At 73.1% G+C, this 450,713-nt stretch carries 408 protein-coding genes and 9 pseudogenes (2 of these 417 only partly in view); 189 read left to right on the top strand and 228 right to left on the bottom strand.

The window, feature by feature from the left end; translation table 11 throughout:
- Window positions 1-129 carry the 3' end of a hypothetical protein gene (locus AC0OLQ_RS15215; RefSeq protein ID WP_484531858.1) on the top strand. It extends 963 nt beyond the left edge of the window, so the window shows 129 of its 1,092 coding nt (coding positions 964-1,092); the start codon falls outside the window, past its left edge; it ends in the stop codon at window positions 127-129.
- A gap of 33 nt (window positions 130-162) precedes the next feature.
- Here the strand turns inward: AC0OLQ_RS15215 and AC0OLQ_RS15210 are convergent, their stop codons facing one another.
- Window positions 163-912 carry a hypothetical protein gene (locus tag AC0OLQ_RS15210; RefSeq protein ID WP_484531857.1) on the bottom strand — a complete coding sequence of 250 codons (750 nt, stop codon included), beginning with the start codon at window positions 910-912 and terminating at the stop codon, window positions 163-165.
- Window positions 913-1,115: 203 nt separating this feature from the next.
- Here AC0OLQ_RS15210 and AC0OLQ_RS15205 point away from each other — a divergent pair, with 203 nt between their 5' ends.
- Window positions 1,116-1,520: a DUF6223 family protein gene (locus tag AC0OLQ_RS15205; RefSeq protein WP_484531856.1), complete on the top strand. Its 405-nt coding sequence runs from the start codon at window positions 1,116-1,118 to the stop codon at window positions 1,518-1,520.
- Window positions 1,521-1,553: 33 nt separating this feature from the next.
- On the opposite strand, the pseudogene AC0OLQ_RS15200 reads toward AC0OLQ_RS15205, so the two are convergent.
- Together AC0OLQ_RS15200 and AC0OLQ_RS15195 are read right to left on the bottom strand one after the other, a co-directional pair.
- Window positions 1,554-1,865, bottom strand: a pseudogene (locus AC0OLQ_RS15200) (response regulator transcription factor); the annotation flags it as partial.
- A gap of 359 nt (window positions 1,866-2,224) precedes the next feature.
- Window positions 2,225-2,398, bottom strand: a complete 174-nt coding sequence (locus AC0OLQ_RS15195) for a hypothetical protein (RefSeq protein ID WP_484531855.1) — start codon at window positions 2,396-2,398, stop codon at window positions 2,225-2,227.
- Between the two features lie 41 nt (window positions 2,399-2,439).
- On the opposite strand from AC0OLQ_RS15195, the pseudogene AC0OLQ_RS15190 reads away from it, so the two are divergent.
- The 5 genes and pseudogenes from AC0OLQ_RS15190 to AC0OLQ_RS15170 all read left to right on the top strand — a co-directional run.
- Window positions 2,440-3,129 (top strand): annotated as a pseudogene (locus tag AC0OLQ_RS15190) (low temperature requirement protein A); the annotation flags it as partial.
- A 230-nt stretch (window positions 3,130-3,359) separates the two neighbouring features.
- On the top strand, window positions 3,360-5,471 hold the full coding sequence (locus AC0OLQ_RS15185; RefSeq protein WP_484531854.1) for a PQQ-dependent sugar dehydrogenase: 2,112 nt from the start codon (window positions 3,360-3,362) through the stop codon (window positions 5,469-5,471).
- Window positions 5,472-5,490: 19 nt separating this feature from the next.
- Window positions 5,491-6,435: a sugar phosphate isomerase/epimerase family protein gene (locus tag AC0OLQ_RS15180; protein WP_484531853.1), complete on the top strand. Its 945-nt coding sequence runs from the start codon at window positions 5,491-5,493 to the stop codon at window positions 6,433-6,435.
- Window positions 6,436-6,703: 268 nt separating this feature from the next.
- Window positions 6,704-10,156 (top strand): ThuA domain-containing protein, encoded by a 3,453-nt coding sequence (locus tag AC0OLQ_RS15175; protein ID WP_484531852.1) that lies wholly within the window; start codon window positions 6,704-6,706, stop codon window positions 10,154-10,156.
- A 139-nt stretch (window positions 10,157-10,295) separates the two neighbouring features.
- Window positions 10,296-11,486: a sugar phosphate isomerase/epimerase family protein gene (locus tag AC0OLQ_RS15170; RefSeq protein ID WP_484531851.1), complete on the top strand. Its 1,191-nt coding sequence runs from the start codon at window positions 10,296-10,298 to the stop codon at window positions 11,484-11,486.
- Between the two features lie 83 nt (window positions 11,487-11,569).
- Here AC0OLQ_RS15170 and AC0OLQ_RS15165 read toward each other — a convergent pair whose 3' ends face one another.
- A complete protein-coding gene (locus AC0OLQ_RS15165) occupies window positions 11,570-11,722 on the bottom strand; it encodes a hypothetical protein (protein ID WP_484531850.1) in 153 nt (50 codons plus the stop codon).
- Window positions 11,723-11,832: 110 nt separating this feature from the next.
- Window positions 11,833-13,128, bottom strand: a complete 1,296-nt coding sequence (locus AC0OLQ_RS15160; RefSeq protein ID WP_484527277.1) for an IS701 family transposase — start codon at window positions 13,126-13,128, stop codon at window positions 11,833-11,835.
- Between the two features lie 338 nt (window positions 13,129-13,466).
- On the opposite strand from AC0OLQ_RS15160, the gene AC0OLQ_RS15155 reads away from it, so the two are divergent.
- Window positions 13,467-14,954, top strand: a complete 1,488-nt coding sequence (locus AC0OLQ_RS15155; RefSeq protein ID WP_484531849.1) for a purine-cytosine permease family protein — start codon at window positions 13,467-13,469, stop codon at window positions 14,952-14,954.
- Window positions 14,955-14,983: 29 nt separating this feature from the next.
- On the opposite strand, the gene AC0OLQ_RS15150 is transcribed toward AC0OLQ_RS15155, so the two are convergent.
- Both AC0OLQ_RS15150 and ggt read right to left on the bottom strand, forming a co-directional pair.
- Entirely contained in the window at window positions 14,984-15,571 is a 588-nt protein-coding gene (locus AC0OLQ_RS15150; RefSeq protein ID WP_484531848.1) for a dihydrofolate reductase family protein, read from the bottom strand.
- 192 nt (window positions 15,572-15,763) lie between these two features.
- Complete coding sequence (gene ggt / locus AC0OLQ_RS15145; RefSeq protein WP_484531847.1) at window positions 15,764-17,566, bottom strand: gamma-glutamyltransferase; 1,803 nt, start codon at window positions 17,564-17,566, stop codon at window positions 15,764-15,766.
- A 149-nt stretch (window positions 17,567-17,715) separates the two neighbouring features.
- Between ggt and AC0OLQ_RS15140 the strand changes: the two genes are divergently transcribed.
- Genes AC0OLQ_RS15140 through AC0OLQ_RS15130 form a run of 3 tightly spaced genes read left to right on the top strand, consistent with a single transcriptional unit; the run spans window position 17,716 to window position 19,085 of the window.
- Window positions 17,716-18,111, top strand: a complete 396-nt coding sequence (locus AC0OLQ_RS15140) for an ArsR/SmtB family transcription factor (protein ID WP_484531846.1) — start codon at window positions 17,716-17,718, stop codon at window positions 18,109-18,111.
- Entirely contained in the window at window positions 18,101-18,526 is a 426-nt protein-coding gene (locus AC0OLQ_RS15135) for an SRPBCC domain-containing protein (RefSeq protein WP_484531845.1), read from the top strand. The genes AC0OLQ_RS15140 and AC0OLQ_RS15135 overlap by 11 nt, the downstream gene beginning before the upstream one ends.
- Window positions 18,513-19,085 carry a TIGR03086 family metal-binding protein gene (locus tag AC0OLQ_RS15130; protein ID WP_484531844.1) on the top strand — a complete coding sequence of 191 codons (573 nt, stop codon included), beginning with the start codon at window positions 18,513-18,515 and terminating at the stop codon, window positions 19,083-19,085. Before AC0OLQ_RS15135 ends, AC0OLQ_RS15130 begins: the two co-directional genes overlap by 14 nt.
- Before the next feature lie 92 nt (window positions 19,086-19,177).
- Here AC0OLQ_RS15130 and AC0OLQ_RS15125 read toward each other — a convergent pair whose 3' ends face one another.
- The 4 genes from AC0OLQ_RS15125 to AC0OLQ_RS15110 form a co-directional block, all read right to left on the bottom strand.
- Window positions 19,178-19,315 carry a hypothetical protein gene (locus AC0OLQ_RS15125; protein WP_484531843.1) on the bottom strand — a complete coding sequence of 46 codons (138 nt, stop codon included), beginning with the start codon at window positions 19,313-19,315 and terminating at the stop codon, window positions 19,178-19,180.
- Between the two features lie 10 nt (window positions 19,316-19,325).
- Entirely contained in the window at window positions 19,326-19,973 is a 648-nt protein-coding gene (locus AC0OLQ_RS15120) for a hypothetical protein (RefSeq protein WP_484531842.1), read from the bottom strand.
- 93 nt (window positions 19,974-20,066) lie between these two features.
- Window positions 20,067-21,233, bottom strand: a complete 1,167-nt coding sequence (locus tag AC0OLQ_RS15115; protein WP_484531841.1) for a mandelate racemase/muconate lactonizing enzyme family protein — start codon at window positions 21,231-21,233, stop codon at window positions 20,067-20,069.
- Window positions 21,230-22,228 (bottom strand): LacI family DNA-binding transcriptional regulator, encoded by a 999-nt coding sequence (locus AC0OLQ_RS15110; RefSeq protein ID WP_484531840.1) that lies wholly within the window; start codon window positions 22,226-22,228, stop codon window positions 21,230-21,232. Before AC0OLQ_RS15110 ends, AC0OLQ_RS15115 begins: the two co-directional genes overlap by 4 nt.
- A gap of 228 nt (window positions 22,229-22,456) precedes the next feature.
- Between AC0OLQ_RS15110 and AC0OLQ_RS15105 the strand changes: the two genes are divergently transcribed.
- The 7 genes from AC0OLQ_RS15105 to AC0OLQ_RS15075 are packed head-to-tail and all read left to right on the top strand — an operon-like array spanning window position 22,457 to window position 29,551.
- Complete coding sequence (locus tag AC0OLQ_RS15105; protein ID WP_484531839.1) at window positions 22,457-23,335, top strand: ABC transporter permease; 879 nt, start codon at window positions 22,457-22,459, stop codon at window positions 23,333-23,335.
- Window positions 23,336-23,351: 16 nt separating this feature from the next.
- Entirely contained in the window at window positions 23,352-24,368 is a 1,017-nt protein-coding gene (locus AC0OLQ_RS15100; RefSeq protein WP_484531838.1) for an ABC transporter substrate-binding protein, read from the top strand.
- 5 nt (window positions 24,369-24,373) lie between these two features.
- Entirely contained in the window at window positions 24,374-25,195 is an 822-nt protein-coding gene (locus AC0OLQ_RS15095; protein ID WP_357343554.1) for an ABC transporter ATP-binding protein, read from the top strand.
- Between the two features lie 19 nt (window positions 25,196-25,214).
- On the top strand, window positions 25,215-26,366 hold the full coding sequence (locus tag AC0OLQ_RS15090) for a Gfo/Idh/MocA family protein (protein ID WP_357343556.1): 1,152 nt from the start codon (window positions 25,215-25,217) through the stop codon (window positions 26,364-26,366).
- A complete protein-coding gene (locus AC0OLQ_RS15085) occupies window positions 26,363-27,526 on the top strand; it encodes a dihydrodipicolinate synthase family protein (RefSeq protein ID WP_484531837.1) in 1,164 nt (387 codons plus the stop codon). Before AC0OLQ_RS15090 ends, AC0OLQ_RS15085 begins: the two co-directional genes overlap by 4 nt.
- A gap of 58 nt (window positions 27,527-27,584) precedes the next feature.
- Entirely contained in the window at window positions 27,585-28,427 is an 843-nt protein-coding gene (locus AC0OLQ_RS15080; protein ID WP_484531836.1) for a sugar phosphate isomerase/epimerase family protein, read from the top strand.
- Complete coding sequence (locus tag AC0OLQ_RS15075; protein ID WP_484531835.1) at window positions 28,427-29,551, top strand: glycerate kinase; 1,125 nt, start codon at window positions 28,427-28,429, stop codon at window positions 29,549-29,551. Before AC0OLQ_RS15080 ends, AC0OLQ_RS15075 begins: the two co-directional genes overlap by 1 nt.
- A 27-nt stretch (window positions 29,552-29,578) precedes the next feature.
- Here AC0OLQ_RS15075 and AC0OLQ_RS15070 read toward each other — a convergent pair whose 3' ends face one another.
- From AC0OLQ_RS15070 to AC0OLQ_RS15040, 7 genes are all read right to left on the bottom strand, one after another.
- Window positions 29,579-30,334: a hypothetical protein gene (locus AC0OLQ_RS15070; RefSeq protein WP_484531834.1), complete on the bottom strand. Its 756-nt coding sequence runs from the start codon at window positions 30,332-30,334 to the stop codon at window positions 29,579-29,581.
- 47 nt (window positions 30,335-30,381) lie between these two features.
- Window positions 30,382-31,341: a WD40 repeat domain-containing protein gene (locus AC0OLQ_RS15065; RefSeq protein ID WP_484531833.1), complete on the bottom strand. Its 960-nt coding sequence runs from the start codon at window positions 31,339-31,341 to the stop codon at window positions 30,382-30,384.
- Between the two features lie 116 nt (window positions 31,342-31,457).
- Window positions 31,458-32,009, bottom strand: coding sequence for a YciI family protein (locus AC0OLQ_RS15060; protein WP_484531832.1), 552 nt, complete (start codon window positions 32,007-32,009; stop codon window positions 31,458-31,460).
- A gap of 148 nt (window positions 32,010-32,157) precedes the next feature.
- A complete protein-coding gene (locus AC0OLQ_RS15055) occupies window positions 32,158-33,402 on the bottom strand; it encodes an SGNH/GDSL hydrolase family protein (protein ID WP_484531831.1) in 1,245 nt (414 codons plus the stop codon).
- Window positions 33,403-34,296: 894 nt separating this feature from the next.
- Window positions 34,297-36,432, bottom strand: a complete 2,136-nt coding sequence (locus tag AC0OLQ_RS15050) for a ThuA domain-containing protein (protein WP_484531830.1) — start codon at window positions 36,430-36,432, stop codon at window positions 34,297-34,299.
- Window positions 36,433-36,699: 267 nt separating this feature from the next.
- Window positions 36,700-38,805 (bottom strand): PQQ-dependent sugar dehydrogenase, encoded by a 2,106-nt coding sequence (locus tag AC0OLQ_RS15045; RefSeq protein WP_484531829.1) that lies wholly within the window; start codon window positions 38,803-38,805, stop codon window positions 36,700-36,702.
- Window positions 38,806-38,843: 38 nt separating this feature from the next.
- Window positions 38,844-39,794, bottom strand: coding sequence for a LamG-like jellyroll fold domain-containing protein (locus AC0OLQ_RS15040; RefSeq protein WP_484531828.1), 951 nt, complete (start codon window positions 39,792-39,794; stop codon window positions 38,844-38,846).
- 231 nt (window positions 39,795-40,025) lie between these two features.
- On the opposite strand from AC0OLQ_RS15040, the gene AC0OLQ_RS15035 reads away from it, so the two are divergent.
- Genes AC0OLQ_RS15035 through AC0OLQ_RS15025 form a run of 3 tightly spaced genes read left to right on the top strand, consistent with a single transcriptional unit; the run spans window position 40,026 to window position 41,680 of the window.
- Complete coding sequence (locus tag AC0OLQ_RS15035) at window positions 40,026-41,066, top strand: LacI family DNA-binding transcriptional regulator (protein WP_484531827.1); 1,041 nt, start codon at window positions 40,026-40,028, stop codon at window positions 41,064-41,066.
- Between the two features lie 45 nt (window positions 41,067-41,111).
- On the top strand, window positions 41,112-41,435 hold the full coding sequence (locus AC0OLQ_RS15030; protein WP_357343604.1) for a DUF4326 domain-containing protein: 324 nt from the start codon (window positions 41,112-41,114) through the stop codon (window positions 41,433-41,435).
- Window positions 41,432-41,680: a hypothetical protein gene (locus tag AC0OLQ_RS15025; protein ID WP_484531826.1), complete on the top strand. Its 249-nt coding sequence runs from the start codon at window positions 41,432-41,434 to the stop codon at window positions 41,678-41,680. The genes AC0OLQ_RS15030 and AC0OLQ_RS15025 overlap by 4 nt, the downstream gene beginning before the upstream one ends.
- Before the next feature lie 34 nt (window positions 41,681-41,714).
- On the opposite strand, the gene AC0OLQ_RS15020 is transcribed toward AC0OLQ_RS15025, so the two are convergent.
- On the bottom strand, window positions 41,715-42,245 hold the full coding sequence (locus AC0OLQ_RS15020; RefSeq protein WP_484531825.1) for a GNAT family N-acetyltransferase: 531 nt from the start codon (window positions 42,243-42,245) through the stop codon (window positions 41,715-41,717).
- 122 nt (window positions 42,246-42,367) lie between these two features.
- Here AC0OLQ_RS15020 and AC0OLQ_RS15015 point away from each other — a divergent pair, with 122 nt between their 5' ends.
- On the top strand, window positions 42,368-43,255 hold the full coding sequence (locus AC0OLQ_RS15015; protein ID WP_484531824.1) for an alpha/beta hydrolase family protein: 888 nt from the start codon (window positions 42,368-42,370) through the stop codon (window positions 43,253-43,255).
- Between the two features lie 19 nt (window positions 43,256-43,274).
- Here the strand turns inward: AC0OLQ_RS15015 and AC0OLQ_RS15010 are convergent, their stop codons facing one another.
- Window positions 43,275-43,583 (bottom strand): TraR/DksA family transcriptional regulator, encoded by a 309-nt coding sequence (locus AC0OLQ_RS15010; RefSeq protein ID WP_357343612.1) that lies wholly within the window; start codon window positions 43,581-43,583, stop codon window positions 43,275-43,277.
- A gap of 453 nt (window positions 43,584-44,036) precedes the next feature.
- Between AC0OLQ_RS15010 and AC0OLQ_RS15005 the strand changes: the two genes are divergently transcribed.
- The 3 genes from AC0OLQ_RS15005 (at window position 44,037) to AC0OLQ_RS14995 (ending at window position 46,371) form a co-directional block, all read left to right on the top strand.
- Window positions 44,037-45,095: a S8 family serine peptidase gene (locus AC0OLQ_RS15005; protein ID WP_484531823.1), complete on the top strand. Its 1,059-nt coding sequence runs from the start codon at window positions 44,037-44,039 to the stop codon at window positions 45,093-45,095.
- 296 nt (window positions 45,096-45,391) lie between these two features.
- Complete coding sequence (locus AC0OLQ_RS15000; RefSeq protein WP_484531822.1) at window positions 45,392-45,532, top strand: hypothetical protein; 141 nt, start codon at window positions 45,392-45,394, stop codon at window positions 45,530-45,532.
- Complete coding sequence (locus AC0OLQ_RS14995) at window positions 45,529-46,371, top strand: alpha/beta fold hydrolase (protein WP_484531821.1); 843 nt, start codon at window positions 45,529-45,531, stop codon at window positions 46,369-46,371. The genes AC0OLQ_RS15000 and AC0OLQ_RS14995 overlap by 4 nt, the downstream gene beginning before the upstream one ends.
- 137 nt (window positions 46,372-46,508) lie before the next feature.
- Here the strand turns inward: AC0OLQ_RS14995 and AC0OLQ_RS14990 are convergent, their stop codons facing one another.
- Window positions 46,509-47,720: an LCP family protein gene (locus AC0OLQ_RS14990; protein WP_484531820.1), complete on the bottom strand. Its 1,212-nt coding sequence runs from the start codon at window positions 47,718-47,720 to the stop codon at window positions 46,509-46,511.
- Between the two features lie 141 nt (window positions 47,721-47,861).
- Between AC0OLQ_RS14990 and AC0OLQ_RS14985 the strand changes: the two genes are divergently transcribed.
- On the top strand, window positions 47,862-48,290 hold the full coding sequence (locus AC0OLQ_RS14985) for a PPOX class F420-dependent oxidoreductase (RefSeq protein WP_484531819.1): 429 nt from the start codon (window positions 47,862-47,864) through the stop codon (window positions 48,288-48,290).
- A gap of 19 nt (window positions 48,291-48,309) precedes the next feature.
- Here the strand turns inward: AC0OLQ_RS14985 and AC0OLQ_RS14980 are convergent, their stop codons facing one another.
- Window positions 48,310-49,503, bottom strand: a complete 1,194-nt coding sequence (locus AC0OLQ_RS14980; protein WP_484531818.1) for a thiolase family protein — start codon at window positions 49,501-49,503, stop codon at window positions 48,310-48,312.
- Between the two features lie 139 nt (window positions 49,504-49,642).
- On the opposite strand from AC0OLQ_RS14980, the gene AC0OLQ_RS14975 reads away from it, so the two are divergent.
- Window positions 49,643-50,218 carry a TetR/AcrR family transcriptional regulator gene (locus AC0OLQ_RS14975; RefSeq protein ID WP_484531817.1) on the top strand — a complete coding sequence of 192 codons (576 nt, stop codon included), beginning with the start codon at window positions 49,643-49,645 and terminating at the stop codon, window positions 50,216-50,218.
- 4 nt (window positions 50,219-50,222) lie between these two features.
- On the opposite strand, the gene AC0OLQ_RS14970 is transcribed toward AC0OLQ_RS14975, so the two are convergent.
- Entirely contained in the window at window positions 50,223-51,359 is a 1,137-nt protein-coding gene (locus AC0OLQ_RS14970) for a CaiB/BaiF CoA transferase family protein (protein ID WP_484532352.1), read from the bottom strand.
- Window positions 51,360-51,479: 120 nt separating this feature from the next.
- On the opposite strand from AC0OLQ_RS14970, the gene AC0OLQ_RS14965 reads away from it, so the two are divergent.
- Window positions 51,480-52,217 (top strand): zf-HC2 domain-containing protein, encoded by a 738-nt coding sequence (locus AC0OLQ_RS14965; protein ID WP_484531816.1) that lies wholly within the window; start codon window positions 51,480-51,482, stop codon window positions 52,215-52,217.
- Window positions 52,218-52,242: 25 nt separating this feature from the next.
- Here the strand turns inward: AC0OLQ_RS14965 and AC0OLQ_RS14960 are convergent, their stop codons facing one another.
- The gene (locus tag AC0OLQ_RS14960) at window positions 52,243-52,818 is read right to left on the bottom strand and encodes a sigma-70 family RNA polymerase sigma factor (RefSeq protein WP_484531815.1); all 576 of its coding nucleotides are present in this window, start codon (window positions 52,816-52,818) and stop codon (window positions 52,243-52,245) included.
- Between the two features lie 152 nt (window positions 52,819-52,970).
- Window positions 52,971-53,444 carry a molybdenum cofactor biosysynthesis protein gene (locus tag AC0OLQ_RS14955; RefSeq protein ID WP_484531814.1) on the bottom strand — a complete coding sequence of 158 codons (474 nt, stop codon included), beginning with the start codon at window positions 53,442-53,444 and terminating at the stop codon, window positions 52,971-52,973.
- A 90-nt stretch (window positions 53,445-53,534) separates the two neighbouring features.
- Between AC0OLQ_RS14955 and AC0OLQ_RS14950 the strand changes: the two genes are divergently transcribed.
- Window positions 53,535-54,764, top strand: coding sequence for a hypothetical protein (locus AC0OLQ_RS14950; RefSeq protein WP_484531813.1), 1,230 nt, complete (start codon window positions 53,535-53,537; stop codon window positions 54,762-54,764).
- A 19-nt stretch (window positions 54,765-54,783) separates the two neighbouring features.
- Here AC0OLQ_RS14950 and AC0OLQ_RS14945 read toward each other — a convergent pair whose 3' ends face one another.
- Together AC0OLQ_RS14945 and AC0OLQ_RS14940 are read right to left on the bottom strand one after the other, a co-directional pair.
- On the bottom strand, window positions 54,784-55,875 hold the full coding sequence (locus AC0OLQ_RS14945; protein WP_484531812.1) for an NYN domain-containing protein: 1,092 nt from the start codon (window positions 55,873-55,875) through the stop codon (window positions 54,784-54,786).
- Between the two features lie 36 nt (window positions 55,876-55,911).
- A complete protein-coding gene (locus tag AC0OLQ_RS14940) occupies window positions 55,912-56,139 on the bottom strand; it encodes a hypothetical protein (RefSeq protein WP_484531811.1) in 228 nt (75 codons plus the stop codon).
- Window positions 56,140-56,330: 191 nt separating this feature from the next.
- On the opposite strand from AC0OLQ_RS14940, the gene AC0OLQ_RS14935 reads away from it, so the two are divergent.
- The 4 genes from AC0OLQ_RS14935 (at window position 56,331) to AC0OLQ_RS14920 (ending at window position 59,661) form a co-directional block, all read left to right on the top strand.
- A complete protein-coding gene (locus AC0OLQ_RS14935) occupies window positions 56,331-57,461 on the top strand; it encodes an NAD(P)/FAD-dependent oxidoreductase (RefSeq protein ID WP_484531810.1) in 1,131 nt (376 codons plus the stop codon).
- Window positions 57,462-57,592: 131 nt separating this feature from the next.
- The gene (locus AC0OLQ_RS14930) at window positions 57,593-58,069 is read left to right on the top strand and encodes a GNAT family N-acetyltransferase (RefSeq protein WP_484531809.1); all 477 of its coding nucleotides are present in this window, start codon (window positions 57,593-57,595) and stop codon (window positions 58,067-58,069) included.
- 31 nt (window positions 58,070-58,100) lie between these two features.
- The gene (ddaH, locus tag AC0OLQ_RS14925) at window positions 58,101-58,871 is read left to right on the top strand and encodes a dimethylargininase (protein ID WP_484531808.1); all 771 of its coding nucleotides are present in this window, start codon (window positions 58,101-58,103) and stop codon (window positions 58,869-58,871) included.
- A 106-nt stretch (window positions 58,872-58,977) separates the two neighbouring features.
- Window positions 58,978-59,661 carry a hypothetical protein gene (locus AC0OLQ_RS14920; protein ID WP_484531807.1) on the top strand — a complete coding sequence of 228 codons (684 nt, stop codon included), beginning with the start codon at window positions 58,978-58,980 and terminating at the stop codon, window positions 59,659-59,661.
- 79 nt (window positions 59,662-59,740) lie between these two features.
- Here the strand turns inward: AC0OLQ_RS14920 and AC0OLQ_RS14915 are convergent, their stop codons facing one another.
- The 5 genes from AC0OLQ_RS14915 to AC0OLQ_RS14895 form a co-directional block, all read right to left on the bottom strand.
- Window positions 59,741-60,490, bottom strand: a complete 750-nt coding sequence (locus tag AC0OLQ_RS14915) for an SDR family oxidoreductase (RefSeq protein WP_484531806.1) — start codon at window positions 60,488-60,490, stop codon at window positions 59,741-59,743.
- 153 nt (window positions 60,491-60,643) lie between these two features.
- Window positions 60,644-61,198 carry a dihydrofolate reductase family protein gene (locus AC0OLQ_RS14910; RefSeq protein ID WP_484531805.1) on the bottom strand — a complete coding sequence of 185 codons (555 nt, stop codon included), beginning with the start codon at window positions 61,196-61,198 and terminating at the stop codon, window positions 60,644-60,646.
- Window positions 61,199-61,252: 54 nt separating this feature from the next.
- Window positions 61,253-62,230, bottom strand: coding sequence for a sigma-70 family RNA polymerase sigma factor (locus tag AC0OLQ_RS14905; protein ID WP_484531804.1), 978 nt, complete (start codon window positions 62,228-62,230; stop codon window positions 61,253-61,255).
- Window positions 62,231-62,248: 18 nt separating this feature from the next.
- On the bottom strand, window positions 62,249-62,734 hold the full coding sequence (locus tag AC0OLQ_RS14900) for a GNAT family N-acetyltransferase (protein ID WP_484531803.1): 486 nt from the start codon (window positions 62,732-62,734) through the stop codon (window positions 62,249-62,251).
- Between the two features lie 30 nt (window positions 62,735-62,764).
- The gene (locus AC0OLQ_RS14895; protein WP_484531802.1) at window positions 62,765-63,205 is read right to left on the bottom strand and encodes a nuclear transport factor 2 family protein; all 441 of its coding nucleotides are present in this window, start codon (window positions 63,203-63,205) and stop codon (window positions 62,765-62,767) included.
- Between the two features lie 156 nt (window positions 63,206-63,361).
- On the opposite strand from AC0OLQ_RS14895, the gene AC0OLQ_RS14890 reads away from it, so the two are divergent.
- Window positions 63,362-63,877: a DinB family protein gene (locus AC0OLQ_RS14890; protein WP_484531801.1), complete on the top strand. Its 516-nt coding sequence runs from the start codon at window positions 63,362-63,364 to the stop codon at window positions 63,875-63,877.
- 82 nt (window positions 63,878-63,959) lie between these two features.
- Here AC0OLQ_RS14890 and AC0OLQ_RS14885 read toward each other — a convergent pair whose 3' ends face one another.
- A complete protein-coding gene (locus tag AC0OLQ_RS14885) occupies window positions 63,960-65,546 on the bottom strand; it encodes a DHA2 family efflux MFS transporter permease subunit (protein ID WP_484531800.1) in 1,587 nt (528 codons plus the stop codon).
- 163 nt (window positions 65,547-65,709) lie between these two features.
- A complete protein-coding gene (locus AC0OLQ_RS14880; protein ID WP_484531799.1) occupies window positions 65,710-66,642 on the bottom strand; it encodes an AraC family transcriptional regulator in 933 nt (310 codons plus the stop codon).
- A gap of 82 nt (window positions 66,643-66,724) precedes the next feature.
- Here AC0OLQ_RS14880 and AC0OLQ_RS14875 point away from each other — a divergent pair, with 82 nt between their 5' ends.
- Window positions 66,725-67,225 (top strand): anthrone oxygenase family protein, encoded by a 501-nt coding sequence (locus AC0OLQ_RS14875; protein ID WP_484531798.1) that lies wholly within the window; start codon window positions 66,725-66,727, stop codon window positions 67,223-67,225.
- Window positions 67,226-67,237: 12 nt separating this feature from the next.
- On the opposite strand, the gene AC0OLQ_RS14870 is transcribed toward AC0OLQ_RS14875, so the two are convergent.
- Together AC0OLQ_RS14870 and AC0OLQ_RS14865 are read right to left on the bottom strand one after the other, a co-directional pair.
- Window positions 67,238-67,801: a DUF305 domain-containing protein gene (locus tag AC0OLQ_RS14870; RefSeq protein WP_484531797.1), complete on the bottom strand. Its 564-nt coding sequence runs from the start codon at window positions 67,799-67,801 to the stop codon at window positions 67,238-67,240.
- Between the two features lie 71 nt (window positions 67,802-67,872).
- Window positions 67,873-68,622, bottom strand: coding sequence for a lytic polysaccharide monooxygenase (locus tag AC0OLQ_RS14865; RefSeq protein ID WP_484531796.1), 750 nt, complete (start codon window positions 68,620-68,622; stop codon window positions 67,873-67,875).
- A 256-nt stretch (window positions 68,623-68,878) separates the two neighbouring features.
- Between AC0OLQ_RS14865 and AC0OLQ_RS14860 the strand changes: the two genes are divergently transcribed.
- Window positions 68,879-70,948: a cellulose binding domain-containing protein gene (locus tag AC0OLQ_RS14860; RefSeq protein ID WP_484531795.1), complete on the top strand. Its 2,070-nt coding sequence runs from the start codon at window positions 68,879-68,881 to the stop codon at window positions 70,946-70,948.
- Window positions 70,949-70,960: 12 nt separating this feature from the next.
- On the opposite strand, the gene AC0OLQ_RS14855 is transcribed toward AC0OLQ_RS14860, so the two are convergent.
- The 3 genes from AC0OLQ_RS14855 to AC0OLQ_RS14845 form a co-directional block, all read right to left on the bottom strand.
- Window positions 70,961-71,848, bottom strand: a complete 888-nt coding sequence (locus AC0OLQ_RS14855) for a phosphatase PAP2 family protein (RefSeq protein ID WP_484531794.1) — start codon at window positions 71,846-71,848, stop codon at window positions 70,961-70,963.
- 95 nt (window positions 71,849-71,943) lie between these two features.
- Window positions 71,944-73,581 carry an MDR family MFS transporter gene (locus AC0OLQ_RS14850; RefSeq protein ID WP_484531793.1) on the bottom strand — a complete coding sequence of 546 codons (1,638 nt, stop codon included), beginning with the start codon at window positions 73,579-73,581 and terminating at the stop codon, window positions 71,944-71,946.
- Entirely contained in the window at window positions 73,578-74,048 is a 471-nt protein-coding gene (locus tag AC0OLQ_RS14845) for a MarR family winged helix-turn-helix transcriptional regulator (protein ID WP_484531792.1), read from the bottom strand. Before AC0OLQ_RS14845 ends, AC0OLQ_RS14850 begins: the two co-directional genes overlap by 4 nt.
- Before the next feature lie 102 nt (window positions 74,049-74,150).
- Between AC0OLQ_RS14845 and AC0OLQ_RS14840 the strand changes: the two genes are divergently transcribed.
- From AC0OLQ_RS14840 to AC0OLQ_RS14820, 5 genes are all read left to right on the top strand, one after another.
- A complete protein-coding gene (locus tag AC0OLQ_RS14840) occupies window positions 74,151-74,741 on the top strand; it encodes a TetR/AcrR family transcriptional regulator (protein ID WP_484531791.1) in 591 nt (196 codons plus the stop codon).
- 31 nt (window positions 74,742-74,772) lie between these two features.
- Window positions 74,773-75,114 carry an MmcQ/YjbR family DNA-binding protein gene (locus tag AC0OLQ_RS14835; protein ID WP_484531790.1) on the top strand — a complete coding sequence of 114 codons (342 nt, stop codon included), beginning with the start codon at window positions 74,773-74,775 and terminating at the stop codon, window positions 75,112-75,114.
- Between the two features lie 46 nt (window positions 75,115-75,160).
- Complete coding sequence (locus AC0OLQ_RS14830) at window positions 75,161-75,787, top strand: GNAT family N-acetyltransferase (RefSeq protein WP_484531789.1); 627 nt, start codon at window positions 75,161-75,163, stop codon at window positions 75,785-75,787.
- A gap of 77 nt (window positions 75,788-75,864) precedes the next feature.
- Window positions 75,865-77,196 (top strand): low temperature requirement protein A, encoded by a 1,332-nt coding sequence (locus AC0OLQ_RS14825; RefSeq protein WP_484531788.1) that lies wholly within the window; start codon window positions 75,865-75,867, stop codon window positions 77,194-77,196.
- Window positions 77,197-77,245: 49 nt separating this feature from the next.
- Window positions 77,246-78,304, top strand: coding sequence for a cellulose binding domain-containing protein (locus AC0OLQ_RS14820; RefSeq protein ID WP_484531787.1), 1,059 nt, complete (start codon window positions 77,246-77,248; stop codon window positions 78,302-78,304).
- A 15-nt stretch (window positions 78,305-78,319) separates the two neighbouring features.
- Here AC0OLQ_RS14820 and AC0OLQ_RS14815 read toward each other — a convergent pair whose 3' ends face one another.
- From AC0OLQ_RS14815 to AC0OLQ_RS14775, 9 genes are all read right to left on the bottom strand, one after another.
- Window positions 78,320-78,604, bottom strand: a complete 285-nt coding sequence (locus AC0OLQ_RS14815; RefSeq protein ID WP_484531786.1) for a hypothetical protein — start codon at window positions 78,602-78,604, stop codon at window positions 78,320-78,322.
- Window positions 78,598-78,915, bottom strand: coding sequence for a hypothetical protein (locus AC0OLQ_RS14810; RefSeq protein WP_357336921.1), 318 nt, complete (start codon window positions 78,913-78,915; stop codon window positions 78,598-78,600). Before AC0OLQ_RS14810 ends, AC0OLQ_RS14815 begins: the two co-directional genes overlap by 7 nt.
- Before the next feature lie 114 nt (window positions 78,916-79,029).
- The gene (locus AC0OLQ_RS14805; RefSeq protein WP_484531785.1) at window positions 79,030-83,313 is read right to left on the bottom strand and encodes a discoidin domain-containing protein; all 4,284 of its coding nucleotides are present in this window, start codon (window positions 83,311-83,313) and stop codon (window positions 79,030-79,032) included.
- Between the two features lie 92 nt (window positions 83,314-83,405).
- The gene (locus tag AC0OLQ_RS14800; protein ID WP_484531784.1) at window positions 83,406-86,264 is read right to left on the bottom strand and encodes a galactose-binding domain-containing protein; all 2,859 of its coding nucleotides are present in this window, start codon (window positions 86,262-86,264) and stop codon (window positions 83,406-83,408) included.
- 131 nt (window positions 86,265-86,395) lie between these two features.
- A complete protein-coding gene (locus AC0OLQ_RS14795; protein ID WP_484531783.1) occupies window positions 86,396-88,054 on the bottom strand; it encodes a glycoside hydrolase family 13 protein in 1,659 nt (552 codons plus the stop codon).
- A gap of 80 nt (window positions 88,055-88,134) precedes the next feature.
- Window positions 88,135-89,022 (bottom strand): carbohydrate ABC transporter permease, encoded by an 888-nt coding sequence (locus AC0OLQ_RS14790; protein ID WP_355665506.1) that lies wholly within the window; start codon window positions 89,020-89,022, stop codon window positions 88,135-88,137.
- Window positions 89,023-89,034: 12 nt separating this feature from the next.
- A complete protein-coding gene (locus tag AC0OLQ_RS14785; protein WP_484531782.1) occupies window positions 89,035-89,991 on the bottom strand; it encodes a carbohydrate ABC transporter permease in 957 nt (318 codons plus the stop codon).
- 80 nt (window positions 89,992-90,071) lie between these two features.
- Window positions 90,072-91,451 carry an ABC transporter substrate-binding protein gene (locus AC0OLQ_RS14780; protein WP_357336906.1) on the bottom strand — a complete coding sequence of 460 codons (1,380 nt, stop codon included), beginning with the start codon at window positions 91,449-91,451 and terminating at the stop codon, window positions 90,072-90,074.
- A 382-nt stretch (window positions 91,452-91,833) separates the two neighbouring features.
- Window positions 91,834-92,835, bottom strand: coding sequence for a LacI family DNA-binding transcriptional regulator (locus AC0OLQ_RS14775; protein ID WP_357336896.1), 1,002 nt, complete (start codon window positions 92,833-92,835; stop codon window positions 91,834-91,836).
- Window positions 92,836-93,085: 250 nt separating this feature from the next.
- On the opposite strand from AC0OLQ_RS14775, the gene AC0OLQ_RS14770 reads away from it, so the two are divergent.
- The gene (locus AC0OLQ_RS14770) at window positions 93,086-95,122 is read left to right on the top strand and encodes a glycosyl hydrolase family 28-related protein (RefSeq protein WP_484531781.1); all 2,037 of its coding nucleotides are present in this window, start codon (window positions 93,086-93,088) and stop codon (window positions 95,120-95,122) included.
- Between the two features lie 81 nt (window positions 95,123-95,203).
- On the opposite strand, the gene AC0OLQ_RS14765 is transcribed toward AC0OLQ_RS14770, so the two are convergent.
- Window positions 95,204-95,944, bottom strand: coding sequence for an alpha/beta fold hydrolase (locus AC0OLQ_RS14765; protein ID WP_484531780.1), 741 nt, complete (start codon window positions 95,942-95,944; stop codon window positions 95,204-95,206).
- Window positions 95,945-96,036: 92 nt separating this feature from the next.
- Here AC0OLQ_RS14765 and AC0OLQ_RS14760 point away from each other — a divergent pair, with 92 nt between their 5' ends.
- The gene (locus AC0OLQ_RS14760; protein ID WP_484531779.1) at window positions 96,037-96,567 is read left to right on the top strand and encodes a PadR family transcriptional regulator; all 531 of its coding nucleotides are present in this window, start codon (window positions 96,037-96,039) and stop codon (window positions 96,565-96,567) included.
- A gap of 10 nt (window positions 96,568-96,577) precedes the next feature.
- Here AC0OLQ_RS14760 and AC0OLQ_RS14755 read toward each other — a convergent pair whose 3' ends face one another.
- The 5 genes from AC0OLQ_RS14755 to AC0OLQ_RS14735 form a co-directional block, all read right to left on the bottom strand.
- Window positions 96,578-101,086 carry a HAMP domain-containing protein gene (locus tag AC0OLQ_RS14755; protein ID WP_484531778.1) on the bottom strand — a complete coding sequence of 1,503 codons (4,509 nt, stop codon included), beginning with the start codon at window positions 101,084-101,086 and terminating at the stop codon, window positions 96,578-96,580.
- A 221-nt stretch (window positions 101,087-101,307) separates the two neighbouring features.
- Window positions 101,308-102,120 carry a SigB/SigF/SigG family RNA polymerase sigma factor gene (locus tag AC0OLQ_RS14750; protein WP_484531777.1) on the bottom strand — a complete coding sequence of 271 codons (813 nt, stop codon included), beginning with the start codon at window positions 102,118-102,120 and terminating at the stop codon, window positions 101,308-101,310.
- Window positions 102,121-102,274: 154 nt separating this feature from the next.
- Window positions 102,275-102,835 carry a GerMN domain-containing protein gene (locus AC0OLQ_RS14745; protein ID WP_484531776.1) on the bottom strand — a complete coding sequence of 187 codons (561 nt, stop codon included), beginning with the start codon at window positions 102,833-102,835 and terminating at the stop codon, window positions 102,275-102,277.
- On the bottom strand, window positions 102,832-104,181 hold the full coding sequence (locus AC0OLQ_RS14740; RefSeq protein WP_484531775.1) for a sensor histidine kinase: 1,350 nt from the start codon (window positions 104,179-104,181) through the stop codon (window positions 102,832-102,834). Before AC0OLQ_RS14740 ends, AC0OLQ_RS14745 begins: the two co-directional genes overlap by 4 nt.
- Window positions 104,178-104,852, bottom strand: a complete 675-nt coding sequence (locus tag AC0OLQ_RS14735) for a response regulator transcription factor (protein ID WP_484531774.1) — start codon at window positions 104,850-104,852, stop codon at window positions 104,178-104,180. Before AC0OLQ_RS14735 ends, AC0OLQ_RS14740 begins: the two co-directional genes overlap by 4 nt.
- Before the next feature lie 152 nt (window positions 104,853-105,004).
- Between AC0OLQ_RS14735 and AC0OLQ_RS14730 the strand changes: the two genes are divergently transcribed.
- From AC0OLQ_RS14730 to AC0OLQ_RS14710, 5 genes are all read left to right on the top strand, one after another.
- The gene (locus tag AC0OLQ_RS14730; protein WP_484531773.1) at window positions 105,005-105,382 is read left to right on the top strand and encodes an STAS domain-containing protein; all 378 of its coding nucleotides are present in this window, start codon (window positions 105,005-105,007) and stop codon (window positions 105,380-105,382) included.
- A gap of 9 nt (window positions 105,383-105,391) precedes the next feature.
- A complete protein-coding gene (locus tag AC0OLQ_RS14725; protein WP_484531772.1) occupies window positions 105,392-105,706 on the top strand; it encodes a hypothetical protein in 315 nt (104 codons plus the stop codon).
- Window positions 105,703-106,296, top strand: coding sequence for an STAS domain-containing protein (locus AC0OLQ_RS14720; RefSeq protein WP_484531771.1), 594 nt, complete (start codon window positions 105,703-105,705; stop codon window positions 106,294-106,296). The genes AC0OLQ_RS14725 and AC0OLQ_RS14720 overlap by 4 nt, the downstream gene beginning before the upstream one ends.
- A complete protein-coding gene (locus AC0OLQ_RS14715; RefSeq protein WP_484531770.1) occupies window positions 106,290-106,580 on the top strand; it encodes a BON domain-containing protein in 291 nt (96 codons plus the stop codon). Before AC0OLQ_RS14720 ends, AC0OLQ_RS14715 begins: the two co-directional genes overlap by 7 nt.
- 131 nt (window positions 106,581-106,711) lie before the next feature.
- Window positions 106,712-108,163, top strand: a complete 1,452-nt coding sequence (locus AC0OLQ_RS14710) for a cellulase family glycosylhydrolase (RefSeq protein WP_484531769.1) — start codon at window positions 106,712-106,714, stop codon at window positions 108,161-108,163.
- A 44-nt stretch (window positions 108,164-108,207) separates the two neighbouring features.
- Here the strand turns inward: AC0OLQ_RS14710 and AC0OLQ_RS14705 are convergent, their stop codons facing one another.
- On the bottom strand, window positions 108,208-109,113 hold the full coding sequence (locus AC0OLQ_RS14705) for an AurF N-oxygenase family protein (protein WP_484531768.1): 906 nt from the start codon (window positions 109,111-109,113) through the stop codon (window positions 108,208-108,210).
- Between the two features lie 48 nt (window positions 109,114-109,161).
- Here AC0OLQ_RS14705 and AC0OLQ_RS14700 point away from each other — a divergent pair, with 48 nt between their 5' ends.
- The 4 genes from AC0OLQ_RS14700 to AC0OLQ_RS14685 all read left to right on the top strand — a co-directional run bounded on the left by AC0OLQ_RS14700 (window position 109,162) and on the right by AC0OLQ_RS14685 (window position 111,680).
- Window positions 109,162-109,878 carry a TetR family transcriptional regulator gene (locus AC0OLQ_RS14700; protein WP_484531767.1) on the top strand — a complete coding sequence of 239 codons (717 nt, stop codon included), beginning with the start codon at window positions 109,162-109,164 and terminating at the stop codon, window positions 109,876-109,878.
- Window positions 109,875-110,159: a DUF4873 domain-containing protein gene (locus tag AC0OLQ_RS14695; protein ID WP_484531766.1), complete on the top strand. Its 285-nt coding sequence runs from the start codon at window positions 109,875-109,877 to the stop codon at window positions 110,157-110,159. Before AC0OLQ_RS14700 ends, AC0OLQ_RS14695 begins: the two co-directional genes overlap by 4 nt.
- Window positions 110,160-110,185: 26 nt before the next feature.
- Window positions 110,186-110,854 (top strand): ElyC/SanA/YdcF family protein, encoded by a 669-nt coding sequence (locus AC0OLQ_RS14690; RefSeq protein ID WP_484531765.1) that lies wholly within the window; start codon window positions 110,186-110,188, stop codon window positions 110,852-110,854.
- 64 nt (window positions 110,855-110,918) lie between these two features.
- Window positions 110,919-111,680, top strand: a complete 762-nt coding sequence (locus tag AC0OLQ_RS14685) for a glycosyltransferase family 2 protein (RefSeq protein WP_484531764.1) — start codon at window positions 110,919-110,921, stop codon at window positions 111,678-111,680.
- Here the strand turns inward: AC0OLQ_RS14685 and AC0OLQ_RS14680 are convergent.
- The 5 genes and pseudogenes from AC0OLQ_RS14680 to AC0OLQ_RS14660 all read right to left on the bottom strand — a co-directional run bounded on the left by AC0OLQ_RS14680 (window position 111,640) and on the right by AC0OLQ_RS14660 (window position 117,599).
- Complete coding sequence (locus AC0OLQ_RS14680) at window positions 111,640-112,413, bottom strand: SDR family oxidoreductase (protein ID WP_484531763.1); 774 nt, start codon at window positions 112,411-112,413, stop codon at window positions 111,640-111,642. The two genes, AC0OLQ_RS14685 and AC0OLQ_RS14680, sit on opposite strands and share 41 nt — an antisense overlap.
- Before the next feature lie 4 nt (window positions 112,414-112,417).
- Window positions 112,418-112,540, bottom strand: a complete 123-nt coding sequence (locus AC0OLQ_RS14675) for a 50S ribosomal protein L36 (RefSeq protein ID WP_091265774.1) — start codon at window positions 112,538-112,540, stop codon at window positions 112,418-112,420.
- 114 nt (window positions 112,541-112,654) lie between these two features.
- Window positions 112,655-115,241, bottom strand: a pseudogene (locus AC0OLQ_RS14670) (discoidin domain-containing protein).
- A gap of 224 nt (window positions 115,242-115,465) precedes the next feature.
- A complete protein-coding gene (locus AC0OLQ_RS14665) occupies window positions 115,466-116,800 on the bottom strand; it encodes an extracellular catalytic domain type 1 short-chain-length polyhydroxyalkanoate depolymerase (protein WP_484531762.1) in 1,335 nt (444 codons plus the stop codon).
- Window positions 116,801-117,008: 208 nt separating this feature from the next.
- Window positions 117,009-117,599 carry a TetR/AcrR family transcriptional regulator gene (locus AC0OLQ_RS14660; protein WP_484531761.1) on the bottom strand — a complete coding sequence of 197 codons (591 nt, stop codon included), beginning with the start codon at window positions 117,597-117,599 and terminating at the stop codon, window positions 117,009-117,011.
- 47 nt (window positions 117,600-117,646) lie between these two features.
- Between AC0OLQ_RS14660 and AC0OLQ_RS14655 the strand changes: the two genes are divergently transcribed.
- A complete protein-coding gene (locus AC0OLQ_RS14655) occupies window positions 117,647-118,210 on the top strand; it encodes a GNAT family N-acetyltransferase (RefSeq protein WP_484531760.1) in 564 nt (187 codons plus the stop codon).
- A 109-nt stretch (window positions 118,211-118,319) separates the two neighbouring features.
- On the opposite strand, the gene AC0OLQ_RS14650 is transcribed toward AC0OLQ_RS14655, so the two are convergent.
- Window positions 118,320-118,745 (bottom strand): MarR family winged helix-turn-helix transcriptional regulator, encoded by a 426-nt coding sequence (locus AC0OLQ_RS14650; protein ID WP_357336837.1) that lies wholly within the window; start codon window positions 118,743-118,745, stop codon window positions 118,320-118,322.
- A gap of 109 nt (window positions 118,746-118,854) precedes the next feature.
- Between AC0OLQ_RS14650 and AC0OLQ_RS14645 the strand changes: the two genes are divergently transcribed.
- Window positions 118,855-119,748 (top strand): MBL fold metallo-hydrolase, encoded by an 894-nt coding sequence (locus tag AC0OLQ_RS14645; protein WP_484531759.1) that lies wholly within the window; start codon window positions 118,855-118,857, stop codon window positions 119,746-119,748.
- Between the two features lie 139 nt (window positions 119,749-119,887).
- The gene (locus tag AC0OLQ_RS14640) at window positions 119,888-120,865 is read left to right on the top strand and encodes an aldo/keto reductase (RefSeq protein WP_484531758.1); all 978 of its coding nucleotides are present in this window, start codon (window positions 119,888-119,890) and stop codon (window positions 120,863-120,865) included.
- Between the two features lie 180 nt (window positions 120,866-121,045).
- On the opposite strand, the gene AC0OLQ_RS14635 is transcribed toward AC0OLQ_RS14640, so the two are convergent.
- Both AC0OLQ_RS14635 and AC0OLQ_RS14630 read right to left on the bottom strand, forming a co-directional pair.
- Window positions 121,046-121,999 carry a D-2-hydroxyacid dehydrogenase family protein gene (locus tag AC0OLQ_RS14635; RefSeq protein WP_484531757.1) on the bottom strand — a complete coding sequence of 318 codons (954 nt, stop codon included), beginning with the start codon at window positions 121,997-121,999 and terminating at the stop codon, window positions 121,046-121,048.
- 79 nt (window positions 122,000-122,078) lie between these two features.
- Window positions 122,079-122,969, bottom strand: a complete 891-nt coding sequence (locus tag AC0OLQ_RS14630; protein ID WP_484531756.1) for a winged helix-turn-helix transcriptional regulator — start codon at window positions 122,967-122,969, stop codon at window positions 122,079-122,081.
- A gap of 82 nt (window positions 122,970-123,051) precedes the next feature.
- Between AC0OLQ_RS14630 and AC0OLQ_RS14625 the strand changes: the two genes are divergently transcribed.
- A complete protein-coding gene (locus AC0OLQ_RS14625; protein WP_484531755.1) occupies window positions 123,052-124,317 on the top strand; it encodes an MFS transporter in 1,266 nt (421 codons plus the stop codon).
- Between the two features lie 21 nt (window positions 124,318-124,338).
- On the opposite strand, the gene AC0OLQ_RS14620 is transcribed toward AC0OLQ_RS14625, so the two are convergent.
- The 4 genes from AC0OLQ_RS14620 to AC0OLQ_RS14605 all read right to left on the bottom strand — a co-directional run bounded on the left by AC0OLQ_RS14620 (window position 124,339) and on the right by AC0OLQ_RS14605 (window position 127,374).
- Window positions 124,339-125,412 (bottom strand): DUF4037 domain-containing protein, encoded by a 1,074-nt coding sequence (locus tag AC0OLQ_RS14620; RefSeq protein WP_484531754.1) that lies wholly within the window; start codon window positions 125,410-125,412, stop codon window positions 124,339-124,341.
- Between the two features lie 67 nt (window positions 125,413-125,479).
- On the bottom strand, window positions 125,480-125,989 hold the full coding sequence (locus AC0OLQ_RS14615; protein ID WP_484531753.1) for a hypothetical protein: 510 nt from the start codon (window positions 125,987-125,989) through the stop codon (window positions 125,480-125,482).
- A gap of 43 nt (window positions 125,990-126,032) precedes the next feature.
- Window positions 126,033-126,890 carry a haloalkane dehalogenase gene (locus AC0OLQ_RS14610; RefSeq protein WP_484531752.1) on the bottom strand — a complete coding sequence of 286 codons (858 nt, stop codon included), beginning with the start codon at window positions 126,888-126,890 and terminating at the stop codon, window positions 126,033-126,035.
- Between the two features lie 16 nt (window positions 126,891-126,906).
- Window positions 126,907-127,374: a MarR family winged helix-turn-helix transcriptional regulator gene (locus AC0OLQ_RS14605; protein ID WP_484531751.1), complete on the bottom strand. Its 468-nt coding sequence runs from the start codon at window positions 127,372-127,374 to the stop codon at window positions 126,907-126,909.
- Between the two features lie 91 nt (window positions 127,375-127,465).
- On the opposite strand from AC0OLQ_RS14605, the gene AC0OLQ_RS14600 reads away from it, so the two are divergent.
- Window positions 127,466-128,389, top strand: a complete 924-nt coding sequence (locus tag AC0OLQ_RS14600) for a 5'-3' exonuclease (RefSeq protein WP_357336805.1) — start codon at window positions 127,466-127,468, stop codon at window positions 128,387-128,389.
- Between the two features lie 33 nt (window positions 128,390-128,422).
- Here AC0OLQ_RS14600 and AC0OLQ_RS14595 read toward each other — a convergent pair whose 3' ends face one another.
- Complete coding sequence (locus AC0OLQ_RS14595; RefSeq protein WP_484531750.1) at window positions 128,423-131,224, bottom strand: DEAD/DEAH box helicase; 2,802 nt, start codon at window positions 131,222-131,224, stop codon at window positions 128,423-128,425.
- Between the two features lie 86 nt (window positions 131,225-131,310).
- Between AC0OLQ_RS14595 and AC0OLQ_RS14590 the strand changes: the two genes are divergently transcribed.
- Both AC0OLQ_RS14590 and AC0OLQ_RS14585 read left to right on the top strand, forming a co-directional pair.
- A complete protein-coding gene (locus AC0OLQ_RS14590) occupies window positions 131,311-132,075 on the top strand; it encodes an HAD family hydrolase (RefSeq protein ID WP_484531749.1) in 765 nt (254 codons plus the stop codon).
- 95 nt (window positions 132,076-132,170) lie between these two features.
- The gene (locus AC0OLQ_RS14585) at window positions 132,171-133,199 is read left to right on the top strand and encodes an EamA family transporter (protein WP_484531748.1); all 1,029 of its coding nucleotides are present in this window, start codon (window positions 132,171-132,173) and stop codon (window positions 133,197-133,199) included.
- On the opposite strand, the gene AC0OLQ_RS14580 is transcribed toward AC0OLQ_RS14585, so the two are convergent.
- The 5 genes from AC0OLQ_RS14580 to AC0OLQ_RS14560 form a co-directional block, all read right to left on the bottom strand.
- Complete coding sequence (locus tag AC0OLQ_RS14580) at window positions 133,162-134,088, bottom strand: diacylglycerol kinase (protein ID WP_484531747.1); 927 nt, start codon at window positions 134,086-134,088, stop codon at window positions 133,162-133,164. The genes AC0OLQ_RS14585 and AC0OLQ_RS14580 overlap by 38 nt on opposite strands.
- Window positions 134,089-134,258: 170 nt before the next feature.
- Window positions 134,259-135,302, bottom strand: a complete 1,044-nt coding sequence (locus AC0OLQ_RS14575; RefSeq protein ID WP_484531746.1) for a zinc-dependent alcohol dehydrogenase family protein — start codon at window positions 135,300-135,302, stop codon at window positions 134,259-134,261.
- A 136-nt stretch (window positions 135,303-135,438) separates the two neighbouring features.
- A complete protein-coding gene (locus tag AC0OLQ_RS14570) occupies window positions 135,439-136,137 on the bottom strand; it encodes a hypothetical protein (protein ID WP_484531745.1) in 699 nt (232 codons plus the stop codon).
- 153 nt (window positions 136,138-136,290) lie between these two features.
- Window positions 136,291-138,387, bottom strand: a complete 2,097-nt coding sequence (locus tag AC0OLQ_RS14565; protein ID WP_484531744.1) for an amylo-alpha-1,6-glucosidase — start codon at window positions 138,385-138,387, stop codon at window positions 136,291-136,293.
- Window positions 138,384-138,761, bottom strand: coding sequence for an SCP2 sterol-binding domain-containing protein (locus tag AC0OLQ_RS14560; RefSeq protein WP_484531743.1), 378 nt, complete (start codon window positions 138,759-138,761; stop codon window positions 138,384-138,386). The genes AC0OLQ_RS14565 and AC0OLQ_RS14560 overlap by 4 nt, the downstream gene beginning before the upstream one ends.
- A gap of 163 nt (window positions 138,762-138,924) precedes the next feature.
- Between AC0OLQ_RS14560 and AC0OLQ_RS14555 the strand changes: the two genes are divergently transcribed.
- Window positions 138,925-139,809, top strand: coding sequence for an ABC transporter substrate-binding protein (locus tag AC0OLQ_RS14555; protein ID WP_484531742.1), 885 nt, complete (start codon window positions 138,925-138,927; stop codon window positions 139,807-139,809).
- An 80-nt stretch (window positions 139,810-139,889) separates the two neighbouring features.
- Here AC0OLQ_RS14555 and AC0OLQ_RS14550 read toward each other — a convergent pair whose 3' ends face one another.
- On the bottom strand, window positions 139,890-140,285 hold the full coding sequence (locus AC0OLQ_RS14550; protein ID WP_484531741.1) for a hypothetical protein: 396 nt from the start codon (window positions 140,283-140,285) through the stop codon (window positions 139,890-139,892).
- Here AC0OLQ_RS14550 and AC0OLQ_RS14545 point away from each other — a divergent pair.
- Complete coding sequence (locus tag AC0OLQ_RS14545) at window positions 140,284-140,472, top strand: hypothetical protein (protein ID WP_484531740.1); 189 nt, start codon at window positions 140,284-140,286, stop codon at window positions 140,470-140,472. The two genes, AC0OLQ_RS14550 and AC0OLQ_RS14545, sit on opposite strands and share 2 nt — an antisense overlap.
- Window positions 140,473-140,533: 61 nt before the next feature.
- Here the strand turns inward: AC0OLQ_RS14545 and tatC are convergent, their stop codons facing one another.
- The 5 genes from tatC to AC0OLQ_RS14520 all read right to left on the bottom strand — a co-directional run bounded on the left by tatC (window position 140,534) and on the right by AC0OLQ_RS14520 (window position 144,290).
- Complete coding sequence (tatC, locus tag AC0OLQ_RS14540) at window positions 140,534-141,487, bottom strand: twin-arginine translocase subunit TatC (protein WP_484531739.1); 954 nt, start codon at window positions 141,485-141,487, stop codon at window positions 140,534-140,536.
- Window positions 141,488-141,507: 20 nt separating this feature from the next.
- A complete protein-coding gene (tatA, locus tag AC0OLQ_RS14535) occupies window positions 141,508-141,813 on the bottom strand; it encodes a Sec-independent protein translocase subunit TatA (protein ID WP_357336764.1) in 306 nt (101 codons plus the stop codon).
- A 215-nt stretch (window positions 141,814-142,028) separates the two neighbouring features.
- A complete protein-coding gene (locus AC0OLQ_RS14530; RefSeq protein WP_484531738.1) occupies window positions 142,029-142,277 on the bottom strand; it encodes a hypothetical protein in 249 nt (82 codons plus the stop codon).
- Window positions 142,278-142,287: 10 nt separating this feature from the next.
- Window positions 142,288-143,295 carry a helix-turn-helix transcriptional regulator gene (locus AC0OLQ_RS14525; RefSeq protein WP_357336759.1) on the bottom strand — a complete coding sequence of 336 codons (1,008 nt, stop codon included), beginning with the start codon at window positions 143,293-143,295 and terminating at the stop codon, window positions 142,288-142,290.
- Window positions 143,292-144,290, bottom strand: coding sequence for a helix-turn-helix transcriptional regulator (locus AC0OLQ_RS14520; protein ID WP_484531737.1), 999 nt, complete (start codon window positions 144,288-144,290; stop codon window positions 143,292-143,294). Before AC0OLQ_RS14520 ends, AC0OLQ_RS14525 begins: the two co-directional genes overlap by 4 nt.
- A gap of 150 nt (window positions 144,291-144,440) precedes the next feature.
- Between AC0OLQ_RS14520 and AC0OLQ_RS14515 the strand changes: the two genes are divergently transcribed.
- Complete coding sequence (locus tag AC0OLQ_RS14515; RefSeq protein WP_484531736.1) at window positions 144,441-145,448, top strand: cation diffusion facilitator family transporter; 1,008 nt, start codon at window positions 144,441-144,443, stop codon at window positions 145,446-145,448.
- A 60-nt stretch (window positions 145,449-145,508) separates the two neighbouring features.
- Window positions 145,509-146,594, top strand: a complete 1,086-nt coding sequence (locus tag AC0OLQ_RS14510; RefSeq protein WP_484531735.1) for a DUF3866 family protein — start codon at window positions 145,509-145,511, stop codon at window positions 146,592-146,594.
- 5 nt (window positions 146,595-146,599) lie between these two features.
- On the opposite strand, the gene AC0OLQ_RS14505 is transcribed toward AC0OLQ_RS14510, so the two are convergent.
- From AC0OLQ_RS14505 to pafA, 4 genes are all read right to left on the bottom strand, one after another.
- Window positions 146,600-147,193, bottom strand: coding sequence for a carboxymuconolactone decarboxylase family protein (locus tag AC0OLQ_RS14505; RefSeq protein WP_484531734.1), 594 nt, complete (start codon window positions 147,191-147,193; stop codon window positions 146,600-146,602).
- A 48-nt stretch (window positions 147,194-147,241) separates the two neighbouring features.
- Window positions 147,242-148,363, bottom strand: a complete 1,122-nt coding sequence (locus AC0OLQ_RS14500) for a winged helix DNA-binding domain-containing protein (protein WP_484531733.1) — start codon at window positions 148,361-148,363, stop codon at window positions 147,242-147,244.
- 105 nt (window positions 148,364-148,468) lie between these two features.
- A complete protein-coding gene (locus AC0OLQ_RS14495) occupies window positions 148,469-148,690 on the bottom strand; it encodes a hypothetical protein (protein WP_357336739.1) in 222 nt (73 codons plus the stop codon).
- Between the two features lie 57 nt (window positions 148,691-148,747).
- Window positions 148,748-150,106: a Pup--protein ligase gene (pafA, locus tag AC0OLQ_RS14490; RefSeq protein WP_357336737.1), complete on the bottom strand. Its 1,359-nt coding sequence runs from the start codon at window positions 150,104-150,106 to the stop codon at window positions 148,748-148,750.
- Window positions 150,107-150,224: 118 nt separating this feature from the next.
- On the opposite strand from pafA, the gene rfbB reads away from it, so the two are divergent.
- Window positions 150,225-151,202: a dTDP-glucose 4,6-dehydratase gene (gene rfbB, locus AC0OLQ_RS14485; RefSeq protein ID WP_484531732.1), complete on the top strand. Its 978-nt coding sequence runs from the start codon at window positions 150,225-150,227 to the stop codon at window positions 151,200-151,202.
- A 35-nt stretch (window positions 151,203-151,237) separates the two neighbouring features.
- On the opposite strand, the gene prcA is transcribed toward rfbB, so the two are convergent.
- From prcA to arc, 6 genes are all read right to left on the bottom strand, one after another.
- Window positions 151,238-152,074, bottom strand: a complete 837-nt coding sequence (prcA, locus tag AC0OLQ_RS14480; RefSeq protein ID WP_357336732.1) for a proteasome subunit alpha — start codon at window positions 152,072-152,074, stop codon at window positions 151,238-151,240.
- A 63-nt stretch (window positions 152,075-152,137) separates the two neighbouring features.
- Entirely contained in the window at window positions 152,138-152,977 is an 840-nt protein-coding gene (gene prcB, locus AC0OLQ_RS14475) for a proteasome subunit beta (RefSeq protein WP_484531731.1), read from the bottom strand.
- The gene (locus AC0OLQ_RS14470; protein WP_484532351.1) at window positions 152,896-153,078 is read right to left on the bottom strand and encodes an endonuclease domain-containing protein; all 183 of its coding nucleotides are present in this window, start codon (window positions 153,076-153,078) and stop codon (window positions 152,896-152,898) included. The genes prcB and AC0OLQ_RS14470 overlap by 82 nt, the downstream gene beginning before the upstream one ends.
- Window positions 153,079-153,337: 259 nt before the next feature.
- Window positions 153,338-153,544 carry a ubiquitin-like protein Pup gene (locus AC0OLQ_RS14465; protein WP_073836803.1) on the bottom strand — a complete coding sequence of 69 codons (207 nt, stop codon included), beginning with the start codon at window positions 153,542-153,544 and terminating at the stop codon, window positions 153,338-153,340.
- Window positions 153,545-153,650: 106 nt separating this feature from the next.
- The gene (gene dop, locus AC0OLQ_RS14460) at window positions 153,651-155,168 is read right to left on the bottom strand and encodes a depupylase/deamidase Dop (protein WP_484531730.1); all 1,518 of its coding nucleotides are present in this window, start codon (window positions 155,166-155,168) and stop codon (window positions 153,651-153,653) included.
- A 178-nt stretch (window positions 155,169-155,346) separates the two neighbouring features.
- The gene (arc, locus tag AC0OLQ_RS14455; RefSeq protein WP_313721479.1) at window positions 155,347-157,128 is read right to left on the bottom strand and encodes a proteasome ATPase; all 1,782 of its coding nucleotides are present in this window, start codon (window positions 157,126-157,128) and stop codon (window positions 155,347-155,349) included.
- Between the two features lie 177 nt (window positions 157,129-157,305).
- Here arc and AC0OLQ_RS14450 point away from each other — a divergent pair, with 177 nt between their 5' ends.
- Complete coding sequence (locus AC0OLQ_RS14450; RefSeq protein ID WP_484531729.1) at window positions 157,306-157,599, top strand: ferredoxin; 294 nt, start codon at window positions 157,306-157,308, stop codon at window positions 157,597-157,599.
- A 51-nt stretch (window positions 157,600-157,650) separates the two neighbouring features.
- On the opposite strand, the gene AC0OLQ_RS14445 is transcribed toward AC0OLQ_RS14450, so the two are convergent.
- From AC0OLQ_RS14445 to AC0OLQ_RS14435, 3 genes are all read right to left on the bottom strand, one after another.
- Window positions 157,651-158,223 (bottom strand): hypothetical protein, encoded by a 573-nt coding sequence (locus AC0OLQ_RS14445; protein ID WP_357336717.1) that lies wholly within the window; start codon window positions 158,221-158,223, stop codon window positions 157,651-157,653.
- A 167-nt stretch (window positions 158,224-158,390) separates the two neighbouring features.
- Window positions 158,391-159,347: a tRNA (adenine-N1)-methyltransferase gene (locus AC0OLQ_RS14440; protein ID WP_484531728.1), complete on the bottom strand. Its 957-nt coding sequence runs from the start codon at window positions 159,345-159,347 to the stop codon at window positions 158,391-158,393.
- Window positions 159,344-160,495, bottom strand: a complete 1,152-nt coding sequence (locus AC0OLQ_RS14435) for a M50 family metallopeptidase (protein ID WP_484532350.1) — start codon at window positions 160,493-160,495, stop codon at window positions 159,344-159,346. The genes AC0OLQ_RS14440 and AC0OLQ_RS14435 overlap by 4 nt, the downstream gene beginning before the upstream one ends.
- 72 nt (window positions 160,496-160,567) lie before the next feature.
- Here AC0OLQ_RS14435 and AC0OLQ_RS14430 point away from each other — a divergent pair, with 72 nt between their 5' ends.
- From AC0OLQ_RS14430 to AC0OLQ_RS14405, 6 genes are all read left to right on the top strand, one after another.
- Window positions 160,568-161,479, top strand: a complete 912-nt coding sequence (locus AC0OLQ_RS14430) for a RecB family exonuclease (protein WP_484531727.1) — start codon at window positions 160,568-160,570, stop codon at window positions 161,477-161,479.
- Window positions 161,480-161,555: 76 nt separating this feature from the next.
- A complete protein-coding gene (locus tag AC0OLQ_RS14425) occupies window positions 161,556-162,749 on the top strand; it encodes a sensor histidine kinase (RefSeq protein WP_484531726.1) in 1,194 nt (397 codons plus the stop codon).
- A 28-nt stretch (window positions 162,750-162,777) separates the two neighbouring features.
- Window positions 162,778-163,461, top strand: coding sequence for a response regulator (locus tag AC0OLQ_RS14420; protein ID WP_484531725.1), 684 nt, complete (start codon window positions 162,778-162,780; stop codon window positions 163,459-163,461).
- A gap of 258 nt (window positions 163,462-163,719) precedes the next feature.
- On the top strand, window positions 163,720-164,487 hold the full coding sequence (locus tag AC0OLQ_RS14415; protein WP_357336703.1) for an ABC transporter ATP-binding protein: 768 nt from the start codon (window positions 163,720-163,722) through the stop codon (window positions 164,485-164,487).
- On the top strand, window positions 164,487-167,036 hold the full coding sequence (locus tag AC0OLQ_RS14410) for an ABC transporter permease (RefSeq protein WP_484531724.1): 2,550 nt from the start codon (window positions 164,487-164,489) through the stop codon (window positions 167,034-167,036). The genes AC0OLQ_RS14415 and AC0OLQ_RS14410 overlap by 1 nt, the downstream gene beginning before the upstream one ends.
- A 103-nt stretch (window positions 167,037-167,139) precedes the next feature.
- The gene (locus AC0OLQ_RS14405; RefSeq protein WP_484531723.1) at window positions 167,140-167,514 is read left to right on the top strand and encodes a carboxymuconolactone decarboxylase family protein; all 375 of its coding nucleotides are present in this window, start codon (window positions 167,140-167,142) and stop codon (window positions 167,512-167,514) included.
- A gap of 4 nt (window positions 167,515-167,518) precedes the next feature.
- Here AC0OLQ_RS14405 and AC0OLQ_RS14400 read toward each other — a convergent pair whose 3' ends face one another.
- From AC0OLQ_RS14400 to AC0OLQ_RS14390, 3 genes are all read right to left on the bottom strand, one after another.
- Window positions 167,519-168,166 (bottom strand): HAD family hydrolase, encoded by a 648-nt coding sequence (locus AC0OLQ_RS14400; RefSeq protein ID WP_357336695.1) that lies wholly within the window; start codon window positions 168,164-168,166, stop codon window positions 167,519-167,521.
- 115 nt (window positions 168,167-168,281) lie between these two features.
- On the bottom strand, window positions 168,282-169,031 hold the full coding sequence (locus AC0OLQ_RS14395) for a neutral zinc metallopeptidase (protein WP_484531722.1): 750 nt from the start codon (window positions 169,029-169,031) through the stop codon (window positions 168,282-168,284).
- Between the two features lie 204 nt (window positions 169,032-169,235).
- On the bottom strand, window positions 169,236-169,451 hold the full coding sequence (locus AC0OLQ_RS14390; protein WP_484531721.1) for a hypothetical protein: 216 nt from the start codon (window positions 169,449-169,451) through the stop codon (window positions 169,236-169,238).
- A 53-nt stretch (window positions 169,452-169,504) separates the two neighbouring features.
- Here AC0OLQ_RS14390 and AC0OLQ_RS14385 point away from each other — a divergent pair, with 53 nt between their 5' ends.
- The 3 genes from AC0OLQ_RS14385 to AC0OLQ_RS14375 all read left to right on the top strand — a co-directional run bounded on the left by AC0OLQ_RS14385 (window position 169,505) and on the right by AC0OLQ_RS14375 (window position 172,046).
- Entirely contained in the window at window positions 169,505-170,320 is an 816-nt protein-coding gene (locus tag AC0OLQ_RS14385) for a class I SAM-dependent methyltransferase (RefSeq protein ID WP_484531720.1), read from the top strand.
- Between the two features lie 88 nt (window positions 170,321-170,408).
- Window positions 170,409-170,810 carry a YciI family protein gene (locus AC0OLQ_RS14380; protein ID WP_484531719.1) on the top strand — a complete coding sequence of 134 codons (402 nt, stop codon included), beginning with the start codon at window positions 170,409-170,411 and terminating at the stop codon, window positions 170,808-170,810.
- Window positions 170,811-170,813: 3 nt separating this feature from the next.
- Window positions 170,814-172,046: an RNA polymerase sigma factor gene (locus tag AC0OLQ_RS14375; RefSeq protein ID WP_484531718.1), complete on the top strand. Its 1,233-nt coding sequence runs from the start codon at window positions 170,814-170,816 to the stop codon at window positions 172,044-172,046.
- Window positions 172,047-172,100: 54 nt separating this feature from the next.
- Here the strand turns inward: AC0OLQ_RS14375 and AC0OLQ_RS14370 are convergent, their stop codons facing one another.
- A complete protein-coding gene (locus tag AC0OLQ_RS14370; protein ID WP_091308832.1) occupies window positions 172,101-172,280 on the bottom strand; it encodes a hypothetical protein in 180 nt (59 codons plus the stop codon).
- A gap of 199 nt (window positions 172,281-172,479) precedes the next feature.
- Entirely contained in the window at window positions 172,480-174,309 is a 1,830-nt protein-coding gene (locus tag AC0OLQ_RS14365) for a glycoside hydrolase family 15 protein (protein ID WP_484531717.1), read from the bottom strand.
- A gap of 214 nt (window positions 174,310-174,523) precedes the next feature.
- On the opposite strand from AC0OLQ_RS14365, the gene AC0OLQ_RS14360 reads away from it, so the two are divergent.
- The 4 genes from AC0OLQ_RS14360 to AC0OLQ_RS14345 all read left to right on the top strand — a co-directional run bounded on the left by AC0OLQ_RS14360 (window position 174,524) and on the right by AC0OLQ_RS14345 (window position 177,511).
- The gene (locus AC0OLQ_RS14360; protein ID WP_484531716.1) at window positions 174,524-175,183 is read left to right on the top strand and encodes an HNH endonuclease family protein; all 660 of its coding nucleotides are present in this window, start codon (window positions 174,524-174,526) and stop codon (window positions 175,181-175,183) included.
- 208 nt (window positions 175,184-175,391) lie between these two features.
- Window positions 175,392-175,901 carry a WapI family immunity protein gene (locus AC0OLQ_RS14355; RefSeq protein ID WP_484531715.1) on the top strand — a complete coding sequence of 170 codons (510 nt, stop codon included), beginning with the start codon at window positions 175,392-175,394 and terminating at the stop codon, window positions 175,899-175,901.
- Window positions 175,902-176,127: 226 nt separating this feature from the next.
- Window positions 176,128-176,622 carry a GNAT family N-acetyltransferase gene (locus AC0OLQ_RS14350; RefSeq protein ID WP_484531714.1) on the top strand — a complete coding sequence of 165 codons (495 nt, stop codon included), beginning with the start codon at window positions 176,128-176,130 and terminating at the stop codon, window positions 176,620-176,622.
- 235 nt (window positions 176,623-176,857) lie between these two features.
- A complete protein-coding gene (locus AC0OLQ_RS14345) occupies window positions 176,858-177,511 on the top strand; it encodes a LysE family translocator (protein ID WP_484531713.1) in 654 nt (217 codons plus the stop codon).
- Window positions 177,512-177,637: 126 nt separating this feature from the next.
- Here AC0OLQ_RS14345 and AC0OLQ_RS14340 read toward each other — a convergent pair whose 3' ends face one another.
- Entirely contained in the window at window positions 177,638-178,381 is a 744-nt protein-coding gene (locus tag AC0OLQ_RS14340; protein ID WP_484531712.1) for an SAM-dependent methyltransferase, read from the bottom strand.
- A gap of 170 nt (window positions 178,382-178,551) precedes the next feature.
- Here AC0OLQ_RS14340 and AC0OLQ_RS14335 point away from each other — a divergent pair, with 170 nt between their 5' ends.
- A complete protein-coding gene (locus AC0OLQ_RS14335) occupies window positions 178,552-180,027 on the top strand; it encodes a hypothetical protein (protein ID WP_484531711.1) in 1,476 nt (491 codons plus the stop codon).
- 304 nt (window positions 180,028-180,331) lie between these two features.
- Window positions 180,332-181,209 (top strand): IS5 family transposase gene (locus AC0OLQ_RS14330; protein ID WP_484532349.1). Its coding sequence is split into 2 segments (ribosomal slippage): window positions 180,332-180,697 and window positions 180,700-181,209, totalling 876 coding nucleotides; the frame shifts between segments, so codons are not numbered across the junction.
- Window positions 181,210-181,441: 232 nt separating this feature from the next.
- On the opposite strand, the gene metH is transcribed toward AC0OLQ_RS14330, so the two are convergent.
- The gene (gene metH, locus AC0OLQ_RS14325; RefSeq protein ID WP_484531710.1) at window positions 181,442-184,957 is read right to left on the bottom strand and encodes a methionine synthase; all 3,516 of its coding nucleotides are present in this window, start codon (window positions 184,955-184,957) and stop codon (window positions 181,442-181,444) included.
- 258 nt (window positions 184,958-185,215) lie between these two features.
- On the opposite strand from metH, the gene AC0OLQ_RS14320 reads away from it, so the two are divergent.
- On the top strand, window positions 185,216-186,085 hold the full coding sequence (locus tag AC0OLQ_RS14320; protein WP_484531709.1) for a PAC2 family protein: 870 nt from the start codon (window positions 185,216-185,218) through the stop codon (window positions 186,083-186,085).
- A gap of 115 nt (window positions 186,086-186,200) precedes the next feature.
- Window positions 186,201-186,992 (top strand): GntR family transcriptional regulator, encoded by a 792-nt coding sequence (locus AC0OLQ_RS14315; RefSeq protein WP_484531708.1) that lies wholly within the window; start codon window positions 186,201-186,203, stop codon window positions 186,990-186,992.
- Window positions 186,993-187,100: 108 nt separating this feature from the next.
- On the opposite strand, the gene AC0OLQ_RS14310 is transcribed toward AC0OLQ_RS14315, so the two are convergent.
- The 4 genes and pseudogenes from AC0OLQ_RS14310 to AC0OLQ_RS14295 all read right to left on the bottom strand — a co-directional run bounded on the left by AC0OLQ_RS14310 (window position 187,101) and on the right by AC0OLQ_RS14295 (window position 190,472).
- On the bottom strand, window positions 187,101-187,808 hold the full coding sequence (locus tag AC0OLQ_RS14310) for a C39 family peptidase (RefSeq protein WP_484531707.1): 708 nt from the start codon (window positions 187,806-187,808) through the stop codon (window positions 187,101-187,103).
- Window positions 187,809-188,170: 362 nt separating this feature from the next.
- Window positions 188,171-189,004 carry a hypothetical protein gene (locus tag AC0OLQ_RS14305; protein WP_484531706.1) on the bottom strand — a complete coding sequence of 278 codons (834 nt, stop codon included), beginning with the start codon at window positions 189,002-189,004 and terminating at the stop codon, window positions 188,171-188,173.
- Window positions 189,005-189,279: 275 nt separating this feature from the next.
- A pseudogene (locus AC0OLQ_RS14300) lies at window positions 189,280-189,798 on the bottom strand (DUF6114 domain-containing protein); the annotation flags it as partial.
- A gap of 62 nt (window positions 189,799-189,860) precedes the next feature.
- On the bottom strand, window positions 189,861-190,472 hold the full coding sequence (locus tag AC0OLQ_RS14295) for a DUF6230 family protein (RefSeq protein WP_484531705.1): 612 nt from the start codon (window positions 190,470-190,472) through the stop codon (window positions 189,861-189,863).
- A 586-nt stretch (window positions 190,473-191,058) separates the two neighbouring features.
- Here AC0OLQ_RS14295 and AC0OLQ_RS14290 point away from each other — a divergent pair.
- The 6 genes from AC0OLQ_RS14290 to AC0OLQ_RS14265 all read left to right on the top strand — a co-directional run bounded on the left by AC0OLQ_RS14290 (window position 191,059) and on the right by AC0OLQ_RS14265 (window position 199,517).
- Window positions 191,059-192,942, top strand: a complete 1,884-nt coding sequence (locus AC0OLQ_RS14290) for a gamma-glutamyltransferase family protein (RefSeq protein ID WP_484531704.1) — start codon at window positions 191,059-191,061, stop codon at window positions 192,940-192,942.
- A 54-nt stretch (window positions 192,943-192,996) separates the two neighbouring features.
- Window positions 192,997-194,142 (top strand): CapA family protein, encoded by a 1,146-nt coding sequence (locus tag AC0OLQ_RS14285; protein WP_484531703.1) that lies wholly within the window; start codon window positions 192,997-192,999, stop codon window positions 194,140-194,142.
- Between the two features lie 325 nt (window positions 194,143-194,467).
- Complete coding sequence (locus AC0OLQ_RS14280) at window positions 194,468-196,705, top strand: HAMP domain-containing protein (protein ID WP_484531702.1); 2,238 nt, start codon at window positions 194,468-194,470, stop codon at window positions 196,703-196,705.
- 1 nt (window position 196,706) lies between these two features.
- Window positions 196,707-197,951, top strand: coding sequence for a poly-gamma-glutamate synthase PgsB (pgsB, locus tag AC0OLQ_RS14275; protein ID WP_484531701.1), 1,245 nt, complete (start codon window positions 196,707-196,709; stop codon window positions 197,949-197,951).
- Window positions 197,948-198,433 carry a poly-gamma-glutamate biosynthesis protein PgsC/CapC gene (locus AC0OLQ_RS14270; RefSeq protein ID WP_357336642.1) on the top strand — a complete coding sequence of 162 codons (486 nt, stop codon included), beginning with the start codon at window positions 197,948-197,950 and terminating at the stop codon, window positions 198,431-198,433. The genes pgsB and AC0OLQ_RS14270 overlap by 4 nt, the downstream gene beginning before the upstream one ends.
- A gap of 37 nt (window positions 198,434-198,470) precedes the next feature.
- The gene (locus tag AC0OLQ_RS14265) at window positions 198,471-199,517 is read left to right on the top strand and encodes a C40 family peptidase (protein ID WP_484531700.1); all 1,047 of its coding nucleotides are present in this window, start codon (window positions 198,471-198,473) and stop codon (window positions 199,515-199,517) included.
- Window positions 199,518-199,598: 81 nt separating this feature from the next.
- Here AC0OLQ_RS14265 and mshC read toward each other — a convergent pair whose 3' ends face one another.
- The 4 genes from mshC to AC0OLQ_RS14245 all read right to left on the bottom strand — a co-directional run bounded on the left by mshC (window position 199,599) and on the right by AC0OLQ_RS14245 (window position 203,127).
- Complete coding sequence (mshC, locus tag AC0OLQ_RS14260) at window positions 199,599-200,837, bottom strand: cysteine--1-D-myo-inosityl 2-amino-2-deoxy-alpha-D-glucopyranoside ligase (RefSeq protein WP_484531699.1); 1,239 nt, start codon at window positions 200,835-200,837, stop codon at window positions 199,599-199,601.
- A 67-nt stretch (window positions 200,838-200,904) separates the two neighbouring features.
- On the bottom strand, window positions 200,905-201,723 hold the full coding sequence (locus AC0OLQ_RS14255) for an SCO1664 family protein (RefSeq protein ID WP_484531698.1): 819 nt from the start codon (window positions 201,721-201,723) through the stop codon (window positions 200,905-200,907).
- A complete protein-coding gene (locus tag AC0OLQ_RS14250) occupies window positions 201,720-202,301 on the bottom strand; it encodes a DUF3090 domain-containing protein (RefSeq protein WP_357336631.1) in 582 nt (193 codons plus the stop codon). Before AC0OLQ_RS14250 ends, AC0OLQ_RS14255 begins: the two co-directional genes overlap by 4 nt.
- A gap of 112 nt (window positions 202,302-202,413) precedes the next feature.
- Complete coding sequence (locus AC0OLQ_RS14245) at window positions 202,414-203,127, bottom strand: histidine phosphatase family protein (RefSeq protein ID WP_357336629.1); 714 nt, start codon at window positions 203,125-203,127, stop codon at window positions 202,414-202,416.
- A gap of 1,426 nt (window positions 203,128-204,553) precedes the next feature.
- Here AC0OLQ_RS14245 and AC0OLQ_RS14240 point away from each other — a divergent pair.
- A complete protein-coding gene (locus tag AC0OLQ_RS14240) occupies window positions 204,554-205,126 on the top strand; it encodes a hypothetical protein (protein ID WP_484531697.1) in 573 nt (190 codons plus the stop codon).
- Window positions 205,127-205,196: 70 nt separating this feature from the next.
- Here the strand turns inward: AC0OLQ_RS14240 and AC0OLQ_RS14235 are convergent, their stop codons facing one another.
- Together AC0OLQ_RS14235 and AC0OLQ_RS14230 are read right to left on the bottom strand one after the other, a co-directional pair.
- A complete protein-coding gene (locus AC0OLQ_RS14235) occupies window positions 205,197-206,033 on the bottom strand; it encodes an undecaprenyl-diphosphate phosphatase (protein WP_484531696.1) in 837 nt (278 codons plus the stop codon).
- Window positions 206,030-207,082 carry an LLM class F420-dependent oxidoreductase gene (locus tag AC0OLQ_RS14230; protein ID WP_484531695.1) on the bottom strand — a complete coding sequence of 351 codons (1,053 nt, stop codon included), beginning with the start codon at window positions 207,080-207,082 and terminating at the stop codon, window positions 206,030-206,032. Before AC0OLQ_RS14230 ends, AC0OLQ_RS14235 begins: the two co-directional genes overlap by 4 nt.
- 167 nt (window positions 207,083-207,249) lie before the next feature.
- Here AC0OLQ_RS14230 and AC0OLQ_RS14225 point away from each other — a divergent pair, with 167 nt between their 5' ends.
- The gene (locus AC0OLQ_RS14225) at window positions 207,250-208,221 is read left to right on the top strand and encodes an aldo/keto reductase (protein ID WP_484531694.1); all 972 of its coding nucleotides are present in this window, start codon (window positions 207,250-207,252) and stop codon (window positions 208,219-208,221) included.
- A gap of 80 nt (window positions 208,222-208,301) precedes the next feature.
- On the top strand, window positions 208,302-208,493 hold the full coding sequence (locus AC0OLQ_RS14220; protein WP_091265978.1) for a DUF5703 family protein: 192 nt from the start codon (window positions 208,302-208,304) through the stop codon (window positions 208,491-208,493).
- A gap of 63 nt (window positions 208,494-208,556) precedes the next feature.
- On the opposite strand, the gene AC0OLQ_RS14215 is transcribed toward AC0OLQ_RS14220, so the two are convergent.
- Window positions 208,557-209,210: a hypothetical protein gene (locus AC0OLQ_RS14215; protein WP_357336618.1), complete on the bottom strand. Its 654-nt coding sequence runs from the start codon at window positions 209,208-209,210 to the stop codon at window positions 208,557-208,559.
- A gap of 60 nt (window positions 209,211-209,270) precedes the next feature.
- A complete protein-coding gene (locus AC0OLQ_RS14210; protein WP_484531693.1) occupies window positions 209,271-210,599 on the bottom strand; it encodes a M20/M25/M40 family metallo-hydrolase in 1,329 nt (442 codons plus the stop codon).
- 129 nt (window positions 210,600-210,728) lie between these two features.
- On the opposite strand from AC0OLQ_RS14210, the gene AC0OLQ_RS14205 reads away from it, so the two are divergent.
- The 3 genes from AC0OLQ_RS14205 to AC0OLQ_RS14195 all read left to right on the top strand — a co-directional run bounded on the left by AC0OLQ_RS14205 (window position 210,729) and on the right by AC0OLQ_RS14195 (window position 212,663).
- On the top strand, window positions 210,729-211,346 hold the full coding sequence (locus AC0OLQ_RS14205) for a hemerythrin domain-containing protein (protein WP_484531692.1): 618 nt from the start codon (window positions 210,729-210,731) through the stop codon (window positions 211,344-211,346).
- Between the two features lie 74 nt (window positions 211,347-211,420).
- Window positions 211,421-212,407, top strand: coding sequence for a LysR family transcriptional regulator (locus tag AC0OLQ_RS14200; protein ID WP_484531691.1), 987 nt, complete (start codon window positions 211,421-211,423; stop codon window positions 212,405-212,407).
- A 19-nt stretch (window positions 212,408-212,426) separates the two neighbouring features.
- Complete coding sequence (locus AC0OLQ_RS14195) at window positions 212,427-212,663, top strand: hypothetical protein (RefSeq protein ID WP_189194473.1); 237 nt, start codon at window positions 212,427-212,429, stop codon at window positions 212,661-212,663.
- 123 nt (window positions 212,664-212,786) lie between these two features.
- Here the strand turns inward: AC0OLQ_RS14195 and AC0OLQ_RS14190 are convergent, their stop codons facing one another.
- Genes AC0OLQ_RS14190 through AC0OLQ_RS14180 form a run of 3 tightly spaced genes read right to left on the bottom strand, consistent with a single transcriptional unit; the run spans window position 212,787 to window position 215,898 of the window.
- Entirely contained in the window at window positions 212,787-213,137 is a 351-nt protein-coding gene (locus tag AC0OLQ_RS14190) for a DUF3140 domain-containing protein (RefSeq protein ID WP_484532348.1), read from the bottom strand.
- A complete protein-coding gene (locus tag AC0OLQ_RS14185) occupies window positions 213,137-213,310 on the bottom strand; it encodes a hypothetical protein (protein ID WP_484531690.1) in 174 nt (57 codons plus the stop codon). The genes AC0OLQ_RS14190 and AC0OLQ_RS14185 overlap by 1 nt, the downstream gene beginning before the upstream one ends.
- 38 nt (window positions 213,311-213,348) lie before the next feature.
- On the bottom strand, window positions 213,349-215,898 hold the full coding sequence (locus AC0OLQ_RS14180; RefSeq protein ID WP_484531689.1) for an ATP-dependent Clp protease ATP-binding subunit: 2,550 nt from the start codon (window positions 215,896-215,898) through the stop codon (window positions 213,349-213,351).
- A gap of 116 nt (window positions 215,899-216,014) precedes the next feature.
- On the opposite strand from AC0OLQ_RS14180, the gene AC0OLQ_RS14175 reads away from it, so the two are divergent.
- The 5 genes from AC0OLQ_RS14175 to AC0OLQ_RS14155 all read left to right on the top strand — a co-directional run bounded on the left by AC0OLQ_RS14175 (window position 216,015) and on the right by AC0OLQ_RS14155 (window position 221,075).
- Window positions 216,015-216,392 (top strand): hypothetical protein, encoded by a 378-nt coding sequence (locus tag AC0OLQ_RS14175; RefSeq protein ID WP_484531688.1) that lies wholly within the window; start codon window positions 216,015-216,017, stop codon window positions 216,390-216,392.
- 198 nt (window positions 216,393-216,590) lie between these two features.
- The gene (locus AC0OLQ_RS14170; RefSeq protein ID WP_007076395.1) at window positions 216,591-216,851 is read left to right on the top strand and encodes a hypothetical protein; all 261 of its coding nucleotides are present in this window, start codon (window positions 216,591-216,593) and stop codon (window positions 216,849-216,851) included.
- 9 nt (window positions 216,852-216,860) lie between these two features.
- A complete protein-coding gene (locus AC0OLQ_RS14165) occupies window positions 216,861-217,742 on the top strand; it encodes a hypothetical protein (protein WP_484531687.1) in 882 nt (293 codons plus the stop codon).
- Complete coding sequence (locus tag AC0OLQ_RS14160) at window positions 217,735-220,407, top strand: FtsK/SpoIIIE domain-containing protein (protein WP_484531686.1); 2,673 nt, start codon at window positions 217,735-217,737, stop codon at window positions 220,405-220,407. The genes AC0OLQ_RS14165 and AC0OLQ_RS14160 overlap by 8 nt, the downstream gene beginning before the upstream one ends.
- On the top strand, window positions 220,404-221,075 hold the full coding sequence (locus AC0OLQ_RS14155; protein ID WP_484531685.1) for a hypothetical protein: 672 nt from the start codon (window positions 220,404-220,406) through the stop codon (window positions 221,073-221,075). The genes AC0OLQ_RS14160 and AC0OLQ_RS14155 overlap by 4 nt, the downstream gene beginning before the upstream one ends.
- 15 nt (window positions 221,076-221,090) lie before the next feature.
- Here AC0OLQ_RS14155 and AC0OLQ_RS14150 read toward each other — a convergent pair whose 3' ends face one another.
- Together AC0OLQ_RS14150 and AC0OLQ_RS14145 are read right to left on the bottom strand one after the other, a co-directional pair.
- Window positions 221,091-222,362 carry a cupin domain-containing protein gene (locus tag AC0OLQ_RS14150; RefSeq protein ID WP_484532347.1) on the bottom strand — a complete coding sequence of 424 codons (1,272 nt, stop codon included), beginning with the start codon at window positions 222,360-222,362 and terminating at the stop codon, window positions 221,091-221,093.
- Window positions 222,363-222,371: 9 nt separating this feature from the next.
- Complete coding sequence (locus AC0OLQ_RS14145) at window positions 222,372-222,659, bottom strand: hypothetical protein (protein WP_357336588.1); 288 nt, start codon at window positions 222,657-222,659, stop codon at window positions 222,372-222,374.
- A gap of 252 nt (window positions 222,660-222,911) precedes the next feature.
- Between AC0OLQ_RS14145 and AC0OLQ_RS14140 the strand changes: the two genes are divergently transcribed.
- Window positions 222,912-223,655 carry a PIG-L deacetylase family protein gene (locus tag AC0OLQ_RS14140; protein WP_484531684.1) on the top strand — a complete coding sequence of 248 codons (744 nt, stop codon included), beginning with the start codon at window positions 222,912-222,914 and terminating at the stop codon, window positions 223,653-223,655.
- A gap of 9 nt (window positions 223,656-223,664) precedes the next feature.
- Window positions 223,665-224,474, top strand: a complete 810-nt coding sequence (locus AC0OLQ_RS14135) for a DUF72 domain-containing protein (RefSeq protein ID WP_484531683.1) — start codon at window positions 223,665-223,667, stop codon at window positions 224,472-224,474.
- Here AC0OLQ_RS14135 and AC0OLQ_RS14130 read toward each other — a convergent pair.
- The 9 genes from AC0OLQ_RS14130 to AC0OLQ_RS14090 form a co-directional block, all read right to left on the bottom strand.
- Window positions 224,459-224,887 carry a DUF2267 domain-containing protein gene (locus AC0OLQ_RS14130; RefSeq protein WP_357336581.1) on the bottom strand — a complete coding sequence of 143 codons (429 nt, stop codon included), beginning with the start codon at window positions 224,885-224,887 and terminating at the stop codon, window positions 224,459-224,461. The genes AC0OLQ_RS14135 and AC0OLQ_RS14130 overlap by 16 nt on opposite strands.
- Before the next feature lie 296 nt (window positions 224,888-225,183).
- Window positions 225,184-226,056 (bottom strand): DUF72 domain-containing protein, encoded by an 873-nt coding sequence (locus AC0OLQ_RS14125; protein WP_484531682.1) that lies wholly within the window; start codon window positions 226,054-226,056, stop codon window positions 225,184-225,186.
- Between the two features lie 47 nt (window positions 226,057-226,103).
- Entirely contained in the window at window positions 226,104-226,502 is a 399-nt protein-coding gene (locus AC0OLQ_RS14120; RefSeq protein WP_357336577.1) for a TraR/DksA family transcriptional regulator, read from the bottom strand.
- Window positions 226,503-226,746: 244 nt separating this feature from the next.
- The gene (locus AC0OLQ_RS14115) at window positions 226,747-227,376 is read right to left on the bottom strand and encodes a nucleoside/nucleotide kinase family protein (RefSeq protein ID WP_484531681.1); all 630 of its coding nucleotides are present in this window, start codon (window positions 227,374-227,376) and stop codon (window positions 226,747-226,749) included.
- Between the two features lie 105 nt (window positions 227,377-227,481).
- Entirely contained in the window at window positions 227,482-228,090 is a 609-nt protein-coding gene (locus tag AC0OLQ_RS14110; RefSeq protein WP_357336572.1) for a winged helix-turn-helix domain-containing protein, read from the bottom strand.
- Between the two features lie 301 nt (window positions 228,091-228,391).
- The gene (locus AC0OLQ_RS14105) at window positions 228,392-228,973 is read right to left on the bottom strand and encodes a winged helix-turn-helix domain-containing protein (RefSeq protein WP_484531680.1); all 582 of its coding nucleotides are present in this window, start codon (window positions 228,971-228,973) and stop codon (window positions 228,392-228,394) included.
- Window positions 228,974-229,025: 52 nt separating this feature from the next.
- Window positions 229,026-229,517, bottom strand: coding sequence for a rhodanese-like domain-containing protein (locus tag AC0OLQ_RS14100; protein ID WP_484531679.1), 492 nt, complete (start codon window positions 229,515-229,517; stop codon window positions 229,026-229,028).
- 50 nt (window positions 229,518-229,567) lie between these two features.
- Entirely contained in the window at window positions 229,568-230,020 is a 453-nt protein-coding gene (locus AC0OLQ_RS14095; protein WP_484531678.1) for a cysteine dioxygenase, read from the bottom strand.
- 116 nt (window positions 230,021-230,136) lie between these two features.
- Window positions 230,137-230,514, bottom strand: a complete 378-nt coding sequence (locus tag AC0OLQ_RS14090; protein WP_484531677.1) for a cupin domain-containing protein — start codon at window positions 230,512-230,514, stop codon at window positions 230,137-230,139.
- A gap of 90 nt (window positions 230,515-230,604) precedes the next feature.
- On the opposite strand from AC0OLQ_RS14090, the gene AC0OLQ_RS14085 reads away from it, so the two are divergent.
- Window positions 230,605-231,528, top strand: coding sequence for a DUF3500 domain-containing protein (locus AC0OLQ_RS14085; protein ID WP_484532346.1), 924 nt, complete (start codon window positions 230,605-230,607; stop codon window positions 231,526-231,528).
- 11 nt (window positions 231,529-231,539) lie between these two features.
- Here the strand turns inward: AC0OLQ_RS14085 and AC0OLQ_RS14080 are convergent, their stop codons facing one another.
- The 7 genes from AC0OLQ_RS14080 to AC0OLQ_RS14050 form a co-directional block, all read right to left on the bottom strand.
- A complete protein-coding gene (locus AC0OLQ_RS14080; RefSeq protein ID WP_484531676.1) occupies window positions 231,540-232,298 on the bottom strand; it encodes a class I SAM-dependent methyltransferase in 759 nt (252 codons plus the stop codon).
- A 43-nt stretch (window positions 232,299-232,341) separates the two neighbouring features.
- The gene (locus AC0OLQ_RS14075; protein WP_357336558.1) at window positions 232,342-232,845 is read right to left on the bottom strand and encodes a DUF2231 domain-containing protein; all 504 of its coding nucleotides are present in this window, start codon (window positions 232,843-232,845) and stop codon (window positions 232,342-232,344) included.
- A 75-nt stretch (window positions 232,846-232,920) separates the two neighbouring features.
- Window positions 232,921-233,661: a GAF and ANTAR domain-containing protein gene (locus tag AC0OLQ_RS14070; RefSeq protein WP_484531675.1), complete on the bottom strand. Its 741-nt coding sequence runs from the start codon at window positions 233,659-233,661 to the stop codon at window positions 232,921-232,923.
- Between the two features lie 189 nt (window positions 233,662-233,850).
- Window positions 233,851-236,145, bottom strand: coding sequence for an accessory Sec system translocase SecA2 (gene secA2, locus AC0OLQ_RS14065; RefSeq protein WP_484531674.1), 2,295 nt, complete (start codon window positions 236,143-236,145; stop codon window positions 233,851-233,853).
- A gap of 108 nt (window positions 236,146-236,253) precedes the next feature.
- Complete coding sequence (locus AC0OLQ_RS14060) at window positions 236,254-238,002, bottom strand: ABC transporter ATP-binding protein (RefSeq protein WP_357336551.1); 1,749 nt, start codon at window positions 238,000-238,002, stop codon at window positions 236,254-236,256.
- 30 nt (window positions 238,003-238,032) lie between these two features.
- Window positions 238,033-239,121 (bottom strand): zinc-binding dehydrogenase, encoded by a 1,089-nt coding sequence (locus tag AC0OLQ_RS14055; protein WP_484531673.1) that lies wholly within the window; start codon window positions 239,119-239,121, stop codon window positions 238,033-238,035.
- Window positions 239,114-240,154: a Gfo/Idh/MocA family protein gene (locus tag AC0OLQ_RS14050; RefSeq protein WP_484531672.1), complete on the bottom strand. Its 1,041-nt coding sequence runs from the start codon at window positions 240,152-240,154 to the stop codon at window positions 239,114-239,116. Before AC0OLQ_RS14050 ends, AC0OLQ_RS14055 begins: the two co-directional genes overlap by 8 nt.
- A 249-nt stretch (window positions 240,155-240,403) precedes the next feature.
- Between AC0OLQ_RS14050 and AC0OLQ_RS14045 the strand changes: the two genes are divergently transcribed.
- The 5 genes from AC0OLQ_RS14045 (at window position 240,404) to ctaD (ending at window position 246,057) form a co-directional block, all read left to right on the top strand.
- Window positions 240,404-241,384, top strand: a complete 981-nt coding sequence (locus tag AC0OLQ_RS14045; RefSeq protein WP_484532345.1) for a glucosyl-3-phosphoglycerate synthase — start codon at window positions 240,404-240,406, stop codon at window positions 241,382-241,384.
- Window positions 241,385-241,409: 25 nt separating this feature from the next.
- A complete protein-coding gene (locus AC0OLQ_RS14040) occupies window positions 241,410-242,564 on the top strand; it encodes a glycosyltransferase (RefSeq protein WP_484531671.1) in 1,155 nt (384 codons plus the stop codon).
- 112 nt (window positions 242,565-242,676) lie between these two features.
- A complete protein-coding gene (locus AC0OLQ_RS14035) occupies window positions 242,677-243,141 on the top strand; it encodes a DUF4383 domain-containing protein (RefSeq protein ID WP_357336542.1) in 465 nt (154 codons plus the stop codon).
- A gap of 94 nt (window positions 243,142-243,235) precedes the next feature.
- Window positions 243,236-243,967 (top strand): ATP-binding protein, encoded by a 732-nt coding sequence (locus AC0OLQ_RS14030; protein WP_484531670.1) that lies wholly within the window; start codon window positions 243,236-243,238, stop codon window positions 243,965-243,967.
- Between the two features lie 86 nt (window positions 243,968-244,053).
- Window positions 244,054-246,057, top strand: a complete 2,004-nt coding sequence (ctaD, locus tag AC0OLQ_RS14025) for an aa3-type cytochrome oxidase subunit I (RefSeq protein ID WP_484531669.1) — start codon at window positions 244,054-244,056, stop codon at window positions 246,055-246,057.
- A 60-nt stretch (window positions 246,058-246,117) separates the two neighbouring features.
- Here the strand turns inward: ctaD and AC0OLQ_RS14020 are convergent, their stop codons facing one another.
- The 4 genes from AC0OLQ_RS14020 to AC0OLQ_RS14005 form a co-directional block, all read right to left on the bottom strand.
- Window positions 246,118-247,251 carry a SigB/SigF/SigG family RNA polymerase sigma factor gene (locus tag AC0OLQ_RS14020; protein ID WP_484531668.1) on the bottom strand — a complete coding sequence of 378 codons (1,134 nt, stop codon included), beginning with the start codon at window positions 247,249-247,251 and terminating at the stop codon, window positions 246,118-246,120.
- A gap of 240 nt (window positions 247,252-247,491) precedes the next feature.
- Window positions 247,492-248,883 (bottom strand): hypothetical protein, encoded by a 1,392-nt coding sequence (locus AC0OLQ_RS14015; RefSeq protein ID WP_484531667.1) that lies wholly within the window; start codon window positions 248,881-248,883, stop codon window positions 247,492-247,494.
- A 279-nt stretch (window positions 248,884-249,162) separates the two neighbouring features.
- On the bottom strand, window positions 249,163-250,923 hold the full coding sequence (locus AC0OLQ_RS14010) for a thiamine pyrophosphate-binding protein (protein ID WP_484531666.1): 1,761 nt from the start codon (window positions 250,921-250,923) through the stop codon (window positions 249,163-249,165).
- Window positions 250,916-252,043, bottom strand: a complete 1,128-nt coding sequence (locus AC0OLQ_RS14005; RefSeq protein WP_357336529.1) for a baeRF2 domain-containing protein — start codon at window positions 252,041-252,043, stop codon at window positions 250,916-250,918. Before AC0OLQ_RS14005 ends, AC0OLQ_RS14010 begins: the two co-directional genes overlap by 8 nt.
- A gap of 140 nt (window positions 252,044-252,183) precedes the next feature.
- Here AC0OLQ_RS14005 and AC0OLQ_RS14000 point away from each other — a divergent pair, with 140 nt between their 5' ends.
- Window positions 252,184-252,732 (top strand): hypothetical protein, encoded by a 549-nt coding sequence (locus tag AC0OLQ_RS14000; RefSeq protein WP_484532344.1) that lies wholly within the window; start codon window positions 252,184-252,186, stop codon window positions 252,730-252,732.
- A 38-nt stretch (window positions 252,733-252,770) separates the two neighbouring features.
- Window positions 252,771-253,631 carry an alpha/beta fold hydrolase gene (locus tag AC0OLQ_RS13995; RefSeq protein ID WP_484531665.1) on the top strand — a complete coding sequence of 287 codons (861 nt, stop codon included), beginning with the start codon at window positions 252,771-252,773 and terminating at the stop codon, window positions 253,629-253,631.
- Window positions 253,632-253,639: 8 nt separating this feature from the next.
- On the opposite strand, the gene AC0OLQ_RS13990 is transcribed toward AC0OLQ_RS13995, so the two are convergent.
- A complete protein-coding gene (locus AC0OLQ_RS13990; RefSeq protein WP_484531664.1) occupies window positions 253,640-253,978 on the bottom strand; it encodes a DUF3817 domain-containing protein in 339 nt (112 codons plus the stop codon).
- A gap of 163 nt (window positions 253,979-254,141) precedes the next feature.
- Between AC0OLQ_RS13990 and AC0OLQ_RS13985 the strand changes: the two genes are divergently transcribed.
- Entirely contained in the window at window positions 254,142-255,620 is a 1,479-nt protein-coding gene (locus AC0OLQ_RS13985; RefSeq protein WP_357336522.1) for a glutamate-cysteine ligase family protein, read from the top strand.
- Window positions 255,621-255,630: 10 nt separating this feature from the next.
- On the opposite strand, the gene AC0OLQ_RS13980 is transcribed toward AC0OLQ_RS13985, so the two are convergent.
- The 4 genes from AC0OLQ_RS13980 to glgX all read right to left on the bottom strand — a co-directional run bounded on the left by AC0OLQ_RS13980 (window position 255,631) and on the right by glgX (window position 262,743).
- The gene (locus AC0OLQ_RS13980; protein ID WP_484531663.1) at window positions 255,631-256,206 is read right to left on the bottom strand and encodes a GNAT family N-acetyltransferase; all 576 of its coding nucleotides are present in this window, start codon (window positions 256,204-256,206) and stop codon (window positions 255,631-255,633) included.
- 346 nt (window positions 256,207-256,552) lie between these two features.
- Entirely contained in the window at window positions 256,553-258,286 is a 1,734-nt protein-coding gene (gene treZ / locus AC0OLQ_RS13975) for a malto-oligosyltrehalose trehalohydrolase (protein WP_484531662.1), read from the bottom strand.
- Complete coding sequence (gene treY, locus AC0OLQ_RS13970) at window positions 258,283-260,619, bottom strand: malto-oligosyltrehalose synthase (protein WP_484531661.1); 2,337 nt, start codon at window positions 260,617-260,619, stop codon at window positions 258,283-258,285. The genes treZ and treY overlap by 4 nt, the downstream gene beginning before the upstream one ends.
- Before the next feature lie 3 nt (window positions 260,620-260,622).
- Entirely contained in the window at window positions 260,623-262,743 is a 2,121-nt protein-coding gene (gene glgX, locus AC0OLQ_RS13965) for a glycogen debranching protein GlgX (RefSeq protein WP_484531660.1), read from the bottom strand.
- Window positions 262,744-263,061: 318 nt separating this feature from the next.
- Here glgX and AC0OLQ_RS13960 point away from each other — a divergent pair, with 318 nt between their 5' ends.
- From AC0OLQ_RS13960 to AC0OLQ_RS13950, 3 genes and pseudogenes are all read left to right on the top strand, one after another.
- The gene (locus AC0OLQ_RS13960) at window positions 263,062-264,465 is read left to right on the top strand and encodes a glycosyltransferase family 4 protein (protein ID WP_484531659.1); all 1,404 of its coding nucleotides are present in this window, start codon (window positions 263,062-263,064) and stop codon (window positions 264,463-264,465) included.
- A 149-nt stretch (window positions 264,466-264,614) separates the two neighbouring features.
- Window positions 264,615-264,810 (top strand): annotated as a pseudogene (locus AC0OLQ_RS13955) (DNA-binding protein).
- 60 nt (window positions 264,811-264,870) lie between these two features.
- Window positions 264,871-265,374, top strand: a complete 504-nt coding sequence (locus tag AC0OLQ_RS13950; RefSeq protein ID WP_484531658.1) for a GNAT family N-acetyltransferase — start codon at window positions 264,871-264,873, stop codon at window positions 265,372-265,374.
- Between the two features lie 37 nt (window positions 265,375-265,411).
- Here AC0OLQ_RS13950 and AC0OLQ_RS13945 read toward each other — a convergent pair whose 3' ends face one another.
- The gene (locus AC0OLQ_RS13945) at window positions 265,412-266,305 is read right to left on the bottom strand and encodes an alpha/beta hydrolase (protein ID WP_484531657.1); all 894 of its coding nucleotides are present in this window, start codon (window positions 266,303-266,305) and stop codon (window positions 265,412-265,414) included.
- 96 nt (window positions 266,306-266,401) lie between these two features.
- Between AC0OLQ_RS13945 and AC0OLQ_RS13940 the strand changes: the two genes are divergently transcribed.
- The 5 genes from AC0OLQ_RS13940 to AC0OLQ_RS13920 all read left to right on the top strand — a co-directional run bounded on the left by AC0OLQ_RS13940 (window position 266,402) and on the right by AC0OLQ_RS13920 (window position 273,477).
- On the top strand, window positions 266,402-266,842 hold the full coding sequence (locus tag AC0OLQ_RS13940; protein ID WP_484531656.1) for an NUDIX hydrolase: 441 nt from the start codon (window positions 266,402-266,404) through the stop codon (window positions 266,840-266,842).
- Window positions 266,843-266,922: 80 nt separating this feature from the next.
- On the top strand, window positions 266,923-267,579 hold the full coding sequence (locus AC0OLQ_RS13935) for a response regulator transcription factor (RefSeq protein ID WP_357345058.1): 657 nt from the start codon (window positions 266,923-266,925) through the stop codon (window positions 267,577-267,579).
- 108 nt (window positions 267,580-267,687) lie between these two features.
- Complete coding sequence (locus tag AC0OLQ_RS13930; protein WP_484531655.1) at window positions 267,688-269,790, top strand: M14 family metallopeptidase; 2,103 nt, start codon at window positions 267,688-267,690, stop codon at window positions 269,788-269,790.
- Between the two features lie 178 nt (window positions 269,791-269,968).
- The gene (locus AC0OLQ_RS13925; RefSeq protein WP_484531654.1) at window positions 269,969-270,568 is read left to right on the top strand and encodes a fasciclin domain-containing protein; all 600 of its coding nucleotides are present in this window, start codon (window positions 269,969-269,971) and stop codon (window positions 270,566-270,568) included.
- A 92-nt stretch (window positions 270,569-270,660) separates the two neighbouring features.
- Complete coding sequence (locus AC0OLQ_RS13920; RefSeq protein WP_484531653.1) at window positions 270,661-273,477, top strand: M14 family zinc carboxypeptidase; 2,817 nt, start codon at window positions 270,661-270,663, stop codon at window positions 273,475-273,477.
- Window positions 273,478-273,549: 72 nt separating this feature from the next.
- Here the strand turns inward: AC0OLQ_RS13920 and AC0OLQ_RS13915 are convergent, their stop codons facing one another.
- The 4 genes from AC0OLQ_RS13915 to AC0OLQ_RS13900 all read right to left on the bottom strand — a co-directional run bounded on the left by AC0OLQ_RS13915 (window position 273,550) and on the right by AC0OLQ_RS13900 (window position 278,636).
- Window positions 273,550-274,833, bottom strand: coding sequence for a citrate synthase (locus AC0OLQ_RS13915; protein ID WP_357345066.1), 1,284 nt, complete (start codon window positions 274,831-274,833; stop codon window positions 273,550-273,552).
- Window positions 274,834-275,027: 194 nt separating this feature from the next.
- The gene (locus tag AC0OLQ_RS13910; RefSeq protein WP_484531652.1) at window positions 275,028-277,073 is read right to left on the bottom strand and encodes a sulfatase-like hydrolase/transferase; all 2,046 of its coding nucleotides are present in this window, start codon (window positions 277,071-277,073) and stop codon (window positions 275,028-275,030) included.
- The gene (locus AC0OLQ_RS13905) at window positions 277,066-278,481 is read right to left on the bottom strand and encodes a class I SAM-dependent methyltransferase (protein WP_484531651.1); all 1,416 of its coding nucleotides are present in this window, start codon (window positions 278,479-278,481) and stop codon (window positions 277,066-277,068) included. Before AC0OLQ_RS13905 ends, AC0OLQ_RS13910 begins: the two co-directional genes overlap by 8 nt.
- A 5-nt stretch (window positions 278,482-278,486) precedes the next feature.
- A complete protein-coding gene (locus AC0OLQ_RS13900) occupies window positions 278,487-278,636 on the bottom strand; it encodes a hypothetical protein (RefSeq protein WP_167364301.1) in 150 nt (49 codons plus the stop codon).
- A 182-nt stretch (window positions 278,637-278,818) separates the two neighbouring features.
- Between AC0OLQ_RS13900 and AC0OLQ_RS13895 the strand changes: the two genes are divergently transcribed.
- Window positions 278,819-279,217 carry a VOC family protein gene (locus AC0OLQ_RS13895; RefSeq protein ID WP_484531650.1) on the top strand — a complete coding sequence of 133 codons (399 nt, stop codon included), beginning with the start codon at window positions 278,819-278,821 and terminating at the stop codon, window positions 279,215-279,217.
- 24 nt (window positions 279,218-279,241) lie between these two features.
- Here the strand turns inward: AC0OLQ_RS13895 and AC0OLQ_RS13890 are convergent, their stop codons facing one another.
- The 5 genes from AC0OLQ_RS13890 to AC0OLQ_RS13870 form a co-directional block, all read right to left on the bottom strand.
- Window positions 279,242-279,952, bottom strand: coding sequence for a helix-turn-helix transcriptional regulator (locus AC0OLQ_RS13890; RefSeq protein WP_484531649.1), 711 nt, complete (start codon window positions 279,950-279,952; stop codon window positions 279,242-279,244).
- A 93-nt stretch (window positions 279,953-280,045) separates the two neighbouring features.
- Window positions 280,046-281,272, bottom strand: a complete 1,227-nt coding sequence (locus AC0OLQ_RS13885) for a bifunctional glycosyltransferase family 2/GtrA family protein (protein ID WP_484531648.1) — start codon at window positions 281,270-281,272, stop codon at window positions 280,046-280,048.
- Between the two features lie 3 nt (window positions 281,273-281,275).
- Window positions 281,276-283,588 (bottom strand): ArnT family glycosyltransferase, encoded by a 2,313-nt coding sequence (locus AC0OLQ_RS13880; RefSeq protein ID WP_484531647.1) that lies wholly within the window; start codon window positions 283,586-283,588, stop codon window positions 281,276-281,278.
- A gap of 45 nt (window positions 283,589-283,633) precedes the next feature.
- Window positions 283,634-285,139: a sensor histidine kinase gene (locus tag AC0OLQ_RS13875; RefSeq protein WP_484531646.1), complete on the bottom strand. Its 1,506-nt coding sequence runs from the start codon at window positions 285,137-285,139 to the stop codon at window positions 283,634-283,636.
- Window positions 285,117-285,857, bottom strand: coding sequence for a response regulator transcription factor (locus AC0OLQ_RS13870; RefSeq protein ID WP_357345149.1), 741 nt, complete (start codon window positions 285,855-285,857; stop codon window positions 285,117-285,119). The genes AC0OLQ_RS13875 and AC0OLQ_RS13870 overlap by 23 nt, the downstream gene beginning before the upstream one ends.
- A 165-nt stretch (window positions 285,858-286,022) precedes the next feature.
- On the opposite strand from AC0OLQ_RS13870, the gene AC0OLQ_RS13865 reads away from it, so the two are divergent.
- The 4 genes and pseudogenes from AC0OLQ_RS13865 (at window position 286,023) to AC0OLQ_RS13850 (ending at window position 288,593) form a co-directional block, all read left to right on the top strand.
- A complete protein-coding gene (locus AC0OLQ_RS13865; RefSeq protein ID WP_484531645.1) occupies window positions 286,023-286,895 on the top strand; it encodes an FAD:protein FMN transferase in 873 nt (290 codons plus the stop codon).
- 9 nt (window positions 286,896-286,904) lie between these two features.
- Window positions 286,905-287,798, top strand: coding sequence for an SDR family oxidoreductase (locus tag AC0OLQ_RS13860; RefSeq protein ID WP_484531644.1), 894 nt, complete (start codon window positions 286,905-286,907; stop codon window positions 287,796-287,798).
- A pseudogene (locus AC0OLQ_RS13855) lies at window positions 287,795-288,124 on the top strand (alpha/beta fold hydrolase); the annotation flags it as partial. The gene AC0OLQ_RS13860 and the pseudogene AC0OLQ_RS13855, both read left to right, overlap by 4 nt.
- 148 nt (window positions 288,125-288,272) lie before the next feature.
- On the top strand, window positions 288,273-288,593 hold the full coding sequence (locus AC0OLQ_RS13850) for an alpha/beta fold hydrolase (protein WP_484532539.1): 321 nt from the start codon (window positions 288,273-288,275) through the stop codon (window positions 288,591-288,593).
- A gap of 6 nt (window positions 288,594-288,599) precedes the next feature.
- Here AC0OLQ_RS13850 and AC0OLQ_RS13845 read toward each other — a convergent pair whose 3' ends face one another.
- Complete coding sequence (locus tag AC0OLQ_RS13845) at window positions 288,600-288,824, bottom strand: hypothetical protein (RefSeq protein ID WP_484531643.1); 225 nt, start codon at window positions 288,822-288,824, stop codon at window positions 288,600-288,602.
- A gap of 156 nt (window positions 288,825-288,980) precedes the next feature.
- Here AC0OLQ_RS13845 and AC0OLQ_RS13840 point away from each other — a divergent pair, with 156 nt between their 5' ends.
- Together AC0OLQ_RS13840 and AC0OLQ_RS13835 are read left to right on the top strand one after the other, a co-directional pair.
- Entirely contained in the window at window positions 288,981-289,931 is a 951-nt protein-coding gene (locus AC0OLQ_RS13840) for a serine/threonine-protein kinase (RefSeq protein WP_484531642.1), read from the top strand.
- 75 nt (window positions 289,932-290,006) lie between these two features.
- Window positions 290,007-290,435 carry an OsmC family protein gene (locus AC0OLQ_RS13835; RefSeq protein WP_091309083.1) on the top strand — a complete coding sequence of 143 codons (429 nt, stop codon included), beginning with the start codon at window positions 290,007-290,009 and terminating at the stop codon, window positions 290,433-290,435.
- Window positions 290,436-290,439: 4 nt separating this feature from the next.
- Here the strand turns inward: AC0OLQ_RS13835 and AC0OLQ_RS13830 are convergent, their stop codons facing one another.
- Entirely contained in the window at window positions 290,440-291,390 is a 951-nt protein-coding gene (locus AC0OLQ_RS13830) for an endonuclease/exonuclease/phosphatase family protein (RefSeq protein WP_484531641.1), read from the bottom strand.
- Between the two features lie 319 nt (window positions 291,391-291,709).
- On the opposite strand from AC0OLQ_RS13830, the gene AC0OLQ_RS13825 reads away from it, so the two are divergent.
- Window positions 291,710-292,549 (top strand): hypothetical protein, encoded by an 840-nt coding sequence (locus tag AC0OLQ_RS13825; RefSeq protein ID WP_484531640.1) that lies wholly within the window; start codon window positions 291,710-291,712, stop codon window positions 292,547-292,549.
- A gap of 8 nt (window positions 292,550-292,557) precedes the next feature.
- On the opposite strand, the gene AC0OLQ_RS13820 is transcribed toward AC0OLQ_RS13825, so the two are convergent.
- The 6 genes and pseudogenes from AC0OLQ_RS13820 to AC0OLQ_RS13795 form a co-directional block, all read right to left on the bottom strand.
- Entirely contained in the window at window positions 292,558-293,046 is a 489-nt protein-coding gene (locus AC0OLQ_RS13820) for an ATP synthase subunit B family protein (protein ID WP_484531639.1), read from the bottom strand.
- A 120-nt stretch (window positions 293,047-293,166) separates the two neighbouring features.
- Window positions 293,167-293,613 carry a response regulator gene (locus tag AC0OLQ_RS13815; RefSeq protein ID WP_484531638.1) on the bottom strand — a complete coding sequence of 149 codons (447 nt, stop codon included), beginning with the start codon at window positions 293,611-293,613 and terminating at the stop codon, window positions 293,167-293,169.
- 72 nt (window positions 293,614-293,685) lie between these two features.
- Window positions 293,686-294,033 carry an STAS domain-containing protein gene (locus AC0OLQ_RS13810; protein WP_357345100.1) on the bottom strand — a complete coding sequence of 116 codons (348 nt, stop codon included), beginning with the start codon at window positions 294,031-294,033 and terminating at the stop codon, window positions 293,686-293,688.
- Window positions 294,034-294,120: 87 nt separating this feature from the next.
- A complete protein-coding gene (locus AC0OLQ_RS13805) occupies window positions 294,121-294,816 on the bottom strand; it encodes a cobalamin-dependent protein (RefSeq protein ID WP_484531637.1) in 696 nt (231 codons plus the stop codon).
- A gap of 157 nt (window positions 294,817-294,973) precedes the next feature.
- A pseudogene (locus AC0OLQ_RS13800) lies at window positions 294,974-295,075 on the bottom strand (B12-binding domain-containing protein); the annotation flags it as partial.
- An 89-nt stretch (window positions 295,076-295,164) separates the two neighbouring features.
- Window positions 295,165-296,925 (bottom strand): PP2C family protein-serine/threonine phosphatase, encoded by a 1,761-nt coding sequence (locus AC0OLQ_RS13795; RefSeq protein WP_484531636.1) that lies wholly within the window; start codon window positions 296,923-296,925, stop codon window positions 295,165-295,167.
- A 241-nt stretch (window positions 296,926-297,166) separates the two neighbouring features.
- On the opposite strand from AC0OLQ_RS13795, the gene AC0OLQ_RS13790 reads away from it, so the two are divergent.
- Window positions 297,167-297,529, top strand: a complete 363-nt coding sequence (locus tag AC0OLQ_RS13790) for an STAS domain-containing protein (protein ID WP_484531635.1) — start codon at window positions 297,167-297,169, stop codon at window positions 297,527-297,529.
- Window positions 297,530-297,574: 45 nt separating this feature from the next.
- Window positions 297,575-297,919, top strand: a complete 345-nt coding sequence (locus tag AC0OLQ_RS13785) for an STAS domain-containing protein (RefSeq protein WP_484531634.1) — start codon at window positions 297,575-297,577, stop codon at window positions 297,917-297,919.
- Between the two features lie 66 nt (window positions 297,920-297,985).
- Here AC0OLQ_RS13785 and AC0OLQ_RS13780 read toward each other — a convergent pair whose 3' ends face one another.
- A complete protein-coding gene (locus AC0OLQ_RS13780) occupies window positions 297,986-298,300 on the bottom strand; it encodes a hypothetical protein (protein WP_484531633.1) in 315 nt (104 codons plus the stop codon).
- Between the two features lie 185 nt (window positions 298,301-298,485).
- Between AC0OLQ_RS13780 and AC0OLQ_RS13775 the strand changes: the two genes are divergently transcribed.
- From AC0OLQ_RS13775 to AC0OLQ_RS13765, 3 genes are all read left to right on the top strand, one after another.
- Window positions 298,486-299,457, top strand: a complete 972-nt coding sequence (locus AC0OLQ_RS13775; protein ID WP_484531632.1) for a DUF2267 domain-containing protein — start codon at window positions 298,486-298,488, stop codon at window positions 299,455-299,457.
- Window positions 299,458-299,525: 68 nt separating this feature from the next.
- A complete protein-coding gene (locus AC0OLQ_RS13770) occupies window positions 299,526-300,317 on the top strand; it encodes a spermidine synthase (RefSeq protein WP_484531631.1) in 792 nt (263 codons plus the stop codon).
- A gap of 43 nt (window positions 300,318-300,360) precedes the next feature.
- Window positions 300,361-301,497: an AI-2E family transporter gene (locus tag AC0OLQ_RS13765; protein ID WP_484531630.1), complete on the top strand. Its 1,137-nt coding sequence runs from the start codon at window positions 300,361-300,363 to the stop codon at window positions 301,495-301,497.
- 5 nt (window positions 301,498-301,502) lie between these two features.
- Here AC0OLQ_RS13765 and AC0OLQ_RS13760 read toward each other — a convergent pair whose 3' ends face one another.
- The 3 genes from AC0OLQ_RS13760 to AC0OLQ_RS13750 form a co-directional block, all read right to left on the bottom strand.
- Window positions 301,503-302,801 carry an NAD(P)/FAD-dependent oxidoreductase gene (locus tag AC0OLQ_RS13760; RefSeq protein ID WP_484531629.1) on the bottom strand — a complete coding sequence of 433 codons (1,299 nt, stop codon included), beginning with the start codon at window positions 302,799-302,801 and terminating at the stop codon, window positions 301,503-301,505.
- A 46-nt stretch (window positions 302,802-302,847) separates the two neighbouring features.
- A complete protein-coding gene (locus AC0OLQ_RS13755) occupies window positions 302,848-304,998 on the bottom strand; it encodes an amylo-alpha-1,6-glucosidase (RefSeq protein ID WP_484531628.1) in 2,151 nt (716 codons plus the stop codon).
- 391 nt (window positions 304,999-305,389) lie between these two features.
- Window positions 305,390-305,917, bottom strand: a complete 528-nt coding sequence (locus tag AC0OLQ_RS13750) for a GNAT family N-acetyltransferase (RefSeq protein ID WP_357345121.1) — start codon at window positions 305,915-305,917, stop codon at window positions 305,390-305,392.
- Window positions 305,918-306,367: 450 nt separating this feature from the next.
- Between AC0OLQ_RS13750 and AC0OLQ_RS13745 the strand changes: the two genes are divergently transcribed.
- The 3 genes from AC0OLQ_RS13745 (at window position 306,368) to AC0OLQ_RS13735 (ending at window position 311,027) form a co-directional block, all read left to right on the top strand.
- Window positions 306,368-307,591 carry an MFS transporter gene (locus AC0OLQ_RS13745; RefSeq protein WP_484531627.1) on the top strand — a complete coding sequence of 408 codons (1,224 nt, stop codon included), beginning with the start codon at window positions 306,368-306,370 and terminating at the stop codon, window positions 307,589-307,591.
- A 224-nt stretch (window positions 307,592-307,815) separates the two neighbouring features.
- Window positions 307,816-309,387: a glycosyltransferase family 4 protein gene (locus tag AC0OLQ_RS13740; protein WP_484532343.1), complete on the top strand. Its 1,572-nt coding sequence runs from the start codon at window positions 307,816-307,818 to the stop codon at window positions 309,385-309,387.
- The gene (locus AC0OLQ_RS13735) at window positions 309,369-311,027 is read left to right on the top strand and encodes a glycosyltransferase family 2 protein (RefSeq protein WP_484531626.1); all 1,659 of its coding nucleotides are present in this window, start codon (window positions 309,369-309,371) and stop codon (window positions 311,025-311,027) included. The genes AC0OLQ_RS13740 and AC0OLQ_RS13735 overlap by 19 nt, the downstream gene beginning before the upstream one ends.
- Window positions 311,028-311,045: 18 nt before the next feature.
- On the opposite strand, the gene AC0OLQ_RS13730 is transcribed toward AC0OLQ_RS13735, so the two are convergent.
- From AC0OLQ_RS13730 to AC0OLQ_RS13715, 4 genes are all read right to left on the bottom strand, one after another.
- Window positions 311,046-311,339 (bottom strand): DUF6510 family protein, encoded by a 294-nt coding sequence (locus AC0OLQ_RS13730; RefSeq protein ID WP_484531625.1) that lies wholly within the window; start codon window positions 311,337-311,339, stop codon window positions 311,046-311,048.
- Window positions 311,340-311,356: 17 nt separating this feature from the next.
- Window positions 311,357-312,118, bottom strand: a complete 762-nt coding sequence (locus AC0OLQ_RS13725; protein ID WP_357345127.1) for a ferredoxin reductase — start codon at window positions 312,116-312,118, stop codon at window positions 311,357-311,359.
- Between the two features lies 1 nt (window position 312,119).
- Window positions 312,120-312,710: a sulfite oxidase-like oxidoreductase gene (locus AC0OLQ_RS13720; RefSeq protein ID WP_357345158.1), complete on the bottom strand. Its 591-nt coding sequence runs from the start codon at window positions 312,708-312,710 to the stop codon at window positions 312,120-312,122.
- Between the two features lie 93 nt (window positions 312,711-312,803).
- Window positions 312,804-313,823 (bottom strand): TerC family protein, encoded by a 1,020-nt coding sequence (locus tag AC0OLQ_RS13715; RefSeq protein WP_484531624.1) that lies wholly within the window; start codon window positions 313,821-313,823, stop codon window positions 312,804-312,806.
- Between the two features lie 249 nt (window positions 313,824-314,072).
- Here AC0OLQ_RS13715 and AC0OLQ_RS13710 point away from each other — a divergent pair, with 249 nt between their 5' ends.
- Window positions 314,073-315,221 carry a CaiB/BaiF CoA transferase family protein gene (locus AC0OLQ_RS13710; RefSeq protein WP_484531623.1) on the top strand — a complete coding sequence of 383 codons (1,149 nt, stop codon included), beginning with the start codon at window positions 314,073-314,075 and terminating at the stop codon, window positions 315,219-315,221.
- 32 nt (window positions 315,222-315,253) lie between these two features.
- On the opposite strand, the gene AC0OLQ_RS13705 is transcribed toward AC0OLQ_RS13710, so the two are convergent.
- Complete coding sequence (locus AC0OLQ_RS13705; RefSeq protein ID WP_357345132.1) at window positions 315,254-315,658, bottom strand: DUF2267 domain-containing protein; 405 nt, start codon at window positions 315,656-315,658, stop codon at window positions 315,254-315,256.
- Between the two features lie 155 nt (window positions 315,659-315,813).
- On the opposite strand from AC0OLQ_RS13705, the gene AC0OLQ_RS13700 reads away from it, so the two are divergent.
- Together AC0OLQ_RS13700 and AC0OLQ_RS13695 are read left to right on the top strand one after the other, a co-directional pair.
- Window positions 315,814-316,083, top strand: coding sequence for a DUF2795 domain-containing protein (locus AC0OLQ_RS13700; RefSeq protein ID WP_484531622.1), 270 nt, complete (start codon window positions 315,814-315,816; stop codon window positions 316,081-316,083).
- A 20-nt stretch (window positions 316,084-316,103) separates the two neighbouring features.
- Entirely contained in the window at window positions 316,104-316,754 is a 651-nt protein-coding gene (locus AC0OLQ_RS13695; protein ID WP_484531621.1) for a DUF1345 domain-containing protein, read from the top strand.
- Between the two features lie 215 nt (window positions 316,755-316,969).
- Here AC0OLQ_RS13695 and AC0OLQ_RS13690 read toward each other — a convergent pair whose 3' ends face one another.
- Both AC0OLQ_RS13690 and AC0OLQ_RS13685 read right to left on the bottom strand, forming a co-directional pair.
- A complete protein-coding gene (locus tag AC0OLQ_RS13690; protein WP_484531620.1) occupies window positions 316,970-317,638 on the bottom strand; it encodes a hypothetical protein in 669 nt (222 codons plus the stop codon).
- Window positions 317,639-317,670: 32 nt separating this feature from the next.
- Window positions 317,671-318,642 carry a pirin family protein gene (locus AC0OLQ_RS13685; RefSeq protein ID WP_484531619.1) on the bottom strand — a complete coding sequence of 324 codons (972 nt, stop codon included), beginning with the start codon at window positions 318,640-318,642 and terminating at the stop codon, window positions 317,671-317,673.
- A 156-nt stretch (window positions 318,643-318,798) separates the two neighbouring features.
- On the opposite strand from AC0OLQ_RS13685, the gene gdhA reads away from it, so the two are divergent.
- Window positions 318,799-320,136 (top strand): NADP-specific glutamate dehydrogenase, encoded by a 1,338-nt coding sequence (gene gdhA / locus AC0OLQ_RS13680; protein ID WP_484531618.1) that lies wholly within the window; start codon window positions 318,799-318,801, stop codon window positions 320,134-320,136.
- 164 nt (window positions 320,137-320,300) lie between these two features.
- Window positions 320,301-321,668, top strand: a complete 1,368-nt coding sequence (locus AC0OLQ_RS13675; protein WP_484531617.1) for an alpha/beta hydrolase — start codon at window positions 320,301-320,303, stop codon at window positions 321,666-321,668.
- Between the two features lie 68 nt (window positions 321,669-321,736).
- On the opposite strand, the gene AC0OLQ_RS13670 is transcribed toward AC0OLQ_RS13675, so the two are convergent.
- Both AC0OLQ_RS13670 and AC0OLQ_RS13665 read right to left on the bottom strand, forming a co-directional pair.
- Window positions 321,737-322,312: a hypothetical protein gene (locus AC0OLQ_RS13670; RefSeq protein ID WP_484531616.1), complete on the bottom strand. Its 576-nt coding sequence runs from the start codon at window positions 322,310-322,312 to the stop codon at window positions 321,737-321,739.
- A gap of 774 nt (window positions 322,313-323,086) precedes the next feature.
- Window positions 323,087-323,839, bottom strand: a complete 753-nt coding sequence (locus AC0OLQ_RS13665) for a DedA family protein (RefSeq protein WP_484531615.1) — start codon at window positions 323,837-323,839, stop codon at window positions 323,087-323,089.
- Window positions 323,840-323,973: 134 nt separating this feature from the next.
- Here AC0OLQ_RS13665 and AC0OLQ_RS13660 point away from each other — a divergent pair, with 134 nt between their 5' ends.
- Together AC0OLQ_RS13660 and AC0OLQ_RS13655 are read left to right on the top strand one after the other, a co-directional pair.
- Window positions 323,974-324,711 (top strand): phosphotransferase, encoded by a 738-nt coding sequence (locus AC0OLQ_RS13660; RefSeq protein ID WP_484531614.1) that lies wholly within the window; start codon window positions 323,974-323,976, stop codon window positions 324,709-324,711.
- Window positions 324,708-325,535: an MOSC domain-containing protein gene (locus AC0OLQ_RS13655; RefSeq protein WP_484531613.1), complete on the top strand. Its 828-nt coding sequence runs from the start codon at window positions 324,708-324,710 to the stop codon at window positions 325,533-325,535. Before AC0OLQ_RS13660 ends, AC0OLQ_RS13655 begins: the two co-directional genes overlap by 4 nt.
- Window positions 325,536-325,548: 13 nt before the next feature.
- Here AC0OLQ_RS13655 and AC0OLQ_RS13650 read toward each other — a convergent pair whose 3' ends face one another.
- The 5 genes from AC0OLQ_RS13650 to AC0OLQ_RS13630 all read right to left on the bottom strand — a co-directional run bounded on the left by AC0OLQ_RS13650 (window position 325,549) and on the right by AC0OLQ_RS13630 (window position 329,710).
- On the bottom strand, window positions 325,549-326,979 hold the full coding sequence (locus AC0OLQ_RS13650) for a serine/threonine-protein kinase (RefSeq protein WP_484531612.1): 1,431 nt from the start codon (window positions 326,977-326,979) through the stop codon (window positions 325,549-325,551).
- A gap of 134 nt (window positions 326,980-327,113) precedes the next feature.
- Window positions 327,114-327,317: a hypothetical protein gene (locus AC0OLQ_RS13645; RefSeq protein WP_484531611.1), complete on the bottom strand. Its 204-nt coding sequence runs from the start codon at window positions 327,315-327,317 to the stop codon at window positions 327,114-327,116.
- Window positions 327,318-327,319: 2 nt separating this feature from the next.
- Window positions 327,320-328,366 carry a LacI family DNA-binding transcriptional regulator gene (locus tag AC0OLQ_RS13640; RefSeq protein WP_484531610.1) on the bottom strand — a complete coding sequence of 349 codons (1,047 nt, stop codon included), beginning with the start codon at window positions 328,364-328,366 and terminating at the stop codon, window positions 327,320-327,322.
- A gap of 87 nt (window positions 328,367-328,453) precedes the next feature.
- Complete coding sequence (locus AC0OLQ_RS13635; protein WP_484531609.1) at window positions 328,454-329,341, bottom strand: helix-turn-helix domain-containing protein; 888 nt, start codon at window positions 329,339-329,341, stop codon at window positions 328,454-328,456.
- Window positions 329,342-329,458: 117 nt separating this feature from the next.
- The gene (locus AC0OLQ_RS13630; protein WP_357345426.1) at window positions 329,459-329,710 is read right to left on the bottom strand and encodes a DUF397 domain-containing protein; all 252 of its coding nucleotides are present in this window, start codon (window positions 329,708-329,710) and stop codon (window positions 329,459-329,461) included.
- Window positions 329,711-329,965: 255 nt separating this feature from the next.
- Between AC0OLQ_RS13630 and AC0OLQ_RS13625 the strand changes: the two genes are divergently transcribed.
- The gene (locus AC0OLQ_RS13625) at window positions 329,966-330,601 is read left to right on the top strand and encodes a GGDEF domain-containing protein (RefSeq protein ID WP_484531608.1); all 636 of its coding nucleotides are present in this window, start codon (window positions 329,966-329,968) and stop codon (window positions 330,599-330,601) included.
- 28 nt (window positions 330,602-330,629) lie between these two features.
- Here the strand turns inward: AC0OLQ_RS13625 and AC0OLQ_RS13620 are convergent, their stop codons facing one another.
- Window positions 330,630-331,124: a type II toxin-antitoxin system PemK/MazF family toxin gene (locus tag AC0OLQ_RS13620; RefSeq protein ID WP_484531607.1), complete on the bottom strand. Its 495-nt coding sequence runs from the start codon at window positions 331,122-331,124 to the stop codon at window positions 330,630-330,632.
- A 140-nt stretch (window positions 331,125-331,264) separates the two neighbouring features.
- Between AC0OLQ_RS13620 and AC0OLQ_RS13615 the strand changes: the two genes are divergently transcribed.
- Window positions 331,265-332,422 carry a DUF3800 domain-containing protein gene (locus AC0OLQ_RS13615; protein ID WP_484531606.1) on the top strand — a complete coding sequence of 386 codons (1,158 nt, stop codon included), beginning with the start codon at window positions 331,265-331,267 and terminating at the stop codon, window positions 332,420-332,422.
- A gap of 110 nt (window positions 332,423-332,532) precedes the next feature.
- The gene (locus tag AC0OLQ_RS13610) at window positions 332,533-333,162 is read left to right on the top strand and encodes a carboxymuconolactone decarboxylase family protein (protein ID WP_484531605.1); all 630 of its coding nucleotides are present in this window, start codon (window positions 332,533-332,535) and stop codon (window positions 333,160-333,162) included.
- Window positions 333,163-333,264: 102 nt separating this feature from the next.
- Here the strand turns inward: AC0OLQ_RS13610 and AC0OLQ_RS13605 are convergent, their stop codons facing one another.
- A complete protein-coding gene (locus AC0OLQ_RS13605) occupies window positions 333,265-334,002 on the bottom strand; it encodes a class I SAM-dependent methyltransferase (protein ID WP_484531604.1) in 738 nt (245 codons plus the stop codon).
- 56 nt (window positions 334,003-334,058) lie between these two features.
- Between AC0OLQ_RS13605 and AC0OLQ_RS13600 the strand changes: the two genes are divergently transcribed.
- Window positions 334,059-334,577, top strand: coding sequence for an NUDIX hydrolase (locus AC0OLQ_RS13600; protein WP_357345438.1), 519 nt, complete (start codon window positions 334,059-334,061; stop codon window positions 334,575-334,577).
- Window positions 334,578-334,617: 40 nt separating this feature from the next.
- On the top strand, window positions 334,618-335,853 hold the full coding sequence (locus tag AC0OLQ_RS13595; protein ID WP_484531603.1) for a hypothetical protein: 1,236 nt from the start codon (window positions 334,618-334,620) through the stop codon (window positions 335,851-335,853).
- Between the two features lie 40 nt (window positions 335,854-335,893).
- Here AC0OLQ_RS13595 and AC0OLQ_RS13590 read toward each other — a convergent pair whose 3' ends face one another.
- From AC0OLQ_RS13590 to AC0OLQ_RS13540, 11 genes are all read right to left on the bottom strand, one after another.
- The gene (locus AC0OLQ_RS13590) at window positions 335,894-341,440 is read right to left on the bottom strand and encodes an amino acid adenylation domain-containing protein (RefSeq protein WP_484531602.1); all 5,547 of its coding nucleotides are present in this window, start codon (window positions 341,438-341,440) and stop codon (window positions 335,894-335,896) included.
- Window positions 341,440-344,556: a non-ribosomal peptide synthetase gene (locus AC0OLQ_RS13585; protein ID WP_484531601.1), complete on the bottom strand. Its 3,117-nt coding sequence runs from the start codon at window positions 344,554-344,556 to the stop codon at window positions 341,440-341,442. Before AC0OLQ_RS13585 ends, AC0OLQ_RS13590 begins: the two co-directional genes overlap by 1 nt.
- Window positions 344,553-344,741 (bottom strand): MbtH family protein, encoded by a 189-nt coding sequence (locus AC0OLQ_RS13580; RefSeq protein WP_107078253.1) that lies wholly within the window; start codon window positions 344,739-344,741, stop codon window positions 344,553-344,555. The genes AC0OLQ_RS13585 and AC0OLQ_RS13580 overlap by 4 nt, the downstream gene beginning before the upstream one ends.
- A 1-nt stretch (window position 344,742) precedes the next feature.
- Window positions 344,743-345,696 (bottom strand): TauD/TfdA family dioxygenase, encoded by a 954-nt coding sequence (locus AC0OLQ_RS13575; RefSeq protein WP_484531600.1) that lies wholly within the window; start codon window positions 345,694-345,696, stop codon window positions 344,743-344,745.
- A 27-nt stretch (window positions 345,697-345,723) separates the two neighbouring features.
- On the bottom strand, window positions 345,724-351,183 hold the full coding sequence (locus tag AC0OLQ_RS13570) for a type I polyketide synthase (RefSeq protein WP_484531599.1): 5,460 nt from the start codon (window positions 351,181-351,183) through the stop codon (window positions 345,724-345,726).
- Window positions 351,184-351,230: 47 nt separating this feature from the next.
- A complete protein-coding gene (locus tag AC0OLQ_RS13565) occupies window positions 351,231-354,731 on the bottom strand; it encodes an amino acid adenylation domain-containing protein (RefSeq protein WP_484531598.1) in 3,501 nt (1,166 codons plus the stop codon).
- Entirely contained in the window at window positions 354,728-357,031 is a 2,304-nt protein-coding gene (locus tag AC0OLQ_RS13560) for a lantibiotic dehydratase (protein WP_484531597.1), read from the bottom strand. The genes AC0OLQ_RS13565 and AC0OLQ_RS13560 overlap by 4 nt, the downstream gene beginning before the upstream one ends.
- Window positions 357,028-360,147, bottom strand: coding sequence for a thioesterase domain-containing protein (locus tag AC0OLQ_RS13555; RefSeq protein ID WP_484531596.1), 3,120 nt, complete (start codon window positions 360,145-360,147; stop codon window positions 357,028-357,030). Before AC0OLQ_RS13555 ends, AC0OLQ_RS13560 begins: the two co-directional genes overlap by 4 nt.
- Window positions 360,144-363,611, bottom strand: coding sequence for an AMP-binding protein (locus AC0OLQ_RS13550; protein WP_484531595.1), 3,468 nt, complete (start codon window positions 363,609-363,611; stop codon window positions 360,144-360,146). Before AC0OLQ_RS13550 ends, AC0OLQ_RS13555 begins: the two co-directional genes overlap by 4 nt.
- A gap of 327 nt (window positions 363,612-363,938) precedes the next feature.
- Entirely contained in the window at window positions 363,939-364,334 is a 396-nt protein-coding gene (locus tag AC0OLQ_RS13545; RefSeq protein WP_357341162.1) for a DUF2267 domain-containing protein, read from the bottom strand.
- A gap of 214 nt (window positions 364,335-364,548) precedes the next feature.
- Window positions 364,549-364,947 (bottom strand): NUDIX hydrolase, encoded by a 399-nt coding sequence (locus AC0OLQ_RS13540; RefSeq protein WP_357341160.1) that lies wholly within the window; start codon window positions 364,945-364,947, stop codon window positions 364,549-364,551.
- Window positions 364,948-365,119: 172 nt separating this feature from the next.
- Here AC0OLQ_RS13540 and AC0OLQ_RS13535 point away from each other — a divergent pair, with 172 nt between their 5' ends.
- From AC0OLQ_RS13535 to AC0OLQ_RS13525, 3 genes are read left to right on the top strand one after another with little or no spacing between them, the layout of a single operon-like run.
- Window positions 365,120-365,512 (top strand): hypothetical protein, encoded by a 393-nt coding sequence (locus AC0OLQ_RS13535; RefSeq protein WP_484531594.1) that lies wholly within the window; start codon window positions 365,120-365,122, stop codon window positions 365,510-365,512.
- Between the two features lie 58 nt (window positions 365,513-365,570).
- Complete coding sequence (locus AC0OLQ_RS13530) at window positions 365,571-367,712, top strand: molybdopterin-containing oxidoreductase family protein (protein ID WP_484531593.1); 2,142 nt, start codon at window positions 365,571-365,573, stop codon at window positions 367,710-367,712.
- A gap of 20 nt (window positions 367,713-367,732) precedes the next feature.
- The gene (locus AC0OLQ_RS13525; RefSeq protein WP_484531592.1) at window positions 367,733-367,858 is read left to right on the top strand and encodes a hypothetical protein; all 126 of its coding nucleotides are present in this window, start codon (window positions 367,733-367,735) and stop codon (window positions 367,856-367,858) included.
- A 39-nt stretch (window positions 367,859-367,897) separates the two neighbouring features.
- Here AC0OLQ_RS13525 and AC0OLQ_RS13520 read toward each other — a convergent pair whose 3' ends face one another.
- Genes AC0OLQ_RS13520 through AC0OLQ_RS13510 form a run of 3 tightly spaced genes read right to left on the bottom strand, consistent with a single transcriptional unit; the run spans window position 367,898 to window position 371,120 of the window.
- Window positions 367,898-369,268 carry an MGH1-like glycoside hydrolase domain-containing protein gene (locus tag AC0OLQ_RS13520; protein ID WP_484531591.1) on the bottom strand — a complete coding sequence of 457 codons (1,371 nt, stop codon included), beginning with the start codon at window positions 369,266-369,268 and terminating at the stop codon, window positions 367,898-367,900.
- Window positions 369,265-370,083 carry a sugar phosphate isomerase/epimerase family protein gene (locus AC0OLQ_RS13515; RefSeq protein ID WP_484531590.1) on the bottom strand — a complete coding sequence of 273 codons (819 nt, stop codon included), beginning with the start codon at window positions 370,081-370,083 and terminating at the stop codon, window positions 369,265-369,267. The genes AC0OLQ_RS13520 and AC0OLQ_RS13515 overlap by 4 nt, the downstream gene beginning before the upstream one ends.
- Window positions 370,083-371,120, bottom strand: a complete 1,038-nt coding sequence (locus AC0OLQ_RS13510; protein ID WP_484531589.1) for a zinc-dependent alcohol dehydrogenase — start codon at window positions 371,118-371,120, stop codon at window positions 370,083-370,085. Before AC0OLQ_RS13510 ends, AC0OLQ_RS13515 begins: the two co-directional genes overlap by 1 nt.
- 119 nt (window positions 371,121-371,239) lie before the next feature.
- Between AC0OLQ_RS13510 and AC0OLQ_RS13505 the strand changes: the two genes are divergently transcribed.
- The 5 genes from AC0OLQ_RS13505 to AC0OLQ_RS13485 are packed head-to-tail and all read left to right on the top strand — an operon-like array spanning window position 371,240 to window position 375,742.
- Window positions 371,240-372,631: an ABC transporter substrate-binding protein gene (locus tag AC0OLQ_RS13505; protein WP_484531588.1), complete on the top strand. Its 1,392-nt coding sequence runs from the start codon at window positions 371,240-371,242 to the stop codon at window positions 372,629-372,631.
- Window positions 372,628-373,590: a carbohydrate ABC transporter permease gene (locus AC0OLQ_RS13500; protein ID WP_484531587.1), complete on the top strand. Its 963-nt coding sequence runs from the start codon at window positions 372,628-372,630 to the stop codon at window positions 373,588-373,590. Before AC0OLQ_RS13505 ends, AC0OLQ_RS13500 begins: the two co-directional genes overlap by 4 nt.
- On the top strand, window positions 373,590-374,456 hold the full coding sequence (locus AC0OLQ_RS13495) for a carbohydrate ABC transporter permease (RefSeq protein WP_484531586.1): 867 nt from the start codon (window positions 373,590-373,592) through the stop codon (window positions 374,454-374,456). The genes AC0OLQ_RS13500 and AC0OLQ_RS13495 overlap by 1 nt, the downstream gene beginning before the upstream one ends.
- Window positions 374,457-374,491: 35 nt before the next feature.
- Window positions 374,492-375,094: a phosphatase PAP2 family protein gene (locus AC0OLQ_RS13490; protein ID WP_484531585.1), complete on the top strand. Its 603-nt coding sequence runs from the start codon at window positions 374,492-374,494 to the stop codon at window positions 375,092-375,094.
- A 42-nt stretch (window positions 375,095-375,136) separates the two neighbouring features.
- Window positions 375,137-375,742, top strand: coding sequence for a class I SAM-dependent methyltransferase (locus tag AC0OLQ_RS13485; protein WP_357341135.1), 606 nt, complete (start codon window positions 375,137-375,139; stop codon window positions 375,740-375,742).
- Window positions 375,743-375,812: 70 nt separating this feature from the next.
- Here the strand turns inward: AC0OLQ_RS13485 and eccB are convergent, their stop codons facing one another.
- Window positions 375,813-377,195 (bottom strand): type VII secretion protein EccB, encoded by a 1,383-nt coding sequence (gene eccB / locus AC0OLQ_RS13480; RefSeq protein ID WP_484531584.1) that lies wholly within the window; start codon window positions 377,193-377,195, stop codon window positions 375,813-375,815.
- Window positions 377,196-377,333: 138 nt separating this feature from the next.
- Here eccB and AC0OLQ_RS13475 point away from each other — a divergent pair, with 138 nt between their 5' ends.
- The 5 genes and pseudogenes from AC0OLQ_RS13475 (at window position 377,334) to AC0OLQ_RS13455 (ending at window position 381,206) form a co-directional block, all read left to right on the top strand.
- On the top strand, window positions 377,334-377,603 hold the full coding sequence (locus AC0OLQ_RS13475) for a metal-sensitive transcriptional regulator (protein WP_484531583.1): 270 nt from the start codon (window positions 377,334-377,336) through the stop codon (window positions 377,601-377,603).
- Between the two features lie 129 nt (window positions 377,604-377,732).
- A pseudogene (locus AC0OLQ_RS13470) lies at window positions 377,733-379,130 on the top strand (MBL fold metallo-hydrolase).
- 77 nt (window positions 379,131-379,207) lie between these two features.
- Window positions 379,208-379,771, top strand: coding sequence for a rhodanese-like domain-containing protein (locus AC0OLQ_RS13465; RefSeq protein ID WP_484531582.1), 564 nt, complete (start codon window positions 379,208-379,210; stop codon window positions 379,769-379,771).
- Window positions 379,771-380,659: pseudogene (locus tag AC0OLQ_RS13460) on the top strand (sulfite exporter TauE/SafE family protein). Before AC0OLQ_RS13465 ends, AC0OLQ_RS13460 begins: the two are co-directional and overlap by 1 nt.
- A complete protein-coding gene (locus AC0OLQ_RS13455) occupies window positions 380,598-381,206 on the top strand; it encodes a methyltransferase domain-containing protein (RefSeq protein WP_484531581.1) in 609 nt (202 codons plus the stop codon). Before AC0OLQ_RS13460 ends, AC0OLQ_RS13455 begins: the two are co-directional and overlap by 62 nt.
- A 37-nt stretch (window positions 381,207-381,243) precedes the next feature.
- Here the strand turns inward: AC0OLQ_RS13455 and AC0OLQ_RS13450 are convergent, their stop codons facing one another.
- Window positions 381,244-382,248, bottom strand: coding sequence for a zinc-binding dehydrogenase (locus AC0OLQ_RS13450; protein ID WP_357341180.1), 1,005 nt, complete (start codon window positions 382,246-382,248; stop codon window positions 381,244-381,246).
- Between the two features lie 164 nt (window positions 382,249-382,412).
- Here AC0OLQ_RS13450 and AC0OLQ_RS13445 point away from each other — a divergent pair, with 164 nt between their 5' ends.
- The 3 genes from AC0OLQ_RS13445 to AC0OLQ_RS13435 all read left to right on the top strand — a co-directional run bounded on the left by AC0OLQ_RS13445 (window position 382,413) and on the right by AC0OLQ_RS13435 (window position 385,169).
- The gene (locus tag AC0OLQ_RS13445; protein ID WP_484531580.1) at window positions 382,413-383,126 is read left to right on the top strand and encodes a polyamine aminopropyltransferase; all 714 of its coding nucleotides are present in this window, start codon (window positions 382,413-382,415) and stop codon (window positions 383,124-383,126) included.
- A gap of 70 nt (window positions 383,127-383,196) precedes the next feature.
- Complete coding sequence (locus AC0OLQ_RS13440) at window positions 383,197-383,373, top strand: hypothetical protein (protein ID WP_357341118.1); 177 nt, start codon at window positions 383,197-383,199, stop codon at window positions 383,371-383,373.
- Between the two features lie 116 nt (window positions 383,374-383,489).
- Window positions 383,490-385,169 carry a long-chain-fatty-acid--CoA ligase gene (locus AC0OLQ_RS13435; RefSeq protein ID WP_484531579.1) on the top strand — a complete coding sequence of 560 codons (1,680 nt, stop codon included), beginning with the start codon at window positions 383,490-383,492 and terminating at the stop codon, window positions 385,167-385,169.
- Window positions 385,170-385,258: 89 nt separating this feature from the next.
- On the opposite strand, the gene AC0OLQ_RS13430 is transcribed toward AC0OLQ_RS13435, so the two are convergent.
- Entirely contained in the window at window positions 385,259-385,744 is a 486-nt protein-coding gene (locus AC0OLQ_RS13430) for a carboxymuconolactone decarboxylase family protein (RefSeq protein WP_484531578.1), read from the bottom strand.
- Between the two features lie 211 nt (window positions 385,745-385,955).
- On the opposite strand from AC0OLQ_RS13430, the gene AC0OLQ_RS13425 reads away from it, so the two are divergent.
- Entirely contained in the window at window positions 385,956-386,852 is an 897-nt protein-coding gene (locus AC0OLQ_RS13425) for an RNA polymerase sigma-70 factor (protein ID WP_484532342.1), read from the top strand.
- Between the two features lie 24 nt (window positions 386,853-386,876).
- On the opposite strand, the gene AC0OLQ_RS13420 is transcribed toward AC0OLQ_RS13425, so the two are convergent.
- Window positions 386,877-387,170: a hypothetical protein gene (locus AC0OLQ_RS13420; RefSeq protein WP_484531577.1), complete on the bottom strand. Its 294-nt coding sequence runs from the start codon at window positions 387,168-387,170 to the stop codon at window positions 386,877-386,879.
- A gap of 149 nt (window positions 387,171-387,319) precedes the next feature.
- Between AC0OLQ_RS13420 and AC0OLQ_RS13415 the strand changes: the two genes are divergently transcribed.
- Window positions 387,320-387,973 carry a class I SAM-dependent methyltransferase gene (locus AC0OLQ_RS13415; RefSeq protein WP_484531576.1) on the top strand — a complete coding sequence of 218 codons (654 nt, stop codon included), beginning with the start codon at window positions 387,320-387,322 and terminating at the stop codon, window positions 387,971-387,973.
- A 15-nt stretch (window positions 387,974-387,988) separates the two neighbouring features.
- Here the strand turns inward: AC0OLQ_RS13415 and AC0OLQ_RS13410 are convergent, their stop codons facing one another.
- The 5 genes from AC0OLQ_RS13410 to AC0OLQ_RS13390 form a co-directional block, all read right to left on the bottom strand.
- Window positions 387,989-389,806 (bottom strand): acyl-CoA dehydrogenase, encoded by a 1,818-nt coding sequence (locus tag AC0OLQ_RS13410; RefSeq protein WP_484531575.1) that lies wholly within the window; start codon window positions 389,804-389,806, stop codon window positions 387,989-387,991.
- A gap of 23 nt (window positions 389,807-389,829) precedes the next feature.
- Window positions 389,830-391,302: an ATP-binding protein gene (locus tag AC0OLQ_RS13405; RefSeq protein ID WP_484531574.1), complete on the bottom strand. Its 1,473-nt coding sequence runs from the start codon at window positions 391,300-391,302 to the stop codon at window positions 389,830-389,832.
- Between the two features lie 76 nt (window positions 391,303-391,378).
- Window positions 391,379-392,551, bottom strand: coding sequence for an alanine--tRNA ligase-related protein (locus AC0OLQ_RS13400; RefSeq protein ID WP_484531573.1), 1,173 nt, complete (start codon window positions 392,549-392,551; stop codon window positions 391,379-391,381).
- A 241-nt stretch (window positions 392,552-392,792) separates the two neighbouring features.
- Window positions 392,793-393,935: a fatty acid desaturase family protein gene (locus AC0OLQ_RS13395; protein ID WP_484531572.1), complete on the bottom strand. Its 1,143-nt coding sequence runs from the start codon at window positions 393,933-393,935 to the stop codon at window positions 392,793-392,795.
- Window positions 393,936-393,951: 16 nt separating this feature from the next.
- Window positions 393,952-395,043, bottom strand: a complete 1,092-nt coding sequence (locus AC0OLQ_RS13390) for a ferredoxin reductase (RefSeq protein WP_484531571.1) — start codon at window positions 395,041-395,043, stop codon at window positions 393,952-393,954.
- Between the two features lie 83 nt (window positions 395,044-395,126).
- On the opposite strand from AC0OLQ_RS13390, the gene AC0OLQ_RS13385 reads away from it, so the two are divergent.
- The gene (locus tag AC0OLQ_RS13385; protein ID WP_484531570.1) at window positions 395,127-396,353 is read left to right on the top strand and encodes a PucR family transcriptional regulator; all 1,227 of its coding nucleotides are present in this window, start codon (window positions 395,127-395,129) and stop codon (window positions 396,351-396,353) included.
- A gap of 83 nt (window positions 396,354-396,436) precedes the next feature.
- On the opposite strand, the gene AC0OLQ_RS13380 is transcribed toward AC0OLQ_RS13385, so the two are convergent.
- The 5 genes from AC0OLQ_RS13380 to AC0OLQ_RS13360 all read right to left on the bottom strand — a co-directional run bounded on the left by AC0OLQ_RS13380 (window position 396,437) and on the right by AC0OLQ_RS13360 (window position 398,981).
- On the bottom strand, window positions 396,437-396,847 hold the full coding sequence (locus AC0OLQ_RS13380) for a hypothetical protein (protein WP_484531569.1): 411 nt from the start codon (window positions 396,845-396,847) through the stop codon (window positions 396,437-396,439).
- Window positions 396,848-396,954: 107 nt separating this feature from the next.
- Window positions 396,955-397,140 (bottom strand): ribonuclease, encoded by a 186-nt coding sequence (locus AC0OLQ_RS13375; protein WP_357341089.1) that lies wholly within the window; start codon window positions 397,138-397,140, stop codon window positions 396,955-396,957.
- Between the two features lie 59 nt (window positions 397,141-397,199).
- On the bottom strand, window positions 397,200-397,697 hold the full coding sequence (locus tag AC0OLQ_RS13370; RefSeq protein WP_357341086.1) for a hypothetical protein: 498 nt from the start codon (window positions 397,695-397,697) through the stop codon (window positions 397,200-397,202).
- A gap of 116 nt (window positions 397,698-397,813) precedes the next feature.
- A complete protein-coding gene (locus AC0OLQ_RS13365) occupies window positions 397,814-398,533 on the bottom strand; it encodes a hypothetical protein (RefSeq protein ID WP_484531568.1) in 720 nt (239 codons plus the stop codon).
- Window positions 398,526-398,981: an RNA polymerase sigma factor gene (locus AC0OLQ_RS13360; protein ID WP_484531567.1), complete on the bottom strand. Its 456-nt coding sequence runs from the start codon at window positions 398,979-398,981 to the stop codon at window positions 398,526-398,528. The genes AC0OLQ_RS13365 and AC0OLQ_RS13360 overlap by 8 nt, the downstream gene beginning before the upstream one ends.
- 200 nt (window positions 398,982-399,181) lie before the next feature.
- Between AC0OLQ_RS13360 and AC0OLQ_RS13355 the strand changes: the two genes are divergently transcribed.
- The 4 genes from AC0OLQ_RS13355 to AC0OLQ_RS13340 all read left to right on the top strand — a co-directional run bounded on the left by AC0OLQ_RS13355 (window position 399,182) and on the right by AC0OLQ_RS13340 (window position 402,599).
- A complete protein-coding gene (locus AC0OLQ_RS13355; RefSeq protein ID WP_484531566.1) occupies window positions 399,182-400,429 on the top strand; it encodes a YncE family protein in 1,248 nt (415 codons plus the stop codon).
- Window positions 400,430-400,526: 97 nt separating this feature from the next.
- Window positions 400,527-401,120: a maleylpyruvate isomerase mycothiol-dependent enzyme family protein gene (locus tag AC0OLQ_RS13350; protein ID WP_484531565.1), complete on the top strand. Its 594-nt coding sequence runs from the start codon at window positions 400,527-400,529 to the stop codon at window positions 401,118-401,120.
- Window positions 401,121-401,142: 22 nt separating this feature from the next.
- A complete protein-coding gene (locus AC0OLQ_RS13345; protein WP_484531564.1) occupies window positions 401,143-401,637 on the top strand; it encodes a GNAT family N-acetyltransferase in 495 nt (164 codons plus the stop codon).
- A gap of 77 nt (window positions 401,638-401,714) precedes the next feature.
- The gene (locus AC0OLQ_RS13340) at window positions 401,715-402,599 is read left to right on the top strand and encodes an aminoglycoside phosphotransferase family protein (protein ID WP_484531563.1); all 885 of its coding nucleotides are present in this window, start codon (window positions 401,715-401,717) and stop codon (window positions 402,597-402,599) included.
- 120 nt (window positions 402,600-402,719) lie between these two features.
- Here AC0OLQ_RS13340 and AC0OLQ_RS13335 read toward each other — a convergent pair whose 3' ends face one another.
- The gene (locus tag AC0OLQ_RS13335) at window positions 402,720-402,977 is read right to left on the bottom strand and encodes a hypothetical protein (RefSeq protein ID WP_484531562.1); all 258 of its coding nucleotides are present in this window, start codon (window positions 402,975-402,977) and stop codon (window positions 402,720-402,722) included.
- 125 nt (window positions 402,978-403,102) lie between these two features.
- On the opposite strand from AC0OLQ_RS13335, the gene AC0OLQ_RS13330 reads away from it, so the two are divergent.
- From AC0OLQ_RS13330 to AC0OLQ_RS13295, 8 genes are all read left to right on the top strand, one after another.
- Complete coding sequence (locus AC0OLQ_RS13330; protein WP_357341061.1) at window positions 403,103-403,519, top strand: DUF2089 domain-containing protein; 417 nt, start codon at window positions 403,103-403,105, stop codon at window positions 403,517-403,519.
- Complete coding sequence (locus tag AC0OLQ_RS13325; RefSeq protein ID WP_484531561.1) at window positions 403,516-403,776, top strand: hypothetical protein; 261 nt, start codon at window positions 403,516-403,518, stop codon at window positions 403,774-403,776. Before AC0OLQ_RS13330 ends, AC0OLQ_RS13325 begins: the two co-directional genes overlap by 4 nt.
- 23 nt (window positions 403,777-403,799) lie before the next feature.
- A complete protein-coding gene (locus AC0OLQ_RS13320) occupies window positions 403,800-404,231 on the top strand; it encodes an SHOCT-like domain-containing protein (RefSeq protein WP_484531560.1) in 432 nt (143 codons plus the stop codon).
- Window positions 404,224-404,991, top strand: a complete 768-nt coding sequence (locus AC0OLQ_RS13315) for an ABC transporter ATP-binding protein (RefSeq protein WP_484531559.1) — start codon at window positions 404,224-404,226, stop codon at window positions 404,989-404,991. Before AC0OLQ_RS13320 ends, AC0OLQ_RS13315 begins: the two co-directional genes overlap by 8 nt.
- Complete coding sequence (locus tag AC0OLQ_RS13310) at window positions 404,988-405,749, top strand: ABC transporter permease (RefSeq protein WP_484531558.1); 762 nt, start codon at window positions 404,988-404,990, stop codon at window positions 405,747-405,749. Before AC0OLQ_RS13315 ends, AC0OLQ_RS13310 begins: the two co-directional genes overlap by 4 nt.
- A gap of 201 nt (window positions 405,750-405,950) precedes the next feature.
- Window positions 405,951-406,259, top strand: coding sequence for a nuclear transport factor 2 family protein (locus tag AC0OLQ_RS13305; protein WP_484531557.1), 309 nt, complete (start codon window positions 405,951-405,953; stop codon window positions 406,257-406,259).
- Window positions 406,260-406,648: 389 nt separating this feature from the next.
- Window positions 406,649-409,246 (top strand): rifamycin-inactivating phosphotransferase, encoded by a 2,598-nt coding sequence (rph, locus tag AC0OLQ_RS13300; RefSeq protein WP_484531556.1) that lies wholly within the window; start codon window positions 406,649-406,651, stop codon window positions 409,244-409,246.
- A 336-nt stretch (window positions 409,247-409,582) separates the two neighbouring features.
- Window positions 409,583-410,350, top strand: coding sequence for a L,D-transpeptidase family protein (locus AC0OLQ_RS13295; protein ID WP_484531555.1), 768 nt, complete (start codon window positions 409,583-409,585; stop codon window positions 410,348-410,350).
- A 190-nt stretch (window positions 410,351-410,540) separates the two neighbouring features.
- Here the strand turns inward: AC0OLQ_RS13295 and AC0OLQ_RS13290 are convergent, their stop codons facing one another.
- Window positions 410,541-411,530 (bottom strand): GlxA family transcriptional regulator, encoded by a 990-nt coding sequence (locus AC0OLQ_RS13290; protein ID WP_484531554.1) that lies wholly within the window; start codon window positions 411,528-411,530, stop codon window positions 410,541-410,543.
- Window positions 411,531-412,189: 659 nt separating this feature from the next.
- On the opposite strand from AC0OLQ_RS13290, the gene AC0OLQ_RS13285 reads away from it, so the two are divergent.
- The 3 genes from AC0OLQ_RS13285 to AC0OLQ_RS13275 all read left to right on the top strand — a co-directional run bounded on the left by AC0OLQ_RS13285 (window position 412,190) and on the right by AC0OLQ_RS13275 (window position 414,665).
- Window positions 412,190-412,807: an HD domain-containing protein gene (locus tag AC0OLQ_RS13285; RefSeq protein WP_484531553.1), complete on the top strand. Its 618-nt coding sequence runs from the start codon at window positions 412,190-412,192 to the stop codon at window positions 412,805-412,807.
- Window positions 412,808-413,091: 284 nt separating this feature from the next.
- A complete protein-coding gene (locus AC0OLQ_RS13280; RefSeq protein WP_484531552.1) occupies window positions 413,092-414,030 on the top strand; it encodes an NADP-dependent oxidoreductase in 939 nt (312 codons plus the stop codon).
- Window positions 414,031-414,335: 305 nt separating this feature from the next.
- The gene (locus tag AC0OLQ_RS13275) at window positions 414,336-414,665 is read left to right on the top strand and encodes a nuclear transport factor 2 family protein (protein ID WP_484531551.1); all 330 of its coding nucleotides are present in this window, start codon (window positions 414,336-414,338) and stop codon (window positions 414,663-414,665) included.
- Between the two features lie 84 nt (window positions 414,666-414,749).
- Here AC0OLQ_RS13275 and AC0OLQ_RS13270 read toward each other — a convergent pair whose 3' ends face one another.
- The 3 genes from AC0OLQ_RS13270 to AC0OLQ_RS13260 all read right to left on the bottom strand — a co-directional run bounded on the left by AC0OLQ_RS13270 (window position 414,750) and on the right by AC0OLQ_RS13260 (window position 418,763).
- Window positions 414,750-415,793: a P1 family peptidase gene (locus tag AC0OLQ_RS13270; RefSeq protein ID WP_484531550.1), complete on the bottom strand. Its 1,044-nt coding sequence runs from the start codon at window positions 415,791-415,793 to the stop codon at window positions 414,750-414,752.
- A gap of 182 nt (window positions 415,794-415,975) precedes the next feature.
- Window positions 415,976-417,559, bottom strand: coding sequence for an FAD-dependent monooxygenase (locus AC0OLQ_RS13265; protein WP_484531549.1), 1,584 nt, complete (start codon window positions 417,557-417,559; stop codon window positions 415,976-415,978).
- A gap of 205 nt (window positions 417,560-417,764) precedes the next feature.
- A complete protein-coding gene (locus AC0OLQ_RS13260) occupies window positions 417,765-418,763 on the bottom strand; it encodes a hypothetical protein (RefSeq protein WP_484531548.1) in 999 nt (332 codons plus the stop codon).
- 539 nt (window positions 418,764-419,302) lie between these two features.
- Here AC0OLQ_RS13260 and AC0OLQ_RS13255 point away from each other — a divergent pair.
- Together AC0OLQ_RS13255 and AC0OLQ_RS13250 are read left to right on the top strand one after the other, a co-directional pair.
- Entirely contained in the window at window positions 419,303-423,229 is a 3,927-nt protein-coding gene (locus tag AC0OLQ_RS13255) for a carboxypeptidase regulatory-like domain-containing protein (RefSeq protein WP_484531547.1), read from the top strand.
- Between the two features lie 140 nt (window positions 423,230-423,369).
- Window positions 423,370-424,377: an alpha/beta fold hydrolase gene (locus AC0OLQ_RS13250; RefSeq protein ID WP_484531546.1), complete on the top strand. Its 1,008-nt coding sequence runs from the start codon at window positions 423,370-423,372 to the stop codon at window positions 424,375-424,377.
- 76 nt (window positions 424,378-424,453) lie between these two features.
- On the opposite strand, the gene AC0OLQ_RS13245 is transcribed toward AC0OLQ_RS13250, so the two are convergent.
- Window positions 424,454-425,287 (bottom strand): oxidoreductase, encoded by an 834-nt coding sequence (locus AC0OLQ_RS13245; RefSeq protein ID WP_484531545.1) that lies wholly within the window; start codon window positions 425,285-425,287, stop codon window positions 424,454-424,456.
- A gap of 102 nt (window positions 425,288-425,389) precedes the next feature.
- On the opposite strand from AC0OLQ_RS13245, the gene AC0OLQ_RS13240 reads away from it, so the two are divergent.
- The 6 genes from AC0OLQ_RS13240 to AC0OLQ_RS13215 all read left to right on the top strand — a co-directional run bounded on the left by AC0OLQ_RS13240 (window position 425,390) and on the right by AC0OLQ_RS13215 (window position 431,719).
- Window positions 425,390-426,292, top strand: a complete 903-nt coding sequence (locus AC0OLQ_RS13240; RefSeq protein ID WP_484531544.1) for a LysR family transcriptional regulator — start codon at window positions 425,390-425,392, stop codon at window positions 426,290-426,292.
- Between the two features lie 181 nt (window positions 426,293-426,473).
- The gene (locus AC0OLQ_RS13235; protein ID WP_484531543.1) at window positions 426,474-426,938 is read left to right on the top strand and encodes a nuclear transport factor 2 family protein; all 465 of its coding nucleotides are present in this window, start codon (window positions 426,474-426,476) and stop codon (window positions 426,936-426,938) included.
- Between the two features lie 159 nt (window positions 426,939-427,097).
- Complete coding sequence (gene wrbA / locus AC0OLQ_RS13230) at window positions 427,098-427,703, top strand: NAD(P)H:quinone oxidoreductase (protein WP_484531542.1); 606 nt, start codon at window positions 427,098-427,100, stop codon at window positions 427,701-427,703.
- 249 nt (window positions 427,704-427,952) lie between these two features.
- Window positions 427,953-428,969: an MBL fold metallo-hydrolase gene (locus tag AC0OLQ_RS13225; protein WP_484531541.1), complete on the top strand. Its 1,017-nt coding sequence runs from the start codon at window positions 427,953-427,955 to the stop codon at window positions 428,967-428,969.
- A 318-nt stretch (window positions 428,970-429,287) separates the two neighbouring features.
- Window positions 429,288-429,995 (top strand): VIT1/CCC1 transporter family protein, encoded by a 708-nt coding sequence (locus tag AC0OLQ_RS13220; RefSeq protein ID WP_357340982.1) that lies wholly within the window; start codon window positions 429,288-429,290, stop codon window positions 429,993-429,995.
- A complete protein-coding gene (locus AC0OLQ_RS13215; protein ID WP_484531540.1) occupies window positions 429,992-431,719 on the top strand; it encodes an FAD-binding protein in 1,728 nt (575 codons plus the stop codon). The genes AC0OLQ_RS13220 and AC0OLQ_RS13215 overlap by 4 nt, the downstream gene beginning before the upstream one ends.
- Window positions 431,720-431,801: 82 nt before the next feature.
- Here AC0OLQ_RS13215 and acnA read toward each other — a convergent pair whose 3' ends face one another.
- From acnA to AC0OLQ_RS13160, 11 genes are all read right to left on the bottom strand, one after another.
- Complete coding sequence (gene acnA, locus AC0OLQ_RS13210) at window positions 431,802-434,516, bottom strand: aconitate hydratase AcnA (protein ID WP_484531539.1); 2,715 nt, start codon at window positions 434,514-434,516, stop codon at window positions 431,802-431,804.
- Window positions 434,513-435,355 (bottom strand): ABC transporter ATP-binding protein, encoded by an 843-nt coding sequence (locus AC0OLQ_RS13205; RefSeq protein ID WP_357340967.1) that lies wholly within the window; start codon window positions 435,353-435,355, stop codon window positions 434,513-434,515. The genes acnA and AC0OLQ_RS13205 overlap by 4 nt, the downstream gene beginning before the upstream one ends.
- A 9-nt stretch (window positions 435,356-435,364) precedes the next feature.
- The gene (locus AC0OLQ_RS13200; RefSeq protein ID WP_357340964.1) at window positions 435,365-436,396 is read right to left on the bottom strand and encodes a FecCD family ABC transporter permease; all 1,032 of its coding nucleotides are present in this window, start codon (window positions 436,394-436,396) and stop codon (window positions 435,365-435,367) included.
- Window positions 436,393-437,451: a FecCD family ABC transporter permease gene (locus AC0OLQ_RS13195; protein WP_484531538.1), complete on the bottom strand. Its 1,059-nt coding sequence runs from the start codon at window positions 437,449-437,451 to the stop codon at window positions 436,393-436,395. The genes AC0OLQ_RS13200 and AC0OLQ_RS13195 overlap by 4 nt, the downstream gene beginning before the upstream one ends.
- A 1-nt stretch (window position 437,452) precedes the next feature.
- Window positions 437,453-438,445, bottom strand: coding sequence for an ABC transporter substrate-binding protein (locus AC0OLQ_RS13190; protein WP_484531537.1), 993 nt, complete (start codon window positions 438,443-438,445; stop codon window positions 437,453-437,455).
- A gap of 561 nt (window positions 438,446-439,006) precedes the next feature.
- Entirely contained in the window at window positions 439,007-439,222 is a 216-nt protein-coding gene (locus AC0OLQ_RS13185; RefSeq protein WP_357340954.1) for a hypothetical protein, read from the bottom strand.
- The gene (locus AC0OLQ_RS13180; protein ID WP_484531536.1) at window positions 439,223-440,026 is read right to left on the bottom strand and encodes a COG4280 domain-containing protein; all 804 of its coding nucleotides are present in this window, start codon (window positions 440,024-440,026) and stop codon (window positions 439,223-439,225) included.
- A gap of 219 nt (window positions 440,027-440,245) precedes the next feature.
- Entirely contained in the window at window positions 440,246-441,139 is an 894-nt protein-coding gene (locus AC0OLQ_RS13175; protein ID WP_484531535.1) for a GntR family transcriptional regulator, read from the bottom strand.
- A gap of 76 nt (window positions 441,140-441,215) precedes the next feature.
- On the bottom strand, window positions 441,216-443,018 hold the full coding sequence (locus tag AC0OLQ_RS13170) for an aldehyde dehydrogenase family protein (RefSeq protein WP_484531534.1): 1,803 nt from the start codon (window positions 443,016-443,018) through the stop codon (window positions 441,216-441,218).
- Window positions 443,015-444,100 carry an isocitrate/isopropylmalate dehydrogenase family protein gene (locus AC0OLQ_RS13165; protein WP_484531533.1) on the bottom strand — a complete coding sequence of 362 codons (1,086 nt, stop codon included), beginning with the start codon at window positions 444,098-444,100 and terminating at the stop codon, window positions 443,015-443,017. The genes AC0OLQ_RS13170 and AC0OLQ_RS13165 overlap by 4 nt, the downstream gene beginning before the upstream one ends.
- Before the next feature lie 136 nt (window positions 444,101-444,236).
- Complete coding sequence (locus tag AC0OLQ_RS13160) at window positions 444,237-445,187, bottom strand: MurR/RpiR family transcriptional regulator (protein WP_357340937.1); 951 nt, start codon at window positions 445,185-445,187, stop codon at window positions 444,237-444,239.
- Window positions 445,188-445,320: 133 nt separating this feature from the next.
- Between AC0OLQ_RS13160 and AC0OLQ_RS13155 the strand changes: the two genes are divergently transcribed.
- The gene (locus AC0OLQ_RS13155; protein ID WP_484531532.1) at window positions 445,321-446,469 is read left to right on the top strand and encodes a C45 family autoproteolytic acyltransferase/hydrolase; all 1,149 of its coding nucleotides are present in this window, start codon (window positions 445,321-445,323) and stop codon (window positions 446,467-446,469) included.
- Window positions 446,470-446,602: 133 nt separating this feature from the next.
- Here the strand turns inward: AC0OLQ_RS13155 and AC0OLQ_RS13150 are convergent, their stop codons facing one another.
- The 4 genes in view from AC0OLQ_RS13150 to AC0OLQ_RS13135 are tightly spaced (each overlapping or abutting the next) and all read right to left on the bottom strand, a layout consistent with a single transcriptional unit that may run on beyond the window.
- Window positions 446,603-447,628, bottom strand: coding sequence for an SGNH/GDSL hydrolase family protein (locus AC0OLQ_RS13150; protein WP_484531531.1), 1,026 nt, complete (start codon window positions 447,626-447,628; stop codon window positions 446,603-446,605).
- Window positions 447,628-448,845 (bottom strand): ornithine--oxo-acid transaminase, encoded by a 1,218-nt coding sequence (gene rocD, locus AC0OLQ_RS13145; protein WP_484531530.1) that lies wholly within the window; start codon window positions 448,843-448,845, stop codon window positions 447,628-447,630. Before rocD ends, AC0OLQ_RS13150 begins: the two co-directional genes overlap by 1 nt.
- Window positions 448,838-450,205, bottom strand: coding sequence for a metallopeptidase TldD-related protein (locus AC0OLQ_RS13140; RefSeq protein ID WP_484531529.1), 1,368 nt, complete (start codon window positions 450,203-450,205; stop codon window positions 448,838-448,840). Before AC0OLQ_RS13140 ends, rocD begins: the two co-directional genes overlap by 8 nt.
- Window positions 450,202-450,713, bottom strand: partial view of a TldD/PmbA family protein gene (locus tag AC0OLQ_RS13135; protein WP_484531528.1) — the end only. It continues 976 nt past the right edge of the window; 512 of the gene's 1,488 nt are visible here — the last part of the coding sequence; the start codon falls outside the window, past its right edge; its stop codon occupies window positions 450,202-450,204. The genes AC0OLQ_RS13140 and AC0OLQ_RS13135 overlap by 4 nt, the downstream gene beginning before the upstream one ends.

The following is a 450,713-nucleotide window of genomic DNA, read 5'->3' as shown; positions in this document are numbered from 1 at the left end:
CTGGCCGCCCTGCTCGGCCTCCGGCAGGTCAGCCTGCGCGCCACCGGCATCGGGGCGTACGCCCTCGCCCGCGTCGGCGTCTACCCGCGCGACCCGGAGCTTTACCGGGTCACCCGCGACCGCACCTGACGCCGCCGGCGTCGGCGGCCCGGCCGAAGATCGTCACTGTGCACGTCGGGTCATCCGCGCGTCGCGCAGCAACGACCGGCGCAGGTTCGCCATCGCGTCGGCGCCGACGGCCTGCTCCACGAGCGACGTCACCTGCGCGCACAGGTCGCGCGCGCGGGTCAGCTCGGCCCGGGCGCCGTCGATGTCGCCGTGCAGCCGCTGTGCCTGCTCCGGGTCGACCCGGCGGATGTCCCGCACCTCGCCCGACCGCGTTTCGCGGAGCGTCTCCGCCAGGATGATGACGTAGTCGGCCCGGTCGGACGCCAGCCCGGCGAGCACGTCGCCCTGCTTCCCCACGCCCGCGACCCGGTCCACCGCCGCCGACGGCAGGAAGAACAGCGTCGTGGTCGAGAACGTGCTCGTCCGCCGCTGCTGCTCCCACCGGGTCAGCAGGCCCGACTTGACGTCCAGGAAGGGTGCGAGCTCGAGGTAGAGACCCGCGTCGACGGTGTTGAGCAGCATGCGCGAGTCGTCGACCGCCTCGCGCAGCTGCCCGACGGTCTCGACCTGCTCGGCCAGCACCTGGCCGAACTCGGCCTCCGTCGCCGCGTCGGCCGCGCCGTCGCCGAACCGCCCGGCCAGGGCCAGCACGCGCTCGCCCCGCAGGCACAGGTCCTGCATCAGCAGCACGATGCCGAGCAGGTGTCGCGCCACGTCCGAGTCGCGCCCCGTCCGGCGGCGATCCAGCAGGCGTGCGCCGTAGGTCGCGAAGATCTCCGCCAGCTTTTCGACGAGCGTGAACACGCGCCGAGCCTACTGGACACCGCCCGCCGGGTCGCGCCCCTGAATTCACGCCAAGGCCCGGGAGAGACAACCCCGGCGGTACGACGTCCCGGCCGTCCACAACCTGGGTGGTACGCCCATCGGCAACTCCGGCATGACGACGCGTGACCACTCCGGTACATACGCTGCCGCCTGTACCCGTTCCGCCAGCGAAGGGATTCCCGATGTCCATCCATCACCTGCTCGCCGCCAGCCCGCTCGGCCTCGCCGCGCCCGCGGCCGCGCACCTCGCGATCGAGCCGACCGCCGCCAGTGTCACCACCATGAGCGCCGGGCGACTGGGCGCCAGCACGGGTGCCGTGGTGGGGCTGATCGGGGTGGTCGTCGCCGGGCTGGCCCTGGCCCGTCCCAGCGGTCGGTTCGGCACCGGCTCCGGGCCACTCGGGGGCATCGTGGCCCTGGTGGCGGGGCTGATCGGCATGGCGCTCGGCGCGCTGGTCGTGGCCACCTCCGATAGTGGTATCGGCACCGGCAACGGGCGAGGCGGCGCCTACGTGGCCCTGGTGGTGGGTCTGGTCGGCCTGGTCCTCGGTGGACTTGCTCTGGCCCGCTCCCGCCGTACGACCTGAAACGGCCGACGCGGCCACCCCTGCGGGTTGCCGTCAGGAACGGGCGAGCCAGCCGGGGACGGTCAGGCCGGACTCGTACGCGAGGATCACCAACTGGGCCCGGTCCCGGACCTGGGTCTTGGTCATGATCCGGCTGACGTGCGTCTTCGCGGTGGCCGGGCTCAGCACCAGCCGCGCCGCGATTTCGTCGCTGGACAGGCCGGCGGCGACCAGCGCCATCACCTCACGCTCCCGCTCGGTGAGGGCGCTCAGCCGCGGCCCCGGGTCGGGATGGGCGGCCCGGGCGGTGAACTCGGAGATCAACCGGCGGGTGATCGACGGCGCGAGCAGGGCGTCGCCGCGGGCCGTAGCGCACCGTAGATAGCCATCTCACTGGGGAGCCGGCGCGCGAACCGTCAGCGGATCGGGACGGCCGGTACGGCTACCTGCTCGCCGGCGAGGACGGCCAGGTCACCGTACTGATGCCGGGAGCGGACCTCGCGCGGGTCCGCGACGACCGGTCCGCGTCCGCGCCCTGCCTGTATGTCGGCGCGAACGCGTGGTGGTGGAGGGACGCAGTCGGCCAGACCGCGCGTTCCATTTCGCCCCGCCGGCCTCTACCCGGCGAGGAGAGGGTGCCCGCCGGGCAGCCCTGACGGCCGGCTGATCGGCTCGTCCGCAGCGCCGTGCCCACCGCCACCGGCTCTCCCCCGTCGCCCGGTTCGTCAGCGCGGGGCGCGGGACGGCCGGGGAAGTAGTACGTCTTCAAGGCCCGGGATGAGTTCCACGCCGGCGCGCCGGGCGTGGTCGACGTCGGTCGGCGCGGTGAGGACCTGGCGGATGGTGGCGAGCGCCCGCTTGGCCAACGCCTCGTCGTTGATCTTGTAGTGCACCGGCATCACCTCGCCTTTGGCCCACCGGCACCCGGACAGATTTCACCGCCGACCGAACCACCGCCTTCGCAGCGTCGATCCTCAGCATCGTGCCCTTCTGGAGGATCTACGTCCACCGCGCCGGAGAACTACTGGACGACGCCATCGCCGTCGCCGCTGATCCCGTGCGGCTGACCCGTCCCATGGCACTCGCCCATCTGACGATGGTGGCCGGTGTCGTCGTCACCGCCGTCGGCGACGAACTCGTGATCACCCACCCGGTCGGCCACGGCCAACCTCCGTGGGTCGTTGTCCTCCTCGGCGGGCCCGCGCTGTTCGTCGTGGGACGGGCCCTCCTGGAGCACACAGTCTTCGGCCGCGTCTCGCCGGAGCGGCCGGTCGCCCTGCTCACGCTGATCGTGCTGTCGGCGCCGCTGCTGTTCGCGCCACCACTGCTGGCCACCGTCGCGGTCGCCGCAGTCCTCGCCGCCATCGTCCTCATCGCCACGAGGCACGCACAGAGCTGCCCATCGAACCGGCCGCCCCACGGGACAAGTAGCCACGCTGAGGCGGTCCGGGCGGCGGTCATCCGCCTCGACCGCACGTCCAGCGCCGGTTGCATCTCGGGGAGCAGGCATCACGGAGCACCACTTTCGTCCATGGCGGAGGAAAGTTCGGTCGAACCCGATGAAAGCTATAGACACATGGCCATGTCTTTTGTAGCGTCGGCCACATCGATGGTGTTTCGTCGCGGTTAACCGCCACGTTGGCGGCCCTGCTGCCGGCCGACACCCGACCGTCACCTGTCCCCTACCACGTCCTCCGCCCGTCCCCGACCACGCAGCCGCAGGCCGCCAGCACTACCCGGCGCCGCGGTGGCGGCGTGCGCTCGGCACGGGCGGCTCAGCCATGCCCGCACACAGGTCCAGCAGGGAGTGGTTGACCCCTCGACCTGCCCCGGTCCGGTCCCGAGCACAAGGAGAGGCAGATGAAGAGACGACTCGCGCTCGCCATAGCGGGTTTGACGACCACGGCACTCGTCGCCACCCCCACCGTCGCGACAGCCGCGCCCGACGCGGCCAGCCCACCGCCGGACAGCGACTTCCAGAAGGTGACCCTCAACGACCACCCGGGCGAGCCGATGGACCTCGCGGTGCTGCCCGACAACCGGGTGCTGCACGTGACCCGCGCCGGGGAGGTCTGGCTGCACGACTCCGCAACCGGCCGCAACACGATCGCCGCGACCCTGGACGTCTACCGGCACGATGAGGAGGGCCTGCAGAACGTCGCGATCGATCCGAACTTCGGCAGAGCCGGCAACAACTGGGTCTACCTGTACTACTCCCCGCCGATGAACACCCCGGTCGACGACCCGTCGACCCCGGACGTCAACGAGGGCGACGCGCCGGCCTGGGGCACCGCCGCGGACTTCGCGAAGTTCAAGGGCGCCATCCGGCTCTCCCGGTTCCGGCTGGTCAAGGACAAGCTGGACCTGTCCACCGAGCAGCAGATTCTCGACGTACCGGTCGACCGGGGCATCTGCTGCCACGTCGGCGGTGACATCGGCTTCGACGCCAAGGGCAACCTGTACCTGTCCACCGGTGACGACACCAACCCGTTCGAGTCCGGCGGCTACGCGCCGCTGGACGAGCGCCCGGGCCGCAACCCGGCGTACGACGCGCAGCGCACCGCGGCCAACACCAACGACCTGCGCGGCAAGATCCTGCGCATCACGGTCGGCCAGACCGGCGGGTACAGCATCCCGGACGGCAACCTCTTCCCGGAGGGCACGGCCGGCACCCGTCCCGAGATCTACCTGATGGGCCTGCGCAACCCGTTCCGGATCGAGCTGAACCGGGAGACCGGTGACCTGTACGTCGGCGACTACTCGCCGGATGCGGGCGCGCCGGACCCGCTGCGCGGGCCGGCCGGGCACGGCAAGTGGCTCGCCGCGCGCAAGGCCGGCAACTACGGCTGGCCCTACTGCGCCACCCCTCAGCTGCCGTACGTGGACTACGACTTCGCCACCGGCCGGTCCGGGGCGCCGTTCAACTGCGCCGCGCCGGTCAACGAGTCACCGCACAACACCGGGCTACGGAACCTGCCCCCGGTGCAGCAGCCGCAGGTCTGGTACAACTACGGCCCGTCGGCGCAGTTCCCGGAGCTGGGCACCGGCGGCATCGGCCCGATGGCCGGGCCGGCGTACCAGTTCGCCCGACCGACGACGCAGGGGCGCGCCCCGGTCGCGTGGCCGGCGTACTACGACGGCATGCCGCTGTTCCACGAGTGGACCCGGGACTACGTGAAGGGCTTCCGGCTGAACTCCGGCGGCGCGCTGACCGGTATCGAGCCGGTGCTCCCGTCGTTCACCTTCGACAACCCGATGGACCTGGAGTTCGGCCCGGACGGCGCGCTCTACGTGCTCGAGTACGGCGACGGCTACTTCAGCGAAAACCCGGACGCGCAGCTCGCCCGGATCGACTACACCGGCTGGACGGGCAACCACACCCCGGTCCCCCAGGCCTCGGCCACGCCCACGAACGGCGTCGCCCCGCTGACCGTCACGTTCTCCAGCGAGGGCACCACCGACTACGACGGCGACCGGCTGAAGTACGCGTGGGACTTCGACAACGACGGCAAGGTCGACTCGCGCGAGTCGAACCCGACGTTCACGTACCGGGAGAACGGCCTCTACAACGCCACGCTCAACGTCAGCGACCCCGGTGGTCTCTCCGCGTCCGCGTCGGTCCGGATCGTGGTCGGCAACGCCGCGCCCGTGGTGGAGCTGGTCAAGCCGGCCGACGGTCAGCCGTTCGCCTTCGGCGACACGGTGCAGTTCGAGGTACGGGTGAGCGACGACCAGCCCGTGGACTGCTCCCGCGTCAGCGTCACCTACGTCCTCGGCCACGACCAGCACGGACACCCGCAGACCACCGCCAACGGCTGCACCGGCTCGATCCAGACGACGGTGCCGTCCGGCCACGACCCGGAGAACGACAACCTCACCGCGGTGTTCGTCGCGTCCTACACCGACCCCGGCGGTGACGGCCTGCCCTCCCTGACCGGCACCGACCAGGTCGTCCTGGTCCCCACCGCATAGCACGTGAGAAGGAGGAACCATGTGTTACGGATACGACGGGATGGCCGCGCTGCGGCGCTCCGTTGACCGGCGCAGCCTGCTGCGCGGCTCCCTGGCCACCCTCGCCGGCCTCGGGCTCGCGGCGTCCGGCGTCGGCGCGACGGCCGCGTCGGCCACCACCCACCGCACCGGGCGGCACCACGTACCCCCGGGCATGATCAGCATGCAGCTCTGGACGGTGCGCGACGCCCTCTGGGGTTCGCCCGGCTACGACGCCACCCTCACCCACCTCGCGCGGATCGGGTATCCGCGCGTGGAGCTGGCGCTCGGCTACTTCGGCCGGACCGCCGCCCAGCTGCGCCAGTTCCTCGACGGCATCGGCATCGAGGCAAGCTCCAGCCACGACGGGATCAGCGGCAGCGCGGCCGAGCTGGAGCAGAAGATCCAGAACGCGGTCACCCTGGGCCAGCAGTTCATCGTGGTGCCGTACCTGTACTCCGAGAGCGCGGACGACTGGAAGCGCTGGGCGGAGCAGATGAACAGCGAGGCCGCCGCCGCGCGGGCGGCCGGCCTGCGCTACGGCTACCACAACCACGCCCACGAGTTCACCATCGACCTCGGCGGTGGCAAGCGGCCCTGGGACGTGCTGACCGCGGAACTCGATCCCCGGCTCGTGCACCTGGAGGTCGACCTCTACTGGGCGGTCACCGGTGGCATCAACTCCGGTGACGGCGTCGCGGATCCCGAGGGCTTCACGCTGGACGTCATCCGCTCCGCGCCGCAGCGCGTCCTGCAGTACCACGTCAAGGACCGGGACGCCTCGACCGGCGACATGGCCGACCTGGGCACCGGGACGATCGACTTCGCCCGGATCTTCCGGGAGCACTCGGTGCTCGAGTACATCGTCGAGAACGACACCCCCGACGTGACGCCGCAGCAGACGGCCGAGGTCGGCTACCGCTACCTGCGCAAGCTGCGGTTCTGAGGAACCGCCGGGAGGAGTGCTGACGGACACCAGGACCGGCCGGAATTGCCGGCTCTGGTGTCCGGCCACCATTTTGTTGTCGACATTCAATTGACCACCGATAACCACTCCCTCCGACCGAGGGAGTGGTTATCGGCGTGCCATTAAACCGCCGCAGTGGCCGAAATGCGGACGCCGCCGCAATATTGACCCGTCGAAATGGATCTCGTAGGGTTCAGTAAACGTGGAAAGCGCTTTCTTACCACCGTCCCCACCAAGGAGCGCGTGTATGAGACGCCAACGCACACTGCTGTTCGCCCTGCTCGCGGCCATCACACTCCTGTTGCCGAGCACGGCAGCGGCCGCCACCGAATCCGCGACCGACGCCAATTTCCGGGTGCTGGTCTTTTCCAAGGTCACGAACTTCTACCACGACTCCATTCCGGCCGGCGTCACCGCCATCCGGCAACTCGGCGAACAACAAGGGTTCGCCGTCGAGGCGACCACCGACGCGGGCGCGTTCACCGATGCCAACCTCGCCCGCTTCGACGCCCTCGTGTTCAACAACACCAATTCCACCCCGGCGTCCGGCGACCTCCTCGACGCCGACCAGCGGGCCGCGCTCCAGAAGTTCATCCGTAACGGTGGTGGCTGGGTCGGCCTGCACGCCGCGTCGGCGAGCGAGCGGGACTGGTCGTGGTACGAGGGACTGGTCGGGACCATCTTCGACCAGCACGCGGACTACTCCGCCACGGGCGGCACCTTCCCGGGCCGGATCAAGGTCCTCGACCACGCCCACCCGTCCACCAAGGGCCTGCCGGAGCTCTGGGAGCGCAGCGAGGAGTGGTACAACTGGCGGGCCAACCCCACCGGCAAGGTCCACACCCTCGCCCAGATCAAGGTGCGCGACGGCATTCCCGGGCTGAACGAGGGGGTCGACCACCCGTACTCGTGGTGCCAGAACTACGACGGCGGCCGGTCCTGGTTCACCGCCGGCGGGCACAGCGCCTCGTCGTTCCAGGAGCCGGCCTTCCTCCAGCACCTGCTCGGTGGCATCAGGTGGGCCGCAGGCGCCGCTCCCGGTGACTGCGGCGCCACCAGGACGAACAACTTCGAGCGGGTCCCGCTGGTCAACCAGGATCTCTCCGACCCGTTCGAGCTGGCCGTGGCGCCGGACCGCCGGGTCTTCTACATCGAGCGCACCGGCGCGCTGAAGGTCGTCGACCAGGACACCCTCGCGGTGACCACGCTGCTGGACTTCGCGTACACGCCCGAGCAGACCAGTCAGTCCGACGGCCTGCTCGGCATGACGCTCGATCGGCACTTCGCCCAGAACAACTGGCTCTATCTGCTCTGGTCAGACCGGGTGGAGAAGCAGCTGAACCTGTCCCGGTTCACCGTCGACGGCGACACCGTCAGCCCCGACTCGGAGAAGCGCCTGCTCACCATCCCCACCTGGCGCGGTGAGGCCCGGGCCAACTCGCACATGGGCGGCTCGGTGACGATGGACCAGCAGGGCAACCTGTACGCGGCCATCGGCGACAACACCGACCCGTTCGAGTCCAGCGGCTTCAACCCGATCGACGAGCGGGCCAGCCGCCGCGCGTACGACGCGCAGGGCACCGCCGGCAACACCAACGACCTGCGGGGCAAGATCCTGCGGATCAAGCCCCTGCCCAACGGCGGGTACGCCGTCCCGGACGGCAACCTGTTCGCCCCCGGCACGCCCAGGACCAGACCCGAGATCTACGCCATGGGCATGCGGAACCCGTTCCGCATCACGGTCGACTCCAAGACCAGCGCGCTGCTCGTCGCCGACTACGGCCCCGACGCCCGGGCCGCCAACCCCAACCGTGGGCCGGAAGGGACCGTGGAGTTCAACCGGATCACCAGCGCCGGCAACTACGGCTGGCCCTACTGCATCGGCAACAACATCCCGTTCAACGACTACGACTTCGCCACCTCGACCTCCGGACCGAAGTTCAACTGCGCCGCGCCGGTCAACGACTCCCCCAACAACACCGGCCTGACCAACCTCCCCGCGGCCAAGCCGGCGCTGGTCTGGTACGCCTACTCCGCCTCCCCGCAGTTCCCGGAGCTCGGCACCGGCGGCGGCGGCCCCATGAGCGGACCGGTCTACGACTACGACCCGTCCAACCCGCGGCTCACCAAGTTCCCCCAGTACTTCGAGGGCAAGTGGATCGTCTACGAGCTGACCCGGCGGTGGTTCAAGACGCTGTCGATCCACGAGACGGCCCAGACCTTCAGCGACCCCCGCTTCGGCCCCACCAAGCCCGGTGACCTGCAGTCCATCAACGGGATCCTCAGCAACATGTCGTGGATCCAGCCGTTCGAGGCGGAGTTCGGGCCGGACGGCTCCCTCTACGTCATCGACTTCGGCGAGGGCAGCGGCAGCGGTCGGGGCGGCAGCAACGAGGGCGCGGGCATCTACCGCATCGACTACGTCGCCAACAGCCGACCCCCGGTGGCCAAGCTGACCGCCGACAAGGACAGCGGCCCGGCGCCCCTGACCGTCGCCTTCTCCAGCGCCGGATCCAGCGGCCCGGACGGCACCGCGATCACCTACGCCTGGGACTTCGACGGCAACGGCAGCGTCGACTCCACCGCCGCCAACCCCAGCCACACCTACAGCACACCGGGGCGCTACACCGCCCGACTCACCGTCACCGCCACCAACGGGCAGACCGCCGTCGCCGTACAGGAGATCACCGCCGGCAACACCCGCCCGACCGTGACCCTCAGCGTCCCCGACGGCGCCTTCTTCGACTTCGGCGACCGCATCCCGTACACGGTGACGGTCACCGACCCCGAGGAGAGCAGCATCGACTGCACCAAGGTGGTCGTACAGACCCAACTCGGCCACGACTCACACGCCCACCCGCTCGACAACTACGTCGGGTGCGCCGGGGTGGCGGTGACCGAGAGCAACGGCGGCGACGGGCACGGCCCGGGACAGAACCTCTACACGCTGCTCTCCGCGCAGTACACCGACGGCGGGGCGAACGGGGCGCCGGAGCTGGTCGGCTCGACCCGGGCGGAGCTGCAGACCAAGAGCAAGGAGGCCGAGCACTTCGACGGCCAGAGTGGCATCCAGGTGCTCGACCGTGCGACGGCCAGCGCCGGCAAGCGCGTCGGCGACATCGATCACGGCGAGTGGATCAACTTCGGCCCGGTCAACCTCCGGAACATCGACTCGGTCACCGTCGGGGTCGCCTCGGGCAGCAGCGGCGGCGACATCGAGTTCCGGGCCGACTCCCCCACCGGTCAGCTCCTCGGCCGCGCCACCATCGGCGGCACCGGCGGCTGGGACAACCTCGTCTCGCCCACCGTCGAGCTGACCGATCCGGGCCGCACCACCACCCTCCACCTGGTCTTCGTCAACCCGAACCAGACGGGTGGCACTCCCGACCTGATGGCGCTGGACTGGCTGCGCTTCAACGGCGCCGGCGTCCGCGAACAGACCGACGCCACGGTTTCGGCCTCGGCCACGCCCACCACCGGCACCGCGCCGCTGGCGGTCGCGTTCACCGGGACCGCCTCGCCGGCACCCGGGCGCACCATCAGCGATCACACGTGGGACTTCGGCGACAACTCGACCGCCGTGCACGGCGCGTCGGCCAGTCACACGTACGCCCGCAAGGGCACCTACACGGCACGGCTGACCGTCACCGACAACCTCGGGGCGACGATGTCCTCGACCGTGGTCGTGACGGTGAGCTGAGCCTCACGGGTGGCGGGGCGGCGCTCCGCCCCGCCACCACCGACCCGGCGCGGCCCCCGACAGCCTCCAGCAGCCGCCATCCGTGGCGCTGCCCCTCTGTGGCCTGACCACCCGCCCCTCCGACTTCCGGGAGACAACCATGAACTCCAGCTTCGCCCGCCCGTCCCACCATCGACCGCGAGCCCGTCACCTGCTCGCCGTGTCGCTCGCCGCGACACTCCTGCCGCTCACCGCGGCTCCGGCGTCGGCCGCCGAACCCGAGACGCCCGCCGCGGAACAGGTCGCCGCCGACCTCTGCCCGTGGGGCTACACCACCTCGTCCACGGTCTTCTTCGGCCGTGCCGGCGCCGACTCGGGCGTACCCAACCGCGACCTCGGTGACGGATGCACAATCCTGGACGCCATCTGGGCGAAGGCCCCGTTCGCCGACCACGGCAGCTTCGTGAGCACCGTCAGCAGCCTGACGAACACGCTCCGTCAGGACGACGTCATCACACCCGAGGAGAGCGCGAGCATCGTACGAGCGGCGGCCGGCTCCGAGATCGGCACACCGCAGCCGGCATCGGGGACCCGCGCGCTACCCGACGACCGCATCGGCCTCGTCCTCTACACGGTCCGGGCCACCATGCCGACCGCACCCGAAGCCACCCTCGGCGCGCTCGCCGCCTGCGGCTACCGCAACGCCGAACCGTCGGGCGCGGTCAACAGTTTCTACGGCAAGACGGCCACCGCGCTCGCGCCTCTCGTGGCCGACGCCGGACTGGCCGTTCCCTCCATCGGGATCGGCCTCGGCGACCTTCAGAACAACCTCGACGGCGTCATCGCCAACGCCAAGGCGTTCGGCGCGAAGTACGTCCGCATCTCCGGATCGGGCTCGTGGACCCTCGCCGACTACTCCAAGGTGGCCGCGACCCTCAACACCGTCGGCACCACGCTCAAGCACGCCGGCATCACCGTCGCGTACCACAACCACGGCTTCGAGTTCACCGCCCAGAACGGCGTACGCGGCTACGACGTGCTGATCCGCGAGACCGACCCGAACCTGGTGGCCATGGAGCTCGACCTGTACTGGGCGTCCAGCGTCGGCGCCGACCCGGTGGAGCTGATCAAGCAGTACCCGGGCCGGTTCTCGCTGTTCCACGTCAAGGACATGGCCGCGAACGGGTCCTTCGCCGACGTGGGCGAGGGCACCATCGACTTCGCCCGCATCTTCGCCTACAGCGAGATGGGCGGCGTCGACCTTTACCTGACCGAGAACGACAGCCCTCGCCCGGACGGCGTCTCGTCGGCCTGCGACAGCTACGCCAACCTCCGCGCCCTGCGCTACTGACGACTCCCACGGATTAGCCCGCTCCGGCCGACCCGGTGTGTCGGCCGGAGCGGGCGATCTTCTGTTTACCGAGATGCGGGGCTCTAATCCGGCCGGTTCTGCTGCTCGAAGTACTGGGCGCACTCAAACTGCTCGCGCACCTCCGCAATACCCCGCTCCAGGTAGTGCGGCGCCGACGCTGACGTGAACGCGGCGATCAACGTCAGGGACGCCGCCGAGGCAGCGACCCCACTCACCGGGCGGGCAGTCCGGGACAGGAGCCACTCGGCACCCTGTCGACCACCCACCCAGCGTCGGCGACGTACGGCGCTGGAAGCGGGAATCTCCCGCCTCTAGTACTCCAACGTCAGTTCGCCTGTCTGCGCTGGTAGTGGGATCGTCGGGCTCGGGCTTGGGATGTTCGCCGCCAGATCGACCAGTGCAGGGTGTGCTCTGGCGGTAGCGATGCGGCGAGGACGAAGGCGTTGAGGAGGCGGCGGATCTCGGCGACGGTCAACGCGATGATCTCCGGGTCAGCGTCGGGCTGCTGCGCGGTGGCGGCGAGGATGGTCAGGACGGCCAGGGCGAGCATGGCCAGGGTGATGAAGCGGTGCCAGCCGGTCCAGCCGCGGACCTGGTAGTGGTCCAGGCCGACCTGGCCTTTACCGGTCTGGAACAGCTCCTCGATGCTCCAGCGGGAGCCGGCGACGGTCACGAGGGTGTGCAGCGGCACCGGGCGGGGTGACCAGCACAGGTAGAAGGCCAGCTCGTCGGTGGTGCGGTTGCGGCGGATGAGCAGCCACCGGTGCTCACCTGGCTGGGTGGCGGTGGTGATCCACGCCCACAGGTAGTCGCGGGGGCCTTTCGCTCCCGGTCCACAGCTGTGCTGCTGCCACTCGCTGGTGGGGATCCGGTCGGCGAGTTCGTCGACGCGTATGAGGGTGCGGCCGTCGTTGACGTGCACGCGTCGGTCGCAGCCGACCGCCAGGACGTAGCCGATCTCGCGGTGTTCCAGGTCAGCGCGTAGGCCAGGGTCGGCGCCGTAGACCTCGTCGCCGGTCACCCACCCGACCGGGACGCCAGCCTCGATTGCGGCGGCGATCATCTGCCGGGCCAGGGCAGGCTTCGTCGCGAACCCGACGTCGTCCGGCACGCCGGCGGCGGTGAGGCGGTCGGGCTGCTCGCACCAGGTCGTCTCCGGCAGGTAGAGCCGGCGGTCGATCAGCGCCCGCCCGTGCGGGGTGACATAGGCCAGGAACACCCCGACCTGGCTGTTCTCCACCCGGCCGGCGGTGCCGGTGTACTGCCGCTGGACCCCGACCGAGTACACACCCTTCTTCAGGAAGCCGGTCTCGTCGGTGACCAGCACACCGTCGGGATGGCCGAGCTGCTCGACCAGCCACGAACGCACGTCATCGCGCACGGCGTCGGCGTCCCACACCGCCGTGCGCAGCAGCCGCTGCATCGCCTGCGGGTCGCAGTGGCCGGCCCGCTCCGCCAACGACCAGCAGGTCTTGCGTTCCGCGTCCGACAGCAGCCCTTCCACGAACTGCCCAGCGGTCCGGCGTGGCTCCACCCGCACGAACCGGGCAGCGACACGCGTCACCGCCTCGTCCAGGATGACCCGCCACCGGTCAAGGTCTAGGCTGTGGCCCACGGCCACCGCACGATCTTCGGTTGTCCTCACAAACCATCGATGATCAACGCGGTGGCCGTCCTCATGCCCACGCCACGCCCAACGCCGAAGCCAAGTGACGTTGGAGTACTAGGCGGGAGGGGATGTCAATACCTGACTGAGAACGACAGCCCGCGTCCGGACGGCGTCTCGTCGGCCTGCGACAGCTAACGCCAACCTCCGCGCCCTGCGCTACTGACATCTCCGAGGCACGGGACCTGACCCTTGTTCATCCAGGCCCGCCACCCGGACACTGGTCATCGCCCGTACCGTCCACAGCTCCTCGACCCGCCCGAGTCGCACCCGCCCACTGCGGAAGGAAAGCCATGACCGCAGAGGTCCACCCCACCAAGAGTCAAGGCCCGAAGCCCGGCGCTGGCGGGCCGGCCGGCCTGCCCGTCGAGCTCAACGGCATCAACGTGATCGCGGAGGAGGAACGCAGAGGCCGACCCCGCGACCTGTTCTGGCCATGGTGCGCCGCGAACATCGCCGTCCTAGGCATCAGCTACGGCTCATTCTTCCTCGGCTTCGGCGTCTCCTTCTGGCAGGCGACGTTCGCCGGGGTGCTCGGCACCGTCGTCTCGTTCCTGCTCGTGGGCTTCGTGTCGCTGGCCGGCAAGCGCGGCTCGGCGCCCACGATGATCCTCAGCCGGGCCCCGTTCGGCGTACGCGGCAACGCCTTGCCGGCGGCCATCAGCTACGTCCTGCTCGTCGGCTGGGAGACCGTGCTCTGCGCCCTCGCCACGCTGGCCACGGCGACCGTCTTCGACCGGCTGGGCTGGGGCAGCGGCAACCTCACCAAGGTCGTCGCGTTCCTCGTCGTGGCCCTGATCGTCGTCCTCGCCGGGGTCCTCGGCTTCGACGCCATCATGCGCCTGCAAGGCATCATCACCATCGCCACCGCGGTTCTGACCGTCGGCTACGTCGCGCTGACCGCCGACCACGTCTCCTGGGCCGCGGTGTCGTCGGTGCCGAGCGGCTCCGTCGAGGCGTTCATCGGCACTCTCATCTTCGCGATGACCGGCTTCGGCCTCGGCTGGGTCAACTCCGGCGCCGACTACGCCCGCTACCTGCCGCGCGGCGCGTCGAGCCGAGGCGTCGTCGGCTGGACCACGTTCGGTGCGAGCGTGGCGCCCGTGGTCCTGGTGGTCTACGGCCTGCTGCTCGCCGCCTCCGACCAGCAGCTCAGCAGCGCGATCGCCGCCGACCCCATCGGCGCCCTGACGGCGCTCGTCCCTACCTGGTACCTCGTGCCGTTCGCGATCGTCGCCATCCTCGGCCTCATCGGCGGCGCGGTCCTGGACATCTACTCGTCGGGTCTGGCGCTGCTCACCCTCGGGCTGCGTGCGCCGAGGTGGGTGGCGGCGGGCATTGACGGCGTCCTGATGATCCTCGGCACCATCTACGTCGTCTGGATCGCCAGCAGCTTCATCGGTCCCTTCCAGGGCTTCCTCATCACCCTCGGCGTGCCGATCGCCGGCTGGTGCGGCGTGTTCCTCGCGGACCTCGCGCTGCGCAGGCAGGCGTACGCGGAGGCGGACCTCTACCGGCACGAAGGCCGATACGGCTCGATCGGCGCGGCGGCGGTCGGGCTCGTCGTCGCCGGCACCGCCGTCGGCTGGGGCCTGGTAACCAACAGCTTGGCCTCGTGGCTGTCCTGGCAGGGCTACCTGCTCTCGGCAACGGGCCTCGGCGGAAGGACCGGGGGCTGGGCGTACGCGAACCTCGGGGTGGCGGTTTCCTTCGCCATCGGCTTCCTCGGCTACCTGCTGCTCGGTCGGCGCCGCGTCCGCGACCAGGAACGCACCGCCTGATCCGGCATTGGCTCCGCTGCCTGCCACACCTATGACAGGCAGCCGGGGCCTCGTGCGACCCGGAAGCGTAGGTGGGTCACGTTTCCAGTGACCGGCTTTCCTTCCGCGATCAGCTCGGCCTGCTCGCCGGCGAACAGTGGCGTTCCCTCACCCAGCAGGAGCGGAATCAGGTGGATGCGTACCTCGTCGAGCAGATTCGCCCTGAGCAACTGGCGGGCGACATCGGCCCCGAGCACCAGGACGTCCTTGTGTCCAGCGGCCTGCTTGGCGCGCCGCACCGCGGCCTGCATCCCGTCGAAGGCAAACGTTCCGCCGTTGTTGCCGAGCAGGTCCTGCCTCGCCCGGTGGGTCACCACGAAGCTGGGGACGCCGGGCCACGGGGTACCGCCCCACGGGCCGAGGCCGAGATCGAAGGCGCGTCGCCCGATGACCGTCGCTCCGACGGCCGCGTCCACTTCTCGGCGCACCGCGGCGTCGATCTCGCCCTCGGGCCCTTGCTCGGCCATCCATGCGTGTAGGCGTTCGCCGCCATCCCCCATCGGCTCTGCCTCGCGGACGTTCGGCCCAGCCGTGAAACCGTCCAGGGACATCGACACGTCCAGCACGACCTTGCCCATCGCTGACCTCCGCCACACTGTCGGCACCACCGTCCGGCGCCGTCAGGAGGTAGTCGGAGCCGACCCGGCAGTCCCGACATCGGCTCTCGAAAATGGGGTGCGGCGTTCGTTTCGCAGCCGGCCGGCCCTTTGCGGCGAGGAGCACGGCGACGGCTCAGGCTGGGCCGGAGCCGTCGCCGCGGTCCCCCGTCGTCAGTCGCGCGCCCAACGGCCGACGACGGCCGCCGCGCCGCCGCCACGGCGTACGGGCTCGGCCGCGGCGAGCAGCCGGCCGTCCGCCAGGAACTCGATACCGGTCGCCGCACCGATCTCCGCTGTGGGCGAGAACGCGTGGCCCGGCGGGAGGCCGGTGGCGTACCCGGTGATGAAGGCCGGCTCCGCCTGGGTGCTGGCGCCGTTGCGCTGCGACGCCCGCGGCGCGGCGAGGGCCTGCGGCAGCGTCATACCCCGGTCGATCCGGTTGACCAGCATCTGCAGGACGGTGGTGATGATGGTCGCGCCGCCGGGCGAGCCGACGGCCAGGAACGGCCGGCCGTCGGCCAGCACGATCGTGGGTGACATGGAGCTGCGCGGGCGCTTGCCCGGCCCCGGGAGGTTCGGGTCGGTTGCGGCGCCCTGGGTCGGCGCGAAGTTGAAGTCGGTCAGCTCGTTGTTGAGCAGGAATCCCCGGCCGGGCACGACCATGCCGTTGCCGCCGGTCGCCTCGATGGTCAGCGTGTATTCCACGACGTTGCCCCACCGGTCGGCCACGGTCAGGTTGGTGGTGCCGGTGCGGTCGTCGCGGACGTCGGCGACCGCCGCGGCCGAGCAGCCGCCGTAGGTGCCGTCGGGGACGCCGGGCGCGACCGGCTTGGGCAGCGCCGCCGACGGGTCGATCAGGCAGGACCGCTCCTTGGCGTACGCGTCGCTGAGCAGCTCGCGGAGCATGTTCTGCTGAGTGTGGTCGCCGACGTACCGGTTGCGGTCGGCGAACGACAGCGCGCTGGCCTCCAGGTAGTGGTGCATCGCCTGGGTCGCGGTCATGGACCGCAGGTCGAACTGCTCGAGGATGTTGAGCGCCTCCCCCACGGCGGTGCCACCGCTGGACGGGGTGGGCATGCCGTACACCTCGAGGCCGCGGTAGTCCGACCGGGTCGGCTCGGGGAAGCGGGTGCGGTATGCGGCCAGGTCGGCGGCGGTCATGCCGGCCGGGCGGATCGGGTACGGCCACGAGCCGACCGGCTGCGCCGCCACCGGTGGGTGCTGCACGGTCGCGACCACATCGCGACCGATCCCGCCGCGGTAGAAGACGTCGGTGCCCCGCTTGGCGATCAGCCGGTACGTCCCGGCGAGGTCCGGGTTGCGGAAGGTGCTGCCGACCGCCGGCGGCTGCCCGCCGGGCAGGTACAGCGCGCTGGTCGAGCTGAACTGGCCGAACGCCGCCTGGTTCCCGGCGATCTGACCGGCGAAGGTCTCGTCGACGGGGAAGCCGCCCTCGGCGACCCGCGCGGCGGGTTTGAGCATCTGCGCGAGCGACCTGGTGCCCCAGCGGTCCAGCGCGTCCTGCCAGGTGAGCAGGGTGCCCGGGACGCCGACCGACAGCCCGCTGATCCGGGCCTCGTCGAACCGGTACGGCCCTCCGGTGGCCGGGTCGATGAAGGTGGTCTCGCTCATCGAGGCTGGTCCGGCCTCGCGGCCGTCGATGGTGTGCACACGCCGGCTCTTCGCGTCGTAGAAGACGAAGAAGCCCCCACCGCCGACGCCGGCCGAGAAGGGTTCGGTGACGCCGAGGGTCGCCGCGGCGGCGACCGCCGCGTCGACCGCGTTGCCGCCGCGCCGCAGGACGTCCAGGCCGACGGCCGTGGCGGTGGCGTCCACGGTGGAGACCGCTCCCCCGTACCCGACGGCCACCGGCTCCTTCGGCGGCCCGGCCGGCTTCGCCTGGGCGGGAACGGCGGTCCCGGCCACGAGCGTGGCCAGGGCGATGGTCGCGGTGACGAGGGCCCGAGGTCTCATCTGGCCTCCCAGATCGACATGAGTGAACCTACTGCCTACTCCACCGATCGAGGGCGGGCAACCCGAGGAGCACTTTCAACCACAGGGTTGACGGATGGTTCGTCTGCTGCCTACCGTCCTTTAAACCATCGGGTTGAAAGGGAGGGCGGATGACCACGGACACGCTGTCCCGGGCCTTCGCCGCCCTCGCGGATCCGACCCGGCGCGACATGGTGGCCCGGCTTTCGGAGGGCGACGCGACCGTGAGCGAGCTGGCCGAGCCGTACCGGATGACGCTGCAGGCGGTCTACAAGCACCTGCGGGTGCTCGAGGAGGCCGGGCTGGTCAGCCGACCGGGAGGACCGCAGCCCCGGCCGGTGCGCCTGGAGGTCCAGGCCTTCGACCTGATGGACACCTGGATCGAGCGCCACCGGAGCCGCGTCGAGCAGCGCTATCGCCGCCTTGACGCCGTTTTGGCGGAGTTGAAGGGAGACGACGATGGACAGAATCACGGAGACAGCAATCGAAGCCGATCCGAGGCTGCCGGTCATCCGGATGAGTCGTGACTTTGCGGCAACGCCCGAGCAGCTGTTCCGCGCCCACACCGATCCCGTGTTGTTCGCCCGGTGGGTGGGTCCCGACGCGATGGCCACCCGGATCGAGCACTGGGACGCGTCTACCGGCGGCAGCTGGCGGTACGTCTCGGTGCACGACGGCACGGAGTACTGGTTCCGCGGCTGCTTCCACGAGGTACGGCCGGACCGCATCGTGCAGACCTTCACGTTCGAGGGCGAGCCCGACGGAGTCGCGCTGGAGACGTTGTCGTTCGAGGACCTGGGCGACGGCCGTACGCGGCTGCGGACGCAGTCCCTGGTCGACAGCTTCGAAGGCCGCAACGCGTGGCTGCGCAGCGGCATGGAGGTCGGTGTCAACGAGGGTTACGCGAAGCTCGAGCGGATGATCATCGATGGCGCTGTCTGACCGCCCGGCCGAGCGGCACCGCCAGGTTGCCGGGCTGTTCACCGACCGGGTCCGGGGTACCCGATCGTGGGACGTGCCGTCCCCGGTCGCCGGCTGGACCGCCCGCGACGTGGTACGTCACCTGACCGAATGGTTCCCCGGATTTCTCGCCTCCGGCGCCGGCATCGAACTGCCCCAGGGGCCATCTGTGAACGAAGACCCGGTCGCCGCCTGGCAGATTCACTGCGATGCCGTGCAGGCGGTGCTGGACGATCCGGAGACGGCGCACCGCCACCTCACCAACCCCCACCTCGGCAGCCTGCCGCTGGCGGACGCGATCGACCGGTTCTACACCACCGACGTGTTCATGCACACCTGGGATCTCTCTAGGGCTACCGGCCAGGACGACGCGCTGGACCCGGAGTTCTGCGCTCTACTCCTCGGTGGGATGGAGCAGATGGAGGAGGTCATCCGCTCCTCCGGCCAGTACGGCCCGCGAGTGGCGGTGCCCGAGGACGCGGATGCCCAGACCAAACTGCTGGGTTTCATCGGCCGCGATCCGTTCTGGTCGAAGCCGTGAGGCGAGCCTCGCCTGGCCTGCCTTCACGCCCACGCGTCCATCGTGAACTGCCCGCGTCCTTTTCGTCGCGGCTGCTCGAACGCGGTGACGTCCTACTCGGCCAGCCGGCGGGCCATCCGCAGGTCGAGGGACACCAGGGCCGACCTCTGGGAGCTTTCCAGCCTGTCGACCCTGGTGTTCGGCATCGACACGGTGTCGAGTGCCGGGTCGACAGCTAGGTCGGCGCCCACCACCCGATCGCTACTGCCGCTGATCGCCCTGCGCCTGACGGGGCCAGGCCTGCGTCGCGGGCCCGTACTGCGGCGCGGCGGCAGGGTACGGCGGATACTGCGGCGGTCCGGCCTGCGGGTAGGGCGGGTAGGCCTGGTGGGGCTGCGGCACGGGGCCCGGCTGCAGGGCCGCGACCTGCTCGGCGAAGCGGTCGTGCGCGCGGCGGACGTGCACCGTGCTGCCGTCGTTGGACACGTATCCAGAGGCGATCGGGCCGTTGGCGGCGGTGCTGGCCACGCCGAGCCCCGCGATGAGCAGCAGCACGAAAACCAGCACGATCGAGCCGGCGGTCGAGTCGTTAGGCGCCATCAGGGCGGACAGCGCTACCGCGCCGACGACCGCGAGCACCACCAGGCCGACGCCGATGAACAGGCGGCGGGTCCGCAACCTGCCGCAGTCGGCGCAGAAGGGCCAGGTCGGCGCCTTGACGCGCTTCTGCAGTACGGCGGCGACGATGGCGAACGGCAGCACTCCGAACAGAAGCAGAACGTAGACCCACTTCGGCGTGTAGGACCGGAAAACCGTCTTGCGCCGGCGGGTCGCGGGCTGACCGTGACGGGCGCAGACCTCGGGTACGGCTCCAGCGGTGACCGCCTGAGCGGGGAGATCGACTGTCATGGCGTCTCCATCGAAAGGGTCTGCGGCGCGGGCCGTGGCATCGCGGCTGTACCCGGAATCGGCGCCGGCCAATCGCCGGTCGACCCGTCGCCGCTACCGGGCCAGGACGTCCACGGCGAGTTCCCGCACCACCGACTCGTCCACCTCGACGCCGAGCCCCGGCCCGGTCGGCACCCGCGCGACCCCGTCCTTCACCTCGACCGTCTCACCGGTGGCGTAGGACGAGGTGAGGAACTGCCGCCCGTTGAGGTCGACCGGCGTGTCGATGCCGTAGGCCGCGAACAGGTGCAGCGAGGCGGCCAGTCCCAGGTCGGAGTCGGTGAGCCCCGACCCCATCAGCCGTACCCCGGCGTCCTCGGCCAGGGCGCAGAGCCGCCGGGACAGCGTCAGACCGCCGCTGCGCTGCACCTTGGCGATGGCCACGTCCACCGCGTTGAGCTTCACGAACGTCGCCAGGTCGCTTGGGTGGCGCAGGCTCTCGTCGAGCGCGACCGGAATCGGGCAGGTCTCCCGCAGCCGGCGCTGCCCGGCGACGTCGTTGGCCGGTAGCGGCTGTTCGAAGGCGGTGACGTCGAGGTCGGCGAGCCGGCGGGCCATGCGCAGCGCGCCGTCGACGGTGTACGCCTGGTTGGCGTCGACCCACAGCGCGGCGTCGGGCGCGGCCTCGCGGACGGCCCGCACCACGGCGGCGTCCTCGGCTTCGCTGTGCAGGCCGACCTTGACCTTGAACGCCTCGTACCCGAGGCCGCTGCCCTCGGCCACCGCGTCGGCCACTTCCGCGGCCGTCTGCCCGGAGACGATCCAGCCGAGCTGGATGGTTTCCCGGCGGCGCTGCCCCCACAGCACGCCCACCGACACGCCGAGCGCGCGGCCGAGCAGGTCGTGCAGCGCGACGTCAACGGCGCACTTCGCGAGGGGGGCCCCGATGGTGAAGCCCCGGTTGATGGCCCGGTCGAAGGCGGTGGTGACACCGTCGAGGTCCCAGGCCGGGCGGCCGAGAATGGCGGGGGCGAGGTAGCGGTCGATGGTGGTGACGATGGACTCGGCGGTCTCGTAGGTCCAGGCCGGGATCGGGGTGGCCTCGCCCCAGCCGGTGACGCCGCCGGCGGTGACCTTGACGAGCACCCGGATGCTGGGCGTGCCGGCGACGGCCACCGAGCCGCCGGAGACGCCGAACGAGCGGATGGTCGGCAGCGCGACGGCGTAGGTCTCGACCGCGTCGATGGTCAGACCGGCCAGGTCGGCGGCGAGCGGGTTCACGAGCCCACCTTCGCGGTGCTGCCGCGCAGGACGACCTCGCCGCCCATCCGCAGGAGCCGGCGCCTTCGTCCGTTGTTCTCGGTCAGCGCCAGCTCCATCGCCTTCTCCCCGAGGCGCTGCAGCGGCAGGGCCACCGTGGTCAGCGCCGGGGTGAGGTCACGGACGATCGGGATGTCGTCGAAGCCGGCGACGGAGATGTCGTTCGGGACGGACAGGCCGTGGTCGCGTAGCGCCGCGCACGCGCCGATGGCCATCACGTCGGTCAGCGCGAACACGCAGGTCGCCGCCGATCCCCGGGCCAGCAGCTCGGACATCGCGCCGTACCCGCCGTCGCGGGTGAAGGGGCCCTCGACGATGTCGGCCGGGTCGACCGCCACGCCGGCCTTGGCCAGCTCGTCGCGGAAACCACCGAGCCGGTCGGTGACCGTGGTGAGCGCCCGCGGTCCGGAGAGCACGGCGAACCGGCGGTGGCCGAGGTCGAGCAGGGCGCGGGCCATGGCGGCGGCGCCGGCGCGGTTCTCCGGCAGCACGCTGTCGACCTTCAGGCTGCGGTGCCGGCTGACGACGGCGACCCGGCCGCCACCGTCCAGGTAGGGCTTCAGCTCGGCCTCCAGCGCCCGCTCCCAGCGGGCGTCCTCGAAGCCGGAGCCGATCAGCAGGATGGCGGGGGCACGTTCGGCGCGCAGCATCGACACGTACGCGATCTCCCGTTCGGGGTCGCGGAAGGTGCTGGCCAGCATGACCAGCAGGTCGTTGTCCCCGGCCACCCGCATGACGCCGCCGGCGACAGCGGCGAAGTAGGGGTCGGTGACGTCGTGGCAGATGACGCCGACGGTGCGGTGGGAGGCGCCGGCCAGGGCCCGAGCGTGCGCGTTCGGCGTGTAGGCCAGCTTCTCTGCGGCCGCGATGACCCGGTCGCGCAGTTGCGGGGTGACCCGCATGCCGTTGAGCGCCCGGGAGGCGGTGGCCAGCGAGACGTCGGCGGCTCTGGCCACGTCTTCCAAGGTCACGTGCGCCCGTGGCTGCATCGTTTTCCCCCTGCGGAAGTTCTTGACCGGCTTATTTCGGCGTGGTTACCGTAGCACCCTGAAAGCGCTTACTGAAAGCGCATTCAGGGCCGCTTCCCCGTCCTCACCGGGGTCGCCCGGCCCTGCCGACGGCACGCGCCTACCCAACGGCTGAGTACCCGGAAACCGCCGGCCAGCCAGGGAGAACGGAGGGTCATGGCCGCGCAGAGCACCATCGAGCAAGCGGAGCGCACCGCTCCCGCCGGCGTCACCGCGTCGGCCGCCCGCCGCGCGGGCGGGGCGGGCGCCGGCCTGCGCCGGTTCGCCCGGAACACGTGGCGCCCCGCCGCGGTCCTCGTGGCCATCCTGGTCGTCTGGTGGGTGGTCACCGCCGGGGACCTGGTGAAGCCCTACCTGGTCCCGTCACCCGGCACGGCGCTGGACGTCGTCCTCGCCCAGCCGGGCTACTTCCTCCACCACACCTGGATCACCACCTACGAGACGGTGCTGGGCTTCGCGATCGCCATCGTGGTCGGCGTGCTCGCCGCCGTGGTCATGGTCTACTCCCCCACCGTCGAGAAGAGCCTCTACCCGCTGTTGCTGTTCGCCCAGGTCATCCCGAAGATCGCGATCGCGCCGCTGTTCATCGTGTGGCTCGGCTTCGGGCTCTCGCCCAAGGTCGTCGTCGCGGTCCTGATGGCCTTCTTCCCGATCGTCATCTCCACCGTCACCGGCATGAAGTCGATCGACCCGGAGATGCTGCAACTGTCGGCGACCATGGGCGCTGGCCCGGCCCAGACGTTCCGGAAGATCCGGTTCCCCGCCGCCCTGCCGCACCTGTTCGCCGGCCTCAAGGTCGCCGCCACCATGGCCGTCACCGGCGCCGTCGTCGGTGAGTTCGTCGGCGCCAACGAGGGCCTCGGCTACGTGATCCTGCAGGCCAACGGCAACCTCGACACCCCGACCCTGTTCGCCGGGCTGATCATCATGTCGCTGCTCGGCGTGATCCTCTTCGTCGTCGTCGAGCTGCTGGAGTACCTGGTTCTGCCCTGGCACGCCAGCCGCCGCACCGACGCCGCCACCACAACGATGTGAACAGGAGAACCCTCGGATGAAGTTGCGTACTCTCGCCGTCGCGCTCGTGCCGGCGCTCCTTATGGCCGCCACCGCCTGCGGCTCGTCCTCCGACAAGCAGGAGAAGAACGCCCAGGGCCTGGACAAGGTGACCCTGACCCTCAACTGGTACCCCTACGGCGAGCACGCGCCGTTCTACTACGGCAAGAAGCAGGAGATCTTCGCCAAGCACGGCATCGACCTGACCATCCAGGCCGGGCAGGGCTCGCAGAAGACGATCCAGGCCACCGCAGCCGGGCAGACAGACTTCGGCTGGGCCGACACCCCGGCCCTGCTCTCCGGGGTCGGCCAGGGCATGGACGTCAAGAGCGTCGGCGTCTTCCTCCAGACCACCCCGTCGTCGGTGCAGTTCTTCAGCGACAAGAACATCGCCTCCCCCGCCGACCTCAAGGGCAAGACCATCGCCTCCACCGCCGGCGACGCGCTGAGCAAGACCTTCCCGGCGTTCCTCAAGGCCAACGGTCTCGCCGCCAGCGACGTGACCCTGCAGAACACCGACCCGGCCGGCAAGATGGCCGCCGTCATGTCCGGCAAGACCGACGCGCTGCTCGGCTTCGCCACCGACCAGGGCCCGACCATGCAGGAGAAGGCCGGCAAGCAGGTCTCCTACCTGAAGTTCGCCGAGCACGGCCTGACCTTCTACAGCAACGGCCTGCTCGCCTCGGGCGACACCATCAAGAATAAGCAGGGCCTGGTCAAGCGGATGGTCGCGGCCAGCAGCGAGGCCTGGGCCGCCGCCGAGAAGGACCCCGCCGGCGCCGTGGCGGCTATGCAGGGCGCGTCCCAGCAGCTGCCGTCGGAGAAGGTGCTCACCGAGCAGTTCAACGCCACGCTCCAACTGCTGCACACCGACGCCACCAAGGGCCAGGCTCCCGGCGTCAACGACGAGTCCGACTGGCAGAAGACCATCACCGTCTTCGCCGACGCCGGTGTGATCACCAAGGCGGAGTCGCCGTCGAAGTACTGGGACGCGAGCTTCTCGCCGAAGGGATGAGACCGATGACGGTCGGCAACACCACCACGCAGCGTTCCGCGGACGCCACGGCGACCGGCGCCGCGGTCGACATCGACCAGGTCGCGGTCCGGTTCCGCACCAAGAAGAAGGACGTCACGGCGCTGCGCGACGTCTCGCTGCGGATCGAGCCGGGCGAGTTCGTCGCCATCGTCGGCGCCTCCGGCTGCGGCAAGTCCACGCTGCTGAAGTTGGTGTCCGGCCTGCTGCGGCCCTCGTCCGGCGAGGTCCGCCTGCACGGCGAGGACGTGCGGGGGCCGCGGCGCGACATCGGGTACGTCTTCCAGCGCGCCGCCCTGCTGGAGTGGCGCACGGCCCGGCGCAACATCCTGCTTCAGGCCGAGATGCGGGGCATGCCGAAGGCGCAGGCACGCCAGCGCGCCGACGAGCTGATCGCGATGACCGGGCTGACCGGCTTCGAGGACGCGTACCCGAACGAGCTCTCCGGTGGCATGCAGCAGCGCGTGGCCCTGTGCCGCGCGCTGCTGCACCGCCCCCCGGTGCTGCTCATGGACGAACCGTTCGGGGCGCTCGACGCCCTCACCCGCGAGCAGATGAACGTCGAACTGCGGCGGATCTGGCGGGAGACCGGCACCACCGTCCTGCTGGTCACCCACTCCATCGCGGAGGCGGTCTACCTGGCCAACCGGGTGATCGTCATGACCCCTCGACCCGGCACCGTCGCCGAGGTCATCGATGTCGACCTTCCCGTCGAGCGGGACTACGGCCAGACCATGTCGGCGCCGGAGTTCGCCCGCGCCACGGGACGCATCCGGGACCTCCTGGGTGCGACGACGACCGCCGAATAACCACTGGAAGGACACACACGTGGAGCGCACGTCTATCGGGATCATCCTCAACGGGGTGACCGGACGGATGGGGTACCGGCAGCACCTGGTCCGATCCCTGCTCGCCATCCGCGAGCAGGGCGGCCTGCCCGCCCGCGACGGCAGCCGCATCTGGCCGGAGCTGACCCTGGTCGGCCGCAACGAGGCCAAGCTCGCCGACATCGCCGCCCGGCACGGGCTGACGTCGTACACGACCGACCTGGACGCCGCGCTCGCCGACGACTCCCACCAGATCTACTTCGACGCGCAGGTGACCGCGCAGCGGGAGAAAGCCATCCGGGCAGCCATCGAGGCCGGCAAGCACATCTACACCGAGAAGCCGCTCGCCGAGGGGCTGACCGGCTCGCTGGAACTGGCCCGGCTCGCGGCCGCCAGGGGCGTCAAGAACGGTGTCGTGCAGGACAAGCTCTTCCTGCCCGGCCTGCGCAAGCTCAAGCGGCTGGTGGACAGCGGCTTCTTCGGGCGGATCCTGTCGGTGCGCGGCGAGTTCGGCTACTGGGTGTTCGAGGGTGACTGGCAGGACGCGCAGCGGCCGAGCTGGAACTACCGGGCCGAGGACGGCGGCGGTATCACCGTGGACATGTTCCCGCACTGGCACTACGTGCTGGAGCAGATCTTCGCCCCGGTCACCGCGGTGACCGCGCACATCGCCACGCACATCCCCGAGCGGGTGGACGAGACCGGCCAGACCTACCGGGCGACCGCCGACGACGCCGCGTACGGCATCTTCGAGCTGGCCGGCGGCATCACCGCCCAGATCAACTCCTCGTGGGCTGTCCGGGTGTACCGGGACGAGCTGGTCGAATTCCAGGTCGACGGCACGCACGGCAGCGCCGTGGCCGGGCTGCGCGAGTGCCGCATCCAGCACCGCGGCGCCACCCCGATGCCGGTGTGGAACCCGGACCTCCCGGTCACCGAGAACTTCCGCGCCCAGTGGCAGACCGTCCCCGACAACGAGGACTTCGACAACGGGTTCAAGGTCCAGTGGGAGGCGTTCCTGCGGCACGTCGTCGACGGCGAGCCGTTCCCGTGGGACTTCCTGGCCGGCGTGCGGGGGGTGCAGCTCGCCGAGGCCGGACTGCGTTCGGCCAGGGAGGGACGGCGGATCGAGATCGAGGAGATCGGACTGTGACCGCCCGGATCACCCTGCCGCGCCCGGACGGCGGCGCCGAGGCGCTGACCCTGCGCGAGCCGGCCGGCTGGCGGCGGCCGGCCACACCGCCGGCCAGCCGGATCGCGTACGCCGCGGCGCACGTGGTCGCCGACCCGCACGCCGACAACGCGCCCGGCCGGCCCGCCCGGCTGGACTGGGACGCGACCCTGAGCGTCCGGCGCAACCTGTGGTCCTGGGGGCTCGGCGTGGCCGAGGCGATGGACACCGCCCAGCGCGGGATGGGGCTGGACTGGGCGGCCACCCGGGAGCTGATCCGGCGCAGCGCCGCCGAAGCCGCCTCCTGCGGGGGGCGCATCGTCGCCGGGGCCGCCACCGACCAGCTCACCGGCCTGCCGGACACCCTGGACGAGGTCGTTGCCGCGTACGTCGAGCAGGTGGCCTACGTGCAGGAGTGCGGCGCGACCCCCGTGGTCATGGCCAGCCGGCAGCTCGCCGCGCTGGCCACCGGACCGGACGACTACCTGCGCGTCTACGAGCAGGTGCTGCGGGAGACGTCCACACCGGTCGTGCTGCACTGGCTCGGCGACATGTTCGACCCGGCCCTCGCGGGCTACTGGGGCGCGACAGACCTCGACGAGGCGACCAAGACCTTCGTCTCGCTGATCCAGGCGCACGCCGACGTCATCGACGGGGTGAAGGTGTCGCTGCTCGACGCCGAGCGGGAGGTGCGGCTGCGCGAGCTACTGCCGCCCACCGTCAAGGTCTACACCGGCGACGACTACCACTACCCGGAGCTGATCGCCGGCGACGGCCGGCGGTTCAGCCACGCGCTGCTCGGCGCGTTCGCCGCCGTCGCCCCAGCCGCGTCGGCGGCGCTGCAACGCCTCGACGCCGGCGACACAGCGGGCTTCCGGGAGATCCTGGACCCCACCGTGCCGCTGTCCCGGCACGTCTTCGCCCCGCCGACGCAGTACTACAAGACCGGCATCGCGTTCCTGTCCTGGCTCAACGGCTTCCAGCCCGGCTTCACCATGGTCGGCGGCCTGCACAGCGGGCGCAGCGTGCCGCACCTGGTGAAGGTGTTCCGGCTCGCCGACGCCGCCGGGCTGCTGCTCGACCCGGACCTGGCCGTCGCCCGGATGCGGCGCTACCTGTCCGTCGCCGGGGTGTCGGCGTGAGCGCGAGGAGTGAGCCGGTCCTGCGAGCCCCGCAGCCGCGAACGAAGAGGAGCACAGCGTGAACGCGCAGGTCGATCCTCGGCTGGCGAAGCTGTCGCTGAACCAGCGGACCACCGAGTCCTGGTCGGTGCGGGAGGCCGTCGAGGGCTGCGTCCGCGCTGGCATCCCGGCGATCGGGCTGTGGCGCGAGCCGGTGGCCGAGATTGGGGTGGCCACCGCCGCGAAGCTCGTCGCCGAGGCGGGACTGCGGGTGTCGTCGCTGTGCCGGGGCGGCTTCCTCACCGCCGACGGCGAGGCCGGCCGGGCCGCGCTGGCAGACAACCGGCGCGCCATCGACGAGGCGGCCGGCCTGGGCACAGACTGCCTGGTCATGGTCGTCGGCGGCCTGCCGCCCGGTTCCCGCGACCTGCGCGGCGCCCGGCAGCGGGTGGCCGACGCCCTGGCCGAGCTGGCCCCGTACGCCGGCGAGCGGGGTGTGCGGCTCGCCCTGGAGCCGCTGCACCCGATGTACTGCGCGGACCGCGCGGTGCTCTCCACCCTCGGGCAGGCGCTCGACCTGGCCGAGCCGTTCCCGGTCGCGCAGGTGGGGGTCGTCGTCGACACCTTCCACATCTGGTGGGACCCGGACGTCTGGCGGCAGATCGCCCGGGCCGGCGACCGCATCGCCAGTTTCCAGGTCTGCGACTTCCTCACCCCGCTGCCGGCCGACGTGCTGCTCGGCCGGGGCATGATGGGCGACGGGCACATCGACTTCCCGCCGTTCCGGCGGGCGGTCGAGGAGGCCGGCTACGCCGGCGACACCGAGGTGGAGATCTTCAACGCCGAGGTGTGGGCCACCGACCCCGACGAGGTCCTCGCGACCATGAAGGACCGCTACCTCCGGCTCGTGCTCGCCGACTGATGCGGGTCGTCATCGCGCCCGACTCGTTCAAGGGCTCCGTCACCGCCGGCGACGCCGCCCGGGCCCTCGCCCGCGGCTGGCTGGCCCGGCGGCCCGGCGACGACGTACGGCTGCTTCCCCTGGCGGACGGCGGCGAGGGCACGGTCGACGCCTTCGCCGCCGCCCGGCCCGACTCCGAGCGCCGGACCACGGCCGTGCCGGGGCCCGACGGCCGGCCGGTCTCCGCCGCCTGGCTGCTGCTGCCCGACGGGACGGCCGTGCTGGAGCTGGCCCAGTCCAGCGGGCTGCCGCTGATGCGCCGGCCGGACCCGCTCGGCGCGCACACCTACGGGCTCGGCGTGGTGGCGCGGGCCGCCCTCGACGCCGGGGCCACCCGCCTCGTCATCGGGCTCGGCGGCTCGGCCTCCACCGACGGCGGCACCGGCGCGCTGCGTGCCCTCGGCCTGCGGCTGCGCGACCACCGGGGCGTGGACCTGCCGCTCGGCGGCGGCGCCCTGGCCGGGCTGGCCCACCTCGACACCACCGACCTGCTGCCCGCGCCGCCCGGCGGCGTGCGGCTGCTGGTCGACGTGACCGCACCGCTGACCGGCCCGGCCGGCGCCGCCGCCGTCTACGGGCCGCAGAAGGGCGCGGAGCCGGCGGACGTGACGCTGCTGGACGCCGCGCTGCGCCGGTTCACCGAGCTGGCCGGCGGCGACCCGGACGAGCCGGGAGCCGGCGCGGCGGGCGGCACCGCGTACGGCCTGGCGGCCGTGTGGGGGGCCAGGATCGTGCCGGGCGCGACGACCATCGCCGAACTGCTCGGACTGGCGGACGCGCTCGCCGGCGCGGATGTGGTGCTCACTGGCGAGGGGCGGTTCGACGAGACCTCGCTGACCGGCAAGGTGGTCGGCTCGCTGCTGGACTCGGCCACGTCCGTCGGCGTACGCGTCGGAGTGGCCGCCGGGCAGATCGCCGGACCGGTTCCCGCGTCGGTGGCGGCGTCGGTGTCCCTGGTGGAGCTCGCGGGGTCGGTCAAGGCGGCGCTGAACGACCCGACGACGTGGCTGGCCGAGGCCGGCGCGGCGCTGTCCCGGCGGCTGACCCACGGACCGGACGGTGCTCCTCGCCGCGTCCGCCCGTAGCGGCGTTCGCCAGCTCCGGGGGGACGGTCAGGAGTAGCGGAAGTCAGCCGGTGACACTGTCGTGGTGCTGCAGGTCGGTGGAGTGCCGGTGCACTCCACCCAGTGGTCCGTCCCGGCCATGACCCGGTATCCGTGCGGACTGACGAAGCCGGTCGTCCGGAAGGGTTGGCCATGGTTGGTCACTTGGACGTTCTGCGACTCGCCGCCCACGACGAGGTCGAGATCGATGACCCACTCCACCGTGCCCCTGGTGGTGGCGGTCAGCTCGAAGACCTCGGTCTCTCCCTTCTCGAGGGTGAACCCGAAGAGCGGCAACCGGCCGTCGACCTTGGTGGCGTACTCGGCCGACGGAACCGCCCCGTCCAGATTCATGGCAACCTGCCGCGGCGTGACCGTGCCCTGCCCGCCGCCGCAGGTCAGTGAGGTGCCGCCGGGGTCAGGGCGCTCCGAACGCCTGATGATGTGTGCGCGCATCCCCTGGATGAGCACACCCTTGTCGGACAGGCCCTGCGTCACCAGCCGCACCCTGGTGGCCTCCTGATCGACCCCGCCGTTGCGGTGCGCCCAATCCACGATCGAGGGGCAGTCGAGCGGAGGACGTGTGGCGGGACGTGCAGTCGTGGGCATGACGATCGAGAACACGTCGTTTCCCCAGGCCGGCACGGTGGCGGGGTTGCTCACCACGTTGATCGCGATCGGCCGCTCGTCCTGCGGGTCGAGCACCTTCGGGACATAGAGGCCCGCCGCGGTGCCGATGACCGCCAGGACGGTGCCGCCGACCACGAACCGCCAGCCGTTGCCGACGGACTGCAGCACCCGCCGCCAAGGGCTCAGTTCTGGCCGCGTGGCTGGATCTGCACGCGGACGCCGTCGGGTACCGACCAGACCTGCCCGCCCTCGCCTCCGTCGAGCAGCAGCCATTTCCCGTCCTCCGTGAAGTGCGGCTCCACACCGAAGTACCGCAGTTGGTAGTCCCCGTTCAGCGGCGGTCGCTCGGGCAGCGCCCAAACCCGCTGCTCGCGTCGGCCAGCCACGTCCCACAGCGACAGCCTGTTGTCCGGAATCACCAGGGCCACCAGACTGCCGGCACGGTTCACCGCGCCGGTGTCCGCTCCGCAGCCGCACGGCACCCAGGAAAGCTTCTGACTCTCGACCGCCCAGTGCAGGAACCCGTCGCTGCCGGCGGCCACGACCTGCTTTCCGTGATCGAAAACGGCGAGCGATCCCGAGTACCAGTACTTGCCCGGATCGTTGGACACCTCTATCTGCGGCGGCACCGGCGAGGTCACCCATTTCCCCGTCGCCACGTCGATCACCACGAGGCGCCCGTTGCGGACCTGCTGGTAGTCCTCCCGGCCGACCAGGTAGGCGCTGTCGGATGAGAAGCGAATGCTCTCCACGGACGGGGTGAACAAGGCCTTCGGTTGCTTTGTCCTCAAGTCATAGAGGATCACCGTGTCGGGATGCGCTACGGCGAGATAATGTCCGTCCGGCGAGAAGTCCGCGCCGAGGATGCGCTCGGCAGCGGTGCCGAAACGGCCGAACTCTTCGCCGTCCCGGGTGACCACCACCCATTCGTTGACGTGCCTGGCCTCAAATCGTCCATCCTGGCTGAGATGACGATCGAGCTGACGCCACGGCAGGTCGAAGGCCTCGGCCGGCAGCGTGATCGACGTCGGTGACGCCTGGGTGGTGACGATCGGGTCGGACCCGTCGGAGGTCGTCTGCCTGGGAGTCGACTGGCATGCCGCCAGACAGGCCAGCATTGCGACGCCCGCAACGAATCGCACCGACGCCCTCCCCCGAAATCGCGAGACAATCTCACCGCACTTTATAGAACGTCGTCAAGCTCTCAGACGGGGCAACTGTCGCGCATCATGAGCATGGTGCCGTTGCGCCGTCGCCCTCAGGACGGCCGCCCGCCGAACGCCCAGGCGTGCACCTCGATCTCGGCGTACCGGTCCGGAGTCAGGACGGCGTGCGCCTCACCCGGGTCCGCTGCCCGGACCAGGGCCGCCGTGCCCAGCCAGGCGGCGCCGTCGTCGGAGAGCAGCGGCCCGTACGCGATCAGGTCCGGCCGGTCGGGCGGCACGTCGAGGTCGGCGGCCTGTCCCGCGCCGAGACCGAGAACCAGGTAGCGGTTGCCGCCGGTCCGACCCCCGGGGAAGTCCCACATGGTCCGCCCCAGCAGGTTGCGCCACCGGCGCAGGAGCACGTCCCGGTACGCGCCTGCCTGGTAGTTGGGCTCGTCGAAGGCGAACGCTCGGGCGGCGGCGGGATCGGGCAGGTCGAGGATGTGCACGCTGCCTGTGGGCGTGTCGCCGTCGGCGGCGAAGGTCGGGCCACGGGCGATCATCTCCGCCGCATACCGGTCCATGTAGGACCAGTGATTCTCGAGCAACTCCTCCCGCAAGGCCAGGGAGCCGAGCCGGTCGCGGTGGTAGCAGAAGAACTCCATGCCCACATCCTCGCCTGCATCCCGAGTGCGCCCGCGAATCGGCTCGGCACGTAGGGCCCGCGCCACGTCGGCGCGGGCCCTACGGCCGTCTCCCCTCAGCGCTGACCGGGTGGGTGCGAAGAGCTGCCGAGGTGGAGCACTGGTCTTGCTATCGCTTGCACTCGAGGTGGCTGAGGTCGACGGCGTTGGCCATCGCCTGGTAGCCGGCGTCGCTGGGGTGCAGGTGGTCGCCGACGTCGTAGGCCGGCAGGAACCGCTTGGGGTTCGCGGGGTCGCGGGTGACCTGGTCGAAGTCGATGACCCCGTCGAACTCGCCGCTGGTCCGAATCCAGGTGTTCACCTGCTCACGGATGACCTCCTTGGCGGGGCTGTAGTAGCCGGCGCCCTCGAACGGGGTCAGCGTGGCGCCCAGGATGCAGGTCTGGTCGGCGTGGGCGCGGGCGATCAGGATCCGGTAGGCCGAGATCAGCTGGTCGGCCGACGTCGCGACACCACCGCCGATGTCGTTGATGCCCTCCATGAGGATGACGGTGCGAACGTCGGGCTGGGAGAGCACGTCCCGGTCGAATCTGGCCTGGACGTTCACCCCGGCGCCGTCGGTGAGCACCCGGTTGCCGGAGATGCCTTCGTTCATGACCCCGAACTGGTGCGCCGGGGGCTGTTCCGCGATCCGGCGGGCGAGGTAGTCCGGCCACCGGTGATTGGCGTCGCGCGTGGAGCCGTAGCCATCGGTAATGGAGTCGCCGAGCGTAGCCACGGTGTCGACCTGCTGCTGCTGGTCGACGACCAGCGCATCGACCCAGTGCCAGCGGGTCGCCTGCTGGGTGAAGGCCGTGCCGTCGGTGTCCGCGGCGTGATCGCCGGCCCCGGAGATGTAGTTGGTTTGCATGGCCAGGTTGTGCCCGGTCAGGCTGCCGCTGGCGCCCTTGACGTGGATGCTGACCGTGAGGTTGGTGTCGGCGGGCACGTCGCCCGGCAGCGGGTCACTGAGGACCTCGGCGCCGTTAGGAACGCTCACTGTCTTGCTGCCGGCGAAGGTGACCTGCCGGTTGGTGCCCGGTACGACGCTGGCGCCCCCGCTCTGAACGCCAACGTAGACCGAGTCGAAGGTCACGATGCGGTCACCGAACACGTTCGACAGTGAGATGCGCAGGTTCGTGCCGCCGATGCTGGTGTGGACGATGTTGCGGACCGTCTGGTCGGTGAACGACCCGCCGGTGCGGTCCGCACTGGCACCCCAGGTAACGACCTGGTCGGTGGTGACCGAGGTCGCCCGTGTGGAGGCGTCGGAGCCCGGCTCCGCGGCGACCGGTCCGGTGAGGGCGGCGACCGTTGTCAGGCCGGCGGCGATGGCGAGCCCAGTGGTAACCAGGGGCTTGCGTGAATGACTCATCAGGAATGACTCCCTCAGTGGTGGTGGCTCTGCTTGCGGCAGTTGCCCGGGCAGGGAAGGCCGCGAGGCGAATGGTCGACCAAGGATTGTGCGTTCGGCAGTCAGGCGCCGGGATCGCCGGCCGTTCATCTGATTGCCAACGCATAGATCACATTAATTGTTTTCGCGGCAAGGCGCAGCATTTCGGTGCCGTAATTGAGTTGAGCGGCTTCGATCGGGCGATGAGCGGTTCTCATCCGCCGGCAAGCGGCCGAACTCACCACATGCTCGCCAGATCCACCGGGCCGATAGAGGTGGTCCAATTTCAGGCTCTACTGACGATGTCGTGGGTGTTTTGGGCGCGCCGTGTCAACGCACACCGTTGCCTGGCCTACGGTTTCGGTCGTCGAGATCGGAACCCGACCGCACCGCGAGGCACGGCGGACGATCCTGACGGTCCCAGATCAGCGCGGTCTCCTGCCGTCACACCGTCGCAGGAGACACCTGCTGCGGCACGCGTGGAGTACTGCGTCCGACTGCCAGCCGAAGATAATGATGACGTCCCGGTTGGCGACCTGCACCGGCTCGTCGAGGCGATCCCGGGCGTCGATCTGGACCGACGACCATGCCGGACCCTCGTCGAGGTTGGGGTACTCGACCGGACCAGCCGAGGCAGGCGCCACCTTCGGCCCGTAGAAGGGCGCGGGAGCGGCCGAGGTGGCGCTGCTGGAGCGAGACCCGTCGCTGGCGGCGGCGTCCCTGGTGGAGCTCGCCGAGTCGTCGACGTGGCGCTGCACGACCCGGCGCGGTGGTTGAACGAGGCCGCTGCCGTGCTGGCCGACCGGCTGCAGGACGCCTTGGACGTCCTCGCCTGCGTTGCCGCCGGCCCGCAGGGGGCCGGCCGCAACGCAGGGGTCAGAACGATTTCAACGACAACATCCAGTCCCGCAGCTGGCGGGCTTGACGGTCGAGCTCGGCACGCGCCGCCTCTCTGCCGGCGGCGGGAGTGCCGGCGATCGCGATGATCCGGTTGAGGGACGCAGTCGCGGCCTGGTAATCCTGCCCCAGGTAGGCGGCCTGGGCGTCGTCGAGCAGCGCGGAGGCGGCCGCGGCCGACTCTGCGTCCAGAGCACCGGCGACAGCGTCGCCGCTGATCAGCGTCCGGGTCTGCCGGAAGGTCGAGCAGTTCGCCTCGGTCTGCCCGGCCGTCCAGTGGATACCGCTCAGCAGGATCCGCGTGAACGGGTCGCGGTAGTACTGCGCGCGGTCGTGGCCGAGGATGAGCGAGAACTCGCGTCCGCCGTCGTACTCCTGGCACCATGCGATCGGGTGGTCCCCGTTCATCAGGCGCAGCGGGTTGGTCGCGGCGTTCCCGCTGTTGAAGCTCCGCTGGTACGACGACTCGTCGAGGCTCAGCAGCGTGTGCACCTCAGAGCGCGGGTTGTGGTCGAAGTTGTACAGCTCGTCGATGGTGAGCCAGGTCTTCGGCAGGTGCGCGACGGCGGAGTTCGTGGGGTCCTCGGTGTTGACCCGCACGTTGATGCAGCTACCGCAGGTACCTTCGCCGTTCTGGCCGCCGGGGTGGTTGGTGAACCATGCTCCGACCAAATCGCGGTACCAGGGCACGTTGTGGATCGCGTCCGACGCCCCGTGCAGCCCGACGTACCCGCCACCGGCCTGGATGTACGCCTTGAAGGCGGCCAGCTCGCTGGCATTGAGCGCGTCCGCGTCCGGCGCGCTGTTGGGGTTCGTCCCGTCCACCGGCGAGGAGAAGATGATGGTCTTGTACTTCGCCAGGTCGGCGGCGGAGGTGAACGGCGTGCTCGGCAGCGACGCCGGGGCGAGCCTCGGGTCCCAGATGTCGACGTCGAAGCCGTACTGCTCGCCCAACCGCTCGAGGAGCAGGGCGGTGTCCGGGATGTGGTCGTGGCGGAAACCCTTGGTGGCCGAGAAGTACAGGACCCGGAAGCTGGCGCCGGGGAAGTTCGTCGACGCCGCGAGCGGCGTGGCCGCCGGGATCGGGTTCGGTCCCGCGGTCGGCGTGACGGTCATGCCGGTGGTCGGGGTCTCCGGCAGCGAGTTGGTGACCTGCTGCTTCAGGTAGCGTGCGTCACCGACCAGCGTGTCCCGCAAGGCGCCGGGTTCCGTCACTCGCTGCGCGGTGGCGACGAACTGGTTGAGGGCGCTTACCGCCCGGTTGGTGTCGCCCGCGTCCGCCAGGCTAGCCGCCTCCGCCAACGCGGCGCGCAGGCTCTCCCCGGCGGCGGCGCTGATCGCGTCGCTGGTGACGAAGTCGGCGATGAGGACGTCGAGATCGGCGAAGGACGTGGTCACCACGAAGGCCTGATCGAAGCGTGCCGCGTTGCCGGCCGCGTCGCTGGCCACGACGCTGATCGTGTGCCCACCGGTGGTCAGCGTGGAGGTGGCGACGGGCAGTGGGGTGACCTCGGTACCGTCGATCCACATGCGGTGGATGAAGACGCCGCCGGAGCCGGGAGCGGGGTCGGTCCGGGTCGGAATCAGCGTCGCGGTGTGTCCGGCGTGCCCGTCGACGATGCCGGGCCAGCTGACCACCGGCGCGACGGTGTCGACGCGGATGGTGATGGTGCGGACAGCCTCGGCCGAGCCGTCGCCGCCGATGGCCCGGTACCCGACGGCGGTGGTGCCCTGCTGGGTGATCTGGACCGAGCCGGTCAGGCTGGCGGGGTACGGGGCGGCCGCGGACGCCGCAGTCTGGAACGGGGCCGAGTTCCCGAGTCGGTACTCCAGGCGCTGGACACCGTTGACCGCGTCGGTCGCGGACAGGTTCACGGTGACCGGGCCTCGGTAGAAGCCGTTGGTGCCGGTGGGGGCCGTCGGGGTGAGGACGGCCGGTGCGCTGGTGGGCGCGGCCCATGCCGGGGTGCCGACGGCGAGCGAGCCCGCGGACAGGGATGCCGCCGGTAGGACGGCGGCGACGAGGCAGCGCAGCAGACGTCGGCGGGCGTCCGTGCCTGCTCGGCGGGAGGGGCGCGGGCTCAGGGTTCTCGCGACCGGAGGTTGGCTGGGCATGTGGTTCCTTTCCAGTTCCAGCGCGGAAGTGGAGGCGGATCTCGACGAGCCAGGTAGCCGGGAGCAAGCGCATGGACGCGGGGTGCTCTCGGCGAGAGACTATCGTCGACCACAGTAGAAAGATAGATAGATCCTTGGGAAACTTTTGCCTCAGATCATCAAAAGTCCGGGCGCAGGGTTCCGAAACTCAAGCAGAACATCCACATCCCTCGAACGCCGCGGGGGGCGGCGGGCGTCGTGCCCGTCGCCCCCCACGCTGGTAGTACGTCAGGCCGCCGGCGTGCCTGTCACGGTGAACAGACGGGTACGGCCGATGTTGTCGAACGAGCCGAAGCCGACCCGACCGGAGGTGAAGGTGGTGTCCTTCGCGGTCAGCAGCGGATCCCTGTGCCCGTCGACGTAGACGGCGATCTCGCCGGTGGCGGGCAGGTGTACGACCCGCACCTTGTGCCAGTCCGCGTCGGTGATCGCCGGGTTGGCGCCCCGGGAGCGCCCGTTCCACTGGTGGTCGATCCGTTCCCGGTCGGCATTGTTGACCTTGAAGATGCCGTTGTGCGGGTAGATCGTGTTGTCGGTGGACAGGTGCGCGTAGTAGTACTGCGTGTCCGACTGCCAGCCGAACACGATGATCACGTCCCGGTTGGTGACCTCGACCGGCGTGTCGAGGCGTACCCGGGCGTCGATCTGGACCGACGAGAAGGCCGGGCCCTTGTTGAGGATGGCGTACTCGAACGGCCGGCGCGGGCCGGGGCGGCTCACGCCGGCCTCGGCGAGGATCACCTGGTCGCCCTCGAACTGCCACTTCGACGGGGTGACCGGCATCCAGTTCTCCGCGCCCCCGGTGTGGACCACCTTGGTCCTGCCCACGTCGCCCTCCGCCACCGTCTTCGTGCCGACCACCTTCCAGACCTTCCCGTTGGCCTTGGCCAGGATGTAGAGCTCGCCGGCGGCGTCGGTGCCGAAGCGCAGGTCGACCCGGTTCGGGTCGCCGGGCGCGCCCGGGCTGGACAGGTCCTGCATGCGTACCAGGTCGCCGGCGGTGGTGTACAGGGCGAACCGGTGGATCGGGGCGAGCCCTTCGCCGCGGCGCATCTCGTTCGCCTCGGTGTAGAGGACCCGGCCGTCGACCAGGTCGCCGAAGACGTACTTGCCGATCAGGGCGGGCACGGTGTGTCCGCGGTAGACGAACCCGCCGGCCACCGCGACGCCGACGTCGGAGGTGCAGTTCCAGCCCGCGGCCGGGTCGTGGTCGTAGGCGGCCACCGGGTAGGTGTAGCCGTACTTCGCGTCGTCGGCCGGCAGCGGGTAGAGCTTGTCGCAGGGGTTGGTGGCGGTCTTGTCGAAGACCCAGTTGCCCTCGCGCTCGCTCCAGCCGAAGTTGTCGCCGGCCCGGACCTCGTAGATCGACTCGATGGCGTGCTCGCCGATGTGGCCCAGGTACATCCGGCCGGTGGCCGTGTCCCAGCTGAACCGGTGCGGGTCGCGGAAGCCGACCGCGTAGATCTCGCCGAGCGCGCCGGCCCGCCCGACGAACGGGTTGTCGGACGGGATCCCGTACCGGCCGTTGGGCGCGTTGGTGCCGCGCGGGTCGATGCGCAGCAGCTTGCCGTGCGGCAGGCCCATGTTCTGCGGGTCGCTGTTGCGGGCGCCCTGGCCGCCGTCGCCGACGGCGAGGTAGAGCATCCCGTAGTCGGGGTCGTGCGGCTTCGCGGTCGGGTTGAAGTTGATCTCCTGGACGCCGTGGATCTGGCCGCCGAAGCCGATCCGCAGCACCTCCCGGTGGCTGCCGGCGAACGTGTCGGCGGCCGGGTCGGTGGCCGTCCACTCGGTGATCACGGCCTGGTAGATGGTGTTCGGCTGGGCGTAGTCCGGCGTCCGGGTGGCGAGGGACGCCTGCTCGGTGTGGATGGTGTAGAAGCGGCCGTTGCGCCCGAAGTCCGGGTGGAAGGCGACGTACCCGAAGCCCTGGCCGAGGCCGCGGCCGGAGAAGAACTGCGGCGCGAAGGTGGCCGCCACGTCCAGGTAGACGTGCGGCGTGCCGTTCTCGACGAGGTAGAGGTTGCCGTTGAGGTCCGGCACGGCCCGGCGACCGGAGCCGTCGGGCAGTTCGCTGATCGTGTTGATCCGGGCCTTGCGCACCAGCCGCTGGTCGACCGGGGCCGGGTTCGGGGTGGACTGCGGGAAGCTCGCGTACGCCTGGAGCACCAGCCCGAGCCGCGACTGGATCTGCGACTCGGGGATCGGGTCGTAGACGGCGCCGTCGGCCCGGGCGGGTGCGGCGACCAGGGTGGACAGGACGAGGGTGGCGGCAGTGACCCCGGCGGTGAGCGCGGCTCTGCAGAGCCTGCCGGTGCTGCCAGCGCGAATGAACACGCGGGTTCTCCTTCTCGGTGGGACGGACCGAGGAACGGTCAGCGGGCCATGTAGCGGTACTGCTTGGCGACGTCGCTCGCCGGGATCACGCTGTCGAGGAACATGAGGCCGTCCATGCGGCAGTCGCACGGGTTGCGTTCCAGGGTGTTCTGCGGGAAGCTCCCGCCGATCTTGATGCCGCGCGGGTCGGTGGCGCTGGTGACGTGCGGGCCGGGCCCGTTCAGCTGCCACGGGTCGCCGGCGGTGGTGTAGAAGCCGTCGACCGGCTCGCCGTTGCGGTAGAGCGCCATGGTGCCGGTGGTGAAGTCGTAGGTGGCGGCCAGGTGGACCCACTCCCCCTTCGGCAGCAGGGTCCGCCAGTCCTCGTTCGCGGCGAAGGTCTGCGAGGCTCCGCCGTCGACGCGGCGGCCGAGGGCGACCAGGCGCAGCTTACCGCTCACGTCGATGAGCTCCAGCAGGGCCCGCACGCCGTGCCCGTCCGAGTCGCCGGTCAGCACGCCGGCCAGGCCGATCGCGTTGAACCGGTCGGTCGGGTTGGCGGTGGTGGAGTTCAGCGCCGGGCCGTCCATCTCGCGTTTGAACCAGCCCATCACCGTGGTGCCCTCGGCACCGCTGAACGGGCGCAGCGTCCGGACGCCGCTGGACGACCAGATGCCGGCCTTCCAGTCGTCGTTGCCGGCGGCCTGCGGGTTGACCTGCCGGGTCTGCAACGCGTCGCCGCTGCCCTTGTACGCCTGGTCGGGCACCCGCATGGCCGCGCCGCCGTTGACCAGCTCGATTTCGGTGCCGGACCGGCCCAGGTCGCGCTCGAGCGCGGGATCGCCGACCACCGGGTGGTCGAAGTCGTAGAAGGCGACCAGGTGCGACCAGAGGGCCGGGTGGACGTCATGCGGTCCGGGCCGGTCGGCCCGGGCCGGGCTCGCCGCCGCGGTCAGCGCCAGCGCCAGCACGGCGGTGGCCGCGACCGCGACGCGTCGAGGTCTTCTCATGTGGAGGTGCTCCCTTCGTCGGTGCGGTGGTGCGGTGGTGCGGTGACGAAATCGCTTACGTACCGGGCGTGAACCGGTGCTCAGGGAGTGCGAGTTTGGCGATGTGTCGGGTCAGGACGGCGGCCGTGCCGCACGTACGAAAGCGCTTACGTAAGCGCTTTCGTACCCTATGCTGTGCCCTACGCCACAGGCAAGAGCGCGGTGCGGATCAATGTCTCCCAGGAGTTACCCATGCCCCGACCCGGACCACGGTTGCGTCTCGTCGACGTGGCGGAACGCGCCGGCGTCTCGCTGGCGACCGCCTCCCGCGCCCTCGCCGGGCGGGAGGGCGTCAGCGAGGAGGTGGCCCGGCACGTCCGGCAGGTCTCCCGGGAGCTCGGGTACGTCGCCAACCCGTACGCCCGCACCCTCGCCGGCGGCGCCAGCTCCACCGTCGGCCTGATCGTCCACCAGATCGACGACCCGTACTTCTCCGAGATCGCCAGCGGCGTGCTCCAGGTCGCCGCCGAGGAGGGCCTGCTGGTCCAGATCGCCCACTCCGGACGGGACCCGGAGAACGAGCTACGCCAGCTTCGGCATCTCATCGCCCAGCAGGTCGGGATCATCCTCATCGCCGGGTCCGGCTACGACGACCCGCGCGTGGAGGCCGAGGCACGCGCCGAACTCGCCGGCTTCCAACGGGCCGGCGGACGGGTCGCCGTCATCGGACGGCACGCCCTGGGCGTCGACGCGGTGGTACCGGACAACGAGGCCGGCGGCCGGGCCATCGGCGCCCACCTGCTGGCCCTCGGCCACCGGCGGATCGCCGTCGCCGCCGGCACCCCGGGCCTGACCACCGTGGCTGACCGGCTCGCCGGGGTGACCGCCGCGCTCGCCGCGCACGGACACTCCCCCGACGACCTGGCCGTCGTCCACTCCGACTTCACCCGCGACGGCGGCCGGGTGGCCACCGAGCGGATCCTGCACCACCACCCGGAGAGCACCGCGATCATCGCGCTCAACGACGCGATGGCGATCGGCGTGCTCTCCGTGCTGCGGTCCCGGCGCATCCCGGTGCCCGAGCGGGTGTCGGTGGTCGGCTTCGACGACGTGTCGGTCGCCGCCGACCTGGCGCCCAGCCTGACCACCGTCCGGCTGCCGATGACCGGGATGGGGCGGATGGCGCTGACCCTCGCGCTGAAGCCGAGGTCGGCCCGGCCGCGACGCCGGCCCACCGGCCACACGCTCGTCGTCCGCGACTCCACCGGCCCGGTACCCGCGCCCGGCGGCTGACCGTCAGACTGACGCCATGGGCGCGAACGCGAGGAGCTGAAGGCCATGGGGGCAACCACAGTCGTCAACCTCAAGGGCCACCGGGACGACCCGGCGTACGCCGACGTGGTCTACGTCGGGCGAGCCATGTCGCGCGGCGGCTGGCGGCTGCCGCAGTCCCCGCTGTCCAGCCCGTTCCGGCCGGGCCCGGACGGCACGCGCGAGGAGGTCGTCGCGAAGTACCGGGCGTACCTGCTCGGCCGGCCCGACCTGCTGGCCCTGCTGCCCGAGCTGCGCGGGCGTCGGCTCGGGTGCTGGTGCGTGCCGGAGCGCTGCCACGCCGAGGTGATCGCCGAGCTGGCCGACGCGCCGCCGGAGTCGAGAACATGATTCCCAGCCTGATCCTCCTCGGCCTACTGCTCGGGCGTTGGTGGTGGCTGCCGCTGACGGTCGCCGCCGTCGGATGGCCCGTCCTGCTGGTCGCCACGGAGACGATGGACGTCACGCCGGGACTGGTCGCCGCGTCCGGACTGGCGTTGCTGAACGCCGGCGTCGGCGTGGCGGTCCACCAGGGCATTCTCCGGGCCGTCCGGCGGCTCCGCCCGGCGCCGGACGGACCGACACGAGGTCGGTGAGCGGGCCGCCGGAGTGGCCGGCGACGCGTTCAAGTCAACCGAGCTTCTTGCGCAGGGTCTCGAACGCCAGGTCAGGTCGCAGCGGCACGCCGAACCGTTCGTCGCCGTACGGGAACGGGCTCAGCTCGCCGGTACGGAGGTAGCCGCGGCGCTCGTACCAGGCGATCAGGTCCGCCCGCTGCGTGATCACCGTCATCCGCATCTCGCCGGCGTGCCACTGGTCCCGGGCGAACCGCTCGGCCTCCGCCAGCAGCTCCCGGCCCAGCCCGCCGCCCTGCCGCCCCGGGGAGACCGCGAACATCCCGAAGTACACGTGGTCATCGCGGTGCTCCAACTGGCAGCAGGCGACGATCCCCGTGCCGTCCTCGGCGACCAGGACGGTGCCCTCCGGGTGCGCCACCGCCTCGGCCACCATGTCGGGGTCGGTGCGCTGCCCGCCGAGCAGGTCCGCCTCGTGGGTCCAGCCGGCCCGGCTGCGCTCCCCGCGGTACGCCGACTCGATAAGATCGACGAGGGCGGCGACATCGGCGGGGCGGGCGGTCCGGACGGTGCGCGGGCTGGTCATCGGCGGGTCTCCACGGTCGCGACGGCGTACCGGGACAGCGTACGCAGGCTGGCGCCCGCGCCCTCCCCACACCCGCTGGCAAGGGACGGCCGGGAACGGTGCGGCGTGGTTGACTGCCCAGCATGGAGCTGACCGTCGGTGCGCTGGGGCTGCCCGCCACCCTGGACCAGCCGGCCGGGCCGGTCCGCGGCGGCCTGGTGGTGCTGCACGGCTCGCACGCCGACCGGCGGTCGTACTTCCTTTACGAGCATCTGGCTCGGCTGCTGCCGCCGGCCGGGATCGCGGTGCTGCGGTACGACCGACGTCCTCGGGTGGACGGTCACGACGTGCCACTGATCGCGCAGACCGACGACGCGGCGGCGGCCCTGGACCTGCTGCGCGATCAGGTCGGCGACGGTCCGGTCGGATTGTGGGCTTTCAGCCAGGGCGCCTGGGCGGCGACGCTCACCGCCACCCGGCACCCGGTCGATTTCCTTGTGCTGATCGGTTGCAGCGGCGTCAGCCCCGCCGCGCAGATGCGGTACGGCACCGCCGAGCAGCTGCGCCGGCACGGATACGGCGAGGCCGACCTCGCCGAGCTGGACCGGCTGCGCGGTGTCGCGGAGGGGTTCCTGCGCGGCGACGTGCCCCGGACGACCGCCCAGGCGGAGCTGGACGTCGCTGTACGGCAGCCCTGGTTCCCGCTGGCGCATCTCCCCCGCGAGCTGCCCGATGCGCCGGGCAGCTGGGTCGACATGGACTTCGACCCGGAGCCGGTCTTCGCGAAGGTGTCCGGCCCGGTGCTGCTCTGCTACGGCGAGACCGACGGTTGGACGCCGATCGAGCAGAGCCTGATCGTGTGGCGGCGCGCCGCACGCGACGCAGAGCTGACCGTGGCCCGGCTGGCCGGCTGCGACCACGCGCCCACCCTCGACGGACGCGACGACCTGGCCGGCATCAGCCCGGATTACGAGCGGGTCCTGCTGGACTGGCTCAGCGGCCGGTTGCCGGAGCGCCGGGCCGCGCGGTGACGGCCCGGCGCTCACCGGGTCAGCCGTGCTTCTGCTGGCAGGGCACGCAGAAGCGGGCGTGCGGCACGGCCTCCAGGCGTTCCACCGGGATCGCCGCGGCGCACCGCTCGCAGCGCCCGTAGCCGCCGTCGGCCATCCGGCGCAGCGCGTCGCCGATCTGCCCCAGGCTCTGCCGGGTGGCCGCGATCAGCGCGGCGCGGGTGTGGGCCTCGCCGGGGTCGCCGGTGTCCGCGGTGAGTTCGGTCAGTCGGGCGGTCTGCGCCGCGAAGTCGTCGGTCAGCGTGGCGCGCAGCCGGGTGAGCCGGTCGTCGTGCAGGTCGGTGCCCATTTCGGATCCCCTTCCAGGAAAAAGAAAAAGGGCCGAAGCCGGATGGCTTCGCCCTGGTGGCCGTACGCGGATGATCGGGATCCGGGTGGGCCACGGTCGGTGGGGATCGGGCTCGGCAGGCCGTGGATGGGCGCGACGGAGCGGGCGCCCGCCGGACGGGCGGGCACGGCCTCAGGACGCCGGCGGCGGGCAGCAGCGGGCGCCGCCGCGGTGGCGGCGGTCGCGGACTGCAGCCCGACCAGGTACATCGGCCAACCATAGGCGACCCCGCGCGGTTCGCCAACGACTTTGCCCACCCGCCTGCACGCCGGACACGTTCCCGGCGGCAGCCGTTCGGCCCGTCCCCGTCACCCCGGCGTCACGCCGGCACGGCCGGGCGACCCGGCCGCTGTTGCGTTTCGCGCCCGATCCCCGATCCATAGATGAAGTGCTGTCCGTGGAAGGGGAGATCTGATGTCGTTCACCCGGTTACTGGCCGGCACCGCCGTGGTCACCGCGCTGGTGGCGGCCGCGGCGGCGCCCGCCGAGGCGGCCGTCAACGATCCGTTGTACGACAAGCAGTGGGGTCTGCGGCAGATCCACGCCGAGCAGGCCTGGGCGACCAGCACGGGGGCGGGCGTGGTCATCGCGGTGGTGGACACCGGCGTCGATCTCGGCCACCCGGATCTGGCCGGCAAGCTCGTGCCCGGCGCGACCTTCGTCGACTGCGGGACGGGCTCATGCGGCAACGGCGACTGGCGCGGCCCCGACGGCGTACCCGATGCCAGCGACGAGCACGGCACCCACGTGGCCGGTATCGCCGCCGCGGCCACGGGCAACGGTGTCGGTGTCGCCGGCGTCGCCCGCGACGCGAAGATCATGCCGATCAAGGTGCTGGAGGCGGGCAGCGGCAGCTTCGCCGACATCGCCGCCGGCGTCCGCTACGCGGCTGACCACGGCGCCAAGGTGGTCAACCTCAGCCTCGGCGCGCTGCCCGGCACCCAGGCTCTCACCCTCACCGGTCTGGAGTCCGACACGACCGCGGCGATCGCGTACGCGCAGGCGAAGGGCGTCGCCGTCATCGCCGCCGCCGGCAACGAGACCGCGCCGCTGTGCGACACCCCGGCCTGGGAGGCGGGGGCGCTCTGCGTCACCGCCACCGACCGGAACGAGCTCAAGGCGTGGTACTCGAACCTGGGTGTGAAGGCTGACCTGAAGGTCGTCGCCGCGCCCGGTGGCGCCGGCCTCGTCAACTGCGACGACGACATCTGGTCCAGCGTCCCGGTGGGCACCGGCGCGGCCACCTGTGGCCAGGGCGACTACGACGCCTACGCCGGCACGTCGATGGCCACGCCGTACGTGTCCGGGGTCGCGGCGCTGCTCGCCGCCCAGGGGCGCGGCGTGGCCGAGGTGTATTCGGTGCTGATGTCGACCGCCCGGACCCCGGTCGCCGGTCTGCGCGGCGTCTACACGCCGCTGTACGGCTGGGGCATCGTCGATGCCCAGGCCGCCGTGGCCGCACCGCGCACCTGACGCCGCCGGAAAGTCCCGGCGTTGATCGACGCCCCGGCTCGGGCACCTGCCCGGGCCGGGGCTATTACTCCAGCCGTAGGTCGTGATCGTCATGTCTGATTCGCGGCTTGCCTCCGGTGATGGCTGGCCTGGGCTCGGGCCTGGTGGCGACGTCGCCAGGCGGACCGGGCGGACCAGTGGCGACATCGTGTATCCGTCCGACGTGCCGCCTCGCGCGTCGTGCTATCGAGTTCGCATCCGCCACAGGCTTCAGGTGTGAGCGATGAGTTTCGGCGGCGGATCGGGTCTACCCTGGCATGATCCGAATCATCGCTGACATCTCGGTCTCTCTCGACGGCTTCGTCGGCGCAGCGTCGCGCACGCTGGTGCAGCGGAGCGTGATCTCGACATCGACCGCGGCGCACCTGACCTACGGCGTCTCCCGGGTGATCCGATGAGCACTGTCAACGCTAATGGGATCGCTTTGGGCATTGAGTCGTTCGGTGACGACGACGCGCCACTGGTTCTGCTCGCGGGCGGGACGACGATGCTGTCCTGGCCCGACGCGCTGTGCGAACGCCTCGCCGCTGGCGGGCGCCGTGTGGTGCGCTACGACCTGCGCGACAGCGGGGAGTCGACAACGACGGATCCGCAGACGCCCGCCTACACCCTGCGCGACCTCGCCGCCGACGCGGCGGCCCTTGCCGGTGCGCTCGGCGGGGGGCCTGCGCACCTCGCGGGGATCGGCGTCGGCGGGATGGTCACCCAGGTGGCCGTGCTCGACCACCCGGGCGCGTTCTCGGCGCTCACCCTGGTCGGCACCCGCGCGGTCGCCCCTGGCCCGCCCGACGATGACCTCCCCGACCACGACCAGTCGACGATGAGCCGACTGTTCACCCGTCCGATGCCCGACTGGACCGACCGCGAGGCGGTCGCCCAGTTCGCCGCCGCCGGCGCGGAGATCCTTGGCAACGACCCCGCCGCCGCGCGAGCAGTCGCCGCCCGCATCTGGGACCGCACCCCGGGCACCGCACCACCGGTCCAGATGGCCAACCAGATGGGCCTGGTGTTCTCCCGGCTCGACTGCACACCACGCTGGCGTGAGCGCCTGCCCGAGATCAAGGTCCCCACGCTCGTCGTCCACGGCCGCCGCGACCCGTTCTTCCCCCTCGGCAACGGCGAGGCCATCGCGCGCGAGATCCCCGGGGCACGGCTGCTCATCCTCCAGGAGGCTGCCACTGCGATCCCCGATGCGGCGATCGGCGAGGTCAGCGAGGCGATGCTCACCCTCGGATAGACGACGGCAGGTGCCACGCGGGTCCGGCCTCCACGCAGCAGTGGACGTCGGAGGGTCGATCCGGCCGCGCGCCCACGACCAACTGGAGCACCCCGACCACACCACCCCACCAGCACGATCACGAGCTAGCTGGAGTACTAGTGCGCCGGGGCCGCCGGAGCGGAGTCGGCCACCCAGTCCGGGTGGGCCGCGACGAACGCGGCGACGGTGTCGTCCCGCACCGCACGCAGCAGTTGCACGCTGGTCGGGCTGAGGATCTCGGCGCTGCCGACGCCCGGCACGGTACGGCTGTTGAAGGTGCCGCCGTTGGTCTTGAGCGTGGTGATCTTGTCGGGCTTGACGCCGCGCATGGCGAACGCCCAGTCGGCGAGGGGGATGCCGCCGTCGTCCACGGTCATCGTCCGGCCGACGGCCGAGAGCAGCCCGGGCAGCTTGGTCGGTGAGTCGAGCCCCTGGCTGACCACCTGGGCCAGCACCGCCTTGACGAACTGCTGCTGGTGGCGCTGCCGGCCGTAGTCGAAGTCGTGGTTGGCCAGCAGGTCCCGCTGCCGGACGAAGTCCAGCGCCTGCGCCGGGTCGAGGCAGTGCTGGCCCTTGGTGTAGATGTTCGGGGTGACGCCGGGGATGCGGTGGTTCACCGTGCCGTCCGGGTTGATGGCGTACGGCGCGGCGGGCTTGCCGGAGGCGTCGTGCCCGACGTGGATCGAGGTGGTGGTCTCGTCGACGTACATGCAGACCTGGCCGAGCACCTGGACGATCTTCTTGAAGCCCTGGAAGTCGATGATCGCCCCGGCGTCGGGGGTGATGCCGGTCAGGTCGCGGACGGTCAGCGCCAGCAGTTCGAAGCCGTGCGAGAGCGCGGTCGGGCCGGTCAGCCCCCGGCTGCCGAATGCGAAGGCCGCGTTGATCTTGTTCTGCCCGCCCCGGAACGGCGTCGCCCCGTTGTCGTAGGCGGGAATGGTGACCAGCGAGTCGCGAGGCAGCGAGACCAGGTACGCCTGGGTGTGGTCGGCCGGGGCGTGCAGCAGGATGATCGAGTCCGCGCGGGTGAGCTGGCTCGGGTCCTGGTTCGGGCGGGCGTCGACCCCGACGAGCAGGATGTTCTTGGCCCCGGTGATCGTCCGGTGCTGCTCGATCGGCGCGGCCGCGGCGCCCAGCAGGTTCTGCCGGGTGACCTCGCCGGTCGCCGCGTGCAGGAGGTAGGCGCTGCCGCCGAGCGCCACGCCGCTCACCGTCATCAGGGTGGTGCCGACCGCCACGCACCACCGGGCCCAGCGCGGCCAGGGCCGCCGCGCGGACCGGCGCGGCCGGGCCGGAGCGGACGCTCCGGCGGTGGTCGGGTACGACACCGGTATCTCCCCAGGTCAGGATGGGCGCGGGCCGGTCCGAGGCTATGCCGGGCCGAGCCCACCGGACAGGTCACGCGGCTGTGAACTGGCTGGGAGTGGCCGCCGGCCCGGGCTGTCCGCGCGCTGGGCCAGAATGGCCGCATGGCGCAGCGGATGAGCGACGAGGGGTGGCGGGCCTTCGTCACGGCCGGCACCCGGACCGGGAAGCTGGCCACGGTGCGGGCCGACGGCTCCCCGCACGTGGCCCCGATCTGGTTCGTGCTCGACGGCGACGATCTCGTCTTCAACACCGGTCGGAGCAGCGTGAAGGGGCGCAACCTGGCCCGCGACCCCCGGGCCGCGCTGACCGTCGACGAGGAGCGCCCGCCCTACGCGTTCGTCACCGTGCGGGGCCCGGTCACGGTCATCGACGACCCGGTCGAGTCGCTGCCCTGGTCCACCCGGATCGCCGCCCGCTACATGGGCGCGGAGCGGGCCGAGGAGTACGGCCGGCGTAACGCCGTGCCCGGCGAGTTGCTGGTCCGGCTCCGGGCGGAGCATGTGACCGGCTTCACCGGCATCGCCGATTGAACGACCCGCCGCCGCCCGGTCAGCCGTCGAGGCGTTCGATGATGGTGGCGTTGGCGGTGCCGCCGGCCTCGCACATGGTCTGCAGGCCGTAGCGGCCGCCGGTGCGCTCGAGGACGTGCAGCAGGGTGGTGGCGAGCCGGGCGCCGCTGGCCCCGAGCGGGTGCCCGATGGCGATCGCGCCGCCGTCGACGTTCACCTTCGCCGGGTCCGCGCCGGTCTCGGCCAGCCAGGCCAGCACGACCGAGGAGAAGGCCTCGTTGACCTCGAACGCGTCGATGTCGCCGATGGTGAGGCCGGCCCGGGCGAGCACCTTGGCGGTGGCCGGGATGATGCCGGTGAGCATCATGATCGGGTCGTCGCCGACCACGGTGGCGGTGTGGATCCGCGCCCGGGGCCGCCAGCCCCGCCGTCGGGCGGTTTCGCCGGTGGTCAGCAGCAGGGCCGCCGCACCGTCGTTGAGCGGGCTGGAGTTGCCGGCCGTGACCTTCCAGTCGAGTTCGCCGAAGCGGGCGGTCCAGCGCTCGGCGGCGAAGGCCGGCGGCAGTTCGGCGAGGCGGGCCACGGTGGTCCCGGGCCGGATGGTCTCGTCCATGGCCAGGTCGATGCCCGGCAGCGGGGCGACCTGGCCGGCGAACCGTCCCTGCCGCCACGCCTCGGCGGCCCGCTGGTGGCTGGTGGCGGCGTACTCGTCGAGCCGGGTGCGGGACAGGTCCCACTTGCGGGCGATCAGCTCGGCGGCGACGCCCTGCGGGACGAGCCCGCCCGGGTAGCGCGCGGCGACCCCCGGCCCGGCGAAGTCGGTGCGGACCCCGTCGACGACGGCCGCGCTGCCGATCGGCACCCGGCTCATCGATTCGACGCCGGAGGCGACCACGACGTCGTACGCCCCGGCGACCAGGCCCTGGGCGGCGAAGCTGAGCGCCTGCTGGCTGCTGCCGCACTGCCGGTCCACGGTCACCCCGGGCACCGACTCGGGGAAGCCGGCGGCGAGCGCGGCCAGCCGGGTGGTGTTGGTGCTCTGCTCGCCGACCTGGGCGACGGCGCCGCCGACCACGTCGTCGATCTCGATCGGGTCCAGCCCCGGCACCCGGGCCACCAGGCTGCGCAGCGCGTGCGCGTGCAGGTCGACCGGGTGCACGTCGAGGTACGCCCCGCCCCGCTTCGCCCGACCCACCGGGGTCCGTACCGCCTCGACGATGACCGCGTCGCGCATCGCTGCCTCCTGGGACCATTGCCGGACCGATCGGTCCGGGACCGAGTGGTCCGATACTGCGCCGCAGATCGCACCCCGGTCAATCGCTGCCGGACCGATCGGTCCGTTATCCTCGCCACAGCCGAGCGAAGGAGGAGCGATGGCCCGCAGCGCGGCCCCGGGCAGCCGGGAGCGGATCCTGCGCACCGCCGGCGAGCTGTTCTACCGGCACGGCGTCCGCGCCGTCGGGATGAACCAGGTGATCGACGCCGCCGGCTGCGGCAAGAACCTGCTCTACACCCACTTCCCCAGCAAGGACGACCTGGTCGCCGCGTACCTGCGGGCGTGCCGCCGGGAGCGGGAGCGGGCCGGCGCGGCGGCGACCGAAGCGTTGCCCGACGACCCGGCGGCGCGGCTGCGGGCGCTGGTCGCGGAAATCGCCGCCACCGCCACCCGGCCGGACTTCCGCGGCTGCGCGTTCCGGCTCTACCTCGCCGAGTTCCCCGGCGACGCCGGCGAGCCCGGCCGGGTGGCCAGGGACTACCTGAGCGACACCCGGGCCGAGATCGACGCCCTGGTGGCCCGGCTGGGCGTGACCGACCCGGGCCGGCTCGCCGACCGGATCTGGCTGGTCGTCGAGGGTCTCTACGGCAGCGCCGCCCGCCCGGGCTCCGCCACCGCGGCGCAGACCGCGACCGGGCTGGTCGACGACCTGCTGGCCGCGGCGAAGCGCTGACCGCTCAGCCGCCCAGCCAGGCACGCAGCTCCGCGCCGTGCTCGTCCAGCCCTGGCGGCGGCAGGTCGTAGCGGGGCGGGGTGGCCGACAGGCCGATCGGGTGGCGCACCCCCGGCACGCCGTCGACGGTGACCACCGGGTTGAGCCCGAGCCCCTCGGCCAGGGCCAGCCCGTCCGCGACGGTGTTGATCGGGCTGCACGGCACCCCCGCCGCACGCAGCTCACGGAACCACTCGGCGCTGGTCCGGCGGGCCAGGGCGGCCACCAGCAACGGTCGCAGCGCGTCACGGTGCGCGGTGCGGTCCTGGTTGCGCCGGAACCGCGGGTCGTCGGGCAGGCCGGGCAGGCCGAGCACCTGGCACAGGACGCGGAACTGGCCGTCGTTGCCGGCGATCACCACCAGCTCGCCGTCGGCGGTGGGCAGCGGCTCGTAGGGCATGATGCTCGGGTGGGCGTTGCCCAGCCGGTGCGGCACCACTCCCGCGGCGACGTGCGCGCTGGCGTGGTTGACCAGGCCGGACAGGGCCGAGGAGAGCAGGTCCACCTCGACGTGCTGCCCGACGCCGGTGGCCGCCCGGTGGTGCAGCGCGGCCAGGATCCCGACCGCCGCGTGCAGCCCGGCGATCACGTCGAAGACCGCCACCCCCGCCTTGTACGGCGGGCCGTCGGCCGCCCCGGTCAGGCTCATCAGCCCGGACGCCGCCTGCACCATGAGGTCGTAACCGGGCAGGTCCGCGCCGCCGGCCGCGCCGAAGCCGCTGATCGAGGCGTACACCAGCCGCGGGTTGGCGGCGGTGACGGTGTCGTGGTCGAGGCCGAAGCGGCGCAGCGCGCCGGGCCGGAAGTTCTGGATCATGACATCGGCCCGGTCGGCGAGCCGGCGGCCCAGCACCGCGTCGTCCGGGTCGGCGAGGTCGAGGACCAGCGAGCGCTTGTTGCGGTTGACGCCGAGGTAGTAGGTCGAGAACCCGTCGCGGAGCGGCGGCTGCCAGGTCCGGGTGTCGTCGCCGCCCGGCGCCTCCACCTTGACCACGTCGGCGCCGAGGTCGGCCAGGAGCATGGTCGCGTACGGCCCGGCCAGGATCCGGGAGAAGTCCGCGACGAGAACGCCGTGCAACGGCCCGGACGAGCCCTCCCCCATCGCCAGACCTCCCCACACGGACCCGTCCCTCGGACCGGAAGGAGACCACGATGGCACACCGGTCGCGGGTGACGGCACCCCGTCGGGAACCAGGCGGCCGGCCCCGACGACTACCTGTACATGGCGTGTGAGCAGTGGCGGGAGATCCTGTCGGCGCAGCTGGACGGGGAGGCGACCCGATCGGAGAGCGCGGCGGCCGAGGCGCACCTGGTGGGCTGCGCCGGCTGCCGCGGCTGGTTCGAGGCGGCCGCTGCGGTGACCCGGCGGGCCCGTACCCGGCTCGCACCGCAGGTGCCCGACCTGGTGGACGCGGTGCTCGCCGCGGCGCCACCGGCCCGGCCCGGGTGGTGGGAGCGGATGGCTCTCGGGCTGCGCGGCGTGCTCGGGCTGCTCGGCGCGGTGCAGCTCGTGCTCGGGTTGGCCCAGGTCGGCCGGGAGGCTGTGATCGACCACGCGCACACCAGCGGCCAGCACCTGTGGCACGAGTCGGCCGCCTGGAATGTGGCGGTGGGCGCCGGATTCCTCTACGTCGCGCTGCGGCGCTCGGCCCCGGCGGGGCTGCTGCCGATGCTCAGCGCGTTCGTGGCCACCCTGGTGCTGCTGTCGGTGAACGACCTGATCACCGGGCAGGTGGCGGTGCAGCGGCTGGTCAGCCACGGCTTTCTGCTGGTCGGCTGGGTGGTGATGGTGCTGCTCGCCCGGCCCCGGTGGCGCCCGGGCGGCGCGCCGCCCCGGCCGGGCCGGTCGTCCGGGTCGCGCTGGTCGCTGCGGACGGAGGAGCCGCCGGAGCCGGCCCCGCTGCGCCTGCTGCCACCCACGCCGTACGCCGCGCAGGCCCGCGACAGCCGGGCCGCCTGACCGGCCGCCCGGCGCTCGGCCCGGGTCAGACCACCCGGCCGCCCCGGGCCGGCCGGGCGTCGTCCTGCCAGGCGGCGACCAGGTCCTCGCGGGCCCGGGCGACGCGGGACCGGATGGTGCCGACCGGACAGCCGCACACCTGGGCCGCCTCGGCGTAGGAGAGGCCGACCACCTGGGTGGCGACGAACGCCTCCCGCCGCTCCGGGGCGAGCCCGGCGATGAGCCCGCGCAGGGTGACCGCCTCGTCCCCGCCCGGGGTGACCGCCCCGGCCGCCTCGGCGGCCGCCTGCCAGTCCGGCAGCGCGGCCACAAGGGGGCGCGCCGTCGCAGCCCGGACGTGGTCCACGGCGACCCGGCGGGCGATGGTGAAGACCCAGGTACGCGCCGTCGACCGTCCGGCGAAACCGGGCAGGCGGCGCAGCGCGCGCAGGAACGTCTCCTGGGTCAGGTCGTCGGCCTCGGCGGGGCCGGCCAGGTGTACGAGGAACCGCCACACCGGGCCCTGGAGGGCCCGGACGAACGCGGCGGCGGCCTGCTGGTCGCCCCGGCCGGCCCGGTGCGCCCACCGGGTCACCTGCTCGTCGTCGGCCTCGTGGCTCATCCGCGACCGGCCCGCCGGTCCACCGCCGTCATGATCCACGGTACGGGCGCGGGCCCCGCTCGGTTCATCCCTGCGTCCTCCCTGCCACCCCGTCGCCGACCGGCCGGTCGCAGGTTGGTCGGCCGGCGGGATCGGAAAGTTCCCGGAGGCGGTCAGGAATCGATGGTCACCTCGACCGGCCCGACCCGCAGGATCCCGTCGGTGAGCGGCGCGCAGCGGACCCCGCCCCGGCCGCGCAGCGCCTTCCAGGTGCCGGGCGCGACGGTGACGTCCAGCCAGGCGCAGGGCGGGGCGGCCCGGTGCACCCGCAGGCTCACCGGCCCGTCGCCGGAGTCCAGGGTGAGCACCCGGCCGACCAGCTCGTCCACGGCGATGCCACTGGTCAGCACGTTGCGCCGCACCTGGGTGAGGTCGGCGCCGGCGGGCAGCGACTCCTGCGCGATCAGGGTCACGCTCGCCTGGCGGTGCGCCGGCCGGCCGAAGTAGCGGTCGCCGACGATGCCCAGGCCGGCCCGGATCCGGACCTGTTCGACCAGCTCACCTGGCGGCGCCGGGGCCGGGCCGTCGGCCGGGCGACCCACGTAGCGGTGCACCGGCGAGGCCAGCAACTGGACGATCTGCGGCATGCGCCGATTGTAGGCACGGACGTACCGTAACCAAAGCGGACGATAGCCATCCTCACGTGTCCACCCTGGGTGGAGGACGTTGTACCGGGTGTGACGGCGAGACGGTCCACCCCGGTCGGGCGTCACCCCGAGCTGGGACGACAGATTGCATGGGCGCGGCGCGAGAACGAACGCGGGCGGCGCGCGTACGAGGCGGCGGCCCGGGACTGGCGCCGGCGCAACGAGCACCTGGAGCGGCTGCGGATCGAGGCGAGCGGGTTCCACGGGTGCGCCCTGACCGACACCGAGCTGCCGGTGCGGCTCGACGACGGCGAGGTGGTCTACCGGATCCTGCCGGTCGCGGATCTGGTCGAGGCGGAGGCCCGGCACCTGCCCGGGCTCCCCGCGCCGGACCCGACGCTGACCGCGGAGCTGCTCGACCCGGCCGACGGCCCGCTTCCGGCCGGACTGCGGGTGGTCGACACGGGCATCGTCGTGGTGACCGACCGGCGGGTCGCCTTCGCCGGGCGGGCCGGCCGGCGTGAGTGGGCGCACCGTGACCTGCTCGGGCCGGGGCACCACCCCGACCTGCCGGTCACCCTGCTGCACCCCGGGGACGGCCGGCGCCCGGCCGGGCTGCGGGTGCCGGTCACCGGCGCGACGAACTTCCGCTTCTACCTCACCCTGGCGTACGCCGCCGCCACCGGGACCCGCGACGCGGTCGCCGAGCAGCTCGACACGCTGCTGGCCGCCCACCGCGCGGCCCGGCCGCGGCCACCTCGACCGCTCGGTGTCCAGGACGCCCCGACGGCACGGCGCCGTCCGGAGCGCCTGGTCGCGGCCGGGGCCGTGGCGGTCACCGTGCTCCTCGGGGTGGCGTCCGCGGGCACCTGGCCTGCGGCGGCCGGGCCGGTGCACCGGGCGGGGCCGGCCACGGGCAGCCCGGCGCGGGTCACGGACGACGACTACGCGCGGGACCCGGTCCCCAGCCCACCCGGTATGCGCAACGACGGCCCAGCCCAGTCGCCGGCCAGCGATCCCGCCCGGCTCCCCCGTCCGGCCGGCGGGGCCCAGAGCCCAACCGTCATCGGGACTCCGATCCGGGTCAACGCGCCGATCGCGCTTCCGACGCCGTCCCGGGCCACGAAGCCCGCGGCACCGGTGCCATCGACGGCCCCGCCGCCGGTGAGCCCGACCGGGAACCCGCCACCGGCGGTGAGCCCCACCGGCAGCCCCACACCGACCGGCTCGCCGTCCCCGACCGACCCGGCCGTGTCGGGCATCTGCCTGGACCCGCTCCGGCTGCCGGTGCTGGACCCGCTGCTGTGCCGCCGGACCTGAACGAGGGCAGGCCCGATCCTCAGGGGGTGTGCGGGGTGAGCAGGTAGTCCTCGGCCTCCGGGCTCCACCGCAGCTCCACCGCGCCACTGGTGGCGGCGGCCTTGCAGAACTGGAGGAAGCTGCGGTAGCCGAGCTTCTTCTCGCTGAAGTCCGGCCGCGCCCGGCGGAGCTGGTCCTTCAGCCCGGACAGCGCCACCGCGCCGCCCTCGCCGGCCAGGTCCACCACCACGGACCGCAGCAGCGCGAAGGCCACCTCCCGGTCGCCCCGTTCGGGCAGCGACACCTCCGGGTCACCCTTGGCGCGTCCCGCGGCCAACTCGATGACGTTGTGCCCGGCCAGGTGGCGCAGCAGCTCCCCGAACGTGCGGAAGCCGTAGTCGGACTCGGTGAACGTCGGGTCCTTGCGGAGCAGGGTGCGCTTCAGGCCGGAGGCGGTCACCTCGCCGCTGGAGCTGCCCTGCATGCCGGCCACGGTCTGCGCCACCAGCACGGCGAGCGTGTCAACGTCCCGCGCCGGCTCCTCCGCGGGCGGCGCGACCTCGGCCGGCGGCTCAACGGACGGCTCGGCCCGCGGCGGCGTCTCGGGCTCGGCCGGGCGGGCCGCCCGGCCACGGCGGCCGGCCGCGGGCGGCACGTCGACCCCTTCGAGGCGGTCGTAGAAGAGGAACTCGTCGCAGGCGGGCGGGAGCAGCGCCGACGTGGAGTTCTCCACACCGACCCCGATCACCCGCTTGTTGAGTTCGCGGAGCTTGTGCACCAGCGGCGTGAAGTCGCTGTCCCCCGTGCAGATCACGAACGTGGAGATGTACCCCCGCTCGAAGGCCATCTCGACGGCGTCGACGGCCATCTTGATGTCGGCCGCGTTCTTGCGCGAGGCGCCCATCCGCTGCGGTATCTCGATCAGCTCGACGTGCGACCGGGTGAGCATCCGCCGGTCCTCGTCGAAGTACGACCAGTCCGCGTAGGCCCGTCGCACCACCACCCGGCCGCGCTCGGCCAGGGCGTCGGCGATCGGGCGGAAATCGAACGCCCGGCCACCGTGATGGTCGCGCACACCCAGCGCCAGGTTCTCGTAGTCGAGAAGCAGCGCGATCCGGTCTTCCTGATCCACGCCGGCCAGCCTAGCCGGGTTCCGGGTCCGGCCCGGTCACCGCCGCCGCTCGTCCCGATAGAGGGTGTCGCGGCGGGCGGCGTACTGGATCGCGTAGCTGCCGAGCAGCAGCAGCAGGGCCAGCACGACCTCGACGCCGGCGACGGCGCCGTTGGCGACGGTGAGGCCGAGCAGCAGCAGGATCAACCCGACCACGGCCAGCAGGCCGGCCAGGAGCAGACGGTTCCGCCTCCCCGTCGACCGGTCCTTGCCGCCAGCGCCCACCACGTCCGCCTCTCGCCCGGCTCCCCTCGATCAGCCTAGGCGGTACGCCGGCACGTCCTCCCGCAGTTCGTCGAAGGCGATGCTGCCGCCGAACCGTCCACACTTATTGACATTCGATAGAATACGAGCGACAGTCGATAAATGGCAGCCGAGCGACCGGTCCCCGAACCTGACTCCCCGAGGACTGACAAGTGAGGGCGCGAACCGCCCGAGCGCCTGTCGACGTGTTGGTCGTCGGGGCGGGGCTCGCCGGGCTGCACACGGCCACGCTGCTCGCGGAGCGGGGCCACGACGTGCTGCTGGTCGAACGGCGACCCACGCTCACCGGTGCGATCCGCACGACGGGAATCTTCGTGCGGCGCACGCTCGACGATTTCGCCCTGCCGCCCGAGTGCCTCGGGCCACCCATTCGGCGAGTGATGCTCTACCCGCCGGGGCTGCGCCACCCGGTGACCCTGGTCAGCACGCGCGACGAGTACCGGGTGGCCGACATGGCGCCGCTGTACGCGACCACGGCCCGCGCCGCGGCCGACGCCGGCGTACGGATCGCCCTGGGCACCCGCTACGACGGCCGACGAGACGGCTCCTTCCTCCTGGCCGGCGGTGCCGGGCCGATCGCGGTCCGGGCGCGGTTCGTCGTCGGCGCCGACGGCGCCCGCTCCCGGGTCGCCCGGGATCTCGGCCTGGACCGCAACCACCACCTGCTGGTCGGCGCCGAGGAGGTGTTCGGCATCCCCGCCGGCGACGAGCCGCCGACGTTCCACTGCGTCCTGGACCCCTCGCTCGCTCCGGGCTACCTGGCCTGGGTGGTCAACGACGGCCGGCACGCCCACGTCGGCGTGGCCGGCTACGCCGACCGCTTTCCCGGCGGTCTCCGGCGCGCACTGGACCGGTTCGCCGCCTCGGCCCCCGGGCTGCCGGCCGTGGCTCGCCCCGACGAGGTCGAGCGGCGCGGCGGCCCGATCCCCGTCGGTGGGGTGTTGCGCCGAATAGGGTGCGCCGACGGGCTCCTCGTCGGCGATGCGGCGGGTGCGGTCTCTCCGCTCACCGCCGGTGGCCTCGATCCGTGCCTGCGGCTGTCGGCACTCGCGGCCGATGTCCTCGACGAGGCCCTGCGCGCGGGCCGCCCGGAACCGTTGACCCGCTACGACGGAGCCGCCCTGCGCGCCCGCTTCCGGGGCAGGCTGACGCTGCGCCGGGCACTGGCCCAGGTGCGCACGCCCGCCGTCGCGGCAGCGGCGTTCACGCTGCTGCGGACGCCGCCGGGGCGCGCCGCGGCCCGCCGCGTGCTCTTCGGCGACGCATCCTTTCCCGACCCCTGACCGGGGTTCGTCCGGGCGAAGCGCAGTCTGCCGGATGTCGCCGGCGCCAGGGCTCGTCCGACAAACGATCACTGGTGGTTCCCGGAGGCTCGACGAAGGGCGGAGGAGCTCGGCGCGCTAGCCTGGCGATCATGGCGGACTGGGAGCTTCGGCCGGCTTCGGCAGCAGACGTCGAGATGGTGGCCGAGTTGCGGGCCGTAGTGCTGCGGGCGGACCTGGAGCGGCTCGGGCGGTACGACGAGCACCGGGTGCGGCAGCGACTACGGGACGGCTTCGCTCCGGCGCACACCTGGTTGATCGAGGTGGGCGGCGCGTTCGCCGGCTGTGTGTCGCTGCGGCCAGCCGAGGACGCCCACTGGCTGGAGCATTTCTACCTGGCACCGCATCTGCAGGGCAGCGGCATCGGCACAGCCGTGCTGCATGGGCTGCTGGAGCAGTGCGATCGCGACGGCATCAAGGTCCGGCTGAACGTGCTGCAGGGCAGTTCGGCCCGGCGGCTGTACGAGCGGCACGGATTCACCCTCGAGACAGAGGATCCGGTGGACGTGTTCCTGCTACGCGAGCCGGCCGTGGCCGGCTCGGCGCAGGTTGCCACCCGCCTGGCTTGAGCTGGCCGACGGTGGTCGGCAGACTGGTGGCATGTCCCGAGGTATCGCCCTGGTCCGACGACCCAGCGGTCGGCTGACCGAAGGCCTGGTCACCCACATCGAGCGCAGCGACGTGGATGTCGCGCGGGCCCGGCGTCAGCACGCGGCGTACCGGGCCGCGCTCGCCGATGCCGGCTGGCAGGTGCGCGAGGTCGATCCCGCCGAGCACTGCCCCGACTCGGTGTTCGTCGAGGACACCGTCGTGGTGTGCGCCGGCCTGGCGGTGATCACCCGGCCGGGCGCGCCCGAGCGCCGTCCGGAGATCCCCGGCACGGAGAAGGCGGTACGCGAGGCCGGGCTGGAGGTCGTCCGCATCGAGGCTCCCGGGACGCTGGACGGCGGCGACGTGCTGCAGATCGGCACCACGGTGTACGTGGGCCGCGGCGGACGTACCAACGACGAGGGTGTGGCCCAGTTGCGCGCCCACTTGGCGTCCCGCGGGCGCACGGTGATCCAGGTCCCGCTGCGCCACGTGCTGCACCTCAAGTCGGCCGTGACCGCCCTGCCCGACGGCACTCTCCTCGCGCTGCCGGAGCTGCTCGACGCGACCGCGCTCCGCGAGCCGGTGCGCCCGGTCGACGAGGAGGCCGGCTGCCACGTCGTACCGCTCGGGGGTGACCTCGTGCTGCTGGCCGCGTCGGCGCCGCGCACCGCGGCGCTCGTGGCGGACCTCGGCTTCACACCGGTCGTCGTCGACATCAGCGAGTACGAGAAGCTCGAGGGCTGCGTCACCTGCCTGAGCGTGCTGATCCCCGCGATCTGACCCCAACCCGGAGCGCGGCAGCACGTCGCTCGACGACGCCCTCGTCTTGGTGTCCACTCACACCTGGACGACCGGTGAAGGTCAATCGCCGCCTATGCTCGCCGGCATGATCCGACGTCTGTCCGCTTCGGTGACGTTCCTCGCCGCGCTTTCCTCGACCGCAGCCTGCGACCCGGCTCCGGCCACGGGTGCGTCGAACCCCACGGTGTCCGCCACCGCTCTGGTCGCTCCCTCGCCCAGTGACGGCGGCGCCGCGCGCGGGCTCCGAGACCGGTACGCCGCCTCCCGGCGTCTGGCCGGGCTCGCCGAAAAACCCGCCTACCGGGACGAGAAGCTCGACTCCGACGGGGTGGCCTGCGGCCGACCGCTGCCGCTGCTGGACCGGCGTCTGGTCGCCGTGACGCACGTCTTCGGCACCCCGGACGGCACCCCGCCGGAGGAGTTCGTCGAGGTCACCCAGGAGACCGTGGTCTACCCGACGGAGTCCGTGGCGGCGGACGCCGTAGGGCAGTTGTTCGATCTGTTCGAGACGTGCGACCGGGACGTGGAGGAGGGCCAGGTGACCGACGGGCACGCCGCCGCCGACCTGCCGGGCGGGGCCGGCGTGGCCGGCCGCGCGGTCACCGCCACCATGACGCTGCCTGACGGCACGCGCTTCCCCCACCGCTACGGCTGCGTGCACCACGGCCGGGTGGTGCAGTGCGTCGCGGTCTGGACCCGCTCGGAGGCAGACACCGCGGCGTGGTTCGAGAAGGCGGTCGTCGCCACCGGGAAGGGACTTCGGGCCTGAGACCGTAGCCCTTCACCGTTTCCGCGCACCGGCACACGCCACGATCCGAGCCCTCGGCGAACGCGCCCGTCTCCACCCCTCACCGTCTGCCGTTGCGGTCGAGCAGCCAGCGTTCGAATTCGACGGCGACGATGCGCTCGTCATGCACGCCGGCCGCGTCGTCGGACGCCAGCCAGACGATGGGCGGGCCCATCACCGCCGGCTCCAGGAACCTCTGGCCGTCGGACACGTCGTCGAGGGGCAGCATCCCGGTGACGGTGGCGCCCCCGGGCAGCAGCAGATTGACGGTCACGCCTGTGCCGCGCAGGTCGGCGGCCATGATCCGGGACAGCGCCTCACTGCCGGCACGCGACGGCCCGTACGGGACGAACCCGGCTCGGTGCATGGTCGACCGGCTCACCGAAACGTTGACGATGCGGCCACCGCCGGCGGCCAGCATCCGCGGCACGACCTCCCGCGCCACCAGGAAGTAGCCGGTCAGATTGGTCTCGATCACCGCACGGAAGCCCTCGACCGGCACCTCCCAAAAACCCTGCGGATGCGTCATGAAGCGCGGGTTGACCGTCCGCATGCCGATCCCGGCGTTGTTCACCAGCATGTCGATGCCGCCGAGCCGCGACCACGCCTCATCGACCGCCCTGGCCACCGACGACTCGTCCCGCACGTCCAGCTCGATGCCGACCGCACCCGGCAGTCCGGCCGCGACCGAGTCCGCACGACGGCCGGACCGGCTGGTCAGCGCGACCGCCGCTCCCGCCGCGGCCAGGGCGGACGCCATGGCCAGTCCCAGTCCGCTCGCCCCGCCGGTCACCAGCACCTTCACCTGCATACCCCCCTTCCCACGAACGGTCCGTACGCCGTTCTCCGGCTGCGGTCCCCAGCAGCTCTGACGTCACGATGACGGTAGGAGTTTGAGCACGCTCGAGGTCAAGGGCGGCCGAAATCCGGGCCACGGTTGCTTCCGCACGGCACGCGGCGAGCGTCAGCGTGCCCGCCGGTACCGCGCGAGAACCGCGGCGCCCGCCTGCTCCGCCGACAGGCACTGCAGGTACGCGGGCGGACCTTCCGCCGGGAAGAGCCGCCGGCCGGTGCGAAGGATCGTGGGAAAGGTGAGGAGGCGGTATTCGTCGACCAGGTCCTCGGCCATCAGCCTGTGCACCACGCTCAGGCTTCCCGTCACGATGACGTCGCGCCGCTCCTGCTTGACCGCGTCGACCAGGTCGCCGTCGACGATCTCGGAGTTCGCCCACGCCGAGACGTCGGCGAGCGTGCCGGTGGCGACCAGTTTGGGCACCGCGTTCATCCGGGCGGAGAACGGGTCGTCGCGTCCGGGCCAGAGCCGGGCGAACAGCTCCCAGGTGGTCCGCCCCAGCAGCATGACTCCCTGGTCGAGCAGCCCGCCGAGGCGGAACTTGTCCCCGGCAACGGTCTCCGGGCCGTGCCGGAAGGCCCAGCCACCCGCGGGTGTGCCCCCGGACCCGTCCGGGTCCGACACGATCCCGTCCAGGGTGATGAACTGGATGACGATGACGCTCACGATGATGTCCCTTCGTAGGTGCTCACCGGTACGTACCGGCAGCACCGGCCGGACTCATCGCGCCTGACGAAGATCCTCGGAAGAAATCCGCGTGGGCAGGTCGAACGCCTCGAACACGCGGGGATCGGCGAACACCACGTTGTGCGTGACCCGCCCGCCCGCGACGGTGAGCACCTGCAACGTGTGCAGCCGGTGTGGACCGCCGGGCTGCGGCGCGTACGCGGCAAGCGCCGCCTGCCCGTTGGCGCTCAGCTGCCTCACGCGCCAGCCGGTGCCCCGGGTCCGGAACACGCGATCCATGAACAGGCCGTAGTCGCGGCTGCCCCGATACCAGAGGGGCACCGGCGGCATCTCCAGGATCGCCTGGTCGGTGAGCAGCCGCACGAGCCCGGGAACGTCGGCCGCCTCGAACGCCCGCACGTACTGGTGGACCACCGCGCGCACCCGCGGATCGTCCGGCTCGGTGACCTCGCCGGCGTCCCCCACCTCCCCGAGAGCGGAGCGGGCGCGCTGCAGCGCGCTGTTGACCGCGGCGACCGTGGTGCCGAGTTGCTCGGCGACCTCGGCGGCGGTGAACTCCAGCACCTCGCGCAGCAGGAGCACGGCCCGCTGACGGGCCGGCAGCGCCTGCGTGGCCGCGACCAGCGCGAGCCGCATGTCCATCCGCGTCTCCAACTCGACCCGCGCGTCGGGAAACGGCTGCAGCCACGGGACGTCCGACGAGGGCGTCAGCGGCGCCTCCGGATCGTCACTCGGTGCGCCGAGCCCGGACGGCAACGGTCTCCGCGCACGTCCCTCCAGCGCGGTCAGGCACGCGTTCGTGGCGATCCGGTACAGCCAGGTTCGCTGCGACGCGCGCGCGGGGTCGTACCGGTCCCTGGCCTTCCACGCGCGCAGCATCGTCTCCTGCACGACATCCTCAGCCTCGTGGAACGAGCCCAGCATCCGGTAGCAGTACGCCAGCAACTCACCGCGGTGAAGCTCGAAGTCCACGCGCCCATCCTGGCGTACGTGGTTCCGGCGCGGCAGCACACCGCGGCCGTACCGCGATCAGCCGGACGTCGGTGAATCCCGCTGGTCCGGCGCAAGGGTGAGATTGAGCAGTGCCAGCCCGGTGACGGGCTGGAAGCCCACCTCGGTGTAGAGCGTGCGGGCCGGGATGTTGTCGGTCTCGGTCTGTAGCGACACGCGCTGCGCGCCGGCGGCCCGGGCTTCGTCGACGACGTGCTGGAGCAGGGCGTGCGCGATGCCGCTACGGCGGTGGCGCGGGGCGACGTAGAGGTCGCGGATCGACCACGCGGTGCCCAGCATCAGGGACGCCGGCATGACCGCCGTCGTGACGAAGCCGCAGACGTCCTCGGCGCGGAGGGCGACGGCGGCCGCGAGCCGGTGCTGTGCGAGCTGGTCGTGCAGCCAGGCGCGGGTGAGCTGAGGCGACGGCGGCCGGCCGTAGTGCGCCCGGTAGTCGTCGAACAGAGCGGCTACCTGCTCGAGCCCGTCGTGGGCGGGGGTTATTGGCACGACCGTCGTCAGCATGCCGTCCAGTCTCGTCGAGACCGTCCCGCGTCACCGCTCCCGCCTGACGCCCAGCGGCCGCACCGGCACGTCCTGCCACAGTTCGTTGAAGGCGATGCTGTCAAAGAACGCGGTCCCCTCGACCACCTTGCCGTCCCGCATCCGCAGGAACCAGGCGACCGTGTCGGTGTACGTCGTGCCGATCGTGGTGGTGCCCGCGCCGTTCCACGCGACGATCACCGTGTCGGTGGTCGGGTCCTCGTACATGCCCCGGATGCGCACGGGCCGGAAGGGATCCTCCGCCGTGAAGCGCGCGCCGAAGGGTGTCAGCGCCTCCTCGATGAACTGGCGGGCGGGCTGGTACAGCCCGGCCGCCACGGAGCGGCCGATGATCTCCCACCGCATGTCCTCGGCGAAGATGCTGGTGATGCTGCCGGTGCCGGCGGACCAGGCGGCGAAGGCGTCCGCGACGATCTCCCGGTTGGGGGTCATCGGCGGCTCCCGTCTGCTCGCTGCGGCCGGACGCCGGCCCACTCCGCCCATCCTGCGCCGCGACGTCCGCGGCCGAGGGCGGATTCCGCCACCGTCCTCCCCTGGGCGGCAGGAGCGCGCCCCCCGGGACGATCACGCACCGCCTACCCTGAACGCGTGGATCGCTGTGACGAGTGCCTGTTCGTCTATTCCGCGCTCGGCACGGAGGAGCTGCCCCAGCGGCTACGCGACGTGGCCGAGCACTACCCGGCCGCCCTCAACGGGGCGCCGGACCCGCGCCGGCGACCGGCCCCGGAGGTGTGGTCGCCGCTGGAGTACGCCTGCCACGTCCGGGACGTGTTCCGGATCCAGGGTGAGCGGCTGGCGCTGGCGCTGCGCGTGGACGAGCCGGAGTTCGCGCCGATGGGCCGCGACGAGCTGGTGATCACCGAGCGCTACAACACGCAGGATCCGGAGCTGGTGCTGACCGACCTGGCCACGGCAGCCGCGGAGTTCGCGGCCCGCTTCGCGACGCTGGGCGAGGTCGAGCTGGACCGCACGGGCGTCTACCCGTGGCCCCGGCGCGAGGCGCGGACACTGCGCTGGCTCGGCCGGCACACGGTCCACGAGGCCGAGCACCACCTGCTCGACATCCGCCGCGCCACCGGACCCTGGACGGCCGGCGGGGCCTGACGCCCGTTGGCGTCAGGCCCCGCTACGGCAAGGCCGCCCGAGGGCCGGGCCGAGGGCAGTGCCCTGCGGCCCGACCGGACGGTCAGTGGATCGCGACCGGCGTCGGCCGCGGCTCCTCCCCCGTCCCGCCGTCGAGCAGGTGCGACGGCTCGCGCCGGCGCGGCAGCAGGGCGGCCGGGATGAAGGTGAGCAGCACCAGCCCGAAGCCGACCCAGAAGGTGGTCGCGAAGGAACTGGACGCGAAGTCCAGCCCGCGCTCGATCAGCGACGGCGGCACCGGGAACTGCTGGAGCAGCTCCGGCCGCAGCTGCGTGCCGATGGCCAGGCTGGCCTCGGTGACCGGCTTGCCGCTCGGGTCGGTCGCGCCGGGGATCACCTCCGAGCCGTTCAGCCGGCTGGTGAGGATCACCGACATCACCGCGGCGCCGACCGAGCCGCCGATCTGCTGGAGGATGTTGACCAGCGTCGAGCCCCGGGCCACCTCGGCGGCGTGCAGCGTCTTCAGCGCCGAGGTCATGATCGGCATCATGGTGCCGCCCATGCCGAGGCCCATCACGAACAGCGAGCCGCAGAGCAGCCAGTAGGACGTGTGCGGGTCGACCTGGGTGAAGGTGAAGAACCCGGCGGCGATGAGCACCAGCGCGAACGGCACCGTCCGGCCCACCGGCACCTTGTCGGCCAGCATGCCGGCGATCGGCATGGTCAACATCGCGCCGAGGCCCTGCGGCGCCATCAGCAGGCCGGCGGTCAGCGTCGACTCGCCGCGGATCTGCAGGAAGTAGCTCGGGAAGAGCAGCCCCGCGCCCATGAACGCGATGATGAACACGAACAGGGTCACCGTGGCGATGCTCAGGTTGCGGTTGCGGAACAGCCGCAGGTCGAGCAGCGGGTGCCGGGGCCGGAACGAGTAGAACACGAAGGCCACCACGAGCACGGCGCCGACCAGCATGGGCAGCCAGACGCTGTTGTCGCGGACCGTGCCGGCCTCCGGCAGCGAGGAGACGCCGTAGAGGAAGAGGGCCAGGCCGGGCGAGAGCATGAGCATGCCGAGGAAGTCGAACGACTCCGACGGCTCCGGGGCGTCCTTCGGCAGGGCCAGCTGGGCGTAGATCAGCGCGATGACGCCGATCGGCAGGTTGATCAGGAAGATCCAGTGCCAGCTGGCGGTGTCGATCAGCCAGCCGCCGAGGATCGGGCCACCGATCGGGCCGAGCAGCATCGGGATGCCGAGGACGGCCATCAGCCGGCCGATCCGGTGCGGGCCGGCCGCCCGGGTCATGATCGTCATGCCGAGCGGCATGAGCATGCCGCCGCCGAGACCCTGGAGCACGCGGTAGCCGATGAGCTCACCGATCGAGTCGGCGGTGGCGCAGAGCCCGGAGCCGATGGTGAACAGCGCCAGCGCCACCATGTAGAGGCGCTTGGTACCGAACCGGTCGGCGGCCCACCCGCTGAGCGGGATCACCGTGGCCAGCGCGAGCGTGTAGCCGGTCATCGTCCACGCCACCCGGGCGTACGAGGCGTCGAACTCGTTCTGGAACGTCGGCAGCGCCACGCTGACGACCGTCACGTCGAGGATCGACATGATCGCACCGAGCACGACGACGCCGGCCACCTTGAGTACCGCGGCGTCGAGCTTGTTCGATGTCGCGACAGGTTGCTGGGTCACAAACAGTCTCCTGGTTCGGTTTCGGTCGGGGGCGGTGGCGGCGCCACGCGCGGGTGAGGGCGCGGGCTGACGTGCGCCGGGGCGGCGTCCGGCAGGAAGCGTAGCGACCGGCTGCGACATCGCGCGGCTGGTTTACCAGGATCACCGGCGGCGCGGGGTGGGCTCAGACCGCGGCGCGATGGTCGCGCGGATTGACGCCGCGCACTCTCTTGAAGGCCGCGCTGAGCGCAAACGGGCTGTTGTAGCCCACCCGGCGGGCCACCGCGGTGAGGGTCAGCTCGGTGTCGCGCAGCAGATCGGCGGCGAGCGCGAGGCGCCAACTCGTGACGAAGGTCATGGGCGGCTCGCCGACCAGGTCGGTGAACCGGCGGGCAAACGCGGCCCGGGAGGTGCCGGTGGCGGCGGCGAGGCCGGCCACCGTCCAGGCCCGGGCCGGGTCGTGCTGGACCAGCCGGACGGCGCGGCCGACCACCGGGTCGGCGTAGGCCCGGTACCAGCCGGGCGGCCGCGCGCCGGGGCGGGCCAGCCAGGTGCGCAGCACCGCGATGACGAGCAGGTCGAGCAGCCGGTCCAGCACCGCCTCCTGCCCGGGGCCGTCCCGGTCCAGCTCCGCGGCGAGCAGCGGCACGACCGGCAGGTCGCCGTCGGCGGCGGTCAGCACCACCAGGGGCGGCAGGGCCGCGAGCAGGCCGGCGCCGATCGCGCCGCTGCTGGCGTACGTGCCGGTGAGCAGGGTGGTGGCGCCGTCCGGCCGGGTGCCCCAGGTACGCAGGCCCAGCGCCATGGTCTCGGTCAGCTCCTGCCCGCCGAGGGTGGTGCAACGCTGCCCGGGATGGATCACCACCTGCGGCGGGGTGTCCGGGTGGTCGGCCACGGTGTACGGGTCGGGCCCGCGCAGCACGGCCACGTCCCCGGGGTGCAGCAGCGCCGGCGCCGCGCCGTCGGGCACCACCCAGGCGCTGCCCCGGACCACCGTGGTGACGCTGAGCGGGGCGGCGTCGCGGACCCGGATCGACCAGGACGGGTCCATCACGGTGCGGAGCAGGAAGGCGTCCCGGGCGCGCAGCCCGCGGAGCACGTCGGCGAGGACGTCCACCCGGCGAGCGTAGACGCTCGCGCATGGTCCGGGGCGTTCCGGCCATGGAGCGTCCACCGTTTCCCGGTGTCCAATGGTCTCCATGATCGCATCGAACATCCGGGCCGGCGTGCTGCTGCTGGCCACGGTTACCACGGGGTTGACGGCGGGGCTCTTCGCGGCCTTCGCGTACGCGGTGATGCCGGGCCTGGCCCGGCTGGACGACCGGACGTTCGTGGCCGGCATGCGCTCGATCAACCAGGCCATCCTCAACGGCTGGTTCGCGCTCTGCTTCGGCGGCGCGCTGGTCTGCACCCTCGCGGCGGTCCTGCTGCACCTGCCCGCCGGGCGGCGTGGGCCGCTGCCCTGGCTGATCGCCGCCCTGGTGCTCTACGTGCTGGTGCTCGCGGTGACCGCGGCGGTGAACGTCCCGCTCAACGACCGGCTGGAGGCGGGCGCCGCCCGGCTGGCCGACCCGGCGGAGCTGCGCGCCGCGTTCGAGAGCACCTGGGTGCGCTGGAACGTGGTCCGGGCGGTGCTGAACACCGCGGCGCTCGGCTGCCTCGGGTGGGCGCTGCTGGTGGCCCGGTCGCTGCCCGACTGACCGGCGTCCCGCCTACCGGGCGCCCAGCTTCGCCAGCAACGCGACCTCGGCGGTGCGGGACCGTTCGATCCGGCCGGCGAGGTCGCGTACCCGGGCGCTGGTACCGGCCTGGACCTGGGCGCGGGCCAGGTCCGCCGCGGTCCGCTGGTGCGCGGCGAGCACGTCGAGCAGCACTCGGTCGACCTGGTCGGCCGGGGCGGTCCGCAGCCGGGCCAGCCCGGCGGCGGCGTCGCTGTGCCCGGAGTGGTCGTGCCGCTCGGCGGCCGCCGCCGCGGACGGGCCGGCCTCGCGCAGCCAGCCGCGCATGGTGGCCAGTTCGTCGGTCTCGGTGGCCCGGACGGCGGCGATCAGCGTGCGGACCTCCGGGTCGGTGCCGCGGTCGAGCCCGACCTGGACGAGTTCCAGGGTCTGCTCGGTGTGCGCCACCATCATGGCCAGGAAGAGGGCGTCGATGCCGCTGGTCGCGGTCTCGACGGCCGGCTCGGGGCGGGTGGCCGCGGTGGAGGCCGGCTGGGCGGCGCAGCCGGCCGCACCGAGCAGCACGGCGAGCAGGAGTGCGGCGAGCGGGCGGCGCATGCCGGTCCTCCGATCCCGGGTACGGCGGGTGTCGGGTGCGGCGCACGCGGAGCGTGGCCGCACCCGTCCGGTCAGATCTGGAGCCACAGCGCCGGCACGTTCGGCGGTTCCCAGCCGGGGATCGCGGTGTGCGCCTGGCGGCAGCGGTAGGTCAGGCCGTTGTAGGTGACCGTGTCCCCGACCTGGTAGGCGCGCCCGGCGGTCCAGGTGCCGCCCGGGGCCGGCGAGCCGGTCGGGGTGGGCGTGGGCTTCGGGGTGGTCGGGGCCGGCGTCGGCGTGGGCGACGGGGTGGGTGTGGGGTTGCCGCCACCCCCGCCGATCTGCAGGTCGACGCAGGAGTAGAAGGCGTTCGCGGTGTCGGCGATGTTCCAGACGGCGAGCAGCTTCTGCCGGCCGGAGAAGCTGCCCAGGTTGACGGTGTGCGACACGGTGGCGTCGGGCTGGCGACCGCCGCCGTCGACGACCGCGACCCGGGTGTTGCCGATCCAGTACTCCCAGTTGGACGTGGCGTGCCGGGCGGTGTTGACCCAGGTGAACGTCACCGAGCTGCCGACCGAGGTGGCCGGCCAGCCGCGGCTGTCGTCGTTGAGCACGGCGAACTGGGCGATGCCGGCGTTGCAGCTCTTGAGGCCCTTGGGGCCCTCGACGCTCTGCGGCTCGTACTTGATCTGGCCGCAGTCGGGCACCCGGTTCTGGGCGCAGAGCGCCTGGCGGCTGGGAGGCGAGGAGACGTAGCCGTGGGCCTGGGCGGGGCCGGCGACCGCCAGGGTGGCGGTGACGGCACCCGTGGTGAGCAGCGGCAGGGTGATTCTTCGACGCATGGCGGCAACTCCTTCGGGGCGAGTGGAGATGGCAATGAACATAAATTAAACCTTGTTAACAGTAAAGACTCCTGTCTATAAATTAAGCCGTGTAGGCGGGGCCGTTCCTTGAGCGCCCGCGACCACCGTGGGATTCGGGTGCGTCGATGGCTCACCGCGCGGGGCCGATCGTCGTTCCTTGGGCACCCGGACACCGGCAGGTCTCCGGGAGGGCGACGCAGACAGACGATCGCCCGATCCACGAAGGAACCCCCGCATGAGCAGAACCCCATCCCCCGCGCACCGCCTCACCGCGTACGCCACCGTCCTGCTGCTCGCCGCCGCGGCACCGGCCGCCGTCGACCCACCCGCCGCCGGCGCGGTGGCCGACCCGGTGACGGTGACCGTGAACGCCCGCGCCGGGCTGGCCACCGTGCCGGAGACCGCGCTGGACGTCAACCACGCCATCTGGGACCAGCAGCTGGGCAGCACCGAGACGTCGGACCTGCTGCGGGCGGCCGGCGTGAAGATGCTGCGGTATCCCGGCGGCTCGTACGCCGACATCTACCACTGGCGGACCCACACCGCCCCCGGCGGGTACGTCGCCCCGAACACCGACTTCGACACCTTCGTGGCGGCGGCGAAGCGGGTCGGTGCCCAGCCGATGATCATCGCCAACTACGGCACGCCGGCCGAGGCCGCCGAGTGGGTGCGGTACGCCAACGTCACCAAGGGCTACGGCGCGCGGTGGTGGACGGTCGGCAACGAGAACTACGGCAACGGCCACTACGGCTCGGCCTGGGAGGCCGACGACCACCCGGACAAGAGCGCTATCCAGTACGCCCGGTTGGTCGTCGAGTACGCCGACGCCATGAAGGCGGTCGATCCGAGCATCAAGGTCGGCGCTGTGCTGACCATGCCGGCGAACTGGCCGGACGGGCTGACCGCCGGCGCCGACCCCGGCCCCTGGAACCAGACCGTGCTCTCCCTCGCCGGGCCGAAGATCGACTTCGTCGACGTGCACTGGTACCCGGGCGGCACCGCGGCCGAGTCCCTCGCCCAGACCGGCCACATCCCCGACGCCGCCTGGTTGCTGCGCCAGCAGATCGCCCGCTACGCCGGCCCCGACGCCGGACGGATCGGGATCAGCTTCACCGAGTTGAACGTCGGCGCGGGCCAGAACACCCAGCCGGGCGCGCTGTTCCTGGCCGACGCCTACAGCGGGCTGCTGGAGCAGGGCGTCTTCACCGTGCAGTGGTGGAACGCGCACAACGGGATCGGCACGGTCTCGGAGGTCGCCGGGCAGACCGACTACGGCGACTTCGGAATGCTCTCCAGCGGCGGGTGCACCGCCGACGGGTCGGTCTGCGAGCCGCCGTTCAACACGCCGTTCGCGCCGTACCACGGGCTGTCCATGATGAACCTCTTCGCCCGGGCGGGTGACCAGTTCGTCCGCGCCGGCACCGACCAGCCGCTGGTCACCGCGCACGCGACCCGCCGGCCCGACGGCAGCCTGGCGGTCCTGCTGCTGAACAAGGACCCGGACAATGCCCACCCGGTGGAGATCGACTACGCCGGGTTCACCCCCGCGGACGAGGCGCCCACCGTGCATACGCTGACCAACGGCGCCGGCGGGGTGGCCACCGGCCGGTCCGGCGGTGCGACCAGCCGGACGCTGCCGGCGTACTCGCTGACCACGCTCGTGCTGCGCCCGGCCGGCGCGGCCGGCGGACAGCCCGGAGCGCCGGGCCGGCCCACTGCGGGCACGGTGACCGACCGGACGGCGGCCCTGTCCTGGGCGCCGGCCGCGCCCGACGGCGCGCCGATCGCCAAGTACGAGGTGTACCGGCAGCACGGCGCGATCAGCGAGCAACTCGGCGAGACTCCTGGCACCTCGCTCACGGTCGGCAACCTCGACCCGGGCACCCGGTACACGGTCAACGTGCTCGCCCGGGACACCGCGGGCCGGGTCTCCTGGTCCTCCCCGCCGCTCACCTTCGCCACCGGCAGCCCGGCCGGCAGCACCTGCGCGGTGCGCTTCAGCAAGGACACCGACTGGGGCAACGGCTACGTGGCGACCGTCGACGTCGTGAACACCGGTCCGAGCGCGCTCGACGGCTGGACGCTCACCTGGACCTGGCCCACCGGCTGGCAGCAGGTGAGCAGCGGCTGGAGCGCCAACTGGTCGCAGGTGGGCAGCGAGGTCAGGGTGACCAGCACCGCCGACAATCGCCGGCTCGCCGCCGGCGGCGGCAGCACGAGCGCCGGCTTCGTCGGCGCGTACAGCGGGCCGAACGTGCTGCCCGGCGCGTTCCGGCTGAACGGCACCGTGTGCACCAGCCGGTGAGCCGGGCGGCGGTCACCCCCGCCGGGGTGGCCTGAGCCGGCCGTCGGCCGCTGACGGGGTCCGCGGGCTCCGTCGGCGGCCCGCGCCGCCCGGGCGGCGCGGGGCCGGGACCACGTGCGGGCGCAGGCGCGCGGCGGGCACCGGCCCGGCCGGTGGGCGGGCGGGCGCGCCCGGCCGGGGCAGCGCCGCCAGGATCAGCCCGAGGAGCGTCACCGCGATGATCCCGTCGAGCCAGTAGTGGTTGCCGGTGCCGACCACCACCAGCAGGGTGACGACCGGGTGGGCCAGCCAGAGCCACCGCCACCGCCCGGCGGTGACCGCGACCAGCGCGACGGCGACGGCCACGGCCCAGCCGACGTGCAGGGAGGGCATCGCGGCGTACTGGTTGCTCAGCGTGTCGGTCTCCGGCGGGCCGTAGACGGCGGGGCCGTACCGGCTGCCGGTGTCCACCAGGCCGGTGAGCGCGGTCATCCGGGGCGGGGCGAGCGGGACGAGGACGTGCAGGGCCAGCGCCGCGCCGGTGAGCGCGGCGAGCGCCCGCCGCAGCCACCGGTAGTGCTCGCGATGGCGGAGGTAGAGCCAAACGAGGCAGAGCGCGGTGGCCGGGAAGTGCACGTACGCGTAGTAGCAGTTGGCCAGCCGGACCGGCAGCTCGTGGACGAGCAGCGGCGCCTGCACGGCGGCCTCGTTGGGCAGGTGGAGCAGCCGCTCCAGCCACCAGATCCGCTCCCCGTTCTCCCGCGCGGTGCCGGACCGCCCGGCCACCATCAGCCGACCGGCCTTGTACGCCAGGAAGAGCGCCGCGACGAGGGCCAGCTCGCGGACTGCCCGGCGCAGCGCCCCGGCCGGCCGCGCGTTGGCGGCCACCGGCGGGGGCGGCGCGGGCTGCGTGGTGTCCACAGCGCCTCGATTCGGTCACGGCCGGCGTACGCCGGCCCGGTGGGCACGGACCAGGGCCGCCGCCGGATCGGCGACGGCCCTGGGACGACGGAGCGTCAGCGGCGGGCGCGTTCGCCCGGGCCCGTGACGTCCACGGCCACCTCGTCGAAGGCGGGCGCCCCGTCGACCGCGTCGGCCGCGACAGCGACCGAGCGGGCGGTGTCGGGCAGGTCCAGGCTGGACCGCAGGTTGATCGGCTTGAGCAGCAGCGCGGCCAGGATCCCGACGACCGCGATGGCGGCCGAGATCAGGAAGATGTGCCCGGTCGCGTCACCGTACGCGGCCCGCACAATGTGCTGGACCGGCGCGGGCAGGGCGGCAAGGTTGAGCGTGCTGCTGCCGCCGCCCGTGGTGGGGATCCCGGCCGCGGCCAGGTCGTGGGTGATCCGGTCGGTGACCTGGCGGGCCAGGACCGCGCCGAGCACCGACACGCCGATGGTGCCGCCGAGCGAGCGGAAGAACGCCACGCTCGAGCTGGCCGCGCCGATGTCCTTGAGCGCCACGGTGTTCTGCACGGCGAGCACCAGGTTCTGCATGGTCATGCCGACGCCCACGCCGACGATGAACATGGCGGCCCCGACCAGGACCAGCGAGGTCTCGTGGTCGATGGTGCCGAGCAGGGCGAAGCCGGCGACCAGGATGATCGACCCGGCGACGATGTACGGCTTGATCTTCCCGGAGGCGGTGATCAGCCGGCCGGCGACGATCGAGGAGAGCAGCACGCCGGCCATCATCGGGATGGTGAGCAGGCCCGCCTCGGTCGGGCTGTAGCCGCGGCCGATCTGGAAGTACTGGCCGAGGAAGACCGCGCCACCGAACATCGCCATGCCGACCGCGAGGCTGCCCAGGATGGCCAGCGCCGTGGTGCGCTCCCGGACGATCTCCAGCGGCACGACCGGCTCGGCGGCCCGCGACTCCACCAGGACGGCCAGGGCGAGCAGCAGCAGCGAGCCGCCGACCATCGCGCCGGTCTGCCAGGACAGCCAGGCGAACGAGTCGTCGACGAACGAGATCCAGATCAGCAGCAGGCTGACGCCGGCGGCGATCAGCGTGGCGCCCAGGTAGTCGATCTTCACGTTGTCCCGCCGCGCGGTGGGCAGGTGCAGGGTCATCTGGAGCAGGATCAGCGCGACGATCGCGACCGGCGCCCCGACGAAGAAGCACCAGCGCCAGCCGAGCCAGGAGGTGTCCACGATGAGGCCGCCGAGCAGCGGGCCGCCGACCGTGGCGAGGGCCATCACGCCGCCGAGGTAGCCGTTGTAGCGACCGCGCTCGCGGGGCGGGATCATCGCCGCGATGGCCACCTGGACCAGGGCCTGGAGACCGCCGACGCCGATGCCCTGGAAGGCACGGGCGGCGATGAGCTGGCCGGCGGAGTGCGCGAAGCCGGCCGCGACCGAGCCGGCCAGGAAGACCACGATGGCGACCTGGATCAGCAGCTTCTTGTTGAACAGGTCGGCGAGCTTGCCCCAGATGGGAGTGGTCGCCGTGGCGGTGAGCAGGGTGGCGGTGACCACCCAGGTGTACTGGGTCTGCGAGCCGTTGAGGGCTCCGATGATCTTCGGTAGGGCGGTCGAGACGACCGTGCTGCTCAGCATGGCCACGAAGAGCACCAGCAACAGGCCGCTTAGGGCCTCCAGCGTCTGCCGCCGGTTCATGGGCTCGGCGTCGGCCGTCGCGGTGGGTGCGCTCATCGCGCGTCCTCCAGGTTGTCGTGTCGGGTGAGGGCGACCTCGAGGTCGCCGGTGAGGCGTCCGAGCGCGGCGGACAGGGCCGCCACCTCGCCGGGGGTCCAGTCGGCGAGCGCTCGGGAGAGCACCGCGCCGTACCACTCGTAGGCCTCGGTCAGGGCGGCCCGGCCGGCCGGGGTGACCGTCAGGTGACTGGCCCGCCGGTCCTCCGGGTCGGTGCGCCGGTCGACCAGGCCGTCGGCCACCAGGGCGGCGACCGCCCGGCTGACCGTCGAGGGGTCGAGCCGGCTCCGCTCCGCCAGGTCCCGGGCGTGGCAGCCGGTGGCCGCGCCCCGGTCGATGTGCCGGAGCAGGCCCACCATGCCGGGCGGCACGGCCGGACGGTCGTGGACGCGCCGCTGCTTGAGCAGTCGCACGCCGGTCAGCAGGTCCTGCAACCGGGTGACGAGTTCTCGACTGGTCGCGTCCACCGTTCCCCTCCCCTGCCTTGGTTGCCTCAAGCAATCATTCGCGAATCTTGCGCAGTAGGCAAGTTTGCTCATTGAGAAACGGATCACGTACGCTGGGCAGCCATGGAGGAGTCCACCGGGCTACGCGAGCGGAAGAAGGCGGCGACCCGCCTCGCCCTGCACGAGGCGGCCCTGCGCCTCGCCGCCGAGCAGGGGCCGGACCGGGTCACCGTCGAGGCGATCGCCGACGCGGCCAACGTGTCCCGGCGCACCTTCTCCAACTACTTCTCCAGCAAGGAGGAGGCGCTCTTCCACGGCGACACCATGCGGCTGCGCCGGCTGCTGGAGCTGATCGCCGAGCAACCCGCCGACCTGCCGCCGTGGGCGGCGCTCAGTGCCGCCGCGCTGCATCAGGCGGACGAGCTGTACGGCGACCTCGCCGGGTCGTGGCTCGACCGGCGCCGCCGGCTGCACGGCAACCCGGGCCTGGTGGCGCACCAGGTGGCCGCGTACACGGCGATCGAGCGGGAGCTGGCCGGGCAGATCGCCCGCCGGCTCGCCGGCCCCGACTCGGCGCTGCGCGCCCGGATCCTGGCCGCCACCTTCCTGGCCACCCTGCGGGTCGCCGTCCAGCAGTGGATCGAGCAGCCGGACCACCCGCTGGCCGACACGCTCCGGGCCGCGCTCGCCCACGCCGCCCCGGCGGCCGGCTGACCTGTCGGAGGGTGGGGCTAGCGTCCTGGGTGTGGTCACCGTCGACGAGGTCCGCGCCCTGGCCCGCACGCTGCCGCGCACCAGCGAGCACCTGATCCACGACCGGATCAAGTTCCGGGTCGGCGCGATCGTCTACGTCGCGTTCAGCCGCGACGAGCAGAGCATGGGCTTCGGCTACCCGAAGGAGCAGCGCGACGGGCTGATCGCCGCCGAGCCGGCGCTGTTCTTCCTGCCCCGCCCCTCCGACCTGCGGTTCAACTGGGTCTGCTGCCACCTCGACCGGCTCGACCACGCCCAGATGACCGAGCTGGTGTGTGAGGCGTGGCGGATGGTGGTGCCGAAGTTCCTGGCCCGCCAGCGGCTGGGTGAGTGAGTTCCGGGCCTTCGATGAGAGCGGTATCACGCCGTACGGTCCCGGCATGAGCGGCACCACGACATCCACGGCGGCCGTGCGGCCGTACCGGCCCGCCGATCACGACGCGGTCTACGACATCTGCGTCCGCACCGCCGACGCCGGCGGCGACGCCCGCGGGCGGTACGCCTCGGAGGACCTGATGCCCGACCTCTTCGCCGGCCCCTACCTGCACCTCGAACCGGAGCTGGCGTTCGTCCTGGCCGACGCCGGCCGGGTGGTCGGCTATGTGGTCGGCACCGCCGACACCCCCGCCTTCGTCCGCACCTACCGGCGGGTCTGGATCCCCCGGCTGGCGCACCGCTACCCTGCGCCGACCGGTGAGCCGCGCACCCCGGACGAGGAGATAATCGCCCTGCATCATCATCCCGAGCGGATGCCCCTGCCGGAGCTGGCCGGCTACCCGGCCCACCTGCACATCGACCTGCTCCCCAGCCACCAGGGGCGCGGCCACGGCCGGCGACTGCTGGAGACCTTCCTGGCCGCCGCCGCGCGGGCCGGCGCGCCCGCGCTGCACCTCGGCATGGTCACCGCCAACGTCCGCGCCCGCGGCTTCTACGACCGGCTGGGCTTCCACGTGATCCCGGTGCCCGATCCGGGCCCGCTCACCTACCTGGGCCGGTCCACGACCTGACGACGCCGTCCCGGTGCCGCTGCGGATGCCGGTCGATTCCGCCCCTCGGGCCGACCCGGCGCTGACAGACTCGGGCGGTGGGCCGCGACGGGTGGGGCAAGGGGCTGGGCCCTGCGATGCGGATCGCCCCGGCCGCCCGGGTGGACAAGTTCGAGATCTTCTTCGACCTCGTCTTCGTGGTCTCCTTCTTCATCATCACCCGGGCCACCGCCGCGAACGTGACCCCGCGGGAACTGCTGCACGCCATGCTGGTCCTCGCCGTGCTCTGGTGGTGCTGGGTGGTGCACAGCGCCGTGGCCACCCGGCTCCGGCTCGGTGAGGGCTTCGTCCCGGTGCTCATGGTGATCGGCATGATCGCGTTGTTCACCTTCGCGCTGGCCCTGCCGCAGACCTTCGGCAGCCTCCAGCAGGGCAGCGCCGGGCCGATGCTGGTCACCATCAGCTACGTGGTGATCCGCGGTGTGCACCTGTCGCTGTTCGAGTACGCCACCCGGGGCGATCCGGCGGCCCGGCGCAAGGTCTGGCAGTTCGTCCCCGAGGTGCTGATCACCACCTGCCTGCTGCTGGTCGCGGCGCTGCTCCCGGCGCGGGTCGCGGATCCCGACCTCGGGCTGTGGCTGCGCGACGGGCTCTGGATCGCCGTGGTGGTCATCCAGTACGCCAGCGGGTTGCTGGCCGGCACCGGGGGCTGGCAGATCACCTCCGCCGAGCACTGGACCGAGCGCTACGACCTGATCCTGATCATCGCGCTGGGCGAGTCGGTCATCTCGGTCGGCGTCGGCGGCAACCTGATCGGCAAGCCGGTCACCTGGCCGGCCATCCCGGCGGCGATCTTCGGCATCCTGTTCACCGCGGCGCTCTGGTGGGCGCACTTCGACGTGATCGGCCCGGCCGCCCGGATCGCGCTGCACGCCGCCGAGGGCCGCCCGCGCGTGGCGATGGCCCGCGACGCGTACGCCTACCTCTACCTGCCGATGATCGCCGGGGTGATCCTGTTCGCGATCGGCGCGGAGGAGCTGGTGCGGACGATCACCGACCCGGCCGGCGGGGTGGCCGAGCGGGGCCACGGACCGGCAGTGCCGCTGCTCTTCTCCGGCGTGCTGCTCTACCTCGCCGCGGACATGGCGTTCCAGCTCCGCACCCTGCGGACCGTGTCGTGGACCCGGGTCGCCGCCCTGGCCGCGCTCGGCGCCGGGCTGCCGGCCGGCCGGCACCTGCCCGCGCTCGGCGCGCTGGGCCTGCTCACCGCGATCTGCGTCGCGCTCGTCGCCGTCGAGGTGGTGATCATGGCGGAAGCGCGCACCGCCCTGCGCCGGGCGATCTACGAGGAGAAGGCCAGCCACGAGGCGGGCGAGGCGGCCTTCCGCGCCCGCTGGCACGAAGACGGCCCGGACCGGCCCGCGGATTAGCCGCTCGCCCGTCCGACATCGTGGGACGGGCGACCCTTAGAGTCTCCGCGTGATCGAGATCGCCACCGAGGTCGACCTGTTCCACCCGCCGGCACGGATCTGGCGGGCCCTGACGGAACGGGCGCTGCTCGCCAAGTGGTTCGCCGGAAGCGAGTCGCTGGGTGACCGTACGCTGCTGCGCACCGCGGGGCTGCCCGGGTACGACGCCGACACCGAGGTGGAGGTGGTCGAGCTACGCGCGCCGGAGCGGCTGGTGCTGCGCTGCCGCGAGGCGGCCCGGAGCACCCGGCTGGCCTGCGACATCGTCCGCACGGGGCACGGTTCCCGGCTGTCCGTGCGGGAGGTGCTGGAGGAGGGCGACTGGGACGCCGACCGGCGCGCCGAGCAGCACCAGGGGGCGGTTACCGGACGGCTTCCGGCGATCCTCGACTGGCTGGCCTTCCAGGAGGTCGACCTGCGCCGGGCCGAGGGCGGGCTGACCGCCGAACTGCCGGTGGTCCGGCTGCTCGGCGACGTGCGCAGCCGGGCCGGCCGGCGACGGGCGGTGCTGGCGGCCGCGGTGCTGGCGGTGCTCGGCCTGGCCGCCGGGGCTGCGGTCTGGGCCACCCGGCCCGAGCAGCCGGCACCGGCCGCCGCGCCGCCGTCGGCGACGCTGGTGGCGCCCTCCGCGAGCAGCGCAACGCCCAGGGCCACCCCGTCGCGGGCGACGCCGTCGGCCACCCGCCGCAGCGTGGCACCGGACCCGACCCCGTCGGCCTCCCCCACCCGTACGCCGAGCCGCAGCCCGTCGCCCGCCGCCCCGCTGACCGCCACCTACGAGACGGTCTCCGACCGGGTCTTCGGCTACCGGGGCGAGGTGGTGGTGCGCAATCCGGGGACGGCGGCGCGGTCGGGCTGGACGGTGACCGTGACGCTGGGCGACGGCGCCACCGTCGGCAGCGTCAACGGGGCCGAGGCGACGCAGGACGGGACGGTGGTCACCTTCACCGGCGCGGCGGTGCCACCGGGCGGGTCGACCACCATCCGGTTCGACGTCCGGGACCCCGACCTGACGGCCACCGGGCCGGAGGGCTGCACGGTGGACGGCGCGGCCTGCTCGCGCCCGTGAGCGGCGCGGCCCGGATCAGCAGAACCAGCCGTCCTGCACCCAGCCGTGCCGGTTGACGTGGCCGTAGGCGAAGCCGTAGACGTAGCCGCCGCTGCGCGGCCCCTCGACCAGGAAGGTCTGACCACGGTAGAGCGTCCCCATCCACGCGCCGTTCGGGTCGGTCCGGACGAGGAGGTCGCTGGCGCAGACGGTCTCCCGCTGCCCGATCGTGCCGTCGGCCGCCTGCGCGGCCGTCGGCAGGGCGGTCACCGCGAGCGCGGCGGCCAGGGCGGCGGCGGCGAGCCGGGTCGAATTCACCATGAGTCGTAGCCTCCGATGCACTCCAGCCGCAGGTAGCCCCAGTCGTTGGGCCCGAAGTCGAAGGACGCCGCCCAGCCGTTGTAGACCGGGTGCACCCCCGGGGTGTGCCCGATCTTGTCGCCGTAGGTGAGGGTGCGCTTGAGCCCGTACGGGCCGCGGGCCGAGTCGTAGTTGTCGTAGAAGCTGGCGGTCTGGCAGACCACGACGGCGTGCCGCGGGACGACGGTCTCGGCCCGTGCCGCCGCGGCCGTCCAGGGTGTCAGGCAGACGCCGGCGACCGCCGCGGCCGTCAGCCGTGTCGTTCGACGCATCGGGGTGCCCCCTCTCGCTCCGGTGGCCCACACTCTAACCCGTGTGAGTGATGTTCATCTATAGGTCGAGCCGCCGGGAGGACGTGTCCTCCCGGCGGCCCGCTGACCGGTGGGTCAGTTCCGGTTGATGGTGAAGGTGGTGGTCGTGTTCCTGATGTCCTGGTAGTTGTCGGTCAGCCGGAGGTTGGTGAAGGTGGCGGAGCCGACCGCCGGGCCCTGCCCCGGTTCGGGCATCTCGTTGGCCCAGATGCCGAAGCCGGACTTGGCGTCGAAGGCGTCGCCGCTGCGCTTCGCCCCGGAGATCGACACGTTGGTGAAGACCGTGTCGGTGATCGGATTCTCCGGTTGGCCGCCGTTGTACTTGGTCTGGAACATGATCCCGGAGTACGTCGGGTCGACGATGTCCACGTCGGACACTCGGATGCCGCGGAACTCCTTGGAGGCCGAGAAGAGCCACATTGCCGGGAAGGTCTGCGCGCCCCAGAAGTGCCCGCCCGCCCGGATCAGCGAGACGTTCTGGAACTGGGTGGGCGGGCTGGCGCCGAACCCGACGAACGGGTAGCCGAAGTCGAGCGAGCTGATGGTGATGCCCGAGTACGTCAGCATGTCGGCGATGTAGAGGTTGCGGAAGATGTTGTCGTAGCCGCCGTACACGGCCACCCCGGCCGCCCGCCAGGTGAGCGTGGCGGTCAGGTTCTCGAACACGTTGCCGTGGTTGCCGCCCGAGGCGCCCTGGTCGGTCGCGGAGAACAGCGCGAAGGCGTCGTCGCCGTTGGAGCGGCCCTCCGAGTTGGTGACCAGGTTGTTCGTGCTGCCGTTGGTCATGTTCACCGCGTCGGCGAAGGTGTCCCGGAACCGGCTGTCCCGGATGGTCAGCCCGCTGACGCTCACCCCCCAGTACGCGCAGACCGTGTGCTCGACCCAGACGCTGTCCAGCGTCATGTTGTCGACGTCCTTCAGCTCGCCCCACACCTTGCCCGGACCGTCGATCCGGTTGGTGTAGTTGCCGAAGAACGCCAGGTGGGCGAAGGTCGACCCGCTCGCCGAGGACTCCACCCGGAAGCCGGCGTCGGTGTTCTGCTGGTTGGTCGGCGTCTGGAAGCGGGTGTACCACATGCCCGCGCCGACCACCTTGACCGGCTTGCCGTACACCTGGAACTTCTGCGCGGTGTCGTAGGTGCCCGGCGGCAGGTAGACACCGACCAGGTTGCCGGTGGTGTCCATCCGGACGGCGTCCAGCGCGTTCTGCACGTCGGCGTGGCTGAATCCGGTCGGCTCCCGGTAGCGGGCCGGGTCCGGGTTCGCCCGCGGCGACACCAGCTCGGTGTTGACGAAGTCGATCGCGTACGTGGTGCTGTTGGCCGGGTCCTTCTGAAGCCGGATGGTGACGCCGGCCGGGACGGTGGAGTTCAGCATCACGTTGGCCTCGTCGTACAGGTGGCGGGGTGCGCCGGCGCCCGGCGAGTCGCTCGGGCCCGCCTCGGCCCCGTAGAGCCAGATGTGCTTCGAGGTCAGGTTGATCGGCTTGTGCAGCACCCCGTTGACGTAGATGTTCAACGTCGCGTCGATCCCGCCGCCGCCCGGGGCGTCCGGGATGGAGAAGCGGGTGACCAGGGTGTTGGTGGCCGCCCGAGTGGTCCACTCGACGTACGCGCCGGTGGTGTTCAGGGTGACCGCCCGGCGTCCGGACGCCTCGCCGGCCAGGTCGCCGATGGTCCGGTTCGGCCCGAGCACCTGCGCCCCGCCGCCGACCCGGCCCTCCTCGGCCTCGTACGTGTCGTACGGGACGTTCGCGCCCCGCCCGACGAACAGCGGCCGGTCGCTGGTGTTGTTCTGCTGCTTGACCGGCAGCTCGTTGGCGTCGGCGGCGAGCGCCACCCGCACCGTGTACTTCCCGTTCGCCGCCGTCCAGCTGCCCAGGTTGACCGGCGGGCTGGTCGCCCCGGCCGCGAGGGTGCCGCTGTACGAGCCGGTCAGGGTGCGTACCACCGCGCCGGTGTCGCCGAGCAGGGTGAGGGTGATGTTGTGCGCGCCGCCGGCCGAGGCGACCGTGCCCTGGTTGCGGACCGACACCGCGAAGCTGACCGCGGCGCCGGCGCTCGGCGTGCCGGGTGACCAGGTCACCGCCCCGGCGACCAGGTCGGAGCTGGGCACCGCGCTGACCGTCAGCGAGCCGGTGCGGCTGTTGTTCGACTCGTTCTGCTCGATGACCGTGTTGGCCTCGTCGACCGTGGCGGTCACCTCGTAGCTGCCGGCGTTGCGCGCGCCGATGTCGACGGCGACGGTCGCCGAGGCCCCGGCCGCGAGCGCGCCGACGGCCGCGGTGCCGACCTTCGTCGTACCCAGGTAGAAGGTGACCGCGGAGGCGGCGGCCGGCGCGGTGCCGGCGTTGCGCACGGTGGCGGAGAGGGTGACCGGGTCGGTCTCCACCGGCGCGGACGGCGCCGCGGACACGGCGGTGACGGTGAGGTCCGGGTTCGGCGCCGGGGTGCCGATCACCTGGAACTCGGCGACCTGGCCGTTGGACGAGCCGGAGTTGGCGGTGAACTGCAGCCGCACGTCCGCGGCGGTGGCGCTCACCGGGATGGTCACCGTGTTGCTGCTGGTCGGGTTGAACGAGTACGTCGCCGAGCCGACCACCGTGGTGAACCCGGCGGCGGACTGCTCCCGGCCGAGCACCTGGAAGGTCTGCGTGCGCGGCCCCCAGACCGGGTCCGGGTTCAGCTTGACCACGACGGCGCTGATGCTGGCGTTGGCCCCCAGGGCGACGGTCAGCGTGCTCGGGTACGCCCCCGGCGCGCCCTCCCAGTAGGTCGTCACGTCGTTGTCGTTGGCGTTGACCGCGTTGAACACGTGCACCACCGAGGAGGCGGTGATCGGCTTGCCGACGGCCAGGTTGCTGCCGCCCGGGGTGCCGCCGGTCCGGGTGACCGTGTTCGAGGTCGCCGAGACGTTCCCGGCCGCGTCGCGGGCGCGGACGAACCAGGAGACGGTGGCGGTGCCCGGCTGGGTGTCGGTGTAGGTGAGGGTGGTGCCGTTGACGCTGCCGCGCAGGGCGTTGTTGGCGTAGACGTCGTAGCCGGTGACGCCGACGTTGTCGGTGGACGCCGTCCAGGTCAGCCGGACCTGCCCGGCCGCCGGCTGGGTGTACGCGAGGTTGCCGGGCGCGGTCGGCGCGGTGGTGTCCCCTGTGTTGCCGGTGCGGGTGACGGTGTTGCTGTTGGCCGACTGGTTGCCGGCCGCGTCGCGGGCCCGGACGTAGTAGGAGACCGTCGACCCGGCCGGCTGGGTGTCGGTGTACGAGAGGGTCGACGCGCCGACGCTGGTGCGGAGCGTGCCGTTGGCGTAGACGTCGTAGCCGGTGACGCCGACGTTGTCGGTGGACGCCGTCCAGGTCAGCCGGACCTGGTCGGCGGCGGGCTCGGTGAGGGTGAGGTTGCCGGGCGCGCTGGGCGGCTGGGTGTCGCCGGTGGCCGGGCCGTAGACCTCCAGCTCGGCGAGCTGGCCGGCGGGCCAGCCGGTGTTGGCGGTGACCAGCAGCCGCACGTAGCGGGTGGTGGCGGTGCCGAAGGTGACGGTGACCGTGTTGCCGCTGGTGGGGTTGAAGGCGTAGCCGGCGGAGGCGACGAGCGTGCCGAAGGTGGACCCGTCGGTGCTGCCCTGCACGGTGAGCGTCTGGGTGCGCGCCGGCCAGCCGGTCGGAAGCTTGAGCACCACCTTGTTGACCGCCACGGCGGCGCCGAGGTCGACCCGGATCCACTGCGGGAACGCGTTGTTGGCGCTCTCCCAGTAGGTGGCTGGGTTGCCGTCGTTGGCGTTGCCCGCGCCGTAGACGTCGGAGTGGCTGCTCTCCGCCATGGTCCGGCCCAGGGCCAGGTTGGCCGACGAGTTCGCCGCCCCGTACACCTCCAGTTCAGCGAGCTGTGCGGCGGCCCAGCCGGTGTTGGCGGTGACCGTGATCCGGACGTGGCGGGTGCTGGTGGCCGGGAAGCTCAGCGTGACCGTGTTGCCGTTGGCCGGGCTGAAGGCGCGCCCGGCCGAGGCGACCAGGGTGCTGAAGCTGGCGCCGTCGGTGCTGCCCTGCACCGACAGGGTCTCGGTGCGGGACTCCCAGCCGGTGGGGAGCTTCAGCACCACCTGGTCGACCGACTGGGCGGAGCCGAGGTCGACCTGGGCCCACTGGGGGAACGTGCCGCCGGTGCTCTCCCAGTAGCTGCCGGCGTTGCCGTCGGTGAGGTTGCCGGCCGCGTACGGGCCGTTGACGCTGCTGGCCGTGGCGGTGCGGCCGAGGGCGAGGTTCGGGCCGCCGGCCGCGGCGGCCGGGGACGGGGGCGGGCCCGTGACGGCCAGCGCGACCGCGGCGAGCACCGCGACCAGCCGGGTACGGAATCTGGACATGGTGGAGGGACACCTTCTTCCGGGAACGTGGAGAGGTGGGTGTGGTGGGGGGTGGACGGGGTCCCCGCCGCGCCGCGGGGACCCCGGGGCGGTCAGGTGGCGTACACCTCGAACTCGCCGAGCTGGCCCGCGGGCCAGCCGGTGTTGCCGGTGAAGGTCAGCCGCAGGTGCCGGCGCCCGGCGGAGGGGAAGGTGATGGTGGCGGTGTTGCCGGTGGCCGGGTCGAAGGTGTAGCCGGCCGACGCCTTCACCGTGGTCCAGGTCGACCCGTCGGTGGAGCCGAGCACCGACAGCGTCTGGGTGCGGGCCTGCCAGGCCGACGAGGGTGGCAGCTTCAGCACCACCCGGGACACCGGGTACGTCGCGCCGAGGTCGACGGTGAGCGACTGCGGGAAGGCGTTGTTGGCGCTCTCCCAGTAGGTGCCGGCGTTGCCGTCGACCGTGTTGGCCGCGCCGTACACGTCGGCGTGGCTGGTCTCGCTGACCGGCCGGCCGGCGGCCAGGTTGCCGGTCGGCGGCGGGGTGGTCGGGGGCGGCGTGGTGGTCGGCGGCGGGGTGGTGCTGGTGCCGCCGTACACCTCGAACTCGGCGGCCTGCCCGGCCGGCCAGCCGGTGTTGCCGGTGACGCTGAGCCGCAGGTGTCGCCGCTCCCCCGCCGGCAGCGAGATCGACACGGTGTTGCCGGTGGCCGGGTCGAAGGTGTAGCCGGCCGACGCCTTCAGCGTGGTCCAGGTCGACCCGTCGGTGGAGCCGAGCACCGACAGCGTCTGGGTACGTCGCTCCCAGCCCGCCGGCAGCTTGACCACCACCCGGTCGACGGTGCGCGCCGCGCCGAGGTCCACGGTCAGCGTCTGCGGGAACGCGTTGTTGGCGCTCTCCCAGTAGGTCGCGGCGTTGCCGTCCACCGCGTTCGCCGCTGCGTACGTCTGGGTGCTGCTGGAGGCGGTGGCCGGCCGGCCGAGGGCGAGGTTGCCGCCGGACGGCGGTGGGGTGGTCGGGGTCGGGCTCGGCGTGGGGCTGGTCGGAGTCGGGGTGGGCGGGGTGGACGGGCCGTTGCCCCACTGCGGCTCGGGCCACGGCCCGCAGTACGGGCTCGCCGAGTACCAGCCGGAGTTGCCGGCGCCCTGGGTGATCTGGAAGCCGCTGCCGACGCAGTTGTACATCGGGTTGGCCTGGGCGATGCCGGTGGCCCGGACGTTGGTGAAGCTGACCTGGCTGGGCGCCTGCACCTGGAGCGCGAAGGTCCCCGCCCCGTCGATGCGCACGTTGTTCAGGTTGATCCCGCTGGTCTGCCCCTCGATCCAGTGCAGCGCGGCGTAGGAGCTGTCCAGGATGTCGGTGTCGGTGACGTTGATGGTGGCGCCCTGGATCGGCTCGTTGAGCGCCGAGAACCAGATCGCGCCGACGCCGAAGCGCCAGTTGTAGTCGGAGTTGCCGTTGCGGATCAGGGTGTTGCGGGCGACGGTGATCGTGCCGGCGACCGCGGTCGGGCCGTTCACGCCGGGATAGCGGTTCGCCACGTGGATGCCGCCGCCGTTGGTGACCGAGTCGGCGGTGACGTTGTCGGTGATCCGGATGTCCCGGCCGCCGTAGGTGACCAGGTTGTTGGCCAGGATGGTGACGCCGACGGTGTTGAAGGTGAAGGCGTTGTTGACGTTCGGCAGGTTCTGCGCCCACATGGCCAGGCCGTCGTCGCCGGTGTTGCGGACGAAGGTGTTGGTCACCGTGGAGTTGGTGACGCCCCAGTGGAAGTTGACCCCGTCGGCGGTCTGGTCGAGGATCCGGCTGTTGCGGATGGTGAAGTTGTCCATCGGGCCGTCCATCCAGGCGCCGACCTTGGTGTGCTGCAACCAGAGGTTGTCCACCACCGAGTTCGACATCGCCCCGCCCAGGGCGTTGACCTGGTCCTCGTCCACCCGCTCACGGATGTCGCCGATGATGGCGAAGTCCCGCAGGGTGACGTTGCGGCTGGGCCCGCCGGCCTCGTGCGGCCGGATCTCGCCGCCGTAGCCGCCGCCGGGCACGTACTTACCGTAGATGCCGGCGGCCCGCTTGCGGTCGGTGGGGTGCCGGCCGCCGAGCACCGAGTACCAGGGCCCGGCCCCGCGCAGGGTCACCCCGTCGACCACCACGTGGTCCCAGAGGGTGAAGGTGCCGGCGGGGATCCAGACGGTCCTGCCCTGCGCCTTGCCGGCATCCACGGCGGCCTGGAACTTCGCGGTCGAGTCGGTCGCGCCGGTCGGGTCGGCGCCGAAGTCGGTGACCACGTCGAGCACACCGGTGGGCTTGGCGATCTGCCCGCCGACCAGCTCGAAGTCGGCCAGGTCGATGGTGAAGGTGGGCGACTGCGCGGTCGAGGAGACCTGGAGGCGGATCTTCGTGCCGGCCGGGTAGGTGGTGCCGAACAGGGCGCGGGCCTCGTCGTAGAAGTGGTGCGGGTTGGTGTCGCCGGGGTTGTTGTTGAACGGGTACCCGCCGTAGTACCAGCCGTACCGGGAGGTGACCGGGACCGCCTTGACCAGGGCGCCGCCGGCGCGCAGGTCGATGCTGGCGTCCCGGCCGGTGCCGGCCGGGCTGTCCGGCAGGCTGTACCGGAAGGTGATCGCGTTGGCCGAGGCGGTGAGGGTGAACTCGACGTACTCGCCGACGGCGTCGAGGGTGACCGCCTCCCGGCCGGACGCCTCGGACGGGAGGGTGCCGTAGCGCCGGTCGGGGCCGATCCGGGTGCCGGTGTGGACGGCCTGCTCCGCCTCCTGTTCGAGGAACGGCACGGTGGCGCCGCGACCGGCGATGTCGAACGGGGACAGCCCCGCGGCGCGGGCCGGGGTGGCGGTGGTGGTGAGCGCCACGACCGTGAGGGACGTGGCGGCCAGCGCGGCGCCGGCGAGGACGGCCAGCCCCGCGCGGAGCCGGCTGCGGCGCGGGTGGTGCGGGGTGGTGTGATCGGCCATGAGGGGTGCGCTCCCTTTCGTCGGATGGCCAGGTCCCCCGTGCGGTGCGGTGGTTCCTCCCCTCCTTCCTGTTCAGGTGGCGCGGCGGGCGGCGTCGGCGGCCGGGACGGGCCGCCGACGCCGGAGACGGGTCAGCCGGTTCGCAGCCAGACCGCGGTGTCCGGCGGCAGCCGGTCGTCGTCGAGCGGTCCGCTGGCCAGCAGCAGCCGCTCGTGCCCGGGCAGCGGCACGGCGGCGGCGGAGAGGTTGACCAGGCAGGTGAAGCCCGGCTCGCGGGCGAAGGCGAGCACCCGGTCGGGGGCGGGCAGCCAGGTGAGCCCGCCGTCGCCGAGCGCCGCCTCGGACCGTCGGATCGCGATGGCCGTCCGGTAGAGCTCCAGCATCGAGTGCGGGTCGCCGGTCTGGGCGCGGACGGTGCGGTCCTTCCAGTCGGCCGGCTGGGGCAGCCAGGGCGCGGCCGCCGCGCCGTCGGGGCTGAAGCCGAACGGCGGGTCGTCACCGGCCCAGGGCAGCGGCACCCGGCAGCCGTCCCGGCCGGGGTCGACCCGGCCGGAGCGTTCCCACATCGGGTCCTGGCGCAGCTCGTACGGGATGTCCTCGACCTCCCAGAGCCCCAGCTCCTCCCCCTGGTAGACGTACGCGGCGCCGGGCAGCGCCAGGGAGAGCAGCGCGGCGGCCCGGGCCCGGCGGGTGCCCAGCTCCAGGTCGGTGGGGATGCCCTCACGCTTGGCGGCGAAGCTGAACCGGGTGTCCGCCCGGCCGTAGCGGGTGACGTGCCGGGTGACGTCGTGGTTGGAGAGCACCCAGGTGGCCGGCGCGCCGACCGGCGCGTGCGCGCTGAGCGTCCCGTCGATGCTCTCGCGCAGCGCGGAGGCGTCCCAGGCGCAGCCGAGGAAGTCGAAGTTGAAGGCCGCGTGCAGCTCGTCCGGGCGCAGGTAGTTGGCGAACCGCTGCCGGTCCGGCAGCCACACCTCGCCGATCAGCGCCCGGTCGCCGGGGTACGAGTCGGCGACCCGCCGCCAGCCGCGGTAGATCTCGTGCACCCCGTCGAGGTCGCGGAACGGATGCGGCCGGTCCGGCCGGGTCTCGGGCAGCGTCCCGTCCTTGACCAGCAGCCCGGCCGAGTCGATCCGGATACCGTCCACCCCGCGGTCGAACCAGAACCGCAGGATGTCCTCGAACTCGGCGCGCACCCGGGGGTGGTCCCAGTTGAAGTCGGGCTGCTCGGGGGCGAACAGGTGCAGGTACCAGTCGCCGGGGGTGCCGTCCGGGTTGACGGTCCGGGTCCAGGTCGGTCCGCCGAACTCGCCGACCCAGTCGGTGGGCCGCTGGTCGCCGTCCGGGCCGCGACCGGGGCGGAACCAGAACAGGTCGCGCTCGGGCGCGTCCGGTCCGCCGGCGAGCGCGGCCTGGAACCAGGGGTGCGCGTCGGAGCAGTGGTTGGGCACCACGTCGACGATGGTCCGGATGCCGAGCGCGTGCGCCTCCCTGATCAGCGCCTCCGCCTCGGCGAGGGTGCCGAAGACCGGGTCGATGTCGCGGTAGTCGGCCACGTCGTAGCCGGCGTCGGCCATCGGGGAGGGATACCAGGGGCTGAACCAGATCGCGTCGATGCCGAGCTCGGACAGGTAGTGGAGCCGGGACCGGATGCCGGCGATGTCGCCGATGCCGTCGCCACCGCCGTCGGTGAAGCTCCGCGGGTACACCTGGTAGATCACCGCTCCACGCCACCACGGACCTTTGTCTGGTGTGGACACGAGCACCTGCTTTCTGCGTCGGTACGTCGGCATGTGCGCCGGACCCTGGATGTGTGTCGGGCGAACGGTCGTCGGTCGCCGCGGGAGGTCTCGCCGGTGGTGTGCCGGTGCGGTCAGCCCTTGAGGCTGCCGGTGGTCAGGCCGGACATGATGTTCCGCTGGAAGATCAGGAAGATGATGACGGTCGGGATCGCGGCGATGACCGAGGCGGCGATCACCACGTTCATGGGCGTGCCGCCCGCGAAGGCGTAGATGCCGACGCTGACCGTCCGGGTCTCGGGTGACGGCATGACCAGCTTCGGCCAGAGGAAGTCCTTCCAGACCGCCGTCACCGCGAAGATCGAGACCACGCCGAGGATGGGGCGCGACATCGGCAGGATGATCGACCAGAGGGTCCGCAGCGGCGTCGCCCCGTCCACCAGGGCCGCCGCCATCAGGTCCTCCGGGATCGAGTCGAAGAACCGCTTCAACAGGAAGATGTTGAACGCGTTCGCGACCAGGGGCAGCCAGATCGCGAACGGCGAGTCGAGCAGGTTGAGGTGCAGGATCGGCAGGTCGATCACGGTCACGTACTGGGGGACGATGAGCACCATCGCCGGGATCATCAGCGTCGCCAGCATCAGGCCGAGGATCACGTTGCCGAGGACCGGCCGGAGCTTCGACAGGGAGTACGCCGCCGCGGTGTCGAGAACGAGCTGGAACAGCACCGCCCCGGTCGCGTAGTAGAACGTGTTGAACAGCAGCTTGGCGAGGTCCAGGTTGTTCCACGCGTCGACGTAGTTCTGCGGCTGGGGATCCTTCGGAAACAGCGACGGCGGGGTCTGCGCGATCTCCTGGCCGGACTTGAGCGCGCCGGTGACCATCCAGTAGAGCGGGCCGATGAAGACGAGCGTGAACACCACCACGACGACGGCGAGCAGCGTCCAGTAGAGCACCCGGCCGCGCCCCCGCTGGAGCTGAGCCTGGGAGATGAGGGTCCGGGTCCCGGAGTCCTGTGCCATTCCTCGTCCGTCCTAGTCCTGTTTCGCGGTCAGCCGCACGTAGACGGCGGAGAAGCCGGCCAGCACCACGAGCATGATCACGCCGAGCGCCGCGGCGCCGTTGAGGTCGTTCTGGAAGAACCCGTGCTGGTAGATGAGGTACGCCACCGAGGTCGCGGAGTCGCCCGTGCCCGCGCCGTTGGCCAGGATCAGCGGCTCGATGAAGAGCTGCATGGTGGCGACGATCTGGATCATCGCCAGGAGCGCGAGGATCAGCCGGGTCTGCGGGATGGTCACGTGCCGGATCCGCCGCCAGATCCCGGCGCCGTCGAGTTCGGCCGCCTCGTAGAGCTCGCCGGGGATGTTCTGCAGCGCCGCCAGGTAGATCAGCACCGCGCTGCCCATGTTCATCCAGGTCGACGCGAGCACCATGGCCGGCATGGTCATCCCGGGCGACTGCATCCACTCGGACGTGGGCAGGTGCAGCGCCGTGAGGATCGCGTTGAACAGTCCCGCCTCGCTGGGGTCGTAGGCGTAGAACTTGAACAGGAAGAGCGCCGAAGCCGGCGGCAGCATCACCGGCAGGTAGACCAGGATCCGCAGGTAGCCCTTGGCGTGCCGGAACTCGTTGAGCAGGATCGCCACGAAGAACGGCACCGCGTAGCCGACGACGAGTGCGAGGGCCGTGAAGTAGAACGTGTTCTGCCAGGCGGTCCAGAAGCTGGGGTCGTCGATGATGCGGGCGTAGTTGTCCCAGCCCACCCAGGTGGTCTCGCCTCGGCGGGTGCGCTGGAAGCTCATCACGACGCCGCGCACCATCGGGTACCAGGAGAAGACCGCGAAGCAGAGGAACGCCCCGATCAGGAACGCGTGCCCGGTGAGGTTGTCCCGTACCTTGCGGCCGAGGCCGGTCCGTCGGCGCGGTGACGGGTACGGCGGGTCTGGGCGACCCGGTGGCCTGGTGGTACCCGGGACGGTGGTGATCGCCAAGGCAACTCCTGCGGAAGTCGGTGGCCGGACGGTGCGGGGCGGAGGGTGGGGGCCGGTGCGCCGGCCCCCACCCCGGCTGGTCAGCTGCCGGCGGCCAGCAGCTGGTTGACCTTTTCTTCGGCCGTCTTGAGCAGGGCGTCGATGTTCGCGTTCGGGTTGGTCAGCACTCCGGACATCGCGGCGTCGAGCACCGCGTAGATCGCCTGCGCGTTGCGGGGCTCACCCTTGATCGGGACCGGGTTCGCCTCGAAGAGCGCGAAGTTGGCGGTGTCGACGTTCGCGTTGGCCTTGCGCAGCTCGAGTTCCTGCTTCTGCGCCTCGCTCCCGTTGGCGAAGAGCAGCGGCTGGGGCAGGCCCACCGGGTAGTTCTGCGGCTTGGACCGGACGTAGTCGAACTGGCCCTTGCCCGGCGTCAACTTCTGGTAAGCGATCCACTTCAGACCGGCCTTGACCTGGTCGGGGGTGAGGCCCTTCTTGAAGAAGTAGCCCTCGCCGCCGCCGAGGGTCGCCTTCGCCGGGCCGTCCTGGCCGGGCAGCGGGCTCATCGCCCAGTCCTGGAACTTGCCCTGGAACTGGCTGACGATCGCCTGGGTGGCGTCCGGGGCGCCGATGAACATGCCGACCTTGCCCGCGCCGGCGTTGGTCAGCAGGTCACCCCACTGGAGCAGTTGGCGGCTGCCCATGCTGTTGTCGCCGTACCGCATGTCCTTGAGGTTCTGCAGGACCTGCTTGCCCATCGGGTTGTTGAAGTCGGCCTTCTTGCCGTCCTCGGTCAGCACCTGACCGCCCTGCGAGTAGAGCAGGGAGGTGAAGTGCCAGCCGCCGGTGTTGCCGGCGCTGTACTCGGAGTAGCCGGCGATGCCGTTGCCCAGCGCGGAGATCTTCTTGGCCGCCTCCCGGACCTCCGCCCAGGTCTTGGGAGGGTTGTTCACGTCGAGGCCGGCCCGCTGGAACAGGACCTTGTTGTAGACCAGGCCCATCGAGTAGTTCTTCACCGGGACGGCGTAGAGCTTGCCGCCGTCGGTGAAGACCCCCTTGAGCGCCGGGTCGACGCTGTCCCAGGTCGGGATCGTGTCCTTGTTGGCGTACTCGGTGATGTCCATGGCCTGACCGGAGTCGAGCACCTGCTGGAGATCGGTCATGTACCCGTAGAACACGTCGGTCACGGTGCCGCCGGCGAGGCGGGCCGTGAAGTCCGGCGGGTTGTTGCACTGCTCGCCGACGCTGACGCTCTTGATGACGATGTTGGGGTTCTGCCGCTGGAACTCGGCTACGTCGTCGTTCCAGTTCTTCAGCAGCTCTTTCTGGGCGCCGACCGGCTGGCAGTCGACGGTGATGGTGACCTTGCCGCTGGCGTCCTTCGCCGCGTCGTCGCTCTTCGTGGAGCAAGCCGCCAGGCTGAGCCCCAGGCCGGCCACGAGCGCTATCGCCGCAGCCTTCCGGTACTGCGGTACGGACATCTGTCCATCCCTTCGGGAACGGGTGTATCCATGGCCTTCGCTGATCTGCGGTGCTCGTCACCGCGGGGATGCCCACTGTCGACCTGCATCCGCCACGCGACCTGCCCCCGATTGGGGCGGGGCCAGGTGTGAGTGGAGTCACTGTAGCGAGGCCGACTGATGGTGGCAAGGTTTCGACTGACTTTTGAAAGGACACGACTTTGTGACGGCAGATGGCGACGGGTTTCAGGGCGCGCGTCCGGGATCCGGCCTTCGCCCTCCAGGGCCCGGCCCACCGGGCAGCGACGAAACGGCCGTCGACCGCGAGCAGCGGTCGACGGCCGTTCGGTGGCCAGGCAGGCGGTTCCGGGCCGGAGGCGTCAGTAGGCCTCCGGCGGTGTGGTCAGCGGCCGGGGGCGGGCGCGGTGGAACCGCGCACCACCAGTTCCGGCTCGAACAGCAGCTCGTCGTGCAGCACGCCGGCGCCCTCGATCTGGGTGACCAGCAGGTCCACCGCGGCCTGTCCCATCGTCTCGATCGGCTGCCGCACGGTGGTCAACGGCGGGTCGGTGCAGGTCATGAAGGCGGAGTCGTCGAAGCCCACCACGGACACGTCGGTCGGCACCGCTCGGCCGAGCCGCCGCGCGGCGCGGATGGTGCCCAGGGCCAGCACGTCGCTGGCGCAGATGATGCCGGTCACGCCGCGCTCGACCAGCTTCGTCGCCGCGACCCGCGCCCCCTCCATCGAGAAGCTGGAGCGCTCGACGAACCCGGCGTCGTCGGTCCAGCCCGCGGCCTGGACCATGGCGTCCCGCTTGCGCCGGGACGGCACGTGTCCCTCCGGCCCGAGCACCATGCCGATCCGCTCGTGTCCCAGCGAGCGCAGGTGCCCGTACGCCTGCTCCACCGCCACCGCGTCGTCGGTGGAGACCCGGGGGAAGCCCAACTCGTCGACGCCGGCGTTGACCAGCACCACGGGCAGGCCCCGGTCGGTCAGCCGGCGGTAGTGCTCGTGCGTGGCGTCGGCAAGGGCGTACGACCCGCCCGCGAAGATCACGCCGGAGACCTGGTGGTCGAGGAGCATCTCGACGTAGTCCGACTCGGACACCCCGCCGATCGTGCGGGCACAGAGCGCGGGGGTGAAGCCGCGCTGGGCGAGGGAGCCGGTCACCACCTCGGCCAGCGCCGGGAAGATCGGGTTCTGCAGCTCGGGCAGGACCAGGCCGACCAGCCGGGCCCGCTCACCGCGCAGCTTGGTCGGCCGTTCGTAGCCGAGCACGTCGAGCGCGGTCAGCACCGCCGTCCGGGTCGCCTCGGACACTCCCCCACGCCCGTTGAGCACCCGGCTCACGGTCGCCTCGCTGACGCCCGCCTTGCGGGCCACCTCCGTCAACCGTTTCGTCACGGCGGCAATCGTACGTCAGGTTCTTGCAAGAAATGAACAAGGCCCTGACGGTCGTCGACCTGGCTTCGGCCCCGGGTATCCCAGAAGGGGCGTCCGGGACCGCCATCCACGTCTCGCAAGATTCGAACAAACAGGCGCTTGAATGTCGACAAACCCCAGGAATAACATGAGGCACCCTTCGGCGGGCGCGCACCCCTCCGCGCCGACGCCACCACCGTCTCCCCCGTCCCCCGTGAAAGTGGGTAGTCCGATGCAGCGGAGCGTGGAAGGCGCGGCGGGCCGACGCCCGGCCGTGCCGATCGCCAGGATCCTCGCGGCGGCGGCCACCGCCGTCGCGCTGGCCGTACCGACCGGGAGCGCCGCCCTGGCGGCCGGCCCCACCGGCCCGGCCCCGGTGGTCACCCGCGCCGGGCTCGACCCGGCGCTGGTCGCCGGCCGGGGCGCCACCGTGGACTTCGTCGAGCAGGAGGCCGAGAACGCCCGGACCAACGGCACGCTCATCGGCCCGGACCGGGCCGCCTACACGCTCGCCGGCGAGGCGTCTGGGCGGCGGGCGGTCCGCCTCTCCCCCGGCCAGTACGTCGAGTTCACCCTCCCGACGGCGGCCAACGCGCTCACCGTCCGGTACAGCATCCCCGACGCGCCCGGCGGTGGCGGGATCACCGCGCCGCTGCGCGTCACCGTCGGCCGCGGCCCGACCCGCACCATGACGCTGACCTCGCAGTACGCCTGGCTCTACAACCAGTACCCGTTCACCAACGACCCCGGCGCCGACCTGCTCCACCCCGACTGGTGGATCACCGAGTGCTCCTGCGTGCCGGCGGTCACCACGCCCACGCCCACCATCACCAAGCCGTTTCGCCCGCACCACTTCTATGACGAGCAGCGGCTGCTGCTGGGCCGGACCCACCGGGCCGGTGAAGTGGTACGGCTGACCGCGCCGACCGGCACGGCCGCGGCGTGGACCGTGATCGACCTGTTGGACTCACACCTCATCGCCCCGCCCCGGGTGCTGCCCCACGCGGTGAACGTGCTGGCGTTCGGCGCCGACCCGACCGGCCGGCGGGACTCCGCCGACGCCTTCGACCGGGCGGTCGCCTACGCCCGCCGCGTGGACCGGACGCTGTACCTGCCGCCGGGGACGTACCAGGTGAACCGGCACATCATCGTCGACGACGTGACCGTCGCGGGCGCCGGCAGCTGGTACACCGTCGTCAAGGGCCGCGAGGTCGCCCTGGACACCCCGGCCCCCGACGGCTCGGTGCACACCGGCGTCGGCTTCTACGGCCGCGACGCCGCCGACGGCGGCAGCAGCGACGTCCACCTCTCCGGCTTCGCCATCGAGGGCGACGTCCGCGAACGCATCGACACCGACCAGGTCAACGCCATCGGCGGGGCGCTCAACCACTCCACCGTCGACCGTCTCTACCTGCACCACACCAAGGTCGGCCTGTGGTTCGACGGCCCGATGACGGACCTGCGGGTCACCAACACGGTCATCGCCGACCAGATCGCCGACGGGCTCAACTTCCACACCGGCGTCACCCACTCCTCGATCTCGCACAGCTTCATCCGCAACACCGGCGACGACGCGCTGGCCATGTGGTCGGAGCGGACCGGCAACGCGGACAACACCTTCGACCACAACACGGTGCAGTCCCCGGTCCTGGCCAACGGCATCGCCCTCTACGGCGGCACCGACCTCACCGTCTCGCACAACCTGATCGCGGACCCGGTCCGCGAGGGCAGCGCCATCCAGGTCGGCTCCCGATTCGGCGCCGAGCCGTTCACCGGCCAGCTCCGGATCACCGGCAACACCACGGTCCGGGCCGGCACCTACGAGCTGAACTGGAACATCGGCCTCGGCGCGATCTGGTTCTACGCGCTGGACCGCAGCATCGACGCCGACATCCAGGTGGTCGGCGACAGCTACCTCGACAACACCTACAACGCGATCATGCTGGTCAGCGACTGGCCGGTGAAGGACCAGTACTCGATCAGCAACGTGCACTTCCGCGACATCCGGGTCGACGGCACCGGCACCTCCGTGGTGAGCGCCCGGACCGCCGGCTCCGCGTCCTTCGCCAACGTGGACGCCCGCAACGTCGGCGCCGTCGGGGTGAACAACTGCGGCTCGTTCCACTTCACCCCGGCCGGGTCGGAGTTCAGCCTCACCGACCTGGGCGGCAACGACGGCGGCTGGCTCGCCCCCTGGCTGCTGCCGAACACCATCACCTGCAACGACCGCCCGCCCGTGACGCCGCCGCCACCCCCGACGCCGTGGTGACCGTGATCTGATCCGCCAGCGGCCCGGCGGGCCACCTGCCCGCCGGGCCGCCTAGCGGATGATCTTCTGTGGTCGGCCGGTTCAGTCCTGCAGAGCCGCTCTCACGGCGAGGGCAAAGCTCTGCACGTTGTCGACCATGATGTTGTGTCCGCAGTCGGGAACCGCCACCACGTCGACGCCCGCGCTGACCAGACGGTCGGCGTCGAACCGTGGCCCGTCGGCCGCCGGGTACAGGAAAGTGCGAGGGATCGGCAGCTTCTCCAGGCTTTCGCGCGTCGCGGGCTCGGTGCCACGCAGCATGTTCATCGCGCTGCGGTAGAGGGCCTGCGGCCCGGCCAGGCGCATCGTGGCCGCCCACTGCGGCCCGACGAACTCGAGCGTCTCGTCCCAGCCGCAGTCGAGGAATTCCTGCTCAGTGTGATAGACCCCGATGCCGGAGCTGCCCGGTCGCTTGGCGGTGGGCAGTTCGCGCACCGGGTCGAGGGGCGCGTCAACCAGAACGAGCCGACGCACCAGCCCGGGGTGGCGCACGGCCAGGGTGATCGCCACCGTGCCGCCCATGCTGTGTGCGACCACGTCGGCGCAGCTCACGTTGGCCTGCTGGAGCGCGCGGGCCAGGACGTCGGCGTGCATCTGAAGGGTGTAGGCGGCGTCCTGCGGACGGTCGCTGATGCCGAAACCCAGCATGTCGACCATGAGGGAGCGGTGGCCGGCCAGGGCCGGGTGCGCCACTGCGGCGGCGTAGTAGGGCGTGGAGCTTGCGCCGAGGCCGTGGAGGTAGACACGGGTGGGCTCGACGCCGGGAACCTCGACCCAGCGCACGTGGGAACCGTCGGGAAGTACCTGAGCGCTATGCATGATCGGCACAATACCTCGCACCCAAGGTATCTTGGCAAGGGGGTACGATTCCGGTCGTGCTGGAACTCGCGATCCTCGGCTTCCTTCGGGACGGACCGTTACACGGCTACGACCTGCGCAAACGCATCGCCGCCCTGACCGGGCACGTACGCCCCATCGCGGACGGCACGCTCTACCCCCTGCTCAAGCGGATGGAAGGGGCCGGGCTGCTGTCCCGCGAACTGCAGCCCGGTCAGGTTGCCGCACCCCGGCACATGCTGTCGTTGACCGAGGCGGGCGTTAAGGCGCTGCACGACCGGCTAAGCGAACCCGACGAGCTGTTCATCACCGACGAGAACCGCTGGTTCACCGTGCTCGCCTTCCTGGGCCACCTCAACGACCCGGCCGCGCAGGCCGCCGTGCTGCGGCGCAGGCTCCACTTCCTCACCCAGCCGGCCAGCTTCTTCTGGGACGGCGACCGGCCGCTGCGTGCCGCCGACTTCGACGACGCCTTCCGGCAGGGACTGTTCACGATCGCGACGGCGACAACGCATGCCGAGCTGAAATGGCTGCGCCAGACACTGGCCGCCCTCGAGCAGGCTTCCTGAGGCGTCAGCGTCAGTTCGTCAGCCAGCGGTGGATGCAGGTGAGCAGATCCTCCGCGTCCACAGGCTTGGTGACGTAGTCGCTGGCGCCGGAGGAAATGCTCTTCTCCCGATCCCCGCGCATCGCCTTCGCGGTCACCGCGATGATCGGCAGGTCCGCGTAGCGGGGCATGGCGCGGATCGCGGCGGTGGCCGCGTATCCGTCCATCTCGGGCATCATCACGTCCATCAGCACTAGGTCGATGTCGTCGTGCCGCATCAGCGTCTCGAGGGCCTTGCGGCCGTTCTCCGCGTAGACCACATCCATGCCGTGCAGTTCGAGGATGTTGGTCAGGGCGAAGACGTTGCGGGCGTCGTCGTCCACCACGAGCACCTTGCGGCCGGACAGTTCCCGGACGACCGGGTCGCTGACCGGGCTGAGGTCGGCGCCCGGCGCCGGGAAGGACGGCACCCGCTCCGGCGTGTCCGCCGTCAGGTGCAGCACGATCCGCTCCCGCAGCTCGTCGAGGCTGCCGAGGATCTCCAGCGGGCGGTCCGCCGCCATCCCCTGAAGCAGGGTGTCCTGCCCGCCGGCGAGTGGCTTCCCGTGGTACGCCAGCACCGGCAGGCCCCGCAGGCCGGGGTGCTCGTGCAGCGCCTTGAGCAGCGCCGTGCCGTGCTCGTCGGCCGGGTCGAGCTGCACCACGAGCAGGTGGTGGCGGTGCCGGGCGAGCGTGTCGACCGCCGACTCGACGTCGACCGCGGTGGACACCTCGACCGGGCCGCCGGTCCCCGCGGCCACCCCGCGGGCCAGCAGGGTGAGCAGTCCCTTCTCGTGCGCTTCGAGCACCAGCACCCGTCGCTGCTGCTGCTCCACCCAGCGCTTGGCCTCCGACTCGACGGGTGCCGCCGTTGCCGTGGCCGGGAAGGCGACGCCGGTGTCCGGCAGTGACGGGGCGGCCGTGGCGGGCAGGTAGAGGGTGAAGGTGCTGCCCTGGCCGAGGACGCTCTGCGCGGTGATCTGCCCGCCGAGCAGCCGGGCGATCTCCCGGCTGATGGACAGGCCCAGGCCGGTGCCGCCGTACCGCCGGCTGGTGGTGCCGTCGGCCTGCTGGAACGCGTCGAAGATGGCGCTCAGGTGCTGTTCGGCGATGCCGATGCCGGTGTCGACGACCCGGAACGCGATGACCGTCTCCGCCGGCGGCATCCCGGCCGGCAGCTCGTCCGGGCGGGCCCGCTCGATGCGCAGCTGCACCCGGCCCTTCTCGGTGAACTTGACCGCGTTGGAGACCAGGTTGCGCAGCACCTGCCGCAGCCGCTGCTCGTCGGTGTGCAGCCGGGCCGGCACGTCCGGGCCGGTGATCAGGTTCAGCTCCAGTCCGCGCGGCGTGGTGAGCGGGCGGAAGGTGGCGTCGACGTAGTCGCGCAGCGTGGACAGCTCGAACGTCTCCGGGTTGATGTCCATCTTGCCGGCCTCGACCTTGGACAGGTCGAGGATGTCGTTGATGAGCTGGAGCAGGTCGGCGCCGGCCGAGTGGATGACCGTGGCGTACTCGACCTGCTTGGGGGTGAGGTTGCGGTTGGGGTTCTGGGCCAGCAGCTGGGCGAGGATGAGCAGCGAGTTCAGCGGCGTACGTAGCTCGTGGCTCATGTTGGCCAGGAACTCCGACTTGTACTTCGAGGCGAGCGCGAGCTGCTGGGCCCGCGCCTCCAGCTCCTGGCGGGCCTGCTCGATCTCGGAGTTCTTCGTCTCGATGTCGTGGTTCTGCCGGGCCAGCAGGGCGGCCTTCTCCTCCAGCTCGGCGTTGGAGCTCTGGAGCTCCTCGGAGCGGGCCTGCAGTTCCTCGGAGCGGGCCTGCAGCTCGGCGGCCAGCCGCTGCGACTCGGTGAGCAGCACGTCGGTGCGGGCGTTGGCGACGATGGTGTTGACGTTGACGCCGATGGTCTCGGTGAGCTGCTCCAGGAAGTCGCGCTGGACCTCGGTGAACCGGCCCATGCTGGCCAGCTCGATGACGCCGAGCACCTGGTCCTCGAAGAGGATGGGCAGCACCACCAGGTGCAGCGGCACGGCCGCGCCCAGGCTCGACGAGACAGTGACGTAGTCGGCCGGCACCGCGTCCACCACGATCGCCCGCTTGCTCAGCGCGGCCTGCCCGACGAGCGAGTCGCCGAGGGCGTAGCGGCGGCGGGTGGCGTCGTGGCCGTAGCCGCCGACCACCCGCAGGCCCCGGCGGTCGGCGGCCTCGTCGACCAGCAGGAACGTGCCGAGCTGCGCGGAGACCAGCGGGGCCAGCTCGTTCATCACCAGGCCGGCGACCACCTCCAGGTCCCGGTGGCCCTGCATGAGGCCGGAGATGCGGGCCAGGTTGGTCTTGAGCCAGTCCTGTTCCTGGTTGGTCCGGGTGGTCTCGCGCAGCGACTCCACCATGGAGTTGATGTTGTCTTTGAGCTCGGCGACCTCGCCGGAGGCGTCGACCGTGATCGAGCGGGTCAGGTCGCCGGTGGCGACCGCGCTCGTCACCTCGGCGATGGCCCGCACCTGCCGGGTCAGGTTTCCGGCCAGCTCGTTGACGTTCTCGGTGAGCCGCTTCCAGGTGCCGGAGACGCCCTCCACCTCGGCCTGGCCGCCGAGGCGGCCCTCGCTGCCGACCTCGCGGGCCACCCGGGTGACCTCGGCCGCGAAGCTGGAGAGCTGGTCGACCATCGTGTTGATGGTGGTCTTGAGTTCCAGGATCTCGCCGCGGGCGTCCACGTCGATCTTCTTGGTGAGGTCGCCCTGGGCCACCGCGGTCGTCACCTGGGCGATGTTGCGCACCTGGCCGGTGAGGTTGTTCGCCATCGAGTTGACGTTGTCGGTCAGGTCCTTCCAGGTGCCGGCCACGTTCGGCACCCGCGCCTGACCGCCCAGCTGCCCCTCGGTGCCGACCTCGCGGGCCACCCGGGTCACCTCGTCGGCGAACGCGCTGAGCGTGCCGACCATCGTGTTGATGGTCTGGGCGAGCACCGCGACCTCGCCCTTGGCCTCGACGGTGATCTGCCGGCTCAGGTCGCCCTGGGCGACCGCGGTGGCGACCAGCGCGATGGAGCGCACCTGGTTGGTCAGGTTGTTCGCCATCTCGTTGACGTTGTCGGTCAGGTCCTTCCAGGTGCCGGCCACGTTGGAGACCCGGGCCTGACCGCCGAGCCGGCCCTCGGTGCCCACCTCGCGGGCCACCCGCGTCACCTCGTCGGCGAACGCGGAGAGCTGGTCGACCATCGTGTTGATGGTCTCCTTCAGAGCGAGGATCTCGCCCCGGGCGTCCACCCGGATCTTCTGCGTCAGGTCGCCCTTGGCGACCGCGGTGGTGACCTCGGCGATGCTGCGGACCTGGGCGGTGAGGTTGTCCGCCATGACGTTCACCGACTCGGTGAGGTCCTTCCAGGTGCCCGATACGCCCTTGACGTCGGCCTGGCCGCCGAGGCGGCCCTCGGTGCCGACCTCGCGGGCCACCCGGGTCACCTCGTCGGCGAACGAGGAGAGCTGGTCCACCATCGTGTTGATGGTGTTCTTCAGTTCCAGGATCTCGCCGTGCGCGGTGACGGTGATCTTCTGCGACAGGTCGCCCCGGGCCACCGCGGTGGCCACCTGGGCGATGCTGCGCACCTGGTCGGTGAGGTTGACCGCCATCGAGTTCACCGAGTCGGTGAGGTCGCGCCAGGTGCCGGCGACGCCGCTGACCTGGGCCTGGCCGCCGAGCCGGCCGTCGGTGCCGACCTCCCGCGCCACCCGGGTCACCTCGTCGGCGAACGAGGAGAGCTGGTCCACCATCGTGTTGATGGTGCTCTTGAGCTCCAGGATCTCGCCGCGGGCGTCGACGGTGATCTTCTGCGACAGGTCACCGCGGGCCACGGCGGTGGTGACCTGGGCGATGTTGCGGACCTGGCTGGTCAGGTTGCCGGCCATGAAGTTCACCGAGTCGGTCAGGTCGCGCCAGGTGCCGGCGACGCCGGGCACCTCGGCCTGACCGCCCAGCCGGCCCTCGCTGCCGACCTCCCGCGCCACCCGGGTCACCTCGTCGGCGAACGAGGAGAGCTGATCCACCATCGTGTTGATGGTGACCTTCAGCTCCAGGATCTCGCCGCGCACGTCGACGGTGATCTTCTGCGACAGGTCGCCCCGGGCCACCGCCGTGGCCACCTCGGCGATGTCGCGTACCTGGTCGGTCAGGTTGCCGGCCATCGCGTTCACCGAGTCGGTCAGGTCCTTCCAGGTGCCCGACACGCCGGGCACGTCGGCCTGGCCGCCGAGCTGCCCCTCGGTGCCGACCTCCCGGGCGACCCGGGTGACCTCGGAGGTGAACAGGGAGAGCTGGTCGACCATGCCGTTGAAGACGGTGGCGATCTCGCCGAGCAGTCCGTCGGCGTCCTCCGGAAGCCGGGTGCCGAAGTCGCCGTCCCGTACCGCGGTGAGGCCGGCCAACAGCTGGCGGAGGCCCGGATCCGACACCGGCGCGCCGGCCGCCGGGGTCGTTTCACGCCGCCGCGGGATCGTCTGGTCGACCACCACTACCGCCTCTGTGCCAGCCGGACGGCGGAATCGCCCCCGGCAACGATTGCATCCGCGCAAGTATGCACCGCACCGGACCGAGGGGCGGGCGGGGCGGTGGACCGCAAGACGCACCGCCACCGAGGGGAGTCGGTGGCGGTGCGCAGGCCCGGGGCGAGGCGGCAGCGCTTCGCGTGAACCGGGGAGAAGGGCTCGGGCGGGCGTGCCGCCCGGGTGGGTCAGGCCTCGGTGAGCTGGCCGCGCAGCTTGGTCAGCGCGCGGGCGAGCAGCCGGGACACGTGCATCTGGGACACGCCGACCTGAGCGGCGATCTCGCTCTGGGTCAGATTGCCATAGAAGCGCAGGGTGAGGATCTTCTGCTCGCGCTCGTCGAGGGTGGCGAGCGCCGGGCCGAGGGAGGCACGCAGCTCGGCCAGCTCGTACTCGTTGTCGTCGGTGCCGAGGGTGTCACCCAGCTCGGTGGCGCTGTCGCCGTCGCCGATCGGGGTGGAGAGCGAGACGGCGTTGTAGGCGCGGGCGCCCTCCAGGCCCTCGAGCACCTCTTCCTCGGTGACGTCGAGGTGGCTGGCAATGTCGGCGACCGTCGGGGCCCGGTTGAGGGTCTGGGTCAGGGTGCTGTTCGCCTCGGAGATGCGCAGCCGCAGCTCCTGGAGGCGGCGCGGGACCCGGATGTTCCAGGTGCGGTCGCGGAAGTGCCGCTTGATCTCGCCCAGGATGGTCGGGATGGCGAAGCCGGCGAAGTCCACGCCGCGGGAGGCGTCGAACCGGTCCACCGCCTTGATCAGGCCGAGGGCCGCGGTCTGGGCCAGGTCGCCTGCGGGCTCGCCGCGGCCGCTGTAGCGGGCGGCGAGGTGGTTGGCCAGCGGCAGCCACGCCTCAATGACCTGGTTGCGCAGCGCCGGCCGCTCCGGGTGCCCCTCGGGCAGCGCGGCCAGGGCGGCGATCAGCTCGCTGGCGCGGGTCTCCTCGCCGGTCACCGCCGCGCGGTGCACCTCGCTGGTCGTCGTCGGCGCGATGGTCGTCGTGGTCATGCTGCCCTTCCTGTCCTGAGGAGAACGGGTGCCTCCCAAGCACCGGTCGTGCCAGTGACCATAGACCAAAGGTTGTCGCCAATCAACCGAACGGACGATGGAGATTTCGCCCAAGGTCGGACAAAAGAGCGGTGACCCGAACCACTTCTGGCCGTCAGCGGTGGAGCAGCGGCCGGTAGTCGGCGGCGGTGAGCGGCAGCGCGGAGAGGTTGCCGTCGGCCCTCGGCACCTCCAGCGGCTGCCCGTCCCGGCGGAACGCGACGCTGTCCACGTCGGGGCGCTGGGTCAGCGTGCACACGATCTGCCCGAAGGCGAGGACCTCGTCGTTGCGGCCGGTCTCCTCGCCGGCCTGCCGCACGTCGACGGTGGCCACCGTGCCGCTCAGCGTGGCCCCGGCCACCGCGACCGTGCCCGGCAGGGCCGTAGCGAGCCCGCGGTCCCGCTCCGCGCCGTCCGGCCCGGCCAGCAGGTGCTGCAGGTGCGTGTCCACGCCGGGCAGGCCGTCGGCCCGGCGGGTGACCGCCGTCAGCCCGTCGCCCTGCACGAAGCAGAGCGGCTCGTCGACCCGCCCGTCCGGGTCGGCCGTCGCCGTGCCCGCCGGGGTCGGGAAGCCGCCGGGCGGCGGCCGCACCGGGCGGGGCTCGTCGTCGACCGGCACCCCGCAGCCGCCGAGCAGCGCCGCGGCGAGCAGCAGTGGGACAAGTCGCCGGGTCATCCGCCCGCCCCCGGCAGCTCGACCCGGAACCGGGCGCCCCGGTCGCGCTCCACCACGGCCGCGTGTCCGCCGTGCGCGGCGGCGTGCTGGGCCACCAGGGCCAGGCCGAGGCCGGTGCCGTCGGTGCCGGCCCGGGCGTGCGCGGCCCGGCCACGGACGAAGCGGTCGAAGATGGCCTCCCGGTCGGCCGCCGGCACGCCCGGTCCGTCGTCGTCGACGTCGAGCACGCCGATTCCGTCGCGCATGCCGAGGCGTACGGCGACCGGGCCGCCGCCGTAGCGCACGGCGTTGTCGAGCAGGTTCAGCAGGATCTGCTCGACCCGGCGCCGGTCGACCCGCCATCGGGCCGGGGTGCCCTCGGCCACCTCGACGAGGCTCTCCGGCAGGGACCGTTCCCGGCAGGCGGCGCGGGCCAGCCCGGCCACGTCGACCGTGTCGCGGTGCGCGGGCTGCTCGGTGCGGGCCAGTTGGATCAGGTCGTCCACCAGACGCTGGAACCGGTCCACCTCGTCGGCGACCAGCCCCGCCGCGGTGGCGGTGCGCTTGTCCTGGTGCTCCCGCCGGCGGGTCAGCACGCTTGCGGCGGCGGCCAGGGTCTGCAACGGGGAGCGCAGCTCGTGGCTGACGTCGGCGGCGAACCGGCGGTCCCGCTCGATCCGCCGCACCACCTGGTCGACCATGTGGTTGAACGAGGTGGAGAGCCTGGTGAGGTCCGGGTCGGTGGTGGGGTCGAGCCGGGTGGCGAAGTCACCGGCGGCGATCCGCTCGGCGGCGTCGGCAACTGCGGTGAGCGGCCGGACGCTGTGCCGGGTCGCATACCAGCCGAGGGCGGCGCCGGCCCCGGCGACCATGATGGCCACCGCGGTCAGCGCCAGCCCGATCACCTGGAAGGTCTCCTCGACCTCGCGCAACGAGGTCAGCTCGTAGTAGCCCAGCTCGCCGGCGAGCGGGACGCCGACCAGCAGGACCGGTTGCCCGTCCACGCGGACCCGCTGCACGGCCGGTCGGCCGGCGGCGACCAGCCGTTGCAGCTCCGCCGGGACCGAGCCGGCGCCGACGTCGGCGGTGCGGGCGTACCACCCGTCGCGCAGGTGCAGCAGGGGGCGGCGGCTGCTGCCGGTGTCCAGGGAGCGCAGCACCGCCACCACGTCCGGGGTCCCGGTGTCCAACCCGGACCGCACCACCGCGGCGTCGTAGTACGCGGCCCGGACGGCGGTGCGCTCCCGCTCCTCGAGCAGGGAGCGGCGGGTCAGGTCGTACGAGAAGAGGGCCATCACGGCGGCGAGCAGCAGGGCGCCGACCGCGAACGCGGCGGTGACCCGGGCACGCAGTCCGAGGCGGGTCATCGCTGGAGCTTGTAACCGAGGCCGCGGAGGGTGACCAGGTGCCGCGGGTTGGCCGGGTCCGGCTCGATCTTCTGCCGCAGCCGGCCCACGTGCACGTCGACCAGCCGCTCGTCGCCGGTCTCGTACCCCCAGACCCGGTGCAGCAGCTGCTGCCGGGACAGCACCCGTCCGGCGTGCTCGGCCAGCTCGCAGAGCAGCCGGAACTCGGTCCGGGTCACCGCGACGCGACGGCCGGCGCGGCGAACCTCGCCGGCCTCGGCGCTGATCTCCAGGTCGCCGAAGACCTGGGCGGGGACGGCGTCCGCCACGACCCGGCCTCGCCGGCGCAGGGCCCGCAGCCGGGCGGAGAGCTCCTTGATCGCCACGGGCTTGATCACGTAGTCGTCGGCCCCGGCCTCCAGCGCGGCCACGATGTCGTGGGTGTCGTCGCGGGCACTGACCACCACGATCGGAACGTCGTCGTCGCGGCGCAGCCGGCGGATGCACTCGAACCCGTCGAGGCCGGGCAGCATCAGGTCGACCAGCACGTGCTCGGCCGGGCTCTCCCGCTGCCGGCGCAGCCCCTCCTCCGCGGTCGCCGCCCCGTACGCGGCATAGCCCTCCTCCTCCAGGGCGAGCAGCAGCGCCAGCCGGATACGGTCGTCGTCCTCGATCACCAGTACGGCCGTCATATCCGCATCATGACGGGCGGCCCCCGGCTCACCCAACCGTGTCAGCCGTTCCCGGCTTTTGTCACACAACTGTCACACAACCGGGGAAGGACCTCCACGATCGCTGCGCAGAGTGGGGACCGAACCGGACACCCGCCGAGGAAGACGCCCTGATGACCTCATCCCTGCCGCCCCCGCCCGAGTGCGCCGTGCCGCACGTGCGGGTGGACATCACCGAGGAGCTGGACCTCGCCGGGCTGTCGGAGGTCGGGCTCGTCCTCGACCGGGTTCTGGCCCTGTATCCCCGGGCGGTGACGATCGACCTGGCCGGCTGCCGTCACGTCGACGCCGCGGCCATCGCGCTGCTGCTCGACGTGCACCACCGGATGGCCCGCCGCCAGGCCGTGCTCACCGTGCGCAACCCGCACCCACGGATCCGGCGCATCCTCGACGCCGCCCGGCTGAGCGACACCGTGCCCATCGTCGACACGCCGCCACCGGCCGGCCCGACCGTGCGCGGCCGGGCTCGGGTCGTGGCCGCGCCGGGCTGAGGAGGAACTGTGAATGGCAGCACGCTGGTCGGGGCGCTCGCCGTCGGGCTCGCCGTCGGCGCGGTGGGTCGCCTGGTCGTGCCGGGGCGCAAGGCCGCGCCAGTCTGGTTGACCCTCGCGCTCGGGGTGGCCGCCGCGCAGCTCGGCGCGATCGTCGTCGGGCTGGTGGACACCGGTCCGGGCGAGGCGGCCGTGGTGCCGCTGATCGTGCAGTCCGGGTTCGCCACGGTCGCGGTCGTCCTGGCGGTGCTGGCCGCCGGCCGGCCGGCGCCCCGGGAGGAACCGCCGTCCGGTCCGGGCGCGGGGCGAAAGGAGGCATCGTGACGGTCGTGCCGGCGGAGCACTTGATGATGCTCATCTGCGACGGGTGCGGCGACAGCGTCACCAGCACGGGCTGCACCCTGCCCGACGCCGAGGTGGTCTGGACGCTGGTGTTCGAGAACGGCTGGGTCGGCTCGCCCTTCGCCTCGGGGCCGCACCACTGCCCCCGGTGCAGCGCCCGGGCGACCGTGGCCGACAACGGCCTCGGCCTCGACGACGTGGATGAGGTCGGCGAGCCGCCGGTGGCCCCCGAGGTCGAGCTGGCCGACCCGGTACGGCGGGCGCTGGCCGAGCGGTTCACGCTGGGCGACCGGGTGCTGGTCGACCTCACCGAGGTGGAGGTGATCGACTCGGCCGGGCTCGGGCTGCTGGTCCGCGCGCACCAGGACGCCCGGCAGGACGGCCGGCGACTGTGCCTGGTGGGGCCGTCCCGATTCGTCCTCACCGTCCTGCACACCATGCGGCTGGACGGAGTGTTCCCGGTCTTCGAGAGCCGGGCCCGGGCGCTGAACGGGTCGGTCGGGGCGGCGGCGCGCCCGGCTGAGACGCCGATGGAGAACAGCGGACGAGCAGAAGGAGCCCGCAGATGGTGATGCCGTGGTCGTACCCCGACTTTTCGTCCGCCGGGGACGAGCCCGCGCCCGACGCCGCGGACGTGCGGCTGGCCGCCCTGGTGGCGCAGCGGCTGAGCATCGACTGGACCACCCGGCGGCAGCAGATCACCGTCACCGTGCAGAACCGGGTGGTGATCCTGGCCGGGCTGGTGGCCGACCCGGAGACCCGACGGGTGGCCGGCGAGCTGGCCTGGGACGTGTCCGGGGTGTTCGACGTCTGCAACGCGCTGCGGCTGCACCCCGGGCGGCGCCGCGGCCGCTGAGTGGTTGCACGGATCGGTGTGCGCCTCTACCCTCAGCGTGGGAGCGCTCCCGAGGCTGCCGCGTCGGACTTTCCGGGCGAGTTCACGACGGGCACCGTCCAACCACCACCCACCAGATGGGACGATCCCGCATGTTCTCGATCCCCCGCCCGTCCCGGCGGCACCTCCTCGTGGGCGGCGCCGTCGGTGCGCTCGCCCTGGCCGCGACGGCCGTCCTGCCGGCGACGAACGCGTCGGCGGCGACCGGTTGCGCCGTCACCTACAGCACCAACTCCTGGCAGGGCGGCTTCACCGCCACGGTCACCGTCAAGAACCTCGGCGACCCGGTGAACAACTGGACCCTGGGCTTCAGCTTCCCGGACGCCGGGCAACGGGTCGTCCAGGGCTGGTCGGCGACCTGGCAGCAGAGCGGCAGCGCAGTCACCGCGCAGAGCATGAGCTACAACGGCTCCCTCGGCACCGGGGCGAGCACCACCATCGGCTTCAACGGCTCCTGGACCGGCACCAACCCGGCCCCGGCGGCGTTCACCCTGAACGGCACGGCCTGCACCGGCGGGACCACCACGCCGCCGCCGCCCACCACTCCCCCGCCCACCACGCCGCCGCCGACCACGCCGCCGCCCACGACGCCCCCGCCCACCGGCACCACCCCGGTGGCGATCAACGGCCAGTTGCGGGTCTGCGGGGTCAACCTCTGCAACCGGTACGGCCGCCCGGTCCAGCTGCGCGGCATGAGCTCCCACGGGTTGCAGTGGTTCGCCAACTGCTACAACGACGCCTCGCTCGACGCGCTGGCCAACGACTGGCAGGCCGACCTGTTCCGCATCTCGATGTACGTGCAGGAGCAGGGCTACGAGACCAACCCCACCGGCTTCACCAACCAGGTCAACACCCTGGTGGACAAGGCGGCCGCGCGCGGCCTGTACGCGCTGATCGACTTCCACACGCTGACCCCGGGCGATCCGATGTACAACCTGGAGCGGGCGAAGACGTTCTTCGCCGCGGTCTCGGCCCGCAACGCCGCGAAGGACAACGTGATCTACGAGATCACCAACGAGCCGAACGGCGTGAGCTGGTCGACCATCAAGAACTACGCCGAGCAGGTCATCCCGGTGATCCGGGCCAACGACCCGGACGCCGTGGTCATCGTCGGCACCCGGGGCTGGTCGTCGCTGGGGGTGTCGGAGGGCGGCAACTCCGACGAGATCGTGAACAACCCGGTCCGAGCCGACAACATCATGTACACGTTCCACTTCTACGCGGCGTCCCACAAGGACAACTACCGCAACGAGGTGCAGCGGGCCGCGTCCCGGCTGCCGCTGTTCGTCACGGAGTTCGGCACGGTGACCTACACCGGTGACGGCGCCGTCGACACGGCCAGCAGCACCGCCTGGCTCGACCTGCTGGACCGGCTGAAGATCAGCTACGCGAACTGGACGTACTCCGACGCGAGCGAGGGCAGCGCGGCGTTCCGGCCGGGGACCTGCGCGGGCGGCACCTACGCCGGCACGTCCGTGCTCACCGACTCCGGGAACTTCATGCGCAACCGCATCCGCACCCCGGACAACTTCCCCACCTCCTGACCGGCGCGACCGGCGGCGACCCTCCCCAGGGGGGCCGCCGCCGGTCAGTCCCCGATGAGCCCGGCCCGGCGCCAGAGCAGCCGGCCCGGCCCGGCGACCAGGCCCAGCTCGGTCAGGTGGTCGGCGATGCGCTGAGCCGACCAGCGCAGGGTTGCCTGCCAGTGCGGGTTGGCCCGGGCCGCGGCGCGGCCGACGGCCGGTGGGATGCCGACCGCCGCGTACGCCTGCGGGTTGACCAGGCGGCGGGTGATCGAGTACGCGGCCCGCCCGATCACCACCCGCGCGTAGCCGAGCGCGACCGGGCCGGCGGCCTCGACCTGGCGGGCCAGCTCGTCCCGGGCGAAGCGCACGTGCCGCGCCTCCTCGACCACGTGGATCCGGGACACCATCCGGATCAGCGGCTGGAGCGACTCGTCGGCCATGATCTCCCGCTGGAACGCGTCGAGGATCTCCTCGGCGATGAGGATGGCCGCGTACATCTGCGGGCCGGTGGCGGTGGCCTTGAGCCAGCGGCCGAGCAGGTGGTCGACGCGGTCCGCCCGGTAGACCGGGCAGCCGGTGGCCTCGATGAGCCGACCGAACATGATGGAGTGCCGGCACTCGTCGGCGACCTCGGTGAGCGCGTACTGGGCGTGCCGGGTGGTCGGGTCGGCGTCGTAGTAGTGCCGGATGAGCATCTGCATGAGGATCGTCTCGAACCACAGCCCGGCGCTCGCCGCGCTGGCCACCTCGTGCTTGGTGAGCTCGACCCGCTGCTCCTCGCTCAGTCCCTCCCACAGCGGCGTGCCGTAGAGGCTGCTGCGCTGCGGCGGCATCCAGTACGCCCCGGGGCGGTGCGGCGCCGACCAGTCGATGTCCACGACGGGGTCGTAGCTGGTGCGCACCGAGGCCGCGAGCAGGCGGGTGGCCACCGCCTCGCGCGGGAATCCGGCCGGCGTCGTCCCCTCCATGGCCCCTCCATATTGACGTAACTTCGAGTAACTGTTACGAGTGGTAGCATGCGACGCACCTCCACCGATGTCAATGCCTCGGACGCCCCGCCGGAGCCGCCCGCACCCCGGCGCTCCGGCCGCCGGGACCGCTGGGCGGATCACCGCGAGCAGCGCCGGCAGGAGCTGATCGGGGCCGCCGTGCAGGCGCTGCTGCGGCACGGCCCCGCGGTCGACATGGACCAGGTGGCCGCCACGGCCGGGGTCAGCAAGCCGGTGCTCTACCGCTACTTCGCCGACAAGGCCCAGCTCTGGCTGGCCGTCAGCGAGGTGGTGGCGGCCCGGGTCGTCGACGCCGTGGCCCCCGCCGTTGAGCAGGTCCGCGAGGAGCGCGCGCTGGTGGAGGCGACCATCGACGCGTACCTGAGCGTGATCGAATCGGAGCCGACGCTCTACCGGTTCCTGCTGCACGAGGCCGGGCATCCCGGCATCCATCAGGTGGTGGCCGGCACCAGCCGGCAGGTGGCCACCGGCCTGGCCCGGGTGATCGGCGACCGGCTGCGCGCGCTCGGGCTCGACGCCGGTCCCGCCGAGCCCTGGGCGTACGGGCTGGTCGGCTTCGTGCAGGCGGTCGGCGACTGGTGGGCCACGCACGGGCAGCCGATCCGCCGGGCCGCGCTCACCGACTATCTGACCACGCTGCTCTGGAGCGGCATCGAGGGCGTCCGGCGCGCCGCGGACCTGCCCGACGAGCTGACCCGAGCGCACGAGCGGATCGAGCGGTGAGCTGGCACGGGCCGGCGGAAATCGCCGGGACCGCGGTCCGCCTGCACGCCAGCGGGCGCTGGGAGCCGGTCGACGGGCGCTACCACTGGGCCGGGCGGATCGAGCCGGAGCCCCGGATGCTGCGGCTGCTCCGCTCTGGCCGGCGCGACGTCGAGGTGCGGGTCGGCGAGCGGGTCGCCCGGGGCCGGCTCGCCGAGGCCGATCCGTGGGGCGGCGTGCGGATCACCGGCGTGGGCGAGCCGCCCTGGCTGTCCTGCCTGCCCGGAGCGGACGAGGGCTGACCGCCGGCCGGCGTACCGTGGATCGGGTGACGCCGACCGCCACCGTGCTGCTGGTGTTCGGCCGCGGCGTAGTCGCCGACGACGACGGCTACCGGCTCACCGCGGAGAGCACCGCCCGGGCCCGGGCCGCCATCGGGTACGTCCGCGCGCACGCCGCCGAGTTCCGGCGGGCCGCCGGGGCGCGGGTGGTGTTCACCGGCGGCTGGCCGCACGGACCCGCCGCCGCGCCGGGCCCGCCCGCCGGGTGCCGGGAGGCCGAACTGATGCTGGCCCTGGCCCGCGCCGCCAACCTCGACCGGTACGCGCGGCTGCACGCCGAGACCCGGTCCCGGACCACCCTGCAGAACCTCGCGCACACCGTCCAGGACGGACTGCTCGCCGGGTCGGCCTGCACCCCGGCGCGGCCGCTCGGGCTGGTCTCCCACCCGTGGCACCTGCCCCGGATCCGGTTCCTCGCCGGCAAGGTGCTCGGGCTGTCCGGCGCGGCGCTGCTGGACGTGCCGGTCGCCGGACCCGACCCGGTGCCCGCCGGCCGCGAGCGGGCGGCCCGCGCGGCGAGCCGACTGTGCTACCTCGGGCTGCGCAGCCCGGAGTCGCTGCTGCGCCGGGAACACGCCCTGGCCCGGGCGGCAGAGCGCGTCGCCGGCCTGCTCCGCCCCGACCGTAGTGGATTCGTCGGGCGGCGCCAGGGGTAAGGACGGTCGTCTATCGGCCGCGACGAATGGGGCCGGCAGGCGACGGCTCACCCCGGGAGGTTCCGTGATCGTGCTGGTGCCGGTGTACCGACCCGGGGACCGCCTGCCGCGGCTCGTCGGCGACCTGGCCGCCGCGCTGCCGTCGGCGCACGTGGTCGTCGTCGACGACGGCAGCGGCCCCGACGCGGCCGAAGTGCTCGCGGCAGCCCGCGACCGCGGCGCCACGGTGCTTCAACGGCGGGTCAACCGGGGCAAGGGGATCGTGCTGAAGACCGGCTTCCGATACGTCGCCCTCCACCACCCCGGACACGACGTGGTGTGCGTGGACGCCGACGGGCAGCACCGGATTCCCGACGTGGTGCGGGTCGCCGACCGGATGCGCGACACGGGCGCGCCGACGCTGGGCGTCCGCCGGTTCGACGGCGAGGTGCCACTGCGCAGCCGATTCGGTAACGCGGCGACCCGGGCCGCGTTCCGGATCGCCACCGGCCGCCGCGTCCAGGACACCCAGACCGGGCTACGGGCGTACCCGGCGAGGCTGCTCGGTTGGCTCCGGACCGTTCCCGGCGAGCGGTTCGAGTACGAGATGAACGTGCTGCTCCACGCGGCCCGGGAGGGACGGCCGATCGAGCAGGTCCCCATCGCCACCCACTACGGTGGCACCGCCTCGTCGCACTTCTCCTCGCTGGCCGACTCGGCCCGAATCTACGCGCCGCTGGTCCGCTTCGCCGCCGCCCGGCTGCTGGCGCGGGATGCTCGCGCCGACGACGCCGCGCCGGCCGGGGTCACGTCGTCGCGTCCCAGACCTGCAACTCGAACTCCCTGAGCTGTTGCCGGACCTCCGGCGGGTAGGCCGTCCGGAACGGATGCCGGTCGGCGGGGATGACCCGGACCATCTCGTCGACCATCTCCTGCGGGTCGCGCTGGTTCTGCAGGTAGTCGTCGAAGTCGGGCCGGTCCAGCAGCGCGGTGGAGGAGTCCCACCACTGGAACATGGCCTCGGCCCCGGTGTCGTTGTACCCGGTCCGGTAGGGGCCGGGGTTGATCACGGCGACCCGGACGCCGCGCGGCTCCAACTCGCCCTTCATGGCCCAGGCCAGCGCCTCGATGGCGTGCTTGGTGGCGGCATAGACGCCGAGCCACGGTCGGGTGCGGATGCCGACCGCGGAGGACACCCAGACGACCTTGCCGGCGCCCCGCTCCAGCATCGGCGGCACCAGGTCCTGGACGAGATGCAGGTGCCCGAAGACGTTCACCTCGAACGACCGGCGGACCCGGTCCATCGGAATCTCGACCACCGCCCCCGCCTCCTGGACACCGGCGTTGAGCACCAGGACGTCCACCCGGTGGCGCCGGGCGTACGCCCGGTCGGCCGGGTCGGTGACGTCGAGCTTGATCGCGTCGAGGGTCACCCAGGCGCGGTCCGCCTCGGCGCGCAGCTCGCGGACCTGCGGCCAGATCTCGGCGCCGGCGATGACGTGGTGGCCAGCCCGGGCCAGCCCGAGCGCGGCGCCCCGGCCGAACCCGCTGCCGGCTCCGGTGATGAGGATGTCGGCCACCCGGTCAGCCCTGCCGCGCCTTCTGCCGGGGATCCGCCTTGTTGAGCACGAACACCTTGCCGCGGCGGCGTACCACGATCGAGTTGGCCTTGCGCTTCAGCGCGCGCAGGGAGCTTCGGACCTTCATGCCGTTCCTCCGTTCCCGCTGCTTCCCCGTTCGGAGGCCGCGTACCCGCGCGCACGCGGGTCATGCGCCGGGGGTGGGGCGGCAGGCGAGGGACCACCCGCCGCCCCACCCGGCTCAGGGGTAGCTGACCACGTTCACCGGCACGGTGTCCGTGCCCTGCGCCGTGCCGCCGGTGTCGTTGATGACGTGGGTGATCGACCCGTTGCCGCCCAACGAGACGGTGAGCAGGCTGTGGAACCGCACCCCGGACTTGATCGGCGCCTCGAAGCTGTGGTATGCGGCGATGGTCGGGTCGACGTTGAAGTAGCAGTAGCTGCCCATCCCCCAGCCCTCGAACGTGCTGACGGCGTCGGCGACCTTGAAGGCGGCGTAGCCGACCCGCGAGCCGTTCATCCAGGCCGACGCGCTGGGCGGGTCGTACGGCAACTCGTTCTGGAAGAAGATGGTCCGCCCGTTGTTGCCGTTCCAGATCACCTCGTGCTTCTGGTAGTGCTCGACGAAGAGCCCGAGCGCGGTGACGTTGTTGCCGTTGACGATCAGGCCGGTGTCGGCGGTGTTCACGGTCCAGCCGATGCCGGTGCCGTGGTCGCCGCGCCAGGCCCAGATGTGGTCGATCAGGGCGTCGTTCTGGTTGACCACCAGGCTGGTGGTGGCCTTGCCCGCGCCGGCGCCGCCGATACGGAAGAAGACGTCCTGGATGGAGGTCGGGTTGGCGGCGTGGCTCGCCGACGAGCCGGGCGTGCCGACCTGGAGCAGCACCGGCGAGTTGGTCGGGCCGGCGTCGAAGAGCATCCCGGCCAGCCGGACCCCGTCGACGTCGGCGACGGTCATGGGGGTGACGCCGTTCTGCGGGATCAGGGTCGGGTAGCCGACGCCGAGCACCACGGTGCCCGGGCGGTCGACCCTGATGGTCTCGCTCACCGGGTAGATCCCGGGGGTGAAGAGCAGGTTCAGACCCTGCGCCAGGGCCGCGTTGATGGTGGCGGCCGAGTCGCCCGGCTTGGCGACGTAGAACTGGCTCAGCGGCACCGAGGTGCCGGGCGTCGCGCCGCCCAGCCAGGACGCCCCGCTGGCGTTGGTCCGGGTGGACGGGACGAACACCTGGTAGTTGCCGCTGCCGTCGAGGTAGAGGTAGGGGATGTCGCGGCTGACCGGGGTCTGCGCCAGGGTGGTGTACGCCGGGTTGGGGAAGCTGGTGGCCGGCGCACCGACCACGCCGGAGTTGGTCACGTTCCACACGGCGTTGAGGTAGCCGCCGACGTTGCTGTCCCGGGTGTACCACTGCTGCTGCGAGTACGGCTGGACGACGCCGGTGACCCGGCTGTCCGCGATGTAGCCGCCGCTGGCCCAGCCGTAGCCGTTCGGGGCCAGGTTGAGGTCGCCCTGGATGTCCATCCGGCGGAACGGCGCGGCCTGCGAGACGGCCCACCGGGTGAACCCGGCCGAGGGGAACACCTGCATGTTCGACGCCGACCGCCAGAAGTTCTGGGTCGCGTTGCCGTTGAACCAGCCGGCGTCGACGGTGACGTCGCCGTGGATCCGGACGTCGCCGGGGTTCCGGCCGAGCCCCAATGATCGAGGTGTAGAAGCCGATCTGCGCGTTGATGCCGGAGTAGTCGCCCGGCTTGAACATCAGCGCGTACCGCTGGGTGCCGAACTGGTTCGACTCCTGGGTGCGGAAGACCGCGTCGAGCTGGCTCTGGATGCTCGCGCTCGACATCGACGGGTCGAAGGTGATCACGTTGGGTCCGAGCGATCCGCCGCCCGGGATGGTGCCGCCGCCGGCGGTGTTCACGGTGAGCTCCCAGAGCGAGTAACCCCAGCCGGTGGCCCGCGCGGTGCCGTACATCCGCACGTAGCGGCCGGAGCCGCTGACGGTCAGGGTGTCGGTGCCGCCGTCGCCGGTGGTGGTGGCGTACACGGTGGTCCAGGCGGCGCCGTCGGTCGAGGTCTGGATCTGGTACGCCCGCCCGTAGGCGGCCTCCCAGCTCAGCACGACCCGGCAGAGGGTACGGACGCTGCCGAGGTCGACCTGGAGCCACTGCGGATCGCTCGCCGCGCTGGCCCAGCGGGTGGTCGGGCTGCCGTCCACCGCCGCCGAGGCGGGGGTGCCGGCGTTCTCGGTGGACGAGGCGGTGGCGGGCCGGCCCTGCGCCGCGTTGGTCGCGGTATCGCAGCCGGTGCCGCCGCCAGTGCTGCCGTAGACCTGGAACTCCCACAGCGAGTAGCCGTATGCGGTGGCCCGGGCGGTGCCGGTCATCCGCACGTAGCGGCCGGTGCCGGTGACCGTGAGGTCGTCGGTGCCCCCGTCGCCGGCCGCGGTGCTGAAGACGGTGGTCCAGGTGGCGCCGTCGGTCGAGGTCTGGATCTGGTACGCCCGCGCGTAGGCGGCCTCCCAGACCAGGGTGACCCGGGAGACGGTGGCGGTCGCGCCGAGGTCCACCTGGATCCACTGGGGATCGCCGAAGGCGCTGGACCACCGGGTGCCGGTGTTGCCGTCGGTGGCGTTGCTGGCCGGGGTGCCGGCGTTCTCCACCGAGGAGGCGGTGGTGGGCCGCCCCTGGGAGAGCAGCGGGTCGGCCGCCCGGACCGGGGACGGCGGGGCCACCAGCGCCACCGTGGCGAGGAGTGTGGCCAGCACGGCGAGCAGCCGGCGCAGCGGCGGGCGGGGTGGGCTGAAGTGCGGCGGGACGGGTGACATGGGCGTCTCCGTGGCGGGGTGGTGGGGAGCGGGACGACGAACGGGTTACCGGCATGTTGCGGTCACCCGCCCGTCCCGCTGGACCCTTCCGCCGGGCAGCGGCACATGTCAATTCCTCGAAGCCTTGGCCGAGGCTTTTTTCGCGTCTTGTGAAAAGTCCGGAACTAAGGGCCGGCACAGGCGCGGCCGCCGGGTGGGGTGGTCCCGGCCGCCGCCGCCCGGCCTCAGGCGACCGTGCAGGGAGTGCCGTTGAGGGTGAAGGAGGTGGGCTCGCCGGTGTTACCGGTGTGGGTGGCCTGGAAGCCGATGGCCACCGAGCCGTTCGGGGCGATGGTCCCGTTGTAGGAGACGTTGCGGGCGGTCAGCGCCCCGCTGGCCGGGGCGTAGGTGGCGTTCCAGCCGCTGGTGACGGTCTGCCCGGCGGGCAGGGTGAAGGCGAGGCTCCAGCCGTTGACCGCCGTGGCCGCGGTGTTGGTGATCGTGACGGACGCGGTCAGCCCGGTGTTCCAGGCGTTCACCGCGTACACGACCCGGCACCCGCCGGACGGCGGTGGCGTGCTGGGCGGGGGCGTGCTGGGCGATGGCGTCGTGGGCGGCGCGCCGGTCGGCGGCGGGCTCGTAGGCGGCGTCGCGCTGTCCAGGCCGAAGAAGCGCACCGCCTGGGCGGCGTCGACCGGCAGGTTGTGCGAGACGCCCTGCATGCTGATGGCCTCCACCGTGGCGGTGCCGCCGGTGCCGCCGTAGCGGGTGCGGGTGTAGCCCGACTGCGGACTGTCGGTGTAAGCCGGCGTCTGGCTCAACCCGTGCACGTTGGTCCACTGCTTGATCTCTTCGGTGAAGTTCGGGTAGCGCAGGGTCTCGTCGTTGGTCCCGTGCCAGAGCTGCATCCGGGGTCGTCGCCCGCTGTACCCCGGGTAGGCGTTGCGGACCAGGTCGCCCCACTGCTGCGGGGTCTTCACCACCTGGCCGTTGGCGCACTCGCTGTTCCACTCCGAGCCGTTGGTGGTGGCGAAGCAGCCGAACGGCACCCCCGCGAAGGCCGCCCCGGCGCTGAACACGTCCGGGTAGAGCCCGAGCAGCACGTTGGTCATCATGGCGCCGGACGAGACGCCGGTCGCGAAGATCCGGTTCGGGTCGACGGGGTAGTGCTGCCGCACGTGGTCCACCATCGACTTGATGCCCACCGGGTCGCTGCCACCGTCGCGGCGCAGCGCCTGGGGCGAGGAGACGTCGAAGCACTGGCTGCTCCGGGTCACCGAGGGGTAGACGACGAGGTAGCCGTACCGGTCGGCGAGCGCGGCGAACTGGGTGCCGGAGTACATCGCCGGCCCGCTGCCGGTGCAGTAGTGGTTGACCACGAGCAGGCCGGGCCGGGCCGCGACGGTGTCCGGGACGTACAGGTACATCCGCAGGTTGCTCGGGTTGGCGCCGAAGTTCGTCACCTCGGTCAGCGCGGCGGCCGCGGCGGGGCCGGGGGCGGTGACCGCCGCCAGGGCGGCCAGCCCGGCGGCGACCAGGGCGGCGCCGAGCAGTTTGCGCCTTCTCCTTTTGGGCAGCATGGGATCTCCTCAGGTGGTGGGGACGCCGCGCAGGGCAGGTACGCCCGCGGCGTGCTCGCCGGCGAGGCGCCTTCGACGGCGGCCCGGACCCTCGGAGACGAGATCGACGACCGCGAATAAGCGCGGTCCGAGTCGGAGTCTAGGGCCGGGCCGCGGGCGCGACAACAACTCCCGGAAATGGTCGGGCCCGTTGCCGGCCCGGATCCGGTCAGGCCGGGAACAGGTCGGCGAGGAAGCGGTCGAGCAGCGCCACCTGCCGGCGTGCCGGGAAGGCGGCCGGGTCGAAGAGCGCTTGGACGACCAGGCCGTGCGCGAAGGCCGCGCAGGCGGCCGCCAGGTCGCCGGGGTCGGCGTGCGGCCCGGCGGGCGCCCGGCGCAGCGTGGCGTCCACGTGCGACCGCAGCCGGGCCCGCCACCGGTCGTAGCGGTGGCGCTGGTCGGCGGCGAACTCGTCGTCGGCGAGGGCCCCGTCCCAGTAGCTGACCCAGACCCGGCTCATCACCGTCGCCTCGTCGGTCAGCGGCAACACGTCGAGCAGGGCGGCGCGCAGCGCGGGCCGGCCCTCCCCCGCCGCGGCGTGGCGGTGGCGCGCGTCGGTGTGCCGCTCGGCCACGTCGACGGCGTGCCGCACCAGGGCCCGCTTGTTCGGGAAGTAGTGCGTCAGCAGCCCGGTGGAGACGCCCATCTCGGCGGCGACCGCGCGCAGCGTCAGCCCGCCGAACCCGCGGGCGGCGAGCACCCGCCAGACCGCCGCCGAGACGTCGGCGCGGCGGGCGTCGTGGTCACCTCGTGCCGGCACGCCCGCTAGAGTACATAACAAACGTTCGGTACGCACCTTGGAGCGACATGTTCTCCCTTCCCCTCACCGACCGGGCCACCCTGCATCCGCTCGCCCCGTGGCAGGCGGCGGAGTTCGCCGACTTCGTGGCGCGCACCCGCGTCCACCTCGCGCCCTGGCTGCCCTGGGCGCACACCGTCATCGACACCGACTCCGCGCGCGCCTTCCTCCAGCGTTACGCCGATGCCCAGGCCCGCGACGCCGGCTCGATCCACGGCATCCGGCTGGACGGAAAGCTGGTCGGCGGCACGCTGTTCCGCACCTTCGACCCGGCGGCCGGCGTCTGCGAGATCGGCGTCTGGCTCGCGCCGGAGGCCGAGGGGCACGGCCTCGTGACCCGGGCCGCCCAGCGGATGATCGACTGGGCGCTCGGCGAGCGCGGCCTGGCTCGGGTGGAGTGGCGGACCGTCCCGCACAACGCGCGCAGCCGGGCGGTGGCGCGACGGTTGGGCATGACCCGGGAGGGCGTGCTGCGCGCCGTGTTTCCCTTCCTCGGCGAGCGGCTCGACATCGAGGTCTGGTCGCTGCTGGCCACCGAGTGGCGACCGGCCGGACCGGCGGCCGGCGGGTAATCCGTGTTTCAGCCGCTGGTGCACCGCGGCGAGCCCCGCTGGCACGTCTCCGCATCGACAAGCTGGAGGCCCCGGCGAACCTGCGGGCCCTGCACGCCGAGGTGGCGGGTCAGCGGATGAGGGCGCGGGTGAGGAGGTGCTGCAGGGCGTCCTGCTCTTCGGGGGCCAGGGGGGACAGCGGGGAGTCTTCGGAGAGCAACTCGAGGAGGCGTTCGCGCAGTTCGGTGCCCTTGGGGGTCAGGACGAGCTGCTTGGCGCGGCGGTCGCCGGGGTGTGGATGGCGTTCGAGGTAGCCCTGCTCTTCGAGGCGATCGGCGATGAAGGTGACGTTGGAGGGCTCGCAGCTCATCCGCTCGGCGAGTTCGCGCAGGGTCATGGGGCTGGTCAGCTCGCGCAGCGCGGTGCCCTGTGAGGCGGTCAGACCGAGGGTGGCCGCCCGGACCCGAAGGTGGGCTTCGATGTGACTGGCCAGGTCTTTGACGAGCCCGCACAGCTGGCGGTCGCCTTGGGCTGGGGTCTCGCGCTCGGTGGCCATGGCCTCAGTCTACTGCAGCTCGGATAGTTGCAACTAGAGCTGTTCTAGTTGTAACTTCCAGTCGGCACCGCCACCCGGCGGCACCTTCTCGAGCACGGGGTAGGACCATATGGCCACGACGACCGATTTCGACCGGGTACGGCTGACCAGCGCACCGCGCGTTCGTTCGCTCCGCCTGGGTGAACTGAAGATCACCTACGTCCCGGACGGGCTGGCTCTGTGCAAACCGCGCGGCTGGCTGCCCGCCGCCACCGACGCTGACTGGGCGGCCAACCGCGATCATCTCGACGGCGGCGGCTTCCTGCCCGCAGCCATCGGCGGGCTGCTGGTCGAGCGGGGTGACAGGGCGCTGCTCATCGACACCGGGTTCGGACCCGAGTCCCACCCCGACGACCCGGCCAACCCGATGCTGGGAAGCATCTACGGCGGTGAGCTGCTGGACGGCCTGCGGCGGTTGGGCCGCGAGCCGCGCCAGATCGAGGCCGTCGCCATCACCCACCTGCACCTCGACCACCTGGGCTGGGCCTGGAGCAACGAGCCTGGCACCGATGCGCCGCCGTTCGCGCACGCCACCCACTTCGTCGCGGCACCCGAGTGGGAGCGGCGCGACCTGGCCGCCGAGGGCGGGGCGACCGAGGAACGTCTGGCCGCCTTCGCACCCCGCGTCCGTATGGCCGAGGACGGCGAGGAGATCTTCCCCGGCGTGCGGGCCTCGTTCTCGGTCGGACACACCGTCGGCCACACCACGTACACCATCACCGGCGGCGGCCGGCGACTCATCGCGTTCGGCGACGCAATGCACGCGCCGGTCCAGGTCACACACCCTGAATGGGGCTGCGGGATCGACCACGACCACGCCGAAGCCGGCGAGTACCGCCGCCGCCTGGTCCAGGAGCTGAGCCGCCCCGACACCATCGGCTTCGGCTGCCACTTCGCCGACGTGGTCTTCGGACGCGCCGAGCGCCGCCCCGACGGCCGGTTCACCTGGATCCCCGTCGCCTGACCGTCCTACCCGGTGGCGCGGCCCCTGGAACGGGGTCCCCTGCCCAGCGCGAGTGATCGGCAACAGTGCCGGCGATGAGCGGCGGAGCCATTCACAGTGCAGCAAGTCGTACCAATTGCCAGAGAAACGGAGAATTGTCATGAAGCACATCAAGCTGGGGGACCTGGACGTCTCCCGTATCGGTCTGGGCTTGGTCTCGATGTCCTACGCCTACACCGGAGCCGGCACGGACGACGCCGAGTCGATCCGCACCATCCACCGGGCCCTGGAACTGGGCGTCACTTTCCTCGACACCGCCGAGGTCTACGGCCCGTACATCAACGAGGAACTCCTCGGCAAGGCGCTGAAGGGCCGCCGCGACCAGGCCGTGGTGGCGACGAAGTTCGGCATGATCTCGCATGCGGGCGGCGGGGCAGGACAACTCGACAGCAGCCCGGCCAACATCCGCACCGCCGTCGAAGGCTCGCTCAGGCGGCTGGGGACCGACTACATCGACCTGTACTACCAGCACCGAGTCGACCCGAACACGCCAATCGAGGACACCGTCGGGACACTGGCCGAACTGATCACCGAGGGCAAGATCCGCCACATCGGCCTGTCCGAGGCCGGACCGGAGACGATCCGCCGCGCCCACGCCGTGCATCCCATCGCTGCCGTCCAGTCGGAGTACTCCCTGTGGACGCGGCACCCGGAGGCACAGGTGCTGCCCCTGCTGAACGAGCTGAACATCGGCTTCGTTCCCTACTCGCCCCTGGGACGCGGATTCCTCACCGGGCAGATCCGCTCGACCAGCGGCTTCGACGAGACCGACCTGCGTAAGAACAACCCGCGCTTCACCGGCGAGAACTTCCAGCGCAACCTGCGTCTCGCGGACGAGGTCCAAGCCGTTGCCGCCGAAGCGGGTACCACCCCGGCGCAGATCGCACTGGCCTGGCTGCTGACCCGAGGCGACAACATCGCCCCCATCCCCGGCACCAAGCGCGTGGCACGCGTCGAGGAGAACACTGCGGCCGATGCCGTGGAACTGACCGCCGAGCAGATCGAGAAGCTCGACAACCTTCCTCCCGCTGTCGGCGACACCCACGACGAAGCCGCCATGCGCTTGCTGGAGCGCTGACCCCAACCCCGGCTGTGACCGCACGCCGGCCGAGCCGGGCGAACACCTCGTCGAGCGGTTCGGTGCGCAGCGTGCAGATACGCCACCGCGTCTGCACGCTGCGCACCACCGGCCCGGCGGCCTCCAGGACCTTCAGGTGCTGGGAGACGGCCTTCCCGGCCAGGACCAGGTTCGGGTGAGTCAGGTCAGCACCCGGATCGGGCTGCCGTCGAGGAAGGCGCCGATGTCATCCACCGCGTCCCGGAAGAACGTCGCGTAGTTCCGCTCGCTGACATAGCCGAGGTGCGGCGTGGCCAGCACGTTCGGCAGCGTACGGAACTCATGGCCGGCGGGCAGCGGCTCCTCGTCGAACACGTCCAGCCCGGCCCCCGCGATCCGCCCCTCGCGCAGCGCGGACGCCAGGGCGGACTGGTCGACGATCGCCGCCCGCGATGTGTTGACCAGGTAGGCGGTCGGCTTCATCAGGACGAGTTCCCGCGCGCCGACCAGCCCGCGGGTCCGGTCGCCGAGCACGAGGTGAACGGAAACGACGTCGGAGCCGGCGAGCAGGGCATCCAGGCCGGGGGCCAGCCGCGCGCCACCCTCCTCGGCCCGCTCGCGCGTCAGGTTCTGGCTCCAGGCCACCACGTCCATGCCGAACGCCCGCCCGACCGCCGCCACCTGCGACCCGATCCTGCCCAGGCCGAGCAGCCCGAGGGTACGTCCGTGCAGGTCGGTACCGAGGGTGTGCTGCCAGGGACCGCCGGTACGCAGCGCGGTCGACTCGGGCACCAGATGGCGGGCCAGGCCGAGGATCAGCGCCCACGTCAACTCGACCGTCGAGGTCCAGCCGCCGCCCGTGCCGCACACCGTGACGCCGTGCGCCCGCGCCGCCGACAGGTCGATGGCGGCGTTGCTCATGCCGGTGGTGACGAGCAGCCGCAGGTGGGGCAGCCGGTCGAACACCTCGGCGGGGAACGGCGTGCGCTCCCTCATGGCGACCACGATCTCGCAGTCGTGGATGGCCGCCACGAGCTCGTCGCTGCTGGTGAAATGCTCGCGGAAGCTGGTGGCCCGGACCCGGGACCAGTCCGCCAGGCCGAGTGCCACCCCCTGGTAGTCGTCCAGCACGCCGCAGCGAAGATCAGTTGACATGACAAATAATCGTACGGCTCCGGGCTCCAGCTCATCGCTACTTCGGGCTGGGGTCACGCTCGGCTGCAGGAAAGGGGGCCTAAGCCGCGGCGGCGGCGGTGCGGCGGCGCACCTCGGCGAGCATCTCGTCGACCGAGCCGGCCGGGTCGGTGACCGGGAACTGCACGGCCCGCACCACCGCATCCGGGTCCAGCAGCAGGGTGAGCCGCTTGAACCGGGCCACGCCGCCGGCCCGGAAGGTGGGCAGCAGCAGCCCGGCGGCGAGGCGGCCGTCCTCGTCGGAGAGCAGCGGGTACGGCAACCGGGCGTGCACGGCGAAGGCGGCGAGCTGGTCGGGCCGCTGGGTGCTCACCCCGCGCACCTCGGCCCCGGCGGCGCGGAACAGCGGGTGCCGGTCGGCGTACGTCCGCGATTCGAGCGTGCACCCGACGGCCCCGGGAATCTCGCCCCAGCTCGGCGGGAGGCCCGGAGCATCCGGCGCGAACGCCCCCGGGAAGAGGTAGAGCACGGTCCACCGCCCGGGCGCCGCCGGCGGTTCCGCGCCGACGTCGTGCCGGGGCAGGTTCATCGGGGGTACGCGGCGGCCGACCAGCCGGTGCACCCGGCGCGCCTCGGCCGATTCCGCGTCGGCGGTGGCGGTCAGCTCGCCGTCGCCCATCACGTGCCGGGTGCCCCAGTCCTGGAGCGCGACCAGCACCGGGAGCAGGGCCTCCCCCTTGGCGGTGAGCAGGTAGTCGTGGCGCGGCGGGTGCGCCGAGTAGGGCTCGCGGCGCAGCACGCCCTGCGCGACCAGCCCGCCGAGCCGCTCGGTGAGGGCCCGCCGGCTGACGCCCAGCTCGCGCTGCAACGCGTCGAACCGGGTGGTCCCACCGGCGACCTCGCGCACGATCAGCACCGTCCACCAGTCGCCCAGCACGCCGAGCGCCTGCGCGATGCCGCAGTCGGCGTCGCCGAGGTCCGCCCGTCTCACATCCACCTCCCGCTGGGCCCGCAGCCTCGACTATAGTCCGTTTCAGTTTGGAACTCACTGGCTCGGATCGGGGGTTGGCGGCATGTCCGTCGGGCAGGGGGCCGGAGTGTTCTGGCGCGGGTGGGCCGCCGGCACCACCAGTTCGGTGGGGTCGGCGGTCGGTGCGGTCGCGTTGCCGCTCACCGCGCTGACCGTGCTGGACGCGTCGGCGTTCGAGATGGGTCTGATCGCCGCCGCGAGCTACGTCGCCTGGCTCGTGATCGGGCTGCCCGCCGGCGTGATCGTCCAGCGGCTGCCGCTGCGCGGCGCGCAGGTCGGCGCGGATCTGGCCCGGGCCGTCGCGGTGGCCTCCGTGCCGCTGGCCTGGTGGTGGGGCCGGCTCACCGTGGCCCAGCTCGTCGTCGTGGCGCTCGTGGTGAGCTTCGCCAACGTGCTGTTCGACGTCGCCAACGCCACCTTCCTGCCGGCCATCGTCGGCCGCGACCAACTGCACACCCGCAACAGCCTCACCTCGGCCACCCACGCCGCCACCCAGCTCAGCGGCCCGTCCCTGGGTGGCCTGGCGGTGCAGGCCCTCGGCGCGGTGCCGACCGTGCTGGTCGACGCGGCCAGCTACCTGGTCTCCGCGGCGCTGCTCGGATCGCTGCCCGCCCGCCGGGTCGACGCCCCGGACCAGTGGCCCCCGGTCCGCGCCATGATCGGCGAGGGCTGGCGGTACGTCACCCGCCACCCGGTGATGGGACCGACGATGTGGACGGCCACCGCGGTGAACTTCGTCTGCGGGGCGCAGCTCGCCGTCTACCCCCTCTATCTGGTCCGGGAGCTGCACGCCCCGGCGGCGCTGGTCGGTGTGCTGCTCGCGGTCGAGGGGGTCGGCTCGCTGGTCGGCGCGGCCCTGACCCCGTGGATCACCGGGCGCTGGGGCACCGCCCGGTCGCTGCTGGTCGCCTGTCTGGTGGCGGTCGGCGGCGCGTTCCTGGTGCCGCTGGGCGCCGGCTGGCCGGCGTACCTGGCGTTCGCGGCCGGCAACGTGGTCTTCGCCGGTGGCGTGGTCGTGCTCAGCGTGACCACCCGCACCTACCGGCAGATCGCCAGCCCGCCCGACCTCCTCTCCCGGGTGATGGCCACGGTCCGCTTCGTCTCCTGGGGCGCCATCCCGGTCGGCGGGCTGCTCGCCGGGGCGCTCGCCGGGCTCGCCGGCGCCCGGGTCACCCTGTTCTGCTTCGCCGCGGCCACCGTGCTGGCTCCGCTGGCCCTGCTGCTGTCCCCGGTACGCCGCCTGCGCGACCTGACCGACCTGCGGCTCGACGAGCCGGCCGAACCGGAGACCGTTCCGGCGGCCCGGTGACCCGCTGTCCGGCTTCGCCGCTCAGTCGGGCAGGACGGCCGCGGCGACCCGGCGGGCCCGCGCCGGTCGGGTGAGTACGTCGACGTTGTCGAGGTACTGGTCCACCGCGCCGACCGGCGGGCGGGCGCGCAGCTCCGGGTCGGCGATCGCGGCGCGCAGCGCGGTGGTGAACCGCTCGGCGCCCAGCACCAGGAACGGCCGGTCGTGGAACGGCCGGGCGGCCGGGTCGACCGGCGCGGCCAGCCCGGTCTCGTTGGTCCAGGTCGCCACCGTCTCCAGCGCCCGGACCATCCCGGTCTGCCGCTGGGACCACCCGTCCGGCCCGAGGGCGACGGTCAGCGCGTCCAGCACCGGCGCTGCGGCCGGCAGCGCGGCGAAGACCGTGCCGAGCCATTTCGCGTACGGGGGCCAGCGGCGGTGCAGCAGCAGGCCGAGGCGCATCAGGTCGCGGGCCAGCCCGGCGGTGACCACCCGGCTGCCCAGCTCGTCACCGACCTCGGCGCAGCGGCCGACCAGGTGCTCGGCCTGACCGACCCGCTGCCATCCGGCCGCCAGCACATGCCGCCAGACGTCGTCCGGGTACCAGGCCAGCCGGGCCCGGGCGGCGGTGAGCGCCCCGTCGAGCCCGTCGTGGAACACCGCCCCGGCGGTCAGCTCGGCGAGCCGCTGGGTGGGGGCGGCCAGCCAGTCCGCCGTCGTCATCCCGGCCTGCGGGTCCCCGCCCAGCCGGTCCCGCAGCCAGGCTCCCAGCTCGTCGACGCTCACCCCGTGCCGCTCGCCGTCGGCGCTGGCCACGCCGAGCCGGACCGTCGGCCCGCCGGTGAACCGGGTCGGCCAGCCGAGGAACTCGGTCGGCAGCTCGGCGTCGAGGACCGCCCGCACCGGCGCCACCTCGTCCGCGGCGGCGACGAAGAGCTGGGTGCGCGGCCCCCAGTCGTGGTCGGTCGACCGGGGCGTGTCCAGGCCGAGCAGCTCGGAGCCGCCGTCGAGCAGCCCGGCGGCGTAGCGCAGGCCGGGCAGCCGGCGGGCCAGCAGCGGGGCGACCACCTCGTCGTGGAACCGGTGCGCCAGGGTCAGGCCGGGTACGAACGTCACCCCGCCAGTCTGCGCACCGGACGCCGACTGCGCCGCCCGGTTTCCGGCCGACGGCGGGGTCCGACGGTCAGTCCCACCAGACCGCGACCGCGAGCCCGCGCCGGGCCGCCGCCAGGTAGAACTCCCGCAGCGCCACGAGGTGGCCCCGCAGGTGGCGCCGCGGGTCCCCGTCGACCGCCGGCAGGCCGAGCCGGGCCGCCGCGAGGGCCGGCTCGGCCGGCACGGCGGCCAGCACCACCTCCGGGTCCGCCGCCGCGAGCCGCGCGGCCACCTCGGCGACACCGACGGGCTCCAGCGCGGTCACCGGGTGCTCCCACACCGCCTCGGCCCGGTCGCGGTACGCCGGATTGATCTCCGCGTCGCCGTCGAGCGCCCGTCGCAGCGCGGCGACGGTCGCCGGAGCGGCCGGGCCCAGCTCGGCGGCGCGGCACAGCGCGGCCGGCGACCAGTCGAGGTCCAGGTGGTCTGCCGCCGGCAGCAGCCGGTACGAGCAGAGCCGGTCCAGCTCCTCGGTGACCCGGCGGCAGACGGCGAGCTGGTCGGCGGAGAGTCGCGCGAGCTGCTGGGTGACGGCCACCCGTCCCAGTCTTCCCGGCGCCGCCGCCGGCCACCGCCCCGGGTCAGCGGAGCCGGTGGCGGTCCGCCCAGGCGGAGATGGCCGCGGCGATCTCGGCGGGGCGATCCTCGGGTGCGTGGTGCCCGGCCGGCCCGCAGGCGACCGTCTCCAGGGCCGCCATGTTCCGCGCGCACCAGTCGGCCAGCTCCGGGGTGATCAGCAGGGTCGGTGAGCCCTCGAAGGTCAGCAGCAGCTTCGGCACCTCGTCGCTGGCGTCCAGCCACCGGTCGTACGCCTCGATCCGGGCGACCAACTCGGCCGGCTCGCCACCGAGCGGCATCTGGCGCGCCCAGGCCAGCAGCGGCCGCCGGCTCTCCCGGGTCGGGTACGGCGCGAGGTAGGTCTTCAGGTCCTCCTCCCCCACCGGCTGGAGCACTCCGCCGGTGAACGCCTGCCGGACGAGCAGGTCCTGGTCGAGCACCAGCTGCTCGCCCACGCCCGGGGTGCGGATCGCCTCGGAGCGGGCCCGGGCCTGGGGCGAGAGGTCGCTCCACGCCATCGGCTTGACCATGGTCTCCAGGAACGCCACGCCGCGTACCCGCCCGGGGTGCCGGGCCGCGAAGTCGAAGGCCAGCGCGCCGCCCCAGTCGTGGCCGACCAGGACCACGTCGGTCAGGTCGAGGGCGTCGAACCAGGCGTCAAGGTAGCGGGCGTGGTCGGCGAAGAGGTAGGCCAGGTCGGGCTTGCCGGAGCGGCCCATGCCGATCAGGTCGGGCGCGAGCAGCCGGCCCGCGCCGACCGCGGTCAGAACCTTACGCCAGGTGTGCGACGAACCGGGGTTACCGTGCAGGAACACGAACACCGGTCCGGCGCCGCTCTCCTCGTGGTGGACGGTCGAGTCCAGCACCTTGGTCTCGGGCATGTCCGGGCTCCTTCGGTCAGGCGGGTGGGTCGAGCGGGGTGTCGAGCAGTGCGGTCAGATCGCGGACGAACTCCGCCGTACGCGGGTCGTCGCGGCCGCCGAGCGGGGCGAGCAGCCGGCCGAGCAGCGCCTGAACGGTGTCGATCGCCGGGCGGACCACCTCCTGACCCCGATCGGTCAGGGCGAGCCGGACCGCCCGGGTGTCGACCGGGTCGCGCTCGCGCCGGAGCAGCCCGTCGGCCTCGAGGGACCGGGCCAGCTTCGACACGTAGAGCGGCTCGAGGCCGGTGTGGTCGGCCAGCTCGCGCTGGCTCGGGTGCAGGCCGGCGCGGCGCATCCCGTGCAGCGAGGAGAGCAGCACGTACTGCGCGTGGGTGAGGCCGAGCGGGGCGAGCGCCCGGTCGACCGCCACCCGCCAGCGCATCGCCAGCCGCCAGACCAGATGGCCGGGGCTGGGGCTGGGGCTGATCGGCGTTCCGTTCATGCGAGAAACAGTACATGTACATGATGTACATGGCTAGTGTTTTCTCGCCGCGTCCCCCACCTCGTCGGTGGGCTGTGCCACGCTTGTCGGCGTGGCACACCGACCCCCGATCCTGCTGATCGACTCCCCGAGCCTCTACTTCCGCGCCTACTTCGGCATCCCCGAGTCGGCGGCGAAGACGGACGACGGCCAACCGGTCAACGCCGTCCGCGGCTTCCTCGACATGCTGGCCCAGCTGGTCCGCACCCGGCGGCCCGACCGGATGGTCTGCGCGCTCGACCACGACTGGCGACCCGCGTGGCGGGTGGAGCTGCTGCCGTCGTACAAGGCGCACCGGGTGGCGCCCGAGGGCGGCGAGGTCGTGCCGGACACCCTCTCCCCACAGGTGCCGATGATCCTGGAGGTCCTCGACGCGCTCGGCATCCCCGCGGTCGGCGCCACCGGCTACGAGGCCGACGACGTGCTGGGCACCCTCTCGGTGACACAGCCCGGCCCGGCGGAGGTGGTCTCCGGCGACCGCGACCTGTTCCAGCTCATCGACGACGCCCGCCAGGTGCGCCTGCTCTACGTCGGCCGTGGCGTGGCCAAGCTCGACGACTGCGACGACGCCGCGGTCCGGGCCCGCTACGGCGTCCCCGCCGACCGCTACGCCGACTTCGCCGCCCTGCGCGGGGACCCGAGCGACGGCCTGCCCGGGGTGCCCGGGGTGGGTGAGAAGACCGCGGCCCGGCTCATCGAGCGCTACGACGGCCTGCCCGGCATCCTCGCCGCGCTCGACGACCCGGGCTCCGGCTTCGCCCCGGGGCTGCGCACCAAGCTGAACGCGGCCCGCGACTACCTTGCCGTCGCGCCGAAGGTGGTCCGGGTCGCCACCGACGTGCCGCTGCCGAAGCTGGCCACCGCGCTGCCGACGGCGCCGGCGGACCCGGACCGGCTGCTGGAGCTGGCCCAGCGGTGGAACCTCGCCGGCTCGTGCCGGCGCCTGGTGGACGCGCTCGCCATGCCCCGCTCCTGACCGGACCGGCCGGGCCGCGTCGGCCCGGCCGGATCAGGCGGCGGCGTGGTAGGCCAGCACGCCTCGGTTGACCGCCGCGATCGCCTGCCGGGCGGTGGAACGCAGCTCGGTGGAGGCGCCGCCGGAGTCGGCGAGCTGGCCGAGCAGGTCGACCACCTGGCGGGCCCAGCGGACGAAGTCGCCGGCCGGCATCTCGCCGTCGATCTGGTGGCCGCTGGCCAGCACCTTGGCCAGGGCCTCGCCCCGAGCCCAGCGGTAGATCGGCCAGGCGAACCCGAGGTCCGGCTCGCGCGTGACCGCCAGGCCGCGGGACGCCTCGTCGGCCTCGATGTCGCCCCACAGCTTGAGCGTCTCGTCGACCGCCTCGGCGACCGGGCCACGCGGAAGGCCGGCCCGCTCGTCGACGTCCCGGCGGGCCTCGAAGACCACCACGGAGACCGCGGCGGCCAGCTCGGCCGGGGAGAGCCCGTCCCACACCTTGCGGCGCAGGCACTCGGCGACCAGCAGGTCGGCCTCGGTCCAGATCCGGCCGAGCATCCGGCCGGCGTCGGTCACCTCGCCGTCGGCGGAGAGGTAGCCGCGCGCGGTCAGCAGCGCGACGATCCGGTCGAAGGTGCGGGCCAGCGAACCGGTCCGCCCGGCCACCCGCTGGCGCAGCTCCTCGGTGTCGCGCTCCAGGCGGCGGCGCCGCTCGGCCCAGCGGGCGTGCTCCTCCCGGTCCGGGCACGCGTGGCAGGGATGCCGGCGCAGCTCGGTGCGGAACTGGCTGAGCTGGTGGTCGTCGCCGACCGCCTGCCGGGAGCGCGCACCCCGCCGACCGCCGTGCCGGTCCAGCCCGGTGCCGCTGACCTCGGCGGCCAGGTCGCGCCGGGCCGCCGGCGAGCGGTGGTTGAAGTGCTTGGGCACCCGGATCCGGGCGAGCACCTCGGCCGGGGTGGTGAAGTCGCCGGGGCTGACCCGCCCGGCCCACCGGTCCTGGGTGAGCACCAGCGGGCGGGGCTCGCCGAAGCCGCCGGTGGCCGGGTCGAGCACCACGGCGAGGCCGGCCCGCCGCCCGGACGGCACCCGGATCACGTCGCCCACCCGCAGCCGCTCCAGCGAGGCCACGGCCGCCGCCTTGCGCTGGGTCTGCCCCTGCCGGGCGATGGCACGCTCCCGGTCGGCGATGGCCACCCGCAGGGCGAAATATTCGTCGAAGTCGCCCTGGTGGCAGGCCGCCTCGGCGCCGTACGCCTCGATCGTCTCGGTGTTGCGCTGCACCTGCCGGGCAAGGCCGACCACCGACCGGTCCGCCTGGAACTGCGCGAAGGAGGACTCCAGCAGGGCCCGGGCCGGCTCCGCGCCGACGGTGCCGACCAGGTTGACGGCCATGTTGTAGGAGGGCCGGAAGCTGGACCGCAGCGGGTAGGTGCGGGTGGAGGCGAGGCCGGCGACGTGCCGGGGGTCGGTCTCGGGCGACCAGACCACCACGGCGTGCCCCTCGACGTCGATGCCGCGCCGGCCGGCCCGCCCGGTGAGCTGCGTGTATTCACCCGGGGTGAGGTCGACGTGCGCCTCGCCGTTGAACTTGACCAGGCGTTCCAGCACCACGCAGCGGGCCGGCATGTTGATGCCCAGGGCGAGCGTCTCGGTGGCGAAGACCGCCTTGACCAGGCCGCGGACGAACAGCTCCTCGACGACCTCCTTGAATGCGGGCAGCATGCCCGCGTGGTGCGCGGCGAGCCCGCGCTCCAGCCCGTCGAGCCACTCCCAGTAGCCCAGCACGGTCAGGTCCTCGCCGGGGATGGCGGTGATCCGCGACTCGACCACCTGGCGGATCTCGGTGCGCTCCTCGGCCGAGGTGAGCCGCAGCCCGGCGGCGAGGCACTGCTGCACGGCCGCCTGGCAGCCGGCCCGGCTGAAGATGAACAGGATCGCCGGCAGCAGGTTCTCCCGATCGAGCCGCTCGACGATGTCGGGGCGCATCGGGCCGCGCCAGCGGGGCCCGCGCCGGCCCGCGCCGGGACCGGCGCTGCGCCCCTCCCCCAGCTCCAGCCGGCGCACGGTGTCCCGGGTGTAGCGCAGCAGCTCCGGGTGGACGTCGTGCTTGCGGGCGGCGTCGGCGTCGTGGAACAGGTCGAACATCCGCTTGCCGACCAGCATGTGCTGCCAGAGCGGCACCGGGCGGTGCTCGCTGACCACCACGGCCGTCTCGCCGCGCACGGTGACCAGCCAGTCGGCGAACTCCTCGGCGTTGGAGACGGTGGCCGAGAGCGAGACCAGGGTGACCGAGGCGGGCAGGTGGATGATCACCTCCTCCCAGACCCCGCCGCGGAACCGGTCGGCGAGGTAGTGCACCTCGTCCATCACCACGTAGGCGAGGCCCTCGAGGGTGGCCGAGCCGGCGTAGAGCATGTTGCGCAGCACCTCGGTGGTCATCACCACCACGGGCGCGTCGCCGTTGATCGCGTTGTCGCCGGTGAGCAGGCCGACCTGCTCGGCGCCGTAGCGGTCGACCAGGTCGTGGTACTTCTGGTTGGAGAGCGCCTTGATCGGCGTGGTGTAGAAGCACTTGCGCCGGGTGGTCGGCCCCCCGCCGCCGTCGGCCGCCGCCGGCTTCCCGGGCGTGCCGCGCAGCGCCAGGTGTACGGCGAATTCGCCCACCACGGTCTTGCCAGCGCCGGTGGGCGCGCAGACCAGCACACCGCTGCCCCGTTCCAGGGCCTCGCACGCCTCCCGCTGGAAGTCGTCGAGGTCGAACCCGAGATCGCGGGCGAATTCGTCCAGGGCCGGGAAGGCGGAGGCCTGCGCGGCCCGGCGGCGCGCCGCGGCGTACCGCTCGGCGGGGCTCGACATGTCCCCAAGATTAATCGGTGGGGACGACGACCACCGGCCAAGGCCGTCCGGCAGGTGGGTCGGAGCGGGTCGGTAGGGTGCACGACGTGCCGGATCATGCCGAACCGCCCCGAGTCTCGAGCGGCGCCGACGACGCCGTCCGCCCGAGCCCGTCCCGTCGTTCCGTGGAAGCGGTGCTCTTCGACTTCCACGGAACCCTCGCCCAGGTGGAGGAGCCCCGCGAGTGGGTAATCGCCGCCGCGGCGGCCTGCGGGGTCGAGCTGGACCGGGTGCGGGCCACCGCACTGGCCGACCGGCTGCTCACCGCCGGGCGGGCGGGCGGCCCGCTGCCGGCCCGGGTACCGCCCCGGCTGGCCGAGCTGTGGGCCGACCGGGATCTCTACCCGCACGCCCACCGGGGCGCCTACACCGGGCTGGCCGAGACGGTGGACGCCGGCATCGACGGGCTCGCCGACGCGCTCTACGAGCGGGTGCTGGTCCCGGAGGGCTGGGTGCCGTACCCGGACACCGAGCCGGTGCTGGCCGCGCTCCGGGAGGCCGGGGTAAAGGTGGCGGTGGTCAGCAACATCGGCTTCGACCTCCGGCCGCTGTTCGCCGCCTGGAAGCTGGACGGGCTGGTCGACGCCTACGCCCTGTCGTACGAGGTGGGACGGTGCAAGCCGGACCCGGGGATCTTCCTGCGGGCGTGCGGGATGCTCGGCGTCGACCCGGAGCGGACGCTCATGGTGGGTGACACCCCCGCCGACGCCGGTGCGGTGGCGGCCGGCTGCCGGGTGCTGGTGCTGCCCTGCGCCGACGCGGGCCGGCCGAACGGCCTGAGCGCGGTGCTCGACCTCGCCCGGCCCAACTGACCGTCGGCTGCAGCGCGGTCACGGGGCGGGAGCGCGCCCAGCACAGCGGTGGCCCGGCGGCACCGGGGCCGGCCGGCGGCGCTAGCGTCAGGGGCGTGACCACCCACCGCTCCTTTCGTCCCCGACTCCCCGGAAGCCTCTCCGGCAGCCGGTTCGGCGCGGTCGGGCTGGTGCTCGGGGGGGCACTGTCGGTGCAGTTCGGCGCGGCGGTGGCCGCGCTGCTCTTCCCGCGTACCGGGGTGGCCGGAGCGGTCACCCTGCGGCTGACCATCGGCGCGCTGCTGATGCTGGCCGTGTGCCGTCCCCGGCTACGCGGGCACGGCCGGGGCGACTGGGCGGCCGTGGTCGCCTTCGGGCTGGCCCTGGCCGGCATGAACTCGATCTTCTACCAGGCGATCGAGCGGATCCCGCTCGGACCGGCGGTGACCCTGGAGGTGCTCGGCCCGCTGGCGCTGTCCGTGTTCACCGCCCGCCGGCTGGCCGCCTGGTGCTGGGCCGGGCTGGCGCTGGCCGGGGTGGCCCTGCTCGGGCAGGGCGGGTTCGACCGGCTCGACCCGGTCGGGGCCGCGCTGGCGCTGGCCGCGGGCGCGCTGTGGGCGGCGTACATCGTCTGCTCGGCCCGGGTCGGCGGGCGGTTCCCCCGGGCCGACGGGCTGGCCCTGGCGCTCGCGGTGGCCGCGCTGGTCACCCTGCCGATCGGGCTGGTGGGCTCGGGCGGCCGGCTGTGGCACCCGGCGGTGCTCGGGCTCGGCACCGGCCTGGCCCTGCTCGCCTCGGTGCTGCCGTACACCCTGGAGCTGCTGGCGCTGCGGCGGCTGCCCACGGCGACCTTCGCCGTGCTGATGAGCCTGGGGCCGGCGATCGCAGCGCTCGCCGGGTGGCTGGTGCTCGGCCAGGCGCTGCACCCGGTGGAGGTGCTCGCCATCGCCCTGGTGATCGCCGCGAGCATCGGCGCGGTACGGGCCGGCGCCCCGGCCGCCGCGCCGCCGCCCGCCGCGGTGGGCGCCCGGCGGACCGCCTGCTCGATCGACGCGGCGACCGTGGTGGAGCCCTTGATCAGCCGGGAGACCGAGGGCGGCGCGCTGGTCAGCGCAGCAGCCGCACCGCCGCCGGCACCGCGCTGACCCGCACCGGGAGGTCGAACGCCCGCTCCCCGTCGGCGTACGTGGTGATGCCCTCGGCGTCCAACTCGACGACGCGGGCCCGGTAGCTGCGCACCAGCGGGTGGGTGACGTGGGTGCCCTGGTAGATGCGCGGCTTGACCCGCATCAGGGTGCGCCGGTCGAAGCGGCCGCCCACCACCACGTCCAGCAGGCCGTCGGTCGGGTCGGCGTCCGGGCAGATCCGCATGCCGCCGCCGTAGCTGGCCCCGTTGCCGACCGCCACCAGCACCGCGTCCACCTCCTGCTCCACGCCGTCGAGGCACAGCCGGTAGCGGCGCGGACGCAGCCGGGCCAGCTCGATCAGGATGGCCAGGTCGTAGCGGCGCGGGCCGCTCGGCCAGCGCATCCGGTTGGCCCGCTCGTTGACGATCGCGTCGAAGCCGGCGGCCAGCACGGCGCCGTACCAGCGGTCGCCGCCGCCGGGGGTGGTCAGCCGGGCCAGGTCGACCGGGCGGGTGCGGCCGGCGCGCAGCGCGTCGGCGATCACCTCGACCGCGGCCAGGGGCTCCGCCGGGAAGCCGGTGTCCGCGGCGAAGTCGTTCCCGGTGCCGGCGGGAACCGGGCCGAACGGCACCGGTGTGCCGGCGACCGCCTGCAACGCCCGGTGCACGGTGCCGTCCCCGCCGACCGCGACCAGCGCCCCGGCGCCGTCGGCGACCGCGGCGTGGCACGCCGCCTCCGCCTCCTCCGGGGTGCCCGCCCGCAGCAGCTCGACCGGCCGGCCGGCGCTGCCCAGCCGCTCCAAGAGCCGGGGCAGCAGGCCACGGTGCCGTCCCCGGCCGGCGGTCGGGTTGGCGAGCACGGCCACCGGGCCGGGCGGGACAAGATCGTGCGCGGTCACGGCGAGCACCGTACGGCACGAACCACGCCGCTCACCAGGGGAGACACCCGGATCCCCGATCGACCGGGCGACCGTCCGTCGTGCACCCAGCTCGCCCCCGGGAGCTGCCCCGCACGGCCGGCACGGCACTGGGCAGCCAGTTCGGCCGCCACCCGCACTGACGCGAAAGGCCTGCCGGGTCAGAAGGTGATGCGGACCTTCAGCGCGGTCCGCTCGTCCATCGCCCGGTAGCCGTCGGGCACCCCGTCGAGGGTGACCGACCGGTCGAAGACCGGGGACGGGTCAATGGTTCCGTCCAGCACGTCGGCCAGCAGCTCCGGGATGTACGCCCGGGCCGGCGCGACGCCCCCGGCGAGCGCCACGTTGCGGTCGAACATCTGCCCGATGTCCACCCCGGCGCTGCCGCCGTGCGGGACGCCGACGTAGCCGACCGCGCCGCCGTCGCGGGCGATGGAGATCGCGGTCCGCATCGACTCCTCGGTGCCGACCGCCTCCAGCACCGTGTGCGCGCCCTGCCCCTTGGTCAGCTCCCGCACCGCGGCGATCGCCGCCTCGCCCCGCTCGGCGACCACGTCGGTGGCCCCGAAGGTGCGGGCGATGTCGGTGCGGGCGGTGTGCCGGCCCAGCGCGATGATCTGCTCCGCGCCGAGCCGCTTCGCGGCGAGCACCCCGCAGAGCCCGACCGCGCCGTCACCGACCACGGCGACGGTGGCCCCGGGACGGACCCGGGCGGCGAGGGCGGCGTGATGGCCGGTGGCCAGCACGTCGGAGAGCGCCAGCAGCGCGGTGAGCAGCCGCTCGTCGCCGGCGGCCCCGGCGGGCAGCTTCACCAGGGTGCCGTCGGCGTACGGCACCCGGACGGCCTCGCCCTGACCGCCGTCGGAGCCGACCGAACCCCAGAAGCCGCCGTGCGGGCAGGAGGTGTGCAGCCCCTCGCGGCAGAAGTCGCAGGTCCCGTCGGACCAGACGAACGGCGCCACCACCAGGTCGCCGACCCGCACCGAGCCGACCTCGGCGCCGACGGCCTCGACCACGCCGAGGAACTCGTGCCCGATGCGCTGCCCCGGCTGCCGCTGGGCCACCCCGCGGTACGCCCACAGGTCGCTGCCGCAGATGCAGGCCAGCACGGTGCGGACCACGGCGTCGGTGGGGGTGCGGACGGCGGCGTCCGGCACCTCCTCGACCCGGACGTCGTTCGGGCCGTGGATCACGGTGGCGCGCATGGGTGGGGTCCTCCCGGTGGGCGAGGCGAGCGCCGGGCCGAGTCGGCCGGCGGCGGGGCGGCGGCCCCGGGCGAACACTCGACCGCCCGGGCCCGCCGCGAACCCGCTTCTCGCAGCGGGTGGCGGGGCTCACCGGTCAGCGCACGACGAGCCGTCTGGTCGCCGGGGTGACGCCGTCGCCCTTGACCTTCAGCGTCCAGTTGCCGGCGCCGCCGAGCGCGACGACCGCCTCCGCCTTGCCGTTCGGCTCCGTCTTGATCTCGGCGACCCGCTTGCTCTGCGGGTTGAGCACGTAGAGCGTCCGGGCGACGGTGGTCTTGTTCGTCACCCGGAACTGGATCTTCTCGCCGGGCTCGGCGATCACCCCGTCGGCGCCGGTGATCCCGGCCGCCGTCAGCTCGATCGCGACCTCCCGGTCGTACGCCGTCTCGGCCACGGCGCTGGCCACCGTGCCGTCGTCGGAGACGGTGATCCGGGTCCGCACGCCGTCGCCCTGCTGGCCGGGCTTGCAGGCGACCTCGTACAGCCCGGTGGCGAGGGTGGCGCGCAGGTCCTGGGTCTTCCCCGGCGCGACGTCCGCCGCCTCGGCGACCACCTTGGTGAACCCGGCGCCCTCCCGGCCGTAGAGGTACACCTCGGTGGACTGCTGCCCCCGGTTGGTCACCGCGAAGGTGACCGCGCCCGGGGTGAAGAGGGTGGTGGCGACCTCGCAACTGGTGTCCGTGGCGGTCACCGGGACCTGCGCGCCTTTCGGGGCGGGGTCGTCATCACCACAGGCGGTGAGGGCGGCGGTGGCGCAGATCGCGGCCACGACGGCGGCGGTACGGCTCTTCATGGGCTCTCCGGAGCGGAGGTCAGCGTGCTGACCAGGACGGGCGCCGACAACCGCCCCGGCACACCGCCCGGGGGGACTTCGGCGGAGTCAGGAGAGTCTAAGCGGGCCGGCCGTCCTGGCAAGGGGCAAGGGCCGCGAGGGCGGCCGTGCTGTTCACCCCGGAGGGCGGGCGGGCCGGCCGGCGCCCCCGTCGAGGCCGTCGGCGCCGAGGTGGGCCAGCCCGCTGCCGATCACGTCCCGCGTGCCCCACCGGCCCGGCACGTCGAGCAGTTCCACCCGACCGAACCGGGCGGGCATCCGCGGCGCCATCAGCAGGTGCTCGCCGGCCGCCTCCAGCCCGAGCAGGGCCCGCAGCAGCAGGAACGGGGAGGCCGTGGCCATCGCCTGCGGACCGTTCGCGGTCGGGAAGCGCACCGGATATTCGGTCAGCTCGCGGGGGTAGCCGGCGAACGCCTCAGGCAGCCGGCCGTGGAAGTACGTGGAGGCGTCCACCATGGCCTCGGCGACCCGCCCCGCCTCGTCGGCGAGGCCGTACCGGCGCAGGCCCCAGGCGATCAGGGCGTTGTCGAACGGCCACACCGCACCGACGTGGTAGCCGAGCGGGTTGTACCGTTCCTGTTCGGTGGCCAGGCTGCGGATCCCCCAGCCGGAGAAGAGCCGGGGCCCCAGCAGGTGGGCGGCCATCTGCGGGGCCCGCTCCGCCGGCACGATGCCGCTCCACAGCAGATGGCCCATGTTGGACGCGAGCCCGTCGACCTGCCGGCCGTCGCCGTCCAGGGCGAGCGCGTAGTAGCCCCGGTCGGCGATCCAGAAGTCCCGGTCGAAGCGTTCCCGCAGCGCCTCGGCCTCCCGCTCCAGCCGGTCGGCGTACGCCGGGTCCCCCCAGAACTTCCGGGCCATCCGCGCGCCGCGCAGCTTCGCGTCGTACGCGTACCCCTGGAGTTCGCAGGTGGCCAGCGGCGGGCCGGGCAGCCGCCCGTCGGCGTAGCAGATGGCCTCCGGCGAGTCCTTCCAGCCCTGGTTCGGCACTCCGGTGCGCTCGTTGCGCCGCAGGTACCGGACGTAGCCGTCGCCGAGCAGGTCGCCGTACTCGTCGATCCACCGCAGCGCCGCCCGCGCCTCGTCCTCGAACTCCCGCACCAGGTCGGCGTCGCCGGTCCACCGCTCGTACTCGTCGAGCAGGATCACGTAGAGCGGGGTGGCGTCGGCGCTGCCGTAGTACGGGGACTGCGGCCGTTCCTCGAAGGCCACCATCTCTCCGTAGCGGAACTCTCGGAGGATCTTGCCGGGCTCCTCGTCGCGGAAGTCGTCGAGCACCGCGCCCTGGTTGAGGCCGAGCATCCGCACCGTCCCGGAGGCCAGCTCGGACGCGACCGGGAGCGCCATGAAGCTGGTCAGGATGCTGTCCCGACCGGTGATGGTCGCCGCCCAGGGCAGGCCGGCGGCGGGCATCACCTGGTCGGGCAGGGTCAGCGGCGAGTAGCGCAGCGCCGCCAGGTCCACCAGGCTGCGCCGGTAGACGTCCGTCAACGCCTGCCAGTCGCAGCTGAGCTGCGGCGTCCGGGACAGCCATCCGGCCAGGTCCTGCTGCCGTTCACCGGCTGTGGCCCGGGCCCGCCGCTCCAACCGGTCCCGGACTTCCACGCCGTCCGGCCGCAGCACCAGCGTCTCCACCCGCAGCGTCGTCGTCCACGTCTGCTTGGGCGCCAGCAGGACCGTCCAGGTGAGACCCCGTTCGTCCGCCTGCACCGGCTCGCTGCTGGTCACCACCGTCTCCCGCTGGAACCTCTCCCGCAGGTAGCCGAGGCGCAGGCCGCGCTCCTCCACCCGCTGGTAGCGGCGCCCCGGCGGCGTGCGCTCGGTGGCGACGCCCGGGATCGGCGCGAAGTCGCTGCCCACGTCGAGCCGGACGGTGTACTCCACCGGCACGTGGTGGTGGTTGAGCACCGTCAGCCGCTCCTCGAAGGCGCCGCCGGTGATCGTGCGCTCCCGGATCATCGAACACCTGGAGTCCACGTAGTGCGTCGGTGCGCCGGGCACGAGGAAGAACCGCAGCTGGAGGTAGTCCCGCTCGGCGATGGAGAGCGCGTTCAACCGGTCGCCGTCCAGGGTGAGCCGCCAGACCGACAGGAACCGGGTGTCGAAGTCGAAGAAGCCGACCGGATTGAGCAGGGTCGCCTCGATGTCGCCGTTGTCGTCGCTGATCACGAAGACGTTGCCGTCCAGCACGCGGACCAGGTTGGAATTCATCCGGCCTCGCCGCGCTCCCCGGTGAGGGCGCGCGGATGCCGCGCCCCGGGCGGCGCCGGGAAGAGGCGCTCCAGCAGCACCACGAACCGGAAGCGCCCCTCGGCGATGATGTCGTTGCGCAGCCAGGCGGCGAGCGGCTTGGCCTCCCCACGGGCCATCCGGACGAAGAAGTCCCGCCGGGTCCGGATCACCGTGTCGGCGTCCCGGGCCCGGTGGTCCACCGCGATCCGGCCGTCGGCGATGGTCAGGTGCCAGACGTCGAGCGTGCCGGCCTCCTCCAGCTCGAACCGGATCGTGCCGGCGGTGCGGAGCAGCAGCCGCTCGGGTGCCCGCCGGGCGATCTGCGCGAAGTACGCCTCGATCGGATCGGACACCGCACCGCCTCCCGGGAGAGGGCCGTCGCGCCGCCGGCACCGATGCTCGGCGGGGCCACGACAACGGACGCGTCCGCACCGGCCGGGCGCCGCCCCAGACTAACGCCGGGGCCCGGCACGGACCCGGAGATCGGGGGAACTGCGAAGGCGGCAGGATGGTGGGATGCGCCTGGTCTCCCTGCTCCCCTCGGCCACCGAGATCGTCTACGCCCTGGGGCTCGGTGACGAGCTGGTCGGGGTCACCTTCGAGTGCACGGTGCCACCGGCCCACCGGGCCGGCACCACGGTCGTGGTGGGCGGCCGGGACACCCGGGGGATGAGCCCCGGCGAGATCGACGCGTACGTCAAGGGCCAGCTCGCCGCGGGCGCGGACCTGTACACGCTGCACGCCGGCGCGCTGGCCGGGCTGGACCCGGACCTGATCCTCACCCAGGACCTGTGCCGGGTCTGCGCGCTGCCGTCGGGCCGGGTCGCGGACGCCGTCGACCACCTCGGCTGCCGGGCGGAGGTGCTGTCGCTCGACCCGTACACCCTGGCGGACGTGCTGGACACGATCCTGGCGGTGGGCGCGGCCGCCCGGGTGCCGGACCGGGCGGAGGCCCTGGTGGACGCGTTGCGGGCGCGGCTGGCGGCGGTCCGCGCGGCGGTGGCCGGGCGGCCCCGGCGGCGGGTCGCCGTGGTGGAGTGGGTGGACCCGCCGTTCGGCGCCGGGCACTGGATCCCCGACCTGGTCGAGACCGCCGGCGGCGAGCCGGTGGCGACCCACCCCGGGGCCCGGTCGACGCCGACCACCTGGGCGGCGCTGCGGGCCGCCCGGCCCGAGGTGGTCCTGGTCGCGCCGTGCGGGTTCCACCTGGACGGGGCCGCCACGCAGGCCGCCGGGGTGGCCGCGCGGTTCCCCGGGGCGGAGGTCTGGGCGCTGGACGCGGACGGACTGATCGTGCGGGCCGGCCCGCGCCTGGTCGACGGCGCCGAGGCGATCGCGGCGATCCTGCACCCGGACGCCGTGCCGGCCCCGCCACCGGATGCGGCCCGCCGGGTGGCCTGACCGCCCGCCGCCACGACGGGCGGGGTCAGCCGGCCCGGCGGTCCGGGTGGCCTGGATCGGCGGCCCGCCAGCTGACGGGGTCAGCCGGCGCGGCGGGCCGGGTGGCCGTCGCGGCCGAGCGGGGCGAGCCGGCGCCAGCGGGGCAGCTCGGTCACCACGGTGACCACCGCCAGCACGGTCACCGCGACCGCGACCGGCCTCGGCCAGGCCGCCCATGCCCCGAGCACCGCGGCGACCAGTTGCAGCAGCACCAGCGCGACGGTGACCAGCCCCGGCACCGGCACGATCACCTGCCGCTTGTCACCGGGGGTGGCGAACACGGTGGGCAGGCCGATCAGCAGCACCACCGAGGCGACCGCCAGCACCACGGAGTGCGGGGCGAGGGCCCACGGGGTGGCGACCCAGGCGGCCAGTTCGGTCAGGAAGCGCAGCGCCGAGGGCAGGTCCGGACGGCCCGGCCGGCCATTGTCGATCATGGCTGCCAGTATGCCGAGCCACCGGGCCTCGCGGTGTCCCCGGCCGCTCGCCGGCCAGCTCCACCGCTTCATCGGCACGCGGTCCGGCCGCAAGAGCCGGTACGCGACGCTGCTCGCCGACGCCCTCGACCCGGCCCGCACCCGGCGCCACCGGACCGGCTGCTGGCGCTGCTCTGACCCCCGCTGACACGCGTGAACGCCGCCCCCGGGTGGGAGCGGCGTTCACGTGAAGTGTCCGGCGGTGCCGGTCAGGTCATGTCGTCGTAGCGGCGTTCGATCGGCGCCGGCGCGGTGATCGGCTCGGGCGCCCCGACCGGGGCGCTCGCCTCGACCCCACCGCTGGCCCCGACCGGCTCGACGGACAGGTCCAGCGGCGACACCTCGTCGTCGGCCAGGTCGGCGTAGATCTCCCGGCCCCGCCTGCGCCGCCGGTCGTTGAGGAACGCGACCGTCACCGCCCCGAAGTAGAGGGCGGTGAGGCAGACGGCCAGCGCCGTCATGCCGAACGGGTCGGGCGTCGGCGTGACCACCGCGGAGAACGCGAAGAACACGAAGATCGCCACCCGCCACCAGCTCAGCAGCCGCTTGGCGCTGGCCAGCCCCACGAAGTTGAGCATCAGCACGATCAGCGGGAACTCGAACGCCACCCCGAACAGCAGGATCAGGTTCGTGACGAAGCCGATGTAGCGGGTGATGTCCAGCGTCGTGGTGACGTCGCCGCCGCCGGAGACGTTGAGCAGGAACTCCAGGCCCTTGGACGTGACGAAGTACGCCAGCACCGCGCCGCCGGCGAACAGCGGGGCCGCCAGGGCGGTGAAGAAGTAGGCGTACCGCCGCTCGTGCCGGTGCAGGCCCGGCGCGATGAACGCCCAGAGCTGGTAGAGCCAGATCGGTGCCGCGATGATCAGGCCGACCCAGAGAGCGACCTTCATCTGCAACAGGAACAGGTCGGCCGGGCCGAGCTGGACGAAGTTGCAGTCGCCGTTGGCGAGCCGCGCCTTCGGCAGGTTGCAGTAGGGCATCTGCAGCACGTGCAGGACCCGGCCGGAGAGCCAGACGCCGAACCCGAAGCCGACCAGGATCGCCAGCGACGCGCGGAACAGCCGGTTACGCAGTTCCCGGAAGTGCTCGATGAGCGTCATCGAGCCGTCGGCGGCCCGCTCGAACGTGCTCGGGCCGCGCTTCTTCAACCCGAAGGCCACGGTGGTGGGGCCCTTTCGGATCAGTTCTCGCGGACGCGCTGCACCGGGTCGACCGGCGGGGCGACCGGCTGCTGCGGCTGCGGGGCGAACTGCTGCTGCGGCTGCGCGACCTGCTGCTGCTGCGGCGCGAGCGGCTGGTAGCCGGCCTGCGCGTCGGCCTTCTCGGCCAGGTCACGGTCGTCGTCGTGCAGGCTCTTGGTCTCGGCCTTGATGATCCGCAGCGAGCGGCCCAGCGAGCGGGCCGCGTCGGGGAGCCGCTTCGCGCCGAAGAGCAGGATCAGCACGACCACGAGTACGGCGATGTGCCACGGCTTGAGGGCACCCATGGGAAGCTCCAGTCGCTCTGTGTCGGTGAGGGGTGGTCGAGCCCATCGTACGTGCGTCGAAGACGGTTGCCACCCTCCCGGGCCCCCGGTTGCGGGCCTGGTCGGTGAAGTCTCGGCCAACCCGGAGTGTCCCGTCAACCACCCACGGGGGCGCAATCGTGTGCGGATCCGGCCGCGTACGCGCAGCTACCGAGCAGCGGACCGACCGCCGTCGATCACTTTCCGCGCCTGGTCTTGATCAACGTCATCCGTTCCTGCGCGACGGCCACCCGCTCCTGGAGCGACTCGGCCCGGGACTGGAGTTCCTCGGCGGCGGACCGCAGCGACTCCGCCTCGGTCTGGCGCCGCTGCAGGGCCAGCGCCGTGCGGCGCAGCCGGGGCAGCCGCGCCAGCACCGGACGGATCGCGAGGGCCAGCACGACCAGCGCGAACAGCACGACCCCGAGCACGATCCACGTCACCACGGCGGTCAGCCTACTGGGTGACCGCGGCCACCGCCGGATCGGCGCGGTCGACCGGAGTGGCGTACGCGTCCAGCGCGGCGACCGCCTGGGCACGGACCTGCTCGGCCAGCTCGGCCGGTGCGACCACCGTCACCTCCGGCCCGAGCCCGAGCACGAACCGGCGGGCCCAGCCCAGGTCGGTGACCCGCAGCGACACCAGCCAGTGCTCGCCGTCGGCCTCGACCCGCTCGCACGGGTAGTACTCGGTGATCCACCGCTCGCCCCGGCCGATCCGCAGGGTGATCAGCGGCAGGTCCGGCGAGGGGCGGAACACCCCGTCGCTGAGGTCGTGCGGGCGGGCCTGCGGCGGCACGACGGCCTGCTCCGCCAGCTCGGTGACCGCGTCGATCCGGTCGGCCCGGAACAGCCGGACCGCCTCGGCCCGGCGGCACCACGCCTCCACGTACGCCCGGCCGCCCACCATCAGCATCCGCAGCGGGTCGATGGTCCGCTCGGTGGTCTCGTCCCGGGCGGCGGTGTAGTAGGTGATCCGCAGGGCCCGGCCGCGCTCCACGGCGGCGCGCAGCTCGCGGACCCGGGCCGTGTCGCCGGGCAGCCGCACCTCGACCGGGGCGCCGGCCAGGTCACCGGCGGCGCTCTCGATCTTGGCGAGGGCCCGCTCGACCGCCTCCCGGTTGGCCACCCCGGGCGTCTCGGCGAGCATCCGCAGCGCCACCACCAGGGCCAGCGCCTCGTCCGGGGTGAGCCGGAGCGGACGGTCGATGCCGGCGTCGTAGGTGATGGTCACCCGGTCGCCGTCGAACGCCATGTCGATCAGGTCGCCGGGGCCGTAACCGGGCAGCCCGCACACCCAGAGCAGCTCCAGGTCCTCGCGGAGCTGCTTCTCGGTCACCCCCAGGTCGTGCGCCGCCTCGGCGATCTCGATGCCGGGGCGGGCCAGCAGGTAGGGCACCAGGTTGAGCAGCCGGGCCAGCCGGTCCGCCGAGGCGCGGCCACCGCGGGCCGCCGGGCGGGTCACCGGGCACCCCCGGCCACGGCCAGGTCGTCGTGGCGGGCGGCGATCTCCTTCAACCGCTGGATGACCGCCTCGCGGACCTCCGGCGGCTCCAGCACCCGCACGTCCGGGCCGTACCCGACGATCTGCCCGGCCAGGTAGTCGGCGTCGGCGTACGGCAGGACCAGGCGGTCGCCGTCCGGCCCGGCGTGGGTCTCCACCGCCCAGCGGCGCAGCCCGGCGGCGCGGCCCGGGGCGACCAGCACGGTGGCCCGGCCGGTCCGCTCCACCGGCCCGGACCAGCGGGCCACGTGGCTGATCAGGTCCACCCCGACGGGCGGCTCGTACGCCTCGGGCTGGCCGGTCACCCGGACCGCGCCCACCACCCGGGAGAGCCGGAAGCAGCGGGTCGCCGCCCGGTCCAGGTCGTGACCGACCACGTACCAGCGGCCACGCCAGCAGACCACGCCCCACGGCTGGAGCCGGCGGCGCGTCGGGGCGTCCCGGTCGGGCACCCGGTAGTCGAAGTTGACCTCGCGCCGGTCCCGCGCGGCGGCGGTCAGCGGCGCGAACGCCGGGTCGACCGTGACCATCGGCTCCAGGCCGAGCGTGGCCTGCGGGTCCACGTCGATGCCGGCGGCGCGCAGCTTCGCCAGCCCCGACGAGGCGGCGGCGGCCAGGCCGGCGTGCTGCCACAGCCGCGCCGCGATGCCCACGGCGGCCGCCTCGTCCGGTTCGAGGGGGATGTCGGGCAGGGCGTACTCGCGGGGCGCGATCCGGTAGCCCGGCTCGGCGTCGAAGACGCTGGCCGTGCCGGTCTCCAGGGGCACCCCGAGCTCCCGCAGCTCGGCCTTGTCCCGCTCGAACTTGCGCTGGAACGCCTCGTGGTCCTTGGCGTCGTCCGGATCGTGCTCGTAGCCGGGCACGGTCGCGGCGATCTGCGCGGCGGTCAGGAACCGCCGCGTGGACAGCAGGCAGATCACCAGGTTGACCAGGCGTTCGGTACGGGTCCGCGACACGTGGAGAACGCTAGCAGCCCGCACGTCCGCAGCGCGCACCCGCGCGGGCGCGCCGCGCGGCAGTCCCGCCCGAAGGCGATCCGGACCACACCGTGCGCGGCCCACGTCGCTCGCCGGGCATGGGGCCGACGACGGCCATAGGGTGAGCGCATGGCGCAGGCGGAAATCAAGAGCGCGAGCGTCGGCACGGTCGTGGTGGCCGGCGCCGCGAACCTCGCCATCGCGGTCGCCAAGCTCGTCGCGGGCCTGATCTCCGGCTCGGCGGCGATGCTCTCCGAGGCCGCCCACTCGGTCGCCGACACCACCACCGAGGTGCTGCTCTACATGGCGCTGCGCCGCGGCGCGCGGCCCGCCGACCCACGGCACCCCTTCGGGTACGGCAAGGAGAGCTACGTCTGGGCGTTCCTCGCCGCGCTGTTCACCTTCGTGGTGGGCGCCGGCTTCGCCATCACCCACGGGGTCACCACGATCGTCGTGCACGAGCACACCGGCGACTACCTGACCGCCTACGTGGTGCTGGCGGTCTCCTTCGCCATCGAGTCGGTCTCGCTGGCCCGGGCGATGCGGCAGGTCCGCAACGAGTCCCGGCGCTGGCGGGCCACCACGCGCCGCTACCTGCGGCTGACCGCCGACACCACGGTCAAGGCGGTCTTCCTGGAGGACAATGCCGCCCTGATCGGCCTGCTGATCGCCGCCGCCGGACTCACGCTGTCCCACCTCACCGGCGACGAGGTCTACGACGGCGGCGCCTCGATCCTCATCGGCGTGCTGCTGCTGGTGGTCGCGGGCATCCTGGCCCGCAGCAACATCTCGCTGCTGGTCGGCCGGGCCGTCTCCGACCGGGTGCACCGGCAGATCGAGCACGAGCTGGCCGGGCTGCCGGCGGTGGACCGCATCGACACCCTGATGACCATGTTCCTCGGCCCGGAGGACATCCTGGTCGCCGCCAAGGTCGACTTCGAGGACAACGCCACGGGCGCCGACATCGAGAACGCCGCCGACGAGGCGGAGCGGCGGCTCACCGGCCGGTTTCCGGAGATCGCGTACGTCTTCCTCGACCCGACCCGCTCGATGCGCGGCAGCGCCGGGCATCGGGCCCGGACCACCCAGGACGAGGACGCGCGGGCGGTGGACCAGGAGGCGGGCGGGGTGCCCTGACCGGCGGGGCGGCCCGACCCGGCCGCCGCCGGTGCCGGCACCGGCCGATAGCGTGCCGGCATGGTGCGATGGCGGTCCGGCACGGTCACGGCGGTACGGCGACGATGGGCCGGCGCCGCGGAACTCGACGTCGACCTGCCCGACGGCGGCCGGATGCGCGCCCTGGCCTACCCGGCGCTGGTCGGCGACCCGGAGCTCGGTGACCGGGTGCTGCTCAACGCCGGCGCCCTGCTGATGGGCCTCGGCACCGGCGGCTACGCGCTGGTCGTCGCCCTGCCCGACCGGCTCCCCGCCGACCCGCCGCAGGCCGCCGACACCCGCGAGGCCGGGCACCTGGTCAAGGCCCGCTACACCCCGCTGCAGCCCATCCTGCTCGGCGTGGACGAGGAGGCCTCCCCGCACCACGCGCGGCTGGCCGCCGCGGATTCCGTCGACGGGATGCCGGTGGTCACCGCCGACCTGCACTCCGCGCTGCCGGCGATCCTGGCCGGCGTCCACGCCGACGCCCCGGACGCCCGGGTGGCGTACCTGCTCACCGACGGCGGGGCGCTGCCGGCCTGGTTCTCCCGCACCCTCGCCGGGCTCGCCGGCCACCTCGCCGGCACGGTCAGCGTCGGCCAGGCGTTCGGCGGTGACCTGGAGGCCAGCACCCTGCACAGCGGCCTGCTCGCCGCGCGGCACGTGCTCGGCGCCGACGTCGCGATCGTCGCCCAGGGCCCCGGCAACCTCGGCACCGGCACCCGCTGGGGCTTCTCCGGGGTGGCCGTCGGCGAGGCGGTCAACGCGGTCGCCACGCTGGGCGGGCGGCCGGTCGGCTCGCTGCGCGTCTCCGACGCCGACCCCCGCCCCCGGCACCGCGGCGTCTCCCACCACAGCCTCACCGCGTACGGCCGGGTCGCCCTGGCCCCCGCGGAGCTCGTCGTGCCGGACGGCCTCGACCCGGCCCTCGCGGCCGAGGTCACGGCGGCGCTGGCCCCGCTCGCGGCGCGGCACCGGATCGTCACCGTGCCCACCGAGGGCCTGGACGCGGCGCTGCGGGCCAGCCCGGTGGGGCTGTCGACGATGGGTCGCGGGCTCGACGGCGACCACGCCTACTTCCTGGCCGCGGCCGCCGCCGGCCGGCACGCCGCCCGCCTGCTGAGCTGAGGCGGTCAGCGCGCGCCGTAGCCGTGCGCGACGATGTGCGCGGCGGCCCGGGTGTAACCGGTCGGGTCGGCCGGCGCCAGCGTGCCCAGGCCGTCGACGTAGCGGTTGTACATGCAGAACGCGGCGGCGATCAGGACCGTGTCGTGGATCTCCAGGTCGGTGGCGCCCTCGGCGCGGGCCGCTTCGACCAGCTCGGTGGTGACCTCCCGGCCGCTGCGCTGCACCGCCCCGGCGATCCGCAGCAGCGCCCGCAGCTTCGCCTCGACCGGCGCCGCGTCCAGGTCCCGGCGGACCTGCTCCACCAGCGGCATCCCCGCCGGCAGCTGGGCGGCGGCGAACGCCGAGTGCGACGCGCAGCAGAACGTGCAGGCGTTCAGGTCCGACACGTACGCGGCGATGAGTTCCCGCTCCCCCGGGCTCAGCGTGGGATGCGGGGCGTGCAGCAGCGTGTCGGCGAGGTCGAGCAGCGGCTTGGCGGTCTCCGGGCGGTAGCGGGCCAGCCCGTTGATGCCGGGGTGTGCCTGCTCGTCCAGACCGAGGTCGATGTGTGCGATGACGTCACGCTCCCTCGTCGTCGGCCGGGGAGCACCGGACGGCATGTCTCGGCTTCCCCGCGAGCCATAGACGAGCATGCGGGCGGTGACTCGTCAAGGCCCCGGCTCGGCGACCCGGACCGTCCGGTCCGGCAGCTCCGGAGCGGCGAAGGCGAGCAGCCGGCTCGCCTCCTCCGCCAGCGCGTCCCGGTCCGCCGCGGCGAGCGGGCGGAACGGCCGCACCTCCAGCGTCGCCGCGCCGTCCCGCCGCGCGATCGTCCACGTGCCGGCCACGAACCCGTCCACCAGCACCGTGGCAGCCACCGCCGGCGTGATCACCCGGCGGCGATCGGCCTCAGCGAGCACCCGGCTGCGGTCGGCGTGGGACAGCAGGAGGTTGTCGTACTCCGGGAGCAGCCGCGGCGGGACCGGCGTGTCCGGGTCGGGTCGCTCCGCGTCCGGCAGGTCGAGCAGTTCCCGCCCCTGCTCGTCGCGGAACACCCGCAGCTCGCCCCGGAGCGGCTCCACGACCTCGGCCAACCGGGTCAGCCCGGACCAGGCCTGCATGTCCGGTACGCCCGCCGGCCCGAACGCGGCCAGGTAGCGGCGGACCAGGACGAGGGGATCCGCCGCCTCCAGCGGCCCGTCGAGCCAGCCCTCGGCCAGCCCGCACGGCCCGTCGACCCGACCGCCCCACGTGCCGGCCGGCGGCAGGTGCACCAGCGGCAGCAGGTACTGCACCGAGTGCAGCAGGGCGGAGCGGTCCCGGTCCGGCCAGCGCCGCGCCAGCAACTCCCGAAGCCGGGTGCGGCTCAACGGCTCCCGCGCCAGCAGTTCCGCGGCGTACGCCACCAGCTCGGCGGGGTCGACGCCCGCCGTCGCGCGGCCCATGAACTGCCGTTGCAGGCGCGCCATCAGCGGTTGCAGCAGCGGACGCAGCCACCGGTAGTCGTCGGACGCGATCACGTGCAACGTCCCGCGCAGGGTGGTCGCCCGGACCACTTCGCGTCGCGACAGCAACCCGGTCAGGTCGTCGCGGCGGAACCCGGCCACCCGGGACCACAACCCCAGGTAGGGCGCGGTCGGCACCTGGCCCTGCAACCCCACCAGCCGGCGCACCGCGTCAAGCGCCGGCACGCGGGCCCGCTCCACCAGAAGCTGCCGGGCGAGGGTGGCCCGGTTCAGCGCCCGGCGGGACAGCAGCGGCACGCCGGCCGGCATGCTCCGCCTCGGCACCCGCGACTCCTCCCGCTGACGGACGGGAGGGCGGGGAACCGGCTCCCGTTCGCCGGGGAGGCTAGCGCCCACCCCCGACAGGACCGCCGGCCCTGGGACCTCGGCTCAGCCGGCGAAGAAGATCAACGCCAGCCAGGCGACCACGATCACGACCAGCGCCGCGGCCAGCACCCAGGTCGGCACCGCGTACTCGCCGCGGCGGTTGCGCTCGACCTCGGCGCGGATCTTCTCCCGGCGCCGCTCGACCCAGTTGAGCTTCTCGGTCCCGCTGTCGCGGCCTGCGGGCGTGTCGCGGCCGGGGCGGCCGGCAGGTTCGGAAGTGTTCATCGCGACGCCAGCGTACCCGTGGGCAGGCGGCCGGCGCACCGGCCGCCCACCCCCGGGTCACATGCTCGCGATGAGCCGCTCCACCCGCTCGTCGTACGCCCGGAACGGGTCCTTGCACAGCACCGTGCGCTGCGCCTGGTCGTTCAGCTTCAGGTGCACCCAGTCCACCGTGAAGTCCCGCCGCTTCTCCTGGGCGTGCCGGATGAACTCCCCGCGCAGCCGCGCCCTGGTGGTCTGCGGCGGAGTCTCCTTCGCCTCGAAGATCTCCGGGTCGGTGGCCACCCGGTCCACCTCGCCGCGCCGCTCCAGCAGCCCGTACAGGCCCCGACCGCGCCGCACGTCGTGGTAGGCCAGGTCCATCTGCGCCACCCGCGGGTGCGACAGCGGCAGGTCGTGCTTGCGCTGGTAGCGCTCGATCAGCCGCAGCTTCGTCACCCAGTCGATCTCCCGGGCCACCGGGTCCAGGTCGCCGGTCTCCACCGCCCGCAGCACCCGACCCCACAGCTCGACGACCCGCTTGGCGGTCTGGTCGCCGCCGCGCCGCTCGACGAACTCGGTCGCCTTCGCCAGGTATTCCTGCTGGATCTCCAGCGCGCTGACCTCCTTGCCGGAGGCCAGCCGCACCTTGCGCCGGCCGGTAATGTCGTGCGACACCTCGCGGATCGCCCGGATCGGGTTCTCCAGCGTCAGGTCCCGCATCACCACCCCGGCCTCGATCATCCGCAGCACGATGTCGGCCGTGCCGACCTTCAGCAGCGTGGTGACCTCGTTCATGTTCGAGTCGCCGACGATCACGTGCAGCCGCCGGTAACGCTCGGCGTCCGCGTGCGGCTCGTCCCGGGTGTTGATGATCGGCCGGCTCCGGGTGGTCGCCGAGGAGACACCCTCCCAGATGTGCTCGGCCCGCTGCGACAGGCAGTAGACCGCGCCACGCGGCGTCTGCAGCACCTTGCCCGCGCCGCAGATCAACTGCCGAGTGACCAGGAAGGGGATCAGCACGTCGGCCAGCCGGCCGAACTCCCCGTGCCGGGACACCAGATAGTTCTCGTGGCAGCCGTACGAGTTGCCGGCCGAGTCGGTGTTGTTCTTGAACAGGTAGATCTCGCCCGCGATGCCCTCGTCGTGCAGCCGCTTCTCCGCGTCGACGAGCAGCCCCTCCAGGATCCGCTCCCCCGCCCGGTCGTGGGCCACCAGGTCGGTCACCGAGTCGCACTCCGGCGTCGCGTACTCCGGGTGCGAGCCCACGTCCAGATAGAGGCGGGCTCCGTTGCGCAGGAAAACATTGCTCGACCGGCCCCACGACACCACCCGCCGGAACAGGTACCGCGCGACCTCGTCGGGGGACAGTCGGCGTTGCCCGCGATAGGTGCAGGTGACGCCGTACTCGGTCTCGAGGCCGAAGATTCGCCGCTCCATGATGTGACATTAGCCGCCCGGGGCCCCAGATGGGCAGCGCTCAACCCAGCGGTCTCATCCGCGCCGGGCCGGGCATTCCCCGCGTTCGCACATCCCATCGCCGGGTACGGTCCCAGCCGTGAGGATCCTGGTCACCGGCGGCGCCGGATTCATCGGATCGGCGTACGTCCGGCGGCTGCTCACCGGCGCCGAGCCGGACCTCGCCGCCGATGCCGTCACCGTGCTCGACGCCTACACCTACGCCGCCACCGAGGGCGCCCTCGACCCGGTCCGCGCCGACCCCAGGCTGCGGGTCGTCCGCGGCGACATCCGCGACGCCGCCCTGGTCGACGCCACCGTCGCCCGCCACGACGTCGTCGTGCACCTCGCCGCCGAGTCGCACGTGGACCGCTCCATCGCCGCCGCCGCCGACTTCGTCACCACCAACGTCGTCGGCACCCAGAACCTGCTCGACGCGGCCCTGCGCCACGGCGTGCGCCGCTTCGTCCAGGTCTCCACCGACGAGGTGTACGGCTCCATCGCCACCGGCGCCTGGACCGAACAGGCCCCGCTCGACCCCCGCTCCCCGTACTCGGCCAGCAAGGCCGCCGGCGACCTCCTCGCGCTGGCCTACCACCGCACCCACGGCCTCGACGTGGTCGTCACCCGCGGCGCCAACACCTACGGGCCCTACCAGTACCCCGAGAAGATCGTTCCGCTCTTCGTCACCAACCTGCTCGACGGGCACGACGTGCCCCTCTACGGCGACGGCGGCAACGTCCGGGACTGGCTGCACGTCGACGACCACTGCCACGGCGTCGCGCTCGCCCAGACCCGCGGCCGGGCCGGCGGCATCTACCACCTCGGCGGCAACGCCGAACTCACCAACCGGGACCTCACCGGCCTACTGCTCGCCGCCTGCCGCGCCGGCTGGGAGCGGGTCCGACCGGTTGCCGACCGCAAGGGCCACGACCGCCGGTACGCCCTCGACACCACCACCACCCGCCGCGAGCTGGGCTGGGCGCCCACGGTCGACCTCGACGCCGGGCTGGCCGCGACCGTCGCCTGGTACCGGGACAACCGCGACTGGTGGCAGCCGCTGAAGCCGCACCGCTGACGGCGGCGTGCGCCTGGCCGTGGCCCGGCCCGGCGTCACTCGCCGGGCTGCTCCTCCTGCGGCTGGCCCTCCAGGTCGGCCGAGCCCGCCGACGTGGTCGGCTTCTTCGCCTCCTCGGTCGGCACCGTCGGGGTCTTCGCCCGCCCCGGCGCCGGCGCGGAGTCCGCGCCCGCCTCCCCGTCCAGCAGCCCCGTCAGCGCCGCCCCGGTGATCCGCCGGAACTTCCGCCCCACCCGGCGCCGGTCCAGGACCGCCACCTCCAGCTGGTTGGCCGCGATCGTGCGGGCCGCCCCGCCCTCGCCGCCGACGCTGCTCAACGCCTTCATCGCGGCCCGGACCGCCTCCGACAGCGACATCTCCGGCCGGTGCTCGTTCTTCAGCACCCCGGTGATCGCCTCGGCCTGGCCGCCCATCGCCATCCGGCCCGGCTCGTCGTTGACCGACCCGTCGTAGGTCAGCCGGTAGAGCGAGTCGTCGTCCGGCGTGGCGCCCACCTCGGCCACACAGATCTCCACCTCGAACGGCTTCGACTGCTCGGTGAAGATCGCGCCCAGCGTCTGCGCGAACGCGTTCGCCAGGCCCAGCCCGGTCACGTCCCGCCGGTCGTAGCTCAGGCCGTTGAGGTCGGCCATCCGCACCCCGGCCCGGCGCAGGTTCTCGAACTCGTTGTACCGGCCCACCGCGGCGAAGCCGATCCGGTCGTAAATCTCACTGACCTTGTGCAGGGTGCTGGACAGGTTCTCCGCGACGAAGAGCACCCCGCCCTCATAGCTCAGGACGACCGCGCTACGGCCCCGGGCGATGCCCTTGCGGGCGAGCTCGGAGCGGTCGCGCATGATCTGCTCGGGCGAGGCGTAGAACTGCATGGCCACGGCGGCGGTTCTCCTTCGGGCGCTGTGCTGCGGACTGCTGACTCAGGTGAGGTGGGAGCGGGGTCAGCCGCCCGGGTTCTCCATCCGGCCGGACACCACGCCCTCCGCGATCGCCGCCGTCTCGGCGTCGGTGAGCCGGTGGGTGCCCTCGGCCGTCGCGGTCATCACCACCGGGTAGATCCGGCGGGTCAGGTCCGGGCCACCGGTCGCGGTGTCGTCGTCGGCGGCGTCGTAGAGCGCCTCGACGGCCAGCCGCGTGGCGTCGTCGATCGACAGGCCCGTCCGGAACCGCTTCTTCAGCGCGGACTTGGCGAACAGCGAGCCGGAGCCGATCGCGTCGTAGCCGGTCTCCTCGTAGGGGCCGCCGGTCACGTCGAAGCTGAAGATCCGCCCGGCCCGGGCCGGGTCGGCGGCGGCCAGGTCGAAGCCGGCGAAGAGCGGGATCACCGCGAGGCCCTGCATCGCGGCGCCCAGGTTGCCCCGGATCATCGAGGCCAGCCGGTTGGCCTTGCCGTCGAGCGAGAGCATCGCGCCCTCGATCTTCTCGTAGTGCTCCAACTCCACCTGGAACAGTCGCATCAGCTCGATGCCGATGCCCGCGGTGCCCGCGATGCCGACCAGCGAGTACGCGTCGGCCGGGTGGACCTTCTCGATGTCGCGCTGGGCGATCAGGTTGCCCATCGTGGCGCGCCGGTCGCCGGCCATCACCACGCCACCGCTGGCCGAGATGGCCACGATGGTCGTCGCGTGCGGCGCCAGGTCGGCGGCCATGCCGGGCGGCAGCGGCCGACGGCCGGGCAGCATCTCGGGGGCCACCTTGCTCAGGAACGCCGTGAAGGAGGACGTCCCCGCGTTGGTGAACACATCTGGAAGACGCCCGGATGGATCAAAACCCAATGCCACGTGGTTCCTCTCAGGTACGTGATCGCCCTGGCCAGCCTCTCGGGACTGTCACGGAACTGGCCAAGACCACCGTTGCAGATGAAGCAGAGTATCCCGCGCACCCATCCGGTGCGATGATCGTGGTCCACAAGTTCCGGATCGAGGTCGCCTGGGACCGCGCCCGCGCGACGCCGCCCGGCGAGGGGCTTTCGCTACCCGAAACCGCACCCACGACGGCACCACCGCGAAGCGGGCCGCCGCGCCGGTCCTACCGTAGAACGCCGGGCTATCCGGTCGCGGCGGCTCGCGATGAACGGCCGTGAGCGGATTGCGTCGCCCGAGGAATCGGGGCCACCGCAATGCACGAAACAGACATTACGGTCATTGCCCCCCCTTCTGAACGTACCCGCGGACGAATTCCTCTGCGTTCTCCTCCAGGACGGAGTCGATCTCGTCGAGCAGGTCGTCCACGTCCTCGGTGATCTCGGCGTGCCGCTCGGCAACCTCGGGGTTGGCCTGCGCGGTGACCTCCTCGACCTCCTCGTGCGACTTGCCGGACTGGGTCTGGCCGCCTTCTTGGGTCGCCATGGTGTGCCTCCTCCACGATCGCCTGCGATCAACTTACCTCGCGGGGACGACGAAAAGCCCGTCGCGCGCCGGGTTCCGGCGCGGGACGGGCTTTCCGGCATCCGGTTCAGCCGCCGGTCAGCATCTCCAGCAGGTCCTTGGCGGTGTCGCAGCGGTCGAAGAGCGACCCGACGTGCGCGCGGGTGCCCCGCTCCGGCTCCATCATCGGCACCCGGACCAGCGACTCCCGGCCAACGTCGAAGATGACCGAGTCCCAGCTCGCGGCCACCACCTCCGAGGCGTACTGGGCGAGGCAGCGACCGCGGAAGTAGGCCCGGGTGTCCTCCGGCGGCTCGGTCATCGCCGAGCGGGTCTGCTCGTCGGTCAGCAGGGTCTTCATCGAGCCCCGCTGGACCAGCCGGTGGTAGAGGCCCTTCTCCGGCCGCACGTCGGAGTACTGCAGGTCGACCAGCTGGAGCTTGTGCGAGCCCCAGCCGAGATTCTCCCGCTCCCGATAGCCCTCCAGCAGCCGCAGCTTGGCCACCCAGTCCAGCTCGTCGGCACAGAGGAAGGCGTCGCGGCCGAGCCGGTCCAGCACGCTCTCCCAGCGGTCGAGGACGTCGACGGTCTGCGCGTCCACGTCGCTGCCGTAGCGGTCGTCCACGAAGGACCGGACCCGCTCCAGGTACGCCCACTGCACGTCCAGGGCGGTCAGCTTGCGGCCGTCGCGCAGCCGCATGAGGTGCTTGAGCCCCGGGTCGTGGCTGACCGCGCGCAGCTCGCTGACCGGGTCGGCGATGCCCAGGTCGGCGCCGAGCGCCTTCTCCTCGATCATGGTGAGGATCAGCGCCGTGGTGCCGACCTTGAGGTAGGTGGAGATCTCGGAGAGGTTGGCGTCGCCGATGATGACGTGCAGCCGGCGGTACTTGTCGGCGTCCGCGTGCGGCTCGTCGCGGGTGTTGATGATGGGCCGCTTGAGGGTGGTCTCCAGCCCCACCTCGACCTCGAAGAAGTCGGCGCGCTGGGAGATCTGGAAGCCGCTCTGGCCGCCGTCCTGGCCGATGCCGACCCGGCCGGCGCCGCAGACGATCTGCCGGGTGACGAAGAACGGCGTCAGGTACGCCACGATGTCGGCGAACGGGGTCTGCCGCCGCATCAGGTAGTTCTCGTGGGCGCCGTAGCTGGCGCCCTTGTTGTCGGTGTTGTTCTTGTAGAGGTGGATCGGGTGGGTGCCCGGGATGGTGGCGGCCCGCTTGGACGCCTCGGCCATCACCCGCTCCCCGGCCTTGTCCCAGCGCACCACGTCGAGGGGGTTGGTCACCTCGGGCGTGGAGTATTCGGGGTGGGCGTGGTCGACGTAGAGGCGGGCGCCGTTGGTGAGTATGACGTTGGCCAGCCCGAGATCCTCGTCGGCGAGCGCCTCGGCCGGGTCGTAGGCCGCCCCGGAGTAGGTGAAGCCGCGGGCGTCGCGCAGCGGCGACTCCTCCTCGTAGTCCCACCGGGCCCGGCCGCCGCGGTTGAGTTCCGGTCGTGCCCCGTAGGCGTTGACCACCTGGGAGGAGGTGACCATCGGGTTGGCCCCGGCCTGGCCGGGCACGGAGATGCCGTACTCGACCTCGGTGCCCATGATCCGTCTAACGCTCATCGACCTGCCCGCTCCGCTCGCCGTCCCGGTCCCCCGTCACGTCGAGCGTAGTCGCCGTCACGCCCGATGGGGGCTCGGCGGCGCGGGGCATCCGGTGTGGCGGCGCACGGCGCCGCCGGGCGCGGACGCGCGGAGGCCCGCGGCGCGGTGCGCCACGGGCCTCCGTCGTGCCGTCGGACTACAGGTACTGGCCGGTGTTGCTGGCGGTCTCGATGGACCGGCCGGCCTCGGCGCCCTTGCCGCCGGAGACGAGCGTGCGGATGTAGACGATCCGCTCGCCCTTCTTGCCGGAGATGCGGGCCCAGTCGTCGGGGTTGGTCGTGTTGGGCAGGTCCTCGTTCTCGCGGAACTCGTCGACGCAGGCGTCGAGGAGGTGCTGGAGCCGGAGCCCCTTGCGCCCGGAGGTGAGGAACTCCTTGATGGCCATCTTCTTGCCCCGGTCGACGATGTTCTGGATCATCGCGCCGGAGTTGAAGTCCTTGAAGTAGAGGACTTCCTTGTCGCCGTTGGCGTAGGTGACCTCGAGGAAGCGGTTCTCCTCGGTCTCGGAGTACATCCGCAGCACGACCGCGTCGATCATCGCCGCGACGGTGGCCTGCGGGTCGCCGCCGTGCTCGGCCAGGTCGTCGGCGTGCAGCGGCAGGCCGGAGAGGATGTACTTGGAGAAGATGTCCTTGGCCGCCTCGGCGTCCGGCCGCTCGATCTTGATCTTCACGTCGAGCCGGCCGGGGCGTAGGATCGCCGGGTCGATCATGTCTTCCCGGTTTGAGGCGCCGATGACGATGACGTTCTCCAGGCCCTCCACGCCGTCGATCTCGCTGAGCAGCTGCGGGACGATGGTGTTCTCCACGTCCGAGGAGACGCCGGAGCCGCGGGTGCGGAAGACCGAGTCCATCTCGTCGAAGAACACGATCACCGGGGTGCCCTCGCCGGCCTTCTCCCGCGCCCGCTGGAAGATCAGCCGGATGTGCCGCTCGGTCTCGCCGACGTACTTGTTGAGCAGCTCCGGGCCCTTGATGTTGAGGAAGAAGCTGGTGTGCCTCTCCTTGCCCTCCCGCTCGGCGATCTTCTTGGCCAGGGAGTTGGCCACCGCCTTGGCGATCAGCGTCTTGCCGCAGCCGGGCGGGCCGTAGAGCAGGATGCCCTTCGGCGGCCGGAGCTGGTGCTCGCGGAACAGGTCGGCGTGCAGGAAGGGCAGCTCGACCGCGTCGCGGATCTGCTCGATCTGGGAGTGCAGGCCACCGATGTCGGTGTAGTCGACGTCGGGCACCTCCTCCAGGACGAGCTCCTCGACCTCGCTCTTCGGGATCCGCTCGTACGCGTACGCCGAGCGGGGCTCGATCATGAGCGAGTCGCCAGCCCGGATCGGCGAACCGATCAGGGTCTCCGCGAGGTGCACGATCCGCTCCTCGTCGGAGTGGGAGACCACCAGGGCCCGGTCGCCCGGGGCGCCGTCGGGACCCGCGAGGATCTCCTTGAGCATCACGACCTCGCCGACCCGCTCGTAGCCGAACGCGTCAACGATGTTGAGCGCGTCGTTGAGCAGGACCTCCTGGCCGCGGCGCAGCTCGTCGACCTCCAGCGAGGGCGAGACGGCCACCCGGAGCTTTCGCCCGCCGGTGAACACGTCCACCGTGCCGTCGTCGTGCTTCGCCAGGAAGACGCCGTAGCCGCTCGGCGGCTGGGCGAGGCGGTCGATCTCCTCCTTGAGCGTCACGATCTGCGCGCGAGCCTCCTTGAGGGTGCTCACGAGCCGTTCGTTGTTCTCGGTCAGCCGCGCCAACTGGGCCTGGGTGGCCGCCAGCCGCTCTTCGAGCTGCCGGACGTGTCGGGGGCTTTCGGTCAACTTGCGCCGCACCAGAGCGAGTTCCTCTTGAAGGAACGCGACCTGCGTGGAGAGATCGTGGGCCTCCTTCTCCCACCGTGCGGCGCGCGAGTCCGCGTCGTCGCTGCGTGCCACGTCCCACCTCCCCGGGGGGCTTGAACGTTCTGAGCTAACACTAGCCGCTATGAGCCCGATTCGGTCCTCCGCAACGCGCTCGTCACCGAAGCTTGATCGCCAAGGGCTGGTCGACGGGCGGGTACGGGCGTTCGGGTACCGTCGGAGCGTGGGACGGGAGAACATGGGGGGTGCTTCGTGACCGACGTCGCGACGGACCAGCTGCAGGTCTGGGTGGATCAGGACCTGTGCACGGGTGATGGGCTGTGCGTCCAGTACGCGCCGGAGGTCTTCGAGTTCGACGTCGACGGCCTGGCGTACGTCAAGGGCCCCGACGGCGAGCTGCGGCTGGCCCCGGGCGCCCGGGTGGACGTGCCGGAGCACCTGCGCCTCGAGGTGATCGACTCGGCGAAGGAGTGCCCGGGCGAGTGCATCCACGTGGTGCGCGCCAGCGACGGCGCCGAGGTGGCCGGCCCGGAGGCCGAGGACTGACCTGACGGACACCGAGGGCCGGGGACCTGCGTTCCCGGCCCGCGGCGTCTCCTACAGCATCGGGCGGCCGACGACCGAGGCGACCAGCCGGGCGAACTCCTCCAGCCGGGCGATCTGCCCGGCGCCGCCGTCGTCGAGGGTCTTGCCGAAGCGCAGCGCGTCGTGCCGGGGCGCGCCGGCCATCTCGTCGCTGGGCGGCGCCTCGTCCAGCGAGCTGAGCAGCAGGTAGACGTCGATGCTGTCGACCCGGACCTCGCCGTTGTCGGCGCGGGTGAGCCGCCGGCGGCAGCCGACCTCGGTGACCGTGGAGACGGGCACCACCCGCAGCGAGGAGGTCATCGAGCCGGGCGGCCCCTCCCCCGGCGGGACGTCCTCGCCGTGCCAGAGCACCAGCCGGCTGCCGTCGCAGACGACGACCTCCTGCCACACCCCGTTCACCTCGTTGACGAAGCGTTCCAGGGTGAAGCCGAGCACGGAGGCGCCGCGCAGCACCCCGCCGAGGGCGTCCAGGGCGATGTCGGGGTCGCGCAGGTAGGCCCGGGCGGCCGACTCCAGGTCGGCGTAGGGCGACCAGTCGGGGAAGACGGCGGGCAGGTCGCCGTTGCCGTAGCCCGGGCTGCTCATGCCGCCGCCTCCCGGCCCGCGCGCCGCCACCGGTCCGCACCGCCGGGACGGGCGCGGCGCCCGCCGCGTGCCCCGAACCGCTCGCTCATGCCACCGTCTCCACCCGCTCGGTGTCCTCCCCGCCGCGACCCATGATCCGCCCGCTCATACCCGTGCGCGCCGCGGGGTCACGCCCCGTCCGGCTCCTCCGCCTCGACAGCCGTCTGCCGGGCCGCCTCGGCCGCGCGCAGCGCGTCCCGGCGCTGGGCGTACGCCTCGGCGCCCTTGCTGGGCTTGCGGCGCCGCGGCGGGGCGGTGACCCCGGGGGCGAGCTTGCGCGCGGAGACCAGGAAGGCGGTGTGCGCGATCATGCGGTGGTCGGGCCGCACGGCGAGCCCCTCGGCGTGCCAGTCCCGGACCAGCGACTCCCAGGCACGCGGCTCGGTCCAGCCGCCCCGCTCGCGCAGCGCCTCGACCAGCTCGGAGAGCTGCGGCGTGGTGGCCACGTAACCGATCAGCACGCCGCCGGGAACGAGGGCCCGCTCGACCATGTCGAGCATCTCCCAGGGGGTGAGCATGTCCAGGATGATCCGGTCGAAACCGGTCTCGGTGCACTCGGCGACGTCCCCGACGTGCAGCCACCAGGCGGGGTGCGGGCCGTTGAAGAACGCCTCGACGTTGCGCCGGGCGATCTGGGCGAAGTCGTCGCGCAGCTCGAAGGAGTGCAGCTCACCCTCGGTGCCGACGGCCCGCAGCAGCGAGCAGGAGAGCGCGCCGGAGCCGGCGCCGGCCTCCAGGACCTTCGCGCCGGGGAAGATGTCGCCCATGGCGACAATCTGCGCCGAGTCCTTCGGGTAGATCACCTGGGCGCCGCGCGGCATGGAGAGCACGTAGTCGGAGAGCAGCGGCCGCAGCGCGAGGAACGCGGTGCCACCGCCGGCGGTGGTGACCACACTGCCGTCGGGGAGGCCGATCAGCGTGTCGTGCTTGAGGATCCCCCGGTGGGTGTGGAACTCCTTGCCGGGCTCCAGCGTCACGGTGTGCATCCGGCCCTTCGGGTCGGTCAGCTGGACCCGGTCGCCGGGGCGGAACGGCCCCCGGTGCACGGGGGGCAGCGCCGGGACGGTGGAGGTATCTGCGGTCACGTGTTCGTCTTCCGTTTGGGTTCCAGGAGCTGGGCGAGATCCGCGATGTGCAGGACGCCGACCACATCTTCGCCTGCCGTCACGACGTACTGTGCGCCCGGGTGGGTGCGCACCGCCTCCAGCACCCGCTCCCCGTCCGCGCCGACCGGCAGCGCGGGCACGGTGTCCAGGCCGCGGGCCACCGCGTCCACCGCGAGCCACGGCCGCCGTTCCAGGGGTACGGCGGCGGCCCGGGCCGGGTCGACCAGGGCCACCGGGCGGCCGGCGGAGTCGACCACGGTGAGCGCGGCGTCGGGGGTGGCGCCCTCGGCGCGGCGGCGCTGGGCCTCGGCGAGCGGGGTGCCGGTGGGCACCGGCAGCACCGGGCGGGCCAGCCGGGCCAGGTCCACCAGCGGCAGCCGGCGGCCGATCCGGGCCATCCGGATGGACTGGCCGGCGCCCCGCCACAGGGTCACCGCGACCAGCAGCATCAGCGGCAGGGCGAGCGGGGCGAGCGCCCGGCGCAGGGTGAGCAGCACGACCAGGGCCAGGGTGGCGACCGCCACGGCCCGGCCGATCCAGCCGGCCACCTCGGTGCCGCGGTGCCGGTCCCGGGTGAGCGCCCAGACCGCGGCGCGCAGCGCCCGGCCCCCATCCAGCGGCAGCCCGGGCAGGCTGTTGAAGACGGCGACCACGACGTTGCTGACCGCGAGCTGGAAGGCGAACTGGTGGGCGAGGGTGCCGGCGGGCAGGGCCAGGGTGGCGGCGACCGCCCCGGCGCCGAGCACCGCGGACACCGCCGGGCCGGCCAGGGAGACCAGCAGGTCGACCTTGGGGCTGGGGGCGTCCCGGTCCATCTCGGTGTAGCCGCCGAGCAGCTCGAGGGTGATCCCGCGCACACCGATGCCGTAGCGGCGGGCGGTCAGCGCGTGCCCCAGCTCGTGCAGCAGCACCGAGCCGAGCAACGAGACCACGAAGCCGAGGCCGACCAGGTAGCCACCGAGGTGGCCCAGGTCGAGCTGGCGGCGGGCCAGCGCGGCGTAGAGCACCGTCACGACCACGGTGAGCAGCAGCATCGAGGCGTCGACGCGCAGCGGCACCCCGAAGACCCGGCCGAGGGTCAGCCCGGGCCGGCGCGACGGGCGGGTCCGCTGCTCCACCGGGTCGATGCTACGCGTGGCCGATCATGCCCCGGTGCGGCGACGGCGGCCCTGTCACACCGGTGCCCTAACCTTCCGGGCATGACGGCGGAACCGGTGATCGACACGCAGCGTCCGACGGCCTCGGAGGTGCCGCCCACGGTGCGGGCGTCGCTGTCGCCGTCGCGGGCGGCCGACTTCAAGACCTGCCCGTTGCTCTACCGGTTTCGCAGCATCGACCGGCTGCCCGAGCGGCCCACCGTCGAGCAGGTCCGGGGCACGCTGGTGCACGCCGTGCTGGAGCGGCTGTTCGACCTGCCGGCGGCGGCCCGCACCCCGGAGTCGGCCGGCGACCTGGTCGCCCCGCAGTGGGACCGGCTGGTCACCGAGCAGCCGGAGCTGGCGACGCTGTTCGCCGAGGGCGACACGGCCGCGGTGGACGGCTTCCTCCGCTCGGCGGCGGCGCTGTTGGAGGGCTACTTCACGGTGGAGGACCCGCGCCGGCTGGAGCCGGCCGAGCGGGAGGCGCTGATCTCCGCGGTGGTCGACGACGAGCTGCTCATCCGGGGCTACCTCGACCGGCTGGACGTGGCGCCCGACGGCGCCCTGCGGGTGGTCGACTACAAGACCGGCGGCGCCCCCCGGGAGGCGTTCGAGGCGCGGGCGCTGTTCCAGCTGAAGTTCTACGCCCTGGTGCTGTGGCGCACCCGGGGGGTGGTGCCGCGGGTGCTGCGGCTGCTCTACCTCAAGGACGCCGAGGTGTGCGACTACTCCCCCGACGCCGAGGAGCTGCTGCGCTTCGAGCGCACCGTGGTGGCGCTCTGGCAGGCGATCGAGCAGGCCACCGCGCGGCAGGACTTCCGGCCCCGGCCGAGCCGGCTCTGCGACTGGTGCAGCCACCAGGCGCTGTGCCCGAGCTTCGGCGGCACCCCGCCGCCGTTCCCGGTGGCCGGCCCGGCCGACCCGCTCACCGACGCCCGCTCCCGCCCGGCCGCCCCCGGCGCGGACGAGTGACGCTCGTTCTCACGGAGGAGGCCGGCTTCGGCATCGGCGACGAGGGCCGGCGCCGGGCGGCGGCTAGCGTCAAAGCATGACCAACCGGCTGCGCGCGTGGGCGCGCGACCGCCCGCTGGCCGTGGACGCCGCCGCGGCCGTCGCGCTGGCGCTGGTGGACGCGGCGTTCCTGCTGCTGACCCCACGGGAGCTGCGGCCGGAGCAGCTCTGGGCGGCGCTCGGCTGGAGCGTGCTCTGCGCCGCCCCGGTGGCGGCGCGCCGGGTGGCCCCGTGGCCGGCGGTCGGCGCGGCGGTCGCCACGCTGGCCGTGCCGGCGCTGTTCAAGCTGGCGCCCACCACCCAGGGGCTGACCTTCGTGGTGCTCACCTACACCATGGCGGCGCACCGGCCGCTGCGCCCGGCCACCCTGGCCGCGCTGCTGCTCTGGGTGCCGGTGGTGCTGGCGAACCTGATCGCGCCGCTGGACAACGTGCTCGACATGGGCCCCGGCGTGCTGGTGCTCAACAACCTGCTCACCGCCTCGGTGGCGTACGCGGTGGGCCGGGCGGTGCAGGCCCGCCGGCAGTCCACCCGGATGCTGCGGGAGCGGGCCCGGATCGCCGAGGCCACCCAGCGGTCGCTGACCGAGCAGGCGGTCGCCGACGAGCGGCGCCGCATCGCCCGGGAACTGCACGACGTGGTGGCCCACCATGTCAGCGTGATGGGCGTGCTGGCCACCGGGGCGCGCCGGGTGCTGCGCCGGGACCCGGACGCGGCGGACGAGGCGATGGCCACGGTCGAGGAGACGGGCCGGGCCACCCTGCGGGAGCTGCGCCGGCTGCTGGACGTGCTGCGCACCGACGCGGAGCCGGCCGCGGAGCTGACCCCGCAGCCGGGGCTGACCGGCATCGAGGCCCTGGTCGAGCAGGTCCGCGACGCCGGGCTGCCGGTCACGCTGCGGGTCGACGGCACGCCCGGGCCGATGGAGGACGGGGTGGCGCTGACCGTCTACCGGATCGTGCAGGAGGCGCTGACCAACGCCCTCAAGCACGCCGGCCGGGCCACCGCGGTGGTCCGGCTCACCGTGACCGACGGCTTCCTGGCGGTGGAGGTCACCGACACCGGGCGTGGCCCGACCCCGGCGGCCGACCGGATCGGGCACGGGCTGGTCGGCATGCGGGAACGCGTCGCCCTCTACGGTGGGGTCCTGCGGACCGGCCCGAGGCCGGGCGGCGGCTTCCGGGTGTACGCGCGGATCCCGCTGGAGTCGGCCGGGGCGGTCCCGGCGTGACCGGCGCCGGGCCGAACGAGGGAGACCGATGACCGACAGCACCGCCGGCCGACCGGTGCGGATCCTGCTCGCCGACGACCAGCCGCTGCTGCGTACCGGCTTCCGGATGGTGCTGGGCATCGAGGACGACCTGGACATCGTGGCCGAGGCCGGCGACGGGGTGGAGGCCGTGGAGCTGTCCCGGCGGCTGCTGCCGGACGTGGTGCTGATGGACATCCGGATGCCGCGGATGGACGGGGTGGCCGCCACCCGGGCGATCGTGGACGCCCGGCTGCCGGTGCGGGTGCTGATCCTCACCACCTTCGACCTGGACGAGTACGTGGTCGGCGCGCTGCGCGCCGGGGCCAGCGGCTTCCTGGCCAAGGACGTGCCGGCCGAGGACTTGGTCACCGCGATCCGGACGGTGGCCGCCGGGGAGGCCGTGGTGGCGCCGCGGATCCTGCGCCGGCTGCTGGACCGCTTCGCCGACGCGCTGCCCGACCCGGCGGCCGCCCCGCCGAAGGCGTTGAAGGCGCTGACCGAGCGGGAGCGGGAGGTGCTCGTGCAGATGGCGCGCGGGTTGTCCAACGCCGAGATCGCCCGGGAACTGTCGGTGAGCGAGACCACCGTGAAGACCCACGTCGGGCACGTGCTGACCAAGCTGGGGCTGCGCGACCGGGTCCAGGCGGTGGTGCTGGCGTACGAGACCGGGCTGGTCCGACCGGGCGGATGAGGTGGCACCGGTCACCTACCGTGACCATCGACGGCGCGGCGGGGTTGACCATGACGCGACGTGAGGTCCTAGCGTCGGCGGCGCCGGCCGGGCAGGGATGACCCTGAGCCGGCCTCGGGGGTGACCCCAACGGAAATTCCGGCGAGGGTTCCGCCCCGGGGCGGACGGATTCGCGCCCGGCGCCACGGAGGATGGGAACTGCCGCACCGACCAGCGGGGGCGGTGCGGATCAGCAGGCTGACGGAAGAGGTAGATGACGTGACCGCGACGGTAGGGCAGCAGGCGCAGGCCGCGGCCCGGGCCAGCGACGTGTGGAAGGTGTACGGCAGCGGCGAGGCGCAGGTCGTCGCGCTGCGGGGGGTGAGCGCCGAGTTCGAGCGGGGCCGGTTCACGGCGATCATGGGCCCGTCCGGCTCGGGCAAGTCGACGCTGATGCACTGCCTGGCGGGCCTGGACTCGGTGACCCGGGGCACCGTCATGATCGGTGACACCACGGTGACGGGGCTGGGCGACGCCGGCCTGACGAAGCTGCGCCGCGACAAGGTGGGCTTCATCTTCCAGCAGTTCAACCTGCTGCCCACGCTCACCGCGCAGGAGAACATCCTGCTGCCCCTGTCGATCGCCGGCCGCAAGCCCGACCCGGCCTGGTACGACACGGTGATCGACACGGTCGGCCTGCGGGAGCGGCTCGGGCACCGCCCGGCCCAGCTCTCCGGCGGCCAGCAGCAGCGGGTGGCGTGCGCCCGGGCCCTGGTCGCCCGCCCCGAGGTGATCTTCGCCGACGAGCCGACCGGCAACCTGGACTCCCGCTCCGGCGCCGAGGTGCTCAACTTCCTGCGCAACTCGGTGCGCGAGCACGGCCAGACCATCGTCATGGTCACCCACGACCCGACCGCCGCCGCGTACGCCGACCGGGTGGTCTTCCTGGCCGACGGCGAGATCGTCTCCGAGCTGATCGAGCCGACCGCGGACACGGTGCTGGACACCATGAAGAAGCTCGACGCGCCGGCCGAGGTGGGCAACTGATGTTCCGGGCCACACTGAAGAGCCTGCTGGCGCGCAAGCTGCGCCTGCTGCTGTCCGGCCTGGCGGTGGTGCTCGGCGTCATGTTCGTCTCCGGCGCGTTCGTGCTCACCGACACCCTCGGCCGCTCCTTCGACGCGGTCTTCTCCGACGCGTTCTCCGAGGTCGACGTCAACGTGGCCGCGAAGCCGAAGGTCTCCCTCTCCGAGGTCGAGGGCGAGCAGGTGGCCGCCCCGGTGCCCGCGTCGGTCGTCGACCGGGTCAAGGCGGTGCCGGGCGTGACCGACGTCCGCGGCGTGGTCAACGCCGACGGGGCCCGGCTGATCGGCAGCAACGGCAAGGTGGTCACCTCGTTCGGCCCGCCGCAGCTCGGCGAGAACTGGCTCGGCGAGGGCGACCTGCTGAAGCTGCGCGAGGGGCGCGCGCCGCAGGCCGACGACGAGATCGTGGTCAACATCGCGCTGGCCGAGGCCGCCAAGGTGAAGGTCGGTGACCGGGTCGGCGTGCTGACCCTGGCGCCGAAGAAGGAGTTCACCCTGGTCGGCGTCTTCGGCTACAGCGGCGGCCGGGACTCGGTCGGCGGGGTCAACGAGATCGTCTTCACCACCCCGGTCGCCCAGCAGCTGATGCTCGGCAAGCCCGACGTCTTCTCCAACGTGACCGCGCGGGCCGCGGACGGCACCACGCCCGAGGCGCTGCGGGACGAGGTGGCCCGCGCCCTCGGCGCGGACTACGAGGTCAAGACCGGCAAGCAGCTCGCGGACGACGCGTCGGCCGGCCTGAAGGAGGGCCTGTCCTTCTTCAACAAGATCCTCCTCGGCTTCGCCGCGGTGGCGCTGCTGGTCGGCACCTTCCTGATCCTCAACACCTTCTCGATCATCGTCGCCCAGCGCACCCGCGAGCTGGCGCTCATGCGGGCCATCGGCGCGAGCGGGCGGCAGATCATCGGCTCGGTGGTGCTGGAGGCCCTGGCGGTCGGTCTGATCGCCTCGGTGCTCGGCCTCGCCGCCGGCATCGGGGTCGGCGCGCTGCTGGCGTACCTGTTCGGCAAACTCGCCGGCGGACTCACCCTGGCCGGCCTGGGCGTGCCGCCCGCAGCGGTGATCGGCGCCTTCGCGGTCGGCCTGGTGATCACGGTGGTGGCGGCGCTGCTGCCCGCGCTGCGCGCCTCGCGCATCCCGCCGATCGCCGCCATGCAGGACGTGGCCACGCCGGACCGGCCGCTGACCAAGGTGACCGTCGGCGGGTCGGTGGTCACCGCGATCGGCGCGGGCCTGCTCTTCCTCGGGCTCGGCAACCACGCCGGCGACAACACCCTCGCCACCATCCTCGGTGGTGTGCTGTTCGCCTTCATCGGCGTGGCGCTGCTGACCCCACTGATCAGCCGGCCGGTCGTCGCCCTGCTGGGCACGATCTTCGCCTGGTCGGTGCCGGGCAAGCTGGGCCGGCTGAACTCCGGCCGCAACCCCCGCCGCACGGCGATCACGGCGGCCGCGCTGATGGTCGGCATCGCCCTGGTGACCGGGGTGACGGTGATCCTCGACTCGGCCAAGGGCAGCATCAGCGCCCTGGCGGAGGACACCATCAAGGCGGAGCTGGTGATCTCCGGCGCCCAGTCCGGCCCGCGGCCGCCGAGCTTCGACCCGACGGTGCTGGAGAAGGCCGCCGCCATCCCCGGGGTGCAGCTGGTCGACGGCGAGTACGGCGACATGGCCACTCTGAACGGCCAGCGGACCTGGGTGGCCGCGTCCAGCGACGTGGCCGCGCTGGAACGGATCTTCGGGGCGAAGGCGACAGCCGGTGACATCAGCCGGCTCAACCCGAACCAGATGCTGCTCAGCTCGGACACCGCGAAGTCCCGCAACCTGTCGGTCGGCTCGACGGTGAGCGTGCAGCTGTCGCGGGGCGAGGCCCGCACCTACACGGTCAGCGGCATCTACGAGAGCTCGCAGCTGACCAACCCGGTGGTGCTGCCGCCGCAGGCGGCCACCGACTTCGCCATCCCGCAGCCCATCCAGGGCTTCGTGCAGCTCGCCCCGGGCACCTCGGTCGCCGCGGTGCAGCCGCAGATCGAGGGGCTGCTCGCGGACAGCCCGGAGGTGTCGGTGGCGGACCGGGCCGCGTTCATCAAGCAGCAGACCAGCCAGCTGGACACCCCGCTGCGGATGATCCAGATCCTGCTGGCGCTGGCCATCGTGATCGCGGTGCTGGGCATCATCAACACCCTCGCCCTGTCGGTGCTGGAGCGCACCCGGGAGCTGGGCCTGCTGCGGGCGATCGGCCTGCGCCGGGCACAGACCATGCGGATGATCACCGTGGAGGCGGTGGTGATCTCGATCTTCGGCGCGCTGCTCGGCGTCGTGGTCGGCACCGGCCTCGGCGCGGCCGTGGTCCGGGCGCTCAAGGACGAGGGCATCACCGACCTGGTCCTGCCCTGGAGCCAGATGGTGACCTTCCTGGTCCTGGCCGCGATCATCGGCGTGGTGGCCGCGGTGCTGCCCGCCATCCGGGCGGCGCGGATCAACGTGCTGGGCGCCATCGCCCACGACTGATCCCGGCACGCGCGACGGCCCCCGCCACCGGAGTGTGGCGGGGGCCGTTTCGTCCCCGCCGGTCCCCCGTCCGCTGCCAGACTCGGGCCACGGGGGTGAGGGTGTGCCGGAAGACGCCTACGCGCGGGCGCTGAAGAACGCCGAGCGGCTGCTCGGCCAGCCGCTCACCCTGCCGCTCGGTCCCGGTGAACCCGCTGTCGGAGCGGACTTCCGGCGGCTGGCCACCCTGCACACCTTCGGTGACGCGTGGCCCCGCGAGGGCTTGGACCTGCGCTCCCGCTGCCTGGTGTCGGTGGCCATCGCGGCGGCGTTGGGCACCCACGAGCCGCTGCGCGGACAGCTGCGGATCGCGCTGCACTCCGGGGTGAGCCCGGAGGAGATCGTCGAGCTGTTCATCCACCTGGCCGCCTACGCCGGCGCCGCGCGGGCGTTCGACAGCTACCAGATCGCCGTGGCGGTGTTCGGCGAAACCCGCTGACCGGTCAGGCGGGGCGTTCGCCGAGCAGGGCCGCAAGCAGCTCCAGGTCCGCCGCGGTCAGGCTCTCCAACTGGTGTACGCCGTCGGTCGGCGGCAGCGGCACCTCGGCCGGGACGGCCAGCACGGCGGCCCCGGCCGCCAGCGCGCTGGCCACCCCGGTCGGCGAGTCCTCGATCGCCACGCACCGCTCGATCGGCACACCGAGCAGCCGCGCCGCGGTCAGGTACGGCTCCGGGTGCGGCTTGGCCGCGTCCACCTCGTCGCCGCAGACCACCGCGTCGAAGCTGTCCCGGCCCAGGGTGTCGAGGGCGACCTCGACCAGCGGCCGGCCGCTGGAGGTGACCAGGGCGGTGGGGATGCCCGCGGCGCGGACCGCGCGCAGCAGGGCCATCGCCCCCGGTCGCCAGCGCAGCCCGCTGCGGAACAGCTCCAGGATCCGGGCGTTGATCCACTCGGCGCTGGCCTGCGGGTCCCGCTCCGGCTGGCCGAGGTCGTCGTGCACGATCCGCATCGAGGCGTCCATGCTGGTGCCGATGATCGCCTTGCGGGCCGCCTCGGAGAGCTCACCGCCGTAGAACGCCGCGAGTTCCTGCAACGCGACGTCCCAGAGCTTCTCGCTGTCGACCAGGGTGCCGTCCATGTCGAAGAGCACGGCGGCGGGGTGTCTGCTGCTCAGCGGGGGCCTCCCTCGGATGCGCGTACCCGACGATCCTCTCAGCCGGGCCGCGCCGGGCAGCCGCCGTCCCCGTCGAGGGTGACCTGCGACATCAGCCGAGGCCGCAGGCGTCCAGGGAGTTCTCGTAGCCGCGGAAGAACGAGTCGCTGCGCTGCTCGGCGGTGCCGTGCGAGCCCTCGGCGAACCAGGGCTGGTCCGGGTCGTCGCCGACCGCCAGCAGCCCCTCCCGGAACTCGTCCAGGTCGCCCTCGGCCAGGGTCAGCGTCCCCGAGCGCACGTTGTCGCCGATGTACGCCCCGGCCATGCAGTCCGCCTGCAACTCCTGCTGGATGGTGAAGTTGTAGCGGATGCCGAGGCGGACCTGGACGCCGTGGGCGTACTCGTGGCCGAGCAGGTAGAACAGGAAGGCGTCGCCGACCTGCCGGAACGCCTGCACCGACCAGTTCACGTCGTAGGCGATGAAGTCGCCCGCCGAGCAGTAGACCGCGTTGTTGCGGGGCAGCCCCTCGCCGCCGCAGGAGACCTCGCCGGACCTGGTGTAGGGCACCACCCGCCGGATCGGCTGGAACCGCTTGCCGGAGTCGCGGAACCGGTCCGTCCAGTAGCGCTCGGCGATGCCCACGGCGTCGGAGAAGTCCTGCTTGAACTCGGCCACGCTCGTGGTGCCGTCCGCCCGGGTCGAGTCCGCTCCCGGGGAGGCCGGCTGGCCGCTCTGCCGCGGGCGGGGCTGCTCCGGCTCGCCCTGGTCCAGCCCGCCGCCCATGCAGCCGGCCGCCACCACCACGGCCACCAGCAGCCCGGCGAGCGGCCCCGGCCGCCGACGTCGCGCCTTCTCCCCCACCGCTGCCTCCCGGCTGAATCGCTGTGTCAGCGCAGTACCCCGACCACGCGCCGTTGATGCCCACCGGGGATCACGTGCCCGCGCCGGCCTTCGTTCATCGGACGGCGGCGAACAGCACCAGGTCGGAGTCGAACTGCACGCCGGCCCTGGCACCCGCGTCGTGCGCCGGGCTGCGCCAGCGCACGTCCGGCATACCCGCCAGGCTCAGAAGGGGCCGGAGTCGCGCTGGGCGCGCTGCACCGTGTCGCCCTGCGCGGCGTGGCGCTCGCCCTCGTACCGCGACTGCCGGGCCCGGGCGCTGCGGCCGGCGGCCCGGTCCTCGTCCGGGATGGACCGCCGCCGGTCACGCCAGGAGACGTACGCCACCGCCACGGCCACGACCGCGGCCACCACCGCCAGTGTCACCAGCACCGTCGTCATGCCCGCCACGGTAGGGCCGCCGCGCACCCTCCGGTCACGACTACAGTGCGGCGATGATCGACACGGACTTCGACGCCCACGAACGGTCCCGGTGGGCGGGCCGGGCCGAGGCGTACGCGCGCAGCTTCGGCCGGCTCTGCGCGTACCCGGCGGGGGCGTTGCTGGACGCGGCGGGCGTGCGGGCCGGACGGCGGGTGATCGACGTGGGCACCGGGCCGGGCACGGTCGCGGCGGCGGCCCTCGCCCGCGGCGCCGAGGTGGTGGCGGTCGACGCGGAGCCGAGCATGCTGGACGCGGCGCGGCGGGCCGCGCCCGGCGCCGAGGTCCGCGCCGCGGTGCTGCCACGCCTGCCGTTCCCGCCCCACGACTTCGACGCGGCGGTCGCGAACTTCGTGCTCAACCACGTCGGCGACCCGGCCGCCGGCCTGGCCGAGCTGCGCCGGGTCCTCCGCCCGGGCGGCCGGGTGGCGGTGACCGTCTGGCCGTCCCCGCAACCGCCGCTGCAACGGCTCTGGGGTGAGGCCCTCGCCGCCGCCGGCGTGGCCATGCCGCCGGACCTGCCCCGGCCCGCGCCCGAGCGGGACTTCCCGCGCACCGAGGCGGGCCTGGCCGGGCTGCTGGCCGCCGCCGGGCTGGCCGACGTCCGGTGCGTGACGCTGACCTGGGCGCACCACACCGATCCGGAGGACTGGTGGGCCGGCCCGGCGGCCGGCATCAGCACCATCGGCCTGATGCTGGAACGGCAGCCGGCCGACGTACGCGCGCGGGTGCGGCGGGAGTACGACCGGCTCACCGCCCCCTACCGGGGCGCTGACGGCATGCTGGCGCTGCCCACCGCCGCGCTGGTCGCTTCGGCCCGGGTGGGCTGATCCGCCCCTAGGCTGTGTCCGGGGCGGCTCCGCGGCTCCGACGTCCCGGGTGAGCGGCGCCGCGGGGCGCCGGCCGAGAGGAGACACCGTGAAGTACCTGATCATGCTCTACGGCACCCAGCGGGACTACGACGCCATGGCCGGGCGGCCCGGCGACCAGCCACCGATGAGTCCCGAGCAGCTCGCCGCGATGCACGCCCACATGGAGGCGATCCACAAGGACCTGGCCGAGACCGGGGAACTGGTCGACGCGCAGGGGCTGTCCGCGCCGGTGCACGCCCGCCGGGTCCGGATGCGCGGCGGCGCGCCCGTGGTCACCGACGGCCCGTACGCCGAGACGCAGGAGGTGCTGGCCGGCTACACGATGGTCGAGTGCGCCAGCTTCGACCGGGCCACCGAGATCGCCGCCCGGTTCGTCAACCCGGACGCCGAGGGCGAGTACGTCGACGTGCGGCCGGTCGTGGACGGCGTCGAGGAACTTCAGGGCTGACCGGTGCCCGCCGAGCGCGTCGAGGACCTGCTGCGTGCCCTGGTGCCGCAGGTCCTCGGCGCGCTCGTCCGCCGGTACGGGCATTTCGACACCGCCGAGGACGCCACCCAGGAGGCGCTGCTCACCGCCGCCACCCGCTGGCCCGCGGACGGGCTCCCGGACGACCCGAAGGCGTGGCTGATCACCGTGGCGTCCCGCCGGCTGACCGACCTGCTCCGCGCCGAGCAGGCCCGGCGCCGCCGGGAGGACGGCCTCGCCCGGGAGGCGCCGGCGGACCGGTGGCTGGCGCCGCCCGCGGACACTGCGGCCGACGACGCCGACGACAGCCTCATCCTGATGTTCCTCTGCTGCCACCCGGCGCTGCCACCGGCGGGGCAGATCGCGCTGACCCTGCGCGCGGTCGGCGGGCTGAGCACCGCCGAGGTGGCCCGGGCGTTCCTGGTGCCGGAGGCGACCATGACCCGGCGGATCACCCGGGCCAAGCAGCGCATCCGGGACAGCGGCCTGCCGTTCGCCCCGCCCGCCGGCCCGGAACGGGCCGCCCGGCTCGACGCCGTGCTGCACGTGCTCTACCTGATCTTCAACGAGGGGTACGCGAGCACCGCCGGGGAACGGCTGCACCGGCCCGACCTGTCCGCCGAGGCGATCCGGCTGGCCCGGTTGCTGCACCGGCTCACCGACGACCCGGAGGTGACCGGGCTACTGGCGTTGATGCTGCTCACCGACGCGCGTACCCCGGCACGGACCGGCCCGGACGGGACCCTGGTGCCGATGGCCGAGCAGGACCGGCGGCGCTGGCGGGCCGACCAGATCGCCGAGGGAACGAGGCTGGTCGCCGCGGCGCTGCCCCGGGGCGCGGTCGGGCCCTACCAGCTCCAGGCGGCGATCGCCGCGCTGCACGACGAGGCGCCCGCCGTCGAGGCGACGGACTGGCCACAGATCGTCGCCCTCTACGAGATGCTGCTGACCCTGCACGACAACCCGGTGGTCCGACTGAACCACGCCGTGGCGGTGGCCATGGCGCGCGGGCCGCGGGCGGGCCTGGCGCTGCTCGACGCGCTGGCGACCGACCTTCTGGTCGGCGAGGACCACCGCCGGTACGCGGCCCGGGCGCACCTGCTGGAGCTGGCCGGGGAGCCGGACGCCGCGCGGGAGGCGTACCTGGCGGCGGCCCGCCGGTCGATGAACCTGGCGCAGCAGCGCTACCTGCACGGCCGCGCGGCCCGGCTGGGCTAGCACGAGTACGCGCGAATGGCGCCCCGGCGGGGGCGCCTGCCGTATGGTGCGGCCTCAGTCCAGGCCGCGCATGATGTGCGGTTCGCCGTCGTCGTCGCCGAAGCAGCGGTGCAGCGTCTGCGCGCGGGCCCACAGGTCCAGGCTGCTCGGCGGCCCGACCGGCGGTGGACCGGCCGGCGCGCTCAGCACGGGGGCCGGGTCCGGCGGAACCTTCGAAGCGATGTCGTCGGTCATCTCCGCCCCTTTCGTCGTACCCCATGCTCGTCCTCGAACGTCACAGCCGCATCTCCCGGGCTGCGCCGGCGTGGACGGCGGGCCGGGGCCCGCGCTGCTGGTCGGGGCGCTTACCCGCCCGGGCCGGGCCGGTAACCCGTACTCCGGTCACCGTAGCGGGCGGGACCGGGCGGCACAGCGGGTTTCTCCCGCCTGGCGGTCAGCCGCGGGCATCCAGGAGCCGGTCGAGGTTCGCCGCGGTGCTGATGAGGGAGAGGTGGCTGAACGCCTGCGGGAAGTTCCCGGCCTGCTCCCCGCTGGGGGCGATCTCCTCCGAGTAGAGGCCGAGCTGGCTGGCGTAGGTGAGCATCTTCTCGAAGGTCAGCTGCGCGTCGTCGAGCCGGCCGGACTCGGCCAGGGCCTGCACGTACCAGAAGGTGCACATGGTGAAGGTGCTCTCCCCGCCGGCGAGGCCGTCCGGCGTGGCCGACGGGTCGTAGCGGTAGACCAAGCTGTCGGAGACGAGTTCGCCGTCGATGGCCCGCAGCGTTGACTGCCACATCGGATCGGTCGGCGCGACGAGACCGACCGAGGGCATGGCGAGCAGGGAGGCGTCGAGCACGTCCGTGCCGTAGTGCTGGATGAACGCCCCTCGGCCCGGGTCGTAGCCGCGCGCCATGATCTGCTCGTAGATCCGGTTCCGGGTCTCCCTCCACCGGACGACGTCGGCGGGACGCCCCTGCCGATGGGCGAGCCGGACGGCCCGGTCGAGGGCCACCCATGACATCAGTCGCCCGTAGGTGAAGTCCTGGCGGCCGGCCCGCGTCTCCCAGATCCCGTCCTCGGGCTGGTCCCAGTGCGAGCAGAGCCAGTCCACCATTCGCACCAGGCTCCGCCAGCCCTCATGGGAGCCCTTCAGGCCGTGCTCGTTGGCGAGGTGCAGGGAGTTGAGCACCTCGCCGTAGATGTCGAGCTGCAGTTGGTTCGCCGCGCCGTTGCCGATCCGCACGGGCGCGGACCCGCGGTAGCCCTCGAAGTGGTCGAGCACCTCCTCGGTGAGGTCCGGTGAGCCGTCGACCCGGTACATGATCTGCAACGGCACGCCGCCCGCCTCGGCCTCCCGGACCCGGTCGTGGACCCAGTGCTGGTACTGCCAGGCCTCGTCGGTGAAGCCCAGGCTGAGCAGGGCGTGCACCGAGAAGGACGCGTCCCGGATCCAGGTGTAGCGGTAGTCCCAGTTGCGTTCGCCGCCCACCTGTTCGGGCAGCCCTGCGGTGGGGGCGGCGATCAGCGCGCCGGTCGGCGCGTACGTCATGAGTTTGAGCGTCATGGCCGATCGCTCGACCATCTCCCGCCACCGTCCCCTGTAGCAGGAGCGGCCGATCCAGCCCCGCCAGAAGTCGCGGGTCTGATCGAGCAGCTCGCGCGCCTGCTCCGGCGAATAGGGACGCGGCGGCTCCGGGGACTGCGTCTCCAGGATCACGCCGCCGGCCTCTCCCTCGTGCAGGGTGGCGACGACGCAGACGCCCTCCTCGCTCCGCCGCCGGTCGTGCTCCTCCGACAGCCGGTCGGCGTAGCGGACGGTGTTCACGGTGAGCGAGAGCCGCGGACTGCGGAAGACCGTGCCGCCCGGGTGCACCTCCAACTCGTGCCGGTCCCGCCCGTAATTGAACCGGGGGCGACAGTCCACCAGGAACCGCATCGTGCCGCGCACCACCCGCAGCATCCGGACCAGGCGGTGGCGATCGGTGGCCCGGTCGCCCGCGACCGGCATGAAATCCACCAGCTCGCCCACCCCCTCCTCGCTGAGGAAGCGGGTGATGAGGATCGGGGTACCCGGGAGGTAGAGCTGTTTGCTCGTGTAGTCGACACCTTCCGGGGAGACCTGGAAGTAGCCACCGCGACGCCGATCGAGCAGGCCGCCGAAGATGCTCGGCGAATCGAACCGGGGTGCGCAGAACCAGTCCAGCGTGCCGTCCTTGGTGATCAGCGCCGCCGTCTGGAGATCGCCGATCAGGCCGTGGTCCTCCACCGCGGGGTACGAGTCCACCGGACCTCCCACCTCGTTCCGCCGTTGCCCCCGGCGACTACCCCTGCCCCGGCGGCACACACCTGATGGCCCGGGGAGTCGTCCCGTTCGATGCCGGAAGCGGCGTCCGTCCGGATCCGGTCATCCACTGTTCACGGAACTTGATCTAGACCATTACTTCCAGCTCTGTCTATATGAGTGGCAGCACATGCCAATCCCATCCGGATGGAGTCCCATGACCCTCTCGCTGCGCGCCACGGCCGTCAGCCTCGCCGCGATCCTGGCCGCCACCCTCGGCCTCACCCAGCCCGCCTGGGCCGCCAGCTACTCCGCCTCCCTGACCACGGCCGTCGCCGGCCTCCCCGTCGCCACCGAGGTCCGCACCGGCTACAGCCGCGACCTCTTCCCACACTGGATCGACGCCGATGGCGACGGCTGCAACACCCGCAACGAGGTCCTCTACGCCGAGGCCACCACCAAGCCCACGATCAGCGGCACCTGCACCCTCTCCGGCGGCCGTTGGTACTCCTACTACGACAACGCCTACTGGACGCTCACCGGCGACCTCGACATCGACCACATGGTGCCGCTCGCCGAGGCCTGGGACTCCGGCGCCCGCAACTGGACCACCAGCCGCCGCCAGGCGTACGCCAACGACCTGGGCGACTCCCGCGCGCTGGCCGCCGTCACCGACAACGTCAACCAGGCCAAGGGCGACCAAGACCCGGCCACCTGGATGCCGTCGTACGCCTCCGCCCGCTGCCGCTACATCGGCGAGTGGGTCGCGGTGAAGACCCGGTGGCGGCTGACCGTGGACAGCGCGGAGAAGAGCGCCCTGACCAGCTGGGCCAACAACTGCCCCGCCGCCACCATCTCCGTCACCTACGCCTACTGACGCCCGCCGTCGTTGGATCTTGGAGAGTTGTCGTTCGCTCCGAGCGTCAACTCTCCAAGATCGCAGGCTCCCTACGTTGAGGCCTGGCATCGTTGGTCGCCGGTTGGTCTGCCTTGACGGCCATCACCGCTGAGCGCTGTTCGGCTATCGAAACCAGCTGGCCGAGGAACTCGCGGAAGGGCCGGCAGAGGTTCGAGATGGCCCGCTGGTGGTCGTCATCGCTGACGAGGCAGTCCTCGGCGGCCTGTCCGATGGCATGATCCTCGGCGTGGCCGAACCTCCTGAACTGGTCGTCGGACGCCCCACCGGCGACCACCTGACCGTTCGCCTGATCGGAAGAATGCACCCCGGCAGCAGCGACTACTGGGACGGCAACTGGCTGATCAGCCCGATCTCGGCCCACCTTGGCAGGTTCTCAGCCCAGCTCTTCGCCGGGCTACGCGTCGATGAGCTCCAGACCTTCCGACACGGCCTGGAGCAGATGAATCAACAACTACATGGCGAAGCAGTGCTCACCTCGCTCGAAGGTTGGATCTCACTGACTGTGGCCTGTCGGCCGACCGGCTCGCTGTGCGTCACCGGAGAGCTTGTCGACGATCCCGGCGTCGGCAACCGCCTGACATTCGCCATCAGCGACCTCGACCAGACCGACATCCCCGCGATGCTCACAGCGCTGTCGGCAATCGAGCGCGCCTACCCGCTTCGCGGGCAGCGCTGACCTCTGCCGTCCGACCAACCATCCAGCGGCCAGTCTCACCAGGACGTTGCGAGGCGTGGGCGTCACTTGGCGGGTATTGATCCAATTCCGGAACGTACTCCATGGAATCGGACAAGCCGGCCCGGGAGCCGCACACCAAGTATCAGGGTCAGCGATGGTCGCTGTTGGTTCGCGTTGGACGGCCTGGAGACGGCATGCTGTCGATCTTGTGTGCGAGGCTTCGGCGGTGACTGACTTCGGCATCCGCGCAGCCACCCTGGCCGATTACGAATTCATGGTTGACATGCTCGTGGAGGCCGTGAACTGGCTGCCTGAGCGCAACTGGTCCCGCGAGCAGATCATGGCGAACCCCGCGCTGGCTCACTATGTCACCGGTTGGATGCAGCCGAACGACTTCGGCCTGGTGGCGGTGGACCCGGCTGATCGGCCAGTCGGCGCGGCCTGGTTCCGATACCTAACCGCCGCTGATCCGGGCTACGGGTACGTGGGTGACGACGTGCCAGAGCTGACTATCGGCGTGGCGGAAACCTGGCGAGGCCGCGATGTGGGCCGGGCGCTCTTGCGCGCTGTTCTGGACGTCGCACGAGAACGTGGCGTCCAGACGGTGTCGCTGAGCGTGGAGCGGGCGAACTTCGCTGCGAGGCTGTACGCCGCTGAAGGGTTCCGCACGGTTGAGTCGTTCGAGGACGCGGACACGATGGTCGCTGAGATCGGGGCCTGACGCTCGGTGGTGCCCCGGTCGAGTCACTGCACGGCAGGCCTGAGAGCACCATTGAACGGCGGCCGGCCCGGGATTGAGCAAGTTCGACGTCATGCCCCGGGCTACACCTGCGCCGACCGGACTGTGACGTTCGCCAGCCCGGCCGCTGGTCTGGAAATTCAGCAAGGTGTGCTCCGGGTCGCTGGCGGCGGGCGGCGTCGCTGGCGGCGGGCGGCGCGGTGCGTAGGGTCGTGCCATGGTCACCCTCAACGCCGTGCTGGGCGTCGCCGCGATCGAGCTGGGCATGGCGCTCATCCCCGGCCCGAACATGATCTACCTGGTCTCGCGGACCGTGACCCAGGGCCGCCGGGCGGGCCTGGCCTCGCTCGCCGGGGTGGCCTGCGGCTTCTTCGTCTACCCGGTCGCCGCCACGGCCGGCGTAGCCACGATCTTCGCCCTGGTGCCGGCGATCTACACGGCGTTGAAGCTGGCCGGCGCCGCGTATCTGCTGTGGCTGGCGTTCCAGGCGGTACGGCCTGGCGGCAAGTCGGCGTTCGCGCCCAACGCGCTGCCGCTGCACCGGCCCGGGAAACTGTTCACGATGGGCCTGGTCACCAACCTGCTCAACCCCAAGATCGCCATCATGTACGTCTCGCTACTGCCCCAGTTTGTCGATCCTGCCCGGGGCAGCGTCGCGGCGCAGATCTTTACGCTCGGTTTGGTCCAGATCACCATCGCGATCACCGTGAACGGCCTGATCGCGATGTCTGCGGGGTCGATCTCCCGGTTCCTCGGTGACCGACCGGGCTGGTTGAAGGCCCAGCGCTACGTGATGGGCACCGTGCTCGGCGCGTTGGCGGTGCGGATCGCCGCAGACCGGTCCCGCGCGGTGGTCACCGCCACGCCGTGATCCACCGGCGGTCAGGGGCCCCAGGGCGGCCGCACTCAAATGGGCACGTCCGGACGTTGGGCGCCTGCGGAGCGGTCATCGTCTGTGACGCCCGGTCGGCGGCATGAGAGTGAACGTGGACCATGCTCAGGTGCGGTGTAGCACCAGCGTGACGAAGCCCAGAACGTTGCGGTACCCGCGCAACCACTGATCTCGGTGCTCCCGGGCGACGGTGAGTGCCTTGGCGGCGTCCGGGTGGCCGGGATTGTCCAGGGCCCACTCGGTGAGCGATCCGATCCACGACCATTCGTAGTCGTCCCACTCGGCGGCGTCGCTGACATGGGCGTACACCGGCGTCCAGCCGGCCTGCTCGGCAGCGTCGACCAGACCGGCGAGGTCGGTGAATTCCTCAGGCTTCGCACTCAGCGCTGCGAGTGCCTCCGGAGTCGGCGTGACTTGCCAGAATCCCTCACCGACCATCAGGATGCCGTCGGCTTTCACATGCCGACCGGCCAGCTCCAGCGTCTCGCCGAATCCCCCGAAAGCGTGGGTCGACCCGACGCACAGCACCAGGTCGTAATCGCCGTCCGGCACGTACGTCCGGGCGTCGCGCTCGGGCAGTGTGAGCCGGTCGGCGAGGCCGCGTTCGGCGGCGGCGCTGGCGGCGCGTTCGAGGGCGTACGGGCTGACGTCTACGCCGTCCGCGTGCCCGTCGGGGTAGTGAGCGAGGGCCTGCAGCGCCCAGGTGCCCTCTCCGCACCCCAGGTCGAGGATACGAGCTGCGGGTTGGCGGCCGGCTCGGCGTAGGAGCCGGTTGAGGTTGACACCGAAGATCGGGGCCGCGATCGGGTGGTGCGAGTGCGCGATGCTGCTGAGCCGTTGACGATCCACCGGCAGAGTCAACACGAGTCCGGTCGATGCTCGCACTCAAGTTGTCATGCCGTGCAATCGGCGGCACATGTGGATATCCGATCGTGGTTGGTTGATCGCGCCGGGGCGGGGCCCCGCTCGGGTGTTCCCAGGGGTGCGCGAACGTCAGGAGCCGGCCCTAAACTGCGTCCGTGACGACACCCCTCACTCCGGTCGAGGTGGCCTTCGCGCTGTTGCGGGAGGGCCGTATCGGCGACGCCGAGAACCTCATGACCCGCGAGCTGCAGGCCGCCGCGGACAGACACGGTCACGGCAGCGCGGAATGGGCCTCGGCCCAGTGCGACCTCGGCAATGTGCTGCTCAACGCCGATCAACTGGGCCGCGCGATCGAGTGCTACCGCCTCGCCGTCTCTGCGACACCACGCGACCACGAGTCCCGCAAGGACCAGTTGACCTACCGACTCAATCTGGGCTTGGCGCTGCGCATGGCCGGACGACTCGACGAGGCCGAGACGCAGTTACGCCATGGTGTTGAGGAGCGCCTCGCCTTCTACGGGCGCGAGCATGCCGGGTACGCGTTCGGCCTCGAACCGCTGGCGGACCTGCTGCGGCAGCGCGGCGACGTGGCAGGTGCCCGGCAGGTCGTCGAGGAGGCGGTGGCCAACCTGTGGCGCAACGGGCACGAGCGGGTGGCGTCCGCGCTGGCGCTGCGAGCAGCGATTGTGCACGCCGGTGGCACCGACGAGCCGCTCTTCGTGGGCCTGCACCAGTTGCCGGACGAGGTCGTCGAGCAGGTCGGGCGAGTCGTCAACCAGATGGTGGACCACGACGATCCGGCATCCAAGCCCCTGCTCACCTCCCTGGTCGCCGCCTTGGAAGAGCGGCTCGGCATTGACCACCAGGCGACGCTCAACGCCTTGTCCGCGCTGGCGAACCTCGGCCGTGATCTGGGTGACCAGGTGGGGCGGATTGAGGCGATCGAGCGCGTGCTCGCCTCCTACGACCGGCAGGGCCGGCAGGAGGAGGCGCTGATGGCAGCGCTCGGCTTGGCGATGGCTCAGGACGAAGCCGGCGACGCCGAGGCGGCGCTGCGCACATACGCGTCGGCGCACGCGAGGGCGGAGCGCATCGGTCGTCCGGAGCTGCACAGTCAGGTGCTGCGCAACTGGGGTCTCGCGCTGAAGGAGGCGGGCCAGCTGGGCCTGGCGGAGCAACGGCTGACCGAGGCAGTGAACCAGGCACGCCGCGGCACCGACCACGACACGGTCGGGCGGGCCTGCATCGCCCTCGGTCTGTTCCTTCAGCATGAGGCACGGCTCTCGGAGGCCCGCACGGTCTTGGAAGAGGGCCTGACCGTCATGGATCCGGTACATCCGGACGCGATCATCGGCCGCAGCCACCTCGGTGCGGTCGTGGATGGCCGCACCTGCGGGTGTGGCGACATGGCGGGCACGATCGCCGACGCGTTCCGCGAGTTCGTCATCACCAGGCTTCCCGCGGACCTGCTCGACCGCCTCGACGTGGCGATCGTGGACGGCGACTTCAAGATCAAAGTCGGGCTGCGGCGAGAACCGGCCGAGTCCGAACTCGAGCGGCTCAACGACGTCTTCCAAACCGCTCACGCGGAATTCCGCCGCCGGCTCAGCGAGCCCCGCTACGCCGGCTGACCGCCCGACTGCCGTCGCAGTACCAGGCCATCGACGCACAAGACCAAGCCTCGACCGCGCCGAGATCACACGCACTGCTCCCGCCGCATCCGCGCGCCACCACCGTGGACAGCCGGCCGCACTCAGTGACGCGGTCAGAAGACCGCCATCCAGTTCGTCGACTAGGGCCTGTGTCGAAGTCGGTGGCGGGTGCAGGGGCGAGGAGGTTTCGGCGTGGCGGTGATCGATAAGTAGCGAGGTCTCCGGTAGATGGTTCATCGACGAAGAAGACCATCAGCACGGAGACCTCGTGGCCACTGTAGCGGTGACGAGGCGGCACGACCTGACTGACGCGCAGTGGGCGGCGCTGGAGCCGTTGCTGCCCGTGGGACGCAGGCCGGGTCGGCCGCCGACATGGACGAAGCGACAGCTCATTGATGGGATCAGGTGGCGGACCCGGGTGGGTGCGCCGTGGCGGGACATACCGGAGTGCTACGGGTCCTGGTCGGCGGCGTACGCGGTCTTCCGGCGTTGGCAGCGCGACGGGACCTGGGCGAAGATCCTGACCGCGTTGCAGGCAGTGGCCGACGAGGCCGGGTGGGTGACGTGGGACGTGTCGGTGGACTCGTCGGTCGCTCGGGCGCATCAGCACGCCGCCGGGGCGCGTAAAAGGGGGATCTGCAGGTCGAGCCGCCGGGCGGCGTGGCGGTCGAGCCCGACGATCATGCGCTCGGGCGGTCGCGGGGTGGACTGACGACGAAGTTGCACCTGGCGTGCGAGCAGGGGCAGAAGCCGTTGTCGATCGTGCTGACCGCCGGGCAGCGCGGGGACAATCCCCAGTTCGTCGCGGTGCTCGACGGCATCCGGGTGCCCCGCCTGAGCGCCGGTCGACCGCGCACCCGCCCGGATCGGGTCTTGGCCGACAAGGCGTACACGTCCAAGGCCAACCGCCGCTACCTGCGCCGCCGCGGAATCAAGGCCACCATCCCGTCGAAGGCCGACCAGGACGCCAACCGGCGCAAGAAGGGATCCAAGGGTGGCCGGCCACCGACCTTCGACCCCGAGCGGTACAAGCAGCGTCACGCCGTCGAATGCGGCATCAACCGACTCAAGCGCAACCGCGCCGTGGCGACCCGCTTCGACAAGCTCGCCGTGCGCTACGAAGCCACCGTGCACATCGCCGCGATCAACGAGTGGCTGTGACCGACTTCGACACAGGCCCTAGTGCTGCAGCGGCTGCCGTTCCAGGTCCAGGTCATCCAGAACGACAACGGCGCCGAGTTCCAGTCGGCTTTCCACTGGCACGTGCTGGACAAAGGCATCCCTTACCCAGGCGTAAACGATCATCGTCCGTCGCACAGGCGGCTGCCGGCGCCACAACGCCGTTGGCGCTGTCGTAGCCGGGCACCGACAACACAAGCCGCACCTGCACAGGTCACTTGGCGTTGAAGTAGTTGGCCTCGGGGTGGTGGACGACGATCGCGTCGGTGGCCTGCTCGGGGACGAGCTGGAACTCCTCCGAGAGCTGGACGTTGATCCGCTCGGCGCCGAGCAGCTCCACGATCTTCGCCCGGTCCTCCAGGTCGGGGCAGGCCGGGTAGCCGAACGCGTACCGGCAGCCGCGGTAGTCGGTGCGGAGCAGACCGGCCAGGTCCGCCGGATCCTCGTCGGCGACCGTACGCCCACCCGGCAGGACCAGCTCGGAACGGATCCGCCGGTGCCAGTACTCGGCCAGCGCCTCGGTGAGCTGCACCGACAGGCCGTGCACCTCCAGGTAGTCGCGGTACTCGTTGCCGGCGAACATCTTCGCCGTGTACTCGCTGATCGGCTGCCCCACGGTGACCAGCTGCAGCGCCACCACATCCAGCTGCTCGCCCTGCGGGCGGAAGAAGTCGGCCAAGCAGAGCCGGCGCTCCTGCCGCTGACGCGGGAACGAGAACCGGGCCCGCTCGCTGTGCCCGTTCTCGTCCAGGATCACCAGGTCGTTGCCCTCGGAGTACGCCGGGAAGTAGCCGTACACCACGGCCGCCTCGAGGACCTGGTCGGCGATGAGCCGGTCCAGCCAGTAGCGCAGCCGCGGCCGCCCCTCGGTCTCCACCAGCTCCTCATAGGACGGGCCCTTGCCGCCCCGGGCGCCGCGCAGCCCCCACTGGCCCAGAAAGGTGGCCCGCTCGTCGAGCAGCGCCGCGTAGTCGGCCAGCGGCACGCCCTTGACCACCCGGGTGCCGAAGAACGGCGGGGTGGGCACCTCCACGTCGGCAGCCACGTCGGAGCGGACCGACGCGTCGTCCAGCTCCGGCAGCGCCTCGCGGACCAGCGCCCGCTGCCGCTCCCGCCGCACCCGGCGCGCCGCCAGGGCGGCCTCCCGCTCCGGGTCGACCACCGGCGCGCCGCCCCGCTTGGCGGCCATCACCCGGTCCATGAGGGACAGCCCCTCGAACGCGTCCCGCGCGTAGTGCACCTGCCCGGGGAACGCCGCGCGCAGGTCGTCCTCCACGTACGCCCGAGTGAGCGCCGCGCCGCCGAGCAGCACCGGCCAGCGCTCGGCGACCCCGCGCGCGGCCATCTCGGCCAGGTTCTCCTTCATGATGACCGTGCTCTTGACCAGCAGGCCGGACATGCCGATGGCGTCGGCGCGGTGCTCCTCGGCGGCGTCGAGGATCGCGTTGATCGGCTGCTTGATGCCGATGTTGACGACGTCGTAGCCGTTGTTGGACAGGATGATGTCGACCAGGTTCTTGCCGATGTCGTGCACGTCGCCCTTGACGGTGGCGAGCACGATCCGCCCCTTGCCGTCGTCGTCGGTCTTCTCCATGTGCGGCTCCAGGTAGGCCACCGCGGTCTTCATCACCTCGGCGGACTGGAGCACGAACGGCAGCTGCATCTGGCCGGAGCCGAACAGCTCGCCGACCACCTTCATGCCGTCCAGCAGCAGGTCGTTGATGATGGACAGCGGCGTACGCCCCTCGGCCATCGCGGTGTCGAGGTCGGCCTCCAGGCCGTTGCGCTCGCCGTCGATGATCCGCCGCTTGAGCCGCTCGTCCAGCGGCAGCGCGGCCAACTCCTCGGCCCGGGTGGCCCGCGCCGAGGCGGCGTCGACGCCCTCGAAGACCTCGATGAACCGCTGCACCGGGTCGTAACCCTCGCGGCGCCGGTCGTAGACCAGGTCGAGCGCGATCTCGCGCTGCTCGTCCGGGATCCTCGACATCGGCAGGATCTTGCTGGCGTGCACGATCGCCGAGGTCAGGCCGGCCTGCGCGCACTCGTGCAGGAACACCGAATTGAGCACCTGCCGGGCCGCCGGGTTCAGGCCGAAGGAGACGTTCGAGATGCCCAGGGTGAAGTTGACCCCCGGGTAGCGGGCGGCGATCTCCCGGATCGCCTCGATCGTCTCGATCCCGTCGCGGCGGGTCTCCTCCTGGCCGGTGGCGATCGGGAAGGTCAGCGCGTCGATGAGGATGTCCTCCCGGCGCAGCCCCCACCGGCCGGTGAGGTCGTCGATCAGCCGACCCGCGACGCGTACCTTCCAGTCGCGGGTGCGGGCCTGGCCCTCCTCGTCGATGAGCAGCGCCACCACGGCGGCACCGTGCTCCCGGACCACCGGCATCACCCGGGCGTAGCGGGACTCCGGGCCGTCGCCGTCCTCGAAGTTGACCGAGTTGACCACGCAGCGGCCGCCGAGCATCTCCAGCCCCGCCTCGACCACGGCCGGCTCGGTGGAGTCCAGCATGATCGGCAGGGTGGAGGCGGTGGCGAACCGGCCGGCCAGCTCGCGCATGTCCTGCGTGCCGTCCCGGCCGACGTAGTCGACGCAGAGGTCCAGCAGGTGCGAGCCGTCCCGGGCCTGGCCGCGGGCGATCTCCACGCAGGCCTGCCAGTCGGCGGCGAGCATGGCTTCGCGGAACGCCTTGGAGCCGTTGGCGTTGCTCCGCTCCCCCACCATCAGGATGCTGGCGTCCTGGGCGAACGGCACATGGTGGTAGATCGAGGAGACGCCGGCCTCAGGGCGCGGCTCCCGGGCCACCGGCCGCCGCCCGCGCAGCCGCTCCACCAGCACCCGGATGTGCTCCGGGGTGGTGCCGCAGCAGCCGCCGACCAGGGCCACGCCGTAGTCGGTGACGAACTGGTCCAGCGCGTCGGCCAGCTCGACCGGGGTCAGCGGGAAGTACGCCCCGTCGGCGGTCAGCACGGGCAGGCCGGCGTTGGGCATCACCGAGACCGGGATACGCGAGTGCTGGGACAGGTAGCGCAGGTGCTCACCCATCTCCGCCGGGCCGGTCGAGCAGTTGAGGCCGATCAGGTCGACGCCGAGCGGCTCGATCGCGGTCAGTGCGGCGCCGATCTCGCTGCCCAGCAGCATGGTGCCGGTGGTCTCCACGGCCACCTGGCAGATGATCGGGACGTCCCGCCCCAGCTCGGCCCGGGCCCGCTTCGCGCCGACCACCGCGGCCTTGACCTGAAGCAGGTCCTGACAGGTCTCGATGATCAACGCGTCCGCCCCACCGGCGATCAGCCCGGCGGCGTTCTCCTGGTACGCGTCCCGCAGCGTGGCGTAGGCCGCGTGCCCGAGGGTGGGCAGCTTGGTGCCGGGACCCATCGAGCCGAGCACGAACCGGGGCTGCTCCGGCGTCGCGAACGCGTCGGCGGCCTCCCGGGCGAGCCGCGCGCCCGCCTCGGAGAGCTCGCGGATCCGCTCGGCGATGCCGTACTCGGCGAGGTTGGGCAGGTTGGCGCCGAAGGTGTTGGTCTCCACGCAGTCCGCGCCGGCGGCCAGGTAGGCGTCGTGCACGCCGCGGACCACGTCCGGGCGGGTGACGTTGAGGATCTCGTTGCAGCCCTCGAGGCCCTCGAAGTCGTCCAGGGTCAGGTCGGCGGCGTGGAGCATGGTGCCCATCGCGCCGTCGGCGATGAGGATCCGGTCTGCCAGCACATCGAGCAACGAAGTCCGCACAGGGCCAGGTTAGTGCGGCGCGCCGTCGACGGGTCACCGCAACCTCGCCTTCCCACATACTGTCAGCGGGATCACCGCGTACCTTTCATCCGGTTCGCCCGAGTGGTCGGGCCGGGTGACCGGCGCGGCCGACGGGCCGCGCCCGGCGGCGGCACGTAGGCTGGCGGACGTGAAGGACAACAGGGACGCGACCGTGCACGGCGGGCGGACGGCCGGGCGACGCCCGGGCGCCCCTCGCGAGCAGGGTGAGGTGACGGCGTGACCGAGTTCGACGGACTGCCGGTGCTGCGGTCCCCGGTCGCCATCGCTGCCTTCGAGGGGTGGAACGACGCCGCCGACGCCTCCACCGCGGCGGTGGAGCACCTGGAGCAGGTCTGGCAGGCGCGGCAGGTGACCGAGCTGGACCCGGAGGACTTCTACGACTTCCAGGTGAGCCGGCCGACCATCACCATGGCCGACGGCGAGACCCGCCGGGTCGAGTGGCCGACCACCCGGTTCATGGTGGCCAGCCCCGAGGGCACCGAGCGGGACGTGGTGCTGATTCGCGGCATCGAGCCGAGCATGCGCTGGCGCACCTTCTGCGAGCAGGTGCTGGAGATCTGCCACAGCCTCGAGGTCGAGCGGGTGGTGCTGCTCGGCGCGCTGCTGGCCGACGTGCCCTACACCCGGCCGCTGCCGATCAGCGGCAGCGCCTCGGACGCCGACGCCGCCAAGCGCTACCAGCTCACCCCCACCCGCTACGACGGGCCGACCGGCATCGTCGGGGTTCTGCACGACGCGTGCACCCGGGCCGAGGTGGACGCCGTGTCGTTCTGGGTGCACGTGCCGCACTACGCCAACAACCCGCCCTGCCCCAAGGCCACCCTGGCGCTGCTGCACCGCGTCGAGGAGGTGCTCGACCTGCCGGTGCCGATGGCCGACCTCGCCGAGGAGGCCGCCGAGTGGGAGCAGCGGGTGCGCAGCGCCGCCGAGCAGGACGCCGAGCTGGGCGAGTACGTCCGTGAGCTGGAGGAGCGGGTCGGCGACGTCGGCATCACCCCGCTGACCGGCGACGAGATCGCCCAGGAGTTCGAGAAATACCTGCGCCGCCGGGGCGGCTCCGCCGGCCCCACCGCCGGCTCCTGGTAGCTGTTCTGCGAAGAAGACCGGGTCCTGCCGAGGGCCCGGTCTCTTCGTGTCCGGGGTGGCGAGGTCACCCGTTCTACGGAATCCTAGGAACCTAGCTGTCAGGAGGAGGCGGGCGATGCAGATCAATCCCGGCGCGGCCGAGTTCCCGCACCGGCAGATCGCCGCGCAGCTCAAGGCCCAGGTGCGCCGCGGCGACTGGGGGCCCGGCGAGCGGCTGCCGTCCATCCCGGCGATCGCCGAGATGTTCGGCGTGGCGAAGCAGACCGTGCAGCGCGCCGTCGACCAGCTGCGGGTCGAGGGCATCCTGATCACCAAGCCGGGCTCCGGTACGTACGTCCGGGGGACCCGGCGCCGGCTCAACCGGCTCTCCCGCGGCCGGTACGGCGGCTTCCGCGGCTACCACACCCACCTAGCCGCCCGTTACCGCCAGCAGCTCGTCTCGGTGGGCCGCGCCGCCGCCCCGCCCGAGGTGGCCGACGCGTTCGGGGTGGCCGACGGCACCGAACTGCTCTGCCGGCGGCACCTGGTCCGCACCGACGACTCACCCGTCGAGGTAGGCGCCTCCTGGTTCCTGCCCGCCGACACCGCCGGCACCTCGCTCGAGCGGGCCGAGGCGTTCGGCCGCCCGCTCTACCAGGAGGCCGAGGAGGCAACGGGCCGGCGGTACCACACCGCGACCGATACGATCAGCGCCCGCCAGCCCAGCCGGGAGGAGGCGGAGATCCTCCAGATCCGCCCGGACACCCCGGTGCTGCACCTGCTGCATGTCGCCTACGACGCCCAGCGCAAGCCGATCGAGGTCGCCCACGCCACCTGGCCCGGCCCCATGACCACGCTCACCGAGGAGTACCGGATCCCCGCCCCCGCACCGGACCAGGATCCCGACCCGGGGCTGGTCCTCGGCTGATGCCAGCCGGTGGCCGGCGCCTCGCCGGTGCTGCTTACTTGATCAGAAATCCCGCGTGAAAGGGCCGGATCCCGTTCCGGGACCCGGCCAGCCTTCTCCTGAATCGGCTCAGCTGGAGTAGCCGCGTTCGGCGACCCAGTCAGCGACCCTGTCGTCGCTCATCCAGTAGTGCTTCGACGGGTCGTACGGGTCGGCGATCTTCATCGTGTCACCGCCGTCGCGGAAACCGACGATGGTGAGATAGTGCCCACCCGGGTACGAATACTGGTTGCCGTGGGTGTCGACCGCGGTGCCCATGATGTTGGCTACCACGCCACGCTTGGCGTCGACCGCCTCGACCACGTCCGTGCGCAGCTTGTCCACCTGAGCCGGTTCGGCCTCGGGGGTCTTGATCTCGGTGGTCTCGTAGCCACCGCCGGTCAGCTCGTTGAGAACCCGGGTAGTGTCGTCGACCGAGTTGGTGCCGGCCTGGGTCGTGCCCAGCTTGTCGGCGACCTCCCGCTGGCTCACGACCTTGCCCTGGGTGGACAGGGCGATCCGAGTTGCGGCCGGCGCGCAGTAGTAAGAGTTCGGCTGTCGCTCATAGTCGTAGTGGAGCACCCGCCTGCCCTCGTCAGCCGGAGGCGGAGGCGACGGGGGCGGAGGAGGCGGCGGCGGCTGGGCCTGCTCAGCGTAGGCCGGTTTGGTCTCAACCTGGGCAGGCCGGACGGCCGTCACCGGACCGGCAGTCGCCTGGGTAGCGATCGCCGGACCAGCGACGGTCCCGCTGGCCAGCACGGCAACGGACAGCACGCTCTTGCGGAAAATCGACTTCATCGTGAAGCTCCCATCGGGTTGGCTTCTCGGCTGTCGCCCGCCGCTTACCCGCGGCCCGATCCAGAAAACGCCACAACCTACCCGAGTAGAAGGGCGAGCGGGGCGGTTTTCCGCAAACACGTGGGCGGGGCGATCCGTTTGGGGTAGAGAGGGCGCCCGCGATCAGGAAGATCGCGGGAGAACCCGGACAGGCGACTCCGGATCTTCCGGGCGAAGGCGGTCAAACCATCGGCCTCCGCGCAAGCCCGCTGACGGCGCGACGGTTACTCGGGAGCGGGGCGGGAAAACGATGAAGACCTGGACGTCATTCGGTCAGGCCAGGGGTATAGACCGGGCAGGAGGAGTCCGCGACCTGCACCGCGTCAGTCCAAGGTCAGCTTCAGCGCTGGCCGGGCGGTCAGCGAGTGGCTGGTCATGAAGGCCAGGTCGATCGCCGGATCGCTGAACGTGATCGTGGCCGGCGAGCTGGTGAGGATCCCGTGGGGGACGGGCAGGTCCGGAGTCAGCGTGATCGTGACACCGGGCAGCCGTCCGACGAAACGGGTGGCGTAGACGGCCGCCCCACCGCTCAGCGTCAGCCGGTCGGTGGCCAACCGCGTGGTACGTCCAGCCGGGCCCGGCACACGGAGCAGGAAGTCATCGGTGATCGCCCGGTCCATGCTGAATTTCAACACCCGCACAGTGCCGCCGGCGGTGGGCAGGTCGACGATCCCCTGGATGCGGAGTCCCGTCATGGTCACCGTCGAGCCGGTCACCGTGGACAGGGTCTCCGCCACCACCGGCTGCCCCGGCTCGGCGGGAAGATGCGGGAACGGCTTGCCTGCCTCCTCAGGGCCCGTCGGGGTCGCCTCGCGATGGGGGCAGTCTAGTGCGGCATCCCTCGGCGGAGGGCCGGCCAGCGCGGTCGGGGGCGGCCCAGGGCTGGGGGTCGGTGCAGGCTCCGGCGGGGCCGCAGCCCTCTCATCGTCGTGCTCGGCGCCGTCAGACCGGTCACCGATCCCGCCGAGGATGAGGATGTCGTTCACACTGGCATACCCGCCTGCGCTGATCGAGGATGGGCGGGCCGCGCCGGTCGGCGCGAGCCGGTTCGCGTTCGGCAGGCCGCTCGGTGCCCGCCGGGTCGGGCAGGTGGGCCCGTCCAACGTTGGGGCGGGCACGATGGAGGCCCGCGCCGGGCCGGGCGCGGCCAGCGCCACCGCGGCGGTGATCCCGAGCAGCAACGCGATGAACCGCGGATCGGCCGGTCGGGGCCCGCGGCGCGCGGCCTCCGGCCCCTCCGCCCGCCCGCACGTCCCGGCCCCTGCGGTCTCGCCGTACCCGGCAGGCGACGGCGGGGAGACGTAAGGCCGCATCCGGTCGCACCCGAACATCAGCTCGTGGACGAGGGCCGGCTGCGCGCGCTCGGGGCTGCGTCGGGGGCCCGCGGGTCGGCTTCCGTGCCGGGCGGCAGCTCGTCCCACCCCGTCCCATGGTCCGGTGTCCCGTCCCCCGCCGTCGCGTCGTCGCGGGCCGCTTCGTCCCGGGCCGCCCCGTCGCCGGCCGCCTCGTCCGGCGCCGTCCCGTCGCCGGCTGGTTCGTTCCCGAGTGCGTCGGTCCGGAGCATGTCCGGCACCCAGGCGAAGCCGAGGCCGCTGCCCACCAGGCCGAGCAGCAGACCGATGAAGAAGCCGCCGAGGTTCACCCCGATCAGCGAGAAGAGCACGGTCACCGCGGCGACCACGGCGTAGAAGATCCGGTGTTGCAGCTTGAACCACATCAGCAACCCACAGGTCACCAGGATGGTAGGGATCAGCCAGGACAGGAAACCGGTCGGCCCCATCTGGAAAGCGAGACCTGCGAGCGACATCTGGGTGGTGCCGAAGATCTCCAGACCGGCCAGTGCGGTGAGCAGCCCGCCCCAGAACGGCCGTGTCCGCCGCCAGCGGCGGAAGCCGCGCCAAGGGACGGGAATCCGCTTCGGCGAGGCGTGTCGGGGTTCGGCGCTTGTCACCTTTGCCTCCTGCAAGTGAGGGGTCGAGCGCAGCCACCACCTCACGGAGGGCGGTGATCAGCTCAGAAGCACTCCTTGGCGGCCGCCCCGACGTTGACCTTGAGCTTCAGTCCGGTGAGATTGAACGTCCCGGCCTGGGTGGAGCGGGCCACCTGGCGAAGGTTCTTGATCGTTACCGCGTCAGCCTGCTGGCCGAAGGCCTTCCGGCCACCCTTCGCGCCGTCGGGCCCGCCTTCAAGCGTCGATGCGTCCTGTCCGATGTGGATGTTGGTGAACTCGACGTCACCCTCGAGCGACTCGACATCGATCAACAGATCGCTCGCGGTGGCAGGCCTACCGCCACCGCCCGCAGTGATGGTGAGCACCACGGGAGCGCCGGGCGTCTTCACCGACTGGCAGAGGTCGAAAAGCTGCGCCCGGCGGATGCCGGTGACCGCCACCGGATGCTTCGTGCCGTCGATCTCCTCCGCGACACCGCCGTACTGGACGAATCCCTCACCGCGCAGCTCCGAGGCGGAGACCTTGAACGTCTGGCCGGAGACGGCGAACGAGGCGGCCATGGCACCGTGCGCCATGCCGAACACGATCGCGCCGGCGATGGCGGTCGCCGGTAGCGCCAGCGCGGCGAACCGCCGCCACCGAGTACGGCCCAGGGTGTCGACTCGCTCCTGCACGATTCCTCCTCATGGTGGATGTCGCGCCGGGAGGCCGGGTGGGCTCGGACAAGGTCCGTCACCAGCTCACGGGCAGGGTCACGGAGATACGAAGATGGTTCCGGCCCGCAGCACGCGTCAGGAGACGCCGCTTACCCGAAGCTAACACGATGTAGCCGTGCGGGAGTCGATTCCTTACTGAGAGTGAGGTACGTAGGCCGCCCTCGACGCACAACGGCTTCCCGACGGGCATCCCGGACAACTGCGGACCTGGGACACGTCCGTCCCGCAAGCCACGACTTCTCGCGATGCCCTGCGCAGTCACCCGACCGCGAACCATGATGCCGGTGTCGACCCCGCCTCGCGTCGGTGAGCCGACGTCCGTGCACGCCTGCAGCCGATGTGCCAGCCGCGACTGCGCCGTCGCCTCAACGCCGTCCGCAAAGGGAGGGTCCTGATGCGACTCAGGATCCGTTCGTCACGAGTCCATGCCCCTGAGGGAAGCTGACAGGCCGGACATCGGAGAACAGACGGCGATTCCTGCCGCGAGCTTCATGGCGTTTCAGCGCGACGACCCGTTCCCGCATCAATCGGAAGAGGTTGTTGTATGTACGCACGAAAGCGGCGCTACCTCCTTCCCGCGCTGGTGCTGACGCTCATCCTGCCGGCCCTGTCCACAGAGGCCACCGGGGCGAGTACGGTCGCGCCGCCCCCCGGATCGTGCGTGAATCCGTCGACCGGTCGGAAGGCGGACGCGGTCGGCACAAAGTTCATGGTGGCGGCCGCCAACCCGCTCGCCGCCGAGGCGGGCTGCAAGATCCTGGCCCAAGGTGGCAGGGCCGCGGACGCGGCGGTAGCCGTTCAGGCGGTGCTCGCTGTCGTGGAGCCACACGCCTCCGGGCTGGCCGGCGGCACACTGATCAGCTACTGGGATTCCGACAAGAACAAGGTCCGGTTCTTCGACGGCTTGTCCAGCGCCCCGAAGAATGCGACGGAGAATGTCAGGACGCCCACCGAGCAGGAGCGCAAGGCACTCGGTATCGACCGCTTCCCCAATGCGGCCGGTGCAAGCGGACGGTCGTTCGGTGTTCCGGGCACGCTGCGGGTGCTCGCGACGGTGCACGGCGAGTACGGCGCCCTTTCGTGGGATCAACTCTTCGACGACGCCATCCGGCTGGCCGCAAACGGTTTCCCCATGTCCGCCAGCCTGCATGGCGGTTTCAAGCAGCGCTTCAACGGCCGGAAGCGCTGCAACTACCCCGACCTGCGCCCCCGCTACTGCAACGGCGACGAACCGAAGCCGGAGGGAACGACGCTGTACAACCCCGAACTCGCGGACGTGCTACGGGAGGTGCGGGACGGAGGTGCGGACGCCTTTTACGACCCGAAGGGCAAGATTGCGCCGGCAATCGCGCAACATGCGGCCAAGGGCCCTATCAAGCTGAAAGGGAACACCGCCGGTCCGGTGGTCATCCCCAGTCTCATGACGGGCCAGGACTTCGCCGACTACGAACCGGTGGAGCGCCCCGAGGTGTGCCGAAAGGCGTTCGACGTGTCGGTGTGCACCTCGGCGCCGCCGGCGTTCGGCGGAGTGGCCACCCTGCAGATGCTCGGCCTGCTCGAACGCGGCCAGGTCCGCCGGACCAAGCCCGGCTCGGCGGACCGCATCCACCTCTCGATCGAGGCCAGCCGCCTGGCGAACTTCGACCGCCGCGCGTACGTGGGCGACCCGGACTTCCAAGCCGTGCCCGTTGCCGGGCTGCTCGACGCCAAGTATCTCGACAGTCGCTTCGCCCTCTACTCCCCGGACAAGGCGATCCACCCGGTCGAACCGGGCAACCCCCCGGGGGTGCTGCCACCCGGACCGTCCGTCAGCGATCAGCCCGCGACGACGGACGTCGGTGATCCGACGAGCAACGCGAGCATCGTCGACGCCGCCGGTGACGCAGTGTCCATGACCACCACCAACAACACCCACTTCGGGTCACACCTGGAGGCACGGGGGATGATGCTCAACAACGCGTTGAACAACTTCACGGACACGGAGTCCGTCTCACCCGGCAAGCCGGTGAACGTCCAGGAACCGAAGAAGCGACCCACTGCCTCGCAGGCACCGACGATCGTGCTCGACCGCGAGGGGAAGAAGCTGCGGCTCGTGATCGGCGCTGCCGGCGGCTCGCACATTCCCGACTACGTCACACAGGCGCTGGTAGGGGTGATCGTCGACGGCATGAGCCCGGCGCAGGCGCTCGACCAGGGCCACTACAGCGGTCAGGACATCACGCGCAAGTGCCAGGGGGAGCGGGACGCGCCCTCCGAGCTCGAATCGGGCAGGCGGATCGCGGTGAATCTGGCCGACCTCCTGACGCGCGAGCATCCCTGCCCCAGGGTCATGCCACTCGACAGTGGCCTCACCGCGATCGAGGTTCGCGGGAACGAACTTCTGGGCGCGGCGGACCAGCGCAGGGATGGCTCCGCGGCCGGGCGTTAGGGCCGTCGTCCGCGGGGAAGGGAGCACCTGATGCATGCATTCGTCGTCCGCGTCATGCTCGTCACCGCGCTGGTCGTAGACCCGGCCGGCGGGTGGGCGCAGGGCGTTGACCTCGCTCGCGAGCGACTGTCACCGCAATCTGCGGCGACCACCGTGCAATGGGCGGCGGGCACACCCCGCCAGGTCAGCATCCTGGGTTCCGGTGACATTCTCGTGCACCCGCCGACGTGGCGGCAGGCGCGGGCCGACGCCGAGGCGGCCGGCAGCGCCGGGTACGAGTTCGACCCGATTTTCGCCTCGATCCGCCCCGACGTCGAGTCGGCAGACCTGGCCATCTGTCACATGGAGGCCCCTCTGGGGCCCGGCGAACCCAGGGACTTCCCACGCTTCAAGGCCCCCACCGATCTGGCCGCCGCGGTCAGGACCGCCGGCTACGACGCCTGCTCCACCGCCAGCAACCACTCGCTGGATCAGGGCGAGCAAGGCGTGTACAACAACCTCGACGCCCTCGACGCGGCGGGTCTGCGCCACACCGGCACTTTCCGCAGTGCCGCCGAGCAGGCCACCCCGACGATCTACGAGGTCAACGGCGTCAAGATCGGTCACCTCTCCTGGGCGATGCACTTCAACGGCCTGAAACCGCCGGCCGGCAAGGCCTGGCTGGCCAACCGCGTCGACGTCGCCGCGATCCGCACCGCCGCGGCCGCTACCCGCAAGGCCGGCGCACAGATCATCGTGCTCTCCGTCCACTGGGGCACCGAGATGAGTAACGCCCCCGACGGCCAGCAACTGTCCCTGGCCCGACAGCTCATCACCGACCCGGACATCGACCTGATCATCGGTCACCATGCCCACGTCGTGCAGCCCTTCGAACGGGTCGGCGAGGAGTGGATCGCGTACGGCGTCGGAAACACCCTCGCCCGCCACGATTTTCCCAGGGACGCCAACCGGGAGGGGGTCCTGGCCGAGTTCACGTTCACCGAGCAGCCCAACCGGCGGTGGGTGGTTACCAACGCCGTGGCCATCCCCATCTGGCTCTCCCTCGAACCGGCAATCCGGGTCGTGGACCTCGCCCGGACCCTCCACCACCTGCCCGCCGGCGACCGACGCCGCGCCCGCTACACCGCGGCCCAGGATCGAATCGCCGGCCATCTCGACAGCCGCGGCGCGATCGCCGCCGGGCTTCACGTGCAGCGTTGACATGGTGTCTGCCAAGCCGGGAACACGATTCATCTCCGCCGGGTGAGGTTCGTTCACCCGGCCCCGTCCGACCATCGGGTCCTACCGCTCGGTGCCGTCGGCAGGTCCGGGCCCGGCGGAAGCTCGGCCTCGCCTCGGGTTCATCCCGGCCGGGTGAAGCCTCCTCACCCTGCCGCGTTCGACGATCGGGATGGACCACGCACCTTCGGTGTCGCCGCAACTTCGATGTCGAGAGCGAAGGGTTGCCATGAAGAGAAAGAGCCGAGGCGGACAGCCCACGCCTGACCGGAGTCGCAACAAGTCGCGATTTCGCGGACGGGCGCGGGTGGCGTCCGTACCCTCCGACCCGCCGCAGGAGCAGGTGGTTCCCTGGCGGCGACGCGCGCTTGACCAGCAGCTACCGGCCGCCGGATTTCCCGCAGGCTCCGGCAAGCCGTCGCTGGTGTATCTCTGGACGGTCATGTGCCTGGCGGCGGCCATCGTGCTCGGATTCGCCGTGAACAGTCAACGGGGCGTCCCCCCGGCCGTGGTCAATTCGCAGCGGGACAACGTGTCGAAGGTCGCTTCCAGCATGCGACTGACCATCAACCACTACGTGGAGGACCTCGATCAGCGGATCTCGACGCGGTCCCCCGCGACGCCCGACGCCGATTTCCTCAAGCAGGTCGTGGGAAACGGGACGGAGTGGAACGGGGCCGCGATCGTGGAGACGGCCACTCGCCGCCCGTTGGTGACCGCCGGCACCGGCGTGCCCGTGGAGCTGCTGCCACCGACGCTGCCGGTCAAGGACACCATTCCGCTCACCACCCCCAACGGGCCGGCGCTGGTCCGAAGCATCGCGCTGGACGGCTCGCGAACCCTGCTGGCGACGCAACCGCTCGACATCGACGAACTCCGGCTCAACCCGAACGCCCGACAGGGCATCTTCCTGATCACACCGGATGGTAAAAGCACCCTGATGCAGGGCATCAGCGCCGTACCCGACGTCCACCTACCGGTGCTCTTCCGGGGGCTGGCGCAGTCCCAGTCCGCCGAGGGTCACCCGATCAGGGTGACCGAATGGGTGAACAAACAACTGGTCGTCTCCTCGGCTCCGGTGGGGGACACCGGGGCAACGGTCGCCACCCTCATCGTCGCCGACGAGCAGGGCGGCACCTCCACCATTCGCGGCTTCCTGCTCGGCCTGACCCTGCTGGCGCTGGCGGTGCCGAGTTTCCTGCTGATGCGGCTGGCGCTGGTCAGCCCCGTGCGGTCGCTGCTGAAGCGCGCCAAGGCCAACGCGTGTGGCGAGGTCCCCACCAAGCGGGACCCGCTGCGCGTGGCGGAGGCCCACCGCATCGCCCGGGCGCTGGCCCTGACGTCCGCCGACCCCTCGTCTGCCACCACCCGCCGCAAACGGTGGCGGTGGCGGTGGCGCCCCACCGTCAACCAGGGCTTGGCGTTGGCCACCGTCATCGCTCTGCTCTGGCCGGCAGCGGCCGCGGCGTACACACTCGGCGCACCTGAACCGCCGATCCCCAACCAGCTCGTCCGGGACGAGGAGAGCAGGGCCGAGGCGGCGAGCAACGTCATGGGCAAGGCGCTGAACAACGGCCTGCAGACGGTGGCCCGGATCTCCCAGGCGGCTGAGGCAGCGCCGGACGCGGCCCACGTGGCCCCGCTCCTGAAGCAGGAGATGGACGACAATCACCGGTTCCGCAGCCTCTACCTGATGGATCCGAGCGGATCGGTGGTCGGGTCCGAGGGACGTGAGCCGCTCCGGAAGCAGCCCTTGCGCGGTGAAACCGGCATCGACCTGGACGACGAAACCGGGCGGGTGCCGCTGGTGTACGCCTTTCGGGTCGCCCCCGACGGGGTGGCGACCGTCGGTGAGTTCGACATCGACTACCTGCTGGAGATGCTGCGCGCGGTGGACGGGCAGGTCCGGGTCGTCGACGAGGATCTGCGGACGGTCTTCGACTCCAACGGCTTCCGCGCCTTCCAGCAGTTGGAGGGCACCGCGCGTGTTGCCGCCGCCGAGGCGCTGAAGGGCGGCACGGTGGGAATGGCCAAGGCACCCGACGGAGCGCCGGCTCTGATCGCCGCCGCCGGCCTGAACAAGCCCAACTCGGTTGCTCCGCTGAAGTGGTCGCTGGTGGTGGAGCAGGACCTGGCCGGACTGCGGCTGCCGCAGAGCGACGGGCGACGATGGACTCTGCTCGTGGCCGGCGCCACGGCAGGCGTCGTCCTGCTCACCCAGGTGTGGCAGTACTTCGTCTTCGCGCGGCCACTGCGTCGGCTTGCCACCGAGGCCGACCGCATCAGCGACGGAATGGTGGAGGAGCCGATCTCGCCACAACGGCACGACGACATCGGGGCGCTGGCGATGTGTCTGGAGGTCTGCCGTCAGGTCCGGCACACCGGGTCCAGCCGGCTGGGCGGTGCGAGCCGGCTGCGCGGAACGGACGAGGACCGCACCGTCGTACTCCCCAAGGTTCCGCCCCAAGCCGAAGCCGATCGGTCCACGCTCTGGTACGGCGAGCAAGCCGAGGCCCGCCCCGAGGATCGAGACGAAAGGAGCTGACGTGGCATACCTCTACGTCGTTTTCGTCCTCTGCTGTGGGGCGCTGTTCGTCGCCGGGGTCGTCGAGCAGCGCAACCACTATCGCAACCTGAACCAGATTCCGGACCGCGTGCTGGTCAACGGTATTCGGGGCAAGAGTTCGATCACCCGGCTCTGCGCCGGCGCGTTGCGCGGCGGTGACCGCGTGGTGGTGGCGAAGACCACCGGCACGGCGGCCCGCTTCATCTTCCCGGACGCCAGCGAAGAGCCGGTGCACCGCAAGTTCGGCATCGCCAATGTGGTCGAGCAGATCGGCATCGTGCGTCGAGCCGCCGTGTACCACCCGGACGCTCTGGTCATGGAGTGCATGGCCGTGATGCCGGCGCTGCAGGAGGTCAACCAGAGCAAGCTGATCCGGTCCAACATCGGGGTGCTGTGCAACGTGCGCGAGGACCATCTGATGGAGATGGGGCCAACGCTGGACGATGTCGCCCGCTCCCTGAGCCGATCCATGCCGGTCGGCGGGGTCTGCGTCACCGCTGAGCGAGAACGCCTTGCCATTCTGCAGGAAGAAGCCGACCGGCGCGACTGCCGCCTCATCGCGGTTGACCCTGACTCGGTGAGCGACCACGAGATGAATGGATTCGGCTGGATCACCTTCAAGGAGAACGTCGCCATCGCGCTGGCCGTGGCCGGCGAGCTGGGTATCGACAGGCAGAGCGCGCTCAAGGGCATGTGGGAGGCGCCGCCCGACCCGGGCGTGCTCTCCGTGGCGCGGGTGATGCACGGCGACAAGCGGTTCCGGTTCGCGAACATCTTCGCCGCCAACGACCCCGAGTCCACCTTCATGAACATCCAGCAACTCGAGGACCAGCAACTCATCACCCGTCCGCTGACCATGGTGATCAACTGCCGGCCGGACCGGATCGAACGCAACGGCCAGATGGGCGAGTTGAGCGGCCGGGTGCGACCGGAGACCATCATCCTGATCGGAGAGGTGACCAAGAGCGCCCGTACGGCCGTGCCGGCGGAGCTTCAGGACCGGATCGTCGACCTCGGTGGCAAGCCCGACCCGGGCAGCCTGCTCGAGGGCGTGACGGCAGCAACCCCGAACGACTCCTCCATCGTCGCCGTCGGGAACATCCACGGGCAGGGTGAGGTGCTGGTCCATCAGCTGGCGGAACTGCCCGGCTGGACCTGCGAGGACGGCTCACCGACCGCCTCCACGACGGTCCGCAAGCCGATCGAAGAAGGGATTCAGCGATGACCTTCGGCGGAGAACTGAGCGCCCAGATGGCCACCGCGAGCCTCGGCATCGGCCTGGTGTTCGCGCTGTTGTGCTACCTGACCACCAACCTCTCGCCCGGCGGAATGATCACCCCGGGCTGGATCGCGTTGACCCTCATCGAGGACCAGCTGCAGGCGGTGATCGTGGTGGCGGTGACCATCGTCACCTACCTCATCGCCCGGCTGATGCACCGAGTGATCATCCTCTACGGGAAGCGGTTGTTCGCGGCGATCGTACTGGTCAGTGTCATTCTCCAGTTGACCATGTTCGTCATCGTCCAGCGTGACCTCCCGCTCCTGTTCGCCCACCAGACGCTGGGCTTCGTCATCCCGGGGCTCATCGCGTACCAGCTCGTGCGTCAGCCGCCCAGGGCCACGATCCTGGCGACCGTCGTCGTGACTGCAATCACGTTCGGCATCGCCTACAGCGGAGTTGTCGCCGGATTCGTGCCGGTGACCTGACCTGCCCTCGGACGCAGCCCCGAAAGGAGAAGCAGGAATGAGCTTCCGCACGCATCTCCGCAGGCCCGCTTTGCTGAGCATCGCCGGGCTCGTCCTGCTGATCGCCGTAAGTACCCTCACCTACGTCGTGGCGCGACCGTCGCCCGGCGACGAACCCGAGCTGACCCTGGGCGCGGCGAAGGCCGACGGTCAGGCGCGGGGCGCGTCGGGCTTCACCTACCAGCGGTCGAGCGAACCGGACCGTACGGAGATCATCGACTCCTCCGGGGAGCCGGTGGCGATCATGACCGATGGTGCACGGACCGCGCACATCCACGGCCCGTCCCGGACTTTCGAGGAGCCGCGCTTCACGGATGCGAAGATCGAGACCGACATGTGGGTTCGGCTCGCCCCCCAGGCGTGGCATGCCGGCGCCGAGCAGGAGCAATGGTTCATCGACTGGTTCGCGGCGGCCCGCAAGGATCGCTCACCGGACGTGTTGGCGATCGCCTTCGAATACGTCGACGGGGCGCCGGTGAAGAAGGACAACCAGGGACAGCAGTATTCCGGTGACGCCTCGTTCGGGCCGCCGGACCCCGCGGACCCCGACGGTCGCCAGGAGCGCTCCGACTTCTACGACTACCTGGGTCAGGCGTGGTCGTTCATCGACGGCAAGAGCGCGATGCCCGAGCCGCAGCGCCAGCTGGCGCTGGACTGCTCCGGCTTCCTGCGGATGGTCTACGGTCACCGGCTCGGATATCCGCTGCTCGGTACGAACAACCCGGGCCCCGGTCTTCCGCGCCGAGCGTACGCGATGGCCGAGGTGGGCCCAGGGGTCCAGCTGATGCCCAACTCCGGCCAGCGGGCCCGAGGAATCGATCGGCTGCTTCCCGGTGATCTGGTGTTCTTCAACGCCCAGCCGGTACCGACCGGCCAGATCGACCACTCGGGCATCTATCTCGGCATCGACGACGGCGGGCACCACCGGTTCATCTCCAGCCGGTCCCAGACCGACGGTCCCACCATGGGTGACCTCTCCGGTGCACCACTCCTGGACGGTGTCGGCTACTGGCCGGACAGGTGGCGCACCGCCCGCCGGATCTGATCCGCGCGGAAAGTCACCGAAAACACGTGGGCCAGTCCCCACCGGGCCTCCCAGGGGCCCGGTGGGTCGACGGTCCCGACGTCAGAGACGGACACCGAGCAGGGCGTCCACCGTGGCGGCGAAGAGCGCCGGGGCCTCCGGGTCGTCGGGGGTGCCGGCCAGGGTCCGGTCGGCCCAGTCGTCGGCGAGAGCCAGCGCGCCCGGGGTGTCCAGGTCGTCGGCGAGTCGGGCGCGTACCCCGGCCAGGAACGCCTCCCCGGACGGGCCGGCGGGGGCCGCGGCGGCCCGGCGCCAACGGGCCAGCCGCTCCTGCGCGGCACCGAGCAGCTCGTCGGTCCACGAGCGGTCGCTGCGGTAGTGCCCGCTGAGCAGGGCCAGCCGGACCGCCATCGGGTCGACGTGGTCGGCCCGCAGCCGGGAGACGAAGACCAGGTTGCCCCGGGACTTCGACATCTTCTCGCCGTCCAGGCCGATCATGCCGGCGTGCACGTAGTGGTCGGCGAACGGGGCCTGGCCGGTCAGCCGCTCGGCGTGCGCCGCCGAGCACTCGTGGTGCGGGAAGATCAGGTCGTTGCCGCCACCCTGGACGGCGATCCGGTCACCGAGCAGGTTCAGCGCGATGACCGCGCACTCGATGTGCCAGCCGGGGCGGCCGGCGCCCAGCTCGCCACCCGGCCAGGACGGCTCGCCCTCGCGGGCGCCGCGCCACAGCAGCGGATCGAGCGCGTCCCGCTTGCCGGCCCGGTCCGGGTCACCGCCGCGCTCCGGGAAGATCTCCAGCATCTGCTCGCGGGACAGGTTGGACTCGTAGCCGAACTCCGGGGCGGCGGCCACGTCGAAGTAGACGTCTCCGGTGCCGTCGTCGAGGCGGTAGGCGGCGCCGTCCTTGAGCAGCACCTGCACCTTGTCGGCGATGTCCGGGATCGACTCGACCGCCCCGACGTAGTGCGCCGGCGGGATGATCCGCAGCGCCTCCATGTCCTCACGGAACAGGGCGGTCTCCCGCATGGCCAGGACCTTCCAGTCCTCGCCGTCGCGCTCGGCCCGCTCCAGCAGCGGGTCGTCGATGTCGGTGACGTTCTGCACGTACCGCACGGTCAGGCCGGCGTCCCGCCACATCCGCTGCACCAGGTCAAAGGTGATCATGGTGGCGGCGTGGCCGAGGTGGGTGGCGTCGTACGGGGTGATGCCGCAGACGTACATGGTGGCCGCGCCGTCGGGCTGACTGGGGTGGAGACCTTGCCGCGCCGAGTCGTACAACCTCAGAGGCGTGCCCTTGCCCGGCAGCCGTGGCACCTCGTGTCCCGCCCAAGACTCCATGACCGCAAGCCTAACGAGCCGTCAGGGGCTCGGGTGGCACGCCTCGGGTGATCAACGCGACAGCGGCTCACATCGGCGGCCACGGCATGGCCGGCCACTCCTCCGGCGGCAGCGGGAACCGCCCGGTCTCCCGCAACCGGTCCACCCGGCCCGCCAACTCGGCGACCTCGCGGATGGTGAGGTGTTCGGCCAACTCGTCACCGAGCCCGCCGGTGAGCTGGCCGGCCAGCCCGTCGAGCATCTCCACCGCGTCCGGCGGGAGCTGCCGGCCGGCCCAGCCCCAGAGCACGGTGCGCAGCTTCTCCTCGACATGGAAGCAGACCCCGTGGTCCACCCCGTAGATCCGGTCGTCCGGGCCGACGAGCACGTGACCGCCCTTGCGGTCGGCGTTGTTGATCACCGAGTCGAGGACCGCCAGCCGGGCCAGCCGCGGATCGTCGGCGTGCGCCAGCGCGTACGCCGCCCCGTCGTCGTCGCGGGCCGCGGCGACCGGGAACCAGCGCGGCGGCACCGTCTCGGCCGGCACGAAGCCGACCAGCGGCTCGGCGTCCTCCGGCTCGTCGATCCAGAGCTGGCAGGAGCCGGGACCGAACGGCCCGTCGCGCAGCACGGTCGGCGGCACCAGGTCCCAGCCGGTGGCCTGCGAGACCAGGTAGGCCGAGACCTCTCGGCCCGCGAGCGTCCCGTCCGGGAAGTCCCACAGCGGGCGCTCGCCACGGACCGGCTTGTAGACGCAGTGTGCGCTCACCCCGTCGAGGGTGATGATGCCGCGCAGGGTGGCGTTGGAGGCGTCGACCAGCCGCCCCTCCAGGGTGAGCTCACCGTCGCTGAGCAGTCGCAACGAGGCGGCGGCGTCCTGTCGGGGCTGAAGTTCGGACGAGGTCACCGGTGATAACCGTTGTGCCGGGGACAGAGGTGACCGGCCGGGTCGAGCGGCTGGCCGCAGAGCGGGCACGGCGGACGGCCCGCGTTGACCACTCGGCGGGCCCGCTCGATGAACGCGCGGGTCGCCTCGGGGGTCAACCGGACCCGGAGCCGGTCGAGGTCGTCGTCCGGCTCGTCCGGGTCCTCGTCGGTGTCGTCGTCCGCGTCGCCCAGCTCGACCTCGACCTCCGTCTCACCGGCGGCGATCGCCTCGATCACCACGGTGGCGGTGTCCACGTCGAAGGCCAGGCCCAGGGTGCCGACCCGGAACTCCTCGTCGACCGGGGTGTCGAGCGGGTCGTTGTCGCCCGCCACCGGGGCCGCCGCCTCCGGAAGCTCGACGCCGAACCGGCGCTGCGCCTCGGAGAGCAGCTCTTCCAGCTTCTCGGCGAGCAGGGACACCTGGACCTTCTCCAGCGCGACGCTGACCAGCCGGCCTCCGCCGCGCGCCTGGAGAAAGAACGTGCGCTCCCCCGGCGGGCCGACGGTTCCGGCGACGAACCGCTCCGGCGGCTCGAAGGCGTGCACCTGGTGGGTCATACCCACGACCCTATCCGGCGCGCGGAACCGTCGCGCAGCGCACCGACGCCGAATCCGCCCAGGGCGAAACGCCAGGGACCACCGCCGACGTTCCCGGGCGTGGCGCAGCCGCTCACCGCGCCGCCCCCGCGCCGCCACCCACCGCCGCGTCAGACTCCGTCGCCCTGGTCGCCCGCCGGCGCCGCTTGCGCGGCGGCGGGACCAGCCCGGCCAGGTCGCCGCCGGTGTCGTTGAGCCGGACCAGGAAGGGCCGCAGCGGCGTGTAGCGGATCGCGGTCACCGACGCCGGGTCGGCCACGATCCGCTGGAACAGATCCAGGTGTACGCCGAGCGCGTCGGCCACGATCGCCTTGATCACGTCGCCGTGGCTGCACGCCAACCAGACCGCCTCGGGCCCGTGCTCGGCGCTGATCCGGGTGTCCCAGGCGCGCACCGCGGCGACCGCCCGCGCCGACATCGCCGCCATCGACTCCCCCTCGGGAAAGACGGCGGCGCTCGGATGCTGCTGCACCACCGGCCACAGCGGCTCCTTCGCCAGCTTCTTGAGCGGCTGCCCCTCCCAGGCGCCGTAGCCGCACTCGATCAGCCCCTCCTCGACGGCCGGCTCGGCGCCGGGCAGGGCCAGCTCCAGCGTCTGCCGGCAACGGATCAGCGGGCTGGTCACCACCGCCGCGAGGGGCAGCCCCTTGAGCCGCTCGCCGACCGCCGCGGCCTGGGCGCGCCCGGTCTCGTCCAGCTCGACCGGTTGCCGGCCGGCCAGGCCACCGTCGGCGTTCGCGGTGGTCCGGCCGTGTCGCAGAAGCAGAAGGGTCGCCACGCAGACCACCCTAGGCGCTGCGACCCCCTTGATCGACTCTCGCCACGGGATGTGGCGGTATCAGCGACGGCCCCCCGACAGCGCCAGCTACCCGATCTGGCCGTGTGCGGCCCGGACCGGCGGCGAGCGTTCGAACTTGGCGCCGCCTGCGCCGGGGCGCCGAGCAGGCCGCGCCGAGCAGGGCGGCGAACAGGACTGCGTGGAGCAGGGGCAGGCCGGAGTCGGCGACGAAAGGGCGGGGCCAGGGAGGCGGGGCGGAGCCGGGCGGGCAGGCGGAGCCGGGCGGCGAATCGGGCGGCCCCGAGCGGCCGTGGGCCCACCGGCTCGAGCGCGGCGGCGAATCGGGCGGTGCCGAGCGGCCGTGGGCCCGCCGCACGGGACGTGACGGCGGACACATCGCTGCCCGGAACACCGGACCGAGTCGGGCCGTTGTGCAGAGCGTCGGTGTGTCCAGTGTCCCCGGGCCTCACCTAAATTGCCTTCGCGGAATACCGTCCGGCTGGAGCCGCGTCGTGCCACTCGCCGAGAGGCGACCTGCACACCGACACCTACAGCGCCGCCCGTCCCCCTCCCGGGACCGGGCGGCGCTGTTGTCTCCGCAGCGCGTGCCCGCATCTCGGTGCGCCGGTGCGCCGGGCGGACAGGACGTGACGGCGGACACGTCGCCGGGCGGAACACCGGACCGGGTCGCGTCGTTGTGCAGAGCGTCGGTGTGTCCAGTGTCCCCGGGCCTCACCTAAATTGCCTTCGCGGAATACCGTCCGGCTGGAGCCGCGTCGTGCCACTCGCCGAGAGGCGACCTGCACACCGACACCTACAGCGCCGCCCGTCCCCCTCCCGGGACCGGGCGGCGCTGTTGTCTCCGCAGGGCGTGCCCGCCATCCCAGGACGGCGGCTGCCGCTGACCGTGGGGTTCGGCCCTGCCGCCGTGCCGCCGCTCGGGGATATCAAGTTCCGATCGGCCCAGCACGGGAGGCAGGTTGCTCAGCTGCCCTCCACGCAACGCCGGAGGTCCCGAAGTGTTGCCTCCGTGGCAGCAGAGCAAAGGGGTGTTCCACCCACGGTGTCGGTCTGGGCGGGCTGTCCGGTTCGGGGGGTGGCGGGCGGCACTCTGGCGGCGGAATGACGGGCGGGCGGGGGTCGTTGTATCCGGGTGAACGGCCGAGGAAGACGCCCCGCCCGGCGGGGTGACCGGCCCCCCGGGGCTGCCCGCCGAGGTGGGTGCGCTGAGCCCGGAATGATGGTGGGCCGCCGGTGGTTGTACATGGTCCCGGCGCGACGAAGAGGCCTCCGGCCCCGCGCGCTGATGATCCCCCAGGACTTTCGCACGACCCCCCTCAAAGACTTTGTTGAGCGCCTGACGTGGTGCTTGCGCACGCCACCCCAGCCGACCCCCGTCGGCGTGTGTGCGCCAACCCCCGAGGAGCTACCTGTCATGAACACGATGCTGCGTAAGAGCGTGCTCGGTATTGCTGGTCTGGCTTTCACCGGTGGTGTCTTCGCCGGTCCGATCGCCGCCCACGCCGAGCCGGTGCACAGCACCAAGCCGGCCGCGGTGGCGGTGCAGGGTGACAAGCTGATCCCGCATGGTGTGCAGGGCGCCCAGTCGAAGATCGCTCTGAACGATGAGCAGACGGCCAACGCGAAGGCGATCATCGCCGCGACGAAGAAGGCCGGTCTGCCGGAGCGGGCCGCGGTCATCTCGATCGCGACCAGCCTGCAGGAGTCGAAGCTGGAGAACCTGGGCCACCTCGGCGACAAGAATGACCATGACTCGCTGGGCCTGTTCCAGCAGCGCCCGTCCAGCGGTTGGGGTACGCCGGAGCAGATCACCGACCCCGAGTACTCGACGCTTGCCTTCCTGAAGGGTCTGAAGCAGGTCGACGGCTGGCAGGACATGCCGCTGACCGAGGCCGCCCAGACCGTGCAGGTCTCGGCCTACCCCGACGCCTACGCCCAGTGGGAGCGGCAGGCCGCCGACATCGTCGCCCACAACTGGAACAGCTGACCTAAGCAAACGAACGCTGGCCGGCACCCCGTACACGGGGGTGCCGGCCATTGGCGTTTCCAGGACCAGGTCAGGTGGTGTTGATCGTGCCGGTGAGGAGCAGGCAGAGGACCAGGGTGCCGAGCGCCACCCGGTAGAGGACGAACAGGTACAGGGTGTGGTGCGCGACGTAGCGCAGAAGCCAGGCGATGGCCGCGTACCCGATGCCGAAGGCGATCACCGTGGCGACGACCATCTGCGCCAGGCTCGGTGCGGCGGTGCCCGGCGCGGACGGCTCGAAGACGTCCGGGATGCTGAACACGCCGGAGATCACCACGGCCGGGATGGCCAGCAGGAACGAGTAGCGGGCCGCCGTCTCCCGGGTGAGGTTGAGCAGCAGGCCGGCGGTGAGTGTGCCGCCGGAGCGGGAGACGCCCGGGATCAGCGCCATGGCCTGGGCGAAGCCCATGATGACCCCGTCCCGCATCCGGAAGTTCTCCAGCGTGCGGGTCTGCCGTCCCCAGTACTCAGCGAAGGCCAGCACCATCGCGAAGACGATCAGCGTGCCGGAGATCAGGTACAGATTCCGGCCGGCGGTGCGGATCTGGTCCTTGAACAGCAGCCCGAAGATGCCGATCGGGATGGTGCCGACGATGACGTACCAGCCCATGCGGTAGTCGAGGCTGGACCGCACCGAGGGGTCGAACAGGCCGAGGACCCAGGTCCGGACGATCCGCCAGATGTCCTTGAAGAAGTAGATGAGCACCGCGGCCTCGGTGCCGAGCTGGGTCACCGCGGTGAACGACGCCCCGGCGTCCCGGCCGAAGAAGATCGCCGAGGTGATCCGCAGGTGCCCGGAGGACGAGACGGGCAGGAATTCCGTGAGCCCCTGGACGATGCCCAGGACGATGGCCTCGACCCAGGTCACTCGCCGACTCCGGAGAGGTCCAGCGCCTCGGCGACGGTCCGCAGGGTCTGCACGCCGCTGTCCCGGTCCGCCACGAACAGGGTCACCGACAGGGTGGTCACGCCTGCGGCGGCGTACTCCCGCATCCGCTCGGCGATGCGCTCCTTCGGGCCGAGCAGCGAGGTGCGGTCGATGAACTCCATCGGCACCGCGGCGGCGGCGTCGCGCTGCCGCTTGGCCAGGTAGAGGTCCTGCACCTCGCGGGCGGCGTCGCCGTAGCCCATCCGGGTGGCGAGCTGGTTGTAGAAGTTCTGCTGCCGGCTGCCCATGCCACCGACGTAGAGGGCGGCGTACCAGCGGACCAGCTCGGCGCAGGTGGCGATGTCGTCGCCGACCACCACGGGCACCGACGGGACGACGTCGAAGCCGGCCAGCTCCTTGCCGACCCTGGCCCGGCCGGCGCGGACCGAGGCGAGCTGCTCCTCGGCGAACTCGGGGGCGTAGAAGACGGCGAGCCAGCCGTCGGCGATCTCGCCGGCCAGCTCCAGGTTCTTCGGGCCGACGGCGGCCAAATAGATCGGGATGTGCTCGCGCGGCGGGTGGAAGCCCAGCCGCAGCGCCTTGCCCGGGCCGTCCGGCAGCGGCAGCGTGTAGTGCTCGCCGTCGTACGCGACCTCCTTACGGGCCACTGCCAGCTTCACGATGTCCACGTACTCCCGGGTGCGGGCCAGGGGCTTGGCGAAACGGACGCCGTGCCAGCCCTCGGACACCTGCGGGCCGGAGACGCCCAGGCCGAGCCGGAACCGGCCGCCGGAGAGGGCGTCGATGGTCGCCGCGGTCATCGCGGTCATCGCCGGGGTGCGGGCGGGGATCTGCATCACCGCGGCGCCGACGTCGATCCGCTCGGTCTGGCCCGCCATCCAGGCCAGCATGCTGGGCGAGTCGGAGCCGTAGGCCTCCGCCGCCCACACCACCGAGTAGCCGAGCCGATCCGCCTCCTGGGCCAGAGCCAGGTGGTCGGCCGGCGTGCTCCACGCCGTCTGGTATCCGAGGCTGAGCCCGAGTCGCACTGGTCCTCCCACCATCCGCACCACAGGTCGCATCAGGTTACGCAATGGGAGCGGTGCAGCGGATCACGGGCTCACCTCGAACACGTCACACCCGCCCGGCAGGTCGGGCAGGAACTTGACTCCGGGCGAGGATATCCGTGACGCCGGGTTCGAAATAAGGTTCACCCATGCAACAGCGACCGCTCGGCCGAAGCGGGCTGGCGGTTTCGCGGCTCGCGCTCGGCACCATGACCTGGGGACGGGACACCGATGCCGACGACGCGGCCGCCCAGCTGAAGAGTTACCTCGACGCGGGCGGCAACCTCGTGGACACCGCCGACGTGTACGCCGACGGCGACGCGGAGGCCGTGATCGGGTCCCTGCTGGGCAGCCTGGTGCCGCGCGACGATCTGCTCATCGCCACCAAGGCGGGGCTGCGCCCGGGCAGCGGCCGCCGCCGGGACAACTCCCGGGGGCACCTGCTGCGGACCCTGGAGGCCTCGCTGCGCCGGCTCGGCACCGACCACGTCGACCTCTGGCAGGTGCACGGGTACGACCCGGACACCCCGCTGGAGGAGACGCTCTCCGCGCTCGACCACGCGGTGTCCAGCGGCAAGGCCCGGTACGTCGGGGTGTCGAACTTCTCCGGCTGGCAGACCGCCCGCGCCGCCGCCTGGCAGGCCGCCTGGCCGGGGCGGGCCCCGGTGGTCGCCGCCCAGGTGGAGTACTCGCTGCTGGAGCGGGGCGTGGAGCGCGAGGTGCTGCCGGCCTGCGAGGCGATGGGGCTGGGCGTGCTGCCCTGGTCGCCGCTTGGCCGCGGGGTGCTCACCGGCAAGTACCGTAACGGCCGCCCGGCCGACTCCCGGGCGGTGTCGCCGCACTTCGAGCGCTTCGTCGCCACCTACCTGGAGCCGCGCTGCTCCAGCATCGTGGAGGCGGTGGCCATCGCGGCCGGCGGCCTGGGCGTGTCGCCGCTGGAGGTGGCGCTGGCCTGGGTCCGGGACCGGCCCGGGGTGACCGCGCCGATCCTCGGCGCCCGGACCGTGGGCCAGCTGCTCGGTGCACTGCAGGTGGAGCGGATGACCCTGCCGGAGGAGATCGTCATCGCGCTGGATGACGTCTCGGCGGTGCCGGTGGGCTACCCGGAGCGGGACGGCTGACCGGGCCGGGAGCGATGAGGGCGACGCGGGTCACCGTCAGGGGGTGGCGGCCGGTTGCGGAGCTGGGCAGCATAGAGGTCATGGACTACGAGTACGCGCCGCTACGGTTGCCTTCGAACGTTGATCGGTTGACCGCCGCGGCGCAGCTGGCGATCCAGGCGGAATTCTCCGGTTGGGAGTTGGCCCGGGTGCGGCTGTACCGGGACGGCACGCGGCAGGTCATGTTGCGCCGTCGCCGGGTCAACCAGCCGCAGCCGGGCCTCTCCTACTGACGGCGGGCCCGACGCGACCGTCCCGGGGCCGGCACCGCACGGTGGGCCCCGGGGCGTCGCTGCCTAGTGGGCGTGGTCGTGCTCCTCGTCGAGCTCCAGGAACGGGTGCTCGTCGAGCCGGCCGACCAGCCGGTCGTCGGCGGCCGGCTGGAACGGGCCGACCGGGTCGTCGTCGTCGAAGGACTCCAGGTCGACCGGGGTGCCGACCTCGCTGACCATGACCACGCCGTCGAGCGGCTCCAGCTCCGGCACGTCGAGCGCGGAGAGCGAGCCGTCGCCGCTCTGCAGCAGCTCCAGCACGGCCTCGCCGACCCCCTCGACCGCGGCCGGCTCGTCCTCCTCTGGGGTGCCCTCGCGGCGGGCCGCCTCGGCAGCCCGGATCAGCGCGGACACGCTGGGGACGCGGTAGTCCCGCCGCTGCCGCACCGAGACCACCCGCGGGTGCGGGTCGGTCGCCTCGACGCCCTCGGCCCCGCCGAAGCGCTCGTCGGCCTCGTCCGGGTCGATCGACTCGACGTCCCACGGTGTCACCTCGCCGAACGCGTCGAGCAGCTGCTCGTCGTACTCGAACGAGGCGTTGTTCAAATTGACGTACGCCTGCCAGACGGCGTCGTCGTCGATCCGGCCCTGGGCGGCGCGAACGGCGGCCAGGTGGGCGCGGGCCGCGTCGATCACCCGCTCGAGGGCGGCGTCCAGCTCACCGTGCTGGTCGGTCATGTGAGGCAGTCCCTTCGCGATGGGGGTGCTTCCGCGCCGGCGGTGACGCGACAGGCACGGTCAGCAGCTGCGGAGAAAGCGATCCAGAACCCGCACGCCGAACTGTAGTCCGTCCAGCGGAACCCGCTCGTCGATGCCATGGAACAGACCGGAGAAATTGAGGTCGGCGGGCAGCCGCAGCGGCGCGAAGCCGAAGCAGCGGATGCCGAGCTGGGAGAACGCCTTGGCGTCGGTGCCGCCGGAGAGCATGTACGGCACCGGGCGGGCGCCCGGGTCCTCGGCGCGCAGCGCGGCGGACATGGCCTCGACCAGGTCGCCGTCGAAGGTGGTCTCCAGGGCAGGCTGGCGCTGGATGTACTCGATGGCGATGTCCGGCCCGACCAGCTCGCGCAGCTGCCGCTCCAGCAGCTCGCTCTGGCCGGGCAGGCTGCGGCAGTCGATGGTGGCGGTGGCCCGGCCCGGGATGACGTTGTCCTTGTAGCCGGCGGCCAGCCGGGTCGGGTTGGCGGTGTTGCGGATGGTGGCGCCGATGATGTTGGCGATCGGGCCGAGCTTGGCGATCGCGGTCTCCGGGTCGTCCGGGTCGATCTCGATGCCGAGGACGTCGGAGACCTCCGCGAGGAACGCCCGTACGGTGTCGGTCAGCACCACCGGGAACCGGTGCCCGCCGATCCGGGCGACCGCCTCGGCGAGCGCCGTGACGGCGTTGTCGTCGTGCACCATCGAGCCGTGGCCGGGGCGGCCCTTGGCGTGCAGGCGCAGCCAGTCGATGCCCTTCTCGGCGGTCTCGATGAGGTAGAGCCGCCGGGACTCGTCCACCGAGTAGGAGAAGCCGCCGACCTCGCCGATCGCCTCGGTGCAGCCGTCGAAGAGGTGGCGGTGCCGCTTGGCGAGGAAGTGCGCGCCGTAGTCGCTGCCGGCCTCCTCGTCGGCGGTGAAGGCGAGCACGATGTCCCGGGACGGGCGGACCCCGGTGCGCTGCCAGCCGCGGACCACGGCCAGCACCATCGCGTCGAAGTCCTTCATGTCGATCGCGCCGCGGCCCCACAGGTAGCCGTCGCGGATCTCGCCGGAGAACGGGGGCACCGACCACTCGTCGGGGTCGGCGGGCACCACGTCGAGGTGGCCGTGCACGAGCAACGCGTCCCGGCCCGGGTCGGTGCCGGGGATCCGGGCGACCAGGTTGGCCCGGCCCGGCGCGGACTCGAGGAGTTCCGCGTCGACGCCGACCTCGGCGAGCTTTTCGGCGACGTACTCCGCGGCGCGCCGCTCCCCGACGCTGGTGTCGTTGTCCCCGGTGTTGGTGGTGTCGATGCGCAGCAGGTCGCGGCAGAGATCCACGACCTCGTCGGTGGGGTCGGGTCGGGCGGAGGCGGCGTCGCTCGTCATCGCTTCTTCATACCAGTCGGCCCGGCCGCCGGTCGGCCCCCCCGGGTGGGGGCGCGGTTTCGCGGATCGCGCGGGCGGGTACCGCCGGACCGCCACGCCCGTCGATCCGGGCCACCTGAGGAGGGCACCATGACCGTCCCCCTGCCGCCGCTGCCGCCCGCCGCCGACGACGCGTACCGGCCGGGCGGCCGGAGCCTGGCCGACCTCGTGGACCGCGAGCACCGCGCGCTGCTCGGGTTGGCCGGGCAGGTCACCGAGCCGGGCCTGGACGCGGCGCGCCGTCGCGAGGTGCTGGACGTGCTGACCGCCGCGGTGTCCCGGCACCTCTCCGCCGAGGAGCAGTATCTCTTCCCGGCCGCCCGGGCGGCGGTGCCGGACAGCGTCGACCTGGTGGAGCGGGAGATCGAGGCGGACGCCGCCCTGTTGACCGCGCTGAAGGGACTGTCCGGGCCGGACGACCCGGCGGTGGCCGACGTGGCCGACCGGGTGCGCCGGCACGTGAGCCGCGTCGCCGCGCTGATGACGCCGCTGCGCGAGGTGGCCAGCGACGCGGACCTGATCCGGCTGGGCAACCGGTGGCAGATCGCCGAGGAGGCGGCGCCGACCCGGCCGCACCCCGGCACCCCGGCCACCCCGCCCTGGAACAAGATCGTGGAGCCGGCGGTGGGCGTGCTGGACAAGGTGCGCGACGTGGTCACCGGGCGCCGGACCCGGCTGTCTGACCTGGAGCGACCCCGCGACGCCTGAACCCTGGCCCATACAGCTATACCGATGCCGGAGAGCCCTTCCGCCGACCCGCTCGGTGGTCCTACCGTCACCGTATGAATCTGGAGCTGCGACACCTGCGGGTGGTCTGCGCGATCGCGGAGACGGGGAGCGTCACCAAGGCCGCCTCGACGCTCGGCCTGGCCCAGCCGGCGCTGACCGCCCAGCTCCAGCGCATCGAGCGGGCCCTCGGCGGGCCGCTGTTCGAGCGGGACCGCCGGGGCGCCCGGCCCACCGCGCTGGGTGAGCTGGTGCTGGACCGGGCGCGGGTGCTGCTGCCGGCCATGAAGGGCCTGCAGGACGAGGCGGCCCGGCTGGCCGGGGCGGGCGACCTGCTGAGCCGGTACCGGTTCGGCGGGGTGAACAGCCCGATCCTGGGCCGGCTGGTGCACCGGCTCGCCGCCGAGCGCCCCGACGTGCAGATCAGCACGTACGCGTCCTGGTCGGTGGACGAGCTGGCCCAGCTGGTGGCCGGCGGGCGGCTCGACTTCGCGCTCACCGGAGTGTGCGGGGACGCCACCCCGTCCGCGGAGTCGGGGCTGAGCTGGCGGGAGGTGGCCGTCGACCCGGTCTTCGTGCTGCTGCCGCAGACCCATCCGATGGCCGACCGCGACGAGGTGCGCCTGGTCGACCTGCGCCGCGAGCAGTGGGTGGCCGCGCCCGGGGACGGCTGCTTCGGCGACTGCTTCGCGGCCGCCTGCGCCCGGGCCGGCTTCACCCCGCGCAAGGTCTACGAGGCCGACGTGCGGGCCTGCTTGGACCTGGTAGACGCGGGCGAGGGGGTGGCGCTGTGCCAGGCCACCTTCCGGCCGGTGGCCGGGCTGGTGACCCGCCGGCTGGCCGGGACGCCGCTGCGCTGGCGGCTGCTGCTCGGCTGGCACCCGGACGCCCCGGCGGCCCGGGTCGCCGAGCCGGTGCTGGAGACGGCGGTGGCGGCGTACACCGACGCGCTGGCCAACCACCCGGACTACCTGGCCTGGCTGCTGGCCCACCCGGACTTCGGCGCGCAGCCGACCACGGCGAGCGGGGTGCGAACCGCCTGAGCGCGGGTATCTGCCCGGCATGACTGATCTGTACCCCGCCGCCGACCAGCGGGAGCTGCTGCGCCAGGCGGCCGCCGCGCACACCGCCGCCTCCGCCGACCTGGAGGCGTTCCTGCGCCGGTTGCCGGAGGTGCCCGAGCCGGCCGACATCACCGAGTACGCCAACCTGCTCACCCGGGAGGAGCGGGCCCGCGGCGACCGGCAGGACGCGGCCGACGCCGCCGGACTGCAATTGCCCAGCATGGAATCCGAGTAGCCGGCCGACGGCGACGGCACCCGGGAGCAGAATCCCGGGCGCCGTCGCGTCGTGCCGTCAGCGTTCGACCAGGACCGCGCGGGGCGCGGCCAGCGTTTGACCAGGACCACGCGCGGCCCGCGGTCAGCGTTCGATGAGGACGTCGTGGCCGAGGTCGAGCAGGGAGTGCCGCCACTCGTCGTCGGCATTGCCCCGGCTCGGTTTCGCCGCGCTCAGCTCCCGGATCCGATCGACGGCGTCCCGCATCACCTCGATGTCCTCCGGGGTGAGGTCGACCTTCCGCTTCATGAGCACCTGGAGGATCCGCCGCCCCGGCTCGGGCAGGTCCAGGTCCGGGTCGGGGCCGAACGCCTCCTCCCCCGAGCCGCGGGTGAGCAGCCACTGCCGCAGCCGCTCGGAGGTGACGTTCACCTCGGCGTGGAAGTCGTCCCAGATCACCTCGACCTCGGGGTCGAGTCGCGCCTCGCGTACCATCACGCCTCCTCTCCCGACGGCGACCCGGACGGCGTCTGGTCGCCCTCGCCCTTGTCGGTGTGCTGCTTCAGGCCCTCCGGCGGCACCTTGACCCGGGCCGGGTTGGCCGTCGGGGGCGCGACGATGGGTTCGGTGCGTTCCGTGTCCTCGCGGGTCTCCTCGGGTTCGGTCATGTCCGCCCTCCGATCCGTCGGGGCTCGGGCGTCTTCCCTCATCGCGGATGGGACGTCGCCGCGGCGGTGTACCCGCGGTCGCTGGCGCCCACCTCGATGGCGAGCTGGCCGTCCCGCGCGTCGACGGTGACCTGCTGGCCGGGCGAGATCTCGTTCTCCAGCAGCATCCGGGAAAGCCGGTTGTCGACCTCGCGCTGGATCACCCGGCGCAGCGGCCGGGCGCCGAACTCGGGCTGGTAGCCGTGCTCGGCCAGCCAGTCCACCCCGGCGGTGGTGAACTCGATTCGGATGTCCTGGGCGTGCAGCCGGCGGCGGGTCTCCTCCAGCAGCAGCCCGGTGATCTGGCGCAGCTGCTCGGCCTCCAGCCGCTGGAAGATGATCACCTCGTCGATCCGGTTGATGAACTCGGGCCGGAAGTTCTCCTGGAGGCGGCGCATCAGCCGCTCGCGGAGTTCGCTGGTCTCCTGCTCGCCGGGTTCGCCGGCGCCGAAGCCGACGGTGCGCTGGGTGCCGGTGATCAGCTCCGAGCCGAGGTTGCTCGTCATGATCAGCACGGTGTTCTTGAAGTTCACCGTGCGCCCCTGGCTGTCGGTGAGCCGCCCGTCGTCGAGCACCTGGAGCAGGATGTTGAACACGTCCGGGTGGGCCTTCTCGATCTCGTCGAGCAGCACCACCGCGTACGGGCGGCGGCGCACCGCCTCGGTGAGCTGGCCGGCCTCCTCGTAGCCGACGTACCCGGGGGGCGCGCCGACCAGCCGGCTGACGGTGTGCCGCTCCTGGAACTCGCTCATGTCGACCCGGACCATCCGGTCGGCCTCGCCGAACAGCGCCTCGGCGAGGGCCCGGGCCAGCTCGGTCTTGCCGACGCCGGTGGGGCCGAGGAAGAGGAAGCTGCCCATCGGCCGGTTCGGGTCGGCCAGCCCGGTACGCGAGCGGCGCACGGCCTCGGCCACGGCGCTGACCGCCTCGTCCTGGCCGACCACCTTCTCGTGCAGGTGCCCCTCAAGGCGCAGCAGCCGGTCCCGTTCCTCCTCGGTGAGCTGGTTGACCGGGATGCCGGTGGCCCGGGAGACCACCTCGGCGATCTCCTTCGGCCCGACCTCGGGCACGTGGTTGGGGCCCTCGTCGCCGCGGGCGCGGCGGACCTGGTCCTCCAGCTCGGCGAGCCGGTCGCGCAGCGTGGACGCCCGCTCGTACTGCTCGTCGGAGACGGCCTGCTCCTTGTTCCGGCGTACCTCGTCGAGCTGTTGCTCCAGGTCGCGCACGTCAGCGGCCGGGGTGCGGGTGCGCAGCCGGACCCGGGCGCCGGCCTGGTCGATCAGGTCGATCGCCTTGTCGGGCAGGTACCGGTCGGTGACATAGCGGTCGGAGAGTTCGGCGGCGGCGACCAGCGCCTCGTCGGTGAAGCGGACCTGGTGGTGCGCCTCGTACCGGTCACGCAGGCCGCGCAGGATGGCGACGGTGTCCTCGACGGTGGGCTCGGGGACCAGCACCGGCTGGAACCGGCGGGCCAGCGCGGCGTCCTTCTCGATGCTCTTGCGGTACTCGTCCAGCGTGGTCGCGCCGATCACCCGCAGCTCGCCGCGGGCCAGGGCGGGCTTGAGCATGTTGGACGCGTCCATGCCGCCCTCGCTGCCGGCGCCGCCCGCGCCGACCAGGGTGTGGATCTCGTCCAGGAAGACGATCAGCTCCTCGCGGTGGGCGCGGATCTCGTCGATCACCTTCTTGAGCCGTTCCTCGAAGTCGCCCCGGTAGCGGGTGCCGGCGACCAGGCCGGCCAGGTCGAGCTGGATGACCCGCTTGCCGATCAGCGTCTGCGGGACGTCGCCGTCGCAGATCCGCTCGGCGAGCCCCTCCACGATGGCGGTCTTCCCGACGCCGGCCTCGCCGATCAGCACCGGGTTGTTCTTGGTCCGCCGGGACAGGATCTCCACGGCCTGCTCGATCTCGTCGGCCCGGCCGATCACCGGGTCGATCTGGTCCATCCGGGCCAGGTCGGTGAGGTCCTGGCCGTACTGGTCGAGGGTGGGGGTGCCCCGGTCGGGCTTCGGGCCGGTGCCCGGGCCACGCTCGGCGCTGGCCGCCTGGAGCGACTCGGGCTGGATCCGCCCGGCGGCGAGCATCCGGCCGGCCGGCGACTCCGGGTTGAGCGGCAGCGCCATGAGGATGTGCTCGGGGCCGATGTAGTTGGCGCCCATGGCCCGGGAGAGCTGGTGCGCGTCGAGCAGCGCCCGCTTGGCCGCCGGGGTGAGCGACAGGTTCGGCGGCACCTCCCCCTGGGGCGCCCCTTCACCGCGCCCGCCGAGCGCGTTGACCAGCGCGTCCGGGTCGGCGCCGGCCCGGCGGACCAGGTCACGCAGCGGCTCGCGCTGCAACGCCGCCCACAACAGGTGGTCGGTGTCCAGGTCGTTGCTGTGCTTCTGGGCCGCGCGGCGCGCCGCGTCGGCCAGCATCTCCCGCGCGTCGGCGGTCATCAGCCGGGTGATATCGACCCGGTGCGCCGGCCGGCGTCCCCCCTCGCCCCGCCCGAAGTACCGGGCCAGGAACTCGTCCCACGGGTCGTTGCCGAAGTCACCGGGTCCCATCATCTCTGTCCTCCGCAGTCGGTCGGCACGGCCGCCGGGGCGCGACAAGGCGCGGCACGGTCGGCGGTGGCTACCCGGCGGTCGGCGCGGCAAACGCGGGTGGGTGGCACGCTGGGGGCATGGAGACCAGACCGCTGCTGATCGTCGACGGCGCGAACGTGGTCGGCTCGCGGCCGGACGGCTGGTGGCGGGACCGGGCCGGGGCGGCCGCCCGGCTGCGGGACAGGCTGGTGCCCCTGGTGGAGGCGGGCGTGCCGCCGGAGCTGCCGCCGCCGGTGGAGGTGGTGCTGGTGGTGGAGGGCGCGGCCCGGGACGTTCCCGCGGTGCCCGGGGTCGCCGTGGTGTCCGCGCCGGGCTCCGGCGACGACACCATGGTCGAGCTGGTCGCGGCCGCGCCGGACCGCCGCCGGCTGGTGGTCACCGCCGACCGGGAGCTGCGGGCCCGGGTGGGCGCGCTCGGGGCCGAGGTGTACGGACCGCGCTGGCTGCCCCGCTGACCGGTCTCCGGGACGCCGGCGCGTCCCGTGGACGGGACCCGAGGGTTCGCCGCCGGGACCGACCGGTACCGCACACAGCGCCTTTGCGCACGTCAGGGCGGTAATCGGACAGCCGGGCACGAACGCCGCGAGGGCGGATGTTCGCCCACCCGTCGGGATGGGTTGTAATGGAGATCTCCCCGCCCCCAGGAGGTCCCCGTGGCGAGCGTCGCCGAGCTGAAGGCAGCCATCGATGTGGCTCTCCAGCAGATAGGAGACGGGCAGACCGCGGTGCAGGCGGCCGGCGAGAAGCTGGCCGAGGCGCAGCAGACCCTGGCCGGCGCGCTGGAGGGCAGCGGCCACGAGACCGTCGAGGCGGCCCAGGCCTCGCTGACCCAGGCCAGCCAGGAACTGGAGGAGTGCCTCGCCGCCACGCTGGTGGCGGTCGAGCAGGCGCAGCTCTACGTCTCGACCCTCTGAGGAACGGTCGTGTCCATCATCGAGGACATCGGCGCCCAGGTCCGGGCCGCCGCCGAGGAACTGCCCCTGGCCCAGCTCGCCGCCGCCCTGGAGAAGTTCGGCCAGGCCACCGAGCGGCTGCGCTGGGTGCGCCAGGAGTCGGCCGACCCGATGGGGGTGCCGGAGCTCTCCGCGGCGACCGAGCACGCCGAGACCGCCGGCTACGCGCTGCGCGTGGCGCAGGAGCAACTGTCGGCGTACCTGGCCGCGATCGGGCTGGCCGCCGACGGGGCGCCCGCGCCGAAGGGCACGGACCGCCGGCCGAGGCACGACGCGGCCCGTGGCGAGGTGACGCCCCCGGCACCGGACGCCGCCGCGGCACGGGACGACCAGCCGGCGGTGCGGCGCTGGTGGGCCGTGCGGGTGGCGGAGCTGACCGGCGGCCGGGAGGGCGCGCCGGACGAGCCGGACGAGCGGGTCGAGGACTCCCGCGAGCTGCTGCGCCGGGTGGTGACCGGGATCCGCGCCGGCGACCGGGACCGGCTGCACCGCGAGCTGCGCCGGGCGCACGCCGACGTCGGGCTGGGGCTGGCCGCGATCGCCCCGCCGATGCTGCGCGGCCTGGCCGGCGAGCTGCTCGGCCACCCGCCGCGCGCCGACGACCTGGGCCGGCTGCGCCGGGAGCTGGACGGGCGGGTCCGCGATCTGCTGCCCGGGTTGCCCCCGCCGGTGCTGGACACCCTGCTCACCCGGGTCTGCCGGATGCCCCCGCCACGCCGGGCCGACGACCAGGAGCAACCGCACGCCGCCGACCCGGCGGTCACCGCCGGGGTGGTCACCGGGGTGCTGCTCGACCGCCTCGGCCGGGACCTGCCGAAGGACACCGGGGATCGGGAGCCGTCCCGTGGTTGACGTCCGCGCGCAACTGGTGACGCGGGTCCGGGGGATGCTCTCCGAGGCCCTGGGCGCCACCCGGAACCGGCTCGCCGCCGCCGACGCCGACCTGATTGCCGGCCGGGAGCGGCTGGCCCGGGTGCGGCGCGCCGCCGCGGCCGTACCCGAGCGGGTGGGCGCGCAGCGGGACCGGCGGCTCGCCGAGATCGACGCCCGGCACGCCGCCCGGATCGCCGAGCTGGCCCGCCGCGCCGCCGACGCCGCCGGGCGGGAGGCCCCGGGCGCGGCGTCCGCGCCGTGGGACCGCTGGCAGGCCACCCCCGCCGGCCGGGCCGAGCCACCCGGCGCGGTCCGGGTCGGCACGGTACGCATCCCCGGCGCCGAGCCGGTGCCGGCGCTGGTCACGCTGCTCGACGCCGGGCACGTGCACCTCGCCGGCAGTGACCGGGAGGGCGTCGCCGCGGTGGTGCCCGCGCTGCTGCTGCGCTCGGTCGGCCGGGCCGACCCCGGCGCGGTCCGGCTCTTCGGGTACGACCCGGAGCACCTGGGCGGCGGGCTGGCCGGGTTCGCCCCGCTCGGCACCGCCGGGCTGCTCACCTTCGTCGGCCCGGGTGGCCTGGGCCGGCTGCTCGACGACCTGGTGGAACAGATCCGCCGGATCAACGAGACCGTGCTGGCCGGCGAGTACGGGTCGCTGCGCGAGCTGGCCGCCGCGACCGGCCGGCGCCCGGAGCCGTGGCGGGTGGCGGTGCTGCTCGGCGGCGACGAGTTGTCCCGGCACGAGCGCGGCCAGCTGGACCGGGTGGCGCGTACCGGGGCGGCCTGCGGCGTGCACCTGGTGGTCCGCGGCATCGACCTGCCCGACGGTCCGACGGTCACCCGGCTCGTGGTGGACCCGGACGACGCCCGGATCGGCGGCCTGCCGGCGGTGCTCGACCCGCCGCCGCCCGCCGGGCTGGTCACCGAGACCTGCCGCACGGTGGCCTCCCGGGTCAACGCCGGTCCGCCGCCGGCGCCCTTCACCGACCTGCTCCCCCCGCCCGGGGAGTACTGGCGGGAGGACTCGGCGCACGGGCTGACCGCGCCGATCGGCGACGGCCCGCACGGGCGGCCGGTGCTGCTCACCCTCGGCGACTACCCGCCGCACGCGCTGATCGGCGGCCCGTCCGGCACCGGCAAGACCAACCTGATCTTCGCCTGGATCGGCGCGCTGGCCGCCCGCTACTCCCCCGCCGAGCTGGAGTTCTACCTGCTCGACTTCAAGGAGGGGGTGTCCTTCGCCCGGTTCGCCCAGGGCCGGCGGGACCCGAGCTGGCTGCCGCACATGCGGCTGGTCGGGATCAACGTGAACACCGACCGGGAGTTCGGCCTGGCGCTGCTGCGGTTCCTCGCCGAGGAGCTGCGCCGCCGGGCCGACGCGGCGAAGAAGCACGAGGTCACCAAGCTGGCGGAGTTGCGCGCGGTGGACCCGACCGGGCACTGGCCGCGGATCGTGGCGGTGGTCGACGAGTTCCAGGCGCTGCTCGCCGGCCGGGACGTGGTCGCCCGGGAGGCCGCCGACCTGCTGGAGGACCTGGCCCGGCGCGGCCGGTCGCAGGGCATCCACCTGGTGCTCGCCTCGCAGGACGTGCGCGGCATCGAGGCGCTGTGGGGGCGGCCCGCCCTGGTCGCCCAGTTCACCCTGCGCATCGCGCTGCCCAAGGCGCTGCGCATCCTGGCCGAGCGCAACGACGCGGCCCAGTCACTGCCCCGGCACCACGCCGTGGTCAACGCCGAGTCGGGTCTGGCCGAGGGGAACGAGGTGGCCCGCGTCCCGTCGGCGAGCGACTGGGAGACGTGGAGCGAACTCCAGCACCGGCTGTGGCGGATGCGCCCGCAGGACGCGGCCCCGGCCCGGCTCTTCGACGGCGACGCGATCCCGAAGCTGGCCGAGGCGCCCGACTTCCGCGCGCTCACCGCCCCAGAGCAGGGGGTGCCGCGCACCCCGGTGGCGCTGCTCGGCGAGATCATCGACGTGCAGGCCCGCTCGGCGGCGCTGCGGCTGCCCCGGGCCCCCGGGCGGAACCTGGCCGTGCTCGGCACCCGGGTCGACGAGGCGTGCGCCGTACTCGACGCCGCCGCCCGCTCGCTCGCTCGGCAGTACCGGCCCGGCACCGCCCGGTTCTCCATCGCCTGCCTCGACCAGGACGCCGACCCGGCCGCCCGCGCCCTCTACGAGGACCTGGCCGACGACGCCGCCTGGTACGACGAGGAGACGGTGCCGGAGCTGATGGCGGAGGTGGGCGACGCGCTCGGCGCCCCGGGCACCCCGCAGACCCCGCACTTCCTGCTGCTCTACGCGGTCGACGCGGCGGCCGGGCAGCTCGCCGGGAAGGCCGGCCGGCGGACCGGGCTGGAGCAGCTGCGCCGGATCCTGCACGACGGGCCGGAGCGGCGTACCCACGTGCTGGCCTGGTGGCGCGGAGTGGCCCGGATGCGCGTCGACCTGGGCGGGCCGGCGGCCCGCACCGACCAGATCGGCGCCTGGGTGGCGCTCGACGTGCAGGGCGCCGAGCTGGGCTCCTCGCTCTACCCGGGCACCGGCGGGCCGGACTGGTACCCCCGCCCGTGGCGGGGCCTCTACTTCGACCGGGCGGTGCACCGCACGGGACAGGTGATCATCCCTTATGGTCCCTCCCGATGAACGCACCGGTCTCCAGTGACACGTACACCGCCCAGATCCGCCGGCTGGCTGACCTGAGCGCCCGGGTGGCCGCCCAGCGCGCCGAGGCGCACGGCTGGTACGCGCAGCAGGTCGCCGCCGCCGACCGGGCGGTGGCCGACGCCGCCGAGCAGGTGCGGCGGGCCGAGGCGGAGGTGACCGAGGCGCAGCGGATGGTGGAGCGGGTCGACGCCGAGGTCGCCCATCTGTGGGGGCAGCTCCGGGCCCGGATCGGCGCCGGTGGGCGGCGGCTGGGAAACCCGCCCGGGCCGGCCCCGGACGCCACCGGCGACCCGGTGCCGCTGCTGCGCGGGGTACGCGAGCTGCTGGAGCGGACCCGACAGCCGGGCGAGCTGCCCAGCTCGGCGAACCCGCTGCTGGTCGGCTGCGGGATCGGCGGCGCGCTGGTGGCGTACGCCCTGGGCGCGGGGGCGCGGGCGCTGGGCGCCGGCTCGGGTGGGGACCTGGCGGTCGGCATGCCGGTGCTGGCGCTGGTGGTGACGCTGCTCGGCCCGCTGGTCGGGTTGGCGCCGGCCCGCCTGCTCGCCGACCGCCGGCACGCCGTGCTGACCCCCCGTCCGATCATCCTGGTCGCGGCCGCAGGCCTGGCGACCACCGCCCTCCTGCTGACCCTCACCTTCACCCGCTGACCCGGGGTTGGGGGGTCAGGCCGGGGTGAGGACGGCTTCTTTGAGGAGGCGGCGGGCCAGGACCAGGCGGTCGGCGTCGTCGTCCAGGCCCGGTAGGTCGCCGACCCGGGTGACCTCGCCGGCGAGCAGCGCGCGCAGCGCCGGCTCGCAGGTGCCGGGCAGGGTCACGGTGCGGTCGAACAGGCGCAGCGCCACCTTCCCGTCCCCGGCCGGGGTGAGCTGCCAGCGCAGGCCGGCCCGGGGCGCGACCCGGCTGTCCGCGTCGAGGGTGGCCAGGGCGGCGGCCTGGGCGAGGGGCCGGATCGGCGCCGGGCGGGCGGCGGGCCAGGCCCGGGCGCGCAGCCGCGCGGCCACTGCGGCCGGGTCGGCCCGCAGCAGCCAGTCGCGCAGCGCCTCCACGGTCTCGGTCAGCTCGGGCTCGATGGCGTCCGGGTCGGCCACGTCGACACCGAACGGCAGCCCGGCGCGCAGCCGGGCGTCCTCGGCGGCGAGGGCCAGCAGCTCCTCGACCAGGGCGTACCGGGTCAGCGCCCGGATGCCGACGGTCAGGTGCAGCGAGCTGGACTCCTGCGCCTGGGCGCTGTGCAGCCAGCCGCGCGGCAGGTAGAGCGCATCGCCGGGTTCGAGCACCACGTCCAGCGCGGGCCGGCCCTCGGCGGTGGCGGCCACCTCGTCGGCCCGGCCGCCCCAGGCCTGCTTCTCGTGCGGGTCGGGCAGCACGGGCGGGTGGATCCGCCAGTGCTTGCGCCCGTCGACCTGGAGCACGAACACGTCGTGGGTGTCGTAGTGGGTGGCGAAACCCTGGCTGCCGGCCGGCGTCAGGTAGGCGTTGACCTGCAACGGCTGAACCAGCGCGGTGCCCAGGTCGCGGGCGAAGTCGACCAGCGCCGGCCAGGTCCGGTGCAGGCCCTGGAGGACCAGGGTCGCGCCGTCGACGTACAGGGCCAGGATCTTCTCGTCGAGGACCTGGTCGTCGACCTCGGCGCCCGCGCCGCCGCCGCCGGTCCAGCGCGCCGCCGGCACCAGTTGGCCGTCCTTGGCGACCCGCAGGAACGGGGTACGCAGGCCGCGCCGGCTGAGCAGCTCATCGGCGTCGGCGGGGCTGAGCAGGTCGGTGAAGCCGGCCGGGTTGGGCAGCTCGGCCGCCCGGGACAGCAGCGGGCTGCGCCCCCAATGGTCGGCGGCGAACTTGGCCGGCTCGACGGCCACGCAGCGCGCAAGGGCCTCGGTCGCGGAAGACGCAACCGCCGGGCGGCTGCGGCCGCCCGGCGGGTCGAGGTGCGTCATGGCCATCCGTCAGGCGCTGCCGTCGGCGCCGCCGTCGCGCTGACCGGGGGTCGCGCCGCCGTCGGCCGGACCCTCGGCGCTGCCGTCCGCGCCGCCGTCGTGCTGCCCCGGGGTCGCGCCACCGTCGGCCGGGCCCTCCGCACCGCGGTCGGCACCCTGGTCGGCGCCGCGCTCCGCGCCACGGTCGGCACCGCCGTCGGCGCCACCGTCCTGCTGGCCCGGGGTCGCGCCACCGTCGGCCGGACCCTCGGCACCGCCGCCGCTGGTGGTCTGCATGTCGTCGTCGTTGAGTGCCATGGGTCTCCCTCGGTGTGCCGCCCCGTCGTCGGGGTCCGTGTGCAGCGGGTGGTACCCCACGCCCGATCTCCTCTAACCACACCGTAGACGCCGGGGCCCGGCCGCACGGACGGTTCGCCGGGCCCCCGGCACAGGTCACCCGTTGCGGCAGGTCACGCCGTCGTGCCCCCGGTGGCGCGGGTCCGCCGGGCGGCGGGCGGCCGCGTCCGGTGCCAGGATGGCGGGAAGGGATCACGCGGGAAGGGGGTGGCCGTGGGGCAGCCGGAGCCGTTGACGCCGCTGGCCGAGAACTGGCAGCGGGCGCTCGCCGTGGTGGCCCACCCGGACGACCTGGAGTTCGGCGCGGCCGCCGCGGTGGCCCGCTGGACCGGGCAGGGCAAGCAGGTCGTCTACTGCCTGCTCACCAGCGGCGAGGCGGGCATCGACGGGATGCCGCCGGAGCGCAGCCGGGTGCTGCGGGAAGAGGAGCAACGGGCCTCCGCCGCCGTGGTGGGGGTGGACACCGTGGAATTCCTCGGCCTCCCCGACGGGCTGCTGGAGTACGGGGTGGCGCTGCGCCGCGAGATCGCCGCGGTGGTGCGCCGGCACCGCCCGGACATCGTGCTCACCAACAACTTCCGGGACACCTGGGACGGCGCGTACGCGCTCAACCAGGCCGACCACATCGCCTGCGGCCGCGCCACCCTGGACGCGGTCCGCGACGCCGGCAACCGGTGGATCTTCCCGGAGCAGCTCGCCGACGGGGTGCAGCCGTGGTCGCGGGTCCGCGAGGTGTGGGCGGCCGGCTCCCCGCAGGCCCGGCACGGGGTGGACGTGACCGCCACCTTCGACCGCGGGGTGGCGTCGCTGCGGGCACACGGGGCGTACCTGAGCGGGCTCGGCGACGGCGATTTCGACGCCGAGGAGTTCCTCGAGGGGCTGGCCCGGCCGGCCGGCACCCGGCTGGGCGTCCGCTACGGGGCCGCCTTCGAGGTGTTCCGGATCGACCTCGCCTAGGCGGCCGCGATGATCCTGGTGGGCACCTCGGGCTGGCAGTACCGGGACTGGCGGGAGCGCTTCTACCCGGCGAAGCTGCCGCAGCGGCTCTGGCTGGAGCACTTCGCGGCGCGGTTCGCCACGGTCGAGGTGAACAACGCCTTCTACCGGCTGCCCGAGCGGGACACCTTCGTGGCCTGGCGGGACCGCACGCCGGACGACTTCTGCGTGGCGGTGAAGATGAGCCGCTACCTCACCCACATCAAGCGGCTGCGGGACCCGGCCGAGCCGGTGGTCCGCTTTCTGGACCGGGCCACCGGGCTGGGCGACCGGCTGGGCCCGGTGCTGGTGCAGCTTCCGCCCACCATGCGGGCCGATCCGGCGGCCCTGGACGCGACGCTGCGGCTGTTCCCGCCGAATGTCCGGGTGGCGGTCGAGCCGCGGCACCCGTCCTGGTGGACCGACGACACCCGGCGCGTCCTGGAGCGCCACCGGGCGGCGCTGGTCTGGGCGGACCGGCTCAGCCGGCCGGTCACCCCGCTGTGGCGCACCACCGACTTCGGCTACCTGCGGCTGCACGAGGGCCGGGCCCGGCCCTGGCCCCGCTACGGCCGCGCCGCGCTGGCCACCTGGGTGCGCCGGCTGGCCACCGCCTTCCCGGCCGGCGAGCCGTCGTACGTCTACTTCAACAACGACCCGGGCGGGGCGGCGATCGTCGACGCGGTGGCCTTCGCCGGGCTGGCCCGGCGGGCCGGGCTGCCGGTCACCCGGACGCCGCCGGCCCGCCCCGCCGGAGTGGCGGAGCGGGCCGGGGACGGCTCCGGTCAGGGAATCAGCTGACCCAGGTCCTGCGGCATGTTGGACTTCACGTCCTGCCACTCGCCCTGCGTCACGTGCCGGCGCAGGGTGTCGAGCACCACCTGCACCACCCGCTGAGGACCGCCCTCCACGTCGTACGGGAAGCCCTGGCGGACCTCGTAGAGGAAGTCGTCGCGGTTCAGCTTGATCGGCACGTTTTCCGGCTGCCAGCCGTCGAAGTAGATGCCCCGCAGCAGCACCGGCAACTGTTGGGCGAACTCGGTGCTCTCCTGCACCGGCATCCGGTCCCGCAACAGGTGCAGCACCGTGCGCAGCGCCGCGTAGGACTGGTTGCGCTGCTCCTTCGGCCAGCCGTACGCCGACTCGATCTCCTTGAGGATCACGTTCGTCTTGTCCAGCGAGGACTCGAACGCGGAAATCAGCTGCTCAGCCATCTGCCCACCCCCGTGCATCGGTTTCCCAGCGTCGGTCGTCGGTGCGTCCCGGCGGCCCACTGGGCCCCCGCCAGAGCCGGGTCGGGCTGAACCGACCGGGCCGCTCGCCCCGCCGGGGCAGGTCGGACCTGCCGACCACGTGCAGCACCCCGCCGCGGCGTCGATCCGCTACGACCCGCACCGTCATGACCCCACCTCCTCCTCGGGCGCGCGGTCGTGTCGGTCGACGGACCGCGCACACCGTCCATGCTGCTCAGGCATCGGGTGAGGCGGCCTCACCCCGGGCGGGTGAACCGTCAGTCGGCGTCGAGCAGACCGGCCAGGGTGGTAGCGTTGCGCTGCGCGTAGTCGCGGTAGCAGTTGTTCATCAGCACGTGGGTCCGCTCGGCCTCACCGGCCAGTTCGCGCAGCTTCGGCGCCCAGTCACGCAGCTCCCGGTCGGAGTAGTCGTAGCCGAACTTCTCGTGGATGTCCTTGCTGGTCCATTTGTCGCTGTGCCCGTGGAAGCGGACCACTGCGAGGTCCGCGGTGGCCGCCAGCACCGGGGGCACGGACGACTTGTGCCCCTGCGGCATGTCCACGCAGACGAACGGCAGTTCGTGCTGCCGCAGGAAACCCAGCGTCTCCTCGGCGTTGTCGCCGTCGAACCAGGAGGCGTGCCGGAACTCGAAGACCGGCCGCAGCGGTTCGCACCGCCGGGCCACCTCCAGCAGGTACTGCTTGTTGTCCCGCCGGATGGTGAACCACGGCGGGAACTGGAACAGGATGGCGCCCAGCTTGCCGGCCTCGACCAGCGGGTCGAGGGCGGACAGGAAGCGGGTCCAGACCTCCTCGTACGCCTGCGGCGGCAGGTCGTCCGGGTAGAGGTTCTTCTTCTCCGTCTCGGGGCGTAGGTCCTTGTAGAGCGCGGACACCCGGGTCGGGTGTCCGGTCAGCAGGCTGAACGCCTTGACGTTGAAGGTGAAGCCGGGTGGGGTGCGCTCCACCCAGAGCCGCGCGGTCCGCTCGGCCGGCGGCGAGTAGTAGGTGGCGTCCACCTCGACCAGCGGGAACTGCCGGGCGTAGTAGGACAGCCGCTTCTCCGGTGTGTCGGCGCCGGCCGGGTACCAGCCGGAGTCGAGCAGGGTCCGGTCGGTCCAGGAGGCGGTGCCCACCTTGATGTCACCCATCTGGCGAGTCCACCGCTACCGGGACCGACCGGCAACCCGGGCCTCGCTCAGGCCGCCCGCCGCTCGCGGGTCTGCTTGCAGGACACGCAGGAGGTGGCGGACGGGAAGATCTCCAGCCGCTCCACCGGGATCGGCGCGGAGCAGCCCTCGCAGAAGCCGTAGGTGCCCTCGTCGAGCCGGGTGAGCGCGTGCTCGAACTGGGCGCGCCGGTCCAGGATGGTGCGCAGCAGGGACTGGGCGGTGTCCCGCTCGGCGGTCTTGGTGCCGCTGTCGGCCTGGTCGTCGCCGGCGGTGTCGCCGACCTCGACCAGCCGGAGCACCTGGCTCTGCAGCACGGCCTGCTCGTACTCCGCGGTCAGCTCGTCGTACCGCGACTTCAGGGACTGCCGGATCTGGTCGACCTCCGCCTGGGAGCGGCCCGTGGCTGTCGTGTCGTGGACGAGCATCGCTGCCTGCCTTTCCTGGGGCCTCATACCGGTCCGGGGCGGCGAGCGCCCCGGAACGTGGTCCGATGGATGCACGGACGAGATCACCCGTGCTCTGTGAGCCGGGCGATTACCCGCCCGCTACGCGGGTCAAACCGGGGACTTCCGCGTTCTTCGTCGCCGTTCGTGCGCTGTTGCGCCGCCGGACCGTCCCCGTCCGGGCCGGCCCGGCGCCGGTCGTCCGGAACGCGCTGTTCGTCCGGAGTCAGCCGACCTCGACCAGGGCGGGGTGCCGGGGATCGTCGGCGCGGACCACCACGTCGGCGAAGGAGGCCGGGTCGACCTCGTCGGCGTACCGGGCGAAGGCGGGCAGGGTCCAGCGCTGTTCCGGATCGGTCCGCCGGTGCAGGGCCGCCGGGGAGAGCACCAGGTGGACGGCGACGTCGAACGGCAGGCCGCCGCCGAGCAGCAGTGCGCCGCTGACCAGGACCACCCCGCCGGGCGGCAGGTCGACGTACGGGGCGCGGCTGGCCCGGTCGGCGGCGGCGTCCCAGAGCGACGGGAGCAGCCGCCCGGAGCCGTCCGGGCCGGCCGGGTCGAGCACCTCCCGGCGCAGGCCGGCCTCGTCGACCCAGCCCTCGTAGTAGGCGTCCGGGTTGGTCCGCCCGTGCTCCAGGCGGATCGACGCCGGGCGGAGGAAGTCGGCGGCCCGGACGTGCAGCACCGGGCGGCCGGCGGCGCGCAGCGGTTCGACCAGGGCGGCGGCGAGGGCGTCCGGCTCGGCGGCCGGCGGCCCGTCCACGGCCACCCGCAGCCGGCCGGGCACGGCGGCGCCGGTGAGCCGGTCGGTCAGCTCGGTGACGAGAAGCTCGGGCGTGATGGGGCGGACGCGCATCCGACCATCCTGCCCGGCGGGCGGGACGGCTCACCACGCGATCTGCCGGGCGGTCGGGGCTCCGTCCGGAGGAGGATCGGCACGTGGTGGCCGGATCCGGTGGCGTCAGCCGGTGCGGTCGATGGTGACCCGGGCGTCGTCGGCGAGCCGGTAGCCGACGCCGTAGACGGTGGTGACCAGCGGGACGTCCACCCCGACCTTGCCGCGCAGCCGGCGCACGTGCACGTCGACGGTGCGGACGCCGGCGTGCTCGTACCCCCAGACGGCATTGAGAAGTTGCAACCGGGTGAACACCCGCCGGGGGTGGGCGACGAGATGCAGCAGCAGGTCGAACTCCAGCCGGGTCAGCGGCAGCGGCTCGCCGTCGCGCAGCACGGACCGGGACGCGGCCAGGATGTGCAGGGTCGGGATGGTCGGCGCGAGCGGACGTCCCGGGGAGCGGCCGGCCGGCACCGGGTCGGGCCGGCGCTCGACCGGGGCGGTGCCGGTGCTGATCACGGCGTCGCCGCGTTCGAGCAGCTCACGGGCGGCGTCGAGCAGCCGGCGGGCGGCCGGGGTGAGCGACTCCTCACAGGCCAGCGGGATGTTCAACGTCACCGTGAGCATCGGCGCCGAGGTGTTGGCGGGACGCCGCTGGCCGCCGGGGGGACGACCCGGAACCGCGGGTTGGGACGTATGCCATCCGGCGCGCGACGAGGCGGGGCTGACCGACATGGTCCTCCTTGGCTGGTCCGGGTATCTCCCCACGGCCCGGGACGCCGCTTCATCGATGCTTCCCGGCGCCTGTGCGGGGGTCAAGGGGCGGCTGCGTTGCATGAATGTGACAATTGACGAACACATCGGAGCCGGTTGCTCGCTCTCCGTACGAGGCCCGTTGATTACAGCAGAGCGGCGAGTTGACCCGTTACGGGGGGTCCCTGACCGGTTCACAATGGCCGCTGCCCGGCCGGGCGACCCGGAAACGTGAACGCGGCGCACCCGGGATCCGGGTACGCCGCGCACCGGCCGGCGGGCCTCAGCGCTCGCGGTCCACCACGATCCGGGCCTCGTCGGCGAGCCGGTAGCCGATGCCGTACACGGTGGTCACCAGCGGTGTGTCGACGCCCAGCTTGGCCCGCAGCCGGCGTACGTGGACGTCCACGGTGCGGGCCACCGCGTGCTCGTAGCCCCAGACGTTGGCGAGCAGTTGCCGCCGTGTGAACACCCGCCGGGGATGTTCGGTGAGGAAGAGCAGCAGGTCGTACTCGATCCGGGTGAGGGTCACCTCGGCGCCGTCGTGCCGGACCCGGCGGGTGCCGGTCAGGATGCGTACCGTGCCGGGCTCCTCGGCCTCGGCCGGCGGCTCCGGCGGCGCGTCGGCGCGGCGCAGGTCGTGCACTGCGCCGACGGCCTGGTGCTCGGCGGGCCGGAGCACGCCCTCGCCGGAGGCGGCGAGTTCGTCCAGCAGGTCGACCAGCCGGGCCAGGCCGGGCGTCAGCGCGCCGGCGCCCAGGTCGAGGGTGATGGTCAGGGTCGGGGCGGTACGCGGCCGGGGCGGCGCCGCCCGCTCGGGACGGCCCGGCCGGGCCGGACGGGAGGAGATGGCGACGACGGACATGGGGGCCTCCTGTGCGGGCGGTCGCCCCGCCCCACCGTGTGCGGCGGGGCGGTCAGCGGGGCGCCCGGCCGGCGGTGACCGGGGGCGCGGCGGACGAGGGTCGGAGCGGTGGGACGGGGCCGAGGGTGGGCAGGCCGGCGATGCGCCAGGCGGCGAAGCCGCCGACCACGTCGGTGGCCCGGTGCAGGCCGAGGTCCTGGAGGGCGGCGGCGGCCAGCGACGAGGTGTAGCCCTCCTGGCAGAGGACGATGACCGGCACGTCGTAGTCGACGGCCTGGGGCAGCCGGGTCGGGCAGCGCGGGTCGAAGCGCCATTCCAGGACGTTGCGCTCGACGGCGAGGGCGCCCGGCACGGTGCCGTGCGCGGCGCGCTGGCCGGCCGGCCGGATGTCGACCAGCAGCGCCCCGCCCCGGACCGCCAGGTGGGCCTGCTCGGGGTCGAGCCGCCGCAGCCGGGCGCGGGCGGCGGCGAGGATCTCGTCGATGCCGCGCGAGCCGGGTGGCGGGACCGGACAGCTCCCGGTGCGGGTGGGGGTCTGCGACATCGTGGCGTCCTTCCGTGTGGCGGGGGTCGGGCACGGGAGTGCGGGCCGGTTCACCAGGCGACCCCGGCCTCGGCCACCTCGGCGACCAGGAGCCGCCCGGCGGCGAGGCGGTAGCGGGTCATCCGGCGCAACGCGGGCCGGTAGACGTGCACGCTGACCGCCGGCTGGTCAGCCCGGTTGGTGACCACGTGGACGTGCCGGGCGCCGAAGCGCCGGCCGGCGCCGGCGGCGAGCCGGTGCGGGCGCAGCCGGCCGCCGCTGACGGTCTCCTCGATGAGGGCGCCGGCGACGACCAGGAAGGCACCCGAGGAGCCGCCGTGGTCGTGCAGGTCGGTGCCCTGCCCGGGCAGCCAGCTCAGCGCCCACACCTCGTGCTCGGCGTCGGCGGCGAGCCGCGCGTACCACCGCTCGGCGCGGTCGAAGCACAGCGGCACCGGCCAGCGGGCCGGGTCGGCCCAACGGGCGGCGACGTCGAGCAGGTCGGAGGGCTCGGAGGTGGTCATCGGCGGGGCGTCCTCACGGTACGGAAGCGTGCGTGCCCCTCACTATAGGCTTCAAACCCTATAGGTTTAGTAGGTAATTTTGAATGCTGGGACGACCGGGGCCGCCCCTCGGGAGGTCAGCGCAGTAAGGGCGGGCCCACCCGGTAGCCGGGGACCGAGGGCCAGCGCACGGTTAGCACCACCGACTCGCGCTCGGCGTACCAGGAGTGGTCCACACCCCGGCCCCAGACCACGTAGTCGCCGGGGGCGCGCAGCACCACGGTCCGGTCCGGCAGCTCGATCCGGAACGCGCCGCTGATCAGCACCAGCAGGGCGGTGCGCCGCTCGCCGGTGGCCCACCGCGAGCGGATCTCCCCGGCCGGGTGCACGCCCCACTTCACCTCGACCTCGGTGCTGTGCCGGACGTCGCCCAGCGGCTTGAAGTGGCCCAGCAGCCAGCCCGCGTCGGTCGCCCCGTCCACCGCCGCGTTGCCGACGTACACCCGATCGTCCATCCACGCCTCCCCTGCCGGCTCGGCAAGCTACCACCCCGACGGGCGGCGGGACGGTATACAGGGGCGGTGGAGGATCCCGTACCCGAGCAGATGCGCACGGCGGCCGGCGCGCTGCTGGCGGCGCTCGACGAGCCGGCCCGGCAGCGGGCCCGGCACGGCTTCGACGACGAACCGGCGCGCCGGTGGCTGGAGTACCGGCCCCGGCCCCGCCCCGGCGTCAGCCTCGCCGACCTGACCGGCACCGCCCGCAAGGCCGCCCACCGGCTGCTCGCCACCGCGCTCAGCCCCGCCGCGTACGCCCAGGCCATGGCGGTGGTGGCGCTGGAGGAGGTGCTCGACCGGGCGGAGGGCTGGCGACGCGGCCGGCACAGCGGCGACTACTGGGTGGCGGTCTTCGGCGACCCGGCCCGCGACGACCGGTGGGCGTGGCGGTTCGAGGGGCATCACCTGTCGGTCAGCATGACCGTGGTCGACGACCAGGTCTCCCCCGCCCCGATCTTCCTCGGCGCCAACCCGGCGACCGTCCGGCACGCCGGCCGGCCGGTCTCCCGGCCGCTCGGGCCCGAGGAGGACCTGGCCCGCGAGCTGCTCGACGCGCTCGGACCGGCGGGCCGGGCCGCCGCGATCGTCGCCGACGAGGCGCCGGCCGACATCATCAGCGCCACCCGGCCCACCGCGCCGGGCCGGCTCGACCCGCTCGGCGTACCCCGGGACCGGCTCACGCCGACCGGCCGTGCGCTGCTCGACCAGCTCGTCGCGCTCTACCTGGACCGGCTCCCGCCGGAGCTGGCGGCCCGGGAGGCGGGCCGGCTGACCGGCGGCGAGCTGCACTTCGCCTGGGCCGGCCCGGTCGGGCCGGGGCAGCGGCACTACTACCGGATCCAGGGCGACGACCTGCTGATCGAGTACGACAACACCACCGAGGACGGCAACCACGCGCACACCGTGCTCCGCCGCCCGGCCAGCGACTTCGGCGGTGACGTGCTGGCCGCCCATCACGCCGCCGCGCACTGACGCGGGCCGGGTCAGGGGCGGCGAGCCTCGATGAGGAAGCGCCGGGCGTGCGCCACGAACGGGCCCTCGGCGCGGATGCGCTCGTGCAGGCGGCGCAGCTCGGCGCGGTAGCGGTCGACGGTGAAGCCGGGCACGGTCCAGACCACCTTGCGCAGGAACCAGACCACCGCGCCGACGTCGTGGAACACCGTGCGCAGGGTGGCCGTGCGCAGGTCCACCACGGTCAGCCCGGTGGCCTCGGCGGCGGCGACCGCCTGCTCCGGGTGGCGGCTGGCCGGCGGCGGCAGCGGCCCGAGGATGGCCTCGCTCAGCTCACGGACGGTGCCGGCGCCGATCTGCTGGGACAGGTAGCTGCCACCGGGGCGCAGCACCCGGGCGATCTCGTCCCACCAGGTGTCCACCGGGTGCCGGCTGACCACCAGGTCGAACGAGGCGTCGCGGAACGGCAGCGGCGGCCGGTCGGCCACGTGGACCACGGCGGCCCCGATCCGGCCCAGCGTCCGCCGGGCGACCGGCACGTTCGGCGGCCACGCCTCGGTGGCGACCAGCAGTGGAGGCGGGAGGGGAACCTCGGCCAGCACCTCTCCCCCGCCGGTGTCGATGTCGAGTGCGGCGCCGGCCGCGGCCATCCGGGCGCCGACGAGGCGGGCGTATCCCCAGGGCGGGCGTTCCTCGGTGGCCCGCCCGGCGAGCCAGGAGAAGTCCCAGCCCTCGACCGGCGCCGCCGCGCCCTCGGCGATCAGCTCATCCGCGTCCTGTCCGCTGTTCACCGGCAGAGCCTGGCCGTCGGGGCCGGCGGGCGGCAAGGCGTTTTCAGGCCTTCGGGCGGATGATCTCCACGGTGGCGCCGGGGATGTCCCGGAGCGTCTCGAAGCCGGTCGGCTCGGCGGCCCGGCGCCGGTCGAACTGGCGCATCAGGCGGGCGCCCAGCCGCACCCCCACCGCGCCCACGGCCAGCGCGAGCAGTTCGGTGACCACCTCGACGCCGGTCGCGCCGCGCTGCGGCGCCTGCGCCCGCATCAGGCAGGTGAGCAGGAACAGCGCCGCCATCGCGGCGTTGACCAGGTTGAACGTGATCGCGGTCCGGCGGGTCCGGTCGGCCCGCACGTCCCACAGGTCGACCATCCCGGCGACCGTGGTGAGAGCGGCCGCGATCAGTGCGGCGACCGCCGTCCAGTAGCCCACCTCGCCCAGGAAGTCCGGACCGCCAGCGACGTCGGCCAGGTCGAAGACCGCGGCGCTGACGAAGAGTCCGAACGGGAACGTCACCAGCATCGGTTGGATCGGGTGTCCCTGCACGCGCAGGCGGCTCTCCATCGGTTCCTCCCAGGTCGGTGCAGCTCACCAGTTCAGGGTGCTACCCGAGGCCCACCGGGGCGAAACGAATGTCGCTCAGTTGTCCCGCGGCCGGGAGACGGTGAGTACGAGTCGCTCGGCCACCTCGCGCAGCGGTATGTCCAACGAGGAAGCGGCGCTGCGGAGCACGTCCAGCGCCTCCGGTGCGGGACAGCCGCGCTGCGTCATGATCACGCCGACGGCCTGCCCGACGACGCCCTCCGCCAGCGATGCGGTGTCGAGCTGGCCGGCCCGGGCGGCCTGCCGCTCGCGGTCCCGGGTGGCCGCCAGCAGCAGCCCGGCGTGCTCGGCGAGGAGCATGGCGGTGAGCTGGTGCCGGGGGGTGAGCGCGCCGGGTGACTTGGCGTAGAGGTTGATCGCGCCGATCAGCTGCTCGTCCACATCCACCGGCGCGGCGATCACCCCGTGCACGCCGAGCCCGCGGGCCCGCTCCGCCCAGGTCGGCCAGCGCGACTCCCCCGCCAGGTCGGCCGCGGTGATCATCTCGCGCCGCCGGATCGCGGTCATGGCGGGCGTGTCCGGGCCGTGCCGCAGGTCGTCCAGCTCCGCCCGCCCGGGGTCGGAGGCGGCCACCCCGGCGGGTTCGCCGGCGCGCAGCGCGGTGAAGCCGCAGCAGTCCACCCCGGGTACGGCGTCCCGGGCGATCCGGACCAGCCGGTCCAGCGCCTCGTCGAAGTCGGCGACCGCGATCAGGCCGGCGGTCAGCTCGCGCAGCAGCGCGGCGGTCTCCAGCACCCCGAGCGTGTCGATCATGGGCTCCCGCATGTCGAGGTTCACCGGACCACGGCCTCCGCCACCTCTGCGTCCGTGCACGCGGTGTCCCCGTCCGGCGCCGTTGCCTGTCCCATGTTCGCTCTCTCCCTGACTCGAAGCCCCGCCCTACTACCCTCCCAAACCAGGAACGAAACCGCGCAAAGGGGTCCCTTCCGGCGCGGTGGGCACCGGACGGGACCCCCTCGCGGACGGTCAGCGGGAGCCGGAGATGAGCCGGCGCCCCACCGAGGCGATCAGCCGGTCCAGCTCGGAGCCGAACGGGTTGTCGTGCACCAGGTACGTCCAGGTGGCGGTCGGCCGCACGAGCTTCGCGGCGTCGGGCTCCCACCCCTCGTCGAACTCGGTCTCCTCGAAGGTGGCGATGGTCCGCGTCTCGATCTCCGGGACCAGCGCGTTGAACGCCGGCACCGCGCTGCGATGGAACTCGTCCAGCGGGTCGAGCCGGCCCAGGGCCCGCAGGTGCACGCCCTCGCGCACCTCGGACAACTCGGCCAGGTGCTCGGCCCAGAGCCGGTCCAGGTGATAGAGCGCGATCGACCGGGCCACCTCGGCGAGCAGATCCTCGTCCATCTCGCCGGCCTTCTCCGGCACCCGCTCCAGCAGCATCAGCGCCGCGATGTCGCTGGTCAGCAGCCGCTCCCGCCGCTCGGCGAGCGCCTTGCGCTGCTGTTCGATCACCACGCTGTAGCGCCAGGTGTTGCGGTGGATCTCGTGGTTGACGCCCTCGGCGACCCGCTGGGCGTGCTCCACCGCGTAGTCGACCTGCGGGTCGGTGACCAGGCCGTCGGCGTTCATCCGCGGCGACGGCGGGACGGTGTCACCGGCGTGCCGGACGACCAGGTCGTCCTCGAGGCTGACGAGGAAGACCGAGCCACCCGGGTCGCCCTGGCGGCCGGCCCGGCCGCGGAGCTGGTCGTCGACCCGGCGGCTGTCGTGCCGGCCGCTGCCGATCACGTAGAGGCCGCCCAGCTCGGCGACCCGCTCCCGGTCGGCCTGGTCGCTGCCGCCGAGCCGGATGTCGACGCCCCGGCCGGCCATCTGGGTCGAGACGGTCACCGCGCCGTACGCGCCGGCCTCGGCGATGATCGCCGCCTCCTCGTCGTCGTTCTTGGCGTTGAGGACCACGCAGGGCACCCCGGCGGCGTGCAGGCCGGCGGCGAGGCCCTCGGACTCCTTGACGTCGAGGGTGCCGACCAGCACCGGACGGCCGGCCTCGTGGCAGCGCTTGATCTCGTCGATCAGCGCCTCCTCCTTCTCGGCCCGGGTGGCGTAGATCCGGTCCGGCTCGTCCTCCCGGATGCACGGGGTGTTCGGCGGGATCACCGCCACCTCGAGGCCGAAGAACTCGCGGAGCTGGTCGCCGACGAGGACCGCGGTGGCGGTCATCCCGCAGACCTTCGGGTAGAGCGCGATGAACGCCTGCACGGTGATGGTGCCGAGCACCTCGCCCTCGGCGGTGGCGTCCAGGCCCTCCTTGGCCTCGACCGCCGCCTGGAGCCCGTCCGGCCAGCGGCGGCGCTGGGCCACCCGGCCGCGCATCTCGTCGATCAGCTCGACCGACTTGTCGCGGACGATGTAGTCCACGTCGCGGTGCAGCAGGGCGTGCGCGTGCAGCGCCACGTTGACCGCGGAGAGCTGCGCGACGTGCTCCTCGTCGTAGAGGTCGATGCCGCCGAGCTTGGCCTCGACGGTGGCCAGGCCGACCGAGGTGAAGGCGACACTGCGGCCGTCCTCGGCGATCGTGTAGTGCCGGCCCTTGCGCAGGCCGCGGACCAGCGCGGCGGCGGCGTGCACCGGGTCCTGCTCGCCGGGGACCGCGCCGGCGAGCACCATCGGCACCCGGGCCTCGTCGATGAGGATGGAGTCGGCCTCGTCGACGATCGCGGTCTTCAGCGGCGGCTGGACGCGGTCGTCGAGGTCGGTGACGAGCTGGTCGCGGAGGAAGTCGAAGCCGGCCTCGCTGACCGCCACGTAGGTGACGTCGCAGGCGTAGGCGGCGCGCCGCTCCGCGGGCGTGGACGCCTCGTTGACCCATCCGACGGTGAGCCCGAGCAGGGTGTAGGCCGGGCCCATCCACTCGGCGTCGCGGCGGGCCAGGTAGTCGTTGACGGTGAGCACGTGCACCGGGCCGTTGCCCATCCGGACGTGCCCGTACGCGGCGACGGTCGCGGTGAGCGTCTTGCCCTCACCGGTGGCCATCTCGGCGACCTTGCCGGAGAGCAGCGCCATGGCGCCGAGCAGCTGGACGTCGTACGGCCGCTGGTCGAGGCCCCGGCGGGCCGCCTCGCGGCCGACCGCGCAGATCTCCTCGTAGCCCGTGGCCTGCCCGGCGGCCTCGGTCAGCTCCGCGTCGGAGAGCTTCTCCAGCTCCGCCTCGCGGGCCTCGATCGCCGGCAGCAGCTTCTCCAGCGGGGCCAGGTCGACCGTCGTCCCCGGGCGCTCGAGGAACCGCCGGAACCTGCTCTTCAGACGTTGCGACACACCCATGAGCGGCAACGGTACGCGAACCGGAGCCGATTGTGACCCCCGCCCGGCGCGGGTGCCGGGCCATGTCCGTAATTCGGACTGTTTACGCAGGTCAGGGCGTTTCCGGGATCATCCGACGAGGAGCTGGTGGGTGGCCAGCTCGCGGTAGAGCGGGCTGGTCGAGGTCAGCTCGTCGTGGGTGCCGACGGCGACCACCCGGCCGGCGTCCAGCACCACGATCTGGTCGGCGTCCACCACCGTGGAGAGGCGGTGCGCCACGATCAGCAGGGTGCGGCGCACCGCGACGGCGTCGATGGCCCGGCGCAGCGCGGCCTCGTTGCGGGCGTCGAGGTTGCTGGTCGGCTCGTCGAGCAGCAGCACCGGCGGCCCGGCCAGCAGCGCCCGGGCGATGGCCAGCCGTTGCCGCTCCCCGCCGGAGAGCAGCACACCGCCCTCGCCGACCTGCACGTCCAGCCCGTCCGCCGTCCGTTCGGCCAGGTGCCCGAGGTTGACCTCGTCGAGCACGGCGCGCAGCCGGTCCTCGGCGGCGTCCGGTGCGGTGATCAGCAGGTTGTCCCGGAGCGTGCCGGCGAGCACCGGCGCCTCCTGCTCGACGTAGCCCAGCCGGGCCCGCAGCGCGTCCCGGGGCAGGTCGCGCACGTCCACCCCGTCCAGGCGCAGGGCGCCCCCGGTCACCTCGTAGAAGCGCTCCACCAGCGCGAGCAGCGTGGACTTGCCGGCGCCCGAGGGGCCGACCAGGGCGGTGCGGGTGCCGGCCGGCACGGTGAAGCTCACGTCGTGCAGCACCGGCGGGCCGCCCGGATAGCCGAAGCCGACCCGGTCGAACTCGACCGTCGCCGGCCCGGTCGCGCGTGGCAGGGCGGTCGCCGGGGCCGGCCGCTCATCCGCCCCCTCCGCCGGCACGGCGAGGATCTCCTCGATCCGGGCCAGCGCGCCGAGCCCGGTCTGCAACTGGGTGTACGCGTGCACCGCCTGCCCCAGCGGCAGCACCAGGAAGAACAGGAACATCACGAAGGCGACCAGGTCGCCGACGCCGATCGCCCCGGACGCCACCCGGGCCCCGCCCACGGCCAGCACCAGCAGGAAGGCGCCCTGGACGGTGACCGTGCCGGCCGGACCCACCACGGCCTGGGCCCGGGCCACCCGCAGCCCGGCCGCGTACGCCTCGGTCGCGCTCTCCACCACCGTGGCCGCCTCCCGCCGCTCGGCCCGGCTGGCCCGGATGGTCCGGGCTGCGGAGATGGCCCGCTCGACGGCGGAGGTCATCTCGCCGACCCGTTCCTGAGCCCGGCGGGCGAGCCCGCGGACCCGCCGGGCGACGGTGAGGGCGAAGCCGAGGCCGACCGCGACGGCGGCCAGGGTCACCCCGAACAGCAGCGGGTCCAGCAGGAGCATGGCGGTGCCGGCCCCGAGCACCATGACCGCCCCGGTGACGGTCTCGAAGAGGCCGGAGGTGACCACCGCCCGCAGCAGGGTGGTGTCCGCACCGACCCGGGAGAGCAGGTCGCCGGTGCGGCGCCGGTCGTACTCGGCGATCGGCAGCCGCAGCAGGTGCCCGGCGAGCCGACGCCGAGTGCCCAGCACCAGCCCCTCGGCGGTGCGCTGAAGCAGGTAGTCGCGGAGCCCGCCGAGCAGCGCGCCGGCCACCACGAGGGCCACCAGGGCGGCGACCAGGGTGACCACCGGGCGGCCGGCGGTGATCCGGTCCAGCACGCTCCGGGTGAGCAGGGGCTGGGCCAACGCCGCCGCGGCGCCGACGAGCGACAGCGCGCCCACCGCCACGAGGGTGCCGCGGTGGGCGCGCAGGTACGGCAGCAGGGCGGCGAGCCCGGGCGGGCGGCCGGCTTCGGTGGTCATGGCAGCACCGTAACCGGGCCCGCCCAGGGCTCAGCCGGTGAGCACCACCTGGAGCTCGGACCGGCGCCGCTCGGCCAGGTCGGTGAGCAGCGCCGGCGCCTCCTCCAACGGCACCACGGCGGAGACGAGGTGCTTGCGGATCAGGTCGCCGTACTGGCGCAGCAGCTCGATGGTCTCCGCGGAGAGGCGCTCCCGGTCCCAGGTCTGGGCCAGACCGCGCGGCACCCGGCCGATCTGGGCGCAGCGCAGCGACAGCCCGTTGTGGTGGAACTCCTCGCCGAGCCGGACCGCGTCCGCGCCGGCCTGGTAGAACGCCAGGTCGATCACGGTGCCCTGCGGGCGCAGCAGGCGCAGCGCGAGCTGGAGCGCCCAGTCCTGGCCCCGGCACTGGAAGACCACGTCCGCGCCCCGGTCACCGGCGGCGTGGTTCCAGCGGGTCTTGAGCACCACGGCCGGGTCGTCCGCCGCCGGGTCGAGGGTCTCCAGGCCGAGCGCCTCGGCCACCTCGCGGCGGGCCGGGGTGGGGTCGAGGACCACCACGGAGGCGGCGCCGTGCCGCCGGGCGAACAGCGCGGTGAGCAGCGCGACCACCCCGCTGCCGACCACCGCCACCCGCCGGCCGCGCACCCCGTCGCCGAGCGAGCGGACGTCGGTGCCGCACAGGTCGGCGGCGGCGTGCAGCAGCCCGTTGGCGCAGATCGGGCCCATGTGCGCGACGTAGACGCCGAGCAGCGGGTCCAGGTCGTCGGGCAGCGGCACGAACCGCTCGGCGACCGGGTCGGCGACGTATCCGCTGCGGTGGCCGTAGGTCATCGCGCCGACCGTGCCCACGGCGACGGCCGGCGTGCGGCTCTCCACCACCCGGCCGACCTGCATGTAGCCCAGCCGGGTGACCGGGTACGGCGTGCTGGCCTCGCCGGGCTGGAACAGCCCGAGGCCGGCGTTCCAGGTGACGTGCAGGTAGGGGTTCGTGCCCTTGACGTAGCTCAGCTCGGTGCCGGCGGAGACCCCGCTGTAGAGGGTCTCCACCCGGAAGGTGCCCTCGCGCAGCTCGGCCGCGTCCTGCTCGACCAGCTCGACCCGGCCGGGTCCGCCGACCACCACCACCCGGTCACGCATCGACGGTCACCCCCGTCGGCTCGGCCGGCGTCGCGTCGGCGACCGCGGCGGTGAGCCGCGCGGCGGGCCCGGTGGGCAGCGCCACCGCCCGCCCGGTACGCGCCGACTCGGCCACCGCGAGGGCGAGCCGCTGGGTGCGCAGCGCCTCGGCGTACGGGACCCGGACGTCTTCGCCGACCCCGCGGACCGCGTCGACGAAGGCCCGGTCGACGGCCACCCGGGCGCCGTCCGGGTCGGCGGGCAGGTGCCGATCGCCGTCGGCGTCACAGACGCTCAGGCCGTCCTCGGCCAGCGAGAGGGCCAGCCCGTCGGCGAGGATCTCCAGGCCGGCCCGGTGCTTCCAGCCGAGCACGCAGGCCGCGGCGAGGGTGCCGACCGCGCCGGAGGCGAAGCGCAGGGTGGCGGCGGTGACCGAGTCGATGTCCGCGCCCTCCACCGGCGGCGGGCTGCCGTCGCCGTACGCGGTCACCTCGGTCGCCTCGCCGACCAGCAGCCGGACCAGGTCCAGCACGTGCGCCGCCTGTTCGACGACCGGCCCGCCGGAGCGGTCCTGCCGGGCCCACCAGGCGACCGGCGGCACCTTGTCCAGCCAGGCCCCGTTGACCATCCGCACCGGACGGCCGGCGAGCAGTTGCCGGGCCTCCTCCACCACGTGCAGGTAGCGCCAGTGATGGCCGACGGCGGTGAGCAGGCCGCGCCGTTCGACCAGCGCGGCGACCCGCTCGGCGGTCTCCAGGTCCACCGCCACCGGCTTCTCCACGAACATCGGCACCCCGGCGGCGATCACCGCCTCCTCGACCGGGCCGTGCGCGAACGGCGGCACGCAGACGTACACCGCGTCCGGGCCGGCGGCGAGCAGGTCGTCCACGTCGCGGAAGGTCCCGGCGCCGTGCGCGCCGGCGAGCGCCTCCGCCGCGTCGGGGGCGACGTCGGTCACCCCGAGCAGTTCCACGTCCTCGAAGCCCGTCAACACCCGGGCATGGCGCTGCGCCACCCCGCCGGCTCCGACCAGTCCAACCCGGCACGTGCGCATCTTCTCGACCCTCTCACCGCTACGACAGACTGCGGAAAGCACTCCCCGGGCGGCCGCGTGGCCAAACGCGGACGGACGCGCAATCAGACGTTCACCGCGTGGGAACCCGCCGGTGGCCGGGGCGTGATCAAGCTGTTAGGCATGATCCGGTTAGCACGGGCAGGGAACTGGGAAAACCAGAAGCCCGTGGTTCCGCCACAACCTGGGGGTGTGCCCGTGCCGGATACAGATTCGATCGTCTCACCTGTGGTGGAGGCGTGGGCCACGTACCGCACCACCTCGGCCGACGACTGGCCGGCACGGCGCCTGCTGCGGGCCAAGGGCGGGAGCCGGGTCAGCGTGGTGCTGCCGGCGCGCAACGAGGAGGCGACCGTCGGCGCGATCGTGTCGACGATCCGGCAGCACCTCATGGACCGGGTGCCGCTGGTGGACGAGCTGATCGTGGTGGACTCCCGGTCGACCGACCGGACCGCGCAGGTAGCGCGGGCGGCCGGTGCCGAGGTGGTCAGCCAGGACGCGATGACGCGCGGGCTGCCCCGGCTCACCGGCAAGGGGGACGCGCTCTGGGCCGGGCTCGCGGCGGCGGAGGGCGACGTGGTCGCGTTCGTCGACGCCGACCTGCGGGAGTTCCGGGCGCACTTCGTCACCGGGCTGCTCGGGCCACTGCTCACCGACCCGTCGGTCGAGTTCGTGAAGGGCTTCTACCACCGGCCGCTGGTCGGGGCGACCAGCGTGGAGGCCGACGGCGGGGGCCGGGTGACCGAGCTGATGGCCCGGCCGCTGCTCAACCTGTTCTGGCCCGAGCTGGCCGGCTTCGTGCAGCCGCTCGCCGGCGAGTACGCCGGCCGCCGGGAGGTGCTGGAGCAGGTGCCCTTCGTCTCCGGGTACGGCGTGGAGACGGCCATGCTCATCGACCTGCTGGAGCTGGTCGGGCTGGACGCGCTGGCCCAGGTGGACCTGGGCGAGCGCAAGCACCGCCACCAAGACACCGCCGCGCTGGGCCGGATGTCGGCGCAGATCATGCTGACCGCCTGGTCCCGCCTTCAGCGGCGCGGCTGGGCGGCGCCGGGGCTGGAACCGACCGCGCTGCTGACCCAGTTCCGGCGGGGTGGCTCGGAGGCGCTGCCGAACCTGGACCGCGAGATCGTGGTCAGCGACGTCTCGATCGAGGAACGGCCGCCGCTGGCGGAACTGCGACACCGGGTGCCGCGGCGCCGGGTCGCGGCATGAGCACCGCCGACGAAAGGGACCGCGCATGACTCTCACCGTCCTGATGAACGCGGGTCCCTGGTTGTCCGTGCCGCCGCCCGGCTACGGCGGGATCGAGAACGTGGTCGCCACGCTGGTGCCGGAGCTGCGCAAGCTCGGCGTGCGGGTGGTGCTCGCCTCGGTGGAGAGCAGCACGCTGCCGGTGGACGAGAAGATCGCGGTCTTTCCGGACGGGCAGTTCCACGCCCTGCAACGGCCGTACAACCAGGTCTGCGGGGTGTCCCAGGCGCACCTGAACGGCGTGGTCCGCGCCCTGCACAGCCGCGACGACATCGACCTGGTGCACGACCACGTGGAGGCGGTCGGCCTGGCCACCCTGGCCGCGATGGGCCCGGACGGCCCGCCGGCGCTGCACACCCTGCACTGGGACCTGGCCAAGCACCCGGAGCTCTACGGCAACCTGGACGGCGGCGACCGGGTGCGGGTCAACGGCGTCTCCGCCGCACAGCTCGCCCGGGCGCCGCGGGCCCTCCAGCAGCACTCGGTCGGCCACGTGCACCTGTCCACCCCGCTCGCCGTCGACGCGGACCGCCGGCCGGCGGCGGAGAAGGGCGAGCACGTGGTCATCCTGGGCCGGATCAACCCGGGCAAGGGGCAGGACCTGGGCGCCCGGCTGGCCCGGAAGGTCGGCTTCCCGCTGGTGCTGGCCGGCCCGGTCGGCCCGTACCACCGGCCCGAGGATCTGGCCGCGGCCGGTGACGAGGCCCGGCAGAACCCGGACGTGCGGTTCTTCTACGACGAGGTGGCTCCCCATGTCGACGGCGACCTGGTGCGCTGGGTCGGCACCGTCGCCGGGCAGGAGCGTGACGACCTGGTGGCCGGGGCGCGGGCCTCGCTGTTCCCGCTGCGCTGGGAGGAGCCCGGCGGCACCGCGGTGGTCGAGTCGCTGGCGCTCGGCACGCCGGTGGTGGCCACGGCCCGCGGGTGCCTGCCGGAGCTGATCGAGCACGGCCGGACCGGGCTGCTCACCACCCACGAGGAGGAGCTGGGCGACCTGGTGCTGGCCGCCGGGCTGCTCGATGACGACGAGTGCCGGCGCGAGGCGGCCGCACGGTTCACCCCGGAGCTGATGGCCCGGCGGTACGTGGAGCTGTACGAGGGGGTCCGCCGGCTCGCCGCCCCGCCGTTGCAGCTCGCCTGAGGCCGTCCCGTCCCCGGCCCGGACCGTCCCCGGACGGTCGGGGCTCGGCGCGTGCGTTTGCCCCCGGTGTGCCGGGGAAAGCCGCGCGGTCCCTGTCAGCTAGGAGGCCGGCATGACGAACTCGATGGCGCACGCGCGTGGGCGACGCAACCCGGCGGACGGCCGGGCGCCGGTACGCCGGGCCGCGGCGACCGTCGGCGTGCTCTTCCTGGTGATCGGCGTGCTGGGCTTCATCCCCGGCATCACCACCCACTTCGGCGACATGAAGTTCGCCGGGCACGACTCCGACGCGAAGCTGCTCGGGCTGTTCCAGGTCTCGGTGCTGCACAACATCGTGCACCTGCTGTTCGGCGTCGCCGGCCTGCTGCTGGCCCGGACGATCTCCGGAGCCCGGACGTTCCTGATCGGCGGCGGCGCGATCTACCTCGTGCTCTGGCTCTACGGCGTGGTGGTCGACCACGACAGCGGCGCGAACTTCTTCCCGCTCAACGGCGCGGACGACTGGCTGCACTTCCTCCTCGGCGTCGGCATGATCGCCCTCGGGCTGCTCACCACCCGGGCCAGCAGTCGCCGCTGACCGGGCGCCACCCCGGCCGGATGTCCGGTTTCACCCGCCCCGGCCATGGGTACTTCCCAGGTCCCCCCCGACGAGACGGAAACGAGGGCCTGGGATGTCGACCCGGATCAGGTGCGAGGTCCGCGACGAGTCGCCGGTCACCGTCGTACGGCTGGCCGGCGCGCTCGACCTGGGCACGATGCGCTCGGTGCACACGGTGCTGGACCGTTGCCTGGCCGCGCAGCCGGACGCCCTCGTGGTCGACCTGGAGAGGCTGGACGTCACGGATCCGCTCGCTCTCTCCGTCTTCGCCGCCGCGGCCCGCCGGGCCGCGGACTGGCCGGCCGTCCCGATGGTGCTGTCCGCCCCGCCGCCGGAGGCGGCGGCCTGGCTCACCGAGACCACCGCCTGCCGGGTGGTGCCGGTCCGCCGCGACTGCGCGGAGGCGACGGCGCTGGCCGGCGCGGTGGCCGCCCCGCGGCTGCGGGCCCGGCTGGAGCCGGTGGCCGGGGCCTGCCGGCGGGCCCGCGAGCTGGTCGCCGAAGCGTGCGCCGGGTGGAACATCCCGGAACTGGCCGGCCCCGCTTCGCTGGTCCTCAGCGAACTGGTCGGCAACGTGGTCCGGCACGCCGGCACCCCGATGCAGGTGACACTGACCCTGTGCCGCCCCTATCTACGGGTGGCGGTGATGGACGGCAGCCCGGCCGACGCGCGGGTGGTGACCGACCGCGACCTGCGAGCCGAGGGCGGGCGGGGGCTCATGCTGGTCCGCGAGTTGGCCCAGCGTTGGGGCAGCGCCCCGGCGGGCGCGGGCAAGGTGGTCTGGGCCATGCTGCCGGCGAACTGACCGAATTCTCCGCTCTCGCCTGGTTTGATGATAGTGGGCCGGGTACGCGTGCCCGTCCTGTCTGCCGTCACACGGGGTGAGAAGCCATGCGCAAGCGGGTAGTCACGGAGCCGGCCCGAGACCGGGGGCCGGCGATCCTCGCACCGGCCCGGTTCGGCGGTTATCCCGGCCCGGTCCGGGAGGCGACGAAGGGCGACACCCTCTGGCGGCTGCTGCGCACGACCGACGCGAAGCTCATCGGCCTGCTGTACCTGCTCACGTCGTTCCTGTTCTTCCTGATCGGCGGCGTGCTGGCACTGGTGATCCGCGCGGAGTTGGGCCAGCCGGGAATGCAGATCGTCTCCCCCGAGCAGTACAACCAGCTGTTCACCATGCACGGCACGATCATGCTGCTGCTGTTCGCCACGCCACTGGTCTTCGCCTTCGGCAACTACATCGTCCCGCTCCAGATCGGCGCACCCGACGTCTCGTTCCCCCGGCTCAACGCCCTGGCCTACTGGCTGTACCTGTTCGGCGGGTCGATGGTGCTGGGCAGCTTCGCCACCCCGGGGGGCGCGGCCGACTTCGGCTGGTTCGCGTACACGCCGTTGAGCACGGGGCAGCACAGCCCGGGAGTCGGCGGGAACCTGTGGGTGGTCGGCCTCGTGGTCTCCGGCCTGGGCACCATCCTCGGCGCGGTCAACATGATCACGACCATCATCACCCTGCGCGCGCCGGGCATGACGATGTTCCGGATGCCGATCTTCACCTGGAACCTGCTGCTCACCAGCCTCCTGGTGATCTTCGTGTTCCCGCTGCTCGCCGCCGCGCTCCTGGCGCTGGGCTCGGACCGGATCCTGCACTCGCACGTCTTCGACGCCACCACCGGCGGGCCGATGCTCTGGCAGCACCTGTTCTGGTTCTTCGGCCACCCCGAGGTCTACATCGTGGCGCTGCCGTTCTTCGGCATCATCACCGAGATCGTCCCGGTCTTCTCCCGGAAGCCGATCTTCGGCTACACCGGTCTGGTGCTCGCCACGATCTCGATCACCGTGCTGTCGATGACCGTCTGGGCGCACCACATGTTCGTCACCGGGCAGGTGCTGCTGCCGTTCTTCAGCATCCTGAGCTATCTCATCGCGGTGCCCACCGGGGTGAAGTTCTTCAACTGGATCGGCACCATGTGGAAGGGCCAGATCACCTTCGAGACGCCGATGCTCTTCGCGGTCGGCTTCCTGGTGACCTTCCTGTTCGGTGGCCTGACCGGTGTGCTGCTGGCCAGCCCGCCGGCCGACTTCCACGTCTCCGACACGTACTTCGTGGTGGCGCACTTCCACTACGTGCTCTTCGGCACCATCGTGTTCGCGGCCTTCGGCGGCGTCTACTTCTGGTTCCCGAAGATGACCGGGCGGCTGCTCGACGAGCGACTGGGCAAGATCCACTTCTGGACCATGTTCACCGGCTTCCACATGACGTTCCTGGTGCAGCACTGGCTGGGCGCCGAGGGCATGCCCCGCCGGTACGCCGACTACCTGCCCGGAGACGGCTTCACGGTGCTGAACGAGGTCTCCACCATCGGGTCGTTCATCCTCGGCGCGTCCACCCTGTTCTTCATCTACAACGCCTGGAAGTCCTGGCGATACGGCGCCATGGTGACCGTCGACGACCCGTGGGGATACGGCAACTCCCTGGAGTGGGCCACCACCTGCCCGCCGCCGCTGCGCAACTTCGACCGGATGCCGCGGATCCGCTCCGAGCGGCCCGCCTTCGACCTGAAGTACGGCCCGCTGGTTTCCGACCTGGGCCGCGACCTGCCGCAGCGCACCACCAAACCCCCGCAGCACTTCATGGAGGAGCTGCACCACGAGCGGCACGTCCCGGAGTCGCCGGCCGCCGAGGGCGCGCACGGCGCACGCGAGGCCGTCGAGTACCAGCCCGCACCGCAGTCCGGCGCCCGGCCGATCGACGTGCCGGAGCCGGAGGAGGTGCGCCGGCCCAGCTTCGACGAGACCGACGAGCCGGAGGAAACCCAGCTGGGCCCGCAGCGCAGCAAGCCGTCCCACCCCCGCTGGGAGCACCCCCGCGGGCCCGGGGACACCGAGGAGAACTGAGCAGGACCACCCAAGGAGGGCCGGCGCCGTCGGGCGCCGGCCCTCCTTGTCACGTACGGGTCAGTCGGCGGCGGGCAGGCCGGCCGCGGCGAGCGAGCGGCGCACCGCGGGCTGCACCCGGGTCAGCCGCAGCGGCACCCCGGTGCGGGCGGCGGCGTCCCGGCCGGCCATCAGCGCGGCGATCCCGCCGGCGTCGAAGCCGCCCGCGCCCACCAGGTCGACCACCACCTCGCTGGGCTGCCCGGTGACCGCCTCCAGCATGGCCTTGCGAAGCTGGTTGGCGCCGTCCCGGTCGACCTCTCCCCCGACCTCGACGACCACCCGGTCGCCGTTCTGCTTCACGGAAATCCTCGCCTTGGCCGGCTCCGACTCGGCCGCGCCGTTCTGCCAGGGTGGCGGGGCGTCGGCGAGCATCGCCTGACGCAGCCAGGTCAGCGCCCGGGACAGCAGCCGGGACACGTGCATCTGCGAGATGCCGAACCGGGCCGCGATCTCGGCCTGGGTCTGGTTGCCGTAGAAGCGCATGGCGAGGATCCGCCGCTCACGCCAGGGCAGCCGGTGCAGCAGGCCGCTGACCGTGACCCGGTCGTCGACCGACTCCAGGGCGTTGTCCGACTCGCCGACCAGGTCGCCGAACTCGGCGGAACTCTCGCCGCCGACCGGCGCGTTGAGCGACGCCGGGCTGTAGCCGGCAGCCGACTCCAGGGCGGCCAGGATCTCCTCCTCCGGCGTCTCCAGCCGCTCGGCCAGCTCGTGGACCGTGGGCGCCCGGGACAGCTCGCTGGTCAGCGCCGCGGTCGCCTGCCCGACCTCCAGGATCAGGTCGCGCAGCCGGCGCGGCACGTGCACACCCCAGGTGCGGTCCCGGAAGTGCCGTTTGATCTCGCCGACGATGGTGATCGCGGCGTACGCGGTGAATGAGCCGCGCTCCGGGTCGTACCGGTCGACGGCGTTGACCAGGCCGAGACGGGCCACCTGCTCCAGGTCCTCCAGCGGTTCCCCGCGGCCCCGGTAGCGGCGGGCCAGCCGGCCGGCGAAGGGCAACGCGAAGCGGACCAGGTCGTCCCGCGCCTCCTGCCGCCGCTCCGGTGGCAGGCCGGCGATCCGTGCCGCGTACGCCAGCGCCGCCGCGTCGAGGTCCTCCAGGCCCCGTTCGGTGGGTGGTGGTGTGGGTGTGGTGGTCTGTCCGAACATCCGCGCCTCCCTCAGGAAGGTCCCCCGCCCGGATCGGAACCGGTCGTGCGCGTGGTTGGGCCACGCCGGGCCGGAAGTTGGGTTACGTGACGGAACGTCGGAAGCGGCGGCCGCCCGCCGCACGGCGTCGTGGGCCGTTCCGCGGCGAGCGGTGTTCCCGCTCCGTAGGTACTCAATCACGGACCGCAGGATCGCGAGGATGTTTCGCCAGGTTGGTCGGCGACCCGCCGACGGCCGGCCTCAGGAGAGCAGCAACCCCTGGTGGGCGCCCGCGTCGCGCAGGGCGGCGAGGGCCTCGGCCATCCGCAGCGGCGGCGGCACCGGGAGGTCGTACGGCTGGTTGCGCAACACCTCCGTGGCACGCCGGGTGGGAACCGCGGTGACCGGGTAGCCGCGCGCCGAGCCCCGATCCAGGGCGCGCCGGCGCCGCCCGAATCCGGCCACCGCGAGCCACTGCGGCAGCCCCGCGAGGGCCGGCGAGCGGACCCCGGGCGGCTCGGGCAGCACGTCCACCGAGCTGAACGGCTCGCTGCCGGCGAGCCACCACTCCACCCCCTGCACCCGCCGCCGCGTCGCGTTCTCGCACCAGTAGGGCACCAGCCCGGCCCGGATCACCTGCCACGGGTCTAGCAGCCGGCCGCACTCGACCACCAGGCGGTCGCCGGTCTTCCCGGCCCGGCGCAGCCAGCGGCGGTAGAGGTCGGCGGTCGCGGCGCTCAGCGCGTCCGGCTGGGGGACGACGACCCGGTGCAGCGGATGCCCGTGCCGGCCGCCCCACTCCCGGGCGTCGTGCTCGAAACCGGACTCCACGCCGTTCTCGGCGAACGCCGCCGGGGAGGTGACGTCCGGAGGCGTCCAGCGCGCCCCGTCGCCGCCGGCCGAGCGGAGCACCTGGCGCAGCGCGTGCGCGTCCGGGTGGAAGTCGACCGGGTCGAGCCCGCTCGCCGGGGAGCCGACCTGGAAGCTGTGCCCGCTCCCCTCGTCCCGCACCGGCCAGGTGCGCGCGTCGTGCAGCAGCAGCACCGGCGCGCCGGGCTCCAGCCCTTCGCTGAGGAACCGGGCGTACGCCGCGGGCAGCGCCCGCCACCGCAGCGCGAGCGCCACCGTGGCGCCCGCCGAGGCGCCCCGGCTGGCCGGGCAGTGCACCTGCCGGACGTGCACGCGCGGGTTGCCGGCGAGCAGCCGGCCGGCGAGCGCGGCCCCGTGGTCCAGCGCAGCGTCCGGGCGGTCCACCGCGCCCGGGGTCCAGTGCGCGGACACTTCGAACGCGGCGGGCAGCCAGGGCACCCCGAGCGCCACCGCCAGGTGCGCCGCCGCGCCGTGCGGCGAGCCGAGCACCGCCCCGGGCCAGCGGCGGGCCGGGTACTGGCCGACGAACCACCCGGCCACCCGCTCGGCGTCCACCTCGGCCACCTGGGCGGGGGTAAGCGCGGCCCGGCCGGCGGCCCGCGCCGCGGCGGCGCGGCGCACCGGCTCCGGGGCCCCGGTGAAGCGGGACAGCGGGCCCGGGTGGCCGAGGTCGCCGCAGTCGTCGCCGCGCAGCGCCCGCGCCGTCACCGCGACCAGCAGCCTGGCGGCGCTGCCCACGGCGACCACCCGGTCCCCGGTCGACCCCACGGGCACCTTGCGCACCGGCTCCCCCTTCCCTCGTTCGCTCACCACGCGGCCCGGCTTCCCGTCCCTCTGGGGTCTAAACGGGGCATCCCCCCACGGGTCGGACCAATCAGCGGGCGGGCGGCGGCACCACGCGGGGCACGCACCGCACCCAGGCACGTCGTTCCGCCGTGCCCCGCCGTCCCGGGTCGAACCGGCACTTCCGCGCGCGGCCGACGACGACAAAATCAATCTTGGAGAGCTGCCGTTCCGCTCGAACGGCAACTCTCCAAGATCGCAAACGCCGGCTTCGATCCGTTAGACGAGGTCCTCCGCCTCCACGGCGCCCTCGGCCTCCAGCACCCGCTCCCGCACCCGCCGGGCCGCGTCCCCGTCGGCGAACAGCCCACGCAGGTCGGCCAGGGCCGGCTCGGGCGGGTTCAGCGGCACGGCCGGGTCGACCACGGCCTCGAACACGCTGGGCCGGTCCGCGGCGAGCACCTCGTCCCAGGCGGGACCGACCAGGTCGGGGCGGTCCACCCGCACCCCGTGCAGGCCGAGCAGCCGGGCCCAGCCGGCGTACGGCACGTCGGGCCGCCGGTCGGCGAACGCGCCGGGCGGTCGTCCGCCACCCGTCCCGGACTGGTCGCGGTTGTTCAGCACCAGCACCACCAGCCGGGGATCCCGCCACTCCTGCCAGTGGTGCGCCACCGTGATCAGCTCAGCCAGCCCGTTGAGCTGCATGGCCCCGTCGCCGAGCAGCGCGATCACCGGCTCGTCCGGGCGGGCCAGCTTGGCCGCCACGGCGTACGGCAGGGCGCAGCCCATCGAGCCGAGCGTGCCGCAGAGCTGCGCCCGGACGCCGGTGGGCAGTTCCAGGTGCCGGGCGTACCAGTAGATGACCGAGCCGACGTCCACCGCGACGGAGCCGCGGCGCGGCAGCCGGGCGGAGAGTTCCTGGAGCACGAGCTGTGGGTTGAGCGGCTCCGCCGGGGCAGCGGCCCGCTCGGCGGCGGCCTCCCGCCACCGGTCGACCGAGCTCTCCACCACACCGCGCCACTGCGGGTTGGGCCGGTCCGGCACCCGGCCCAGCAGCGCGCGCAGCGTCTCGGCGGCGTCGCCGACCAGCGGCACGTCCACGGTATAACGGGTGCCGATGCGCCGGCCATCGATGTCGATCTGGATGGTGCGGACCTGGCCCGGCATCGGGAACCAGTCGGTCCACGGGTCGTTGGTGCCGACCAGCAGCAGGGTGTCACAGCCCCCCATGAGCTGGGCGGCGGCGGTGGTGCCGACCTCGCCGAGCACGCCCGTGTGGAAGGGCAGCCGCTCGTCGAGCACCGGCTTGCCCAGCAGCGAGGTGGCCACGCCCGCGTCGAGCCGGTCGGCGAGGGCCATGACCTCCTCGGCCGCGCCGTGCGCGCCCTGGCCGACCAGGATCGCCAGCCGCTGACCGGTGCCGAGCAGCGCGGCGGCAGCGTCCAGATCGGCGTCGTGCGGCAGCACCCGGGCCAGCGGCTCGCCCGGGGTCGCCGACATCACACCGGCGACCTGCGGCTGCAGGTCCGGGACGGCCGCCACCTGGAGGGCGCGCGGCAGCACCACGCAGGTCGGGCTGCGGGTCGCCGCGGCGGTGCGGAACGCCTGGTCCAGCAGGCCCGGCACCTGGTCCGGCGTGCGGCCGTAGCGGACGAACTGGTTGCAGACGTCGCCGAAGAGCCGGCTCAGCCCGATCTCCTCGTGCGCCCCGCCGAGCGGGCCGGTGACGTCCTCGCCGACGATCGCCACCACCGGTTTGCTGTCCAGCTTGGCGTCGTAGAGGCCGTTGAGCAGGTGCACCGCGCTCGGCCCCTGGGTGGCCAGGCAGACCCCGATCTCGCCGGTGAACTTGGCGTGCCCGGTGGCCATGAACGCGGCGGTCTCCTCGTGTCGGGCGGGGACGAAATCCGGGTCCCCGCCCGCGGCGTCCAGCGCGGCGACCAGCGGGGCGATCGCCGCCCCCGGGTAGCCGAAGGCCCGAGGCACTCGCCAGGCCCGCAGCCGTTCGACGACCAGGTCCGCCACCGTACGGTCAGCCATTGCCCCGCCCGGGCGTGCTGGCGTCGACGTAGCGCAGCACGGCGCCGACCCCGTCGGTGAGTTCCGGCGCCTCCTCCGGCGCGAGCACGGTCAGCTCGGCGTCGGTGCCGATCAGCGCGCGCAGCAGCGCGGCGTCCGCGCGTACCTTCTGCGGGTCGGCCACCGACATGTCCGCCAACTGCTGTGGGTCGGTGGCGATCTCGGTCGGTTCGGGCCCGATCCAGAGCTTGCCGTTGGCGGAGGCGTCGTCGACGATCAGCATCGTGTCGACCTGGTTCCGTTGCAGGGCGGAAACCACCGCGTCCAGGCCGGCGCCGACGTCCTCCTGCACGCCGAAGCGGTCGAGCGCGGCGGCGATCCGCTGGTCGGCGACCTCGGCGATGGTCTGCACGGTGATGTCGTCCATCAGGGTGTCGTCGGCGCCGATGTAGTCGCGGGAGCCGGCGTCGGTGCGGACCAGCACGTCCTGCCAGCGCTCCGGCAGCTGGGCGGCGATCATCCCCGTCGCCCGGATGTCCCCGGCCACCACCACCACGTCCGCGCCGACCCGGTCGGCCAGCTCGGCGGTGGCCGCGGCGGCGTCACCGGCGTTGTGGTGCCACGCCTCCATGGCGGCCCGCTGGTAGCGGGACTGCGACCAGCCGCCCGGCTGCACCCGGCGCAGCTGCCAGCTCTCCCGCCCCGTCACCCTCGCCCGGCGCGGCACCCCGCCGGCGCTGACCGCGACGACGTCCGCCCCGGTCCGGTCGGCCAGCACCCGCACCCAGGCGATCTGCTCGCCGCGCTGGGCGACCAGCGGCATCGTGTGCGGCAGCGCGGACCAGCTCGCCAGATCGCGCAGCGGCGGCGCGGATAGGTACTCGGTGAGCACCACCCGCCCCCGGTTGGCGAAGACCGCGATGCCGTAGTCGCCGGGCATCGGATCGTGCCGGCGGACCACCTCCTCGACCGCCTCGACGGTCGCCTGGTCGGCGCCCTGCCCGATCAGGTTTCCCTTGAGCGCGCGCCAGCGCAGGTCGACCTGCGGACGCGCGTCGTGGGTGTCCCGGGAGGCGTCCAGGTAGACCGAACACCAGGGCCCGGGACGGTCGTAGAGCGGGCGCAGGAAGGACAGCTGCATGCTCGACCCCTTTCCAGCTCGGACGCACGCATACCCGCGCGACCCCGGATGTCACCTTCCGGGGCGGGCCGTGACCGGCGTTCATTCACGTCGTTCAACCCGAGGAATCGATACCATCAGTGAACGGAACGGAACTCTCGGTGGTGAACATGGACGCGGAGCTGCACATCCGGCGCGCCGTCCACCCGGCGGAACGGATCGTCACCGGCCGGTTGGTCCGCCTCATGGAGGGCTACGCCCGCGAGGTGCGGGTGGGGCAGCCGGTCCTGGTCGCGGTGCTGACCGCGGCGGGCGTGGTGGGGTTGCTGCTGAGGGTGGTGCGCGCCCTGCTCAGCCGTGGCGGCGGGGGCGCCCGGCGCAGCTTCAAGGAGCTGAAGCAGGGGCCCGAGTTCCTGGTCACCCCGGTCCGGGTGCGCGACGCGGCCGGCCGGCTGGTGGAGGTGGAGCTGCACGGCCACCTGCCGCAGAGCGCCCTGCACCCCGGCGACCACGTGCAGCTCACCCTGCGCCCGCAGCGCGACGCCGACCTGCCGCCCCGGATCGAGCGGATCGTCAACCTGACTACCGGCCAGCTGCTGACCCCGCGTACCGCGACGGTCTGGTCGCACCTGGGGCCGGCGCTGCTGCTGCAGGCGATGCTCGGGGTGCTGCTGGTGGCGGGCGTCGCCGCCTGCTCCGCGCTCCGCTAAAGGTTTCCGCTGCCGCCGCCCGGGGCACCGCCTCGCTCATGTTCCCCGGATTCACCCTGGCGGAGATCGACCTCGGCTCGGTGCGACTGCGGGTCCGGCACGGCGGCTCCGGGCCGCCGGTGGTGCTGCTGCACGGGCACCCGCGTACGCACGCCACCTGGCACCGGGTCGCGCCGCTGCTCGCCGCCCGGCACACCGTGATCTGCCCCGACCTGCGCGGCTACGGCGGCTCGTCGAAGCCGCCGAGCGACCCGGCGCACACGGTCTACTCGAAGCGGGCGATGGCCGGCGACGTGGTGGCGCTGCTCGACGCGCTCGGCCACCCTCGGGCGGCGGTCGTCGGCCACGACCGGGGGTCGTACGTGGCCATGCGCACCGCGCTGGACCACCCGGACCGGGTGACCCGGCTCGGCGTGCTGGACGGGGTGCCGATCGGCGAGGCGCTGGCCCGCTGCGACGCCCGGTTCGCGGCCCGCTGGTGGCACTGGTTCTTCCTCGGCCAGCTCGCCAAGCCGGCCGAGCGGGTGATCAACGCCGATCCGGACGCCTGGTACGGCGGCTCGCCGGAGGCGATGGGCGCGGAGGCGTACGCCGACTACCGCCGGGCCATCCACGACCCGGCCACGGTGCACGCGATGTGCGAGGACTACCGGGCCGGGCTGGGCCCGGACCGGGCGGCGGACGACGCGGACCGGGCCGCCGGCCGGCGGATCGGCTGTCCGGTGCTCTTCGCCTGGTCCGAGCGGGACGACATGGTCGAGCTGTACGGCGACCCGGCGGCGATCTGGCGCGACTGGGCGGACGACGTGCGGGCGGCCTCGATCCCCTCCGGCCACCACATGGCCGAGGAGGCGCCCGGGGAGCTGGCGGGCCTGCTCAGCGACTTCCTGGCCGGGTGACCCGGCGGTCAGCCGACCGGGGTGAGGGGGCGGTCGGTGGGGGCCGGGGCGGCCAGGAGGCCGCGGCGGCGCGCCCAGCGCTCGAAGAGCACCGTGGCGAACGGCGGCACGGCGCAGGCCAGCGCGATCGCGGTGTGCCACAGCGACCAGCGCCGCTGCCGGGCCACCACCAGCACGAGCAGCCCGTACGCCACGAAGAGCGCGCCGTGGACCGGGCCGAACACGTGCACGCCGATCTCGTTGCGCGGCGGCCCGTACTTGACGGCCATGCCGGCCAGCAGGGCGGCCCAGGAGCAGGCCTCGGCGATCGCCGCTGCCACGAACAGCCGGATGGTGGTCTCGCGCATCCGGCCATGGTAGCCAGCCGCACCCACCGAACCGGCCGGGACACTGTGCGGCGCGACAGGGATCACCGGCGGGAGAGCTGGGTAGTAATGGGTCCCCCGGCTCTTTCCCCGCGCCGCCGTGACGTGCGAGGTTAGGGGGACCAACGGTGACAGGGTGGTGACCATGGGCGAGGACGTCGGCGTGCGCACCTTCAGCCGGGAGGACCGGGCCCGCTACCGCGACAAGGTGCGGCGCTGCTTGGACGTGTTCGCCGAGATGCTGCGCGAGTCCCGCTTCGACGTGGAGCGGCCGATGACCGGGCTGGAGATCGAGCTGAATCTGGTCGACGGCGACTCCCAGCCGGCCATGCGCAACGCCGACGTGCTGGAGGCGATCGCCGATCCCAGCTTCCAGACCGAGCTGGGCCAGTTCAACATCGAGATCAATGTGGCCCCGCGCCGGCTCACCGGCACCGGCACGGCGCAGTTCGAGGAGCACGTCCGGGCCAGCCTCAACGCCGCCGAGGAGAAGGCCCGCACGGTCGGCGCGCACATGGTGATGATCGGCATCCTGCCGACCCTGCGCCCGGAGCACCTGACCGCCGCCACGCTCTCGGCAAACCCCCGCTACGCCCTGCTCAACGAGCAGATCTTCGCCGCCCGGGGCGAGGACCTGCGGATCTCGATCAGCGGGGTGGAGCGGCTGGCCACCACCGCGGACACCATCACCCCCGAGGCGGCCTGCACCAGCACCCAGTTCCACCTCCAGGTCAGCCCGGCCCAGTTCGCCGACTACTGGAACGCCGCCCAGGCGATCGCCGGCATCCAGGTCGCGCTCGGCGCGAACTCGCCGCTGCTGTTCGGCCGCGAGCTGTGGCGGGAGACCCGGGTCCCGCTGTTCCAGCAGGCCACCGACACCCGCGCCGAGGAGATCAAGGCCCAGGGGGTACGCCCCCGGGTCTGGTTCGGGGAACGCTGGATCACCAGCGTGTTCGACCTGTTCGAGGAGAACGTGCGCTACTTCCCGGCACTGCTGCCGGTCTGCGACCCGGAGGACCCGGCGGAGACCCTGGCCGCCGGCGGCGTGCCGAAGCTCGCCGAACTCCGGCTGCACAACGGCACCGTCTACCGCTGGAACCGCCCGGTCTACGACGTGCTGAAGGGGCGCCCGCACCTGCGGGTGGAGAACCGGGTGCTGCCCGCCGGGCCGACCGTGCTGGACACCGTCGCCAACGGCGCCTTCTACTTCGGTCTGGTCCGCGCCCTCGCCGAGTCGGACCGGCCGCTCTGGTCGCAGATGTCGTTCAGCGCGGCCGAGGAGAACTTCACCAACTGCGCCCGGCACGGCATCGACGCCCAGGTGTTCTGGCCCGGGCTGGGCTACCTGCCGGTGACCGAGCTGGTGCTGCGCCGGCTGCTGCCGCTGGCCCACCACGGGCTCGACCGGTGGGGCCTCGACCCCGCCGAGCGGGACCGGCTGCTCGACATCGTCGAGCAGCGCTGCCTGACCGGCCGCAACGGCGCCACCTGGCAGGTGGAGACGCTGCACCGGCTGGAGTCCGCCGACCACCTGGACCGGCCGGAGGCGCTGCGCGAGGTGGTCCGCCACTACGTCGATCTGATGCACAGCAACCGGCCCGTCCACGAGTGGCCGCTGCCCTGACCTTCCCGGCTCAGAGCGGGGACGGGTCGTCGCGCAGCCGGCTGTAGAGCCAGCCGTCGCGCCAGGCGCCGGCGCGGAACTCGCAGGCCCGGACGATCCCTTCCAGCTGGAAGCCCGCCTTCTCCAGCGATCGCTGCTCGGCGACGTTCTCCGGGTGGGTGCCGGCCTGGATCCGCTGCGCCGGGGTGTGCGCGAACAGGTAGTCGCAGAGCAGCGCCTGCGCCCGCCAGCCGATGCCCCGGCCACGCCACTCGGGCAGCAGGGCGATGCCGATCTCCCAGTAGGGCGCGCGCCCGCCGTAGATGCCTGACCCGTAGCTCACCAAACCGGCGGCGGCCCCCTCGGGCTCGATCTGGACGATCAGCCGGCCGTCCCGCTCGCCCAGCCAGCCGTCCTCGGCGTACCGGCGGGCGGGCGCACCCGGGTCCCGGAAGCCGGCCCAGTCCGGCCCGATCAGGCCCGGCTCGGTGGCGAACCGGCGGAACATCGCCAGGTCCGGCTCGGCGACCGGGCGCAGCCGGACGGTGCCGCCGCCCGCCCCGTGCGCGATGCCGGTGGGCGCCGCCGGTGGGTCGGCCTCATCCATGCCCGGCACGCTAGCGGCCCGGCGCGAGCGCCGCTGCCCCGGCACGCTCGGCGCGGCGGGCACAGCGATCGGCGAAGGAGTGAGCACGGGGGAAGAAGCCGCGCGGATGGCCCGCGCCGAGGATGGGAATGGTCATCGATCCGCAGGGTCGATGCCCGGCGGCGCCGTGGCCGGGTGCCCCGGCACCGTCGGTCGGTCCCCACCGTCGTTGACGTCGCGTTCACGTTCCTCTAGTGGGACGTCCGGCTGCTCGCCCGCCGCGAGATCATTCCCTGGTACCCGACGGCCCCCTGGGCCTGACCGGGCGGTGCGGGACCGGGCCGGCCGGCCCGGTCCCGCGCCAACGTCAGAGCGCCACGATCGCGGCAGACTCCGGCGGCAGTTCGATCCCGTCGCGCATCACGGTGACCCCCTCGGAGGTGGCGAGCAGCACCCGGCGCACCACGCCGGGCAGGTTGATCCGCTGCGGCTTGCCGGCCAGGTTCGCCACCACCAGGCAGCCGCCGCGCCGCATCAGCAGGAACTGGTCGCCGTGGCGCACCTCGACGTGGCTGAGCCGCGGGTCGGACAGGTCGGGGCGGCGCTTGCGCAGCGCGATCAGCCGCCGGTAGAAGTCGTACATCTCCCGGTGCTCGGGCTTGTCCAACTCGGCCCAGTCGAGCCGGGACTGGACGAAGGTCTGCGGATCCTGCGGGTCGGGCACCTCTCCCGGTGGCCAGCCGTGCGCGGCGAACTCCCGCCGGCGACCGGCCGCCACCGCGGTGGCCAGTTCCGGCTCCGGGTGGCTGGTGAAGAACTGCCACGGGGTGCTGGCCGCCCACTCCTCCCCCATGAACAGCATCGGGGTGAAGGGCGCGGTCATCAGCAGCGTGGCGCCGACGCGCAGCAGCCCGGCGGAGAGCGTGGCGGAGATCCGGTCGCCGGTGGCCCGGTTGCCGATCTGGTCGTGGTTCTGCAGGTACGCCACGAACCGGTGCCCCGGCGTGCGCTGCCGGTCGACGGGGCGGCCGTGGCTGCGGTTGCGGAAGCTGGACCAGGTGCCGGCGTGGAAGAAGGCGGCGGTCAGCACGTCGGTGAGGCACTCCAGCGAACCGAAGTCGCCGTAGTAGCCCTGCCGTTCCCCGGTGAGCAGGGTGTGCAGCGCGTGGTGGGCGTCGTCGTTCCACTGGGCGTGCAGGCCGTACCCGCCGGCTTCCCGCGGGGTGATCAGCTTCGGGTCGTTGAGGTCGCTCTCGGCGATCAGCGACAGCGGCCGGCCCAGGTGCGTGGAGAGCGCCTCCACCTCGGCCGCCACCTCCTCGAGGAAGTGGGTGGCCCGGGAGTCGGGCATGGCGTGTACGGCGTCCAGCCGCAGCCCGTCGACGTGGTAGTCGCGCAGCCACATCAGCACGCTGTCGACGATGTAGCGGCGCACCCCGTCGGAGTGCGGCCCGTCCAGGTTGACGGTGCGGCCCCAGGTGTTGCTCTGCTCGGTGAGGTACGGCGCGAAGCGCGGCGCGTAGGCCCCGGAGGGCCCGAAATGGTTGTAGACGACGTCGAGGATCACCCCCAGCCCCTTGGCGTGTGCGGCGTCGACGAAGCGCTTGAGCCCGTCCGGCCCCCCGTACGGCTCGTGCGGCGCGTACCAGCAGACCCCGTCGTAGCCCCAGTTGTGCTCGCCGTTGAAGGCGTTGACCGGGAGCAGCTCTACCAGGTCGACGCCGAGGTCGACCAGGTGGTCGAGGCGGCCGATCGCCGCGTCGAAGGTGCCCTCCGGGGTGAAGGTGCCGATGTGCAGCTCGTAGAGGACGCTGCCGGGCAACTGCTGCCCGGTCCAGCCCTGGTCGGTCCAGTCGAAGGCGGCGTGGGCGTAGCGCCGGCTCGGCCCGTGCACGCCCTGCGGCTGCCAGGCGGACCGGGGGTCGGGCAGGGCCCGCTCGTCGTCGTCGAGGAGGAACGCGTAGTCGGTGCCGGGTCCGGCGCCGGGCACCTCGACCCGCCACCAGCCCTCCGGGCCGGGACGCATGTCGTGGTCGGCGACGCCGGGCAGGCGCAGCCGCACCCGGGCGGCTTCGGGCGCCCACACCGTGAACTCGGTCATGCGGCAGCCTCCACGGAGTCGGTGGGAGCGAGGAGGGCGACGGGATAGGTGCTCAGCAGATCGTGCATCAGCAGCTCAGCCCCACTGTAGACCCGACCGGTGAACACGTCCGTAACACTGTTGCCGGAAATCGCCAGCGTCGTGTCGCCCCAGCCGCCGGTGCGGGCCAGCCGCAGCGGCAGCCGGGTGGCCACCGCGATCGCGCCGCCTCGGTCGAAGGCCACCGCGTGCGGGCCGGCCGGCCCTCGCGCCGGCACCGGCCGGTAGCCGGTGAACAGCTCCGGGTGGGCCCGGCGCAGCCGCAGGGTGCGGGAGACCACGAGCAGCTTGGCCGCGCCGTCGGCGGCCACCGCCGGCCGCCAGCCGGCGTCGAGCCGGGTCAGCAACTCCCGGCGTACGGCGAAGTCGACCGGGCGGCGGTTGTCCGGGTCGACCAGGCAGTTCTCCCACAGCTCGGTGCCCTGGTAGGTGTCCGGCACGCCGGGCATGGCGAGCTGGACCAGCTTCTGCCCGAGCGAGTTGGACCAGCCGGCCGGGGTGATCTCGTCGGCGAACGCGGTGAGCTGGGCGTGCAGCTCCGGGTCGTCGTACATCCGGTCGACCAGGGCGTGCAGCTCGTGCTCGAACCCGGGGTCGGGGTCGGCCCAGCTGGTCGACACCGACGCCTCGCGGGCGGCCTTCTCCGCGTACCCGTGCAGCCGTTCCCGGTCGATGGGCCAGGCCCCGACGGCGGTCTGCCAGAGCAGGTGGGCCAGCGCCGGATCGGCCAGCGGTGCGTGGGACATCCAGTCGGCCACCCGCTCGGCCCAGCGCCCGGGCAGCTCGGACAGGACCGCGAGGCGGGCACGGACGTCCTCGCCGCGCTTGGTGTCGTGGGTGGAGAGCGTGGTCATGCTCGCCGGCCAGCGGACCTGCCGGGCGGCGGCGAAGCGGTGGAACTCGGCCGGCGGCACGCCGAAGTGGGCGGGGCTGCCGCCCACCTCGTTGAGCGCCACGAACCGGCTCCACCGGTAGTAGGCGGTGTCCTCGACCCCCTTGGCCATCACCGCGCCGGAGAGCTGCGGGAAGCGGGCGGCCAGCTCGTGGTCGGGGTCGCGGAGCCGGGCGGTGACCGCGTCCAGGACGGCGGTCAGGTCGGGGCGGCGGCGGCCGGCCTCGGAGCGGGCGGCGGCGAGGTGCCGGGCGCCCTCCGGCGGGTAGCCGCGGTAGACCGGGAAACAGGCGGCCAGCTCGGCGAGGGCCGCCCGGACCTGCTCGCCGGGCAGCTCGGGGACGAGCGCGGCGAGCCGGCTCAGCTCGGCGGCGAGCAGCCGGGTGGCCGCGGCCAGCTTGGTGTCGTGGGTGAGGTCCTCCCAGGAGGTGTGCCGCCCGGTGAGCCGGCCGTCCAGCGCCGTGAAGTCCGCCTCGGCCTCCGGGTCGACGAAGAGCCCGCCGGCCGCGGGCAGGGCGTCGTAGCCGGTGGTGCCGTCGACCGGCCAGTCCGGCAGCTCCTCGCCGTACTCCAGGATCTTCTCCACCACCAGCCAGGCGCCGGGCGCGGCGGCGCGCAGCCGGGCCAGGTAGCCCGCGGGGTCGCGGAGCCCGTCCGGGTGGTCGACCCGGATGCCGTCGAGGTCGCCGGCGTCGGCCCAGCGCAGGATCTCCGCGTGGGTGGCGCGGAAGACCTCCGGGTCCTCCACCCGCAGCCCGGCCAGGTCGGACACGGCGAAGAACCGGCGGTACGTCAGCTCGGTGTCGCCGCGCCGCCAGTTGACCAGCTCGTAGTGCTGCCGGTCGTGCACCTCGCGGGGTGTCCCGTCCCCGGTGCCGTCGGCGATCGGGAAGCGGTGCTCGTGGTAGCGCAGCTCCCCGTCGACCACCTTGAGGTCGTCGAGGGCGTCGGGGCTGTCGGCGAGCACCGGGAGCAGCAGCCGGCCCCGATTCCAGTCGATGTCGAACCAGTCCGCGTACGCCGAGGCCCGGCCCCGGCGCAGCACGTCCCACCAGGCCGGGTTGGCCGCCGGCCGGGCCACCCCGGCGTGGTTGGGGACGATGTCCACGACCAGGCCGAGCCCGGCCGCGCGCAGTGCCCGGATCAGGCGCTGCCGGCCGCCCTCGCCGCCGAGTTCCGGGTTGACCGCGCGGTGGTCGACCACGTCGTAGCCGTGCTGGGAGCCGGGGGTGGCGGTGAGCAGGGGCGCGCTGTAGAGGTGGGTGACCCCGAGGTCGGCCAGGTAGCCGGCGAGGCCGGCGGTGGCGTCGAGGTCGAAGCCGGGGCGGACCTGGACGCGGTAGGTCGACCCCACCCGCGTCGTCGTCGCCGTCGTGTCATCGGGGTGGGGGGTGTCGGGCATGGGTCAGGCCGTCCTCTCCAGGACCAGCAGCGAGCGGTCGGGGACGCAGACGCTCCCGCCCGCCTCGACCGTCAGGCTCTTCTCCGGATCCGGGTCCGCGGTGCTGATGACCAGCTCCCACCGCTGCCCGAACTCGGCCGGCGGCAGGGTGAAGTCCAGCGGCGCGTCGTGCGCGTTGAACAGCAGCAGGAAGGAGTCGTCCCGGTGGCGCTGGCCGTACTGGCCGCGTTCCGGGATGCCCTCGCCGTTGACGAACAGGGCCACCGAGCGGCCGAAGTCGTTGCCCCAGTCCTCGCCGGTCATCTCCCGGCCGTCCGGGGTGTACCAGGCCAGGTCGGGCAGGGCGGTGCCGGCGGCCCGGCCGCCGACCGGCAGCCCGGTGAAGAAACGCCGCCGCTGGAACACCCGGTGCCGCATCCGGAACTCGGTGAGCCGCTGGACGAACCCGACCAGGTCCTCGTCGGCCCGCTCCCAGTCGACCCAGGCCAGCTCGCTGTCCTGGCAGTAGGCGTTGTTGTTGCCGCGCTGGGTGCGGCCCAACTCGTCGCCGTGGCCGATCATCGGCACGCCCTGGCTGAGGATCAGGGTGGCCAGGAAGTTGCGCCGCTGCCGGGCGCGCAGGGCGAGCACGCCGGGGTCGTCGGTCTCCCCCTCGACGCCGCAGTTCCAGGAGCGGTTGTGGCTCTCCCCGTCCCGGTTCTCCTCGCTGTTGGCCTCGTTGTGCTTGTCGTTGTAGGAGACCAGGTCGTTGAGGGTGAACCCGTCGTGGCAGGTGACGAAGTTGATGCTGTGGAACGGGCGGCGCCCGTCGTCCTGGTAGAGGTCGGCGGAGCCGGAGATCCGGGAGGCGAACTCGGCCAGGGTGGCCGGCTCGCCGCGCCAGAAGTCCCGCACGGTGTCCCGGTACTTGCCGTTCCACTCGCTCCACTGCGGCGGGAAGTTGCCCACCTGGTAGCCGCCCGGGCCCACGTCCCACGGTTCGGCGATCAGCTTGACCCGGCCGACCACCGGGTCCTGCTGCACCACCTCGAAGAAGGTGGAGAGGCGGTCCACCTCGTAGAACTCCCGGGCCAGGGTGGCCGCGAGGTCGAAGCGGAAGCCGTCGACGTGCATCTCGGTGACCCAGTAGCGCAACGAATCCATGATCAGCTGGAGCGAGTGCGGGCTGCGCACGTTGAGGCTGTTGCCGGTGCCGGTGTAGTCGACGAAGTAGCGGCGGTCGGACTCCGAGAGCCGGTAGTAGCTCGGGGTGTCGATGCCCTTGAAGCTCAGCGACGGCCCGAGGTGGTTGCCCTCGGCGGTGTGGTTGTAGACCACGTCGAGGATCACCTCGATGCCGGCCGCGTGCAGCGCCTTGACCATGCCGCGGAACTCCTGCACCTGCTGGCCGAGCCGGCCCAGCGCCGAGTAGCCGTGGTGCGGGGCGAAGAAGCCGATGGTGTTGTAGCCCCAGTAGTTGCGCAGCCCCAGGTCGGCCAGGCGGTGGTCGTGCACGAACTCGTGCACCGGCATCAGCTCGACCGCGGTCACCCCGAGCCGCTTGAAGTAGTCGATCATCACGGGCGAGGCGATCGCCGCGTACGTGCCGCGCAGTTCCTCGGGGATGTCGGGGTGGCGCATGGTCAGCCCGCGCACGTGCGCCTCGTAGATCACCGAGTGGTGGTAGGGCGTGCGCGGCGGCCGGTCGTTGCCCCAGTCGAAGTACGGGTTCACCACCACCGACTTCGGCATGAACGGCGCCGAGTCGGTGTCGTTCCGCCGGTCCGGGTCGCCGCCCACCTCGTAGTCGTAGACGGCCGGGTCCCAGCGGACCTCCCCGTCGACCGCCTTGGCGTACGGGTCCAGGAGCAGCTTGTGCGGGTTGCCGCGCAGCCCGTTGGCCGGGTCCCACGGCCCGTGCACCCGGTAGCCGTAGCGCTGGCCGGGCTCGATGCCGGGCAGGTAGGCGTGCCAGACGTAGGCGTCGACCTCGCGCAGCTCGACCCGGAGCTCGGCGCCGGTGTCCCACTCGTCGAACAGGCAGAGCTCGATCTTCTCCGCCACCTCCGAGAAGATCGCGAAGTTGGTCCCCATCCCGTCGTAGGTGGCGCCGAGGGGGTAGCTCTCGCCCGGCCAGACCTGCATGTCGCTCCTTCGGCCCATGATCACGAGCGCACCGGACGGGCGGACCGCCGGTGCGCACGCCGCTAATGCCCCGCCACACGCTCCGCCAATCCACCCGTTCGGACCGTAACCGAAATCCACCCACCTGACGCGGCCTGGACCTTCAGGTGTTGTCCGTCACGATCGCCCTTTTCGGGATGCGGGTTCGCGCCGGATGGCTTTTCCTGGATCGCGGACACACGTGCCCGCGCGGGTCCACCCGGCCGTTCGGCCGCCTCACCACACTCCCACGCCGCCAGTGACGTCGGCGCATACCAGCATGCATGGACGGAGATCGATGTGACCACCCTGCGGGTCGGCGAGCAGCCCGCCGCCGCGCCGGACCGGACCCACCGGCCCACCCTCACCTCCCGCCCGACCCTCCCACCGCAGCCCGGCGTGCCGCCCCGCACCCGGCGCATCCTCATGCTGTCGTGGGAGTACCCGCCGGTGCTCGTCGGCGGCCTCGGCCGCCACGTGCACGCGCTCTCCGTCGCCCTGGCCGCCGCCGGCCACGAGGTCACCGTCGTCACCCGGCACGCCGAGGGCGCGCCGCTGGAGGAGTACGCCGACGGCGTGCGCATCGTCCGCGCCGCCGAGGACCCGGTCACCTTCCCGCTCGCCACCGGCTCGCTGCTGGCCTGGACGATGGCGTTCAACCACACCCTCACCCGGGCCGCCCTGCGCGCCGCCGAGTCCGGCGCGTACGACGTCATCCACGCCCACGACTGGCTGGTCGCGCACACCGCCATGACCCTGCGCGAGCACCTCGACGTGCCGCTCGTCAGCACCATCCACGCCACCGAGGCGGGCCGGCACCAGGGCTGGCTGCCCGAGGAGATGAACCGCACCATCCACGGCGTCGAGCACTGGCTGGCCGCCGAGTCGGGCCGGGTGATCGTCTGCTCCGGCTACATGCGCGACGAGGTGGGCGCGCTGTTCGGGGTGGACCCGGCCCGGGTCGACGTGGTCCCCAACGGGGTGGAGCCGCACCGCTGGCGGGTGCCCGGCTCGGCGGTCGCCGCCGCCCGCGCCCGGTTCGCCGGGCACGGCCCGCTGGTCACCTTCGCCGGCCGGCTGGTCTACGAGAAGGGCGTGCAGCACCTGCTGGCCGGGCTGCCCCGGCTGCGCGACCGGCACCCCGGACTGCGCGCGGTGATCGTCGGCGACGGGCCGTACCGGGCGACCCTGGAGGCCGAGGTGCACCGGCTCGGCCTGGGCGCCACGGTGAGCATGCCGGGCTTCCTCGGCGGCACCGACCTGCCCGCCGTGATGGCCGCCTCCGACTGCTTCGCGGTGCCGAGCATCTACGAGCCGTTCGGCATGGTGGCCCTGGAGGGGGCCGCCGCCGGCGCGCCGCTCGCGGTGTCCTGCACCGGCGGGCTGGCCGAGATCGTCGAGCCGGGCGTCACCGGTCTGACCTTCGCCCCGCAGGATCCGGACGGGCTCTCCGAGGCGGTGCACGCGCTGCTCTCCGACCGCGACCGGGCGCGGCTGCTCGCCCGGCGCGCCCGCGCCATGGTCCACGAGCAGTACGGCTGGTCGGCCATCGCGTCCCGCACCGCCGCCGCGTACGCAGCGGCGATCGCGGGCGACGCCGCGTTCACCGCCGCCCGGGCCGAGCAGAGGATGGCCCTCGGCCGGGCCGTGCCCGCCCTGCCGGAGGGCAACCTGCTCGCCGCCGCCGGCCTGCGCTGTCCCTGACCGCGACGGCCGCCGACCCCACACGGGTCGGCGGCCGTCGCGGTCAGGGACAGCGGAAGCAGCGCCGCCTCCGCCGCTCCTCGACCGTTAGCCGCCAGGCCCGGAGCAGCCTCTTGGCGGCAAGCAGTCGGACACCTAACGTCCGAGACATGTCCAAGAAGCTGCGGCTGGTCGGCTCGGCGGAGATCCGCGTGCTCCTGGGCGGTGTGTCGCGGCAGCGGGCATACCAGATCACCAGTCGCCGGGACTTCCCCGAGCCCCGTTGCCATGCTCCAGATGGGCAACGTCTGGCTCGCCGAGGACGTCGAGAAGTGGATCGCCGAGAAGTGGCCCGAAATGGACTAAGCCCCGCCCTGCCGATCATGGACAGGTTCCCGAGGCTGCAGCGTCGGCCCTAGGATCGCGATGATGCAGGAGGTTGGGCTGACGGTTCGGCCAGCGGGCCCGGCGGACGTTCCTTCATTGGTGGAGTTGCGCCTGGCCAACGCCGAGGCGCACCTCGCTCTCGACCCTGACGTCTACCGCGTTCCGCGGCGTGAGGCGGTGGTGCGCCACTTCACGGCCGTGCTGGGCGACGAGGCGGGGCGGGACGCGGTTCTCGTCGCCGAGGCTCCTGATGGCCGGGTGGTCGGGATGATCGAGGTGCTGCGGCAGTCCGATCCGCCGGAGCATCAGATCCTGCGTCCTGAGCCTTCGGCGCAGGTGCACACGATTGTGCTGCCCGACGCGAGGGGGCTCGGGGTGGGAGCAGCGTTGCTGAAGGCGGCCGGACGGTGGGCAACCGATCGAGGGATCACGTACCTGTCGGCCGGCATCCACCACCGCAACGTCGGTGCGGTGCGCTTCTACGGTCGGCACGGCTACACCGACGCCGGTTTCTCCCTCGGCAGGCGTTTGGGTTTGCGGTGATGACTCTTACGCCCAGCCGCGCGTTGTCCGCGGAAGATCAGCGCGATCGCCCGTGTAACAACTGCGCCGCGTCGCGGAGGAAACGATCTTCCGCCGCGGCAGCGGACGGCGACACGTCCCGCAGGGTCGGGAAGTTGTGGACCAGTCCGGGCTCACGTCGATGCACCACCGGCACGCCGGCGGCCCGTAGACGCACGGCGTAGGCGTCACCCTCATCGCGCAGAGGATCGTGTTCGGCGGTCACGACGACGGCCGGTGGCAGACCTCGCAGGTCCGCGACGAGCGGATTGGTCAACGGCGAGTCGCGGATGTCGGGATCGGGCAGCCACATCGCCACCCATCGACGAAGGGCGTCGGCGTCGAGCAGCCAGCCTCGACCCTTGTCCTCCACGCTGGGGCAGCGGAGCGTGGGATCGGTGTTCGGGCAGACCAGCAGCTGCGCCAGCAAGGGGACCTCGCCGCGCAGCCGCAGCGCCGTCAGGATCGCGATGAGACCGCCCGCCGAGTCCCCGGCCACCGCAACCGGTGTCCCGCCGTCCGCCACCCGCCTGACCACCTCCACCGCGTCGTCGACCGCCGCGGGCCAGGGATGTTCCGGCGCACGTCGATAGTCGACCGCGACCACCGACGCCGCCGTGGCCACTGCGAGCCGCCGCACCTGCGCGTCGTGCGTGTCGAGATCACCGAGCACGAACCCGCCGCCGTGCAGGTAGACGACCACGATGCCCGCGTCCCGCTCGTACACCCGTACCGGGACACCCGCCATCGTCGTGTCGACGGTCGGGACCTCCGGTCCTGGCGTACGCGCCGCGGCGCGTTGGCGCGCTGCCTGACGCGACACCGCCACGTCCGTTTCGCCGGCCGGGGGCTGAGCCCTCGCTGTCTGCAACAGGGCGGCCAGGTGTTCGTCAGCGATCCAGTCCTCCGGCACGCACTCATGCTAGAAGGTCGGCCGGCCTCGGCTCACCGGCATATCCGCGCACCGACGGCCCTCCGCCATGGATGCTGCTGTGGAATGATTCCGCGAATGGCCAGCTATGACGTGGCGCTTGTCCTGCTCGTCGACCCCTCCGGCGCCGTTCTGCTGCAGCATCGTGACGAGCACGCGCCCGTCTCGCCGAACCAGTGGAGCCTGCCCGGCGGCCACCTTGAACCCGGTGAGACGCCGGAGCAGGCCGCCCGCCGAGAACTGCTGGAGGAGACCGGCCTGACCGTGGGCGAGCTGCACCCCCTGTGGACCGGCCCGCGCCCGTACGAGGAGGGCTTCCCGCACACGGTGACGGTCCACGTCTTCCGCGGCGCCACCGACGCAACGCAGGAGGACGTGGTGCTCGGCGAGGGCCGGGCGATGGTCTTCGTCCCCCGTGACGAGGTGCTCGACCGGGAGCTGGCCGTCTCCTCGGCGCTGGTCCTACCGCTTCACCTCGGTCGGCCCGACGGTTCGACCGGCATGATCGTCCGGTCCTGATCTCCCGTTCGGGCTGGTCGCGACCGGGCGGATCGGACAGACTCGCGGGCACCGGGCGCGACGAGGTTCGAGGAGACGCGGTGCGGGTGCTTCTGGTGGAAGACGACCTGCGAGTCGCGTCCGCGCTCGCCGCCGCACTGCGGCGCCGGGGCAACTCGGTGATCACGGCCACGACCGCGTCGGAGGCGGCCGAGGCCGGGCCGGTCGATCTCCTGCTGCTCGACCTCAACCTGCCGGACCGGGACGGCCTGGCGCTGTGCCGGGAGATCCGCCGGCACAACGAGGACATCGCGATCATCGCGGTGACCGCCCGCTCCGACGAGCGGGACCGGGTGGCGGGGTTGCGGGCCGGCGCCGACGACTACGTGGTGAAGCCGTTCTCGATGGCGGAGCTGCAGGCCCGGATCGAGGCGGTGATGCGCCGCGCCGCCCGGGCCTCCCGGGCCGAGGCGGCGCTGGAGGTCGGCGACCTGCGCCTGGACCTCAACGCCCGGCGGGTCTGGCTCGCCGGCCGGGAGGTGGCCCTGACCCGCAAGGAGTTCGCGCTGCTGATGGCGCTGGCCCGGCAGGCCGGGACGGTGGTGCCCCGGGAGCGCCTGCTGATGGACGTCTGGCAGACCACCTGGGGCGGCGGCCACACCCTCGACGTCCACGTCGCGGCACTGCGGGGCAAGCTCGACGACGCCGGCCTGGTGGAGACCGTACGCGGGGTGGGCTACCGGCTCCGGCCCGGATGACCCGCCGATCCTCAGATCCATCTCAAGAAATGGCCCGCCGTCGACCGTGGACGGGGTGGCTGGCGTGTGCTGTCCGCACCGAGTCATCCCACCTGTTCTGGAGCTTCCATGAGAGACAGACGGACGACGGCCCTCCTCGCCGCCCTGCTCGCCGCCGCCCTGGCGGCGTTCACCGGGCCGATGCCCGCGCAGGCCGACCCGGCCGAGCCGAGCCAGGTCCAGGGCCTGACGGTCGTGCAGGGCGACGGCTACGCCACCCTGGCCTGGACGCCGGTCGACGGCGCCACCGACTACCAGATCGAGCGCACCCCGGTCGCCGCCGACGACACGGCGACCGGACCGGCGGTGATCACCGGGGTCTGGCGTCCGAACCGCCAGATCCACAACTCCTCGCCCACCTTCGCCGACGCCGGGTTCAACCCGGGCGCCCGGTTCCAGTGGCGGGTCCGCGCCCGCGTCGGCACCACCGCCGAGCCGTACTCGGCGCCGGTCTCCGGCACCACCAGGGCCCCGTGGGGCGACCCCGCCGTGCCGGGTGAGAACCTCCGGACCCAGTGGGAGACCACCCTCGCGGCGCAGTACACCAGCGACGTCAACGAGTACGCGTACACCGCCGCGGTCGACGAGTTGAGCGACCGCGTCCGGGTGACCGAGATCGGCCGGACCGCGCTGGGCCGCCCGATCAACATGTTCGTCATCGGCTACCCCACCCCGCCGGCCACCCCGGCGGCGGTGGCGGCGACCTCGCCGCTGATGATCAACTGCAACGTGCACGGCAACGAGCCCGGTGATCGGGAAGCCTGCCTGATCATGGCGCGCCAACTGGCCTTCAGCGACGACCCGCGGACGCTGGACCTGCTGTCGCACACCACCGTGCTGATCGTGCCCACCATCAACGGGGACGGCCGGGCGGCCAACACCCGGGGCAACTCCACCGGCCAGGACCTCAACCGGGACTACTCGCTGGTCCGCCAGCCGGAGACCTTCGCGCTGGTGCGGATGCTGCGCGACTACCGCCCGGTGGCCGGCTACGACGGGCACGAGTTCGGCAACTCCAGCGCCGGCGACCTGCCGATGCTGCCGCCGCGGCACCAGAACGTCGCCCAGCCGATCTTCGACGAGTCGCAGCACATGATCGAGGGCCACATGTACACCGAGGGCGCCAAGGACGGCTGGTGGCCCTGCCCGTACGGATGCAACGGCGGCGGGAACGTGGGGCTCGGCGAGGAGACCATCCTGCGCAACACGCTGGGGCTCAAGAACGTGGTGAACTCCCTGCTGGAGCTGCGCAGCGCCGGCGGCATCACCCGGCCGGACGAGGGCAACACGGCGAACAACCGGCGGCGCAAGGCCTACTCGGCGCTCTGGACGTTCCAGCAGTTCCTCGACTACCACCGGGCCAACCTCAAGGAGATCACCTCGGCGCGGGCCGACGCGATCACCTTCCAGGTGTCGAACACCGGGCGGATCGTCTTCCGCGGTTCCCGGCCGATCGCGGCGTACCCGGCGCCGCACCCGGGCGAAGCCCCGCCGCCGCTGGACGCCCCGCGCGACGACCAGATCCTCACCGAGGCGCCGTGCGCCTACCGGCTCACCGAGGAGCAGTACCACGGGGAGCGCACCGACGGCCCGGTCGGCCAGCGGACCACCGTGGCGCAGCGGCTCGCCGCGCACGGCTGGAAGGTGGTCAAGGCCGCCGACGGGTACGTGGTGCCGCTGGCCCAGCCCGAGCGGGGGCTGATCCCGCTGCTCCTCGACGGGCAGGCGGTGGAGAAGCTGGTCGCCGCCGAGCGGGTGTACCCGACGGTGACCGGCCCGCGCGACGGTCCGCTGGTGGTCTCCGGCGTCACCTGCCTGCGGGACGCCACGGTGACCGGCCCGGTCCGGGTCCGGCCCGGCGGCACGCTGGTCGCCACCGGCTCGTCGATCACCGGCCCGGTGGACGCCACCGGCGCCGCCGGCGTCTTCCTGACCGACAGCACGGTCACCGGCCCGGTCCGGATCGCGCAGGGCACTGGGCCCGTGGTGGTCGTCGACGCCACGGTCGAGGGTCCCGTCGACGTGTCCGGCAACCAGGGCGACGCGCCGCTGCTGGCAGCCAACACGGTCACCGGCCCGCTGCGCTGCGACGGCAACACCCAGGCACCGGTCAACCTCGGGCTGAGCAACTCGGCGCAGGGCCCGAAGAGCGGCCAGTGCGCGAGCCTCTGACCCGTTGACCGTCGTACCGGCAGGTCCGGCCTCCCGGGCCTGCCGATACGACCCGACCCGACCGGAGAACGCCGTGGAACGCCCCGTCATCCCCCCGCGATCCCGATCTCTCCCCCGGCTCCGGTGCCCGGCCCGCCGGCGACGGACCGCTGCGCTCGCCGCGGTCGCGCTGTCCCTGGTGCTCACCGGCACGGGCTGCTCCGGCGCCGGCACCGCCTCGCCGGCCGCGGCCGGCGACGCCGCGCCGGAGGCGGCGCCCGTCGTGAGCGGCCCGCTGTGCGATCTGCTGCCCTCCGGCAGCGACCCGGGCAATCCGGCCGCCCTCACCGGTCAGCCGGCCGAGGCGGCCCTGCAGTGGCTGCCCGTCCTCACCACGTTCGAGGCGGCGGTGCGGGCGTCCGGTATGTCCGCCGACCTGCACGGCGGCTCGGGGTTGACCATCCTGGCCCCGACCGACGACGCGTTCGCCGCAAAGTTCTCCGAGGACAACCTGGACCACCTGTTACTGACCGACCGGGACAAGCTCCGCGGCCTGCTCCGCGAACACCTCGTCGCCGGGTCGCTGTCCCTGGCCGACCTGGTGGCCGCCGGCAAGGTCACCACGCTCGCCGGCACCACGGTGACGGTCACCGGGGACGGGGGGAGCGCCCGCCTGGCCGACCAGGCCGACACCGTGTGCGCCGACTACCAGGTCGCCAACGCGCGGATCCACATCATCAACCACGTGCTCGGCAGCCTGCCCACCACCGGCGGCGAGGGCGGGCACCGCGCCCACTAACCGCACGAGCTGAGTCTTGACCCGGGAAACCGCCGGTCATACGTTCCGATCGATCTCGCTAGATCTCCCGCCGAGTGAAACGAGGCCTCCCGATGCGCCTGTCGAAGCGTCCGCACAGGGCGATCCGCACGAGAAGAACGGCCGGCGTCGCGGCGCTGCTCCTGCTGGCCGGTCTGACGCCGTTGCTCGGAGGCGCCCCGGCCGGCGCCGCCCCCACGCCCCCCAACTGCAGCAACGACCCTGCCGCCCGGCTGTCCACCGTGCCCAGCCCCGAGTCCGCGCTGGGCTTCCCCCTCGGCACCGGCCAGGAGCGGGCCGTCACCAACGACGAGGTCCGCAGCTACCTGAACGCCGTCGACGCCGCCTCCGACCGCGTGGTCACCGGCGTCATGGCGACGAGCGTGCTCGGCCAGCCGCTGCCGTACGCCATCGTGTCGAACGAGCGGCACGTCCGGCAGGGCGCGCTGCAGCAGATCGCCGACGACATCCGCGATCTGCGGGATCCGCGCCGGACCACGGCGAAGAAGGCCGCCGAGACCGCGACCGACCGCCCGGCCATCGTCTGGGTGGCCGCGAACGTGCACGGCGGGGAGAAGAGCGGCACGGACGCGGCGCTCAAGACCCTGTACGAGTTGGCATCCGGTCTGTCCTGCGCGGTCGCGGAGCGCAACGACAACCTGGTGACCGTCATCGTGCCGACGCAGAACCCCGACGGCCGCGACGCCAACCGCCGGCAGAACGAGTACGGCTTCGACATGAACCGGGACTGGTTCGCCCGGACCCAGCAGGAGACCGACGGCAAGATCGAACTCCTGCGGCAGTACCCGCCGCAGGTCTTCGTCGACGCGCACGAGATGACCGGCCAGAAGTACTTCTTCCCGCCCAACGCCGACCCGATCCACCACGAGATCGCCAGCGAGAACGTCGACTGGATCAACCGGATCGGCGAGGCCAACAAGGCCGGCTTCGGCTTCAACGGCGCCTGCGGCGGCGCCGTCACCACGGAGTGCTACTTCAACTACTCGACGTACGACCTGTTCTTCATGGGCTACGGCGACTCCGTCCCGGCCGCCGGCTTCGGCGCCGCCGGCATGACCTTCGAAAAGGGCAGCGCGTCGACGGTGGCCGACCGGGTCCAGCAGCAGTTCCACACTCAGTGGTCCACCCTCGGCTGGGCCGCCGCGAACAAGCACGAGGTGCTGACCAGCTACTTCAAGATCTGGACGGACGCCCTCGCCGAGGGCAGGGCCGGGACGCTGGAGCCGAACGAGGTGGTCCAGCCGACCAACAGCGTCCAGTTCCCGGTGCCCGACGTCAAGATCCGCTCGTACTTCCTGCTCCCCGACCGGCAGCTCGGCGACGTGCGCCAGCTGGTCGAGCGGCTGCGCCGGATGGACGTCGAGGTCTACGAGGTCACCAAGCCGACGAACGTGCCCACCGCCCGGGTCTTCGGCGGGCGCACCGCGACCGACGTCACGGTGCCGGTGGGCGCGTACTGGATCCCGATGGACCAGCCGCAGAAGCACTGGATCCAGGCGATCATGGGCGAGGACCCCTACGTCCCGTTCCCCTACTTCTACGACGTGTCGTCCTGGAGCAACCCGCTGCTCATGGGCGTGGACACCATCTACACCGGCGACGACGTCCGGCCGCAGGCCCGACTGGTCCGGCAGATCACCGGCGGCAGGGCCTCGGCGGCCGGGGCGAAGGGGTCGTACGCGTACCCACTGGACTCGGCGGCGGCGGCCGAACTCACCTTCCGGCTGCTCGGCCGGGGCGTGCCGCTCGTCCGTGACCTCGACACCAGCGTGGTGGGCTTCCCCGCGAAGAGCCTGACCCAGGAGATCGACCGGCTGGCCCGGTCGCTCGGGGTGACCCTGAGCCCGAGCGGCGCGGCGGCCGGCGGGAGCCCGCTGGACCTGCCGGATGTCGGGCTGTTCCAGGGCACCGGCATCTCCACCACCTCCGGCTCGCACGGCGAGGCCCGGTACGTGCTCGGCAAGCGGTGGGGGCTCGACCTCAAGCCGGTGACCACCGCCGACATCAACGACAACACCCCGGCGTTCACCGAGCGCACCGTGCTGCTCGTGCCGGACGGCAGCAGCTCGACCGGCGGGCTCACCGCCGCCGGGCAGGCCAACCTGCGGAGCTGGATCGCCCAGGGCCACACCTATCTCGGCCTGCGCAACGAGGGCACCCGGATGGCCCGGGCCGCCGGCCTCACCTCCACCACCGAGAAGACGAAGCCGGCGGACTACCGGATGATCGGTTCGCACCTGCGGGTCGACGTCGACGGCAGCAGCCCGGTCGCACTGGGCCGCCCGGCGGAGGACTTCGAGTTCAACAACAGCGACTCGATTCTGAACCCGAGCAGCACCGGCACCAACGTCCTCAGCTACCCGTCCGACGACACCTTCTGGGCGAACGGCTACACGGTGCGCAGCGACGTGTTGAAGGGCACGGTCGCGCTGGTGGACGAGCCCACCGGCGCCGGTCGGGCCGTGCTGTTCGCGTTCAACCCGCTCTTCCGGGCGTACAACGAGAACGGGCTGCACCTGGTGGCCAACGCCCTGCTCTATCCGTCGGGTGCGGCGGCGGACCGTGGCGCCGCGCGGCGTACGACCGGTGTCGACCCCGCCCGGGCGGCTGCGGCGGCCCAGCCGGTGGCGGACGACCTGGGCGGCGAGTGGCGCCCGATCACCGTCGAGGTGGCGGCCGGTGACCGCGGTCGTGCCGAAGCGGTCGTCGCCCGGTACACCGACACCGCCCGGGTCGCCCTGGCGGGAGGGTCGGCCTATCTGGTGATCCCGAATCCGGCCGGCCTGCAGGCCGACGAGCACCCGTTCCTGCGTGACCTGGTGGGCGCCCTCCGGGACGCGCAGATCCCGCTCCGTTCCCTGGTGGGCTGACGCACCGTCCCGTACCGACACGAAGGCCGCCGACCCGCACGGGGTCGGCGGCCTTCGACGTCAGGACCGGGTTCAGCGCTCCGTGGCGGGGACGTAGTCCCGCTCGGCGTAGCCGGTGTAGATCTGCCGCGGGCGGCCGATCTTGGTCTCCGGGTCGTTGATCATCTCGCGCCACTGGGCGATCCAGCCGGGGAGCCGGCCCAGGGCGAAGAGCACCGTGAACATCTTGGTCGGGAAGCCCATGGCCTTGTAAATCAGGCCGGTGTAGAAGTCCACGTTCGGGTAGAGCCGGCGGGAGACGAAGAAGTCGTCGGCGAGGGCGATCTCCTCCAGCTGCACCGCGAGGTCGAGCAGCGGGTCCGGCTTGGACATCCGGCCGAGCACGTCCTGGGCGGCCTTCTTCACGATGGCGGCCCGCGGGTCGTAGTTCTTGTAGACCCGGTGGCCGAAGCCCATCAGCTTCACGCCGTCCTGCTTGTCCTTGACCTTCTGCACGAAGGACCGGACGTCGCCGCCGTCGGCCTGGATCTTCTGGAGCATCTCCAGCACGGCCTGGTTGGCGCCGCCGTGCAGCGGGCCGAAGAGCGCGTTCACGCCGGCCGAGACCGAGGCGAACAGGTTGGCGTTGCTGGAGCCGACCAGCCGCACGGTCGAGGTGGAGCAGTTCTGCTCGTGGTCGGCGTGCAGGACGAAGAGCATGTCCAGCACGCGGGCCATCACCGGGTCGACCTCGTACGGCTCGGCCGGCACGCCGAAGGTCATCCGCAGGAAGTTCTCGACGTAGCCCAGCGAGTTGTCCGGGTAGAGCAGCGGCTGGCCGATCGACTTCTTGTACGCGTAGGAGGCGATGGTGGGGACCTTCGCCATCAGCCGCACCGTGGACATCTCCACGTGGTCGGAGTCGAACGGGTCCAGGCTGTCCTGGTAGAAGGTCGAGATGGCGCTCACGGCCGAGGAGAGCACGGCCATCGGGTGCGCGTCGCGCGGGAAGCCGTCGAAGAAGCGGCGCATCTCCTCGTGCAGCAGCGAGTGCCGGCGGATCCGCTCGCTGAACTCGGTCAGCTGCGTCTGGGTCGGCAGCTCGCCGTAGATCAGCAGGTACGAGACCTCCAGGAAGGAGGACTTCTCGGCCAGCTGCTCGATCGGGTAGCCGCGGTACCGCAGGATGCCCGCGTCACCATCGATGTAGGTGATCGCGGACGAGCAGGACGCGGTGTTCACGAAACCGGGGTCGTACGTCGTCATCCCGGTTTCCTTCAGCAGCTTGCCCACCCCGATTCCGGCGGGGCCCTCGACCGCGGGCTGCACCGGCATCGACAGCTGCCCACCGGGGTGGTCGAGCTTGACTTCCGTCATCTGTTCCTCGCTTCGCCGGCAAGATCTTCGTTGAATTGCCTTCGCTTTTACCGTAATCACGGTGGGGAGGACACCGCTCGCGATGGTTCCGTGGTGAGGTATGCGTCACCCGATTCCCGACTTGCCGGCTCGGAAACCCTGTGGAAGCGCGACCACCCCGGGCAGGGAAGGCTACCCGCCGTCGCTGTGGATGATCACGAGAGGGTGAGCCGGCGCAGCGCACCGTCGGCATCCACGCGGTAGAGGTCGAGGCGGTTGGCGCCGGCGGCGAAGAGCCGGTCGTCGGGGAGCAGGGCGGCGAACCGCCGGCCGCCGTGGTCCGGCGGGACCACCGGCACGACGGCGCCGACCGTGCCGTTGACCGCGACCGCGAGACGCGTCCCGTCCGGCACCGAGGCGGGCACCGTCCCCCAGACCAGAGCGGGCAACTGCCCGTGCGCCGGGTCGACGTCGCGGAACGCGGCGAGGTCGCCCACGGTGGCCGTACCGCCGGGCGGCTTGTCCCCGACCCGGGTGCCGACCAGCGGGTCGGGGGCGGGCGCGGCGGGCGGGGCTGGAACCCCGCCGGTGATCGGCACCGGCTGGCCGGGCCGGTCGTAGAAGCGCTTGTCGGCGTGCCCGCGCGGGGCCTGCTTCGCCGAGCGGCCGTCCATCCGCCAGGGGATCCGCACGTGCGTCTCGTCGGCGATCGTCGGCAGCAGGTCCACGTGCTCCCAGTTCCGGTCGTCGACCCGGCCGGCCCGCTGGCCGGGTTCCTTGACGAACATCGGCACCCAGGCCACCTGGTCGGCCGCGTGGTTGATGGCGTCCATCCCCCGGCCCTGCCAGTCCTTCCGGAAGCTCACCCCGTGGTCGGCGGTGACCAGCACCAGCGCCTTGTCGTAGAGGCCGCTGGCCCGCAGGGTGCGCAGCGTCTCGCCGATCAGCCGGTCGGTGTAGCCGAGCTGGGCGAGGTGCCGGGCCCGGGCCAGGTCCACCCACCCGGTCCCGTCGTTGGGCAGGTCCTCCGGGGCGGCGTAGTGCGCCCCGGACGGCAGGTACGCCCATGGCGAGTGCGGCATGAGCAGGTGCAGGAAGTGCAGGGTGGGCCGGGCGGCGGGGCGCAGCCCGGCGAGGAAGGCGGTGAACCGGGCCGGCTGGTTGTCGTCGAGGGTGTCCCAGCGAAACTTCGGGTCGGCCGGCACCGGCTCGGCCGCGTCCAGCCCCGCCTCGGCCCGGGTCTGCTCCCGGTAGGAGTCCTCCGGGTCGATCCGGCTGTCCACCGGGGCGGTGACCTGGCGCAGCAGCTTCCCGCTCTCCCGCACCAGCACGCCGAGCCCCTGCTCGGGGCTGACCGGCTGCTCGCACCGGCTGGGTGGGCAGAGCCGGGTGATGCTCTCCTCGGCCCTGATGTCGTACAGGCCGCCGAGGGCGGTGAACAGGTTGTCCGGGTACTGCGAGTAGTGCGGGGCGAACGGCTGGGCCGGGTAGCGCCCGGTGAGCATGGCGGGCAGCGCGTAGGGGGTCCAGCCGCTGACGCCGGTGGCGTTGCGGTACCAGGTCGAGCCGGCGGCCAGCTCGGCGAAGTGCGGATAGCGGGCGGCGTCGATCCGGCCGTCCGGGCCGAGCAGGGAGACCAGCGGCAGCTCGTCCAGGACGATCATGACCACCGGCGGGTGGGCGCCCGCGCCGGCCACCCCGGCCGCGCCGCCGTGCCCCCGGGGCAGCACCACGGCCGAGGCCGGCGAGGCGAACAGGAACAGGCCGACGAACACCAGCGGACCGACCGCGGCCACCCGCAGCACCCGGCCCGGCACCCGCCACCGCCGGTGCGTGGCCGCCGCGGCGGCGCCGGCCACGCCCGCAACGAGCAGCAGGGGTACGCCCCGCAGCGGCGTGACGTGCCGGCCCACCTGGACCGCGAGGGCGGCCAGCAGCAGCCCCACGACCAGCGTGTGCACGGCGGCCCGGGCCAGCCGTCCGGCGACCAGGCCGAGCGCGCCGAGCAGGGCGAACGGCACCGTCGGCGCGATCGCGATCAGCGCCACCAGGAGCAGCACGTCGACCCGGGAGGCGCGGTGGAACAGGAAGAAGTCGGGGCTGCGGCCGAGCACGTCCAGCAGCGGCTGGGTGACCACCAGCCCGACCAGCGCGACCACCTCCAGCAGCCGGCCCGCCTCGCCGCGCCAGCCGCCCCGGTCCCGGGGCCGGTCCGGGGCCGCCGGCGGGGCCTGCGGGGGCGCGAGGGTGCCCTCAGCCACCCACCACCACCTGGTAGAGGGTGCGGGTGCCGGACGGTAGTTCGGTGCGGCCGACGACCCGCCCGCGCGCCGCGAGCAGCGACTCGAACACCTCCCGGCGGTAGTCCGGGAAGAGTCCGTCCGGCTTGTTGGCCAGCAGCCGGCGGGCCATCGGGTCGTCGGGGTGGACGAACTCGACTACCAGGCTGCCGCCGGTCACGGTCAGCTCGGTCAACTGGTCCAGCACCGCGGGCAGCGGCACGTTCCGGCCGATCGCCAGGTGGTGCACCACGGCCAGGGCGAGCACCACGTCGGCCCGGGCCCGGTGGGCGAAGGCGGCCCGCTCGACGCCACGCCAGCCGCCGCCGGGCGACGGGTCGGCCAGGTCCATCACCAGCGGCAGGATCCGCTCCTCCCCCTCGTCACGCAGCGCGCGGTAGAGGGCGTCGACCACGGCCGGGTCCTGCTCGACGGCGACCACGTGGTCGGCGTGCCGGGCGGCGATCCGGGCGTACCGGCCGTCGTTGGCGCCCAGGTCGAGCACCCGGCCCGGCCCGGTGACGGCCACCGCCCGGTCGACGAATGCCTCCTTGGCCTGCCGGTCCGGCACGGAGTACGCGCAGGTGCGCTGGTAGTCCGACCAGTGGCTCTCCCCCGGCCGGTGGTCCAGCCGGCGGACCAGCTTCGCCAGCCCGCGGACGGTGGCCAGGGCCAGCTCGCGGGAGTAGCCGGCGGCCCGGAGCTGGGCGCGCACGGCGCTGGTGCTGGCCTCGGCGTTGCGGGCCTGCATGGCGCCGTGCAGGTGGACGTGGGTGAGCACCCCGGCCCGCCAGCGCCGGGCTCCGCCGAAGAGGCGGCGCATCTGGTCCGGCTCGATGCCGTCGATCCGGGCCCGCAGGAAGGGCTGGAAGTCCAGCCCGAGGTGGGCCTGGACCAGCAGCGGGTAGAGCAGGGTCTGGCAGAACTGCCGGTAGCCGGCCCAGGGCTCGCCGTCGCGGGCCGCCTCGAACGAGCCCACGTCGATGAAGACCGGCCGGGCTCCCCGCCACTGCAGGTTGTAGGCGGAGCCGTCCTTGGTGGTGAAGCCGGCGGCCAGCGCGGCGCGCAGCACGTCCAGGTGCAGCAGGGCGGCGTCCCGGAGCATCCCGTACGACCACTCGTAGGGGTGCGAGACGAACGGGATCCGCTCGTGGCGCAGCACTGCGGCCCAGGGCACGTCGACCGGGGTCGGGACCAGTTCCTCGGTGCCGCAGACCTGGCCGGTGGCGAGCAGGTCGCGGAAGAAGTCGCTGGCGGCGAGGGCGCGCCAGTCGCGTGCGGACCGCTCGTCCAGCCCGCGCAGCACCTCGCCCGCGCGGTGGAAGACGCGGTTGCCGGGGTCGCGGAAGGAGCCGCGCTCGGCGCGCAGGCCGGTGTCGGGGAGCGCCACGCCGGTCAGCCCTGGTCGGTGGGCTGCCGGCGGAACCGGGCCACCAGCCGTCGCCAGTAGAGCTTGGCGGCCACCGCCACGCCGGCCACCCCGCCGACCACCGCCTGCACGATCAGGCTGCCGGATCCCGCGTCCAGGTAGGCCAGGTGCGTCACGGCTGCTTCCTTCCCCTCGCCGGTCATCGGAGTCCGGGCCCGATATGAGGGCTTTGGTGGTCTACGCCGGACTTGTTCCTTACCGTACGCCTCAGTTCCCGGCCGTGCGGGCCACACCGGTCACTCGTCCCCCGTCCGATCCGTTCAAGACGGCCCGGCCCACCGGCCCCTACCGTGACGGCATGACACCGCAGTTCGATCTCATTGGGATGGTCGTCACCGACATGGGACGCACCCTGGACTTCTACCGCCGGCTCGGGCTGCCGGTCCCGCCCGGCGCCGAACGCGAGCCGCACGTGGAGATCACCCTCGACAACGGCGTCCGGCTTGCCTGGGACACGGTCGAGACGATCCGCAGCTTCGACCCCGACTACACCCCGGCGACCGGCGGCCCCCGCGCCGGCCTGGCCTTCCGCTGCGCCGACCCGGCCGAGGTGGAGCGCTGGTACGGCGAGCTCACCGCCGCCGGGTACCACGGCCACCGGCCGCCGTGGGACGCCTTCTGGGGCCAGCGGTACGCCGTCCTGCACGACCCGGACGGCAACGGCGTCGACCTGTTCGCCCCGCTCAAGTCCGACTGAGCGACCGCGGCCGGGTGGTGGGCGTCAGGCGCCGGCGGGCGGCAGGAGGCGGGTCGGGGGAACGCCGGCCAGTTCCTTCACCTCGCGGGTGAGGTGGGCATGGTCGGCGTACCCGGCCAGGGCGGCGACCTCGGCGAGCGGGGTGCCGGCGCCGGCCAGGTCGAGGGCGCGGCGCATCCGCAGGATGCGGGCGAGGGTCTTCGGGCCGTACCCGAAGAGGAGCCGGCTGCGTCGGTGCAGGGCTCGCGCGCCGAGGCCGACCTCGGCGGCGGTGGCGGCGACGGTGGCGCCGGCCGCCAGCCGGGCGGCGACCCGCGCCCCGAGCGGGTCCGGGTCACCGGCCGCGTGCAAGCGGCCCAGCGCGACCTCCTCCAGCACGGCGGCGATCGTCCGTCCGGGAGCGTCGGCCGCGGCGATGCGCTCGGCCAGCTCGGCGGCGTTCTGTCCCCACAGGTCGGCGAGGGGCACCCGCTGGTCCCGCAGCTCGTCGGCGGGAACCCCCAGGACGGCGGGTCCGGTGCCCGGCGGCAGCCGCAGGCCGACCCACCGCTCCCCCGGCACGCTCACGGACAGGTGCGCGGTGCGGTCGGGTCCGGCGACCAGCAGCCCGGCCCGGCTGGACCAGAGCAGGTCCAGGCAGCCGTCCGGCAGCACCCGCACCGGCCTTTCGCCGGGCGAGACGCTCGCCCACCGCACGGCCCCCGGAATCCCCGGGGCCGGACCCTCGCGGTACATCCCTCCACCCTGCCACGCCGTGGCCCGGTTCCGGCTCCGGATCTTTGCGGGTGTCCCGTTCGCTGCGGACGGACACCCGCCAGGATCGGGCGGTCAGGCGCGGTGGTGCATGGCGAGGCGGAGCAGCGTGAAGCGGAGCGCGGTCGCCGCGAGGTTGGCGGCGATCAGGACGGTCAGCTCCAGGGCGCGTGGCGGGGTGTCGGCGGCGGCGTGCAGGACCGCCAGGGAACCGCTGGTCAGGGCCAGGCCGAGGGCGAAGGCGAGCAGGCCCTGGAGGTGGTGCCGGCCGGCGTGCCGGCGGCCGGTGACGCCGAACGTGAGCCGCCGGTTGGCCGCCGTGTTGGCCACCGCGGTGACCAGCAGGGCCAGCAGGTTCGCCGGTTGCGCCCCGAGCGGGCCGCGGGCCAGCACGAACAGCACCAGGTACGCGAGCGTGCTGGCCACCCCGACCACCGCGAACCGGGCAAGCTGCCGGGGCAGCCCGGCCGGCACCTGGGCCGGCGGCCCGTGCAGCGGCGCCCGGCCGAGCTGCGCACGCAGGTCGGCCAGGGGCAGCGCCCCGGTGACCAGGGCCCGCCCCAACCGCCAGATGCCGCGCAGGTCCGCCAGGGCGGTGGCCACGATGTCCACCCGGCTGTCCGGGTCGTCCACCCAGTCCACCGGCACCTCGTGGATCCGCAGGCCCGCCCGCTGAGCCAGGACCAGCAGCTCGGTGTCGAAGAACCAGCCGGTGTCCTGCACGAGCGGCAGGAGCCCGGCCGCCACGTCGGCGCGGATCGCCTTGAACCCGCACTGCGCGTCGGAGAAGCGCACCGCGAGGGTGCCGCGCAGCAGCAGGTTGTAACCGCGCGAGATCACCTCCCGCTTCGCGCCCCGGACCACCCGGCTGGTCCGTGCCAGCCGGGTGCCGATGGCCAGGTCCGAGTGGCCGGAGATGAGCGGGGCGACCAGCGGCAGCAGCGCCGCCAGGTCGGTGGAGAGGTCCACGTCCATGTACGCCAGCACCGGCGCCGGGGAGGCGGACCAGGCGGCCCGCAGCGCCCGGCCCCGCCCCTTGGCGGGCAGGTGCAGCACTCCCACGTCGGGCAGTTCGGCGGCGAGCGCCTCGGCCACCGCGAGGGTGCCGTCCACGCTGGCGTTGTCCGCCACGGTGATCCGGAACGGGTAGGGGAAGTGCGCGGTGAGGTGCGCGTGCAGCCGCCGGACGCAGGGGCCGAGGTCCGCCTCCTCGTTGTGGACGGGCACCACCACGTCCAGCACCGCCGTGGGCGCCGTGGGCCGGGCCTGCACCGCGGCCCGGGGTTCACTCGTGAAGGTCATCGCTCAGCCCTGCTTTCCGCTGCTCAGGTCGTAGACGGTCACGCCGTCGACGGTTTGCGCCGTGAAGTTCTCGGCGACCCAGGCGGCGATCTCGGCGGAGGCGTTGCTGCCTCCGTTGGCCCGGAACCCGCCGCCACCGATGAAGTAGTGGATCCTCTCGTCGGCGACGTACCGCTGGAACTGGGCGAGGGTCGGGGACGGGTCGCTGCCGTTGAAGCCGCCGATCGGCATCACCGGCTTCCGGGTGGCGAGCTGGTAGCCGGAGGCGTTGTTCGACCCGACCGTGGCGGCGATCCAGGTGTAGTCGTCCGCGTCGGCCGCCAGCAGCGCCTTCAGCTCGGTGCTCGGCTCGCGGGCGTCGAGCAGCCCGCCCATACCGCCGCCCCGCGACCGGCCGTCGCTGCCGGGGACCTGCCCGGCCGCGCCGTTCTGGCCGGTGCCGGTCCGGCCACCGGGGAGGCCGGTACCGCCGCCGGGAAAGGCGGGAAGCTGCCCGTTCTGCCCATCCGGCAGGCCGGGGAGCTGGTTCTGGGCGGTGCCGCCGTTCTGGCCGCCCGGGAAGCCCGGGAACTGGCCGCCGGGGAACTGCGTGCCGCCCGGCATCCGGCCCCCGCCCGGGAAGCCGCCCCGGCCGCCGGGGCCGAAGCCGCCCTGCACGAACGGCCCGGCGCTGGGGATCGATCCGGTGTGGGCGGTCGCCGCCGTCTGGAGCGAGTACGCCGCCGGGCCGGCGAGCGCCGCCGCCGCGCCGAGCGCCAGCAGCACCGGGGCCACCCGCCGGGGCAGCCGGTCGGCCAGGACCAGCAGCGCGGCGGCGGCCAGGCCGACCACCAGCACGGCGGTGCGCAGCCACGGGTACCAGTCGGCGCTGCGGCCGAGCAGGTGCCACGACCACCAGGCGGTCACCGCCAGCGTGCCGGCCAGGATCACGGTCGCGGCGAACCCGCGCCGCCGGCCCGGGGCGAGCGGCCCGCCCACCGGTGCGGCGGGAACCGTCGGGGCGGCGGCGGCCGGCGGGAGGGGGCCGGCGGCGCTGGCCGGGGCGTAACCGGGGGTGGCCGCGGTGGGGGCGGCCGGGGTGGTCCGGGCCCGCCAGAGCAGGGTCACCCCGATGCCGACCAGCGCACCGACCGCCGGGGCCAGGGCCACGGTGTAGTAGGCGTGGAAGATCCCGGACATGAAACTGAAGATCAGCCCGGTGACCAGCAGCCAGCCGCCCCAGAGCAGGAGCCCGGCCCGGGTCCGGTCGGTACGCGCCGCCTGCCCGGCCAGCCACAGCCCGGCGACCAGCAGGATCAGCGCGGCCGGCAGCAGCCAGGAGATCTGGCCGCCGACCTCGCCGTCGAGCATCCGTAGCAGGCCGGTCTGTCCGGCGAACGGGCCCCCGCCGCCCATCCGGCCGGCGCCGCCGACGCTGCCCTCCTCGTCACCGGTGATCCGGCCGAGGCCGTTGTAGCCGAGGGTCAGCTCCAGGATGCTGTTGTGCTGCGAGCCGCCGATGTACGGGCGGGCGCTCGCCGGGACCAGCTCCACGATCGCCACCCACCAGCCGGCGGCGACCACCACGGCCAGCCCGGCCAGCAGCAGCTGGCGGATCCGCCGCCAGAAGCCGGTCGGCGCGGCCAGCAGGTAGACCCCGGCGAACACCGGGATCACCAGGAACGCCTGGAGCATCTTGGTGAGGAAGCCAAGGCCGACCAGCGCGCCGGTCAGCGTGATCCACCGGGTGCTCGCCGTCTCGACCGCGCGCACCGTCGCGTACCCGGCGGCGACCAGCAGGAACACCAGCAGCGCGTCGGGGTTGTTGAACCGGAACATCAGCGTGGCCACCGGGGTGACCGCGAGCACCGCGCCGGCGAGCAGGCCGGCGACCGGCCCGTACCAGCGGCGCACGGCGACGTACAGGACGCCGACCGAGGCGACGCCGAGGAGCGCCTGCGGCACCAGGATCGACCAGCTGCTCAGCCCGAAGAGGCGGACCGAGAGGGCCATCAGCCAGAGCGAGGCGGGGGTCTTGTCGACGGTGATCGAGTTGGCCGCGTCCGAGGAGCCGTAGAAGAACGCCTTCCAGCTCTCCGAGCCGGCCTGCACGGCCGCCGAGTAGAACGCGTTGCCCCAGCCCGAGGCGCCCAGGCCCCAGAGGTAGAGCAGCGCGGTGGCCAGCAGCAGGCCGAGCAGGGCCGGCCGGGTCCAGCGCGGGTCGCGACGGGGCGGCTCGGCCGGGGTCCGGACCGGTTCCGGGGCGGGCGCGGGGGCCGGTTCGGTCGCGGGCGACCCGGCCGTGGGCGCGGTCAGCAGGCTCTCTGTTCTGTCCATGCCGGCAAGCCTCGGGCGGCCCGCTGACCCGCCCCCGTGCGCGACCTATGCGTCGGCTGTGGATTCCGGCAGCCGCACCGTGAAGACGGTCCGGCCCGGGCGGCTCGCCACGTCGACCTCGCCGTGGTGGGCCTCGACCACGGCGGCCACGATGGCCAGGCCGAGGCCGGTGCTGCCGTGCGCCCGGGAGCGGGAGCTGTCGCCGCGGGCGAACCGCTCGAAGACCTCCGGTTGCAGCTCGGCGGGAATGCCGGGGCCGTCGTCGGTGACGCTCAGCTCGACGGCGCCGGTCACCCGCGCGAGCCGGGTGGTCACCGTGGTGCCGGGCGGGGTGTGCACCCGGGCGTTGGCGAGCAGGTTCGCCAGCACCTGGTGCAGCCGGTGGGCGTCGCCGGTGACGCTCACCGGCTCGTCGGGCAGGTCGAGCTGCCAGCGGTGCTCGGGGCCGGCCACGTGCGCGTCGCTGACCGCGTTGACCACCATGGCGGTGAGGTCCACCGGCTCGGCCGCGAGCGGCCGGCCGGAGTCGATCCGGGCGAGCAGCAGCAGGTCGTCGACGAGGCTGGTCATCCGGGTGCTCTCGGACTCCACCCGGCGCAGGGCGTGCGCCACGTCCGGCGGCACCTCGTCCCGGCCGCGCCGGGCCACCTCGGCGTAGCCGCGGATCGCGGCGAGGGGGGTGCGCAGCTCGTGGCTGGCGTCGGCGACGAACTGGCGTACCCGCATCTCGCTGGCCTGCCGGGCGGCGAGCGCGGCGGCGACGTGGCCGAGCATCCGGTTGAGCGCGCCGCCCACCTGCCCGACCTCGGTACGCGGGTCGGTGTCGGCCGCCGGCACCCGCACCGACAGGGCCACCTCGCCGCGGTCCAGCGGCAGCTCGGTGACCCGGGTGGCGGTGGCGGCGACCCGGTTCAGCGGGCGCAGCGCGGCCCGGACGATCAGCGCCCCGAGCCCGCCGGCGATGACCAGCCCGGCGGTGACCAGCCCGGCCTGGGCGACCAGCACCCACATGACGGTGTCCTGGACCCCGGCGAGCGGGATGGCGACGGCCCCCAGCACGCCGTTCGACGACCGATGGGCCACCGCGCGATAGTCGCCCCGGTCGCCGACCTCGACGGTACGGGGCCGCCCGTCGAGTGGTAGCGCGACGAGCGTGGCGATGTCGGCGGCCGGTACGGTCTCGACCTCCCCCGACTCGGCCCGGGTGGTCGCGGTGGTGGCTCCGCAGGCGGTCCGCAGGGCGATCGAGCCGGGCGGGAACCCGCGCGGCGGCTCCAGTTCCGGCAGGTCGCAGGGGTCCGTCCGGCGCGGGTCACCGGGCGGACGCAGCCACGGCGGCCCTTCTCCGGTGCGCCGGTCGGCGATGGTGAGCTGGTTGTCCACCTGGCCGATCAGGAAGTGCCGCAGGGCGATCGTGGTCAGGCCGCCGATGCCGATGCTGACCAGGGCCAGCAGCGCCACCACGGACACCACGAGGCGGCGGCGCAGCGACCAGCCGGCCAGCCGCTGCCGCAGCCCCCCGCCCCGGTCACTCCGCGGGCTTGAGGACATAGCCCGCGCCGCGCAGGGTGTGGATCATGGGCTCGCGGCCCGCGTCGATCTTCTTGCGCAGGTACGAGATGTACAGCTCGACCACGTTGGCCTGGCCGCCGAAGTCGTAGTTCCAGACCCGGTCGAGGATCTGCGCCTTGCTCAGCACCCGGCGCGGGTTGCGCATCAGGTAGCGCAGCAGCTCGAACTCGGTGGCGGTGAGGTTGATCAGGTCGCCGGCGCGGCGTACCTCGTGGCTGTCCTCGTCGAGGCTGAGGTCGCCGACGCTGAGCACGGCCTCCTCGCGGGCGGCCACCGCGAACCCGGAGCGGCGCAGCAGGGCGCGCAGCCGGGCGATCACCTCCTCGAGGCTGAACGGCTTGGTGACGTAGTCGTCGCCGCCGACGGTGAGCCCGGCGATCCGCTCCTCCACCGCGTCCCGGGCGGTCAGGAAGAGCACCGGCACGGTGGGCGCCTGCTCGCGCAGCCGGCGCAGCACCTGGAAGCCGTCCAGGTCCGGGAGCATGACGTCGAGCACCACGGCGTCGGGCTTGACCTGGCGGGCGGCGCTGATCGCCGCCATCCCGTTGCCGGCGGTGGTCACCTGCCAGCCCTCGTAGCGCAGCGCCATCGACAGCAGGTCGGTGAGCGTCGGCTCGTCGTCCACCACCAGCACCCGCACCGGTTCGCCGTCCGGTCGGCGCAGCTCGATCCGGCCCTGCGCGGCCTGCCCGTTCATGACCATGACCCCCATCGTGGGCGCACCCGCTGTGCCGGTCCTGTCCCGATCCTGTGTACCAGCTGTGCGGGCCGGACGCCGGGATCCGCGCGGAGCGGGCGGACGCACAGCCGGACCACAGGCACGGCCCACGTCCCCTCCAGCCACGAGCGGCACGCTCACCGCATGAGCGCGGACGGGTTCTTCGAGGTCCACTGGTGGTGGCGGGCGACCGCACCAGGTCGCGGCGCGGCGTCAGACGCGCCGAGCTGGAGTCGCGGTAGGGCGGTCCGGGTGGCGGTGTCCGATCGTACGGCGCTTCCGGCGGCCCGGCGCGCGGTGGCCCGCCGGCTGGCCGGGCTGCGCGCGGCCGACCTGGAGCTGTCCCGGGCGCACCGTGCCGCCGGCCGGCCGGTGCCGGTCGGCCCGCTGCTGCGTGAGCTGGTGGCGGTGTCGCTGGGCGCGGCGGAGGCGAGCGGCGGGGCGGTGGACCCGACGGTCGGCGCGGCCCGGCTGCGCCGGTCGGTGACCCCGCTGCCGGCGTGCGGCTCGGGCTGGGGCCGGGTGGACCGGGGCGAGGGCTGGCGAGCGGTGTCGCTGCGCGGCGACCTGCTGGCGGTGCCGCCGCCGCTCTGGCTGGACCTGGGCGGGACGGCCGGCGCGTACCTGGTGCAGCGGTGCGCCGAACAGGTGGCGGCCCGGCACGGGACCGGGGTGCTGGTGGCGGTCGGGTCGCGGGTGGCCGCCGCGGGCCCGGCGCCGGCCGGTGGCTGGCGGGTCGCCCACGGGCCGGCCACGCTGACCGGCGGCGCGCTGGTCACCGCCGACGTGCTGCGCCCGGACGGCGGTGGGGTACGCGACCCGCGCACCGGCGCCGCGCCGGACTCGCCGTGGGCCGCAGTGACGGTGGCCGCGCCCGACGCCGCGCGCGCCGCGATGCTGGCCGTGGCCGCGCTCGCCCGCGGCGCCGACGGCCCGGAATGGCTGGCCGGCCAGGGGGTCCGGGCCTGGCCGCGGACGCGCCGGCCGGCCCTTCCCCAGCCCGCTACCCGGTGGTAACTTGCCGGCATGTCCATCGACGGTCGTCCCACCGGCCGGCTGGCCGGCAAGGTGGTGCTGGTGACCGGGGCGGCCCGGGGCATCGGCGAGCACACCGCGCGGATCGCCGCCGCCCGCGGCGCGCGGCTGGCCCTGGTCGGGCTGGAGCCCGACCGCCTCGCCGCGCTCGCCACCGAGCTGGGCCCCGGCCACGTCTGGTTCCCGGCCGACGTCACCGACCAGGCCGAGCTGGCCGCCGCGGTCGACGGCACGGTCACGGCGCTGGGCGGCATCGACGCGGTGGTGGCGAACGCCGGGGTCGCCAACCGGGGCACCATCGCCGTCGGCGACGTGGAGGCGCTGGTCCGCACGGTCGAGGTGAACCTCATCGGGGTGATGCGGACCGCGGCGGCGACCGTGCCGGCGCTCACCGCCCGCCGGGGCTACCTGCTGATCGTCTCCTCCGCCGCCGCGTTCGCGGCGCTGCCCGGGATGGCCGCCTACTGCGCCTCGAAGGCCGGCGTCGAGCACTTCGGCACGGCGATCCGGCTGGAGCTGGCGCATCGCGGGGTGGCCGTGGGCACGGCGCATCCGTCCTGGGTGGACACCGACCTGGTCCGCGAGGCGCGGGCCGACCTGCCGGCGTTCGAGACGGCGCTGGCGAAGCTGCCCTGGCCGATGCGGCGGACCACCACCGTGCAGGAGTGCGCCGAGGCGTTCGTCCGGGCGATCGAGCGCCGCCGGCGCCGGGTCTACGTGCCGCGCGCCGTCGGGGCCGTGCAAGCGGTCCGGTCGGTGCTGGTCAGCCCGCTCGCCGACCGGCTGGTCGGGCGGACCGCGAGGGACACCGTCCCGCTGATCGAGGAGCAGGCCCGGGCGCTGGGCCGGGGCTTCGGGGCGAGCACGCCGGACGTGCGGCGATGACGAGGCCGGCGGAGGTGGTCTTCGAGCGGCGGGGAGCCGGCGCACCGCTGGTGCTGCTGCACGGCATCGGTCACCACTGGGCCGCCTGGTCGCCGGTGCTGGACCGGCTCGCCGAGGCGCACGACGTGATCGCCGTCGACCTGCCCGGGTTCGGCCGCTCACCGGTGCCCGCCGCCGGCCTCCCCGCCGACATGCCCGGGCTGGTGGCCGGGATCGTCGAGCTGTTCGCCGCGCTCGGGCTGGACCGCCCGCACGTGGCGGGCAACAGCCTCGGCGGCGCCATCGCCCTGGAGCTGGCCGCCGCCGGCGCCGTCTCCTCGGCCACCGCCCTCTCCCCGGCCGGCTTCTGCACCCCGCGCGAGCTGCGCTGGGCGCTCAGCGTGCTCACCCTGCACCGCAACGCCGCGCGGCTGCCCGAGCCGGTGCTGCGGTCGCTGTTCGCCTCCCCCGGCGCTGCGTACCCTCGCGCTGGGCATGATCCTGGCCCGGCCCAACCGGATGGCGCTGGCCGAGGCGCTGGCGGACGCGCGGGCGCTGCGCGAGGCGCGGGCCTTCCGCGCGGTGGCCCGGGCCGGCCGGGGCTACGTGTTCGCCGGGGCGCCGACGGTACCGGTGACGGTCGCCTGGGGCACCCGGGACCGGATCCTGCCCTACCGGCAGGCCGCGCTGGCCCGGACCCGGCTGCCGGCGGCCCGGCACCTCGACCTGGCCGGTTGCGGGCACGTGCCGATGCACGACGACCCGGAGCTGGTCGCCTCGGTCATCCTCGGCACCACCGGCGCGCGGGCAGCCTGACCGGGTTCACTCGGTGGCGCCGAACGGGTCGGTGCGCACGTACCGCATCGTCCAGCCGCCCCCGTCGTGGGGATGGCCGCGCTCGTAGAGGTGATCCGCCTCGCCGCCGGGCGGCCGGTCGGGGTGGCGCATGATCCACCGCTTCGGCGGCGCCCCGTCCGGCTCGGCCGGCAGTTCCCGGACCAGTTCGTCGGCGGGTCCGCCGACGAACCGTACGCGTACCAGAGCCACCGGGCACCCTCCGTCTCGCCGTCGACACGCTCCCCTGCTCGCGAAGCTACCCCGCGCCGCCCCCGCCCGGGCCGGGAAACCGCCCGGCGGTTTGCCCAGCTCGGGGCCCGGGTAGCGAAACCGGATGGGGCATCCGGTGAGTGCGAGGAGTGGTCGATGAGGACGCTGGGCGGGCGGTACGAGCTCGAACGGCGGGTCGGCATCGGCGGGATGTCCGAGGTGTGGCGGGCGCACGACCTCGTGCTCGACCGGACCGTCGCGGTGAAGCTGATCTCGCCGGGGCTGGACGGCGAGGCCACCTCGGTGAAGCGGATCCGGGCGGAGGCCCGCTCGGCGGCCCGGCTGGTGCACCCGAACGTGGCCAGCGTGCACGACTTCGGCACCGCCGCCCTGCCGGACGGGCGCGCGGTGCCCTACATCGTGATGGAGCTGGCCGAAGGGGAGACGCTCGCCGCCCATCTGCGCGCCGGCCCGCTGGACTGGCGGATCGCGGTGCGGGTCTGCGCCGAGGTGAGCGCCGCGCTGGCCGCCGCGCACGCGCACGGCATCGTGCACCGGGACGTGAAGCCGGCGAACGTGATGCTCACCCCGGCGGGGGTGAAGGTGCTCGACTTCGGGATCGCCACCCCGGCCGGCGCACCCGATCACACGCCGGACGGGATCGTGGTCGGCACGCCGGCGTACCTGGCGCCGGAGCAGCTCGACCGGCAGCCGGCCACCCCCGCCGCCGACATGTACGCCCTGGGCGTTCTCCTCTACTACTGCCTGACCGGCCGGCTCCCGTACGCGGCCGAGAGCACCACGGAACTGCTCGGCGTGGGTGGCCGCCGCCGGCCACCCGAGCCGCTGCCCGATATCGACGGGTTGCCGACCGAGGCGGCCGAGTTGTGCCGGGGCTGCCTCGCCACCGACCCGACCGCCCGGCCGACCAGCCTGATGGCCGCGCTGCTGCTCGCCGAGGCGGTGGACGCCCGGGTCTACGTGCCGATGGTCGCGACGCCGCCCCGCCAGCGGATCGCGCCGGTGTCGGCGTGGACCGAGCGGGCGGCCACGGAGGCGACCGAGGCGATCGCCGTCGACGCGTACCCGACCGGCCGGGCTCGCTGAGGCGCGGCCTGCTCAGGCGCGGTTTCGCCGGGCGGGGGCCGGGTAGCCGGGCGGGTGAGTGACGGGAGGAACGCGATGCCGGATCCGAGTTCCTGGCTGGCCGAGACGGCCACGGCGACCGCCGCGGGCGGTCACGTACGCACCGAAGACGGCGGTCTCTCCTCCGCCCTGGCGTCCCCGTTGGCGCCGCACTGCACCGGCCTGACGCCCGAGCAGCTCCTGGCCGCCGCGTTCGCCTCCTGCCTGCATCATGCCGCGGTGGAGGCGGCCGGCGAGATCACCGACGAGGCGCACACCGTCGAGGTGACCGCGGCGGCGAAGCTGGGCCGCGACGACGACGGCCGGTACCGGGCCGACGTGCACGCCGAGATCTCCTCGGCCGGCCTCACCCGGGAGCAGTTGGCGGACCTGGTCGCGCACGCGGATCGGCTCTGGCCGTTCTCCAGCGGCGACAACAGCCGGCACCGGCTCACCGTCACCCCGGCGGAGAACGGCCGGCACTGACGGTTCACCAGCGGAAACCGGCGGTCACCGCCCGGTGGTCGCTGTCCGGGGTGTGCACCACCCCGGCCGCGGTAGGGGTGAGCCCCCGGTAGAGGACGTGGTCCGGGCGGGTCACCGGGAGGTCCGCCGGCCAGGTGAAGCCGAAGCCCTGACCGGCGTCGGCCTGGGCGTCGCGCAGCAGGCGGGTGAGCGGCGCGAAGACCCGGTCGGTGGTGGCGGTGTTCAGATCCCCGAGCACCACCAGCCGGGACGCGTCGTCGGCCCGGACGATCGCCGCGAGGGCGGCGAGGGTCTCGTCGCGGGTGGCGGTGTGCCCGGCCCGGGCCGAGCCGAGGTGGACCACGTACACCGCCAGGTCGCCCTCCGGGGCGGCGACCACCGCCCGCAGCGCGCGCTCCCACCCGAGGCCGGTGTCCATCCCGTGCGCCTCGCGGATCGGCCAGCGGCTCCACAGGGCGACGGTGGAGACCGCGGCCCGGTGCGGGTAGCGGCCGCGCAGCGCGGCGGCGACCGCGCCGCCGTCGTCGACCTCCTGGAGCCCGATCAGGTCCGGGCCGGCGTCGGCGAGGGCGTCGACCGTGGCGGCCGGGTCGGGATTGCCGGCGCGCAGGTTCTGGCTGGCCACCCGGAGCGAGGTGGCGCCCGCCCCGGAGGCCGGCGGCAGCCAGACGCCGCCGTAGAGCGCCGCCCAGACCAGCGCCGGCAGCAGGACCACGAGCAGGGCCCGGCGGGACCGGCGCAGCAGCGCCGCCAGCGCGAGCAGGGGTACGCCGAGCCCGAGCAGCGGGGTGGCGCTGTCGACCAGGCTGCCCAGGCCGTGCACGTTGGGCACCGCGCGGTGGCCGACGAGCAGCACGGCGAGCAGGACGGCGCACAGGCTGACGATCAGTCCCCGTCGGCCCTGGCGGCCGGCGGGTTCTCCGGCGGCCCGCTCATCGACCATCTGCTCCGTCACCGTCCGCATCGTATCGAGACAGCGGACCTCGGGTGCGGTGATCGGGGTACGCCCCGTCGTGGGCCGCCTGGCCTCTGGGGATCCCCAGGTGACGGGCCTGCCCCTCAGCCGAACGGAGGAGGGCGGACGGAACCGCCGAAAAGATGATCATGCGTCGGTTCTGCCCGGGTGTTTCCGACATGAACGGAAAATGCGAAACGTGGAGAAGATCGAATTCGTCTTGCACCGAGCGTAATGTGCGGGCGGATCATGGCAAATTGTGGCGCATGCCACTAACCACCCCGATGGCAAGAGCCGAGAAGCTTTCTAGCCTCGGCGGGTGCATCCCGACGACCCCATTGAGCAGCAGCCGACCGATACGTCGCCCGTTCGCCGTACGATCGACCCGGCATCAGCCGAACGGACGATCGGGCGGCACCGGGCCCCGGAACCGCGGCGGCGCGGGCCGGTCCGGTCCACCCCCGCCCGGGTCGCCGTCGCCACCGGCGTGACCTGCTGCCTCGGTCTGATCGGGGTCGTCGGCGCCAAGGAGACCGGGCAGCGGCACGAGCCGGTCCGCGAGGTGCTCGCCGACCGGGCGGCGGCGGCCAGCGAGGAGCGGGCCTCCCGGGACTTCGAGCGCGGCGCCCCGCCGGTCGCCGTGCCGGTCACCCCCATCCCGGTCGCCACGCCCAGCCCGACACCCACGAAGAAGGCGCCCAAGAAGCCGGTCCGGCCCAAGCGCCCCCGGCCCGTCGCCGGGCTGGACCAGCGGCAGATGGACAACGCCAAGACGATCGTCGACGTGGGCCTGAGCCTGAAGATGCCCCGCCGGGCGCTGGTGGTGGCCGTGGCCACCGCCATGCAGGAGAGCGACCTCTACAACCTGGCCAGCGACGTGCTCCCCGAGTCGTTCGACTACCCGCACCAGGGCAGCGGCTCCGACCACGACTCGATCGGGCTGTTCCAGCAGCGGCCCAGCAGCGGCTGGGGCACCGTCGCCGAGATCATGCGGCCGGCGTACGCGGCCCGGGCCTTCTTCACCGCGCTGAGCAAGGTGCCCGGCTGGACGGAGATGAGCGTCACGGCGGCGGCCCAGGCGGTGCAGGTCTCCGCCTTCCCCGACGCGTACGCGCAGCACGAGCAGCGGGCCACCACGGTGGTGGCGGCGCTGGCCTGAGCCGGCGCTCAGGCGGCGCTGCGCTCGGCGGCGCCGCCGCTCGGCACGCCCGCGGCGGCGGTCGGCGTGTCCGGGGGAACCGTGTCGCCGGGTACCCCCGACAGGACCTCGTCGACGCGGGCCTCGCGCCGGCGGCGGGCCAGCAGCGCCGCCTCGAAGTCCCGGCGGGCCCGGACCGCCTCGGCGTAGGCCTGCTCGCGTACCTGGCGGGCCTCCTCGCGGGCGGCCTCCAACTCGCTGCGGGCCTGGGCCAGCAGCCTGGCGGCCTCCCGCTCGGCGGCCGTCCCGGCGGCCACCTCGCCGTCGACCACGGCGGTCCGACGGCGCAGGAAGTCGCAGAGATGGGTCGCGTCCTCCCGGATCTGATCCCACTCGCGGCCGGCGCCGGCGGCGCTCTCCGCGCGGGCCGCGAGCCGGACCAACCGGATTCCCAGCTCATCCAGGCAGGAGTCCACCTGCCGCTGGTCGTAACCGGTCTCAACCACGGAGAACCTCATGCGTGTCGCCCCCCAGGCAGCTGGTGTCACTTCCCCACCTGACGATCCTGGGCGGCGGGTGGCCACGCCCGCGGCGGTTCCCGCAAAATGTTCAGCATCCGGACGCCCGGACGAAGGTGGTCAGGAGTGCTTGGGGAGCACGACCACCCGGCCGAAGAACTCGTCGATGCGGCGCACCACGTCGTTGAAGTCGTCCAGGTCGATCGGCTTCGTCACGTACGCGTTGGCCTGGAGGGTGTAGCTGCCGAGGATGTCGGTGTCGGCGTTGGAGGTGGTCAGCACGACGATCGGGATGGTGCGCAGGTCCTCGTCCCGCTTGACCTCGCCGAGCACCTGGCGCCCGTCCATCCGCGGCATGTTCAGGTCGAGCAGGATGACGTCGGGCCGCCGCGCCTCGGTGTGCCGACCCTCGCGGCGGAGGAACTCCATCGCCTCCTGGCCGTCGTTGACCACGTCGATGATCTTCTCGACGTCGGAGTCCTCGAGGGCCTCCTCGATCATCAGGACGTCACCCGGGTCGTCGTCCACCACCAGGATACGAACGGGGCTCGGGGTGCCATGACCCATGGGACTACCTGCTTCGTCTCGGAGGTGGAGCGCCGACGGCGAAATCGACTGTCGGCGGGGAAATCTATCCGATCAGGAGGCGGCCGGCGTGGCCGGGTCGGCCCGGTCCGCCCCGTAGCTCAGCACCTCGGCCAGCCCGGTCATCTGGAGCACCCGGGCCACCCGACCGGTCGCGCCGGTGACCCGCAACCAGCCGCCCGCGGCGGCGGCCAGGTTGTCGCCGCGGACGAACGCGGCGATCCCGGTGGAGTCGCAAAAGGTCAGCCCGGCGAGGTCCAGCAGCAACTCACGGTGCCCCTCGGCGGCCAGCCGGTCGATGGCGGCGGTGAGCTCCGGCGCGGTGCTCAGGTCGAGCTCACCCGCGAGCCGGAGGCAGGCCGGGCCGCCGTCCCGCTGGGCGTACGCGACGGTGAACGTCACCCTGGCCCCTCTCGCTCGCACCGCAGGTCGATCCGTGCAGTGCAGCAAGTATACGCAGGTCTCGCCGCGACGCCCGCACCCTGGCGGTCACCGTCCGGACGCGGCCGACAGCCCGCCGACCAGGACGCGGGCCCGGTCGAGGAACCGCCCGGCCCGGGGGAAGTCGCGCAGCCGCTGTCCATAGTGGTCGAGGGTGAGCCCGACCGCGCTCGCCGGCACCCGGCGGCTGACCAGGATCGCCACCAACCACTCGACGAACTCGGTGAAGAGGGTCTCGTCGTCGACGTAGAGGGCGGCGGCCAAGAAGTCGATGATGTAGCCCAGGTCGCTGACGGTCGAGTCGAGCTGGGCCGGGGTGTAGTCGCGCACCCCCGGCACCCGCTCCCGCAGATCGGCCAGGGCGCTGTCGATCAGCTCACCGCGCCGCTTGGCCAAGCTCGCGTACTCGTCGTCGGCGAGGTGGTCGAGCCGCGCCGGCGGCACCGCGCGCAGCGCCCGCTCGTCGGCGACCAGGCCGGCCGCGGTGGGCGCGTCCGGCGACCACGGCACGCCGAGCACCCGGGCCCAGCGGCCGTCGTCGCCGAAGCCGCGCCCGCCGACCACCACCGGCACGTCCGAGCGGCGGCAGGCCTCGATCATCCGGTGCACGTGCAGCAGCCGCATCGGCAACGCGCAGGCCAGGGCCACCGCGTGCGCGTCGTTGCGGTGCAGGTAGGACACCAGGTGCGCCGCGGGCACGCTGGCGCCGAGGAAGGTGATCTGCCAGCCGCGCAGCCGCAGCACCTCCCACCAGCCGGGCCGGCAGCGCGTGCCACTCGCCGTCCATGCAGGCCACCACGATCCGGCCCCGGGTCGGGCGGGGATCGGCGTACGCGGCGACGGCGGCCACCACCCGCTCGCTGATGTGGGTGGCGGCGTGCTCCTGGGCCACGCTCCACTCGTCGCGCGCCCACCGCTCCCCCACCTCGGCCTGCGCCGGGGCGACCAGGTCCAGCAGCACCCGCTCGGCCGGCACGCCGGCCTCCAGCAGCCCGCGCGCCACCTCGACGGCGGCGTGCTCGTCGGCCTCCGCCAGGCACTCCAGGTAGCCGGGGAAGGCGCGGGCCGGCTCGGCCTCGGTGGTCGTCGCGGTCACGCGTCGGTCTCTCTCGGTCGGTCGGCGCCGCTCGGGCCGGGCACCGCGTGCAGGTGGCGGCCGGAACGGCCGCCCGGGCCGGTGGCCCGCAACGCGAGCACGGCGATGTCGTCGTGGTCGCCGTGGTCGCCGTGGGCGAGCCAGTCGCAGGTCACCTGCTCGACCCGCTCGGCGAGCGCCGGGGCCGGCATCCGGTGGCAGCCGGTCAGCGCGTGGAACAGCCGCTCTGCGCCGAACTGCTCGTCGCCCCGCCGGCCGCCCCGCGCCTCGGTCACCCCGTCGCTGTAGAGCAGGCAGGTCTCGCCCGGCGCGAGCTGCACGGTCACCTCGCCGATCCGGGGATCCGGCACCACGCCGATCAGCATCCCGCTCAGCGGGACCACCTCGATCTCGCCGGAGGCCCGCAGCACCAGCGGCGGAAGGTGGCCGCCCCCGGCCATGGTCAGCGTGAGGCTGCCGTCGCGGTGCGGGCGCGCCACGCCCAGCACCATGGTGGCGAAGCGGCCCTGCCCGTGCGCCTGGGTGGTCTCCAGCAGCGCGTCGTTGAGCAGCTTCAGCAGCCGTGCCGGCTGCGACTCGACCCGGTGCAGCGCGTGCAGGCACTGGCGGAGCTGGCCGGTGAACACGGCCGCCTCGACGCCCTTGCCCGAGACGTCGCCGAGGAAGAAGACCGAGCCGCCGTCGAGGAGCCGGTGGGAGCCGTAGAAGTCGCCGCCGATCCGCAGCCCGGCCTGCGCCGGCCGGTACGCGGTGCCCCACTGCACACCGGCGGCCGCCGCCGGCTCGACGGGCAGCAGGCTGGCCTGAAGGGTGTCGGCGACCTCGGCCTGGTCCCGGTAGAGCACGGCGGTGGTCAGCGCGGCACCGGCCCGGGCCGCGAAGGCGCGGACCAGGTCGCGGTCGGCCTCGTCGAACCAGCGGCCGGCCCGTCGGGCGACCAGCAGCACCCCGGCCGGAGACTCCCGGCCCGGCAGCGGCACCACCCGCGCGGTGACTCCCGCCGCCTCGGGGCCGGGCAGCCAGCCGGCCTCGACGGCCTGCTCCACGAGCCAGTCCACGGCATGCGGCTCGGCGCCGCCGAGGCCCTCCTCCATCGCTGACGGCAGCGCCGTGGCGGCGAGCACGCCACTGTCCACGGCGGGTCCCTCGTCGTCCGCGCGCACCGCCCGCCACCAGCGGGCCCGGCCCGAGCGCGGGGCCAGCACCAACACCGAGACGTCGGCCACGGTCGGCACGGCCAGCCGAACCACCGCGGCGGCGGCGCGGTCGGGGTGCAGGGGGTTGCCGAGCTTCTCACCGACCACGGCGAGGAACGCCGAGCGGGCCCGCTCGGCGAGCAACGCGTCGGCCCGGCTGACGCTCTCGGTGACGTCCTCGACGTAGGAGCAGCGGCGGCCGGCGGAGAGCGGGACCCGGCGCAGCCGGAGCCGCCGGCCGTGATGGGTGAACTCGCCCGGGTCGTCGGCGAGCAGCGCGGGCACGCCGGCCGCGGCGAGCACCTCGCCGGTCACCACCTCGGGGACCAGTCGCTCGGCGACCGGGCTGAGATGCCGCACCACACCGTCGGCGTCCGAGACGATGAGGCCCTCGCGGAAGTGCTCCACCACCTCCGACCAGTCGGGCGTGGGCAGACCGCGATCCGGGGCCAGGGGCGGCAGGGCCGGCGTGACGGCGGGCCGCACCCGACCTCGTCTGACACCCGGCTTGGAGACCCGTCCGTCGCCCGGGTCAGCGCCCCTGACGTCGGCAGCAGTCACCAGCTGAGCCCCACTCCTTGGTCGATACCGCGGTCCGCCGAAAACCGGCGGGTATGGTCAAATCTCCTCGCCCCACCCTACGCCGGTGCGCCGGGACCGCCACCCCACGGCCGCGCTCCGACCTGCGCACGCGCTGTCCGGCGGGCCGGCTCCGGGGTTGTTACGATCCGGAACGACCCGGCCCGACCGGCCGGCGGGGAAAGGCGTGATGGTGCCACCTCAACGGAGAACGCCCGAGGCGATGCCGCTGACCATCTCGGTCGACCGGTCCGATCCCGTGGCCCCCGTCATCAGGGCCGGCGGTGAGCTCGCCTTCACCACGGCCGCCCCGCTGCGGGCCGAGGTCGACCGGCTGCTGGCCGAGGGCCCACGAACGCTCGTGCTGGACTTCCGCGACCTGCTCTTCATCGACAGCACCGGGCTGTCGGTGATCGTGCACGCCTGGCGGCAGGGCCAGGAGGGCGGCACGGACATCCAGCTGCGGGAGACCCCGCGCTTCCTGGCGACCATCCTCGACATGACCGGGGTCACCGGCCTGCTGACCCGGCCGCAGCCGACCGGCCGGTCCGAGCGGCCCGCGACGGACTCGTCGGCCCTTGCCTGAGCACCCCGGGTTCTCCGAATCAGCCCGGACTGGGAACATGGCCGCATGCCCTCCCAGCTGTTGACCATCGAGGTGAACCGGCTCGACGCCGGACGTGCCCGGCTTCGGCTGACCGGCGAGTTGGACTACGACAGCGCGCCGGACCTGGTCGCCGCGGCCGCCGAGCTGCGCCGCGACGGCTACCGGGAGCTGCTGCTCGACTTCGGCGGGGTGGCGCTCTGCGACTCCTCCGGTCTCAGCGCCCTGGTGGTCATCCACCGGGCCGGCGCCGGCGCGGTACGACTGGAGCACGCGAAGGCGCAGCTGCGGCAGCTGCTCGACCGCACCGGGCTGGCCGAGCTGCTGGCCGGGTCGCCCGCGGCGGCCGAGGAGTCCCGCGAGGTCGGCTGACCGCCGCCCCGGAACAGGGGGTGGCCCCCGACCCTGGGACCAGGGGCCGGGGGCGGGGAGGGTGGCTCAGGCAGCCGGGGCAGGCTGCAGGCGCGGGCCGGACTCGCGCAGCTCCCCCACAGTGGGTGAGGCCGCGTCCTCCGGCGCGCCGGAATCAGGCGTCTGGAACAGGTAACGGACGAACTCCCCACCCGCCTCGTTGTCGTCCGCTCCGGGCCACTGGCCCACACAGTCGACGCCGACGACCTCGCGTCCGCTGCCGTCGCTCTCCTCCAGCAGCGCCCAGAGGGTCACCGGATAGCAGCGGGTGCCCTCCGGGTCGACCTGCCACCGCGCGTACCAGCCGGGCCGGGCGGGGACGATCTCGACGATCCGTTTCATGACGACCTGCCCTTCCGCGTGCGTCGGAAGTTCTTCCGGTCCACCCCGATCGTGCGGCACCCCCGGGTGACCGGTCCTCACCCGCAGCGAGTGAAGCTGTCCGGTCCGGCAGCACCCGTTTCCTTCCCAGCAGCGCCGGGAAGGCGACCGGCGCAAGCGCAACCGACCAGGAACGAGGTGCGACGATGCGCAAGCAGATGGAGGGCGACAACCAGCGCCGCCGGGCCCTGGCCCGGGAGGCCAGGGAACGCGGTCGGCAGCCCAGCCAGACCGGCGCCAGCCTGAGCGCGTCCAAGCAGATCACCTCGCTGGACCGGCGCGAACGGTCCGGCCCCGCGCCGGCCGGCCATCGCAAGCCGGACACCACGCGCGGCGGTCCCGCGCCGCCGCCGGCGGCCGTGGCGGAACGCCCGCGCCCGCTGCCCGACGAGCGGCCGGTCCGGGTGACCACGCTGGGCTACCGGGATCTCGTCGACGACGTGAGCCGGCGGGCCGGGGTGGACTTCTCGACCGCCAAGGTCGCGGCCGAGGCGACCGTGCTCGCGCTGGCCTGGGCGCTCGACGAGGCCGAGCGGGAGCGGCTGCTCGAGGCGGTGCCGGTGAAGCTGCACGACGTGGTGCCGGTGGACGGCATCGAGCGGCGGCGGGACCTGCCCGGGTTCCTGGCCGAGGTGGGCCGGCGCAGCCGTCTCACCCCCGAGCAGGCGCGCTACCAGGCCGAGGCGACCCTCGCGGCGCTGGCCGACGCGGACGGCGAACTGGTCGAGTCGCTGCGCGTACCGGACGGGTTGCGGGACCTGCTCGCCCCGTCGGAGCCGGGCGGCGGCCTGGTGGGTGCGACGTCCGCCACCGCCCCGCTGGACGAGCAGGAACTGCGGGCCGCGCTCGGCGGGCTGCCGTACTGGTCCAGCGACCGGCAGTCGCTGGTGCGCACCATCGAGCTGCCGGCCGACAACCTGGACCGGGTGCTCGACCGGCTCGACCTGATCCGGGTGGACACCGGGCGCGGCCCGCAGATCGGCCGGCCCGACCCGGACAGCGCCGTGCTCACCGTGCGCACCGAGCAGGTCGACGGGGTGACGGCGCTGGACGTGGACCTGGCCCGGCAGGTCGACGCCGCCATCGAGGAGGCCGGCGCCGGGATGGCCGCCGGCTGAGCCGTGGGCGACCGGGCCGGCGGGCACCGCGCCCGCCGGCCCGCCGTGGCCGGGTAGCGTTGCCCGCCGTGGAGGGCGACGCCGAGGTCCTGGAGATCGTCGTGGACCGGGCCCGGCCCACCGGCCGGACCCTGCGCGCCGCCGGGGTCGAACAGTCCTACGTCGACATCGCGGACCCGCGCCACCTGCACTTCGAGTACGTGCGGCGGATGGCCGCCGTGGTCGACCTGGCAGCCCCGCCGCGCCGGCCGCTGGCCGCCCTGCACCTGGGCGGCGGGGCGCTGACCCTGCCGCGCTGGCTGGCCGCCACCCGGCCCGGCTCCCCGCAGCTTGTGATCGAGCGGAACCCGGCGGTGGTCGAGCTGGTCCGCCGCGAGCTGCCGCCGGCGCCTCCCGAGGTGGTCGTGGAGATCGGCGACGCCCGGGACGCGGTCACCGCCGCGCCGGCCGGGGCGTACTACCTGGTGCTGGCCGATGTCTACCGGGCGGCCCGGATGCCCCGGCACGTGGCGAGCGTCGAGTTCGCCGCCGAGGCGGCCCGGGTGCTCGCCCCGGACGGCATCCTCCTGGTCAACGTCACCGACCTGCCGCCGCTGGCGCACACGCGAACGCAGGTCGCCACGCTGCGGGCGGTCTTCGCCGACGTCTGCCTGGTCGCCGACCGGCGGATGCTGCGCGGCCGGCGGTACGGCAACCTGGTGCTCGCCGCCGCGACCCGCCCCGGCCGGCTGCCGGTACGCCGGCTCGTCGCCCGCGCCGCCGGCGACCCGGTGCCCGGCGGCGTGCTGCACGGGGCGGCGCTGGACGCCTTCGTCGCCGGCGCCCTGCCGGCCACCGACGCCACCCTGGCCGAGGACTGACCGGGTAGGGTTTCCGCCGGTCCGCGGCGGGTAGCCGCGCCGGATGAGCAACGCCGAAGACCGATCCACCGCCCGCCGGGCGCTGATCGTGATCGGTTTGGTGCTCGTCACGCTGGTCGGGCTGGCGCTGGTCTGGGCGACCCGACGGGTGCTGGTCTGGGCCCTGGTCGCGGCCTTCTTCGCGGTCGCCCTGAAACCCCTGGTCGACGGGGTGGAACGGCGGCTGGTCCGGCGCCGGGCACTGGCCACCCTGCTGGTCTTCCTGGCCACCTTCGTGCTGCTGGCCGCGCTGGGCGCGATGATCGTGCTGCCGCTGGTCGACGAGCTGCGCCGGTTCGCCGACCAGGCCCCGGAGCTGCTCCGCGACGTCCGCGCCGGGCGGGGACCGGTCGGCGAGGCGTTGAACCGGTTCCACCTGCGCCGGTACGCCGACACCCACGCCGACCAGCTCCAGCGCTACGGCTCCCGGCTCGGTCAGCCGGCGGCCGGCGTGGTCCGGGGCGTGCTCGAGACCGTCGCCGCGGTGGTCACCGTGGTGGTGCTGGCCTACCTGATGGTGCTGGAGGCCCCGAAGATCATCGCCGGCACGCTCAAGCTGGTCGGCGACGGTGCGGCGGAGCGACTGCGGCGCATCGGCCGGGACTCCTCCCGGATCATCACCGGCTACCTCAGCGGCAACCTCCTGATCAGCGTGATCTGCGGCGGGCTGACCTTCGGGGTGCTCTTCCTCGCCGGGGTGCCGTTCGCCGGGGTGATCGCCCTGGTGGTCGCGCTGGCCGACCTGATTCCGCTGGTCGGGGCCACCCTCGGGGCGATCGTCGCGGCCGGGGCGGCGTTCCTGCACTCCCCCACCGCCGGCGTCGTGGTGCTGGTCTTCTTCGTGGTCTACCAGCAGGTCGAGAATCACCTGCTGCAGCCCGTCATCATGGCCCGCGCCGTGCGGCTGAACCCGTTGACCGTCCTGGTCAGCGTGCTGCTCGCCGCAGAGCTGGCCGGACTGGTGGGCGCTCTGCTGGCCATCCCGGTGGCCGGGATCGGGCAGGTCCTGCTGCGCGAGTTCAACGCCGGCGGCCGGCAGGCGCTGCCCGTCCCGGCCGAACCCGGCCGGGGCCCGGCGGTACGACGCAGAGCCGGCGGCCGGAAACCCGCGGACGGGAACCCGCCGCCGGCCGGCGGCTGACCCGGTCAGCGGCGGTGGACCACCTCGGGCGACTCGCTCTCCAGCGGCACCGCGTTCGCCGATACCAGGCCGAGTTGCACGGCGGGCCGGGTCAGGGCGGCGTCGAGCAGCCAGTCCGCGCCGACCCGGGCCCGGTTGCTGGGCATGGCATAAAGGTGATAGCCGCGGGTGACCGCCTTGGCCGGCAGGCCGGCCAGTGGCACGTGCAGCGGGTTGGCCGCCGCTTCCTTACCGCCGAGATCGACCACCCAGCCCAGGTCGCGGTGCTTGTACGTCTTCCGGGTGCCCTGCCCGTACGAGGCGGCGATGTTGTGCGCGGCGAGCTTGCCCTGCCGCTGCGCGTGCTGGGCGGTCATCGCGCAGATCTGCCCGGGGCGGGTCGGGTCGGGCACGGCCGCCGCGTCGCCGCAGGCGAACACCTCGGGGTAGCCGGGGACGTTGAGGTACTCGTCGACCACGAGGCGGCCCTTCTCGGTGCGCAGCCCCAGCTCGGCCACGAACGGGTCGGGGCGCACGCCGACGCACCAGACCAGGCTGCACGTGGGCACGTACTCGCCGTCGGTGAGCAGCACCCCGTCCGGGGTGGCCTCGGAGACCGAGGTGCCCATCCGCACGTCGACGCCGCGCCGGCGCAGCACCCGGTCGGCGGTGACGGACAGCCGCTGGTCCAGCTCGGGCAGGACGCGCGGGGCCACGTCCAGCAGCATCCAGCGGGGCCGCACCTTGAGGTGGGGGCGCTGCGCCATCAGCCGGTCGGTGAAGAGCTGGCCGTGCGCGGCGACCTCGGTGCCGGTGTAGCCCGCGCCGACGACCACGAAGGTGGACCGGGACCGCTGCTCGGCCGGGTCGTCGGCCAGCTCGGCCAGCTCGGTCTGGCGGACCACGTGGTCGTGCAGGTAGAGCGCCTCGGGAAGGCCCCGGAAGCCGTGCGCGTACTCGGTCACCCCGGGAATCGGCAGCAGCTTGTTGACGCTGCCCACGCAGAGCACCAGCCGGTCGTACGCGAGCTGACCGTGGTCCCCCTCCACGGAGCGGTAGCCGACCCAGTGGTTCTGCAGGTCGACCCGGTCCGCCTCGCCGATCACCACGCGGACGCCGTCGAGGGTGCCGGCGAGCGGCACGGCGATCCGGGTGGGCTCCACCACCCCGGCGGCCACCTCGGGCAGCAGCGGCAGGTAGAGGAAGTAGTCGGTCGTGTTCAGCAGGACGATCTCGGCCCGCTTGCCGGCCCGCCGGATCAACGTCTTCGCCGCGTGGTATCCGGCGAACCCGGCCCCCACGATCACCACACGAGGCTTCGTCATTGCGGACCCGTTCCCATCGCGGGCCCGGACAAACGTGGCGGTTCGGTCAGTCCGCGGCGAGCCGGACGTACCCGCGGCGTCCGACGGCCTCCAGGTCCCAGCGTTGCCCGAAGGCGCGGACCCGCTGGGCGGTGACCCGGCCCAGCTCGGGCGGCACGTGCGGGTCGAGTTCCAGCCGGCCGTCGACCGGGTTGAGGTCGAGCATGGCACGGACCAGGGCCAGCGGCGCGCCGGCCGCCCACGCCTGGGGGCTGCACGCGGTCGGGTAGGGCACGGCGAACATGGTCCGGTCCCGGGCGTACCCGCTGAGCGCCTCCGGCAGCCGGTAGCCGAACTGCTCGGCCACCTCGAGCATGGCCAGCGCGATCCGGTTGGCCTCGGCCCGGTAGCCGTAGCGGACCAGCCCGAGCACCGCGATCGAGTTGTCGTGCGGCCACACGGTGCCGAGGTGGTACCCGAGGGCGTTGTACGGCCGGTCCTCCCGGGACAGGGTGCGGATGCCCCATCCGGAGAACATCTCCTCGTGCATGAGCTGGCGCACCACCGCCTCGGCGCGCTCGGGCGGGACGATGCCGCTCCACAGCAGGTGGCCCATGTTCGAGGTCTTCGAGTCGATCGGGGTCTTGTCGCCGTCCAGGCCGACCGCGTAGAAGCCGCCTCGCTCGTCCAGCCAGAAGTCGCGGTTGAACCGCTCGTACAGCCGGGCCGCGTCGGCCCGCAGCCGGGCGGCGAGCGACCGGTCGGCGAGCGGCCCCTCGGCCAGTTCGGCCAGGCGCAGCTTCGCGTCGTAGGTGTAGCCCTGGATCTCGCTGGTGGCGATCGGCAGCACCGGGATCCGGCCGTCGGAGAAGCAGACCCCGTCCGGGGAGTCCCGCCAGCACTGGTTGCCCAGCCCTTCGGGCGAGCGGGTGGCGTACTCGACGTAGCCGTCGCCGTCCCGGTCGCCGTAGGCGTCGATCCAGTGCAGCGCGGCGAGCGCCGGCTCGCGCAGATGGCGCACGAGGTCGTCGTCGCGGGTCCACCGCCAGTACTCGGACAGCAGGACGAGCCAGAGCTGGGTGGCGTCCGCCGTCCCGTAGTACGGGGTGTACGGCTTGACCCCGGTGCGGGTCAGCTCGCCGCTGCGCACCTCGTGCAGGATCCGGCCGGGCTCCTCGTCGGTGAAGTCGTCGCACCGGGTGCCCTGGAGCCGGGCGAGCGCCAGCAGCGCACCGTGGGCCAGGCCGGGCCCGGCCACCAGCGTCTGGTACGCGGTGATCAGCGTGTCCCGGCCGAACACGGTCAGGAACCAGGGCAGCCCGGCACCGGGCAGCATGACCCGCTGGCCCCTGACCTCCAGGTCCAGCCGGAGCGCGGCCAGGTCGTACCGGGACCGGCGGGCGGTCCGTTCCAGGACGGGGTTGTCGCTCTGCAGCAGCGCGCGGCTCTCCGTCCACCGGCGCAGCGGGTCGTCGGCCCGGCGGTGCACCACCTCGGCGATGTCGCCGCGCACCGGCTCCACGACCCCCAGCCCGGGCGCCAGCGGCATCTCCAGGTCCACCCGCCAACCCTCACGGGAGTCCAGTTCCACCTGCCAGACCAGCTCGTCGCCCTCGATCCGGTCCGGGGGCAGGCTGGAGCGCAGGTCGGTGGTGGCCGTGAAGCCGTCCCGGTCGTACCGGAAGAAGAGGGCGGCTCCGTCGGCGCCGTGCCGGCGGACGATGTCGGCGGAGCGGTCCCGCACCCCGGACTTGACCTCGAACAGGTCGGCGAAATCGGCGGCGACGGCCAGCCGCACCTCGAACCGCACCGGTTCCGTGCAGTACGACATCAGCTCGATCCGCTCGTGGAACGCGTCCCCGACGTAGCGCAGCCGGCGCGCGCTCAGGCTGTCCGGCGGCAGCCCGGGCAGCTCGGGATTGGTGAGCATGAACTGAGCGGAGTAGTGGTCGATGGTCTCCGAGCGCAGCACCGGGAACCGGCGGCCGTCGATGGTCAGCACCCAACCGCTGACCAGCCGGGTGTCCAGGTGGACCAACCCGCCGATGCTGCCCGGGGGCACGTCCCCGGCGGGGTCGGAGTACATGAAGGTGGGCCCGCTGAGCACCGCGAGCGACTGGGGGCCCAGCTCGGGCGGGACGGCTCGCTGGTCGCCTGGCCCGGCAGCGGCCGCCAGGTCGGGCGTCGGGTCGGCGGGAGTCGGACGCGCGACAGCCATGCCGCCCACCGTAGGAGGAGCGCGGGCGAGGGCCGCATCACCCGCTCCGGGTGAAACCTTCCGTCATCAACGAAGCCGGGTAGCATGACCGCCGCTCACCCGGACCGGGTGGGGTGAGCTCACCCGGCCGCGACGGAGGGTGGTGGGAGCGCGAGAGTCGATCCCGACAGAGGGGAGCCCGCAATGAGCATCCTGCCGTCCGACCGACGTGTCTCCCACTATCGGCAGCAGAGTGGCCGTCCGCAGCTCACGCCCCGGCAGCGCCGGCGCGTCGAGCACAAGGAGGCGAAGCTCCAGCGCCTCACCGGGCAGCGGCCGCGGGATCGGGGGCCCGGGCGCTGAGCCGATGACGCCGGTGGCGGTCGCCGTTGGGCGGCCGCCACCGCGCCGTTCAGCCCGGCGCCGGCGCGGTGATCGCCCAGCGTTCGTGGTCCCGCCAGGCGCCGTCGATGAACAGGTAGTCCGGCGAGAAGCCCTCCAGCCGGAACCCGAGCCGCTGGGCGAGCCGCTTCGACGGCTCGTTGCCGGGCTGGATGTTCGCCTCCAGCCGGTGCAGCCCGAGCGCCGTGAACGCGTGCTCGATCACCAGCCGCACGCCGGCCGAGGCGTGTCCCGTGCCGGCGTACGGCAGGAAGGCGGCGTAGCCGAGGTAGCCGCCGCGCAGCGCGCCCATGACGATGCCGCTGATGTTCGCGTACCCGGCGATCGCCCCGGTGGCCCGGTCGCAGAACAGGTAACCGGCGTTGCCCCGCCCCCGGATCTTGCGCAGGTAGGCGGCGTACTGCTCGGCGTCGTCGGGCGCGGCGAGCCACGGGTGGTGCAGGTCGCGGCTGCGCCGGGCGGCGGCGACGAACTCCGTCTCGTCGGTGGGGCGGGGGCGGCGGATCGCGACGCGGCCGTCGCTGCGCAGGTACCTCACGGTGAGCCACTCTCGGTCACCCGCCCGGCCGCTGTCCAACCGGGTCGCGCCGCGCGCCGCGGTGCCCTAGCGTGGCAGCCGAGGACGGGAGGTCGATCATGAGGACTGCTCCACTCGGCACGGTGCTGGTTCCCGCTTCGCCGCTGGGCGACCCGGTGTCCTGACCTGACCTGACCGGCGCGGCTCGGCCGACGGCTCCAGGTCGCCGCGCGGCGTCAGGCGCGCTGAGCTTCGAGTCGTCGAAGCCCGACCCGCCCGGCGCTTCCTGCCAGGCCCGACACCGCCACCCTCGCCGCGAAGCGATCCGGTGATCCGCCCCCGCGCGGATCCCGACGTCCTGGCGTGCCCGCACGCCACCACATCGCTTCCGAGGGAGTTCCTCGTGTTTCCGGACAACCCGTCCGGGCGCCGCGTCGCGCCCGGACCACGTACCCCTGCCCGGTGGCCGGCATGACGGCCACCCTTCCCGCCGGACGGCTCGGCCCCGACTTCCGCCGGCTCTGGACCGCGTCGGCCGTCTCCAATCTCGGCGACGGCGTCACCCTGGTGGCCGCGCCGCTGCTGGTCGCCTCGCTCACCCCGGACCCGGCCGCGGTGGCCGCCGCGGCGCTCGCCCCGCAACTGCCGTGGCTGCTCCTCGCCCTGGTCAGCGGGGCCCTCGTGGACCGGCTCGACCGTCGCCGGCTGATCGTCACGGTCAACCTGGCTCGGGCCCTGGTGCTGGCCGCGCTGGCCGGGGCGGTGCTCGCCGGGGTGGCCACCGTGCCACTGGTCTGCCTCGCCTTCTTCCTCACCGGCATCGGCGAGACCCTGGCCGACACCGCGGCCGGGGCGCTCCTGCCGTCGGTGGTGCCGGCCGACCGGCTGGAGCAGGCCAACAGCCGGCTCTCCGCCACCTTCGTCATCGGCAACCAGTTCGTGGCCAAGCCGCTCGGGGCGTACCTCTTCCTGACCGCGGCCGCGCTGCCGTTCGGGTTCGACGCGGCCACCTTCGGGGTGGCCGCGCTGCTGCTGGCCCTGCTGCGCTGGCGACCCGTCCCGTCCGCGACGCCGCCGGCCCCCGCGGCTCCGGACCGGTCGCTGCGGGCCGACGTGGTGGAAGGGCTGCGCGCGCTCTGGGCCGTGCCGGTGCTGCGCACCCTGGCCTGCTGCATCGCCGTCATGAACGTGGCGTTCTGCGCCGCCTTCGCCGCGTTCGTGCTCTACGCCCGGCAGCGGCTCGGCCTCGCCGAGGTCGGATACGGCCTGCTGCTGACCGCCTCGGCGCTCGGCGGACTGGCCGGCAGCGCGCTGGCCACCCGGCTGCGGTCCCGGTTCGGCACGCCCGCGCTGCTCCGGGCCGGGCTGCTGATCGAGATCGGGCTCCAGGTCGTGCTGGCCGGCACCCGGCATCCAGTGGTCGCCGGCGCCGCGCTGGCCGTGTGGGGCGCGCACGCCATGGTCTGGGGCGTGCTCGTGGTGTCGTTGCGACAGCGACTCGTGCCGGACCGGCTGCGCGGCCGGGTGAACAGCGTCTACGCCCTGGCCGACCTGGGCGGGGCGGCGCTCGGCACGGTCGCCGGCGGCGTCCTGGCCCGGGCGGCGGGGATCCTGGCCCCCTTCTGGCTCGCCGCGGCGGCGCTGGCGGTGCTCACCGTGCTGGCCTGGCGCCGCCTGGCCGACACCGGCCGCTGATCCGTCCCACGCCGGTGGGGAGCCCGTCCGGTCTCCCCACCGGCGTCCCGGGCGTCCCGGGTCACCACCCGACCGCCTCCTCACGGTCACCCTGCCGTCACGTCGGTGTAGCCGCAGCGACGGATGCCTCCAGCAGCGTGGTGTCGCGCCGGACGGACCGGCCGACCAGCGGAGGACCAGCAGTGGCACACGACGGGACGACGCCGCGCCGGGGCCGGATCGCCATGCTCGTCGACAACAAGGTCGAGGGCGACTCCCGGGTGCAGAAGATCGCCCGCTCCGCCGCCGAGGCCGGCTGGGACGTGACCCTGCTCGGCCGCTCCCCCGATGGCACGGAACGGACCTGGCGGCTCGGCGCCGCCGAGGTGCGGCTACTGCCGATGCCGGAGCCGCTGCACCGGCGCCGCCACGAGTTCCGCCGCTCGCTGCGCTGGCCGCTGGCGTACCGGTCGGACGGCATCGCCGAGCACCGCGCCCAGTGGGTCCGGGCCTGGCGGGCCGATCTGGCGGTCCGGTCCGCCCTGGTGGCCCGGCGGGCCGCGGCAGGTGAGCTGGCCGGGGCCCGGCTGCGCGGGGCCCGGCGCGCGTTGCGCCGGCGGGAGGTCGCCGCCGGGCTGCTCGACCGCTGGGTCTGGCTGCGGACCAAGATGATGAACCGGGTCCGGTACGGCCGCCGGTTCCGCGGCCCGTGGGACCGGGCGTACACGCTGTTCTGGCAGCTCGTCCAGGGTGACCGGGCGTGGCGGCGGCTGGAGCCGGGGCTCTGGGACTACGAGCTGGCCTACGGCCCCGAGGTGGACCGGCTGCGCCCGGAGCTGATCCACGCGCACGACTTCCGGATGCTCGGCGTCGGCGCCCGCGCCAAGATCCGCGCGGCCGGCCAGGGCCGTCGGGTCGCGCTGGTCTGGGACGCCCACGAGTTCCTGCTCGGGATCAAGCCGTGGCGGGACCACGCCCGCTGGCTGCCGGCCCACCGGGCCCACGAGCGGGAGTACGCCCCGCACGCCGACGCCGTGCTCACGGTCTCGGCGGACCTGGCCGAGCTGCTACGCCGCGAGCACGGGCTCGCCGAGACGCCGGGTGTGCTGCTCAACGCCCCCGCCGACGACCACCGCCCGTCCGGTGACGCGCCGCCGCCGGACCTGCGGGCCGAGTGCGGGATCGGCCCGGACGTGCCGCTGCTGGTCTACAGCGGCGCGGCGGCCCCGCAGCGCGGCCTGGACACCCTGGTCGAGGCGTTGCCCCGGCTGCCCGGGGTGCACCTCGCGCTGGTGGTCGACCCGGCGCTGCGCTACGTCGAGCGGCTCGCCGACCGGGCCGCGCGGCTCGGCGCCGCCGACCGGCTGCACGTGCTGCCGTACGTGCCGCACTGGCAGGTGGTGCCGTTCCTGTCCGGCGCCGACGTCGGGGTGATCCCGATCCACCGCTGGCCCAACCACGAGATCGCCCTGATCACCAAGTACTTCGAGTACGCCCACGCCCGGCTCCCCGTGGTGGTCAGCGACGTGCGGACCATGGCCGCCACCGTCCGGGAGACCGGCCAGGGCGAGGTGTTCCGGGCCGGCGACGTCGACGACCTGGTCCGCGCGGTGACCGCCGTGCTGGCCGACCCCGCCCGGCACCGCGCCGCGTACGACCGGCCGGGCCTGCTCGCCGGCTGGACCTGGTCGGCGCAGGCCGAGGTGCTGGAGGCGGTGTACCGGCGGCTGCTGCCCGACGCCCCACCCCCGCCCGACGTGGACACGCCCGACCCGCCGACTCCCCGAGGAGCGCTCCGGTGCCCACCCCCGACGTGACCGTCGTCATCCCGGTCTACAACACCCGGCCCTACCTGCGGTCCTGCCTGGACTCGGTGCTGCGCCAGACCATCGGCCGGCACCGGCTGGAGATCGTGGCGGTGGACGACGGCTCCACCGACGGCAGCGGCCGGCTGCTGGACCGGCTCGCCGCCCGCCACCCCGGCACCGTGAAGGTGCTGCACCAGGCCAACTCCGGCGGCCCGGCCGCCCCCTGCAACCGGGGCCTGGAGCTGGCCACCGGCCGGTACGTCTTCTTCCTCGGCTCAGACGACCACCTCGGGCCGGAGGCGCTGGAGCGGCTGGTCGCCGCCGCCGACCGGTACGGCTCGGACGTGGTGCTCGGCAAGGTGGTCGGGGTCAACGGCCGGCACGTCTTCGCCGACGTCTTCGCCACCGGCAACGCGGTCGACGTGAGCCTGTTCGACTCGGCGCTGCCCTGGTCGCTGGCGAACACCAAGCTGTTCCGCCGGGACCTCGTGGACCGGCTCGGGCTGCGCTTCCCCGAGGACATGCCGGTGCTCAGCGACCAGCCGTTCACCCTGGCCGCCTGCTACCACGCCCGGCGGATCTCGGTGCTCGCCGACTACGACTACTACCACGCGGTGCGCCGGCTGGACGCCCGCAACATCACCTACCACAGCCGGGTGGACCAGCGGCTGGTCAGCGTGGAGCGGCTGTTCACCTTCGTGGCCGGGCTGATCCCGGCCGGCCCGCGGCGTAACGCCGTGCTGCGCCGGCACGTCGGGCTGGAGCTGGCCAACCTGGTCGGCGACGACTTCCGCCGGCTGGACCGCGCCGCCCAGGAGCGGGTGCACGCGGCGGTGCGCCGGCTCGTCGAGCGGTACGTCACCGACGGGCTCCGGGACCGGCTCGACATCGAGGCCCGGCTGCGGCTGGGCGCGGTGACCGCCGGGGGCGTCGACGAACTGCTGGCCGTCATCGACCAGGACGCCGAGCGGGGCGTCCCGGCCACGGTGGTCGCCGAGGGCCGCTGGCACGCCGGTTACCCGGGCGCGCCGGCCGCCTGGACCGACGTCACCGAGGTCCGCGCCGACTGGCTGGCCCGGCTCGACACCGTGACGGTGAGCTGGGCGGACGCGCACACCCTCGCGGTGACCACGCGCAGCCCGTACCCCCGGTTCGCGGCGCAGGCGGGGCCGGTCCGGCTGCTGGCCGGCCCGGTCGCCGGCACCACCCTGCTCGACGCCACCGACCCGACCGGCCGGACCGTGCGGACCGACTTCCCGGTCGACCGGCTGCTCGCCGGCAGCGCGGCCAGCGGCCAGCGCCACCCGGTCCGGGCCGAGGTCGACGGCGGCCACGGCCGGGGCAGCGCCCCGGTCCGCGCGCCCCGGCTCGCCGCCGGCCGCCCCCGGCTGCTGCGCCGCGGCGCCCGCCTGTACGGGGTGGCCGCGACCGTCGACCCGCGCAACGGCCAGCTCGTCCTGTCGGTGGTGCCGGTGACCGTGGGGCAACTGGTCAGCCGACTGCGCCGCCGATGGCGACGGAGCGGGCCGGCCGCCGCCGTCCCGATCCCGGCGCGGCCGATCCGGCCGGCGGGCTCCCCGGCTTCGGTCGGCCCGAACCACGCCGAGCCGGGGCCGGCCCAGGTGGGTCAGCTCACCACCGCGTCCTGACCCCCGCCGCGGGGGCGGTCAGAGGGGGCGGGGGTGGGGCTGGTCGAGGGGCATGGGGATCTGGAGGAAGGTGGTGCCGCGCAGGTCGAGCCAGGCGCGGTCGGGGGCACGGACCAGGCGCACCATCACCGACGTGCAGGCCGGGCAGCGCCCGATCAGCCCGGGCGCGTGCGAGTAGACGTGCAGCCCGGCCACCGGGCCGGTCATGCCGCAGTGGTTGCAGCGCCCGGTGGCGGAGCTCAGGTCGACCGCGAAGACCTCGCGCATCGGCCCGTCGAGCATGTTGCCGTCCAGGTAGGACATGTCCGTCATGCGCTCTCCTCGGGTGGTCAGCCGGTCGGGCCGAACCGTTCGGTCTTCACCCGCCGGGTCGGGTGGCCCAGCCCCACCAGCAGGTCCGCCACGGTCTCCACGAAGCCGGTGGGGCCGCAGACGTAGCAGAGCGGCTCCAGGTCGGGCGGCCAACCGTGGCTGTTCACGTCGGCCAGGCCGATCCGGTGCGGCTCCCCCCGCCAGCCCTCCGGCGCCGCCCGGGTGTAGACGTACGCCACGTCGAGGCCCTGGTCGTCGCGGGCGCGGCGGCGCAGTTCGTCGGCGTAGATGACGTCGTCGGGGGTGCGCACCGAGTAGATGAGGCGGAACGGCACCCGGCTGCCGGCGGCCCGCCGGGCCCGGACCATCGCCATCAGCGGCACCACCCCGGAGCCACCGGCCACCAGCAGCACCGGCGCGGTCTCGTCGGCACGCCAGACGAACCAGCCGCCGACCGGCCCGCGCACCTCCACGGGGTCGCCCTCGGCGTAGGTGTCGGTGAGGTACGGCGACACCTCCCCGTCGGGCACCCGCTGCACGGTCACCGCGATCCGCTCCCCCTCGGCCGGCCCGGCCAGCGAGTAGGAGCGGGCTGCCTGGTAGCCGTCGCCGGCGGTGAGTCGGATGTCGAGGTGCTGCCCCGGCTGGTGCCCGGGCCAACCGGGCACGTCCAGCACCAGGGTCTGCGCGCTCGGCGTCTCGACCCGCCGCTCGACCAGCCGGGCGACCCGCCAGGTCAGCGGGGCGACCATTCGGCCGCCGGTCGTCGGGGCGGCCACCTCAGTCGCCCTGGTAGCGCTGCTCGCGCCAGGGGTCGCCGTAGTCGTGGTAGCCGGCGGTCTCCCAGAAGCCCGGCTGGTCGTCGGTGAGCAGCCGCACTCCGCGGACCCATTTGGCCGACTTCCAGAAGTAGAGGTGCGGCACGAGCAGCCGGGCCGGTCCGCCATGCTCGGCCGGGAGCGGGCCGCCCTGGTAGGTGTGGACCACCCAGGCCCGGCCGCCGCGCAGGTCGTCCAGCGGCAGGTTGGTGCTGTAGCCGCCGTAGGAGTGGGCCAGCGCATACCGGGCGGCGGTGTCGACGCCGTCGAGCAGGGTGTCCAGCGAGACCCCCTGCCAGTCGGTGCCCAGTTTGGACCAGCGGGTGACGCAGTGGATGTCCACGTGTGGCGTCTCCTGCGGCAGGCCCATCAGCTCGTCCCAGGACCAGCGGTACTCGGCGCCCGCCTCCGTGGTGAGCACGAACTCCCAGGTGTCCAGCGGCACCCGGGGCGTCGGCCCGGCGGAGAGCACCGGAAAGTCCTCGGTGAGGTACTGCCCCGGCGGCAGGGCCGGTTCGGACGAACGGGGCCGGCCCTGAAATCCCGGCGACACGATTCCCACGCGTCAGTAGTACCACCTGGGACGGGTCGGGGCGAGAGGTTCGGCCGGCAGCCGCCGCGGTGGGTGACCACCGCGGCGGCCGGGTCACCGCCGCTCGGCGGCGACCGGCTGATCGCCGGCGGCGCGGTCGCGGGTGGCGCGCAGGCTGGTCAGGGTGACGATGACCAGCACGCCGATGATGACGCCGAGCGAGGCGAGGGTGGGGATCTCCGGCACACCCGACCAGATGCCGTGCGCCCAGTGCAGGCCCAGCTTGAGGCCGATGAAGGCGAGGATGGCGGCCAGGCCGTAGCTGAGGTGGACGAGGCGGCTCAGCGCGGCGTGCAGGACGAAGTAGAGCGCCCGCAGGCCGAGCAGGGCGAAGGCGTTGGTGGCGAAGACCAGGTAGGGGTCCTCGGTGATGCCGTAGACCGCGGGCACCGAGTCGACGGCGAAGACCACGTCGGTGGCGAGCACCGCGACCACCACGAGGGCGAACGGGGTGAAGGCCCGGCGGCCGTCCAACCGGACGGTCATCTTCGGGCCGTGGTACTCGTCGACCACCGGCATGACCTTGCGGAGCAGCCGGACCGACCGCATCTTGTCGATGTCGACCTCCTGCTCGTGCCCGGTGAGGGCGTCGCGCAGCAGCTTGACCGCGGTGGCGATCAGGATGAGCGCGAAGAGCAGGAAGGCGAAGTCGAGGGTCTTCAGGGCGGCGGCGCCCAGGGCGATGAAGATCGCGCGCAGCACCAGCGCGCCGGCGATGCCGTAGAGCAGCACCCGCTGGGCCAGCACGGCGGGCACCGCGAACGCGGCCAGCAGCAGCATGAAGACGAAGAGGTTGTCGACCGAGAGCGACTTCTCCACCAGGTAGCCGGTGAGATACTGGACGCCCTGCTCGGAGCCGTAGCGACCCCACACCCAGCCGCCGAAGGCCAGCGGCAGGGCGATGTAGAAGGCCGACCAGCCCAGCGCCTCCTTGAGGGAGACCTCATGCGGCTTCCGGGTGACCAGGAAGTCGAGCACCAGCAGCGCGAGCACGCCGGCGATGGTCACCGCCCAGAGGGTGGGGGTGCCGACCGACGACAGCTCGACGGCGGACAGGTAGGACAACTCGGTCATGGAGCCTCCTCGAACACGGTGCCATGTCCGAGGTCTCCTTCACCCACCGTTCGTGGGCAACCACCCGAGGCGCGCCCGGGGCCCGCCGTACTGACCGGAATGGTTCGTGGGAAGTACTCCCCTCGCCGCCTCAAGGTTAGGGCAACCTCAACGCGTACGCCAAGCCGCGACCAGGATGATTGCCCTGGTCAACCGCTGTGTGGACGGCGGGGCGTGGTGCCCGGCGGCCCCGAGCCCTATGGTGACGCGATGAACAGTCAGGGGCCGCTGACCGGCGTACGGGTGATCGAGCTGGCCGGCATCGGACCCGGCCCGTTTGCCGCCATGATGCTGGCCGACCTAGGCGCGGACGTGGTGCGGGTGGACCGGGTCGGCGGCGGCGGCTTCGGCGACGTGCCGGGCGACCTGCTGACCCGCAACCGCCGCTCGCTCGCGGTCGACCTGAAGACCCCCGAGGGGCGCGAGGTGGTGCTGGCCCTGGTCGCCGGGGCGGACGCGCTGATCGAGGGCTTCCGGCCCGGGGTCACCGAGCGGCTCGGCCTCGGCCCGGACGACTGCCACGCCACCAACCCCCGCCTCGTGTACGGGCGGATGACCGGCTGGGGGCAGGACGGCCCGCTCGCCCACACCGCCGGCCACGACATCGACTACCTGGCGCTGACCGGCGCCCTGCACGGCGTCGGCCGGGCCGGCGAGCGCCCGGTGCCGCCGATGAACCTGCTCGGCGACTTCGGCGGCGGCGGGATGATGCTGGCCCTCGGCATCGTCGCGGCGCTCTACGCGGTCCGCGCCGGCGCCCCCGGCCAGGTGGTCGACGCGGCCATCGTGGACGGCGTGTCGGTGCTCGCCACCCAGATCCACGCGCTGCGCCGGTCCGGCATGTGGCAAGACCCGCGCGGGGTGAACCTGCTCGACGGCGGCGCGCCGTTCTACGACACCTACGAGTGCGCCGACGGGCGGCACCTCGCGGTGGGCGCGCTGGAGCCGCGGTTCTACGACGAACTGGTCCGGCTCACCGGCTTCCCGCTCGACGGCGACGACGCCCCCGACCGGCACGATCCGGCGAACTGGCCGGCGCTGCGGGCGGCCTGGGCGCGGCTGTTCCGCACCCGCACCCGGGACGAGTGGGCCGCGCTGCTGGCCGCCTCGGACGCCTGCGTGGCGCCGGTGCTCGACTGGGCCGAGGCCCCGGGGCACCCGCATCTGGCCGCCCGGGAGGTCTTCGTCGCGCCCGACGGGGTCACCCAGCCGGCCCCCGCACCCCGCTTCTCGGCCACCCCCACCTCGGTACGCCGCCCACCGCCGCAGCCCGGCGAGCACACCGACGAGGTGCTGGCCGAGGCCGGTTTCGACCCGGCACGGGTGGCTGCCCTGCGGGCCGCCGGCACGGTGGCCTGACCGCGCCACCGGGGCGCCGGCGCCGGCGAGCCTCAGGTCCGGCGGGAGGCCGGCGCCAGGGCCGGCTCCACCATGTCCCGGAAGTCGCGCGGCATCTGGACCGCCACGTCCTGGAACTCCCCGCTGGTGATCGCCTCATGCAGGGTGCAGAACACGGCCCGGATCGCGTCCCGGGCGGCGTTCTCGTCGACGGCGGCCCGCTGAGCGACCCGGGCGACGAACTCGGCCGCCCCGAAACGGTCCGCGGCCTCGGTGCGGGGGTGGGGGTTGAGCACCCGCTGGAGGGGCTTCGGCAGCTGCGCGGCGAGATCCAGCACCTCACCGCCGGTCAACCGTTCGGCCAGGGTCTCCAACGTGGCCCGGGTCAGCTCCGTCGCCCGCTCCTCGGACGTCCCGGTACGCCGCGCCACGCGGTCGACGAAGGCGCCGTATTGCATGGGTGGTACCCCCTTCGGTGTTCGCCCGGGCCGCCTACCCGCCACAGCGACCCGGAAACAGCGGCCGGATTTTGCCCGGCCCGCGCGTGAGGCGCGGCCCGACGGGTAACCGCCGCCGGTCGTGACCGCAACTACAGGCGCGAGGAGCCCGACCCATGGCGAGTTACACGGACGTCCTTGAGTACCTGTCCGCGCTGGACTATCCGGCGGGCAAGGACGACGTCATCCGGGAGGCCGAACGGGAGGGCGCGCCGCCGGAGGTGTTGCGGGCGCTGCGGGCGCTGCCGCCGGTGGATTACGCCAACGGCAGCGAGGTGGCCCGCTCGGCGGGCATCGACGCCGCGCCCGAGGTGGGCCGCTCGCAGCGCGCGGCGCAGGCCCGGGAGAGGCACACGCGGGTCTCGCAGCACCTGCGCGGTATCTGACCCGTCCGGTGCCGCGCCGGATGGCCGGTCGGGTACCCGGGCACGTGCCGGCGGCGCTCCAGCTCGTGGTGATGGCGCTGGTCGGCGCCGTCGCGGCCAGCGCCGCCGCCGTCATGCTCGCGCCGACGCTCGCCCCGCTGGTCGGGTGGGACGGGGCCGCGCTGAGCTGGCTTGCCCTGCAGTGGGGGCGGCTGTCCCGGCTGGACGCCGCCCGCACCGCGCGGCTGGCGAAGCTCGAGGACCCCAACCGGGCGACGCGCGACGCCCTGCTGCTGGCCGCCTGCCTGGCCAGTCTGCTGGCGGTCGGCCTGGTGCTGACGACCGCGCGCGCCGTTCCGCACGGACTGCCGCGAGACCTCTACGGTGGACTCGGTGTGCTGAGCGTCGTGGTGTCCTGGTTCGTGGTGCACACCGTCTTCACCACCCGGTACGCCCGGCTGTACTACAGCGGCGAGCCGGGCGGGATCGACTTCCACCAGCACGAGCTGCCCTGCTTCTCCGACTTCGCGTACCTCGGCTTCACGGTCGGCACCACCTTCCAGGTCTCCGACACCGACCTGGGCAGCTCCGAGATGCGCCGGACGGCGCTGCGGCACCTGCTGCTGTCCTACCTGTTCGGCGCGGTCATCGTCGCCACCACGGTGAACCTGCTCGCCAGCCTGGCCGCGTGAGCCCCGGGCAGCAGGCGGGCGCCCCGGGTCACGAACCGCGACCTGGGGCGCCACGCAGCACCTGTCCCCGCCGGTTCGCGCCCGAACCGGGTCGCGACCGACAGGCGGTGGATGTTCGCCCGAACCGGGCGGGCATCGCTGCCACGATCATCATACGACGGGGCATCAGCCGAACGGGTGACTATCGCGAAACTGTGTCCGGAGGCACGTCCCGGTCACGAGGTCAGCTCCGCGTACCGCTTCTCCAGATCCACCCGGGCCAGCGCTCCGACCAGCCACGCCAGCCGCTCCGACTCGCCGCTGCCGGCCAGCCCGGCCAGGTCGTCGGCGGAGCGCCCCAACCCCAGCCGGCGGGCCGCCGCGAGGGCCCGGCGGTCGGCCACCGGCGCCACCTCGCGCCACACCGCCTGCGCCTCGCGGAAGAACAGGTCGGCCACCTCGTCGTCCACCCCGGGCAGCGCGGTCAGCAGCCGCCGCTCCCGGGCCGGATCCTGGTGCGCCTCGGTGCGGAGCCGGCGCAGGTCGCCCCGGTACGCGTCGACCACGTTCTGGGCCAGGTCGCCCAGGGTGGCGGAGAGCGCGTCCACGTCGCCGCGCTGCCCCGCGGCGCGCAGCACGCGGACCCGGTCCGCGTGCAGGGATCGGGCCAGCCGGGCCGCGCTGTCCCAGCCCGCGTCCCGCAGTCCCGTCGCGGCGTCGACCGCCTTGTGGAAGTCGCCCCGGCGGGCCAGCAGAACGGACAGATAGAGCACCTGGAACAGCTGGGACGGGTTGTTCGTCACCCGGAACCCGTACCGTTCGGCGAACCCCCGCCCGTCCCCGGCGAGCCGGCGGACCAGCCGCTTCTTGTCCTCGACACTGGAAATCGCACTGGTGGTGGGCATGCCCGCCGTCTACCCGGGGCGGAGCGAGGCATTCAGCCCAGCGTGCCGCCGCGCCGGTCCCGCGCCTTGAGCCGAGTGGTGGGCAGCGCCGGGGCCGGCAGTGGCGGCGCCGCGTCGTCGGCGACCCTGCCGAACCGCCGACCCGCCATCCAGTCCTCGCGGGCGGCGGCGACCTCCTCGTGCGACCGGCCGACGAAGTTCCACCACATCACCAGCGGCTCCTCGAACGGGGTGCCGCCGAGCAGCAGCAGCCGGCTGCCCGGGGCGGCGCGGAGGGTCAGCGCGTCCCGGCCGGCGCCCAGGTAGAGCAGCGCGCCCGGGGCGAAGGCCACCCCGTCCACCTCGGCGGAGCCGGACATGGCGAGCAGCCCGTACTCGAAGTCGCGGCGCAGCGGCAACGTGGCCGGCGCCGGACCGCGGACCTCGAGCTGCGCGCCGACCAGCGGGGTGTGCACCACGGCCGGGGAGCGTTCCCCGCCCACCTCGCCGACGAGCAGGGTGATGTCCAGGTCGCCGTCGCGCCACCTGGGCAGCTCCGCGTGGTGGGCGAAGTCGGCCGCGCCCGCGCGGGCCGGGTCGGGCAGCGCCACCCAGAGCTGCACGCCGTGCATCACCGGCGGGTGCACCAGCGGCGAGCGTTCCGAGTGGGCGATGCCGTGCCCGGAGGTCATCACGTTGAGCTGGCCGGGTCGGATCGGCTGGACGTTGCCCAGGCTGTCCCGGTGCAGGATCTCCCCGTCGAGCAGCCAGGTGACCGTCTGCAACCCGGTGTGCGGGTGCGGCGGCACCTCCATGCCGGGGCGCTCAGCCACGTCGTCCGGACCGAAGTGGTCGACAAAGCACCAGGCCCCGACCAGCCGCCGCTGTCGCTGCGGCAGCAGCCGGCGCACCGTGGTGTAACGCCCCAACGGCACGTCGTGGCCGGGCAGCAGCACGCTTCCCGGATCGGTGGGGCCCACGCCAGGTGGGAGGGTCTGCGCCGGCAGGGATTCGGTACGGTCCACCGCCCGACTCTACGCTCAGCCCGCCGCGACGCTCACCGGGTTCTCTCCCAGATCAACTCGTCCACCCGACCAGTGAACCGGACGACGGTGACGATCCGTACCCGGGGGCGGTGCGGCGACGAGGCCGGCGCCGGGACCGGAAGGGGCGTGTCCGTGATGCCGGAGACCGTCGAGAGGGTGTTCGCGAACGTGGTCGAGCGGAACCCGGGTGAGCCCGAGTTCCACCAGGCGGTCCGGGAGGTGCTGGAGAGCATCGGGCCGGCCCTCGCCCGCCACCCCGAGTACGCGCACGCGTGCGTCATCGAGCGGATCTGCGAGCCGGAGCGGCAGGTCATCTTCCGGGTGCCGTGGGAGGACGACCACGGCCGGGTCCGGGTGAACCGCGGCTTCCGGGTGGAGTTCAACAGCGCGCTCGGCCCGTTCAAGGGCGGGCTGCGCTTCCACCCGTCGGTCTACCTGGGCATCGTGAAGTTCCTCGGCTTCGAGCAGATCTTCAAGAACGCGCTGACCGGCCTGCCGATCGGCGGCGGTAAGGGCGGCGCGGACTTCGACCCGAAGGGCCGCTCGGACCGGGAGGTGATGCGGTTCTGCCAGAGCTTCATGACCGAGCTGTACCGGCACATCGGCGCGCAGACCGACGTGCCGGCCGGCGACATCGGGGTGGGCGGCCGGGAGATCGGCTACCTGTTCGGCCAGTACAAGCGGATCACCAACCGGTACGAGTCGGGGGTGCTCACCGGCAAGGGGCTGGCGTACGGGGGCGCGCAGGTGCGGCGGGAGGCGACCGGCTACGGGGCCGTGTTCTTCGCCGAGGAGATGCTGAAGCAGACCGGGGACGGCCTGGACGGCAAGCGGGTGGTGGTCTCCGGCTCCGGCAACGTGGCCATCTACGCGATCGAGAAGGTGCACCAACTCGGGGGCACGGTGGTGGCCTGCTCCGACTCGGACGGCTACGTGCTCGACGAGAAGGGCATCGACCTGGCCCTGCTGCGCGAGCTGAAGGAGGAGCGCCGGGCCCGGCTCGACGACTACGTCCGGCACGTGCCGCACGCCGTGGCGGTCTCCGGTCGTACCGTCTGGGAGGTGCCCTGCGATCTGGCCCTGCCCTGCGCGACGCAGAACGAGATCGGCGGCGCGGAGGCGGCGGCGCTGGTGGCCGGCGGCTGCGTCGCGGTGGTCGAGGGGGCGAACATGCCCACGACGCCGGAGGCGGTGCGGATCCTGGGCCGGGCCGGGGTGCGGTTCGCCCCGGGCAAGGCGGCCAACGCCGGCGGGGTGGCGGTGAGCGCGCTGGAGATGCAGCAGAACGCCAGCCGCGACTCGTGGACGTTCGCCCAGTCGGAGCAGCGGCTGCGGGAGACGATGCGGGACATCCACGCCCGCTGCTGGGCCACCGCCGAGGAGTACGGACTGCCGGGCGACTACGTGGCCGGAGCGAACATCAACGGGTTCCGGCGGGTCGCGGAGGCGATGCTGGCGCACGGTCTGGTGTAGGCGGCCACTGTGGGTGGACGGGGTCAACCTGGCTGACCGTTCGGTCAGTCAACGATTGACAGGGTTCGAGGTCGAGCTTAGGTTCAGGGCCTACCGGCCGGTAGGCATCCGTCCCGCCAGGCCGCCCCCGTCCCGGGGCGGCACCCGTCCCCGGGGGAGCACCGATGCTGACCTCACCCACCCGCCTCCTGCGCCGGCTGCTCGCCGCCGGCGCGGCCCTCACTCTCACGGTCGGTCTCGCCGGCGCCACGCCCGCCGTCGCCGCCGACCGCGACGACGACGGCAGCCAGCCGCTGCCCGGCTACACCATCAGCAACCCGCCGCTCGCGCCGCTGGTCATCGACGGCGCGGCCACCACCGTCCGCCAGGGCGTGCACGAGCACGCCGGCTACGTGATCGAGACCCCCGCCCGGTGGAACGGCGACCTGGTCATGTGGGCGCACGGCTACCGCGGCCAGGGCACCGTGCTCTCCCCCGAGCCGCCCGGCTACGACCTGCGGCAGCGGATGCTGGCCCAGGGGTACGCCTGGGCGTCGTCCTCGTACGACCGCAACGGCTACGACATCCGTTCCGGGGTGCTCGGCACCCGGGCGCTGGCCGACTTCTTCGCCGACACGGTGAAGCGGCCGAAGCAGGTGCTCATCGCCGGCGTCTCCATGGGCGGGCACATCATCGGCCGCTCGCTGGAGCAGTACCCGGGCTACTACGACGGTGCGCTGCCGATGTGCGGGGTGCTCGGCGACCAGGAGCTGTTCGACTTCTTCCTCGACTACAACCTGGTGGCGCAGGCCCTCGCCGGGGTGCGCGCGTACCCGACGCCGGACGACTACATCACCGACGCGGTGCCGCGGATCCAGGTGGCGCTCGGCCTGACCGGGCTGAAGCCGGGCGGCCCGGACACCACCAACGATCTCGGCAAGCAACTGCGGGCCATCACCGTCGAGCGCTCCGGCGGCCCGCGACCCGGCGCCGACGCGGCCTTCGCGGTCTGGAAGGACTTCCTGTTCAGCATCACCACCACCGACGGTGGCGACTCCCCCGCCCAGCGGCCCGGTCAGCTCGCCACCAACCTGCTCACCCGCTACTCCCCGAACAGCCCGGTGGACGTCAACGCCACCGTGCAGCGGGTCGCCCCGGAGAACCTGTGGCAGCGACTGGCCCCGACGCTCACCGAGGTGCCGCGGATCAGCGGCCGGCCCACCGTGCCGGTGCTCAGCTTGCACGACCTCGGCGACCTCTTCGTGCCGTTCAGCATGGAGCAGGCGTACGCCCGGGACGCGGCGTGGCACGGCCGCAGCCGGCTGGTCGTGCAGCGGGCCATCCGGGCCGCGCAGCACTGCGAGTTCAGCCCGGCCGAGGCCGGCGCCGCCTGGGACGACCTGGTTTCCTGGGTACGCACCGGCCAGCGCCCGGCCGGCGACGCGGTCACCGATCGGAAGGCGGTGGCGGCGCCCGACTTCGGCTGCCGGTTCAGCGACCCGGCTGCCTGGGCCGCCGGTTCGGGGACGCGTCGCCTGTACGCGCCCTGCTGACCGGTCCCGGAGACGCCGCTGGCCGGCACCCCGTGTTCGGGGTGCCGGCCAGCGTTCGTTTGCTTAGGTCAGCTGTTCCAGTTGTGGGCGACGATGTCGGCGGCCTGCCGCTCCCACTGCGCGTAGGCGTCCGGGTAGGCCGAGACCTGCACGGTCTGCGCGGCCTCGGTCAGCGGCATGTCCTGCCAGCCGTCGACCTGCTTCAGACCCTTCAGGAACGCAAGCGTCGAGTACTCGGGGTCGGTGATCTGCTCCGGCGAACCCCAACCCGAACTCGGGCGCTGCTGGAACAGGCCCAGCGAGTCATGGTCATTCTTGTCGCCGAGGTGGCCCAGGTTCTCCAGCTTCGACTCCTGCAGACTGGTGGCGATCGAGATGACCGCGGCCCGCTCCGGGAGACCAGCCTTCTTCGTCGCGGCGATGATCGCCTTGGCGTTGGCGGTCTGCTCGTCGTTCAGCTCGATCTTCGACTGGGCGCCCTGCACACCGTGCGGGATCAGCTTGTCACCCTGCACCGCCACCGCGGCCGGCTTGGTGCTGTGCACCGGCTCGGCGGCGTGGGCGGCGACCGGACCGGCAAAGATGCCACCGGTGAAGGCAAGACCAGCAATACCGAGCACGCTCTTACGCAGCATCGTGTTCATGACAGGTAGCTCCATTCGGGGGTTGGCGCACACCCCGACCGGGGGAGGTCGGCAATCCGGTGTGCGCGAGCACCGTCAGGCGCTCAAAAAGTCGTTGGGGGTCGAGCAAAGTCTTCGGGGGATCATCCAGCGCGCGGGGCCGGGGGGCCGCTTCGTCGCGCCGGGACCATGTACAACGACCGGCGGCCCACCATCATTCCGGGCGCAGCGCACCCACCTCGACGGGCAGCCCCGGGGGCCGGTCACCCCGCCGTGCGGGGCGCCTTCCTCGGCCGTTCACCCGGATACAACGACCCCCGCCCACCCGCCATTCCGCCGCGAGGGTGCCGCCGACCACCCCCACGAAACGGACAACCCGCCCAGGCCGACACCGCCGGTGGAACGCTATGGAGGTCACCGGGCGCCGGAGACATACATGGCGTTCCACTCACCGCCGTGGAGCGGGCGGGAACCGGACATACATCCCAGATCTTGGTCGTCGTCCTCGGTGCCGCTGGGACACCAATGCGAGGTCGCCCTCCTGGCAACAAAAGCAGGCTGGCCAACCGGGCATACACCCCAGACCTGCCGGGCGCGGCCCAGAGCCGGCCAACGGAAGCAGGCTGTCCCACACCAACCGACCGCAGAAGGTTGGCAGGGCCAACCCGCCGCGAAGGGTTGGCAGCGCCGACCCAACCGGTCACGACCTGATCCACTCAAGATCGCGGAGCTGGCGGTATTCACGCCCGGCGGACACCGCGACGTCGGCGGGCTGGAGTGGATCAGGATGGGCGGTCAGCGGTCGTCGGGCTCTTCGGGGGCCCACCAGCCGCCGCGGTACAGGGTGCCGCGGGGCGGCTCGGCCGGGGCGGGACGGCGGCGGCGCGCCCGGCGTACACGACTGAACACGAACCAGCCGACCGCGCCGACGCAGGCCACGATGACCACGTTCTGCAGCGTCCCGACGTACGCCTCGACGACGTGCCAGTTCTCGCCGAGCAGGTAGCCGGCGAGCACGAAGGCGCTGTTCCAGATGAGACTGCCCAGCGCGGTGAAGAGCAGGAAGACCGGCACCGGCATCCGTTCCACGCCGGCCGGGATGGAGATGAGACTGCGGAAGATCGGAATCATCCGGCCGAAGAACACCGCCGTGACCCCGTGCCGGAGGAACCAGGCCTCGGTGCGGTCGACGTCGTCCAGCTTGACCAGCGGCAGCCGGCCGGCCAGGGCGCGCATCCGGTCCCGGCCGAGGGCCGCGCCGACGTAGTAGAGCGCCAGCGCCCCCAGCACCGACCCGAGGGTGGTCCACGCGATCGCCCCGACCACGCTCATCCGGCCCTGGCTGGCGGCGAACCCGGCGAGCGGCAGGATCACCTCGCTGGGGATGGGCGGGAAGAGGTTCTCCAGGGCCACCGCGAGACCGGCGCCCGGCCCGCCGAGCCGTTCGACCAGGCCGGTGACCCAGCCGACGGGTCCTTCGCCGGCCGGCTCCGTGGCGCGTGGAGCCGCCACCCGGGGGCCGACGAGGAGCTGTGCGTTTCCGATCATCCGACAACGTTACGAGGCGACGCGGCCGGCGACCACGGAAACCGGGGCGCACTACGCTGCGGGGTATGCGTACGCCGGCCCTGGGAGGTGGAAGGCCGATGACGGGCAGCGGCTCGGACCGCGGACCGTACGCTGTGGACCGCGAGGCCGTCGGGCTGCGGGCGCTGGTCGAGGAGACCGGCAGGCCGGTGACCACCGGGCGCACGCCGATGACGGCCCTGGTTCCGCTGGCCTCGGGCCGGACCGCCGACGTCTACGCGCTGGACGGCGACCGCGTGCTGCGCCGGTACCGGGCCGGCGGCGACGTGCGCGGGGAGGCCGAGGTGATGCGCCACCTGCACACCGCCGGCTACCCGGTGCCGAGGGTGCACCACGCCGACGGTCGGGATCTGGTGCTCGACCGGGTGCCCGGGCCGACCCTGTTCGACGCCTTCGTGGCGGGTCAGGTCGGGCTCCGGGCCGCCGCTCGTCTCCTGGCCGACCTGCACGCCCGGTTGCACGCGCTACCCGCGCTCCAGTCGACCGATCCGGCGCTCCGCGTCCTGCACCTCGACCTGCACCCGCGAAACGTGCTCCTCGCCCCGGCCGGCCCGGTGGTGATCGACTGGACCAACGCCGCGGAGGGGCCGCCCGCGCTCGACCGGGCGATCACCGCGCTGATCCTGGCCGAGGTGGCCGTGGACCGGTCCCTCCCGCTGTCGACGGCGGCGGGCGAGCTGCTGTCCGCGTATGTCGCCGAGGCCGGGTCGCTGGGGTCGGTGGCGGGGGCGACCGCGCGGCGGGCCGGGCTCGGGCCGCTCGACGCCGCCCGGCTGCCCGAGGCAGCCGCCCTGGTGGAGGCGGCGGTCGCGGCCTCGGGTGGCGTCCGGTGAGCGGGCGGGTGGTGGGCATCTGGCGCTACCCGGTGAAGTCGCTGCTGGGCGAGGATCTGGACGAGGTGGCCGTCGACGAGGCCGGGCTGGCCGGGGACCGGCGGCTCGCCCTGCTGCACCGGGAGACCGGGCGGGTGGCGAGCGCCAAGAACCCGTACCGCTGGCGGGCGCTGACCACGCTGCGGGCCACCGGCGGCGACAGCGGGGTGCGGATCACGCTGCCCGACGGCCGCGTCGTCGCGGCCGGCGACGAGGGGGTGGACGACGTGCTCTCCACGCTGCTCGGCGCGCCGGTGACGCTGGTCGACACCCCGCCGCCGGACGCGGTGCTCGAACGGTCCCGCCCGGAGGAGGTGCTCGCCGCGGGGGTGGCGGCGGCGGTGCCGGTGGACGAGGGACGGCTCGGGGCGGCCGCACCCCCGGGTGGCTTCGTCGACTTCGCCCCGGTGCACCTGCTGACCACCGCGACGCTGCGGCGGATCGGGGCGGAGCTGCCCTCGTGCGCGGTGGACCCGGCGCGCTACCGGCCCAACCTGGTGCTGGACACCGCCGGCGCCGGGTTCGAGGAGAACGACTGGCCCGGTCGGGAGCTGCGGATCGGCGCCGAGCTGGTGCTGCGGGTGATCGGCCGCACGCCCCGCTGCGCGGTGCCGACCCTGGCGCACGGCCCGCTCCCCCGCGACCCGGAGGCGCTGCGCGTGCCGGCGCGGCTGAACCGGGTGGTGCCGCTGGACGGTATGGCGCCGCAGCCCTGCGTCGGCGCGTACGCGCAGGTGGTTCGCGCCGGCCGGGTGCGGGTGGGCGACCCGGTGCGGCTGGCCTGAGCCGGGCGGCGGCTCAGCCCTCGTCCCGGCCGCCCCCGCGCAGCCCCGCGTACGCGTCGAGCAGGTCCTGGAGGGCGCCGGCCGTGGCCTCGTCGAGCTTGCCGTCGCCGGCCAGGTCGTCAATCCGCTCGCGCAGGTCCTCGACCCGCTTGGCGCGGTCCTTGGGCTTGCCGCGGTCCAGCTCGGCGGCCTTCTCGCGGAGGTCGTTGGCGGTCTTCCGGTCGAGCCGGCCGTCCGCCACGGCCTGGTCGACGACGTCGGCGAACTGACCGGCGAGCTGGCGCAGGGTGACCGGCGCGGGCCGGGTGCTGGCCGGTCCGGAGGTGGCCGGCTCCGACGGCGGGGACGGGGACGGTTCCTCCGCCGGCGTCGTGCCGGTCGACGGGCCGGTGCCCGTCGGGTTGTCGGGGTTGCCGTCGAGCAGCAGCGTGCCGACCAGGGCGAGCAGCAGCACCACCCCGACGGCGACCAGCGCCCCGACGAGCCGGTTCGACCGGGCGGCCGGCCGGGCGGGCGGCGGTGGGACAGGGCGGGCGGCCCGCTCGATCAGCGTCGGCGGGTGCTCCGGCCGGGACACCGTGGGCAGGATCGCGGTCGGCGGGTCGGCCGGCTGGCCGGCGCCGAGCCGGGTGGCGAGCTGGGCGGCGGTGGGCCGCCGCGCCGGGTCCACGGCCAGGCAGGCCAGGGTGAGTTCGGCGACGTCGGCGGGCAGCCCGGGGATGCGCAGCGCCGGCACCGGGGGTCGGTGGGCCTGCACGTCGAGCACGTCGTCCCAGGTCTGCACGGGCAGCGGGGCGCGCCCGCTGAGGGTGCGGTAGAGCAGGGCGCCGAGGGCGTACACGTCGCTGGCCGGGTTCGCCGGGCCGGGGGTCATCCGCTCCGGCGCGAAGTATGCCGGGGTGCCCATCAGCAGCTCGCCGGTCTGCCCGGCGAGGGGGTGCCGCGGGCCGGCCAGGGTGGCGATGCCGAAGTCGAGCACCTTCGCGCCGGTCTCGGTGAGCATCACGTTGCCGGGCTTGATGTCGCGGTGCACCACGCCGATCCGGTGCGCGGCGGCCAGGGCGGCGGCGATCTGCCCGGCCAGCCGGACGGCCTCCGGCCAGGCGAGCGGCCCCGCGGTCAGCCGGTCGGCGAGGGTGCGTCCCTCGACCAGTTCCATCACCAGGTAGGGCACCACCGAGCCGTCGGGGAGGGTGGCCTCGCCGTAGTCGTACACCTGGGTCACGTGCGGGTGGGTGAGCCGCGCCGCGGCGCGGGCCTCGCGCTGGATGGTGGCGCGCAGCTGCGGGTCGGCGGCGAGCTGCGTGGCGAGGGCCTTGACCGCGACGGGGCGGTGCAGGACCTCGTCGTCGGCGCGCCACACCTCGGACATCCCGCCGAGCCCGATGCGCTCGCGCAAGACGTACCGATCGTGCAGCCGGAGCGAGGGCGTGAACGGCGACATGGTGGTCCAGTGTGCCTGCCAGGTGGGGCGCCCCACCAACCCGGTGCCCGGTTGCGGGCCGATCGGGCGGTTCCGGGTCGAACGGGGTGCCGTCCGGGTGGCGCCGGCCACCCGGACGGGCCGTCGACCGGGGGTCAGGACTGGCAGGTGGGCACCCGGGCGGGGCGGGGCTCCATCCGGTCGGCGAGGCGGCGCAGCGCCGCGGCGGCGGCCAGCCGCGTGGGCGCCAGCCGGGGCTGCCGGGGCCGGTCGGGGCGGACCGGGGCGTCGGGGCGGGCCGAGTTCACGTGCCGGCTCACGGCATCGACGGCGAGGACGAATCCGGTGGAGTGTTCCATGGTCAACTCCTGGGAACGGGCCCGGTGGAGGTCCGGACGACGAGATCGGTGGGAAGCAGGAGGTGGCCGTCGGCCGGGTCGACCGGCGGCTCCAGCAGCAGTGCGGCGGCGAGCCGGCCCTTCTCCTCGGCCGGCTGCCGGACGGTGGTCAGCCCCGCGGCGGCGGCCTCGGCGACGTCGTCGAAGCCGGTGACCGAGAGGCCGCGGTGCGGGCCGGCCGCGTCGAGCACCCCGAGGGCGAGCACGTCGGAGCAGGCCAGCACGGCCGTGGGCGGGTCGTCGCCGGCCAGCACCGGGGCGACGGCGGCGGCGGCCGCCGCCCGGCTGTTGCCGGTGGCGTTGAGCACGGTGATCGCCGGCCAGGCGACGCCGACCGCGGCGAACGCGTCGGCGAAGCCGGCGAGCCGGTCGCGGGTCGTGGGGCGGGGCGCGTCGCGCGGATCCGCCAGCCGCAGGGGCCCGGACGGCGCGTCAGGCAGCACGGTGTCGCCGAGCAGGGCCACCCGCCGGTGCCCGAGGCCGGCGACGTGGGCGGCGACGGACCGGGCAGCGGCCCGCTCGTCGATGCCGACGAAGCGGTCCGCCGGGCCGGCGGCGCTGGGGGCGGTGGTGACGAGGGGCAGCCCGCGGTCGCGGATCGCGGCGAGCACGTGCTCCTCGTCGCCGACGCAGTAGACGCAGAAGCCGTCGACCGCGGCGTTCTCGACGGCGGCCCGGGTCCGGTCGCGGTCACCCGACAGCGGCACCAGCAGCAGGCTGGTGCCGTGCCGCTCGGCGGCCTGGCCGACGCCGGCGAGGAAGCGCACCGCGAACGGGTCGGTGAACGCGTAGGAGAGGTCTGAGGTGAACAGGACGCCGATCGCGCCGACGAAGCCGCGGCGCAGCGAGCGGGCGGTCGGGTCGGGGCCCGGGTAGCCGAGGCGGCGCGCGGCGTCGAGGATCTTCGCCCGCAGCGCCGCGGAGAGCTGGTCCGGCCGGCTGTAGGCGTTGGAGACGGTGCTGCGGGACACGCCCACCGCGTTCGCGACGTCCTGCAGGGTCGGCTTCACCGGTCTGCCCCTCTGTATCGATTCAGAACTGTATCGATACAGAAGTTACTCCGCCCGACGGCGGGCGTCAATGGGATAGCGGCGCGATCAGGCCGGGTAGAGCTCGTCCCGGATCCGGGCCAGCAGCTCGGGGGTGCGCTCCGGCGGCGCGGCCTCCCCGCAGAGTCGGTCCATGGCCCCCGCGTAGTGGTCGAGGTCGTCGCGCTTGTCGAGGTAGATCGCGCTGGTCAACTGCTCGATGTAGACGATGTCCGGCAGGTCCTGGTCGCCGAAGCGCAGGATGCTGAAGGCGCCGCTGGCGGCGGCGTGCCCGCCGGCCGCGAACGGGACGATCTGGAGCCGGACGTGCGGGACGACCGTCGCCTCGATCAGCGCGTCCAACTGCGCGCGCATCACCTCGGGGCCACCGACGGGCCGGCGCAGGGCGGCCTCGTCGAGCACCGCCCAGAGCTGTGGCGGGTCGCTGCGGCGCAGCAGTTCCTGGCGCTCCATCCGCAGGCTCACGCGCCGGTCGACCTCCGCCGGCGGGGCGCCGCGGTGGCCGAGCAGGATCACCGCCCGGGCGTACGCCGGGGTCTGCAACAGGCCCGGGACGAACTGCACCTCGTACGTGCGGATCAGCGCGGCGGCGGCCTCCAGCCCGAGGTAGGACTGGAACCAGCCGGGCAGCACGTCGCCGTAGCGATGCCACCAGCCGGGGGTGTTCGCGTCCCGGGCGAGCTTGAGCAGCGCCGCCCGCTCGTCGGGCGCGGTGACGCCGTAGAGGGTGAGCAGGTCCGCGACGTCGCGCTCCTTGAAGCCGACCCGGCCCAGCTCCATCCGGCTGATCTTGGATTCGGAGGCGCGGATCTCCCAGCCGGCGCTCTCCCGGCTAACCCCGGCGCCCTCCCGGAGCCGGCGCAGCTGCGCCCCCAGCAGCATGCGCAGCACGGTGGGGCCGCTGGTCGGGCCTCCCTCGACGGGCACCGTCGTCACCTGGCCGCCCTCCGCACACCGACTGTCCTGACCGGACGCCCCAGCCCGGCCGAGCAGTAAGCATGCCATGGACCGACAGTGACGTGAACTCCTCCGGACGGTGGATGCGCGGTCCCGTCAGCGGGACGGCCGGCGAGCGATCAGGTGGTCGAAGTCGCCGTCCCGGGCGCCGAGCACGAACGCGGCGATCTCGTCGACCGTGTAGATGAGCGCCGGCCCCTCCGGGTGACGGGAGTTGCGCACGGCGATGCCGCCGCCGTCGGGCAGCTCGGCCAGCTCGACGCAGTTGCCGCTGGGGTTGCTGCGCCGGCTCTTCAGCCACCGCACCGGGGGCAGCTCGGTGGTGGGTACGCCGTTCGAGGGCTGCATGGGGGGCGTCCTTCGCGGGAAGAGCCAGCCGATGCCGCGGGGAGGGGCGGTGGGTGGCGACGGGGTGCTGTCGACTGTAGACGGAGATGCACGTGCATCTGCTATTGCATCTGCAATGGACAGCGAGCATGATATCGCACGTGCGGTGTACCCGGACGCTCACGCTCGGTTACCCGGACTCCGGTTGCGAGCAGGGGGAACAGGTCCGGCCCGGCGCCGTCCGGCGAGGGCTGGGACTGCGGTGAGGGAGGGCGTGTGCCGGATCCGATGACCGTCGCCTCCGGCATCTCCGCAGCTGGCGCCCTGGTCTCCGCCTGGCAACTGCGCCGCCGGGCGCTGCGCGCCGAGGCCGAGATCGAGCTGCTCCAGGCCGAGCTGGCGGCCGAGCGGCACGCCGCCAGCCACGACCCGCTCACCGGGCTGCCGAACCGCCGTGCCTTCTTCCGGCTGGCCGCCACCCTGCTCACCGACCCCGCCGGCAAGCCGCTGGTGGCGATCGTGCTGGACCTCGACGACTTCAAGCAGGTCAACGACCGCTACGGGCACGCCGCGGGCGACCAGGTGCTGGTCAGCGTGGCGCAGCGGCTGGCCGCGTTCGCCGGGGACAACCTGGTGGCCCGGCTCGGCGGCGACGAGTTCGCCGGCCTGCTGGTCAGCCCGACGGTGGACCGGCGATGGATCGAGCACGCCACCCGCCGGCTCTGCGAGGCGCTCGCCGCGCCGATCCCGCTGGGCGCCCGCAGCATCCGGGTGACCGCCTCGGTGGGGCTCGCCCCGGTGCACGGCCCGACCCAGCTCACCGACGCGCTGTGCCGCGCCGACGCGGCGATGTACCAGGCGAAGACGGTCGGCGCGGCCCGTGCCGCCCGCCAGCTCGTCGCCGAGTGCTGAGCCGGGCCGACGGTCCAGCCGGCGCCCGTCAGCGCCAACCGTAGCCGGTACGCAGCGCCTGGCCCACCCGGTCGAACCGGCGCCGGTCCAGCACCGCGCCCTCGCGCCGGATGCTGTCCTCACGCATGGTGAGCACCCGGTCCAGCCGGACCCAGCTCGGCCGCTGGTCCCGGTCCCACTCCCCCGGGCCCAGCGCCAGCCAGTGCCGCTGGCCGTCGCGATCGCTCTGGCTGGACAGCATCAGTCCGAACAGCGTGCGACTCTGCCGGCCGACCACCAGCACCGGGCGGTCCTTGCCCTGACGCGGATCCTCCTCGTAGGGCACCCAGGTCCAGACGATCTCCCCCGGGTCGGCCTGCCCGTCCAGCTCCGGCGCGTACGCCAGCTCGCGGCGCTGCAGCACGGCGACCTGGCGGCGCCGAGCGACCTGGGCCGGGATCGGCCGGGCGGTACGGGTGGGCGCGGCCGCGCCCCCGGCGATCCGGCCGAGCCGGGATGCCACGTTCCTCAACAGACCTGCCACGGCGGGCAGCCTATCCCGGCCCAACGCGGGCGCGAGGCGGGGAGCGCCTTGGTCCGTCACGGGCCAGTTCGGCAACAGCCCCGATCAGACGACCGACGGGAACCAGGGACCTCGGAGTTCACCGTCCGCGACTGCCGTCGGTGGGCTCCCGGACGATGTGCGCATGGCCCGCATGCCGGGCCGTCTCCGGATCAGGTGCCCTCCGTTCCGCGCACAATCGGGTTGTTCGATGGTGGTGCACGGGTGACCATGGTCGGCATGGTGGGAGATCGGGTGTGAGATCGCCGCTTCAGGGCGGGCTCCCGCCGATCGATGCGGTGGTCGGCGCCGTTGTGGAGATCGCCTGTGACGAGTCCGGATTCTCGGGTACCAATCTGCTCCATTCGACCTCTCCGGTGATCACGCACGCCAGTGTCGACCTGGGCGTGGACGAGGCCATCGGGCTCATCACAGCGCTGCGATCCGGCTTCCGGTTCTCGCCGCACGAGTTCAAGTCCGGGCAGTTCCTTCGCGGCCCGGGCGCGGCTGAGGCGCTGGAGTGGTTCCTGGAGGCGCTGAAGGGCCGCGCGTCCGTTCACCTGATCGACAAGGAGTTCTTCCTCGTCACCCGGATCGTCGACCTGCTGCTGACCGAGCCGTCCTACGCGGCCGGTACCCGCCTGATGCAGGATCACCTTCCGGCCGCTCTCGCCCTCTATCGGGCCGGGCGCTCGGCCGGAAGCGACTGGGGTGTCTTCCTGGCAGCCTTCGTCGACCTGGTCCGGATCAAACGGCGGCGTCCGGACCACCGGACCGTGCAGCGGTTCTTCGAGGCCCGGGATGCGCTGGCACGAACCGGCCTGGGCGCACCGGCCGATGGCGTCCTCAACGGGCTCAGCCCGACCCACGTGTGGGCTGTGGTGACCAGGCTCGACAGCGAGGACCGATCCATCCCGCCACCGCTGGAACCGATGCTGCCGGCGCTGGCGGAGACGGTCCTGTCCTGGAGCGGCGGACAGCGGCAGGTGCTGGTGATCCACGACGAGCAGAGCGCCCTCACGGCCGACCGGTTGACCCGCCTTCAGCAGGCGCTGGCCAACCACGGCGGACCACCGGCGGCGGCCGCCGACAAGGCCGGGGCGTTGCCCGCCGGAGTATCGCCCCTGGCCGGGCTCGTGATGGTCGACTCCCGCGACGATCCACGAGTCCAGGTCGCCGACCTCCTTGCGGGAGTAGCCCGGAGGTCGCCGGCGATCGGGAACGGTGCACTGCTTCAGCCGCTGCTGTCCCCGACGTCACTGCACGACGCCGAAGGGTGACGCCCGGACGACGTCAGGACCCCTGCCGAAGACCACGGGGAGAACAACGTGACTCCCGAGCTGTCGTTGATCGGTCTTCGGGCGGTCGCCGAGTGCCGCACACTGGCCCCATGAACCCTCCGGCTGCGTTCCTCGCCGATCCGCCGCAGAGCCCGGCGGTGGCTGCCGCCTACGAGGGCGATCTCACCGCCGACGGCTACGTCAACAACCTCACCCGGGTCTGGTGCTGGCGTCCTGATGTGCTGGCGTCCTTCCAGGCTCTGCGTGCTGATCTCCTGGCCGATTCAGGCCTGTCGCCGAGGGAGGTGGCCGTGCTGGTCGCCGCCACCGCCGCTGCCCGCGGCGACGCCTACTGCGCGCTGGCATGGGGTGCCCGGCTGGCCGAACTCAGTGACGAGGCGACCGCGGCACGGGTGCTGCGAGGCGTCGACGGTGACCTGTCCGAGCGGGAGAACGCGCTGGCCGCCTGGTCTCGTCGGGTCGTCCAGGATCCGAATGCCACGACCGAGGCCCACGTGGAGCGCTTGCGCGACGCGGGTCTCAATGACCAGGAGATCTTCGAGGCGACGACCCTGGTCGCGTTCCGGCTGGCGTTCTCCACCGTCAACGACGCGCTGGGAGCACGCCCAGATCCGCAGCTCGCCGAGAAGGCGCCTCGGCTCGTCCGCGAAGCCGTTACCTTCGGCCGCCAGGTCCAGGCGCACACATCCCTGGCCTCCACCGACAGTGGCGCCGAGTGACGCTCGCGCCGGCGCCGACAGCGGCATCAGCTGCCCGCTGACCCTCTCGGTCCGGTCGGCACCGCCCTCGGCATTCGCTGACGCTCACCGGGGGCGACCGGGTCAGGCGGGGCGGCGGGCCAGGACGAGCGTGGTGCGCAGGTCGAGCACCACGGTGCCGCCGAAGCCGTCGATCGCCGCGCCGACCGCGGCGAGCACCCGCTCGCGCAGCGCGGGCGGGCGGCGCAGCTGCGGCGAGAAGGTGCGGACCAGCCGCAGGTAGGCCGCGGTGTCCAGCGGCAGATCCCGGCGGAAGAGCGGCGCCCGGACGTCGGTGAAGAGGCCACTGTCGGCGATGTCGGCGTGGACCCAGTCGTCCGGGCGGTCGCCCTGCTGCTGCGGGTCGGCCGACTCGAACGCCGCCCGGATGGCCGCCCGCTGGGCCGGGTCGACGTAGTCGTAGCGGTTGCCGAAGACGGCCAGGGTGCCGCCGGGGCGGAGCGCGTCGTGGGCCCGGCGGTTGCGGGTGGCCGGGTCGAGCCAGTGCCAGGCCATGGCGCAGGCGAGCGCCGGCACGTCGCCGGGGTGCGGGGTCCACTCCTCGAAGGCCGCCGTCACCACCTCGACCTGGGGGAAGCGTTCGGCCAGCACCCGGGCCATCCGGTGGTCCGGCTCGACGCAGGTCGTCGGCGCGCCGAGGCCGAGCAGGGTGGCGGTGGCCAGGCCGGTGCCGGCGCCCACCTCGACCAGGCGGTCGGGCGTCCCGCCGTGGTAGGCGCGGATCGCCGCGACGATCTCGGCCGGATAGCCTGGTCGGGCCTCGTGGTAGGCGCCGGCCACCTCACCGAAGAGCTGCGACATGATCGCCATCATCGCAGGGTGGGCCGGGTCGCCGCCGACCCTTCGAGAGGAGTGCCGTGGATCCGGAGCTGCCCGACGACCTGCCGCTGTTCGAGCGAACGGCCGTCCGGCTGGTGGTGCTGGACGCCACCGACCGGGTGCTGCTGTTCCACACCCGGGACCCGGACCATCCCGTGCTGGGCACCTGGTGGGAGCTGCCCGGCGGCGGGCTCGACCCCGGGGAGACCTACCTGGAAGCGGCGGTGCGGGAGTTGCGCGAGGAGGCCGGCATCGTGGTCGCGCCGGCGCAGGTCGGCGCGCCGACCTGGCGGCGGCGGGCCAGCTTCCGGCACCGCCAGCGACGGCACCTCCAGGACGAGGTGGTGGTGCCGGTGCGGCTGCCCGGCCCGGGGCCGGACGTGGACGAGGCGCACCGGCTGGACTACGAGGTCGAGGACTACTTCGGGTTCCGCTGGTGGCCGGTGGCCGACGTGATCGCCGACCGGCCGCGCTGCTATCCGGGGCGGCTGCCGGAGCTGCTGCCGGCGTTCCTGGCCGGGGAGGAGATCGACGAGCCGTTCGAGCTGTGGTCCTGACGGGCGTGCCGGACGGGCCGCCGACCGGCACAGTGGAGCGGTGAACCCTCTCCACACACCCCTGGCCCACTACGCCGAGCGGCTGCACCGCGCCGCCGGCGACGCCCACCACGTCGCCTCGCCGCTGGGCGCCTGGCTGCTGCTCGCGCTGACCGGCCCGGCGGCCACCGGCGAGGCCCGGGCCACCCTCACCGAGGCGCTCGGCACCGACGCGGACGACGCCGCCGCGGCGGCCCGCGCGCTGCTCGCCGAGCCGCATCCACTGGTCGCCGCGGCCACCGCACTGTGGGAGCGGACCCCCTTCGAGCAGCTGGCCGCCTGGCGGGCCGGTCTGCCGGACCGCACCGAGCGCGGCCCGCTGCCCGATCAGGCGACGCTGGACGCCTGGGCCCGGGAGCGCACCGGCGATCTGATCGAGCGGTTCCCCGTCACCGTCACCGCGGACACCCTGCTGATCCTGGCCAGCGCGCTGGCCACGCGCGTGTCCTGGGCGGACCCGTTCCAGGTGGCGCCCGCCGGTGAGCTGGGCGCCGGCAGCGCCTGGGCCGGCCGGCTGCGGCGGGTGCTGCGGACGCCGCCGTGGGGGCACCGCTGCTGGGTGGCGGGCACCGACCGGGCCGGCGACGTGGCGGTGCACGCCGTGCCGGCCCGGCCGGCGGACGGCGGGGCCGGGATGCTGGTCGTCTCGGTGGCCGCCGCGCCGGACGTGCCCGCGGCGGACGTGCTGGCCGCCGCGCAGGAACTGGCGGCGACCGCCGCCACCGCCCCCGAGGGGGTCGCGCCGGGCCGGCGGTCACTGTTCGAGTTGCCGCTGGGCGAGACGCCGTTGTGGACGCTGCGGGAGGAGCCGACGCGGACGTTCGCCGGCGACGGGCGGGAGGAGCACGCCTCGGCCGTGCTGCCCTGCTGGTCGGCGGAGAGCCGGCACGACCTGACTCCGGCCCGGTTCGGCTTCGACGGGGCGGCGCGGGCGCTGGGTGCGCTGCTCGGCTTGGCGGAGCCGCCGTTCGAGGCGGTGCAGTCGGCGGTGGCCCGGTTCGGACGGTACGGCTTCGAGGCCGCCGCCGTGACCGCGTTCGGCGTCGCGGCCGGGCTGCCGCCGGAGGGTGTCGCCCGGGTCGCGGAGCTGCGGTTCGGGCACCCGTACGCGGTGGTGGCCGTGGCCACCGACGAGGCGGGCGGGCCGTGGCACGGCCTGCCGGTCTACTCGGCGTGGGTGGCCGAGCCGGCGGAACTGCCCGAGGAGGAGGTGGCGGACCCGCCGGAGCAGTGGTGAGCGTGGGGACCTCCGGTTGCCGCCGGAGGCCCCCACCGGCCTAGACCGCGACCTTCTCCCGCTCGGCGGCCCGGGCGGCGAGCCGCCGTTCCCGCTCCTGCGCGCCGATCAGGTCGTCGGGGAGGGAGTCCTCGACCTCCAGGTCGAAGCGGCGCAGCAGGCGGATCGCGAAGCCGCCGAGGGTGATCAGGATCAGGATCACGCCGAAGCAGACGTACGCGAAGCCGATGCCGCGGCCCGGGCCGGTGCCGATCACCGCGCCCACCGGCCCGGCCAGCGCCCCGTCCGGGGCGAGCATCGGCTCGAACAGGGCGGTGGCGCCCGGCGCGAGCAGCGCGAAACCGATGGGCAGGGTGGACCAGGCGATGGTCTGGTTGAGGCTGAACACCCGGCCGTGGAAGCGCTGCGGCACCTTGACCTGGACGATGGTCGCGTAGATCGACTGCGCGGTGGTCATCGCCATGGCCAGCCAGCAGAAGCCGACGCAGATCATCGCCAGCGAGGCGTCCAGGCCGATCAGCACGCAGCCGACCGCGGTGCCCAGGTTGCCGATGAGCACGCCGATCATCCGCCGCTTGCGCGGGCCGCCCCAGAGCGACATGAGCACGCCGCCGGCCACCGCGCCGACCGCCTCGGCCAGCGCCACCTGGGCCACCTGGGTCGGGCCGCCGAAGGACAGCACCAGCGGGGTGGCGAGCACGAGCGCGGGCGCGAGGAAGATGTTGCCCAGCGCGAAGTAGCCGAGCATCAGCCGGAAGCCGCGGTGCTGCCACGAGTAGCGCAGGCCGTTGGCGATGGCCACCAGAAGTCGCTCCCGGGGCCGCCAGCCGAGCAGGTCGGGGAAGCGGACCACGGCCAGCGTGAGCACCGCCACCACGTAGCTGGCCACGTCGATGAGCAGGATGCCCTTCAGCTCGATCGCGGCCAGCAGGCCGGCCGCGAAGACCGGCATGAGCAGGGTTGCCACGCCGGTGGAGAGCTGGGTGATGCCCATGGCGTGGCCGAGGTAGCGCTTCGGCACCAGCTGCGGCACCGCCGACTGGAATGCGATCCGCTGGAACGACCCGGCGACGGAGCTGAACGCGACCAGCAGGTAGATGTGCCAGAGCACCAGGTTGTCGGTCCACAGCAGGGTGGCCAGGACCAGCTGGACGGAGCCGGCGACGGAGCTGGCCAGCATCATGATCCGGCGCCGGCTGACCCGGTCCACGACGGCGCCGGCCACCGGGAGCATCAGCACGCCGCAGATCAGCGCGAGCGCCCAGAGCAAGCCGAGATCGGCCACCGAACCGGTCCGGTTGAACAGCCAGATCGGCAGGGCGAACGCGGTCAGCGCCGACCCGGTGCTGGAGACGAGCTGCCCGACGGTGATCGCCAGGAAGCGGGCCATGCTCGGCTTGACCGTGGGGACGGCCGGTTGCTCCGCCGCGCCGACCGCCAGCCGGTCGAGCACCGCCCAGCCGGCGTCCTCGCCCCAGGCCTGTGGGCCGAGGTCGGTGACGTCGCCGGCGACCACCGCCGGGTGCACCCGGGTGACGATCTCGGCGAGTTCCTCGGCGCGGTACTTGAGGAAGAAGTGCCCGGCCTGGTCGAGGACGACCAGCCCGAGGGTGTCGCTGAGGAACTGCCACTCGGCGTACCGCTCGCGGTGGTAGTCGGTGACCGGGTCCTCGGATCCGACCACCGAGATGATCGGGGCGCGCAGCTTCGTCGCCTGCCGGTCGAGCAGCCGGGTGAAGTACTCCTCGGAGGCGCGGGAGTCGGCCCGCATGTTGCTGATGATCCGGTCGGCCTGCTCCGGGTCCAGCTCGTCGGTGTCCACCCCCATCGACTTGAGCCAGCTGGCGTAGTGCTTGTTGCTGCGCAGCTGTTCGAGGCGGTTGCGGGCGGCCGCGAAGAAGCCCTTGGGTCGGGCGAACGGGAACATCGCGCCGATGTAGACCGCGTCGAGGTCCCGCCCGGCCGCCTCGACCTTGCGGGCCACCTCGGCCACGATGGCGCTGCCCACGCCGCAGTGGCCGTAGAGGGCCAGCGGCCCCTCGACCCGTTCCAGGATCTCCTCGGCCACCCGGGTGGTCAGCTCGTCGAAGGGCAGCGCGTCCTCGCTAAGGCCGACGTCGTGGCCGGGGATGGCCAGCGACCACAGCGCGTGCCCGGCCGGCAGCGCGTCCGCGAGGGGCTGGTAGACGATGGCGCTGCCGCCGCCGTACGGGACGCAGACGTAGGTGAGCACACGCTGGGCGGCGGGGATCGGCTTGGTGAGCTCGTAGAGCAGCCGGCGCGGGCCGGCCTCGGCGGCGTCGCCGGCGATGAACGCGGCCAGGTCGCGGATGGTCCGCTGCTGGAACAGGTCCATGACGCCGACCGCCCGACCGCCCAGCTCCGCCTTGCGGATCTTCGCGACCACCTGGGTGGCGAGCATGGAGTGCCCGCCCAGGTCGAAGAAGTCGTCGTCGATGCCGAGCGTGTCGACGCCGAGCACCTCGGACCAGATGGCGGCGAGCGCCCGCTCGGTGTCGTCGCGGGGCTCGACCAGCGCCACCGACGCCTCGCGGGTGACCACCGGCGCGGGCAGCGCCCTGCGGTCGAGCTTGCCGTTCGGGGTCAGCGGCAGCGCGTCGAGGGTGACGAACGCGGCCGGCACCATGTACTCCGGCAGCGTCTCCTTGAGCGCGGCCTTCACCGCCGCGTGCTCGGCCGGCCCGACCAGGTACGCGGTGAGCCGCTTGTCGCCGGGGCTGTCCTCGCGGACGATCACTGCGGCCTCGGTCACCCCGGGCTGCTCGCGCAGCGCGCTCTCGATCTCGCCCAGCTCGATGCGCAGGCCGCGCAGCTTGACCTGGTGGTCGATCCGGCCGAGGAACTCGATGACCCCGGTCCCGTCCGGCGCGACGACCCAGCGGGCCAGGTCACCGGTGCGGTAGAGGCGGGCGCCCGGCTCGCCCGACCAGGGGTCGGGGACGAACTTCTCGGCGGTCAGCGCCGGCCGGCGGTGGTAGCCGCGGGCCAGCCCGACGCCGCCGATGTGCAGCTCCCCGGCGACCCCGACCGGGCACTCGGCGCCGGCCGGGTCCAGCACGTGCAGCCGCAGGTTGGCGATCGGCGCGCCGATCGGCACGCCGGTCACCTCCGCCAGCCGAGCCGGGTCGCAGTGCCAGGCGGTGACGTCGATGGCCGCCTCGGTCGGGCCGTACAGGTTGTGCAGGCCACACCAGGGCAGCCGGGCGGTGAAGTCGAACGCGGAGGCCAGCGGCAGCTCCTCGCCGGAGCAGATCACCCGGCGCAGCGCGGTGGCCGCCTCGATGCCCTCCTCGGCGAGGAAGACGGTGAGCATCGACGGCACGAAGTGGGCGGTGGTGATCCGCTCGGCGACCAGCAGGTCGCGCAGGTAGGCGGCGTCCTTGTGGCCGCCGGGCCTCGCGAGCACCAGCCGGGCGCCGGTGCGCAGCGGCCAGAAGAACTCCCAGACCGAGACGTCGAAGCTGGCCGGGGTCTTCTGGAGCACCGCGTCGTCGGCGCCCAGGCCGTACGTCTTCTGCATCCAGTCGAGCCGGTTGACGATGCCCCGGTGGGTGTTCGGCACCCCCTTGGGCCGGCCGGTGGAGCCCGAGGTGTAGATGACGTACGCCAGGTGCTCGGGGCCGGCGGTGGGCGCCGGGTCGGTGGCCGGCTGGTCGGCCCAGACCGTGGCGTCGTCGAGGGCGAGCACGGTGGCCGCGGTGGCCGGCAGCACGTCGCGCAGGTGCTCCTGGACCAGCACCACGGGCGCGTCCGCGTCGGTGACCATGAAGGCGAGCCGGTCCGCCGGGTACTCCGGGTCCAGCGGCAGGTAGGCCCCGCCGGCCTTGAGCACGCCGAGCAGGCCGGCGACCAGCTCGATCGAGCGTTCCGCGCAGACTCCGACCAGGGTCTCCGTGCCGACGCCGGCGGCGCGCAGCCGGTGCGCGATCCGGTTGGCCGCCGCGTTCAGCTCGGCGTAGGTGAGGCTGCGGTCCTCGATGGTGACGGCGACCGCGTCCGGGGTGGCGGCGGCGCGCTCCTCGATCGGCCCGTGCAGCGTCTGGGTACGCGGGAAGTCCGCGGCCGTGTCGTTCCAGCCGGCCAGCAGCTCCCGCTCGTCGGCGGGGAGCAGCGCCAGCCGGGAGACCGGGGTGTCCGGGGCGGCGACGATCGCGGCCAGCAGGGTGGTCCACCGCTGCGCCATCCGCTCGACGGTGTCCCGGGTGAACAGGTCGGTGTTGAAGACCAGCTTGCCCCAGAGGCCGTCGACCGTCTCCACGGCGTGCAGCTCGAAGTCGAACCGGGTGGCCCGCAGCTCCATCGGGGTCCACTCAAAGCTGACCTCGTCGGCGCGGGACACCCCGCTGAACCGGCCCATCTCGTAGTTCTGCAGCACGAACATGGCCTGGAACACCGGGGAGCGGCTGACGTCGCGGGGCAGGCCCAGCTCGTGGACCACCTTGGCGAACGGCACCTCGGCGTGCTCGAAGCCGTCCAGCACGCTGCGCCGGGTGCGCGCCAGCAGCTCGGCGAAGGTGGGGTCGCCGGCCAGCTCGGCGCGGAGCGGCAGCATGTTGATGAACATGCCGACCACGTTCTCCAGCTCGGGCGCGGAGCGGCCGGCCACCGAGGCGCCCACGGCGAAGTCGTCCTGGCCGGAGTGCCGGGCCAGCAGCACCTGGTACGCGGCGAGCAGGGTCATGAACAGCGTGCCGCCGCTCGCCCGGGTGAGCGCGTTGAGCGCCTCGGTGGCCGCCGGGTCGAGCTGGAACTCGACGAAGTCGCCGCGGTAGGTCTGGGTGGCCGGGCGGGGCCGGTCCAGCGGCAGCTCGAGCGGGGTGATCCCGGCGAGCCGCTGCTTCCAGTAGTCGACGTGCGCCCGGGCCCGCGGGCCGTCCAGCTCGGCGGCCTCCCAGACGGCGAAGTCGCCGTACTGGACCGGCAGGGCGGGCGGCTCGCCGCCCCGGTAGAGGGTGATCAGGTCACGCAGCAGCACGTCCACCGACCAGCCGTCGCCGACGATGTGGTGCTGGCCGAGGAAGAGCACGTGGTCGTCGACGTTCATCCGGTCCGGAGCGCCGTCCTGCGGTGCGGAGGCCGGATTGTCGCCGTCGGCGGCCAGCCGGATCAGCAGGGCGCGCAGCAGCGGCCCGCGCGCCAGGTCGAACGGCTCGGCGGCGGCCGCGTCGACGAGGGCCTGCGCGGCGGTCTCGTCGGGGGCGTCCACGATGGTCAGTGGCACCTCGACCACGTCCTCCACCACCACCGTGGGGCGGCCGTCGGCGTCGGCCGGGAAGCGGGTGCGCTGCGACTCGTGCCGGGCGGCGAGCGCGGCCAGGGCCGCGCGCAGCGCCTCGACGTCGAGCGGGCCGCGCACCCGCAGCGGCACCGCGATGTGGTACGCCGCCTCGCCCGGGGCGAGCTGGTCCATGAACCAGACCCGCTCCTGGGCGTACGACAGCGGCACCTCGGCGCCGGCGGGCCGGGGGGTGATCCGGGCCGCCGGGGCGGCCTGGCGGGCGCGCAGTCGCTTGGCGATCAGCGCCTGCCGGGCCGCCTCGCGGGCCGGATCCTTCAGGTCGGTCATCAGCTGGTTCCCTCTTCCGCCGCGAGCAGCGCGGCGACCTCGCTGTCGGAGAGCCCGTCGAGCTCGGCGGCGATCCGCTGCTCGATCTGGGCGGCCAGGTCCGCCACCACGGGGCTGCTGAACAACGCCCGCATGGGCAGCTCGACGTCCACCTCGGCGCGGATCCGGGCCATCGCCCGCATACCGCGCAGTGAGTTGCCGCCGAGGGTGAAGAAGTCGTCCAGGGCGCCGACCTTCTCCACCTGGAGGATCTCGGCGTACACCTCGGCGACCAGGGACTCGGCCTCCGTGCGCGGCGCGACGTAGGCGTCCTCGGCCGGGGCGGCGGCCGGGGCGGGCAGCGCGGCCCGGTCCAGCTTGCCGTTCGGCGTCAGCGGCAGCGCGTCGAGCCGGACCAGGGCCGCCGGCACCAGGTGCGCGGGCAGCTCCCGGGCGAGTTCGGCGCGGACCGACTCCTCGTGGGCCGGGCCGACCAGATAGCCGACCAGGGTCGGCTCCCCGGTGTCGGTGCGCACCGCCGCGGCGGCCGCCCGGACGTCCGGGTGGGCCAGCAGGGCGGCCTCGACCTCACCCAGCTCGATCCGCATGCCGCGCACCTTCACCTGGTCGTCCCGGCGGCCCAGGTACTCCAGGGTGCCGTCGGGCCGCCAGCGGGCCAGGTCGCCGGTGGCGTACATCCGCGCGCCGGGCGGGCCGTAGGGGCAGGGCAGGAAGCGCTCGGCGGTGAGGCCGGGGCGGCGGTGGTAGCCGCGGGCGAGCTGCGCGCCCGTGACGTACAGCTCGCCGACCACGCCGGGCGGCACCGGCTGGAGAGCGGCGTCGAGCAGCAGCGCCCGGGTGTTCCAGGTGGGCGTGCCGATCGGCACCGGGCCCGGCGGGACCGGCTCGCCCGGGGCGATCCGGGCGGCCACGCAGCCCACGGTGGCCTCCGTCGGGCCGTACTCGTTGACCACCGCCACGTCGGGGTGGGCGGCCCGCCAGCCGGCGAGCTGCTCGCCGGTGAGCGCCTCGCCACCGATCACCAGGTCGGCGGTGGGCGACAGCTCGCCGTCGAGCAGCGGCAGGTGGCTCGGGGTGACCTTGAGGAAGGCCGGGCGGCCACCGGCCCGGGCGGCGGCGTCGTCGATCGCGGCGAGCCGCACGGTGCCGCCGGCGGTGAGCGTGCCGAGCAGGCCGGTGACGGTGAGGTCGAAGGAGACCGGCGAGTGCAGCAACGCGGTGCCGGCCAGCCCCGGGTAGGTGTGCCGGGCCCAGGCCAGGTAGGCGGTCACCGCCCGGTGTTCCACCACCACGCCCTTGGGCCGGCCCGTGGAGCCGGAGGTGTGGAGCACGTACGCCGGGTGCTCGGGGCGCAACGGGGCCCGGCGGTCGGCGTCGGTCAGGTCGCCGTCCGGCTGGTCCGCGCCGAGTTCGCCGTCGAGCACCAGCGCCTCGCCGGGCACCAGGGCGGCGGTGTCCGGGGTGGCCACCACGAGGGCCGGCGCGGCGTCCTCCAGCAGGTAGGCGATCCGCGCGGCCGGGTAGCCGGTGTCCACCGGTAGGTACGCGGCGCCGGACTTCAGCACGGCCAGCATCGCCACCACCAGCTCGCAGGAGCGGGGCAGGGCGAGCGCCACCCGGGTCTCCGGGCCGGCGCCGCGGGCCACCAGCAGCCGGGCCAGCCGGTTCGCGGCCGCGTTCAGCTCGGCGTAGGTCAGCGGCACGCCGCCGCAGACCAGCGCGGTGGCCTCCGGGGTGGCCGCGGCCTGCCGCTGCACCTCGTCGACCACCGTGGCCGGCGGCACCTCCCGTGCGGTGTCGTTCCAGGCGCCCAGCACCAGGTCGCGCTCGTCGTCGGTGAGCAGCGGCAGCGCGGCCACCGGGCGCTCCGGTTCGGCCACGGCGGCGGTGAGCAGCCGGACGTACCGCCGCACCACCGTCTCGGCGGTGGCCCGGTCGAACAGCGCGGTCCGGTAGACCAGCCGGCACTCCCCGGCCGTGATGTCGAACGCCAGGTCGTCCTTGGTGGTGCCCAGCTCGGCCGGGTCGAGGCCGGAGTCCGGGATGTAGTTCAGGGCGGTCTGGAAGATCGGTTGCACCGACGGGTCGCGCTCCGGGTCGACCGCCTCGACGATCTTCTGGAACGGGGTCTGCCCGTGCTCCATGGCGTCGACCAGGCCGTCGCGGACCCGGCCGAGCAGCGCGGTGAAGGTCGGGTCGCCGGAGACGTCGCAGCGCAGCGCCACCGGGTTGACGAACATGCCGATCAGCGGGGCCACTTCGGGGTTCTCCCGGCCCGCGGTGGAGACGCCCACGACCACGTCGGTGTCGCCGGAGATCCGGGACAGCAGCGCCGCGAAGGCGGCCAGCAGCACCATGTACGGCGTGGCCGCCGCGCCGGCCGCCAGCCTGCCGACCCTGTCGAGCAGCCCGTCGGGCAGGTCGAAGCGGACCTCGTCGCCGGCGAAGCCGAGCTGCGCGGGGCGCGGCCGGTCCAGCGGCAGGTTGGTCACCGGCGGCGCGCCGGCCAGGTGACCGGTCCAGAAGGCGAGCTGCCGGTCCAGTTCCGCGCCGGTGAGCTGGTCGCGCTGCCAGACCGCGAAGTCGGCGTACTGGATGGGCAGCTCGGGCACGGCGGGCTCGGCGCCGGCCTGCGCGGCCGCGCTGAACGCGGCGAGTTCGGCGTGGAACAGCACCGCCGAGTGGCTGTCGAAGACGGCGTGGTGCACCACGAAGACCAGCACCCAGGCGTCGTCCAGGCGGACCAACCGGGCCCGCCACAGCGGCGGCGCGTCCAGCGGGATCGGGGTGCGGGCCAGCTCGGCCCGGATCGCCTCGAACGCGGCCCGCCGCTCGGTTCCGGGCAGGTGGCGCAGGTCGGTGGTGGGCAGCGGGGCCGGCTCGTGGGCCCGGACCACCTGCACCAGCGCGCCGTCGTCGACCCGCAGGTGGGTACGGAGCGCCTCGTGCCGGGCCACCACCCGGTTGACGACGTCGGCGGCCACGTCGGCCCCCATGCCGGCCGGGAAGCGCCACGGGATGGACACGTTGAACACCGGCGAGCCGGCATCGAGCTGGTTGGCCATCCACACCCGCTCCTGGGCGAAGGAGGCCGGGAAGGTCCACTCCTGACTCATGAGTGGGCCTCGCGGACGGAGCGGGGACGCATGTCGGTCCAGACCGTGTCGATGTGGGCCAGGCACTCCTCGCGGGTGCCGGCGAAGCCGGTGTCGTGCCAGCCCGCGGGGAGGTCCCGGTCGGCCGACCAGATCGAGTACTGCTCCTCGTCGTTGCGGACGACCAGGAATCGGGGTTCGGCCATCTCAGTTCGCTCCAGGGGTGTCGGGGGTGTACGGCTCGGCCATCGCCACGGCGATCTTGCGGGGACCGGTGAACGGCTCCCGGCCGTGCGCGGCGGTCATGTTGTCCACCACCAGCACGTCGTCGCGCTGGTAGTCGAAGCGGACCGTGGCCGCCCGGTAGGCGGCACGCAGGTGGTCCATGACGTCGGCGGGGATCTCGCCGCCGTCGCCGTAGTAGGTGTTCGACGGCAGCCCGTCGGCGCCGAACATGGCCAGCAGCCCCTCCTGGTAGTCCTTCGGGAGGGTGCTCACGTGGAAGAAGGTGGCATGGTTGAACCAGCGCGGGGCGGCCGAGCCGGGCCGGTGGTGCACCACGTCCCGCACGGCCCGGGTGCGCAGGCCGTCCTTGCCGACCCACTCCACGCTGATCCCGTTGGCCGCCGCGTACGCCTCGACTTCGGCGCGGTTCTCGGTGTTGAACACCTCCTGCCAGCGGGTGCCGAAGTCGCCGTGGAAGTTGCGCACCAGCATCCAGCGCCGCCGGACGAACTCCTCGCGCACCGCGGGGTCGATCAGCTCGTGGACCCGGCGCACGTCGGCGAGCGGGGTGGCGCCCTGGGTCTCGGGCGCCGTGATGCAGTAGAAGAACAGGGTCAGCGGCCAGCGCGCCTGGTACGAGTTCTCGTTGTGCAGGAAGATCTCCTCGTCCGGCGGGTAGTCGGTCGAGGTGTAGACCCGGCCCTTGATGGAGTGCCGGGGCGAGGAACGCTCGGTGTAGGTCAGCGGTTCGCCGGACAGGGCGCGGACCATCCCGTCGAAGCCGTCCACCCCGCCGACGTCGAAGCCGCGGAACAGCAGCCCGCCGTGCTCGACGAGGGTGGCCCGCAGCTCGGTGCGGCGGGCCGCGATCAGGTCGGTCAGGGCCCGGCCGTCGTTCTCGACGACCACCGGCAGCGTGGCGATCGTGTCGCTCATGATGCGGTGTCTCCTTGTTCTCGAAGGTCAGGCGCGGGGCAGCCGCGGGATGGCCGGGATCGCCGCCGGCGCGGCCGGTTCGTCAGCGGGTTGGCTGGCCCGCAGCTCCTCGATGCGGGCGGCGAGTCCGGCGACCGTGGGGGTCTCGAAGAGGCTGCGCATGGGCAGCCGCACCCCGGTGGCCTTGCGCATCGCGGCGATCAGCTGCACCGCGACCAGCGAGTTGCCGCCGAGGGCGAAGAAGTCGTCGTCCACGCCGACCTCGGTCACACCGAGGCCGTCCCGCCAGACCTGGGCGATGGTCTTCTCCAGCTCGGTCGAGGGCGCGGCCGAGCCGCCGCCGGCGCCGCCCGTCGCGGTGGCCGGGGCGTCGGTCTCCGCTTCCAGGCTGTACGTGGTCACCCGGGCCGAGCGCCGCCGGATGTCGGCGACGGTGCGGGTGGTGATGACCACCTGCGCGCCCAGGCCGGCGGTGAGGCTGCGGCGGAACGCCTCGGCCCCGTCCACCGGCCGGATGTCCTCGGTGACCGGGGCCGGCGCGGCCCCGGCGCCGGCCGGGGCGTCGGTGAGGCCGCCGGTGACCGCGCCCTGGTCCACCTTGCGCAGCACGAAGTCGCTGATCGCGACCAGTTCCCGGCCCTCGGTGTCGCGCAGCGACAGGTCGGCCGCCACCACCTCGTCGGTGGCGCCGGGCCGGTGCCGCAGGTGACTGTGGAAGGTGGCCGGCAGCGCCCCGCGCACCACGATCCGGCCGTACGACAGCGGCAGGTAGGTGCCGGAGCCCTGGCCGCGGCCGAACGCGGTGGCCACGTCCAGCAGCGCCGGGTGCAGCCCCCAGGAGGGCAGGTCGCCCAGCGCGGCGGCGGGCGCCTCGACCCGGGCCAGCTCCTCCCCCTCGGTCAGGTGGTGCTCGGCCAGCGCGGCCCAGCGGGGGCCGAAGGTGAGCATGCTGGTGCGGCCCCGGCCGAACGAGGAGTCGTCGTCGACCCGGCGCCCGGCGACGGCGGGCGTGCCGGCCGGTGGGGCGGGCTCGGTGGTCCAGCCCGCGGCGCCGCGTACGTGGGTGCGGAGCTGGCCGGCGGCCAGGCTGGCCACGGTGAAGTCGACCCCGTCCTCGGCGGGCGTCAGCTCCACCCGGTACTGGGCGACCGTGCCGTCCGGCACCGAGAACGGCTCCAGGAAGACCACGTCGCGCAGTTCCACGGCGGCGTCCGGCCCCGGCGCGGGCAGCGCGGCGGTCACCGCGGCCCGCACCGACTCCAGGTGGGCGGTGCCCGGCACCACCGGCACCCCGCCGATCCGGTGCTCGTCGAGCAGCCAGTGGGTGGCGGCGGAGACCAGGCCGTGCAGCACGGTGCCGTCCGGACCGGCCACCTTCGTGGTGAGCACCGGGTGGTCCACCGGGCCGGTGACGGTGTCCCGGCCGGCGGCCCGGAAGGCGGCCGGCGCGTTGGTCTCCACGGCCATGCCGACCTCGGCCCAGCCGCCCCAGTTCTGCGACACGACGGGGGCGCGGAAGCCGGCGCCGGAGCGCGCCCAGGCGTCCAGGAAGGTGTTCGCCGCGCAGTAGTCGACCTGGCCGAAGCCGCCGATCACCGCGGTGATCGAGGAGCAGAGCGCCACGAAGTCCAGCGGCAGGTCGCCGAAGACCTGGGCCAGGGCGAGCGTGCCGGCGAGCTTCGGGGCGAGCACCCGCTCCGCCTCGGCCCGCTCCTTGATCTCGGCCATGCCGCCGCCGGGCAGGCCGGCGGCGTGCACGATGCCGTCCAGCCCGCCGAACCGGGAGACCGCCGCCTCGCGTACCCGGCGCAGGTCGTCGGGGTCGGTGACGTCGGCGGCGAGCACCAGCACCTCGGCCCCGGCCGCCTCCATCCGGCGGATCGCCGCGATGGCCCGGCCGGCCCGGTCGGCGCCGCCGCGCACCGCCAGGTGCTCGTCCCACCGGTCCCGCTCGGGCAGGCCGGAGCGGGCAAGCAGCACCAGCTTGGCCCGGGCCCGGCGGGCGAAGTCCTCGGCCAGGGTGACGCCGATGCCGCCGAGACCGCCGGTGATCAGGTAGCGGCCCGCCTCGCGCAGCACGCCCGGGGAGTCCTCGGCGTCGACGGTGATCTGCTCGTAGCCGGCCACCCAGCGCCGGTCGCGGCGCAGCGCCACCTCCGGGTGCTCGGGGTCGACCGGGCCGCGCAGCTCGGCCGCGAGCGCGGCGACCCCGCGCGCGGCGGTGTCCGCGTCGACCAGGCGGACGGTGAGCCCGGGCAGCTCCACCGGCAGCACCCGGGCCAGGCCGGCCAGGGTGGCGTGCTCGGGCCGGACCAGGTCGTCGCCGCGCACGTCGCCGATGCCGGCGGTGACCAGGTCGAGGTGGATCCCCGCCTCGTCGGCGGTCAGCCCGGCGCCGGCGAGCGCCTGCACCAGGTGCAGCGCGCTGAAGAAGCCCCGGTCCTGGGCGGCCCAGGCGGCGGCGATGTCGGTGCCGGCCGGCTCGCCGTCGAGGGCGTAGGCGTGCACGATCCGGCGGGGCAGGCCCGCGCCGAGCGCGGCGACCAGCGCCTCGTGGTCCTCCCGGGCGCCGGGGCGCAGCCGGAAGCCGGTGGCGGTGGCGGCGAAGGCGTCGCCGGCGCGTACCTCGACCGGGTTGTCGCCGGCGGCGCGCAGGGCCGCGACGAGCGCCTCGCCGCGCGGGCCGTCGGCCAGGACCAGGCACCGGCCCAGCGGGACGACGGTCCGCGCCGGGGCGGCCTGCCGCCACACCGGCACGGCGAACCACTCGGGCAGCGGCCGGGGCCCGGTCTCGACCGGGGTCGTCGCCTGCTCCACCGGGTCCGGGTCGACCCAGTAGCGGCGCCGCTCGAAGGGGTAGGTGGGCAGGGGCACCCGCCGTGCGCCGGGGTCGACGGCCAGGGTCACCGGCACCCCGGCGCACCAGAGCGCCCCGGCGGTGCCGAGCAGGGTGGCCAGGTCGCCGGTCGGCTCGCCCGGCCCGGGCAGGCTGCCCAGCGGGGTCAGCTTCCGCTGCGCCTCGGCGGCCTTGGCGACCTGCATCCGGGCCAGGTTGGCGAGCTGCCGGCCGGGGCCGCACTCCACCAGCGCCCAGGTGCCCTCGGCGAGCAGCGTGGCCACGCAGTCGCCGAAGCGGACCGGCCGGCGTAGGTGCGCGGCCCAGTACGCCGGGTCGGTGGCCTGCGCCTCGGTGATCCAGGTGCCGGTCACGTTGGACAGGAACGGCACGGCCGGCGGGCGCAGCGGCACGCTGGCCATCAGCGCGGTGAACTCGTCGAGGATCGAGTCCATCATCGGCGAGTGGAAGGCGTGCGAGGTGCGCAGCAGCTTGGACTTGTTCTTGCCGCCCAGGCTCGCGGCGAACTCCTCGACCAGCGCGGTCTCGCCGGCTACCACGCAGGTGCCCGGGCCGTTGACGGTGGCCACCGACAGCCCGGCGGGCAGCCGGTCGGCAACCGTCGACTCGTCCAGCGTCACGGCGAGCATCGAGCCGGCCGGCAGCGAGTGCATGAGCCGGCCGCGGGCGGCCACGACCCTCAGTGCGTCGGGAAGGGTGAGCACGCCGGCCACGGTGGCCGCGACGTACTCGCCGATGGAGTGGCCGATCATCGCGGCCGGGGCGACCCCGGCCCGCTGCCAGGCGGTGGCGAGGGCGTACTCGACGGTGAACAGGGCGGGCTGGGTGTAGCGGGTCTGGGTGAGTTTCTCCCCCGCCTCCGGGTCGCGGCCGAGGATCAGGTCCCGGATGTCCAGGCCCAGCTCGGGACGGAGCAGCTCGGCGCACTCGTCCACGGTGGCGGCGAAGGCCGGGTCCTCGGCGTAGAGCTCGGCGCCCATGCCGGCGTACTGTGACCCCTGGCCGCTGAACAGGAAAGCGACCCGCGGGGCGGGGCCGTCGAGGACGCCGCGGTGGCCCTTGCGCCTGTCCCGCAGGGCGGCCGCCGCCGTCGGCAGGTCGGTGGCGACAACCGCGGCGCGGTGCGCGTACTGCTGGCGGCCGACCCGCAGGGTGTGCGCGACGTCGGCGAGCAGCTCGGGACCTCCCGCGAGACCGTGCTCCAGGTGGTCGGCGAGCCGCTTCACCGCGGTGTCCAGCGCGGTCGGGGTCTTCGCCGAGACCTGGAGCAGGTGCGCCGGGCGGACCCGCCGCTCGGTCCGGTACGCGGCCGGCGCCTCCTCCAGCACCACGTGCGCGTTGGTGCCGCCGATGCCGAACGAGCTGACCCCGGCGCGTCGCGGCCCGCCGTCGGTGTCCCACTTGGTCAGCGTGTTCGCCACGTAGAACGGGGTGTCGGCGAAGTCGATGGCCGGGTTCGGGGTCTCGTAGTTGATGGTCGGCGGGATCAGGCCGTGTTCCATGGCGAGCACCGTCTTGATCACGCTGACGATGCCGGAGGGCTGGCTGAGGTGGCCGATGTTGGACTTCACCGAGCCGATGCCGCACCAGCCCCGGTCGTCGGTGTCCTTCGTGTACACCGCGGCGAGGGCGGCGATCTCGATCGGGTCCCCGAGCGCGGTGCCGGTGCCGTGCGCCTCGACGTAGCTGATGGTGCGCGGGTCGATGCCGGCCAGGCCGACCGCCTGGGCGACCGCCTCCATCTGCCCGTCGATGCTGGGGGCGGTGAAGCCGACCTTGCCGGCGCCGTCGTTGTTGATCGCGTTGCCGAGCACCACGGCGCGGATGGTGTCGCCGTCGGCGATCGCGTCGGAGAGGCGCTTGAGGAGGGTGACCCCGACGCCGCTGCCCCACACCGTGCCGTTGGCTGCGGCGTCGAAGGGGCGGCACCGGCCGTCCGGCGAGGTGAAGCCGTCCATGCCGAGGTAGCCGACGTGCGGCAGCTCGATGTTGACGCCACCGGCCAGGGCCATGTCGCACTCGCCGTTGCGCAGCGCCTCGCAGGCGAGGTGGAACGCCACCAGCGAGGTGGAGCAGGCGGTGTGCACGGTCAGGCTGGGCCCGCGCAGGTCGAGGCGGTAGGAGACGTTGGTGGCCACGTAGTTCGGCGAGTTGCCGGTGGCCAGGGAGACCGCACCGTGCGGGCTGCCGCCGACCCGCTTGTTGCGCAGCACGTTGCGGTGCAGGTAGGTGTTGCCGCCGGTGCCGGCGTACACGCCGACCGCGCCGTCGTAGCGGGCCGGGTCGTAGCCGGCGTCCTGGAGCGCGGTGTAGCAGGTCTCCAGGAAGAGGCGGTGCTGCGGGTCGGTGATCTCGGCCTCGCGGGCGGTCATCCCGAACAGGCCGGCGTCGAACTCGTCGTAGCCGTCGACCAGCGGGGCCCGGCTCACCCAGCCGGGGTCGTCGACCTCCTCGGGGGTGGCGCCGCGGGCGAGCTGCTCCTCGCGGGTCAGCTCGGTCACCGACTCGACGCCGTCGACCAGGTTGCGCCAGAACTCGTCTACGTCGGCCGCGCCGGGTAGGCGGGCGGCGAGTCCGACGATCGCGATCGGGTCGATGCCGTCGTCGGTGGCGGGAATGTCGTTCTGCATCCGGGTTGTCCTTAGCTCACGCGGTGCGTCGGGGAGGGGTTGCGGCGTCACGGCTGGTTCGGTCGTCGGGGTGGGGTACGGCGAGCCCGGCCACGCCGGGCGGCGGCCCGCAGCGCGGCACGGGCCAGTTCCGGCCGGTCGGCGGCGCCGTCGAGGCTGGCGGCGAGGGCCCGCACGGTCGGGTGGCGGAACAGGTCGAGCATGGTGAGGGAGCGGCCGGTGGCCTCGGTGAGCCGGGCGTGCACGGCGGCGAGGGCCATCGAGTGGCCGCCGATGTCGAAGAAGTTGTCGGCGACCCCGACCCGGTCCCGGCCGAGCACCTCCCGCCAGATGCCGGCGATCAGCTCCTCGGTCGGGGTGAGCGCGTCCGGCCCGGTGGGCAGCGGGGCCCGGGCCGGCTCGGCGGCGGCCACGGTCATCGCGCCGAGCGCCGGCACCCGTACCGTCGGCCAGGGCAGCTCGGGGGCGACCTGGTCGGTGGGCGCGTCCGGGTCGGCCGCGAGGGCGCCGACCAGGGCCGCCAGGTCGGCCAGGAGCGCCTCGATCCGGTCGGCGTCGAACAGGTCCGGGTTGTGCACCACCTCGACGCCGGCCCGGCCGTCGCGTTCCACCACGTAGACCGTGATGTCGAAGGGCGAGCCGGGCTTCGGCACCGGCACCGGCTCGACGGCCAGGCCGGTCAGCGCGAGCCGAGGCGGGACGAAGTTGAGCACGTTGAACAGCACCTGCACGAGCGGGGCGCGGGAGGTGTCCCGGCCGACGCCGAGCGCCTCGACGATCCGTTCCAGGGGCGCCCCGGGGTGCTCGGTGACCGCGTGCAGCTCGGCGGCGCACCGATCGACCAGCCCGGCGAAGGTCGCCCCGCCGGTGCGCAGCCGCACCGGCACGGTGTCGATGAAGAAGCCGATGACCTCGTCGAAGGCGGCCAGCCGCCGGTCGGCCACGATCGCGCCGAGCACGTGGTCGTCGCCGCCGGTGAGCCGGCGCAGCAGCTCGCCGAAGCCGGCCAGCAGGACGGCCGCGACGGTGGTGCCGCGCCGGGCGGCCAGCTCGCGTACCGCCCGGTCGGCCGCCTCGGTGAGCCGCACCGCGGCCTCGACGCCGGCGTAGGTCTGCACCGCCGGGCGGGGCCGGTCGCGGGGCAGGTCCAGCGCGGTAGGCGCGCCGGCCAGGTGGTCGGTCCACCAGGCCAGGTCGGCCGCGCCCCGGCGGCGGTCCCGCTCCGCCCGCCAGACCGCGTAGTCGGCGTAGCCGGCCGGCAGCGGCGGCCGGGCCGGCGGGGCGCCGGCGAGCGCCCGGGCGTACGCGCCGGCCAGCTCGTCGTAGAGCAGCGCCTCGGACCAGCCGTCGAAGACCGCGTGGTGCACGGTCAGGGCGAGCACGTGGGTGTCGGTGGCGAGCCGGTAGACGGTCACCTGCCAGGGTGGCCCGGTGGCCAGGTCGAAGGCGTGCCCGGCCCCGGCGGCGAGCATGGTGGCCAGCTCCGCCTCGGCGTCGGCGGCGCCGGTCAGGTCGACCACCGGCACGGCCACGTCGGTCGGCTCCTCCCGGACCGCGTACGGGACCCCGCCGGTCTGCGGGATCCGCCAGCGCAGCACGTCGTGCCGCTCGGCCACGGCGCGCAGCGCGGCGCCGAGCGCGGCGGTGTCCAGCGGCCCGCGCAGCCGGTGCGCGACGGCGATGTTGTACGGCGCGCTGGACGGGGCGAGCTGGTCCATGAACCAGAGCCGCCGCTGCGGCGGGGAGAGCGTGGGCGGGTTGCCGGTGGTCAGGTCCTCGCCGTCGGCCGGGGCGGCGGCCCGCACCCGGTCCACCAGCGCGGCGAAGGTCCGGGCGGTGAAGAGGACCCGGGTGTCGACCTGCCGGTTCAGCTCGGCGCGGAGCGCGGCGACCAGCCGCATGGCGGCGATGGAGTTGCCGCCGGCGGCCAGGAAGTCGCTGTCCGGGCCGGGGTTCGCGCCGAGCAGCCGGGCCCAGAGCCGCCGGACCGCCGTCTTGACCGGGTCACCGCCGGTGACCTCCTCTGCGACCTGCGGGGCGGCCGTGGCGCGGGCGCGCAGCGCCGGCCGGTCCAGCTTGCCGCTGGTCGGGCTGACCGGCAGCGCGGCCAGCCGCACCGTGCGGGCCGGCAGCATCGCGGTGGTCAGCCGGGACCCGGCGTACGCGCGCAGCGTCGCGTCGTCGGGCGCGTCGGCGGGGGCGAGGAAGGCGACCAGCTCGACGCCGGCCGGTCCGGGCACCGCCTCCACGGCGACCCGGTCGACGCCGGGGTGCCCGGCCAGCACGGCCTCGACCTCGCCCAGTTCGATCCGCTGCCCACGCACCTTGACCTGCCGGTCGGCCCGGCCCAGGTAGACGATCCGGCCGTCCGGCGCCTGGCGGACGAGGTCACCGGTGCGGTAGAGCCGCTCCCCCGGCCGGTCGCCGAAGGGGTCGGGGACGAAGCGCTCGGCGGTCAGCCCGGGCCGGTTGAGGTAGCCGTCGGCCAGGCCGGGGCCGCCGATCAGCAGCTCGCCGGTTTCCCCCGGCGGCACCGGGCGCAGCTCGGCGTCCACCACGTACGCCCGGTGGTTGGGCAGCGGCCGGCCGATCGGCACCGGGTCGGTGTCGGCGGCGGTGAGGTCGCCGCTGACCGCCAGCACCGTGGTCTCGGTGGGGCCGTAGGCGTTCAGGAAGCGCCGGCCGGGGGCCCAGCGGGCGACCAGCTCGGCCGGGACCGCCTCACCGCCGCAGAGCAGCACCCGCCACGAGCGCAGCTCCGCCGGGTCGAGCAGGGCGAGCACGGTCGGGGTGATGAAGCCCCAGGTCACCTCGTGCGCGGCGAGGAACCGGGTCAGCCGGACCGGGTCGGCCCGGTCGTCGGCGCCGAGCAGTTGCACGGCGCCGCCGAGCAGCAGCGGCACGTACAGGTCCATGGTGGCCGCGTCGAAGCCGAGCGAGGCGATGCCGAGGCTGCGTACCGAGGCGTCGGCGCCGGTCAGCGCGGCGACCCCGGTGACGAACTCGACGACGTTGCGGTGGGTGGTGAGCACCCCCTTGGGCCGGCCGGTGGAGCCGGAGGTGAACAGCACGTACGCCGGGTCGCCGGGACGGGCCGGGCAGGGCTGGACGGGGGCGGGGCCGGGCAGCCCGACCGCCTCGACGCCGGGCTCGTCGCCGAACTCGGCGGTCGCGGCGTCGCCGGCCACCACCCGGACGCCGGCGTCGCGGGCGATCTCGCGCAGCCGTTCGCGGGGCCCTCCCGGCTCCAGCGGCACGTAGGCGGCGCCGGCCAGCAGCACGCCGAGCACGGTGACCACCAGGTCGGGGGTACGCGCGCCGCAGACGCCGGCCCGGTGGCCGGGACCGATCCCGCGCTCGCGCAGCGCGGCGGCCAGCCCGGCGGCCCGGTCGACAAGCTGCCGGTAGGTGAGCCGGCTGTCCCACTGGCGTACCGCCACCGCGTCGGGGGTGCGGGCGGCCTGCGCGGCGACCAGGTCGGCCAGGGTCGCGTCCGGCCAGGGCACGTCCGCCCCGTATGCGGCGCTGACGGTCAGGATGTCGGTCACCCGTGGTCTCCCCGGTGCTCGGCTGGGTCGGTGATCTGGAGGCGCAGTTCGTTGACGTAGCCGCGGCCCTGCGCGTCGGTCACCCAGGTCTCCGCCGGGGCGGGCAGCAGCTCGCTGACCACGACCGGCACGTCCGGGCCGGTCCGGTGGGCGGCGTCCACCATGGCGCAGAGCGACTGCGCGTACAGCGGGCCGGTCAGGTCGACGTAGCAGGGCTTGATCTCGGTGCCGACCTTGACGAACACCCGCTCGGGCAGGCCGGCGGCGGCCCGCCACCGGCGCACCGCCAGGTAGCGCGCGGTCTCGTCGGCGTGCCCGGCCAGGCCGCACGCGCCCGCCGTGGTGCGCCAGGTGCGCCGGGCCACCACCAGCCGGTCGATGGTGATCCGGGGCATGTGCGGGGCCGGGTCCAGCAGCTTGAAGGCGTCCAGCAGCAGTGAGTTGAGCAGGCCGGCGAAGACCTCCATCAGCGGCCAGGTCTCGCCGCCGGGGAAGACCGCGACCAGCTCGTCGCCGGCGCGCTCGACGGTGACCGCGGTGGCCGCCACCAGCCGGTCGACGTCGCCGCCGTGGGCGGTGTCGATGCCCAGCTCGCGGTCGGCGGGCCTGGTCAGGGCGTAGGTGGTGCGGGTGGTCCGCCGGGGGAAGCTCTCCGGCCAGAGCACCCGCAGCCGGGCGGGGCCGAGGTCGGTGTCGAAGGCCGCCCGCAGCGCCGCCGGGTCGGGGTGGAACGGGCTGAACACGGCGCTGTCGAAGGTGATGGCGGCCGGGTGCAGCTCGCCGAGGACGAGCAGGAACTCGCCGCGCGCGACCGCCTCGGGTGAGGCCGCGGCGAGCTGCACGTCCGGGTTGTGCAGCCGGGCTGACGGCCAGCCGGGCCGGGTCGCCGGGAAGAGCCGCCGGACCGGTTCGGCCAGGTCCTCGGCGCGCAGCCGCAGCTCCGCCTGGTCGGCGGGGAGGTCACGGAGGGCGAAGAGCTCCGCCCACCGCTCGGTTAGCGCGGCACCGGCGCGGGCGATCGGGCCGTCGGGGGCGACCAGCGTCCCCTGGGCCAGCGACCAGAGGTCGGCCAGCCGCACCGGGCCGTCGGCGGCGAGCTCCTCGTGCAGCTCCCGGAAGGTCTCGGCGCAGCCGGCGCCGACCTCCGTGGTGAACCACCGCGCGGTCTGCAGGACCACGGCCAGCGGGGCGGCCAGCGCGTCCAGGACGGCCGAGCCGACGGTGAACTCCAGGTCCCGGGCGGTCTCCTCGTAGCAGACGGTGCGGCCGACGTACATCTGGCCGCTGTGGCGGGTGGCCGGGCGCCCGGTGACGGCGGTGAACTCGGTGTTCAGCGCGGTCAGGGCGGCACCGAGCCGGTCGGGGTCGCCGGCGGCCGCCGCCACCGTGTCCCGGGCCGCGCGGAGCCGGTCGAAGTCGGCCGCCACCCGGGCGCGGACGCCCTGGTCGCCGATGGCCCCGATCCGCTCCGCGAGGACCCGCTCGGCGTCCGGGCTCACCGGAAGGTTCGCGCCCCAGCTGAGCCGGCCCCGGTCGACCCACCGGTCGAGCAGCAGGTAGACGTCGTCGACCTGGTGCACGTCGCCGTCGGCGCGCATCCGCTCCGCCAGCTCGACCGCGGGGGTCCGCCCGTCGCAGGCGGCGAGCAGCCGGGCCTCCGTCGGGGTCAGCGCGATCGGCGGGTGCAGGGGCCAGCGCAGCTGGCGCCCCTCGACGGTCAGGTGGGGCTGCAGGGCGGGCGCCCACCAGCGGCGCACCGCGAGGTCGTCACCCAGCCGATCGGCGTACGCGATCAGCGCCCACGCCTCGAAGACGACCTGCCGCCGGTCGACCAGCGACGGGCCGGGCGACAGCCGGACCCCCGGCTCGTCCGGGTCGAAGGTTCCCCAGCAGACCGGGCCGAAGAAGCCGATCGTCTCCGCCTTGCCGCAGTAGCGCTGCCAGTAGCGCAGCAGGCTCAGTTCGCGCTTGCGCCGGCGTACGTTGCGCACCTCGGGATCGGTGCGCAGCAGGCCGTCGAGCGCGATCAGCATGTCCGGGTTCTGCCAGGTGACCGCCTCGCGCAGCAGCGGGTCGGCGGCGATCTCGTCGACCACGGCGGAGGACGCGGCGAACGCCTCGCGCAGCGTCTTGTCGAGCAGTTCCGGGCTGCCCGTGCCGGCCAGCACCGCGTCGGCGACCGCCGCCGCCTCCGGCGCGCCGAACCGGTCGAGCCCGTCCGCCGGGAACCCGGCGGTACGCAGCACCACGTCCCGCCAGACCGACCAGCCGGTCTCCCCCAGCGGCAGCAGGTGGCTCATCGGTTCTCCGTCCCGTGGGTGTCCACGATGTGCAGGCGCAGCTCGCTGAAGTAGCGGCGGCCGGCGCCGTCGGGCACCCACGCCTGGTCGGCGGTGGGCAGCATCTCGCTGACCGTGAGCGAGGCGCTGTCGCCGCCGTCGACCCGGGCGGCCCGGACCATGGCGCAGAACATGTTGGCGAAGGCCGGACTGGCCAGGTCGACGAAGCAGGGCTTGGTCTCGGTGCCGAGCTTGATGTAGACCTGCTCGGGCAGGCCGAGCCGGCGCCGCCAGTCCCGGACGGCCAGGAAGCGCTGCCGCTCACCGGTGGCCAGGGCCAGGCCGCTCTCCCCCACCGTGGTCCGCCAGGTCTGCCGGGCCACCACGAGCCGGTCCAGCGTGATCCGGGGGGTGTAGGGCGCGGCGGCCACCAGCTTGAAGCCGTCGACCGCGTGCGCGCTGAACAGCTCCGCGAAGATCTCGGTGAGCGGCCAGCGCTGCCCGTCGGAGGCGGTGGCGACGAGCCGGCCGTCGACCTCGGTGACGGTGAGGTCCACGGTGGGCAGCACCCGGGCCGGGTCCGCGCCCGGGGCGTCCTGGAAGGCCAGGTGCCGGTCGGTGGGCCCGGTCAGCGACTCGGAGGTGCGGCTGGTCCGGCGCGGCCACTCGCTCGGGAAGAGCAGCCGGACCCGCCGCTCGCCCATGTCCTCGGCCAGCGCCGCGCGCAGCCGCTCCACCTCCGGATGCGACGGGGTGAAGACCGCGCAGTCGAACGAGGACCAGGCGGCGTGCAGCTCACCGAGCACCACGGTGTACTCGCCCCGGGCCAGCGCCGCCGCGTCAGTGGCGCAGATCTGCAAGTCGGGGCTGTGGATCACGGCGTTGGACCAGGTCGGCCGGGCGCCGGGGAACGCCGCGTCGACCCGGTCGGCCAGGTCGGCCACCCGCAGCCGCACGTCGGTGGTGCCGGGCGGCAGCGCGTCCAGCCCGAACAGCCCGGCCCAGCGGGCGGCGAAGTCGGCGGCGACCGCGTCGACCGGCCGCTCGCCCCCGCCCCAGAACAGGCCCTGGGCCAGGAACCACAGGTCCGCCAGGGCCACCGGACCGCCGCCGGCCTCGGCGCGCAGCTCCTCGTGGAGCCCGCGGAACACCTCGTCGTACGCCTCGGCCAGGGCGTTGGCCATCCACCGGGCGGCGCGCAGCAGCACGTCCAGCGGGGCGGCCAGCTCGGCCAGCAGCGGCGCGCCGAAGACCACGTCCAGGTCGCGGGCGCTGTCCTCGTAGCAGATGGTCCGGCCGGCGTACATCTGGCCGGCGCGGCGGACGGCCGGGACACCGGTCAGCTCGGTGAAGGTGGCGTCGAGGGCGTCCAGGGCTTCGCGCAGCCGAACCGGGTCGCCGGCCGCCTCGGCCACCGCGTCGCGGGCGGCGCACAGCCGGTCGAACCCGGCCTGGGCGGCGCTCCGGGCGGCCTCGTCGCCGATCCCCGCGATCCGGTCCCGCAGCACCCGCTCGGCGTCCGGGCTGACCGGCAGGGCCGCGTCCCAGCTGATCAGTTCCCGCTCCACCAGCCGGTCGAGCAGGGCGTACCCGTCCTCGGGGCGGCGCAGCCCGATGGCCGGGTCGGCCACCAGGTCGGCGGCGCTACGGTGGCCGTCGGCGGCGGCGAGCAGCGTGGCCTCCACCGGGGTCAGCGCCAGCGGCGGCCGGCCGGGGCGCAGCACCGTCCGGTCCCGGATCGCGAGGTGGGGGCGCAGCACCGGCGGCCACCACCGGCGGACGGCCAAGTCGGCGCCGATCCGCTCGGCGTACGCGGCCAGCGCCCAGGACTCGAACCAGACCCAGCGCCGGCGGGTGAGCCCCGCGCCGGGGCGGATCCGGGCGGTCTCCGGCTGGTCGGGGTCGACGGTCACCCAGCAGCTCGGGCCGAAGAAGCCGACCGTCTCGTTCTTGCCGCAGTAGCGCTGCCAGTACTTGAGCAGCGCCCGCTCCCGGTCCCGGCGCCGCACGTTGCGGGGCGCGTCGGCACCGGCGCGGGCCAGCCCGTCCAGCGCCACCAGGGCGCCCCGGTTCTGCCAGGTGACCGCCTCGCGCAGCAGCGGGTCGGCGGCCAGCTCGCCGATCCGCTGGGCGCCGGCGCGGACCGCCTCGTCGAACTCCTTGTCGTACCGGTCCTCGCCGGTGCCGGTGGCGAGCAGTTCGTCGGCGGCCGCGGCGGCCCGGGGCGCGGTGAACAGTTCCAGGCCGTCGGCCGGGAATCCGGTGGTGCGCAGGATAGCGTCGCGCCACACCGACCACGTGGTGTCGCCGAGCGGCACCCGGTGCGCGCTGCCGGCGGTCCCGCGGCCGGCGGCGCGCACCGGGTCCGTGCCCGCGGCCGGCGCGCCGGTGCGGGCGGTCTCGGCGCCGAGCGCCCCGGCCAGGTCGGCGCGGATGAGCGCGAGCAGTTCGGGGAGCCGGTCGTGCAGGAAGAAGTGGCCGCCGGCCAGCTCGTGCAGGGTGAACCCGGCGGCGGTGTGCTGGGCCCAGGCGGCGGTCTGCTCGCGGGTGACCGCCCGGTCGTCCCGGCCGCTGAACGCGACGATCGGCAGCGGCAGCGGCTCGCCGGGCTCGTACCGGTAGCCGTCCACCCGGCTGAAGTCGGCTCGCAGCAGCGGCAGCAGCAGTTCCACCAGCTCCGGGTGGTCGAACAGCTCGGCGGGGAGCCCACCGCCGTCGCCCAGCCGGCGCAGCAGCTCCTCGTCGTCGGCCCGGGACAGGCCGTCGAAGACGCCGGGCGCGGTGACGTGCGGGGCACGCGCGCCGCCGACGTAGAGCCGCAGCGGAAGCGGCCAGCCGGTCTGGCGCAGCTCCCGGACCACCTCGAAGCCGAGCCGGCCGCCCATCGAGTGGCCGTAGAGGGCGTAGGGGCGGTCGGCCCGGGCGGCGACGGCCTCGGCCACGTCGGCGACCTCGAAGCGCGGATCCTCGTTGATCCGGTTCTCCCGGCCGGGCAGCTGCACCGGCAGCACCTCGACGTCCGGACCGATCCCCTCCTGCCAGCGCCGGAACGCGCTCGCGCCGGCACCGGCGTAGGGCAGGCAGAACAACCGCACCGGCGCCTGGGGTCGGCTTCCGGCGGAGACGAACCAGTTCACCGCGGACCTTTCTGGGCGGGGTCGATCCAGTACCGCCGGCGCTGGAACGGGTAGGTGGGCAGTCCGGTGCGCCGGACCGTGCCCTCGGGGTGCAGGGCGTCCCAGTCGACGTCCCGCCCGGCGGCCCAGTCGGCCGCCAGCTCGCGCAGCGGGCCACCGGCGCCCGCGACCCGGGCGTCGGTGTCGAGCAGCTCGTCCAGCCCGGCGAGCGCGCCGGGCAGGTCGGCGGCGACCACCGCGACCCGGTGGGCGAAGGCCTGCCGGCCGAGCGCCAGGGTGGCGGCCACCTCGGGCAGCGGCGGGCCGTCGCCGCCGAGGTGGGCCCGCAGCCGGGCCAGCGCGGCCCGCAGCGCCGCCGGGGTACGCGCCGACACGGGCAGCAGCCACGGCCCGTCGCCGGGCGAATCGGCCGGGTCGGCCGGCGGCGGCTGCTCCACCACGACGTGCGCGTTGGTGCCGCCGAGGCCGAAGGCGCTGACCCCGGCCACCCGGCGCGGCCCCTCGGGCCAGTCCCGCGCCTTGGTGGGCACGTAGAACGGGCCGGCGGCCAGGTCGATCTCCGGGTGCGGGCGGGTGAAGTGCAGGTTCGGCGGGATCACCCCGTGCCGCACGGCGAGCACCGCCTTGATCAGGCCAGCGATCCCGGCGGCGGCGTCGAGGTGGCCGATGTTGGTCTTCACCGAGCCCAGCGCGCAGGTCTCGGCGGGGGCGGCGCCGGCGTACACCTCGTGCAGCGCGGCGACCTCGATGGCGTCGCCCAGCGGCGTGCCGCTGCCGTGCCCCTCGACCAGGCCGACCTCGCCGGGGGCGACCTCGGCGGTGGCCAGCGCGGTGGCCACCGCGGCGGCCTGCCCGGCCGGCCCCGGCACGGCGAAGCCGGCGCGGTCGGCGCCGTCGTTGGTGACCGCCCAGCCGGGCAGGATCGCGTAGATCCGGTCGCCGTCGGCCTGCGCGTCGGCGAGCCGGCGCAGCGCGACCACCCCGACGCCGGAGCCGAAGCCGGAGCCGTTGGCGCCCTCGTCGAAGGCACGGCACCGGCCGTCCGGGGAGGCCAGCCCGCCCGGGGTGTGCCGGTGCCGGGGCCAGGTGACCGTCACCCCGCCGGCCAGGGCGAGGTCGCACTGGTAGTCGGCGAGGCTCTGCGCGGCGAGGCAGACTGCGACCAGTGAGCTGGAGCAGGCGCTCTGCACGGCCAGGGCGGGCCCGGTCAGCCCGAGCCGGTAGGCGACCTGGCCGGGCAGGTGGTCGGTGAACTGCCGGCCGATCAGCCGGGCCTCCCAGTCGTCCGGGTCGACGTCGCCGACCACGGCCGGGTTGTCCATGAGGTGGAACAGGAAGTAGCGGTTGGCGGAGGTGGCCGAGTAGACCCCGACCAGGCCGGGGAAGCGCTCCGGGTCGTGCCCGGCATCCTCCAGGGCCTCCCAGGCGGTCTCCAGGAAGAGCCGGTGCTGCGGGTCGGTCCGGGCGGCCTCGTCGGCGCCGAAGGAGAAGAACTCGGCGTCGAAGTCGGCGACCCCGTCGAGCCGGCCGACGGCCCGCACGTGCCGGGGGTCCGCGCGCAGCCCCGGCCCGACGCCGAGGGCAGCAAGCTCCTCGTCGGTGTGCTCGTGGATCGAGTCCACCCCGGTGCACAGGTTCCACCAGAAGGTGGCCACGTCCGGCGCGCCGGGGAAGCGGCCGGCGAGGCCCACCACGGCGATCTCGTCGCCGGTGTAGTGACGGGCCGCCGCGGCGGGCGCGGCCGGCGTGGGCAGCACCGGTGCGCGGACCGCCTCGGGCGGGGCGTCGAGCAGCGCCGCCTGGGCGGCCACCGTGGGGTGGTCGAAGAGGCGCAGCAGGGGCAGGCGTACGCCGAACCGCTCGGCGAGTCGCTGCTGCACCTGGCCCAGCAGCAGGGACTGCCCACCCACGTCGAAGAAGCTGTCGGTGCGGCCGACCGCCGGGCGGCCGAGCACGGCGCACCAGATGTCGTGCACGGCCCGCTCGGTGTCGGTGGCGGGCGCCTCCCCGGCCGGCACCTCGGCCGCCGGGTCGGGCAGCGCCCGCTCGTCGACCTTGCCGGTGACGGTGAGCGGGAACTCGTCGAGCAGCACCACCGCGCGGGGCAGCGCGTACCCGGGCAGTGCGGCGGCGAGCGCGGCGCGCAGCGCGGCCGGGTCGGGACGGGCGCCGGCCGGGCGGGCGTACGCGAGCAGTTCGCCGTCGCGGGCGATGGCGCGTGCGCCGGCCACGCCGGGCTGGGCGGCGAGCACCGCCTCGATCTCGGTCAGCTCGACCCGGTGCCCGCGCACCTTGACCTGCCGGTCGAGCCGGCCGAGGCAGACCAGCTCGCCGCCGGGCAGCCGCCGGCCGAGGTCACCGGTGCGGTACGACCGCACCCCGTCGGCTTCCAGGGTGAACCGGTCACTGTCCTGGTTGAGGTAGCCGGGGGCGAGGTGCCGGCTGCGGACCACCAGTTCGCCGGTGTCCTGGGCGAGGTCCACCTGGTAGCCGGGGAACGCGGTGCCGATCGGCAGCGGGCCGGCGGCGGCCGGGTCCACGTCGGACAGCGGCAGCGCGTGCCGGGCCACGAAGGTCATCTCGGTGGCGCCGTAGCCGTTGACCAGCCGGCAGTCGGGGGCGAACCGGTCCCGGCCACGGGCCGCGTCGGCGTACGTGGCCTGCTCGCCGCCGAGCAGCACCACCCGGACCGCGTCGAGGCGCCGGTCCCCGAGGGTGTCCAGCAGGTGGCGGTAGACGGTGGGCGTGCAGTGCAGCACGGTGGCCCGGTGCCGGTGGAGTTGGTCGACGGCGTGGGCGAGCCCGTGCCGGCGCAGGTCGACCGGGACCACCGCGGCGCCGGTGAGCAGCGCCGGGTAGAGGTCGGGGATGGCGGCGTCGAAGCTGAACGAGGCGAGCAGGCTGAGCCGGTCGGCCGGGCCGACGGCGAGCGCGGCGATCTGGTTGTCGACGACGTGCGCCAGGTTGCGGTGGGTCTGCCCGACGGCCTTCGGCACCCCGGTGGAGCCCGAGGTGAACAGCACGTACGCCAGCGCGTCCGGGTCGGTCGGGACGGGCCGCAGCGGGGCGGGCGGCACCTGGTCCAGCGGCACCACGAGGCGCCCGTCGGCGAGTTGCCGGGCCAGCTCGCGGTGCTCGGCGGCGCAGGCGACGGCGGTGACCCCGGCGGCGGCGAGCATGTGGCGCAGCCGGTCGACCGGGAAGCCCGGGTCCAGCGGCACGTAGGCGCACCCGGCGGCGAGGGCGCCGAGCAGCGCCGCGACGGTCGGGGCGCCGTGCGCGGTGAGCAGGGCGATCCGGTCGCCGGGTCGGACGCCGGCGGCGGCGAGCGCGACCGCGTGCCCCCCGGCCGCCCCGGCCAACTCGGCGTAACCGACCTCGTGGGTCTCACCGAGCAGGACCGGACGATCACCGTGACGCGCCGCGACCTCACCGAAACGATTGATGATCATCGGCTGTGCCATGTCAGCGGGCTGATGTTTCCCCATTGACGACAGGCGCGCAGCATTCAACGAATGTGATCATGATCCCCCCCAGGACTTCACATTGGAGTCAGAATAAAGCTCGATCTCTCGATGGGGAGGGCATTGATGCAGGTCAAGCCGAAGAGGGGACGGCACCCTGGAATCTCGGACGGCGGAATTCGTCCGATCATCCCTCTAGCGCGTAGACGATTTACCGCGTAAGTGCCTACTCACGAGTTATTTTACGGTGAAAATACTTCCGGGCCGTGGAATCTTCGCCGTAGCGGCCCCTTTGCCGCAGCTCAACCCGGGTCGCGGGGAGCCTGCCTACACATCGTACGGTGGGCGCGGGATCGGGTCGACCATTGCGTCGAATCCCTTGGGGAGCTGCGCCACGAGGTCCTGGAACTCGCCGACCGTGACCGTCTCGCGCAGGGTGGCGAGCACCGCGCGGGCACCCACCTCGGCCACCGCCGGGTCCACCCCGGCCCGCTCCGCGACCCGGTACAGGAAGGCGACGGCACCACCGCTCGTGCCGCCCTCGCCCGGAGCCGCGAGGTAGCTGCCGACATCGTCCGGCAGCTGCGCGGCCAGGTCCGCCGCCTCGGTGGCGGTGATCCGCTCGGCGAGGGTCTGCAGCACCGCCCGGGAGATCGTGGCGGCCTGCTCGGTGGGCAGCTCGGCGCGGCGGGAGACCGCCTCCACGAATCGGGGAAACCGCACAGCCGCACTCCTGTCGTCGCCGGCCGCTGCCGGGTGTCCGCCCCGTCCGCGCCTCGCGGCCCGGACCACCGCGCCCGCGGTTACCCGCGCCGGGCGGCGGCAAACGACCAGCACCGGCCGGCGGGCGCCGCCGCGTCCGCCGGCGGCGACAATCTGCGCGGCGTTGTGCTGACCGTGACAATCTGGGCGCAGCGCGATCTGGCCGGCTCCGGCGTCAGCGCAGCGCGCCGAGGGACCGGAAGTGGTCGAAGATGAGCTGGTCCACCGGGGAGACCCGCGGCCGGTCGGCGTAGCCGAGCCAGGCCAGCTCCGCGATCTCGCTCGCCGGCCGCAGCGTGCCCCGGTAGTCGGCGGCGTAACAGGTCATCCGGACCAGCGTGCCGGCGCCGTGGCCGTGGGCCTGCGCGGTGAAGACGCCGACCGGGACGGCGGACTCCGGCACGACCGCCACGGCCAACTCCTCGGCGATCTCCCGGACCAGGGTCGCCAGGTCGGTCTCACCGGCCTCCCGTTTGCCGCCGGGCAGGTACCAGACATCCCTGCCCCGGGACCGGGTGCTCAGCACCCGGCCGTCCTCGATCCGGATCCAGGCGACCTTGTCGATCTCGGGCACGCTGCCTCCTCGGGGCTCCGGTTCAGGTCCGCAACCTACGGCACGTCGATGGACGATGCGCTCCGCCGGCTCCCGCGAATCGGCCGGCCCTCGGGTTTGCCGCTGTTCCGCGACGGGGCACTTGCGCCCTGACGCCCGGAACGCCGGGCGCCGACGCGGACGGAGCAACCGGATGGGGTGGCTGGGGAAACTACTGGGTGGGCCGGATCCGGCACGGCAGGACGTCGCGGAACGGTTGACCACGTACGGGCTGTTCCGCACCACGACGGAGACGGTCCAGCTGGACGACCGGGAGACCGTCCGGCGGTGGTTGCGGGAACTCGACCCGGACCTCCGGCAACAGGTGCACATTCGCCGGCCGTGGGGGGTCATCGTCGCGGTGGCCGACCACCGCGACCCGGTCGGAATCGTCATGCGGGAGCCGGACGGCCGGGCCTGGGGCGCCTACGTGCCGGGCGCCGACCGCCGGGAACACCTGACGCCCGAGCAGGTCGAGGACGTGATGCTCGCCGCGCTGACCTCGACCGGACGACCCGACGGGCCCGACTGGCGGCCGATCCGGTGATCCGCCCGGCCGCCGCGGCGGGAACCTGGCCCGCGCCGCGGCTCGGTAGGCTCGGCGCATGGCCCGCACCACCCACCCCGGCGCCTGCCCGCTGGACTGCCCGGACACCTGCGTCTGGCAGCTCACCGTGGAGGACGGCCGGGCCGTCGCGCTGCGCGGCGACCGAGATCACCCGTTCACCCGGGGCGCGCTCTGCGGCAAGGTCAACCGCTACCTCGACGCGGTCAACGGCCCCGACCGGCTGACCACGCCCTACGTGCGCACCGGCCCGAAGGGCGTCGGGCGGGTCGCCTACCGGCCGGCGAGCTGGGCGGAGGCTGTCGACCGGGTGGCCGCCGGGCTGCGCGTCAGCATCGAGCGCGACGGCCCCGAGGCGGTGCTGCCCTACTACTTCGCCGGCACGATGGGCCACGTGCAGGGCTGGACGATGGGCCAGCGGCTCTTCGCGTACCTGGGGGCGTCCCGGCTGGACACCACCATCTGCACCGGCGCGGCCCGGGCCGCGCTGCGCTCGATCTACGGCAGTTCGATCGGCTTCGAGCCGGAGTCGATCGTGGCGGCGAAGCTCATCGTGCTCTGGGGCGCCAACCCGCTCGCCACCAACCTGCACCTGTGGCCGTTCGTGCAGCAGGCCCGGGAGCGCGGCGCGTACGTGGTCACCATCGACCCGCTGCGCACCGACACCGCGGCCCGCAGCGACGAGCACGTGGCCCCGCTGCCCGGCACCGACGCGGCCCTCGCCCTCGGCCTGATGCGGCACGTGCGCGACGCCGGGGCGGCCGACGAGGAGTGGTTGGCCGCGCACACCGTCGGCTGGCCCGAGCTGGCCGCCCGGCTCGACGAGTGGCCGGTGGAGCGGGCCGCCGCCGAGTGCGGCCTGCCCGTCGAGGTGGTCCGCCGGCTCGGCGACCGGATCGCCACCACCCGGCCCACCGCCGTCCGCGTCGGCCTGGGGCTGCAGCGCCACCACGGCGCCGGCCAGGCGATCCGGGCGATCTGCGCGCTGCCGCTGGTCACCGGCGACTTCCGGTACCCGGGCGGGGGCGCCCTGGTGTCGACCAGCGGGCACCACCCGATCGAGGAGGCCCCGGTGGTCCGGCCGCCCGGCATGCCGGCCCCGCCGGCCCGGTCGGTGAACATGAGCCGGCTGGCGACCGTGCTCACCGGGGAGGCCGACCCGCCGGTGACCTCGCTAGTGGTGTTCAACGCCAACCCGGCCGCCACCGCCCCGGACCAGAACCGGCTCTTCGCCGGCCTGCGCCGCGCCGACCTGTTCACCGTGGTGCTGGAGCAGCGCTGGACCGACACCTGCGACTACGCCGACGTGGTGCTGCCGGCCACCATGCAGCCCGAACACCTCGACCTGCACTCCTCCTACGGGCACCACTACACGACGCTGAACCTGCCGGTCACCCGGGCGCCCGGGGAGGCGCTGCCGAACACCGAGATCTTCCGGCGGATCGCCGCCGCGCTCGGCATCGACCACCCCCGGTTCTCCGACAGCGACGAGGACCTGGCCCGGCAGCTGCTGGCCGGCACGCCGGTCAGCTTCGAGGAGCTGCGCGAGCGGACGTACGCCCGCACCACGGGCGTGCCGGTCGGCACCGCCCCGCTGGCCACCGGCGGCTTCCGCACCCCGGACGGCCGGGCCCGGCTGCTCGACCCGGCGCTGGCCCGGCTCGGGGTGGATCCGCTGCCCGGTCACACCCCGCCAGTGGAGGCGGCCGATCCCGAGCTGGCCCGCCGGTTCCCGCTCGTGCTGCTCGCCCCGGCCGGCCGGTTCCTGATGAACTCCACCTTCGCCTCGCTGCCCTGGCACACCCGGCGGACCGGGCCGCCCCGGGTGCACCTGCACCCGGACGACGCGGCGGCGCGCGGCCTCGCCGACGGCGACGCGGTGCGGGTGCACAACGACCGCGGCGCGTTCCTCGCGGCGGTCGCGGTGGACGAGGCGACCCGGCCGGGGCTGGCCTTCACCTACAAGGCGTACTGGGCGCGGCTGAGCCCGGGCCGGGCCACCGTCAACGCGGTCACCGCCGTACGCGACACCGACCTGGGCGAGGCACCGACGTTCCACGACTGCCGGATCGAGGTCGAGTCGGTGCCGGCCGAGCTGCTGGCCCCCGAGCCGCCCGCGGACGCGGCGGCCGTGCCGGCGCCGGCCGCACCCGTCGATCCGGCGGTCGTGCCAGCGGGCTGAGCCCGGGACTTCCGGCCCGGGTGCGAGGTCCGTGCGCCCCTGCTCGCAGCCACCGCGAGGTCGTCGACGCGCTCGGCTACGCGATCGACGACGCGCCGATGTCCGCGCTGCGGGCCGGCGGCGCGACCCCCGCGGGCATCGCCTGATCCCGCCCGGCGTCGCCTTTTCCCGGCGACGCCGGCGGCTCAGCGCTCGGCGAGGGCGTCCAGCACCAGCGCGGCGGTCCAGCCGAACGCCGGTGAGCCGAGCCCGTCCCCGGTGTCCGGGTGGAAGTACTCGTGGCAACCGGCCGTGTCGACCAGGTCCAGCATGGACTCGCGCAGCCCGGCGGCCAGGTCGGCGCGGCGATGGCTGCGCAGTCCCCGCCACAGCAGCCAGCTGGTGTTCAGCCAGCTCGGGCCGCGCCAGTAGCGCACCGGCTCGAAGTCCGGCGCGGTGCGGTCGTGGGTGGGCAGCGGGCGGTCCATCCGGGCGGCCAGGCCGAACCGGGGCGAGCAGGCCTCGGCGAGCACCGCCCGCACCTGGTGGGCCGGCAGGTCGGGCAGGATCAGCGGCATCAGCCCGAGCACCGTGCGGGCCGGGACGAGCCGGTCGGTGCGGACGTCGCGCGGGCGGAACGTCCCGGTGACCGGGTCGAACAGCCGGTCGACCAGGGCCTGCGTGATCCGGGCCGCCCGGTCCCGGTGCGGCCCCGGGTCGGCGCCGACCACGGTCGCGATCCGCGCGAGCGCCTGCTCGGAGACCCCGAGCGCCGCGTTCACCAGCGGGCACTCCACCAGGAACGGATGCCGGCCGACCAGCCCGTGGTCGCGGTAGCGGCCGGCCCGGTAGGCGGCCACCAGCGCGACGTAGCGCGCGTAGTCCAGGTCCGTGGGGCGGTGCGCCGCGTCGGCGTGCGCGGTGTCGTGCCGGCGGTACGCCCGCATCACCGCCTCGTCGGCGGGCACCCCGGCCAGCGGGGCGTCCCAGGCGGGGCTGTTGTCCAGGCCGGACTCCCACGGGTGCACGATGGCGGCCAGCCCGCCCCCGCCGACGTCCCGCCGGCCGGTCAGGTACCGCTGCTGCGCGACCAGCCGTGGATACAGCCAGCGCAGCGCCGCCACCGACGCCTCGGAGGGGGCACGGCGGTGCACCAGCCAGGCGGCCGGGGCGTGCACCGGTGGCTGGACGATCCCCGAGGTGGCCACCGCCGGGGCGCCGTCGGCCCGGGCCGAGTCCCAGAACTCGGGCCCGGGGAAGTACGCGCCCACCCGCAGAGCCGGGTTGAACACGATGTGCGGCACCCGCCCGTCGGCCCACTGCGCGGCGAACAGGGTGCGCAGCTCCCGCCAGGCCCGGTCGGGGCGGGCGTGCACCAGCCCGACCGCGATGAACGCCGAGTCCCAGCTCCACTGGTGCGGGTAGAGGGTGCGGGACGGGACGGTGTGGTCATGCTCCCAGTTGGCGTCCAGCGTGCTCAGCGCCAGCCGGCGCAGCCGGGCGGCCCGCTCGGCCTCGGCGCGGCCGGCGCCACCGGCCCGTACCCCGGCCGCCCCGCCGGACGTGCCGGCGTTCACGCCGCCGCCCGTCGTGGCGGGGCCTGGGCCAGGACGGTGGCGGCCTGGCGCAGGGCGGCGACCGGCTCGCCGCGCAGCCGGCACTCCAGCGCCAGCCAGCCGGGGTAGCGAACCTCGTCCAGGGTGGCCAGCAGCGCCGGCCAGTCCAGGTGCCCGGCCCCGGGCTGGTACCGGTTGGAGTCGCTGACCTGCACGTGCCCCAGGTACGGCGCGGCCGCGCGAAGCGCCGCGCCGGCGTCGTCCTCCTCGATGTTCATGTGGTAGGTGTCGGCGACCACCCGGACCGAGGGCAGGCCGACGGCCCGGCACAGGGCGACCGCCTCGTCGAGCCGGTTGACCATGTGGTCCTCGTAGCGGTTGAGGGGTTCCAGGAAGAGGGTGACGCCCTCGGCGCGGGCGTGCTCGCCCAGCTCGCCCAGGGCGTCGACCAGCACCTGCCGGTCGCCCTCAGGCGGGCGGGGAGGTTCGAACGGCGGCAGCCGGCGGGAAAACATCCCCCAGGCGGCCGGGGTCATCGCACCGATGCCGCCGAGCTCGGCGATCACCGAGAGCTGGGAGCGCAGGTTGCGCACCGCGTCCCGGGAGCGCTCGGGGTCGAAGTCGCCGATGAAATGGTCCATCTCGACGCAGACGGTCGGCATGACCACGCCCTCGGCGCGGGCCCGGCGCAACTCGGGCAGCCGCCGGGCGAGGGCCAGGTCGCCCCGGCCGCGCAGCTCGATGCCCTGGTAGCCGAGGGAGACGGCGAGGGCGTACTTCTCGGACAGGCCGGCGCCGGGGAGCAACTGCTCCTGGCAGGCGAGTGGGATGGTCATCAGAACCTCAGCACGACTTGGAGGACGTCACCGGCACCGCGGTCGAGCAACGCCAGCGCGTCGGCCACCGCGCCCGCGTCGACGACGTGGCTCACCAGCGGCAGCGGGTCGACGCTGCCCTCGGCCACCAGGTCCATGAAGGTGTGGGCGATCCGCGTCGCGGTCCACCGGCCGGCCGTGCCGGGTGCCGGGGCGGGGCCGGAGACCTGGGCCGCCACCAGCTGGATGCGGTTGTGGTGGAACTCCTCGCCGAGCCCCAGCCCGTGGGCGTACCCCTGGTAGAAGCCGGCGGCCACGACGCGGCCGGCGTGGGCGGTGGCGCGGATCGCCTCGTGCAGCGCCGGGTACGACCCGGACAGCTCCAGGCAGACGTCCGCGCCGCGGCCGCCGGTGGCCGCGTGCAGCGCGGCGGCGGCGGAGTCGACGGCGGCGTCGACCACCCGGCGGGCGCCGAGCCGGGTGGCGTGCGCGAGCCGGTCCGGCACCCGGTCGACGGCCACCACCCGGGCTCCGGAGAGGACGGCGAGCCGGGTGGCGAGCAGACCGATCACCCCCTGCCCGAAGACCCCGACCCAGTCGCCGAGGTGCAGGTCGCCGGCGAGCACGGCGGTCAGCGCGATGGCGCCGGGGCGGGCGAAGACGGCGACCAGGGGGTCGAGCCCGGGGGCGAGCGGGGTGACGGCGCCCGCGGCGAGCACGGCCTCGGCGCGGTGCCCCCAGATGCCCCAGACGACCTGGCCGGGCCGGCGGTCGGCGACGTCGGGTGCGACCTCGACGACCTCGCCGACCTCCTCGTAGCCGAAGCCCACCACCGGGTACGCGGGCGCGGCCTGCCGGGGCACGAACATCCGGGTGGCGTCGTCCCAGTCCTTGCTGAGCCGGGGATTGCTGCCCCGGTAGAGGGTCAGCTCGGTGCCGGCGGAGATGCCGGAGTAGCAGGTGCGGACGCGGACCTGGCCGGGGCCGAGCGGGTCCGGGGGGCAGGGCTCCAGGCTCACGCGCCGGGGCCCGGCCAGAGAGACAACCCAGTTGGCCATGGCGTCGCTCCGAGAAAAGTGCCGGGCCCGATTCTAAACCGAAATATTGGTAATTGTCTTGTAAACGATCAATCGAGGGCGTTGAATCCGTGATGTACCCTTCGAGAGGAGTGCCACCGATGCCATCACCCTCGATGCGGATCCTCGCCTCCACCCTGATCATGGCACTTGCCGGGACTACCCTGGTTGCCTGCGGTGACGACGAGCCGAAATCCGACAGTTCCCAGATAACCGTGTGGAGCCTGGAAGACGTGGCGGACCGGGTGAACGCCACCAAGGCGATCATCGCCGACTACACCGCCAAGACGGGCGTCAAGGTCAACCTGGTCACCGTCAACGAGGACCAGTTCCCCTCCCTCATCGCCTCCAGCGCCGCCGCCGGTGACCTGCCCGACGTGGTCGGAGCGGTCTCCCTGGCGGGGGTGCGCACGCTGGCCGGCAACGACCTGCTCGAACCGGACGCCAACAAGCGGGTCGTCGACAAGCTCGGCCGGGACACCTTCTCCCCGCGCGCCCTCGAACTGACCAGCGAGGACGGCAAGCAACTCGCCGTACCCAGTGACGGGTGGGGCCAGCTGCTGGTCTACCGCAAGGACCTGTTCGCCGCGGCGGGCCTGCCCGCCCCCGACACCTACGAGAAGATCGCCGCCGCGGCGGCGAAGCTCAACACCGGCGGCGTCGCCGGCATCACCGCGGCGACCGCCCCCGGCGACGTCTTCACCCAGCAGACCTTCGAACACCTCGCGCTGGCCAACAACTGCCAGCTCACCGACGACGCCGGCAAGGTCGCGCTGGACTCCGCCGAGTGCGTCGAGGCGTTCCGCTTCTACGGCGACCTGATGCGCAACAGCTCGGTCAAGGGCGCGCAGGACGTGGACACCACCCGGGCCACCTACTTCGCCGGCAAGGCGGCCATGCTGATCTGGTCGCCGTTCATCCTCGACGAGCTCGCCGGGCTGCGCAACGACGCCAAGCCGACCTGCCCGCAGTGCCAGTCCGACCCGGCCTGGCTGGCGAAGAACAGCGGCTTCGTCACCGCGATCAAGGGCCCGAACGGCGCCGAGCCGGCCCAGTACGGCGAGATCAGCTCCTGGGCGGTGCTCGACGGCGCGAGCGGCTCCGCGTCGTCCTTCGTGGAGTACATGCTCTCCGACGGCTACCCGCGCTGGTTCGGCATGTCCCCCGAGGGGCGCTTCCCGGTGCGTACCGGCACCGCGGAGGACAAGCAGAAATTCCTCACCGCCTGGAACACCAGCCAGGCCGGGGTGGACCGCAAGCAGCCGCTGTCGGCGGTCTACGGCGAAGACGTGCTCGCCACCCTGCGCAAGAGCCCGGACACCTTCCAGCGCTGGGGGCTCACCCAGGGCCAGGGGAAGCTGGTCGGGGCGATCCTCGGCGAGCTGCCGGTGCCCAAGGCGCTCGCCGACGTGATCGGCGGGAAGTCCGACGCCCGGGCCGCCGCCGAGCGGGCGAAGAAGGACGTCGACGCGATCGCCAAGGGCGTGAATTGACCACCACCGCGCCGGAGGCGGGCCGCTCCCCCACCGGGGAGCGGCCCCGCCGCCCCGGCCGACGCCCGCTCACCCTGCGCCGCCGCGAGTCCCGCGCCGGGCTCGCGCTGGTCACCCCCACCCTGCTCGTCGTGGTCGCGGTGATCGGCATCCCGATCGTCTGGACCGTGGTGCTGGCCTTCCAACGGGTACGCCTGGCGACGCTGCGCCGGACCGGCCTCTTCGGCGAGCTGACCCTGGACAACGTCGACCGCGTGCTGCACACCCCCGGCTTCGCCGACACGCTCTGGACCACCGTCGTCTACAGCGCCGGCGGGACCGTCGGCTCCATCCTGGTCGGCCTGGTGGCGGCGCTGGTGGTCCGCCGGCCGTTCCGGGGCCGCACGATCGTCCGCGCGTCCATGCTGCTGCCGTACGTGGCGCCGGTGGTCGCCATGACGTTCGTCTGGCAGGTGATGCTCGACCCGCAGCTCGGCTTCGTCAACGACTGGGGCCGGCGGTTCCTCGGGTGGGACGCGCCGATTCCGTTCCTGTCCCAGGAGTCCACCGCGCTCTGGACGGTCATCGCGTTCGAAGCGTGGCGCTACTTCCCGTTCGCCTTCCTGTTCCTGCTGGCCCGGCTCCAGGCCGTGCCGGCCGAGTTGGAGGAGGCGGCCCGGGTCGACGGGGCCACCCCGACCCAGCGCTTCCGGCACATCCTGCTGCCCCAGCTCATGCCGGTGATCGCGCTGATCGGCGTGCTCCGGTTCATCATGACCTTCAACAAGTTCGACGACGTCTACCTGCTCACGGGCGGCTCGGCCGGCACCGAGGTGGTCAGCGTCCGGGTCTACCAGTTCCTCACCGCGCGGACCGACATCGGCGCGGCGGCGGCGCAGGCGGTCGTGCTGGCCGTGGTGCTGATCGTCTTCGTCGCGATCTACCTGCGCTTCTTCAGCGGCCGACGGGAGGAGGCGTGATGGACCGGGACCGGATCGAGACGGTGAGCCTGCGCTGGCTGCGCCGGCTGGTGATCGCGGCCTTCCTGCTCGTGACCCTGCTGCCGTTCTGGTACATGCTGGTGCTCTCGGTACGCCCCATCGAGCGGCTGCTGCTCGACCCCGGCTCGCTGCTCGTGCCGTTCGGCGAGCTGACCGTCGCCACCTACGCCGAGGTGCTCAGGTCCGTCGAGGACGGCGGGCAGGGCTTCCTCGCCTTCATCCGCAACAGCGGCATCGTGGCGCTGGCCGCCACCGCGCTCACCCTGGTGATCGCCATCCCCGGCGCGTACGCGGTGTCCCGGCTGCGGTTCTTCGGCCGGCGGCAGGTCAGCGCGCTGTTCCTGGCGGTCTACCTGTTCCCGTCGATCGTCATCGCGATCCCGCTCTTCGTGGTCTTCACCCGGGCCGGGCTGCGCGGGTCGCTGGTCGGGCTGGTGCTGGTCTACATCTCGCAGACCCTGCCGGTCTCGGTCTACATGCTGAAGAACTACTTCGAGACCATCCCGCTCAGCCTGGAGGAGTCCGCGGCGATCGACGGGGCCGGCCGGCTCGGCATCATCCGCCGGGTCAGCCTCCCGCTCGCCGCGCCGTCGGTGATGGCGGTCGCCCTCTACGACTTCATGATCGCCTGGAACGAGTTCCTCTTCGCGCTGCTCTTCCTGGTCGACCGGCCCAACCGGTGGACCGTCTCGCTGGGCCTGTCGCTGCTCTCCGACGGCGTCGAGGTGCCGAAGACGGTGCTGATGGCCGGGTCGGTGATCCTCACCCTGCCGATCGTGGTGCTCTTCTTCGCCAGCGAACGGCTGCTCACCGAGGGCCTGACGAGCGGCGCGGAGAAGGGGTAATTGACCTTGGCGGGCGGCTCCACCAGGATGGCCCGGTGCGGGCGACTCGGGAACGAACGACCGGCGGGCGGCTGGCCCGGCTGATCACCGAGGTGCTCGCGCCGGGCGTCCTGGTGACCGCCCTGCCGCTGGTGGCGGCCGCCCGGGTCGGCCGCTCCCCGCAGCAGTTCCTGCTCTGGGCCGGCACGGCGCTGCTGTTCTGCGCGGTGATCCCGATCGGCGTGATCGTCCACGGGGTACGCCGCGGCCGGCTCACCGACCGGCACGTCGGCGACCGTACCCAGCGGGCCCGGCCGCTGCTGACCGGCCTGGCCTCGGTGGCGGTCGGGACGGCCCTGCTGGCGGCGTTGCGCGCGCCCGCCGAACTGTTCGCCGTGATCGTGGTGATCTTCGTGGTGGGCGCGGCCTGCACCCTGGTGAACCACTGGTGGAAGCTGAGCATCCACGCCGCGGTCGCGGCCGCCACCACGGCCGTGCTGGTGCTGCTGTTCGGCCCGGCGCTGCACGTCGGCTGGCTGCTGGTGGCCGCGGTCGGCTGGTCCCGGGTGGTGCTGCGGGACCACACCTGGCCGCAGGTGGTGGCCGGGGCCGTCGCCGGCGCCCCGCTGGCCACCGGCGCCTTCCTCGCGCTGAGCTGAGGTTCCCGGTCCGACCACCACAAGATCAGCTACCGTGGTGGCATGGGCAAGCCGACCCGCTGGGTGACCGAGACCAAGCCGGGACACTCGCAGTGGTACATCGACCGGTTCCGCCGGCTCGCCGCCGAAGGGGCGGACCTGGCCGGCGAGGCCCGGCTGCTGGACGCGCTCGTCCCGCCCGGCGCACGCCTCCTGGACGCCGGCTGCGGCACCGGCCGGGTGGCCGCCGCGCTGGCCGCCCGGGGCCACACGGTGGTGGGCGTGGACGCCGACCCGGCGCTGATCGACGCCGCCCGGGCCGATTACCCCGGCCCGCGCTTCCTCGTCGCCGACCTGTCCGAGCTGGACTTGGCCGCGCAGGGCGAGCCCGAGCCGTTCGACGCGGCCGTGGTGGCCGGCAACGTGATGGTGTTCCTCGCCCCCGGCACCGAGCGCGCGGTGCTGACCCGGATCGCCGCGCACGTCCGGCCGGACGGCCTGGTGGTGGTCGGCTTCGGCACCGACCGCGGCTACCCGGTCACCGGGCTGGACGCCGACGCGGTGGCCGCCGGGCTCCGCCTCGAGCACCGCTTCGCCACCTGGGACCTGCGCCCCTGGCACGACGACGCGGAGTTCGCGGTGACCGTGCTCCGCAAGCCGGCGGCCTGAGCCGCCCCGACGCTCGCCCGGCCGGCGGCGCCGGCGGACCGGGCCGCACGGCGACCGGTCCGGACCGGGGTCAGGCCGGGGCGGCGACCGTGCGGGCGGCGGCCGGGTCGAGCGGGCTGCCGGCCGGCACCAGGCTGACCAGGCCCGCCGGCAGGCGGACCGGGCGCACGCCGGCGTAGCCGAGCATGCCGGGCACCTCGCCGCCGGCCAGCACGTAGCGCCGGCCGAGGTCGGTGACCACGCTGACCGCGCCGCCGGTGGCGCCGGGAGCCGCGACCGACTCGACCAGCGCGCCCCGCCCCGGCCCCACCAGCACCTGGTCGGCCAGCCCGCCCCGGCCGGCCGGCGTCCGCGCGGCGGTGGAGAGGTCCGGCACGGTGGCGCCGAGCCGGACGTCGCGTACGCCGGTGTCGTCGCCGGCCCGGGCGCAGAGCCCGCCACCCTCCGTCGTGGCCAGCGCGGGCGGGACGGCGGGCGGGGCGGTCGGCCCGGTGGGCACCAGGTCGGGGAGCTTCGGCAGGGTGGCGAACCGGCCGAGGGTGATCGGTTCCGGGTCGCCCTGGCCGGTGCGGGCGAGCAGCAGGGCGGCTTGCAACTCGGTGATGCCGGCCAGGCCGGCCCGTCCGGCCACCGCGTACTGCCGGCCGCCGCCGGAGTTGCGGACCAGGTAGACGTCCCCGATCGTGGCGCCGGTGACAAGCTCGGAGGGCTCGCCGAGATCGCGCAGCGGGGGCGGCGCCAGGTCGGCGCCGGCCGGCACGGTGTTGAGCAGCGCCGGGGCCACCGGCACGGCCCGTTCCCGGGTCGCGGCCAGCGCGGCGAGCACGCGGTCGGTGTCGCGGAGCAGGTAGCGCCGCTCGTGCCAGAGCAGGTGCAGGCTGCCGTCCGGGTGGCGCAGCAGCAGCCCCTGGTCAGCGAGGGGCCGGCCACCGGTGGCGTCCCGCCCGATCAGCAGCGCGGACCGGGCCTGCGTCCGGCCCGCGTCGGCGGCGGTGACCGAGCAGACCGTCCACGCCCCGCCGGCGAGCCGCCCCGGCGCGGGCAGCGAGTCGGGGGCGTCGGCGATGCCCAGCGGCAGGCCGCGCGGCACCCCGTCGATGGAGCGGCGGGAGACCAGCACCGTCTTCGGCCGCTCCGCCCCGATGACCAGCAGCGCAGACGCGTAGTTGAGCACCGGGTGCATCTTCTCCTCGCGGTAGACGAACCGCGCCCCGGACTCCTTCTCCACGATCACCGCGCCCGGGTCGCGCCAGGCGCTGCCACCGCCGGCGAACAGGCCGTAGAGGGCGACCCCGCCGAGCGCGATCACCGCGACCAGCACACTGGCCAGGCCCGCGCCGGCCAACCGGCGAAACGGCGACTGGGCGGGGTCGGTCTCCCGCATCACCAGCGCGGCGACCGCCCGCTGGACGGTGAACTGGTAGGAGTGGAGCTGGTCCTGCCGGGACGGCATCGGATCCCTTCCGAGAACGATCGTCGGCGCACAGGATAAGCGCTCCGTCGACCTCCCGGGGACCCTCCGTGTCCGCCCGCGCCTCAGTCCGGTGCGGAATGGGTACCCCCGGGGGTATCTTGGCTCCAGGAGGTGCACATGAAACTTCGACCCGAGCTGACGGGCGACGCCCTGACCCGGCTCAAGCGGGCCCGCGGCCAGCTCAACGCCGTCATCGAGATGATGGAGAACGGCGAGGACTGCCGGGCCACCCTGACCCAGCTCGCCGCCGTCTCCAAGGCGATCGACCGGGCCGGCTTCAAGATCATCGCCTCCGGCATGCGGCACTGCGCCACCGCCCGCGACCGGGGCGAGGAGCCGGAGATGACGGAGGAGGAGCTGGAAAAGCTCTTCCTCTCCTTGGCCTGACCGAACAAACCGCCGCCCGCGTGGCCTGATCGCCGCGCGCGGGTACTCCGCGCCCGTACCCGGGCGGACGTGAACGTCTACCTCCCATATACCCCCCGGCGTATACGGGGAACGAAAGGGGCACCACACATGGCAGTGGACGTGACCGTGATCACGACGTCCTCGCTCGGCGACCGCAGCTACCTGGCCTCCGACGGCCGGGTGGGCATCGCCGTGGACCCGCAGCGGGACATCGACCGCATCCTGTACCTGGCCGGCGCCAGGGGCGTGCGGATCACCCATGTGGTGGAGCGCACCTGCACAACGACTACGTCTCCGGCGGCCTGGAACTCGCCCGGATCACCGGTGCCCGCTACCTGGTGGCCGCGTCCGACGAGGTCGGCTTCGACCGCACGCCGGTCGACGAGGGTGACCTGGTGCCCGTCTCGGACGCCCTGCGCCTGCGGGTGATCGCCACCCCCGGTCACACCTTCCACCACCTGTCGTACGTGCTCGACGAGGCGACCGGCGGCGACTAGCGGCCGGCGGGCGTGTTCACCGGCGGCTCGCTGCTGTTCGGCACCACCGGGCGGACCGACCTGCTCGGCGGCCGGCACGCCCACGAGCTGGCCCACCACCAGCACGCCTCGGCTCGGCGCCTGGCCGACCTGCTGCCCGACGGGGCCCAGGTCTGGCCGACGCACGGATTCGGCAGCTTCTGCTCGGCCAGCCAGGCCGACGCCGCCGACTCGACCATCGGGCGGGAGAAGCAGGCCAACCCCGTGCTGCGGCTCGCCGCCGACGAGTTCGTCACCGAGACCCTCGCCGGCCTCGACGCCTACCCGGCCTACTACGCCCACATGGGCGTGGCGAACGCCGCCGGGCCGGCCCCGGTCGACCTCACCCCGGTCGCCCGCGCCGACGCGGCCGGGCTGCGCGAGCGGATCGCCGCCGGCGAGTGGGTGGTCGACCTGCGCCACCGCAAGGCGTACGCGGCGGCGCACCTGGCCGGCACGGTCAGCCTCGGCCTGGACGGGCCGATGTCGACCTGGCTCGGCTGGCTGATCGACTGGGGCGTGCCGATCACCCTGCTCGCCGACACGCCCGAGCAGGTCGCCGACGCCCAGCGTGAGCTGGTCCGGACCGGCATACCGCCCGGCCGCCCAGGCCACCGGCGCGGCCGAGGGATGGGCGGCCGAGCCGGGGCAGCTTCGGAAGCTGCGGACGGCGGACTTCGCCGCCCTGGCGGCGGCCCGATCCGGGGAAACCCCCGCCGGCCTGCCCGCCCCCGACGTCGTGCTCGACGTGCGGATGACCAACGAGTGGACGGCCGGCCACGTCGAGGGCGCCGTCCACGTCCCGCTGCCCGACCTGCCCGGACGGCTCGCCGACGTGCCGGCCGGCACCGTCTGGGTGCACTGCGGCTCCGGCTACCGCGCCACCGCCGCGGCGTCGCTGCTGGCCAACGCCGGACGCCAGGTCGTCGTGATCGACGACCGGTTCGGTCAGGCCGCGGCCGCCGGCATCGCCATGGCCGACCAGGACTGACCCCGTACCCGATCACCGGCCGGCGCGACCGCGCGCCGGCCGGCGCCCCGCCCTGCCATCCCCCGGAACGAGGAGACATGAACACCACCGACGCCACCACCCTGCGCGAGCTGATCGACGCCGGCCGCGCCCCCCGCCTGCTCGACGTGCGCACCCCGGCCGAGTTCGAGACCGTGCACGTCCCCGGCGCCTACAACGTCCCGCTCGACCTGCTCAAGGAGCACCGCGCGGAGCTGCGCAACCACCTGGACGAGGACGTGGTGCTGATCTGCCGCTCGGGCGCCCGCGCCACCCAGGCCGAGCAGGCGTTCGCCGGGGTCGGGCTGCCGAACCTCAAGGTCCTGGACGGCGGCATGCTCGCCTGGCAGGCCGCGAACGCGCCGGTCAAGCAGGGCGCCGCCCGCTGGGACCTGGAGCGGCAGGTCCGCCTGGTCGCCGGTTCGATCGTGCTGGCCGGCGTCCTCGGCTCGGTGTTCGTGCCGGGCCTGAAGTGGGTCGCCGGGTTCATCGGCGGCGGCCTCACCTTCGCCGCGCTGACCAACACCTGCGCCATGGGCATGCTGCTGGCCAAGCTGCCGTACAACCGGGGCGCGAGCTGCGACCTGGACACCGTCGTCGGTCAGCTGCGGGAGGCCCGCTGATGCTCCTGCTGACCCTCGGGCTGGCCGTCCTCATCGGGGTCAGCCTCGGCCTGCTCGGCGGCGGCGGGTCGATCCTCGCGGTCCCGCTGCTGGTCTACGTGGCCGACCTCCCGGCCAAGGAGGCCATCGCCACCTCCCTGCTCGTCGTCGGCGTGACCAGCGCGGTCGGGGTGCTGCCGCACGCCCGGGCCCACCGGTGCGCTGGCGCACCGGCCTGATCTTCGGGCTGGCCGGGATGACCGGCGCGTACGCCGGCGGCCGGCTGGCCGCGTTCGTCCCGGCGTGGGTGCTGCTCACCGGCTTCGCCCTGATGATGCTGGCCACCGCGATCGCCATGCTGCGGGGCCGGCGCGGCGGCGCGGACCGCCGGCCCCGCACGAGCTGCCCGTGTTCCGGGTGGCCCTGGAGGGGATCGTGGTCGGACTGGTCACCGGCCTGGTCGGTGCCGGCGGCGGTTTCCTGGTGGTGCCCGCGCTGGCCCTGCTCGGCGGCCTGCCGATGCCGGTCGCGGTCGGCACCTCGCTGGTGGTCATCGCGATGAAGTCCTTCGCCGGCCTGGCCGGATATCTGTCCAGCGTCCACCTCGACTGGGGGCTGGCCGGTGCGGTCACGGCCGCGGCGGTGCTCGGCAGCCTGGCCGGTGGGCGCCTCGCCGGTCGGCTGCCGGCGGACCTGCTGCGCCGGGTCTTCGGCTGGTTCGTGGTGGTGATGGGCGTCTTCGTCCTCGCGCAGCAGCTGCCCGCGTACGCGGGACTCGCCCTGGGAGCGCTTGCCGCAGCCGGTACGGTCAGCATGGCGGCGAGGGGCCGCCGAAGGAGGAGACACAGTGGACAGCAGCGCCTGGGACACCCGGTACGCGAGCACGCCGGGGCTGGTGTGGAGCGCTGAGCCCAACCGCTTCGTCGTCGAGTCGGTCACCGGGCTCACCCCGGGCGCCGCGCTGGACCTCGCCGCCGGCGAGGGGCGCAACGCGGTCTGGCTGGCCGAGCAGGGCTGGCGGGTCACCGCGGTGGACTTCTCACCGGTCGCCGTCGGCCGCGGGCGCGAGCTGGCCGCCGGCCGGGGCGTCCCGGTCGAGTGGCGGCTCGCCGACGTCACCGCGTACCGGCCGGTGCCGGGCAGCTACGACCTGGTGCTGATCAGCTACCTGCACCTGCCCGCCGACGACCTCGCCGGGGTGCTGGCCGCGGCCAAGCAGGCGCTGCGCCCCGGCGGCAGCCTCGTGGTGGTCGGCCACGACCTGGCGAACCTGACCGGCGGCACCGGCGGTCCGCAGGACCCGGCCGTCCTGCTCACCCCGGAGGCGGTGGTCGACGGGCTCGCCGGGCTGCACATCCGGCGCGCCGAGACGGCCCGCCGCCCGGTGGCCACCACCGACGGCGGCACCGTCGACGCCCTCGACACCGTCGTGGTCGCGACCCGCCCGGCCGACTGACGCGTCCCGCTGCCTGCGGTCGCCGGCGGCCTGCGCCTCACGGGCGCAGGATCAGGCGGATCGGGTTGCCCTCCTTGTCGTGCACCCGGCGCACCGCCTCCGGCGCGTCGGCCAGCCGCAGCACGTCGCTGACTGACGCTGACAGGTCGAGCCGGCCCAGTCCGGTGAGCGTCACCAACTGCCCGACGTGTTCCGCCTCTGAGCCGTAGTGGCCGAGCACGGCCTGCTGGTTGTAGTTGAACCGGCTGTCCGACGGAATGTTGATCGGCTGGTTGGCGATGCCCGCGAGCACCAGCCGCCCCCGCCGGCCGAGCACGGTCATGGCCTGCTCCCGGACCGAGGGCACGCCGGCGAAGTCGAACGCGACGTCGAGCCCCTTGGTGCCGACCAACTCCAGCATGGCGTCCTTGAAGCCGTCGTCCCTCGGGTCGAGGGCCAGGTCCGCGCCGAGGGCGACCGCCCGGTCCCGGGCCGCCGGCAGCGGGTCCACGGCGATCACCGGGGCCGCGCCGACCAGCAGCAGCAGCTGTACCGCGTGCGCGCCGAGCCCACCGACACCCCACACCGCGGCCGCCTCCGCCGGCCGGACCCGTGCGGTGTCGGTCACCGCCGCCCACGGCGTGGAGACCGCGTCCGGGATGATGCAGGCCTGCTCGAACGGGAGCAGGTCCGGTACGGGGACCAGGGTGTCCTCGCGGGCCAGGGCGTATTCGGCCCAGCCGCCGTCGTAGTCCACGCCGCGCGTGAGCACGAGGCCGAACCGGTCCCGCTCCCCCGCCTGGAGCAGCACCCGCTGGCCCGGCTGCCAGCCCCGCACTCCGGCACCGAGCGCGTCCACCGTGCCCGCGACCTCGTGGCCGAGGGTCACCACGTCCCCGGACAGGTACGTCGGGGTCAGCGTGCCGTCGATCAGGTGCACGTCGGACAGGCACACGCCGGCCGCGGCCACCCGGATCCGCACCTGCCCGCGCCCCGGCTCGGGCACCGGCACCGACTCCATCCGCAGCGCCCGCTCGGCCAGGTGCAGCCGTCCGGCCAGCATCTCCGCCACGCTCGGCTCCTTCCTCCGACGTCCTCGACCCGCGACGGCAGGCGTACCCGGGAAGGGCCGGGCGATGCCGTCGACGCCGGAAAAACGGACGCGCCCGACGGCGGGGCGGGGTACCGGTAACATCGCGTGACGGAATCGGCGGAGAGGACCACCGCGTGGGCGCACGCTTCGAGGAACTGGCTTGGCGGGAGACGCCGATCGGCGAGATCAGTCTGCGCCGGCGGCGCGACCCGTCGCTCGACGTCGACGTCTACGAGGTGAAGCTCGACGACGAGTTCCTGATGTCCAGCCTCTTCCCGGTCGCGGAGATCGAACTGGCCCGGCTCGGGCTCGCCCGGATGACCGGCGAGGCCCTGGACGTGGTGGTGGGGGGGCTCGGCCTCGGCTACACGGCGCGCACCGCGCTGGAGGATCCCCGGGTGCGCTCGCTGGTGGTGGTCGAGGCGATCGAGGACGTGATCGACTGGCACCGCCGGGACCTGCTGCCGTTCGCCGCCGGGCTGGCCGCCGACCCGCGGACCCGGTTCGTCCGGGCGGACTTCTTCGCGGCGGTCGCGAGCGGCGACGGGTTCGACCCGGAGGCGCCGGGGCGGCGGTTCCACGCCGTGCTGCTGGACGTGGACCACTCCCCCCGCCAGGTGCTGCACCCCAGCCACGCCGCCTTCTACACGGCCGACGGGCTGCGCCGGCTCGCCGCGCTGCTGCACCCGGAGGGGGTGTTCGCGCTCTGGTCGAACGACCCGCCGGACCCGGCGTTCCAGCGGACGCTGACCGAGGTGTTCCCGACGTCGGTGGCGCACGTCGTCCGCTTCCCCAACCCGTTGCAGGGCCGGGAGGCCGCGAACACCGTGTACGTGGCCCGGCACTGACCGCGCCGCGGGCGGAATGGCGGGAGCCGGAACGGGAAAGCGGGCGGTCCACGTACTCGCAGGAGGTGCCATGCGGGCGTTGCTCTGGACCGTCGGCGTCGTGGCCGGCGTGCTCATCCTGCTCGGGCTGCTGCTGGAGGCGGCCCGCTGGCTGATCATCATCGGCCTGGTCGTGCTGGTCGTGGTCATCGTCCTGGGTGTCATGAAGACCCGGCGGGTGCTGCACCGACCCGCCGGCCGCCGCTGACTCGTCCGGCATCGGCGGCCGTCCCGCTTCGCGTCGTGTGACGAACTCAGCAACGTAAGTTACCGGTGGGTTAAGTTAGGCTGAGGGCCGTCATCCGGCAGCGAGGAGAGACGGCGATGGACGCGACCGTGGAGCGGCCCTGGACCCGCAGCTACGCCCCCGGCATACCGGCCGAGATCGCGGAGCCGACCGGCTCGCTGGTGGACCTGCTCACCGACGCGGCCCGCCGGTTCGGCCCCCGGGTCGCGCTCGACTTCTACGGCGCCACCACCACCTACGCCGACCTGGCCGACCAGGTGGCCCGCGCGGCCGAGGCGCTGCGCCGGCTCGGCGTCGGCCCCGGCGACCGGGTCGCCCTGGTGCTGCCGAACTGCCCGCAGCACGTCGTCGCCTTCTACGCGGTGCTGCGCCTCGGCGCGGTGGTGGTCGAGCACAACCCGCTCTACACCGCCGACGAACTGGCCCACCAGCTCACCGACCACGGCGCCCGGGTGGCGGTGGTGTGGGACAAGGTGGCGCCGCTGGTCGCCGGGCGGGGCGCGGTCGAGACGGTGGTGAGCGTCGACCTGACCGGGGGCCTGCCCCGGCTCAAACGCTGGGCGCTGCGGCTGCCGCTGCCCAAGGTCCGCGCCGCCCGCGCCGCGATGACCGCCCCGGCCCCCGGCACACTCTCCTGGTCGACGCTGGTCGCCGACGCCGCGCCGCTCGCCGCCGACCACCCCGCGCCCCGGCCCGGGGACACCGCGCTGCTCCAGTACACCGGCGGCACCACCGGCGTCCCGAAGGGCGCCGTGCTGACCCACCGCAACCTGCGGGCCAACGCCGCGCAGGGCCGGGCCTGGGTGCCCGGCCTGCGCGACGGCGCGGAGACCGTGTACGCCGTGCTGCCGCTGTTCCACGCGTACGGGCTGACCCTCTGCCTCACCTTCGCCGTGAGCATCGGGGCCACACTGGTGCTCTTCCCCCGCTTCGACCTCGACCAGGTGCTCGACGCGGCGCGCCGCCGCCCGCCCACCTTCCTGCCCGCCGTCCCGCCGATCTACGCGCGGCTCGCCACCGCCGCCCGGGAACGCGGCGTCGACCTCACCTCCGTCCGCTACGCCATCTCCGGCGCGATGGCGCTCCCCCCGGTCACCGTGCAGCTCTGGGAGTCGGTGACCGGCGGCCTGCTCGTCGAGGGCTACGGGATGACCGAGACCTCGCCGATCACCCTGGGCAACCCGGTCGCGCCGACCCGCCGGCCGGGCACGGTCGGGGTGCCCTTCCCCTCCACCGAGGTGCGCCTGGTCGACCCGGAGGACCCGACCCGGGACCGCGCCCCCGGCGAGGCCGGCGAGCTGCTGGTCCGCGGCCCGCAGGTGTTCGCCGGCTACTGGAACCGGCCCGACGAGACGGCCCGGGTGCTGCTGCCCGACGGCTGGCTGCGCACCGGGGACGTGGTCACCATGGACGCCGACGGTTTCGTCACCGTGGTCGACCGGATCAAGGAGCTGATCATCACGGGCGGGTTCAACGTCTACCCGTCCGAGGTGGAGGAGGCGCTGTGCCGGATCCCCGGCGTCCGCGAGGCCGCCGCGGTCGGCCTGCCCACCGGGGACGGCGAGGAGGTGGTGGCCGCCGTGGTGCTGGACCCGGGGGTGGGCGCCGGCCCGGACTCGGTCCGCTCCGCCTGCCGGCAGCACCTCGCCGGCTACAAGGTGCCCCGCCGGGTGGTGGTGGTTGACGACCTGCCCCGCTCGCAGATCGGCAAGGTCCTCCGCCGTGAGGTGCGCGACCGGCTGCTCGCCGAGGGCTGACCACCGGCATCACACGCGGGGCGCCATGACTGGGCACCGGTCCCGGCCCGGATCGAACGATCCCGGGCCGAGCCGGGACCCGTCGCCGATCAGCTCGTCATGCTGGCGAACATGCCGGCCTCGTAGGAGCCGCCCTTCTGGTGCACGATCACGGCAAGGCGGTTGGCCGCGTTGATCAGGGCGACCAGGCAGACCAGGGCGGCGATCTGGTCGTCGTCGTAGTGCTTGCGCACCTGGGCCCAGGTCTCGTCGGAGACGCCCTGGTGGGCGTCGGCGAGCCGGGTGCCCTCTTCGGCGAGCGCCAGCGCCGCCTGTTCCGCCTCGGTGAACACGGTGGACTCGCGCCAGGCGGCGACCAGGTTGAGCCGGACCGCGCTCTCGCCGGCGGCCGCGGCCTCCTTGGTGTGCATGTCGATGCACCAACCGCAGCCGTTGATCTGGCTGGCCCGCAGCGACACCAGCTCCTGCGTCGACTTCGGCAGCGGCGACTGGTGCAGCACCAGGCCGGTGTTCGCGAACCGCTTGGCGAACTTGGCGGCGATCTCGTTCTCGAACAGGTTGAATCGGGCTTCCACGACGTCGTCCTCTCTCCGTGTGGCGCTGGACGAACACGAGATGCCGGCGGCCCGATCCCTGTGACAGCTCGGTCACGTGACGCACGCCACTAGGGTCTGTGTGTCACAGAACGGCGGGGCCCGGCATCTGGTGGGTGACACAGTCGAGAGCGAAGAGGAGATCCGCATGGCCGGCACGTCGCGGACCGCGCCCGACGATCGCGGCGGGGGCATGAGCCAGGACGACCGCATGGACTCCGCCACCGAGGCGTTCCTGGCCCACCGCAACCTGCTGTTCACCGTCGCCTACGAGATGCTGGGCTCGGCCGCCGACGCGGAGGACGTCCTGCAGGAGACCTGGTTGCGGTGGGTGGGCGTCGATCTCGACACGGTGCGGGAGCAGCGGGCGTACCTGGTGCGGATCGCCACCCGCCAGGCCCTGGCCCGGCTGCGTACGCTGGGCCGCCGCAAGGAGTCCTACATCGGCTCCTGGTTGCCCGAGCCGCTGCTGACCACGCCCGACGTGGCCGAGGACGTCGAGTTGGCCGACAGCGTGTCGATGGCGATGCTGCTGGTGCTGGAGACGCTCACGCCGACCGAGCGGGCGGTGTTCGTGCTGCGTGAGGTGTTCGACCTGGCCTACGACGAGATCGCCGGAGCCGTCGACAAGAGCGAGGCCGCGGTCCGGCAGATCGCGCACCGGGCCCGGGCCCACGTCGCGGCGCGCCGGCCGCGCGGGGTCGTCTCCCAGGCCGAGACCCGCGACGCGCTCCAGGCGTTCCAGCGGGCGGCCGAGACGGGCGATCTGCAGAGCCTGCTCGACATCCTCGCGCCGGATGTCGTCCTCCTGGGTGACGGTGGCGGAGTCAAGCAGGCCGTCCTGCGGCCCGTCGTGGGGGCCGACAAGGTGGCCCGCCTGCTGGTCGCCGGACTGGGCCGGGTCGCCGGCACGATGTCGCTGGGGCCGGCGCAGGTCAACGGCTACCCGGCGCTGATCTTCCGGCAGGACGACGAGATCGACACCGTCGTGGCGGTGCGCATCGACGACGGCCTCATCACCGGGCTCTACGCCGTGCGCAATCCGGACAAGCTGTCGCACATGCAGCGGGAGACCACCCTGCGCCGCTGAGCGGTGGCCCGCGCAGCCGACCGCTCAGCCGAGACCGCGGTGCGCGGCCCACAGCGCACCGGCGCGGCTGGCGGCCCGGTCGACCAGGGCCATCAGCTCGGGCCGGTCGGGCACGGGGAACGAGACGTAGGTGCCGCGGCCGCCGGCGGTCGGTCGGCCGTAGGCCTTCGCCGCGAGGCGACCGTCGGGGAGGAGCCGGACGTTGAGCGTGGTCAGGGTGAACTCCTCACCTCGCCGGGTATCGGTCCAGCGGAGTCCCTCGGGGATCGTGACGTTGATCGCCAGGGCGCTCACCTCGAGGGGTACGTCGCCGCTCATGGCGCATATTCTCAGCGAGATTTGCCGAAGCAGCAAGAAAGTTTGTCGGCACCAGCGGCGCTCAGGATGCTGGTGGGCATGGACGTCAACCAGTCCTACGACCTGATCGCCGCGGCCGCCGCCGCAAAGCACCGGGAGGAAGCCGCCTCATGAGTGGACACGGACACCACCCCACCGAGGAGGAGGCGGCTGCCCTGTTCGAGCCGCCGGGCTGGGACGAGCGGTACTCCGGCGAGGAGAAGATTTGGAGCGGTAACCCCAATGCGCAGCTCGTCGCCGAGGTGGCCGGGCTGACGCCGGGCACCGCGCTCGACGTCGGCTGCGGCGAGGGCGGCGACGTGATCTGGCTGGCCCGCCAGGGCTGGAGGGTGACCGGCGCCGACTTCTCCGCCAACGGCCTCGCCCGCGCCGCCCGGCACGCCGAGCAGGCCGGGGTCGCCGACCGCACCGACTGGTGGCAGGTCGACGCCCGGACCTTCGCGGCCGACGGCCGGTCCTACGACCTGGTCACCAGCCACTTCCTGCACCCACCGGACGGCGGGATGGTGGAGGTGACCCGCCGGTTGGCCGGCGCCGTCGCGCCCGGCGGGCACCTGCTCGTCGTCGGCCACGCGCCGTCCGAGGGATTCCCCCATCTGACCGCCAGCCACCGCCGAGCCATGTTCGTCGCCGAGGAGCTGCTGCCCGGCCTGCCGGACGACTTCGAGGCCCTGGTGGTCGAGCAGCGGCCGCGGACGGTCACCCGCGACGGCGAGACGCTCGACATCCACGACTCCACGCTGCTCGCGCGCCGCGCCTCCTAGGCCCTCCGCGGCCGGTCAGAACCAGGCCTCCCGGGTGTCCAGGGTGGTTCGGTCCACGCTCTCCAGCAGGTCGAACTGCGGGCCGGTACGGGGCAACTCGTAGCGGAAGAAGTACCGGGCGGCCTGCCGCTTGCCGGCGAGGAAGTCGCCGTCCGGGCCGTCCGGGCTGCCCAGCGCCTCGACGGCGAGCAACTGCTCCAGCCACATCCAGGCGATCACCACATGCCCGACCGCCTCCAGGTAGACGCTGGCGTTGGCCAGGGCCAGCTCCGGGTCGCCGGCGCCGTGCAGCCGGCGGGTCACCACGGCGATCCGGTCGACCGCCGCGCCGAGCCGGCCGGCCAGCTCGGCCGCCTCGCCCTCGGCCTTCCAGGCCCGGGTGACGGTGGCCCGGATGGTCTCCAGCAGCAGCTCCAGGCCGGCCCCGCCGTGCATGGTGACCTTGCGGCCGAGCAGGTCGAGCGCCTGGATGCCGTGGGTGCCCTCGTGGATCGGGTTGAGCCGGTTGTCCCGCCAATGCTGCTCGACGTCGTAGTCGCGGGTGTAGCCGTAACCGCCGTGCACCTGGATGGCCAGGTCGTTGGCGGCCAGGCACCACTGCGACGGCCAGCTCTTGGCGATCGGGGTGAGCAGGTCCAGCAGCAGGTGCGCCCGGCTGCGGTCGGCCTCGGCCGGGGCAGTCTTCTCCTCGTCGAGCAGCCGCCCGCAGTAGAGGATCAGGGCGAGGGCGCCCTCCACGTAGCTCTTCTGCGCCAGCAGCATCCGGCGTACGTCGGCGTGCGCCACGATCGGCACCTGCGGCGCGGTCGGGTCCTTGTCGGCGGCGGGGCGGCCCTGCGGGCGCTGCCGGGCGTACGCCACGGACTTCAGGTAGCCGGTGTAGCCGAGCGCGGTGGCGCCGGCGCCCACCCCGATACGCGCCTCGTTCATCATGTGGAACATCTGCGCCAGCCCCTGGTGCGGCTCCCCCACCAGGTAGCCGACCGCCCCGGGCCGCCCGTACGGGCGGTGCACGCCCTCGCCGAAGTTGAGCAGCGTGTTGGTGGTGCCCCGGTAGCCCAGCTTGTGGTTGAGACCGACCAGCACGACGTCGTTGCGCGGGCCGAGCGCGCCGTTGGCGTCGAGGAGCACCTTCGGCACGATGAACAGCGAGATGCCCTTCACCCCGGGCGGCCCGCCGGGGATCCGGGCGAGCACCAGGTGGACGATGTTCTCGGCCAGGTCGTGCTCGCCGCCGGAGATCCACATCTTGGTGCCGACCAGCCGGTACGTCCCGTCGTCCTGCGGCTCGGCCCGCGTGGTGATGTCGGCCAGCGAGCTGCCGGCCTGCGGCTCGGAGAGGCACATGGTGCCGAAGAACCGCCCCTCCACCATGGGCCGGACCCAGGTGTCGATCTGCTCGGCGCTGCCGTGGGCGAGCAGCAGGTTGGCGTTGCCGAGGGTGAGGAACGGGTAGGCGGCGGTGGCCACGTTGGCGGCCTGGAACCAGGCGAAGCAGGCGGCGGCCACGGCGTGCGGCAACTGCATCCCGCCGACCGACTCGTCCATGGTGGCGGCCAGCAGGCCGGTGCCGGCGAACACCTCCAGGGCGGCCTTGACCTGCGGGAGGGTGCGGACCCGCTGCCCGTCGTAGCTCGGTTCGGCGGCGTCGGCGGCGCGGTTGTGCGGGGCGAACCGCTCGGCGGCGACCTGCGCGGCGAGGTCCAGCACCGCGTCGAAGGTCTCCCGCGAGTGCTCGGCGTAGCGCGGCCGCTCGGTCAGCCGGCTGACGTCCAGCCAGTCGTGCAGCAGGAACGCCAGATCGCGACGGGACAGCAGGGTCGACGACGACACAGGTCTCCTTCCGTCGGCCGTGCTCAGCCGCGGCGCAGCCCGGCGACGGCCTCTCGGAGGTCATCCTGACTGATCGGGGCGGGCGGCGCACCCTCCGTCGCTTCCCGGAGCGCCTTGGCGAGTTGCACCCGCCGCAGCACCTCCCGCAGGTCGGCCCCGGTGAGGCCCGGGGTGACGGCGGCCAGCGCGGCCGGGTCGACGTCGGCGGCGAACATCCGGAAGCCGGGCCGCTCGTGCCGGTCGATCAGCTCCCGGATCATCTTGGCGAGGATCTCCGCGCGGCCGGCCTCGTCCGGCGCCGGAATGGCGATCTTGAGATCGAAGCGGCCGGAGCGGGTCAACGAGGCGTCCACCCGCTGCGGGAAGTTGGTGGTGGCCACCACGATGACATCCGGGTTCTCCTCGAACAGCGTGTTCATCTCCTGCTTGAAGATCCCGGCCACCGCGTTGACCGCCTGGCTGGCCGCGTCGCCACCGGCGCCCGCGTAACTGATGATGCTGTCGAACTCGTCGAAGAGCATGACGGTGGGCCGCCGATAGCGACGCGCCTCCCGGAAGATCCGCTTGATGTTGCGCTCAGAGCCGCCGAGGAACTTGTCGAGGATCTCCGGGGTGCGGATCTCCACGAAGTCCGCGCCGATCTCGTTGGCCAGGGCCCGGGCCAGCATGGTCTTGCCGGTGCCCGGCGGGCCGTACAGCAGGATGCCCTGCGGCCGGCGCGCCCCCCAGCGGGCCATCGCCCCCGGGTGGCGGAACGACACCGCGACCTCGCGGAACCGGGCGACCACCTCGGCCAGGCCGCCGACCTGGTCGAGGGTCACCGCCGCGCTGCGCGGCACCGCCGCGGCCGCGCGGTGACCCACGGGGTACGACCGGCCGCGCAGCAACGTCGGCTCCGGGGTGTCGCCGGCCAGCTCGCGGACGGCCTGGAGCACCACCCCGATCGCGGCGGTCAGGTGCGCCGGCGTCACCTCGACGCTGGGCACCTCGGCGCGCACCCGCACCGTCCCGCCGTCGTGGCTTACCTCCGGCCGCAGGCCGGCCTCCTCGGCGGCGCGCAGCACCGCGCGGCCGGCCGCGTCACGCGGCGCCTCGGCGAGCGCGGTCCCGGCGGGACGCAGCCCGAGCCGGCGCCCGGCCTCGGCCGCCACCCGGCCGACCGCGGCGGCCGGCCCGTCGCCGCCCTTCGCGGCGAGTCGCTGGGCGATCAGCAGCCCGACCGGTCCGGCCAGGCCGAGGGCGAGCAGGCCGGTGGCGGGCAGCGGGCCGTCCGCCCGCAGGTACGCCTCGAAGCGGTGCACCGGCCGCCCGTCCCGGCTGTCGGCGCGCACGGTGCAGCGCACCTCCCGCACGGGCGCGGGGAAGTCGGCGCCGGCCAGCAGCTCCACCGGCCCGTCCTGGGCGGCGGCGAGCAGCGCCGCGGCGTCGGTGACGGTGACCCGGGCGCCGAGCAGCGTCACCGTCTCCACGTCCGGCCGGACCTCGTACCCCGTCATGCGACCACATCCCTCGCTGCGGCGGTCTCCGCTGCCGAGTCTGACACCGGGTCACCGCGGCGGCCACCGACGCCGGTCAGCCCGCCTCGGCGAGCAGGCCGTCGACGAGGTCCCGGGGCAGCCCGTGCGTGTCGTGCAGCCAGTGGTAGTCGCGCTCGGTCAGCGGCCCCCGCGCGCGTACCCGGTCGACCAGCGGCCGGCCCCGGCCGAGCAGCCCGCGGAACCGCCGCTCCTCGTCCAGCAGCAGCTCGCGCAGCGGGCCCACCTCCGCCTCCTGCCGGAACCGGCCCAGCGTGTCGCCGTACGCGTCGAGCGGCAGGTCGGTCAGGCCACGCGCCGGGTCGTCCCGCCACAGCACGGTGAGCGCCCGCCGGACCAGCCGGCGCAGCACGTAGCCGCGGCCGGTGTTGCCGGGGCGTACCCCGTCGCCGAGCACGACCACCGCGGAGCGCAGGTGGTCGGCGACCACCCGCAGGTCCTCGCCGCGCAGGTCCCACAGGTCGCGGACCGCGTCCACCCACGGGGTCAGACCGGCGCCCTCGAAGACCGACCGGCCGCCGCGCAGCACCATCTCCAGGCGTTCCAGACCCATTCCGGTGTCGATGCTCAACATCGGCAGCGGCGTCAGCTGGCCGTCGGAGTGCCGGTGGTAGCGCATCTGGACGTGGTTCCAGACCTCCATCCAGCGCTCATCGGTGCCCGGGGTGCCGACCGGCGGGCCGTCCCCGGTCCACACGAAGATCTCCGAGTCGGGCCCGCACGGGCCGGTCGGGCCGTTGGACCACCAGTTCTCCGCGCCGTTCGACTCGACCGGCACACCCAGCCCGGTCCAGGTGGCGAGCGCGGTCTCGTCCGGGCCGACCTGGTCGTCGCCGCCGAAGACGGTGGCGTGCAGCCGCCCCGGGTCGATGCCGAAACCGTCGGTGAGCAGCTCGTACCCCCAGCGGAGGCTGGTCGCGATGTCGTAGTCGCCGAGCGACCACGAGCCGAGCATGTCGAAGACGGTCAGGTGGGTGCGGTCACCGACCTCCTCCAGGTCGGTGGTGCGCAGGCAGCGCTGCACGTTGACCAGCCGCCGGCCGCCGGGGTGCGGGCGCCCCAGCAGGTACGGGGTGAGCGGGTGCATGCCGGAGGTGGTGAAGAGGACCGAATCGCCGGGCGGCGGGATCAGCGAGCTCTCCGGCGCGTCCCGGTGGCCCCGGCGGTGGTAGTGGTCGACGAAGGTGCGGACGATCTGGTCGGGTGTCATGGCACGGGCCTTCCGGTGGGGACGACCGGACGGTCCGCCGCGCGGGCGGTGGCGTGACACGACGACGCCGGCGGACCGTTTTCGGTCGCCGGCGGGAATTGGGCAGGTCAGGCGGCGGCAACCGGCGAGCGGGAAGCTCGCGCGGCTGCGGCGGTGGTGCTGCGCCTGAGGTCCATGCCTACGACCGTAGCCGATCGGCGGCGGTGCCGCCCACCGGAATATCCCGGTGGGCGGCGACCGGTCAGGCCGTGCCGGAGGAGACCAGCGAGGCCGGGGCCACCGGCTGCCGGCGCTCGGAGCGCCGGTTCGGCAACGACAGCCGAATCACCTTCCACCAGGCGGAGGCGACCTGCTTGGGCAGCGGGCCGGTGGTGTACTTCAGGCCGTACCGGTCGAACAGGGCCCGGACCTGCGGGGCGATCTCCTGGTAGCGGTTGCTCGGCAGGTCGGGGAAAAGGTGGTGCTCGATCTGGAACGACAGGTTGCCGGTCATGATGTGCAGCAGCCGGGGGCCGCTGATGTTGGCCGAGCCGAGCATCTGCCGCAGGTACCACTCGCCGCGGGTTTCGCCCTCGATGGAGGTCTTCTCGAAGGTCTCCACGCCGTTCGGGAAGTGCCCGCACATGATCACCGAGTGGCTCCACAGGTTGCGGATCAGGTTCGCGGTGAAGGTGGCGGCGAGCGTGGACAGGAACGACGGGCCGGACAGCAGCGGGTGCAGCACGTAGTCCTTGAGCACCTGGCGGCGGATCTTGCGACCGACCGCCTTGGCGCGGGCCCGGAACGCCGGGTCCTTGTGCCGGCCGTTCTTGAGGTTCTCCCCCAGCTCAAGGTCGTACGCGGCGATGCCGTACTCGAAGAAGCAGGCGTTGAGGAAGTTGTAGAACGGCTGGCCCAGGTACATCGGGTGCCACGGCTGGTCCTCGTCGACCCGCATGATGCCGTACCCGAGGTCGTTGTCCTTGCCGAGCACGTTGGTGTACCGGTGGTGCAGCTCGTTGTGCGAGTGCTTCCACTGCTCGGGCGGGGAGACGTGGTCCCAGTCCCAGGTGGTGGAGTGGATCTTCGGGTCGCGCATCCAGTCCCACTGCCCGTGCAGGACGTTGTGCCCGATCTCCATGTTGTCGAGGATCTTGGCGACCGCGAGGCCGGCCGTGCCCACGATCCAGGCCGGCGGGAAGAGCGAGAAGAGCAGCACGGCCCGGCTGCTCATCTCCAGCGTCCGCTGGGTCTTGATCACCTTGCGGATGTAGCGGGCGTCCCGCTCGCCCCGGTCGGCGATCACCCGGTCCCGGATCGCGTCCAGCTCCTTGCCGATGATCTCGATGTCCGCGGCGGTGAGGTGGGCGATCGGGTTGTCGGCCTTCTTCTGGATCACGGTCACGTCGGGTGGCCTCCTGTCAGAGTTCGATGTCGCAGGTACCGGCGGCCGCCGACACGCAGGTCTGGATGAGCACGCCGTCGCCGGGGACGGCGGTGGTGAGGTCCCCGTTGCGCAGGTCGCGCACCGCGCCCTCGCGCAGCGGGACGACACAGCCGAAGCAGATCCCCATCCGGCAGCCGGACGGCATCAGCACGCCGGCCGCCTCTCCGGCGTCGAGGATCGGGGTGGCCCCGTCGGCCTCGACGGTCACGCCGGCCCCGGTGAACGTCACGGTGCCGCCCTCCCCCGGTGAGATCACGGTGGGCCGGAACCGCTCGGTGTGCAGCCGGTCGGCGAGCCCGTGTGACTCCCAGTACCCCTCAACCGCGTCGAGCATGCCGATCGGCCCGCAGGCCCAGGCCTGCCGGTCGAGGTGGTCGGGCACCAGGTCGGCCAGCTCGTCGACGCCGAGCAGGCCGTCGGTGTCGGTGTGCCGCTCGACCAGCCGCAGCGCGCCGGACCCGGCGAGCGCCCGCAGCTCCGGGCCGAAGATGACGTCGTCGCGGGTCGGCGCCGAGTGCACCAGCACCACGTCGGCCCGGCCGGGCAGGCCGGCGCGGAGCATCGCCATGACCGGGGTGATGCCGCTGCCGGCGGTGAGGAAGAGGACCTGTCCGGGGGTCGCCCCGGGCACGACGAAGTCGCCCTGCGCCTGGTCGAGCTGGACGATCGTGCCCGGCCGGATCCGGCGGACCAGGTGGTTGCTGACCTTGCCGTCCGGGATCGCCTTCACGGTGACGGTGATCCGGCGGTCCGCGGCGCCGGGCACCGAGGTGACCGAGTACGCCCGCCACTGGCGCACCCCGTCGACGTCCACGCCGAGGCGCACGTACTGTCCGGGCAGGTGCCCCTGCCACCCTCGGCCCGGCTGGATGACCACGGTCGCGGCGTCCCGGGTCTCCGGGCGGACCTCGACGATCCGGCCGCGCAGCGGAGCACCGGCGCGCAGCGGCGCGACGAGGTCGAGGTAGTCCCCCGGCAACAGCGGGGTGGTGACCGCGCCGGCCAGCCGCAGCAATCTGTCCCGGAAGGTGGCCTTCTGGGGGTGGCGGGGGGCAGTTGTGGTCATATCACCAGGGTGACTGCGTGATCGCATAACATCTTGACCGCCAAAGGTGAAACAGCCGCAGGTTTTTGTTCGGGGAGAACAAGTTGTCCGACGAGTCCGTGCCGAACTATCGCGCCGCCCACCTCGAACTCGACGCGGGGGTGGCGGCCCGGCTGCGCGACGGGCTGCCCGTGGTGGCAGAGCGGACCGTCAGCGCGATCACCGCCGAGGTCCCCGACTACTCCGGCGCCCTCACCGGCACCATGCGGGAGAAGATCGAGAACGCGGTACGCATCGCGCTGGGTACATTCTTCCAGCTCATCGAAGGGGCAGAGCTGACCGACCCGAGCACCCCGCTGGCCCCGGCCCTGGAGGCCGCGTACGCGCTGGGCAGCGGCGAGGCCCGCTCCGGGCGCAGCATGGACGCCCTGCTGGCCGCGTACCGGGTGGGAGCCCGGGTGGCCTGGCGGGAGGTCTCCGCCACCACGGTGCGCAGCGGGCTGGCCGCCGAGACGGTGGCCGAGTTCGCCGAGCTGATGTTCGCCTACATCGACGAGCTCTCCGCGGCCAGCGTGGCCGGGCACGCCGACGAGCTGGCCAGCGCGGGCCGGGCCCGCAGCCGCAACATGGAACGCCTGATCCAGCAACTGCTCGCCGGGGAACCGGAGGAGATCCTGCGGCGCAGCGCCGAACGGGCCGACTGGCCGCTGCCGCAGACCCTCACCGTCGTCCTCCTGCCCCGCCGCAACCTGCGCGCGGTGCTCGCCCTGCTCAATCCGCACACTCTGGAGAGCGGCGAGGACCTGCCCGGCATGGACCCCGCCGAGGAACTGGCCGTCCTGCTGGTCCCGGACACCCACGGCGCCCGCCGGCGCCAACTCACCCGACTGCTGCTCGGGCACCGGGCGGTGCTCGGACCGGCCCGGCCGTGGCACCGGGTCGCCGCCTCCTACCAGCGGGCCACCCGGGCGCTCGCCCTCGGCCTCGGCGAACCGGACGCCGGGCCGGTCGACACCGAGGACCACCTGGCCGAGCTGCTGCTCAGCATGGACCCGGAGGCCCTGGCCGACCTGCGCGCGCAGGCCCTCGCGCCGCTCGCCGCCCTGCCCCCGGCCACCGCGCACCGGCTCGCCGAGACACTGCGCTCCTGGCTGCTGCACCAGGGCCGCCGCGAGGACGTGGCGGCCGACCTGTTCGTCCACCCGCAGACCGTCCGCTACCGGATGGGCAAGCTCCGCGAGCTGTACGGCGACCGCCTCCACGAACCGGCCACGGTGCTCGCCCTCACCATCGCCCTGGCCGTCCCGCCCACCCCGCCGGAGGCCGCCTGAGCACCGCTGCTCACCGCCACGGTGGACCGGTTACGGGATCGACCGGAGCGGCCGGCCGGCCGGGCGCGAGCGCGTCGAGGGCGTCAGAGGGTCCCGGCGACGGCGCGCGGCTCACCCAGGAACGCGTAGGCGGCCAGCGCGCCGGCGAGAACAGCGTCCACCGCGATGACGAAGCCCCGGTCCATCCCGGTCGGGGCGAGCGCGTACCCGGTGGTCAGGGCACCCACCGCGACCAGCACCATGATTCCCCGGGCCACCTGTCGCGCGGCCGGGCGCGCCGGCAGGGTCCCCGTGACCGCCAGGATCGCCCGGACGGCGCCGGCCAGCCCCACGATCAGCCAGGGCACGGCCAGCCCGGCCATCCCCCGGTCGAGCTCGTCGATTCCGAACCAGGCGAGCAGCCCGAAGATCACCACGGCGAGGACGTGCAGGTGGACGTCGCGGAGGTGGCGGGGTTCCGCCCGGCTCGCCGATCGCTCGCTGCCTCGCGCCATGATCGTCCTCCACCCGGATGCCGGCATCATCGACCGCCATCGTCGCACTCCCCGGGAGCACGCTCCAGCGGTTGACCGGGAGCCGACGGAGGGATCGGGGGAAGCGGCTACTCCTCCGGGACGCCCGGACCGACCTCGCCACGCCTCAGGTGCTCGGCGTTGCGGTCGGCCTCGCTGTCGGCGTGCGCGGCACCGGCACCCGGATCCTTGGTGAGGCGCCCCTCCGCGTCCTGATACGCCTCGCCGCTCTCGAGCGCTTCTTCCTGCTGCCGACGCTGCTCAGGTGTGGTCACGACCGAATCAATACCCTCCGCTCGCGGCAGATATGCACAAGGCTCTCGAAGACGGCCCGTCAGGCGGGGACGTAGACCAGGTCCATGGTGTCGGTGCGTCCGGACCAGCGGAGGTCGAGGTGCCAGCAGCCGGCCTGCGGCAGGTCGACGATCGAAGGGCCGGGGCCGCCGGCGACCTCCCGGGTCGCCCGGCTCGTGGTGCCGTCCAGGGTCGCGGTGATGACGAGGGTGGCCGGCGCGGCCGGGTCGGGCGACGGCGTTGCCGCCGGCCGGGCAACCCAGAGGATCTTGTTGCTGGGGCCCTCCGTCCGGCCGACCGCCAGCGGGTGGCCGAACAGCACGGCGACGATCTCGCCCTTCGCACCGAACACATGCGGCATGCGGGTGTCCCCGGTGAACCCGGCGTCCGCCCAGTCGGGCAGCCTGCCGGCCTCGACCCGGGTCGCACAGCCGGTCGGTGCGCTCGCGGGGGTGGCCGGCGCGGCCGACCGGCCCGCGGTGGTGCAGCCCGACAGCAGGACCACCGACCCCAGCAGGAGCCTGCCCCATGAACTCATCTCGCACCTCCGGACCGCGGTCGGCGCCGGTCGGCGCCCCTGTCCTGTCGACACCGGTCGGGCAGCGCGGGTTCCTCTCGTAGCGGATGACCGCGGTCGCGCGGGCTGGCCCACGCCTAGTCCAGGGACGCGGCGATCGCGACCGCCTCGTCGCGGGTCAGCTCGCCTTCCAGCCGGTAGCTGACGCCGGCGGCCTCCCAGATCAGCGTGGCCGCGGCGAGCCGGGCGGTCTCCACCCGTACCGTGCCGGCGCGGTCGACGTAGGCCAGCTCGTGCGGGCCGCCGATCCACACGGCGAAGTCGCCGCGGACGCTGACCCATTTCACGCCCGGCCCGCTGATCTGCTTGTGGAAGACCGGGTCGAGGCGACCGTCGAAGGCGTCGAGGCGCAGCGCGCCACCGCGGTAGAGCAGCGTCACCACCCGGTACGTGCCGGTGCCGTCCGGGTCGGCGACCAGCACCCGCTCCGGAGCTCCCAGCTCGGCCGGCACGCGGATCGGGAAGCGCAGGTGCCGCTGCGCCTCGTCGGCGGAGGCCGGCCGCTGCGCCGGCAACGGCGACGGTGTGCCGGTGGGCGGCATCGGCGCCGGCGTGGTGTCGATGATGATCCCCGAGAAGCGCAGCAGTCCCGACACGGCGTCGGCGATGGCGGCCCGCCCCGGCGGCAGCAGGGCGACGAGCAGAGCGGCCAGCGCCGCGGCGAGCGCGTAGCGCCAGCGGCGTCGCCGGTGTGCCGGCGTGGTCAGCCGGGCGCGCACCCGGGCGGTCACGTCGGGGACCTCGGGTGTCTCCAGCCAGGTGGCGAGGTCCCGCAGCTCGCGTTCGAGGTCATCCACGGCGCACCTCCTCGCGGTCGAGCAGGTTGCGCAGCTTGGCCAGGGCCCGGTACGTCCGTGACTTCACCGTGCCCCTGGGCCAGCCGAGCGTCGTCACGGTCTCCTCCTCGGTCAGGTCGAGAAGGAACCGGCACACGATCACCTCGCGGTCCTTCACCGGCAGCTGACGCAGCGCCGCCACCAGCGCGGCCCGGCGCTCCGCGGCGAGGACCCCGCCGACCGCGGCGTCCTCGCCGACCTCCGACCCGGGGTCCGCCGCCGTGGCCCGCAGGACGAGCCCGTTCCGCCGGTTCCGGGACCGGTGCAGGTTGCGGGTCTCGTTGGCGACGATCGCGAGCAGCCACGACCGGAAGGACGACTCGCCCCGGTAGCGGGACAGGTTGCGGAACCCCTTGACGAACGCCTCCTGGATGACGTCCTCCGCGTCCGGCCCGGCGCCGAGCAGCACCGCCGTCCGATACGCGGACGCGGTGTGCCGGGCGACCAGGAGTTCGTACCCCTCCAGGTCACCGGTGCCAGCGCGGCGGACAAGCTCGTCGTCGTCCAGTGGAGACCTCCGCTTCGATCACCCTCATGACACCGGCCGCGCCGCGCGGGTTCCACCTTCGCCGCACGGAACTTCGACGGCTTCGAGGGTGTCACCCGGGCATGACCGTCACCATCTCGCGTCGCAGCATCCTGACCCTGCTCGCCGGTGCCGGCGCCGCCGCGCTGGCCGGCTGCGAGCCCGTCCGGCGCCGGGGCTCGGCACCGGCCGTCACCGTTCCTGATCCATTGCTCGTCCAGGTAACCGAAGGGCTGGGCCTCCTGCGGGGCACCGACCGGCGAACCATCCCGCGCGCCGTGGCCAGCGCGGACGGGATGTGGTTGTTCGCGACCGCCCCCGAGGGCCCCGACACCGCCTGCCGGCGGATCGACACGGCGACCGGCCGCGCCTCCGCCAAGGCCCTGCTGCCCGGACGGTGGATACCGCAGGCCGTCTCGGGCGACGGCACGGCGGTCGCGCTCACCACGACCGGGGTGACGGTGACCGGCCGCCCACCGGGGCGGGAGGTGACGCCGGTGCTGGTCGCCGACCTCAGTGGGGTGCGCCACCGGCTGGACCTGGCGGGCAACCTTGTCCCGGAGGCGTTCACCGCGGACCGCACCGGGCTGTTCGTCCTGGAGTGGCTCCCGGCGACCGCGCCGGACCGCTACCGCGTCCGGGTCGTCGACCTCGCCACCGGCGTGCCCGGTCCGCTGTCCACTCGCGACAAGCAGCCGGTTCCGCCCGGCGCCGAGGAGGAGATGCGCGGCGACGGGCGCCAGGCGGTGCTCGCCCCGGACCGCACCGTCCTCTACACGCTCTACACCCATCAACCCGGCCACCAGCACACCCGTGACCTGGTCAGCGGTCGGCCCGGCAACGCCCACGCGTTCGTCCACACCCTGAACCTGCGGGAGCGGTGGGCGTACTGCATCGACCTGCCGCACCCGTACGGCGAGGCGGCCGCAGCCGGCCACGCCATGGCGATCACCCCCGACGGAGGTCGGCTCCTCGTCGCCGATGTCTCGTCCGGCACCGTCGCCGACATTTCGACCGAGGACCTGACGGTACGCCGGACGGTTCCGCAGGCCGGTGGCACGGGCACCGCACACGCCGCCGCCGGCAACGACCGCCTCTACCTCGCCGCCGGTACGACGGTCCGGGCGCTGAATCTCACCCGTCTGTCCGGCTCACGGGACTGGCAGGTACGCGAGCCGGTCACCGGCCTCGTGCCCGGCCGGGAGGGAAGCCGTCTCTACGTGGGCCAGCGCGACGCGGTGAGCTGGCACGATCCCCTCACCGGCCGGGAACTCGGCCGCGTCCCGGTCCCCGGCCTCGTCGGCCTACGCGGCCTGGCCGGATCCGCCTGACCCATCGTGACCCAGTTCGTCACACCCATCAGGCAGGGTGGCTGGCTGAACCGACCAGGGCCGGTGCAGCATCGGCCTCGCACGCCTGGAGGGAACCGTGGCGGTCACCGCCGATGATCTCGACGCAGCACTGTCCAGCGTTGTCGCCACCCTACGACCGGCTACCGACCTGGACTGGTCCAAGCGGGCAGGCAACCTCGACCGGGACTGCTGGCACGCCGCCGAGCACGTCGGCGATTGCCTGATGTCGTTCGCGGGCCAACTCGTGGCCCGACCGGAGAAGCGGTACGTGCGCTTCATGGCAATCGCCGATAAGGACGCCTCCCCGGAACAGGTGCTGGAGTTCGCCGAGGCGGGTGGCCGCATTCTGGCAGCCACGGTACGCACGTCAGGACCGGATGTGCGGGCCTACCACCCCACCGGGGCCGCCGATCCGGAGGGCTTCGCCGCAATGGGGTGCGTGGAGACGTTGCTGCACGGCGAGGACATCGCGCAGGGCCTCGGTCTCGCCATCGATCCACCACGCGACGTGTGTGCCCGGGTACTCGCTCGACTGTTTCCGGAAGCGGCGCCCGGACTGGCTGCGGTGGACCCGTGGGCAGCGCTGCGGTGGTCCACCGGCCGGATCGAGCTGCCAGGACGTCCGCAGCTGAAGGAATGGCGCTGGCAGGGTGCTCCACTTGGCGAATGACCGGGCTGTAGCCTCGGCCCCGATGACCTGGCTGCCTGAGGACTTCGTCCACCCCGTGTACGTGCCCGTGCCCAACACCGCGCTTCACCTGCGGCCGATCCGGGAGGCGGACACCGCGCTCGACTACCCCGCCGTGATGGGCTCCCGAGAGCGCTTGTGGGAGATCTTCGGGCCGGCCTGGGCTTGGCCCAGGGAAACGATGACCTATGAAGAGGACCGCATCGACCTGCTGCGGCACGAGAACGAGATAGCCGCCCACCAGTCGTTCAACTACGCGCTGCTCGACGAGGAGGAGACGGCGATCTTCGGCTGCGTCTACATCGACCCGCCCGAGCGCGCCGGCTCCGACGGAGAAATCTCCTGGTGGGTGGTGGACGACCTCGTAGGCGGCGAGGTGGAGCGCGCGCTCGACGCGCTGGTGCCGCAGTGGATCGCCGCCGACTGGCCCTTCCAGCAGCCCCGGTATCTGGGCCGCGACATCACCTGGCAGGACTGGCTCGCGCTGCCGCGCGCCTAGCGCGCACGCGCGACTCTCGCCCGCCCAAGTTCGGCGAGTGCCGGCTCGCCGGCGGACGTCAGGGATCGGAGGGGTCGATGAGCGAGTTCAGGTTCGAGCAGGACCTGGTGCGTGCGCTGTTGCGCGAGCAGCACCCGGACCTCGCCGACCTCGAACTGCGCGATGTCGCCGGCGGCTGGGACAACCAGCAGTGGCGGCTCGGGTCGGAGTTGGCGGTGCGCATGCCGCGCACCGAACGTGCCCCGATCCTGCTGCGCACCGAACAGAAGTGGCTGCCCTTCCTGGCCGAGCGCCTGCCGCTGCCGACGCCCGTTCCGATGCGCACCGGCGAACCCTCGGAGCTGTTCGAGCACACCTGGACGATCGCACGCTGGGTCGAGGGCGAGCCGGCCGATCACACCCCGATCACCAGTGCTGACTCGGCCAAGACCCTCGCAGAGTTCCTCAGGGCCCTGCACCAGCCGGCGCCCGCAGACGCCCCGGCCAACCCGACGCGTGGCATCCCGCTGGCCGGGATGCGCGACGATCTCGACGGCTGGTTCGAGGTTCTAGCAGGCGACGCGAACGCTGGCGCCGCGCGGGAGATGTTGGAGAAGGCTGTCGCGGCGCCCGCCTGGCAGGGCGCGCCGCTCTGGCTCCACGGCGACCTGCACCCCGCGAACGTGGTCGTCCAGGACGGGACGATCTCCGGAGTGATCGATTTCGGCGAGCTGTGCGCAGGCGATCCCGCGACCGACCTCGCAGCCGCCTGGGTGCTGTTGCCCGCGGGCACGGCGAAGCGGTTCTTCGATGCCTACGAGCGTGCGGACGAGGCCACCATCGCGCGGGCTCGCGGCTGGGCCGTCATGCGCGCCCTGGCCCTGATCAGCATCGGTCGCAACGGCAGGCTCGGGCTGCCTGGAGGCAAGCCCACCTGGGAGCCGGCAGGCTACGCCACACTTGAACGCGTCCTGGCCGCCTGAGCGCACGGACTCCTCACGAGAACGGTGCAAGGCTGGGGACCCGAGGGCGGGCTCGCGCCCGGCCATCGCGGAACAGTATGGCCGCCATGACATCGGAGTCGAACACGTCGAACGAGGCGGTCACGCTGCCGGTGCGAGGCTCAGCAGCTTCGCCAGGTTCTCGGTCTCGGCGTAGCTTCCGTCCTCCTGCGACGGCACCACCGCCCACCGATCCGCGGCGACCGGGATGATCACGGCCGCCTGTTGCGTGGCGGAAATCGCCGCGCGGACGTCGACGAGATCGTCTAGCCGGACCTGCCACCCAAGTGCCGAGACTGAGCTGTCGCGCAGGTCCTGAGACCCGACATCGCCGGCGAGACGGCCGACCTGATGGCGCACGTCGGGTGCCGCCTCCCGGGCCTGGTGGCGGCTCGCTGAGTTGATTCCCCCACGCCCGCCGCCTCCCATCGTTATTAAGAATCTCAAGGTTTGCGTCTGTACTTCTTCACAAAATCAAGCTAGAAATGAACCAGGGCAAGTTGAGGAAGCAGGGGGCCGACGTGGACTGGCAGGAACTGACGGATCTCACCCAGGGACAGCCGTTCGCGGTCGAGCGGGTCCGCCTCGCGGGCAACGGCGTGGTGATCGAGGGCCAGTTCGAGCCTCCGCAGCTGGCCCAGCTCAGCGTGAGCGACCAGGTCTTCGTGGCGGCGTTCGTCCGCGCGCACGGTTCGATCAAGGAGATGGAGCGGATCTTCGGGGTGAGCTACCCGACGATCAAGGCCCGGCTGAACCGGATCGCCGAGCAGCTCGACTTCGCGGAGCATCTCGACGTCGCCGACACCGACCCGGCGCCCGCCGGCGCCGACGTCGTCGACCGCCTCCAGCGCGGGGAGATCACCGTCCAGGAGGCACTGGCCGAGCTGGAGCGGTCCCGGTGATCCCGCAGCTGGTGACCGTCCACTACCGCCGTCTCGACCGCAGCTGGCTGCGCCTGTACGTACCCGTCCTGCCCGTCCTGCTGCTGCTGTCACCGCTGCTGGTGCTCGCCGTTCTGGCCGGGCTGGTCGCCTGCCACCTCACCCGGATCAGCCCGATGGGCGCCCTGCGTGGCACCGGGCGCCTGCTGTGGGCGCTGCCCGGCACCCGCATCGACATCGATGACGGTCAGACCGCCATGCAGATCCACGTCAGATGAGTCAACGCGAGAGGAAGCAACCCGTGAACGAGCAGCGCCGCCAGATCCTCGAGATGCTGGCCCAGGGCAAGATTACCGCCGATGAGGCCGAGCGGCTCATCGACGCCCTCCAGCGAGAACAACCCGAGCCCTCGCCGACAGGTGGGACCCGCCCCAAACCACGGCCCAAGTACCTACGCGTGCTGGTGAGCTCGGAGGACAGCGCCGGCGGCGACGGGCCGAGCCGGGTCAACGTCCGGATCCCGCTGCAGTTGCTGCGCGCCGGGGTCAAGCTCACGAGCCTGATCCCTCCGCAGGCGCTCACCAAGGCCAACGCCCAGCTGGCGCAGTCCGGGGTGCCGATCGACCTCACCCAGCTCAAGCCGCAGCAGCTCGAGGAGCTCATCGAGCAGCTCGACGACCTCACCGTCGACGTCGACGACCCCGGCGCCAAGGTGCAGGTGTTCTGTGAGTGACCCCGCGGCGATCCGCGTAGACGGGTTGCAGAAGTCATATCAGCAGCTGCAGGTGCTCAAGGGCGTGAACTTCGAGGTGGCGCGGGGCAGCATCTTCGCGCTGCTCGGCTCCAACGGTGCCGGCAAGACCACGATCGTGCGGATCCTCGCCACCCTGCTGAAGCCCGACGGCGGGAGGGCAAGTGTCAACGGGTTCGACGTGGTGTCGCAGCCTTCGCAGGTGCGCGAGTCGATCAGCCTGACCGGGCAGTTCGCCGCGGTCGACGAAATCCTCACCGGCCGGGAGAACCTGGTCATGATCGCCAAGTTGCGGAAGGTCGCCGACCCCCGCCGCGTCGCCGACGACCTGCTCACGCGGTTCGGTCTGGCCGACGCGGCCGGACGCCGGGTGGCGGCCTACTCCGGCGGCATGCGCCGGCGCCTCGACATCGCCATGAGCCTGATCGGCGACCCGCCGGTCATCTTCCTCGACGAGCCCACCACCGGACTCGACCCGGAGGCCCGCATCGAGGTGTGGCAGGTGATCCAGAACCTCGCGCACAGCGGCACCACGGTCCTGCTCACCACCCAGCACCTGGAGGAGGCTGAGAAGCTCGCCGACCGGATCGCGATCCTGCACGACGGCACGATCATCGTCTCCGGCACCCTGGCCGACCTCAGGGAACTGCTCCCACCCGCCCAAGTGGAGTACGTGGAACGCCAGCCCACCCTGGAGGAGATCTTCCTGGCCACCATCGGAAGCAAGCAGGTTCAGCGATGACCGCACATGCGCTCAGCGACACCAGGGTGATGCTCGGTCGCTCCGTGCGCCATGTGACCCGCAGCGTCGACACCATCATCACAGTCACGATCATGCCGATCGCGTTCCTGCTGCTGTTCCGCTACGTCTTCGGTGGCGCCATCCAGGCCGGCACCGACAACTACGTCAACTACCTGATGCCCGGCATCCTGCTCATCGCCATCGCGAGCGGCATCTCGTACACCGCCTACCGCCTCTTCAGCGACCTGCAGCGCGGCATCTTCGAGCGGTTCCACTCGATGCCGATCGCTCGCTCCTCGGTTTTGTGGGGACACGTGCTGACCTCGCTGGTGTCCAACGCCATCTCCGTGGTCGTCATCATGCTGGCCGGGCTGATCATCGGATTCCGCTCATCGGCAGGAGTGCTCGCCTGGCTCGGCGTGGCCGGCATTCTCGCCTTGTTCACGCTCGCGCTGACCTGGGTTGCGGTGATCGCCGGACTTTCCGCATCCTCCGCCGACGGCGCGTCCGCCTTCTCCTACCCGATCGTCTTCCTGCCGTTCGTCAGCTCGGCGTTCGTCCCCACCGACACCATGCCGGGACCGGTGCGGGCCTTCGCCGAGAACCAGCCGGTCACCTCGATCGTCAACACCATCCGGGCCCTGCTCGACCAGCAACCGGCCGGCAACGACATCTGGACCGCCCTCGCCTGGTGCGCCGGCATCCTGGTCCTCGCCCACGCCTTCGCCATGCTCGCGTACCGGCGGAAGATCGCCTGAACACCTGGTTGACCGGCCGCCGCTTGCGGCCGGTCAACCAGCCACGGTGAGGTGCTGCCACCTCGGCCGCGACGTCGGGCCTTCGCGGCCGACGAGGATGTCACTGCCGGACAGTAGGGTCCACGCCGTGAACGACCGGCCAGGACCCGGCAGACTGCGCACGACTACGTCGATCGTCTGGAACGCCGCGACTGGCCCGGGTTGGCCGGCCTGCTCACCGACGATGTGATTTACGAGATGCCGCAGACTCGGGAGCGCATTCGCGGCAAGGACGCATTCCTGCAATTCAACATCGAGTATCCCGGTGATTGGCATTTGCGGGTGCGCCAGGTGGTGGCGGACGGCCGGATGGCCGCCCTGTGGCTCGACGTCCGGGTAGGCGTGGAGCAGCAGGATGCGTGTGTCTGGCTCGAGGTATCCGAGCGTGGACTGGTCAGCCGGATCGTCGACTATTGGCCCGAACCGTACGATCCGCCGCAGGGCCGCGAGCACCTCGTGGAGCGGTGGTGATCACGCCTCCAGCAGAAGTCGCGGACGCATCTCGGCTGACCGCGCGACAGGTGCGCCCTTCGCCGTACGCGGCACGCACTCACATCGGTTTCTTGTTTCGTTGCAGTAGGACCGCGGCTCCGCCGGGCTCCGGTCCAGCGCGCGTCTCGGGCGCCGCCTCACCCTGACTTCGCGAGAAGAATTTCAGTCCGTAGCGGACGACAACCAGGGAGTGCTCCCACTTTAACGTATATCGCAGTGGGGGGCTTGCGGCAAGACCCGGGTCTTGCCGCAGAATCCTCGGCCGGACGCGAAACGGACGAAGAATCGGGGCACGACGTGCGTGTGTGGTTGTCGACCCACCCAATCAGTGGGGTGCGATGGAGGACGGTTTCCTCGGAGGTGTCGCGATGATCGAGCAGTATGTGTTGGGTCTCCACGAGGTCGACGAGACGCAGGTCGCGATCGTTGGCGGCAAGGGCGCGCACCTGGGGGCGTTGTCGCGGATCGACGGCATCCGCGTGCCGGCCGGCTTCTGCGTGACGACGGACGCCTTCCGGCGGGTCATGGCCGAAGCTCCGTCGATCGACGACCGGCTCGATCAGCTGTCGCGCCTCAACGCGGACGACCGGGAGACGATCCGCACGCTCAGTGCGGAGATCCGCCGGACCATCGAAGGGATCGTCCTTCCCGACGATCTGGCGGCGGCGATCACCCGGGCTCACGCCCAACTCGGCGAGGGAGCTGCCTACGCCGTCCGATCCAGCGCGACGGCAGAGGACCTGCCGACGGCCTCCTTCGCGGGCCAGCAGGACACGTACCTGAACGTCATGGGGCCGGCGGAGATCCTCCAGCACGTCAGCCGGTGCTGGGCCTCGCTCTTCACCGAGCGGGCCGTGACCTACCGTCAGCGGAACGGCATCGACCACCGCACGGTCCACATGGCCGTTGTCGTGCAGAAGATGGTCTTCCCGCAGGCGGCCGGCGTCCTGTTCACGGCCGACCCCGTCACGTCCAACCGGAAGGTCGCCTCCGTGGAGGCCGGCTTCGGCCTCGGCGAGGCTCTGGTTTCCGGGCTGGTGAACGCGGACGCCTACAAGGTGCGGGACGGTGAGATCATCGACAGGGCGATCGCCACCAAGCGGCTCGCCGTCCACGCCCTGCCCGGAGGCGGGACGAGGGAACAGGCGATCGACTCGGAGCGGCAGGAGCAGCCGGCGCTGACCGATGCGCAGGTCGTGCGGCTGGTGCAGCTGGGCCGGCGGATCGAAGCCCACTTCGGCCATCCCCAGGACATCGAATGGTGCCTGGTCGACGACGACTTCCAGATCGTCCAGAGCCGGCCGATCACGACGCTGTTCCCCATCCCCGAGACCGCCGACGGGGAGAACCACGTCTACCTCTCCGTCGGTCATCAGCAGATGATGACCGACGCCATGAAGCCCCTGGGGCTCTCCTTCTGGCAGATGACGACCCCCGCGCCCATGGCCGTGGCCGGCGGCCGCCTGTTCGTCGACGTAACCCGAAGGCTGGCCTCGCCGACGAGCCGCGCCGGCCTCCTGGAACTCATGGGGAGATCCGATCCGCTGACCACGGACGCGGTGCAGACCGTCCTCGAGCGCGACGGCTTCATCCGGCCGCTCCCTGACGAGGGTCCCCCCGGGCCACTGTTCGGCGGCGCGCCGGCCCCGATCGAGACCGATCCGGCCATCGTCACCGAGCTGATCGGGCGCAGCGAGGCATCCGTCGCCGCCGCGGAACGCGACATCCGGACGAAGTCCGGAGAGGCGCTGCTCGACTTCATCCGGGCGGACATGCAGGAACTCAGGCGGATCCTGTTCGATCCGCAGAGCCACCAGGTGTTCATGTCGGCGATGGAGGCCACGTGGTGGCTCAACGAGCAGCTGGAGGCGTGGCTGGGCGAGAAGAACGCGGCGGACACGCTCACGCAGTCCGTGCCCCACAACGTCACGTCGGAGATGGGGCTGGCGCTGCTCGACGTCGCCGACGTGATCCGCCCGTATCCGGACGTCGTAGCGTTCCTGGAGCACGTCGAGGACGAGGGCTTCCTGGACGAGCTGCCCAAGCTCCCGGGCGGGCGGGAGGCGCGAGACGCCATCGAGGCGTGGCTCGACAGGTACGGCATGCGCTGCGTCGGCGAGATCGACATCACGAGGCCGCGTTGGCGTGAACGCCCCTCCAGGCTCCTGCCCGCCCTCCTCGGCAACATCAAGAACTTCGAGCCCGGAGCCGGCGAGCGGCGCTTCGAGCAAGGGCGGCAGGAGGCGTGGAAGAAGGAGCAGGAGCTGCTGGAGCGCTTGCGGGCCCTGCCGGACGGGGAGCACAAGGCCGATGAGACGAAGCGGATGGTCGACCGGGTCCGGACCTTCATCGGCTACCGGGAGTATCCGAAGTACGGCATGGTCAGCCGCTACTTCGTCTACAAGCAGGCCTTGTTGGCAGAGGCCGAGCGCCTCGTGCAGGCCCACGTGCTTCGCGAGAAGGAAGACATCTTCTACCTCACGTTCGACGAGCTTCACGACGTCGTGCGCACGAACCGCGTGGATGACCAGCTCATCGGCCGACGCAAGGACGCGTTCAGGTCGTATCAAGCGCTCACGCCGCCCCGGGTGCTCACGTCGGATGGCGAGGGCATCGCCGGAGCGTACCGACGCGGCGATCTGCCGGCCGGCGCGCTGGTCGGCCTACCGGTCTCCGCCGGGACCGTCGAAGGGCGGGCCCGCGTCATCCTGGACATGGCCGAGGCCGATCTCGAACCAGGCGACATACTCGTCACCGCCTACACCGACCCGAGCTGGTCACCCCTGTTCGTCGCGATCGGGGGGCTGGTGACGGAGGTGGGCGGCCTCATGACCCACGGGGCGGTGATCGCCCGGGAGTACGGCCTGCCCGCCGTCGTCGGTGTGGAGCAGGCGACCAAGCTGATTCAGGATGGGCAGCGGATTCGCCTGCACGGAACCGACGGCTACGTCGAGATCCTCCCTTGACTGACCACCGACAGGGAAGCTGTTCGTAGCTTCCGGCCCAGCGCCACGCCGAGCAGGGTCCACCGAGCTCCAGGCCGCCCAGTGGGCGCGCCTGCCGCCAGGCGGTGCGAGCCCGCGTGCGGCAGGTCGGAGGGCTGATCGACGGAGGCGCAGTCCGGGGCGGCAGCGGCAGGCAGCCGCCTCGGACTCGGCGGTGGTTCAGGCGATCCGGTATCCGATGTGGGTTCCCAGGTCGCCCTCAGCCTGCGCCACGACTCCAACGGCTTCACCGAGTTCGAGCGGCTGGCCGGCCGCGAAGGACAACCGGGAGTCGCTCGAGGTGCGAGGATTTGCCGAATGAAGCGGAGATCTCTGATTCTCTGCGCGGCGGCCGGCGTCGCGGCTCCCGTCATCGCCTCCGGTGCGACGCCCGCCGCGGCAGGGACGACCGACGCCACCACCGACAAGCCCCGGCCGCGCAACTACTCGCCGAGCAACAAGGCCAGCAACCTCACGACCCTGCCGACGACCACCCGGCAGGTCATCGTCGTGACCGCGGCCAGCTACCGCACCAGTTACGCCACCCTGGAGACGTTCACGAAGGTCGACGGCCGCTGGACCCCGGTGTCCGCGGCGCTGCCGGCGCGGATCGGATCCCAGTTCTTCAGCGACCATCACGTCGAGGGCGTCCCGACCACGCCGACGGGCGTCTACTCCATCGGCCCGACGATGTACGGCATCGCGGCGAATCCGGGCGTGCGGTACTCCTACCACCGGCTTGTGGTGGACGACTGGTGGAACGAGAACCCGAACTCGTCCGCCTACAACACCTTCCAGCACACGTCCACCAATCCCGGTGGGCTCAGCGAGGCGCTGTGGAAGGAGAAGCCCGCCTACACGCACTTCGCCGTGATCACCTACAACATGCCGCCGAACGTGGCGAAGCCGGTGCCGAACGCGGGCAGCGGGATCTTCCTGCACGAGTTCAGCACGACTCCGTCCGGTCCCACCGCCGGCTGCATCAGCCTGTCGCACAGTGACCTGGTCAACGTGCTCCGGTGGCTCGACCCCGCGGCCCAGCCGCGCATGGTGATGTGCCCGCTGGAAAGCCTCGGCCGCTACTGACCCGGCACCCACCGCGGATCGGAAAATGCCTCGCCATCATCGCGCAGCCCTTCCCTCGCCGGTCGCCCAGCGGTCGAACCATCCGCAGACGCTCACGAAGCGGAGCAGGGCAGGATGAAGTCCACGGAGCCGGATCATTCGCTGAGGAGCGCGTCGCCTCGCGGAGTACGCACGTAGGCCGGGGGCCCGGTCAGCCGCCGAGTGGAACCTGTCCGGTGGTGCGGCGGGCCGTGCTGAACCGACGTTGGTAGGCGGCGGGGCTGATCGACAGCTTCCTGGCGAAAACCCGTCGCATGCTTTCGTAACTGGGGAACCCGGCGAGGGTCGCGGCCTGCGTCGCGGTGTGTCCTTGGTCGAGCAGTGCCCTGGCCAGGTCGAATCGGATGGTTTCCACGTAGCGGGCCGGTGTCGTGGACAGCTCGTCGTGGAAGAGCCGGGTGAGTTGCCGGGTACTCACGTTGAGGTGTTTCGCGAGTTCACCGAGCGAGTGGTCCCCGCGGGGATTCGCCGTCACCAAATCGGTGATCTTGCGGAGAGCCGGCGAGCGCGGCGGCGGTCCCTGTAGCGGTGCCGAGAACTGCGACTGGCCGCCCGCACGCTGCATGTACACCACCAGGGCGCGGGCGACATCGCGCGCCAGGTCGGCCCCGTGGTCCTCTTCGACGAGGGCGAGGGCCAGGTCGATGCCGGCCGTCACCCCCGCCGACGTGTACGTGGTGCCATCGCGAACGTAGATCGCGTCGGGCTCGACGCGGCACGTCGGACAACGGGCGGCGAGTTCGTGCGTGACCTGCCAGTGGGTGGTCGCGCGCTTGCCGTCGAGGAGGCCGGCGGCGGCGAGGACGAACGCCCCGGTGCAGATCGACGCGACCCGACCCGCCACAGCCGCCGGTATCCGCGCAGCGTCCGCCAGGTGGTCGGGGACACGGGCGCGCGGATAGAGGTCGGACCCGGCCACCAGTAACGTGTCGAAAGCCGACTCCGAAGAGACGGCGCCGTCGACTGCAACCCGGACCCCGAGGTTCGACATGACGTCCGCGCCGGTGGGCGACAGCAGCACGATCCGGTAGTCGGCACCGAACCGGTTCGCCGCTTTGAACACCTCCGCGGGACCGGCGACGTCCAGCAACGTCACTCCGTCGTAGACGAGGATCGCGATGCAATGGGGGCCGCCGTTCACCACTCCGGTCCCTCCGGAGCCGGATCCGCGCGGTGACCAGCCAGACCGCGGCGGCACCGACTGCCGTCGGATCGGCGACGCAGGAGGCATGGACACCGTCCATTGGTAGCACACCGTTACCGACGATCACGGCGGTCCGGGGCGGGCCTGCTCAACCGGCAGCAGCCATGGCGTCGTCCGCATCGACTGCGACGATCGGGCTATAAATTGCATTCGTGCCGATAAAAGGGCGTCCTGATCGACGATCTCCCAGCCGATCATGCTGCTTCGTCAGGGAGCTTACCGGCGGGCCCCTGACAATTCGGTTGCACTGCCTTACCCGGATGCGCGGCGCCGATTTCTTCAATAGAAGCCAGAGCCGCAGAAATGGCTGAATAACTGAATCGTCATGCCGCTACCCATGTCCGGTTGACTCAACGCGCTGAACCCGACACCCGGTATCGCGCGGACCGAACTGTGACGGACGACGCGGAGTCGCAGGCCAGCGCGGGACTCGGGCTGCGATTTCGTCCTGTCCGAATCTAAGTGGTTCCTGGCCGGACGAAGGCGGCGCCGCACCCCGATCGATGGGCACCATGGATCTCGGACACACCGTTCACATCCACAGCCCGACGCACTCCCCGGAGAGTCAGAGAATCATGCCAGAGGTAATCGCGGGATTGGAGATTCCTGAGACAGCGGCGGTCGCTGAAGCGACCAGGCTTGTGCAGGAGACGACCAACCCCCTCATCTACCACCACTCCCGGCGGGTCTATTTCTTCAGTCTGATTCACGCGCACAGGCTCGGCGTGAAGCCGGATCCGGAGCTGATCTACGTCGCGGCCATGTTCCACGACCTCGGCCTCCTGACTCCCTTCTCCGACGTCGAGCAGCGCTTCGAAGTCGATGGCGCCGACCACGCGCGCAAGTTCCTCCTGGACCGGGGTTTCTCGACGGCCGCCGCCGAGACCGTCTGGACGGCGATCGCGCTGCACACCACGCCGGGCATCCCCGACCGGATGGCCCCGGAAATCGCGACCACCTACCTCGGCGTCCTGACCGACGTGCTCGGCCTCGGCCTGGACGGACTGGAACCGGATCAGCTGGCTGAGATCCTCGCCGTCCACCCACGAGGGGACTTCAAGAACGAGTTTCTGCGAGCCCAATTCGACGGGTTCAAGAACCGCCCCGACACCACTAACGGCACCGTGAACTCCGACATACTCGAGCACTTCATCCCCGGCTTCCAACGCATCACGACGGTCGAGCGCATCGTGGGCTCACCCTGGCCGAGCTGACCGGACATCACACTGGGCCGCCCGGCGCACGCCACGAGTCGCGACCTGGTGGCGTGCGCCCGGCCCTCGGATTCGCAGGACTGGCAGCGGCCTGACGCTCACCTCCATGATCGTCTTCCTCATCGGCTCGGTCGTCGCTGGGGTTCACGCCCACAGGTTCACCAGCGCACTGACGACGGGCGATGCGCGACCTTCGCAGCCGGCACCACGAGCGCCAGGAGCGGACCCCGCGCGCTAAGCCCCAACCGCCCCAAACCGACGAACGTTCTTGAGAGGATTCGAGCATGCGAGCGATTACCGTGCGCGACCGTGACGCAGGCGTCGGTGGCCTCACCCTGACCGACATGCCTTACCCCCACGCTGCGGAGAACGACGTCATCGTGCGCGTGCACGCCGCGGGCTTCACCCCTGGAGAGCTCGACTGGCCGGCAACGTGGTCTGATCGCGCCGGCCGCGACCGGACGCCCAGCATCCCCGGGCATGAGCTGTCCGGTGTCGTGGTCGAGCTCGGCTATGGAACCACCGGCCTCAGCGTGGGCCAGCCCGTGTTCGGACTGACCGACTGGGCCCGGAACGGATCCCTGGCCGAATTCACCGCGGTGGAGGCTCGCAACCTTGCTCCCCTCGCGGCCGACATCGACCACGTCGTGGCCGCCGCGCTGCCCATCTCCGGACTGACCGCGTGGCAGGGCCTGTTCGACCATGCCCACCTCACGACCGGCCAGACCGTCCTCATTCACGGCGCCGCGGGCGGCGTCGGCTCGATCGCCGTCCAACTCGCGCAGGAGGTGGGCGCCCGCGTGATCGGCACCGGCCGAGCCGACGACCGTGATGTCGCGCTCGGTCTCGGCGCGCAGACCTTCCTCGACCTGGACGCCGAGGACTTGCGGCACGTCGGCGAGGTGGACGTGGTGTTCGACGTCATCGGTGGCGACATCCTCGAGCGATCGACCGAACTGGTACGCCCGGGTGGCACCCTCGTCACCATCGCGACGCCACCTAGCAGGCAGCCGAAGGACGGGCGAGCCATCTTCTTCGTCGTCGAACCTGATCGCGCCCGGCTGACCGACCTCGCCCAGCGCCTCCGGACCGGACGGCTCGAGCCCATCGTCGGCGCCGTGCGACCGCTTTCCGAAACGGCTTCCGCGTTCGCCCGCCACCGCCGCACGCCCGGCAAGACGATCATTCAGGTCGCGGACGAGCAGGGAACGCAGCACTCGTGACCAGTGTGCGGGCCGCTCTACTGCCCCGCATGACGTTCCGATGAGGCAGCGTGCCCGGTGCAGCCGCACTCCACCGACCGACTGTCGGGGCTGACCGATGCCGAGGCGCGTTCCGCTGCTGCACACGGATGAATGATCTACGCTCAGCACCAGTTGCCACGGCCGAAGGCAGCCGCGACTACGTGCCCGCCCGACAAGCTCGCCACCGTCGGCAACCGGGTCGGGACGGGGGCCGCCGCTCAGCCGCCCGTCAACCCGCCTGTGGTGCGCCCGTCCGCGCCACACGACCGTCGAAAGATGCGCTCATGACCAGCACCGGCGTCCCCGCCCCGATCCAGACGTTCATCGACGCCACCAACCGCGCCGACTCGGAGGCCTTCGTCGCGGCGTTCACCGACGACGCGTACCTCAACGACTGGGGCCGTGAGTTCCACGGCCGCGACGGCGTGCGCTCCTGGGACCGCACCGACAACATCGGGGTGCAGTCGCACTTCGAGCTCGTCGGGATCGAGGCCGGCACCGAGCCCGACAGCTACGTCGCCACCCTCAAGGTCTCGGGCAACGGCTTCAACGGCACCGGCCCGATGACCTTCCGCCTCCGCGACGGCCTCATCGCGAGCCTGCGCATCAGCTGAGGCCCGTGCCGGCCGCCGCGGGAGGCTCCACGTCGGTGTCTACGAGCTGACCGGTCGCCGAGGCGACCGGGATCGCCCGAGTGGTCAGGCTCGCGCCGCCAGTCGCCCGGCGGCCGACAGCCGCCGGATCGCCTCTCGATGCGGAACGGCGTGACTGGTACGACCGCCCGCACCGGTGGTGGTGACGGCGGCGAACAGCGAGTTGAGCAGCCCTTCCTCGACCGCGTCCATGACGGCCGCGAAGAGCGGGTTGATCTCCCCGTCGGGGATGGGTGGCTGGTCCGGTTGTGCCGTGCTGAACGCGATCGCGTAGTCGCCGCTGGTGTTGCTGTACGACGCGCCGACCCGGCCCATCGCGAACACCGCCCGCCGGGCGAGCCGTCCGAGCTGCCGGGCGTCCAGCGGCGCGTCGGTGGCCACCACGATCATGCACGAGTTGCCGGGTGGTTCGGTTCGGTCGGCATCCGGGATCAGCTCGTCGGCCGGCAGCGGGACACCGAGGGCGGTCAGCACCCCGCCGAAGTTGGACTGTACGAGGGCCCCGACCGTCACCGCGCGGTCGGCCACCCGCACCGTCCTGGACGAGGTGCCGATGCCCGCCTTGAAGCCCAGGGCCGTGGTGCCGGTGCCGGCCCCCACGCAGCCCTCCGACGGTAGTTCGCCGGACGCCCGGGTGACGGCGGCGAGCACGTGTTCTTCGGTGATCGGGCGGCGGCGGATGTCCGACAGGTGACCGTCGTTGGTCTCGCCCACCAGCGGGTTGAACGACAGGCCGTCCGGCCTCCGGTCCATCAGGTACCCCAGCAGCGCGTCCGCAGCCCGGAACACGGACAGCGTGGCGGTCAGGACGACCGGCGACTCCAGGACGCCGAGTTCGTCCACCTGGGTCGAGCCGACGAGCTTCCCGTGACCGTTGCCGGTGTACACGGCGGCCGGCAGGGTCCAACGGCCGGGGCCGAGCTGGGTCGGTACGACTGCGGTGACACCAGTGTGCAGGTCGGCGCCGTCGTCGATGGTGGTGTGCCCGACCAGGATCCCGGCGACGTCGGTGATCGCGTTGTTCGGCCCGGTTGGCAGGGGTCCGACGACGATCCCGAGGTCACGGGCGCGGCGGCTGACCTGATTCATGATGCTCCTGTCGTCGTTGTTGCGGTGCGTGCAGTGCAGGGATCGTGGCGGCGGCGGCCACCTCGTCCGTTGGTTCGGCTAAGCCGAGCGCCTGGCCGAAGGTGCCGTCGGCCAACCGCCAGCATCCCGGCGTCGGGGGCTACGGGTTCGCCGGCAGCGTGGGGCGGCCCGTCCAGGCCGCGCTAGGCCCTGAGCCAGCGGTGCACGTAGGACCGAAGGCCGGCAAGGTCGGTGCCGCCCGCGCGGTAGCCGACATGCCCGTCGGGCCGGACCAGGTAGCTGGCGTGGTGGCCTGGACCGACCCCGAGTCGGCGCAGCACCTCCGCGCCGGCTCTCGGCGCCAGCCGGTGGGTGGTGAGCCGGCCGGAACGGCCCCGGCTCAGCTCGTCGATCTCGCGGGCGGGCCAGCCCTCGGGCGGACCGCAGAGCAGCAGGTGCCAGCCGGGGGTGGCGGTGAGCCGGTGCAGCGAACCGCCGTCGGCCAGCGGGGCGTCGGGCAGCCGGTCCCCGGCTCGCGGACCGGTCCGCGTCGCGTGCGGGCCCTCGGTGGACAGCGGGCTGCGCCGGTAGCGGATACCGAGCTGGGCGACCGTGCGGAAGGCGGTGGCCCGCACGAACCGCGGTGCGAGCACCGCCGGCAGCAGGGCGGGCGCGATCCGGGTACGGGCGAAGCGGACCAGGGGGTTGGTGGTGGTGGCGACGGTGAAGGCCCGGTCGCTGAACCGGAGCACCATCCGGCCGACCGGTGCCCGCTCCGCATGGTAGCTGTCCAGCAGGGCCGGGTCGGCGTCGGTGTGCAGGGCCTGGGCGAGTTTCCAGCCGAGGTTCACGGCGTCCTGGATGCCGGTGTTCATGCCCTGCGCGCCGGCCGGGCTGTGTATGTGCGCGGCGTCGCCGGCCAGGAACACCGGTCCGGCCCGGTAGGCGCTGGCGGCCCGGTGGTGCAGCCGGAAGTTCGTCGCCCACACCGGGTCGTGCAGCCGGAGCGCGCCGCCCGCGTACGCGTCGGCCAGCGCCTGCAGTTCGGTGAGGTGGACCGGTGCGGTCGGCGGGGTCGAGTCGCCGACGGGCCGCATGGCCACCATCCGCCAGCTGGCCGGGTGCCCGAGGGGGAAGAGGAACAGCAGCCCTCGCCCGGCGAGGAAGGCGTGTGCCGCGCCCGGTTCGACGCCGTCGACCTCCAGGTCGGCCAACACGAAGGTCTGCGGGTACGCGCCACCCTCGAAGCCGATCCCGGCGAACTGCCGCACCGCGCTGTGCGCGCCGTCGCAGCCCACCACGTATCGGGCCGACATCCGCTCGACGCGGCCGTCGCGGTCGCGCAGCGTCGCGACGGCCGCCCGATCGGTACGGTCCAGGCCGACCAGTTCGACGCCGCGCTCGATGCTCACCCCGAGGGCCGCGAGGCGCTCGCCGAGCAGCCGCTCGGTCTCCGCCTGCGACAGGAACAGCAGGTGCGGGTACGCGGTGTCGGGCAGGCCCAGGTCGAACAGTGGCACCGACCGCTGCCGCCGCCCCGAGTGCAGGGTCAACCGGACCGCTGGGTTCCCGGCCGCCACCATCTCGTCGGCCAACCCGGAACCGGCGAGAACCTCCAGCGTGCGGGGCTGGACCGCCAGCGCGCGCGACTCGTGCACCCGGTCGAGAGCCCGGTCGACCAGACGCACCCGCACCCCGTGCCCGGCGAGCTGACCGGCCATGGTGAGGCCGGTCGGCCCCGCGCCGACCACCAGCACCTCCACCTCCGAGCCCATAGCGCCCGTCATCGGCAGCCCCCTGGTTCGCGGTGAGGATCGCACCTCCCAGTCAAGGTCACGGTAGCGCCCGGCGTGCCGACGTGGTGCCCGCGGCGAACCTCAGCTGCGCGGATCTGGGCTGCTGATGATCAACGCGGGATAGCCAGACTCCTGGGGCGGTCGGCCGGGCTTGTCGTCGTGGCCGCCTCAGTCGGTTCTGCTCCGCCTCTCGAACTCAGAGCAGGCCGCGCTGGACCGCGCGGACGCCGGCCTGGAACCGGCCGGTGGCGTCGAGCTCGTCGAGCAGCGCGGCGATCCGGCGACGGACCGTCCGTGGGCTCACGCCGAGGTGGCGCGCGATCGACTCGTCCTTCATCCCCGCGTTGAGCAGGTCGACGAGCTCGCTCGTGTCGGCGTCGCGCGCCACGGTGGAGCCGTGGTGGCCCGACCCGAACCGGATGGGGCTGGCGTGCGACCACAGTTGCTCGAAGATGGCCTGAAGACCGTCGGTCAGCGCCGAACGCGCCGCCACGACCGAGAGGGTCTCCGGCGCGGTCTCTTCGCCGGCGAGGAGCACCACCGCGGTCTCGCGGTCGACCACCAGAAGCTTCATGGGTACCTGCGGCAGGGTCCGGGCCTCCTCGCCGATGTCGACCATCCACTGGATGCGGGCGACCAGCGCCGGTTCGTCGAGGACCTGGCTGGCGTAGAGCGCACGGAACCGGACGCCTCGGCGCAGCAGACCGAGTTCGGCGTCGCTGATGGGCGTGCTGTTCGGGGCCACGTACGGCGGGGTGTCGATCCCGACCACCTCCGTCCTCGCCGATCCGAGCAGGTCGTGGATGCGGCTCGCGGTCGCCGCGCGCCCCTCGACCACCTCGAACAGCCGTCGCGGTTCGGTGCGCATCAGTCCGGCGGCGAACACCCGGGACAGCTCGTACGACGCGGTCTCGAGCCGGTCCAGCGCATGTCGGCGTTCCCGCACCAGCGCGGCGACACCGGCGAGGGGGTCCACCGCCTGGTAACGGCCGTCGGTCCAGGTGTCGTGGCGTACCAGCCCCAACGAGACCAGACGGTCCAGCGCGGCGCGTACCTGCGCGGTGGAACACTCCAACGCGTCGCCGTGTGACTCGACGTCGGCCCCGGGGTCGAGCAGGAGCCGCCGGTACACCTGTTGGTCCAGGTCGGACAGCCCGACCAGGTCCCACCCCGCCCGCTCACCGTTGTCCGTCACAGCCGCGAGCATAGGCCCTTGTGTCCGGAACGGGCACCTGGCCGAATCGGGCACCGTTGCGCGTCATCCCGCTGTTATCGTCTCGCCGCCGGTGTGTCTGGTCCACGGACCATGTGAAATCCCTCCACGTGACGACGCGTGACCTCCGTGACCCTCGGTGCCGGCACGATCGAGGAGGAGCAATCATGTCGCGTCGTCTGTTACGCGCGCTCGCAGTGACTGCCACAGTCGTCAGCACAGTGGTCACCCAGAGCCTTACCGGTGCCGTGGGCGTGGCCCAAGCGGCTCCGGTGACCACGGCATCCACAGGTTTCGCCACCACCGCGACGGGCCCTGGCGGCTCCGGCGAGTGGAGGACCGAACGGCTGTGCACCGGGCCCGTGCGAGCGGGGTTCGCACAGTGTCATTCGATCCGACGTACCCCGCCGACGGCGTCGGCGCAACCGTCGCCGTCGACGACGTCCAGGCAGGCCAGCCCCGCCGAGACGGTCTACGGGTACGGGCCGGCCGACCTCGTCTCGGCGTACCGCCTGCCCGCCGTGGCGGGTGACGGCATCACCGTCGCGATCGTGGACGCCTTCGACGGCCCGACCGCCGAGGCCGACCTCGCGGTCTACCGGGAGCACTGGGGCCTGCCCCCGTGCACCACCGACAACGGCTGCTTCACGAAGATCGACCAGCGGGGCGGCCACGACTACCCCGTACCGGACGAATCGTGGGCCGGGGAGATCTCGCTCGACCTCGACGCCGTGTCGGCGGTGTGCCCACGCTGCCACATCCTGTTGGTCGAGGCCGACAGCAACTCGGCTGACGACCTGGGCCAGGCCGTCGACCGGGCCGTCGCCAGTGGCGCGCAGGTGGTGTCGATCTCCTACGGCGGTCCCGAGGACGCCGACATGATCTCCGCCAACGAGAAGCACTACCGGCACCCCGGGGTGGCGATCGTCGCGTCCTCCGGCGACTACGGGTACGGCATGTCCTATCCCGCCTCGTCGCCGCACGTGACGGCCGTCGGCGGCACCTCGCTCACCCGTGACGACACCACCGGCCGCGGCTGGACCGAGCAGGTGTGGGACAACTACGCCGGCGCACCCGGCAGCGGATGTTCCGCGGTGGAACCGAAGCCGTTCTTCCAGGCCGACCCCGGATGCCACGGCCGCACCGTCGCCGACGTGTCCGCCCTCGCCGACCCGCTCAACGGTCTGGCCGTCTACCAGACCTTCGGCGGTTACGGCTGGGCGCAGTACGGCGGCACGAGCCTGGCGGCCCCGATCATCGCCGGCGTGTACGCCCTCGCCGGCCGGGTGCCGGCCGGCGACGCACCGAACTGGTACCCCTACGCGGCGTCGGCCGGCGGACTCAACGACATCACGGTGGGCCGGAACGGCACCTGCGACCAGGCGGCGACGTACCTCTGCACCGCCGGCGAGGGATTCGACGGCCCGACGGGCCTCGGCACCCCGAACGGTGTCTCCGCCCTCAGGGCACCCGGCCCCCACGGTCATGTCGCCGGCACCGTGACCGACGCGACCAGCCACGCGCCGGTCGCGAACGCCACCGTCACGGTGAGCGGCGGTGGTCACGCCGTCACCGCCACCACCGACACCGCCGGGCGGTTCGACGTCACCGAACCCGTCGGCACGTTCACCGTGGCGGTCGCCGCGTTCGGCTACGCCGCCGCGACCCGTACCGCCGACGTCATTGACGGGCAGACGTCCACGGTGGATGTGTCGCTGCAGGCACAGCCGCTGGTCACGCTGTCCGGCACGGTGACCGACGGTTCCGGGCACGGCTGGCCGCTGTACGCCACGGTGTCCGCACCCGGGACGCCGTTGCCGGCCGTGCGCACCGATCCGTTCACCGGCCGCTACCGCATGCGGGTGCCGGTACAGTCCGCCCTGACCCTGCGGGTGCAGGCCGAGGCGGCCGGGTACCGCACCGCCGACGCGCAGGTCACCGTCGACGCCACCGACGTCGGCCGGGATCTCGCGGTGCCCGTGGACGACGAAACCTGCGCGACCGCCGGCTACCACCACAACTACGCCGGGCTGCCCGCCGAGCCGTTCGACTCCACCGGCGTGCCGGCCGGCTGGCGGGTCGACGACGCGACCGAGAACGGCGGATGGGAGTTCGACCGGGGCCGGGTGATCCCGCGCACCAACGAGACGACGGGCAGCGGGAACTTCGCCCTCATCGACACCCAGTTGCAGAACCGCAAGGACACCACCCTCACCACACCGCCGGTCGACCTGACCGGCGTCGACCATCCCGTCGTCGGGCTGCGCACCCGCTTCGTCGGGTACCTGCCGACGCAGTCGGCCGATGTGGGCTTCTCCATCGACGGCGGCGCCACCTGGTCGACGATCTGGAAGCAGGACGGGCTGGCCATCATCAACGGGCCGCTGGCCCTGCCGATCCCGCAGGCCGCCCACCACCGCGGGGTGCTGGTGCGGTTCCACTACGCCGGGCAGTTCGCCCGCTACTGGGAACTCGACGACGTGTACGTCGGCGAGCGCACCTGTGACCCGGTGGCCGGCGGGATCGTCGCCGGACGAGTCCTCGACGCGAACACCGGCGACGGCGTCGACGGGGCCACCGTCACGGCGCTCGCCCACCCGGACGTGCAGACCGGGTCGGTGGCCACGCCTGACGACGACAGCATCGGCGACGGCTACTTCGCCCTGTTCGCGCCCGGCGACGGTGACCAGGGATTCACCGCATCGGCGCGCAACCGGATCAGCCTCACCCGATCGGTGCACGTCGCAGCCGACGCCGTCACCAGGGCCGACTTCTCGCTGGCCGCCGCAGCGCTGACCATCAGCCCCGCGACCGTGACGCGTAGCGTGCGGCTCGGCAAGAGCGCGCAGGCGACGTTCACCGTCACGAACTCCGGGTCGGCGCCGGCGCACGTCTCCCTCGTGGAGCAGCCCGGCGGCTTCAGCCCGGCCGGCGGACCGGCCGCCGCCGCGGCGGTTCCTGCGCGCCGTGTCCCCGGCGGCGCCGCCGGCGTCCGGCGCGCCCCGGCCGGGCAGCGGGCAGCCGCCTTGCCGACCGTCACCTCCCCGACGACCGCCTCGGCGGCGTCGGACGCTCCGGCCTGGACGCCGCTGGCCGACTACCCGGGCGGCCCGATCATGGACCACGCCATGGCCCGCGGCGACGACGGCAAGGTCTACGTCGTCGGTGGCACGCCCGACGGGTACGGGCCCACGGCGAGGGGGTACGTCTACGACCCGGTCCGGCTGCTGTGGTCGGCACTGCCGAAGCTGCCGGTGCCCGTGCAGCGACCGGCGGCGGCGTTCCTCTCCGGCCGGCTCGTCGTCGTCGGCGGCTGGGGCCCGCTGGACGCGGTCACCGAGGTGCAGATCTACGACCCGGCGACAGGCGTGTGGACGCGCGGCGCGCCGCTGCCCGCACCGCGCGCCGCGGCCGGCAGTGCCGTACTCGACGGCCTGCTGTACGTGGTGTCCGGTTGCACCGTGGGCGGCTGCCTGCCCGCCACCACCACCGTTTTCGCCTACGACCCGGTACGCGACCGGTGGAGCCAGTGGGCGGACTACCCGGCGAGGGAGGCGTTCATGTCCTGCGGCGGGCTGGCCGGACGGGTCGTCTGCGCCGGGGGTCTCGACCTCGAAACCGGCGACGGGTCGGCCGCCACCTACTCGTACGATCCGCGCACGGACGCGTGGAGTCGCGTCGCGGACCTGCCGACCGGTTGGTGGGGCGCGGCGTCGACGGTCGCCAACGGGCAACTGTTGATGAGCGGCGGCGTTGCCGGTGGCACGGGCCCGACGTCGGCCATCACCAACGAGGGGCACGCGTACGACCCGGTGGCGGGCGGCTGGCACGCCCTGCCGAACGCACCCGCGCCGTTCTACCGCGGCGCTGCCGCGTGTGGCGTCTACCGGGTCGGCGGGGCACGGCAACATTTCGAGGCCACGGCGAGCACCCAGGAGCTGCCGGGATACGACATCTGCGGGCCGTCCGGCGACGTGCCGTGGCTGTCCGCGAGCAGCGGCGCCTTCACTCTTGACGCTGGAAAGAGCAAGACCGTGACGCTCACGCTGGACGCCGGCGACGCGTCAACCGTGGACCAGCCGGGGGACTACACGGCCGCGCTGGCGGTCCGGGTCGACGGCCCCGCGCAGCCCGCACCACTACAGGTCACGATGCACGTCGATCCGCCGAAGAGTTGGGGCCGGCTGAGCGGCACGGTCAGCGGGGCAGGGTGCACCGGTGCGGCCGCGCCGCTGTCGCGCGCCGCCGTCACGCTTCGGACGAAACACTCCACCACCACCCTGTGGACCGACGACGCCGGCCACTGGTCGGTCTGGGCCGACCAGCGGGACAGCCCGATCACGCTGGTCTTCTCGGAGGACGGATTCAGCAGTCTGACGAGGACGGTCAAGGTGCGGTCCGGTGGCACGGTCAACACCGAGGTCGTCCTGCAGCCAGCCGGCTGCTGAGCCCGAGGGTACGGGCCGGCCAACGCTTCGGCGGGGGCCGGCCCGTACCCGTTGGGCGCCCGGGAGCCCGCGGGCGTCAGCCAAGCCCCCGCAGACCGGAACCTGGCGGCGGGCCCGGTGCCGGCGCGCAGCAAGATCGCTTGCCCTGCTCGTGGGTCATCCTCACGTTCACCCGACCGGCCGCGTGGTTCACGCACTGGCCTCTAACATCGGGTAAAACCGGCATTGCGGGCGCACGCTGCTGCGCCCTCTCGCAACATCTCGTCGGTTCCGCGGCACCGGCCCCGGCCGGCACGCCGCCCGTGACGAGTCGGAAGGACACCGGCATGAGCTACATCAACGCCAAGGACGGCACCGAGATCTATTACAAGGACTGGGGTGCCGGCCCGGCTGTCACCTTCTCCCACGGCTGGCCGCTGAACGCGGATGCGTGGGACGGGCAGATGCTCTTCCTGGTGCAGAACGGTTTCCGGGTCGTCGCGCACGACCGCCGTGGTCACGGCCGGTCGAGCCAGGCCTCCAGCGGCAACGACATGAACGGCTACGCCGACGACCTCGCGGCGGTCATCGAGGCCCTCGACCTCACCGACGCCACACTGATCGGACACTCCACCGGTGGCGGAGAGGTCGCGCGCTACATCGGCCGCCACGGAACGGGACGGGTCGCCAAAGCCGTTCTCATCTCCGCCGTGCCGCCGATCATGGTGCAGACGCCGGACAACCCCGAGGGCCTGCCCATCGCCGTCTTCGACGAGATGCGCGCCAACCTGATGAAGGACCGATCGCAGTTCTACCAGGACCTGGCGCAGATGTTCTACGGTGCCAACCGGCAGGGGGCGAAGGTCTCGAAGGGGATCCTCGACCAGTTCTGGCTGTGGAGTATGCAGGCCGGCCTGTTGAACGCGTACGAGAGCATCAAGGCCTTCTCCGAGACGGACTTCCGCGACGATCTCGCCAAGTTCGACATCCCCACGCTGGTGATGCACGGCGAGGACGACCAGATCGTTCCGGTCAAGGACTCGGCGAAGAAGACCGCCCAGCTCATCGCGAACGCGAAGGACATCTACTACCCGGGCGCGCCGCACGGCATCACGTCCACGCTGCAGGACCAGGTCAACAACGATCTGCTCGCGTTCCTGAGGAGTTGACCCGAGGCGATATCGCCGCCGGCTCCCGAGCCGGTCTCTGCTACTCCCCCGACGACTCGCTCACAAGACGAAGATGTCAGGCGATCGCCGTCGAGCGGCTGATCTCTTCCCAAGCCGCGACCTCGGCCAGCAGCGCCTCGTGGTGCTCGCGCAGCCCGTCCACCGCGTCACCACCGAGCAGGAGCCGCAACGGCAGGCGGTCACTGTCCAGCACCTTCAGGATCGCCGCCGCACCCTTCACCGGGTCGTTCGGCTCCACGCCCGACAACTCGTGGGTGAAGCGGCGGGTCGCACCGGCGGTGTCCTGGTACGCCGCCGTCTGCTCAGTGACGTACTTGTTGTTGTTGAACTCGGTACGGAACGCGCCCGGTTCCACGATCAGCACCCGTACGCCCAGCGGCGCCAGCTCCGTCGCCAGCGTCTCGGACAGCCCTTCGAGGGCCCACTTGGCGGCGTGGTAGGCCCCGAATCCCGGGTACGTCTTCTGTCCACCCAGCGAGCTCATCTGCACGATGGTCCCGCTGCCCTGCTCGCGCATCAGCGGCAGGACCGCCTTGGTGACCTCGGCCGCGCCGAAGAAGACCACCTCCATCTGCTGGCGCAGTTCCGCCATGGTGACCTCCTCCACCGCGCCGAGGACCAACGAACCGGCGTTGTTGACAAGGACGTCGATCCGGCCGTAGGCAGCCAGCGTGGCCTGTACCGCGGCGTCAATCGAGGCCGGATCGGTGACGTCCAGCGCCGTCGTGCCGATCCCGTCCTGCTCCGCCAGGTCGGCCAGGGCCTCCGGCCGGCGAGCGGTGGCCATCACCCGGTCGCCGGCGGCCACCGCCGCCAGCGCCAGTTCCCGGCCGAAGCCGGAGGAACAGCCGGTGATCAACCAGACCCGGCCCTGCGTGTTGTCCTGCATCTTTTGGCTCCCGTTACGTGCCGTCGTGAACAGGAACAATGCTGATGGCGGGCATCTGGCGCGACCAACACCGGTTACCTGCCACGGCGGTAGTCTCGGCCTGTGACCCCCGATCTTCGGCAGCTCCGGTACTTCGTCGCCGTTGCCGAGGAGTCGAGCTTCACCCGGGCCGCCAACCGGCTGATGATCACGCAACAGTCGCTCTCCCAGCAGATCAACGCGCTGGAACGGATCCTCCGCGCGAAACTGTTCGACCGGGACAGCCGGGGCACCAGACTCACCGATACCGGGGCACTGTTCCTGCCCGAGGCACGCGCGGTGCTGGAGCGCGCCGACGAGGCCGTGGCCGTGGTCCAGCGGGCCGTGCGTGGCGAGACGGGCCGGCTCCGCGTAGCTTTCCTGGCCACCACCACGAACCACCTGCTGCCGCCGGTGGTCCGGGCCGCTCGGGAACGCCTCCCCGGCCTGGAACTGGTCACCGAGGAGACCACCATCGCCCCGCTGGTCGAAGGCGTGCTCAGCGGCCGGTACGACCTCGCGTTCACCCGACCGCCACAGGTCCCGGGCCTGGCGGCACGGACGATCGCCACCGAACAGGTGTGCGCCGTCCTGCCCGAGGGGCATCCGCTCGCCGACCGCACCGAGCTGACCCTGTCCGAGCTGGCAGACGAGCGGTGGGTCATGACCCCGCGCAGTTCCTGGGAACCCTGGCACCAGACGTTCGAGGAAAACTTCCGCGCCGCCGGGTTCACCCCCGACATCGTCGCCCGGGACGCCAGCGTTCAAGGGCTGCTCGGCCTGGTCGCGGCCGGTGTCGGGATCACGCGGCTCGGCTGGTCGGCGCACAACCTGCGCCGTACCGGTGTGGTGTTCGTACCGTTGGCCGGGGAATTCGCCACCACCGAAATGATCTGGCTGGCCGACAACCCCTCGACCGCGCTGCGCCGCGTAACGGACGTGGTGACCGAGCTGGCCGCCAAGATGGACCTCACCACCACCGGCTGAGTGCGACCGAGCGACCGAACACCGGCCGGCCCCGGGGTACCGGCGCGAAACACCAGGCGCCACAGGCTGCGGCTACCGCCGTGGCAGGTAATCAGTGTTGGCCGGTTCGGACCGGTCTGGACCAGTATCGTCGTTGCCAATACGGAACGGGATCACGTCCCGCAGAGCACGAGGAACCACCATGAGCAACCCCAACCCTTCCCGCGAGCAGGCCACCGATCGGGCAGCCCTCCGCGAACTGGTCGACGCCTACGCCCGCCTCGCGGACCGCCGCGACGCTCAGGGACAGGCCGCACTCTTCACCGCCGACGCCCGCGTCGCCGTGTACGACGGCGAGCCCGACACGACCGAGCCGACGCAGGTCCTGATCGGTCGGGACGAACTGGCCGCGGCCTTCGGCGCGCTCCAGAACTACGACAAGACGACCCACTTCAACGGTCAGAGCACGGTCACCATCGACGGGGACCGCGCCACCGGAGAGACCTACTGCCTGGCGCACCACCTCTGGACCGAGGAGGGACAGCGCAGCCTGATGGTCATGTCGATCCGGTACTACGACACCTTCGTCCGGCAGGACGATCGGTGGTTCTTCGCCGAACGCCAGCTCATCACCGACTGGATCGATCGCCGAAACTCGACGCCCTGAGGGTCGACGGAGTCAGCACGCAGCCAAACCCGCCAGGCGTTCCCTGACTGGGCTGTCGAGCCCGGGCCGGTGCGGACCCCTCGGAGCCGTTGCTACTATCATGATTGTTGACAGCGCAAATTTATCGCTGGCAACTATCGTGATGAAAGGATGCCTTCGATGGCACAGGCCAAGCTCGCCGTCATCTACTACTCCTCCACCGGCACCATCCACGCCATGGCCAAGCGGCTCGCCGAGGCCGGCGCGAAGGCCGGCGCGGAGGTGCGGCTGCGTCAGGTTGCGGAACTTGCTCCCGAGGAGGCCATCGCCTCCAACGCCGCCTGGAGCCAGCACTTCGACGCCACGAAGAACGAGCCGAAGGCGAACGCCGACGACATCGTCTGGGCCGACGCGGTGTTGTTCGGCACCCCCACGCGCTACGGCAACGTCGCCAGCCAGCTCAAGCAGTTCATCGACACCCTCGGTCCGCAGTGGGCGCAGGGACTGCTGGCCAACAAGGTGTACGCCGGCTTCACCGCGTCCATGACCGCTCACGGCGGCCAGGAATCAACGCTCCTGGCGCTCTACAACACGATCCACCACTTTGGCGGCCTGGTCGTCGCCCCCGGGTACACCGACCCGCTGAAGTTCACCGACGGCAACCCGTACGGCGTCTCGCACGTCACCGGCGGAAGCAATGACGCCCCCCTGGGTGACGCCCAGTTCGCCGCCCTCGACCACATGGCCGAGCGGGTCGTGAACATCGCCAGCAAGCTCAACGCCTGACGAGCCGCGCCGATTGCCCGTGGGTTGTCCGATTTCCGGTCTACCCGAAATCGGACAACCCTGCGGGTCAAGGCCTCCGGCCCGGTCCGGCCGGTGGTCGCAGCGTGACCCGCCGTACTCCGACCAGGCCACGTCCCCACAAGGTGGCGGTCCTCCCTCTTACCGAAAGGACGTGTCATGACGACCATGCCTAAACGCTCCGAATCCACCACGCGCCGAACCGTACTGAAAGGGGCGGTGATTGCTGCTGTGCCCGCGGCGACGGGACTCCTCAGTGGAGGTCTGGCGGTTCCCGGCAGCGCGAGCGCGGCGGACACGCTGCCGGAGTACGCGCCGGTGCCCGCAGCCTCGATCGGGCCGGCGCTCAACGCCGCCGGGTACTACGTCGGCCGGATCCGGGGAAATCTCTACTGGGTGACCGACGCCTTTTACCAGGCGATGTTCCTGACCACCCCGGAAGGCGTCGTGCTCGTCGACGCACCGCCCACGATCGGACACAACCTGCTGCGGGCCATCGACGACGTCACCAAGACGAACGGGATGCCCAGCAAGGTCACGCACCTGGTCTACTCGCACTCGCACGCCGACCACATCGGCGCCTCGGCCATCCTGGGCAAGGACGTGGTGCGGATCGGGCATTCGGAGACCCGCCGACTGCTCCGCCTCGACCGGGACCCCAACAGGCCGGTGCCGACGGAGACGTTCGACCACCGATACGTTCTGAACGTGGGTGGTGAGCGGCTGGAACTCGCCCACCACGGCCCGAACCACTCGCCCGACAACATCTTCGTCTACGCACCCGCGCAGAGAACTCTCATGGTCGTGGACGTGCTCTACCCGGGATGGGTGCCGTTCAAGAACCTCGCCGTCTCCCAGGACATTCCCGCCTGGGTGAAGGCGCACGACGTGGCGATGGAGTACCCGTGGCAGACCCTGGTCGGCGGCCACCTCGGACGCCTCGGTGTCCGTGCCGACGGCGACATCCAGAAGCAGTACATGGCCGACCTCGACGCAGCGGTCCGCAACGCCTCGGCGACGCTGGACCCCACGCCCTACTTTCAGAAGTACGGGCCGAGCGGCAACTCGTGGGCGGTCTTCAAGACCTACCTCGACGCCGTCGCCCGCCAGGCGGCTGAGCCGGTGGTCGCCAAGTACACCGGCATCCTGGCCGCCGCCGATGTCTTCACCGTCGACAACGCCTACGCACTGCTGGAGTCCCAGCGGATCGACGGCGGACTCCTGGGCCCCTTCGGCGTCCGTTCGTAACCACCTGTTCGTGCCGAGCGGCGGACTGTTCGAGTAAGGGTGTAACGGGTCTGGCCCGGCGCCGAGCCTGGACGGGCTTGGCGGGAAGGACAGGCAATGACCGGGATCATCGAGTCTGCGCCGAGATCGATGGATACCCAGCAGTTCGCGCAGCAACTCGTGGAGCAGGCCCACGCCGAGGGCGTGGACCTGCTGGGCCCGAACGGGTTGCTGCGCGAGCTGACCAAGACCGTGGCGTGACGATGGTCAGGGCAAGCCGTCGTAGACACCACAGCATCTCGCCACTAACGTAGTCTCCACTACAGCACAGGGGGCGAGATGACAGTCGCGAGCGTCGAATTCCACCAGCACCACCGGGACGTGACGGGAGGCTGGCTGCGGCCGGCCGTGTTCGGAATCATGGACGGCCTGGTTTCCAACGCGGCCCTGATCGCCGGCGTGGCCGGCGGCGGCGGCTCCACCCGGACGATCGTCCTCACCGGATTCGCCGGCCTGGTCGCCGGCGCCTGCTCCATGGCCAGCGGCGAATACACGTCCGTCGCGTCGCAGACCGAGCTCACCAGGGCCGAGATCGCGCGCGAGCGCCGGGAACTCGAACTGCACCCGGACGAGGAGCGCGCCGAACTGGCCGCCATCTACGTCGCCCGAGGGCTCGACGAGACCCTGGCACGGCAGGTAGCCGACCAGTTGTCCGGTGACCCCCGGCAGGTGTGGCGCGTCCACGTGCGGGAGGAGATGGGGGTGGACCCGGACGATCTGCCGTCGCCGTGGGTGGCCGCCGGATCGTCGTTCGCCGCGTTCTCGCTCGGAGCGCTGGTGCCGATGCTGCCGTTCCTGCTCGGCTTCGGAAACCTCGCCGCGGCCCTGGCGTTCACCGGCGTCGCCCTGTTCCTGGCCGGGGCCGGCGTCGCCAGGATGACGGAAGTGCCCGCCTGGTTCGGCGGGCTGCGACAGCTGGGGCTCGCCGCCGCGGCCGCCGCCGTCACGTACGGGATCGGTCACCTCATCGGCGCCAACCTCGCATGATCCGCGGCCTGCGCATCGCCGTCCTGGCCAAGCAGGTTCCCGCAGGCGGCATCGTGGCGATGACGGATGACGGCCGGGTCCGGCGGGACGGACCGGCGGAGATCAACCCTTTCTGCCGACGGGCTATCGCCCAGGGCGTGATCCTGGCCCGGGAGACCGGCGGCAGCTGCACGGTCCTGACCATGGGCCCACCGGCAGCGGGCGACGTGCTCGCCGAGGCGATCGCCTGGGGCGCCGACCACGGGGTACTGGTCAGCGACCCAGCCCTCGCCGGGGCGGATCTGCAGGTCACCGCTGCCGCGTTGACCGCTGCGCTGCGTGCCGAGGGGCCGTTCGACGTGGTGCTCGTCGGACACAGTTCGGTGGACGCCGAGACCGGGCAGCTCGGCCAACTGGTCGCCGGCCTACTGGGTTGGCCATTCACCGGCGCGGCCCGCACCCTCCGGATGACCGGAGACTCGTTCGAGGCGGGCTGTGAGCAGGACCACCAGCTCGTCGAGGTACGGGTCCGGCCCCCCGTCGTGATCGCCGTCGCCGAGCGGCTCTGCGACCCGGCCAAGGCACCCGACTACCCGCCCACCGCGGTGACGACCCGGGACCTGTCCGCTCTGCCGGGAGCACTACCCGCGGCCGCGAGTCCGACCTCGGTGGGTCCGGTCCGGCTGGTCACCCCGACCCGCTGGCGCAAGGTGCTCCGCGGCCCGGTTGAGGAACAGGCCGCCGCCGCTGTCGCGCTGCTGGGCGACGCGGGTGCCCTGCGGGCCGGTCCGAGTGCGGCCACCCGCGTGGTCTCGTCGCGTGGCGCCGCCGGGCCGATCGTCCACGTGCTGTCCGACCCGTACCACGACAGCCTTGCCGAACTCCTCGGGCTCGGCGCCCGCATCGGCGGTGAGGTGCACGCCCTGTGCGGACCCGGACCGTCCGCGACCCTCCTCGCCGGACAGGGGGCGGACATCGTGCGCCGTTGGGCCGGTTCCGCTCCGGGTCCGGCCGCCACCGCAGCCGGCCTCGCCACCCTGGGGTCCGCGGCCGTAGTGCTGGTGCCCGCGACGACCTGGGGCCGGGAGGTGGCCGGCCGGTACGCGGCGGCGACCGGCGCCGGACTCATCGCTGACGCCATCGACGTCGGCCAGGTCGGCTCGACCGTGCGCGCGCAGGTGTGCGGGTTCAGCGGGCAGGGTCTGCTGGAGATCGTCAGCCGGACGACGCCGACCGTGGTCACGGTACGGTCCGGCGTGCTGCCGCTGCTCAGCCCGCGAGCTCACCGGTCCGCCGTGGAACGGCCCTGGCGTGTACCGGAGAGCCCGCTCGACGTCGCCGAGACGGCGCGCCGCACGCTGGACGACTGGGCCGCGCTCAGTCGCGCCGAGGTGGTGGTGGGTGTCGGTCGGGGCGTCGCCGCCGCCGACCACGCCGCGCTCGGGCCACTGCTGAAGGTGCTCGACGCGCAGCTGGCCGGCACCCGCAAGCTGACCGACGCGGGTGTGCTGCCACGCAGCCGGCAGATCGGGGCGACCGGGCGCAGCGTCCGGCCTCGGCTCTACGTCGCCATCGGACTCTCCGGCCGCCCGCACCACCTGGCCGGCGTCACCGGGTCGGGAACCATCCTGGCGATCAACCCGGATCCGGACGCGCCGGTGTTCGAGGCCGCGGACGTCGGGATCGTCGCGACCTGGCAGGAGGCCGTACCCGCCCTCGTCCGTGCCCTGTCCGCCGCGTCCTGACCACCCGACCGAGCCGGCCCCCGCTGCCACGACGGAGCGGGGGCCGGTTCGGTATTCGGGCGCCTCTTGGTCGATGGACCGGCTACCGGTGGATCAACGAGCCGCCGTGGCTGGCGCCCAGTTCGCGCAGCAGGTACGGCATGATCCCGCCGTGCCGGTAGTGGAGCACCTCCCGTGGAGTGTCGAGGCGTACCCGCACGGGGAAGGAACGGTCACCGGCGTGCACGTCGACGCGCTCGGGAAACGCCCCGGCGTCGGCGCCGGCCAGCCCGGTGATGTGGAACACCTCCGTACCGGTGAGGCCGAGCGACTCGGCGGAGTCGCCGTTGAGGAACTCGAGCGGCAGGATTCCCATGCCCACCAGGTTCGACCGGTGGATCCGCTCGAACGACCGGGCCAGCACGGCCCGTACGCCCAGCAACGCGGGACCCTTGGCGGCCCAGTCGCGGGAGGACCCGGTGCCGTACTCGCGGCCCGCCAGCACCAGCTGCGGGATCCCGGCGGCCCGGTAGGTCATGGCAGCGTCATAGATGCTCACCGGCTCGGCCGACGCGGTTGGTCCGGCGGTGAGGTCCCGGGTGTAGCCGCCCTCGACACCGGGGAGGAGCTGGTTGCGCAGCCGCACGTTGGCGAACGTTCCACGCATCATCACCTCGTGGTTGCCCCGGCGGGACGCGTACGTGTTGAGGTCGCCCCGGCCGACGCCCCGGTCGCGCAGATAACGCCCGGCCGGCGTATACGCCGGGATGGCGCCGGCCGGCGAGATGTGATCGGTGGTCACCGAGTCGCCGAGCTTGACGAGCACGCGGGCGTCGCGGATGTCGGTCACCGGCTCCAGCCGGTCGGTCATCCCGTCCAGATAGGGCGGCCGGCGCAGGTACGTGGAGTCCGGCTCCCAGTCGAACCTCTCCCCCGCACCTGCCGGCAACGCCCGCCAACGCGCGTCGCCGGCGAAGACGTCCCGGTACGCCCGGGTGAACATCTCCGGCCGCAGGGTCGACTCGATCACCTCCCGCACCTCACGGGGCGCGGGCCAGATGTCCCGCAGATGGACCGGACGGCCCGCCGGGTCCAGTCCGAGCGGCTCGGTGGTCAGGTCGATGTCCATGGTCCCGGCGATCGCGTATGCCACGACCAGTGGCGGCGAGGCCAGGTAGTTCATCCGCACCTCCGGATTGATGCGGCCGTCGAAGTTCCGGTTTCCGGAGAGCACGGCGACCACGTCCACGTTCCGGTTCCGGACCGCCGACGACACCTCCGACACCAGCGGTCCGGAGCCGCCGATGCAGGTCATGCAGCCGTATCCGGCGAGGTGGAAGCCCAGCTCGGCCAGGTACGGCATCAGGCCGGCCCGCTCGTAGTAGTCGGTGACCACCCGGGAGCCGGGTGACAGGCTGGTCTTCACCCAGGGCTTGCTGCGCAGGCCGCGCTCCACGGCGTTGCGTGCCAGCAGTCCGGCCGCCACCATCACCGACGGGTTGGAGGTGTTGGTGCACGAGGTGATCGCCGCGATGGCGACGCTGCCGGGTCGGATCGACTCACCCCCACCCACCGGGTCCGTCACGTCCGGTCCCGCGCCGCCCGAACCACCTGTGTCCGGTGCCGCGCCGGCGTCCCCGCCCGAGGAGGCCAGTGCCTCCCGGAAGGCGACGCGGGCATGCGCGAGCGGGACACGGTCCTGCGGCCGACGGGGCCCGGCGATGGACGGCACCACCGCGGACAGGCTCAGGTCGACCAGGTCGCTGTAGTCGGGCGAAGCCTGCGGATCGTGCCACAGGCCCTGCTCCTTGGCGTACGCCTCGACGAGCGCGACCTGCTCCGGAGGACGGCCGGTGAACCGCAGGTAGCGCAACGTCTCCTCGTCGATGGGGAAATAGGCGCAGGTGGAACCGAACTCGGGGCTCATGTTCGCGATGGTGAGCCGATCGGCGATCGGCAGCTCCGTCACGCCCGGTCCGAAGAACTCGACGAACGTGCCGACGACGCCGTGCCGGCGCAGGCGCTCCACGATCGTCAGCACCAGGTCGGTCGCCGTCCCTCCCTCGGGCAGTGTGCCGTGCAGCCGCACGCCGATCACCCGGGGCACGAGCATCGACAGCGACTGGCCCAGCATCGCGGCCTCCGCCTCGATCCCGCCGACACCCCAGCCGAGCACACCCAGACCGTTGATCATCGTGGTGTGCGAGTCCGTGCCCAGGCACAGGTCCGGGTACGCCCAGCCGTCCTCGACCATGACCACGCGGGCCAGGTACTCGGCGTTGATCTGGTGCATGATGCCCATGCCGGGCGGCACCAACCTGAAGTTGCGGAAGGCGGACTGCGCCCACTTGAGGAACCGGTACCGCTCGCCGTTGCGGGCGTATTCGAACTCCACGTTGCGGGTGAGCGCGTCCGGGCGCCCGAAGACGTCGGCGATGACCGAGTGGTCGACGGTCAGCTCGACCGGGATCGCGGGATTGACCCGGGCCGGGTCGAGCCCGAGGGCGGCGCTCGCGTCCCGTACGGCGGCCAGGTCGGCCACGGCGGGCACCCCGTTGGTGTCGTGCAGGAAGGCCCGGGCCGGTGTGATGTCGACAGGCCGCTCGAAGGAACCGGCCGATCCCCAGTCGAGCAGCGCCTGCACCTGGTCCCCGGTGACCCGTTCGCCGTCCTCGTGACGCAGCAGGTTCTCCAGCAGGATCCGGATGCTGTAGGGCAACCGGGGCGGGGCGACGTCAGCGATGCGGTGGACGGAGTAGACGGCGTCGCCGACGGTGAGGGTGCCGGCGGTCGCGAAGCTGTCCCGGCCAGCGCTCACCCGATCACCGCTCGGGAGCGCGCCGGCACCGGTGTGGCGGAGCCGTCGGGCGTGGACCGGGCGCGACCCTTGATCGGGATGCAGAGCGGCTTGCCGCTGACCGGGTGGCTGTGCACCCGGGCCTCGATGCCGAAGACCTGGTGCAGCAGGGCCGGGGTGAGCACCTCGGCCGGTGACCCCTCGGTGACCAGCGAACCCTCCTTCATCACGAAGATGTGGTCGGCGTACTCCGCCGCCATGTTGAAGTCGTGCAGCACCATCGCCACCGTCTTGCCCTGCTCGATGTTGAGTTCGTGGAGCAGGTCGAGCACTTCCAGCTGGTATGCGACGTCCAGGAAGGTTGTCGGTTCGTCCAGCAGGATCAGTTCGGTGCCCTGGGCGAGACAGAGCGCGATCCAGGCGCGTTGGCGTTGGCCGCCGGAGAGCTGGTCGACGGACTTGCGTCGCAGCCCTGCCAGGCCGGTCACCTCGATGGCCCAGTCGACCATGTCCTTGTCGTCGCTCGACGGGACCGACAGCGAGCGTCGGTGCGGGTGCCGGCCGAACCAGATGAGGTCCTCCACGGTGATCGCCTCGGGAGCGACGAGTACCTGTGGCAGCACGGCGAGCCGCCGGGCGACCTCCTTGGTGGAGTAGGCGTGGATCGTCCGGCCGTCGAGCACGACGCTTCCCTGGCGTGGCTTGAGCAGGCGGGACAGGGCGCGCAGCGCGGTCGACTTGCCACAACCGTTGGGGCCGATGAGCACGCTCACCTTGCCGTCCGGAATGGCGAGCGACAGATCTGTGGCGATCACGAGATTGTCGTACGCGAGTTGAATGGCCTCGGTATGCAGTCGCACGTCGACCTCCTACTTGCCGGTCTTGGTGAGCAGATACAGGAAGTACGGGCCGCCGACGAGCGCGGTGATCAGCCCGACGGGGATCTCCAACGGCGGCACGGCGCCGCGACCCACCGCATCGGCAAGGACCATGAGCAGCGAGCCGAGGGCGGCGGATGTGGGCAGCAGGGCGAGATGACGTCCGCCGACGAGCCGGCGGGCCATGTGCGGCGCGATCAGGCCGACGAAGCCGACCGTGCCGGCGACGGCGACGGCCGCGCTGGCCAGCCCTACCGCGAGGAGCAGGGTGATGCGCCGTGTCCGCTCCGCCGGCTCGCCGAGGCCGATGGCGAGGTCGTCGCCGAGCCCGAGGGTGTCGAGCCGGCGCGAGTAATACAGCACCAGCGGTACGAGCACCAGCACCCACGGCAGGAACTGCCCGACGTGGGTCATGGTGCGGCCGAACATGCTGCCGGTCAGCCAGCTCATCGCGGCATTCACGTCGAGCGGATTGCGGACCAGCAGGTACCGGATGCCTCCCTCGCAGAGGGCGCTCACCGCGATGCCCACCAGCGCGATGCGGGCCGGCGACGCACCGCGGCGGTACGCGAAGAGGTAGACGACAACCGCTGCGCCGATCCCGCCGCAGAAGGCGGCGACCGGCAGTGCGATGACCGGAGCGGTCGGCCAGAGCAGCAGCGTGAGCATCGCCGTCAGCCCCGCGCCCTTGGTGACGCCGATGATGTCGGGCGCCGCGAGGGGATTCCGCACCACGCCCTGCAGCACTCCCCCGGAGACCGCGAGCGCGATGCCGACCAGCCAGCACAGCAGCACCCGGGGCAGGATGAACTGCTCCAGGAGCCGCGTCTTGTCCGGATCGAGCCGTCCGAGCAGCGCGGTAAAGCCGTCGAGCCAGCCGACTCCGGGGACGCCGGCGCCGATGGTGAGGACGCTGCCCAGCGCCGCCACCACCGTGGCCGACACGCCGACGGTCCACTGGCGGCGGTTGCGTCCGGCGGTGGCCGGCGCGGTCACCGGTCGGGTCATGGTGTGAGACGTCATGCCACAGTCCTTTGCCGGCGGGCCAGCACGATGAAGAACGGGGCGCCGATGAGGGCCGTGACCACGCCGGCCGGCACCTCGAACGGCGGGTTGACGAACCGCGACGCGATGTCCGCGTAGACCAGCAGCGTCGCGCCGCCCAGCGCGGACAGCGGTATGACGACGCGGTGGCGGTTACCGACGAGCCGACGGATGATGTGCGGGACGACGAGGCCGACGAAGGTGATCGGCCCGGCCACGGCCACCGAGCCGGCGACCAGCCCGATGATCACGATGCCACCGAACAGCCGCGTTCGCTGCACCCGCAGGCCGAGCCCCCGCGCGATGTCCTCGCCAAGGGCGAGCATGTCCAGCGAACGGGCCAGGGCGAGCGCCCCGACCAGCCCGGCGGCCGCCCACGGCAACGCCGTCGTCACGTCCGACCACTGGGCGAAATTCACTCCGCCGACGAGCCAGAAGAATACGTTCTTGGTGTCGTTGTCGTTGAAGATGATGAGACCCTGCGTCACCGACAGCAGCAGCGAGGCGATGGTGAACCCGGCGAGGGCGAGCCGGACGGTGCCGACTCTGCCCTGGCCACGACCGGCCAGGGTGAGAACCAGGAGGCCGGCCGCCGCGCCCCCGGCGAAGGCGAGCGGCACGACCGGCGCGCCGACCAGCCCGGGTACGAAGGTGAGCGCGCCTACCACCACCACCGCCGCCCCGGCGCTGACGCCGAGGATCTCCGGCGCCGCCAAGGGGTTGCCGGTGATGGTCTGCATGAGCACGCCGGAGACGCCCATGTTCGCCCCGACAACCGCGGACAGCAGCGCCCGCGGCAGCCGGATGGTCCGTACGACGAGTTCCTGGACCCCGCTGCTGCCCGGGTGCAGCAGCGCGGCGAGGATGGTGCCGATGGAGATCGCCACGTTGCCCAGGGCGATGCTCCACAGGAGGCCGAGCCCGAGCAGCACCACGATCACGGCGCTGACCAGCGGCGTCCGCCAGTGCCGGAAACGGGTCTGCCGCTCGACATTGTCGGACGCCGAGGGCGCGACCACCGTCGCGGTCGCCATGTCAGCCGCCGTACAGCTTCGTGATGACGTCCTGCGCGATCAGCTCGGCGCAGATGATGCCCCGCCAGCGGGACCAGACGGCCTGCGTGACCGGATACACCCGGTGCTCCTTGACCGCCGTCACCTGACGGATGAGCGGGCTCGTCTGCCACTGGTCGAACAGCGTCTTGTCGGCGGACTTCGCCACGAAGAGCACCGGCGGGTCGGTGGCGACGAACGTCTCCAGGCTCAGCTCGACCCGGGTGTTCTGGCCCTCGGTCGGGGGTACGCTCTCCAGCCCCAGTTCCCTGAGCACGCTCGTGGCGTACGCGTCGCCGGTGTAGACCGCGAACGTCTTCTCCGAGGCGATGCCGAACATGTATTTGGTCTTCTCCCCCGCGGGGATCTTGGCCTTGAACGCGGCCATCGTGTCGCGGTGCTTGCGCAGCCGCTCCTCCATCGCCGCACACCGGTCGAGGGCCTGGGAGATGGCGACCGCGCTGTTCAGGTTCTCCTGGTAACTCGCGTTCAGGCTGTCGAAGGCGATCGTCGGCGCGATGCCCTTCAGCTGGTCGTAGATCGCCTTGTGCCGCTCGGTGTCCGCGATGATCAGGTCGGGCTTCAGCGCGCTGATCTGCTGCAGGTTCGGGGACTGGCGAAGGCCGACCGACGTGTACCCGGCGATCTGGTCGAGCACCTGGGGCAGGATGCGCTTCTGGTCGTTGTCGTCCGCCACGCCAACGGGCTTCACGCCGATCGACGCGAGGGCGTCGACGAAGGAGAACTCCAGCGCCACCACCCGCTGCGGCTCGCCCTTGATCTCGGTAGTGCCGAGCTCGTGGGTGATGCTGCGGGTCTCCTGGCCGCAGGCGCCGGCGTTGCTGCTGGCGTCCACCTTGGCCGTCTGGCCGACGGCGGAGGTGGAGCCGGTGCCGTCGCCGGTGGTGCAGCCGGCGAGCGCTACGCCCGCCAGGACTGTCGTCGCGATCAGTGCCAGGCCGTATTTCGTTCTCATCGTTCCTCGTCTCATGGTCGAGCCAGGGAGGAGGATGGCGGCGGCTCCGAACTACCGGGGTCCGCCGTCGCTCCCGGGTGGGTGGTGAACCAGCGCGTCGGTTCGCGACGCGCGCGGACGGGTAGCGGCCCCGTCGTGATGCAGCTCTGTACCGAACCTGTGCCAGGTGCCCTCGCTGGTCGGCCCTGCTGCGTTCCGGTACGTCCCCGTGCGGCTGAGAAGTGTTGCCCGATGTTCGCCGGCCGGCCCGTTCGAAGGGCGGAGGCCGATGACGGGGCTTGCTGTCCCTGGCATCGCCGGCTCCTCTCCTCGACCGGTCAACCGGGTATGGCAAGACCGTAGTAACCGCTACAGACAGCGTCAATACTTGTCGTCAATACTTTGTGTTCCGGGATCGGACAACCTCGCCGATCCTCTTGGCTGACGCGGCACGTCGGCGGAACACCGGGAAGGCGCTACGACAAAGGCGCCCTTCATGGCCTGGGAAACCTGAAGGACGCCTGTGTCGACGGGGCATCGGGCCGGGGCGATGCCGCACCGCCCCGGCTCACCCCGGACGCGTCAGCTGCTGGCGCGAACGTCGACGACGAGCGCGATCGTGAACGCCACCAGCACGGCGAGCGCCACCAGAGGCGCGAGCAGGGCGCTGGCCGCGTACCCGGCGAGGACCGCGACGGCGCCGGCACCGAGCGCCAGCACGACCGCGAGCGCAATCTTCCAGTCGTCGCCGATGATGAAGTCGTACCAGAAGGCGAAGAAACCGCGGACGAATGCCATTCAGACCTCCTCAGTAGCACGCGCGACGGGCGCGGTGACGGCGGGCTGCGCCGGGCGGCGCAGTGCGCTGATCAGGGCGCGGGACAGCAGCAGCCACGCCGCGATGAGTACGAGAAGCATCCAGTCGCCACCGGGCCACTCGATGCTGTTTCCACCGTCGGTCAGGATGCCCAGGCCCTCCACGGCCCAGTAGAGGCCGAAGCTCGCCAACAGCAGGCCGACGCCGTACTTGAGGGTGTTCTCGGGCACCCTGGTCAGCGGCCCGTGCGCGACGGCCCCGATCACCAACACGACGATGCCGGCGGCGGCGGCACCGATGATCGCCACCGGCATGTTCTTGGCGTTGAGCCCGAAGGTGATGACGATGAACACCACCTCGACGCCCTCGAGGAAGACCCCCTTGAAGCTCACCACGAAGGCGAACCAGTCGAGGCCGAAGCGGCTCTCCCGGCCGGCCCGGCGCGCCGCCTCGGTCTGCTCCCGGAACTCCTCGGCCTCGTCGTGCAGGGCCTTCCGGCCCGAAGAGCGCAGCACCGCCTTGCGCAGCCACTGCAACCCGAAGATCAGCAACAGGGTGCCCACGACCAGCTGGAGCGCCGACTCCGGCAGCCAGTTGGCCAGCGCGTAACCCGCCGCGGCCGTGAAGACCACCAGCGCGAGCAGGGCGGTCACGGTACCGACCCAGGCGGATTTCCAGCTGCGGGTCATCCCCATGGCCAGGACGATCGTCAGGGCCTCAACGAACTCGACGAATGAGGCGGCGAAGGTTGCCACGGCCAACCCGGCTACCGCACTGGTGAACATGCTCGAACTCCTGTCTCTCGGCTGCGCGGACACCGACGCACCGTGCTTCACCGGATGCGGTCGGACAGTTGGTTCATCGACGATCGACCGCTGCCTAACGGCGGCCGCTCAGGGTATCGTAGGGGTCACTACAGGCACGGTCAATAGTCGTGGTAATTGCTACAAGACTTCGACACGCCTCATCGGCCCGGCACCGATCGACCTGCCGCGCCGATCCGGTCAGGAGGGTGCGTTGCCGCCGGCGATGAGCTTCTCCGGCCCGACGGTGGAGAGGTGACGGCGTAGCGCTGCTGCCGCCGCCCGGCGGTCGCCCGCGAGCAGCAGGTCGGCTATCGCCACATGCTCACGGCAGCGGACCAGCGCCCGATCGCGGGCGAGCGTCTGCCGGTACTCCATCAGCCGGCGCACCGTGTCGACCCGCTTCAGACCCTCTGTGAAGAAGACGTTGCGGCTGCAGGCCAACACGGTCTGGTGGAAGTGGCTGTTGAGATCGAAGAGGGTGGCCTTGGAGACCGTCCAGATCTCCCCGTCGACCAGTCGCTGCTGCCGCTCCCGGGCCTCCTGCACGGCCGCCCGGTCCAGCACGAACCCCGGTTCGAGGATCGCCACCGGCTCGATGGCCAAGCGGAAGCGGTAACTGTCCCGGTAGGCGTCCAACGACGTGAGCATAGGCCGGAACTCCCAGCCGTAACCGGGTCGCCGTTCGATCCAGCCCTCCGCCTCGATCCGGTGCAGGACGCGCAGCAGCTGCCGCTCGGTGAGCCGGTATCCCCGGGCCAGCGCGCTCTCGGTGACCCGGTCGGGCAGGACGCCGTTGAGTCGATCCTCCGCGAGCCGGAAATAGACGCGGTCGTCGTCCGCCACGTCCTCGGCGCCCGCCGGCCCGTGCAGCTCGGCCCCGGTCCGCAGCACGGCGTACCCGCCCCGCTCGGCCGCTTCAACAAGTCCTTCGGCGGCCAGGAGGCGTAACGCCTCGCGCACCGGCGACCGGGACACCCGCAGCTGCTCGGCCAGGGTCCGCTCCACCAACCGGGCACCGCGCGGCATCGCGCTGGCCCGGATGTGGTCGAGGATCCGCGCCGCGACCTGCTGGGTGAGCGGTGTCGGCGCCATCCGCGCTCCGTCTCCTCCTCTGGCGGCGTTCACCAGAGCATAGGGCGCGGCATCGAACGCAACCTGATGACCCGGCCTACTCGGCGTCCACCCGGGTCGTCATGCCGGTCGCCACGATGGTGCGGGTGGCCTCCACCGAGGCGTACGTCCAGAGGATCCGCATCGGTTCGGTGGCCGAGGCGTTGCGGAAGCGATGCGGGACACCCGCGGGCACGTAGGTGGTGTCCTCCGGGCCCAGCTCGTCCTCGACCCCGTCGATCTCGACGATCGCCTGTCCGGCCAGCACGACCACGCTCTCGGCACAGTTGTGGACGTGCAGGGGGATCGCTCCGCCCGGTGCGAACGTCGTGATGCCGTTGAGGAAGCTGTCGGCGCCGCGACGGCGGGTGACGAGCTGGACGGTACGGGCACCGCCGCCCCGTTCGCGGGGCGGCAGCTGCGCCGGACGCAGCACCACCGGCGGAAAGGCCGGTTCCACCGTGGTCCGTTGACCGGGCTCCGGGACCACCGCCGGCGCCGGGGCGACGGAGACCGTCTTCGCGTTGACGAATTCGAGGATGCCGTGTCGGCCCAGCTCGCGGCCGTACCCGGACTTCTTGATGCCACCGAAGGGCAGGCTCGGTTCCGAGGCCACCATCGCGTTGACGAAGACCGCGCCGGCGTCGATCCGGCGGGCCAACCGCTGCGCGCGGGCGACATCGGCCGTCCACAGCGCGGCGCCGAGACCGTACTCGCTGTGGTTGGCCAGCCGGATCGCCTCCTCCGTGTCGGCCACTCGGACCACCGCGGCCACCGGGCCGAACGTCTCCTCCCGGAATGCCGTCATGGCCGGGGTGACGTGGTCGATCAGGGTGGGTTGGTAGTGGAAGCCGGGCCCGTCGACCGGCGCACCGCCCAGCACCAGCGTCGCCCCCTCGGCGACGGTACGCCGCACCTGGTCGTGCAGCTGGTCGCGTAGGTCCGCCCGGGCCAACGGCCCGACGGTGACGCCCGGTTCCGTCGGGTCGCCCACCCGCAGGTCACGGATGCGCTCCGCAACCGCGGCCACGAAGTCCTCGGCGACGCGGTCCGCCACGATGAAGCGCTTGGCGTTGACGCAGCTCTGCCCGGTGTTGAGGAAGCGCGAGTCGACCGCCGCGGCGGCCGCGGCCGGGACGTCCGCGTCGGCCAGCACGATGAACGGGTCGGAGCCGCCCAGTTCGAGCACCTGCTTCTTCAACGCCGCGCCGGCCTGCGCCGCCAGCAGGCCGCCGACCCGGGTCGAGCCGGTCATGGTGACCGCGGCCACCCGGTCGTCGGCGACGATCCCAGCGACCTGCTCCACCTCGACGAGCAGGCTGCGGACCAGGCCGTCCGGGCCGCCCGCGTCCCGCCAGACCTCCTCGATGGCGAGCGCGCACCGGGGAACGTTCTCGGCCGGTTTGAGCAGCGCGCCGTTGCCTGCCGCGAGCGCGGGTACGGCGAAGCGGAAGAACTGCCAGAACGGGAAGTTCCACGGCATGACCGCGAGGATCACCCCGAGTGGGTCGTAGACCACGGAACTGTGCCGGCCTGGGGTGTCGACGGTCTCGTCCGCCAGGTACGACGGGGCGTGCGCGGCGTAGTGCTCGCAGGTGAGCGCGCACTTCTCGATTTCCGCCTCGGCCTGCCCGAGCGGCTTGCCCATCTCCGCGGTGATGAGCCGCGCGTACCGCCGCTTTCCGGCGCGGAGCACGGCGGCGAGGTCTCGCAGCAGGGCGAGCCGGGCCGCGAGCCCTCGCTGCCGCCACTGCGCCTGCGCGCGTACGGCGGCGGTGAGCGCCGCGTCGACCTCGGCCGGCGCCAGCGCGGGAAAGCGGGCGACCTCCTGTCCGGTGTGCGGGTCGACGGAGGCGATCATGCGGTGGCTCCCTTCCGGGCGAGGCGTTCGACGGCGCTGGCGACGGCATCGGCGAACGCGTCCGTGGCGAGCGCTCCGCCGAGGTCGGAGGTGCGGGTGGCGGGATCGGCGATCACGGTGTCGACCGCGCGGGTGATGGCCTCGGCGGCGTCGACGAGGGCCGGTACGCCGTCGCGGTTGCCGCGCCACTCGAGCAGCATCGCGGCGCTGAGGATGAGCGAGGCGGGATTGGCGATGTTACGACCGGCGATGTCCGGGGCGGAGCCGTGCTGCGCCTGGGCCACGCAGGTGTCGTGCCCGGCGTTGATGGAGCCGCCCAAGCCGAGGCTGCCGGAGAGTTCGCAGGCCGCGTCGGAGAGGATGTCGCCGAACATGTTCGTGGTGACGATGACGTCGAAGCGTTCCGGCTGGCGGACGAGCAGTGCCGCGGTGGCGTCGACGATCAGCTCTTCCAGCTCGACGGTCGGGTATTCGGCCGCGACCCGGCGGACCTCTCGCAGGAAGAGGCCGTCGGAGAGTTTGAGCACGTTGGCCTTGTGCACCGCGGTGACCTTCCGTCGTCGCCGCCGCGCGAGCTCGAAGGCGGCCCGGGCGACGCGTGCGGACGCGCCGGCGCTGACCTTGCGCACCGACAGGGCCAGGTCCGGGTCGGGCATGAACTCACCCGAACCGGCGTACATGTTCCGGTCGGAGTAGAAGCCCTCGGTGTTCTCGCGCACGATCACCAGGTCCATCGGTGTCCGCAGCACGCTGAGGCCGGGGTGGGAGCGGCAGGGTCGGATGTTGGCGAAGAGCTGGAACCTCACCCGCAGCTCGGCCGAGGGGTTGATGCCCCCTTCGTCGCGGCTCGGGTAGTCGTAGTGCGAGACGGGGCCGAGGATCACTCCGTCGACCTGTGGAATCCGCTCGACCACCCGCTGGGGCAGGGTGGTGCCGTGCTCGGCGAGGCTCGCCAAGCCGATCTCCGCGGTTTCGAATTCGAGCCCCAGCCGGAAGATCTCGTCGGTGGCGTGCAGGACGCGCAGGGTTGCCTCGGTGATCTCGGTGCCGATGCCGTCACCGGGTAGGACGAGCAGTCTCATGCCGTTGACCTCACGGGATGGGGCGCCATCGGCGCCCGGCGATCAGGACGCTACCCGCGGTCAATGGTTTTTTGCAAGGAGAAAATACCAAGCGCCCGGCCCGGCACCGGTGAGGCCCAGCCGAATGGTTGCGGTATCAGCCCCGTTCAGGGGCGACGGAGCGAGAGCCTCGCCCACGCCGGCCGACGACGCCCCGCTTCTTGGTCGCCTCGGTGACGACCGCTTCGGCGAGGCGTTCGCGCACCGCGACCAACTTCCGCATGGCACCCGACACCCGTTCCCGCTCGGCGGCGGCCAGCGCCAGGGTCAGCGCCTCGAGGATGGTGATGGTCACCGTGATGCTGCTCAGGCCATGCGGGCCGATCTCGGCCGAGAGCACCGCGTCGACCTGGTCCGTCAGCGCGCTGCCGAGGGTGTCCGTGATCAGGATGATCCTGGCGCCCACGCTACGGGCGTGATCGATGACCGCTTCGTCTTCGGGCTGGGCCGGCTCATGACAGACGAGGATGACGGCGTCCCCCTCGGCCAGCGGGACCAACGCGTCGGCGACCAGGAAGCCGGAATCCGCGATGACGTGGGCGTACCGGCCCTGCCGCAGCATCCGGGTGGTGAAGTACTTGGCCAACTGCCCGTGCACCCCGACCGCGCAGGTCAGCACGTACCGGGCGTTGCTGATGATGGAGACGGCCTTGTTGAACTCCCCCTGCCGCACCGTGCGCTGGGCGGCCTGCAGGAGCGAGATCTGCTCCGCGACGACCGCGTCGAAGATCTGCTCGGGATCGTCGCTGACCGCATCGAGCGCCCGGGTGAGGCGACCGGCCGGGGTGAAGTGCTCCCGCAGCGAGGCCTGCAGGGAACGCTTCAGGTTGGGCAGGCCGGGGTAGCCGAGCGCCTTGACGGTACGGATCACCGTGGCGTCACTGGTCCCCGTGAGCTGCCCCAACTCCTCGGCCGAGGCGAACGCGACCTCCTGCGGGTTCTCAGCCATGTACCGCGCGACGGCGTACTCGGCCCGGCTCAGGTTGTCCCGGCTGGCGGCCACCCGCTCGGCCAGCGTCGGCTCCCGCCGGTCCGTAGTATTTACCACAGCTATTGACCCCCTATGTAGTAGAGCCTACATTACCGGTACCTGCCGTCGACGCGGTCGCGTCCGCCGGCTCGATGGTCGCATGTTTTGACCGTCGCCCCGCACACAGCCTGGGCGACCGGAAGGAGTGCGCGTGACAGCACTGACCATCCCACTGATCGAGATCTCCGGTGCCGACCCGGTACAGCGGGGCCGCGTCTACGGCGAGGCGGCGCGGCCGCAGATCGAGACCGCCATCGCGTTCTACGCGGAACTGTTCGCCCGGTCGGCCTCCCTGTCCTGGAATCAGGTCGTCGAGCGGTCACACGCCTGGGTGCCGTACATCGACGACTACCTGCCCGGAGCGGTGGACGAGATGCGGGGCATCGCCGAGGGATCGGGACGGAACCTCGGCGAGATCCTCGCGCTCAACGGACGCGCCGAGCTCTCCCACGTCAATCCCTTCGACGACGTACCGGGCGAGTGCACCTCGTTCGCCATCATGTCGGAGGCGAGCGGTGACGGTCACGTCTACTGCGGACAGAACTGGGACTGGCGCGAGGGCGTACGGGACACGGTCGTCCTGCTCCGCATCGAGCAGCCCGGCAAGCCCACCATCCTGATGCAGGTCGAGGCCGGCCAGATCGGCAAGCACGGCGCCAACTCCACCGGACTCGCCCTCAACGGCAACGGACTCGTCGCGTCGATCCCCGCCGACATGGGCGTGCCGCTGAACTTCATCCGCCGCAAGGTGCTCGAGCAGTGGGACATGAACGCGGCCCTGCGGGCGGTGCTGCGGGTGCGCCAGTCGTTCTCCACCAACGTGCTGCTGACCCACCGCGACGACTTCGCGATCGATGTGGAGACCACGCCGGGACGGCACGGCTGGCTCTACCCGACCGACGGCCTGCTGGTGCACGCCAACCACTTCGAGGCCTTCGTGCCCAGCCAGATCGAGCCCACGTACCGGCCGTCGAGCATCGACTCCCTCTACCGCGGCTACCGGGTGCGCCAGGCGCTGCGGCGGGCGCGCACCGAGCGGGACATTCCGGCGGTCGCACGGACCGCCATGAGTGACCACTTCTCCGCGCCGTACTCGGTGTGCACCCACCCCGACGAGGCCGATCATCCGGTGGACGCGCAGCTGACGATCGCCTCGAGCCTGGTCGACCTGACGACCGGCGAATACCGCATCGCCGCCGGGCCGCCGTGCACCAACGACTACGCCGTGGTGCCCCACAACCTCTACGACGGCCCCACCCGGCCCGGCAAGCTCCACGCTCCGGCGCTGGCGTCCGCTTGACAGGCCGGGCACGAGCCCGCACACAGGACGGTCGCCGGCCGCGGGACACTACCGCGGACGGCGACTGCCCTGTGCCGCCCGTGCCCGGGCGATCACGGCCCTGTCCTGCTGACGATGTTGGACGAAGTGCTGCCTACGGCGTCGCGCGGCCGGAACCGGCGGCCAGCAGCCCGGCCAGACGCGGCGCCAGCCGCTCGGCGATCAAGCGGAAGCCGTCCTGATTCGGGTGCAGGCCGTCCGGCAGCAGGTGGCCGTCCGCCATGCCGAGCACCGTCAGCCCGTCGAGCACGTGCAGATCGTCATCGCCCGCCGAGCGCAAGCCGACGGCGACCGCGGCGACGCGCTGCCGGATCTCCCCCAGGGTCAGCCCGACCGCGTTGGTCGCCCGCTCCCGCTCCGGGGCGGCGATCGGGGTGATCAGCACGATCGGGGTACGGGGATGTCCGTCCCGGATGGTCTGCACGAAGCCGACCAGCGCTGGTGCCAGCGAGCGCGCGGCGAACGACGACGCCCCGTGGATGTTGACGCCGACACAGAGGCTGATCAGATCGGCCGGGGTGTCCCGAATGTACCGCGCGACCACCGGATCCAGGTGGCACTCGCCGGCGAAGCCGAGGCAGCGGAGGTGCCAGTCGTTGGCCGTCGCGATCAGGCCCGGCCACGTCTCGGAGGGACCGTCGGCGCCGGTGCAGTGCGTGATGGAGCTGCCATAGGTGATCCAGCGGGACCGGGCCGGTGTCGGCACCACCAGGCTCGCCCCGCACAGCCGCAGCCGGCCCAGCCGGCTGGACCCGTACTGGGGCAGCCAGATCTGGACCCGCTTGCGCCCGGCGGGCAGGCCGTCGACGGCCACCACCCCGGTCCCTTCGATGAACCGGCGCGCCACCCGCCGGCGGTCGACGACCACGTCGAACGGGGCCAGCGGCCGTACCGGCACCTTCGGCAACCGCACGTCGACGTCCCATTCGAGGGCACGTGCGTCGGTGGTGAACTCCAACCGCACCCCGGCCGGCATGCCGGCCGACTCGAGCAGTCCCGGATCGATGGTCGGCTCGCGTCCCGCGGCCGGCAACCGGCGTGGCACCAGCCAGCCGCCCTGGCGGAGCAGCTCCGCGTGGCCGGTCAGGCCGAGGCGGGAGTCGTCCGGCGCCAGGTCCATCACACGAGCACCTCGCGGAGCTGCGCCACGGCCCAGTCCACCTCGTCCGCCTCGATCACCAGTGGCGGCGCCAGCCGGATCGTCGAGCCGTGCGTGTCCTTGACCAGTACGCCCCGCGCGAGCAGCCGCTCGGACGCCTGCCGGCCGGTCATCAGCCTCGGATCGATGTCCACCCCGGCCCACAGTCCCCGGCCGCGTACCGCCGTCACACCGTGCCCCACCAGGGCGGCCAGCCGCCGGTGCAGCAGCGCGCCGAGCCGGCGGGCTCGCTCCTGGTACTCCCCGGTGCGCAGCAGTCCGACCACCGCGCGTCCGACCGCGCAGGCCAACGGATTGCCGCCGAAGGTGGACCCGTGCTCGCCCGGCCGTAGCACGCCGAGCACGTCGCCTCGACCGACCACCGCGGACACCGGCACCACCCCTCCCCCGAGCGCCTTGCCCAGCACGTAAAGGTCGGGCCGGACACCCTCATGCTCACACGCGAACGTCCGGCCGGTGCGGCCCAGCCCGGACTGGATCTCGTCGGCCACCAGCAGCACCCCGCGCGCGGTGCAGAGCGTGCGCAGTCCGGCGAGGTAGCCGTCCGGCGGCACCAGCACCCCGGCCTCGCCCTGGATCGGCTCGACCAGCACCGCCACGGTGGTCCCGTCCACCGCCGCCGCGGCGGCGGCCAGATCGCCGTACGGCACGATCCGGAAGCCCGGGGTGTACGGGCCGAAGTCGGCGCGCGCGTCGGGGTCGGTCGAGAAGCTGACGATGGTGGTGGTCCGGCCGTGGAAGTTGTTGGCGGCCACCACGATGGTGGCTTGGCCGTCCGGCACCCCCTTCACCCGGTAGCCCCACGCCCGCGCCACCTTGACCGCCGTCTCCACCGCCTCGGCACCGGTGTTCATGGGCAGCACCATGTCGGCGTCGCAGAGCTGCGCCAGCTCCCGGCAGAACGGCCCGAACTGGTCGTGCACGAACGCCCGGCTGGTCAGCGTCACGCTGTCGAGCTGCCTGCGGGCCGCCTCCACCAGCACGGGGTGCCGGTGGCCGAAGTTGAGGGCGGAGTAGCCGGCCAGGCAGTCCAGGTAACGCTCGCCGGCGACGTCGGTGACCCAGGCGCCCTCGGCCGCCGCGATCACCACGGGCAGCGGGTGGTAGTTGTGGGCCGTCCATCCCTCCGCTTCGGCGAGCAACGCGGCCGAGTCGCCCCGGACCGGCGCGCTAGTCACCTGCGCCGCCCAGCACGAACGGCCCGGCGTCGATGAGCAGTGCCGGCGCCACCACACTCTCCATGAACGGCGCCTCGCCGCGCTCCCGGTCCCGCCCCACGGCCAGTACCGCGCGCAGCACCTCATCCATCCGGAAGGTCAGCCGCACCTGAGGATGCCAGGCGACGATGCGACCACCGCGCACCCAGAACGTGGCGTCCCGGGTCGTACCGGTGACGAGCGTGTCCTTGGGGTGCAGCACCCGCAGGTAGTCGAGCCGGCTGACCACGAGGCCGTCCTCGCAGCCGGCCAGCAGGTCCGCCTCGGTCGCCTCGCCGGACCGGAGCAGAAGGTGCGACGGCGCCGGTTCCGCCCCGAACCGCCAGCCCAGCGGTACGCCGTGTCCGGTGGAGGCACCTCCCGTGACTCCCGCCTGCTCCAGGTTGGACACGACCCCCTTCAGTACGCCGTTCTCGATCAGCGACGTCCGCCGGCGCGGGGTGCCCTCGACGTCGAAAGCGCTGGGCAGCCCGTCCGGGTCCGCGCCATCGTCGACGAGCGTGAGCAGATCGCTGACCACCTGTTCGCCCAGCCGCCCGGCGACCGCGGTACGGCCGTCGGCGTACCCGGCCGCGCCGAGCGCCGCGTACCCGTAGGTGGCCAGCAGCGTGATGGCGGCCTGCGGCCGGAGCACCACCCGGCAGGTGCCGGCGAATTTCTCCCGCGTGGGCAGCGGCGCCAGTTCGGCGCGCAGTCGGTCGGCCACCCCGTCGACCCCGATACGGGCGGAGTCCCAGTCCAGCAGGCGTACGCTGGCCGACCGGCCGCCGCCGTCGGCTATCGCCTGAAACGAGGCCCGGGTCAGGGTCTCGGCTTGAAAGAGCCCGTCGGTGTCCGCGACGATCCGCTCGGTCACGCTGTGCCGCGCCGCGCCCCCGAGCTGCAGCCGGTCACCCAGCCCGGTCCGGACGCCGTCGAACCAGGCGTACCGCTCCGCCGCGCCGGCTCGCAGCGTCGCCTCGCTGACCTGGGGTGGCACCGCCTCGCGCGCGTCGGGCCTGGTGTCCACCCGGCCCGACTCGCACTTGGGCAGCACGGCCAACGCGTCGGCGAGCCGGCCGGCCAGCGCCCGTACCTCCGACGGCGCCAGAGATTCCAGCGCGCCGGAGGCGACGCGGCCGTCGCGGGCAACCCGCACCCGCACCCGCAACCGCCGCTCGCTGTGCTGGGTGATCACCCGGGAGCAGGCGTAGCGCAACAGCCCGATGCGCTCGCCGGACACGTCGAGCCGGGTGCCCGCACCGAACTCCCGCAGTGCGTCCCGCACCGCGGCGGGATCGATGCCGACCTCGTCGGCACGGACGCTCTCGTCGACACTCACCTGATCCCCACCTGGACCTCTCGGAAGCGAGCCGGAACCGTGCCGTGGCCGATGTGCGCCACCTGCAACGGCTCTCCCTTGTTGCACGAGGGGATGCCGTGCACCCGGAACTCGTCCGGGCCGCCGAGCGCGTCGCACCTGGCCCAGAACCGGGGCGTCACCCCTGAGTAGGAACAGTTCTTCAGCAGCCGGCCGAGCTTGCCGTCGCGGATCTCCCACCCCGCCTCGGCCCCGAGACGGAAGGAGAGGCGCTGATCGTCGATGGAGACGCTCTTCGTCATGTCGACCAGGACGCCCCGCTTGGTCCCCGCCACCATCTCGGCCAACGAGGAGTCCCCGGGTTCCAGGCAGAGATTGGTCATCCGCACCAGCGGCACCCGCTGCCAGCCGTCGGCGCGCGCGGCGCCGGAGGACTGCTCGCCCAGGGCGGCGGCGGACTCCCGGCCCGACAGGTAACCGACGAAGACGCCGTCGCGCACCAACTGGGTCCGCTGCGCCGGTACGCCCT

Source organism: Micromonospora sp. Utrum1, assembly GCF_057197805.1.
The sequence above is the reverse complement of the archived record's forward strand: the minus strand, read 5'-3'. Positions and strand labels throughout refer to the sequence as shown.

Excerpts from the sequence above, each read along its gene's own strand:
- AC0OLQ_RS15205 (WP_484531856.1), top strand. The coding sequence starts at position 1,116 with ATGTCCATCCATCACCTGCTCGCCGCCAGCCCGCTCGGCCTCGCCGCG.
- AC0OLQ_RS15195 (WP_484531855.1), bottom strand. The coding sequence starts at position 2,398 with ATGCCGGTGCACTACAAGATCAACGACGAGGCGTTGGCCAAGCGGGCG.
- AC0OLQ_RS15185 (WP_484531854.1), top strand. The coding sequence starts at position 3,360 with ATGAAGAGACGACTCGCGCTCGCCATAGCGGGTTTGACGACCACGGCA.
- AC0OLQ_RS15180 (WP_484531853.1), top strand. The coding sequence starts at position 5,491 with ATGTGTTACGGATACGACGGGATGGCCGCGCTGCGGCGCTCCGTTGAC.
- AC0OLQ_RS15175 (WP_484531852.1), top strand. The coding sequence starts at position 6,704 with ATGAGACGCCAACGCACACTGCTGTTCGCCCTGCTCGCGGCCATCACA.
- AC0OLQ_RS15170 (WP_484531851.1), top strand. The coding sequence starts at position 10,296 with ATGAACTCCAGCTTCGCCCGCCCGTCCCACCATCGACCGCGAGCCCGT.
- AC0OLQ_RS15155 (WP_484531849.1), top strand. The coding sequence starts at position 13,467 with ATGACCGCAGAGGTCCACCCCACCAAGAGTCAAGGCCCGAAGCCCGGC.
- AC0OLQ_RS15150 (WP_484531848.1), bottom strand. The coding sequence starts at position 15,571 with ATGGGCAAGGTCGTGCTGGACGTGTCGATGTCCCTGGACGGTTTCACG.
- ggt (WP_484531847.1), bottom strand. The coding sequence starts at position 17,566 with ATGAGACCTCGGGCCCTCGTCACCGCGACCATCGCCCTGGCCACGCTC.
- AC0OLQ_RS15140 (WP_484531846.1), top strand. The coding sequence starts at position 17,716 with ATGACCACGGACACGCTGTCCCGGGCCTTCGCCGCCCTCGCGGATCCG.
- AC0OLQ_RS15135 (WP_484531845.1), top strand. The coding sequence starts at position 18,101 with ATGAGTCGTGACTTTGCGGCAACGCCCGAGCAGCTGTTCCGCGCCCAC.
- AC0OLQ_RS15130 (WP_484531844.1), top strand. The coding sequence starts at position 18,513 with ATGGCGCTGTCTGACCGCCCGGCCGAGCGGCACCGCCAGGTTGCCGGG.
- AC0OLQ_RS15120 (WP_484531842.1), bottom strand. The coding sequence starts at position 19,973 with ATGACAGTCGATCTCCCCGCTCAGGCGGTCACCGCTGGAGCCGTACCC.
- AC0OLQ_RS15105 (WP_484531839.1), top strand. The coding sequence starts at position 22,457 with ATGGCCGCGCAGAGCACCATCGAGCAAGCGGAGCGCACCGCTCCCGCC.
- AC0OLQ_RS15100 (WP_484531838.1), top strand. The coding sequence starts at position 23,352 with ATGAAGTTGCGTACTCTCGCCGTCGCGCTCGTGCCGGCGCTCCTTATG.
- AC0OLQ_RS15095 (WP_357343554.1), top strand. The coding sequence starts at position 24,374 with ATGACGGTCGGCAACACCACCACGCAGCGTTCCGCGGACGCCACGGCG.
- AC0OLQ_RS15075 (WP_484531835.1), top strand. The coding sequence starts at position 28,427 with ATGCGGGTCGTCATCGCGCCCGACTCGTTCAAGGGCTCCGTCACCGCC.
- AC0OLQ_RS15060 (WP_484531832.1), bottom strand. The coding sequence starts at position 32,009 with ATGGAGTTCTTCTGCTACCACCGCGACCGGCTCGGCTCCCTGGCCTTG.
- AC0OLQ_RS15055 (WP_484531831.1), bottom strand. The coding sequence starts at position 33,402 with ATGAGTCATTCACGCAAGCCCCTGGTTACCACTGGGCTCGCCATCGCC.
- AC0OLQ_RS15050 (WP_484531830.1), bottom strand. The coding sequence starts at position 36,432 with ATGCCCAGCCAACCTCCGGTCGCGAGAACCCTGAGCCCGCGCCCCTCC.
- AC0OLQ_RS15040 (WP_484531828.1), bottom strand. The coding sequence starts at position 39,794 with ATGAGAAGACCTCGACGCGTCGCGGTCGCGGCCACCGCCGTGCTGGCG.
- AC0OLQ_RS15035 (WP_484531827.1), top strand. The coding sequence starts at position 40,026 with ATGCCCCGACCCGGACCACGGTTGCGTCTCGTCGACGTGGCGGAACGC.
- AC0OLQ_RS15030 (WP_357343604.1), top strand. The coding sequence starts at position 41,112 with ATGGGGGCAACCACAGTCGTCAACCTCAAGGGCCACCGGGACGACCCG.
- AC0OLQ_RS15025 (WP_484531826.1), top strand. The coding sequence starts at position 41,432 with ATGATTCCCAGCCTGATCCTCCTCGGCCTACTGCTCGGGCGTTGGTGG.
- AC0OLQ_RS15020 (WP_484531825.1), bottom strand. The coding sequence starts at position 42,245 with ATGACCAGCCCGCGCACCGTCCGGACCGCCCGCCCCGCCGATGTCGCC.
- AC0OLQ_RS15015 (WP_484531824.1), top strand. The coding sequence starts at position 42,368 with ATGGAGCTGACCGTCGGTGCGCTGGGGCTGCCCGCCACCCTGGACCAG.
- AC0OLQ_RS15010 (WP_357343612.1), bottom strand. The coding sequence starts at position 43,583 with ATGGGCACCGACCTGCACGACGACCGGCTCACCCGGCTGCGCGCCACG.
- AC0OLQ_RS15005 (WP_484531823.1), top strand. The coding sequence starts at position 44,037 with ATGTCGTTCACCCGGTTACTGGCCGGCACCGCCGTGGTCACCGCGCTG.
- AC0OLQ_RS15000 (WP_484531822.1), top strand. The coding sequence starts at position 45,392 with ATGATCCGAATCATCGCTGACATCTCGGTCTCTCTCGACGGCTTCGTC.
- AC0OLQ_RS14995 (WP_484531821.1), top strand. The coding sequence starts at position 45,529 with ATGAGCACTGTCAACGCTAATGGGATCGCTTTGGGCATTGAGTCGTTC.
- AC0OLQ_RS14985 (WP_484531819.1), top strand. The coding sequence starts at position 47,862 with ATGGCGCAGCGGATGAGCGACGAGGGGTGGCGGGCCTTCGTCACGGCC.
- AC0OLQ_RS14980 (WP_484531818.1), bottom strand. The coding sequence starts at position 49,503 with ATGCGCGACGCGGTCATCGTCGAGGCGGTACGGACCCCGGTGGGTCGG.
- AC0OLQ_RS14975 (WP_484531817.1), top strand. The coding sequence starts at position 49,643 with ATGGCCCGCAGCGCGGCCCCGGGCAGCCGGGAGCGGATCCTGCGCACC.
- AC0OLQ_RS14970 (WP_484532352.1), bottom strand. The coding sequence starts at position 51,359 with ATGGGGGAGGGCTCGTCCGGGCCGTTGCACGGCGTTCTCGTCGCGGAC.
- AC0OLQ_RS14965 (WP_484531816.1), top strand. The coding sequence starts at position 51,480 with ATGGCGTGTGAGCAGTGGCGGGAGATCCTGTCGGCGCAGCTGGACGGG.
- AC0OLQ_RS14960 (WP_484531815.1), bottom strand. The coding sequence starts at position 52,818 with ATGAGCCACGAGGCCGACGACGAGCAGGTGACCCGGTGGGCGCACCGG.
- AC0OLQ_RS14955 (WP_484531814.1), bottom strand. The coding sequence starts at position 53,444 with ATGCCGCAGATCGTCCAGTTGCTGGCCTCGCCGGTGCACCGCTACGTG.
- AC0OLQ_RS14930 (WP_484531809.1), top strand. The coding sequence starts at position 57,593 with ATGGCGGACTGGGAGCTTCGGCCGGCTTCGGCAGCAGACGTCGAGATG.
- ddaH (WP_484531808.1), top strand. The coding sequence starts at position 58,101 with ATGTCCCGAGGTATCGCCCTGGTCCGACGACCCAGCGGTCGGCTGACC.
- AC0OLQ_RS14920 (WP_484531807.1), top strand. The coding sequence starts at position 58,978 with ATGATCCGACGTCTGTCCGCTTCGGTGACGTTCCTCGCCGCGCTTTCC.
- AC0OLQ_RS14915 (WP_484531806.1), bottom strand. The coding sequence starts at position 60,490 with ATGCAGGTGAAGGTGCTGGTGACCGGCGGGGCGAGCGGACTGGGACTG.
- AC0OLQ_RS14900 (WP_484531803.1), bottom strand. The coding sequence starts at position 62,734 with ATGCTGACGACGGTCGTGCCAATAACCCCCGCCCACGACGGGCTCGAG.
- AC0OLQ_RS14895 (WP_484531802.1), bottom strand. The coding sequence starts at position 63,205 with ATGACCCCCAACCGGGAGATCGTCGCGGACGCCTTCGCCGCCTGGTCC.
- AC0OLQ_RS14875 (WP_484531798.1), top strand. The coding sequence starts at position 66,725 with ATGATCGCATCGAACATCCGGGCCGGCGTGCTGCTGCTGGCCACGGTT.
- AC0OLQ_RS14870 (WP_484531797.1), bottom strand. The coding sequence starts at position 67,801 with ATGCGCCGCCCGCTCGCCGCACTCCTGCTCGCCGTGCTGCTCGGTGCG.
- AC0OLQ_RS14865 (WP_484531796.1), bottom strand. The coding sequence starts at position 68,622 with ATGCGTCGAAGAATCACCCTGCCGCTGCTCACCACGGGTGCCGTCACC.
- AC0OLQ_RS14860 (WP_484531795.1), top strand. The coding sequence starts at position 68,879 with ATGAGCAGAACCCCATCCCCCGCGCACCGCCTCACCGCGTACGCCACC.
- AC0OLQ_RS14850 (WP_484531793.1), bottom strand. The coding sequence starts at position 73,581 with ATGAGCGCACCCACCGCGACGGCCGACGCCGAGCCCATGAACCGGCGG.
- AC0OLQ_RS14840 (WP_484531791.1), top strand. The coding sequence starts at position 74,151 with ATGGAGGAGTCCACCGGGCTACGCGAGCGGAAGAAGGCGGCGACCCGC.
- AC0OLQ_RS14830 (WP_484531789.1), top strand. The coding sequence starts at position 75,161 with ATGAGCGGCACCACGACATCCACGGCGGCCGTGCGGCCGTACCGGCCC.
- AC0OLQ_RS14815 (WP_484531786.1), bottom strand. The coding sequence starts at position 78,604 with ATGGTGAATTCGACCCGGCTCGCCGCCGCCGCCCTGGCCGCCGCGCTC.
- AC0OLQ_RS14810 (WP_357336921.1), bottom strand. The coding sequence starts at position 78,915 with ATGCGTCGAACGACACGGCTGACGGCCGCGGCGGTCGCCGGCGTCTGC.
- AC0OLQ_RS14805 (WP_484531785.1), bottom strand. The coding sequence starts at position 83,313 with ATGTCCAGATTCCGTACCCGGCTGGTCGCGGTGCTCGCCGCGGTCGCG.
- AC0OLQ_RS14800 (WP_484531784.1), bottom strand. The coding sequence starts at position 86,264 with ATGGCCGATCACACCACCCCGCACCACCCGCGCCGCAGCCGGCTCCGC.
- AC0OLQ_RS14795 (WP_484531783.1), bottom strand. The coding sequence starts at position 88,054 with ATGCCGACGTACCGACGCAGAAAGCAGGTGCTCGTGTCCACACCAGAC.
- AC0OLQ_RS14790 (WP_355665506.1), bottom strand. The coding sequence starts at position 89,022 with ATGGCACAGGACTCCGGGACCCGGACCCTCATCTCCCAGGCTCAGCTC.
- AC0OLQ_RS14780 (WP_357336906.1), bottom strand. The coding sequence starts at position 91,451 with ATGTCCGTACCGCAGTACCGGAAGGCTGCGGCGATAGCGCTCGTGGCC.
- AC0OLQ_RS14770 (WP_484531781.1), top strand. The coding sequence starts at position 93,086 with ATGCAGCGGAGCGTGGAAGGCGCGGCGGGCCGACGCCCGGCCGTGCCG.
- AC0OLQ_RS14750 (WP_484531777.1), bottom strand. The coding sequence starts at position 102,120 with ATGACCACGACGACCATCGCGCCGACGACGACCAGCGAGGTGCACCGC.
- AC0OLQ_RS14745 (WP_484531776.1), bottom strand. The coding sequence starts at position 102,835 with ATGACCCGGCGACTTGTCCCACTGCTGCTCGCCGCGGCGCTGCTCGGC.
- AC0OLQ_RS14740 (WP_484531775.1), bottom strand. The coding sequence starts at position 104,181 with ATGACCCGCCTCGGACTGCGTGCCCGGGTCACCGCCGCGTTCGCGGTC.
- AC0OLQ_RS14735 (WP_484531774.1), bottom strand. The coding sequence starts at position 104,852 with ATGACGGCCGTACTGGTGATCGAGGACGACGACCGTATCCGGCTGGCG.
- AC0OLQ_RS14730 (WP_484531773.1), top strand. The coding sequence starts at position 105,005 with ATGACCTCATCCCTGCCGCCCCCGCCCGAGTGCGCCGTGCCGCACGTG.
- AC0OLQ_RS14715 (WP_484531770.1), top strand. The coding sequence starts at position 106,290 with ATGGTGATGCCGTGGTCGTACCCCGACTTTTCGTCCGCCGGGGACGAG.
- AC0OLQ_RS14710 (WP_484531769.1), top strand. The coding sequence starts at position 106,712 with ATGTTCTCGATCCCCCGCCCGTCCCGGCGGCACCTCCTCGTGGGCGGC.
- AC0OLQ_RS14705 (WP_484531768.1), bottom strand. The coding sequence starts at position 109,113 with ATGGAGGGGACGACGCCGGCCGGATTCCCGCGCGAGGCGGTGGCCACC.
- AC0OLQ_RS14700 (WP_484531767.1), top strand. The coding sequence starts at position 109,162 with ATGCGACGCACCTCCACCGATGTCAATGCCTCGGACGCCCCGCCGGAG.
- AC0OLQ_RS14675 (WP_091265774.1), bottom strand. The coding sequence starts at position 112,540 with ATGAAGGTCCGAAGCTCCCTGCGCGCGCTGAAGCGCAAGGCCAACTCG.
- AC0OLQ_RS14665 (WP_484531762.1), bottom strand. The coding sequence starts at position 116,800 with ATGCTGCCCAAAAGGAGAAGGCGCAAACTGCTCGGCGCCGCCCTGGTC.
- AC0OLQ_RS14655 (WP_484531760.1), top strand. The coding sequence starts at position 117,647 with ATGTTCTCCCTTCCCCTCACCGACCGGGCCACCCTGCATCCGCTCGCC.
- AC0OLQ_RS14650 (WP_357336837.1), bottom strand. The coding sequence starts at position 118,745 with ATGGCCACCGAGCGCGAGACCCCAGCCCAAGGCGACCGCCAGCTGTGC.
- AC0OLQ_RS14645 (WP_484531759.1), top strand. The coding sequence starts at position 118,855 with ATGGCCACGACGACCGATTTCGACCGGGTACGGCTGACCAGCGCACCG.
- AC0OLQ_RS14640 (WP_484531758.1), top strand. The coding sequence starts at position 119,888 with ATGAAGCACATCAAGCTGGGGGACCTGGACGTCTCCCGTATCGGTCTG.
- AC0OLQ_RS14635 (WP_484531757.1), bottom strand. The coding sequence starts at position 121,999 with ATGTCAACTGATCTTCGCTGCGGCGTGCTGGACGACTACCAGGGGGTG.
- AC0OLQ_RS14625 (WP_484531755.1), top strand. The coding sequence starts at position 123,052 with ATGTCCGTCGGGCAGGGGGCCGGAGTGTTCTGGCGCGGGTGGGCCGCC.
- AC0OLQ_RS14610 (WP_484531752.1), bottom strand. The coding sequence starts at position 126,890 with ATGCCCGAGACCAAGGTGCTGGACTCGACCGTCCACCACGAGGAGAGC.
- AC0OLQ_RS14605 (WP_484531751.1), bottom strand. The coding sequence starts at position 127,374 with ATGAACGGAACGCCGATCAGCCCCAGCCCCAGCCCCGGCCATCTGGTC.
- AC0OLQ_RS14595 (WP_484531750.1), bottom strand. The coding sequence starts at position 131,224 with ATGTCGAGCCCCGCCGAGCGGTACGCCGCGGCGCGCCGCCGGGCCGCG.
- AC0OLQ_RS14575 (WP_484531746.1), bottom strand. The coding sequence starts at position 135,302 with ATGCGCGCCACCGTGATCCACGGCCCGAACGACGTCCGGGTCGAGGAG.
- AC0OLQ_RS14570 (WP_484531745.1), bottom strand. The coding sequence starts at position 136,137 with ATGAAGAGCCGTACCGCCGCCGTCGTGGCCGCGATCTGCGCCACCGCC.
- AC0OLQ_RS14565 (WP_484531744.1), bottom strand. The coding sequence starts at position 138,387 with ATGAATTCCAACCTGGTCCGCGTGCTGGACGGCAACGTCTTCGTGATC.
- AC0OLQ_RS14555 (WP_484531742.1), top strand. The coding sequence starts at position 138,925 with ATGCGCCTGGTCTCCCTGCTCCCCTCGGCCACCGAGATCGTCTACGCC.
- AC0OLQ_RS14545 (WP_484531740.1), top strand. The coding sequence starts at position 140,284 with ATGGCTGCCAGTATGCCGAGCCACCGGGCCTCGCGGTGTCCCCGGCCG.
- AC0OLQ_RS14550 (WP_484531741.1), bottom strand. The coding sequence starts at position 140,285 with ATGATCGACAATGGCCGGCCGGGCCGTCCGGACCTGCCCTCGGCGCTG.
- tatA (WP_357336764.1), bottom strand. The coding sequence starts at position 141,813 with ATGGGTGCCCTCAAGCCGTGGCACATCGCCGTACTCGTGGTCGTGCTG.
- AC0OLQ_RS14515 (WP_484531736.1), top strand. The coding sequence starts at position 144,441 with ATGGCGCAGGCGGAAATCAAGAGCGCGAGCGTCGGCACGGTCGTGGTG.
- AC0OLQ_RS14510 (WP_484531735.1), top strand. The coding sequence starts at position 145,509 with ATGGTGCGATGGCGGTCCGGCACGGTCACGGCGGTACGGCGACGATGG.
- AC0OLQ_RS14505 (WP_484531734.1), bottom strand. The coding sequence starts at position 147,193 with ATGCCGTCCGGTGCTCCCCGGCCGACGACGAGGGAGCGTGACGTCATC.
- AC0OLQ_RS14495 (WP_357336739.1), bottom strand. The coding sequence starts at position 148,690 with ATGAACACTTCCGAACCTGCCGGCCGCCCCGGCCGCGACACGCCCGCA.
- pafA (WP_357336737.1), bottom strand. The coding sequence starts at position 150,106 with ATGGAGCGGCGAATCTTCGGCCTCGAGACCGAGTACGGCGTCACCTGC.
- AC0OLQ_RS14465 (WP_073836803.1), bottom strand. The coding sequence starts at position 153,544 with ATGGCGACCCAAGAAGGCGGCCAGACCCAGTCCGGCAAGTCGCACGAG.
- dop (WP_484531730.1), bottom strand. The coding sequence starts at position 155,168 with ATGAGCGTTAGACGGATCATGGGCACCGAGGTCGAGTACGGCATCTCC.
- AC0OLQ_RS14445 (WP_357336717.1), bottom strand. The coding sequence starts at position 158,223 with ATGAGCAGCCCGGGCTACGGCAACGGCGACCTGCCCGCCGTCTTCCCC.
- AC0OLQ_RS14430 (WP_484531727.1), top strand. The coding sequence starts at position 160,568 with ATGACGGCGGAACCGGTGATCGACACGCAGCGTCCGACGGCCTCGGAG.
- AC0OLQ_RS14425 (WP_484531726.1), top strand. The coding sequence starts at position 161,556 with ATGACCAACCGGCTGCGCGCGTGGGCGCGCGACCGCCCGCTGGCCGTG.
- AC0OLQ_RS14420 (WP_484531725.1), top strand. The coding sequence starts at position 162,778 with ATGACCGACAGCACCGCCGGCCGACCGGTGCGGATCCTGCTCGCCGAC.
- AC0OLQ_RS14410 (WP_484531724.1), top strand. The coding sequence starts at position 164,487 with ATGTTCCGGGCCACACTGAAGAGCCTGCTGGCGCGCAAGCTGCGCCTG.
- AC0OLQ_RS14390 (WP_484531721.1), bottom strand. The coding sequence starts at position 169,451 with ATGACGACGGTGCTGGTGACACTGGCGGTGGTGGCCGCGGTCGTGGCC.
- AC0OLQ_RS14385 (WP_484531720.1), top strand. The coding sequence starts at position 169,505 with ATGATCGACACGGACTTCGACGCCCACGAACGGTCCCGGTGGGCGGGC.
- AC0OLQ_RS14370 (WP_091308832.1), bottom strand. The coding sequence starts at position 172,280 with ATGACCGACGACATCGCTTCGAAGGTTCCGCCGGACCCGGCCCCCGTG.
- AC0OLQ_RS14360 (WP_484531716.1), top strand. The coding sequence starts at position 174,524 with ATGACCCTCTCGCTGCGCGCCACGGCCGTCAGCCTCGCCGCGATCCTG.
- AC0OLQ_RS14345 (WP_484531713.1), top strand. The coding sequence starts at position 176,858 with ATGGTCACCCTCAACGCCGTGCTGGGCGTCGCCGCGATCGAGCTGGGC.
- AC0OLQ_RS14315 (WP_484531708.1), top strand. The coding sequence starts at position 186,201 with ATGCAGATCAATCCCGGCGCGGCCGAGTTCCCGCACCGGCAGATCGCC.
- AC0OLQ_RS14310 (WP_484531707.1), bottom strand. The coding sequence starts at position 187,808 with ATGAAGTCGATTTTCCGCAAGAGCGTGCTGTCCGTTGCCGTGCTGGCC.
- AC0OLQ_RS14290 (WP_484531704.1), top strand. The coding sequence starts at position 191,059 with ATGTACGCACGAAAGCGGCGCTACCTCCTTCCCGCGCTGGTGCTGACG.
- AC0OLQ_RS14285 (WP_484531703.1), top strand. The coding sequence starts at position 192,997 with ATGCTCGTCACCGCGCTGGTCGTAGACCCGGCCGGCGGGTGGGCGCAG.
- AC0OLQ_RS14270 (WP_357336642.1), top strand. The coding sequence starts at position 197,948 with ATGACCTTCGGCGGAGAACTGAGCGCCCAGATGGCCACCGCGAGCCTC.
- AC0OLQ_RS14265 (WP_484531700.1), top strand. The coding sequence starts at position 198,471 with ATGAGCTTCCGCACGCATCTCCGCAGGCCCGCTTTGCTGAGCATCGCC.
- mshC (WP_484531699.1), bottom strand. The coding sequence starts at position 200,837 with ATGGAGTCTTGGGCGGGACACGAGGTGCCACGGCTGCCGGGCAAGGGC.
- AC0OLQ_RS14250 (WP_357336631.1), bottom strand. The coding sequence starts at position 202,301 with ATGACCCACCAGGTGCACGCCTTCGAGCCGCCGGAGCGGTTCGTCGCC.
- AC0OLQ_RS14240 (WP_484531697.1), top strand. The coding sequence starts at position 204,554 with ATGAACACGATGCTGCGTAAGAGCGTGCTCGGTATTGCTGGTCTGGCT.
- AC0OLQ_RS14225 (WP_484531694.1), top strand. The coding sequence starts at position 207,250 with ATGCAACAGCGACCGCTCGGCCGAAGCGGGCTGGCGGTTTCGCGGCTC.
- AC0OLQ_RS14220 (WP_091265978.1), top strand. The coding sequence starts at position 208,302 with ATGGACTACGAGTACGCGCCGCTACGGTTGCCTTCGAACGTTGATCGG.
- AC0OLQ_RS14215 (WP_357336618.1), bottom strand. The coding sequence starts at position 209,210 with ATGACCGACCAGCACGGTGAGCTGGACGCCGCCCTCGAGCGGGTGATC.
- AC0OLQ_RS14210 (WP_484531693.1), bottom strand. The coding sequence starts at position 210,599 with ATGACGAGCGACGCCGCCTCCGCCCGACCCGACCCCACCGACGAGGTC.
- AC0OLQ_RS14205 (WP_484531692.1), top strand. The coding sequence starts at position 210,729 with ATGACCGTCCCCCTGCCGCCGCTGCCGCCCGCCGCCGACGACGCGTAC.
- AC0OLQ_RS14200 (WP_484531691.1), top strand. The coding sequence starts at position 211,421 with ATGAATCTGGAGCTGCGACACCTGCGGGTGGTCTGCGCGATCGCGGAG.
- AC0OLQ_RS14195 (WP_189194473.1), top strand. The coding sequence starts at position 212,427 with ATGACTGATCTGTACCCCGCCGCCGACCAGCGGGAGCTGCTGCGCCAG.
- AC0OLQ_RS14190 (WP_484532348.1), bottom strand. The coding sequence starts at position 213,137 with ATGGTACGCGAGGCGCGACTCGACCCCGAGGTCGAGGTGATCTGGGAC.
- AC0OLQ_RS14185 (WP_484531690.1), bottom strand. The coding sequence starts at position 213,310 with ATGACCGAACCCGAGGAGACCCGCGAGGACACGGAACGCACCGAACCC.
- AC0OLQ_RS14180 (WP_484531689.1), bottom strand. The coding sequence starts at position 215,898 with ATGATGGGACCCGGTGACTTCGGCAACGACCCGTGGGACGAGTTCCTG.
- AC0OLQ_RS14175 (WP_484531688.1), top strand. The coding sequence starts at position 216,015 with ATGGAGACCAGACCGCTGCTGATCGTCGACGGCGCGAACGTGGTCGGC.
- AC0OLQ_RS14155 (WP_484531685.1), top strand. The coding sequence starts at position 220,404 with ATGAACGCACCGGTCTCCAGTGACACGTACACCGCCCAGATCCGCCGG.
- AC0OLQ_RS14150 (WP_484532347.1), bottom strand. The coding sequence starts at position 222,362 with ATGACGCACCTCGACCCGCCGGGCGGCCGCAGCCGCCCGGCGGTTGCG.
- AC0OLQ_RS14145 (WP_357336588.1), bottom strand. The coding sequence starts at position 222,659 with ATGGCACTCAACGACGACGACATGCAGACCACCAGCGGCGGCGGTGCC.
- AC0OLQ_RS14135 (WP_484531683.1), top strand. The coding sequence starts at position 223,665 with ATGATCCTGGTGGGCACCTCGGGCTGGCAGTACCGGGACTGGCGGGAG.
- AC0OLQ_RS14130 (WP_357336581.1), bottom strand. The coding sequence starts at position 224,887 with ATGGCTGAGCAGCTGATTTCCGCGTTCGAGTCCTCGCTGGACAAGACG.
- AC0OLQ_RS14125 (WP_484531682.1), bottom strand. The coding sequence starts at position 226,056 with ATGGGTGACATCAAGGTGGGCACCGCCTCCTGGACCGACCGGACCCTG.
- AC0OLQ_RS14120 (WP_357336577.1), bottom strand. The coding sequence starts at position 226,502 with ATGCTCGTCCACGACACGACAGCCACGGGCCGCTCCCAGGCGGAGGTC.
- AC0OLQ_RS14115 (WP_484531681.1), bottom strand. The coding sequence starts at position 227,376 with ATGCGCGTCCGCCCCATCACGCCCGAGCTTCTCGTCACCGAGCTGACC.
- AC0OLQ_RS14110 (WP_357336572.1), bottom strand. The coding sequence starts at position 228,090 with ATGTCGGTCAGCCCCGCCTCGTCGCGCGCCGGATGGCATACGTCCCAA.
- AC0OLQ_RS14105 (WP_484531680.1), bottom strand. The coding sequence starts at position 228,973 with ATGTCCGTCGTCGCCATCTCCTCCCGTCCGGCCCGGCCGGGCCGTCCC.
- AC0OLQ_RS14100 (WP_484531679.1), bottom strand. The coding sequence starts at position 229,517 with ATGTCGCAGACCCCCACCCGCACCGGGAGCTGTCCGGTCCCGCCACCC.
- AC0OLQ_RS14095 (WP_484531678.1), bottom strand. The coding sequence starts at position 230,020 with ATGACCACCTCCGAGCCCTCCGACCTGCTCGACGTCGCCGCCCGTTGG.
- AC0OLQ_RS14090 (WP_484531677.1), bottom strand. The coding sequence starts at position 230,514 with ATGGACGATCGGGTGTACGTCGGCAACGCGGCGGTGGACGGGGCGACC.
- AC0OLQ_RS14085 (WP_484532346.1), top strand. The coding sequence starts at position 230,605 with ATGCGCACGGCGGCCGGCGCGCTGCTGGCGGCGCTCGACGAGCCGGCC.
- AC0OLQ_RS14075 (WP_357336558.1), bottom strand. The coding sequence starts at position 232,845 with ATGGAGAGCCGCCTGCGCGTGCAGGGACACCCGATCCAACCGATGCTG.
- secA2 (WP_484531674.1), bottom strand. The coding sequence starts at position 236,145 with ATGGGTGTGTCGCAACGTCTGAAGAGCAGGTTCCGGCGGTTCCTCGAG.
- AC0OLQ_RS14060 (WP_357336551.1), bottom strand. The coding sequence starts at position 238,002 with ATGACCACCGAAGCCGGCCGCCCGCCCGGGCTCGCCGCCCTGCTGCCG.
- AC0OLQ_RS14055 (WP_484531673.1), bottom strand. The coding sequence starts at position 239,121 with ATGCGTGACCGGGTGGTGGTGGTCGGCGGACCCGGCCGGGTCGAGCTG.
- AC0OLQ_RS14050 (WP_484531672.1), bottom strand. The coding sequence starts at position 240,154 with ATGCGCACGTGCCGGGTTGGACTGGTCGGAGCCGGCGGGGTGGCGCAG.
- AC0OLQ_RS14040 (WP_484531671.1), top strand. The coding sequence starts at position 241,410 with ATGACTCTCACCGTCCTGATGAACGCGGGTCCCTGGTTGTCCGTGCCG.
- AC0OLQ_RS14035 (WP_357336542.1), top strand. The coding sequence starts at position 242,677 with ATGACGAACTCGATGGCGCACGCGCGTGGGCGACGCAACCCGGCGGAC.
- AC0OLQ_RS14030 (WP_484531670.1), top strand. The coding sequence starts at position 243,236 with ATGTCGACCCGGATCAGGTGCGAGGTCCGCGACGAGTCGCCGGTCACC.
- ctaD (WP_484531669.1), top strand. The coding sequence starts at position 244,054 with ATGCGCAAGCGGGTAGTCACGGAGCCGGCCCGAGACCGGGGGCCGGCG.
- AC0OLQ_RS14020 (WP_484531668.1), bottom strand. The coding sequence starts at position 247,251 with ATGTTCGGACAGACCACCACACCCACACCACCACCCACCGAACGGGGC.
- AC0OLQ_RS14010 (WP_484531666.1), bottom strand. The coding sequence starts at position 250,923 with ATGGCTGACCGTACGGTGGCGGACCTGGTCGTCGAACGGCTGCGGGCC.
- AC0OLQ_RS14005 (WP_357336529.1), bottom strand. The coding sequence starts at position 252,043 with ATGCAGCTGTCCTTCCTGCGCCCGCTCTACGACCGTCCCGGGCCCTGG.
- AC0OLQ_RS13995 (WP_484531665.1), top strand. The coding sequence starts at position 252,771 with ATGTTCCCCGGATTCACCCTGGCGGAGATCGACCTCGGCTCGGTGCGA.
- AC0OLQ_RS13990 (WP_484531664.1), bottom strand. The coding sequence starts at position 253,978 with ATGCGCGAGACCACCATCCGGCTGTTCGTGGCAGCGGCGATCGCCGAG.
- AC0OLQ_RS13985 (WP_357336522.1), top strand. The coding sequence starts at position 254,142 with ATGGGCGAGGACGTCGGCGTGCGCACCTTCAGCCGGGAGGACCGGGCC.
- AC0OLQ_RS13980 (WP_484531663.1), bottom strand. The coding sequence starts at position 256,206 with ATGGATGAGGCCGACCCACCGGCGGCGCCCACCGGCATCGCGCACGGG.
- treZ (WP_484531662.1), bottom strand. The coding sequence starts at position 258,286 with ATGACCGAGTTCACGGTGTGGGCGCCCGAAGCCGCCCGGGTGCGGCTG.
- treY (WP_484531661.1), bottom strand. The coding sequence starts at position 260,619 with ATGCCCGACACCCCCCACCCCGATGACACGACGGCGACGACGACGCGG.
- glgX (WP_484531660.1), bottom strand. The coding sequence starts at position 262,743 with ATGCAGGTCTGGCCGGGCGAGAGCTACCCCCTCGGCGCCACCTACGAC.
- AC0OLQ_RS13950 (WP_484531658.1), top strand. The coding sequence starts at position 264,871 with ATGATGCAGGAGGTTGGGCTGACGGTTCGGCCAGCGGGCCCGGCGGAC.
- AC0OLQ_RS13940 (WP_484531656.1), top strand. The coding sequence starts at position 266,402 with ATGGCCAGCTATGACGTGGCGCTTGTCCTGCTCGTCGACCCCTCCGGC.
- AC0OLQ_RS13930 (WP_484531655.1), top strand. The coding sequence starts at position 267,688 with ATGAGAGACAGACGGACGACGGCCCTCCTCGCCGCCCTGCTCGCCGCC.
- AC0OLQ_RS13920 (WP_484531653.1), top strand. The coding sequence starts at position 270,661 with ATGCGCCTGTCGAAGCGTCCGCACAGGGCGATCCGCACGAGAAGAACG.
- AC0OLQ_RS13915 (WP_357345066.1), bottom strand. The coding sequence starts at position 274,833 with ATGACGGAAGTCAAGCTCGACCACCCCGGTGGGCAGCTGTCGATGCCG.
- AC0OLQ_RS13895 (WP_484531650.1), top strand. The coding sequence starts at position 278,819 with ATGACACCGCAGTTCGATCTCATTGGGATGGTCGTCACCGACATGGGA.
- AC0OLQ_RS13890 (WP_484531649.1), bottom strand. The coding sequence starts at position 279,952 with ATGTACCGCGAGGGTCCGGCCCCGGGGATTCCGGGGGCCGTGCGGTGG.
- AC0OLQ_RS13885 (WP_484531648.1), bottom strand. The coding sequence starts at position 281,272 with ATGACCTTCACGAGTGAACCCCGGGCCGCGGTGCAGGCCCGGCCCACG.
- AC0OLQ_RS13880 (WP_484531647.1), bottom strand. The coding sequence starts at position 283,588 with ATGGACAGAACAGAGAGCCTGCTGACCGCGCCCACGGCCGGGTCGCCC.
- AC0OLQ_RS13875 (WP_484531646.1), bottom strand. The coding sequence starts at position 285,139 with ATGTCCTCAAGCCCGCGGAGTGACCGGGGCGGGGGGCTGCGGCAGCGG.
- AC0OLQ_RS13870 (WP_357345149.1), bottom strand. The coding sequence starts at position 285,857 with ATGAACGGGCAGGCCGCGCAGGGCCGGATCGAGCTGCGCCGACCGGAC.
- AC0OLQ_RS13865 (WP_484531645.1), top strand. The coding sequence starts at position 286,023 with ATGAGCGCGGACGGGTTCTTCGAGGTCCACTGGTGGTGGCGGGCGACC.
- AC0OLQ_RS13860 (WP_484531644.1), top strand. The coding sequence starts at position 286,905 with ATGTCCATCGACGGTCGTCCCACCGGCCGGCTGGCCGGCAAGGTGGTG.
- AC0OLQ_RS13850 (WP_484532539.1), top strand. The coding sequence starts at position 288,273 with ATGATCCTGGCCCGGCCCAACCGGATGGCGCTGGCCGAGGCGCTGGCG.
- AC0OLQ_RS13840 (WP_484531642.1), top strand. The coding sequence starts at position 288,981 with ATGAGGACGCTGGGCGGGCGGTACGAGCTCGAACGGCGGGTCGGCATC.
- AC0OLQ_RS13835 (WP_091309083.1), top strand. The coding sequence starts at position 290,007 with ATGCCGGATCCGAGTTCCTGGCTGGCCGAGACGGCCACGGCGACCGCC.
- AC0OLQ_RS13820 (WP_484531639.1), bottom strand. The coding sequence starts at position 293,046 with ATGAGGTTCTCCGTGGTTGAGACCGGTTACGACCAGCGGCAGGTGGAC.
- AC0OLQ_RS13815 (WP_484531638.1), bottom strand. The coding sequence starts at position 293,613 with ATGGGTCATGGCACCCCGAGCCCCGTTCGTATCCTGGTGGTGGACGAC.
- AC0OLQ_RS13790 (WP_484531635.1), top strand. The coding sequence starts at position 297,167 with ATGCCGCTGACCATCTCGGTCGACCGGTCCGATCCCGTGGCCCCCGTC.
- AC0OLQ_RS13785 (WP_484531634.1), top strand. The coding sequence starts at position 297,575 with ATGCCCTCCCAGCTGTTGACCATCGAGGTGAACCGGCTCGACGCCGGA.
- AC0OLQ_RS13780 (WP_484531633.1), bottom strand. The coding sequence starts at position 298,300 with ATGAAACGGATCGTCGAGATCGTCCCCGCCCGGCCCGGCTGGTACGCG.
- AC0OLQ_RS13775 (WP_484531632.1), top strand. The coding sequence starts at position 298,486 with ATGCGCAAGCAGATGGAGGGCGACAACCAGCGCCGCCGGGCCCTGGCC.
- AC0OLQ_RS13765 (WP_484531630.1), top strand. The coding sequence starts at position 300,361 with ATGAGCAACGCCGAAGACCGATCCACCGCCCGCCGGGCGCTGATCGTG.
- AC0OLQ_RS13760 (WP_484531629.1), bottom strand. The coding sequence starts at position 302,801 with ATGACGAAGCCTCGTGTGGTGATCGTGGGGGCCGGGTTCGCCGGATAC.
- AC0OLQ_RS13755 (WP_484531628.1), bottom strand. The coding sequence starts at position 304,998 with ATGGCTGTCGCGCGTCCGACTCCCGCCGACCCGACGCCCGACCTGGCG.
- AC0OLQ_RS13745 (WP_484531627.1), top strand. The coding sequence starts at position 306,368 with ATGACGGCCACCCTTCCCGCCGGACGGCTCGGCCCCGACTTCCGCCGG.
- AC0OLQ_RS13740 (WP_484532343.1), top strand. The coding sequence starts at position 307,816 with ATGCTCGTCGACAACAAGGTCGAGGGCGACTCCCGGGTGCAGAAGATC.
- AC0OLQ_RS13730 (WP_484531625.1), bottom strand. The coding sequence starts at position 311,339 with ATGACGGACATGTCCTACCTGGACGGCAACATGCTCGACGGGCCGATG.
- AC0OLQ_RS13715 (WP_484531624.1), bottom strand. The coding sequence starts at position 313,823 with ATGACCGAGTTGTCCTACCTGTCCGCCGTCGAGCTGTCGTCGGTCGGC.
- AC0OLQ_RS13710 (WP_484531623.1), top strand. The coding sequence starts at position 314,073 with ATGAACAGTCAGGGGCCGCTGACCGGCGTACGGGTGATCGAGCTGGCC.
- AC0OLQ_RS13705 (WP_357345132.1), bottom strand. The coding sequence starts at position 315,658 with ATGCAATACGGCGCCTTCGTCGACCGCGTGGCGCGGCGTACCGGGACG.
- AC0OLQ_RS13700 (WP_484531622.1), top strand. The coding sequence starts at position 315,814 with ATGGCGAGTTACACGGACGTCCTTGAGTACCTGTCCGCGCTGGACTAT.
- AC0OLQ_RS13695 (WP_484531621.1), top strand. The coding sequence starts at position 316,104 with ATGGCCGGTCGGGTACCCGGGCACGTGCCGGCGGCGCTCCAGCTCGTG.
- AC0OLQ_RS13690 (WP_484531620.1), bottom strand. The coding sequence starts at position 317,638 with ATGCCCACCACCAGTGCGATTTCCAGTGTCGAGGACAAGAAGCGGCTG.
- gdhA (WP_484531618.1), top strand. The coding sequence starts at position 318,799 with ATGCCGGAGACCGTCGAGAGGGTGTTCGCGAACGTGGTCGAGCGGAAC.
- AC0OLQ_RS13675 (WP_484531617.1), top strand. The coding sequence starts at position 320,301 with ATGCTGACCTCACCCACCCGCCTCCTGCGCCGGCTGCTCGCCGCCGGC.
- AC0OLQ_RS13670 (WP_484531616.1), bottom strand. The coding sequence starts at position 322,312 with ATGAACACGATGCTGCGTAAGAGCGTGCTCGGTATTGCTGGTCTTGCC.
- AC0OLQ_RS13665 (WP_484531615.1), bottom strand. The coding sequence starts at position 323,839 with ATGATCGGAAACGCACAGCTCCTCGTCGGCCCCCGGGTGGCGGCTCCA.
- AC0OLQ_RS13650 (WP_484531612.1), bottom strand. The coding sequence starts at position 326,979 with ATGTCGCCGTTCACGCCCTCGCTCCGGCTGCACGATCGGTACGTCTTG.
- AC0OLQ_RS13645 (WP_484531611.1), bottom strand. The coding sequence starts at position 327,317 with ATGGAACACTCCACCGGATTCGTCCTCGCCGTCGATGCCGTGAGCCGG.
- AC0OLQ_RS13630 (WP_357345426.1), bottom strand. The coding sequence starts at position 329,710 with ATGCAGCCCTCGAACGGCGTACCCACCACCGAGCTGCCCCCGGTGCGG.
- AC0OLQ_RS13610 (WP_484531605.1), top strand. The coding sequence starts at position 332,533 with ATGAACCCTCCGGCTGCGTTCCTCGCCGATCCGCCGCAGAGCCCGGCG.
- AC0OLQ_RS13605 (WP_484531604.1), bottom strand. The coding sequence starts at position 334,002 with ATGTCGCAGCTCTTCGGTGAGGTGGCCGGCGCCTACCACGAGGCCCGA.
- AC0OLQ_RS13590 (WP_484531602.1), bottom strand. The coding sequence starts at position 341,440 with ATGACCGACCTGAAGGATCCGGCCCGCGAGGCGGCCCGGCAGGCGCTG.
- AC0OLQ_RS13585 (WP_484531601.1), bottom strand. The coding sequence starts at position 344,556 with ATGAGTCAGGAGTGGACCTTCCCGGCCTCCTTCGCCCAGGAGCGGGTG.
- AC0OLQ_RS13580 (WP_107078253.1), bottom strand. The coding sequence starts at position 344,741 with ATGGCCGAACCCCGATTCCTGGTCGTCCGCAACGACGAGGAGCAGTAC.
- AC0OLQ_RS13575 (WP_484531600.1), bottom strand. The coding sequence starts at position 345,696 with ATGAGCGACACGATCGCCACGCTGCCGGTGGTCGTCGAGAACGACGGC.
- AC0OLQ_RS13570 (WP_484531599.1), bottom strand. The coding sequence starts at position 351,183 with ATGCAGAACGACATTCCCGCCACCGACGACGGCATCGACCCGATCGCG.
- AC0OLQ_RS13560 (WP_484531597.1), bottom strand. The coding sequence starts at position 357,031 with ATGAGCCACCTGCTGCCGCTGGGGGAGACCGGCTGGTCGGTCTGGCGG.
- AC0OLQ_RS13550 (WP_484531595.1), bottom strand. The coding sequence starts at position 363,611 with ATGGCACAGCCGATGATCATCAATCGTTTCGGTGAGGTCGCGGCGCGT.
- AC0OLQ_RS13535 (WP_484531594.1), top strand. The coding sequence starts at position 365,120 with ATGGGGTGGCTGGGGAAACTACTGGGTGGGCCGGATCCGGCACGGCAG.
- AC0OLQ_RS13530 (WP_484531593.1), top strand. The coding sequence starts at position 365,571 with ATGGCCCGCACCACCCACCCCGGCGCCTGCCCGCTGGACTGCCCGGAC.
- AC0OLQ_RS13515 (WP_484531590.1), bottom strand. The coding sequence starts at position 370,083 with ATGACCATCCCACTCGCCTGCCAGGAGCAGTTGCTCCCCGGCGCCGGC.
- AC0OLQ_RS13510 (WP_484531589.1), bottom strand. The coding sequence starts at position 371,120 with ATGGCCAACTGGGTTGTCTCTCTGGCCGGGCCCCGGCGCGTGAGCCTG.
- AC0OLQ_RS13505 (WP_484531588.1), top strand. The coding sequence starts at position 371,240 with ATGCCATCACCCTCGATGCGGATCCTCGCCTCCACCCTGATCATGGCA.
- AC0OLQ_RS13495 (WP_484531586.1), top strand. The coding sequence starts at position 373,590 with ATGGACCGGGACCGGATCGAGACGGTGAGCCTGCGCTGGCTGCGCCGG.
- AC0OLQ_RS13485 (WP_357341135.1), top strand. The coding sequence starts at position 375,137 with ATGGGCAAGCCGACCCGCTGGGTGACCGAGACCAAGCCGGGACACTCG.
- eccB (WP_484531584.1), bottom strand. The coding sequence starts at position 377,195 with ATGCCGTCCCGGCAGGACCAGCTCCACTCCTACCAGTTCACCGTCCAG.
- AC0OLQ_RS13475 (WP_484531583.1), top strand. The coding sequence starts at position 377,334 with ATGAAACTTCGACCCGAGCTGACGGGCGACGCCCTGACCCGGCTCAAG.
- AC0OLQ_RS13465 (WP_484531582.1), top strand. The coding sequence starts at position 379,208 with ATGAACACCACCGACGCCACCACCCTGCGCGAGCTGATCGACGCCGGC.
- AC0OLQ_RS13450 (WP_357341180.1), bottom strand. The coding sequence starts at position 382,248 with ATGCTGGCCGGACGGCTGCACCTGGCCGAGCGGGCGCTGCGGATGGAG.
- AC0OLQ_RS13440 (WP_357341118.1), top strand. The coding sequence starts at position 383,197 with ATGCGGGCGTTGCTCTGGACCGTCGGCGTCGTGGCCGGCGTGCTCATC.
- AC0OLQ_RS13435 (WP_484531579.1), top strand. The coding sequence starts at position 383,490 with ATGGACGCGACCGTGGAGCGGCCCTGGACCCGCAGCTACGCCCCCGGC.
- AC0OLQ_RS13425 (WP_484532342.1), top strand. The coding sequence starts at position 385,956 with ATGAGCCAGGACGACCGCATGGACTCCGCCACCGAGGCGTTCCTGGCC.
- AC0OLQ_RS13420 (WP_484531577.1), bottom strand. The coding sequence starts at position 387,170 with ATGAGCGGCGACGTACCCCTCGAGGTGAGCGCCCTGGCGATCAACGTC.
- AC0OLQ_RS13415 (WP_484531576.1), top strand. The coding sequence starts at position 387,320 with ATGAGTGGACACGGACACCACCCCACCGAGGAGGAGGCGGCTGCCCTG.
- AC0OLQ_RS13405 (WP_484531574.1), bottom strand. The coding sequence starts at position 391,302 with ATGACGGGGTACGAGGTCCGGCCGGACGTGGAGACGGTGACGCTGCTC.
- AC0OLQ_RS13400 (WP_484531573.1), bottom strand. The coding sequence starts at position 392,551 with ATGACACCCGACCAGATCGTCCGCACCTTCGTCGACCACTACCACCGC.
- AC0OLQ_RS13390 (WP_484531571.1), bottom strand. The coding sequence starts at position 395,043 with ATGACCACAACTGCCCCCCGCCACCCCCAGAAGGCCACCTTCCGGGAC.
- AC0OLQ_RS13380 (WP_484531569.1), bottom strand. The coding sequence starts at position 396,847 with ATGGCGCGAGGCAGCGAGCGATCGGCGAGCCGGGCGGAACCCCGCCAC.
- AC0OLQ_RS13370 (WP_357341086.1), bottom strand. The coding sequence starts at position 397,697 with ATGAGTTCATGGGGCAGGCTCCTGCTGGGGTCGGTGGTCCTGCTGTCG.
- AC0OLQ_RS13355 (WP_484531566.1), top strand. The coding sequence starts at position 399,182 with ATGACCGTCACCATCTCGCGTCGCAGCATCCTGACCCTGCTCGCCGGT.
- AC0OLQ_RS13345 (WP_484531564.1), top strand. The coding sequence starts at position 401,143 with ATGACCTGGCTGCCTGAGGACTTCGTCCACCCCGTGTACGTGCCCGTG.
- AC0OLQ_RS13340 (WP_484531563.1), top strand. The coding sequence starts at position 401,715 with ATGAGCGAGTTCAGGTTCGAGCAGGACCTGGTGCGTGCGCTGTTGCGC.
- AC0OLQ_RS13330 (WP_357341061.1), top strand. The coding sequence starts at position 403,103 with ATGAACCAGGGCAAGTTGAGGAAGCAGGGGGCCGACGTGGACTGGCAG.
- AC0OLQ_RS13310 (WP_484531558.1), top strand. The coding sequence starts at position 404,988 with ATGACCGCACATGCGCTCAGCGACACCAGGGTGATGCTCGGTCGCTCC.
- rph (WP_484531556.1), top strand. The coding sequence starts at position 406,649 with ATGATCGAGCAGTATGTGTTGGGTCTCCACGAGGTCGACGAGACGCAG.
- AC0OLQ_RS13295 (WP_484531555.1), top strand. The coding sequence starts at position 409,583 with ATGAAGCGGAGATCTCTGATTCTCTGCGCGGCGGCCGGCGTCGCGGCT.
- AC0OLQ_RS13280 (WP_484531552.1), top strand. The coding sequence starts at position 413,092 with ATGCGAGCGATTACCGTGCGCGACCGTGACGCAGGCGTCGGTGGCCTC.
- AC0OLQ_RS13275 (WP_484531551.1), top strand. The coding sequence starts at position 414,336 with ATGACCAGCACCGGCGTCCCCGCCCCGATCCAGACGTTCATCGACGCC.
- AC0OLQ_RS13270 (WP_484531550.1), bottom strand. The coding sequence starts at position 415,793 with ATGAATCAGGTCAGCCGCCGCGCCCGTGACCTCGGGATCGTCGTCGGA.
- AC0OLQ_RS13265 (WP_484531549.1), bottom strand. The coding sequence starts at position 417,559 with ATGACGGGCGCTATGGGCTCGGAGGTGGAGGTGCTGGTGGTCGGCGCG.
- AC0OLQ_RS13245 (WP_484531545.1), bottom strand. The coding sequence starts at position 425,287 with ATGCAGGACAACACGCAGGGCCGGGTCTGGTTGATCACCGGCTGTTCC.
- AC0OLQ_RS13235 (WP_484531543.1), top strand. The coding sequence starts at position 426,474 with ATGAGCAACCCCAACCCTTCCCGCGAGCAGGCCACCGATCGGGCAGCC.
- wrbA (WP_484531542.1), top strand. The coding sequence starts at position 427,098 with ATGGCACAGGCCAAGCTCGCCGTCATCTACTACTCCTCCACCGGCACC.
- AC0OLQ_RS13220 (WP_357340982.1), top strand. The coding sequence starts at position 429,288 with ATGACAGTCGCGAGCGTCGAATTCCACCAGCACCACCGGGACGTGACG.
- AC0OLQ_RS13215 (WP_484531540.1), top strand. The coding sequence starts at position 429,992 with ATGATCCGCGGCCTGCGCATCGCCGTCCTGGCCAAGCAGGTTCCCGCA.
- AC0OLQ_RS13200 (WP_357340964.1), bottom strand. The coding sequence starts at position 436,396 with ATGACGTCTCACACCATGACCCGACCGGTGACCGCGCCGGCCACCGCC.
- AC0OLQ_RS13195 (WP_484531538.1), bottom strand. The coding sequence starts at position 437,451 with ATGGCGACCGCGACGGTGGTCGCGCCCTCGGCGTCCGACAATGTCGAG.
- AC0OLQ_RS13190 (WP_484531537.1), bottom strand. The coding sequence starts at position 438,445 with ATGAGAACGAAATACGGCCTGGCACTGATCGCGACGACAGTCCTGGCG.
- AC0OLQ_RS13185 (WP_357340954.1), bottom strand. The coding sequence starts at position 439,222 with ATGGCATTCGTCCGCGGTTTCTTCGCCTTCTGGTACGACTTCATCATC.
- AC0OLQ_RS13180 (WP_484531536.1), bottom strand. The coding sequence starts at position 440,026 with ATGTTCACCAGTGCGGTAGCCGGGTTGGCCGTGGCAACCTTCGCCGCC.
- AC0OLQ_RS13175 (WP_484531535.1), bottom strand. The coding sequence starts at position 441,139 with ATGGCGCCGACACCGCTCACCCAGCAGGTCGCGGCGCGGATCCTCGAC.
- AC0OLQ_RS13170 (WP_484531534.1), bottom strand. The coding sequence starts at position 443,018 with ATGATCGCCTCCGTCGACCCGCACACCGGACAGGAGGTCGCCCGCTTT.
- AC0OLQ_RS13165 (WP_484531533.1), bottom strand. The coding sequence starts at position 444,100 with ATGAGACTGCTCGTCCTACCCGGTGACGGCATCGGCACCGAGATCACC.
- AC0OLQ_RS13150 (WP_484531531.1), bottom strand. The coding sequence starts at position 447,628 with ATGGACCTGGCGCCGGACGACTCCCGCCTCGGCCTGACCGGCCACGCG.